The following is a 461373-nucleotide window of genomic DNA, read 5'->3' as shown; positions in this document are numbered from 1 at the left end:
GGTGAACAGTTATATGCAAGCAATTTCCCAGGATGCTCTTTATGAATTGCATCCGCAAATCGTTTTGCATCTTCTAAATTTGGTTCAGATGTTTCGCACCAAACGAGATCTGCATAAGGAGCGTATGCTAAACCACGTGCAATTGCTTGATCAAGACCTGCTTTCGTACGGTAAAATCCTTCTGGAGTTCTTTCACCTGTAATAAATGCTTTATCAACCGGATCGATATCGCTCGTAATTAAATCTGCTGCATCCGCATCTGTTCTTGCAACAATAATTGTCGGCACTCCCATTACGTCTGCTGCAAGGCGTGCCGAGATTAAATTACGCACCGCTGTTTGCGTTGGTAGTAATACTTTTCCGCCTAAATGGCCGCATTTTTTCTCTGAAGATAATTGATCTTCAAAGTGCACACCTGATGCACCCGCTTCAATCATACCTTTCATCAGTTCAAATACGTTTAATTGTCCGCCAAATCCTGCTTCTGCATCTGCTACAATCGGTACGAAATAATCTGTATCATCGCTTCCTTCCATATGCTGAATTTGATCCGCACGTTGAAGTGTTTGATTAATTCGTTTCACTACAGCAGGTACGCTGTTCGCTGGATATAAACTTTGGTCTGGATACATATGTCCAGAAAGGTTCGCATCCGCAGCGACTTGCCATCCACTTAAATAAATTGCTTTTAACCCAGCTTTCACTTGTTGCATTGCTTGGTTTCCTGTTAATGCGCCAAGTGCGTTAATATAATCTTCCGTATGAAGCGATGACCAAAGCTTTTCAGCACCGCGGCGCGCTAATGTATGTTCAATATCAATTGACCCGCGCAAGCGAAGTACATCTTCTGCCGAATATGGACGTGTAATCCCTTTCCAGCGCTTATCTAGTTCCCAGCTCTCTTGTAATTTCTCAATTCTTTCGTTTTTCATTTGTTCCATCCCCTTTTCACTTTATAAAATTTCATAACCCGGTAATGTTAAAAATGGTACGAATTCATCATTCCGAACGAGAGTTGTAAACAACGTTGTCGCCTCTTGGAATCTCCCTTTTTTAAAGGCTTCTTTACCAATCTCTCTTTCTATTTTTGCTAGTTCTTCTTCTTTTAGCTCTTCCATCAATTCAAGCGTAATATTACGACCGTCATTTAGCTTTCCACCTTCATGGCGAATCCATTGCCATACTTGTGCCCTAGAAATTTCCGCTGTTGCCGCATCTTCCATTAAGTTATAAATGGGTGCTGCTCCTCGTCCGCTTAACCAAGATGCAATATATTGAATACCTACGCTAATATTTAGGCGAAGTCCATTTTCTGTAATCGTTCCCACTGGTACTTCTAATAAATCCTTTTCTGTAACATGTATTTCTTCGCGTTTTCTAAAAATTTGATTCGGTGTTTTCATAATGTGATTAAATACTTCCATCGCGACTGGTACAAGTCCCGGGTGGGCAACCCAAGTCCCGTCATGCCCGTCTAAAGCCTCGCGCTCTTTATCTGCACGCACTTTTTCAAAAGCTGCTTCATTCGCTTCTGGATTGTTTTTAATTGGAATTTGTGCCGCCATTCCTCCAATAGCTGGTGCATTACGACGGTGACACGTTTGAATGACTTTCAAAGAATACGCGCGCATAAACGGCGCCGTCATCGTGACTTGCGCTCTATCTGGAAGTAAAAATTCATTATGATTACGGAAACTCTTTAGAAAACTGAAAATATAATCCCATCTTCCGCAATTTAACCCAGCAGAATGGTCTTTAAGCTCATACAAAATTTCATCCATTTCAAACGAAGCGTGAATCGTTTCCAATAACACCGTTGCTTTGATCGTTCCGTTTGGAATACCGATATATTTTTGAGCAAATACGAAAACATCATTCCATAACCTTGCTTCTAAATGACTTTCCATTTTCGGTAAGTAAAAGTATGGACCGCTTCCTTTTGCCAGAAGAGCTTTCGCATTATGGAAAAAATAAAGTCCGAAATCCACTAAGCTACCAGACATATTCTTTCCGTCAACTTGCATATGTTTTTCTTCTAAATGCCATCCTCTTGGACGCACAATCAATACTGCTGTTTTACTATTTAAACGATATTCTTTTCCGTTTTCATTTTTATGTGAAATCGTTCCCTGCACTGCATCTCGTAAGTTTATTTGACCTTCAATCGCATTTTCCCAAGTTGGTGAATTCGAATCTTCAAAATCCGCCATAAAAAGATGTGCTCCTGAATTTAAAGCGTTAATAACCATCTTCCTATCTACTGGGCCAGTAATCTCTACGCGGCGATCCTCTAAATCTTTTGGCAATTTAGCAATTGTCCAATCCGCTTCACGTATGAGCTTTGTTTCTTCTAAAAACTTCGGAAACTCTCCTGCATCAATTTTCTTTTGTTTTTCCACACGTTTTTGTAAAAGTTCTGTGCGGCGTTCATTGAAATTTTCATGTAGTTCCTTTAAAAAACTAAGCGCCTCAGGTGTCAATATTTCGTTGTACGCTGGTAACATTTCTCCGGGCAATGTAACCCGTGAAGTTTGCGTCGACATATTAGCATCCCCTTCTTAAACTGTTTTATAACAGATTTGATTTTATGTTTTATATTATATAACAAATCTTCAGAAAAGGAAGTTTTTTTTGAAAATTTAATTGCTTTTTTTACAAAACTGTATTCTTCCACCGGCATTACATATAAAAAAAGGAGCCAGTGTTATACAACACCAGCTCCTTCTTTATTATTTATTTAAACATTGAATTAAATAAGAACTGAGCATATTGTTCACGTGTTACTTTCATGTTCGGAGCGAAGTTACCCTTTCCATCTCCTACTGAAATACCATTTGAACCTACTGCATTAATCGCATTTTCTGCCCAATGTCCCTTTGGTACATCTTTAAATTTTGCTGTTCCTTGTACTTGTAATCCAAATGCTCTTGTAAGAACTTGCGCCATTTCTGCACGTGTTAACGTAGCTTTTGGTCTGAAGTTCCCATTCTCGTCACCTGTAAAGATACCTAATTCTGTTACTGCTAAAACTTCAAAAGGAAACATCGTTGAGTTATCATCAACAATATCATTATATGGGCTTTCTAATACCTCATCTTCACCAAATTCTTCATCAAGATCTAGTGCGCGATAAATTAAAGCGGCTACTTGTTCACGATTTACGTTATGTCCAAAACCGAACACACCATTTCCGTAACCAAGCATAATTTCATGTTCTGCTAAAGTTTGAATTGCTTTATAAGACCAATGTCCTGCTGGTACATCTTTAAAGATTGCCTGACTTGCTTGTTGTGGCTTTGCAGCTAATTCAGCTTTTGCTGTAGTCCCCTCAGCACTAAATGCTACTCCACCCATAATTGTTAAAGCTGTTGCTACTTTTAAAATTTTTTTCTTCAAAGTATTCTCTCCCTAAAAACATATTTTTTTCTAATATAAAGAATTAACGAAAGCGTAACAATACAATTCCCATGTGATTTTTGTCTAATTTATGAACTATATTTCATATACTTTTATTTACACTCTATTAATAATAAAGTTACTAAATCTCATATTTAAGCAAGAAAAAGTTACTTTATTCAATCTCTTCTTATCCACTAAATTCCAACAACTAAATTATGAATAGAAAATTTATAGACTTATAAATAATATAAAACAATAAAAAAGCGTGGAATTCCCACGCTTTTTTATTACTTTATATTATATTGACATAATTTAAATGTCCTTATATTTTAACTTTCATTCATAATCCTCATCTTTTACAGGAAAATAAAAAACAGCTTTATTTAAAAACGTTGCATATTGCTCACGTGTTACAACTTTATTCGGTTCAAATTCCCCATTTCCTGTTCCTACTATGACATGATTAGACTGCAGTGCACTGATCGCATTTTTTGCCCAGTGATTATTTGGTACATCTTTAAATGTATGGTTCTTCTTCACCTCAAATGTAAATGCCTTCGTAAGAATTTGCGCCATTTCTGCACGTGTTACAGGTGCGGCTGGTCTAAAGTTTCCTTTTTCATCACCTTCAAAAATACCATGCTTTGTTAATACTAAAATTTCATCTAAAAACATTGTTGCCCTCTCAGAAATATCTTTGTATGGATTTTTTAAAGGTCCTTCTTTTTTCAAATTCAATGTACGATAAAGTACTGCTGCTACTTGTTCTCGTGTTACATTATCTCCTACACCAAACTTACCATTTCCATAGCCTAACATTACTTTATTGTATACTACGTCCATTATATCGTCATATGCCCAGTGGTTTACTGGAACATCATCAAAAACAATCATTTCTGGATATTCTTCTGCTTTTACGTTTGTAACATTTGTACTTACAAACAAGCCGCCCATAATAGTTACCGTTGCCATTATACGTAACATGTTCTTCTTCATTGCCCTCTCCCCTTTATCTCCATTTAAAAAACGGAAAATAATAGACTGAAATCCTTTCCAATATTACATATGTTGCCTTCGCACCCGTTATGCAATATATTACATTTAAAAAATCTATTATTGTGAGAATCACTACTAAAGGAGAGCCAATTCGCTCTCGATTTCAACTTTTATACCCAATTGTACGCAAATCAATTTTCTTCCCTGTATTCATGTAAAGGTGTTTCTATAATATAAATATTCTACTTTTTTTAAAAGAAATCCTTCACATTTTAAGAGTTCATTTTCTAGACAAAAAATGCAATTATATCGACTTAACTACAACATACGACAATATTAACCTATCTATTAATAAAAGCTCATAATGAGCGGAAGATACCGCTTCCACAAATTATGAGCTTTCTCTTTATCTATTCCATTTTCCCTGGAGAATTATCAATTGCTCGTTGTAAAAACTTCGCAAATTGCCCACGTGTAACGAGCATTTCAGGCTCGAACTTGCCATCTCCCGTTCCTACCGCTACATTATTAGACTGTAATGCGCTAATTGCATCTCTTGCCCAATGGTTTTCTCGTATATCTGTAAATGTATGCGGACGCTTTGTTTTCAACTCATATGCTTTCGTTAAAATTTGTGCTAATTCTGCACGAGTCAGTGTATCTTTCGGACGGAAATTTCCATTTTCGTCTCCTTTAAAAATACCAATATTCGTTAAATGTAAAATTTCGTAAGGAAACATTGTTGATTTCCCACTAATATCTCCATATGGATTTTCATTAAACACACTTCTTTTTAAATGAAGTGCACGATGTAATACTGCCGCCGCCTGTTCACGTGTTATATTATCTTCTACACCAAACTTACCATTTCCATATCCATACATAATTCGATGATATACTAAATTCGTAATTTCATCATATGCCCAATGACCTGTTGTTACATCATCAAACTCTATCATAATATTAGGACCAGATTTTTGGGGAACATCAGTATTTGCAGACACACCATTTGCACTTACAAATATTCCTCCCATTAAAGTTAACGATGTCGCTATCTTTACTAGCTTTTTCATCTCTCTCATCTACCTTTTATATTGTACAAAAAATAAGGGAATTTTCAATAGAATACACCTAATTATTTACAATTAAGAATACAAACTTTCTTTTACCGCTATTTTTTCGTCCTTTGTTTTTCGAAAAGTAAATGCCATTCCTACAAATATAAGAACAATCCCTACTACTTGCATACTAGTTGGTCTAAATCCGGTAAAGACTGTATCTAATAGGATTGCAACAGCAGGATCTAAAAACACTAATACAGAAATTAATCTCGTCGATAAACCTCTTAAACTGTCAAAAAATAAGTAATATACAAATCCCGTATGTATAAGACCTGTCGCTGTGATCATCATCCAGTTCATCTCTGTTAACCCTTGAAACTTGCCAAAGTCTACGAATGGTAGCAATAAAAATATACCTAAAAATGTTTGTAAAAATGTCATCGCATATGCGCTCGTATGCTGAATTCCTTTTCCTAATAAAGTGGTAAAAGCATAAAATAATGCTGCAAGAAGTGCCCATACCATTCCAGATGACATCAGTTTTTCAAACGATAGACTTCCATCTACTCCAGCTACTAAAACTGTACCGATAAAACAAATGACAATGGACATAACCGCAAACACTGTAAGTCTCTCTTTAAATACAATACTACCAATCATTAATACGATAATGGGTGCAAGATGATAAACTGAAATCGCAATTGTAATCGACATAACTTCAAACGCTTTAAATAAAAATACCCAGTTAAAAACGAGAAATACACCGCATGCTAATATTTGCATTACTTCTTTTTTATTCCATTTCTCACTTTTATACTGTCCTGTTACGAGCCAACATAATGCTAAAAATATAGTCGCACAAATGCAACGAACGAATACTAATTCAAAAGACGGTAAACCTGTTTGAGTAGAAAAAAATCCAATTGATCCAAAAATAGACATCGAAAGGATCATTTTTATAGCCGGCATTGATTTTTTATTGAACACCCTTTCTCTCCTCCTATAAACTATCTTTTACAAATGAAAAATCTCCAAAACATTACGTATTATTATATATTACAATCGGAAAATTGTAAAAAATTAGAATATATTAAGTGATAACTGCACAAAATTCCCATAAAAAAATCATCCTTTGTTATATAGGATGATTTTTTTTATTTATTGAATGGAATTTTTCTATATTAAAACTTAAATATACTACTACTTTTGAAGAGTAAATTGGGCAACTATTTGTTTTAATCCTCCTGCTGCATTATGCATATGTTCAATTGAAACCGAGATCTCTTGAACAGATTTTTCTTGCTGTTGAATAGACTCTTTTACCCTATCAGTGCGGTCAGATGATCTTTGGGATATTTGAGCCATGTCTTCTGCAGAAGCCGAAATCTCTTCACTACTCGCTGCAATTTCATCTGTAGACATAGATACCGTTTGAATTTGCTCAGATACTTGCTGTACTTTTTCTGTAATTTTTCCAAATACTTTTTCTGTATGCATTACTACTTGTGTACCTGCCTGTACCTCATTATCTACTTTCCCCATCATATGTACCGTATGGTTCGTTGTTCCCATAACTTGAGTAATAAGCTTCTCAATTTGTTTTGCAGAATCACTAGATTGTTCTGCTAATTTTCTTACTTCATCTGCCACAATTGCAAATCCTCTACCACTTTCCCCAGCACGGGCAGCCTCAATTGCGGCGTTTAATGCTAATAAGTTAATTTGAGAGGTAATACCTTGCATAACATCAATGATTTTAACAATTTCTTCTGATTGTTCTTTCATAGTCTCTACTTGTTTCACACCGTTATGTACTGAATTTTGGATTGTATCCATCTGTTGAATCATTTGTTTCATTAATTTGTTACCACTCTCTGCATCTAATGCTGATTGAGCAGACAATTCATTTACAGAGGATGATGTATTCACTATACTCTGCATTCCTTGTGTCAACTCTTCCATCGCACCCGCAGTTTGCTCCATTGCCTGCATTTGGCCCTCTGCGCCATTTGCAACTTCTTCAATATCTATAGTGATTTTCTTCGCTGCACCACTAGATACTTCCGATGCAGATACTACTCCGTCTGCATGTTGGAATAAAAGCTGAATATTATTCTCTACTTCTTGCATATTTGTTCTTAGCCCTGCAATCATTTCGTTAAAATCACTTACTAATACACCTAATTCATCCTTAGCATTATACTCACCATGTACAGTTAAATCTCCTTCTTTTGCTCTTTCCATCATACGACTAACCGTTTGTAAAGGTGCAACTATAAGCTTGCTAATAATATAACTTACTATACATATAATGACTGTAGTAACTATTACAAGAATGATAAAAGTAATAACGGACCGATCTATCATTTTTTGAGAATCTTTAAATACTTGGTCAGCTAAATTTGAAACATACGCTTCTAGATCTACAGCATAACTAGCTAACTCTACTCCCTTCGGTTTTAATTCCTTATGAAATTCGTTTACTATTTGAGATTCATTTGTTACCTTCGCTTTATCAAACAACTTCTTATATGTCTCCATATAACTTGGCAAAGATTCCTTCATCTTCTGAAACAGCTCATCCTCTTGCTTACTTAAATTGAAGCCATCATCATATTCTTTTAATAAAGAATCATATTTTTCAAGATCCTTTTCAATATTACCAATAATCCCCTCTTTATTTGTCCCCTCATTTGGTGACGCTGTAATTAATTCTAGTAAGTTATACTCTAGTGAATTTTGTGTACGAAGCATTCCTTCTAATAAAACTACAGAATGTTGATAATCATCTACTACAACCTCTGTATCATGCTTAATCTTATTAATAGAATTAATTGCTACGCAGCTCATAATTACCATGCTCAATACTGCTAATGAAATAAGCGATAATAATTTATATTTCACTTTTAAATTTTTTAAAAAATACATTTTTTCACCTTTATTCCTTTATATATAGATTTTTAGAATTTTATAGCTTATTATTCACAAAATCGCAATAAAAAGCAATGATAAATATTCCCAATATAAAACTTATATCTCTAAAAAAGAAGTAGCATAATCGCTACTTCTTTTTGCTTTGTTTCTCATATTGTTCAAACGTATGAATTCTTTCGAAAATTGGTGGATGTGTGTATAAGAAAAACTTCACTAACGCAGGCGGATTCACTTGGCTTAAACTCGTCTTTGATAAATATTGAAACGTTTTTACACCAGATTTCCCGTCTTTCGTCATATCTAAAGCGTATTGATCTGCTGCTCGTTCTTCTATACGAGAAACATAGTTTGTTGCTGGCTGTGATGCAAAAGAGAGTACAGAAGAAATTAAGAAAAATAAAGGTAAAATTGAAAAACATGCTACTTTTGAAATTTGCAGCGTATCTCCCCATTTTCGAATACACATATTTATAATACGACTAATGAGATACATCCCTATAAACGATAGCAACACATAACTCGCAACGCCCCAATATATATGTTTCATAACATAATGCCCTATTTCATGGGCCATTATAAATAAAATCTCTTTATCTTTTAATTGCTTAAGTGTTGTATCCCACATTACAATACGAGCGTTAGGGCCAATTCCTGTTACATATGCATTTAATGCATTCGTTTTTTCCGACATATTTACTTCATATACATGTTTAGCTGGAATATCAGCTTTTTCTGCTATCGCTAAAATTTTCGTTTCTAATTCTTTATTTTTCAGCGTCGAGAAGTCATTATAAAGCGGATCAATAACGACCGGCTGTATAAATGTTAAAAAGATTGTAAATGGAACAGAGAGTGCCCATCCCGCTAGCCACCATCTCTTCGGGAATTTACGGATAAGCCATAACAGAACAGTAACTACGATTAACATAGTCGCATAACTTTCCCAAAAACCGATAACATGATCTTTTATCCAGCTTTGTGTACTTTGCGTTGAAATGCCGTAATCAACGGATACTTTTCGGCTAATCCATTGCATCGGCAGGGCTAGAACTGTTGTGAGTAGTGATAAATAAAAGAAATAAATCGCAACTTGCAGGACACTTATTTTCGTCGTTTCCTTCGACCATTTCTCAAACTTTCTTGAAACACCGAGCACAAGTACAAATAATAAAATAATCCATTCCAGAGGCGTCGCTAAAAAATACAGTAAATTTTTCACGCGCGAATAATCTTGGCTTAGCGTAAGCTCTCTCGCATTCATAAACGTTTCTGGATCTGCACTCGTTCCTTTATACATATCCGGAATCAGTTCATGATTCCATCCAAATAAATACCAATATATAAGCAACGCAAACCCAACGTACAAAAAAAGCGACCACCCAATAACCTTCCTCACGCTATTCCCTCCTCTATGCTGCCTGTCTATTATTATTGTAAGTTCGTACATGCTAAATTAGAACAAGCTTATTATGCGAATTGCTCGCGAGCCTTTTATTTACATAAAAAAACTCTTCTACAAATAGAAGAGTTTTACCTACCTTTAGACACTTTCTTCGGTTCATACTCTGGGATAAGAAATATACTTACAACCCAACATATGAAACCAGCCCCTTTTATATAGCGTATATATTCATAGTCTTGAAAAAATAACGTCGTTACAATAAGCGTAAAAAAACCTACTAAAATTAGTACGTATCCTATTTGCTTCTTACATAACATAACGCGCCCCCTTAAGGAAGTATATCCATTAATAAACTAAAATCTTGTAAAGAAAAAGAACTATATTTCATAATACCTTGCACAGCTAATAGTAAAATGAGACCGGTCACACACATATAATTAATGCTTTCTTCACTCTTTTTTTCAGCAACTATTCCACCGCTTATACATAATATTCCTAGCAAATGGAGTGCTAAATACATAAAGAAATAAGCTTCCTCCCAGCGAAGAATAACATTGACTGTCGTGATCAGCACTATACTAAGCAAAATCAAATAAAAAAACTTATTTGATGATATTGTTTCATTCATATAATTTTATACATCCCTTTCAAATTTAGAATTAATGATGTTTCAAAGCTATAAAGTAAATGATAGTTTTCATACTATAAAACAAAAGGAAAGCCCCCATTACTTTCTCGAATACTTTATAAACCCACATATACTTCTCTTCATTTTTTCTGAAGATACACTTCATCATCGCTTCTACAATAAGACCAAATAGTATTAAAACCCCTAACACAATAAGAAGAGAAATAATATTTTCTTTTAAAAGAGTACTAGAAAATAAGTAATACTCTAGAAACACGATCGTATCTACTACAGGTTGCACCTAATGACACACGCTTTTATCACAAATATCTGTAAGAAACGTAGATTCTATCATGTCTTTCAATATTTTTTCAACCGTTTTCTTCATCTTACTTATCCCCCACTACGTTTGAAAAACTCTTTTCCTGCTCTACATATATAGCTGGCATTTCTTTATTCCAATATTTGCGGTTAACAAATAAAAAGATGAGTACTAAGTTTAATCCCGTTATAAAAATAAGAAGCCCTGGAAAGAACGTCGTATAATTTGAGAAATCTGCAAAACTCATTATCTCTTCTTTATTTATTAGAAAAGAAGCACCGATTACAAATGCATTGTTTAACATGTGAATAGCAATTGGCATGAGTAAGCTATTTGTACGAATATATACGATTGATAGTACAACGCTAAATACTACTGCGCCTAGGAAATCAACATGTAACAACGCAAACAACATCGCTACTACAATGATTGCTATACTCGTTCCCCATTTTGCTGCGAAACGTTGCAGTAAAAATCCGCGAAAAACAAATTCACCGATAATTGGTGCGATGAACACGACCATAATAATTTGATATACATATCCCCCTGTGCTATCAATAACCGGTTCACGTAATGCGTTCATAATAAATTCCGGTGTAATCCATGCAAAACTATACATGTACAAAATAAGATATCCATAACTAAACACGGCTAACATAAGTGCAATGTATAAAACTTGCACCAGGTTAAATGTTTCATTTTTATTAATAAATAATGAAAAGGAAACACGGTGTTTTCTATACTCAAAAAAAATCCATGTAATCGGAAAGATATAGAATATAAGAATATTTATAAAAGTAGAATTTTGCATATGAAATGTATTTTCTATCAATTCATTACTGACTCTTGCAACTAAAGTTAATAGTGCAAATACAATTAAAAAATACCTAACTCGCATCGTTTGAAACGGATTCACACTCATCTCCTCCCCTATGTTACTTTTATCATATCATTTGATTCTTAATTTTTTGAGAAAGAAAACCTTAAAATTTCCTTAAAAATTCCATAAGTTACCGAAAGATGATATGATATTCGAGGAAATTAGGAGGGATTTTTATGTATGAAGCAAATATTTTGCTCGTTGATGATGAAACAGCAATTTTACAATTACTAACTACCATTCTTGAAAAAGAAGGTTTTTCTCATATTACAACTGCAACATCGGCTGAAATAGCTTTATCTCTCACGCAGCAAAATGAATACGATTTAATTATTTTAGATGTCATGCTTCCTGGACAATCTGGTTTTGATATTTGTCCAATCATTCGCCAGAAAACAGATTGCCCGATCTTCTTCCTCACAGCTAAAACATCTGATTTAGATAAAATATCTGGATTTTCACACGGTGCAGATGATTATATTACGAAGCCATTTAATCCACTTGAAGTAGTAGCTCGTATGAAAGCACAACTCCGAAGACATATGAAACAAGCAGTACCACACGAACAAAAAGCACAATCCAGTTCCTTTGGTAGATTTGAAATTGATCGATATTCCGCAGAGCTTACAGTAAATGGACATGTTGTCGAATGTTCCGCCCAGCTATTTCAGCTATTACTCTTCTTTTGCGAGAATCCGAATTACGTATTTTCGAAAGAAGAAATATACGAGAAAGTTTGGGGAGCACCTGCCTATAATGGCGATGATAATACCGTTATGGTCCACATTCGAAAACTACGTGAAAAAATTGAACAAGACCCAAGTAAACCAGAATATATAAAAACCGTTCGCGGACTTGGCTATAAGTTCCTTACAAAGTAGGGTGACGATATGAACTTTAATAAACGACTTATTATTCAGTTTATCATGCAACACGTATTTGTTTTAGTTACATTACTGATTGCTGTAGTAGCGGCTTTCACGTATTTAATTTTTCTTGTTACGAGTACTTCATACGAACCGAATATTCCAGATGCTGATAATTTTATGATTTCAAGATATATCTCTTCAGAAGATGGCGATATTTCGTTAAAAGCTGAAGTAAAAGACTTAATTAAAGAAAAAAATGATTGGATTCAAGTTGTAGAGGAAAATGGAAAAGTTCTCTATCACTTTAATACGCCGAGTGACGTACCGACATCTTATACGAAAACATTTTTATTCTCGTATATACAGAATCATATAGAAAGCCCTTATACATTTACATATTGGGAAATTGAACTAGAAGAAAAGAACGTACTTGTTATATACGGCGGTATGTTAAAAAGCAATGTATTACTGAAAACAATCCAGAAAGAGCACCCGTCTGTATCTACGGATTCGTTCACATTAACAGAAGAAGAAAAACAGTTACTTTCTAAAGAAAAAGCAGCACTTCAAATCTTTAATAGTGATGGCGAAGAAGTATTCTCCTATCCAGATGGAAAGAAAAAAACGTTTTCTGTCATACAAGCTGCTCTTAGCGAAAAGGAACCGTGGAATCATAAAGAAAACACGTCTAGCTTTTACGACACAAATAGCAATCATCTTCTTGTTGTAACTGCCAAAAATGAGTACTACTATCCAGATGATGAAATAGACGATGTATTTACTAAAAAGTTTCTAATCGGATGCGGATTAATCCTTCTTATCGTATTTGTTTATTTAGTCATTCTTTCTATTTGGTACGGTAATAAATTTGGAAAACCGTTACTCCATGCGATGCGCTGGCTTAAAAACATCGCTGGTGGAAAGTACGAAGAACCTGTTAGTAAAAAAGGGAAACCTGTCAGGTTCCGGCAATCTGGTAAAGAAAAATGGTCATTCCGCTTATTTAGTGATGTGACAAATTCACTAGAGCACCTTTCTATTACACTCAAAAAAAATGATGCGATGAGGCAAGTACTGCAGCAAACACGTGAAGAATGGATTACCGGTCTAACGCACGATTTAAAAACGCCACTTAGCTCTATTTATGGCTACGCATTATTACTAGAATCAAAGCAGTACAACTGGACTGATCGTGACATTCAACAATTCGGCAGCGTTATGAAAGAGAAATCGCAATATATGACGACATTAATTGATGACTTAAGCTTAACGTATCAATTAAAAAATAACAGTCTTCCTGCGCAGCACGTAAACATTGAAATGAATCAATTCGTTCAAAAAGTATTATTACAATTTATTAATAACCCAACACTTCAAAATCAAAATATTGAATTCGTACCAAGCTCAAACAAAATTCAATATTTCATTGAAGAAAAATGGTTCCAGCGTATTATCGAAAACTTACTCGTAAACGCTGTAAAACATAATAATGAAACGACAAACGTCATCGTAAAACTTTCGCAAAACGCTACTTCATTTACACTATCTATTTCAGATAATGGAAAAGGAATGGATGATAAAACGAAAGAGCTTCTATTTGAGCGATATTACAGAGGAACAAATACAGAAGAAAGCAACATCGGAACTGGACTTGGCCTCGCTATTACAAAACAGCTCGTTCATGCTCATAACGGAACAATTTCTATTGACAGCGAACTCGGAAAGGGTACGACAATTATACTTGTGTTTCCATTTCATTCGTAGGAAAGGCGCTATCTGGCGTCTTTTCTTTTTTCTTTTCTAGGAGAATTCAACGGTAAATGAAATTATGTTACTCGCCTTTTATTCTTGCTTATTGCGATAGTTCAGCGGTACACGAAATTATATCAGCGATTTTTTGAATATATCGGCGTAACTCAAAATATATCAGCGATTTTCAAGATATATCGATTTGTCGACAAAAACCAACAATACCAGTCTACTCCTACTATACAAAGTAAAAATAAAACTATTAACAAATACATTTCTAAACTGTTATACTATAAATAGAAGTATAAACTAACTAAGTTTTGCATAAAATGAAGTAGACGAGGTGCTTCCAACACCCCGTCACTGCAACTAATTACCGCAAGGTGGAAGGTTGCAACTAAAGCTTATTTGCGCTTAGAAGACTTCCCACGCTTCGCAGGCAGACGGGTGGTCTTCTTTTTGCGCCTTTTTGTCGTTAATTTCTTAAATCCCATAACTATACCTTCTCTAGCTATAGTTTTTGTGATTTCCAACAAAATTTGCAAAAGAAATTCCATACGATTACACCTCCTTTCTCCACAAAATGAAGAAAGGGCATAACCTTCCACCCGCAATATTTAATTGCTACTTTATTTTATCATTTTTAAATGTATTACAGATGAGGCAATACAAATTTAACAATCCACTCGTAAAAATAACCTTTCACAACTCACTATGAAAGGTCATCTCCATATTTTAGCTATTTCCCTACAAACACAAACACATTCTAATTTTTGAACCCCTTTCCTTTTCCCTCTTTATAAAAAAGCGAACCATCTCCCAATGATTCGCTCTTATCCTATTATTTCTTCTTCACTGGTATCCAAAGTTCAATTTGAGCGAACTCACTTTTATCTGCATGGGAACGCTCATCGTATAGTTCAAATTCATTAACGCCACAATGTTCGTATCCTGAATGCGGGAACCATTCTGAGAATACTGCATTCCACGTTTGGTGAATAGACGATACCATTTCTTCATGAGGAACTTTCGGCGTTGTAAATACAGCATATGTCGCTGCTGGGAAAGTACGCTTCGCAACTTCATTTGGCACATTTTCAAACCCTGTAACTTCCATTCCAATTATATAAGTGAAGTCCCCTGTTTCTAAATTAAAATCAGTACATAATCCAAGCTCTACCCATTGGCTCGTATCTTTACGATTCGGAATCGTCGTTCCAAGGTCTTTTTGTAAATATTCTTGCCAAAATGCTGGGATGTCTTGATGGTTTTTCCCTTCTTTACTTGTCGTCTTCAGTTCATAACCCGCCATTAAAAATTCTGGTTTATTTACAATACGATATTCCATTTGTATGCCTCCTAAATACGGATTTAATTTTCTTTGTTTTACATTTACGCTGTAATACATCGGCGTTTCAATTTCTTGTTTTCGATATTCACTCGGTGTCATTTGAAATATTTTTTTAAAGGCTCTCGTGAACGTTTCGTGAGATTGAAAGCCATGCTCAAATGCGATATCAATAACTTTTTCATCCGTATGAGAAAGTTGATAAGCTGCCCGGGCTAACCTCCTCTTTCGAACATACTCCATTACTGTATCACCTACTAACGCCTGAAATACACGATGAAAATGCGACTCAGAAAAACCTGCAATGCGTGCTAAATTACGCAGCGTCTGTTTTTCCATTACATCTTCCTCAATATAATCAATTGACCTTTGAATTTGTGTTTCATAGCTTTCCATCTCTGTTCACCCGCCTTATATGTATTATGATAAAAGAGAATCCTATCCAATTCTTGACGTTTTTTACTATATTTTTAAAAACAAATGTAACTTTTTTATATGTATTTCGTTGTTATGTATGAAGGGAGGGAAATGTAGTGAAACGCAAACAATCATTAGAAGACATTTACTCCAAGCATATGCAAGATTCACTTTATTTCGCTATCTTCTCTCCCTAACCGGAGATTCCCACTATGCGGAAGATCTCATGCAAGAAACCTTTTACCGAATGCTCGTCCATATTGACTATTATAAAGGAGAAGAAATTAGACCGTGGTTATTTACAATTGCCTACAACGCCTTTATTGATTGGTATCGAAAAGAAAAAAGATATAAAACAACGACAGTTGAAGAATTCCATTTACCGAACATACCAAGTACAGAGCACTCTTATTTCGTAAAACATGAAATTGCTAGTTGGTTAGACAGTTTATCTTCTCTTCCCCTTGAAAGACGAAATGTGCTACTACTACGAGATTACTACGGATTCTCGTATAAGGAAATAGCAGAAATGACCGGTCTCTCACTAGCGAAAGTAAAAATCGAATTATACAGGGGACGAAAAGAAACGAAAAGCATAAAGGAGTGATCAGGATGGGTTGTACAGAGTTTAAAAAACTATGGGGGAAGTACGAAAACGGAACGCTCACGCATGATGAACAAGTGCAATTAGAAAGTCATATTGAAACATGTGAAAAGTGTGAAGCTTACTTAGATGAGTTACTTTCGAAGAGTGAACCGATAAAGAAAAGACTACCACCACAAAATTTTAAAATCCCGTTTTGGAAAATAAAATGGAAACAGCGTTGGCAAACCGTTAGTTTTGTCCTCGCTGTTTGTATAGCAATCTATTTTGTTGGTCATTTTGCATCTTCCTTTTACTTCTATTCGAATAATATGAAAAACTTTTCTGAAGTAAATGAGATTCCAGCACTCGCACTAGAAGCGACAATGCCAAATAGTCGTTCCACTGGAGGAAGTACGAAGGTTAAACCCTTTTTCCGTACAGAAAATGAAATGAATTTAGTTAAAACTGTCGGCAAAGAAGAATTTCCAATTGGTACAGTAACAATGAGTAGTTTCTTATCATCTGTAACTGCCACAAATCAATCTTGGGCAAACAGAGCCTATTCAAAAAAAGTTTCCTTTGTTCATCCCAAAATCAAGGAAGAAGCTTCTTTGAAAGAATCATCTAAAAAATTTTGGGATACACTTGGAAAGATACATGAGGGGACTGTTGCAGAAGTAGCGATATCCTTCGATAAAGTTTACACTTTACAAGAAGTAGAATCCATTCTATATAGCGCATTTGAAGCACAAGAAATGCCGCCAATTCCTGTATGGTACGCTTTAGACACAGGACAAGAAAGAATAAATGAAGAAAATTTTCTCTTGCATAGCGGAGAAATTATCGGATTTCGAGAACATATAAATCTTCCTGAAGATGAAACAAAAAAACTACACACAAAAGAAGATGAAGTAATCGAAATGATGCGTATTCTTTCGATAAATAAAGAAACTGTAAGTAAAACGACTTGGATTCCTGAAAAAGTGCTGAATTTAGATAAGCGCTATCAGTATGTAAAAGATAACGGCGTCAAAGTATACGGCATGGTCATTACTGGCCCGTCGAAAGAGTTATTAAAATTACAAAACTCGCCGCACGTTCGTTATGCGACTCTTGGAGATATTGAGATTTGGAATTGGTTTGATTATTAATGAGAAAAAGGAGAGCATCTAGGAGTGATGCTCTCCTTTTTAATCCGAAATCACTTTCACATACATCCCTCTCACCGCTTTTTCATAAGCAATTTCGCTCATCTGTCTTATTTTTTCCGACACAGCAGACGATGGAACAACTTCACCTTCACGAAATAATGGAGGATCAATGAGACGGACTTTATTTTTCTGATACAAATCATAATCGTTTCTATCTTCTTTTACGTTTACATTCGGATGAACTTTGCTTAATAAAGCATGTACTTCTGGATCATTACATTGCTGCAATTTCGAAATAAGCTCATCATCTTCAAGAAGAAAGTCATCTGCATGAATAATCCTTTTATGAAGAGCTAACTTTAGCGTTTTCGCTAACATGTCGTTTCCGTAAATATTCATTGGCTTCATAAAGAAATCAATTACTTCTTTGTAATACGTTTCTGTAAACCATTCTGCCATTTCGACACTTTGAAGAACCATTTTCCCATCTACAGCAATGACATCCTCTAAAAAACTGTGAACTTCTTCTAAAGAAACATACCCATATGTATACATATCTCGTAACGTATAATCCACTCGGTCTGCACATAATTCTGGTGCTGACCTTTCGAGTAACGTCCATTTCGAATCATCTAATAAAATATCTTCATAGTTATAACCATACTTCGAAAGAATCGCTGGAATTTCTGAGTTTTTCACGACAGAACTAAATATCTCTTCATGATAACTTTTATTTCTATTATCAAAAACATAATCAATTACATGAGAAAAGGCAGTATGTGATACGTCATGCAGTAAACCTGCAATTTGTTCTTCAACTGAACCACCGAGTTTTTTCACTAATAACATAACACCAACTGAATGATCAAAGCGTGTTACATTCCAGTTCTCATTTAGTAAGTAGCTTGCGCCATTTTGATGAATACCTTTTAGTCTTTGCACAGGATTGCTTACAATTAATTCTTCTACTACTCGATCCACTTTAAACTCACCGTAAATAACATCTGATATAACCACTTATAATCCCCCTTTATTTCAGCAGCGTCTTCTAATCGTACCTTTTTTATAAAATCGATATCAATATAAATTATAAATCTAAATATATTGATACATAATTACAAATGTTATATATTATACATGTCTGTTATTTCTTTTAATTCATTTATTTTTATTGAGCGCTCCTTATGTGGAGCCCTTTTTTTATTGAAAAAATAGAGAGCAATTCGCTCTCTATTTTATACACCTATTCAAACGTAACTTCCACCTGCACAATCTCAGATCTACTTCCCAGTCTTAATGGTGGTCCCCAGAATCCGAAACCAGAAGAAACAATCGCGTGGAATGCACCTTTTTGTGCGTATCCCCAGTCTAATTCGTACATTCTTCTCGTTACAATATGATTCGGCGCCATTTGTCCGCGGTGCGTGTGGCCGGATAGTAGTAAATCGACGCCAGCCTCCGCTGCTTGTTTCAACTCGAATGGTTGGTGATCCATTGCAATAACAGGCATGGATTTATCTACCGTACTCGTTAGATTTTCAAAGCTTTGGCGATCTCGCTCTGTTTTATCTCTTCTTCCGACGAGGTAAAATTGATCTTCAATTGTAATCACTTCATCTAACAGAATACGAATATCAATCTTATCCATCTCTTGTAAAAATTCAGGAACCGCTCGTCCGTAATATTCGTGGTTTCCTAACACACCATATACGCCTAATGGAGCTTTCATTTGCTTCATAATTGGTCCCATATTTTTTTGAATGAACACACCTGGATGATCATCAATAATATCACCTGGCAGTAAAATAATATCAGGCTCCATCTCATTTACATGGCGGACAAGTCTTTTTAAATGCGAAACACCAGATAATTTACCGAAATGCATATCAGAAGCCATCGCGATGCGTAAGCTTTTACGTCCCTCTACTTTTTTTGGTATGTGCACCTCGTACTTTCTAACTACTGGGCTATATGCGTTGAATACTCCATATGCAAAAATAAAGATAAATGCAAGTAACACGGCCGTTCCTGTCCAAATAATTGCCGCTTCTTTCTCCACTGAAAACTGTAAAAGAAAGACCGTAATATTTGCTAACGGCAACAGCATAAGCGCATATTGTATGACCGCAAACCAAATTGAGCCTATCGTTCGTAGAAATGGCAAGAACTTAAACACTTGCACGAGAATGTACGCATATGAAATAAATCCGACTACGAAAGCGTAATATCCCCAAGATTCCCAGCCAAACACCGCATGAAGCCAAACCCAACCGTTCCAGCCGATGTAAAACATGAGTAGTGTGTATACAATTAACATAGTAAATATATTGAAATAACGAAGATTTTTCACAGTCAGCCTCCTTCTTGATTTCTTCTATTATATCTTGTTATGCACGTTTAACGTAAATATTAAGCACAGCAATCTTCACAATAAAAACCTCTAACCGCTAGATGCAAATCTAACAATTAGAGGTGCAATTCAAAACAAAATTACTTTTACAGATTTTCTTTATAGAAACTTGTAATCCTCTTGCATAAAAACGGACATTTCTCTTCGTAACTGATATATATGAAACCACCCTTACTTTATTATAAATTTAAACTTGTGAGAGTTAATACTCACGTGTATATTTACAATAAAACGAGCAACCACTTGTTTCAATGACCATATTTACGCATTTGGGTGATAATACACACATAACGAAATATATGTATCAATAACGGAGGAACATCATATGGAGAAAATCGATAGAAGAATTATAAAATCACAAAACGCCATTCAATCCGCATTTATTGAAATGTTAATTGAAGATGGCTTTGACGAAATTACAGTAAAAAACATTACAGAAAAAGCGAACATCGGAAGAAAAACTTTTTACTTACACTATCTAGATAAGTACAATTTATTAGATAAAATTGTCGACGACCATTTAAATCAATTAAGAGAAATATGCGATATAAAACAAACAAAAGGCTATATAGAAGGAACTGTCATATGGTTTGAATACTTCAAAGAACATAAACCATTTTTCGCATCGTTATTTAGAAGCAACAGCACATTATCATTTCAGAAAAAAATCCTAACGTTCATCATGGGTGAACTAGAAAAAAAATTAAACACAAATACGTCAGTAAATAAAAACATTGATACACACATCGTTTTAAAATTTTTAGGAACAGCTGTCATGGGCATTTTGGAATCTTACGTGTTGGATGAAATTGATAATGATGTTGAGTACGTTGCGACGCAAGTTGGGGAATTGATGAGGAGGAATATATAACAATGCAAAAAGGAAAATTTGGAGTTCAAATTTTCCTTTTTTATTTATGCTAAATCTAGTATACGTTTTAATTTATTTCTTCAACTTATCTGCCTTCGCAATAAATTGCGCTGCTTCCGCACGGTTTACCGCTTTATCTGGAGCCCAGCCATTATCTGTTCCAACTGAAATGTTTTCTTGGATTAAAATATTGGCATACTTCGCACCCCAATGATTGTTTAAGTCAGCAAATTCTTTTGGTAGTTTCATATTTTCATTTCTTTCTAATTTATATGCATTTACTAGCATAGAAGCTATTGATGCACGGTTAATTAACCCGCTCGGATTAAAGTTACCCTTCTCATCACCTTTTACAATACCTGCTTTTTCAACAGCAGCAATATATGGAGTTGCCCAGTGGTTTTGTGCATCAGGGAATGATGGCTTCGCATCTTTATTAATTTCTAAACCTAAAATAGTTGCTAATATTTTTGCAGCTGAACTACGATCGATATTTTCAGCCGGAGCAAATGTACCGTCTGGCTTACCGTGCACTGCTTCTTTATCTACTAAATATTGAACTGACTCTTGTGCCCAAGTCGGGACATCTGAGAATTTAGGTTTCTGTTCAATTGCACTTGCATCGATTTCAAACTGCAGTTGATATTTATGATCATATTTAATTGCTGGAATTAATATATGCATTTGCATATTATATTTTTTCGAGAACTCACCCATTTCAAATTGAACAACTTTCGTACCGTTATTCGCTTTATCTTCGGAGATTACTTTTACATCATGGAATGTCCCTATTTTATTTGGATCTTCTACTCTAAGATACTGAAAATAGCTACTATCTTGAACTGTTAATGTAACAATTTTTTTATCACCTTGAATGGTTACTTTTGGACTTTTTAAATATGTAGACGCAACTGATGTATCATTCGTTTGATCTTTATAAGTCTTTAAAATAACGTCATACGTGCCATCCGCTAGTTTGCTATTTGCTTTCATTTCTACTGCCGCTTCTGCTTTCGCAATCGGTGCCATAATACCACTGAATGGAACTGCTAAAGTTGCTGCTATAACGAACGCATTAACATATTTTTTCTTAATCATTATCAATACGACATCTCCTTTTATATGAATATACCCAACATAACTATCATATTGATAATGATTATCAATGTCAAATAAAATTAATAATACTATTTCCTACATAAGTACGCCTTCCGCTCGTTTTTAAAAAGTAAATAATGCGCCGTGTGAACTTTTCTTTCCAAATAATCAATAGAATACGAGCTTGATGGATCGACTAAATCACCTATCGCACCTGAAAGATGATCGATTACTTGCTGCAGTATTTCTAAGTTTTTCTTCTCACTTTCAGCGTTCATTTCATCCATAATGTCACAAATAAGGTATTGAACTCTCCTTAAACGTAATTCCTTTTGCTCCACATATATCTCCTCCTTATTAGTCATATTACGGTTTAAATATATGGGGCTATAGCTTAACCAATTCTAAAAAATACAAAGGCAACCACCTTCATAAAGATGGTTGCCCCCCATTTTTAAACTTGCATCGCTTTCTCTTTTAACGCTCTTCTTAACAATTTACCTGTCGTATTCTTTGGTAATTCTGTTAAAAACTCGATACTCTTTGGTACTTTATATTTTGCTAAATGTAATGTGCAATAATGCATAAGTTCCTCTTCTGTTACGTTAGCTTGTTTCAAAACGACGTATGCTCGTACTGCTTCTCCTAAGTTTTCATCAGGAACGCCAATTACGACAACTTCTGCTACAGATTCGTGTGTATACAATACTTCCTCTACTTCACGAGGGTATACGTTATAACCGCCAACTAAGACGATATCTTTTTTACGATCAACGATATAGAAGTAACCTTCTTCATCCATTTTCGCTAAGTCACCTGTATACAGCCAACCATCTTTCAATGTCGCTGCTGTATCTTCTGGCGCGTTATAGTATCCTTTCATAACGTTAGGTCCGCGAACAATTAATTCACCGACTGCACCGACAGGTACTTCTTCCCCAAGTTCGTTCACAATTTTATTTTCTACATGCCAAATATTTGTACCGATTGACCCAGGTTTACGCGGACGATCTAGCGGGTTAAAACAAGTAACTGGTGATGCTTCTGATAAACCGTATCCTTCTGAAACGATTACGTCAAAACGTTTTTCAAAGTTTTGCAGAAGAGCAACTGGCATTGACGCACCACCTGAAATACAAAGACGAAGCGTCTTCACATCTTCTGCGCTTGCTTCTTCGAATAAATATAAATAATTGTACATTGTCGGTACACCAGCAAAAATCGTTGGCTCGTACGTGCGACAAATACGGAATACTTCTTTCGGACTAAATTTCGGTAACATTAAAATAGTTGCTCCGTTCACAATCGGTGCATTTACCGCCACTGTTAAGCAAAATACATGGAACATTGGCAAAGCCGCAACGACGCGATCATCAGCAGTATATTGTAAATACGACGCCACATCGCTCGCATTACTATATAAGTTTTTATGTGTTAACATCGCACCTTTCGGTTTTCCAGTTGTACCTGAAGTGTATAGAATAACCGCTACATCTTCTTCATCTAATTCTGGGCCTTCAAAAGTTAAATCTCCAGCCCCTATCATTCTCGTAAACGTTTTCATTTTTTCGGTTTCTGTATAGTTAAAATCTGATGAGGTTTCGCATATGATGATGTTTTCAAGTGAAGGAAGTCTTGTTGTAAGAGATTGTATAACAGGTAGAAGGACGTCGAGTACGATGATTGTTTTTACATCTCCATTTTGTAAAATATAATGCATTTCGTCTGCTGTATAAATTGGATTAACTGGAATAACAGTTGCTCCAGCTTTCATTGTTCCGTATAAACCGACCAAAAAATGTGGTGAATTTCCAACAACTAATGCGACATTGTCCCCTTTTCCAATGCCCATTTCTGCTAAATTGCTAGAAAACCTTGTGACCATTTTGTTTAATTGGTCATATGAGACCGACTGATCCATAAATATATAAGCCGGTTTATCCCCCTTCTTTTTCGCCGTTTCAGCCAAAGATTGAACGAGATTCACACAAACCCCACCTTTATAAAATTTAGAATATTTAAAAATTCTAAATTAATTATATTAAAAGAAAATTAAAGTAGCAAGTGATATTCCATTAACTGCATATACAAGGATCACCTCCTGTTGATTCACTTTAGAAAAATAAGGGAATTCTATTCGCCTACACATTATGAAACTAAGGCTAAAATCATTTCAGGATAATATGCACTCATCTTTTCACTAAGTTTTTCTAGTTCCTTTTTATTCAAGCTCGTATGCTCCCCATACAAGTTGATTGCATCCGCTCCGTGTTCATGAAAAAACAATGTTACATATAATGTCGGTAACCCGGTATTGGCCTCATCTATTGACAAGACAAGATCTGGCGTTTTATTCATCGTACTAAAAGCTTCATTTCTTTTCCATTTCTTATTTTGAAACATAGTTTGTATATCAGCTATCTTTCGTTTATTATCCGTATTCGTAAAGTATATAACATTATCCTTCCCTGGCTTTCCAATCGTTAAAAGTGTGCGACTTGAGGAAGTTTCATCGTTACAAGCTGTCATTCCGATGACGAAGCTGAGCAGTAATGCAACGTACATTAGCCTTCTCATTTCAATCCGCCTCCTTTTGAATATATATATTCCTTTATGAGAGGCAAATGTCCTGTGATTTTATGATGAGTGAAATTATATCGGCGATTTTTAAAATATATCGACTTACCGATAAAACGTGACAATCTACGCAAAAATAAAGAGGCTGCCCGTTACGGCAGCCTCCCTTATTTTTAGAAGAATAAATGTAAGAAATCTTCTGTTGTAATATTACCGAAGTAGCGTTTAATATCTACGCCTTCTAAAGCTGCAGTGAATGCATCTTTATCAAATTGTACGCCTGTTAGACGCTCTTCAATGTCATGGACATCTAGTGAACCGAAGAAGTCACCGTAAATTTTACATTCTGTTACTGTTCCTTTTTTCACTTCAAGACGAACGTCAACTTGTCCAACTGGGAAGCGGTGTGAATGTTGTAAGTTGAACTTCGGAGATTTTCCGTAGTTCCAGTCCCAATTTTGGTAACGTTCTTCAGAAAGTTTATGGATCTCTTTCCAATCATTTTCTGTTAATTCGTACGTCGGAATTTCTGTTTCCCCTTCGAAAATTGTTTCTAGAAGAAGTTGTCTAAACTCTTCTGTCGTCATTTTTTCATTTAAGAACTCTGTAATGTTCGCAACACGGCTACGGATTGATTTGATTCCTTTTGATTGGATCTTATCCATTTTTACTTTTAACGCTGATACGACGTGATCGATTTCAGAGTCAAATAGTAACGTACCGTGACTGAACATACGACCTTTCGTTGAGAACTGCGCGTTACCTGAAATTTTTCTGCCTTCAGCTAAAATGTCGTTACGACCACTTAGTTCTGCATTTACGCCTAATTTACCAAGCGCTTTCGTTACAGGTTCTGTAAATTTTTTGAAGTTGCTGAAACTGTCTCCATCATCTTTCGTAATAAAGCTGAAGTTTAAGTTTCCTAAATCATGATATACTGCACCTCCACCTGATAGACGACGAACGACATGAATTCCTTGTTCTTTTACGTAATCTGCATTAATTTCTTCTACTGTGTTTTGGTTTTTACCAATGATAATGGAAGGTTCGTTAATGTAGAACAGTAAATATGTTTCGTTAATATCTAAATTCTTCACACAATATTCTTCAATTGCTAAGTTTATTCTAGGATCTGTAATCCCTTTATTATCAATAAATAACATCGTATCACCTCATGAGTTCCAAATGTAACCACTATGCGCTAGCGTAATATGGCCACTGAAAATTTGTTTTGCTTCTGTTACTAAATCAGATGTGTTTCCTGTATGCGGTAAGTGCGTTAATAAAAGTTCTTTTACATTCGCATCTTTCGCAATACTTGCCACTTCTGTACTATTCATATGCCCTGCTTTTGCAGCCTCTTGATGTGCATACATATTACACTCACAAATGAAAAGATTAGCATCTTTTGTGAATGGAATGAATTCAGGAATATAACTTGAATCAGCGCTATATACTACAGCGTCACTACCAGCTGTAATACGCATCGCAAAGCATGTAACAGGATGAACAGTTTTTAAGAATGAAATCGAGAACGGTCCAATTTGAAGTATTTCTTCTGGATTGTACGCGATTCCTTTCGTATGTGGTTCATGCGTTAAAGAATGGAATCCATTCTCGTCAAACGTATGACCGTATATTGGTAATTCCGGTAGTTGTCCCTTTGTCGCACTTGTAATTAATCTCGCATATTGCAATACCCCAATGTCTGCAACATGATCGTGATGATAGTGTGACAGTACAACTGCATCTATATCAGATGGTGTTATATATTTTTGAAGCTGTGCTAGTACACCACTACCACAGTCTACAAGTAAACGAAAACCATCGTGTTCAAACAAATACCCCGACGTTGCTTCTCCCGCTTCTGGAAAGCCGCCCCAAAAGCCGACAACAGTCATTTTCATATGTATCCATCCTTTCTAAAACCGAGTAGGAATGCATGTTTCACTTACATTCTACATTGTTAACTATAATCCATTTCCTAAACTTTTTCATTATTTTTCACTTTTGTTATAAAACAGTTATTGACTTTTGTTTTTTGTACTAATACAATGATAGTAAGAAATGGAAATGGAGGGATTAACATGATCGATCAACCAATGGAGTTTTTCAGAAATTTACCGACGAAAACTTGTGCACATTGCGGGAAAGAAATTGATGAGCAGCACGAAGCATACCATAACAAATGTGACGATTGCGTTCACGAAGAATAGTAGTTTGTGAACATAAAAAAACCTAGCAGACATAGTCTACTAGGCTAATAACATCGTATCCTTCTTCATCGTCGAACCTTTCACCAAGAGCTCCAGTTCAAACTCATACAATTCTTTTTTTCGATAATTTTTCGTATGGATTTTATCCATCATCAGGTCGACAACTTTTCGGGCCATCTCATCGATTGGCTGTTCAATTGTCGTAATACCTGGCTCTGTAATCTGTGATAAAATTTGATTATCAAAACCGATAACAGCGAGATCATCTGGAATGCTCCAGTCATGGCGTTTCGCCTCTGAAATAATTCCAGCTGCAACCTCGTCGCCTCCTGCCAAAATCGCGGTAGGATTTTTTTTGTCCTTTAATACTTCATGGAATATTCTCTTTCCATCATCCCAAGAGAAAGCGTTTTCAAGAAAATCGATCGCTTCTACTTGGCGGCTCTTCTCAGTTATTGCACGTAAAAAGCCCATTTTTCGCTGCTGGCTAACCACTTTGGTTTCGTTACCACGGCAAAAAATAAGATTACGATATCCTTGTTCTAACACATGCTTAGCAGCTATGTATGCTCCTTGCGCATGATCAAACTTCACTGTTGGAACATTTGCTTCCTCAATATATTCATTACATAACACGATTGGACCGTGCTGTAAGTATGGCTCTACATCTTCCCAAGGATTTTCTAGTGAACATAGAATAATCCCATCTACTTGTTTCGTAGATAATAATTGTAAATACTCCATCTCTTTTTCCGGTAAATATCTTGTTTGACAAATAATCAGTTTATATTTATGTTCAGAAGCAGCAATCTCGATTGCTTCAATAAATCTACTGAAGAAAGGATTTGTAATCCTTGGAACTAGCACCGCAATTGTTTCCGTCTTTTGTTTACGAAGCCTTCTCGCCGCAGAATTAGGAACGAAACCTAAATGCTTCATTGCTAATTGAACCCTTTTTTTCTTCTCATCTGAAACATATGGATGATTATTAATCACCCTAGAAACCGTTGTCCTTGATAACCCCGCTAATTTCGCCACGTCCTCTATAGTCGACACGAAATCCTCCCCCTTTGCATGAAAACGTTTTCTTAAACTGATTATATAGTATATTATTGGAAACTGCAATATGGGTTGTTATGATTTTACTATATTAATATTATACATAGGAAAAAGTCTGTTAATGGGAGGAGAGTTTATACTACTTTTAGAAGTTTATAGTAGGCATATTCATAAAAGATAAAGGGGAATTTTCATGAATCGGACAGATCGTTTGTTAGCTATATTAATTGAATTACAAAGAAGACAAACTGTTACAGCACAAAGCTTAGCCGAAAAATTCGAAACAAGTATAAGAACTATTTATCGAGATATGGATGCACTTAATGAATCGGGTGTTCCTATTTTTTCAATGCCTGGCCAAGGTTATTCATTAATGGATGGTTATTTCTTACCACCTATTCAGCTTACACCTGAAGAGGCTGTTACTCTTTTACTAGGCGGTGATTATATCGAGAAAACTTTCACTTCTTCTTTTTCTGTACATGCAAAATCGGCAAAAGAGAAACTTGAGGTTGTCCTCCCTACTGATCAAAAAAAGAAAGCCCAGGAATTACGGGGAACTTTTCGTTTCCTTTCTCCTATATTTTCACACAAACAATCTGAACAAGAAAAACTTGAAAAACAACTTATCCTGTTGCAAGAATCTATCCAAAAAGAACAGGCTATCTCTTTTTCTTATCGTAAACCAAGAGAAACTACAAAAATAAAACGGACCGTTCATCCTTACGGCTTAGTCAATATTTCTGGAATTTGGTACGTCGTTGCCCATTGTTTACTTCGAAAACAAATACGTAATTTCCGCTTAAATCGAATGGAGGAATTACAGCGAGAACAAGAATTCTTTACAAAACCCGAAGACTTTTCTTTGCAAGAATATCAGCCTGAAAGCAACCGTACTGTGATGATTCATTTATTATTCCCAGCCCATATTGCACATAAAATTATTGAATCACGATACTTCTTTATAGATTCATACGAGCATAGAGAAAATGGTTTTCACGTCTTTTTGAAATCAAGAAACATAGACGAAGTATTTCAATGGGTATTAAGCTGGGGAAGCCAAGTGCAAGTACTTGAACCAAACGTTCTATCTGAGAAAATCCGTGATGAAGCAAAGAAAATGTTAAAACTTTAATTGTTGCATTTCACTACTGACATAATGTTGTCAGCATTACTTCTTTATAGTAGGGAGTAACAAATACATTTTCATAAAAAGGGGTAAGTGATATGAAGAAATTTGAAGAGTTAGCAACGTACTACATAGAGGAATTAGAAAAGTACTCTATAGAACAATTTAGGATGAAGCCTTCTCATGAGGAATGGTCTCTCGGTCAAATGTATAATCACTTAATTTCAGCTACACGCATGCAGTTAGATGCAATCGTGAAATGCAGAACTGAAGTACCTTCTGTAACTAACAAGAAAACGGATATGGGAGAAAAGGTATATATGATGGGAGCTTTCCCAGACATAAAAATCAAATTACCAGATCATCCTGGATATACGCCTGAAAACCCAGCTAATAAAGAAGACGTACAGAAACAGCTTCTAGAATTAATTACAATTATAAAAAAAATAGAGCCAACACTTCCTTCTATTCCAAATGATTGTAAGGTACAGCACCCTGGGCTTGGTTACTTACATGCAGCAGAATGGTTCCAGCTTATTTCTATGCATTTTGCACATCATCTGCGCCAGAAAGAGCGACTGGAACTTAAAGTTTACTAAATGTAAACATTTCCACTAAAAAGAGACTGCCAATATGCAATAATACATATCGGGAGTCTCTTTAGTTTTGATATAATATCTTTAAATCTATATAAAAGGAATATATAAAATGAATCCAATCTTAACAGCTGCAAAACAACTATTACATAAAGAAGAAAAAATTTTATCAACTTTAAATTGTTCACTTACCGGCTACATTATTACACATAATGTCCCGTATCCTGGTATGCTACTGGCTACTAATAGAAGACTCCTCTTTTATAAACAATCTAAAAATACATTAATCGCTGAATTCGAGTATAAAAAAATTGAATCCATAGAAACGAAGCGAAGAATTTTTGATAAAAAAATAATATTTTATTATGAAGATGAATATATACGAGTGGGATACATTACAAGTTCAAATGTTGAAGAGTTCCTAGACTTACTTCAAAGAAAATGTAAGACTAGCACGGACTTATAATCAGCAGGGATTCCCCCTGCTGATTCATTATTTTAACTCCTCCCACTTCGTCCAAACTTCTCTCCCGTTTATATGGTACATATTATCCTCTCGATCCATAAATCCGTGCACAATAAACTCACGTCTAATCGTACAGAAATCATCGTGATATTGTTTTATAAATGTATTAATTTCTTTTTCCGCATATTGATTTTCAGCGTTTAACTTGCTAATTAAATGCTCTAACAATACTAGTTTTTTCTTCTTTTGACCTGGAATCGATTTTAGGCGGTCCTCTTTATCGAAAAAGTTACGAATGGTTGTATCACGAAATTTCATTTCACTTTCAGTCATTTTGTTGTCCTCCATCGGTTTTTATGCCATGAAACTTTATTATTTGTCCTTACTATTCTTCTTCATTCTTTCACTTACAACATCCATAAGGTAATACCCGCTAATTAGCACATAGTAAACTAAAAGTATTCCTAGTGCATCTTTCATATTTATATATTTTTCTTTATGAAACAAGATAGGTGAAAGGGCGTAAACAAGATAGATGATTAGCGGATTTAAGATAAAATAATAAGTAAGATTTCCTTTCATCATATCAACTCCTATGTAATATACTTCTGTTCAAATGGTTGCAATTCCTGTCCTTTTATTTAGCCCTACATTAAAATAAAAAAAGCACCAAAAAGGTGCTTTTTTCTACGCTTCAACTGATTGATTTTCCGCAATATTTCTAAATTGTCGTTTGTGCATCCAAGTTAAGGATGCAATTGTTCCAAGTGATAATACAACGATGAAAATCATGAGTACTCCTATGTTTTGCCACATGAAGTTAAAGTCTCCACTTGATACGACTGCTTTCAATCCTGATACAGAGTATGTCATCGGTAACCAAGCATTGAATGGCTGTAAAAACTTCGGAATCAATTCTAGTGGGAATGTCCCAGCACTTGTTGTAAGCTGAATGATTAATGTGATGATGGCGATGAAACGCCCTGCATCACCGAATGCTGTTACTAAACATTGAATTAATGCGATAAACGCTAAACTTGTAACGATGCTAAAGAGTATAAAATACGGAATACTTTGTACTTCTACACCTAATCCGAATAGTAATATAATATCTGCTACTATCGCTTGAATAATACCGACTGATAGTAAAACACCGAACTTACTAATAAACCAACTAAATCCTGATTTCGGAACGCCAACTGTATCACGTAATGGATATACGATTGATAATAGTAATGCCCCAACAAATAAACCGAGTGATAAGAAATACGGTGTAAATCCAGTTCCGTAGTTTGGAACTTCCGCCATTTTCTCCGTCTTCACTTTTACAGGACTTGCAAACATATCGTACGTTTTATCGGTTCCTTTTACTTCACCAGTTTTCTCTGCTCCTTCACCAAGTTTCTCAGCAAGTTCACCGGAACCATCGTTTACTTTTACGAGGCCATCTGTTACTTTTCCTGATCCGTCTGCTAGTTTATTTACTCCGTCGATTAGCTGGGTTGAGCCTGTTGACAATGTACTTAATCCTGTTGTCACTTGGCCAGAGCCATTTGCTAATTGCGTTATTCCGCCTGACATTTGACCTGCTCCTGCAGATAATGTATCTAAACCGCCTGTTACTTGGCTTGAACCATCCGCTAATTTCGTTACGCCTACAGATAATTGACCTAAACCGCCTGTTACTTGGCTTGAGCCATCTGCTAATTGATTTACACCACCTGCCATTTGGTTTGCTCCTACAGATAATGTACCTAAGCCTTCTGTTACCTTTCCAGATCCATCAAACAATTGATTTACACCATCAATTAATTGCCCTGATCCGTTTTTTAATCGATCTACACCTACTTTAGCATTACCTAATCCTTCACCTAATCCATGAAACTTACTTACAAATTCGTTTTGTGCATTTGTTAATTTTTTAATACCACTCGTTAAATTTCCTACATCTTCCGGATTCGGCATTTTGCTTTGCATCCTACTTGTCTTTTCACCGATTTCACCTTTTAATTGTTTTACTTCTTCATTTAATTTATTTGTTCCACCTGCTACTCCGGCAGCTTTTTGCTGAACTGTCGTTGTACTTTTTACGGCACTTGTTATGAATGGTTGTAACTGCTCTTGATATTCTTTTGGTAAACTTTCAATTCGCTTTTGTAAATTCGCTACATCTTGCGCTGCAGTTTTTGCATCTCCTGCTGTTGATTGCGTAAATTCATTTAACTGATTTACATTCGCCCCAGCACCATCTATTTTCTCATTTACTGTATTCAATATAGCAGGAACTTTCAACTGCATTTCCTCTAATCCTGCAACAGAGTTTTGTACTTTATTATTTAACTCTTGCAAACCCTTTTGAATCTCTTGAGAACCTTTCTCTAATTGACTTTGCCCTCCCGCAAGTTTTTCCATACCATTTGATAGTTCAGTTGTTCCTGTTTTTAATTCGCCTGTTTTACTTATCAATATGCTCAAACCGTTTGTTACTTTCTCAGATCCATCATGCAATTCACTAATTCCTTTTTTCATTTCATCGGTTTTACTATTTAACGTATTTAAACCGTTTGTTACTTTTCCGGAGCCATCTACTAATTTCCCAATACCCGCATTGCTATTTAATACATGTAAACCATCTGTTACTTTTCCGGAGCCATCTACTAATTTTCCGATACCTGTTTGCATCTCACCTGTTTTGCCGTTTAACGTATTTAAACCTGCTGTTACTTTCCCAGATCCATCAAATAGTTTCCCAACTCCATCCTTCATCTCTCCAGACTTCCCTTGTAGTGTATGAAGGCCATCCGTCACTTTACTTGAACCATCATGCAGTTCACTTGATCCGTCGTGTAGTTTACTTGCTCCTTCCGCCCCATCTGCTAATCCTTTTGAGACGTCTTGAATGGAATCAAACATTTTCTCTGCATATGTTTTCGTTAACGTACTTGATACTTCACCTTTAATTTTTTCAATGGCTGTTCCGCCAATTTGTGAAGATAAGAAGTTTAAGCTTTCGTTTGGAATGTATTCTAAGTTTAATGGTTTTGGATCATCTTTTAATAACGTTGTAGCGTTACTTGAGAAGTCATTTGGAATGCGTACTAGCATGTAATACTTTCTACCTTCCATTCCTTTTTTCGCTTCTTTTTCACTTACAAATTCCCATTTGAAACTTGTATTATCTTTTAAGTTATCAACGAGCCCTTTTCCAACCTCAATTGGTTTCCCATCAAATACTGCACCTTTATCTAAATTGACTACCGCCACTGGCAAATCATCTAACTGTTTATACGGATCCCAAAAGGCCCATAAAAACATACCTGCATATAAAATTGGCACGAATAAAACCGCGATAATTGGAATTAATATTTTTTTACTTTTTATAATTTCAGTAAACTCTTTACGAAGTAACTGATTCCATTTCATCATTTCTCCCCCTTTTCTAAATGACTAAATTGTCTATTTGGTCATTTTCTCCCAAATAAAAAGGCTATACCTATTCATACATATGCCTTATCCCCGAATGTATACTATGCAACTGTTCCTTACTATGAAGTAAATATTTCTATTATCCCTCCTAAAATAAATATATGACCATTTTGTTCAAGTGGTCACTTTTTTATAATAATAAAAGGATTATCTTAGTTTGACAATCCTTTTAATAAATAAAGTTCGAATAATTCTGCAATTTTTTCTTTTTCTAGCGGTTTATGATTTTTTTCCCAATCAAAAATAAGCGATACGTATAAGCGAAGCATAATAAATGCTGTAATTTCTGGATCACATTTGCTAATCTCACCTTTTTCAATCGCAATCTTTAAATACGATTGAATGACAGAAACGATTTCCACATCTACTTGTTGCATCACTTCTTGTACTTCTTTCGTTCCCATATCACGCTCTTCTTGAATTAACTTAATCATGAGCTGATGTTCTTTTCTGAATTCTAATATGCTATATAATGCTCTATGTACATTTTCAAAAAATGAAACATCTGAACGAATTGCATTTTCTGCAACTTGCTTCATTTCTGTAATTAAATTAGAAATAATCTCACCAAATAGCTCTTCTTTATTTTTGAAAAAAGTATAAATCGTTCCTTTTCCTACATTCGCTAACTTCGCTACTTGATCCATCGTTGTTGCTTTATAACCGAACGCTGAAAAAGACTTTGTTGCAGCTTCAATAATAGAACGTTTTCGATCTATTGCCACATCGTCACCTCCAAAAATGACCAATTGGATAATATAGTCAATCAGTACATCTTTGATATTACCACACGCTTACATTGTATACAAGTTCTCTTTTTTATTATTTCCAGTATAAAAAATTCCAGTCAAGTTATATCATACTGTCCATAGTGTATCAAAAAGTATACTTGTATGGAAAGCTAGAATTTATTCATAAATAATTGCTGACTAGATCCCACTAGAAACTTAATAAAATAGACAGTGTTCTTAAAACCAAAACTTTAAGAACACTGTCTTTTATTTTGACATAGAAAGTAAGATTTTCTCCATCTCTTTCTTAGTTAGCTCATCATCGATTATCTCTTCGTATATCTTTGTATCTCTTGTAAAAATATCATTCACTATGACAATTTGATACTCACTATTCTTACCTTGTGCTGGTACAAACATTTTGAGCCCTTTTAACTTACCCTCTCCATGAGAAGATTTATTATAGACCATTCCTTTCCCGTCTAAACTATAACTTTCTAGATTCTCTTCTCCAGGCATCATGTAGTGTAGTGGATCCTTATTACCACCTGCATACATTCTTGACTGATAAATTGTAAAACCATATTTCCCTTTTTTATATTCTGATTTAATAACTAATTCTATATCTCTTCCAAAATATGAATCAGCCCATTCTCTCTTTAACTCATAACCTTCAGGTATATAAGCCGGCTGCTTAATTTGAAACGGTACATGTTCTTTTGCTTCTTCTATAGTATATGTTAAAGATTTCTCCACCCTTTCCGAAAGTGGAACTAATTTTTTCTCAATACTAGCTAGTCTTTCTTGATCAGCTTTATTCAAGCGTTCACGTTTAAATTCCTTTGTATCTCCATCATAATTCTCAGGAACATTTTTCTTAACCATTGCTTTTTTATGAATTTCTTTCGCTTTCTTAAATAATTGAAAATACTGCTCAAATTCTTCTTTTGTAAAATTCTTTTCTGCCAAATACAAAAAGTCTGTATCCCTTTTATAAGACTTTATTGACATACCCCATTCTCTACTTGCATTCTCCGGTGTACCTAATACTGTTTCTATCGCTTTTTCAAAAGCTGCTTTAGATTGCTTGTTTTCTGCAACTTTTTCTTTCTGCCTTTCATCTCCCTCAGTTATCCTTGCATTTAATAAAAATCCGCCTGCTATAGCAACTATAGCAATAATCCCAAGTAAAGAAAGACGATACGATTTCTTTTGGAACTTTTTAATCATAACGATTCTCCTTTTTAATGTTCGTTTATTTCTACTTAAATTTGCTAGGCTTGGTACTTGATAGGAATAATGTTCTAGGAGGGTAATAATTGTATGACCGTATGCAATTTGCTCCTCTTTATCTATAAACGTAAGCGCATATGCATCACAAGCTAATTCTTGATCTTCTCGCATACAAAAATAGGCGTACCAAAGAATCGGATTGAACCAATTTAATAGGATTAAACTGTACATAATCCAATTTACAGCTACGTCGTTTCTCTTAATATGAGCTAACTCATGGTAAAAGACATATTGTAATTGTTGCTCATTTAATACTTTCATATGTTTTTTTGATAGTAATACTTTCGGACGGAAGAAACTAAAAACCGTTGGACTTGCAATCTTTCCTGCAAGACGTAATGAAACTGCCTTCTTCATTTTCATAGACTGCTTGCAGCGATTAAACACTGTAGTGACCTGTTCGTCCGTAATATCCGGTTGTTTCTTTATGTAAGAATATAAGCGTCTATTTGTAATAAACGTTATGACTGCTAATATGATCACCCCAGCTAACCAAACATATAGAGCAACTTTGTATAAAGACAATGCAGTCTGTTGTTCCGAACTCACGTTTACTTCAGGTTCACTATTTTTTGTCACAGTTTCAGCATTTTGTTCTAATTCCACTGTATGTTGCATCTCGTCATTCACTGTATTCTCAGGTGAAGGTGTATTTTTCTGAATAACTTCCGACATACTAGAACTATAAGAAAGTAATGAATAAATACTATAAGAACTATCTGGTGACCATGGTAAAAGGAGTCTTATCATTAGTACGATCCACAGCATATATTGCCATCGGGGCGTTAATTTATTTCTAAATAGTACTTTTATACATAAAATAAATCCAACTAATATGCTAGCCATAAGTGACGTTTCTATAAGCCAATCAAAAAAATGAGGAAGGTATACATTTATAAGCATGTCTATCATTGTTATCTATCCTTCCTCTTGTTCTCCTCTGTCTTCTCATCTAAAATGCGTTTCAGTTCATTAATATCTTCTGAAGACAATTTTTCCTCTTTTAAAAAATTAACAAGTAATGGCTTAAACGCTGCGCCGCAAAAACGCTTTAACAAAGATTTCGTTTCAACTTGCAAATAATTATCTTGTGATACTAACGGATAATAAGCATACATGCGCCCTTTATCTTGATGGTAAGAAACAGCTTCCTTTTGTACTAACCGATTAATTAATGTACGGATTGTTTTCGGTTTCCAGTCCATTGCATCTTCTAGTTCTTCTATAATTTCATTCGCTGTTTGTGGAGAGTTTGACCAAAGTACTTTCATAATTTCTAATTCCGCTTCAGATATTTTAGGTAATTGATTTGTCATAGATATTTCACTCCTCAGTATTACATTTGTAATCTACAATTAAGATTACAAATGTAATACTTAATTGTCAACCATATTTTAGAAAATATAATTTTAGTTAAACCTTACTTAACGACATCAAATTTCCCTTTTTTCAAATAATCAAATAAAAAAACAAGAAAATGTTTACATTTAATAGTAATATAGAAAATAGACAAGTTTATCAAAATAGTGGAGGCTTTTTCAGTCATGATGCGTGCGCTTCGTTTAAATATAAAGCAAGCTTTTTGTAGTCGTATTTCTCTAATTATTATGTTTAGTGGATTCGTTCTTATTTGTATTTATCACTATTACTATGTAATTCGTTATTTAGGAGACGCAGCGAGTGGACCTATTTCAACAGATATAAAATGGATCGGATTTCGCGACAATGAAATGGATGTTTATTTATTATTAATGCCAGTTATTGCGAGTTTCCCCTTTAGTACAAGTTACAATTCGGATAAGTCAGATGGTTTTAAACCGTTTGTGAGTAAGGGGATTTCTTTATTTCCTTATTCAGTAATGAAATATATCGTTACGTTTTTTTGCGGAGGATTTCTTTATATATTTCCATTCATCTTATCGTTATTATTTTGCAAATTAACCATTCCAGACGGAACACCTACGATTGGTTCAGGCATCATAAATGCTGATGGAATGTTCGCAAACCTATATTTCGATGCGCCTCTCACTTACATTACTGTATATATCGGAATTAATTTTTTATTTGCAGGTTTAATGGCCCTTTTAGGACTTGCTGCATCTGTATGGTCACAAAAGGACTATATGGCAATTCTCTTTCCATTCGCAGTTGCCTCCATTCCTTACGTCCTGCTAAATACAATATTTCCTTCAATCGGCGGAGCACCTATTCATTTATATGATCCGAAACAACCATTGCAAGGCATGTCACCGTACATTTTAACGATGCAATGTGCTTTATTCCTTCTCGTTAGCTTATTTATGTATATACAAGGAGTAAAGCGGGATAGAAAAAAATATAGAAGAAGACTCCAAAAAAGAGATCGGTGTAGAAAAGCGCTTCAAGCAATTTCAGACTAAGTGATTGTACGAATAAGAGCGTAATTCCCTAAGTTAGCTTAGAGAATTACGCTCTTATTATCATTTACATTTATCAATCTTATATTTTCAATACTCATATAATCATCTCCCCTTTACGGCGTACCTGCCAATCCCCATAAAATAACGATCGCCGCAAAATAAATCGCTTTAATACCTACAACTGAACATAATAAAATAATTGCATATGTACTTAATTCTCTTCTTGCACCTATTAGAGTAAAAATGACTGCCAAACTAAACGTTACATAGGACAATGCTGTATGTATTAAGTTATATGTAATATCCAAATTTTGAGTAAGTCCTGTTACCTCAGCTACAAATTGAAACATGACGATCGTACTAAAAAAAATTGCAAGCTGATTCATTAGCTTTCCATTTATTTGCGCTGGCATCGTTGCCCTCCTCATAAAGACTAAATATTCAATTAATTTTATCGCCAGATTACAAAAAAAGGAATCACCTCTTTATACCATTCTATGACGCTACAAAAACAAAAAAGAACGCTTAGTTACCTAAGCGTTCCCCTAATTTAAGAAGCTTTCTTCAAATCAATTTGAGCAAGTACTGGGTCGTGGTCACTTACACGTCCATGTTCTTTCATAATGTTTGAGTTTAAGTGTACTGGGTCTACAATTGTGTGTGGTGCGATGTTGTTTGTTACTAAAATATGATCTAACACTTGTGCATTTCCTTCATGAATGTACGTGTAGCGGTTCTCTTTCGGCACTGTGTTTAACATATTTTTTAAGTTTGTTCCTTCTAGTGCTTTTAGTGGTTTAGCGAACTCAAAATCGTTCATATCCCCTAACACAACAACTGGTGCATTCGTGTTCTTTTTCTGAATTCCTTGTACAAAGTGATTTACTTCTTGCGCTAACTGAATTCGTTTTTCTTCACTCTTTAATACGAGCGGCTGCACTTTTCCAAATGGCGTTGCATCTCCTATTTTTGAGTTTAAGTGATTTGCAACGACAACAACGTTTTGTCCTTGGAACGTAAATTCTGCTGCAAGCGGTTTACGTGTACTTTCAAATAATGAATTTTCGTCTCCAATACGAACGACATTTTTATCAAGTAACTTCGGTACTGCTGCTAATTTCACGCGTGATGGGTTGTAGAAGAAACCGACGCGAATATTCGCTCCTGGTGCTCCTCCGTCTAGATTATTATTCGGAGCAATTTCTACATACTCATACTTCGGTCCGCGAATTTCTAGAACTGCATCAATGATACGTTTTGCGCTTAACGAAGCATCTGTTGTACCGTCATTAATCGTTCCGTTATTATCTTGCATTTCCTCTACACCGATAATATCTGGCATTTTTAAATTGTATTTAATAGAATACGCTAACGCTTTTACTTTTTCATCTGTTGTTTCTTTTTTATTCGCCGAAAAGTTTTCAATGTTATATGTAGCAACTGTTAACTTATCAAGACGAGGCTGAATATTCGCCCCTACTTGCTTAAATCCACCGTCCACTACAGATGGTAATTCCGTTATTGGCGCAATGCGGAACGAACCGTAATCATATCCTACTACCCCTGTTATATCTCCAGTGAAAGTATCTCCTACTTTTGCTACATAATCGCGAGGTACTTTTACAGAAAGACGCTCTGGGTTTAATTGATTTTCATCTAATAAAGGTGTGCCATATTTCGTTACGACTTTATTTCCGCCATTTTCTACTGTTACATATAAATTTCCGTTTTTCTGAGGTGCAATAATTTTTGGCGTTGGCATCGTAACGCGCATACCTTCTATACTTTCATAAAAATCGATTGCATCTTCATTTGGATCAAATAAACCGAATGCATCATTATCGATAATTTGATCAGGGATTTTCACACCGTTTTCTCCAAGTACAATCGGTGCTGGTAATGGTTGATCGTTTGCGATGACAGCAACACGGCTCGCTTTAATTTCCGTCGTAGTTAAGTCTGTGTCAAACCTTTCTGCATATCCAGGTCCAACATATTCTTCTACTACTCCATCAACTTGAATAAGATCTCCTACTGCTGCATTCGCATCCTTTTTGTACACATACATACCTTCTGAAGTAGCTGGATCATTATCCGGCTGATTATCTTCTATATAAAAACCATTTTTATCAAGCGCTGTTACAACGCCTTCCACATTGTAGACTTTCTTCCCGTTGTAAGGAGAAATATGTGATTTTCCTTGAATATCATGAATACGAACCTGTTCATTGTTTACGATAGTAAATGAAAATGTTGAAATCGCTGAAGCAGTAAGCCCTTCTTTCTCTGCAATTGCTTTAATCACACTATTTTCATTCACTACAATTTGTCCGTTATAACGAACACTCTTGTTTGTAGGGTTAGAGCCATCTAACGTATAGTAGATTGTTGCTCCTTCTGTATTCGTTGTTAATGTTACCGCTGTGCCCTTCGCAACTTCTCCGCTACCAGGCGAAGCTACTACATCGCTAACACGGTTTTGTCCTTCCCCTTGAAACTTATGAGCCGTTACCGATTTTAAACCTGGGCTACTAAAATATAATTCAAGCGTCCCTGTTAAACTAACTTTCTTCCCGATATTTTCAGGATGATCTTTCACGTTTACTGCCGCTCTCACATCACCTTTCGGCAACTGAACAGGCATGATTTTGTCTGGATTCGTTTCATTTGGCGAATCGGCAATTGCTACGTTTGTATCATCAAACTTAGCCGGATCTTTCGTGTATTTAGAAGGACTTTGCGTATATCCAACGATATACCCTTCCACTATCCCCTTCGTTTTCCCTTGCTGTTTAAATACTTGAATTGCTTTTTCTACTGACATAGAAGTCGTTTCTTCTGCTTGTACTAAAGTTCCAGTAAATGAAAGCAATAGTATGAATGATAAAAAGACACTTAACAATTTCTTCACAGCCATTTTCCTCTCCCTATTTCATATTTTCTCAGCATTTCTATCATATCAAATGATTCGTTATATAGAATGATATTTCGACAAGTTTTACAAAAAATTTATTTAATTTACAGGCTTTCAAACTATAATACAAAATAATAATTTTACACCTTCTACGAATGCGCTCTATAATGTTAGAGAGAGAAAACAGAAAATATCGAAAGTTCATTGGCATGTAAAATGGATTCATTTGAATAGGAGTGATTGGATGGAAGTACAAACAGAAACATACCGCGCAGCTATGAATGGAACATTAGAACGTCATTTTTCAGATATGATTGCCGTTATACCTACTAGAATTACAATTGAGCAGTTAAAACAGCGGCTAGAAACTATCTCTACTAAAGTTGATGAGTTAAAAATTGTTTTTAGTGATGAGACAAGCCTTATTGTTGAGTTACATATGGATGAAACAATCATACCGTATGAGCTGCATATTGATGAGGCAAATAACCCAGAAGAATATAAAATGTACAATAGACAAGATTCTACAATCGTAGATCGTCATTTTGAAGATGCTGCTTATGGAACTGAAATTTTCACTCGTACGCTATTTGTAGGCGATGTATTGGACTGCTTTTTCCAGCAGTTACAGTTTTTATGGCACCTCGCTCCAGATTTGTTATTTGTGATCGATTCAAGTGCCGCAATGAAAGTGATATCTAGAAGCTATATTGAATATCACGTTGAAAATGAATTATTACCTGACATTCCTGACTTGTATGTTATTCATTCTGTTTATGAAGACGATAAAGAAGGTGAGCCTACGCAATATTGGTTTCATACACATGGCCTTTTAAGAGCAGGCGTAACAGAAATAGAATTAATTATTCCAAATCGCATTTCGTCCTATTACGGCATTGGTGATCTCTTTCAAACATTTGCTAATAATGCCGTTGAGAATGGACAAGTCCCTATGAATGAGCCTATCGTGATCGCGCATAGTCAGCAAGGTTCTATCCATACAGTAGCTGTTCCGTGGGAAAAGGGATTATCTTATATTGGGCATAAAACGAGTATGGATCAATTGTCTTCAATCGAGGATGAAGAAGTGAAACTACAACCAATAGATGCACAAAACGTATTCTTAGGCGGGATGGATGACCGAGATGAATACCATCAATCTCCGTCCGTTCTTTTATTCAAATTTAATACTTCAGAAGAATATATTGAAAGTTTTTTCAAAGAACACGAGGAAGCTACAGGGCTCATGTTCTATAAAACAAATAGTGAAACCGATCGTATGGCTTACAATGCGAAGAATACTTTCGGGTATTTCAGCAATATTTTTCACATTGAACAATCAAATGAAGATTTTCGTTTCCTCGCTAAGTTTGGTGTTTCCTACAAAGAAGGAAAAAGTGAACATATGTGGTTTGAAATGCAAAACATTACGGAAGATTTCATTCAAGGAATACTCATTAATGAACCATATTTTATAAAAGATATGAGTGAGGGAAATAGTTATCAGTTAGAGTTTGAAAACTTAACAGAATGGGTTATTTATGCGGGAGATTCCGTTATAAAGCCAAATAACTTATATATGTTTATTGGTGAATAAGTAACAAAACGCCTTCAATGTGATTGAAGGCGTTTCTTATATTTTATTGTGCGAGTAATTCCGTCTCCATTACTTTCTCCAAATGAGATAGTACACGCTTTGCGGCTTTCTCACCTTGATCAATACAGTCCGGAAGACCAGAACCAGCGTAAGAACTACCTGCCAAGTATATACCTGGCAACTCTTTTTCCATAAATGTTGTGAGTTTCTTCATTCGCTCGTTATGGCCTACTGTATATTGGGGCATCGCTTCTTTCCAGCGACTTACGACTGTAAACTCAGGATCCTCTGTAATAACCATCGTCTTTCGTAAGTCTTCTAGTACGAGCTGAACGAGTTCCTCTTCTGTTTGTTCTACAACTGCTTCATCACCAGCACGACCGACGTAACAACGAAGAAGCGTTTTCCCTTCTGGCGTTGTATGTGGCCATTTTTTATGTGTCCACGTACATGCTGTAATTGTGTAGTCGCTATTTCGAGATACGACAAACCCTGTGCCGTCAATATCGCGCTGAATGGCTGATTGCGGGAAAGCCATTGCCACATTTGCAACTGATGTAGACGGAATGTTGCGGAAGAAACGAAACTGCTTGTACTGCGCGAACATAGATGGCAATACTTTATGTGAGCTTGCCACTACGACCGCGTCCGCTTCTATTTCTTTTCCGTTACTAAGAGTAATCGTGTAAGCATCACCAAGTTTTGCAACTTTTTCAATGCGAGTTCCCTTTATTATCGTACCTTCATGTATCTTCGCTTCGAGAGATTCTACTATAGATTCTAAACCTGTTTTCACTGTTTGGAAGATTCCCTTTTTCGGTTCAGATTTCTCTTTTTTCGGAGCAAGCGTACGCATACCGAGTGAAATACTGCGATGTTTCTGCTCAATTTGATACATTTGCGGGAATGTTGACATTAAGCTCATTTCATCGATATCCCCTGCATAAATACCCGATAGTAATGGTTCTATTAAATTTTCAACCACTTCGTTGCCGAGGCGATGTCTGAAAAAATGCCCGAGTGATTGGTCAGATACTGGCTTTGATCTCGGCATTAACAGATCAAAACCAGCTCTTAGTTTACCAATTGGGGAGAACAGCCTGGAAAATAGAAACGGCGTAATTTGCGTTGGAATTCCCATCATCGATCCGCTCGGCATTTTATGTAACCGATTGTTTACGAGGATAAATGATTGACCGGCCTTATTATTTACAAGTTCATCACCAAGACCTAATTCTCGCGCCAGTCTAGAGGCACTTTCTTTTCGTGCTAAGAAAGAATCCGGTCCGCGTTCAATTGTAAATCCATCTTTTCGAACGGTTTGAATTTTCCCGCCAAGTTTACCCGATGCTTCTATAAGTAATGTATCGATCGGCAAGTTCTTGTCATGAATATCTTTTTGCAAGTTATACATTGTTGTTAATCCTGTGATGCCACCGCCGATGATTACAACTTTTTTCCTCAAACATGCTCCCCCTTTCTTTTTACAATACAGATTCTTTTTTCTTTAATACAACATCTGTTAAGCAATCAATAAATGCGTCCGATGCATTTGGCATTTCTGGACGATAATATTTAGCGCCAATTTCATCTGTCACAACTTTACACTCAAAGTCATTGTCATATAAAACTTCTAAATGTTCCGCAACAAATCCAACTGGTGCGTATACGAATGAAGTATAACTGTACTTTTCATTTAATTCTCTCGTTAAATCTTGTACATCTGGACCAATCCAAGGATCTGGTGTGTTTCCTGCACTTTGCCAACCTACTGCATAGTTTGCTACTTCAGCACCTCTTGCGATATAGTCAGCTGTTTCATTTAATTGGTCTGGATATGGATCGCCAAGTGCGATAATTTTTTCTGGTAAGCTATGTGCAGATACGATTAATACTGCTTTTTCACGCTCTGCTTCTGACATACCGTTATATATACCTTTCACTGCATCAACCCAGTACTGGATGAATTTCGGTTCTTTATACCAGCTATCAATGCCGTGAATTGTTAAGTTTCCAAGTTTCTCTGCTTCTTCTTGTGCTCGTCCTACATACGATTTCACGCTAAATGTAGAATAGTGCGGCGCAAGAACAAGTGCGATTGCATCTTGTATACCGTCGTTATGCATATCTTTCACTGCATCTTCAATGAACGGTTCGATATGTTTTAAGCCAAGATACATATGGTACTCTACTTCATCTTGTACTTCATTTAAACGCTGTTCTAACTTTTTAGCTTGCTCTAATGTAATAGTAGCTAAAGGAGAAATACCACCAATTGCACGGTAACGCTCTGTTAAATCTTCTAGCATTTCAGGACTTGGCTTTCTTCCTCTACGAATATGTGTATAGTAACGTTCAATATCTTCTTCTTTATATGGCGTTCCGTATGCCATTACAAGCAAACCAATTTTCTTTTTCATACAGCAATGCTCCTTTACTTCGCTAACTGCCCTTTAGAGTATTCATGAATAAATGTAGTTAAACGTTTTAATGTATCTGGATTTACTTCTGGGAATACACCGTGTCCTAAGTTAAAGATATAACCAGGCTGTTTCATCCCTTGATCTAAAATACCTTTTACATGTTCTTCAATAACAGACCATGGTGCAAGTAAGAATGAAGGGTCCATATTTCCTTGTACAGCCTTATGAACGCCGCGTGCGCGCGCCTCTTCGATCGGTAAGCGCCAATCTAAGCCTACTACATCAAGCGGTAAGTCGTGCCATTCATTTACTAAGTGTGCAGCTCCTACGCCGTGCATAATCATCGGTACACCCATCGGGCGAACTTCTGCAAAAATACGCTCCATTGCCGGTTTAATAAATACGCGGTAATCTGCTACATTTACTGTTCCAACCCAAGAATCGAAAATTTGAACCGCTTTTGCTCCTGCGTTAATTTGCGCTTTTAAATATATAATAACCATATCTGCTAGCTTATCCATTAAAGCGAACCAAGCTTTCGGCTCTGCATACATGAACGCTTTCGTATTATGATAATTACGAGATGGACCGCCTTCAATCATATAGCTCGCTAATGTAAATGGAGCCCCTGAAAAACCGATTAACGGTACGTCTAACATTTCTGTCGTTAATAAACGAATCGTATCTAATATGTACGGCACGTCATCTTCTGGATTGATTTCCCCTAGCTTTTCTACGTCTTGTAAAGAACGGATTGGATTATCAATAACTGGGCCAATACCTGATTTAATTTCTACATCCACACCAATTGCAGGTAGTGGTGACATAATATCTTTATACAGAATTGCTGCGTCTACGTTATATTGATCAACTGGTAACTTTGTAACGTAAGCACATAACTCTGGATTGTGTGTAATTTCAAATAAAGAATACTTTTCTTTTATCTTTCTATATTCCGGCTGCGAACGACCTGCTTGACGCATATACCATGCTGGTACATAATCAGTACGTTCCCCCCTACATGCTTTTAAAAATGTCTCATTTATAGTTCTTACCAAGACCCTTGCTCCCTTCCTTGCCAATGCTTTTGCTCTAAATACGTTCTATTCCGATATTTATCTTTTTTTACTATACAGCTTGTAAAAACAAAATGCATAACATTATGTACGTTGTTCATGAAATTGACACAAACATTCGTAAAACCGCTTACTATTTTCACAACATTCTTATTATAGCACAGAGAAAAACTATGGTTTAGCTACTTTTGACTTTTCTCCTTCACGTTTCGTTTGTGTGTTATATGGTACAACGTAAAAACTCGGTTTTGAAAAGATGTTAACGAACTTTTCCTCATATTCTCCGGCACCATTTACAGTGCCTACATGCGTATGAACTCCGTTTTCCACTCTATAAATACGATACATAATTCTTTCATCTGGAAGTGGTGTCCAGCTTAATTTTGCTTTAAATAAACCGAAAGGGCTAAACGCTAATTTCATTTTCACATCTTCAATCTTGCGCAAACGAATCGGAGCACCGATTGTTTCCACACCTTCTGGTTTCATAAACTGCTCTTTCTGTTCTACATTTGCCTTCGTTAAAATTTTCTTAAACAATTTCGTTGCTGACGCACTTTCTCCTTGCAACTGATGCTCTTTATCCGTACGGTCATAACCAATCCAAACAGCACCTACTAAATTTGGTGTATAGCCGACGAACCACATATCTCTAGCTACATTATCGTCATTTGGCAAGGAAGTTGTACCTGTTTTCCCAGCTAACGCCCCGCTATATACACCGGCTTTCGCTGTCCCTTCCTTTACAACTCCTTCTAACATTTTCGTCATATACCACGCCGTTTGTTTCGAGAATATTTTCGTTTCTACTTTTGGCGATTCTCCAATAACTGCACCGTGTCTATTTAACACTTTATCAATAACGTGCGGCTCAATAATAGCGCCATTTGCTAAAAACGCACGATACATTTTTACAAGATCAAATGGTGAAACACCATTTTTCAATCCGCCAAGCGCTGTACTTAACCCTGCGTCTGCAATATGAACATTTCCTTTCTCTAAATATTGCTTTCCTTCTTCTACCCCTAACTCATTTAATAAAGAAACTGCCGGCACATTTGCTGACTCTAAAATCGCATCGTACATCGTCATTTCTTTCGAATATGAATGGTTATAATTTCGAGGTTCATAGCCTTCAAATGAATTTCTTTCATTCGTCAATAAAGAATACGGATTATACTTTTTCGTTTCGAGTGCTGGTGCATAGACGATAAGTGGTTTTAGCACAGAACCGGGCTGTCTTTTTGCGAAAATACGATTAAAGCCTCTCGGGACGTACTTTCTTCCGCCAATCGCCGCTTTAATTCCGCCCGTACGATTATCCATTAATAAAAAAGCACCTTGTGCCCCCTCTTCTTTCCCAGGGAAATTCCTTGCATCTTGAAACTGGTTATACGCTACCTTTTGAATCTTTTCATCCATCGGTACGACAAACGTATATCCTCCGCGCAGTACTTCTTGATGAGACAATCCGTATAAACGAGCTGCTTCATCTATAACCATATCAATATACGGCATATATGCGAGTTCATTCTCATCTAAGTTTTTGTAAAGAGCAATGGTCTTTCCTTGATAACGTACGCTATCTTCGGCAGTCAAATAGCCTTGTTTATGCATAAGTGACAATACGAGATCACGGCGCTCCTTACTCTTCTCTGGAGAGAAATAAGGTGAATATCCATTTGGTGACTTCGGAAGACCTGCAAGCATCGCTCCTTCTTCTACTGTTAAATCTTCTACATTTTTATTAAAATACAACTTTGCTGCTGCTTGAATACCGTAAGCCCCATGCCCAAAATAAATATGATTCATATACATTTCAAGAATTTGTTGCTTCGTATATTTTTGCTCTAATTGAAGGGAAATTGCGACTTCCTTCAATTTACGCGTAACTGTTTTTTCACGAGTTAAAAAAACGTTTTTAGCGAGTTGCTGCGTAATCGTACTACCGCCTTCGACCTTCTCTCCAGCTAATGTATCTTTATAAAGAGCACGGAATATAGACGGATAATCAATTCCTTGATGCTCATAAAAACGAGAATCTTCCACCGCAATAAACGCCTGCTGGACATGCTTTGGAATTTGCTCGACTGGTACGAGATCTCTATTTTCTACATATAATTTCGTAATCTCTTTCCCTTTCTGGTCAACGATACGTGATGAAGAGTGGAAAACGAGCTGCTTTTCATCCATCATATAGCCACCAGCTAACACAATAAGTTTATAAAGTACAAGCGCTAATACTAGCGTTGCGAATCCACCTAATAAAGTCCACTTTACTTTCTTCATACATCGGCCTTCTTTCCAAATGATGGTACATTTATTATTTGAAAAAGAAGTATCTTTATGTATATAATCTTCGAAGTTTTTTAAGAGAGTTGATATAATAGAAACAAACCATTAAGGGGGCATTAAAATGAAGGCTATTATTTCATACGAAACACCTCTAGAACAAGCACATTTCACTGCAAAAAATAATGAAAAAGATATGTTTTATAAAGAAAATACAGAAGAATCAGTAGAATCAGCGCTTCAATATGACGTACTAGACGCTGTTGGAGAATTTAAAGGACAACCTGGCTATATCGTTTGTAACAACATTTCTGTAACAGACGAAGGTCGCCCAGTATTTGAAAACCGATTTAAAAACCGAGCAGGCCTTATTGAAAACGAACCCGGTTTCCAAGCAATTCGTGTTCTACGCCCATTAAGTAGCGATACATATGTCATCTTAACGATGTGGGAAACGGAGCAAAACTTTAAAGACTGGACAGAATCACGTTCATTCGAAAACGCTCATAAAAAACGCCCTGCACAAGCGGAAGGACAAGCTCAGGCTCAGGCGCATCCACATGCAGAGCAGCAGAAAAGTATCTTCTCTCGTCCGTCATTTGTGACTACTTTTGATGTGTTAGTTTAAGGATTTTTGTACTGTGGTTTCTCCAAGGCTGCGGTACATGAAATTATATCAGCGATTTTTCGAATATATCGGCGCAACTCGAAATATATCAGCGATTTTTCAGATATATCAGCGCAACTCAAATTATATCAGCGATTTTTGAAATATATCGACTTATCGACAAATCACGACACAAAAAAGGAAACACCGTTACGCACCGGTGTTTCCTTTTTCTTTATACCAATTATATATGAGAAGCGCGTCTTCTTTTCGCATATGCTTCACATTATACCTATGTCCCGCTACTGATACGGCAGCTGTACATAACTCGTCTTTCTTTTGAAAATGCGACTGATTGTATCCTACCGCTTGAACATGCCTTCTTCGCATGATCCCCGTATATTTCGCAAGACCACGGTATACCATGACTAACTGATTCTCTCGTATCATATATCCGCCACTTTTATACCGAGCGTATGCAAGTAACGTAAATATGATAAATAGTGGTATTAAAGTGAACAACGCAATATTTTGTTTGAAATATATACTCGTACCGATGATCGGCAGTGCGAGCACAGCACTTGTAATCCAGCCCATTATTACGTAACGACGTAATGCAGCCTTCGGTAAATGAACGATTTCCTCTTCCATTTCATACGGTAACTGCAAATATGTAAGTAACTGCTGGACATCTTTCTTTTTCATAAAAGGATGTAACATAACTTCATTTCCAGCTGCTTCTATACTTTGAATGACTTCCACTTCGACAGAGCAATAACCGAACGGCTGACGAAGAATGCCTTCTTTCACAGTAATCGCTTGAATGCGGTGTAATTTTAAAACAAACTCTTTCTTATCAAATAACCCTTGCACGATGCGAACTTCATTTCCGTTTCGCTCTATTTTAAAGTTCGCATATTTTAACGCATAGCCAGCTGTCGAAACGACCCACGAAACCGCCATTAAAATCGCGGCCATAACGATTAATTCATATACACCGTTATCCATCACATACGCTTCCACTTTATTTATGAGCCATTCTGGAAGAAATTGATTAAACTCTGTGTAAATAAGAAGTAATCCTGAAAACACTAATCCGAATCTACCAGACGTAATGGAAGCTGCTAAAATCTCTTTCATCGTTAACTGATAAATCGTCTTATTTTCTTCTGCCATGGGTACTTCTTCACTCGCAGCGCTTCTTTTTTTATTTAATAAAGCAATCAGTTCCTTCGCTTCATCTTCTTTAATACCAGCTAACATCACTTCCGGCTCACTACCGCCGCCTGCTACTTCTATATTTAATTTCGTCAGTCCAAGCACTTGATAAATGATGTTAGAAGACGTACTAATATTTTGCACACGTTCTTTATTTAAGTAACTTTCTTTCTTCACAAAAACGCCGTGTTTAATATGTAAAATATTATTCTCAACCCAGTACACTTTGAAATACCATTTTATAGCTGAGAAAATGGCCATAATAAATAATATGGCCAAAAGAACAAGATGAAAGAAATACCAAGGTTTCACTTGACCATCTGATCGAAATAAAACAAGTAAAATAAAAGGCAATAAACCCGCAATTCGAATACCTAATAAAATTGTGATCGGATGTTGCCTCTTATACATCCTCATCACTCACTTTCGCAAGTTCTCCAATTTGTCTTTTCAGCTGCTCTGCTTCTTCTTTCGTTAAACCTGGAATACTATGAGAAGTTGCTGCTGTTGAAATATGTAATTCTGCTAAATTATATTTTCTCATAATCGGGCCCTGTTCAATCGTTACGTGCTGCACACGCATCATCGGAATAAGTACGCGTTTTACAACGAACATTCCCTTTTGTATCTCAATCTCTTCTTCATTTAATCTGTAACTATAATAACGTTGACGTAAATTTGGAAACACGAAATAATCAAGCGGGATAAATACAATAGCGCCTGTTACTAACAAGCCAAACAACCAACCCCACCAATTAAAATTGATCATAAAAAAGAAATATGCAATTACGACTGCTAGTATAACTGCCGCCCCAATTAAAGCGTGGATTCGCCACACTTTCAGCATATTAGAATGAATCTCCCTTTCTAACGGCTGCATCTCATCACTCCAATTATATGAATTTATTAATTATATATTAGTTGGTATATACATATTTGTAAAATTACCCCACGTTAACGGGCAGTAAAACTCCCAAAAAATTTCAGCTGGAGCAAAGAAGTTAGGTGGGCGATCAACTGCCCGTTAACGTCCGATTGGTTCAACTAATAATCAGTGGGGATGAATCTCCCACTGATTAAAGTTTCACTTTATAGTTTTTCTACATCGTATCCATTACTTCTTTAAAATTCCCTTCATTAATCGAATACACTTGATACTGAATGTAATCTATTTCATTCGTATTCGGACGGGCATATGGCAAAATGTTAAATTTAGAAGCAGATCTTCCTAACATATCTACAATCATTAGAGAAACGTCAATATATTCGAAGTCTACACGGAATACTACTGCTTCTCCCGTAAATTCATAATCTTTAATCGCATCATAAGACTTATTCGCACTAATTAACATTACTTTTAGTAGTTGGTTCAAATTTTCCGGTTTAAAATTAATCATATACGCAGCTCCTTTTTTTCAATAAAACACTATGAAAACAGTGTAATCTTATACTTTCATAGCTTTACACATCAATTATATAAAAAATAAAGCTAGTTTTTTATATATTTTTTGATATAATTACATACGGGAAACGGGAAGAATTTTGTCTTCCCTTGTGTTTTTATTTGCATCTAGTACTTTTGCTAGATGCTTTTTTTTATGCTAAAAAAGGTACCCTCATATACTTTGAGGATACCTTTTTCATCGATTTAGTGCATTTCAATAATCGTACCATCTTCGAATACTTTGAATACGCCAGTAAATCCTGATCCAGCTGCGCCTTCTATTTTATATGTCGTACGCACTCTAATTTTATAATATTTCTTTCCATTTTCTACTTGTGTATCTTCTAGCGTGTAATCATATTCTTCTTTATATTCATTTTTGATATATTCTTTAGCTTTCTCAAAAGTAAATGCATTTTGATTCTTTCCTGTCTCAGTTTTTCCGTTCTTTTCTGTTACTACCTTTTGATTTTTTTCTGCCTCAGTTTTTCCGTTCTTTTCTGTTGCTACCTTTTGATTTTTTTCTGTCTCAGTTTTTTCGTTCTTTTCTGTTGCTACCTTTTGATTCGTTACTACATTTGTTTTTTGTGCCTTCGCTGCTACTTCACTCTTTGCACTTTTTTCTTCTTCATTAATTTTAGTAACTAATCCTACTGCTTTTTTATTATATTCTTCAAGGTTCTTATTATCTTTTGTTTCTGCAACTAACTTATTTAATATCTCTTTCGCTTGTGCATAATTTTTCTTACTTATTAACTCTTCACTTTTCGCCAATTGCTCACTATACTTCTTTTTTTGTTCTAACACAGCTAGTAATGCTGTTCGTTCTTCCTTTGCCTGCTTTATAAGCGTATTATTCCCATCCTTCATGTTCTCTACTTTTTCAAATGACTTGATTGATTCTTCTACCTTTGTTTCTTCTTTTAACTTCACTGCTTCAATCATTATTTTCGTTTGTTCTACAAGCACCATTACATCTGAATCGTCTTGTTTCTCATCTAGCGCTTTTTCAAATGATGATAAGGCATTTTTATATTCTTTATTCGTTAACGCGGTCTTCCCTGCATCCATTTCTTTTTCAAAATTCCCATTACTACATCCAGCTAACATTAAACATGTAATTCCAATTACCGTTAATAACTTCCTCATTCTTTCTCCCCCTATGTGTTCCTAAAACAATAACAGCATATGTATAAAAGTCTGTGTAGTAATTAGACTGAAAGTAAATATGTACTGTACATTTCATTTACTATCATTACTTAAAACACCTAAATAGTTGGTATTTGTTTTTCTTCTTTTAAGACAGAAAGGAATTTTAATAATGTGCGTAAAGCTCTCACCAGACTCTTTACTACACACACTCTTATACACATAGAAAAACTATTTTTAGGTTGCTATTTTTTTAACTTTACATATTCTCGGTTGATTGGATATGAACTTCAAATCGTAATATATCGAAAAGAAACAGAAAACAAAACGTAACATAAGTTATGTTTTGTAATTGTTTCGTAACACAAATGTAACATATGATTTTTAAACATACAATAGTTTCTTTACATTATTTTCCCCTATCTACATTTTAAGGTGTTAATACAGTGCTAAAACGAGTTTCATCTCCCACCTGCTATTGGACTATCATCCTTTGAATACTTTAGGAAAAAGCCCTCTTTCTTAAAGTACTCAAATTAATTACATAGATAACTCTTTTTTCACCCAAACATTACGAAGGCCTTTAACCTTTTATTTTCACATTAAATATATATAGCTATTTTTGATATAACCATATTAAGAAAATAGGATGAACTTTTTCTTCCTTTTTGTTTCTATTTGCATCGAGTTCTTTTGCTAAATGTTTTTTATGCCAAATAAAAAAGGTATCCTCCAATACTTTGAGGATACCTTTTCATTTTTATTATCTCTGCTGTTTTCTACCTAATACGAGCAATCCAAAACTCATCATAATAAGAAGTGCTCCCATATATGGTTCCACAGGCATTTTCTGTCCTGTCTTCGGTAATTCTTTTTCAGGCTTCTCTGGATTCGTCGTTTCTGGTTTCTCCGGATTCGTCGTTTCTGGTTTCTCTGGATCCGTTGTTTCTGGTTTTTCTGGATTCGTCGTTTCTGGTTTTTCTGGATCCGTCGTTTCTGGTTTTTCTGGATCCGTTATTTCTGGTTTTTCTGGATCCGTTGTTTCTGGTTTTTCTGGATCCGTTGTTTCTGGTTTTTCTGGATCCGTTGTTTCTGGTTTTTCTGGATCCGTTGTTTCTGGTTTTTCTGGATCCGTCGTTTCTGGTTTCTCTGGGCCTGGTGGTGCTAAAGAAGTCAATTTGTTTAATACTTCTAATTGAACTGGACTTATCATTCCTTTTGTAATTTCAAATGGAATTGGATTAGTTAATTTTTCATAACCCTTTGGTGCTTCTACTTCTACAAGTGTGTAGTGACCTACAGATAAGTCTGAGACTTTCGCTTTTCCTTCTTTATCTGTTGTTACTTTCGTTACTACTTTTCCTTTTTCGTCATGAACTTCAAACACTGCCCCTGATAATACATTCTTACTTTCAGCAGCCATTTTTGTAATTTCTACTGAACCTTTGTCTAACTGTTCATTCTCTACTTTTAGTAATAAAACTTCTGTCATACCTTTTTTGATTTCGAATGATACTGGTTCTGTTAGTTTTTTGTAACCTGGTAAACTCTCCGTTTCTACTAATTTGTATTTTCCTACTGCTAGATCTGAAACTTTCGCTTTTCCTTCTTTATCTGTTGTTACTTTCGTTACTACTTTTCCTTTTTCATCTTGCACTTCAAAGACTACGCCTTCTAATGCTTTCTGACTGTCTTTATCTACTTTTATAACTTCTACTGAACCTTTATCTAACTGTTCATTCTCTACTTTTAGTGATAAAACTTCTGTCATACCTTTTTTGATTTCGAATGATACTGGCTCTGTTAGTTTTTTGTAGCCTGGTAAATTTTCTACTTCTACTAATTTGTAACTCCCTATAGATAGGTCTGAAATGTTTGCTTTTCCTTCTTTATCTGTTGTTACTTTCGTTATTACTTTGCCTTGTTCATCTTGCACTTCGAAAGTTACGCCCGCTAACACTGTTCCACTGTCTTTATCCACTTTTGTAACTTCTACATTACCTTTGTCTACCCATTCATTCTCTATTTTCAATGATAAGACTTTCGTCATACCTTTTGTAATTTCAAATGATACTGGTTTTTCTAGCTTTTTATAACCTAGTAAACTTTCTACCTCTACTAATTTGTAACTTCCTACAGATAGATCTGAAATGTTTGCTTTTCCTTCTTTATCTGTTGTCACTTTCGTTACTACTTTTCCTTGCTCATCTTGCACTTCAAAGACTACGCCTTCTAATGCTTTCTGACTGTCTTTATCTACTTTTGTAATTTCTACTGAACCTTTATCTAACTGTTCATTCTCTACTTTTAGTGATAAGACTTCTGTCATACCTTTTGTAATCTCAAATGATACTGATTCGCTTAGCTTTTTGTAACCTGGTAAGCTTTCCGTCTCTACTAATTTGTATTTTCCTACTGATAGATCTGAAACGTTCGCTTTTCCTTCTTTATCTGTCGTTACTTTCGTTACTACTTTCCCTGCTTCATCTTGGATTTCAAAGACTACACCTGCCAATGTCTTCTGACTGTCTTTGTCCACTTTTGTGATCTCTACTGAACCTTTATCTACTTGTTCGTTTTCTACTTTCAGGGATAAAACTTCTGTCATACCCTTTTTGATTTCAAATGATACTGGTTTTTCTAGCTTTTTATAACCTGGTAAACTTTCTACCTCTACTAATTTGTAACTTCCTACAGATAGATCTGAAATGTTTGCTTTTCCTTCTTTGTCTGTCGTTACTTTTGTTACTACTTTCCCTTTTTCATCTTGCACTTCAAAGACTACGCCTTCTAATGCTTTCTGACTGTCTTTATCTACTTTTGTAATTTCTACTGAACCTTTATCTAACTGTTCATTCTCTACTTTTAGTGATAAGACTTCTGTCATACCTTTTGTAATCTCAAATGATACTGGTTCGCTTAGCTTTTTGTAACCTGGTAAGCTTTCCGTCTCTACTAATTTGTATTTTCCTACTGATAGATCTGAAACGTTCGCTTTTCCTTCTTTATCTGTCGTTACTTTCGTTACTACTTTGCCTGCTTCATCTTGGATTTCAAAGACTACACCTGTCAATGTCTTCTGACTGTCTTTATCCACTTTTGTAACTTCTACATTACCCTTGTCTAACATTTCATTTTCGACTGTTAAAGCAAGAGATTTTGTCATGCCTTTTTCAATTTGGAAAGTAATCGGATCTACTAATTGCTTATATCCTTTTGGTGCTTTCACTTCTACTAACTTATATGTTCCAACTGATAAATTAGTAACTTTTGCTTGTCCTTTTTTATCTGTCGTTATTTTAGCGACTACTTGTCCTGCTTCATCTTGAATATCAAATACTGCATCAGCTAAAGCATCTTTATTTTCTTTGTCTACTTTTGTAATTTCTACATTTCCTGTATCCACTAATTCATTTTCGACTGTTAGCTTTAACGCTGTTACTCTACCCTTTTCAATTTCGAATAAAATTGGTTTTTCAAGTGGTTTGTATCCTGCTGGTGTTTCTACCTCCACCAACTCATACTTCCCAATAGATAAATCTGAAACGTTTGCTTTTCCTTCTTTATCCGTTGTTACTTTTGCAACTACTTTACCTTTTAAATCACGTACTTCAAATACAACATTTTCTAATGGTGCTTTACTATCTTTATCTATTTTTGTTATCTCTACATTCCCTGTATCCACCATTTCATTTTCTACTTTTAATGATAGAACTTCGGTCATGCCTTTTTTGATTTCAAATGATACTGGTTTTTCTAGCTTTTTATAACCTGGTAAACTTTCTACCTCTACTAATTCATACTTTCCTACTGATAAATCTGAAACATTTGCTTTTCCTTCTTTATCTGTCGTTACTTTTTTAACTTCGTTACCTTTCTCATCTTGGACAACGAACGTTACTCCCGCTAACGGTGCCTTATTATCTTTATCTATCTTTGTTATCTCTACATTCCCCGTATCTACCATTTCATTTTCTATTTTTAATGATAGTACCTCGATCATGCCTTTTTTGATTTCAAATGATACTGGCTCTGTTAGTTTCTTATAGCCTGGTAAACTTTCTACTTCTACTAGTTTGTACTTTCCTACTGATAGGTCTGCAATTTTTGCTTTTCCATCTTTATCTGTTGTTACTTCTTTTACTACTTTATCTTTTTCATCTCGTACTTCGAAGACTACGCCTTTTAATGCTTTCTGGCTGTCTTTATCTACTTTTGTGATTTCTACTGAACCTTTATCTAACTGTTCATTCTCTACTTTTAATAATAGGACTTTCGTCATACCTTTTGTAATTTCAAATGACACTGGCTCTGTTAGTTTCTTATAACCTGGTAAGCTTTTCGTCTCTACTAATTTGTACTTTCCTACTGATAAATCTGAAACGTTTGCTTTTCCTTCTTTATCTGTTGTTACCTCTTTGACTACTTTATCTTTTTCATCTCGTACTTCGAAAACTACGCCTTTTAATGCTTTCTGGCTATCTTTATCCACTTTTGTAATTTCTACTGAACCGTTTTCTAACTGTTCATTCTCTACTTTTAATGATAGGACTTTCGTCATACCTTTTGTAATTTCAAACGATACTGGCTCTGTTAGTTTCTTGTAACCTGGTAAGCTTTTCGTCTCTACTAATTTGTACTTTCCTACTGAAAGATCTGAAACGTTTGCCTTTCCTTCTTTATCCGTCGTTACTTTTCTTACTACTTCACCTTTCTCATCTTGGACTTCAAATTCGACACCCGCTAATACTGAACCGTTTTCTTTGTCCACCTTTGTAATTTCTACATTACCTTTGTCTGTCATTGCATTTTCTACTGTTATCGGGAATATACCGTCCCCTGTTACATTTACTTCGAATTCTGTTTCTTTTAATTGGTATCCTTCAGGCGCTTTCGTTTCTTTTAAAATATATTTTCCTGGCGCTAACGGTTTAGAAATTGCCTTACCATCTTTATCTGTAATAATATGCTCAACTACTACACCGTCTTTTACTATATCAAACTCTGCATTTGCTAATGGTTTTTCACCATTTTCTGAATCAATTTTCTTTAATTCAATTTGACCCTTTTGCAAAGTATTTTTAATTTCAATTGCTTTTGTTTCTCCAGCTTGAAGTGTAACCTCTACCGGACTTGTTAATTTTTGATATCCCTCAGGTGCTACTTTTTCATAAACTTTATACGTCCCAGGAGCTAAAGTTTGAGGTACTGAAAAGCCGTTTTCGTCCGTTATCAGTTTTGCAACAACTTCATTTGCACTATTTCGAACTTCAAATTCGGCACCTTTTAACCCTTTGTTCGGATTCTCAGCATCTATTTTATGAATCGATACTGTACCTTCTTTTAGAGCTTCAGGCGGTGTAACATTTACTTCTTTCGATGTTAATGTTTTATCATCAAAATGTAATTCTGCCTTATTAGGAATCTTCTTATCTACGTAAGAAGATAAGTCTGCATTAGCTTTAATTTTCGCCTTAATACTAAGGTTAATTATCTGGTCTTCATATGACTTATAGTCAAAACTCTCACCGAACGTAAATGTTACTTCACTTTTTTGTTTATCTATCTTTAGTGTTCCTTTAGAAGTAATATCTTGGCCATTTTGATCATACACTTTTGCCTCTAATACTTCTAATACATCTTCTAAATCATCACTAATTACCATAGATGTGTATTTAGGAGGATCGTTTGGTATATGTGTACCAACTTGATATTGAATAGGTTGATCCATTTGCGCTAACTGCTGATTCTCTACAAGCTTACCACTCTCATCAACTATATTCTTTTCAATACTAGGTGGATGATCGTCGCCTGAACCAGTTCCTCCCCCACCACTTACGAATACTTCTCCTACTTTTTCTTCAGTTTTAATATTTTTGCCTTCTAATTTCACTGTATTTTTATGAGGCTTTGCAGCGGGATTGGTAATCTTTGTTTTATATCTTAAAATATAACCTTTTGAACTGTCTGGAAATTCAATTGTAAATCCAGTTTTCGTTGCATTGATTTTAATTTTAGATAAATCTGCTGGCTTAATATTTGTTGGTGCATAGCCATCTTCAAATACAGCCTCTTCTAATACTAAGCTATCTGTAATTAATTCATGCCCAGGTCCTAATGTGTCTGTTAATTTAAGATCTTGCATTTCTGTTCCAGTTGCATTTACATATACAAGCCAATCAGCAATTGATGGATCTTCTTGATTATAAGAACCCCATTTCAATAGATTATCTGTATTGGGATGTGGCTTCGGTCTCTCTGTCGTATTATTTACACTTACTTCTTTATTTACGATTTGACCATCAACGTTAAATTCTAATGGAATTTCTTTGACACCATCATATGCTTCTAGCCCAAAGTAGAATTCTACGAATAAAGAACCTTTAACGTTATTCTTTCCTTCTACGTAATCACCCATAGTACATGTCAATAGACCTTTTTTCATCTCACATGTACCAACTGTTTTTCCTTCAGCATCTTTTAAAGGAAAACTCATATTCATAAGATCTTTTCTAAATTCTTTTGGCATATCAATTGTGAATTGATCTCCACTTTTTATTTTTTCTTTAGCTGACCACTTCACTTCTACTTTCATGCCATCTGAGGCTTGATATGGTTCAGACGTTGTACCATCAGTACGGGAGATATTAATCTCGTCCACTGGATTTTTTATCACAGCGGCTTGAATAACTGGAGCCCACACATTTAGCACTGAAAATAATACTAGAAAAACTAATGAAACCATCGAAATATGCCTCTTAGTACTTTTCATTTGCATAATTCCCTCCTATTTTTTATATTTATATAACAAAAAAAGACCGTCCGGTTGCATCAAAAATGTGCAACCAGACGATCTTAGTAACCAATATGTATTACCGTAGACTCTAAGCTTTGCGGCCTATCCTTTCGAATAGTGTGCTAAAAATATTTTTTATTCTTTTTTTGTTTCATTTTCCTCTTAAACCAAATATTACTATACCGTCTGGACGGTTATAATTCAATACTCTATGAAATTGTTCTATTTTTCTAATAAAAAAAAACAATTCACCAGTGCATTAAATAAGCAATGGTGAATTGTTTTACATTATATAGTTCGTATATTCTATTTATATGAATTAAAAATAAGAGCTTGAATCACTTTTTCTCTTAATTCGGGGCTTAGTCTTCCAACCCCTAAATATTCCGAATACCATAATCCATCTGCCGCTAATCTAATAATTGTGGCACAAACTGAATCTATCTCATCATTTTCTATTTTATTTTGCAGTTGCTGAAATGATTGTTTTAACGGTTCAAGTAATTCAGGCTTTAGCATTAATGCTGCCATCATACTACTACCCAGCTCTTCTACTCTTCCCTCATTACTTAATCTTTCCTCTACAAAAGAACGTACCCACCTTCCTTTCTTCTCTAAGTCCTCCGCTACTTTATTGTGAATAGCGTCTTGATACTCCTCCGTCCCTTTGAGTATCATGCCCTCTATTAAAGCTTCTTTAGTTGAAAAGTGATACAACAATCCACCTTTACTTATCCCCGCCTCTTTTGCTACCGCTTCTAAGGTTAACTTAGCAACCCCTTTACATTGCACAATTTGAGAAGCGGCCGCTAAAATTTTTTGCCTTGTTATACTTATACTCATTCCTTTTTAAAACCCCCATTTCTACTAAATTTATATAAATACGTATCTTATTTTTAATATCGCTGAGTAATAATAAATATTTTCTTTATACCACAAAGGCTTCATTACCTTTGAATTGTTCGTTGCTTCTTCTATTAAAAATTTCCATATCATTCAATATGATAACATCAAATACTCACAATTGACTATACATCTATACATTTATATTCGTTGAAAATATATCCATAAACATGAAATGCATACAAATTGATTATCCTTATATATTTAATCTATAATTCAAAGAGGTTTATATGTTCATAAAAATAAAGTGAACTTTTATAAGGATGATTCCATTGAAAAAATTTTCTATTAGTTATTTAATATGCTTACTGGTTTTTTCTATCATTGTGAACGTTTTACAGTATACACTAGTTCCAAATTATGCGGATTCATGGGGACCGATTTGGGTATCTATTATTATGTTTTTAATTCTTGGAAGCATTCCTGTTCTTATCGGTTGTTTATTAGGTGAATTTTGTTATAGAAAAATAAAAGGAAGTCACGAATTAAAGATCGGTATTCCTTTATTTATACTGTTAGGTATTTCCTACAATCATTTATTCTTTATGTGGTTTAATGACAGAGATTTTCTATCCTTTTATTTAAAAGCTTTTCTGGATACTGGCCTTCCTATTACTGTATCATCTTTACTATTTTATCTTATAAGACGGCGTTAATTCTTTCATCATTGCATAAAAAAAATGTTATTACTCCTGATAAATTGAGTAATAACATTTTACTTACTAAATTTGCTTCCAACTAGCGTCCTTCACATCTTCACTATTTGGCTTTCTAACTGATTGCACAAAACATTCCTCGCAAGCACCCAATGTAATGAAATTTTTCTGTGCTTGTCTTAACGAAACTTCATCCGCCCCGCCTTCAAAGTCAGGACCGTTAAACTGAACCTCATCATCTTCCCAATAACATATATTACAAATTTCATATGTTACCTGGTGGTTCTTCTATTGTTCTATACCCGCAGCACGGACAAGTGTATTTCATTCTGTCACTCCATTATTAACTTGTTTTTTCCGATATATTCCGGCCCACAAAGAATGTAACAGCGCAAATCATAGTTATTCCCATGAAAAAAATATTAGAATCTTCATATGTAGTTGGAATCCCAACTGTTACTGAAACAATACTACAAGCTAAAAGTAAATATAATAATAAAGATATAATATAGCTTAGTTTAAATCGTAAAATGATACCTCTAAACAATAATTCCCCAAGTAGACAGCCACCTAAAATGATAGGTACTCCGAAATATAATGTAAGGACTCCCATTTGCGCAGTAGATTGAATTATCTTTCCAATTATGTTTGGCGAAGTCATCTCATCATTTTTTCCTATCCTATCATATAAATCAAGTGCCGTTACTGAAATAAAGAAACTTAATATAGAAAATGAATACGGAATTAAAAACTTGCTCACTCTCATTCACCTCGCTTTTTTGTTTCACATATATTATTCATTATTTTCACATGAAAAAATAGCCCTCTATCCTAAAACATAGAGGGCAGAATTTTTATATAAAAACCTATACCTTATCCTGAAGTGCTCCCCATAAACAGAACATCTAAACTATCTGTGCCCTATATTCTTTAGGGGATAGGTGGTTATTAGAAAGTAGTGTCTTCTTTTTTATAATATTCTTTTGAAATCTCTTCATAAAATGCAGCTGATGTCGTGTAGAAATAAGGTACTAACCATAAGAAACCGATTCCTAAAGTAAGAATACTTAAAATGAACCAACCTAAGAAACTTAAGCATAGTAAAAAGTAATCCATTTTATGTCCATTCATCATACGACGGCTTTCAGTAATCGCTTGATTCGCTGTATATTCTGGATGATCATTCAAAATAAAATATGTCATAGAATAAGAAAATGATTTAATAATACCTGGAATAATAAGAAGTAATGTCCATAGAACCAAGTACACATTCATTAGTAAATATGTTGAAAACGATTTCATAAACTTACTTCCATCGTTAAACCATCTAAATATATGACCAATACGAGCATTAGTCCCGCGAATTACATTTAAAACAAAATAAGAAGCACCTACTGTTAACGGCCCGATAATAAACATTGCAATAATAGTTACTGTAAGCGACTCATTTGCTTCTTCCCAACCCCAAAATATCGAGAAAATACCTGTGGTTAGCATTTCAACAGCTCCAATAAGGATTCCGACTAATAAGGTTGCCCCTACCGCTAATCCCCATTTTCCTTTTAATGCATCAAGTGCTTCTCTTTTTAACTGACTTATCATATATAGCCTCCTAATACTTTTTCTATATTAGTATACCATTCACATCAAAAATTCCACAGATTTTCCTGAAATAGAAGCATACTACCTTTTTTTGATATGTATTGATATATGTGCGCTGTAGCTTTACTAATATATGAATTAAGTCACTCATTTTCCTATAATAAAAAAAGCCTGCCTTTCATAATAGGCAAGCTTTTTCAAGTTAATTCTCACTCATTCTCTTCTTATACCAATCCTGCATTCTCTCCGCATCTTCTACTCTCGTATGCTCTAATTTATAATCCGATGATGCGCTAGAGAATTTGTACGTACATAGATTTGCACGGCGCTGGAAATAGGATTGTGTCTTTTCCATTGATTGGACGTGCCTTCTTCTAACAAGCCCTGTATATTTGCCGACGCTGCGATATACAAGCGTAATTTGCTCTCCATTTACACTGTAGCCATTTGTTTTAAATGTTGCGTATCCAAGTGTAAAGATGAGGAACGCGAGCGGAATGAATGCCCACATGATGTAATACTTTTCAAAGTATATACTTATTCCAGTAAGCGGGATTGCTAGCATTGCGAAGAATATAAAACTATCAATTAAGTAACGACGTAATGCTGCTTTTGGTAATGAAATAATGTTTGTATTCAGTTCATATGGTAGTTGTAAATGTGCGAGTAACTGTTGTACGCGATCTTTTCGAATGATAGGATGCAGTGTAACTTTTTCTTTCTCGTCACCCAGTCCTTTACCTTGAATCACTTCTACTTGTACAGCACAATAACCGAATGGCTGACGCAAAATACTTTCTTTTATCGTAATACCTTGAATGCGGTGCAATTTTAGGACGAGTTCTTTTTTCTCAAGTAATCCTTGCGAAATGCGGACTTCATCATTTCTTCGATTCACTGTGAAATCTCCATGTTTTAGCGCATAACCGATTGTCGATATAATCCATGAAAGGACAATCAAAATAGCTATCATGAAAATCCAGCCATATATATCATGTTCCATTACATACGACTTGACGCCATTCTCTATCCATTTCGGAATGTACTCATCTACTTGGTGATACACGAAAAAGATTAATGAGAATAATAGTCCAAACTGACCAGATGTAACAGACGCTAGCAAAATTTCTTTCCAAGTTAATTTATATTCAGTCGCTTGTTTTTCTTCTGTTACGATTTCTTTTTCTACTACTTCTTCTGATGTTTCTTCTGCTTTCACTTCTGGAGTTGGATCATTTAGCATTGCAATAAGCTCTGTTGCTTCTTCTACTGTAATACCAGCTAAGCTTACTTCTGCATCGTCGCCTCCCCCTGCTGTTTCGATTTGAATCTTTTTTAAGCCAAGCATTTGATATAGCACGTTAGAACTTGTATTAATCGTTTGAACACGCTCTTTATTTAAGTAGCTCTCCTTCTTCACAAAGAGCCCTTGTTTTACGTGTAATACGTTATTTTCGACCCAATATGTTGTGTAATACCATTTTTCAAATGCTGAAAAAACGGTGAGTAAACCGAATGCAGCGGGGATTAAATACCAAAACGGGAATTTTCCATTTAAACTAAACATGAAAATAATGAGTGGTATAAAATCTGTTATTTTTAATTCTAATAACATCGTGATCGGATGCTGCCTCTTATACATCCTCATCACTCACTTTCGCTAATTGTGCGATTTTCGTTTTCAACATTTCTGCTTCATACATCGTTAAGCCTGGGATGCTGTGAGAAGTTGCCGCTGTTGAAATGTGTAATTCTGCTAATCCATATTTTCTCATAATTGGACCTTGTTCAATCGTCACGTGCTGTACACGAATCATCGGTACTAATACGCGCTTTACGACGAAAAGACCGTGCTGAATTTCAAGTTCTTCTTCATTTAATTGATAACTGTAATAACGTTGACGTAGTTTCGGGAATAAAAAGTACGAAAATGGTGCGAACACAACTGTTAGCCCAATCATTACATACAAAATCCACGCCCACCAATCAAACTTTATCATGAGGAAAAGGTAAGCTAAAATGACGAGAATACCGATTCCTTCTTCAATTACAGCACGAACTTTCCACACCTTGACCATGTCAGGGTTAATTTCATTTTTCAATGGATCCATGTAACCACTCCAAATCTAGTAATCTAATATACGAATACTCTCAATCTATATTTTACATAACTTTACATAAAATTGAAATTCAATCTTCTTTCTTCTCAGGAATAAAATATCCGAACCAAAGTAGCCAAATGAAGCCAATTAACTTCATCCAACTTCCATCTGCTTGAAAAGCTTCAATCATACCTGGAATTTTATAAATCCCAATAAATCCGAGAAAACCGAGCCACCAGTTTTTTTGCATTTTCACTTTTATTCCTCCTTCAAGACGTTTTTCACATTTCGAATCCAAATTTCTTTATACTTTAACTGGAACCCCATTAACATGTAATTACTCATATTATCGATTACGAGCGCTAACGTATGAGCATTTTCTTCCGTTGCCTGTTGTGACACAACGTCAAGTTCTACACCTTTCTTCAATAAATCGTGGAAACCATTTAAGAAATCTTCTTGTATTTCAAATAAGCGTTTCTGATACTTTTCATTTCGCGATGCAGTTACGATAAATTCATTTATAACGCGTAATATTCCTTCTTGCCCTTCATACTCAGAGAGCATATGTAAACCATCAGCAATTAACTTTTCTGCAAAGTTTTCTTTCTTATATTGTTCTTTATCGAAATAACTCACGAAATGATACCCAGAGAAAATTTCTTCAAATAAAAAATCGACTAACGCTTCTTTAGAAGAAAAATGATAATAAATAGCCGGTTTTGAAATACCTACCTCTTTCGCAATCATGGAAAGGCTCATCTTCTCAATGCCGTGCTCTGCCATGAGTTTAAATGATGCCTCTACAATGTTTTGCGATGTTTGTAAATTCTTTGTCATACTGTACCTCACTTATTTTTACTTACCGGTCGGTAAATAAATTGTAAAATAAAAAATCATCGTTTGCAAGTTTGATTCAAAACTGTATATTACTTTTCAATCTACATTATGGATCTAGGATCATATTCCTTAATAATGACTACAATAACCTTTAATCCAGTTAAACTACAAAAAGCACCTTTGTGAGTGCTTCTTGTAATTTAATATTTAGGCCCCATGTAATCATAACTTTGATCTAACGCTTTTAATAAATCAATCGCACCCTTTAACTCTCTTTTATCAGACTCTAATTCTTCCATCCTTCTTTCGATATCTTTTTTAAAAGATTCTAAATCGCTAATAGCCTTCTTCCCCACTCCAAGTTGCGACCAGCTTGATAAGAGTAAATTATGTACATTACTTACAACTCTTTTATTATGATTTAAGTCTTGAATCATATGGTCAAATTGTTGTAAAGCTTGGTTCAATGCTTCTTCATTTAAGTAAATTCTCGGCATCCTAATCTTCTCCCTTAATATTGTTGATCCGTCTTCTTATAATCATCGGCTTTCTTCTCAATAAAATCTGAAATTTCCGTTGCTGTTCGTATGTACCAAAAACTTAAATGCTCTACATGTGCACGTATATTATTTACTTTAGCTTCTACTCGTCTACTTTCAGCCGTTTCTAATAGTGTCATCATATTAGAAATTAACCTCGGTACTCTATCTTGAAATTCTTGTGCGTTTCGCTTCATATCTCTTACGGCTTGTTCTAAATTCTCTACCACTACACGAATTTCTCCCCCGCCTAATAACGCGCCTGGTGAATCATAAACTCTTTCATTCGTGTCTACATTTAACAAGTATTTATTGGATAAAGACCCATTCTCTCCAAACCGGAAGTTCTGATCTGTTTGATAATGATAACCAGGGCCACTTATCGAATTCAAAAATCGAGTAACATCCATCCCAAGCTTTTGCTGTAATGATAGCTTTGACATTTCTTCTTTCGAAATTGGTGGGGTTACCGCATAAGTAGAGCCTATATGACTTTCATATGCACCAAATGGTCCATAGCCAATTGAATCATTTCCGTGAACAACACTTACAATTCTATTATTAAACTCACCATTATTTGCTCTTTCTTGTAAATCAGGCGGTAACAAATGTTTTGCACTCGGCGCATTCCATGACATACATCTTACATTATCATTAGATGCCGCTGCATATTCCGCTAAAGCTCCCCCTAACGAATGACCCGTCGTATATATCTCCACATCATCCCTGTCCTTGTATGTATCCGTTACTTGTTTCATGACCCTTTCAGCTTGTTCGAATTGATTATGTGTTTCCCAGCGCTGATTCTCTTCATTCCAATATTTCTTTGAACCTTCATTCTCAGTCCCTGCTACAGGAGGTGCTGCTGGTTCATGAACACCTTCTCGTAATACAAAATGATTGGTATCCGTTTTTAAATCCTTCATGCCTTCCCCTGGCTTCATCGGAATGCCTAAAGAGTTTTTCTCTATAATTTTATCCCCTTCTGTTCCTCGGAAAGATACCATAACTTGCTTTTTCCCATCGACATCTCGTTCAAAGACTACTGCATCCATTCCGGTTTGTTTGTCGTGGAATGTTTCATTTACGCCCCACTCTTGCATTACATTATTGCTACTATCTTTAATATAAACTCTATCTTTAAGTTTCTTATCATTATAATATGCCATATTAGATAATTGATAATATGTACTATCTAAAACTTGATTATTTCCAGTCATCTTTTCTCCTCCTATAAAAAAAGTATTATAATAATTAAGATAACATTTTTTGGAGGGTAATTATGGCAAATAAAAACAAAAAAATTAGTTTTTATTTAGTTTTAATTCTTATTCTTACTATATTAGGAGGGTGTACTGTGAAACAAGAACAAGAAGAACAACAAATAATTGAAAAGGCCAAAGAAGAAACCATTCAATATTTCAAAAAAACAGAGGGCTTAGATGTATCAATTACTGATCATGAATTTGGACCAAAAGACTTTCAAACTATCTCTATATCAGGCTATGTGACTAATGATAAAACTAAAGAATTTACTGCTTCAGTTGAATACGCAAATAATTATCATATCGGCGCTATTTCAACCACCAAAAATTTAGAGCTTAAAAACTAATAATCCAGGCACTTTAGAGTGCCTTTTCTTTATACTTCACCACACAATGTTCAGTGAATATAAAATTTATTGAAGAGGAATATAACGCAACATTCATGGAGTGATTATTCGTGAAAAAATATGCTATAAGATTATTCTTTATCTTTACACTTATCCTTTTAGGAGGATGTACGATAGATCAAAAAAATACTGAACAACAAATAGTTGAAAAGGCAGAAGAAAGGACAATCCAATACTTCAAAGAAAAACAAGACTTAGATGTAGTAATCACTGATTATAGATTTGCTCCAAGTGATTTACAAGGTATCTTTATCTCCGGCTATATAAAAAATGATGAAAGCAAAACATTTAATATTACAATAGAATACGGTGGAGATGAGTATACAATAGGTTCTATCTCTACAAGTGAAAATTTACATTTAAAATAATAAAGAAAAGGTACTCTTTTAAAGTGCCTTTTCTTTATACCCCACCACACAATGTTCTGTGGATATAAAATTTAGTGAAGAGGAATATAACGCAACATTTATGGAGGGATTATTCATGAAAAAATACGGTATAAGATTATTCTTTATTTTTACACTTATCCTTTTAGGAGGATGCACTATAGATCAAAAGAATGAGGAACAACAAATCGTTAATCAAGCAACAGAAACAACCATTCAGTATTTTAAAGAAAAACATAATTTAGATGTAGTAATTACAGGGCATAGCTTTCCTCCAAATGATTTTCAAACTGTATTTATAGATGGTTATGTTAAGGATGATAAAAGTAAAGAATTCTCAGTAGATGTAGAATTTGGTGATGGGGAATATAGGGCCGGTTCTATATCTCGTTCTGAAAACTTTAAATTAAATTATTAATAATAAATCTAAAAAAATTTAATAATATTTAAGGTTAATATAATATATAGAGCTTGGTTACCAAGTCTATCAAAGACACTTTATGGTGTCTTTTTTACGTAAAATATTTTAGCATATGAATTTCTTTCTTAACAAAATAATTTGTATCTGTTTTTAAATCCTTCATACCTTCTCTAGCTTCATCAGAACGCCTAAAGAGTTTTTCTCTATAATTTTATCTCATTCTGTCCCCTAGAAAGCTATCATAACTTGCTTTTCCCCCATTCACATCTCTTACAAAGACGACTGCGCCTATTCGAATTTATCGTGGAATGCTTCTCCTACTTTTCATGTCTGTAAAATTTTTTTTGATCTATATAATCCTTTATCTCATAATTTTCACCTAAATTAGTCCTACACGCTCCCTTTGCCAAATCATAATAAATTTGATCTAAAACTGCACTTTCTTTCATTCTTTTACCCCATAATAAATAGTTTATTATTAGAAGAGGGTGATTTTTTTGAAAAAAAAGGTTTTTTTGTTAATAGTAATTATAATTATATTTTTTATTGGAGGGTTGATGTATATGAACAAACAAAAGAATGATGAAGAAATAGCATTAAAAGAAAAAGCAACAAAGATCGCAATCCAACATTTTAAAGCGGATAAAAAACTAGATGTTACAGTGACAAAAGTCGAATTCGGCCCTGCGGATTTTGGAGTAATTTTTGTATCGGGTCATGTAACTAATAATCCAAATCGTAAAATAACTGCAGATATAAATTATAAAGATAAATATAAGGTTGAAAGTATTAGTTATGATGACTGAAATTAATATGAAAATACAATATATTTTTGTTGGGCATTCATATTAATTCTAATTATTTCATGTGTATATAAAGGCTAGGATGACTATTCAATCAGCCTGACTTCTAACATTAAAAATTTAAAACTTAAAAACTAATAACCTTTTTACTTTAGAGTCCCGTTTCTTTATACCCATCCACACCATATTCTGTGGATATACATTTTAGTTAACAGGAATATAACGCACTATTAACGGAGTGATTATTCGTGAAAAAATATGCTATAAGATTATTCTTTATCTTTACACTTATCCTTTTAGGAGGATGTACGATAGATCAAAAAAATACTGAACAACAAATCGTTAATAAAGCAACAGAAGAAACCATTCAGTATTTCAAAGAAAAAGAGAATTTAGAAGTGACTATTACAAATCATAGATTTCCTTCTAATGATATCGAAACTATTTTTATAACGGGTCATATCAAAGATGATACAAATAAGAAATTTACTACTTCAATTGATTATAAAGATGATTATCACATCGGTTCCATTTCCACATCTGAAGGTTTTGATTTAAAACACTAAATCTAACGGTTTCACTTCAACATAACTATTTAAGTTTGTTTCTTTAATTCAGGAGTATTCCTTATAAGAAAGAAAACTAAAAAGCACCCGCTACCAGAAAAAGTGAGTGCTTTTTTCACTAAAAACATTCCTTCTATCACGATATTTTATATAATCAAGATGCCATCATTGGAGGATAAATATGGATATTAAAATAATAAAATAAGGAACAACAAATCGTTAATAAGGCTAAAGAAGAAACTCTTAAATACTTCAAGGAGGAGGAAAACGTAGATGTAACTATTACTAAACATAAATTCACTCCAAATGATCTTCAAACAATTTTTATATCTGGTTATGTAACGGATGACAAAAACAAAGAATTTAGTGTTGCAGTTGAATACGCTAATAACTATCATATCAGTACCATTTCAACCACCAAAAATTTCGAACTAAAATACGATTAGTTCACGATTTGTTTTATATTATTTCTTTATAAAAAATAATATAAAGAAATTTCAGGAGATACATATGGATCAATCAAAAAAGAAAAGGATTATAATTTTAATCATTGTAACAGTTATAATTTTTGCCATAGGCTGTACTGCATCCTTTATTCACGATAGAAATATAACAAAAGAAAGAGCTGCTGAAGCTGCTATACAACATATAAAAACAAAAGAAAATATAGATGTTATAGTAACTAAAGTCGATATTAAATCCGCTTTTCAAGGGGGGTTTATTGAGGTTAGAGGATATGCGGAAAATGATAAAAAAAGAAAGTTTTATGTCACAGTAAGCAAAAAACAAAATTATTCTATCATGGGTTGGAATTTAGATGATTCTCAATAAGAAACAAAATATTTTCATATTATTATCCGTAATAATTATGATGTTAATCATAGGTTATATAGCAAAGTTTATTCATGACCAAAATGCTGCAAAAGAAAAGGCTGCTGAAGTTGCAATAGAAACTATGAAAAAAGAAAAAAATAGATTTTGTGGTAACCGATGTAAAAATTCAACAATTAGAACTTGCGGGCTTTATTAGAGTTAGAGGGTATGATAAAAACAATAACCAAAAAAACTTTACGTTGTAATAAATAAATCCCAAAATTATGAAGTTGCATATTGGGGCGACGAATAAAGTAAAATTTTTATCAGTGGGGGTTTTGTTCGTCCCCACCTAACTTCTGTGCTCCAGACGAATTTGGGGCGAGATAAGATTATAATGAACGCCTAAATAAACCCATACCACCAAAAACACTCATAGATTGTATCTATAAGTGTTTTTTGCATCCCTTAAGTACAGTCGAGAAACATACAAACTATTAAAAAACGTAAGGACACCTAGTACATCAAATGTGTCCGCATCATAAAGCAAACTCCGAAAAGCAATAACAATTTATTTTGATGCAACTATTTATAAAATTATGTAATGATACAGAACTAGGTATTTCAATAGCTTCCCAAGTTTCTTTATGATTCCAAACTTATTCTTGATAAACGAACAAGAAATTCACCACTAACCGTATTACTTATATTTCCCTCTCCTTAAAAATAATTTATAGTATTAATTACAAGATAATTCCAGGAGGGATTGTATGAGGGAATTAAAAAAGAAAAACATCATAATTTTAATCATGATCACAATTATAACTTTAACTATAGGATGTACACTAAAAATTATGCATGATAGAAATATAGAAAAAGAAAAAGCTGCTACAGCTGCCATAGAACATATGAAGAAAAAAGAAAATATTGATGTTATAGTGACTAAAGTTGATATTAAACCTGCCGCTAGTGGTGGTATGATTCGAGTTTCTGGTCATGTAAAAGACCAGAAAAACAGAAATTTCTTTGTTTCAATTATTAAACGTTAAAATTATTCAGTTGTTGGATGGGAATTAGATCATCTAGAGTCATAATTACCTTATTACATGTCAACTACCTCCACTACTAATTTCAGCCTAAAACACTGAAAAGACAATCTGAATTATACCTTCTTCTTTTGATGCATTAATCATTAAAACAAAAAAGCATCCTAAATCACACATTTAGGATGCTTTCTTTTTAATTCCTATTCAGCAATCGCATACGATAACAATTCATCGTTACTTCCCCAAGTCTTTGCAGTAATTGATAGTTCGCATACGCGCCGACCGGGGCACCGATTATTGGTACGAGCTGAAGCATTTTTGCTAAATCGATATAGTCTCGGTACTCTGTTTGGAACTTTTCCCAGTCCATATGGTTTTCTTCTTCTGTATCCCACGTTTCGATGGCTTTCCATATTTCTTTTCGGTGGTCGTCACTTGAAAAGGCAAGTTGGAAAACGTGAAGGATAAAAAGGCGCTCTTCTTTGTCGCTCGTATCAAATCCGTACAATGTTGCTGCATCGAATAAAAATTTAATTTTAATGCCGAGTAAAAGCGGAAAGTCAGCAAGGCCAAGGAGAATACCGCCTGCTCCCGTCCCCGCTCCTTCTGCCGCTGCTATTTTTTTGTACTCATCCATTTTTTTACGTACTTCGTCGTCTCTTCTTTGCAATGACCAGTTCGTCTCTTTTAATTTCGGCTTTATAAAGTTTGATCCGGCACTAATCGTTTGCACCATCATCCGAATCGTTTCTGTTAATACTTTTTGCACTTTCGCCGGAATAAGCTGTTGTACTTTCGTCTGCACTTTCTTAGAGAACCGTGTCATCATAGAAGAATCTTTCATGAATGTAGCTTTCCACTGCTCCAATTCTTTTATAACCTTCTCTTCGTATGTAATCATAGGTTCATTCCCTTCAATTTAAACGCTCAATACGTTTCGCCCCGTATTGATAAACGAAACCGATACTAAATACTATGCTTACGACTAATAAAATGCCCGTCATCATGAAATCTTTCGTCGCAAGGGCGAATATAACTGTAAATATCACGCTACCGATAATAAGGATTGCATTTAATAAAGTAAGAAAATCTTTCTTCTTCTCTTCTCCCCCGACCGGATACAAATCAAGCCAAATCTTCATGCGGTGATGCTTCCATAAAGTTAAGAGCTGATAACCGATTAAGTATAGGAAGATAAGGCTTACGATAAATCGTCCATATAAAAACGGAATGAAGTAAAGAATAACTCCTCCAAGAGCGAGCAGGCGCACATACAAGCCGAAATAGTTACCAGATCGTAAAAACGTTCTCGTATATAAGTATAAATAGGTACGTTTTTCACCAATCATCGAAAGAATGAAATCGAGCCATTTTCTCCGTGCTACTCTTTCTTTTAATGCCGGTACATCAACGAACATATTCGCTATGTGATACAGCAGCATCATCTTCTTACCTTCTTCAGAAATTAAATACTCCCAGTTTAGCGGCTTTCCCTTCACCATTTGATGCAGTACTACAAGGTATAACATCATGAGAAGGACGATTCCGCCAATAAACATAACGGAAGTACGCTCTACAAGGAAGTACACAAATAAGCCGTTTAAAATAAAACGAATGAACCAATCTGCTCTTTGTATATTTTGATCTGTTAAAAATGACTTTTCCCACGCTACAAATAAGTTCCACGCTTTTACAATGACAAACGCGAGTACAATCCATATGTAAGCCGCTCCTGTTTGTTTCATTTGCTGGAAGTATAACGGGGCAAGCGCTGCCGCTACGATTGCGATTATGTATAACTGAATCATAAACGTAAAGAGAAATGCCTTTGTGAAGTAAGGTTTTAACTTTTCTTCAACTGGCAGCAAGTAAACGAGATCTGCTTCTTTTAATAACGTTTGAATAGATCCGGCCGTTAATACGAGACCAAGCAACACTGCCATAACGAGCGCCGCCGGAAATGAAGGTGTTAACGTTTGTAACCATTGCTGGTAATAGTACGCTCCTGCGCCGATAATGAATACGAAAATAAATTTTAAATGATCGTTAAATACGTATTTACTATATGTACGAACTTCTTTTAGAAAGTGACGAAATCGTTCTTTCCATAATGCTGTGCTATTCATAATCTTCTTCCTTTGTTAATGCAATATAAATATCATCTAACGTTGCACCCGGCATATTAAACTGTGATTGTAGTTCAGCTAATGTTCCCTTCGCTCTTACTTCACCTTGATGCAGAATAATGAACGAATCACAATAACGCTCTGCTGTCGCTAAAATATGTGTACTCATTAAAATGCCCGCGCCGCTCTTTTTCATTTGATCCATCATTTGAAGGAGTGATTGAATCGCTAACGGATCAAGCCCAACGAAAGGTTCGTCCACAATGTAAAGAGATGGCTCCACTAAAAACGCACTCATAATCATTACCTTTTGTTTCATCCCTTTTGAGAAATGAGACGGAAACCATTTTAAACGATTTTTCATACGAAATTCTTGTAATAGTTGTCCTACACGTTCTTCATATTGTTTTTCATCGACACCGTACGCCATCGCTGTTAGCTTCAAATGTTCTTCTAGCGTTAGCTCATCATATAATACTGGTGTTTCTGGGATGAACGAAAAACTAGAACGGTACGCTGTCATATCGTCACGAATTGTTTTCCCATTAATTGTGACAGTTCCTTTTTTCGGTTCCATTAAACCGATAATATGTTTAATCGTCGTACTTTTACCCGCTCCATTTAAACCGATTAAGCCGACAAGTTCACCTTTATTAACAGAGAACGAAACATCTTTTAGTACAGGTCGTTTCGTATATCCTCCTGTAACATTTTCTACACGCAATAACTCGCTCATACGACACCACTTTCTTCATTAGTATTCATTCTATATTCATCTTACCAAAAATGGCGCTGTACTACATAGTATCGATGTCTTAAAAAAATTTTAAATTTGTTAGCATATATTTTTACGAAAGCGGACATCATAATTAGTGAAGAAGGAACACATTGAAAAAGCGACCACCAATTGATGAGTACAACAACATAGTTAAGTCATCATGAAATGGGGTGTCCATGTTGGACAAAGAAATTTACACATAACCAGATCATTTGTTTCATTTTCGAAACGGGGTGTCTCCGAAAGAGCATATACTGTTTTAAAAAATAAACAATTTCCTTTTATAAAGATTGCAATTCATTTCACTTGAAAATGGGGTGTCTACGGCAGAAACTTTAGCCGATTTACCGTGCATTTCTTAAATAAATGAGGTGTCTGCGAAACGTAAATTACGATAATGCTTTTTCAATCCCTCTTCAGAAAACAGGAAGCTGAGTCAGCTTCCTGTTTTTCGTGTTTGTTCTCTTATATAATTATGGTAAAATACGGCTAAGGCTACTTGAAAGGATGAGATCAATGAATCATACAGCAGATAATTGTATTTTTTGTAAAATTATTGACGGGCAAATCCCTTGCTCAAAAGTATACGAAGATGAACATGTGCTTGCATTTTTAGATATTAGTCAAGTAACAAAAGGACATACCCTTGTTATTCCAAAAGTTCACAAACAAGACATTTTTGCATTAACGCCAGAAATCGCATCACACATTTTTTCTGTCGTTCCGAAAATCGCAAATGCGATTAAAGCAGAGTTTAACCCAGTTGGCTTTAACCTACTTAACAATAACGGTGAAAAAGCTGGACAAACTGTGTTCCACTTCCACCTTCATTTAATTCCACGCTACGGTGAAAACGATGGTTTCGGTGCTGTTTGGAAATCACATCAAAATGAATACACAATGGAAAATTTACAGAACATCGCAAGTACAATTGCAAATAGTGTGAAATAGTGACACTATAATAAGAAGTAATACATAACAAGCCACTTTCCTAACGTGATTAAATATTGCAAGGCTTGTTTCTTCACTCAAGATGCCAGGGAACGTGCACCGCACAATTTTCTTTCCCTTATCTTAAAGATATGCATATTTTTTCACATCATGAATACGAACAAAAAATAAGGAGGTTTCCTTTTATGTCAAAAGCTAAATCCTTTATTACAGGTGTCATTTGCGGCGGAGCAGTTGCTGGACTAGCCGTTCTTTTCTCTACTCCTTCTTCTGGCAAAGCTATGCGCGGTAAGTTAAAAGAAAAAGGAAATGATATTAAAAAGACTTTAGCTGATATTACAGCTGATACAAAATTATTAAAACGTCAAATCGTTGAAACTGCTTCAGAAGGTAAAGAAGTGTTTCAAGAATTAAAAGACGATATGCACGATACGATTTCTAACTGGAAGCAAGACATTTCTCAAAACAAACGCCATATTGAGAAAGAGATTTTGGACATTCAAAAATCAATTGAGAAACTACAAGAAGCTGTTCCGGAAAAGGCGTAAACAAATTCCTGCTTAGTTTTTTGCATATAACAAATATTTTTTATATAAATCGACCTTAACACGGCATATCACACAGATATGCCGTGTTTTTATGCATTTACAATATATGTTATCACTTAACATGTAAGGACAACACATGTATTCACGACTCATAAAACGCTTCCATAGTTATGCATGATTTGTATAGAATGTCATTTTTCCGAAAAATTTTCACAATTCTCACAAAAAGACTTTATTAATTTTTACTTTACTGGCATAATAGATAGTAATGAAAAAGAATGTTAAAGTGGGTGAGTAAATGAAAAGTGGAGAAAAAGATTACTCGGTAAAAGAAGCGATGATTTTCAGCCAACGCATTGCTCAATTATCGAAAGCGTTATGGAAATGTGTAGAGAAAGATTGGCAACAGTGGATTAAGCCTTACGATTTAAACATTAATGAGCATCATATTTTGTCAATCGCTTATCATTTAAAAGGGGCTTCTATTTCTGAGATTGCTAAGTTTGGAGTTATGCACGTATCAACGGCGTTTAACTTCTCGAAAAAGCTGGAAGAACGCGGCTATCTTGTATTCTCAAAAAAAGAAGATGATAAACGAAATACGTACATTGAGATTACAGACAAAGGGGAAGAATTACTACTTCGCTTAATGGAGGAGTATGATCCTGAAAATAACTCTGTATTTAATGGGGCTCTTGCACTTCGTAATTTCTATGGTAAGTTCCCAGAAAATATCGAACTTATCGCTATCTTGCGCAACATTTACGGACAAGACTTCATCGATATTTTTGAGAAATCATTAGAGAATATTGAGGAGAATTTTACGGAATCCGATCAGAAGTTAGTTAAGAAGTAATCTATTTATTGTTTCGCAATCATGCTTAAGAATTCATTCATAAGCGGCTTAAATAAACCTTGTTTTGCTAGCGCTTCCGCAGTTTCGTGTACTTCGAGCTGATGTGGAAGCGCTTTTTCAAATTGATCTAACAGCGCATCGAACAAAAGAAGCCCTTCTGCTTTCTCCACTACATATTGCTCGTTCAATATTTCACAAAGATTTAGTATACGTTCAATATCTTTTTTACGAGCTTTTTTCTTTATGATCAAAGAATAAAATGGACACTTTTCTTCATCAATCATTTTAAATAGTAGGTCTACGTAGTATTCAGCTTGTTCTAATCTTCTAACAACGTCCATTTTCTCCCTCTCTTTCTAACACAAAGTCTTCTATTTCTGAATTTTATAACACGAACAAAATATCGTATGATACAATATATAAAGTATATGTATTTTACCAAAAGGAGGTCTCGCCTCATGACACTTATAACAGTTGTTTTTGTCGCATTCGCACTTCTTGTTATATTTTACACGAATTTCATGACACATACACTGTGTGAACGAAAACAAATAGCTGCGAGCCGCCAACCCGGTGTCTTTCGGGTTATTAATGTATGTATAACAATTTTATTAATTTCTAGTTATATAGAAATTATATTTCATGGAAAGTGAGGAAGGAAGCCCCTTCCTCACTTTTTTCCTCTATAAGCAAATTATACCTACTATAACCAATAAAATAAACAGTACAAGTAATAAAATAAGTTGAGAATTCATCCCCATCCCCTCCTCTTTTCTGTATATGCGGCATGCGCCCAATATGGAACACCTTCAAAATCTGACACGCACTGGTTAAATTTTCTTTATCAATATGAAATCGAGTCGAAATATGATATATTAAATTTTGTACATATTGCTTATACTATGAAATAAATGACACGCATCTTAACTTTATCCTCAGCCTCGGTAAGCCCTGTTAAGCGCGCTTTACCAATATACAAAGCAAAAGTATCAGTGAGACTTAATCGGGCTCTTATGAACTAAAATTCATTGGTGTAGGATAAATTAAAAATACATAATAGTAGGAGTGTTTATCGAATGAAGAAAGCTATGCTTGCCTTAGCCGCAACAAGTGTAATCGCATTATCAGCATGTGGAACAGGATCATCATCAGACAAAATCGTTACATCTAAAGCTGGTGACATTACAAAAGACGAGTTCTACAATCAAATGAAGACACAAGCTGGTAAACAAGTACTAAACAACATGGTTATGGAAAAAGTACTTATTAAAAACTACAAAGTTGAAGACAAAGAAGTAGACAAAAAGTTCGATGAAATGAAAAAACAATACGGTGATCAATTCGATACACTATTAAAACAACAAGGTATTAAAGAAGAAACTTTAAAAACTGGTGTGCGTGCTCAATTAGCTCAAGAAAAAGCTATCGAGAAAACAATCACTGATAAAGAATTAAAAGATAACTACAAGCCTGAAGTTAAAGCAAGCCACATTCTTGTAAAAGATGAAGCGACTGCGAAAAAGGTTAAAGAGGAACTTGGACAAGGTAAATCTTTCGAAGAGTTAGCGAAACAATACTCTGAAGATACTGGTTCAAAAGAAAAAGGTGGCGACTTAGGATTCTTCGAACATGGTAAAATGGTTAAAGAATTCGAAGATGCTGCTTATAAACTGAAAAAAGATGAAGTAAGCGAACCTGTAAAAACACAATTCGGTTACCACATCATTAAAGTTACAGACATTAAAGAGCCAGAAAAATCATTCGAGCAATCAAAAGCTGACCTGAAAAAAGAGTTAGTTGCGAAGAAAGCACAAGACGCTGAATTCATGAACGATCTTATGATGAAAGAAATCAAAAAAGCTGACGTAAAAGTTGAAGATAAAGATTTAAAAGATCTTTTCAAAGAGCAAAAAGCTGACGCTAAGAAAGACGAAAAGAAATAATGAAAAGCTCGGGATTAGCCCGAGCTTTTTTATGTATCCTCTTCATTAACGAAAGTTGATTTTGTCATTCATTTAACTAAAACCATCTTTTATGCATTTCACTTAAAAACGTTTCTTTTATTTTAAATCCAGAACTTTCTCCGATAATAGAATCAATCCCGCAATGCGGACAAACTGCTGTGTTATCATCATCCCACCACTCTGTAATTTTTTCTGGATGGAAAATTTCTAAACAATAGAAACAACCACATATAACATCCTTTTCTAAGTGCTTTCTATTACAAGAACAAAAACGATGTGCTTCCTCAAAATATTTTTCCATCAGTATCCCCCTATTCCCGATTTTCTCCTTTGGTTTACTTACATTCTTCTCAATAAAATTACAATTCTCCCTTAAAGAAAAACACAAAAAAACCTCGATTCACGCCACACGGAACCAAGGTTTATCTTATTATCATTGATTAAATTAAGAAACTATGTTAAATTAGTACAGAAACACGTTTTCAAAAATACACAGAACGTATTTATCCGTATATTAATTGTACACCAAAACACATCTTCAGTCAACCTCTATTTTTCACTTTTAAAGGAGTGCTTACGTATGAACAAAAAACTTGATTTAGAGCAAAAACGATTGGATACCGTAATAGAAACGATTACGGAGCAAATTGATAAACTGGAAAACGAAACTGGCAGACGTCGGGCAGAAGTAATCAATATTCGTAAACACTTTTGGGATGACGTGAAAGTGAATACTGATACTTTCGATGATTATCTTGAAACAGTTATCAACTTGAGACAACAAGCTCAGTCACTAGCTGTCACACAAATTACCCATAAGCACACCTTTAATCGACTTGCCGCATTAAGACGTATGCATAAAGCACCTTATTTCGGACGAATTGATTTTAAAGAAGAAGGAGAATCTGCTGCGGAGAAAATTTATATCGGCGTAGCTACACTTACTGATGCAAGCGGAGAAAACTTTCTTATATATGACTGGCGCGCACCTATTTCGAGTGTGTACTACGATTATCCACCAGGACCGGCTGAATACAGTACACCAGGCGGCGTAATCCACGGTAATGTGGAGAAAAAATTACAATACATTATTCAAAATGGCGAGATTGATTCTATGTTCGATACGAGCCTTACAATTGGTGATGAAATCTTGCAACAAGCGCTTGGAAAAGGTACGAATAAACATATGCAAAGCATCGTCGCTACGATTCAGCGCGAGCAAAATGAAATTATTCGTCACGATGAAGGCCGACTCCTTATCGTGCAAGGAGCTGCTGGTAGCGGTAAAACGTCAGCTGCCCTGCAACGAATCGCTTACTTATTATATAAATATCGCGAATGGTTAAAAGCTGATCAAATTATTCTCTTCTCCCCTAACTCTATGTTCAACAGCTACGTATCTAACGTACTACCTGAACTCGGTGAAGAAAATATGCAGCAAGTGACATTCCAAGAATATTTAAACCATAGACTCAGTAAGTCATTTGATGTTGAAGACCCTTATGAACAATTAGAATATATGTTAACTGAAACGAATAGCCCTACCTATAAAACGAGAAATGCGAGCATTCGATTTAAAGCATCTACTCAATTTTTCGAGATGATTAGAGCGTACAGACAATCTCTTGAATCTTCAGGCATGCTATTTAGAGGAATGAAATTTAGAGGAAAGTTAATTGCTTCTGCTAAAGAAATTGCAGAGCAGTTTTACAATACTGACTCCTCCCTCCGCTTCCATAATCGAATTGAAAAGTTAACGGATTGGCTAAATAAACAAATAGATGCAATTGAAAAAACAGAACTGAAAAAGCCTTGGGTAGAAGAGGAAATTGAATTACTTAGTAAAGATGAATACCAAAAGGCTTATAAATATTTACAGAAAAAAGGCGAGTTTGACGACAACTCCTTTAATGATTTTGAGAAAGAAACGAAAGTACTTGGACGTATGATTGTCCGTAAAAAATTGAAGCCGCTTCGTAAAGGTGTTCAAACATTGCGCTTCATCAACTTCACAGGCATATATAAACAACTCTTCACAGATGCATCATGGGTTGCTGGGGAAAAACCGAAAGAGTGGGATGATATTTGCTCATTAACAGTAAACATGCTTGATGAAGGAAAGCTATATTACGAGGATGCGACTCCATTTTTACTGTTAAAAGAATTAATTGAAGGCTTCCAAACGAATAGATCGATTAAACATGTACTCGTAGACGAAGCACAAGATTATTCACCGTTTCAATTTGAGTTTTTAAAACGTCTCTTCCCTGCTGCAAGAATGACTGTACTCGGAGACTTTAACCAAGCGATATTTGCCCATGCGAGTGAAGCAGTGAATTTCAATACACTTACTAGCTTATACGGACCAGATGAAACGAACGGTATCAACTTAACTCGTAGCTATCGCTCAACAAAACCAATTATTGAATTTACACGTACTCTCGTACCGGAAGGAGAGAACATTCACGCCTTTGAACGTGACGGTGAGAAACCTACAGTGACGAAAGTATCGAATGACAGCGAACTGCACGAGCATATTACTGCCAAAGTTGCTGAACTACAAAAAGAGCAGCACAATACGATCGCAATTATATGTAAATCTGCAGCTGAAAGCGCCGCTGCCTACGAAGCACTTCGTCATATCGACAATATTAAACTTGTGAAAAGTAACTCAGCCGAGTATGAGCAAGGCATTGTCGTGATCCCTGCTTACTTAGCGAAAGGTATCGAATTTGATGCTGTTATTATTTACAATGCTTCTAAAGATGTATACAGCGACGAGAGCGTTCGTAGATTGTTCTATACTGCTTGCACGCGTGCAATGCATGAATTGCAACTTTATAGTGTTGGCGAGGTTAGTCCTTTTATACTTGGGGCTAATTCGGAGAGTTTTGAGCTTATAACGAAAACACCTTGATGATTCAAGGTGTTTCTTTTTTTATGCAGGATTTACACCTTAAAAATAGAATATATCAGTTTAGAAAAAGCTAAGGAGTGACAAGATGAACCATTATTTTATTGCTATTTATGACGGCGTGTTTCCTACCGAAAAATTACATAACATTTTACAATCTAATCCTACTTTTACTGACCTAAACATCCGCCCTCTCTCAATCTCATCACCAAGACCTATCACATTATTAGTTGGCGCAGAACACGATGCACTCACAACTGGTCTTACAGATACATACCATTTATTAACGAAAGAGTTACAAAAACTAGAAGAACAAGAAAAGTACTATTACGTATACGATTATAAAATTAGAAAGACTATCGAGAACCCTAGCGAAAAATGTCTTCCACTAGCCACAATCCATATAAGTATTACGCAATTCCATAAAATGATTCAAAAAGTAAAAGACTTAAAACGCCCTGTATTTGCAGGTTATCACATCATTTCTCATGACGCAGACATACTTACACTTGATGTACTTCTATCTTCACCTTTATTAGATCCTAACACTTCCGAAAAAAATGCGGAAGAATACTCCTATTTACAACAACTAGCTGAATCAATCTCTCGTTCTGAATTATGTATTTCTATTAAAGAGAGTGCACTTATTTAAACACGAAAAGAGGGTTATTTATCATAACCCTCTTCTACTATCTATTTACATTTGTACTTGATCATAATAATGAATACTTTTATAGACAACTTATATAAATATTAAGGTGTTTTTCTCATTCTAAATGAAATATCCTTACGCCGATATACACTCAGCACGATCCCCATTATAAGCGCATGAAATACAGTCGGCGTTAATCCGTAACTAATAAAAGGTAAGGATATAGCAGCAATCGGCAATAATCCTAGTATCATTCCAACATTATAAATGAACTGGAATACAAAAAGAGTCACTCCACCAACAAGCAGCAATTTACCATACCGATCATTTATTTTATAAGAGATGACTATTAATCTTACTACAAAAAGCGAAAGAACGAAGACAAGAATGAGCGCAAGCCAATACCCATAATAGTAAGTCAAACTTGCAAATACAAAATCAGTATCCGGAGCAGGGATGAATTTTATATCTCCATATGTACCAAACCAACCTGCTGACGACACCGCCTCTTTTAAACGTATATACATAAACCCTGCGCCACGTGCATCACGCTCTGGATTTATATATGCTAAAAAGGTAGGCCAGTAGTAATTTTTCACTGAATGTAAGGAAAAGGACATCCTAATAACAAATAAGCAAATGGGCACAGCTGTAATAATCACTGCCGTTTTCTTTCCTAATTTACTCCACCAAAGCATAACGAAGACCATCGTGATATAAATAAACATCGTTGAAAAAGCGGCTCCAATTAAGAATAAATACAGAGAAAATAAATATAGGGCGACAAGATACCTAACTTTCAACCTACTATTATTGAAAAAAGAAGCCCAAGCTAGAAAAAAGAACGGCACTGCCATTAAACGACTAATTGCAACGGGACCAATTTTTATTAACGGTTCTCCAGCCACCAAAACGTTCGGAAAATAATTTAATATTAACAAGATAAGTGCCCCAATTGTATAAAACAGCCACCCGAATCTTTCTAACTTCCGATAATCAGTCAGCATCATAACTACAACTGTTGCAATACCGAGAATAACAGATATCACTTTATTCATTAGTAAATCATTCATATATCCAAAAGCTATAACCGGTAAAAACCCTAACCCCATAGCAGTCACTAATAAAATAAGTAAAAACCAATCCACCTTTGGCTTATGCAGTTTGTTAAGTTCTCGCCCTAATTTACTCGGACTTCCCATTTGTTCCACAGCTTTATTTTCAGCAACTTCCTCACTTAATCCTTTTTCTATCCATGTGTTCTTTGCCTGTTTTAAGTGAAACTCTAGTTCAGTTGCTACAAAATCTTTCGCTTCTTTTGATTTAATATGATTCGTAACTTCGCTTACAAAACGCTCCCCTTTTTTATTCAATTTCGCCTCACTCCTGTACTAAGCCTTTTAGTATAAATTGTACCTTCGTAGCATTTTTTTCTGCCTTTCGCAGCATCTTTCTTCCTTTATCATTTAATTGATAATATTTCGCTCCTGCATGATCCCAGCTAGATTGAATAAAACGGTTCTGCTCTAGGCGATGTAATACGGTATATAAAAACCCTTCATTTCCTTCGAATTTCCGAATCCCTCTCCCTCGTAGTAGCTGTGACAATTCGTACCCTGTTTTTTCATTACTGAGGAGTTGTAAGATAGCTAAAGAGATATCCTCTTCTTTTTCGTTTAAAGCATTGATTTTTTCGCGCACCTGCTTTCGATGTTGATTAGAAAAACTCAAATGTTTAAACGTTGTATTCTCCATTGATTTTCGCAGGCCTTTTAATCGATCTTCCATTTGATTATTCCTCCAATCCTTTCTTCAAAAGCTCCTTCGCTTTTTTCAGTCTCGTTTTTATCGTGTTTTCTTTCACGTCTATTACAATAGCAATCTCTTTAATTGATAATTCTTCATAATAAAATAGATAAATAACTTCTCGATATTTTATCGGTAAATTCATTACTGCAGAAGCGAGCTCACGGTCCTCCGCATTTTGAATGACAATTTGTTCGACACTATCATTTTGAACCCCAATGTAAGCAGATTCATCCTCTGCCACGATCACCTTTTTGTTATACCAACTCTTTATATAGTCCTTACATTGATTAATCGCAATTCTCCATAACCACGTTTTCACATTCGACTTCCCTTTGTATGTATGAAGAGATTTATAACATTTCACAAATATATCTTGCGTTACATCCTCAGCAACCTCTTTATTATTTACATATGAATACACAAGTTGTAAGACTTCTTGTCCATACTTGTTCATGATTTCATCGATAAGGAGTTCCTTATCTTCTATTTCAAACGCTTCTACCGTTAATTCATCCACATCATTTCCTCCTTCCCATATATTAGACGACGTACTGTATGGAAAAGTTTTATAAATTTATAAAAAAAATCCGTTTGGCAATAATGTTTTTTATAAATCACTTCCTCAGCAACTTACATATAATAAACCGAATAGTCGTTACAATACATTCACATAAAGAGCGCCTCTCTCCCAAGGCGCTTTTTAAGTTTGCAATAAGGATTTTGTGTTAGTTTTCTATCGTCAAGATTCCCCTCATCGCTAAATGAAAAAGAGAACCCATTCAATCGAGTCCTCTTCCCTCCTAACACTCACTTAAAGAATCTAATATTTCATGGCCATATAAAGATGGCTTGATAATATCAAAACCAATAAATTCTTCATACTTCTTATCTGCAAAATAAAATACAACGTTTTGAAATAACACTTTTTGCAAATGAATATCCTGAGAAATTCTAAATGAGTATATGTATGTATTATCATTTGAAGCTTTCTTTTTATATATTTTACTTCTATTTGTTAATCCTTTTAATTTACGAGCATTTTCTCCAAAAAACTCAATCCCCACTATACGATCAAATTGATCTATATCTACATTCAGTTTTGGATTTTCTTCCAACTCTTCAGTCGATTCAATCTCAATTTCTGAAGTGAATGGAATTACATACAGATATGCCATCTGGATTTCAGGGTCATAAGTAATTAATTTTTTCATGCTGCACCTCATATCCGTATTCATTTGTCTTGTTCCCTATTTTAAAACATAATACAATTGAAATGTAACTTAATAAGCTATAACTAGTAGGTGTGATAATCATCTCTTCCATTTTGAAAAAAGGGGGGAGGTGATAGAATGATCGCGATGTTTGTAATTAAATTAGTGTATGGTATCCTAACCGGAGCTGGCGTTGTCATCGGTAGAAGATACGTCGGTCCGTGGCTAATTTCTGTATACAAAAAAGCGAGAACCACCCTGCTTCGTGGAAAAGGTAAGGGCGGTTCTCGGCTAAAACGTTAATGTAATTGTCTTATAACCGCATCTACTACCACCACAATAGTAAGTTAGGTTACACAAGGCAGAAGTTTCTCAGGCTTCTGTCTTCTTTATTTTATGCAAAATTCATACTATATACTCTATCATCATTGTAACACATTTTATTTATTTTTAGTCAAGGTCAACAAATGATGATTATTATCCAATTTCGTTATCTTAAGATATATTCCCTCCTTATCTAAGGGCAGATTGTATCGTAAGACAAAAAAACAAAAGAGTTCAGACTACCTTCTGACGGCAATTCATCTCCACCTGAATTGTTGGGTTTCACCCGTAACACAAATCAGATGGAGCCTTCTTGCCGAAAAGGATAAAAAACACCTGAAGAGGTTCTCTTCAGGTGTTTCTCTATTTTACGCTAATGCAGCTGCTTGTTCTTGTTGATCTACAGGAATGACAGCGTCTGTTAATGCTTTTTCTAATTCAGCTGTGTATTTCATTTGCTCTTCTTTGCTCCAGCCTAGTTTCGCAGCCATGTAGTTGATTACTGCTTCTTTCCACTCGTATACCCAGTGGATGTTGAAGAACACAGCGCCTCTGCGGCGTACGAAGAAGTCAACTGGTTTTGCTGTCATTTCGTAATCCATTGCGTATACAAGTGGGATTAGAACGTCTAGCGGCATGTTGTATTCTTTCGCTTCGTCTTTATGTTTTTTCGCTAAGTCGAACAGTACGTCAACGTTAGAGCCATAGAATTTCGCAAATTCTTCTGCTTGTGCTTTCGTTAAACCAGATTTCGTACCCTCATCTGCTTTTTTCGCAACGAATGCTGGGAATCCGTGTGAACCACTTACATGTCCACCAGAGATTGGCATATGTTTCGTATCGCTCTTCGGATATGCACTATGACCTTCTTTTTGTAGTAGGTTCGTTACGTAGTCTACTACCATTTCAGCCATTTTACGGTATCCTGTTAATTTACCACCTGCGATTGTAATTAAACCAGATTCAGAAGTCCAAATTTCATCTTTACGAGAAATTTCAGATGCATTCTTACCTTCTTCATAAATTAACGGACGTACACCAGCCCAGCTTGACTCCACATCTTTTTCTGTAATTTTCACACTTGGGAACATGTAGTTAATCGCGTTAATGATATATGTGCGATCTTCTGTTGTCATGTGCGGTACAGCTGCGTCTTTATCATAGAACGTATCTGTTGTACCTACGTATGTTTTTCCGCCGCGAGGAATCGCGAACACCATACGTTTATCTGGTGTATCGAAGTAAATAGCTTGCCCTAGTGGGAAACGTTTTTGGTCAATTACTAAATGCACACCTTTTGATAACTGAAGTACTTTTCCTTTTTTTGAGTTATCTTTTTCACGAAGTGTATCTACCCAAGGACCAGCTGCGTTTACAATTTTCTTACCATACACTTCATACACTTCGCCATCTAGTAAATCGATTACACGTACACCGCATACTTTTCCATCTTTATATAAGAAACCGTCTACTTTTGCGTAGTTAACAGCTTTCGCACCGTGTTCAATTGCTTCTTTCATTACTTCAATTGTAAGACGCGCATCGTCTGTACGATATTCTACGTAGTAACCGCCGCCTTTTAATCCTTCTTTTTTTACAAGAGGCTCTTTGTTTAATGTTTCTTCACGGTTAAACATTTTTCTGCGCTCGCTTCGTTTTACGCCTGCTAAGAAGTCATATACACGAAGACCAATTGATGTACTGAATGATCCGAACGTACCGCCTGTATGGAACGGAAGTAACATCCACTCTGGTGTTGTTACATGGGGACCGTTCTCATATACGATCGCACGCTCTTTCCCCACCTCTGCTACCATTTTCACTTCAAGTTGTTTTAAATAACGTAGACCACCGTGTACAAGCTTCGTTGAACGACTTGATGTACCTGCTGCAAAGTCCTGCATTTCAAACACAATTGTTGATAACCCGCGTGTTGCCCCATCTAATGCAATACCAGAACCAGTAATACCGCCACCAATTACGATCACATCTAACTCTTGTTTATTTACTCCGTTTAATACGTCTTTACGTTGTTTACTTGAAAATTTCATGGTAATTCCTCCCTTTGATAACGAAAAAAGAGACCACGAACTCCGCTATAGATTTCGCCTCTATAGCGTGTTGTGGTCTCTCCAAATCTCCTACCGAATTATTAACTTGTCACCATTATAACACTGTTTATGATTATTTGAAAGCTTTTGTTGCTTCAATCGCTTTTTTCCATCCAGCATATAACTCTTCGCTTGTTTCCGTTTCCATTGTTGGTTCAAAGCGTTTGTCCATATGCCACTGCTCTTTAATTTCATCTTGGTTTTTCCAATATCCAACCGCAAGACCAGCTAAGTATGCTGCACCTAAAGCTGTCGTTTCATTGATTACTGGACGCTCTACAGGAACGTCTAAAATATCACTTTGGAACTTCATTAAGAAGTTATTTTTAACTGCTCCACCATCAACGCGTAATGTTTTCAGTTCAATCCCTGAATCTGCTTCCATTGCACATAATACATCTTTCGTTTGGTATGCTAAAGATTCTAGTGTTGCACGAATGAAATGCTCTTTCGTCGTACCGCGCGTTACACCAAACATAGCGCCGCGTACTTCACTATCCCAATAAGGTGTTCCTAGTCCAACGAATGCTGGTACAACGTATACACCGTCAGTTGATGCAACGCGAGAAGCATACACTTCACTCTCACTTGCATCTTTAAACATGCGCATTCCGTCACGTAACCATTGAATTGCAGAACCTGCTACGAAAATACTTCCTTCTAATGCGTAGTTTACTTTACCATCTATCCCCCATGCAATTGTTGTTAATAGGCCGTGCTCAGAAGCTACTGCTTTTTCTCCTGTGTTCATTAACATGAAGCAACCAGTTCCGTAAGTGTTCTTCGCCATACCTTCACCGAAACAAGCTTGTCCAAATAATGCTGCTTGCTGGTCACCAGCTACACCTGCAATCGGTATATTTTGACCGAAGAAGTGATAATCAATTGTTTCTCCATATATTTCAGATGATGGACGTACTTCTGGAAGCATGCTCTTTGGCACTGTTAACATGTCTAGAAGCTCATCATCCCACTGTAAGTCGTGAATGTTAAACATTAATGTACGTGATGCATTTGAGTAATCCGTTACGTGCGCTTTGCCGCCGGACAATTTCCATACAAGCCACGTATCAATTGTTCCGAATAATAGATCGCCGTTTTCTGCTTTTTCTCTTGCACCTTCAACATTATCTAAAATCCATTTTACTTTCGTACCAGAGAAATATGCGTCAATTAAAAGACCTGTTTTTTCGCGAACCATTTCGCTATAACCTTTTTCTTTTAGCTCATCACAAATTTCAACTGTTTGACGAGATTGCCATACGATTGCGTTGTAAATTGGTTTTCCAGTCGTTTTATCCCATACAACCGCTGTTTCACGTTGGTTCGTAATACCGATACCAGCGATTTGTTCTGGTTTTACATCTGCTTCACTTAAGCAAGTTGCGATAACTGCTAAAATAGATCCCCAAATTTCTTGTGCGTTATGCTCTACCCACCCTGGCTTTGGAAAATGTTGTGTAAACTCTTTTTGAGCTGAATGAACAATTTCACCTTTTTTATTGAAAAGAATTGCGCGTGAGCTAGTTGTTCCTTGGTCTAAAGAAAGAATATATTTTTTCATAATGGTTTCCCCCTATGCTACTTTTCTACTATTTGTAGTGCTTTCACTTTTTTTACTTGTCATATAAGAGATTGCTAGTACAATCACAGTTGCAATAATCACATAAATAAGTGCTGCATTTTGTTTTCCTTCAAATACAACTTGATGGAATAATCCTGCAAGTGATCCACCTAGAATTGGACCAACTACTGGAATCCATGCATACTTCCAGTTCGAACCGCCTTTTCCTGCAATCGGAAGGAAGAAGTGTGCGATACGCGGACCTAAATCACGAGCCGGGTTAATCGCGTATCCTGTCGTTCCACCTAATGATAAACCAATACTTACAATTAAGAAACCTACGATAAATGGATTTAAACCATCTGCAAATTTATTTGCTCCAATTGCTAATATACCAAATACTAAAACGAATGTTCCAATCATTTCACTTAAAAGGTTTGCAAATGTGTTCGGAATTGCTGGACCTGTTGCAAATACGCCTAACTTTGTTCCTGGATCTTCTGTTTCTTTCCAGTGTGGTAAGTAATGTAAATATACGATAACTGCCCCGATAATTGCCCCAATCATTTGTGCTGCGATATAACCTGGTACGTCACTCCATGGGAACGCTCCCTTAAATGCTAGTCCTATCGTTAAAGCCGGATTCAAATGTGCCCCACTAATTGATCCAACTGCATACGCTGCCATAGCAACTGCTAAGCCCCAGCCCATTGTAATAACAATCCATCCAGAATCTTTCGCAAACGATTTCTTTAAACTTACACCAGCACAAACGCCGCCACCAAGTACGATTAACAACGCTGTCCCTATTAATTCCCCTAAAAATGCTGACATAAAATCCCTCCACAATCAATTTAAATGCGTTCAAATGTGATAGAGGTAAAATGAATGGCCATTCGTTTTTTCAAAAGAAAAAGATCCACAGCTTACATGCTTCTATATAAAAATATATAGAAACAATAAAATGTGGATCTCTTCTTTTCTCCGTCACGTTTATTAACTTGTCTATAATGTTAACCTTTCATGAAAGCGGTGTCAACAGAATTTTTTCACATTTTCGTCACTTTTTTTGGTAATGTTTCCATAGTTCTTTTTTTGATGTCGTAATTGCTGTCGCACCAGCACTTAAAGCTCTTTCAACATCTTGCACAGTACGAATGAAACCACCCGCTAAAATCGGGACACCAGTACGCTCTTTCACTTCAGCAATCACATCCGTTAGCGCACCAGGAAGCACCTCTATATAATCCGGCTTCGTCTTTTCTAGCAAATTACAGCTCTTTTCCATCGCGCTAGAATCAATTAAAAAGATGCGTTGAATTGAGACGACACCCTTTTGCTTCGCCTTCATAATCACGCTCGCCTTTGTCGACAGTAACCCGTACGGTTTATATTCTTGGCATAAAAACTCCGTCGCATGCCCATCACTTTGTAATCCATGGATCAAATCAACATGTAAAAACACCTTTTTACTATGCTGCTTCGCAAGTGACACAACACTCTTCAATTGACCAACATGAATATCTAAAATAACAATATACTCATATGAACTATGTAATAGCTTTTCCAAATCTTTAATTTGCCTCACTGCCGGCAAAATCTTCTGTTCATGAAATTCCATTCTAAATGTCCCCTTCTTTATGTCATCCTATCCTTTATAGTACACAATTTGAGTAGAAAGAACAGCTAGTGCGGAGAAATTATTTCCTCTATCTATATATTTTCTTCAACTTATCAGAAGCCGTGCCACTTATAACCATTAATATGAGGGGTAAAAAATTCATTACATACGGTGCATCTGCTACAAGTGTAATGCTCGCTCCGGCAAACTTATTTAGCGTCCATACAACGATTTTTGTAAGAAATAAAAATACGCCCATCATAAATAAACTATCGAAAAAAACCTTCCATTTTGGATATGCTAATTGTTTGCTATCGTTAATTACTTTTTGCGTCAACTCTTCATCACTCCTTAGCAACTCATCAATCGTAATACCGAACAGATCACTTAAATGAATAATAATTTCAATGCTCGGATAGTTCTTTCCCGTCTCCCATTTCGAAACAGATTGTCTACTTACATGAATTTTTTCAGCCAAATCATGTTGCGACCAATTTCGTTTTTCTCGTTCTCGTTTCAAGCGTTCACTAAAAATCATACTGTGTTTATCACCTCTCTACGTCTAGTATGGGCAAATAACTGATGAAGAGTAAAGCGAGTTGTCGTTGCGTAGGTGGTGCAACTTTTGCGTTACATAGTAAAATGGCGCTATTTCATACTTTATATCACGCTGGTTTTATATACTTTTCTTCTATAATAATTTCCCGAACAATAATACAACTAATGAACACTAGTAAATACAGGAGGAGACATAAAAAATACGCTATTCCTTCTTATCATTCTCCAAAAAGAAAATCGTTTTGTTGATTTCTCAACTTATACTAATATGGATAGCGCCAGGGAAATTAATGAAGAAATACAATTAGAACGAACAAAAAAACCCTGTAAAATTTATTACAGAGTTTTTTGCCAACTATTTATTGTTTTGCATAACGAATACGAACGTTATCATCCATATGATAAATTTGTAATGTGTTTCCATCATAGTTTTGTAATTTATACATCATACTATCATTTGTTAACTTTACTTCTTGACCGTCTTTAACTGCTTTTGTTACTTTTAAGGACAACTGGAATGACGGAACATCTACCGCATATGTTCCTGTTAAGTAGTTATCTTTATTCGGATAAGAACCATTCGCATAGGACTCAAATGTTTTATCACCTTTTAGTACTAACGTAGTTTTTATGCCACTACCGTAATCAATACCCCAGTTACCAATAATCTCAGTCCCATCTTTGATGTTCTTCTCCATGTTTCCATAATTAATTCCTAACTCTTCACTTGTACCAACTGTACCTACAAATACCCCCGTTTTAGCTTGGCTTTTATCTGTTTGAGCCTGAATACCAGTAGTTGGGTTTGTCGGTGTAGAAGTACTTGTTGTACTAGTAGATTTTTCTGTGGCTGTATCACCTTTTATTTCGGATCTTAACTTATCGAATGTAGGTTTCCAAATACGTTTTGCTTCCTCTAATTTTGTATTTGCTTTATTTAAGATTTCCGTATCGGTCTCTAAGCTGAAGCCTTTATCGTTGAATAACTTCTCTATTTCACCGAATGTCTCTCTTAGTTTACCTGTCGCTCTTTCAATCTCTTTTTGGTCTTCTTTATGTTTTTGCGGTGCGTAAATCTTCTCTATCTTATCAAATACTTTATAGATGTCTTTAATACTATCTAATACCTCAGCTTTTGATTTACTTCCATTTCTCAAATCTCTTACAGAAGCGTCATAGTAATCAAATCGTCTTAACATATCCTGTTCAATATCTAATAAATATTGTGCATAATCTTCATCTAAAACTCCAACCTTTTGAACATCTTTACTTTCTTCTTTCGAATTAGTTGATTTTTCTTTCGTTTCAGCAGCCTTAGATTTACTCGTTTCTTCTGTCTTTTCTTCTTTATTTGCCGAATCTTTTACTGTAACACAACCACTTAATAATATGGCAACTGGAACTGCAGCAGCTATTAGTTTTTTCACTTTTATACCTCATACCCCTTTAAGTAATTTATTCTTAGTTAGTTTTGCTACCGATACTCTTCGCTGCTTCTTCAAACAGTTTTGAACCTTCTTGTGCTTTACTTAATGATTGATGCATTTTACTCTCGTCTTCTTGGTCTAATGCATCAAAGAGAAGTTGAAAACAATCCGCATACAGTTCCATCGATTGCTTTATCTTCGCTTGTTCTCCCTGTAATTCAGGAGGCGCTTGTAGATTCTTCAGTTTCGTTGCAGTTGCCTTTGCTCCACCTAAACTCAGTTGTACTTCACTTTTCTTTTGCTTGTATGATTTTACGTCTGAATCTGCTATTCCTTCAATTAATTTCATTGTATCTTCAATTTGAGTGGCACTGTTTATAATATCTGCCTTGTATCTTTCAACATCTGAACCAGTTACCTTACCAGTTGAAGAATTAGAAGAAGTAGAATTATTTGAAGAAGAACTTTGTTGACTACTTGATGAACTACTGTTTGTATCTTCACCTTTCGCTACAGATAAGCTATCCTCTTTCTTTCTATCAGTTGACTTACTCTCTTTCTCTACCTTTTGCGTTTCTTCTTTCTTTGGTTCAGCTTTCTTACCATCAGTTTCAATTGTAATACAACCACTCAATAACATAACTGGTAACGCTAAACTTACTAATTTCTTTGCTTTCATGATTACTCATACCCCTTTATTTGTAAAATTCAGTGCAAACAAGTTAATATACTTAACTAATAAATTCCCCCCGAACAATTTATTAGAATCTACTATCAATAGATTTCCTGTATATTCATAATCTTTCCATATATATCATTTTACAGAGAATTACATATTTGGTCAAAGGGATTTATGAAGTCTTCACAGGGAAATTTACTAAACGAAAAGAAATTTTATTCACAAAGAAAAGAAGCTAACAATAAATTGTTAACTTCTCAGCTGAAAGTAAAATAGTATCTTTCTTTATCTTCTAATATCTAGGTTGTGATTGAATATTTGTAAGGTGAACATCATACATATCAATGATTTCAAGAAATCTATCAGCTTCACGGAAAACATGGTCTGCTAATAATGGATGAATGATACTCTTTATTTTACATTGCTCAATTAAATCACGTGCTGTTTTCTTAAAATCCCGAAGAGATGCAACCGACACACGATTTTGATCTAAAAATTGATCTAAAAGTGGGACTGTTTGAGATTGTGGTTTCATAGATTCTAAGTCAATTGCTTGATACATCAATTCATCAAAATCATTGCTAAAATTCCTCGCTGTGTCTACAAGCTTTCTTTCCGATGGATCAAGAAGATGACCAATAAATTTAGCATGGTCTGCCATAATCCTTAAAAAGAAAACATTTTCTTTAATAATAGCATCAGGAAGAGCATCTAATTTACCTTCATTTAATTGTATTAAACGTTTTCTAAAATAATCAGCTTCCCTACTTGTATGATCAACTAACAATGGAAAGTTATTTTGTCCTGGCAATTTACATGTGAGAATTAATCCTAAAATTTTTCGTTTAAATCCCCAAATATTAGTTGCGGCTTGTTGTACTTCTGCATTAAATCTTTTTATTTGCTCAGGATCTGTTTCATTTGTATAGGAATGCGCTATTTGTTCGATATGTTCAAACAATCGATAAAATTGATTAGCCTCTTCGATTAGTTGCGTATCCTCACATCTAAACCCTAAGCGAAGAAAAAAAGAATGCTCCTTCATGATTCTAGACCAAAAACGAATTTCATTTAATGAACGCTCAACAAACATTACAGATGTAACACCTGTATCAGGATGTAATGATGTTTCATCCCTATGCATTGTTAATCCCCCCCAGTAAATACTGCACTAGTTCCATTCTTATGAGTAAAAAAATATATAAATACCATCAATAAAAGTTCATGATGAATATTGTATACAGGTAAATTCAACTTGTATAAGCTTAGCTTGATGAACATATACTGCTCCTCCAGCAAAAAAAGGCTACCAGCTAGATGTAAAGTTCTACTAGTTGGTAGCCTTTCAAAATTTCTATTAAAGCAATACCGAATCCTTATCAGTATCCTGATTCCGTTTCTCTCGCTCTTCTTCTAAACGCTTCATATACACTTCGCCTTCTTTTTCGATAAACTCATTATCCATCTCTTGCTCTTTTTTTGAAGTATATAAAACCATGTAGCCACTTAATACGATCCCGACGATTACAAGATACACCCACCATGGTAAAGTTTCCACGCAACTTCATTCCTTTCCTTAGACAAGCCTTATTAGTTTCACTGTATGAGGAAAGAAGTGGATTTATGCTTAAAATTTATTGCGGATTCTTCGCGAAGAACGCTTGTACATATTCCATAAATTCTATTGGTTCCTGGCGAAACGGTGCATGGTATCCTTTTTCAATGATATGGAACGTACTATTCGCAAATAGCTCATGATACAGTTCACCATTTTTCCAAGAAACGCTCTTATCGTGTCGTCCCCATATAATTAAAGTCGGCACCTTAATTTTATCGGCCTCTATCGCGATGCGGCGCTCTCTCATTTTCGTAAGCTGATCATAATGCTCTTTATCGTCGCGACTATTTTTCACTGCATTTTTATTATAATCTGTAATCTCTGTTACAGTTTGTAAATCCGTTGATAGCGGCGGCACTTCATAGCTTTCTTTTTGCTGGAAAGACTCGATCCCTGTAGAATCCGCTAAAACGAGATGCGTTACTGCATCCGGATATAAATACGCTAAATTTAGAGACATCTCTCCGCCCATCGAATGACCAAGTACTGCGAATTGATCGTATCCGAGTTTCTTCATTAACTTATAATATAAATTCACTTGCGCAGGAAACGAATACTGAAAATCAACCGGCTTCGAAGAACGTCCAAATCCTAAAATATCAACCGCGATAATCGTGTGATCTCGTGCAAGTTCCGGATAAATATCACTAAACCCATCAGATGAACCACCAAACCCGTGAAGCATAAGTAAAGGTGGCTTGCCCTCACCAATTTGCTTAAAATAAATCGTCTGTCCATCAATTTGCGCCATACTCTCTTTCGTATTCAGCTTCATCATAACAGTATTTTTCACTTCTCCAACTTTCGCAATCGGCTTATCAACGAAGTTACATACGATTAACAAAACGAGCACAATACCGCTAATAAAATAAAATTTAAACCGTTTCAAAATTCCCGTCTCCTTTCTCTTGTTGCTATTTAAAGTTTTTACATTATTTGGTTGTTTTATGATTAATTTTAATTGTAACTACATTAGTTACAATTATACTAAAAAAATATTACTTACTTCTATTAATGATGGTCATTTTGTAACTATTATAGTTACACGTTTAAAGTAAGTCAATTCTTTTCTCTACATGGCCTGAAAATAGAAAAAGGGACTTCATGTTGAAGTCCCTTTCTTTGTTATTATAGTTGGCTTACTCCGCCGTCTCCTCTATTATCTGCTGGTGCTCCTCCTGTGTCGCCAATATTAACGTAGTCTGGTCTTGCTGGTGCTCCTCCACCATCTCCTTTATTAAGTGCAACTGAATTAAAATCATGAAATCCTAGAGATAAAGTAAATGCGAACCCTATTACCGTTAATACAATTTTTTTCATTATTTTAACGCTCCTTTTATCATTTGTTTTTTTCTTGCTTCTTTACTCATATGATAATATTCGCTAGATTTTTCATGATTGTTTTCATAATAAAATTTATCTGCTAAGCGTTCCGTATACTCTTGAATACAATCAAATAATTCTTCTTTTTCAAAATAAGAAATCGCATCTAAAATAACATTTTCAAACTCACCAGTAGTCGCATTCATTTTATTTAAAATCATGAATCGGTATTGATACTCTTGATTTTTTAACTGATTACAAATACGTAACCCTTTATTTATTAACGACTCTGCTTTTTCTAATTCATTTAGTTTTAGGTATTCGTCTGATTCCAAGTATAGTGCTCGAAAATGATTAGGAGATTTCTTTGTTACTTCTGATAAGTGACGGATAGCTAACTCAGATAAATTTTGATTCGCGTACAATAAACCTAAATTATTTCTAACCATTAATATATATTTTTCATGATTAACTTGTTGGAAAACATTCAATGCTGTATTAAATGTTTCTTCAGCGAACTCGAATTGTTGTAAATCAATATAACACAACCCTAACATATTTTCGCACAACGCAAGATTAATTTCATAACCTGGTTGTTTTAAAAAATCCTCTTTTGCTGTTTTTATTTGATCAATCGCTAACATTTGTTGATATGATTGGTTATAAAGATATCCATAACGATAATGAAACTCCGCATGTTCTATCGGATCTGCAATATATTTCAATAACTTCTCAGCTTGCTCATACTGTTCTTTCGCTTCGTTATAATTTGAAATTAATGTGCAATGAAACCCTTTAAAGAAGTGATAATAATAAGCTAAAAAGCCCTCTATTGGAATTTCGAAAGATTCCACTTTATCAAAACTATCTTCTCTAACCCCAATCCAATCAACCAATGCATCATATCTAAAATTCAACAACGCATGATAAAGCAATACATCCTGATCCACATCCAAACCACTAATCTTACTTTCAATCTCCTCTTTCATTTCCGTAGCTTTCTCTATATTTTGCTGCAACATTACACGATACCAATCATCTAAAGAATGTTTCATTTGCTCCCGCGTTACTACATCTGCTCCCATACACTTACATCCCCTTTTCTCCAAAATTGCAAAATTAGGATTTTTATACAATTATCAAAATTGTATATTACCACTCCTTTTCTATGCATTGAAAAATAATTATCAGAAAATTTAATATTTTAATTAATTATACCAAAGTTTTCCTTTTTAATAACTTGAGAAACAATTGTCAGAAAACTTACTAGGATAAATAAAAAAGCAAGCAGTTCCAGCACTCCGCTAAAACTACTTGCTCTCCTACTTACTATCTCTATTTTTACTCTTTAATAAATTCCTTCGTACTTCTCACTGTATCAATTGGACGAACTAATTTTTCAATTTCTTCACGTTTTGGCTCTAGAAATGGAGGTAAAGATAATTTTTCGCCAAGTGTTTCGTATGGCTCATCTCCCATAAATCCTGGGCCATCTGTTGCAAATTCAAATAAAATTTGTGGTGCAACTCTTGCGTATAATGACTCGAAGAAGTGACGATTTACATAGCCAGATGACGGAAGTCCAACGCTACCGATTCTCTCAATCCACTCTTCTAATACAGCACGATCTTCTACGCGGAATGCAGCATGGTGCACTGTACCAAAACCTTGTTGTGCTTCAGGAAGAACCGTATTATGTTCTACAATGACAGAAGCACCGTTTCCACCTTCGTTTACTTCAAATAAATAGAATCCTCCTTCTTGAGCAATCTCTTTAAATAATAGAACTTTTTCTAACACTTCTTTAAAGAAACTAAAGTTTGAAATGCGGATAAATACAGGGCCTAAGCCAGTAATTGCATATTCTAATGGAACTGGACCGTTTTGCCATGGTGTACCTGATTCTATCCCGTTATCTAATTCATCTGAGATTAATTGATAGTGTTGATCATCAAAATCAACGAAAGAAAGAGTTTTCTTACCAAATTGCTCTTTAATGCCTGTATGTTCTACTTCAAGACGGTCAAAACGTTTCACCCAATACGCTAGTGCTGCATCAGTTGGAACGCGGAATGAAGTTTTTGAAATTTCATTTGTACCGTGTACTCCTTTTGGAACACCTGGGAAGTCAAAGAATGTCATATCTGTTCCTGCACTACCTTTATCATCTGCAAAGAATAAATGGTACGTTTGAATATCATCTTGGTTTACTGTTTTTTTAACTAAACGCATTCCTAAAACTTGAGTGAAAAATTCATAGTTCTTTTCTGCACTACTTGTAATTGCTGTAACGTGGTGAATTCCTTTTAATTGGTTCATTTTATATTCCTCCAATGTTTTTTAAATTTATCCCGCATTAACGGGCAGTAAGATCCTCACCTCAAAATTCAGAGAAAACAAAGAAGTTCGGTTGGGATCAACTGCCCGTAAAAGCCCGATTGGTTCAACTAATAATCATTGGAGATAAAGCCCCCAATGATTAAAGTTTCACTTTATATTTTCTCTTCTATTACTTCTCTTCAATAGGTGCTAATTTCGCTTCAATTTCTGCTCGCTGATCTTCTAAGAACGGCGGTAAATCAAGTTTTTCTCCTAAATGCTCTACATCGCCATCAACTGTAAATCCTGGTCCATCTGTCGCAATTTCAAATAGGATTCCGTTTGATTCACGGAAGTATAAGCTTTTAAAGTAGAAACGGTCGATAATGCCTGAAGAATGGAAACCTTTTTGTATTACCTGTTCTTCCCAATAAGCAAGCTCTGCATCGTTCTTTACACGAATTGCTAAATGATGAATGCTACCGCGGCCTGGCTTTTCAGTAGGACCATCTAAATATTTCACAACGATTTCTCCGAAGGCTTCTCCTTTAATAGACTGGAAAATCGCTTCTTCGTCGCTTCGGCTAACTTCTGTATAACCAAATATATCTGTTAATGTATTCGCCAGTTTATCAAGTCTACGCACTGTCATTTCTACAGAACCCATTCCTTGAATTTGATGTTCGGCAGGAACTTCTGATTTCTCCCAAGTTTCCCAGTGCTCCACTTTTTCTCCGTTTGAAACGAGTAGCACGAGGCGAAGACCTTCAGCATCCTCAAATTGTAAAGCAGGACGATTTGCATATGTTGTCATTTCACTATGTTTCACATCAAATTTCTCAAATCGTTCTTTCCAGTAATGTAAGCTTTCCTCTGACGGAACGAGTAATCCGATTCGCGTAATTGCATTCGTACCACGGTACGTTTTTCCTACTAAAGGCATTTCAAAAAACGATAGTTCTGTACCTGGACTTCCTGTTTTATCTCCGTAAAATAAGTGATACATGGACGGATCATCTTGGTTTACCGTCATTTTCACACGGCGTAAACCAAGCACGTTTTTATAAAAATGGTTATTCTCACTCGCGTTTTTTGTAACCATTGAAATGTGATGATGCCCTTTAATTTCATACATTGATAATTCCTCCGTTTCATTTTACTAGTCAAGTGATATCTAAAAAATAATATGCTTCTTAGCTTTTCAATTTATTCTCATTATGTTTTTGTAAATTCATCTTAGTTTTTACTAAATAAGTTACTTCGTTTTTTTAATCGAAAGCAAGTGAGTGTATGTTTTTCATATGACTCAATCGCTTTCGTTACTATCACTTTACAACTCAAGTGATTAAAAAGCAAGTTATTTATCTCAAATTCGAGATATTTTTTTATTACCTAACATTTTGGACTAGAGAATGGTTTAGTAAATATAAAAAACATTAGTGGAGAAAAGAACCGTCAATCTAGATTAAAGTTGCAACGTCATCACCAAAACAAAACATCATCAAATCAGGAGCTTTCTCACCCTATGAAACACCTGATGGGCAACTTAATGGAATGAAAAGATACCTTGTGGTATGAGGTTAAGTAAGATAAGAGACTAGCCTCCTTTTACAAATTCAATGTTGATTCTATCAACTTCTATTTCAACATACTTGTTAAAGTATTCACTGCGTTCAAGGAATATTTCATCTTCGTCTGTAATAATAATCCCTACATCAATAAAACCACGATTTAATATTCCACTAATACGATACTTGAAAGAATTATCAATTCTTTTTAAACTTTTAACTCCATCTATTCCTTCGTTTATTTCAATATTATCGAAAACTGTAATGTCGAGAATAACGGGATAACTTTTTCCTTCTTCAATTTTATATGAACAAACAGTGGAGAACCCTGTGAATACTACACCATTAATATTTATTGTAACTTCCTCATCGATTAGCTCATCGGTTTTTTCTACATATGCCATGTATTTCATATTTTTTCTTCTTATTATTAATCAGCAGGGTTTATAGATTAATAATCTATGTTTCAATAATACTTTTTTGGGCAGGGTAAAGATGTTACTGTAAAAGAAGTCTATGTATAAGTCTATTAACCTGGTAACAGTATAAAAAAGAAACCGGCTCTTTATTTGAGCCGATTTTTTATATCCTTGTTTGTTTTGCTATACTCCGTATGTCATTTCCTCCAAAAATTCTCCACCACTCTTGATGCATTTCATTAATCTACTACATGCGCAATGAAAGTAATGTTCACTTGTTGCAGCTGATTTTACCGGAACTGGATCTATTTCATGAAACATTTGTTCTTTTTTGTGAAAATACATTTTTCCGATTTTATCTGGATATTCTGAGGGATAAAATTGATATACAACTATTTCCTCATCTTCAAATTCTTTATTCATTGTGATATGAATCGCCATAATTTATCTCCTCTTCTGTTTATTCTTTATCTATATTAGGTATTTCCCAAGGACGGCCTGACCTTACAGTTGCCTTATGAGCCGTTTTGTAATCTGTTTTGAAAATGCCTTCAAATCTTGATTCAAATATTTCATGACGAATTAAGTCCATATCTGATTTCAAAAATTCCCCACATACTAAATTCGTAACTTCATCATATGAATGAGCGCATCACCATCGATTAACTCAATGTTTTTGTTCGCGGCATATTGCCATGTGTTTTTATTAAAATGAATTCAGAAACTTATATTGTGTGGGCTGAAAAAGGGAGTTACTTAAATCTTGATACAGGATAAAGATGTTGCTAGCACTGTAGGTGTAGGATTTACAATTGATGCAAAGGTAGATGTTAATGGATCACTACAATATAAAGTGTATAATAGTAAAGGCGAAACATTCTATATTACTGCAAGTCCGACATATGTAATAATAAAATAAAAACAAGCTCTCAATACTGAGAGCTTATTCTTATTTTTACGATTGTGAAAATAAGAATTCAGGGAATTCAACTAAATCAGGTGAATTTCTTACATGTTTTTGTATAGCGCCAACTGATTTAAGAAAATAATAATTTGCACCTTCACCTTTAGCTGGTTCTAATTCTACAGATCTTTTTTCTAGTTTATTAAATTGAATTTTCCCTGCTTTTTCTTCATCTTCACAAGGAAAAAAACGATAAACGACTTCCTCTTTATTTTCATATTCTTTAAATAAGTCTACACAAACTCCCATATTATCAATCTCCTTACTGGTTAAAATTATGAGACAAAAAGAAAAAAATGTAAATACAGAAATTTTAGATTAGTATAACAATGTGTATATAAAATAAAATCTGCTTAATTGCAAATAGAACCTATGTGTGTGCAATTACGCTAATAAAATAAAAGGGCATCCCCAAACGGAAATGCCCTTTTATTTCAGGTTTAAATTACACCCATCCCTTTTAATATCTCAATTAAACTAGTATAGAAGTATTCACATGCCTCTGTCTCAGAATTAAATGTCTTAAGATTACTCTTTGTTCCTCGCTCACTATAATATTTTACATTCTTTTCGAAGATATTTAATAAACTCACACTTGGTAAATTTACATCTCCTCGAACCAATTTACCTCGTTGTCTTTAGATTTTCGTATCCTCATCAAACTTCTTTACCAGTTAAATTATCAACAAATCTTATTTTTCCATTTTCAGAAACTAATTGTAAATCACTACCTATTGGTAGTTCGTATATTCTCAGAATAGCCGGTTCAATATTTGCTACAGTATTAAAATCACATACTACTAAATTATCAGGATTATTAATGTAATCATCATCATCAATTTCTGAAAAAAATCTCCAACCATTATCTACCGCATCTATTGATTGCTCTCTCAATATCCATTTCAATTTTCCTGTTTTATTTATTATATTTTTTGAAACAATACAGGCCCCAGCTTTTTCAATAAATTCAACAGGCTCTTTTTTATCCATATTTTCTCACCCCTTCAATTAAACTTGATCTATATGGGAATTTTCTAGCGTATTCAATAGCTGAAAATCCTGTACTATCTTTTTAACTATTTCATTTTTAATAAAGAAAACAGCCTCACTAAGCGTATTAACACTTAATGAGGCCATTTGATTCACATTATTAATTATGGAACGTCGGTTTATAGAACGAACGATTATCAAGTGCAAAGACACGCTCTGTGTATTCGCCTGGTTTTGTGCGTCCTAATGCACGGTCCATCATGTTCATTTTTGCATCTAAGTTATCGATGTAGTGCAGAATTTCTGCTTCTTTTACTAATGGTGGTTTTGGGCTACCCCATTCTGCTTTTCCGTGGTGAGAAAGGACGATGTGTTGAAGAATTAATACTTCTTCTGCATCGATTTGTAGCTCGTCTGCTGCTTTACCAATTTCGTTCACCATAATAGAAATGTGGCCTAATAAATTTCCTTCTAACGTGTATGTTGTAGAAATTGGGCCAGATAATTCGATTACTTTACCAAGGTCATGTAAAATAACGCCTGCATATAGTAAGTCTTTATCTAACGATGGGTATAAAGCCGCAATAGCTTTCGCTAAATCAAGCATCGATACAACGTGATAAGCTAGTCCAGATACGAACTCGTGATGGTTCTTTGTAGCTGCTGGATATTCTAAAAATTCGTTTTGATGCTTATTTAACAAATGTCTTGTTAGACGCTGAATGTTCGGGTTTCTCATTTCAAATATGTATTGCGTAATTTTTTCAACCATATCTTCTTTTTTCACTGGGGCTTTTTCTACGAAATCCGAGATATCTGTTACTTCATTTTCATTCGCAACACGGATTTGTTTCACACGTAATTGAATACGTCCTTTGTAGTTTAAAATATCACCAGCTACTTTAACGATTGTTTCTGCTACATATTGTTTCTCAACTTCTGGCGATACGTCCCATAGCTTCGCTTCAATATCTCCACTTGGATCTTGTAAGATTACTGTTAAAAATGGTTTCCCATTGCTTGCTAAACCTTTTGTCGCTGTTTTAATTAACAAGAAAACATCGACTTGTTCACCAACTTCATATTCTGCAATTTTCTTTTTCATTCGAATTCCTCCACCATATCAATTACTTTTAGTATAGCATACTACAACTCATTTTCTTTACGCTTATGCGTTAATTTTATAATCTGTTTTTCTGTAAAATACGTTAATAAATGCGCATGGCATGTAAAGAAGATGACTTGTCTATCTTTCGCAATTTCCTTTATTAGTTCAATTGTACGATTCGTCCTTACCGCATCAAAATGCACGAAACTATCATCAATAATGAACGGATAATCATGCTCAAATGTTTTCGCTAATGCAAATCGTAACGATAAATATAACTGCTCTGCTGTCGCTTGACTTAGTTCATGACTGTAAAAACGCATACCGTCGTTACGCTCAACGATGAACGGTTCTGCCTCTGACGGTGAAAAGATTTTACTATATCGTCCGCCTGTTAAATAGACGAAATACTCTTCTGATTTTTGTAAAATACGCGGAAGATGTACTTCATGATAATATTGCTTCGTTTTCGTTAATACTGTCTTTGCGGCCGCATAAGCAGCCCACTTCTTCACTTGTTCACGCACTTGCGCTTTTTTCATTTCCCATTCGTGCAGTAAATCACCGTACGTACTACCTTCTTCTAAATTCGCGATTTCCATACGATGTTTCGCAATACGCTCTGTCAGTTCTTTCTCTTTCATAAGACAATTTTGCGCAGCTGTCATTTCTTGCTTTAATTTTTCATCATAACCGTCAGCCTCATAATGTTCAGCTAATGATAAACTCGTTAAACGCTGTTCTAACAGATCAATTTGCGGTAATAAACGCCCGACTTGCTGCTCAGCATCTTCACGTTTTTCTGCCAGTTTACCTGCTTCTAAAAACATCTCTTCATCTGTAGAATGTGCGATATGCCATAAACTATCTCGTTCTACTAACAGTTGTTTCAATTGCTCTTGCATGAACTCATATTCTTCTTGCCATTCCACAAGCTTCTCTTTTAACTGCTTACAAGTTTGGCGCTTTTCTTTCTCATTTTGCATACGGCTTTGCGCCTCGTGCAGCTTACTATATTCCACACTACCGATAACAGTTTCTAGTTTATGTTCAAATTGCGAAATCATTTCATATAATGAAGATTTCCGCTCACTTTGTTTCTCTAACTCGCGATATAATTGCTGCATTTTTTCCATACGCTCAAACGCCGGCAATATGTGTGCATACGTATAAAATTCAGGGAACATATAGCGCACTTTATACACATTTACTTGTTCGCTAATGCGGAACGTTTCTCTCTCCCATTCCTCATACGATGAAACGACTTTATCATAAGCTCGCTCCATTTGCTGTAACTTATACGACTCACGCTCAAATAATTTACGTATCTCTTCATCTTTTTCTAATTGATAACGAACTGACATTGCTTCTTCACTTTGTCTCCCACCAGCACTTTGCTGAAGAGTAAGAAGCTCTTCTTGTAATCCACTTGACGGATCTTTATATAAAACGAGGGCAAGAACAATCCCTACAAAAACAATGACACTAATAAATAAGAGCGGGCGGTTGTCTATAAATAAGCTTGTGAATAAAACGACTGTGTTAATAAGAAGTAACAGAAGACAAACTCTTTGCCACTGTTTTTTCTTTTGCACTGCCGCTCCTGCCTTCTCTTCATACTTGCGCTTCATTCTCTCTGCGCCCATACCGATAAACGCCGCATCTTGGAATGACTTTTCTTTCTCAACTAGCGTATTTCGTTCTTCATCCGCTAACATTTGGTGCTTAACCTGTCTTATGTTTTCTTCTTGTTCTTCTAATTGCTCCTGCGCTACTTTGAAACGATCGTCAAGCTGTACTTTTTGCGTTTCTAGTTCGCGCGCCTTTTGCACCGTTTGCGTAATTAACTCTTTCGTTGCCAAACTCATATCAAACGAAAGAACTGTTTCTTTTTCAAAAGTAGCACCAATTTGTTGCTCTAATTCTGTCAGTTCTTCTTTTATATTCGTAATCGTTCCTGTTATATCACACATTTCTTGGCGTGCATTTTCGTAAGACATATGCTGCATACGAAGTTCTTCTACATAACTTTCTTTTTGTAAAAACTCTTCATCTATTTGAATCGATTCAATTTCCGTTTGCACAGTCTCTGTTTTCTTATGGAGTGAATCCACTTGTAATTGAAGCGGCTCCATCTTCGCCTTAATCGCTTCATAGCGCGCCATCCCGTTTACAGGAAATTGTCCGCCCTCGTTTTCTAACACTTTCTCATGCGCACGCTTTTCAATAACGAGAGGCTCAAGCACAGCTAATATTTCATAATCTTGCTTTCGCTTTTCTGCACTCTCTTTTTCCACGCGAACAAAAGCTAGCTGCTCTTCACTTTCTTTTAACTGCTCCACTTGCTTTTCATACGTGCCAATTTTCCCTTGCCACTCTTTCATCTTCTCTTCAAGCTTCTTCATCTCTTGTAGTGACACATTAATTTCTGGTTTACGCCCACTCGGCTTAAAACGCTGATCCATTTCTTTTTCTAGCTTTTTATCTAGTTGTAATAACGCATCGCTTCCGACTGCGCTTGCTGAAAATAAATAATTTCCGATATCCGCTTCGCCGAGCTGATGAATATTTTGAAGGCCGTGCATATCAAATGAAAAGACAGATTCAAATAAACTTTCATTCATCCCGCTTAATATATCGTGTAAAATTTCCTCGTTGCCCGTTTTCCCGTCTTCAAAATAAACGGTCACCTCACCAGCTGCCGTCTTTGGCAACCGTTCAATTTTCAAACGGCCGTACTTCTCTGTTTGCACAGTCATCGCACCGCCATACTTGCCGCCTTCTTTCGGCTCATAACGGCGCTGTCCTCTCGTTGGAAAACCGAATAAAATACTTTTCATAAATGAGCGAATTGTCGATTTCCCCGCTTCATTTTCACCGTATAACACTGTCAGCATTGACAGATCCATTTCCACATTTTCTAATTTTCCGTACCCATAAATATGGAGTTTTTCAATTCTCATTTCTTATCCCTCTCTTGCTGGAATAATTGCTCTAAAATAATATTTTCTGCTTCCTTTTGAATCTCTTTCTTCTCTTCTTCTGTAAAAGATTCAATACTATTACGCGCTACAGGAGATGTCCAAATACTGCGCAATACGCCGTCCATATTGGTGAAAGCTTCTAACTCTTTCAGCACACTACCGACGAAATGATTTTCCTCTTTCAAACGCTCGATTTCCGCAAAAGAAACCGTCTCATTTTTCCACTTCATCGCATATACGAAGTCTTTTCGCTCTTCGCCAGCTGCTAAAATATGAAAGATCTCTTCCACACGTTTTTCATCACGTAAATAAGGAGAAAGTGGGCCTTGTCCTGTAAATACGACAGTAAGTAGCGTCCCTTCCTCTTCTCTTCGGCACTCATTCATCGCACTCGATGCGCTCGTCATAAGTTCATCAACAGTTTCAAGTCCATCAATATTCACTTCTATCTCATCCCACACAACATCCGCCGTATGGAAAAATGAACAGTGCGTTCCTTGTTTCGTGAGTTCAATCAGGTATGAACCCTTTTCCCCTGTCTCCTTACGATGACGTCCTTGTATATTACCTGGATAAATAATGCACGGCTCTTCTGATAAAATTTCACGTTTATGTATATGACCAAGAGCCCAATAATCAAACTGCTTTTCTTTCAGCTCACGAATTTGAAACGGTGCATAACGATTATGCTCTGCATCTCCTTCCACACTTCCGTGAAGCATGCCAATATGAAAAGGCGCATCACTCATTTTCGTAAACTGCGCTGTCATATTATCCGTTACCGCTTGCTGCAAATAACTAAACCCGTAAATAGAAGCTAACAACTCACCATTTTTATAAAATGATTTCTCTTCTACATAAGGCTCCGTAAACACATGAACATTTTCCGGAAACTCAATTGCTGCCCAGCTTCCCCCTAAATGATCGTGGTTACCGTGAATAATAAAAACAGGGATATCATACTGCGACAGTCTCTTCATTTGCTCGCGCACAAACACTTGCGCTCTCAAACTTCTCGTCTCCGCATCATACAAATCCCCGGCTAGTAATACGAAATCAACGCGCTCTTGAATCGCTTTATCAACAATACGCTCGAACGATTCAAACGTACTCTGCTTCATTCTCTCCCAAACAGACTGCGGTACATTCATCTCCATTCCTTTAAACGGACTATCCAAATGCAAATCAGCCGCATGTATAAACTTCACTTGTTTCACAAATAACGATCCTTTCTATATTTCAAAAGTTTCATTTTATCCGCATGAACACAAACACTACATGCTCAATTGGTGAAAACTAGTAATAAGCAGGAAATAAAAAACTCCCCACTAGTTAAAGTTTCACTTTATTGTAACACGCAATGTCATATATTTCTTTGCATATTCTAGCGATTTATGCCAAAATAGTTATAAGATTCTGATTTTTATTATTGGAGGGAATTTTCATGGGAGTATACGTTCTAACAGTCTTTGAAAAAGATGGTTCTAAAGCATTAGACGAATCATTCGAGGCGGCAACTGAAAAAGAAGCGAAAGCAAAAGGTGAATCTATTTTACAAGAAAAAGGATTGTATGAAAAAACACATCGCTGCACATCTTCTGCAGGTAAGCTCGTTTTATTCCAGCGCTAAAAAAAGAAGCGTCATCCGCTTCTTTTTCACTCTACTATATCTTCGTCACACCACGTAAACACCACATCTAGAATGCGATTACCGATACGTACGCGCTTATTCCATTTTCCTGTTTGGATCTGATGTTGCAATTCTGCTTTCATCTTTTCCGTCCAGTCGTGAATCGTTTCACTACCGTTGTACGGATATACGCTCGGAAACTCTTCCTGCAGTAGATGCAAGCTCTCTGCATCAAAATGAAAATGGAAGAAGTAGTTTGCTGTAAGCGATGGTTCTTGCAATCGTAAAAAATGATCATCAACTTGCTTTCTATTCCTATAGAAAGTAAAGATATTCACTTTACCGCTCGTAATTTGGTCAATTTGAATTTCGTGCTTCTCTATAATCACGTCTTGCCCACCTCGTTATATACTATCCTTAGTATATATGTCTTTTGCAACAAAGTTAACCATTTTCGCGCGAAATTCATTTCCTTCATTATATTACCTGTACCTCCATATGCAATCAGAACAAATAAAAACAAAGTTGAAGGGGAGCGATCACATGTATTTCGGAAGCAAAGGTTGGTATGTAAAAGAACTTAAAAAATTAGGTATTCGTACTTATGAAGGTAAAAAACTAGAATCATATCGTACGCATGTGTTATCTAGTTTACTTGAGAGAATGAAGAAGGCTTCGGCTTAATAGATGTAGGAAGCAGCTGCGGTTGCTTCCTTTTTATTTTGCACATATCCCCTCCTACATGTAAATCAAACAAGCAATTGAACTACAGGTGTTATAATAAATCCAACTACACTAAGGGGGAACATTACTTTGCACGGAAAACACATTCAATTTCACAAGTTTGGTAACCCAAAAGATGTATTACAAGTTGAATATAAAAATATAGAACCATTAAAAGATAATGAAGTTTTAGTTCGTATGTTAGTTAGACCGATTAATCCATCTGACTTAATTCCAGTAACCGGAGCGTACGCACATAGAATCCCTTTACCTAGCATACCTGGTTATGAAGGTGTTGGCATTGTAGAAGATGTTGGCTCTTTCGTTTCTAGAGACCTTATCGGTAAACGTGTTTTACCGTTACGCGGAGATGGTACCTGGCAAGAGTTCGTTACAACATCAGCTGACTTTGTAGTCCCTATCCCTGATTCTATCGATGATTTTACAGCGGCACAAATGTATATTAATCCCCTTACAGCTTGGGTTACATGTACAGAAACACTAAATTTAAAACAGGATGACGTTTTATTAGTGAACGCTTGTGGATCCGCTATTGGTCATCTTTTTGCTCAGTTATCACAAATTTTAAACTTCCGATTAATTGCTGTTACAAGAAATAATAAGCATACAGAAGAATTACTACGCCTTGGTGCTGAGTATGTAATTGATACCTCCACTGCCCCGCTTTATGAAACAGTTATGGAATTAACAAACGGGCTCGGTGCAGATGCTGCGATTGACTCTATCGGAGGACCAGATGGAAATGAATTAGCTTTTTCCTTACGTCCAAACGGGCACTTTTTAACAATTGGTCTTCTATCAGGAATACAAGTGAACTGGGCAGAGATTGTCACGAAAGCAAAAGTGCACGCGAACATATTTCATTTACGACATTGGAATAAAGAAGTATCACCATATAAATGGCAAGAAACGTTTCGTCACTTAATTCGCTTAGTGGAAAACAAACAATTACATTTTATGAAAGTCCATTCTACGTATGACTTAGCAGATGTGAAAAGTGCGGTTGATGTTGTGCAGTCTGCTGAGAAAACGAAAGGGAAAGTGTTTTTGACGAGCTATTAAATGCAATTGAAGGATCTATTTTGATTGATTTTTTCAAAATAGATTTTTTTATGTCTTATAAACCCTATTTTAGTATCCCATTTCAACTACCTAAAAAATAACATTGTCAACCGAACTTAAATTGGTTATCATAAAAACGAATATAACAGGAGATGAGCAGATGAATATGAACGAAAAGAAATCTTTTTCAAAAGTTTCTCGGCGGAAATTAGTCGATGAAGTGTTGGAACGTCTACAAGAGAAAATCTTTTCTGGCGAGTATGAAGTTGGTGATCGCCTCCCTACAGAGCCGCAGTTAATGGAAGAGTTAGGGGTAGGACGTTCAACACTGCGAGAAAGCATAAAGATATTAGTACATGCTGGCATATTAGAAGTTCGACAAGGACAAGGTACTCGTATTGTCTCACTCAATACAACGCAAGATTCATTTGAAAAACGACTGCAAGCAGCTAATATAAATCATGTGTATGAAGCACGAAATATGTTAGATAAAGAAGTGGCGATGTTAGCGGCACAGCGCCGAAGCGACGAGGATCTTTTATACTTGAAAGGACATTTGAATAAAAGAAGACATGCCCTTCAAGAAGGAAATTATGTAGCATACATAGATGCAGACATTCAGTTTCATCTAGCCATTGCAAAGGCGAGTAAAAACGAAGTTCTACTTGATTTGTATCAATCTTTCGTACCTGCCCTTCGCCACATTTTAAGCCAATTCATATTAAATACAGTGGACTATGAAGATAACTCTGACATTCATGAAAAGTTATTCCAAGCTATTTTTAAACAAAATGCCGAAGAGGCACGAACATACGCCGTTCAAAATTTGGAGCTGAAATAAGCTCCTTATCTATTACACACAAACATCAGATGATATACCGAATAACATCTGATGTTTAAGAGAGGAGAAAATGAAATTGAAACATCAAGAACGAACTTATTTATATATACTAGCACTATTTTTTGTTTCTATTAATTTACGTATCGGAATTACATCTGTTTCACCTGTATTAGAAACAATCCGACAAGACTTAAATATAAGCAATTTTTCCGTTAGCTTTTTAACAGCTATTCCTGTTTTTTGTATGGGGACATTCGCCTTACTGACTGGGAAGGTAATTAAAAAATACGGGGCCGAAAAATCAATTATGGCTTGTCTTATTTTAATTGGCTTGGCAACATGTATGAGAGCTTTTACCTTTTCTATTTCCACATTATTCACAAGCTCTTTATTTATCGGTATTGGAATTGCACTTGCAGGCCCGTTACTATCAGGGTTTATTAAAGAAAAATTCCCTACGAAAATCGGCTTAATGATTGGCATATATTCAGTAGGTATGGGAACTGGTGCTTCTTTAAGTGCAGGATTAACGATTCCTTTACAACATGTATTAAAAGACGATTGGAATATGGCACTCGCTTTTTGGGGTGTACTTACTATTATCGCTATTATGTTTTGGTATCCCGTTATGAAACGAAAAAAGAATACGAGTACACAAAATAAAAAGAATAATAGCTTACCTTTAAGAAATAAAAAAGCATGGTTGTTCACAATCTTTTTCGGGATACAATCAGGAATCTTTTATTCCATTACGACTTGGCTTGCGCCGGCAAATCAAAGTATGGGTGTGAGTAGCGAACAAGCGGGGACTCTTATAACTGTTTTTACAGTGATTCAAATGATATGCAGCTTTTTAATTCCAACATTAGCGGATATTTATAAAAACAGAGCACTTTGGTTATTAGGGAGTATATGCTTTGTACTCGTAGGTTTATCGCTTATGATTTACCCATTAACCACACCATGGGTCCCTTCTATTTTACTAGGTATCGGGCTCGGCGGCGTATTTCCACTCGCTCTTATGCTACCGCTATATGAAACAAAAACTTCAGAAGATGCGAGTGCATGGACTGCTATGATGCAATCAGGAGGATATATTATGGGCGGATTCATTCCTGTCCTAGCAGGAATCGCTCGTGACTATTTTAATAGTTATACGCAAGTTTTTATTATAATGACACTTTTAAGCTTCATTTTATTCCTATTAACTTTAGTCATGAATAAAAGGAAAAGAAATGCAGAAGATCTTGTCTCCGCTTAAATTTAAAATGTTAATATATGGTATAATTTAATTAAAAAGCGAAAGGAGCTTCTAACATGTAGTTCATTTCGGCAATCGCGCCTGTTGTAATAGTTGGTGGAATTGTAGTATTTGTAATTAAAAGATTGGAACATAAATATAAGAACGGAAAATTAGGTAAGAAAAAATCTCAAAAAGCTCAACTGTTATTAGATAGTTTAATACCTATGGGAATGCTTGTCGGCTGTATAATCGGTTTAATTTTCGGTATGTTTTTCCCGGACTTCTCACTGCTTTCCATTAGTTTAGGGTCTGGAATAGGCTATTTATTTGGTTATTTCGCCTATGAAATTTATAGCAAGACAGGAAATAATTTTTCATAATCCAAAAGAAATAAGTGAGGACAGTACATAGTAGTCATATAAAATATGTACTGTCCTTTATTTTTGCATCAACGTTATCACCTTACCTTCCACATCCTATACACCTTTTTTATTGATTTTCCTCTCCTCCCTCTTTTGTATATCCGCTTTTTTATTTTCATTGGATCTATACCCATAGTAAAGTAGAGCACATGTAATAACTGAACCTACAATATATCCTAAAAAACATCCTAACCAAAACATAATGTAACCCCCTCTATTCATTATAAATTTTATGTAATACAACTCTTTACATGCTCAATCGTTTATTTCTATAAACTATACACCCTCTAAAGTTATTCATACCATTATTTCTCCCCTTACCTCAAATAACAATTTTATTATTTATCATAAAGTTAACACTCTCGTTAAACATATATAAAGATTGTTGTATTTCTTACTTTTCTCCTTGAAAACAATATATACTACATTTGAAATAAGCGGGTACGTCTGCTTATTATCTAAATTCCCGTGCAATACCCCCTCACGAAATGCTAGGAGCAATCCTAGCATTTTTTACAATAACGTTTTACTTATTTTAAACATATGTACAGTATAGTTTTTTTCAGCTTATCCCTTAAGCGGTTATATCATTTTAGCGAGCCAGTACATTCGCCATCAACTCTTCTTCATTTTAACTGTAGTCATGAAACAAAAAAATCCCCTCAAAGCATGAACTTCAAGGGGGAGCCTGTTTTTTATTTACTTATATACGTACAGCTGTACCACTTACAGCAACCATTAACATTCCATCACGAACAACTTCGTAATCTACGTCAATACCAACGATAGCGTTCGCACCTTTTTGTTTTGCAAGTTCTTTCATTTCATCCATTGCGATATCACGAGCTTCTTTTAGCTTGCTTTCGTAAGAACCAGCACGACCACCGACAACATCACGAACGGAAGCGAATAAGTCGCGGACAATATTTGCACCCATAATAGCTTCACCATTTACAATATCGATATACTCAATAATTTCTTTACCTTGAATTCCAGACGTTGTTGTTACAATCATGACTGACACTCTCCTAATATGTTGTAGTTTTTTAATGCGCTTTCTTATGTCTTTATTATGACACAGAAAAAGTATCTAATCTATTGAATTACCTTACAGGAGTGTGACAATTTTGTAAGAATGAAACGGCTATTATTTAATAAACCGCTTTTACGTTAGGATACATAAACGATTTTCTATTTTCTTTCCAATCCTTTTCCACTTCTTTAAAGGTTGGTCGCCCTAATTCTTCATTGTTTTCCTGTTTACTAAACCATTTCTTCACATACTGCTCTCCATTTTTATTTTGAACCGTACAAAGGAAACTATTACTACTATCCTTTAATATTTTTACAATCACGAAAAGACACCCCTTCTCTCTTAAACTTGATCTTTTACTATAAGCCCTTCCTCTCTTATAGTCATACGACTCCTCGGCCGTGCCAAAGTTGTAAGATCAAAAACGATATTCATTATGTTTAAATATGTGACGTACATATTATTTAAAGAAATCAGAGTTATACGCATTATGCTTATCAAATATTTTATAGATTTCTAACTTATCATCTAATTTTGCATCTACTAAAATTAATATATTTCCATCGTAAATGTATTCTTCATATTTCTTAGCATGTTCTTCGGGAATTCCTAATCCGATAAATGCTCCTATTAAACTTCCAGCTCCTCCGCCAATACCGGCTCCTCCAATAGCTGCTGCGATAGGTCCCGCTGCTACGATTGGACCCATTCCAGAAACGGCAAGTATACCAAGACCTGTTAATAAACCACCGAGTCCGCCTGCTACTCCTCCTGCCACAAGCCCTGTCGCTGAAAAGATATCCGCTTTATGTGCAGTTTCATGATTCACTTTTTCACCCGATTTTTCTTCCAGATGTTCAATTTCCTTTTGATCCTTCGCAATAGCTGAAATATTATCCGCCGAGTATCCTTTATCATTTAATTCATTAATAACGAACGCCGCATCATCAATTGTTCTAAAAACACCTACTATTTTTCTATCTACATCCATAACTATTAACCTCCTAAAGTTTTATATAATGTATCTTTATCTTTCTTCATTTCTGTATACACTAATCTTCTTATTAACATAACCATTTACGAAAAAAGCGAATAATAAAAGGATCACAAGCGAACTACTTAACAAGTAAATTAAATCAAATGTAATATTAATCATCATTTCATTCATGTATACCAGACTCCTTTTTATTTAAAGTAAAAGTATATTTTTATAGACTAGAACTCTTATAATTCATCTTCAGTCAATCTCTTTCTAGTATATGTATACCCTTCATAACCCTTTCTAAACCTAAAATACTATAATTATATTTTTTCTTATTTATATGTTTAACATTTTTTAAAACGGGTATGTTTATATTGTTATGCTTATTATATGGAAAGGAATATTTCGATGAATGCAATCCAATCTACTACTATTCTTTATAATGAAACACCTACAATAACGCAGATTCATCATTTTTATGCTTTAATGACAACATTTCAAACGAATTTATTTATAAGTAAACACGGAACACTTACTTCTATTAAAAGCTTAAGCACATTAATATCCTTTTTCCTTACTGTAAAAAAGAGAGAGCTTGTATTATTTATCTTTGAAGGAATAGATGCAAAAAAAGCTTTAAGAACACTCTTTCCTTCTTAAAAGTTTTATTATCCCCCTATTCCCTCGATCGTTACTTTTCATATATGTTTTTATATTTCAAAATGATTTCCTCTATTAAAAAAGAACCCCCTAATACAATAGGGGGATTTCTAGTTTGGCCTTATGAAAACTGATATAATATATATTACGTTTTTCATTCTTTACAATTGAAAACTTTGAATAACCTTGAAGGTAGGAATTTTTAATGAAATCGAAAGCAAAATTTAGTATTCGCTTCAAAATTATGGCTGGTTATTTAGTTATCATTTTGTTCTTGCTTATTTCTTTCATTATGTTAAACAATGGGATTTCCAGTTTACAAAAATCTCGTAATTTTATTATTGATCACGATTTTAAAGTTCTTAATTTAACGAATCAAGTGGAGAAAGATTTACTAACAATTGAAAATAAAGCGAAAGGATTTATCACTTCTAATGATGCAAATTACGTTCAATCTCTTAACGCTGCGGAAAAGGATTACGAAAAACATTATCAAGATCTTTTAGCTCTATTAGAGGATAACCCTTCTCAGCAAGAAAAATTAAAACAGATTAATGAAAACATTACTAGTTGGATTAATAAAGAGATTCACCCATTCATTACGAATCACAATAGTAATAACGTACAAGCAATCGACACGACTCAAATTCAATCACTACAATCGCAGCTAACTAACTTCCGTAGTGTAGAGGAACAACTAACGAAAAAAAGAGCTGCACAATTAGATACTCAAAATAATAAATTAGAGATTTGGTTATACGGTTTATTGTTCTTACTTTCTTGTATTTCTATTATCATTTCACTCTATATTTCGAATTCCATTACAAAAACGATTAAAAACGTAATTCAAGCTATTAAATCCATTTCTTCTAAAGAAAAAATTACGGAAAGAATTCATGTAAACACACGGGATGAAATAAAAGATCTTGCTCATACAACGAACCACCTACTAGACGAAATATCTAAAAGAGAGTGGTTACAAACCGAGCTTGCAGAATTAATTTTAATGTATCAAGGTGTACCTTCTATTGAGATATTAGGTAAAAAAATTCTTAGTGGAGTTATACAAAAAACGCAAACCTCTTGCGGTGCATTCTATGTACGTGAAGAAATTGAAGAAACTGTCTACTATGTAAAGAAAGCTTCTTTCGCCGATCAAGGTGCTGATATTGGAAAACAATCCATTAAAATGGGTGAAGGTTTAATTGGACAATGTGCTTTAGAAAAACAAAGCTTTATTCTTCGAGAAATACCAGAAGAATTTCGTTATGTCACTAGCGGCTTATTAGAAATACGCCCTAAAAACCTACTAGTCGTCCCTATCTTATTTGAGGATGAAGTAATCGCAGTAATGGAATTAGTAAGTGTAACTGAGATTTCAGACTTACATCAAGATTTAATTCAACAAACTGTTGATAACCTAGGTTTAACAATCCATAGTATTATGGGACGTATGCGAATTCAAACTCTTTTACATGAATCACAAGCAATGACAGAAGAGTTGCAAGTTCAATCAGAAGAATTGCAAACGCAAGCTGAAGAACTACAAATGCAAGCCGAAGAATTACGAACAACGAATGAACAACTAGAGTCTAGAACGGAAGAGGCAGAGCAAAAGACAGCTGACTTACAAATTACTAAATCAGAATTAGAAGAAAAAGCAAGTGAGTTATTACGTAGCTCAAAATACAAATCAGAATTTCTAGCAAATATGTCTCATGAATTACGCACACCGTTAAATAGTATTTTACTATTATCTGAAATGTTAAAAGAAAATCATGATAATCATTTATCCGACGATGAAATTGAATTAGCAACTGTCATTCATTCATCAGGAAAAGATTTACTTACTCTAATTAATGACATACTTGATTTATCTAAAGTAGAAGCTGGAAAACTAGATGTTATTTTCGAAGCAACAAACATAAGTGACATGGCAGCAAGTATGCATCAAAACTTTTTACATATAGCTGCACAAAAAAATGTCGAATTTACGATTGAAGACAGTGATACGATTCCTGATCTATTTTATACAGATGCAAAACGGATTGAACAAATTATTAAAAACTTATTATCCAATGCATTTAAATTCACGGAAAAAGGATCCGTCTCTTTACATTTCAATTCAATAGAAGCAACTAATTTAAGTCATGAAATGCAGTCTATAAGTAATGATTGGATTACAATTTCAGTAAAAGATACTGGTATTGGTATCGCTAAAGAACAGCAGCAACTCATTTTCGAAGCCTTTCAACAGGCAGATGGAGCAACAATTCGGAAATATGGTGGTACAGGCTTAGGGTTATCTATTTGTAAAGAGTTTGCTAGATTGTTAGGTGGTTGGATTACGTTAGAGAGTAATGTAGGAGAAGGCAGTACTTTCACTGTATATATTCCTAACCTTCCAAATGGATTAACTGATATACAAGTATCCAATTTAGAGGTTGCAGCAACGATAGAAGATGTTACCCCTGCTGAAGTTGTGGAGGAAACTATCGTGACTCCTGAAACAAATAATGTCTTCCAAGAGAAAACCATTTTAATTGTCGATGATGATCACCGAAATATATTTGCATTACAAAATGCATTAAAAAAACAGCATGCCAACATTATTACTGCACAAAATGGCATAGAGTGTTTAGACATACTAAAAAACAATACAAATATTGACCTTATTTTAATGGATATTATGATGCCGAATATGGACGGTTATGAAACGATGGAACATATCCGAATGAACTTAAGGTTACATGAAATACCTATTATCGCATTAACTGCGAAAGCAATGCCAAATGATAAAGAGAAATGTTTATCTGCTGGCGCTTCAGATTATATAAGTAAACCATTAAATTTACATCAACTCTATTCGGTAATGAGTGTATGGTTAATAAAATAAGTGAGGTTTAATTTAAGTGGAAAATAAGTATTATAATTTTGATCCATCCGTCGATATGGATAAGCGCACGAACTTAGAAATTGAATTACTATTAGAAGCGTTATTTAAACTATCTGGCTTCGATTTCCGCCAATATGCTCGTACATCTATTTATAGAAGAATTTGTAATCGAATGCAGATCTCTAATATACCAACCATTTCAAAGTTAATTGAAAAAGTAATTCATGAGGAAGGGTTTTTAGAACAGTTATTAAATGATTTCTCCATTAATGTAACTGAAATGTTCCGTAACCCTAACTTTTTTAAAGCGCTAAGAGAGCATGTCATTCCTGAATTAAAAAAGTATCCTGAAATTAGAATTTGGCATGCTGGATGCGCAACTGGTGAAGAAGTATTATCCATGTCCATCTTACTTCACGAAGAAGGATTAAGTGAAAAAGCTGTTATTTACGCAACAGATATGAATACAAATGTGTTAGAAAAAGCAAAACAAGGCATCCTTCCGTTAAATAAAATGCAAACTTATACGAAAAACTATTTACAAGCTGGCGGTACACAAGCATTTTCTAACTACTATTCAACAGATAATCGTTTTGCTTATTTTAATCCATCTCTTTTACAAAACATTATCTTTGCGCAACATAATTTAGTAACTGATCAATCTTTTAACGAATTTCATATTATACTTTGCCGTAACGTTTTAATTTATTTTACAGGTAAACTTCAAAACCAAGTACAGCAACTATTTTATGAAAGTTTAGGCCACAATGGATTCCTATGTTTAGGAAATAAAGAAACTCTTCGTTTTTCAAATATAATGCCGCATTATATCCAGTTTAATCCGAACGAACAAATCTATCAAAAAATACAATAAAAGCGTATGAAATCCTCTGTTTGGATTTCATACGCTTTTTATTTCGCATTCGTTTGTATCATAATGAGGCACATATCATCTGATTGTGTTTTCTTCTGTTCTTCCTTATAAAACCCTTCTATCTCTTCTTCTAAATCTCCCCATTTTCTTTCTGTAAAAGCACGTAATTTCTCTTCAGACTCAAATTCATCATTTGCAATTGCTTCAAGCACACCATCTGTAAATAATAATATTTGAGCGTTCTCCTCAAAAGGTATAACTGTCTTTTCAACTTTTATTTCATCAAAAAATCCTACCGCACAACCCCCGCGATTTAGTTCCACTACATTCGCTTCATCGACTAAAACGTATCCAGAAGGATGTCCTGCATTTACATATTCAATTGTTCTCTTTTCTGTATCAACTACTAAGTATATCGCTGTAAAATAATATGGAATATTATCATTCTCATTATGTAAAAGAGTCATATATTTATTTAAGTCTTTAATGACAAGTTCTGGATCGATTAAAGATTTAATCGTTTCACGTAATACAGACGAAATAAACATACAAACTAATGAAGCAGATATACCATGTCCCATCACATCTAATAATATAATACCGTAGCGGTTTTTATCGATTTTATACCAATAATACATATCTCCAGCTAGTTTGAATGAAGGTAAATAGCTTGCTTCAATTTTTATATGATCTTCTCTTAATGGGCTACTTAATAAGTTTCTTTGTACTTGTGTAGCTAAATCCAATTCATTACGAAGGTTTTCTTCTTGTTCTTTATGCCAATTTAATTCCGATTTCAAGCGTAATGCTACACGCATACGCGCTAACAATTCAACTTTATTTATCGGTTTCGTAATATAATCCATTGCGCCTATATCAAGCGCTTCAGCTAATTTATTCGCATCTTCTAAAGCTGTTACAAAAATAATAGGAATATCTTTAAACTTCTCCTCTTTTTGTAATCGCCTACAAACTTCAAGTCCGTCAATTTCAGGCATCATAATATCTAATAGTATTAAATCAATTTCATTATACCTGGAAGAATCTTTTCCAAATTGAATGTATTCGAAAAGCTCTTGTGCAGAATTAAGCGATACAAGATCCTGATATCCGGCTTGTTTTAAAATTTTTTCAATTACAAAGATGTTAACCGGATTATCATCGACAATTAAAATGGACACAAGTTATTTCCCCTTTTCTTATATAAAATGTAAATCTATGATCATTTTCTATTTTTCTAGTATTACATACTCAGTTACAAAATGAAAATTTCCTACTCAAACATATTTTTTATACAGCAAAAGAACAAACCCCCTAGAAATGAGAGTTTGTTCTTTCACTCTATAAATTAATTTAACACCATTGCTTTATCACTTAAAAGACGATCTAACTCTTCCATATGATTTGTTTCATCTGCAATCATATCTTCTAACTTTACAACTAACTCTGTCATATTTAATTTCGCGGCCTGTTCTTTTCTCGTTTCATAACGCTTAATTGTTTCATATTCTGACTTCCTAGCTTCTTCTAACATTTCTCTAACATCTTCTACTTGTTTCACTGGTAAAGAGATCGTAGTAGGTGTACCACCTAACGTCTTAATTTTCTCCGCTAAATATAGGGCATGTCCTTGTTCATCACTAATTTCAGATTCAAAGAAAGGTTTTAACACTTGTCTATATATACCAGAAACTGTAGCAGCATTATGGTTATACATAATAATTGCCGAGTATTCTCCTGCTAAATCTTTATTCAATCCTTCGATTAGTTCTTTCACATCGTGTGACATTTTTATATCTCCTCCTATACTTAATAACTACCCCTTTTCTCATGTTTTAAACATAATTCTTTAAAATTTTTATGTATCTAAAAACGCTGCTTGCTTCAATTTACTTATCGCTTGTCTTTTAATACGAGAAACGTGCATTTGTGAAATACCTAACCGTTCCCCTGTATCCTTTTGATTTAAATTCTCTCCAAATATATAATGAATGACACTCTTTTCCGTCTCATTTAATACGTTAAAAATATCCTTTAAAACGAGACGTCTTTCTGTCTCTTCATATCCTTGCTCTACTTCACCTACAGATTCAATTCTCGCTACCGAACTGCCATCAGATGAATTTTCAACTACATCGTCTAAGGAAGATACTCGATAATTATTTTTCGCATCCATAATTTCTAGCACTTCCTCTTCGGATAGTTCTAAATGATCCGCAATCTCTATAATCTTCGGTGAACGTTGCAGTTGATCTGTTAGCTCCTCTATCGCAAGTTTAATCTTCCCGCCTAAATCTTTCATTCGCCTTGGAACATGAATACCCCAAGTTTTATCACGTAAATACTTCTTTATTTCGCCTACTATCGTAGGTATTGCAAACGGCTCAAAAGCATTCCCTATCGAGTAATCATACCTTCTTATTGCGCCTAAGAGCCCTAACATTCCTACTTGTATAATATCCTCATGCATCGGCCCACCTTTTGAATAGCGATATGCAATGGAATGTACGAGATTTTTATAGTGATGAACTAATCTTTCCTGTGCTTCATCACATTGGTTTTGTTGGAAGTCTGCAATTAGTTTAATAACGTCTTCTTTAGCAAGATTTGTAGGTTGAGATTGGATTTCCATCATTCTCCACCTGCTCTCTTTGTATATATTTTGTCATTAAAACTGTCATGCCCTCATCATGCATAATTTGTATATCATCCATTAACGTATTGATTAAATATAAACCTAAACCATTTTCCGGCAAATGTTCTACTGGTTTACTAATATCATACGGACCAACTTTCTCTTTTAAGGTGCTAAAATCAAAGCTAATCCCATTATCAGCAACCATAATTTCTAATCGATCTTCATATAGCCCAAAGACAATTGCAATTTCTCCAACGTCTTCTTTGTATGCATGTTGTACAATATTTGTACATGCTTCACTAATAGCAATTTTCATATCTTCTATATCGTCATAAGCAAAGCCCATTCGATTCGCAACACCAGCCATTGTTAAACGAATAATAGCCACATATTCTGCCTTTGCAGGAATTTTCATTTCTATCTTTTCAAATCTCTCCATCATCCCTAGTCACCTTCTTTCTACTTTTTCAAAATCGGAATTCAAATTTAATATTTCTGTTAGTCCTGTAATATCGAATAATCTTTTTAGTCTTTTAGATACACCAATAAACTCTAGCTTTCCATCATTTTTCTTAATTGCTTTTAATAGAGCTATAAACACACCTAAACCTGTACTATCCATATACTCTACCTCAGTAAAATCTACTACAATATGAACCTCTTTTTCGCTTGCAATAGGCATAATCTTATTTTTCAAATCTGATGCCGTATATGCGTCAATTTCACCATTAAGTTGTACTGTATAACCTACATCATTTTGCAAAATATTTATTGCCAAATTCATCATTTCCGCCCCCTTATCTCAAACTCTTACTATTTAATTACCCATAAAAATTAATTTTAAACATATTTTTTTTATTTTCATTATAAATAAATTTTCTACACCTTTCTCGGCTTAACACTTAAATCGTACTAATAAATGTTTAAAACTTATAATTTTGTGTATGTATAATGTATAAACATTATTTTTAGGGGGATCTATCTATGGAAGAGCACAACTTTAAAAAGGGAGATTTTGTTCAATTTTCTTATCGACACGATCATGCTACAAAATTAATTGGTTCCATTATTAACATACTAACGAATACAATTGTAGTGGATATCGGTAATAGCGAAGACTTATCTCATATAGAACCAAGGCAGGTCGTAAAAATAAATAATTGTGAAAAAGTAACGATGGTTTAATACATAATAGAAAGTGTAATTTTAATGAGTGGGGGTTCTTCATCCTCCACTCTTTCCTATGCAGATTACATAAAAAAAGCATCCAAATTAGTTTAATTGGATGCTTTTTTTATGTATTTTTACGAGCTTATTAACCTTATAGTCGCATATAACAAACTTAAGATTACTATTCATTATCATACTTACGCTTTCCGCAGCATTCTAGAAAAGAATGTAACGATTAAAATAAAGACGATTGCACCTAATAAAGCTGGAAGAATAAAGATGCCTCCCCATTCAGGACCCCAATGACCAAATAACGCACTACCTACCCAAGATCCGATTAATCCGGCAATCACGTTACCAACTATACCTAACGGAAAGTCTTTTCCTGTAATCATTCCAGCTAACGCACCAATAAGTCCACCTACAATACACGTAATAATAAGTCCCACAATTAAACCTCCTATATTCGTTTTATATTGGATTCATCAAGCTTTGGTATGTAACCAAAGCTTGATGAACATATATTATTCTTTATTATCCAATTCATCACTTATCTTTTGTTTCACTTTTCCGACTTTTTCTTTTATCGTTCCCTTCGTTTTTTCCCACTTCCCTTCATTTTTCAACTCTCTATCTTCTGTAACTTCACCAATTCCTTCTTTTACTTGTCCTTTTTTCTTTTCAACTTTACCTTTAACTTGTTCTTTTAGTCCGTTCTCACTCATATTTACAATCTCCTTTTCGTAATAGATTTATAGATTTACAGGATACAAATTTAAATAGAATACATGCATCTTCTTTCTTGTAACCATTCACCGACTCTTTCTAAATCCTTAACGAATAACAAGATTTTTCCTTCATCCAGCTTTTCTTCGTAGAAGTTCGCCTCTTCCTCATTAAGCCCTAACTCTTGCATCTTATTTCTTAACTGATCTCCCGTGTTTTGAAAGACGTTAATAATGCTTGTCCCAAGTCCCTCCTCCTTTATCCCAATTGTATTCACGTCTGCATTGTCTGCGATTCTATCTGTCCTCTCTTTCTCATGTGTTAATACGTAAATATCTTTTTGGTCTATCCCTTTCTTCACTAGATCATTCGCCGCATTCATGACCTCTTTCTCCGTAATAAATTCATATACAAAAGGTTTACTATACTTCGTTTCCATCTTTAACTTCCTCCTTTAAAATGAATTATTTGTTATATTATATGTAGTACACCCATTTTCGAAATGTTAAACATAAAATATGAAAAAAGTTATGTGAATTTTTTCTATCCTAAAACTAGTAGAGTAAATCCGCTTACAATAACTACCTAAATTAACAGAAAATTGTTATAATTAAACGTAAGGAGGGATACTATGAAAAAAACAACTTATTTATGTGCTCTAACCGCTCTATCTTTCACTTTAATAGGCTGTGCCAGTACCTCAGCTACAAACAAATCTCCACAAGCTAAACAAGAACAGAAACAAAATGCCTTTCAATTAAACTCCGCAAATATTACAGATATCGAAATACTTAGCACAAAAAATAACAACGTTTCAAAATCTCAAACCGACAACGAAGAAATGATACAATCTATCGTTTCAGCAGTTCAAAAAGGCACGCCTAAAACAATTACACTAGATCAAAAAAAGCGAAAATCTGCACATTCTACTATAACCGTTACATATAAAGATGACGCAAAAGAAGAGTTTCTTGTGTGGATTGATAATAAGGAGCAAATTACGATTGCTAAAGATGAAAAGAAAGATAAGGTTGAAGGTGTGACAGTGAATATTAAAGATGTGAAAATGATGAAGGATTTCTTTTAAAATTTTAATATAATTGATGTTAAAAAAGAGTAGGATGTAATCCTACTCTTTTTTAATCTTGTCCAATAAATAAACTTGTATAAAATCTATTTAAGATCTAATTTTGCTAAATCATGTTGTAAAACATTATTTCCTTCTTGTGGGTTAAATACTATTGCACTAAGACCAAAAACATTCGTAACAACATCTCTATCTTTCGAACGAATGATTCTTACTTCATAAGCAAAAACTCCTGAAGGAAGAGCTGCTGAACGAAAAGTAACATATCGATTAGGTGCCAATGTTTGTGTTGAAGGGTCTACTAATGGTAACAATACCGGAGAACCCGATGACCAATCAAACATTTCAACAGTTACTGTATGAGTATCATCTGGATCAACATTCATAGCTTCCACAGTAAGAAACAACGTAGCGGAATGTCTACGTAATACACCCGTTGACAAAGTTTCATTGTGATGTTTATGACATTTTTCAGGAGGATGACTATAGCCATAACTCATATCAATCCCCCCCTTTCATTTACAATTAAGGACAAGTATTCCTTATAATATATAATGCTAGTATTATTTTAATGAAAGGTATAAAAGCGGATTTCCATCTGTATTTTTGGATATTTTATTTTTCATTTATTCCCTCTTAAAGAATAATATAGATTCTCCTATTCTGCCCTTGAACTCCTTCTAAGAATAAAGTGAAACTTTAATCAGTGGGGATTTTCTTCATCCCCCACTGATTATTAGTTGAACCAATCGGACTTTTATGGGCAGCCCGACCCCCACCTAACTTCTTTGCTTTCGCTGAATTTTGAGGTGGGGGGCTTACTGCCCATTAAAGCGGGATAAATAAATCTATTTTGGAAAGGACCTGCTCCATTCATTTGTAAAAGCATAAAGTAAATTGAATCCGTTAAAACACATGAGTGAACTCTTGGTTTTCCTCTCCTATTAAAAGGAGGAACTATTATGGGCTTTGGTGGTAGTTGTGGCGGCTGTGGCTTCGCCGGAGGATTTGCTTTATTAGTTGTATTGTTTATTTTATTAATCATCGTTGGAGCTGCTTGCTTCTGCTAAAAAACTATCGGAAAGACACTCATGTGAGTGTCTTTTCTTCATATGTAAAAAAAGCCCGTCTATTTCCGTAGGCGGGCCTTATCTTTATTACACAATAAGAAAGTATACTCTCTTTTCCCTTGATTTTTTATGTAATTATACATATTCATGAAAATAGAAGAAGTAAAATTGTCATTACAACATATTTTCCACTTTCAACCTAGTTATCAGTAGAATGTTTCTCTATAAAATCAAGAATTCTAGCATTAACTTCGTTAGAGAACTCACCATTAATTGCGTGAGATGCATTTTTCCAGTTCACTATATCTATATCTTTAACGTATTTTTTTCCAGTTTCAACTGCTTTTACCGAATTGTGCATTGTACTTTTTTCAGCCATTAAGGCAAGCACTGGAACATTGATATTTTTTAAGTCTTCTTTACTAAATAAATCAGGCGCTGGTGTTTTCAATTTATAGTTACGCATGCCCGACTCGATTAACTTAGCGATCGGCTCATCATCATTTGTTTCTGCTCCTCCAGAAACATAGCTTAACATCTTTTCTCTTAAAAACTTAGGTACAATAGGAACGGAAGCTGGAATAGATGCCAGAATCATCCTTATGGATATTTGTGCAAATACAAAGACTGGGTCCAATAAACTAGCCGTCGCAATATGCTTAGGGTTATATCTGGCCAAATTCATTGCTGTCCAACCTCCAATAGAGACACCCACGATATGCACTTTTTTTAAACCTAATCCTTCAATTACTTCATTTAACCATTCTGCTTGTTGTTTTTGGTTTTCAATCACCTTCGTTTGCACGCTCATTCCAGGTTCACCAAGTAAATCGATTGTGTAAACAGGCCTTTTCTCCCTTAATCCTTCTAAATTTGGTACCCACATTGGAGTAGATGCACCACGTCCAGGAAGTAAGATTATCGGTTCCTTATGTTTATTTTCCTCTTTAGTAAAGTAATACGTACGAATTGTGCCAAATGTAGTTTCTATATCTTTCATGTCATTAGGTGCTGGAAGAAGTGCCATTGATTCATCGTAGGCAATTCGGAAGTCTTCTTTTCCTTTTTCAGATATAAAGTGACCAACCTTATTATCATCTCTCTTCATTTTAATTCCTCCTTTCTACAAATATATGGATGAACTTTATTTATATATTCATGGGAATCATCCATTGAAAATGTATCTTCTTTAAGCCAGAACTGTCATTTAGAAAAAAGAGAAAGACACCCTAAGGTGCCTTTCTCTGACTTGAACCATCTTAATTTTAATAATATGTATTGGACTCTCATCCCATAACAAAAACGCTACCTTTTTAAAAGATAGCGTTTTTATATTATCCTTGCTTATTCTTCGCTTTCATTTGCTCTTCATAAACAAACTTTGCGGTCATAAAATCGTTAGGAAAATCTCCCAATGCCTTCTTCATCACATTTAATTCTTCTTGTGATTTGATCTCTACTCCGTTTAAGAAATCAAATGCTTTTGATTGTTCATCCGCAACAAAGTTTTGCGTCATATAGTCATCTTGGAAGTCTTGCTTCGCTTTTTCTTTCACTTTGTTCATTGCATCTGTTTTATTTATACTTTTCACAGGGTTTGCGAATGCGCCTGTAGGCTGTTCTGGTTTCAGCTCTTCTTTCGTTTCCGGCTGTGGAGCTGGGGCTGGTTGTTGCTTAGGTTGTTCTTGTTGAACTGGCTGTTGTACTACTTCTTGCTCTTTTTTCGCTAATTCATCTTTTAACTTCTTAACTTGCGCATCAAGAGATTTTTTTTCAGTTTCTAATACACTCATATCACTTTTTAACTTTTGCATTTCCTCATAATGTTCATCTACTAATTTATTGTATTCTTTCTCAGTGTACATTTTTTCACTAGTTGATGTCGTTTTTCCCTTCGCAATAACTACATTAATAATTACAAGTAACACTATGATTCCTATTAACGCAGCTAAAATCTTCTTTTTGTTCATTATTAATCCTCCAAAATGTAAAATTACCAAAGTCATCATAACAGATGTAGCTACGTTCCTTTGTCATATTTTGTCGAACTAAAATAATAAAAAAGCATCTGAAACAGATGCTTTTTCTCATTCTCACTACATAAACGTAATCGTCACTAAAGAATATCCTTCTTTCGCATTATACGGCTCCGCTTTATAAGAAACACGGTTTGCTCCTTGCGGATAACCGATTTCTCCAATTACTTTTTTCACGTCTTGCAATGCGCCATCCATTGATTGTTTATAAAGGATTTCAATCTTTGGTGACTTTTCGTTATAACGTTGCTGCATTTTATTTTTGAATTCATTATAGTTATTTGCAATGTATTCATTTCCTAAATAATTTAACTTTGTATCTTTTAAAATTTGCTGATATGCAGGGTTTTTCGTACTACCTGCCGCAATTTTATTTGTTAATGTACTATAATAATTTGTTGTAGCTTGCGGATAGTCCCCGCGGTTCCACTCATGATTTCTTGCGATTTGCTCATCTGATAAGTTGAAATAAGAATATGTTACGCGGCCTTGTTCATCTGGTATTGGATCATCGAATGTTGTATCAAGGTGATACCATTTGTTTTCGATTTTCACTAAATTCCAAGCATGAGGCTGACCGTCTCCAGTTCCTACTACAAAATGATTCTCAACTCCAGCTTCTTTTAATAATTGATAGGTTAATAGTGCGTAACCTTGGCAAACTGCAGAACGATTTACGATTGCTTCATATGCGGTGTAAGCTTTATAAGACGTATCATAAGAAATATGCTTTACGACATAATCATGAATCGCCTTCACTTTTTCGTGATCATCCATTCCAACTTGCGTAATAGAAGAAACAATTGCCTTTGCTTGCTTCATTACATATTCCGTTTGTTCTTTCGTTTCACGATATGTAATCTTTAACGTAAACGTATAATTTCCAGGTGATCCAGAAATTCCATATGAAACATTCGATCTATTATAATTTGTATACTCATTTTTACTTGCGACTTCTTTATAAGCGTTGAAAAGTGTCTTCATTACTTCTTCCTGATTACCATTTTTCGTTTTATATGGAAGTGTAATATTCGTTTCGTACGCATTAATACGCTTTTGTACTTCATCTTTAAATGCTGCTAATAATGCCGCATCCCCTGTATCTTGCACCGCAACTTCAGGCTTTTTATATTTCAAAGTATTATATAAAAACTGTGCATACTGTTCACGTGTTACCGTTTTAGATGGCTCAAATTTCCCTTCGCCTGTACCAGAAGCAATCCCGTTTGATTGCACCGCACTAATTGCATTTTCACCCCAAAAACCGCTTGGAATATCGTTAAACGTATGCTTTTGTTTCGCAAAAAGATGGAAAGCGTTTGTAAGAATTTGCGCCATTTCTGCGCGGCTAACAGAATCTTTCGGTCTAAATCCACCGTTTGCATCACCTTTAAAAACCCCTAATTTCGTTAACGTTAAAACCTCTTCTGGGAACAATGTTGAACCTGAGCGAATATCTCGATACGGATTATTTAAAGTAGATCCATCTTTTAATACGTAACGAGCACCTTCATTACTGAACGTACCACCTTGCTTATTTGGTACTAACACACGATAAATTAAAGCTGCAACTTGTTCTCTCGTCGCAACATCACCGAAACCAAACTTTCCATTTCCATAACCGGAAATAATATTTTTACCCGCTAAATCTTTAATCGCCGGATACGACCAATGTGATGTAGGCACATCAGAAAAAATACCTGCCTCAGCAGCCTTTACATCACTGCCGTTTGTATACAATAAAGCACCACCAATAAGTGATAATGATGTAATTGATTTTAATAGTTTTGTGTACATAATTCCTTCTCCCAATACGTTCTCTATTTTATATTTTGTCGAAAAATCTAAAAATATGACAAAATACATTATACAATTAAAAGGTTTTGAGGGATATATTGAATTTTAAAATATGCAAAAATTCATATTAATATATTTTTCCGTGTTAATATTATGTTGTTTTATTTATGAATATGTATAGGTAGTAACTCGTTATAACTCCCCTCATGGTAATCTCTAATTTTATATTGAAATTCTTTAAAATAATTCTTCTTTATTTCTCAATATAAGGAGTCTTGGATTTTCATTAACACTCCTGTAATATTATTAACAAAGAGTAAAGTAAGAGTTACTCTTTGCCATTTTAGAAGAGGTTCTGTTGGAGACAACAGAACCTTTTTTCATATAGAGGTAGTTTTATTAAATTTTTCACCACTAACTATAAAAAAACATCTTATAATCATAATGTAACAAATTGATGCATTTAGGGTAGATCAACTGCCAGTTACACTAGAACTTATTCTTTTCATTCTTATAGTAATCAGTGCTGTTGGCTATTTAATAAAAGACTACCGACTATCATAATCTAATTTATAAAACATGAATTCCTTCGAATAAAACTCAATATTATGTCCATAATGTTGATAGGCTGTATGCCAACATTCATTTAGTTTTCTCTGTATCTCCTTGTATTGAGCAGTTAGCCATTGCTAGCTGCTCTTTTATATATAACCTTATTAGACAAGTTTTCATATAATATAGTCATTCCTTTCTTATAAAGTGAAACTTTAATCATTGAGGGTTTTGTTCATCCCCCAATGATTATCAGCCCTCACCAATAGGGCTTTTACGGGCAGCCCGCCCCCTACCTAACTTCTTTGCTTCCGTTGAATTTTAAGGTGGAGGTCTTACTGCCCGCAAATAGCGGGATAAATTAAACCTGTCACTTGAATTATAAAAATTGAATTATATCCTATAACATTTTCAGGAATCATCCATATTTTATTTCTAAAAAATTGCTTTGTTTCACTGAAAGGTGGTTGCGGAAACAACCGACTTTTTATTTATGGCAAAATGAGATTTCTATTAAGATTCATTACAAAGTATGTTATTACTGGTACAATATGGTATAATAAATACAGATCAAACATTGAAAGGAAATATGACAATGAAAAGATATTTTAACTTCATTTCACTTTTCTTAACTGTACTCGTAATAATTAATCTTACAAATATACATACAAAGTACCAATTCTTTATAGGTGCATCTATAGCATTATGTTTAACTATTATTTCTACAAATGAAATTATAAAATTCCTTGCTACTAGTAGCTTATTAGTTTACGCATTTGCCGCTTTTACTCTTTTAAGTATTGCTTGCTAACTTTCAATGTCGCTTTTATTAAAATAGCGTTTTTATGTAATTCTAATATTGAGGCACATACGACTTTTTTATTCCAATCACGATTTGTTCATTTTTTTGATACATTTATGGAACATTCATACGTTACGTGGGATAAATCCTTTTGACAGAATGAATAATGAGCTATATCTTTTTCTCAATGAATTTATGTATTTAACATGATAAAATAATAGTTGGATGGGAGTCCAATACATATTATTAAAATTAAGATGGTTCAAGTCGCAGGAAGGCACCTTTGGGTGTCTTTTTTTGTGGAGAATCAGTTTAAAAACTAAAAGAACCTCAATAAATGAGGTTCAAAAAATCTACTATTTTAAATTACCTTCGTAAAAAGCAACTCCATTTTGAACATGTTTTAAATACCACGTAATCGTCCCACCACAAACATTTTCATTAAAACTATTAGCATATACTCCATTTGAGTAATAAAGAGTTCTTTTGAATTTACCATTAGAATACTCATAAGGAATTGAGCATGTTGCTTGCTTCGGAGAGCTCACAGCTTTTTGCGTATCAGCTGAAACTGCCCCAATTCCTCCTGTTAATGCAATACCAGTTGCTAATGCTCCTACTACTAATTTCTTGAACATAATAAATCCCCCTTTAATAGTTTTTATAGCTTACAATTTAAATGTATCACTTTTGTAATTTATGTAAATATCTTGAATATGTAGAAATATTTATTTAATTTTTGGTAATATTAGGATTTTATTTTATCAAATGAAAAATAGAGGAGTTAGAAAATTATGTAACAATGCATAATAAATCAATCAGATATTATGATATACTCACAAAGAACTGATACAAAATTTCTTTAGATTGGAAAACTAAAGTCTTATCTACCTAACAGGAAGGCGCCTAATGGCGTCTTTTCTTTATTTTCAAAAGGACCTGCTCCATTCATTCTTTAAAACATAAAGTAAAGTGAACCCATTAAAATCCATGGAATGAACCCTAGTTTTACCCTCTTATCTAAAGGAGGCACTATTGTTATGGGATATGGTGGTAGTTGCGGCGAAGGCTGCGGTTTCGCTGGAGGATTTGCTTTATTAGTTGTATTATTTATTCTATTAATCATTATCGGATGCAGTTGTTTCTGCTAAAAAACTATTAGAAAAGGTACCTATACTATATATAGGTACCTTTTCTTTATGTGCCTTATTCATTATCTGGTTCCAAACTTTTATCACGATTGGATTTGTTTTTTCATTTTTCGCATTCGTCATACCTCAAATATGAATCGATTTAAGACATGAGCTTTTAACTAAAAGAATTTTGGGCCACTTTTTCCCACAAAGGAAATATCTTTTTTGAAAAACTCTATTATTTTTAATAAAAAATAAGTTCATATAGATGCTATTTATAAAATCTAAGAATAGATAATAGTATAAAAAAACACCATTCCTCATAACCTATAAATGGAGTACCGCCACATCACCATCAAGTTAAGAAATTCATTGTACCCCCGAAATGAAAAAAGATGAAAAAATAATAAAAAGCTTATCATTAATTGCTAAAAGATAAGCTTCTTTGTCTATACTTATTAAATTTTATTGGATTTCTTCCATGCTAACACTGTAATAAGATATTGAACACCAAATAGGACGGCGAAAAGTATAATGAACCTCGCTATTACTGATAACCATCCAACGAAATCTTCAGGTAAGTTATATTTGTATGTGGTAGCACCTATTGCGACAAAACAAAAAATAAAGGTATTACTCATTTTTTCTTTTAATTTTTCATTTAATTGTTCTTTATTATTAATATCTGTTTCATAAACACCAGTCAGAATAGATTTAATAAAAAAGAATATCATATAAAAAATTATAATGGCTAATGAGGCAGCCCATTCTAGAAATGGACGGTGTAGATATGCTCCTCTTATTATAAAATCAACAAAAGCTATAAGTAGGACAACAATTCCAGATTGAGCCCAAATTTTCATTTCGATTTGTTGAATTCTTTCATCTGAGTGCGTACTGAGTGAAAACCATTTTTTTAGTTTTTCCATTTTAAAGTTCCTCTCAAAATAATTTATCTAAGCTTTTATCTAATATTTTATCTATATGAATACAAAGTTTTAAAGAAGGGTTATATTTATTACTTTCAATAAGACTAATGGTTTGTCGTGTAACGTTTACAATATCGGCTAGCTCTTGTTGGGTCAGACCTTTTTCTACTCTTGCAATTTTCATTTTACTTACAGACATTAAATACACCTCATTTGTAAAAATAAACATTATACCATAAATCTTATATTCTATATATTATGTTATTTTTAGGTTAAATGCAATATATATTTTACATTAAGACGCATATATATTACTAATATCTTTTCTCATTTCTGTTATTTTTTGCATCTAAAACCATCCTACAAATAACATTAAAATTATTAATTCACTAGCTTATTAGAACAAACTGGTTAACTATATAATGTTTTAATAAAATATAGATATAATTTAAGAAGGTAAAGTTAATATAGATCAACTAAATAACGCAAAGAAAATGTTTTATTGCATAAAAAAAGGCTCCATTGCTGGAGCGCTCAAAAATAAAATAAGTAAATGAATTAAAACAAATAACAGACAATTTAACTATATAGATTAAATATAAATGAATCTATATATATGCAATACTTCATATAAAAACCCTATTTTTTGATGCTATAATAAGCTTACTCGATGATTGTTATATATTTTTATGGTTTTTAAGCAATACAATACCTTCTTAACACCAAGTGTACAAGTAAAAGAAGACATCTTAATCGGTGTCTTCTTTTCTTATACAATAACACAATAAAATTAAGAAGAGGCAAGTCCGAGGAAGGCACCTTTAGGTGTCTTTTCTTTTAGGGAAAGGAATAAATTTTACCAGGATATATATGAAAATAAATCATCTGATTATAAAATAAAAAACGCTCATTTGAGCGTTTCATCTATATACCTAATAATTACTTTTTCTTCACTGATAACTCTTCTTCAGTAATAATCCCTTAATCCAACAACTCTTTATACTTCAATATTCCATCAGCCCCACGGCTCTCCATGCGTATATTGTATAACGCTTGTTGTATTAACCTTTGATTGTTCCGTTGAAACATTTACTCCATTTAATAGTATGACTGTAATTATTAATCCAATTGAGCTGCTTATGATTCTTTTCATTTTAAAGCCCCTTTCTGAAAACCTTTTTCTTTTTCTTTATATCCTAAATAGAAGTATTCACTAGATTTTATTGAATTTCCTTCTTCATGATATTTAACCGCTAACTTTTCAGCATATTCTTGGACATATTGCCATAAACCTACTTCATTAAAGAAAGAAATTCCTTTAGAAATAGCTAACTCTAATTCTTCAGCAGAAACATTCTCATTCATTCCCTTTAGAATGGTAAAATGATGTTCATATTCTTTTTGTTCTAGTTCATTACAGATTACTAATCCTTTTTCAATTAAAGAGGCTGCAAGCTTGGTTTTTCCTAACTTTAAATTCTCTCTAGCTTCCAAAAAAATCGCTCTAAAGTGATTCGGGATTTTTTGTGATACTTCTGATAAATAACGAAGTGCTAAATCAGATAGGTTTTGCTCTGCATACATAACCCCTAAACTATGTCGAACTCGTAACATTAGCTCTTCTTCATTCTGCTTTTTCAAAATATCCAGAGACGACATAAAATAAACTTCTGCCTGCTCAAATTCATTTAGCTTTACACATGCTAACCCCAGAACATTGTCACATGCTGCGACCTTCCTACTATACCCGTACAGCCCTTCAAATATATTTCTTGCTCTAGTTGCATATTGAATAACTAAAATAGGCTGGCAAACATGATAATAGTAGCTAGATAGCTTAAAGTTAAATTCTGCTTTTTCGATTGGATCCTGAATATTTTCCAACAAAGATTCTGCTATTCCATAATGCTTTTCAGCCACTTTAAAATCACCGTTTACCGTAGCATGAGAAGCCTTAAAGAAATGGTAATAATATAATAAAGATTCATCTGATGGCGCTTCATCTAACTTCATTTTTCTTAGATCATTCTTAGATATGTCAGATTGATGGGGATAAAACTCTGCACTCAACATTTTAAATCTAAAATCTAAAAGTGAATAAAACTCTGTATTCTTTTGATCTTCTTCCATACTATTAACTTTTGTATCAATACTTTGTTTTAATTCCTTTGCCTTAACGAAATTCTGTGAACGAATTTCTCGATACCACTCATGTAAAAGTAAAGTGATTTCTTCCTTTTTTATTACGTGTACACTCATATAGCCCCTTCTCCTTTGTCTATAGATTACTAACATAATAACAAAAATCAGCTGATAAAACATTTAATTTTCTGAATATTATCGTTTCAAAAAATTTCTCAATACAATTTCACCGTTTCAGCTCTTTAAACTTAAAACTTTTCTGTTTCTTATTCATTTCTATATAAAAAATAACACTTCATTATTGGTAATGATGAAATATGAAAGTCTATCCTCTCATAAAAAAAACCCTTTTATTTTTTCTCGATGATCGATATTACTTAACATGTAAAAAAAAGATTGGGATAGGAGTTCAATACATATTATTCTACTTTTTTTCTTCTTTGTAATTCCATGCTATTTCTACTACTTCTTCGGGAGTCAATTCTTCATCATTCCAAAAAATTAAATCACTTGGAGCAGGATGAGGTACACCAGAGTTATTAAATTGATGAACATAGTTACTGTGTTCATCTTCAGGTAAATCAAGATCATAAATTTTTTTTACAAGCTCAAGCAGTTCTGTTTTCGTCATTTTACATGTCATATTTTTCATCCTTCCATTCCATTTATATGATAATGAATTATTATCTATTGTTCTACCAAGGATTACAAAAGAGCACCCAAGAATTATCAAAGATTTTCCTACGTCTGTTCAACCTTTTAGAGAAAAACGGACGGAAATCTCACCGTTACGAAAAGCAAACAGTCTTTGATATCCTCGGCGTTATGTATGAATGTACGTTGTTAAAGAGTTTCAAAGTCGCATAATATTTTTCAAAACACCTTTTTGGTAGTTTTATTTGTTATGCACATTTTTAGTGTAGTCGTAGAAATTTCAAAAAAATACACTCGCATATACCCTCTTGATACCCTTAGCTTGATGGTGATGGGGTACCGCCAGTATTTTGGAAAATAACCATGCTAAGAGTATGCAAGATTTTATAAATTTTTTCGACTCATTCAGTAGCAAACAAGAACCTTAAACCCATGCCAGGATAGGAGTTTATAAAAAGGTGAATCCCTTTTGAAAGTAGGAATTCGCCTTTTTCTTTCTCCTGATAATAGGACGTTACGTTAACCAACCATGAATAAGTATTCATCACAAAAAATCAAGATCTTTCCCGTTGGTTTTTACCCTTTACTAAGGCCTCGCCCTAAACTGTTTATTACACGGTTCACTTGACTACAATCTGCCTCTATCTCATCAAACTCAAGTAACTTTCTCCACATAAACACATGGACTCAACAAATTACTTCTAAAATTTATAAAAAGAAAAGACCTTTTAATTAAAAGATCTTTCTTTAAATGTATTTATTAAGATTTATATTTTTTGACTGTACAAGGAATAGTTACAATGTATAAATCTATAGCATAGATTGTAACCCAAATACCTTTACCTTCAGCCGCTAGCTTTTCATTTAATTGTGATAAATGCTCTGAAACTTTTCTTTTACCCCATTTTCTAGGAAACCATTGAAAAACCTTAGGAACATTATGTTTTTTGTTATACCATACGTTCAATCTCCAAAAAATCAAGAAAAACGAGACAATCACTACAATACAAAAAATATCAAAATATGAAATCCCTAAAATCATATAATATATTCTCCATTTCCATTAAAGCTCAGATAATTTTTTTCTTATACAAAATCAGAGAAAGGATAGCGCCCTCCCTCCCTCACAATATACAGTTATATACAGCTTATCACACAATTCTATTAGAGGAAATATCATCGGAATACCTTCAAATTATATCTATCTAAAAACAAAATATGGACTTTATTCACTTTTAAGATACATTTATATGTTACGTTGGATAAGTCCTTTTATAAGCCGTTTTTTTGATGTAGATGCCATTATTCTCAATACAATAGAAGCAATTATTGGAATATATATAGGAGTAAGAAGATCCCCTCTAGCTTAAGGTAGAGGGGATCTTCTTACTCCTATTTCAAACTACTCACAATCTCCACAAAGATCACTTCAAACGCATGCGCTCCTGCATCAAGATATCTTCATCTTGTCCATACGACCACGATTACTTTAACAAATATTCTCACTAGAACCTTACCTATTATTTAATTGACTCTACTTGTTTCTCTAATTCTCTTCCAAGGAATGTAGCAAGTTCAAGCATACCAAATTGATTCGCTACAGACTCTGCGCCAGAATTATAGTTTGTATTTGTATTAATATCATACGTATAAATTGTTCCATCCGCACTACGAATAAATTCAATACCAGCAACAGTTATTTCATTTTCTTTCAAAAACTCTTTGTATTGTTCAATAATTGGCTCGTGGAAGTCCGATATAATTTCAAATTTTGTTGACGACTCTTTCTTACTCTCTTCTCCTACTGGGCAAAAAGCATCTTGGATAGAGCACGCATCTGCTGGACAAAGTTCAAATCCTTCTGATGTATCTACTTTAACCGCATATACAAACTGGCCGCCTACAAACTCACAACGTGTAATATATGGTTCTGGTGCTTCGATGTACTGCTGGATTAAAGTAATTCCATCAATCGGTTCTTCAAAAGCCGGACCATCCAAATATTGTTCTAAAGCATCAATGGAATGAAATAGTTGAACACCAAGGCCTTTACCTGCACGGTTATGCTTTGTAATGAACGGTACTTCCCCTAACTCCTTTGCTGCTTTTACTATATGATCACGGCCAACAGCACCAATTGTTTTCGGTACTTGTATCCCAAATTTTCTTAATACTGCATATTGATTCAATTTACTTACTTCAAGACGTAATGCACGAGACCCATTAAATACTGTGCGCCCGTATCCCTCTAGCCAAGCAAGAACCCCTTCAGTCAGCTCAGGTGCATATCGATGCCCTCTCGTATGTGAAGAGGCACTCATGCGACTATAAAAAACACCTTTTGGAGGTTCTTGTTCTAATGAAAGTGTTCCTTCATTTAAAAGCCATTCCTCATACGGTAACTCCAGTTCTTCCAACCTTTTCACTAAATGATTCGTCCATTCCTTATTCTCATGCAATATGTAAATTTTACTCATTTGTAATCAATTCCTTTCTTTTTGCTTCAACTAATGGCATCACTTTTTCAGAAAATCGTTTCATCTCTTCAAGCTGTGGTGAAAATTGTAAAAGTAATAACGTAACACCCACTTTTTCAAAAGCAAGTATCCTTTCTGCAATTTGTTCTGGTGTTCCGATTAAATTAGGACGTAACCCGCGATTAGATACGGAATAATCATTGAGCTTCACTTGCTGTTCCAAATGCGATTTACTAATAAAGTCTTGGTAACCCGCATAACCTAAAGCATCGTCTTTCACATCCGTTATGCGTCTCCATTCTTCTAATGCCTCTTCTTCTGTATCACGACAAATGACGTACGCCGCAAGCCCAAATGACTGCAATGGCTCCTCTGTAACTTTCTTTCTACGATTCTTCATATCTTCTATTTTCACAGATACTTCTTCCACTGTTCCCCCGTGCATTACATATGCATCCGCGTGATTTACAATGACCTCTTTTCCTCGCTCACTCTCACCACCTGCATAAAGCTTAATGCCTTGTTTCTGCACAGGTTTTGGACTTAAATGTGTATGCTGAAGCTCATAAAAGTTCCCTTTATAAGAAAACTCTTCTTCTTTCCAAAGCTCCTTCAAAATTGTTACAAATTCCTCTGTGCGATCATACCTTTCATCATGTGCGGTAAATACCCCGCCGTACTGTCTCGCTTCTTCTTCCCACCATGCTGAAACTACATTTAATGTAAAACGACCATTACTTAATTGATCGATATTTGCTGCCATTTTCGCTGTAACTGCTGGATTGTGGAACCCAGGTCTTACAGCTGTCATAATCTCTAATCTATCCGTCACTGCTGCAAGTGCTGCCGCAGTTGTCCACGCCTCTAAACTTGGTGCTGAAACACCTTTTATATCATTTAAATTTAATTCTGCAATAAGAGTTGTTGAAAAACCTAATTGTTCTGCCGCTCGCGCTGTTTGTTTTGCGTACTCAAACGTAGGCGGCATAGATTCATCATCTACATTTCGAAGCCATCCCCCAAAAATCGGCAACCAAAAACCATACTCCACTACCTGTTCCCCCTTTAACTTTTAGCCATAAAAAAAGCTACTCTTAACGAAATAAGAGTAGCCTTCTTGACTAAGTGAACCGCTCTTATCTTTCAGGTGTTTTTTCACCTGCAGGATTTGGCACCTTTCGTCTAAAACGAGGTTGCCGAAGTTTCATAGGGCCCGTCCCTCCACTTCTCAACATAAGAATTGTTTGATTTCCATTTATTATAATCATCAGAATAATAAAAATCAATCTTTTAATACTTATTTTTCCGATATACATTAAATGATATGTAAAAAATCATATTATTATAGAGATTTATAGGTGTATTATGTTGTTTTACTTACGAATATATAAAGGGCTATGTTGCATCTTGTCGAAAACATCATGTATAACCAAGTTGCTTTACTTTTATCTTAAAAATACAGCAAAAGAGGTGTTAGTGGCATGAAAAATAAACGATGCGAGAATTGTGGTTCTACTACATTTAAAGAAGGAAGAGTTGGATTTGCTTTTCATGCATATGTTTGTGAGGATGATTCTAGTAGGCTCTTTTCAGTGGGGAAGCGTTCCAAACTATTAACTACATTTTGTTTAGAATGTGATCAGGTGAAATCATTTAGAGTGGAGAAGCCGGGGATATTTGAAGAATAAAATAATACTAATTACATATTATGAAGATGGTAATTAATGATGGTAACATTCAAGTATTTCGCTTACCTTTACAATTGGAATATTGAGTACTTTCATCTATAGGTGCTACTTCACTAGGAAAAATCCGTTCCTGTGTAAAGTTGTTTTCGGAATAATAGATACGAAATTTCATGTTAAATGCAAATAAACAAGGAAACTATTAGTCGGTTCCTTGTTTATTTAGCTAAAGCAGACTCCTTTGGAAAACCCAAATAAAAGTTAAATCAACTCCTATTTAACATTTCCCTTCAGATATATGACAGTAAAGAATACATCATCACGGTATCAGCAAGCAAAAGTGTATTCTGCATTTCTAAAAACAGTAGATGGCAGATTGTGACCTGCTGAATCTGCTAAGAAAGAATATACAAGAACATCCTTAACATCATCTTTATTTCCACTAATGATGACATCAAGAAAATCTTCTATTTGGAATTCTGGCGTAAACAACACAATCTTAGTTGTTCTGTTTGGTTCTAAAGAAACAAAAGTACGAGAGATTTCAACTAACTCATTTTGAGTCGGGAAAGAAATGTTTCGACTTCTCTTAACAGTTACCGTTACATCACTAGTATGGCAGCGTGAATCATTGTTTAACATAATGTTGAGAGCAGTTGGAATAATCCCATTTTCAGAAACTGGAACTCGAAACACTCCAGTAGATTTATGAGCCATATAATCACATCCTTTCAAAATAAAATATACTTACAATATATTAGATGCAAGAATCGTTCATTTTGATAGGGACAAATTATATGATTAATATATCTATAATAACCCTCAGTATTACTAAGCCAATGATTTAAAAGATTAAAAAATATCGTGAGAACCAATCGGATATATATTAAAAGAAAAAAGAATAAGGTATCTAAAAGAACCCCTATTTTGAGCCAATAATGAGACATTATGTTAATCTTATATGTATAGTTGCACAAAATTGAGAAACTTAAGGAGACAGATTAATTTTATGAGAAAATCATTCATATTGCTTACTTTAATTCTAGTATTAGCCAGTGTTACGGCTGCTTGCACACAAGATAAAAAAGATGGTGCCGTTGAAAATGGTCCAATAGAAGAACCAACCGCAAAAAATGAAAATGAAGAATTAATAAATCTTGAAGAAAAAGAAGATATGAGCCGCTTGGAACAAGGTATTTTATTAGTTGGTGAGAGTGTTAAGGGAGGCTATTACTTGACCGCCGTTCAAAATGCATATTTAAATGCTAGTAACGATTCCGTCGTTGTTAATGTCTCTGTAAAAAATGTACGAGGTCAAACGATCGGACTATCAGAATTAAAATATAACCTAAAAGATGAAAAAGCCGGAAAGGCCTATGAAGGAAAGGTGCTTGATCAAAACCCTTCTGATATACAAGTTAAACCAAATGAAACGGTAGAATTGAAAATAGCTTTTGAAGTACCAAGTACCGCAGATGAATATATGTTTTATATTGAAAGCTCTTTAGATCCTCTAGGAGCACACTGGAAAATCGATAAGCTGCAATCACAAAAAAGCTAAGTCTCAAATAAGCAAAAAGCACTGAAAAATTTGATATAGATACAAATGAAGAATATATAAAAGTCCCTCCACCTTAAGGCAAAGGGACTTTCTAACTCCTATTTCAAACTACCCGCAATCTCCGTAAAGATAACTCCAAGTGCATGCGCACCTGCATCTGGATAGCCTAAGCTTCTTTCGCCAACTGTACCAGCGCGGCCCATGCGAGCTACGATTTCTTTCGTGTACTCTGCTCCTTTTTCAAAGGGAATTTTCACTATGTTTAAAATATATGAACACATAAATTCATTTACTTTTCACGAAAATATAATTGTATTTTTTAGAATTTCAATGTTAATCAATTTGAAACTTTATGAGTTAATTAAATGTGATATTTAAAGAAGGAATTTGTGATGAAGTACTCACATGATGGAATTAATGTCAAAAAACAAAAAAACTCTAACTAATTCGTCATGGCGATTTAGTTAGAGTTTTTTTGTTTGAAGTATTCACGAGTATCTACCCTTATCTTTTCAGGTAAAACAATATCAAGTTCTTTATCTAACCATGCAAGAGTCTTTTTACGAAGAAACTCACGCATGTGTTCTTCTGCTTCAAGCATTACTAAGTTAATTGTACAAGAAGAATTGCTAGGGTCACAAGAATTACAAGCGTCGTCTCGATATAGTAGACCATTCTGTACAATATTTTTACATTGAAAAATAGGTTTTGGGCCTTCGACGGCTTCTATTACATCCCAAAAAGAGATATCTTCTGGAGACTTAGCTAACCTATATCCTCCCTTTACACCTGGGACAGAATTCACAATGTCAGCTTTAGATAATTTACCGAAAACTTTTGAAAGAAATGTTTCAGAAAGTCCTTGAAACTCTGCCAAATCTTTTATTCCAACACTTTCCTTGGAAGGAGTATTAATTAAATAAACTAGGCAATGCAAGGCATATTCAACCCCAACACTATATTGCATATACAAATCACCTGCTTTTTATTTTAAGGGTTATCAAATTGTATCTTAGGACCATTTAGAATTTTAGTCAAATAAAAAAAGGCTCTTTTAGAATAGTATGTATTTCATTTGACAAAAATAATTTCAGAGCTTATATTAAAGACTAAGTTAATCGACGATTAACTTAGTCGGCAATTAAAACGTAAAAACTTTTAAAAAGGGGAAATACAAATGAACAAAACACTTATCATAAACGCACATCCGAAAGTGGATGATACATCATCAGTCAGCATTAAGGTTCTTAACCACTTTTTAGTATCTTATAAAGAATTAATTCCTAATAATGAAACGATTGAACAGATTAATTTATACGATGATGTAGTACCAATGATAGATAAAACTGTTTTAAGCGCATGGGAAAAGCAAGGAAATGGACAGAAGTTAACTGATGAAGAACAAAAAGTAACAGAGCGTATGTCCGAAATTTTACAACAATTTAAAAGTGCAAATACGTATGTTATCGTATTACCTTTGCACAACTTTAATATTCCATCAAAGTTAAAAGATTACATGGACAATATCATGATTGCACGTGAAACATTTAAATATACTGAAACTGGATCAGTGGGATTACTTAAAGATGGAAGAAGAATGCTTGTTATACAAGCAAGTGGAGGAATCTATACAAATGATGATTGGTATACAGAAGTGGAATACTCTCATAAATATTTAAAAGCAATGTTTAATTTCCTAGGTATTGAAGATTATCAAATAGTTCGTGCACAAGGAACAGCAGTACTAGATCCAACTGAAGTATTACAAAATGCATATAAAGAAGTTGAAGAAGCAGCTTCCAGATTGGCTAACAAATAAATTTTTTCACTGGAAGAATGATGGTTATAATTAAAGATCCCCTCCACCACAAGGCAGAGGGGACTTTCCAATTCCTATTTCAAACTACCCGCAATCTCCGTAAAGATAACTCCAAGTGCATGTGCACCTGCATCTGGGTAGCCTAAACTTCTTTCACCAACTGTACCGGCGCGGCCCATGCGAGCTACGATTTCTTTCGTATACTCTGCTCCTTTAACCGCTGCTTCTGCTCCTTTTTCAAAGGCAGTTTTCATGTCTTCTTCGTTTGAAGCGCTAGCTAACCAAGAGTCTACACATGGAGCAAGTGCGTCAACAAGCGTTTTATCACCAACTACTGCTCCTCTACCGAATGATCTTTCACCGATAGATTGTATGCCTTGCAGTGCTGCTTGTAACATTTCAGCGAATTCTTTCACTGTTAGCTCACGCTTCTCGCCTGCTGCTTTACTAGCTGCGCGGAATGCTCCACCCCAAATTGGACCAGATGCGCCGCCGCAATGTTCCATAATAATCATCGAACAACCGTCAAGGAACGATCCGATTGTTACGTTTTCTTGATCTACAATAGAATGCCACTCACGTTTTAATTGCTTAAATCCTTTTGCCACACTCATTCCGAAGTCGCCGTCACCTGCATGTGTGTCTAACTCACAGAACGGTACTTCATTTTTAATAATAATATCGCTCATTTTATCAACGAGATAAATCATGTTGTTTAATGTAATGACATTATTTTTAATAACAGCGTGCTCTTCCGCTGTTTCTATTTCAAAGGAAACTTCCTTCTCTTCTGCTCCTTCAAGCACATTCACATACTCTACACTTTCAACTGGACCATCTACTTTAAACGCTGGTGTATTACATTCTTTAGATAGTAATGTTTTTAGCTCATCATCTAGTTTCATTACTGTTAAAGACATACCAGCCATATCGATACTCGTCATATAGTTTCCGACAAATACTCTATTAATTTTAATGTTTCTAGCAGCTAATTCTCGCGTCACTGCGTTGTTAAATAAGTAAAGTTCTTGTAGTGATGTTCCGCCAAAACCGTTAACTAGAAGTGCGATTTCTTCGCCGTCTTTTACTCCTAAATCTTTTATTAAATCACTTGTCATACGGTTAGCTAATTCATCAGCTGACATCGTTTTTTCACGCTTAATTCCTGGTTCACCGTGAATACCAACGCCGTATTCCATTTCATCTTCCGCAAGTGTGAAAGTAGGTGATCCGCTCGCTGGAACTGTACAAGAAGTTAACGCTAAACCGATTGTGCGCACGTTAGCCGCTGCTTTTTCTGCGACAGCTTTCACCGCTCCTAAATCCATACCCGCTTCCGCTGCTGCGCCGGCAATTTTATGAACGAGAATAACCCCCGCAACGCCGCGGCGTCCTACTGTGTACAGGCTATCTTCTACTGCAATATCATCGTCCACTTTTACGTAGTCGACTTCAATTCCATCTTCAGTCGCTAAATGCGCACCGTTTTTGAAATTCATAATATCGCCGCTGTAATTTTTAATAATTAATAACGTACCTTTTTTACTAGCTGTCTCTTTAATTGCTTGATACACCTGAATTTGTGAAGGCGAAGCAAACACATCTCCGCACACTGCCGCATCTAACATTCCTTTTCCGACTAATCCTGCATGCGCTGGCTCATGACCACTACCGCCGCCACTAATTAACGTTACTTTATTTTCGTTCATTTCTTTCTTCTTAATTACTTTATATTTTTTCAAAAGCTCAAGCTCTGGATGAGCCATAACCATTCCGTTGCACATTTCCATTACTAATGTTTCTGGTTTATTTATAATCTTTTTCATTGTGATTCTCCCTCAATTCCTTTAATATATTGTGATATATTTGAAATCTTCTTCTTACTACTCATGTTAAAATGAAAGCGTTTTATAGTAAACGGACAAAATGGACAATCTGTCTAAAGACACCGCTCTCATTTGTAGGTAGGATTTTCATATTACTAACATTCTAGGGATGATTCAGATGACCTCTTCTATAATTTCTAAAAAGATAATCGCGAATTCATTGAAGTATTTAATGGAAACAGAGTCGTTTCATAAAATATCAGTGAGCGATATTATGTTACACTGTCAAATGCGTAGGCAAACTTTTTATTATCATTTTAAAGATAAATTTGAACTATTAAGCTGGATTTATAGAGAAGAAACGAAAGAGAACATTATCGACTTTCTCGACTATGAAACGTGGGAAAACATTTTCGATTTATTATTTGATTACTTTTATGAAAATCAAAAATTTTACCGAAATGCTTTTAAAGTCATTGAGCAAAACTCGTTTAATCACTATTTATTTGAGCATACGAAAAACTTATATATGAAGATTATTGATGAATTATCTGTGAGCTGTGGATTCAGCCTTTCTGATGAGACAAAAAATACGATTGCCTCCTTTTATAGTCACGGCTTCGTTGGAACGATAAAAGATTGGATTGAAAGCAAATGCGAAGTAGATCCTTCCATTATGTCTTCTCTCATGAAAAATATGATAAACAATCAATTACTACTATTACTGGAACAATCAGCAAAGTAATTAAAGGGTGGCAAAAGCAATGAAAAAGATTATGAATGATGTAGAAAATGTTGTTCAAGATATGATGCATGGCTTTTATTTTGAACATAACGAAAAAGTAAATTACGATGAAACAAATAACATCATTTATGTAAAAGATATAGAAAAACTGACGCAAAACGTTGTTATCATAAGCGGCGGTGGTAGCGGACATGAACCTGCTGATATAGGTTATGTAGGAAAAGGCATGCTTACAGCGGCCGTAAACGGCAATATTTTCACTCCGCCTACAGTGGAACAAATTATTGCGGCAACTCGCCTCATGCCAAAAAATAAAAGTATTTTATTCATCATCAAAAACTTTAAAGATGACGTAGCAAACTTTATTGCGGCTGAACAAATTGCTAAAGAAGAAGGAAGAAAAATTGATCATATCATCGTAAATGACGACGTTTCAATTGAAGATGATGCTTCGTTTAATAAAAGAAGACGCGGCGTCGCTGGTACTGTTTTCGTTCAAAAAATACTTGGTGCGGCTGCTGAGAGCGGACATTCTTTAAAAGAACTAACAACACTTGGCCGTTCTATCACCGAAAACTTACACACATTAGGAGTCGCACTTTCACCTGCAAACGATCCAGTGAAAGGAAAAGCTTCATTCACATTAAACGAACATGAAGTCTTTTATGGCGTTGGTATCCATGGTGAAAAAGGATACCGTAAAGAAGCACTATCCTCTTCTGAAATATTAGCGATCGAACTAATGAATAAATTAAAAAGCATTTACCGCTGGAGAAAAGGCGACAACTTCGCTATTCTCATTAACGGATTAGGCGCAACTCCATTAATGGAGCAATACATTTTCGCAAATGACATTCGCCGTTTATGTGAGCTGGAAGGATTACATGTGAAGTTCGCAAAGGTTGGTACATTGCTGACTTCTTTAGATATGAAAGGTGTTTCGCTGAGTTTGCTTAAGGTGGCGGATTTGGATTGGGTGAAGTGGTTGAAAGAAAGTACGGAAACTGCTAGTTGGTAATACAAATAGGATGGCTTCCATTGGCCATCCTATTTTTGTACGTAATTCAGCTATTAAAAAATTCAATTACTGAAGAATTCTGCCCTCAATATTACAGCAAATTTACATTAAAAATGTAAATCCTCATTTCCTTCGTATTTTCCTTTATTAAGTCTTTTTCTTATGAATAATTCTGCAACAATTAAATTAGGTACCCACGCTAACCAAGCAATAATAGCGTAGCTAAGTTCAAACCGCTCTATTCCAAATAGAACGATAAACAACGGTAGCCAAATTCTTAATGTAACTGCTCCAAAGGTTAAAGAATAATTTCTAACCATCCAATTCCGATGGTCTTTAATTTTTTTATTCTTAACTCTATGTAACGCTTGATATGCTGATGTTAGCCAAAATACGGATAACAAACCGAAACCTAACTTCGCTACCAACCCTCCCGTAGCATAAAAGGATAAATATAGTCCAGAAACGCCTCCTAATAATATACCAACCATATAGATTCTCCCAACTATTCGATGACGGTTGATATTCCTTTCTCTAAATTTAGTCGATAATGTAAAAGGACCAATTACTAATGCTACTATACTAGTTGTAATATGTATAAATAACATCATATACCAGAATTCACTTAATTTAGATCCAAACATAAGCTTCGCTTTTACAAGTCCTGTTTGAAATCCATCCATAATAAAATATTGGACAACAACATAACCAGATACTAAAAGAGCAAAAAAAGTAAATACAAACCAAATTTTCCTGTTCAAATTTTACTGCCTCCTTATTACATTAAGGAATTAGATTATACATTACTGTTCATTCTAGAGAAAAATAGAAAAACCTTCTTCATACATAAAAACCCTCAAGTATATCGTTCTATACTTGAGGGTTTGCTCATCTATTTCTTCGCATCTCTCATTTTCTTACATCAATAGTTAGCTCATCTGTAATCTGCTCAAGATGGAAAAATTCTTTTATATAATGGATATGTGACCATTTCTCTTCTCCACCAATAATAAATAATTCTTGCGCATCATACATAAATGAAAAACTTGGATAGAAACTGTCAGCCTTTATTTCAATCTCATCATTACGATTACTGATCATCTTACAGTCTGCTGAATAGCTTAATAACGTATAAAGAGAATCTTGTGCTGATTGGAAGAAATACTAGAATCATTTTATAAACGAGATAGCACAAGAGCATAATCACCTCACTAAAGGATGACAGGTCTTCCAAATAAAGCTGGATGATAAATTAACATCGCACCTACAAATGAACAAACTAAACAAAAAACAGCCTCGTATTTTATGACTAAAGAAGAGTTCGTATCAAGCTTTTTTCCCCCTCTTTTACATATCATTTTAAACATTTTAAATAAAACTCTATATATTACATACCCAATAATCGCCCCGAGGGTATTCGTAAATAAATCATCAATATCTGTAATTCTATTATTTAGTAATTGATTTAACTCAATTGCCAATGAAAAAAAGAATCCCGCACATACGGTGTTTTTCATTTTTCTAAACTGTGGCCAAATAGTCGGTAATAAAAAACCGAACGGCATAAACAGTACAATGTTCAAAAGATAGGTAGTACTACCTGCCGTATCAAATAGAGTCAAGTTAATTTGACTGACACGAATCCACTTTTCATATCTACTTATATCCCATACAGTCGCGATTTGAGTCACCTTATACACTAGCGAAAGGTAGAACAGAAAAACATATACCCATAAAAAATGCCGAATAGATATATTTCCTTTCGCTTTAAAATAACATCCAATTTGAAACACAATACAAAAAATAATAGTAAAAAAATAAGTATACAAATAACTCATCAAAACTCCTGTATGCATGTAGAATCCCCTAACTTTACATTTTCATCTATAACTTTATCGTTTTTAATATCCTTCTTGATGTAACTCATTTATAGGATAGGAAAAACTTTTAAAATAAAAAGTGGGGTAAACATAAAATTTTTCTTAAATCTTCAGTTTGGTTTTATTATTACTCTTCTTAGGAATCCGCCATTGATAGCTAGGCAACAACATGCTTAAACCTAACAATATTATCATTTTTGCACGTAATCCTCGTAGTACTTTAACCGATGAAGCATATATAAAATCATGTAAATCGTTTGTTCAGTTAACACATGAAATTAAGAAATATATGACGTACTATAATCACGCTTGCTATCAATAGAATTTAAAGAAGATGACTCCTGTTTGCATACAGAAATCATCTTTTTTAGGTTGCCTAACTTTTTTAGAATGTCCTTTACAAAGGGTACAGATCAAGAACACCTTCTTCCCTTAAAATCACTAAAACCCATTTACAAATCTATAAAAGTAGATATAATATCCTTATGGAACCTTTATTAATTTATAAAGCATTGTCAAATGAAACAAGATGTCAAATTTTATCATGGTTGAAAAATCCAGAAAACCATTTCGATGAAAAACCTTATCTAGAACAAGACCTTAACTTTCAAGTTGGCGTATGTGTAGGAGATATCCAGCTTAAAACTGGCTTAGCCCAATCGGTTATTTCTAGTTATTTATTAACTATGAAAAAAGCAGGATTACTAGAGTCTGACCGAATTGGAAAATGGACCTACTATCGTCGAAATGAAAAAACAATACGAGAGTTTTCTGAATACGTCCAAAACGAATTATAAAATGAAAGCTAATAATTAATCAGCATACTAATTGATTATTAGCTTTCACACATTCTGCTTTTTTACAGGTATCCAATGACTTTTTTTATAAATTGCACTGCCTATAAAAGCAAGAAACATCGAAAGGAGAAATTTTTTTAACATATCATATCTAGTTATTTAGATATCTGTTATTGTATTTAGAATTACATACTCCTGATAATATTGGCATCCAATCATGCTTATAATAATGCTTCTTTGTTAATGAATTTACTTTCAAAATACTGATACGAATGGAGAGTTTAATAAATGAAAAAAGTAAATCCTTTACTTATTCTGACACTCGCAATAGGTGTGTTCGGAATTATTACTACCGAGATGGGTATTGTCGGCGTATTACCACAAATCACTGAAAAATTCGGAATTTCAACTACACAAGCTGGATTTTTAGTAAGTATATTTGCACTAGTTGTTGCTATTTCTGGTCCATTTTTAATTCTGCTCGTCTCTAGTATTAATCGCAAAATAATTTTATTAACAGCAATTTTCATATTTGTTATTTCGAATTTAATCTACGCTTATACAACGCAATTTGAAATCATGCTTATTTTTCGTATTTTACCGGCAGCGCTTCATCCACTCTTCTTTTCGATCGCTCTTGTAACAGCTGCTAAACTTGTCCCTCCAGAAAAGAGCGGTCAAGCAGTTACAAAAGTTTTCATGGGAATTACTGTTGGATTTGCTTTAGGTGTACCACTAACCTCTTACCTTGCAGACCAATTTTCACTCGAAATGGCTTTCTTATTCGGAGCATTCGTTAACACTGTTGCATTCATTGGAATACTACTCCTACTTCCTTCTATGCCTGTTAAAGAAAAAAAGTCTTTCGGCAAACAAATTCGTATACTCGGCAAACCAGGATTATGGTTAAATATTTTAACCGTCACATTCCTTTTTGCAGCCATGTTTTCCGTATACAGCTACTTCGCTGAGTACCTTGCAAAAGTAACTTCCATGAATGGATCTCTCATCAGTATCATGCTATTCATATTTGGTATAGTTATGATTTTAGGTAATCATTTATTTGGTGGTCTCCTGCAAAAAAGCATAATAAACACTGTAATATCATTCCCTATTCTATATTCTATTGTTTACATATTGGTTTATTATTTAGGTTCCTACCTTGTTCCCATGATTTTTATAGTATTCATTTGGGGAATCGTACATGCTGGTGGATTAATTGTTGGTCAAACATGGTTAATAAGTGAAGCTAAAGAAGCACCTGAATTTGGTAACAGTCTATTCGTTTCGTTCTCAAATCTCGGAATTACTTTAGGAACCACTATTGGAGGCTGGTTCATTTCAAACTTAGGTATTCATCAGCTTATTTGGAGCGGATTTATATTCACACTACTCTCATTTCTATTAATTATAATAAAACTAAAATTTTTCAATTCTAATAGCCAGGCTTCATTATCAAGCTAGTACATTTTCAGTTCCAAATTCGATAAAAAACATTATAAATTCTTCTTATACGATTTTATTAACTAAAAAGTATAATGCTCAAAGCCTTTAGCCATAATTACGACTAAAGGCTTTTTTGTATATAAAAATAATTCTAAAAGGAGCTAATTTTATGGAACATAATCAAAATGGAGTACTTGCTTTAATTGTTTTTTTTTTAGGATTAGTGTTTTTTGTTAGTGGAATGGTTTATCATTTATGGGGTTCTTTTTAATGGTATGATTGTAATCACTCATAAAGTGAAACTTTAATCAGTGGGGGTTTTCTTCATCCCCCACTGATTATCAGCCCTCACCAATCGGACTTTTATGGGCAGCCCGACCCCCACCTAAATTCTTTGCTTTCGCTAAATTTTGAGGTGGGGGTCTTACTGCCCATTAAAGCGGGATAAAAACCCTCAAGTATATCGTTCCTTTATTAATTTCAACGTTTAGACAGATACATAATTCCAAAACTAAAACGTTTATTGCAATTATCGATATGGAACATTTCCAAAAACAACTTAACATGGTAAAATAATATTCGGACGGGAGTCCAATATTATTAAAATTAAGATGGTTCAAGTCGGAGGAAGGCACCTTAGGGTGTCTTTTCTTTATTTTCAAAAGGACCTGCTCAATTATTGTGTAAAAAACATAAAGTAAGTTGAATCCATTAAAACACATGAGTGACCCCTTGTTTTCCCCTCTTATTAAAGGAGGAACTATTATGGGATTTGGTGGTAGTTGTAGTAGTGGTTGTGGCAGCGGCTTTGCTTTACTAGTTGTATTGTTTATTTTATTGATCATTGTTGGAGCTTCTTGCTTCTGCTAAAAAACTATCGGAAAAGACACTCTTATATGGGTGTCTTTTCTTTGTAATCAAAAGCTCTCTATAAAGGAAGGTTTTCACATCCAAATTAGTGATTTACACAGCACTTTATTCCTTCTCATCCCTCATACTGTAATACCCCAAATTAATAATAACCAAGAAATACCCACCCATAATTCCCGCAGCAAATGTCCACATGTACTCACGGTGTTCAATTTCATACATAATAATCGCGCCGAGTATTGCGGCTGCGAACCGATTTATCATTCCAAGCATCGGTGCTTTTTCTTTTTTTACAATGCTATTTCCGAACTTTTCGATACGCCTTCCTAAAATCCAGGCGCAGTACATACTAACTAAAAGGCCGATGCTTCCCCCTACAAACTGGGCTCGAAAAGGTGTCATCAACCATCCGAATAACATCACGCCTAGCAAACAATATATTTGTATGTTGAATGACCTTAATGCCATACGAATCATGTTATGCTCCTTATCTTTCCTATTAATCCCATCTTTCGGACTTCAAGCTTTCCGATATATCTTTTTTAAAATGGGGGAATTTGATTTTGCTCACCATTAAATAAGCGAGTAAGCATGTACCCAACGCTACGGAAACTGGGTTATTTAGGAGGCATAAAATGAGGAGACACATTGCCGCAAATGGAATGGGCATTCCGATGAATGTTGGGAGTTTGCTTTGTTGCGTGTTAAATCTAGCAAGCCGTAGCATTCCGCAAATACTATAAGCGAGCGCACATATCATCCCAATAGACTGCAAATCTTTTAACGAGGCACTATATGCAAGAATAGACGGTGCCACACCGAAAGTCACTAAATCCGCAAATGAGTCTAGCTCTCCGCCTATTTCCGAAACAGAATCAAGTTTCCGAGCGACCATACCATCAAACAGATCAAATACCATACCTGTAATAATGAACATAACTGCACCATACATATCGTGAACGAAAACAGCGTGAATAGCTAAAAGTCCACACACAAAATTTGCTATCGTAATCATATTTGGTATGTAACTCATCACACGCTTCCCCTCCTTTCTACTAATTGCTTCATCTTCATTCTCACTCATTAGACTGAAGATCCTTCTGTTTTTCTTCCAATATCACTTTATTTATTTTCGTTAACGTATCAGTCATTTGCTGCAAAGCTTCGATATCAATTTTCGAGAAATATTTCTCGATTAATACATCATCTAACTTCGACAATTGCTCCATATACTTACTACCGTTTGGACCGAGTGTAAGGAAATACTCCCTTTTATTATTCGGATTAACTTGCTTTGAAATCATCTGTTGCTTTTCCAATTTCGATAAAACTTGGCTCACAGCACTTTTCGTTATATTAAACGTACTCGCAATGTTATTTGCTGTTGTGTTTTCATTTAAATTGATATGAAATAGCATGCTCTCTTGCTGCCCAGTAAGACCGAACTCATCCTTTAAATCTTGAAATAGTAAAATGTAGAGTTCCGTGTAGGCTCGATTCATTTCATTAATTACTTCTTTATATGATCTAGTCATAGCGTTCTTCCTCCAATTATGCGTTCTTTCATCTTATCTAATAGTTTAGTTCACTTAACTAAACTATATTATACCTTTATGTTTGTGTAAAGGGAAATATAGCTCCATCATTCACAATGAAAAAAAGAAGACATCAATTAAGATGTCTCCCTTTCATACTTAAGATTCCAAACTCTTACCATTCGTCTTAATTACTTCCTTATACCAATCGAAGCTTTTCTTCTTCGATCTTTTTAATGAACCTTTTCCTTCGTTATCTTTATCAACGTATATATATCCGTAACGTTTTTTCATTTCTCCAGTAGAAGCACTTACAAGGTCAATTGGGCCCCAGCTTGTATATCCGATAATATCTACTCCATCTTGGATCGCTTCGGACATTTCAATCATATGTTTTTGCAAGTAATCAATACGGTACTCATCATTCACTTCGTCTTCACCATTTAATTGATCGATTGCACCGAGACCGTTTTCAACGACAAATAACGGTTTTTGGTAACGATCGTACAGTTGGTTCGCTGTAATACGGAAGCCTTTCGGATCAATCGTCCATCCCCACTCTGATTTTTCAAGGTATGGATTTTCAACAGAACCGAATACATTTCCGCTCGTTATGCTTTTTAACACTTCTGGATCTGTACTTGTTGCTCGGCTTGCATAGTAGCTAAAGCCAATATAATCAACTGTATGCTCTTTTAAAATTTCCTCGTCTTCTTTTTCCATTTCAATTGTTACATTGTTATCTTTAAAGAAGCGTTTTGCGTATCCCGGATATGCTCCTCTTGCTTGTACATCAATGAAGAAGAATGATTCACGATCTTGTTCCATCGCACGAAGAACGTCGTCTGGATTACATGTGTACGGATACGTTGCACCCGCAGCAAGCATACAACCAATTTTTGCATCTGAAATGATTTCATGACACGCTTTTACAGCTAACGCACTTGCAACAAGTTGGTGATGCGCTGCTTGATACTGAATTTGTTTTTTATTATCCCCTTCTTTAAACGCTAGACCTGCTCCCATGAAAGGTAAATGTAAAAGCATATTAATTTCATTAAACGTCATCCAATATTTCACTTTATCTTTATATCTATTAAAGATCGTTTTTGCGTACGTCTCGAAGAAGTTTACAAGCTTTCTACTTCTCCAGCTTCCATACTTTTCTACTAAATGAACAGGCACATCGAAGTGAGCCATCGTAACGACTGGTTCAATACCGTGCTTTAACAGTTCATCAAACAAATTATCATAAAACTGTAATCCTGCTTCATTTGGCTTTTCATCTTCACCACTTGGGAAAATACGCGTCCACGCAATCGATACACGTAACGCTTTAAATCCCATTTCTGCAAAAAGAGCGATATCTTCTTTATAACGATGATAAAAATCAATCGCTTCGTGTGACGGGTAAAACTCTCCTTCTGCCGGCGTAAAGGAATGAATATTTCCTTTCATAATATCCCAACGTTTTTCACCAGTTGGTAATAGATCAACCGTCGTTAATCCTTTTCCGTCTTCTACATATGCGCCTTCAACTTGATTGGCTGCAGTTGCTCCACCCCATAAAAACCCTTTTGGAAAATTAACTTTAGACATATAGAAAAACTCCTTTATATAAGAATGAACGAGGAAAGCTATTGTAAGTTTTAAAGAATACCTTTCTTCGTTTGAACCTGTATGAAATGTAACTACTATTTAACTCCTAACTTTAGTAAAGAATCTCCTGCTTGAATCTTTTCTATTTCCGTTTTTTTGATGCTATATTTATCATAATTTGTAACAACAACTGGTGTTGTCACAATATAACCCGCCTTTTGAATTTTAGCTATATTAAACTCAATAAGTAATTGCCCTTTTTCTACTCTCGCTCCTTGTTCAATATGAGAAGAGAAAAATTCGCCGTTTAATTTCACAGTATCCATTCCAATATGGATTAAAATTTCAGCACCTGAATCCGCCGTAATTCCTACCGCATGATTCGTCGGGAAAAGCGCAGCAATCGTACCTGAAACTGGTGAAAACAACTTTCCTTCTGAAGGCTCAATCGCAACTCCTTCACCTAGCGCACCTGATGCAAATGCAGCATCGTCAATGTTTTGAAGCGGCATAACTGCACCATGGAAAGGACTAAAGATTACTTCATCATCGTTTGATGCAGCAATTTTATCAATTGTTTCAGCTGTTTCTGTAGATGTTTGCTTTTTCGTAAAACCAAATAAGTAAGTCAGAATAAAACCTACTACTAAAGAAACAACCATTGAAACAATTGCTCCCCAAAATCCTGCTGTAATCCCATCTTTCGGACTAATGAATGTTGGAAGCGTAAATATACCAAGTCCACCTGTCATATAAGCTTGTGTACCAAATACGCCAAGTATTGCGCCGCCAATTCCTCCAGCAATACAGCTCATAATAAACGGCTTTTTAAGAGGAAGTGTAATACCATAAATCGCTGGTTCTGTAACGCCGAAAATACCTGAAATAAAAGCTGGAATGCTAAGTGTTTTTAATTTCTTGTCTTTCGTTTTCATCCAAACACCAAGCACAGCACCAATTTGAGCAAATGAGGCAGCAAATATAAGTGCTAATATCGGATCAACACCGTTTACTGCTAAATTGTTATAGCCAATCGGAACGACGCCCCAATGAAGGCCAAATATGACAAGTACTTGCCAGAAAGCACCGAGTAAAACACCCGCTACTAATGGGCTTGCATGATAAACCCAAAGCGTCGCCTGTCCTAAAAACTGCCCTGCCCACGTCGCAATTGGGCCAATAACGAGAAATGTAACTGGTACAACGATTAATAATGTGAAGAATGGTAATAAAAATGTTTTCACAACATCTGGAATAACTTTTTTTAAAGAATGTTCTACTTTCGCTCCAAAATAAGCAGCGAGAATAATTGGAATAACAGATGATGCATAGTTCATTAAAATAACTGGTATTCCTAAAAACGTAATATGAATTGGTGATTCAAACATCGTTCCTGCAAATAGCGTATATAATGGCTCACTTGCTTTTAAACCGGATAAAGCCGGATAGACTAACGCTCCCCCAATTGCCATACCGATGAATGGTGATCCCCCGAATTTCTTACTTGCTGTATATCCTAAGAAGATCGGGAAGAAATAAAATAACGAATCGCCAACTGCATTTAATATTTGATACGTTCCTGACTGTGTACTTAACCAGCCTAACGCTACAAATAATGCATTAAATCCTTTAATCATCCCAGTTGCAGCTAACACCCCTAAAATAGGAGTAAAAATGCTAGAAAGAATATCTATAAGACTACTCTTTTTCTTATCACTCGCATTTTCTTCCTCATTTTCTTGAAACCCTCCAGCAGCAATAACCGCTTTGTATACGTCAGATACATGGTTACCAATTACAACTTGATATTGCCCGCCGCTTTTCATAACAGTCACAACATCTTCCATACTTTTCAGTACTTCTGTATTTGCTTTCCCCTCATCCTTTAACTGAAATCGTAAACGAGTGATACAATGTACAACGCTATGTATATTTTCTCTCCCGCCAACATGTTTCAGTATGTCTTTTGCTAATTTTTCATACTTCATAGTAACTTTCCCTCCCTACAATCATCCCATTTTTTATAAAAGAAAAAACCTAAACTAACCGTAACGGCGTGATACATACGAATCACTCCATTACAAGTCAATTTAGGTTTTGCCTGCCATACAGTAACAATCCCGTTTATTCAATTACATAATTCATTACGTTTCGTTACACGATGAATGTGCAACGTTACATACACTTTTTCATCTTTTGAAAGATGACTATTATGTGCTTTTCGTAAGTATGCTTCAATTTTTTCTGTACAACAATATGCCTCTTCATACTTACTTTTCACTTGCTCGTATAAAAAATCATCATCGGCCGAGTTCAATTCCTTCTGCATTAAACGCTGCGCAAAATACCGTAAATGCGTTACAAACCGACTATAATTAAATGAACTTTCATCTAAGTTCATCTTATAGTGGTACTTTACAACATTTAAAATATCTTGGACGATTTTCGTCATCGCTACCGTTTGTTGCATCGCCGGCTCTCCTTGCTGCGCATTAACGAAATGTAGTGCAATTGACCCTGCTTCATCTTCAGAGAGTGTAAACCCAGTCTCTTCTTCAATTATGTTCAAAGCTTGTAGACCAATTTCAAACTCTTTCTGATAGAACCTCTTAATCTCCCAAAGCAAAGTATTTTTAAGATCCATTCCTTCTTTATGCCGAGTTAAGGCGAAACTTAAGTGATCCGTTAATGTAAGATAAATATAATCACTTAAAGTCCCCGGCAAAACTGTCTTAGCAAACTGAATAATTCTCTCGCTAATCTCTAAATTTTCTACAGGAATTTCAGTTAGCAACCTAGCAAGTTTCTCTGATAATTCTTTTGTTTCTAGCACAAAGGTCTTTTCTATCTTAGATTCATCAATCGTATCGCCTATTTTTTTCTGAAATCCCAAACCTCTGCCCATCAGTACAACTTCTGTCTCAGTATCCTTCATCGTACAAACAACATTGTTATTTAAGATTTTATGGATTCTCATATTGTTCCGCCTTCTTCTTCTTTAAGTCACAAAAGGTAATAAAAAAACCTAAACTGATTCCAAAAGCCACACTACACCCGTAGCCTCTAGATCAATTTAGGTTTTGCCTGCCGAACAGTAACAATCCTTTTACTTATTAACTTACCTTTATTATACACAAAGAGTAAGCGGTTGCAATGATAAATTATTGAATATTTTTTTACAAAGAAAAATACTAACAATCGATCAGCTGTTGCTTACATTCATTACAAGACTAGTTATATACATCATTATATTTTACAATTACCGTAGATAACACATACCTTCCACTACATGTACAATTTTGAATAATCAAGCACAATTTTTAATAAAATTCCATATAGACCCATTAATGGTTAAAATGTTATAATGAAACTACCCTACATAGTTACTCATATTCAAACTGAGGAACTAGCGTCTTATTAAGCAATGCGCATAACTCAAATAAAAAAGACACTTTACAGTGTCTTTTTTATTTTTTTTCATAAGAATTATCTCTTTTATAAACAAAATCTACTCAACAACAAAGGAGAATATCGAATGGAGAATACTGTATCGAGAGAACTACGTAACATACGTATATGCCTTATCATCTTGATCATTGTCATTGCGTTTTGGGATCGTGAGAAAACTGTGGTAATCACTGACCACGGTAGCGATCCTATCGTAAACACCAGCAATATGACCCCAGTTGGCGATAATACATTTGCCTATAAAGACGAATCTAATCAAATTAAAATATTTAAATTTAACCCAGATACAAATGAAATAAAACTAATAAAAGAGTTTTATGCTAACGAATATTAATTACATAAAGGCATCTTAAGGTGTCTTTTTTTATTTTCAAAAGGACCTGCTCACGTTTATGCGTCAAAACATAAAGTAAATAGAATCCGTTAAAAAACACGAGTGACCCTTTGTTTTCCCCTCTTATTAAAGGAGGAACTATTATGGGATTTGGTGGTAGTTGCGGCGGAAGCTGCGGTTTTTCTGGAGGATTTGCTTTATTAGTTGTATTGTTTATTTTATTGATCATTGTTGGAGCTTCTTGCTTCTGCTAAACAAACTATCGGAAAAGACACTCTTATATGGGTGTCTTTTCTTTGTAAACTAAAATGTATGTGAAATGAAAACATAGTAAAAATGGGATACTTACTCAAATTGTTTTTCACCTTATAAACTATATCCAGAAAGTTGGATAGCTCTTTTTACTACTCATATTATTAATAAATAAAGCAATAACTACAATAACAAGGGAACCAACTAAAACCGGTGTTACTAAATAACTCCAACTGTATGCTCCTAAAATAACGACAATGGGATCAGCCCCTGCCGGAGGATGCGTTGTTCTTGTTAACATCATAATAGCAATCGACATACCAACTGCTAAAGCAATTGTCCAATATTCATTCCCAAACAAATGATATATTGATAGACCAATGAAAGTTGAAATCAAATGTCCTCCAATAATATTACGCGGCTGAGATAGCGGTGCATTCCAAACTCCAAAAGCTAATACACAACTCGCTCCAAATGGAGCCATTAGTAATTCTGTAGAAGTTATACTCGTTAAATATGTTAAGGTGAGAATCGTTAAAAATCCCCCCAATAATCCCGTTAAAGAGTCCTTTATATTTACTTGTAATGGACTTCTTCCTTTCCCTTTCATTTTTGCAAAATATCGTACACTTATTGGTTGATCCTCTTTCTGCTTAGCTGCTGTTATATTACTCATCATTCTCCTCCTTTATTTACCAATAATTATATTCCGGATTAACTAACCAGTCAATATTAATTTTAGAGGTTAGTTTAAAGATGCAGAAAAAAAGAATCAACTGTTATAAGTTGATTCCCTAAACTTCTTCAGACTTTCGAACCTGAAATTTTGCTACCTTTTTTCGGTTCCCACATATTTTCATAGAACACCATTTTCGCTTTCCACTTTTATCTATAAATAATAAAACACAGTCAGGGTTTGAACACCTTTTAAGAGAAATAAGCTCATTTGATGCTATTAACGTTAAAGCATCAAATGCAATTAACGATACAAGTACATCCTCAATTTTTCCAACTGGAATAGGTACTAAACTCTGTTCAATAACTTTATATGTAAATGGTGCCTTCTCAATTTGTTTTTCTAAATACGTAATAAAATCATCAGAAATTTCGTGCTGATCGGCAATTGCCTCAAACTGTTTTCTCAGTAATTCTCTTAGCTCTAGTATGCTAGATGTAACTTGATTCATTCGCTCTTGAATTCCTATAAGTGGTTTTTCGTCCGAAAAAGGAAGATTAACCTTTATTACATGTAGCCATTCTAATACATCTTCATCTGTTATTAATAAATCATAACGTTGTCCACGCCTAACTAACTCTGTATTCACTAAATCTAATGAGAGATTTCCAGATATAAGCGGGAATTGTTTTCTTTCCTGCATGTACTCATCACCTACTCTTTAAACAATCATATTCCAAATTAATACAGAAGTGCAACTTTTTTATAAACTACAAAGTATGAAGACCAAAGCCTTTAGCCATAATTATGACTAAAGGCTTTTTGTATATAACTTAAAAAGGAGCTGACTGTATGGAACATAATAAAAACGGAATGCTTGCTTTAATCGTTTTGTTTGTAGGACTAGCTTTTTTTGTTTTCGGTATGGTTTATCATTTATGGGGAACGGTTTAAAACAACTCTATCCCCACCTACAATTTGTGAATAGCCCTTGAAATAATCTCCTTACATACTACATGTTGTAAAATGATAATAAAGTTATTAAATTTTAAAGGCTCAAACAAGCATAACCCCGTTCTAAATTTAGGACGAGGTTATGCTTGTTTAATTTTTAAAGTAAAATATTTACTACACTAAAAAATATAATAATAAAGCCATTTAAAAATCTAAGTTTTATCCAACAATAGCTGCCGTTTGTTGAAAAGAAAAAATATTGCTTTTTGAAAAAATTTATAACATATATTTCTTTCTCTTTGTTCGATTTAACCTTATTTTTCTAACAATAAGGCTATAGTTTGACTTCCTCCGTTGCCAGTTTCACCAGAAACATCATCGTAAATTTCTTTTACAGTAAACCCTACAGCAGTTACCTCTTTGATGAATAATTCTTTTGTGAAGAATTGATACCAAATGTTGTAAGTTTCTATTTTATCATCGGTTACCACTGTTGTTTGTTCTAATGTTACTCTATCAGGATATTTGAGATTTCTACCGATAGCTAAATAGCAATCCTTTGACCAGAAACCACCATTTTCATTCATACTCCAATATTGTTCTTCCTTGAACTGATCAAATTTATTTTGAGAGAAAACATCCAATAACAACTTTCCACCATCCTTCAGACTGTTCCAAATGTTGAAAAGTAATTTACTACGATTTCCAGGCGCAAGAGCACCATAATCACAATATATCAATAGGGCCAAGTCATAGATATTTGAATCATTTAATTCCAAATAATTTTCATAACGATATTCAATATCATAATCTAACTTTTTTGCTTGTTCTTTAGCATAACGAATTGAGTTTTCAGAGAAGTCTATCCCTGTTACTGTATAACCTTTTCTAGCTAATCGCTCACTATACAGACCTGGGCCACAACCTAAGTCTAGTACTTTTTGACAATATTTTTTGGGAGCTATTTGTTGGATAAATTCAATAGATTTATCAATAAACTGAAAACTCCTACTAGCTCCTTCAGTATCAGAGCTTAAATGAACCTCTAATAATTTTTTAGCAATATAAGGATCTTGCCAAAAAACATTATCAGTTTGTTCAAATCGTGAAGGTACCTGCAATTGATTTAATAAATTATTCATAAAAACTTCCTCCTAAAAATTTTTAAACACAAAAAAACCGCAGAGCTTTACTCTGCGGTTAAAAAAGAGAACAAGTCCGTAGAGTAAAAAAATCAAATGGGCATACCGAATAAACACATAAAAATGCGTATTTCAGTTTGCTTCAAATTGATTTATTTACTCTTTTCCAGTCATAACAAAGTTCACGAAAATCAAACTTCTGCTATGCCGAACTTCTTCACCTATCCTTTTAGTGTTTGTATAAATATAACAGACCATAAACTACGAGGTCAACTGCTAGTTTAACCCATTCTTCAAGGATATGGCCCGATTGTTGAGTAGAATGAATTGCATTTTCAAGCAACTTTTTACATGTAAATTTTTTTATGAATAGATACCTATTAAATAAAGAATGAGAAATGTATATTGAATTCTTTAAAAATAGTGTTGTGCTACTCAAATTGGTCTTGTCTCAAAAACAGATGCTACCAGTTCATCGTCTATACTAAATTATCATTTGTAATGGAGAATACAAAAGAATTCCTTCCAATTGGAACTGTTATTACAATTTATGGACTAGAACAAAAGGTTATGATTTATGGAAGAAAACAACAACAATCTAACGAAAAAAAATTTGGGATTATGTTGGTTGCCTTTACCCTTATGGTAACCTTTCAAAAGATTATAATGTTTTTTTTGATTATATACAAATTGAAGAAATTTTATTTACTGGATATGAGAATGAAGAAGAACTTTCCTTACGAAAAGAACTCATATGAATTTTTAAAGAGGATGCAAAGATGCATCCTCTTTAATTTATCTTCCGTCCGAAAAATGTAAAAACAAAAACATCTTTTGTCCATTTTCCTTTCCCATACATATAAAATACAAGTCCACTAATACTAGTTAGTATAAGAAGCACTACGAAATATATCCAATTTTTGTTATTACTATTCTTTAAGCTATCTATAATTTGCTCCTTAGTATTTCCCATATAAACAAATTTTCCATATCTACTAGGTAATTCTTTTATTACCTTTCCCTCTACTAATCCAAGTACAACTACATTTTCTTTATTTTCTACTGCTCTAAATGAATAAAAGCGTTTTTTTCCATCTGCTAACTTTGTAGTATTCGCCTGAATATCATTTATTCTTGTTGAAATGACATTCTGACTATTTAATTCCATAAATGGAGTTTCAAGAGACATATTTTCTTTATTTATTAATTTCAATTCTTTATTTCCAATATGTATTGGTTCATTATAAAAAGCTGTTACTTGGCCGTTACTCCATAACGAACGATTGGGTGCAGAAGTCTGTGTATAATATGTCGTTTTTTTCTTTTGAATTCGATTCACTACCGCATACCCATCAGCAAGTAGCGTTTCATCCCCTGTTACATGTTCAGAATATATCTCTCCCCTTACAAAGTATATACCGTTTTTAACCTCTTTATCGCTTGAAATCATCTGTACATCACCGAGTTCATTCCAGACTAAAAAACTATTTAAACTCTTATACCCATAAAAAACAAATACCATTAATAAAATTGTAAACAATGCCCCTATTTTAATTGTTGCCTTTTTATTCACTGGTTGTTATTCCCCCATATACTACGAATACTTCCATCTTAAAATTATAATTAGAAATATTATTCCTGTACATATATTAATCTTTTTTCCCTAAGCTAACTTTGTTACCTACTATTTAAGTAAACGTCAAGTAATGCTGAAGCTACACACTTATTTGTATTTTGCTCTTCCATTTCAGCCAATAATAAAGCCGGTGAAGCGGTAAGTTCTGTTTCCGCACCAGACACCTAAAATATATACAACACAACATCATATAATTCATATATATGCAACATTACATAAAAATATTTACTATTACATGCTATACTAAAAAAGGAGTCGACAATCGTTATTTTCTTCTTAGTTTTAAAGCAATATGGATATATACCTTCTTATCGCATTTGGATTGTACAAGCAAAAGAAGACATCTTAATTGATGTCTTCTTTTCTTATATTTTTATGAATTCCTTTGAGCAGCTGCTCTCCAAGCACGAAAAGATGTTGGGTGTCCAGAATGAGCTCTTTGCTTTGCAGCAGCAACAGCTGGTTTTTCTTCAATAGTCGTTGGTTTCTCTTCCACAATCGCTGATTTTTCTTCAAGAGTAGTCACAGCTGTTTGTATTTTTTCCAACTGCTCTTTTAAAGCTTGCTGTTCAATCTTTAAATCCGTAAGTAATCGTAAAATCATTTCAGAATTGGCCATAAAGATCCTCCTTCCCCCAATACACAGAATAAAATAGAATATGTCATCAGCATAATACCCGTGACAAAAATAAGGTCGTCAACTCTTTTAAAATCTAAGCTCTTTTTATTTTTCAAAAGGACCTGCTCAAGTTTATCCGTAAAAACATAAAGTAAATTAAATCCATTAATTAATGGTCTTTATGGAAGGAGGAGTTAATATGGGCTATGGAGGTAGTTGTGGTGGAGGCTGCGGTTTCGGCGGCGGTTTCGCTTTACTAGTTGTACTCTTTATTTTATTAATCATCGTTGGAGCTAGCTGTTGGGGCGGCGGATTCGGCTGCTAAAGGAAGGCACTCTTGAGAGTGTCTTTTTTTTATGTTTTTAGATGTACAGCCCCTTCGCATTCGCACATTTTAAAATTGACATAGTACTTCATGCACCGTATACTGTTAACAACAGTATACTGTCATTAACAGTATAAATCCTAATTCATTCTAGGAGGTATATCCATGAAACATACAGGAAGACATACAGGTGCATTTCTTTTGTTATTTCTAGCTGAAGGAGATAACTATGGCGGGCAATTACTACAAAAGTGCGAAGAAGAACTTCCCGTCAATCCAATCGATAGCGCCATTTTATATCGCACGCTAAAAAAGTTAGAAAACGAAGGTGCAATCGAATCTTACGTAAGTACAGATCATCAAGACAAACCGAGAAAGATGTACAAAATTACGCCTGCTGGAAAGGAACAATTGGCAGACTTTCAAATGGACATTGAAGAAAAAATGAAGAACTTATCCTTTTTCATAGACAAATATAAGGACTTAAAGGATTCCGACCATGATTAACGGCGTGATTCTTTACACTTTAGCCATTATTCTTACGTGGATTTCTTTTATGAAGGACCGCACGAAGACGAAAAAAGCTTTAATGAAGTCGTGGAAAATGTTTCGCAATCTTCTACCTGCGATGCTCTCCATCATGCTTTTCGTTGGCTTATCGCTTTCTATATTAACGCCGTCTTTCATCTCTTCTATTATTGGGGAGCAATCAGGGTTTATCGGCATTGTTTATTCAGCAATACTCGGCTCCGTTGCACTTATTCCAAGCTTCGTCGTATTCCCACTTGGTAATACGTTAATCCAACACGGCGCAGGCCTTCCTCAAGTTGCGGCACTTATGTCTACACTCATGTCAGTAGGACTTACAACCTTACCGATGGAACAAAAGATATTCGGACGAAGCTTTGCTTACGCGCGTAATGCATCTGCATTACTCATGTCTCTGCTATTCTCCTATATCATTTGGGTGGTGATGGTATGAAGGAATTAAAAAGATATCGCTTCTTTTTCATTTTATTACTGGGACTGATTGTATTAACTTTTATAAATCAATCTTTAGGATGGAGCGCATTACAATTAACAGGAAATAGCATTTTAGATATGTTGTTTCTACTCCCCCCTGTCCTAATATTTGTAGGATTACTTGATCAATGGGTGAAGAAAGAAACGCTCATGAAATATATGGGCGAAAAATTCGGTATATACGGAATCTTATTCTCTCTATTATTAGGCGGCATTGCAGCTGGTCCTCTCTACGTTGCCTTTCCAATTGCAGCACTACTCTTACAAAAAGGCGCAAGTATTCGGTACATCGTATTTTTCTTAGGCGTTTGGACAACTGCAAAATTGCCAATTCTCGTGTATGAATTCTCTTCATTTGGAGCTACTTTTACACTCATTCATATTTGTTTCGGGCTAGTATTCTTCTATGTAATGGGGATTATTTTTGAGAGGTTTTATGATCAAGGAGAGTTGCTTCGGTATGATGTTACAGAGGAAATGTAGGAGTAACAAACATTGGATAACAGACGCTGAAAATCGAACTGTCATTGAAGTATCTTTAATTTCAACTACTTTAAAGGAGATGTCCCAAGAGTCATTTTTTGACTATGTGACATCTCCTTTTTATTTTAGAAACATTACCATAACCTTAATTCGATACAGTATAATAAATATATAATACAGAAATTTCCATGTTCTTGTTTTGTAATATTTTTTGGAGGTGATTATCTTGAGTAAAAACGTGAATTTACTTCTTCAAATAGGAATTGGAATTATCATTATGATCGCACCTATTATCATCATAGGATTAATGTATGATGGATCGACAGCTATGGGCAATTTATTAGTTGCCGAATTTATAATGAGAATACTTTCCCTTATTATCGGCCTTTTAGTCATTAGCAAAGCTTTACATCGTTATTCCCAATAGTTATTCATCCTCAAAAAGGATAGCCATTGAACATACAACATTTATACAAATAAACTAACGATTATATTGTGTCCTCCATTGAGATTACACCGACCATTCTTCTGTATTAAAATATCCAAAACAAATGTTACGAAAGAAATATAAAAAAGACACCTTTCCTAGAAAAGATGTCTTTTTTATTTGAACCTTAATTCTCGTTCTGTAAAACCCTCGCTGCCTCTACTCCCTTTTTCTCTTCTTTTAAGAATAGCGATACGATAAAAGCAACAACAATAAAGATTAACCCTAGTGCAAATGCACCTTGGAATCCAGATGTTAAACCATTTAACTTCTCTACTGGATCCATTGGATTTGCGGAGCTTTCCATATACTGAGTTGTTCCTGAAGACATTTTTGAAATAAAGATAGCCGTACCAATTGCGCCAGCTACTTGTTGCAGTGTATTAAACAGTGCTGTTCCGTGCGGATATAAATCTGGTGTTAATTGATTTAAACCGTATGTTTGTGCCGTCATGACAAACATGAGTCCAACCATTAATACGCTATGCATAACAATAATTTGCACTATTGATGTATCAGGAGTAATGCCTTTAAATAAGAACATTGCAATTCCTACTAACATAATGCCGGGAACGATAATAACTTTCGGACTAAATTTATCAAATAGTTTACCTGCGATTGGTCCCATGATGGCACTAATAACACTTCCCGGAAGCATGATGATTCCTGATTTAAAGGCTGTAACGAGTAAAACTGTTTGCAGGAACATCGGTAATAACGTCATCGTTGAAAATAAAGACATCATCACAATGACAATTAATCCAACTGATAATGTAAACATCGGAACTTTAAATGTGCGTAATTCTAAAATTGGATTCTCAATTTTTAATTGTCGAACGACGAAAATACATAATGAGATAAGCCCAACAATTAAAGTGCCATACACTTTCACATCGGACCATCCTAAATCACCTGATGCACTAAAGCTATACACAAGTCCGCCAAATCCTAATGTCGATAAAAGGATAGATGGATAATCTACTTTTGGCCTTGTTAACTCTGAAACATTTTGAATGTACTTCATTCCAATCATAATGGAAATAATCACGACAGGAATAACAATATAGAATAACCAGCGCCAATTTAGTGAGTCTATGATTACTCCAGATAATGTAGGACCAATTGCTGGAGCTGCCATCATCACAAGTGCGATTAATCCCATTGTGGCACCACGTTTTTCAGGCGGACAAATAATTAAAATCGTATTCATTAATAACGGTGAAATTAATCCTGTCGCTACTGCTTGGACGATACGGCCAACTAATAAAACGGAAAATGTCGGCGCAAATCCCGCAATTAATGTACCAGCTAAAAACGTTACCATAGCGATTAAAAACATTTGTCTCGTTGTGAGCCATTGCTGAAGTAATGCTGTAATTGGGACTAAAACACCAACTACTAACATGTATGCTGTAGAAAGCCATTGAATCGTTGAAGCTGTTACGTCAAATTCTTTCATTAATACAGTTAACGCATTACCAAGTAACGTTTCGTTTAATAATGCAACCATTGCCCCTAAAAGTAATGCAATTAAAATGGGGGTATGTTTCAAATTAGAAGTATCAACTTTGCCACTTGTAGGGCTCTTAGTTGTCATATTCATGTACAAATTCTCCTCCTGTTTCTTACTAAAAAAACTTTAAATATACCTGAACACATGTAATATAATATACATATGTAGATTAAAAAGGGAGAATCAATTTTCAGCCCCTGTATATTTAATCTACAAAAAAGGAGAATTGTAGATGAACGATAATGAAAAACCACTTGATTTACGTATTAGACGTACACATAAATTACTATGGGATTCCTTATTTGAATTAATGACGCAATCAAAACAGAAATATAGTACAATCACGATTAACCAAATATGTGACCGCGCGATGGTACACCGAACAACCTTTTATAAACACTTTGAAGATAAAGATGCTTTATTAGCCTTTGGATTTAAACGATACAGCAAGATGATTGGTGAAATACCGGTTTCAGATCGATTAAGTAAACCATTTCAAGTAATGGAACAATTTCTACACCATGAAGAAATTGGTAAAATATTAGAAACGCAAATGTCTGATGAACAATTTCTTAGCCGGACACAGTATTTAAGTCACGAAACGAGAAAACAAGAAATAGAAGCGTTAAATCAACTTTGCAAAAACCATACGATGCCAAATGATTTAATCATTGAATTTTATTCAGGGGCAATCACCTCATTAAGCGCATGGTGGTTTCAAAATGAAAGAAGCGTTTCTGCGGCTGAAATGGACAGGTATCTCCACCAACTTATTAACCGGGAGATTTTTCAATTTGAAGAGGAATAAGACTACACCTTTTCAATCATGCAATCAAATTGACCACAAAATAGGAATATGATATATTTTCCGTAGAATACTATATAAGTATGACATCAAATAAAATGGCATATAATAAAAAGAAGAGATGCGCTCACATCTCTTCCCTAACTGCTACCGCTTAGGGTGGTGGTTATTATAAGCTATTTCTTTTTGCGGAACCCACCCTTTTGCTTGTGACGGCGCGGAGTGGGTTTTTTGTTGTCCTTATCCAGAAGTTGCTTCCGCAAAAAATACGCTGACACTTCGCGCACAGTCGCTTTCAGAAACCCTTTTACAAGATCAATCAAAAACCCCATATTATCACCTCCTTTCCTTCCGAATAGAAAGAAGGGATAACCATCCACCCTCACAATATGCAGTTACATATATTTTATCAAATGATTGTAAAGATATTATGTAAACAAAACAAATGAAATTTTACATAGAAAAAAGCCCTTCTAAACCGGGCTTTTCTATCACCATTATTTAGCGATTTTCTTCAAATTCGAACTTTCTATAAGTGAAAGCATATCTATCTTTTATTAAGATGGACCATAACCAATAAGATGAGCAATTATAACTGCTATTAAACCGATTGAGTATTCAATTAGAATTAAAGGAAGAATCCACCTTGCCCACCTTGTCCATGAAATTCCTGCAATTGCTAATCCAGCCATTAGCGTACCACCTGTCGGAAAAATAATATTTCCAATACCATCCGCGAATGAAAAGGATAATACGGCTGTTTGGCGTGTAATGTCCAATAAATCTGCAAGTGGTGCCATGATAGGCATTGTCAACATCGCATGGCCACTACCTGATGCTAAAATAAAATGAATCGCTACTTGGAAGTTGTACATTCCAACAACACTTAAAAAAGGAGATACATGTTTCATTTCTTCCGATACTTGATACAGTAGCGGGTCTATAATATGCCCTTGATTCAATACAACTAAAATAGCGCGTGATACACCAATGATTAAAGCACCCCCGATTAAAGATGCCGATCCTTGTGTAAAAGATTCTACAGTATCATCAAGAGATATCTTGCCAAGAATTGCAATGATTATAGTTAAAATAATAAATAAGGCTGCAATTTCTTTTATATACCACTCGTACTTAATAACACCAAATACAAGAATAATATAATTGATTAAAAAGGCCGTTAATATCCATTTATGTCTTTTTGTTAACTCTACTTTCGCTGTTAGTAAGCTGTCTTGCTTATTTGTATCGAATTTTCCGTAAATTCCGCTTGCAGGATCCCTCTTTACTTTCATAGCATGACGATAGACGAATGTAACCGCAATTACATATATGACTACGAATAAAACGAGGCGGAACCCCATCCCCGAATACATAGGAAGACCCGCTATCCCTTGCGCAAGCCCAACTGTAAACGGATTCATAATTGCCGTTGTAAATCCGACGGACGCTCCTACTAGTACCATCGCAGTTCCTGTTATCGTATCAAATCCAACCGCAAGAGCTAGCGGAATAAATAGAGGTACATACACTAAAGCTTCCTCAGCCATTCCCATTAATGACCCGCCAAGTGCAAAGAACAGCATGATAATAGGAATCATTAACTTTTCACGGTTAGCAAGTTTTTTTGCCATCGTTGAAACAAGAGCCTCAACTGTACCGGATGCCTTTAATACACCAAAAAACCCTCCGATAATAAGAATAAAAAAGATAATATTAGCAGCTTCTACCATCCCTGTAGGAATAGATTTTACCGTATCAAAAAATCCAAGTGGCGTTGATTCAATCCATTTAAATGAATTTGGATCTACTGTTGTATACCCATTTTTTTCAATCTGTTCATATTTTCCTGCTGGCAATATATGTGTAATCACAGCCGCAATAACTAACAAGACAAGTAACATTGCAAATACGTTTATTTTCCATTCTTTTTTTTCTTTTTTTTCTTCTGGCTCGAATGAAACTGCCTTTTCTGATACTTGACTCATATACCAATCCCCTTTGCAATAAAGTGAAACTTTAATCATTGGGGGTGTTCATCCCCCAATGATTATTAACCCACACCAATTGGCAGCCGGCAGTCTGGTTTCCCCACCACCATGACGTACCAAGCTATCCACCAATTCTTTTATTTATAACACGCTATGATTTAACTACCTTTTTACTAATTTCATTTACAAATTGGTTAAATAAACGTTGCTGTAGAGCATCCTTTTCCGACATCATTTCTGGATGCCATTGAACCGCTGCTACATAACGATGAGCCTTCGATTCAATAGCCTCTATTACACCATCAAAGGACCATGCGCTCGCCTCAAAATCTTTTCCTAATGTTTTCACTGCTTGATGGTGAAAAGAATTAACCATTAAAGATTTTTGGCCAATAGCCTCATAAATTTTCCCTTCTTCCAGAAGATCTACAGAATGAGAGCCTTGCCATTTACGGAACTGTTCTCGAACATGGAAATATTCTGGCCCCATCTCGTGCTCTAAGTCTTGATAAAGAGATCCACCAGCTGCAACATTTAAAACCTGTAATCCTCGGCAAATTCCTAGAATAGGAATATCTTTTTCTAAAGCCTGCTTTGCCAGATTTAATTCAAAATTATCTCGTTCTTCCTCTACAGTGCCTATATATGATTTTGGAATATCACCGTAATAAACTGGATTGATATCCGCGCCACCAGCCAATAACAATCCATCTAATTGATTAAGTGTGGACTCAATTTGATCAATTTCCTCAATTGGAAGTAGAACAACCGTTGCACCTGCCCTTTGAAGGGAACGGATGTAGTCATAAGAAAAGAGAGCCATATCTTGACCTGGTAGCCCTCGCAAACCCTCCTTCCCTATTTCACTATGATCAACATAATACCCAGTAACACCAATTAGTGGTTTCATTTTCTCTCACCTCATAATTTAAATGGTTTCGTTGTCTTTCTCTGTTGAAATTGTATACTCTTACCCTCCCTTTTCTAGCAAGTGGTAAAGAATTAAATATGTAAATTACGACTCTACTCATTTCACTATTTCTTTACACACCATTGATATAAGCAAATATCGTGCCAATATTAAAATCCAAACAATTATTTGCATATATTTAAATATTTTGTCACTTTATCGGTGTTTACTGTGTTGAAATGTATTATAATTGGTTATTAATTGGTTATGTAATAACCAATTAATAACCAACTTTAGACCAATTACATTCAACTAAAGAGGTGCTCTATGAACAAATTTGAAACCAACCACATTGTATTGATCACCGTTTTAAAAGAAACACGAAAAGCCCTACATCAACAACTAACGGAGATGGTAGGTGATCTCATAGATATCGAAAGTTTTTCTGTAGAAGAAAGTATTCCAAAAGTATTTCATTCTACATTAATTGTGTTACCTAATACATTTACGATAGAAACGGTGAAAGACTTTATTGGGGAAAACTGCGAAGTAATAATAGCAAAACGAACATTAAATTATGAAAACGTGGACCAGCTTTTGTTTTTACCAGAAGGAACACAAGCCCTATATGTGAATGATAATCATGAAACAGTATACGAATCGATTGAAACGATGCGTCAATTGGGGCTGAACCACATTGAATATTTTCCATACTATCCTGGAAAAACGAATATACAAATGATCAAGCTCGCAATTACACCTGGCGAACTTGAAATTATCCCTGACTTCGTAGAAAAAGTAATTAATATTGGTCATAGATTAATAGATATTACTACAATCATGTCCATTCTAGATCGATTTCATTTAATGGAGGAATCAGGTAACCACGTTTCTGAGAGATACTATCGAAAAATAGTAGATTTAACAAAGAATTTAGCTAAAGCTCATCGACAACTTCATCAAGTTATTGATGGTGTTGGTGATGGCATACTAGCTATTGATTATGAAGGAAGAATTGTTGTCTTTAATGAATTCTTGGAAAGCATGCTGAAAATAAAAAGCAAACATGCTATCGGTCATCCGATTGATACCATTATTGATAATATTGATTTAGTGAACTTCATCCTTTCAAATAAGCAGCAAGAAAGCGGAATATTTGTTGTAAACGGCTTGGATGTAATAGTGGAACGCCTACATATAAATGATCAATCGATTATTGTTACTTTTAGAAATGCTCTTAAGACCATCGGATTTGAACGGAAATTAAGAAAAGAATTTATCAAAAAAGGTTATGTAGCAAAATACAACTTCCATAATATCGTTGGGATTAGCTCTACTATTCAAGACACGAAACAAATTGCCAAAAGATTAGCTAAGACTGATCTAACTGTATTAATTGAAGGTGAAAGTGGTACCGGAAAAGAGTTGTTTGCAAGTGCTATTCACAATGCTTCCAAGCGAAATAGCGGCCCTTTTCTTGCTGTTAACTTCAGTGCTTTATCGGATGATTTAGTCGAGAGTGAATTATTTGGTTATGAAGACGGAGCGTTTACCGGAGCCAAAAAGGGCGGGAAAATGGGATTATTTGAACAAGCAAATGGTGGCACTATTTTTTTAGATGAGATTGGAGATATTAGCCTGAAACTTCAAGCACGACTCCTTCGAGTATTGCAGGAAAAAGAAATCATGCGTGTTGGCGGAAGCCAAATTATCCCGATAGACGTCCGGATTATTGCAGCAACCAATAAAGATTTACTGAAAATGATTCAAGAAAATGTGTTTAGAGAAGATTTATACCATAGGCTTAAAGTACTCTTTATACACCTTCCCGAATTAAGAGCTCGTCGAAATGACATCGAATTATTGGCTAAACATTTTGTTGCGCTATCGGACCCTAAAGTTAAAATCGAACAAGAATTAATTGAAGAACTTCAAGGATATCCATGGTACGGAAATGTAAGAGAACTTAAAAATACGATAGATTATATGCTGGCTGTCCGTACCGGAAACCAAATAACAAAAAATGATTTGCCTAATCAACATTATTTTCAAAAGCCTCCACATAAGAAAACAAATAGCGACCAGGCCGAGAGTATAACACCCTTTTCTTCAAGTTCAAACGCTCTTGATCAAGAATCACTTTTCATCCTTACCCTCATCATGAATTATGAAGAAAAAGGAAAAGCAATCGGAAGAAGAATTATTTCTGAAAAGAGCCAAGAAGTTGCAATAAATTTATCTGAAGCACAAGTGAGACACCGATTGAACTTCCTAAAAATGAAAGGGTATGTGCAAATAAAAAGAGGTAGAGCAGGGATTAATTTAACAAGAACAGGGTTGGAGATTGTACGTAGTCTTTAGTCAAGGTTCGGATTTTCAGATACATAGAGGCTGTTTTATAAACAGCCTTTTTTTAATGGAATAAAACGTCGATAAATTTAAGTTACAAATATTCAGAATTAATATTAAAATATAGAATGGGGATAGGGGTATGGGATTATAAAATTTATACATAACGAGGGAATAGAAATGAAACTACAATTAAAAGCGGATTTAGGGCTACTACTTGTTACATTCTTCTGGGGTGCATCCATCTTACTTACAAAGGTTGGACTTGAAGGCATAGAAGAATACAACTTAATCGCATTACGATTTATTATCGCCTTTCTTTTATCAGGTTTAATATTTTACAAACATTTATTCAAAATCGATTTTAAAACTGTAAAATATGCATTTATACTCGCTTCTGTCTTATTTATCGTTTACATTTTCGCGACTTTCGGCACAAAGTATACGAGTGTTTCAAATGCTGGTTTCTTACTATGTCTCACAGTCATTTTCATTCCGATATTATCAGCTATATTTTTAAAACACATTCTGGAAAAGAAAGTTATAGTAGGAATCATTTTAACGATAATAGGAATCGGCTTATTAACATTAACGAGTGAATTCAAGATCGGTAACGGCGACATATTTTGCATACTGTCAGCCTTATTTTATGCCATTCACGTCATCATTACTGGCAGCGTAACGAAATATGTGAACTCCATTGCACTTGGAGTCATACAACTCGGCTTCGTCGGCCTATTTAGTCTTATTTTTTCATTCATTATCGAAACGCCAAAACTGCCTAGCACAACCAACTCATGGCTAATCATCCTAGCCTTAAGCATATTCTGTACCGCAGTCGCTTTCATCGTGCAAGTTATCGCCCAGCAATACACGACGCCTACACATACAGGACTTATCTTCTCATTAGAACCTGTCTTTTCCGCAGGCTTCGCTTTCGTTTTCACAGGTGAAACACTCACAGGAAAAGGATACTTAGGCGCGACACTTATATTAATAAGTGTGTTGATTGCTGAGGTGGATTTTAAGGGATTGTTGCGGGTTAATTATAAGAAGAATATGGAATAGTTATTTCGCTAAAGTACATAAACATACCCCGAAAATATTCGTTTGTATTATTTTCACCCTCTTACCTTAATTGTTTTAGATGCTACCTTCGAATAAAGTAGCATCTAAAACATGTTACAAGGAATTATTATATTTATGTAGCCTGCATAGTTAACCTTTTCTACATTACTTACTGCACATAGTCATACAGATTTTTCGCTAACAATAAACAAGTTACTGTAATGAAAAGGGCACGAACATACCCGCTTCCTTTTTTTATAGCAAATTTGGAGCCAACAATCCCTCCAGCAATTTGAGCAATCCCCATTATAAAACCATACACATAATTTACTTGCCCCACATACATAAATATCAATAATGCACCAACATTACTTCCTAAATTAAGAAATTTTGCATTACCTGCTGCTTTTAAAAAATCATACCCAATAAATAAAAGAGCGAACATTAAAAACGAACCTGTGCCAGGACCTAGAAATCCATCATAAAAACCAATAGCAAAAATAAAAAAGGTAAAAATAATGACGTGTCGACCAGATAATTTCTTATGAGTAGAAATACTACCCCAACCCTTTTTGAATATCGTATAAATAGCAACTGCACCAAGCATAATCAGCATCAATGGCTTCAGTACTTCTGGGTTCATTAAATGAACGGTCCATGCCCCTATTATGGAACCTATGAAAGTGAGTGGAACTAATTTAAACGCCGATTTCAAATCAAGATTACCAGAACGATAAAACACAATATTACTAGTTGCACACCCCATTGTTGACGCTAGTTTATTCGTGGCTACTGCACTTGCCGGATTCAGCCCTGTAAATAATAAAGCTGGTAAGGCAATGAGTCCACCACCGCCTACAACTGAATCAATAAATGCAGCCACAAACCCAAAAACAATCAAAATAATTAATATAGATGGGTCTAAATACAAATCCATACTAGCAGCCTCCCTTTAGTCACTATTGTAATAGTAACTATCAATTTGCTAAATGTAAAGAGTTATTGTAACGTTGAAATATAAAAGCAAACATCGGAGGACGAAAAAGTGGACTACATCGTACAACAGCTTAAAAAAATTGGTTTTAATGAATATGAAGCTAAATCTTATGTATCTCTTGTTAAACAGGGGCCTGTCACAGCCTACCAAGTGAGTAAGGATTCAGGTGTCCCAAGAGCACGAATTTATGAGATTTTAGGTAACCTTGTAGAAAAAGGAATTGTCATGAAGGAAGAAATAAATGACACCACTCGCTATTCACCTCTACCTGTTGAAATCTTTTTACAGAAAGCTCAATCAGAATGGCAGTCTACTTATGAAGGAATCAGTGACTCATTAAAAAAACTCGAAACTTCCGAGGAAAAAACGGATAATCGAGTGATTACTTTAAAAGACAACAAAACAATCATTAGCTATTGTCAGGCATTAATAAAAAAAGCAGAACAACGTATTGTCATTTCAATGTGGGATGAGATGTATGAAGCGTTAAAAGAGGAACTATCTGAGGTAGCTGATAAAGTTTCAGTACAAGGTATTACCTTACATGTTGAAAATCCAATTAAAAATTTAGAAGCTCATCGTATCACACCTTATACAGAAACTCTGTCTACAGAACATTGGTTTATTTTATCGATAGATTCTAAAGAGATGATTTATGGACCATCACTTGAAGAGCGTAATATTGCTTTTTATACAGATGACCCCGTTCATATATACTTACTTGAGGATTATGTATGGCATGACGTTTTAGTGAATCGACTTGTTCGACGTAGCCAAGACGACTTGCAGCAATGGATTACTGCAGAGAGACGATCTTTCTTTATGGGGAAATAAGAAATATATTAAAAGAATCAAAGAATAAAGCATAAGTTAATGAAATGAAAAACTTATGCTTTATTTGCAAAGTCATACTCAAGTCTTTCAACTATTTCCCCTCCACAAACCGCCCAAACTCCTTCAAAAACCTCAGCTTAAAACTCCCCACAGGCCCATTCCGGTGCTTCGCCACATGAATCTCTGTCATCTCTTTCTGCACCGTTTCCTTATCATAATAATCCTCGCGATACATAAGCATAATGACATCCGCATCTTGCTCGATTTGTCCCGTCTCTCTTAAATCAGATAAAAGAGGTCGCTTATCTTGACGTGCTTCTACCGAACGAGACAATTGCGACAACGCGACTACACAAACATTTAATTCACGTGCTAATACTTTAAGCTTACGAGAAATTTCACTAATCTCTTGAAATCGATTGCCCTTATGCTTCGGATCGCCCGTAATAAGCTGCAAGTAATCTACAATGACTAAAAGTTTTTTCTCCCCATGCTTCCTCTTTAACTTACGAGTTTGCATCCAAATATCTTGCACCGAAATGCCTGCGTTATCGTAAATCTCAAATGGTAATTCCCCAATCTCCGCAAACGCCTTACTCACCTTTTCCCAGTCCTCTATCGCAAAACGATGCTTCGGATTTTTCAGCCTACCTCCTGACACTTCACCTACGCAAGACGCCATTCTTTTCAACAATTGCTTACTACTCATCTCTAACGAAAATAATCCAACCGCCGCTCCAGACTTCGCCGCATGCAGTCCAACATTTAACGCAAACGCAGTCTTCCCCATAGAAGGACGCGCACCAAGGACGACAAAATCACCTTCCTGCAATCCACACGTCATTTTATTTAGCGATGTATAACCAGTCTCAATACCAGTAATCTCTTTCGCATCTTGATGAAGCTCTTCATATAAATCAACTAGCGCATCCTTCAAATCAAACTCACATACACAGTCCTTTTCCTCTAACTCACAAAGTGCCGTAATCGTCTCACCAATAATTTTCTCATTCTTCTCCGCAATAAGACGCTCTCCCATCTTGTGCCCGAGAACACCTGCCTGATACATTTTCCAGGCACCTCGAACAAGCCCCTCATAATAAGAGAAGTTGGCAGTTGTAGGCACCCCATCCATTAACCCTATAAAATACTCCATTCCCCCGATCCCCTCTAAAAACTTCGGATCCACCCTAGAAATGAACGTCACAAGATCAATCGGTTGCCCCTCTTCTTCCATTTTTCGCATTAACTGAAATATAGACTTATGCACTGACAGAGAAAAATACTGCTCCGTCAAACGGCACTCCTTAATAAGCTCTCCATCAAGTAATAGAGAACCTAACACCGTCTTTTCCGCCTCCACATTTTGAATACTCATGGACGCCACCCGCGCTCCGCTAAAAAGCGCTGCAACTCTTCCTCTGACGGCGCATTCTTCTCCCACTCCTCACACCTCGCCAAAAACTCCTCCGTCTCCCCCGTACTAACAGACGACTCCTTCTTCCTAAAGCTCACCGTATCCGCCTCAACCTCACACACTTTCGTAAATCCTTTCCCGTGCCAGCCTCTCAAAATCCCCTTCACATAAGCAACCGTCCGCTTATTATTCTCAAACGCAATTTGAAGAGCCTTCAGCACAAGCTCCTCTGACAAATCTTCCATCCACGCACTCAGTTCCTCCACAGTATGCGGAGACAAACTACCGAAATGCTGCTCATAAAAAGAAAACACGCGACTTCCCGTTTCTTCCTCTATAACCTCTTCTTCCTCTGTCTCCTCACAAACTGGATCTGGATCAACATCATCCACAGTCAAATCACTCGGCATACCGAAATGCGCTAAAAGCATCGGAACATTCAGCTCCTCCTCTACGCACTTCTGAAGAAACATATGTACAAACTCCTTATTCTTCACACCCTTAAGCTCGCGAAGCACACACTTCTCCACATTCGTATTCGTCACCGGATTATAACGAAGCCAATTTAAAACGAATAACTCCCGCGTATCCGCATCATAAAGAATCTTCCCATAATCAACAAAACGCTGCACAAGCTTATCAACAGTCTCCCGATTATAACCCGTCTCCATCTCCGCTAACCGCTTCGGAAAAGGAAAAATCCCACACTGCGTCGTCTTCGAACAAGTTAACAAATACACATAAAAATACCGCTCCTCCGGCGTCAAATCCAAAACAAAATCATCCTGCCAAAAATTCACCTGCACAGTACGATACACCGCCATCCCAATTCCTCCCGTCCTAATTCAAAAATGAAAATTTCCTCTTTGTACTATATATAGGAAGGAGGGCCGGGTTTTTGGCGTGTTATTTCAAAATTTTTTTCGACTCCTACTACGGTGTTTGTTGGTGTTTTTATTTTGTTATGTTTTTTCTTAGTGATTTATTACTTGGTAGGGGCTTGTAAGGGGCTTAGGAGGGGCTTGTTATCGGTTACTTCGATTAGAAATACACGATCCGAGAAGCCGCCTCGTTCTTCTGCTTTCTTTTTACGGATGTTGTTGATTTCTTCTAGTGTTGTGCCTTCGTATTCGGCTAGGGCGTTTATTAGTTCTAGTAGGTCGGATAGTTCTTCGAGTTTATCGGTTTTTGTTTTCGCTTCGATGTATTCTGTTAGTTCTTCTTGTGTTTTTTTGCAGATTTCTTTTATCTATTCGTCTTCGGGTAGGGTTCTTGTTGTGGGTGTTTTTCCGTTAGCTTTTATTATTTGTGGGATTTTATTTCGGATTAGTTTGTTGTAGGTTGGCATGGGATTTCCCTCCGTTAGGTTTTTCTTCTATTATAATGGAAAAGCAGTTTAACTAGGTGTTAAACTGCTTCATTGCTTCTTTTATATAGTTTTCTTCTTCGGTTGTGAAAAGGGTTGGGAATTCGGATAATGGGAGGTTTGATTTTTGGATCATATCCTCTATATCGCTTTGAGGTGTATCAAGATAATTCGTTATCTCTTCTATTACATTGAAAAATTCCTTTAAGGTAACTTGAACGTCATGATGACTCGGATCCTTCTCTTCTACTTTATACTTTTTCAACTTCCCTATCACATCCATAAAGCGCCGATCGAATTTTTCTTTTAGTTCCTCATTATTATAAAACGGTTGAACACTCTCTTTTGAAAAATGCTCCACTAACCATTCCTTATTTTCTTTCTCCCATATAAAAGTTTGCAGAAAAGAAGAAAACAAAGCGACATCCACTCGTTCTTCCTTTTGAAACCTCTTCGTCATCCCATCCATATGCGAAAGCACCTTCGCAATTCTTTCTTGCTCTGCCAAAAGCAATTCCCTTTGAAAATGCATTTGTCTTAAAAATTCTTCCGTCTCTATATCACGCTGCAATATAATATTTTGAATTTCCCCAAGCGAAAAACCGAGATGCTTAAACGATTGAATTTGTTGCAGCACATACAAATCATCTTTCGTATATAACCGATGCCCACCCTCAGTATAATCGCTCGGCTTTAATAAAGTAATCTTGTCATAATAACGAAGCGTCCGCACCGTAACATCCCCAACACTTGCAAACTCACTAATCATCCACGCCATACCATCACCTACTCCGCTAACTTCTCTTTCACATACTGAAGCATATGAGAAAAACTCATCTCATTCTGCCGACAATATTGAAATAAACCTACAACAAGCAATACAAAAGGAACATTCCCCCTATAACGATTTTCATACTCACTAATACCATCATAAAGGTACTCATACTTTCTTTTTCGTAAAACAATATAAATCGCAATAAACAATACTGCAATCATAACGAAAAATTGCTTCTCCTTTATCTCCACTTCTTGTTTCATCACCTATTCTCCTTCCAATGCATACTTATCTTCTTTAAATAACGGAATTCGAATGAAATAACGATATGGCTCGTCGCGTATTACCTTCCACGCAATAATGGTCACTTGAACAACCTCAAAGGCAAATACACCCCAAAACAAAACATCACTAATACGCGAACTAGTATTAAATAGAAGAAAGATTAACAAATGAAAATTGAACGCCTTTCGGCAATGATATTTGTACACTTCAGTTTTACGTGCCAGTGTGATGTACATGAGTAGTGGCGAAAAGATTCCTATTGCGGCTGAGAGTAGTAGCATGATGATGGTGTTTCTTTTTTGGTGGTTTTCATGAGCGGTTTGATCCCCCTTTTTTGATTTGTCTTCTTTAGGTTAGGGGGTGACGTTGGGGGAGGTGCAAGGGGAATTTTAATTTAAAAACAGCAACACTTATTTCAGCGTCGCTGTCCTTCTTTCAAAATATGTATGAAGACGATATTCACATATCTCCTTCGTCCATTTAAATAAAATTTCTTCATCTTCTTTTCTAACATCCATATTTAGAGAAAAGAAGTTTTCATCAAATGATAGTAAACCTTTCGAGCTACCACTCCATTTTGTCATTGGCATTGTAGCAATTAATTTACTAATTTTTTCTTCATCATACTCCCACATACGTTTTGCTTGCTTGTCACTAAAATCGATTCTCTTGCGGTATTCTTTTTCCATTAAAAACTGATGGAAGAATGGTGCAACTTCTTCTGGTGAGATAGGATGGTACCATTCCTCTTTTCCGCGTTGTAACATCGCTAACAGTAGTAGCATTTTATAACTTTTTGCCATTCCTGTTGTTTCAACTTCTTGCAACCACGCTTCACAATGTAAAAACACTGTTTTTTCCAGTTCTGTTAATTCATCATTCCATGCTAAAAAGCCAACATATGATTTAAACTCTTGGCGATACTCTTTACTTTCTTCTGTACCAAGCTTATGTAATTCTAAATATGTAGGTCGACGCCCAAGATCTATTTTTACAGTTTGATAACCCTGCTGTAATTTTTCTTTTCTCGGCATTTTCTTTTTCAGTAATTCATCTAATAACTGCTTTGCTTCTAATTCAAACTCTACTGTACATCCAGCTGGCAATATCTTTTGTGTACCATTTCTTTTCGTCTTTCCATCATCAACTCGAAGCATTTGCATTTTTATATCTGCATTTCTATAATTTGCAATTAAATCAATTACAACACAATACTCCTTATGCTCATGCAATCGTAAACCACGACCAATTTGTTGCGTAAAAATTGTTAACGATTCTGTTGGGCGAACAAATAAAAGTGTATCGACAGATGGAATATCAACACCTTCGTTAAATAAATCTACTGTGAAAATAGCATCTAGTTCATTATTATCCAGCTGATTAATCGCATGTTCTCTCGAAATATGTTTTGTTTCCGAATGAAGTGAAATTGTACTATAACCGTTCTCATTAAAATATGTAGACAAAAAAACTGCTTGCCTAATACTAGAGCAAAAGACAATTGTTCTAGTTTTCTTATATTTCTTCCAAGCTTCTAAAATATTTAAGGCGAGTTCCTCTCTTAACTGAATTTGTGTAAGTTCCTCACGGTCATACTTATTGCCTATCCAACGTATTTGTGAGTAATCCGTATCATCATGTACTCCATAATAGTGAAACGGAGATAACCATCCACGCTGAATCGCTTCCATAAAATCAATTCGATACGCAACGTTCCCATCACAAATCGAATAAATATCACGAAAATCATTTCGATCTGGCGTTGCTGTTATTCCCAATAAGAAATTAGGATCAAAATAATCTAGTACCCTTTGATAACTGTTAGCTGCAGCATGGTGGAACTCGTCTACAATAATAAGGTCAAAATCATTAGGTGAGAAGTTTTCTAAGTGACGCTTTCTACTCAACGTTTGAATAGATGCAAAAACAACATCCTTCTCGCCTTCCTTTTTCTTCCCATTGTAAATCCCCGTAGTCTTATTATCGATTACACGCAGAAAAGATTTTTCTGCTTGATTTAATATTTCTTCTAAATGCGCAATAAATAAAACTCGCTTAAAACGTTTTGCAAAAAAAGCAGCTAAATAAGTCTTGCCAAGTCCTGTTGCCATAACAACCATCGCTTTGTTGTATCCTTCTTCCAGTACATTCTCTAATTGTTCCAATGCAGGTAATTGTGCAAAGCGTGGTGTGATCTTTATTTCATATACAGCTGATTCCTCTAATTCAATTTCTACTCCTGAGCTCGCAGTATAATCCTTTTGTCCCGAGGGAATCATCATTTCAATCTCTTCTTGCTTTGTCCAAGTTCGGACTAGACTCGAATGAGTTGTATGAAATTCTTCATACTCTTTACGATATTGTTTAATTGTTTCTATATTGATAGGCTGAGTTGCTTCATTCATATGAATATGTAAAAATTGATCAATCGCCTCCGAAAAAGCTTCCTCTCCAACACTCTCTTTCACAAGCAAGCTCCATTCCACGCCACTTGTTAACGCGGAACGAGACATATTAGAAGAACCAACAATCATAACTCCGTCGCTCTCACACTCAAATAAATAAGCCTTCGGATGAAATGATTTCCCAGCACTCCTCCACAGTCGAATCTCAATATCAGGATGAATTTCATACAATTTCTCTAAAGCATCTGGTTGCGTAATATACAAATAATCTCCTGTACAAACCTTAATATCTACATTCTTTTCGGCTGCTTTCCGCAAAAGAGGGGCTAAGACATCTACCCCCGATTTCATAACAAATGAAGTTAAAATATATATTGATTTTGCATCATCCATATAGCGCTCTAGCTTATAGATCAAATTATTCGTAACGAGCTGTACATTAGTCATCATGTACCTCAACTAAAAAAATCCTCTCCTGAAAACCACCACGTTTTTCAGCCTTCTGTTTACGTACTTGCTCAACAGCCTCTAACGTTACACCTTCATATTGCGCTAACGCATTCACTAGCTCTAATAAATCAGCTAATTCTTCTACTTTATGTTCTTTACTTTCAGCCTCTAAATACTCAGCTAACTCCTCTTGTGTTTTCTTACTCACTTCTTCTATATATTCTTTTTCATCTAGTATTCTAGTTGTGAATGTTTTTCCATTATTCTCGATAATTTCTGGTATGCGATCTCTTACTAATTTGTTGTAGGTTGGCATTTGAATTCCTCCATGGCTAATATTGTAACTTTTTGATTATATTATACAAGATTTAGTACTTTTCTTTCTATTTGCATACAATAACTATTTAAACAATATATTATAATTCAATAAATAAGGCCCTATCAAAAACATACTCTAATGTTAGTTTGATACGGCCTTATCTTGCATATAGATATTACTTTAAAAACTTAAACTTCTTTTTATTATTTTAAAGTAATAATATTATTGAACTTTTAATCTACCTACAAAACATTACTATCCTTTAAATAATCATAGAGCTTATTATCCACCGATTTCTCCATAATCATATTCATCGTAACAACCGGCAGTTCTTTTCCATTTTTATCTTGCATTTCAGTTTGTTCTACACTTGTTTTATCGGGTCTCGCTTTTCCTAAATAGTAAAAGTCGCTTCCCTCGTCATCATCTTTTTTCACAAAAATATGGACGTCAATATTATTTTCTTTAGCATCAATAATTGTTTGAACTTCCTTTGACTTTAACGTTCTATTACTTCTAGTATACCATTTAAGAACATCTTGATTAAGGAATTCATCACCATAGTTCACACTCGATTCTACCTCATCGTTTTTATGATATGTGACAAATATTGGGCAAGTAGCGTATTTGGTTTTATAGCCATACATAGTTGAAGTCTCATCAATGTGCCAATTTAAAAGTTTACATGCATCTTTTCTTGAGTATTTTTTATATATAGTAAGGTTACTATCACACTCATAATTTTTGTTCTTGTCTTTCGCACTTTTAATGATGTCCATTACCATGTACTTAAAGTATTCATTCTGTTCTAAGCTTTCTTGGATTAGATCATTAAACATGTACGTATTATCTTCTTGTAATGCGAGAATTGGCTTTTCACCATATTTTTTCTGGTTATTCTGTGTGAAAAACGATAACTCAAAAACCCGCTGCACAGAAGTAATCGTAGCATCATCTGTTAAGCAATTAGATTCTTCAAGTTGTTTTATATACTCATCCTTATCAACTTTTTCTTGCTTTAATAATAAGTCTAACAAAACGATTTCGTTTTTACGTTTTCCATTTAGTACTTCCAATGAAAGCATTGTTAAAACTTTATTTTCGTACTCTGTTAATATAGGGACATCTTCTTTCATTTTCAATAGGAATTGATAATAGTTCGAATATCCTTCTACAAGTACAACTGGATCAATAGAATGGTTTACTATAAAGTCATATAGATATGGAGTTCTTCCTATTCTATTTTTCAACTCAGCAAAAGCTTCCTTCAATACTTTCATTGCTGTTAAATTACTATTATTAATTGCTTTAAAGATCTGCTTTTTTGCTATTTCTTCAAAGTTAACTGTTGAAATACCTTTAATATAACTCGTGTCATTTGTATATCGACGTATATTATCTTTATTTTGTGATCTATCTCCTGAAAGAGCAATTGGAATTAAATAGTTGTTTTTATAGTTTCCAATAAAATCAATGATCGTAACAAAATCTTTCGAATCGTGTTTTCGAAGTCCACGCCCCAGCTGCTGTATAAAGATAATACTTGATTGAGTTTGTCTTAACATGACAACTTGGTTAACACTTGGAATATCGATTCCTTCATTAAAAATATCTACTGTTAAAATATAATCCAGTATGCCATTTTCTAATTGATTTACCCGCAGTTCTCTTTCCCCTTGGGAATGATCGCCGGTTAATGCAAATGTGCGAAAACCTCTACTATTTAAGGCATATGATAATTGTTCTGCCTCATCTTTTCGGCTGCAAAACATTAATCCTGTTACTTTCTCACCAGAAAAACCATAATATTTTACTTTTTCAACTATATGATCTACTCGCTCTTCCGTAACAAGTTTAGATAAAACTGTAGTGTCATCTATCTTTTCACCATTATATTCAAAATCAGTTACTCCAAAATAATGGAAAGGACAAAGCATATCTTCTTCAAGTGCTTCTTGCAAACGAATTTCATAAGCAATATTGTAATCAAATAGCTCATAAATATTAAAATTGTCTGTACGCTCAGGTGTAGCAGTCATTCCCATTAAAAATTTCGGTTTAAAATAATCAATAACCCTATGATAAGAACTAGCACCAGCTTTATGAACTTCATCTATTAAAATATAATCAAATAGCCCAGGATCAAATTGTTGTAAATTTTCTTCCTTTGAAATAGTCTGGATTGTCGCGAATAAATATTTAGCATTTATTTGCTTATTTGATCCTGATAAAACTCCAAAGTCTTCATCGGCTCCGCCAAGCACCTTTTGAAAATCTGATTTTGCTTTATTTAATATTTGCTCTCGGTGAACAATAAATAGCATCCGTTTAGGTGCAAAATTTCTAACATCAAATGCTGAAAGATATGTTTTCCCCGTTCCTGTTGCGGAAATAACTAAGCCTTTTGCTTCTCCAGCTTCTCGAATAGCTTGTATTTCTTTTAATGCAGCTTGTTGCATTTTATTTGGCGTAATTTTCAACGCTTCTTCAATTGCATTATGATATTGACCAGGTAATTCTATAACTCGATCTAGCAACTTATTTTCTGCAACTTGTTCATATATTGTTTCGTAATTTGCAATTAACTCTTCAGTTAATACTTGAGAATGCTCCCAGACTTCTTCAAATTGATTTTTAAAATGTTGAACAATCTCTCCATCTTCATGCGATGTTAACTTGACGTTCCATTCATAGTTTACCTTCAAAGCATGTGCAGTCAGATTCGAACTACCGACAATTAATGAACAATGTGTTTTATTATCAAATATGTACCCCTTTGAATGAAAACCAGATAAGTTTGTTAATCTTACTTCTACATTTTCAAGTTTCATTAATTCTCTAAACACTTTTGGTGTATTAAAATTTAAGAATGTAGATGTTAATATACGTCCTTTAACCCCTCTTTGTTTAAGATCAAGGAAATGCGATTTTAAAGTCGCCAGTCCACTTTCCGTAATAAAAGCCACTGAAAAAATAAAGGATGTACTATTTTCTAGCTCCTCTAACAATGAACTTAAAACATTTTCATTTTTTTTCGTATTGTTTACTAATAATTTAGGCTTATATATTCCGGGATGACTATGTTTTTGATCAATAAACCCTTTATATAAAGACCCCTCTAATTTTTGAATAAAATTCTCCATATGATCACCATTTATGACAAATTTTTATATTAATTGTATTACTCACTGATTTAAAGTGCAAATTTATTACAATATAAAAAACTATCCGCCTAAAACGGATAGTTTTTTATCAAATTACTTTACAATAGATTCTTTTGATAACTTCTCAATAGTTGGGATATCCGCAGGTGCCCAATCTAAAGCTGCTAGTTCATTCGGATATAACCATTTAATTGCTACGTGCTCAGTTAGAACCGGACTTCCTTCAACAAGTTTACAATAGAAAGTTTTCAAATGAACAATACCAAAATCATACTCATAGGCTGTATAATCTATTTGCTCACCAATCTGCACGCTACAATGCATTTCTTCATCAATTTCACGCTTTAACGCCTCTTGAGGTGTTTCTCCCTCTTCTATTTTCCCACCTGGAAATTCCCACATAAGAGGTAGCGATTTAGATGGTCCTCTTTGTGCACATAAAATTTTCTCATCTTGAACAATTACTGCTCCAACAACATAAATATTTTTCTTCATTATGTCCTCCTTAAATCTCACAGAAACTCTATACTTTATGTTTCCACACTTTATAGACTGAAAAATGCCTTTTATATCTTTTAACGACTAATATATTTTTAATCAGTAAGCTAGATTTTATCTATCCCTATCTAGCCCTTTTAATACAATTAGCCTAACACTCTCATCTCTTTTATATTATATAGAAGTAACTACAAAAATAAAGCCTGATTGAATACTTCCCTCTTAAGCCTCTTTTTTCACCATTTCCTCATACCTAAAATGACATTCCTCCAAAAACCCCCTAATCTCCACACTCCCCTTATAAAAACTCTCCCACCCCCGCTCCCTCAAAATCCCCTTCCAACTATCACTCTCCACCATCTTCTTAATAACACCATCCCAATAAGCAACCTCTTCCTCCGTCATATCTTTTGGTCCCATAATTCCTTTCCAGTGCTGGAAGATGACGTTGATGCCTTGTTCTTTCCATGTTGGGATTTCTGGTAGGCGGTCTAGGCGTTTTGGTGCGGATACGGCTAGTATTTTTACTTTGCCGGCTTTGTATTGTTTTTCGGCTTCGGATAGGGTCATGGTTGCGGCGTTTATTTGTTTGTTCGTTAGGGCGTTTATGATTTTTTCTTTGTTTTCGTAGACGAAGAATTGTAGTTCGGCTGGGTTTATGCCGAATGCTTTGCTTACTTGTACGAATGATAGGTGATCGTCGTTTCCTAGGCCGGGGGCAACGCCGATTTTGAAGTTTTTCTTATCTTGTTTTAGTTGTTCCATTAGTTGTTTTGCGTTTTCTATGTTTGATTCTTTTGATACGACAACGACTTCCCAATCTGATGCGAGTGTCGCGAGCGGCGTAAAGTCTTTATATGTTAGTTTACTGTGGCCTAGTAGGTTGTTCGTTATGAGTAAGCTTGAGTTAATCGCCAGTACGTGACCGCCTTTTTGTTTCGTATATTTCCATCCGACGTCACCGCTGCCACCTACTTTGTTTGTGACTGTGATTGGTTTTGTGAAGATTTTTTCTTCTGTCAGCGTTTTTTGCATCGCCCGTGCTGTTAAGTCCCATCCTGCTCCTTGAACGTTTGGCGCAACGATTTCTACTTTGTCGATGTTCACTGTATTCGTATGGGATTTTTCCGAGGAACAACCAGCTAGTACTCCTGTCATGATCCATATACATAGTAATAATCGCTTTTTCATAATCCTCTTCCTATTCGATACTTTCGTTCTGGTCGTCCGATAATGCCGTATGTGTACTCTACTGTGCATTCGTTTGTCGCTACTAAATATTCTAAATATCTTCTTGCGGTTGTTCTGGAGGCTCCCATTTGTTCTCCCATTTCTTCTATTGTAATGCCCTCTTCGAATCCTTTTATAATCCCTTTCACTTTTTGTAGCGTTAACGGATCAACACCAGTCGGTAAGTTTTTTATGTCTTGTGTTTGCGAAATGCCGAAGAAGTTATCGATGAGTGCTTGATTTACTTCATTGTTACTATGTAATAATTGCTTCTTTCTTTTATAGTCTTCAATTGTGCGAACAAATTTTTCTAACGTGACCGGTTTTATAAGGTAGTTACTTACACCATTTCGAATTGCCTTTTCTAACATATCGTTTTCATTTGCCGCAGTAACCATAATAACGTCAACACTTGGAAAGTCAGCATGGATTTTCGGTAATAAGTCCGTTCCAATTCCATCTGGTAAATAATTATCTAATAGAAGTAAATCGATTTCTTCCCTTTGTAGTAGTTCCATCGTTTCTTTCGCATTCAATGCTTTTCCGATCACTTTTACGTCTTTTATTTTTGATAAAAACTCTTCTTGAATTTGTGCGACGCGGAAATCATCTTCTGCAATTGCAACCTTCAACATATGCCCATCCCCCTGTTTGTCATGTACTTTCTCTCAATGTTTTCGGAAGATAAATTGTAAAAATAGCTCCCCCATTTTTCTCGTTTTGAATCTCAATTGTTCCTTCTAGTAGATCTACCATTTCTTTCACGTTTGCTAGTCCGTAACCACGATCATTTCCTTTCGTTGAAAACCCTTTTTGAAAAATGGTCGTGATTTTTTTTGCTGGTATCCCTGCTCCACTATCTATCACTTCAAACACAATATCATGCCCAATATCCGTAACGAAGAAGGAAACATTCTTTTCCTCTTGCTCACTCACCGAATCAAACGCATTGTCGATTATGTTTCCAAGAATCGTAATAAGGTGTGAAACTTTTATATGGTCCGGTAACGGATGCAGCGCACTATCTCCTTCAATATGAAAATCAATTTTCTTCTCAGATGCTGTTCCGATTTTCCCTAATAAAATTGCTTGTACTTTCGCATCATGAATTTGATGGAATAAAATATGGTTTTGGCTTTGATGAATATTAGATTCTTGCTGAATAAATTCAATCGCTTCGTTGTAATGTCCTAACTGAAGTAATCCTGATAAGACGAACAGTTTATTTGTAAATTCATGTGTTTGAGCACGTAAGTCCTCAGAATACTTTCTTACCTCAGATATCGTATTCACTAAGTTTTGCAGTTCTGTTTTATCTCTAAAACTACATACAACGCCTACCGTACTGTTATTTTCGAGTATCGGTGTCCTATTTAAAATAAACACTTTATCTTGAAACGCGATTTCTTGATCGTTTTCTAGCACTCTCTCCATATTAAATTCCGGTAAAACTTTTGAAATGTGCTGCTGCATATAATCACTATTTACATGTAGCATTTCTTCTGCCGACGTGTTCATCATCGTAATAAAACCGTTTTGATCAATGGCGATAATCCCTTCTTTTATAGATAGTAGTATCGCGCTTCGTTCCCGGTATAGCGCTGCGATTTCATTCGGCTCTAAACCGAGTGTATCTTTACGAATGCTACGTGCTAAAAGAATGCCACCAACAATTCCAGCTACTAATACAGCTAAGGAAAAAAGGATAATTTCTTTCGTTCTGCTCAGTATGTTAGATTCAATGCCTTTTATTAAAAACTCTACTGTCACAACACCTACTACTTGATCGTAGTCTCCGTTATGAACAATAATGGGTGCCTTCGCCATTAAAGCAGGACCACTTTCACCATTTCCTTCAAGCGTATAATAACCGCCAAAAGTGAGTGCTTCATAGTTATATGGATTGTTACTCTTTGTACCAATTAACTCAGAATTAGAATGTGAATACATAACCCCAGAGCGATCTTCTATAATGACAGTATCTGCACCAGCTTGCTCACGAACTTGTTCCGCAATGGATTGGATCATACTTTTATGCTCATTATTTTGAAAAGCATCTTTTATAGCTGGCATAAAAGAAAGCGACTTCGCTGTTTGCAGTGCTAGCTGCTCCACTTGGCGCTTCGTATCAACGGACTGAATGTAAACAAATATTCCCGCTAATAGGAGAACAACAAATAAAATTAACGCGATAATTAAGCTTACTATTTTCGTTTGTAATGACACTTTGCGTGATTTCTTCATACTTCATATCCTTTGATAAAATATTCAAAACTATCAATCTCCTTTCTATTATTATGACAAAACTAATGATGAAGCAACTATTAAAACTCTCCATGTACATAAAGTACAAAAAGAATAAAATTGTCATAATATTGAGATTTTACTCTATAGACAGTACAATTCAACTACAATGAACACGCTTTCATATATACCTTTTATTACTAAGCAAGAGGAGGAATGATTATGGCTCAAGCAAAATCTAATCGAGTCGCCGGCAATATTTTCAAAGGTTCAGTCGGCAATTTAATTGAATGGTATGATTGGTACGTTTACTCTGCTTTCGCTGTTTACTTTTCAGCAGAGTTCTTTCCTAAAGGCGATCCAACGAGTCAGTTACTGAACACAGCAGCTATTTTCGCAGTTGGATTTTTAATGCGCCCTATCGGAAGTTTATTAATGGGACGCTATGCGGATCGGCACGGACGCCGAGCAGCATTAACGCTTTCGATTACAGTTATGGCCGGTGGTTCTTTAATTATCGCCTGTACACCTAGTTACGAAAGCATCGGGATCATGGCACCAATTATTTTAGTTCTTGCCCGTTTACTGCAAGGATTATCGCTTGGCGGAGAGTACGGAACTTCCGCAACATATTTATCTGAAATGGCTAGTAGTGGTCGCCGTGGCTTTTATTCAAGCTTCCAATATGTAACGCTCGTTGCCGGGCAAATGGTTGCGTTAGGCGTTCAAATTGTTCTTCAGCAATTACTAAGCGAACCAGATATGAAAGCTTGGGGCTGGCGCATTCCATTCATTATTGGAGCGATGGGCGCAGTAGCTGTATTATGGCTTCGCCGCACGATGGATGAATCAGAACAGTTTGCAAACATAAAATCACAAAAACGCGAAAGCGCAGGAACCGTTCGCGCGCTTATGAAACACCCGAAAGCAGTATTAACAGTAGTAGGTCTAACATTAGGAGGCACTGTCGCTTTCTACACGTACACAACATATTTACAAAAGTTCATGGTAAACACAGTCGGTCTTCCGAAAGAAGTTGTAAGCTGGATTAACTTTGTCGCACTGCTTATTTTCGTCGTACTTCAACCAATTGCGGGGCTACTATCCGATAAAATTGGACGTCGCCCACTATTAATGGCATTCGGTATTCTCGGAACATTACTAACAGCACCAATCTTTTTCTTCCTGGAAAAAACGACAGAACCAATCGTAGCATTTTTACTTATGATGGTCGGCCTCATTATCGTTACTGGTTACACTTCCATTAACGCAATTGTAAAAGCAGAACTCTTCCCAACCGAAATTCGTGCACTTGGCGTAGGTTTACCGTATGCACTAACTGTTGCGATATTTGGCGGAACAGCTGAGTTCATCGCTTTATGGCTAAAAAGTATCGGGATGGAATCACTATTCTACTTCTACGTAGCTGGATGTATTGCGATCAGCTTTATTACGTATTGGCGTATGGCTGAGTCATCGAAGACTTCACAAATTGAGGCGGAGCTTGGTGGTGGGGATAAATTAGTTAATAATAAATCTAGTTAAAATGATGTATTCTATAATCTTCGTTTATCTGAAAAAGCATTATTCATTAATATGAAATTCAAAAACCTCTACTTATATGTAGAGGTTTTTGTATGACGAAAAAACACGTAGTTCCATTGTTATTTTACAAACCCAAAATTCTCCCTCCTCTTAAAGTGGAACAAATTTATTACTTAGAGTGTCTAATAAGTGTATTTCTAATATGAGTTGTCCAGATTGGATACAACATATCCCGTTTGACATCTATTTTTATGTATTACAAAAAAATGAAAGGACTTATTATTCCCAAAAGTAAAAAACATGTATTGTAATACTACAGTTAAGTATTACAAGTGGAAACAAAAAAGAAATAACGCAAACTGTGACTTATCAATCATATAAAGTGAAACTTTAATCAGCGGCGGTCTTACTGCCCGTTAATGCGGGATAAACGTTTTGGATGTTATTTAACCTGTGAAATTTTAGCTGCAGTAGTATTGTTACCCAATGCCATCTTTAATTGCATTAGTATTTAGAATACCTAGACAAAATCCATATATTCTTGAAAGAGGTTGAAAATTTATGTTCGTTTTAAACAAGTTCTGTAACATTTTACATTACAAAAAGATTGTACCTGTAGTATTACTTTCATGTGTATCACTTATAGGCTGTTCCAATAGTAATGCTCAATCTGAACCACCTAAACAAACGAATCAAGCTAATCAAATTAAACAAGAAAATACAGGAAATCAATCTTTTGCTAAACTTGAAAAAGAATATGATGCTAAGCTTGGTATTTATGCACTGGACACAGGTACGAATCAAACTATTGCTTATCATTCAGATGATCATTTTGCGTTTGCATCTACATCTAAATCATTAGCTGTGGGCGCTCTTTTACGCAAGAACTCATTAGAAGCTCTCGATCAAAGGATTACGTATACTCATGAAGATCTTTCTAATTATAATCCAATTACTGAAAAGCATGTTGATACAGGAATGACGTTAAAAGAACTTGCAGATGCTTCTGTTCGATATAGTGACAGCACAGCACATAATTTGATTCTTAAACAGTTAGGAGGTCCCTCTGAATTTGAAAAAATCTTGAGAGAAATGGGAGATACTGTTACTACTTCAGAACGATTTGAACCTGAATTAAATGAAGTGCATCCAGGAGAAACACATGATACCAGTACACCAGAAGCAATAGCTAAGACGCTTCAATCATTTACATTAGGGACTGCACTTCCAACAGAAAAACGTGAACTATTAGTAGATTGGATGAAGAGAAATACAACTGGAGATAAATTGATTCGTGCGGGCGTACCAAAAGGATGGGAAGTAGCTGATAAAACAGGCGCGGGGTCTTACGGAACAAGAAATGATATCGCAATTATTTGGCCACCAAATAAAAAGCCGATTGTTCTTGCTATACTTTCTAATCATGATAAAGAAGATGCTAAATACGATGATAAACTTATTGCAGACGCAACCAAAGTCGTGTTAAATACCTTAAAAGCTACGGAATAAATGATAATATGTTAAAAGTTTTCTATTTTAGGCGGGTGTTTTCATCAACTAAAAATTTAATAGTGTCCCAAAAACGAAATTTGGTGCTAACTTGTAATAAAAAGCTCATTTTTATTGTTTGGGGATAAATCATTCTTTAAGCTTGATGGCGATTTGGTGCTATCCCTAAAACATCTGGACTTTAATAGCCAACTAAAAAATGCAAACAAAAAGACCTTTAATCAGTCGTTTTGTTTGCATTTCCTTTTTCTAAAACCACAGAAAAGATAAGTACTATCGTTAACAGCATAATAAACCTTACTTCACTTCCGTCACTTACAAAAAATGAATACAAAGTATACATTAAAATTAATATTCCATAAATAATTTTGTGCAATATACTCCCTCCTTTTTGCCGTATATATTTTAGTATAAAAGTTTGATTCAAGTCCTATATCCAAATGAAAATAAAAATCACCTGTGATATACACAAAGTACTTTTCTCTTGTTAATTTATCTATTTCACTATATTTATCTATTTTCTTTTTATAACTCAAACTTCTTTGAATCGTACTTTTCTAGAATTTGCTACAATTCATTTTGTTCATATGGAATATGCTTATCTGTCTGTACATCTTCAACATTTGCTCCACCTGCTAATACTCTCCTGTACATAAAAGAGTGCCCTGTTAATATTGTTGTAATCATTTTGTATTGCCCTCCTTTTGTTTGATTACTTGTATCATAAAACAAGTATCTGAAGTTGATATGTAGTCTATCTAGAGTGTATGTAAATTTAGAAAATCTCTAATAAAATGTTTGTATTGTAACGTTACCACCAAAACTATTGCCCTAAACACCATGATTTGAAGAGATAGGCCCCATGTTCTAGTCTCAATTCCTCCTACTGTTCTATATTCAGTAGAACTAGTTAATTCCTATAATATAAAAAGAGCACCACTTTTTGGATGCTCTTCGTTATAACTATATATTATTTAATTTCGTTCTTTTGCTGGTACCATTTTTCCTTCTTGAGAGTCTGTACCCTCTGTTCTTTCAACAGTTTTTGCATGTTCTAGTTTTTCAGGGGCTCCCATTTCAAATCCAGATTGAGAATCTGTACCTTCTTTTGTTGGTACCATTTTTCCTTCTTGAGAGTCTGTACCCTCTGTTCTTTCAACAGTTTTTGCGTGTTCTAGTTTTTCAGGGGCTCCCATTTCAAATCCAGATTGAGAATCTGTACCTTCTTTTGTTGGTACCATTTTTCCTTCTTGAGAACCTGTACCTTCTGTTCTTTCAACAGTTTTTGCGTCTCCTTTAGGAGTTGCTGGCACTGCATCTTTAGGCAAATCAAAGTTTTGTGAGAAAGACGTTGTTCCATCTGCACTTTGTGTAATTACTTGATTTGAACTATCTTCATTTGACTTTAAATTGTCCATTTTCGCATCATCTGCACCTACTACACCTCCCGCTACCAATCCTGTACTTAAAAGTGCTCCTGCTAATAATGTTTTAATCATTTTTCATTACCTCCTGTTTATTTGTAATATTCATCAAAAAAGTATCTAGAGTTAATGTTTTAGTCATTATCTTTATCTACTTGCTTTTTGATTACATTTAGCATAAGACAAGAATCTATAGTTGATATGGACTGTATCTGGAGATTATGTAAAGAAAAATAGATGATCAATTGTATATCCTAATGAATGCTTTGACAAGATTGAAACTTTATATGAGTTTGAACAATTGAATTCCCCTTTGTTTTTGGGTGTGAGGTTTTTAGCTGGAGTGGAGTGAGGGACTAACCTTTTCTAATTTGAAAGCAAACTTTTTATTATTAGTTTACATTCAAAACACTGTAAATAAAGATGTTAAAAATCCGTGAACAAAACACCACATCTCACTGATGTCCACCCCATCAGAAGTATGGAAGGGAATTAAATATAATCCTCCCCTGTCTTTATGCATTGAGATAGAAAAAATTATAAATATAGACTTAAATATTTTTTTGAAAGGATATTATTTAACAAACATAAAAAAGAGCTACAGCTGTATGAGAACCTTAGCTCTTTTTTATGTTTATTGTTTATTATATAAATTGTTTAACGTTACAAGCCATACCAGTTATCATATTACCAACTGAAATACCACCAGGTTCCCCCGATGCTCTCCTTCTAAAACAAATGACAAGCCACCTCATGCCCCTTCTCAATCTCAACCATCTTCGGTACTTCCTACGCGCATTTTTCAGTGGCGAATTTGCAGCGCGTTCTGAATTTGCAGCCGGATGGTGAGTTTAGCGGGCTTGGTACTTCGCCTTGCAGGATGATCTGTTCTTTGCCTGTGCTTGTTGGATCTGGTCCTGGCATGGATGAGAGTAGTGCTTGTGTGTATGGATGTGCCGGTTTTGTGTATAGGTCTTCGCTGTCGGCAATTTCTACTATGTTTCCTAGGTACATGACTCCGATTCTGTCTGATATGTGCCGTACCATTGATAGGTCATGTGCGATGAATAAGTATGTGACACCTGTTTCTTCTTGGATGTCTTGCAGCATGTTTACGACTTGTGCTTGGACTGAGACATCTGGTGCTGAGATTGGTTCGTCACATAGGATGAAATCTGGTTTTACAGATAGTGCGCGCGCGATGCTGATGCGCTGTCTTTGTCCTCCGCTAAATTCGTGCGGGTAGCGATATAAGTGTTCTTCTTTTAGGCCTACCTTTTTTAGCAGGTCTAAGATGATTTCTTTTTGTTCTTCTTTTTCATAAGTGCCGTGAATGTTCATTGGTTCGCTAATAATTTGGAATACATTCATTGCTGGGTTTAATGATGCGTATGGATCTTGGAAAATGATTTGCATTCGTTTTCTATATTCTTTTAGTTCACTTTCCTTTAAACTTGCGATGTCTTTTCCGTCGAATAGGATGTTCCCTGAAGTGACATCGTGTAAACGAATGATGCTTCTTCCTGTCGTTGATTTTCCGCAGCCCGATTCGCCTACTAATCCGAATGTTTCACCTTTTTTAATTGTGAAGCTTAAGTCATCGACTGCTTTTAATTGCTCTGTTTTTCTGCCGAATAGTCCCTTTTTAATAGGAAAATATTTTTTTAAGTTCCGAACTTCAATTAAGTTTTCTTCATGCATGTGAATCACCTACCGCCCTTTCGTTTAACCAACACATGGAACGTCTTTCGTTTCCGATTTTAAAATATGGCGGACGTTCTTTTTCACAAATGTCCATCGCATGCGGGCAACGCTCTGCGAATGGGCAACCTTGTGGCGGGTTTAATAAGTTAGGCGTTACACCTTGAATTGGCGCGAGTCTTTCTTTTACGCCGTTTGATATTTTCGGCAAGGAGTTTAATAGCCCTTTCGTATATGGATAATTCGGTGATTGGAAAATATCAAATACAGGTCCTTCTTACATGATTCTTTCTTGTGAATTGTTTCTATATTTTATATTAATAGAGTTTGTTATTCAAAGTTAAGACCATAACACTCAAAATAGGAAAACAAAAATGAAAAAAGCTACTTTGATACCAAGTAGTCAGTGTGTCCTATCAGAAAGGTGTTGTAACCTAAAAAGAAATTAATTTATATGCTGATCAACTTGTCTTCAAACTGAAAGATGAAAAAATCGAAACATACTTCTCATTAAAATCTTGTATGCATAATAAATGGATAAAAGTTAGAAACTCCATGGGATAAGCCTTCTGCTTGTCCGCAACCGTACCACGCCCACCCACAAAAAAAGACCACCAAAAGGCAGTCTCTCAAAACTCAATCCTATTCCCTATCCCGCGCTCCACCGCTTTCTCATACAAATACTTCGCAACGATAATGTCTACTACTGCCAAACCAACTGATTTGAAAATAGTAATCTCTTCTTCGTTTTTGCGACCGTCTTTTTCTCCGCTTATAATTTGTCCGAGTTCGGCGTGGATGTCGCTTGCTTTAAAAAGACCTTCTTGTATCGGAACTTGAAGATCACCCGTTTCTTCTAATGCTGCTTCTTTTGATTCGACTACTACTTTGTTTGCGCCCGCGATGGCGTGAGATGGTAGTTCTTGCATGTTCGGTCTAAATGAGCCGACGGCGTTTACGTGGACGCCTTTTTGTAGTTTTTCTGAGAAGACTGGTGTGGATGCGTTCGTAGTTGTGACGATGATGTCTGCTTCGCTTATTGCTTCATTTGCATTTGTGTGAACATAAGTAGGTTTACTAAATCTCTCTTGTATATATTGCGAGAATGCATTCGCTTTTTCTTCTGTTCGATTGTATAAAATGACTTTGTCGATATCTCTCACCGCAAATACTGCTTCGGCAATCCCCTTCGCCTGTTCTCCGGTCCCAATTATGCATAAAGTTTTTGCGTTATGACGAGCTAAATGTTTTGTCGCTACTCCTGATAGAGCCCCTGTTCGAATCATCGTTAAGTAGGATCCTTCTAAAAGCGCCAGCGGTTCTCCCGTTTGAAAGTCTGATAGCATCACAATCCCGTTTATCGTTTTCTTTCCTACCTTTTTGTTCTCGGGGACTACTGTTACTACTTTTAAGCCAAGTGCCTCAAGTCCTTCCGCTACTGAAGGCATAATTAATGCCGTATTTTTCTCGTTCGCAAATGGTAATGAGCCGCGAATTGGTGTGATCGTCCTTTTTGCGGAAAATTCTTTTAAAGCAAGCGCCGCGTATTCAATGACTTCGTTCATATTTACTAAATTTCGTTGTTCGTTCGCGCTTATGACTAGCATACCTTTCCACCTCCTCCTCTTATCCTAACAAAAATCCCCTATTCAAATCATCTCTCGGGTCTATAACGAACTGATGAAATCCTGTAATAAATGCATACCCCGTTACTTTCGGAACGACAGCTTCATATGTATGTACCGCTGTTACCGACAATACTTCCCCCTCGAATTTCCCGTCAGTAATGCATTCATGGACGAAAATTTCTCCCTTTTGTAAAGCATCTTTTTCAAAAAGAGTTGCGATTCTTGCGGAAGTTCCTGTGCCGCAAGGAGAACGGTCTACTTGCCCATCAGCGAAGATTGTTACATTTCGTAAAGTTGCACCTTCCCCCTTCGGTTCATCTGAGAAAATAACGCCATATATTCCTTTTAATCCTTCTTCAAGTGGGTGCTTCACTTCCATTTGACTCTCGATGTAGTGCTTAATTTTACCGCCCCACGTTTGAATAGCAGATAAGTCTTTGAAATCGACTTTCAAACCAAGTTCTTTACTATCTACTACCGCGTAGAATGCTCCACCAAACGCGATATCTACTTGAAATTCATAGTTATCTATTTTAATAGGAACATCTTTTTTGTATACAAATGAAGGAACATTTTCAAATGATACGGACTCTACTTCGCTCCCGTTATATGTTGCATACGCAATGACTTCACCAGCAGGGCTATCAATAATGAACTTTTGTTTCTCACCTGTCACTTCAAACATACCTGTTTCAATTCCGACTGTAATAACAGCGATAATACCGTGCCCACACATCGTACTCCAGCCTTCATTGTGCATAAATAATACACCAAAATCAGCGTGAGCACTTGCAGGTGGAGTAATAATACAACCGTACATGCCGTGATGTCCTCTCGGTTCATACATAAGAACTTCGCGAAGGTGATCCAAATGTTCCATACAGTACGCGCGTCTTTCTAGCTGCGTTTCTCCTTTTATTTCTGGCACGCCACCTGTAATAATTCGAAGCGGTTCCCCAGCTACGTGAACATCAATTGTTGTGTACACTTTACTAACCTTCATTTCTATCTCTCCCCTATATGTTGATACTATTTTTATTGCAAATATCATGCCAACGCATAGGGTATAAATTTGTATACATTGTGTAAAAAAGCATACACTACTGTCTATTTTTTTATACAGTAGACAGTGAGTGACTCTTAGCCCGCACAAAACAAAAAAGCCATAACGTCACTACTTGAGCAAAGTTATGGTTCCTTTTTTAATTATTTTGCGGGATTTGAGCCAAAATCAAATTTATCCCGCATTTAACGGGCAGTAAGACCCCCACCTCAAAATTCAGCGAAAGCAAAGAAGTTAGGTGGGGGATCAACTGCCCGTAAAAGCCCGATTGGTTCAACTAATAATCAGTGGGGGATGAACAAAACCCCCACTGATTAAAGTTTCACTTTATATTTCACTCGGCAATTTTTCCCACTCACTTAAATGCATGACATCTTGTTTTACGTTTTTCTTTTCAGGAAGTAAACATAGAAATTCTAAAGAATTACCATCAGGATCATAAAAATAAAGATTTGCAGTAGGTGTCCACGTCTGAACCATAGGCTCAGACGGTTCAAGACCGAAAGCGGCCCTTGGGTTTATTCCTTTATTAAGAAGCCATTCTCTTGCATGAGTGATTTCTTCATAGTTAACCTTGAATGCAAAGTGACTTTTATGGAATTCCTCTTCTGATACCTCCCAAATGCCTAGCATTTGTTCCTTCTTATTATCTTTATCAAACCAAAAGAATGCGACACGGCGTTCTTCAATTGTGCGAGCATGAGATAATCCAAGTTTCGTATAAAACTCTTTTGCTACTTCTAAATTTCTTGTTTTAACATGTGTTTCATATAAAGTACCTGGAAACAAAGCATATTCCCCCTTTATATTTTTAGAAATTCTTACTATAAAGCCTATTTTAATAAACTAGAAATAGAAGTAATATCATATTCCCTTTACATGTTTTTTCAATTTTGTAGTCCTAATGCTGAATAAAAAAGAAAATTCTCTCCCCCCGCCACATATACTGTTCAAAAGCAAAAAGGAAGTGATCCAATGTATTATGGAACAAAAGGCTGGTACGTAGCTGAATTAAAAAAATTAGGCGTGCGCTATCTTGAAGGACGAAAACTAGAAAGTTACCGCGGACACGTCTTACGTAATTTACTAATCGAACAACAAGAAAAATTAAAAGAACAGTAATATACTAATGTAGCGGTATCGACGATTCGACACGGAATATCGACTTACCGACAAATTCCGCCAAATCACTCCTCCATTCCACCAACCAATCACACATCAATACAAACTAAAAAAAGGTCACCCAACGGGTGACCTTCCTTTCTTATTCACAAACAAGAATTTGTCTAGTAAATGATCCTTTTCTTGTAATACAGCGATCTGCAATTTCAAATCCTGCTTCATGAATCATGTCGTCCATTGTTTCCATCGTGACAACGACTACCTTTTTAGCAATGCGGCGCGCACTTGAAAGAATGGAGAACTGGTCTTCTGGTGTTGCATGCGTAAATAAGTCGTACGGCATATCGATAATTGCAACGTCGTAGTTCTCAGTAATTTCCTCAATTGGACCTATTGTTACTGTCCCTTCAAATCCGAAATGTGCGATGTTTTTTCTCGTTCCAAGAACTACAAGTGGATTTATATCTCTACCAACGATGTTAATTCCCATAGAAAGTGCTTCTACTACTACTGTTCCAATACCGCAGCACGGGTCAATTGCTCGTACTCCATCTGGATTTGGTACAGCGATATTTGCAACTGATCTCGCAACACGTGTGCTAAGAGATGTCGAATAACTGTGCGGTTTTTTTATGTGATGATACCAAACCGGCTCACTTTCTACATAGTGTCCGAAGTACCAGCGTCCTCCAAGAGGAACAATCCCGAATACACGCTCTGGATTACGAACATCTGCTTCTCCTTCAATATGCATACCGAGGTCGCGTTCAATGAGACGTCTTTCCCCATATTCAATTTTATTTTCTTTGCCAAGATCATTGATTTTAACGAAGATAACTTTAAATGACGCCCCCGCCAAATCAATTTGTTCTACTTGTTTTAAAATACTTTCTAAGTCGTCTCCTTCATACATAACCTCAACGCGCTCTTTAATAAATGCACTTCTACTCGGGTCAATTTTGACATCACTTTTCAAAATATTAACGTGGGATTCCATTCCAAAGAACGAGCGCATTTCCAAATAACATAAAGCACGCTCCTCCTCGCGAAACGCATACGTATATATACATGCAGGTGTTGTACTATGATTACTCAATCTATTATCATCCTTTATCGTTTAAAATTATTATGATTACAATTATTCGAATACCTTTTTTACGTAAAATTAAATGATATCACATGCCGGAAATAAAGAGAAACGTTAATAAATAAAAGAGACTGCCTATTGGCAATCTCTTTTTATTTATTAACGGAAAGAAGATACTTTCTTACCCTTTGCTTCGTAATAATCTAAAATACCTTGATAAATCGCTTCTGCTGCAGCTTGTCTCTGTTTTGGTGTAGCGATTTTATCTGCATCACTTTTATTATCTACAAATGCTAATTCTGTTAATACAGCTGGCATTGTATTTTCTCTAATTACATATAGATCACCTTTTTTCACACCACGGTCTGTTGTTCCAAGTGCTACTACAAGACGGTCTTGAATTTTTTGTGCTAATAACTTACTGTCTTCTACATATGGATTCGTTGATCTTGTCGGTGCTGCTGCATAATAGAATGTTTCTGTACCGTGCCCTTTTTTATCATCCGTACCGTTACCATGAATACTTACAAAAATATCTCCATTATGTTCCTGTGCAAATTCTACACGTTTCTTTAATGAATCAGGACCACTTGTTCCTGGGCGTGTATTATCTGTACGAGTGAACATCACAGTAAATGGTGCTCTTTGCTCAAATATTTTCTGTAATCGTAATGATACATCTAATACAGTTTCACTTTCTTTCTCATAATAACCAGGATTACCTGAGTCAATTCCACCATGACCTGGATCAATAATAATCGCTTTACCTTCTAAGAAGTTCTCTTGTTTTACTGGGTTTAATTGATTTTTATCAACCCACTGGAATCCAGCGCCTACGCGAATACGAATCCAGCTGCCACTCTCCTCCATAATCGTTACTGTTTGTGCATTATATGTACCTAGCACTTGAGAACTATGTGAAGCTGTTTCATATGCAGTAAAGTCTTGGTTAATTGTTTCTGTTTTTTCTTGTAGAGGTGTCCACTTCTCACCTTTACTTGTTACAATTTTCAACCAGCCGTCTGCTCTTTGCTCTTTCACTTCAACCATTTGTGGCTTATGCTGAACGTCAGTAATACCAGATGATAATGATGGTTGATGATATGTAATAAAGTTTCTGTTCATATACATTCTTTTTGATGTATTTGTTTTATTTTTATCAGCCATCGCAATGAACTGAGCTGCTTCTGCACGAGTTACAGTTCCTTCAGGATTCCAGCCATTTCCCGTACCATTAGAAATCTCTAAGGCTACTAAAATATTAGCTTGTTTCTTACCCCAATGAGGTTCCAAATCTTTAAACTGTGTTGGAAGTTCTCCAATAATTTTCTTATCTAATGAGTACGCTTGTACTAACATAGATGCCATAGATGCACGGTTCATTTTATTGAATGGATTAAATTTACCAGTACCATCTCCATTAATTACACCTGCTTTTTCCACTGCAGCAATGTACGGTGCTGCCCAATGGCTCTGTGCGTCTTTAAAAGATGGTTTTGCTTTTGGATCAATCGGTAAACCAAGAACGACTGCTATGATTTTTGCAGCTGATCCTCTATCTACTGCTTCAGATGGAGAAAACGTTCCATCTGGCTTTCCATCAAGCGCTTTTTTTCCTACTAAATATTCAACTGATTCTTGCGCCCATGTAGGAACATCCGAAAACTTCTTTGCTGCTGCGAAACTACTTACTGGAGACGATAATAAACTTGCGGCTAAAATACCTGCCGCGACTGCACGATACTTCATAAAAAATAATACTCCTCTCGACAATCAATTTTTAATAACGCGTAATCTTAATATATAAATTTCAATAAATCCGAACAAAAAAAATTAATGCGCCTCTATCATTTTATAATACTCGAATTATGTAGTAAACCTACTTTCTTAATATTGTAAAATAAAATACAATTAATTTACTTTTTGTTAAATAAAGTCGATTTCCCTGCAAACAAAAAATAGGCTACTAGAGGTAGCCTATTTCTTTTCTTATTCTGCAATCATCTCTGATAATACATATGCATAAACAAGTGCTTCTGTATGAGCAATCGAACTTTCATGTGTACGCTCAAATGCATGAGAAGAATCAATACCCGCTCCAATTAATGCATGTTTCACATCAAATCCAGCGTGAATCGCAGCTGATGCATCCGATCCATAGTACGGATAAATATCTACTTTATATTCAATATGATTCTTTTTCGCAAGCTCTACTAAATGTTTACGCAGTGCATAATGATACGGACCACTAGAGTCTTTTGCACAAATAGATACAGTATACTCGTCAGATGCTTGTCCATCACCTAGCGCTCCCATATCAACTGCTAAATATTCAACCGTTTCTTCTGGAATGTTAGAGTTACCACCGTATCCAATCTCTTCATTATTAGAAATTAAGAAATGAGTTGTATATGGTAATGTTATGTTTTCATCTTGTAATCTCTTAATTAATTTTAATAGAATCGCAACACTTACTTTGTCATCTAAATGACGTGATTTTATGTATCCACTTTCTGTAATTTGAACGCGCGGGTCAAATGAAACGAAGTCTCCTACTTCAATTCCTAATTCGCGTACTTCATCAGCTGAAAATACACGCTCATCAATACGAACTTCAATATTTTTCTCATCGCGTTTCGCTTCACCTGCATCTTTATATACATGCACAGATGTTTGATGCATTAAAATCGTTCCTGTATACGTCTTACCGCTTGATGTTTCAATTTCGCAATATTCTCCTTCTACAGAGTTCCAGCGAAATCCGCCAATCATAGAAAGACTCAGACGACCGTCAGGCTTAATTTCTTTCACCATCGCACCTAACGTATCAACGTGTGCCGTTAATAAACGGTGCTGTGCATCATTTTTCCCTTTTACCGTTAAAATGAGAGCGCCTTTATTGTTACGCTTCGTTTCTACATTCCACTCACTTACATAGTTTTCAATAAAACGAATGATTTTCTCTGTATTTCCAGATGGACTTGGAATAGAGACAAGCTCCTTAATAAGTTCCATCGTTTCTTTCGTATGATGTGCCATTGTCGTTCCCTCCTCATTTTCTCTATTATTTAGTATACCGAATTTACTATAAATCCTCTACTCATATAGCTTAATTTTCTAAATTGCGGTAAAATTCTTTTTAGTATACAAAAGGAGTTATAAAATATGAATATATCAAAAAAATATATACACATTGCACTCATTTGGTTTTTAGCATCATTATTTTGTTTACAAGTTTCTTATGCAGTTCACACTACTACTTCTATTACAATTGGCTGGGTATTAACAGTTATCTTCTTCATTATTAGTTTAATTGCAACAAAAAAGCATAGCGTTACTCACTAACGCTATGCTTTCCCTACGAAACTATTCTTCTGAAACATCCAACAAATAAATGCCTCTTTCAAATCCACCGCGCTCTATTTCTTTTTTCTTACGAAGACGTTCTACATCTTCAATTGTTGCACCTTCTGCACGCGCTAATGAAATGATCACTTCCAGTGCATCCGCAAGAGAATCTAGCGCATGTTCACGCTCTTTCATAGAAGCAAATTCACGAATTTCTTCCGTTCCAATTTTCGCTAAAGCTTGTATGTATGCTTGTCCTGTTAATTTTTGTGCTGTATATGTTTTTCCAGACCTTAAAATCTTCTCTGGAACACGATCTCTTACTAACTTGTTATATGCTGACATCATTCATCCTCCTATGTTTAATAACATCCGAGCTCTGCTTTATAGAAAAACCATTTTTTCTTCACGCACGCACTAAGCATATCAATTCCTGATCCATGTGCCCTTACGTGAGGAAAGAAATAGTGCTCTGATTCTTCTTCCTTACCATATAGAGTTTGGTACTCAGCTGGAATTGCTTCTTTTTTCACATCTTTTTCTTTCGTCACTTCGCCAGAAAACGCAACGCTTGGATGTCCTTCAAAAAACAACGCAGTTCGCACAGCCATAGATGGTGTACTATGCAAAGTATAATATGCTATTACAATCATGCCGATAACACCAATAATTTTCTTCATATATTACTCCTAAAAAAAAAGTGCTAACACAATTATACTAAAATGTGTTAGCACTTTCTCCCCTTTACCTTAAATTAACCGGCAGTAAAACTACTATTAATTCAAATTTCACTTTATTCCCCTTTAAATGCAGGCAAACGTTTTTCTAAAAATGCAGCAATGCCTTCTTTATGATCCGCTGTTTGTCTCATCGCATATTGGCCGCGCTTTTCAAGTTGCAATGTTTGTTCTAAATTGGAGCGATTTACTTCACATAAAATTTGCTTCGTTTGAATCATCGCTTTGATCGGCTTTTGTGACCATTCACTAATTTTTTGCTTCACAGCCGTTTGGAAATCCTCACTGATTACTTCATCAATTAAACCGATATTAAGCGCTTCTGTTGCTGATAATTTCTTTCCTTCCCAAATAATTTGCTTCGTCATATTTTCACCGACACGCTTTTGAAGGAAGAAATGGCCGCCACCATCTGGAATTAAAGCGATTCCAATAAAGTTCATCGCAATAATGGATGATATATCTGCCATCACATAGTCAGCTGTTAACGCAATACTTAACCCAAGACCAGCAGTTGGTCCATGAATCGCACTAATAACAAGCTTCGGCATCGTATATAAAGTCACAACAACTTCAGAAATGGTATTCATAATGCCATCAAACTTGCTTTCATCATTACTTGAAAGCATCGATTTAATATCTCCACCCGCAGAAAAACCACGACCACTTCCGCATAACACAACAATGTGTGCAGAACTCTCCGCTACTTCTTTCAATTTTTGTAATAACTCTTTTAATGTTGGCTCATCTAATGCATTTAACACCTCTGGGCGATTGACCATAACCGTTGCAACGTGCCCTTCATATTTCACAACGACAGATTCTGTTTTACTTGTTACTTCCATTATATATACCCCTCTTTTCTACATAAAGATTATACTTATATAATTATAGAAAGGTGGTGAAAAACCCTTCTTTTTTCTCAATTTTCTGTCTAATAATCTCGTAATTTGTATATGACCTTGTATAAAACATACAATTCCGTTGAAAAATATAGAAATTAAAGTCGGTTTATCACCTCTCTTCATCTATTTACCATTACAATGAAATGGTGTATTCTTAAGTCTGATATAAAAATTAAATATAGAAATTCATTCTCCTTCCTATTTATATAGAGGTTCTGAAATAAAGGAATGAAGAAATGGAGGAACATATGGTTACTAAGTTCAAACAGACGGATAACTACTTCCCGCATTTCCTACTGCTATTCATTGTGTTTCAACCAATTTTAGATTTGTTAACGTCTTTTTCAATCTATGTATTACACATGAGCGCAACAGTCGGAATCGTAGTCCGTTTCGCCTTTATGCTTCTTGCATTAGGTTATCTACTTCTTCATCATAAACAACAAGGCGCGAAAAAGTATATTCTTTATTTATGTCTATTTGGCATTGTACTCGCAATTGGCCTTGTGAATAATTTAATGGTCAAATCTCCAGTTTCATTTGGAGAAGAAGTGAAATTTATTTTGAAAAGTGTATATCCAATAGTACTACTGTTTGGATATATTATCGCACTAAAAGAATTAAAAAATAACGACTACGCGTTTCATAAAATCATTACGTATTTCTTATATGCAACGTTAATTTTAAGTATTTCAATCATCGCGGCTATGGCAACTGGTACAGATTTCCCAAGCTATCCGAACTCAAAGATCGGTTCAAGAGGATGGTTCTTTGCTGGAAATGATTTAAGTTCCATTTTTGCAATTATGTTCCCAATCGTTGTCTTATACTCAGTTCATAAAACAACTTCTTTCTCAAAAGCGTATTACTGGATTCCAACTGTAGTTGCAATGTATGCAAGCATTATGATTGGAACGAAAGTAGGCTATGGTGCCATCGTTATTACACTTGGTATCGCCCTTTTCTTCTTATTCATTGAATATATAATACATCGTAAAAAAGAAGGAAAAGGATTCACATATCTTGTAAATACAGTTGTTGCTGCTGTCGTATTAGGAGGGTTACTCGTACTTACACCGCAAACTCCTATCGCAAAAAACATGACCATCCATTTACAAATATATGAATACAAAAAATCAGTACAAGAAGAAAAAGACCGAAAAGAAGGAAAAGTAGTTACAGAAGAAGAACATGAGCAAGGCGAACTAACAGACTCTGAAATGAAAAGTTTAATTTACAGTGATCGCGACAAGTTTTTAAAAGTATATAAACAATACTATAAAGAAGCACCACTATCTCAAAAACTATTTGGAATGGGGTACGCTGGTAACTATACAACGAAAATGAAGTTAGTCGAAATGGATTTCCACGACCTATTCTTCGCATTCGGAATTGTTGGCTTCCTTATGTACTTACTGCCACTTCTTTATTTCGGTATAAAAATATTCATTCGCATCATCACAAACTTCAAGAAACTATTTAGCGTAAAACATATGCTACTAGCTAGCACACTCGTCTTATCGCTCGGTATTGGCTTTATGTCTGGACACGTATTAACAGCACCAGCCGTTAGCATTTTCTTTGTTGTGATACTCGCTTACTTAATTGTTGATTTAGAAATAGAATAGAAAGAAGCAGCATCCATCTGGATGCTGCTTCTTTCTATTCCAAGCCTTTACCGCCTCTAGCATTCAAAGTGCTAATTCTTTCTGCTCCAGTAATCATTGGTTTTGCTCGCTTTATTAAATTTTGTGTAGACTCTAACGTTAAAGATGCTTTATGTGCTTCTTCATTACTCCATACTTCAAAAACATATACAGCATTTGGCTCGTCATCAGAAGTACTTACAATATATACCTCACAACTATGAAGTACGTTCATCGATTCCGCAGCCTCTAGCAAAATATTCGTTAATTCTTCCCGATTACGTTCTTCCACAATAAACTTACCATACAATCCGAATTTACTCATTCTTCTCCCCCTAATTATGCCACTTCTCTTATCTCAAAATTAATAATTTCCATAAAAAAACACTTAATGGCACACCTTTCTTATGTATGAAATGAGAAACTACTTATATAGAATAATTATTTTAATCAAATTATTAACATGATAAAATATTAAAGGCACTATTATATAAAAGAATATATAATAGATATGTCGGTTTTTTTTTGCACGAAATGTATTTCGAAAAAAGTGAGGAGAGTCCTTTGGTATTTAGTAGTTCGATTTTCTTATTTATCTTTTTACCTCTCGTATTATTTCTCTATTTTATAGTGCGTGCCGAGCTACGTAATTTCGTATTACTTGCATTTAGTTTAATTTTCTATGCATGGGGCGAACCGCGTTTCGTTCTTTTAATGCTCTTTTCCATCGTATTAAACTACTGCTTTGGCCTACTTGTGCATCATTATGATAAACGAAAAAATATGAAAGTCACATTTTTAGTTATGGCTGTGGTCGGAAATATTTTATTACTTTCTTATTTTAAATATATTTCATTTTTCACAGACATTTTAAACAAATCATTGCATTTATCTATTCATGTGGAACCTATTCCACTACCAATCGGAATTTCATTTTATACATTCCAAGCGATGTCCTATGTCATCGATATATACCGTAAAGATGGGGATGTTCAAAAAAATCCACTTAATTTAGCGCTATATATATCTATTTTCCCTCAGCTTATTGCCGGACCAATTGTTCGTTACAATATCGTCGCTGAGCAAATTAAAACGCGCATCCATTCTTTTGAACGATTCACAGAAGGTATTCAAATTTTCGTTCTCGGACTAGCAAAAAAAATATTAATCGCCAACCAAGTAGGATTTGTCGCCGATAAAATATTTGCCTTACCACCATCTGAAATAAGTGTTGGAACGGCATGGATTGGTATTATCGCCTACACTCTCCAAATTTATTTCGATTTCTCAGGGTACTCTGATATGGCAATCGGAATTGGAAAAATGTTCGGATTTGATTTCCCGAAAAACTTCAACTACCCGTACATCTCTAAATCTATTTCAGAGTTTTGGAGAAGATGGCATATTACACTTGGTTCTTGGTTCCGCGATTACATATATATCCCGCTCGGCGGAAACCGTGTTTCAAAACTAGCGAATTATCGTAACCTCTTCATCGTATGGGGATTAACTGGTTTATGGCACGGGGCGAGCTGGACATTTATCGCCTGGGGCTTATATTATGGCTTTATTATTTCAATTGAAAAAGCTGGATTCGAAAAAATATTAAACAAACTATGGAAACCGCTGCAACATGCATACGTATTACTAATCGTTATGATCGGTTGGGTCTTCTTCCGAGCTGACAACTTCGCTTACTCGTTCCAATATTTAAAAGCGATGTTCGGCATAGGAGGACAATCTTTCATCGATGACAATACAATGTTATACGTACATGAATACATTATCGTATTTCTCATTGCCTTTATCGCAGCGACTCCAATTTTAAAACGAATGAAAAACATACTAGAACTTGCGCCAAAAACGTATATGTTCACGACGCAATTTGTACGTCCTATATTATTACTAACATTATTTATGATTTCGGTTATGTACTTGATTAACTCAACATATAATCCATTTATTTATTTCAGGTTTTAACTGATGTAGGAAGGAAAAGTTATTATGAAAAAATTGGGGAACCTCATCCTGTTTATCGGTTTTCTCACCATTATCTTTTCATTTGGCATATTATCGTTACTCAAAACAGACCGAGACATTTCACCAGTTGAAAATCGGCCGCTCGCTCAAAAACCAGCACTTACGAAAGAAGCTCTCCTAACTGGTAGCTTCTTTAAAGATTTTGAAACATACACAAATGATCAATTAATCGGACGAGATGAGCTTATTAAAAACTATACGATTGCCCAAATTAATATGGGCAAGTCTCTCATTAACGACATTATTTTAACTGATGATAAATGGCTCCTAAAAAACCCGGCGTGGACGACAAAATATAACGAAATTGACCAATCCATGCCTGCTATAAACGACTTATCTCAGTTTTTAAAAGAACAAAACGTCGAGTTTTACTTTGCTTTACCACCGTCAAAAACGAATGCATTATCATTTAAATTACCTTCTCATATTCACACTTATGCACAGGACAATTTAAATTACTTTCTAACAAAACTTCCAGCTGACGTAAAGCCAATAAAACTTATGGAACACTATAAACAGAACTATACGAACGAAGAAATACAGGACATGTATTTCAAAACAGATCATCATTGGAATATGGACGGTGCCTTCTTAGGCTACCAATATATAATGAACACAATCGGGCAACAGTCTTCTATATATAAAGGAAAAGAAATAAAAAAAGAAGACTACACTCGTACATGTGCGCAAAATAAACATTTAGTCGGAAGCTTCAACAACCAACTATACCAACTCATCGATGCAACTGGGGAAAAATTGTGCTACTACACACCGAAAGGCGGTTTCAACTTCACAAGCGTTACCGCAAAAGATGTGAAAGGTACTGTTCATCAAAACTTAGATGACATATACGGCGTAGAAAAACAAAAAGATACAACATCATACGCAGGATATTACACGGACGACTATCCAGAAATCGTCACCGAAAATAACAATGCACCAAATGAAGTACGCGCCTTAGTCCTAAAAGACTCATTCGCAAACGCAATCGTGCCACACTTAGCACAAAGCTTCAAACACACATCTATCCTCGACCTGCGTCACTATCACGAAAAAGATGTATATCAATACATTAAAGACAACAATATTAACATGGTATTGTTCGTGTATAGTGATTCGAATTTGAGTGGGGATATGTTTAAGTTTAAGAAATAGAAAGAAGGCTCTTGTAAATGTACAAGAGCCTTCTTTCTATTAAAAAATCAGTGGGGATGAATCCCCACTGATTTTTCACTTCATCTATAATTGAATTATAGATTTGGGTTGTTAAGAACGTTAACGTGTACAGCTTGGGAACCGATTTCGCTTGTAATAACATTTTTATCTGTTAATACTTTGAATACTAATGTACCTTTGTCAGTGTACTTAGTAGTTAAAGTATCGTAAAGGTCTGCCTTGAAGTTTGGAAGTGTAGAATCACTTGTTTGAGATACTGTTACATCTCCAAGTTTTACATCGCCAGCGTTAAATACAGCATCGCCGTTTCTATCTAAGTAAAGTTTACCTTGCTCGTCACCAGATTTTACAACACGTACTTTATGTTGTGTTTCTTTCGTTAAGTTAATACCTTTTACGATATCATCAAGGTTACTCTTCTCAAGCTCTAATACAGTACCGATGTTGATTTTCTTCTCAACGAAGTTTTCTGTTTGAACTGGTTTGAAGTTTACAGATTTAATAGCGATTGTTTCTTGAACGATTTCAACTGTCGCTTTACCAGCAGTTGCACCATTTTTCGTTAAGTGGATATCAACTTTACCTGGTGCTTTACCTGTTACAACAACTTTATTTCCAACAATTTTAGCATCAGCTATATCTTTGTTTTTAGACTCAACTACATAACCCTCTAAGTTTTCAGGATCAGAGTATACGCGATCTGAAGTGTACTTAGATAATTGATACTCAACTTTGTTAGAAACATTTAGGTCAAGTTTCGTATCAGGTGATTGGCCGTATTGACCTACTTTAGATACAAGTTCAAAGTTTTTAAATGCAACGTTACCTTCTGTTACATTCACATATAATGAACCTAAAGTAGCTCCATTAGCATTTTGGAAGTGAACTGTACCTTCGCCTACTTCGTTACCTGTAACCGATACAGTTTTTGTACCGATTGAGCCAGCATCCGTTGTTACTACATCTAATCCACCTTCTGCAACTACACCTGTTTTTGGAAGAACTTCTTTAATTGCAGCTGAGTTAGCACCAAATGGATCACCATATTGGTCAGTTGTTACGAATGTAACAGGTAATGTTTTATTTTGAACAACTTGTAATTTGTCTGGGTTAGCTTTTACTGATACTAATTTACGAGAATCAGTCGTTACTTTAAATTTAACATCTTTCGTTACGTCACCTACTTTAATAGTAAGTGTAGCTTCACCAGCAGCCTCAGCAGTAATATAGTTGTTTACTACAGAGATAATACCGTGGTTTGAAGATTTGATGCTAATTGACCCTGGATCAACTACTTTATCTTCTCCAGCAATTGTAGCAACTAATTTACTAAGAGATGCTTTTTCACCAACAACTAAAGTTTGGCTATTTAAAGCAAAGTCTTTACCAGCAAGCTTGCTGCCATAGTTTACAGCACCATCATTATCAGCATCTACCGCAAATACAACATTTTTAATTGCAGAAGCTGGTGTATCAAGGTTTTTCACTGTAATAATACCAGTGTTAGAAACTGTTAAACCACCGCGTTTTGTAACTTGTACTTCTACTTTGTAGTCACCTTGCTTAATGCCAACAGCTAGTTTACCTGTAGTAGAAGTAGCTTCTCCACCTTCAAAGATGTTTGCTGATGTACCATCTAAGTTATTTGCTACAAATTTGACGTCATGATCTGCTAAGTTTAAGTACTCAACATCAGCGTTACCTTTTTCATCGTTTAATTTGAAAGCAACTGTTTGACCAGCACGATCATCGTCAAATGTAAGTTTTTCTACTGCTAATTTTTTCACTTCGTATACGAATTTCGTTACGAATGATTGATTTTTCACTTTTACAGTAAGATTTTTATTTGGAGCTACTTTACCACCAAGTGTTACAACTGCAGAAGTACCGTCAGCACTTGCTTCAATCGCAACAACTTTGTCTCCATCAAGAGTTACATCTTCAGCAGCAAGCTTATCTAAACCAGTACCTGTTAATGTTAATTTCGTTGGTTCAGAAATTTTCACATCAGTTACATATGCTTGTGCATTATCTTTTTTGCCATATTTTTTATCTGCTACTGCGATAAATTTAGCTGCTTCTGCACGAGATACAGATTTATTTGGCTCCCATTTATTTCCGCCTGTTCCTTCAGAAAGTCCAAGATTGATTAGGATGTTTGCTTTTTCTTCACCCCAATGATCTAATAAATCTTCAAATTTTGTAACTAACTCGCCGTTAACTTTATCTTTTAAGTTATAAGCACCTACTATCATAGAAGCGAAAGAAGCACGGTCAATCTTTTTATCTGGAGAGAAGTTTTCTTTACCATCACCTCTAACAACACCCGCTTTTTCAACAGCTGCAATGTATTTAGAAGCCCAATGATTTTTAGCATCTTTGAAAGATGGTTGTGCACCCTCTTCAACTTTTAAACCTAAAGTAATTGCCATAATTTTCGCAGCAGAAGCACGATCAATTTCTTCAGCTGGAGCGTATGTACCATCTGGCTTACCTTCGATTGCACCTTTATCTACTAAGTAATTGATAGAATCTAATCCCCAATGACCAGCTGGAACGTCTGGGAATGATTTTCCTGCTGCTGCTACTGGAGATACAACACCTGCTACCATTGCTGCTGTCATTGTACCTGCGATTACTTTTTTGTAAGAGTTAGTCTTTGCCATTTTATAAATTTCCTCCTTCAGGAATATGCTACTAGTTTCATATCATATTAAATTTGAAAACTAGCTAGTTAGAAAAACCATAAAACAATAAAAGCACAAACAAAAATACTATAATGAAAAGTAGTTCATATAATAAAATGATACAAACCGTTAAATGTAAATATAAGGTTTAAATACCATTTTTTGAAACAAGTTCATCATACTATACAAAACTATTCGTTATCAAGAACTTTCTCAAAAGAAGATTCGACACATTCTGATAATTCAGTCTTTTCATTGTATTATTAGTATATTAATAATACTCAAATATAGAAATGAACAAACTGTTTTCCTATAAACCACTCTCACTGCGCTTCGTATATTTTTCATATCGAATACACAATTGGAATTATAGCACATATTTCCACTTCATCACTTAAATGTTTTTTACAATAAATACAATTTTCAGACTGCATTCGACTAAAATTATTGAATTTCGACATTTTATTCTTCTTTTCGAATGTTTTTTTAACAAAAAAAGGTGTGAATTTACAAATAATTTACATATTAATGAGATATTCTTCTATTTTTGAAAACGCTTTCGATTTATTTCTCAATAAAACGAACTACTAATTTGCAAAATATAATCTATTTTTTAGAGATCGTTTTATATAGAAATTAACCATAAAAAAAGAGCCCACATATTGTGGACTCTTTTCATTGAAATAAATTTCAATTAGCGAGTTGCTGTTACTGATTTGAAAGCAGCAAGTGCATTTCCTGCTTTGTCAGTAGTCTTAAACTCATATTTAGCATTATTTTCTAGTTCTTTAGCTTTTACTGTAACTGTACCAGTTGCTAAGTTAACATCTGTTGGAGCTGTTACTTTAAGAACTACGTCTTTAGAAGCTTCAGCTGTTACATCAGCTTTTGTCGTAGTTAATACTACACCGTTTAGGTCAATTACAAAGTCATTTGCATCAACGTTTACAGCTTCAGAGAATGTTAAAGTGATTTCTTTAGCATCAACTTTTGTAATTTTAGCTGATTTGAATTCAGGAGCTTTTGTATCTACAACATTTACTAATAAGTTTGTTGTACCCATTTTTACTCCATCTTTGTTTGCAACGTTAGCTACTGTGAATTTCACTGTTTCTGATTTTTCGAAAGTAAATGTTTCTGGTAATTCAATTGTTACTGATTTTCCATCAGCATTAACAACGATTAAAGTACCTTCTGGTAATTTAGCACCAGCTAAAGTGTAGTTGTTTGCATTAGAAGCTGAATCAGTGCCTTGGCCACCTTTTACTTCTTTATCAAATGTTACTGTAAACTTAGTTTTGCTATCTGCAACACGCTCAACTTTAGTTGCTTTTGGTGCTACTTCATCTTTTTTACCTTCTTCTTTTTTCTCTACAACTTTTACTTCTTTAGTAAATGCTGCAGATTCATTACCAGCTGTATCTTTTACAAATCCTTTTGTAGCAGCAACTTTATAGTTACCCTTTTCTGGGAATGTTAAAGTGATAGCTTTTTTATTATCCTCAACTGGAGCAACAGCTACTTCTTTAGTTACATCTTTACTTGTATCTAAGTTAATTACACGAAGTTTTCCTTCTTGCGCAGTTACATCTTTATCGAAAGTAAGTGTTGCTGCTTTATTTTCATTAGCTTCAACTTTTACGAAGTTAGGAGCTACAACATCTTTTGTAATTTTTACTTCTTTAGTTACTTTAGTACCTACATTGTTAGCTGCATCTTTGTAGCCAACAAATTCAACTGTAATGTTTGCAGCTGTTTCTTTCTCTGTAAGAGCTCCTGGTACTGTAACAATTGCTTTTGTAGTATCTTGATCAAGAGCGATTGTAGTACCTTCTACTACTTTATTACCTTTTTTAACTACTACTTTACCTTCTGCAGAAAGTTCTTCTGAGAATGTAACTTCTAATGTAGCTACGCCTTCAGCAAGTTCTTTCACTTTAACTTCTTTAACTTCTGGAGCTGTAACATCTTTTTCTACTTTATAAGTAGCTTTACCTTCGTACATTTCCATTGTGTTACCAACTAAATCTTTAGCACCAGTTACGATTACGTTAAATGCTTCACCGTTTTTAACTACAGATGCAACATCAGCTTTTGTTAATGTAACTGTATTGTCTACAGGAGAAGCTGTGAATTTCGTACCGTTAATAACAACAGTTACTTCATCTGCACTTAACTTTTCACTGAATACTACTTTAACATTTCCGTCTGGAGTAGATACTGTAGATACAGTTGGAGCTACTTCATCGTTAAAGAAAATTACTTCTAATGCTTTTGGAATGTCTTTTCCATCTACAGATTTAACATCTTTAACATGTGCAACATAAGCTTGTTTATTTACAAGTGCATTTTTTAGTGTAATAGTTGCTGATTTTTTATCTTTGCTTAACTCAACTTTTTCAATATCAAGTTCTTTTGAACCTTCTACAACTGCAAAGTTTGCAGCAGTTACATCTTTAACTTCAGTACCGAATTTAACTTCGATCTCTTTAGCGTTGATTGCTTTAATAGACTCAACTTTAGCTTCTGCTTTTTGTCCGAACTGCATGTCAGTCTTAGCAATGAATTTAGCAGCTTCTGCACGAGTTACAGATTTATCTGGCTCCCAACCATTACCAGTACCATTAGTGATACCTAAAGCAACTAAAATGTTAGCAGCTTTTTTACCCCAGTGCTTTTCTAAATCAGAGAATTTAGTTTCTAATTCTCCGCTTACTTTGCTGTCTAATTTGTATGCTTTTACGATCATTGTTGCCATAGAAGCACGATTAATTTGGTTGTTTGGATTAAACTTACCAGTTTCATCCCCTTGAATCACACCAGCTTTTTCAACAGCTGCGATATATTTAGCAGCCCATGAATCTTGAGCATCTTTGAAAGATGGTTTTGCACCCTCTTTAACTTCTAAACCTAATGTAATTGCCATAATTTTCGCAGCAGAAGCACGGTCAATTGCTTCAGTTGGAGCGAATGTTCCGTCTGGCTTACCTTCGATTGCTTTTTTTGCTACTAAATAATCAATGTACTCTGCACTCCAAGAACCAGGTTGAACGTCTGGGAATGATTTTCCTGCTGCTGCTACTGGAGAAACAACACCTGCTACCATTGCTGCTGTCATTGTACCAGCGATTACTTTTTTGTAAGAGTTAGTCTTTGCCATTTTATATATTTCCCCCTTAGGAATGTAATACTAGTTCCATAAGTTTTTAAATAGATATTCTATTTATTTTTGAAACTAGTAGATATAAATGTGGTTAACGTATTCTTTGTACAGAATAATAGAATATCCTGTATTACGGAATCGTAAAGAAATCATACACCCTTTTCATCCAATTTAAAATCTCAAATTCGACAAAAAAGTGAATTTTCGAAATTCTGAACGATCATTTTTTCGACTTTTATTTTAAAACATCCAGATTATAAAATCAGAATATTTTAAATGAACGGAAAAACGCGTCAGAATTACATTTTCAACCATCTTCTTATAACCATTTACAACTATAACAGAAAAACGTTTCCAATTTCAATATTTAACTATGAAGATATTACGACATTAATCGCCAGCTTATTTTTATATACTTCGACATTTTTATTACATTCTCATTCTTTAAAATTAACAAACCTATTTTCTTATAATTTACCAAATAAAACGCATAATCCTAACATTCTCTATATAAGAATGTTAGGATTATCAAACATACATCTTATCTCTCAAACTTCTTTTTTATGAGCATACATTTAAAAGTATTTATACAATTCGACATTTTTCTACAAATATTTATTTTCTTTCGACATTTTATATTTTTCAACTAATAAAAAAAGAGGATGTCCTCTTAAATTAAGATTACATTCCCCTTTTTTCGAACTCTTTTGAATTCAAGTCACTTATGATGTAGCGAGACGCTGTTGAAATTTGTTCTCTCAATTCTTCTACTCTTTGTTCCAATGTTTCTTGTACATATTCTTTTTGTTCCAGTTGTTTCGTTGCCACGTTATACAAAGTTTCAGCCGTCCAGTCACCATCTACGTTTCCGATAATCGGCTGATTTACTTGTTGTAAAAATGAATCGATCTTTGGATCATATGAAATACCGACCATAGGAATATTAGCAACCGCTGATAATATAAGCGCATGAAGTCTCATACCTATTAGAAGCGAACATTCCGACAAAATTGAAATTTTCTCATGAATATCCAGCTTATACGGAAGCATATGAGCTTCTTCTCCCATTAAGTTAATAATATCGCGTGATGCATTTTGATCAAATGGTCCGTGCATTGGTACGAATAAAATATGGTATCCTTCACGCTTAAATTTTTTCAGCGTATCTGCTAGCTTCTTCATATAATCTTCTTTCGCGTCCCAATACCTCACACTAACTGCAATTACTTTCCCTTGAATCGAATGTTTTTGCAGCCAATCCGACTTCATTCCTTCTGGTTGACATGCCAATACTGGATCTGGAACTAGTTCGATCTCTTTCTTAATACCCATTTCTTTTAAATACAAAAATGAATCTTCATCACGAACTGATATATATGCCGCTTTTGATACTTGCCATTTCACTAATAAACGATTTTGTCTTTTCGTAATTGGACCAATTCCTTGCGCGTAAATATAATACGGCTTCTTCAAAAAACGAGCAATCCGCATAATACCTGTATAGTACAAAATGCTTTTAATACTCGTTTTATCTTGAAGGAGACTTCCCCCTCCGCTAATTAAACCGTTACTTCTCTTTATTTCCTTATAAATTGCTCTTATATCCCAGCGATTTACTGCCTCTACACCGTACATTTTTCTTGTATAGTCGGGGTCATTCGAAAGTACAACAAGCTCAAGAGTAGGATTCTCTTCATGTAGCGCTTTAATAATTGATTGCAAAATTGCTTCGTCCCCAACATTATAAAAACCATAATATCCTGATAAAACTAACCGCACTCTTAATCTCCTCCAACATTTCGCAATCAACTTTTTGTCATTCAACAAATTGCTATCAACTCTTTAATAAGAAAAGTTGGATAACTTCAAATTGATTTCTTTCACAAACATATACATAGCCATACTCATTTATAGACAAATTTACTTACTTAAAAATGGAATTTGCTTTTTGGATATCCAGTTCAACTTTAATGCGCATATGCCATATATGAACAAGGCCACACAAAATGCTAAACCACTATACATCATTGCAATAAATCTAGAATCTACCACATTTATTACAGTAGATGTGAAATATAATCCTATACCTACTATACTAGATACTCCGATTACAGCAAAAAATCTCCCCATGCGAATTGAATAAGCCAATTCTTTTCGAATGTATATATAATTTACGATACAAATTATGATATATATGATCAGTGTACTATAAGCCGCACCAGTTATGCCAAATTGACTTACGAGTACTATATTTAATATGACTTTTACAAAACTCGCTCCAACAACTATCCACGCCGCTTGCTTAGAACGGTTAATTCCTTGCAAAATCCCTATTGATAATACCATAAGTGATGTGAAATACGAACTACCAATTAAAATAGCTAACATGCCGCTCCCTTTAGCATCTGTAAACAACCCAACATTTAACGGGACTGTAAGTGCCATGAGCCAGATTGTTATCGGCGTTGTTAAAACATGAGCAAGCTCATTTGTTCGTTCAATTGTGTGTTTTGCTAACGCTATATCTTTCTTTGTTAATGCAGCAGTTAACAACGGGATTAACGGAAATACCATCGCGCTTGCAAACACGACAATTAATTGTGTAAACGCAAAGCCACGACTATATATACCAAATTGTTCTTGAATCGTTGTAGTGGATTCATGCAACATATGTGGAATCGTTACAGAATCAACTAAATTTAACAACGGCATCGATAATGCTCCAATCGCAATTGGAATCGAAACCTGAAGTATCTTTTTTGCATTTTCTTTAAAGTCTTGCAGTGAATATGTATTACTTTTATAACGATATATACTTTTTACATACTTCAATCTCAAATAGATAAGTGACGTAATTACCCCAAGGCAAGAACCAATCATTGCGCCGCCTGTTACAACATCACTATCTTTATTCCAAGATACGAATAAGAATGCAATTGCTAACATAAAGAAAACACGAATGAACTGCTCAATCACTTGTGACACCCCGGTAGGAATCATATCTCCAAAACCTTGGAAATACCCTCGATATACCGCCATATATGGTGCGATTAATAAAGCAAACGAAGTGACAATTAATGGGAGTCTCGTATCTTGTCCACCAAGCATATTTGCAAACATACTTGATCCAATCATAATAACCGAAAATCCAAGCACCCCAAATATTACTCCAATAATAGATGCTGACGTAAATAGTTTGGCAATCCCGCCCTGGTCATTCTTCTCATGAAGTTCAGCGATTAACTGTGATATAGCTAGCGGTACTCCCGCTACTGATAAAGTTAAAGCTATCATATATACAGGAAAAACAAGGCGGAAAATCCCAAGCACTTCATCTCCTGCTATATTTTGTAATGGGATTTGAAAAAAACTTCCCAACACTTTCGATAGAAACGTTGTAATCGTTAAAATCGCAGCGCCTTTCACAAACTTATTATTCATCTTCTAGCTCTTTTCTTTCAATATATAATTTAAATACTTATTACATCATAAAACGAGATAGCTATATTCTTCTCTTTTTTGAAAATTTTCACTTTATCTCATTTAGCTATCATACCAAATTTCTTATACATTGAATACTCTCTTTCTTTATGCCCTTCAAATATAGCATGTGCAATAACACCTTATTTATATCCAGTTTTTTCTTCAATTTACTACTTCTACTTATTCCAGATAAACATGTGCTATAATGTAGCTATTGTCAGTAAGAGGAGTGTTTACAACATGCTGAATTCGGTAAAAAAGCTGTTAGGAGATTCTCAAAAGAGAAAACTAAAAAAATATGAACAACTTGTTCAAGACATTAATAATCTAGAAGCAAAACTATCTGATTTATCTGATGAAGAATTACGTCATAATACTATTATATTTAAAAACATGCTACATGATGGAAAAACAGTGGATGATATAAAAGTAGAGGCGTTCGCTGTTGTACGTGAAGCAGCAAAGCGTGTACTTGGATTACGACACTACGATGTGCAGTTAATTGGTGGCCTTGTACTATTAGAAGGTAATATTGCAGAGATGCCAACTGGCGAAGGAAAAACATTAGTTTCTTCTCTTCCAACATACGTACGTGCTCTTGAAGGAAAAGGCGTTCACGTTATTACTGTAAATGACTATTTAGCAAAACGAGATAAAGAATTAATTGGCCAAGTTCATGAATTTCTAGGTTTAACGGTTGGATTGAATATTCCTCAAATCGATCCTACCGAAAAGAAACTTGCTTACGAAGCTGATATTACATATGGTATTGGAACAGAATTTGGCTTTGACTATCTACGTGATAATATGGCCTCTTCAAAAAATGAACAGGTACAACGTCCCTATCATTTTGCTATTATCGATGAGATTGATAGCGTTTTAATTGATGAAGCGAAGACGCCTCTTATTATCGCGGGTAAGAAATCAAGCAGCACTGATTTACACTATTTATGTGCAAAAGTTATTAAATCATTCCAGGATACTCTTCATTACACGTACGATGCAGAATCGAAATCTGCTAGTTTTACAGAAGACGGTATTACAAAAATAGAAGATTTATTTGATATCGATAACCTATATGATTTAGAACATCAAACTTTATATCATTATATGATCCAAGCATTACGAGCTCATGTCGCTTTCCAATGTGATGTTGACTATATTGTACATGATGAAAAAATTCTACTTGTAGATATTTTCACGGGCCGCGTTATGGATGGTCGCTCTTTAAGTGACGGTTTACACCAAGCTCTTGAAGCAAAAGAAGGTTTAGAAATCACTGAAGAAAACCAAACGCAAGCATCCATTACAATTCAAAACTTCTTCCGTATGTATCCAGCATTATCTGGTATGACAGGTACAGCAAAAACGGAAGAAAAAGAATTTAACCGTGTATATAACATGGAAGTTATGCCAATTCCGACAAACCGTCCTATCATTCGTGAAGACAAAAATGACGTCGTGTACGTAACAGCCGATGCTAAATATAAAGCTGTACGTGAAGATGTTCTAAAGCACAATAAACAAGGACGCCCGATTTTAATTGGGACAATGTCTATTTTACAATCTGAAACCGTTGCGCGTTACTTAGATGAAGTGCATATTACATATCAATTATTGAATGCGAAAAGCGCAGAACAAGAGGCCGATTTAATTGCAACAGCTGGACAAAAAGGACAAGTTACAATTGCGACGAATATGGCCGGACGAGGTACTGATATTATACTAGGTGAGGGTGTTCACGAACTTGGTGGATTACATGTAATCGGGACAGAACGCCATGAATCAAGACGCGTTGACAATCAGTTAAAAGGTCGTGCTGGTCGTCAAGGAGATCCAGGTAGTTCTCAGTTCTTCCTTTCTTTAGAAGATGAAATGTTAAAACGTTTCGCACATGAAGAAATGGAGAAATTAAATAAATCACTGAAGTCAGATGAAACAGGACTTATTCTAACTTCTAAAGTTCATGACTTCGTGAACCGTACACAATTAATTTGTGAAGGTAGCCATTTCTCAATGCGTGATTACAATTTAAAGTTAGATGATGTAATAAATGACCAACGTAACGTTATTTATAAATTACGTAATAACTTGTTACAAGAAGATATAAATATGATTGAAATTATTATTCCAATGATTGATCATGCTGTAGAAGCCATTTCTAAGCAATATCTTTTGGAAGGTATGCTTCCAGAAGAATGGGATTTCGCTAGTTTAACAGCAAATATAAATGAAATTTTACCAGTAGAAAACATGCCATCACTATCAGCGAATAATGTACATTCACCGGAAGATTTACAATCCGTTTTGAAAGAAACATTATCTCTTTATAAAGAGCGCGTAAATGAGCTAAATAGCCATACTGATTTACAGCAGTCGCTACGATATGTTTCCCTTCATTTCCTAGATCAGAACTGGGTAAATCACTTAGATGCAATGACTCACTTAAAAGAAGGCATCGGGCTAAGACAATATCAACAAGAAGACCCTACTCGTCTTTATCAAAAAGAAGGCTTAGATATCTTTTTATACACATATGGTAATTTCGAAAAAGAAATGTGCCGCTATGTTGCAAGACATTTAGGTGTTCCTGAAAACGTACAATAACGAGGTGAAAGATTATGTTATCATTCCTAAAAAGAGCTAAGAAAAGCGGAAAAGATACGACTGTCTCTAGTAATCAATTATTCGGACAAGAAGAAACAAATACTGAAAATAAAACAGTAAAACCAACGCTTTACTTCCACCCTAGCTGGGGTGCAGTAGCACAAGAACAAAAATACATTTATCAATTTTTACATAAAGAACTAACACGTTTACAAGAATATCAAATTTCTTTATCTGGAATTGAGATTGAAAAACGTGATAATGGTTATGACGTAGCTGTATTTATTCGTAGCACTGTTCCGAAACCAATTTCTTTCGAAGAGGTTACATTAATCCTTCTAAATAAAGAGAAGAAACTATGTGCCCGCAAAACATTTAACCTTTCTGCATTAGGAGATATTCCTGCAAATGTAAATATGCCATTCATCTTTACATTTGAGCAAGAAACAATTACAGGTGCCGAATTATCGCAAACAGATTGGGAATTAGCGTTTGAACTTGAAAGTAAGCATGTATTAGATTTAGACCCATCTTGGGAAGCTCAGTTACCTGAAGCAAGCAAAGAAGCTTTACGTAATTTCGTAGACAATTTAACACCTCCAAATGATGGTGAAATTAACTTCCTAGGTCTGCAAGCTGCAAGAAAAGAAAACGGTGATTTACATACAACGCTTCTTATTCGTAACGGTTGCAAAGACGACATTCAACTAGAGCAACTTCCTCTTCACATTGAAGATGCAGCAGGTGCAGTTGTTGTTAAAGGTGCTTTCACATTACCGAACCTTGAAATTAAAACGAACACTACAAAACCGTGGTCATTTGTCTTCCCTGCTTCATCTATATTAAAAGAAGATATGGATCTATCTTCTTGGAAAGCATTTGTACCACAAGACTAATAATAAAGAGAGGCTGCTTCCAAAGCTACCTCTCTTCTTCTTTTTCGTACAAAAAAGCCTGTTCAAAAAGATGGTCATCACACCTCCTTGGACAAGCTTATTCTTTATGTAAAATTTACTTCGTTACTAATAAACGTTCAATATGATATTCAGCTTCTAATTTGCACATTTCATCTGCATGGTTCACTTTATTTCTCTTTAATTGCTCCACTTGCTCTTCGGTCGGTTTTTCATTAATAAACTCGTTAATTTTTTCATTCACTTTCATCGCTAATGCTTGATGGAAATCTGGATGTCCTTTCAACTCTTCGTCTACTTTATTAATCCAAGTTGATTTTGTGTATAAATACTGTTTCCACTGTTCAACAAATTGCTGCATATCAAATTTTTCTTCATGCCATTCAATTTCTTTCATATACTTCTCAAAAGAAACAACAATTGATCGCGTAATCCCGATCTTCACTCCATGTGGTAACTGTTTGTACATCAAATATTCCCTCCAGCTTACAGCTCTTCCTTCTGAATATAAAGGAATCTCAAAATTCATATACCTTCTTATAATAGCACATACCTAATCTAGAATGTTACTATACTGCTAAGATTAATAAATGTCAATAACATAAAAACATCACGATATAAAGATATTGAACACAATAAAAAACACCCTCATACGAGGGCATTTCCTTACATAGCACCAGCTTCTACAAACTGTAATTTATCTTTCTGCTCATTACTCGCCAGCGTTACTAACGTTTTTTCAATATGAGTAGGCACTTGTTCTAGCGTCACACTCACTCCTGACTTATCCGACTGCTCAATGAAATTAAATAACGCCATTGCGCCTGATACATCCATATAGCGCACATCTTTCATACGTAAAACAACCGGAGACTTTACGTCTTGTAAAGCATAAAAAATACGATCCACTGTTAAAAATGAAAGTGGGCCTTTAATTTTATATGTCGCGTCTTTTTCTTTTACAATAGAAGCTTTACGTTCTTTACATTTCACCATGTATATAATGAACGAAAGAATAATACCGAACGCAACAGCAATCATTAAATCGAACTTCACTGTGACAATCATCGTTACGAGCATAACAATGACATCACCTTTTGGTGCTACATGCATTTTCTTCATGCTTTCCCAATCAAACATTCCAATACCAGTTATAATTAAAATACCTGATAATACAGCAAGCGGAATGTATTGTACGACCGATCCAAGTCCCATAATGAAAATAAATAATATAACACTATGCATACTTGCTGAAAGCGCCGTTTTACCACCGCTTCTTATATTAACGATAGACCGTACAGTCGCCCCTGCCCCTGCTAATCCGCCAAACAACCCGCTCATCATATTACCGATACCTTGTCCGACCAGTTCTTTATTACTTTTATGACGTGTACCTGTCACATTATCCATTACGACCGATGTTAGCAACGAGTCAATCGATCCTAATAAAGCAATACTAAGCGCTGGTAAAATAAGTTCTGCAATCCCTGTTCCATTTAAAGATGGAATATGAAGCGTCGGCATCGCTTCTGGAATCGTCCCAATTTTTTCAATCACCTTATTTAATGACAAGTTTCCGATAATCGGTAACTTCACTGTAAGCCCTTCTAACGCAGAAGAAAATAAAGGAAGCAAAGCAGTTACACCGACTAATGCAACTAAACTAGACGGAATAGCCTTAATCCATTTTCCAGAAACAATCATTACAATAATCGTTAATACTACGAGTAGAAAACTATTTTGCACATGCTTTATTTCACCTAAAATAATAATTAATGCGATTCCGTTCATAAATCCTGAAACGACAGGATACGGAATGTATCGAACGTAAGATCCAAGCTTACATACACCGAATAAAATTTGAAACAGTCCCGCCATCATAAAGGCTATAAAACTCGCCTCTAATCCGTGCGTCGCAATAACTCCTGTTGCAATAACCGTAATCGGTCCAGTTGGCCCCGTTACCTGCCCAGGTGTACCACCAAATAACGCCGCAAATAAACCTGCAAAAATCGCACCATACAATCCGACTAGTGCTCCCTCAGATGTTCCCGTTGCAGCAATACCAAATGCAATGGCAAGTGGCAACGCAACAATCGCAACAGTAAAACCTGCTAAACATTCCTTTGCTATTTTTTGAAACATATAAATAACCACCTTCACATTAAGTCCACGTTCCATTGTACACCTAAAAGAATACATTCGTTAGTCCACTTTTTACAGTATCGTGACGTAAACGCATTCAATTGTAAGCTCACGCCGCATCTTTGGAAACCATTGTAACTGTGCTATAATAGATAAATTAAATCTTTTATTATATATTTGGAGGCACTATGCTAACTTTTGAAGAAAAATTATCGATTATTGAATCTTTCCCTGAATTAGAAAGAAAGAACGTATCATTAAAACGCGTGAACTTTCACTTTGAAGAAAGTCGTTTAGATAAAAAGAACGTTGTATATCATTTACATCCAAACGGAAACGGCTTTGTATATGCAAATGGTATTAAAGGTTATAAAACGGATGATAAAGGTATGATTAACATCCGCGAATTTTCAGCAGATGAATTACGCTCAGTAATTGAGCAATCAATTGAACTATTATCTCAAGAAGAAATCGTAGTTCCTGCAGAACCTGCGAAAGAAGAAGAATGGCATAACGAAGACGGCCATATCCTTACTCTTATCTCAGAGGATGATATGTGGAACGTGTACGCTGGTGTAAACTTAGACGGTACATTCAACTCTTATCCAGAAGCTGCGGAATACCTTGATGAAGAAGGATTTTCACGTAAGTAATACGATTTAAGGAGGCCGTCCCATTTTTTAGGGATGGTCTCTCTTATTAAGTAAGTAGGCTTTTTGGATCGTCCCCCTAAATTTATAGCATCAAAACTTCTTATTCTCACTATCCCCTATCAAAATTTGAATTTGACAACTATACGTCTCCGCATTAAAAATATCACTAACTAACTCCACTTCAATAAAACTCTCTACTTCTATACTATTTTCTTTCATATATTTAATCATAGTATTTCTACGTTCCTCTTCATTCTCTTTACTATACGCTAACGTTATATATTTCCCGCCCGGTAATACTTTTATATTTTGCATCTCTTCCATATGTACATCATCTCGTACTTTATTAAAAACATACTTCGGTTCTACATCCCAATCTTCATTTACGTTGTAGAGAATCCCCATCTCCATTTCCATTTTCTCTTCATAATCTTGCACGATTTTCTCTAAATCGGAATAATACAGCAACTCCTGTAAACTCCCTACTTCTTTACAAGGCGCAACAACGACATAACGTTGTTCAAAAAATTCAATAGAGATTTCATCATTCTTTAATATTTCCTGTGAACTCACTACTTTCGCATGTAAGTCATCAATCGTTTCCATTACCTCTTTCATTTTCTTTATATGCTCTTCTGCTTCTTCTCTCTTCAATTGTAAAAATCGTAGCAATTTATCCGTATTACATTCCTTAAAAATCTCTTGCAGCTCTACTATGCTCGTATTCAACTCTCGACAGCTTTTTATAATATCAATGTGAATAAATTGATCTATAGAATAATATCTATACCCCGTTGATTCATCAACATGTTTTGGAATAAGAATCCCCATCTTATGATAGTATCTTAGCGCTTTTATCGTAATATCCTTTATTTTTGCAACTTCTCCAATAGAAAACATTTTTTTCATTTGCATCTCTTCCCTTGTATTTTTTCGCATACAACCATTGACTCTCCCCTTAGAGGAGCCCTTACTATTTATAATAAGTCATTTACATTAATAAAGGGAGTATACAATTATGAACACAGTACAATATAGAAGTCTTGTTAAGGAAGACTATGAGCCTATAAAACATTTAATCGGTGAAGCATTTGGATTTAATGAATTCATTACAGATAAAAAATTTTTAAACTCAGTATTAAACTTTTATCTACACAGTTGTATTTTAGGAAGTTCCTTCAGTAAAGTAGCCGAAAAAGATAATAAAGTGATTGGTGTCATTTTAGGCGATTCTGAAAAAGATAAAAACCGTTTAAAGAGCTTCCATAACACTGTTAGCTTTGCCTTTAACACGCTAAAGCTATTCATAACGAATAAAGAGAATAGAGAATTTCTAAAAGCATTTATACAAGTACAAAAAACATATAAAGAACTCATTCAAGGAAAAGAAGATCAATTTCAAGGCTGTATACAATTATTCATCGTATCCGAAGAATCTAGAGGTCTTGGAGTTGGGAAGTCTTTACTAAACGATTTGTTCCAATATATGAAAAAAGAAGACGTAACATCTTTATATTTATATACAGATAACGAATGCAACTATGAATTTTATGATAGACAAAACTTCCACCGCATACAAGAAAAAGCAGTTAATTTTGGACCAAAGGAAGAAGATTTCAACGTATTTTTGTACCGCTATAACTTTAACTAATTAATATGTATACTTGATGCTTACAAAAATAATAAAAAGCGGAGATACATACTCTCCGCTTTTTTACATATACACTATTTCCTTATTAAGAAAGATAATCTTATTTGTATAAATCGGTTTCTATTGTTTTGCGCCTTTCAACGACTCTCTCAGGACAAATTTTTGTAATTTTCCACTCGCATTACGAGGAAGTTCATCCACAAATAAATAGTGACGTGGACGTTTATAATCTGCTAATTCATCACTTTCTTTACAATATATTTCTAATTCTTCTTCTGTAATCGTTTCATCTTTCTTTACAACGACGGCCACAACACGTTCTCCCCATAATTCATCTGGCTCACCAAGCACCGCAACATCTAATATACCAGGATGACTATGTAGAAAATCTTCAATTTCACGTGGATAAATATTAACGCCTCCGCTAATTACCATATCATCCACACGATCTGCGACGAATAAATAGCCATCTTTATCGAAGTAACCTAAATCACCAGAGTGATACCATCCTTTATACATCGATTTTGCATTTGCTTCTTCTCGGTTATGATAACCAGCCATCATAGTTGGGCCGCGTAAAATAATCTCCCCTACTTCATAAGGAGGTAATACATCATCTGGTTCTGCTGGTGCATCATCATTTGGTTTTACAATGCGGATTTCATGACTAAAGCACGGTGTTCCTGCTGAACCTGCTTTCGTAATTTGATCTTCTTCTACAAGAAACGCAACAACTGGTCCCATTTCTGTCATTCCGTATATTTGTACGAGATCAATATAAAGACGTTCTTTACATTCCTTCACTAATGCTGGAGCCATTGCCGCTCCTCCATATATACCAATCTTCATCGATGTTAAATCGTACTGCGTTAAATCTTTTTGCAGTAACATATTCCACATCGTCGGTGCTGCAAAAAATGTCGTAATCTTCTCTTCTTGAATCGTATGTAATACTCTATCCGTATCAAAGTGATGTAAAATAACATTCTTTCCACCAACTTGAATACGCGGAATGATTCCAGCATTTAACTCGCCGCAATGATATAAAGGCGCCACTACAAGCCCAGCACTATCTCTATTATATTTTAAGAAATACGTACAAATCATACTATGCTCAGCCATTTCACGATGACGATGTAGCACGCCTTTCGGATGACCTGTCGTACCGCTCGTATATAGCATAGAACAATAATCCATTTCATCAATTTCGATATCTACTTTGTCAGAAGATGCTGCGTTCACTTTTTCATGGTAAGAACTAGCATAGGAAGGTGTATCGTCTTCTACGTACCAAAAAGACGAATTTGGAAAATCTCGTTCAATGATAGCAACAGTTGATTCAACTGCTTTTTCAAAGACTACTACTTTCGAGGTTGCATCTTGGAGGATATACGATAATTCTTTTGCTTTTAGGCGGAAATTAATCGGGTTAAAGATCGCTCCAATTTTCGCACAAGCTAAGTAAACGTTTACAAATTCACGGCAATTATATAAGTAAACAGATACAGTATCTCCCTTTCTTACCCCTTCTTTCAATAGAGCTTGCGCCGTTTTATTTATTTGCTCATCCCACTGTTTATATGTCCAGCGAATATTTTTTTCCGGCTCTACTAACGCCTCTTTATTCGGATACTTACCAACCGCTAAATCAAATATTCTCCCTATCGTCATGTACATGCCAACAATTTCCCCCTTTTCTCTTTCATAAATCTATCATTTCGTCCATAAGTAGACATTGTCCTCTAATGATTTGACTAATTTTTCTGATTATTATCGACATAGTTTTACAAACAGTGTGGTCTCTTGATAAATGAAATTATAGCAATTTACTCACAACAATATAAAAAAGAGGCTGTTCCAAATCGGAACAACCTCTTTCTTCTTATACGAATAGCTCTTCTAAAATTTTCAGTTTGTCTTCTGTATATTTTACGAAGCCATCGTTATATGATTTTGGATCTTTCGGATTTGCGAAGTGCGTAATTGCGCCTGTCTTCGGATGAACAAATTTACTTGATGCACCACAGCCAAGTCCGATAATCGATTGAACTTCTTCCATAATAACAATGTTATAAATACTTTCTTGCGTCGGCATTGCATAACCAACGTTCTCTAAGTTACCTAAAATATTCTTTTGACGATATAGGTAATATGGTACGTAATTATGCTTTTGCGTCCACTCTTCTGCTTCGTGCATCATCGCTGTAATTTCTTCGCGACCAGCTACTTTATATTTACGTTTGTTTTGCGTCATTTCAGAAGCACGTTTGAATGATAACGTATGAACTGTTAACGATTCTGGCATTAACTTTTCTGTTTCATCTAACGTATGCTTGAAAATATCTAGCCCTTCACCAGGAAGACCAATAATTAAGTCCATATTAATATTGTTCATTCCCATTTCACGAGCTAAGTGATACTTCTCAATTGTTTCTTCTACAGTATGATGACGCCCAATTGCTTTTAATGTCTCTTGATGGTATGACTGCGGATTAATACTAATACGGTCAATGTTCCATTTATTTAACACTTCTAGTTTTGCTGGCGTAATTGTATCTGGGCGACCTGCCTCAACTGTTACTTCACGCACATTTTTCACATCTGGGAACGCTTCATACATTTCTTCATACAGCATATCCATCTCTTCTGCTGTAATACTTGTCGGTGTACCCCCGCCGTAATAAATCGTCGTAACTGTTACACCTTTTTCTTTTAAAAACTTACCAATTTCCCGAACTTCATAATGTAAACCACCTAAGAATGAATCAACAGAGCCTTGGCGTCCGTTAATTGCATACGCCGGGAATGTACAATATGCACATTTTGTTGGGCAGAATGGAATACCGATATAAATACTTACTTCCTCTTTCAAACGGTATAAATCCGGAACTACCGCTAATTGGCAATCCACAATACGCTGAAGAAGTTCAATTTTCTCTTCATGAATTAAATAGCTTTCACGAAGTTCTTGGTGTGCTTCTTCTTTTGACATACCACTTTGAAGCATTTTATGAAGAAGTTTTGTCGGACGAACTCCTGTTAAAATGCCCCAGCTTTGTTCAAGACCAGTTAACTGCTGAAGAACAGAAAGATATACATAAGAAACAACGTGCTTCACTTGCTTCATACGCTCTTTTTCATCTGTGAAAGCAGATAAATCTTTTGCGAAAGTTTCTTCATACACATTTCCAGTAGCAACATCTGTTAAACGAGCAGATGCTTTCACATTCTCTTCAATGTGTATATCAACGATAAGATTTGCTTCCTCTTGTTCAAATCCAATCGTACTATCTTCAAAAAATAAGCCGCCAATATTTTGCAGCGGACGTAAAAAACGATCATCTTGTAACGTTTTAATTGAAATTAACAACATTATCACCTTTTCATTTGCAAACTCTCTTTAGTTTACTTGAAGGGCGTTTGTAGGTCAATACAGAAGGTTTTACCTTATTTCTATATCCTATTTAAAACAAACTGAATATTAGTTTTTCACGAACTTTCCCTAGTTGTATAGACATTACAATATGCTCTTGTTACAATCTAGAACGTATTAATACTTGGCTACTAATTTAAAATACATCTAAAGGAGGACTGTTAACACGACATATATACTATAACGTGTTAAAAAATAACTATGAAAAAAAGGTTTTACAACATTTTAGCACTATCTTTGGCATTACAAGCATTTATAGCACCTACCCATTCATTCGCAGAAAATATAGAGAAAACTGCGGAATTGTCTATTGATGAACAAGCGTTAAAAAGCATTGAAGAACATGCAAAACAGCATAGACATGACGAAGAAAACGACCTTGAAATCTCGGGTGAATATCTTCTCCACTTATCAACAAAACTTCCACTATACGATGCAAACGACTTAAAAACCAAGACAAATATTGAAATTGCTGAACCAGTAGTAAAGGCAACAAAGAAAAAAGGTAATACATATTACGTACAAACTACATCCGGTTCTGGTTGGGTTAATAAGGAAAATAATAGTTTAGAAGTACAAGAGATTCATAAACTTTCAAATCAAAAACTAATTGTGAAAGAAGAAACATCAATATATTCATTCCCTTTCCAATCGTTTAAAGAAGAAACGACATTACAGCCACAAACAGTAGCTCCTACTGAACAAGCTGGAAATTGGTTTAAAATTCAACTGAACGGAACTGAGAAATGGATTTATGCTCCTTCAGCTACATTTGAAGGTACGAAAGCATCATTATTTGAAAAAACAGGTTCTATCGAAAAGAGGAGCGCAACTTTCTTCAAAACACCATCTAATTTGCCTACAAATAACGTTTATGGTGTTACATTTAAAGAAATGATCGTTCCAAAAGGGAATGAAAACATTCGTCCTGGCTACGCAATGGAACCGAAATACATTACAATTCATGAAACTGCTAATACAAGTAAAGGTGCTAACGCGTTAAATCATGCGAAGTACTTAGATAGCCAAGCCCGCGGAAATACTGATCGTTCAGCATCTTGGCATTTTACAGTGGATGACAAAGAAATTTATCAACATCTTCCATTAAATGAAGTTGGTTGGCATGCTGGAAATAAGACAGGAAACTATGAATCTATCGGAATTGAAATTGCTGTGAATAGTGATGGAAATTATACGAAAGCAGTAGAAAATGCCCGAAAATTAGCTGCTTATTTAATGAACGAATTAAACATATCTCTAGATCACGTGCAAAAGCATCAATTTTGGAGCGGAAAAAACTGCCCTGCATTTATGATTCAACGCGGACAATGGGATGCTTTCTTAAAAGGCACGAATGCTTACTATAATGAACATCGTAAAGAGGTTATGCCACCGCCAGAAGTCCCTCATGAAAAAGACGATATTACAGGTGGTTGGTATGAACAAGACATTCGTCAATTAGCAGCTAGGAAAATCATGTTCGGTGATGGAAATGGTTCTTACTGGCCAAACCGCCTCGTAACACGAGCAGAGTTTGCAAATTTAATGTCGCGAGCTTTAAAATTACCGGCTGGAAACGCTAAATTTACAGACTTAAACGAAGCACATCCATCTTTAGTAGACGGAATTAATCGTGCAGCTAGCGCAGGTATCATTAATGGTCGTGGGAATAATAAATTTGATCCGACTGCTACAATAACACGTGATGAAGCTGTTATTATGATTGACCGTGCATTAGAATATAACTGGATTTATAGAAAAGAAGTGAAATTACCATTCACTGACCAAAATTTAGCATACGATAAGAAAGCATTACAAAATGTTTACGCATACGGCATCGTAAAAGGGAACGAGCGCAATGAATTCGTACCAAAAGGCACAGCAACACGTGCTGAATCAGCCGCATTTTTAAATCGAATGCTTAAGGTTATTGAAGCTTAAACAAAAAACTAAAAGGCATAAGAGATAACATTTCTCTTATGCCTTTTATAAAACTATTAACTATTTTTAATCATAAATCTAAGACGTATCCCTAATAAAACAAGAGCAAAACCAACGAATGGAAGATAATTCATATCATGTCCTGTGGCTGGAAGGCGTTGTGCATGAGACGCACCTTGTCCTTTTTCTGGTGAGGTAGGTTGTTCTTTATCTACGTTTACCATTCCTTCACCCGGTTTCTCTGTCTCTTCACCTGGCTTTTCTGTTTCCTCACCCGGTTTCTCTGTTTCTTCACCTGGCTTTTCTGTTCCCTCACCTGGTTTCTCTGTTTCTCCACCCGGTGTTTCTGTTTCTCCACCCGGTTTCTCTGTCTCTTCACCTGGCTTTTCTGTTCCCTCACCTGGTTTCTCTGTTTCTTCACCTGGCTTTTCTGTTTCTTCACCTGGCTTTTCTGTTTCTTCACCTGGCTTTTCTGTTCCTTCACCTGGCTTTTCTGTTTCTTCACCTGGCTTTTCTGTTTCTTCACCTGGCTTTTCTGTTTCTTCACCTGGCTTTTCTGTTTCTTCACCTGGCTTTTCTGTTTCTTCACCTGGTTTTTCTGTTTCTTCACCCGGCTTTTCTGTTTCTTCACCTGGCTTTTCTGTTTCTTCACCTGGCTTTTCTGTTTCTTCACCTGGCTTTTCTGTTCCCTCACCTGGTTTCTCTGTTTCTTCACCTGGCTTTTCTGTTTCTTCACCTGGCTTTTCTGGACCTTTTTCTGTCTCTTTTTCATTCAATACTTCTTGTTTCGCTACTTTATTAGCTACAACATTTACTTCTACTGTAACCTCTAACGCTTTGTAGCCTTCCGGCGCTTTCGTTTCTTCTAACGTATACTTTCCTGGCACTAAGTTTTCGAATTTCACAACGCCGTCTTTATTCGTTGTTTTCGCCTCTCCAACTACTTGACCAGTTTCATTTTTTAGCTTAAATTCTGCACCTTCTAGAACTTTTCCACTCTCTGCATCCTTTTTGATTACTTGTAAGCTTCCTAGTTCTTTTGCATTTTCTACTTGTACTTGTACTACTTTGTTTGCTTCCACAACGACTTCAATTTCTTCTTTTAACAACTTATATCCTTGTGGTGCTTTCGTTTCTTTTAATGTGTATGTTCCTGGTTCTAATTTCTTAGAGGTTACTTTACCAGTTTTATCTGTTCGTAACGTCTCTACTTTTTTACCATCTTTGTACACTTCAAATTCTGCATCTGATAATACTTTCGCTTTATCTTCTGCATCCACTTTTACGATTTCAAATTGACCAAGGCTCTTACTGTTCGTTACTTTTACATCAATAACTTTTTCACCATCAACTGTTACATGAATTACTTGTTTTGTTAACTCATAACCTTCTGGAGCTTTTGTTTCTTCTAACGTATATTCACCAGGCACTAGTCCGTCTACTTTAACGATTCCAGATTTATCTGTTGTAATTCCTTCTTTTACAACATTTCCTTTCACATCTTTCAATGTAAATTCTGCGCCTGCTAAACGTTTCGCTTGATCTTTATCATCCGTCTTAATAATTTGTAGAGAACCTAAGATTCTTTCGTTTTCTGCCTCTACTTTTACTACTTCTTTCTCGTTTTGTATTGTTACTTTCCATTCTTTATTTGAAAGCTTGTAACCTTCTGGTGCTTTCGTTTCTTTCACTGTATATTCACCTAATGGTAATTTTGGTGACATCACTTTTCCATTCTCATCTGTTTTCAGTTCCGCTACCATTTTACCATCTTTATATACTGTAAATTCTGCACCTGATAATACTTTCGCTTTATCATTCGCATCTACTTTTACAATTTCAAATTGACCTGTTACTTTTTCATTCATAACTTCTTGTTTTACTACTTCATTTGCTACTACGTTTACTTCTACTGTTACTTCTACTGCTTTATAGCCTTCCGGCGCTTTCGTTTCTTCTAACGTATACTTACCTGGCACTAAGTTTTCGAATTTCACAACGCCGTCTTTATTCGTTGTTTTCGCTTCTCCAACTACTTGACCAGTTTCGTTCTTCAGTCTAAATTTTGCGCCTTCTAGAACTTTTCCACTCTCTGCATCCTTTTTGATTACTTGTAAGCTTCCTAGTTCTTTTGCGTTTTCTACTTGTACTTGTACTACTTTGTTTGCTTCCACAACGACTTCAATTTCTTCTTTTAATAATGTATATCCTTGTGGCGCTTTCGTTTCTTTTAATGTGTATGTTCCTGGCTCTAATTTCTGAGAGATTACTTTACCTGTTTTATCTGTTCGTAACGTCTCTACTTTTTTACCATCTTTGTACACTTCAAATTCTGCGTCTGATAATACTTTCGCTTTATCTTCTGCATCCACTTTTACGATTTCAAATTGACCTGTAGCTTTTTCAACAGTTTTTTTATTCAACACATCTACAGTCACTGTTTTATTAGCAGCTACATCAACATGAACTAAGCTAGATGATAGTTCGTAACCTTTTGGTGCTTCAACTTCTTTTAATGTATATGTTCCAACTGGAAGTTGTTTTGATAAAGCTTCACCTTTACCATCTGTAATAATTGTTTCGACAACGTTCCCATCCTTATCTATAACATCAAATTTTGCACCTGGTAAAAGTTGACCAGATTCACTATCTTTTTTCAATAATTTAAATTGACCATTTTCTACTTTTTTCGTATTCTTCATAACAAATTCAATTATGTTTGTATTATCAATTGTTACTTTTACTGGTGTATCAACTTTTATATATCCTTCTGGTGCACTAATTTCTTTTACAAAATAATCACCAAATGGTAAATCTTTAACTTCCGCAATACCCTTTTCGTTTGTTGTAACAGTAGCCACAACATTATTATCTTTGTCTATAACATCAAATTTTGCGTCTTTTAAAACAATGTTTTCATCGTTTTCATCAACTTTTTTAATTTGTAAATGTCCTTTTTCAGCTGCTGGCTTATTCCACTTTGGCCAGTTAAATTTAAAGTTATGGACCTCAAAGCCATCTCTTTGGTGTAATCCTCCAACATAGGCTTGTCCATTAATAGAACCACCTTTTGTTTCTACAACTGCATTAGGTGCAAACACACTACCTACTACACCATAACCTTTAGTTGTTATCTTTGTAGCATTAGGAAATACCCAAATTACCTTACTAGCTAACTCAGTAAAAGATGAATTAGGGTCGTATGCTTGAGATGTATTAATTAAATCCGTCGCCATCCCAGTATTTCTTGTATCATACAAAATTGCACCGCCACCAAAACTCACTTCTTCTGCATCTGAATAAATAACAATAAAGTCTTTATTCTCTACATTCGGAAGAAAAACGTCTTTTACATCAAATGCTTTCTTTCCCGTCTGGCCTGAAGAGACATAAATATTAGGGTTGTTTACATCTTCACCGATTCCAAAGCTCATATTAGGTTTTGGCTTATCAGTGTGTAGTTTACTTGCATCCCCAATTACACCATCAACGTCTTTTCTAAATTCTTTAAACTTAGCATCAATCTCCGCTTGCTCTTTATAAGAGATACGGTCATATGATGATTTCATTGCACCTTCTGGGTCACCATCTTTTGTCATCGCCACTGTTCCATCTTGGATAATTACTTGTCCTGTTCCCGCTTTCGTAAATTGACCGCCTAGTAATAATGACGGATATCCTTCATCTACCCATGTCGCCCCAGCTAAATTATTCGCTCCAGTTGCAGCCGCTAAGACTGTATAACTTGATGCATTCATATTTTTTTGAACAGCCATCGCACCCTCAATATCCGCACTCGTTGCACTATGATCTCCAAAAATGATTGCATTGTAATAAGATACATCACCTAAACCTTTTAATTCTGTTGTAGCTGCCTCTGCTTTATACGGTAAATGGATTAAAAAATTCATACATACTAGTAACACAACTATAAAACTACTACTTAATTTTTTTATTTTTTGATTAAATGATTTCCTCAAAAAATTCATTCCCCCTTTTAAATTTCCTAAAACTACAAAAAAGCATCTTTCATATGTACCAAGCCTTACTCACAATAACTTAAAATCATCCATTTAAATAAAAACAAGAGACTCTACAACTGCTTAATAAAATTACTACAATTCATTTTTGAGATAATACGTGAACTAAACTATCATGCGGAAGTATTTTTTGCATATGGAGCTCAACAAAATTAATCTGAAGAATATTTCATGTGGTGTAACTATTTTGGCAACATCACCCACTTTACAACAGTTTTCTAAAGGATTCAAGTAAATTGTATGAACTTCAGACACAATTTATCTAGTAAAACGTTTTCATCTTTCGAATAAAACCAATAAAAAAACGTAGCCAAAAAGCTACGTTTTTCTTTCATCGTTTCGGTGTATTTTTATGATTTTTCAAAAACGGAAGCGGGAATTGCTTACGGAAATGTTCTTTAATCATATACTCTACACCGTTCTCACTATTTGAACGTGTAATCCAGTCTGCTGCTTGCTTTAATTCTACAGGCGAGTTCCCCATCGCTACACCAAGCCCTACATTTTCAATTACTTCTAGATCTTCTAAACTATCTCCAATCGCAACCATTTCGTTTAGCGAAATATTTAAATGCTCTCCAAGCAATTGTAATCCGCGTAATTTTGATACATTTTGCGGCAAAATTTCTATTCGTTTTGAATCACACTCAATATACTCTATATCTTGGAATGCTTTTCGTAATGTATTTAACCCTCGTTCTTTTTCACCTTTACTTTGGAAAATTACATCAATTTTCGGAGCCGCTACTGGATGATCACGAAGCGCATCACCTAATGAGTCTACAAATTGAACTGGATAAAATAACGGATCTGCACTTGATAATACAGTACGCGCAATTAAGTTTGGTGTATTCCTCTCCCGATTTCCGATTGAAAACCGTTCATGAGAAATGCGGATGTTACAATCAAAGTGCTCTAATACTTGCACAATGTTAAACGTCTTCTCTTCCGATAACCTTCTTTGAACGTACGGCTTATCTAACGTTGCTGAAACGAAAGCACCACCGTGTGTCACTAGGATAGAATCTAATTTTAACGCCTTTGCAACTTTATGAGCAGACTGAAAATTACGGCTCGTAAATAATGTAACGTATACATCTTTTCTTTTCACAAATTCAATTGTTTCTCGTAATCCTTTTGCAATTTTTCCGTTGTTGTATAGTAGTGTCCCATCTATATTAAGAGCTAGTAAGCGATAAATCATGTCGCACTCCCCCTCTTCGCTGTTGTACTCTATCCATAATTTATGAAATAAATGTAGCAAATAGAACGAGTTAGAATTACTACTGAAAATTTGGTTTACTATATACATATACACTCAGTAAAGGAGATAGTACAATGCAAGCACCACCTTCCTTTTATGAAGGCGATACGTTAGAAGTCGCAAAGAAATTACTCGGACAAAAACTTGTACATACTGTAGATGGAATAAAACGAAGCGGAATCATTGTAGAAGTAGAAGCATATAAGGGGCCCGATGATAAAGCCGCACATAGTTACGGCGGCAGACGAACAGATCGCACAGAAGTCATGTTTGGCGCACCGGGGCATGCTTACGTATATTTAATTTATGGTATGTATCATTGTTTTAACGTCATTACAGCGCCAGTTGGCACCCCACAAGGTGTTCTCATTCGAGCCCTTGAGCCAGTAGACGGGATTGAAGAAATAAAACTTGCACGATACAATAAAACCGACATTACAAAAGCGCAGTATAAAAATTTAACGAACGGCCCTGGCAAACTATGCCGTGCCCTCGGAATTACTTTAGAAGAACGAGGCGTATCCTTACAAAGCGACACATTACATATTGAACTCGTCCCAGAAGAAGAACACATATCATCACAATATAAAATAACAGCAGGACCTCGTATTAACATCGACTATGCAGAAGAAGCTGTACAATATCCGTGGCGTTTTTATTACGAGGGGAATCCGTTCGTTTCAAAGAAATAAACATATGTAAAGGGAGAGACTATGAGGGGGAAACCTGAACAAAAAATAGAGTCAGAAAAAGTCTATAAAACGAAGAAAAACCCAAATGGAATGTTTGTAGCGAGAATACTACAAATTCCAAAAGATGAAGATAAACTAGACTTTGTTCTTATTTTGCAAAATAAAAAAACGAAAAATATTATTTATAACAAAGTTTTAGTAACAACAAATAACGACTATTATTCTTTCCGACTCGCTCGTGGGAATATTGAATGGTCCTCCTTACATACTGTTACAGTATGGGATGGGCTTGGGCATCAATTGGTAGAAGTATCAGCCTTAACTGTTAAAGAGAACTATTTCATTTCTGATGAGCATTGTTCCGCATATCGGGATTAATCAAGAATAAAAGGGAAGCCGAATCGGCTTCCCTTTTTACTCTGCACCTTCCGCAGTCGCAATATTATCCTCTAAGTTTTCTCTAGATAATTCAGCCGCCATAAAATCAGCTGTTTCTGGAAGTGCTAAATGCATATGAGCTTTTTGGCAAATTTGGATCGTACAGTTTTCAACAATATAATCGAAAACATGTCCTCCCCCGCTTCTTTCATCATCAATATAATGTAAGTGGAAACCCGCTACACCAATACCTTGCGCGTAATCTGGTGTCCAAAATCCAGCAAGCGTACCTTCTGTATGTTTAAATGAAAAGATTGGTTGTGATTTCGTCACTTCAACGAGCGGTGTATACGGTTTTTCTTGTCTTGGAACAGTTCTCGTTCTTACTTCACGGAACGTACCGTCCATTCGAATACCGTAAAATAAGTTTTTACTTGGCATTAATTCATGTAATAATGCCTCAACTTCTTCACGATTCATTGGACGCTCTACCGTATAACTCATTTCTTTTTCAAAAAACGTTACAGTCGCAAACGGTGTTGTTTCTTCCGGTTCTACTTTTTCTGCTGAACCATCTGAACGTAAATGATAAAATTCGTTATCGAATGCAATCATTTCACCATCTAATTGATCAAATGTACCGATGCCGAAATCACCACGTTCTTTCAATTCCTCAAAGCTAATTACACCATCATATATACCATCTAATAGCGCAAGCATTGTAGATGTTTGATATACTTCATTACTCATTTTCGTTCTTTTTGCATCAATATCAATGAGTTGTGCAACAGTCATCTCAATCATGCCTCCATTAGTTTAATTGGTTTGGTAATAATTTTTCGCTTAATTTAATGTTGTCACGGTAGTCAATTGGAACATCAATAATGACAGGGCCGTCTGCTGCTAGTGCTTCTTTTAATACACCTTCTAATTCATCAGGCGTGTTTACACGAAGACCCTTTGCACCGAAACTTTCTGCATATTTCACAAGATCGACATCGCCAAACTCTGTAGCTGATGTTCTACCGTATTTCATCATTTGTTGGAATGCAACCATATCATATGTACCATCTCTCCATACAAGATGTACGATCGGTGCGTTTAAACGTACCGCTGTTTCTAATTCCATCGAAGAGAATAAGAAACCACCATCACCTGACACGGAAACAACTTTCTTGCCCGGTTCAACTAAAGTAGCGGCAATTGCCCAAGGAAGTGCAACACCTAACGTTTGCATACCGTTACTAAATAATAATCTACGTGGTTCATAAGAACGGAAACATCTTGCCATCCAAATAGAATGTGAACCGATGTCACATGTAACGGTTGTATCGTCACTAATTAAAGAACGAAGTGTACGAATCACTTGAAGCGGATGCGTAACACCTTCTGAAGCACGGTTTGGAACTTCTGCTTGTTCTGATAATTTCGCACGTAATCGTTCTAACACTGCTTCTGATTTCGAACTTAATACAAGTTTCGGTAATTTTTCTGCAATGCTATTTACAGTTAAAGCAATATCACCAATTAATTCGCGCTCTGGTTGGTAATCATGGTCGATATCTGCTTGATGGTCATCAAGATGGATAACCGTTCTGTCTCCAAGTTTATTCCAGAATTTCGGATCATACTCAATTGGGTCATAACCGATCGAAATAACAAGGTCTGCTTCTTCTAGTAAAATATCACCTGGTTGGTTACGGAATAATCCAACACGGCCGAAGAAATGATCTTCTAACTCACGCGAAATTGCACCAGCTGCTTGATATGTTTCAACGACAGGAAGTTCTGTATCCGCAATTAATTCACGAACGGCTTTCGTCACTTCATTTGTGCTCGCTCTCATACCGAGTAAAATAACTGGTAATTTCGCCGATTTTATTTTTTCTACTACATATGTAATTTCATGTGTGGGAGCGATTCCAAGCTGTGGCTTAGAAAGCGCACCGATAGACTCTACAGTCGTTTCCGCTGTCATAACGTCTTGCGGCAGACTTACTAAAGTAGCTCCTGGATTAGTGGAAGTCGCACTTCGGAATGCATTTGATAGTGCTTCTGGCACATTATCAGGATGCTCTACTTCTACGCTATATTTTGTGATTGGTTCGAATAGTGCAGCATTATCCATAGATTGATGCGTACGTTTTAATCGATCCGTACGTGGAACTGCACCAGCTAAAGCAACAACGGGATCACTCTCCGCATTCGCAGTAACAAGACCTGTCGCTAAATTCGATGTCCCTGGTCCTGAAGTTACAAGACATACGCCCGGTTTCCCTGTTAATCTACCAATAGCAGCTGCCATAAATGCTGCGTTTTGTTCATGACGACAAACAATTAACTCTGGTCCTCTTTCTTGAAGTACATCAAATACAGAGTCAATCTTCGCTCCTGGAATACCAAAAACATGTGTAACACCTTGTTTAATTAAACAATCAACAACAAGATCTGCTCCTTTTGTTTTTGTCTTCACGTCGTTTGCTTTTACACCTGTACTCAAACTAATCATCCCTTTATTTCATAATGTGTGTAATAAAGATTTTTAATTTCACCTAGTTAATTAATGTGGTGAAGTATTGTTTATCATTATAGTACAAATGCATTATTTTTCCAAGAATATGAATTTGACATTATTTTGACAAATAATAAAGAATCCGCTTACAACCCTTTATTTATCCTAAAATAATATTTTTATAACTTCTCTAAAAATGTAAGAGAAACTTTTATCTCGTTACAGTATTAAAATCTTAACAGTACCTTGCAAAGAACACTAGCAAATGATATATTTGTAAATATTGGAATACCCATTAATTGGAACGCACTTTGTAATTCGTATCCCCCTTTCAAAATATAGCATTCTCAACTTTAATCCATCATTCTATAAAGGAAAGTGATTGTTATGAACAAAAATGAATTTTTGGAACAACTTAATTCTTCCCTGCGGAATATGCCTAATGCAGAAAAGAAAGATATTATTTCAGAGTATGAAACTCATTTTATCAGTGGTAAACAGGATGGGAAATGTGAAGAAGAAATTGCTAGAAAACTAGGAAACCCCAAAACGATCGCGAAAGAACTTAATGTTTCCTATGCAATAAGCAATGCTGACAAGAAACGAAGCTTCAAAAATATGATAACCGCACTATTTTCTGTTATGAGCTTAAGTGTTTTAAACTTTACCTTTATCATTATCGCCTTTTTCGTACTACTCTTTTTATTACCGATTCTTCTAGCACTTATCATTGCTACTCCACTATTAATCATTTCACCTATTTTATTAATAGGGTTAGGATTTTTTAAAGGGTTTCATCAAATCAGTTATTCCGATGTTTACAATGTGTTCATCGCTTTTTGCAGCGGTTTACTCATATCCGTCATATGTTACCAAATGGTGAAACATCTATACGCAACTTTAGTAAAGTATTTGAAATGGAATATAGCTATTTTACAAAGATAATAATGAATATAAAAGGAGATTAAAATGAAGAAGTATACTTTATATCTACTCATGTTACTTACAATTTTATTTCTATCAGCTTGTTCAAACAGTGCACAACATAAGGAAGAAAACGATGTGCAATCTATTAAAGATGTAACGATAAAAATTCCAGAAACTATATTCACTTCCTCAAAAAAGAATGAAACGATTAACGAAGACGAAATGAAACAAAATATAAAAACGTATTTAAATTATAGCGGAGAGTTAGACGAAAACATCGTTCCACTTTCATCAGCCATGTCTGACGAGGAAGTCACGGAATCCGATCGGAAGAAATTAAAACAACTAGTAGATTTAGCGCAACAAAACGATGCGAATTTCCTTAATTTTATTAGTAACAATACGATTCCTGATGATTACAAACAGCCTTCGAAGGAAATTCATGATTACATTTCAGCGTCTACGGCACTTTCAGTAGAGCTAGAGCAAGAATTAGACAAACTCGCGCAAGATGGTAACTTATTCAAAACTGATTTTTCTTTTACAAAACGCTTTGAGAAAGTGAATGGTAGGAAGCAAAAAGAAATTGAAACATTTTTGAAGGAAAAGAATATTAAGACGGAGTATTTCCACAAATAACAAACAAAAAAGACGCCCCTATACAAGGGCGTCTTCCACTATTACGCTTGTTGTTGCGCGTTATATAATTCTTCAAGTGGCTGCATGATAATTTTGTTAACGTCAGTGATAACGATGTTTAGGCGTTGCTCAGTTTCCATTAACTTTGTGATTTTAGCATCTTGTTGAATGCGAGCTACAACTTCTTGTGCTTTTTGGTTATCTTCTTCAGTGATTTCTTGACCTTGCATCATTTTTTGTTGTAGGCCAAGTTGCATTGTGCGGAACTCATCGAATAAGTTCTTTGAATTTGCATCACCTTGTACTGCTGCGTAGCTTGCTTTTAATGTTTGGAAATCTTCGTTTTCAGCGATTGCTTTTTGTAATTCATATGCAACATCATGAATGTTTTTTGTCATTTTATTTTTCCTCCTTTAGAAGGCTAGCGCTTATCATGCGCACCGCCTTTTAAGTGCATTTACATACGCACCTCTTCTTACCATATCAAACTATGCAAGAGATGTGAAGAAATTTCACTTTTATTTCTATGTACTTATCTTTACTACATAAGGAACAACAGTAATAGCCCTTGCACGAGTCCAATCATTCCGCCTAATAAGGCACCTAAATACGTAATCATTTTCAGCTCATTTCTTGTAATGGACAGCACTAAATCTTCTAGTCGCTCTGTTGAAAATGTAGACACTTCTTGTTGGACAATTTCCGCAAGGTGGAGATTGTTTAATATACTTTCTACGTTTTCTGTCCCCCACTTTAAGCCTTTCGTTACAGCACTTGGGACTAGCTTTTCCTTGATTGTTTCTCGAACTGGCTCACATACTTGCTGCACAGATTGATTTAAAAACTTACTCACTGTTTCCTCCACTTTAACTGCTGACAATATGGAGCTTACAATCATTTCTTTTTCTACAAACGTTTCTAATTCTTTTACATCTCTTCCTTTTAACTTTTCCCACTCTTTTTGCAGTACGTCAGTTAAAAGCTGCTTTGTTCCATCTTGCCCTAAAAACTTAATGACTTCTGGCTGCACACGATCCACTACACTTACATTCCCTAAAAACATTCCGACTAAGTTAAGTAGCGTTCCCCTAGAAGCAAAGAAATCATCAATCATTTTTGAAAGACGTGCTTTCCCTTCTTCACTCTCAAAGAAACTAATTCCTCGCTCTAAAATAAATGCCGAGACATTTCGGATTGTATTCTCTATTTTTTCATGAACAGAATGAGGTAAAACCTGTTCCCATGTATATGTATAATACTCTGCTAAAAATGCCTCTATTTTTTCTGTAATCACATGTTCGATTTTCCCGGTCGCCTCTTTTTCTACATGTACTACATTCCATTTTTCTAACATATGTCGTAACGACTGTTCATTCGTAATTACTTTATCCACTTCTACTTGTGTCCATTGAATTAAACCTTTTTGAAACTCTTCATTTGTTAATTTCTTTCCGATTCCTTCTGGCGTTAACAAATGTTCGACAACCATTTTCCCTAATTGAACAGCAAGTTCATCGCGGCGCTTCGGAATTAACCCTGGTGTAAATGGAACTTGAAATTTTCCAATATAAATAGGGCGATGAGGACGAAATAACATTTTTATCGCTAAATGATTTGTAAATCCTCCAATAATCGCTCCGAGCCCTGTCGTCGTTAACATACTTAACCATATATTCATTACAATCAACCTTTCGCTTCTCCAAAACTATAGCATATCATCATACGGACAAAAGTATAATGGTATAAAAACGTATTTGCAATATATAGCTATGCCTATTATGCCAACATTTTGTTAGTAAAGGAGTGATTTCGTTGGTTCTCGGTATTTTAACTTCTCACCCTCATTATGAGCAAATGTATTACACCGAAATCGCTAAACGCGCTCGGCTTTATCATAATGTCGTGGCCCAGTTTACGCCATTTGGTATTGATCCTAAAACGGACCTTGTCTCTGGTCTTATTTATGATACAGATACAGGAAAATGGAAAGAGCAAATATTCCCTATTCCTTCTTATATTTACGATCGTTCTTCTTTTAACGAGGAAACAGACTTCAACAAAGCAAAATCAATTATTCACTCATTACACAACCGTCCTACCACTACCTTTTTAAATAACACACTCATTGACTTAAGCGAACTTCATGATTTATTTCTCACGAATAAAAAATTATCTCCTTATATACCAAAATTTGAAATAGCAACGATACAAAACATTTTCAAACTGTTATTAAAAACAAAAGATATTATTATACGGCCTACTAACACACATTCCAATGAAAGTCTGTACCGGATCACTTATAAAAACAAAACGTTTCATATCGATACGATAAATGGTGACTATCATACTTCTACTCCAATCAAACGGACAGATGAATTTATATCTTGGTACAAATCTAACATACGATCAGCACGTTACATCACCCATACAATGCTGCAACCACCAAATCAATTAACATACCCGCTCCATATTCGAACCATTTTGCAAAAAAATAAAGAACAGAAGTGGACTGCTATCGGCCAATTTATACAAAAAAGCTCATTTCCGAATCAACTTTTACTTTCGGCAACGGATGATTCCTCGCTGCATTCATTTTCAAAAATTAAATACGTACTATCTAGTACCGGTGTACAATTATTACAAGACGCTTTACATGACATTATCAATGAAGTGTTTCAAACATTAGATGAATCTTATTCTTCGTTATTCGAGCTAGAGCTTTCCACTATTATGGATCAAAAAGGGGCAATTTGGCTTATGTATGTCAACACGATTCCCCCGTACGAACATTACATTCGTCATAGTGATGCACTAGCCGAAAAAATATATCACGGACCACTAAAGTTTAGTCGCTTCACACCATAATGAAAGGAGGTAACACCATTTTGAAAGAGCACATATATACATTAAACATTTCAAATGAGCATCCAAATAGTATTACTTTACCTTACATTTTTTCCATTACACCACCAATTGCATCTCTTTCCTTCGGCGTACGCCATGTTGCAAGTGAAGAGGTGAAAATTCATTATTCCTTTACTCGCGAAATCATTATCGGAAAACAAATTGCAGAGAAACTTTTACTTCCTCATTCCACTACTATCCATGCATTCACGCAAAATGAAACCATTATTTTCGGACCATTAATCGGGATTTTCACAACTGGTTTTAACGATGACTCTTCTAATCCTTTAGGAAACCGTTCAACTTCTCTCAGCGAGTTACTAACGCCACCATTCACCTTGCGACCATTTGTATTTGTTTTTGGTGTGCAACATATAAACTGGGCAGACGAAACAATTGAAGGTTATTTCTTTCAAGAGGAACAGTGGATTAAGAAAAAAGTCCCTTTACCGAATGTCATTTATGATCGATTACCAAATCGGAAAGCCGAAAATTATAAACCGATCGTAAGAGCAAAAAGAAAATTAGAGCATGACTATTCCATTCCGTGGTTTAACCCAGGTTTTTTCAATAAATGGGAAGTGCATCAACTTCTTATGAAAGATGAATCCATTACTCCCTTATTACCAAACACGGAAGCTTTTCAACATTTCGAACAAGTAGAACGCTTTCTTGGCACGTATAAATCTGTTTACATGAAACCGATACACGGTAGCTTCGGGAGAAACATTCATCAAATATTTTACTCTCAAACAGAGAATTGCTACTACTGTCGTTATCGCGAAAATGAAGAAAATAAACTAAGAAAGTACCAATCATTAGAAACGCTTCTGAACCATGTGTTAAAAGGACATGATTTAAAAAAGTTTATCGTACAACAAGGTATTTCCTTACTTCGCTTCGATGGGCAACCTGTTGATTTTCGCATTCATACAAATAAAAATCATTTCGGCCAATGGATGGTCAGTGCAATCGTTGCAAAAATTGCTGGCAAAGGTAGCTTAACAACGCATGTAAATAGCGGTGGCGATACAAAATTACTGCAAGAACTTTTTCCAGATTCAACGAAACAAGTTCAAATTGAAAATAAATTAAAACATACAGCCTTACAAATCAGTTACGCGCTCGATGAACAAGTAACCGGAAATATTGGAGAAATTGGTTTTGATATCGGTTTAGACACAGGGGAAAACCCGTGGCTCTTTGAAGCAAACTCTAAACCTGGGCGAACTGTATTCCAAGATGAAAAGTTAAAAGAACAAAGTGAACTGACGCGCCAATTATTTTACGAATATGCCATCTACTTAACTGAACATTCTTTACGCGATGCAAAAGAAAAAATGTCTCAAATAAAGTCCGGAACTCCAACAAACACCGAACATATCCCATCCCCTATGATTCACTCACAAATACAAAAACAAAAACTTCCACCTCATTCATAAGGTGGAAGTTTTCTATTTACACAAATTTCACTACAACCTCTGTTTCCACGTTACATACTCCGCAATAAAAAATATGATTGCAGTATTCATTTGAATTATTATGTGTTAATCCATCTACTGCACTCAATAATTCTTGGTCCATATACGCACTATAATCGTCTATGTAATCTACAGTTTTTCCATAATCTTGGAGTATACCTTGGCAATTTTGACAAGAATATGTTTGTGATTCTAATGCGTTGCAAAGCGGGCAAATTCCCATCACGATTCCTCCATACGTTATCATTTACAAGCAGATTGAAGAGAGCATCTAGCCGTGCATAGGAGCGTCCTGTCCCCCCTACTTAAAATAGAACTATAAAGTTGCTACCGATTTAATTTTAGTAAGTCATAAATAAGAAGTTAATGATTTGCCCCACAATAGCGGGATACAAAAAGAAAAACATATTTCATATCGCTCTTAGTTTAGCCTTCTTTCTAAAAAATACAACGATTACTCTTATTTCATAATTTACGAAATCACTAAGATTTTTTTACAAAATTTACAAATTATTATTTCGTATATCTTTCTAGGTAACATCCATACTATGAGTACAAACTTAATTACCGATGGATTAGCGCCAAACGGGGCGATAATCTGGTTCAACTCCAGCTAGTCCAACCAAAAAAAATTTTTATAACTCTAAGGAGGATATATTCCTATGGCAAACCAAAATTCTTCAAATCAATTAGTAGTACCAGGAGCAACAGCTGCAATCGACCAAATGAAGTACGAAATCGCTCAAGAATTTGGTGTACAATTAGGAGCAGATTCTACGGCTCGTGCTAACGGTTCTGTTGGTGGAGAAATTACAAAACGTCTAGTTGCAATGGCTGAGCAAAGCCTTGGCGGATTCCAAAAATAAATATATATGGCAAAAAGGTCTCAAGGCATATGCCTTGAGACCTTCCTTCATTTACTGCAACATTTGTAAAAACTTCTTCGTGCGTTCTTCTTTTGGATTTGTAAATACATCTTCTGGTGTACCTTGTTCGACAACGACACCGCCATCCATGAAAATAACGCGGTTCGCAATTTGATGCGCAAAACGCATTTCGTGCGTTACAATGACCATCGTCATGCCTTCTTTAGCAAGTTCTTTCATTACTTTCAGAACTTCTTGAACGAGTTCAGGATCAAGTGCTGACGTCGGCTCATCAAATAGTAACACTTCCGGCTCCATCGCAAGCGCGCGAGCAATTCCAACGCGCTGTTGTTGTCCGCCTGATAATTGGAACGGATATAAGTCTACTTTATCCGCAAGACCAACTTTTTCAAGGAAATAGTTTGCTTTTTTCTTCGCTTCTTCTTTCCCCATCTTTTTCACTGTAACGAGCCCTTCCATTACATTTTGAAGTGCTGTTAAATGCGGAAATAGATTATGGTGCTGGAATACCATACCTGTTTGCGTACGAAGATTGACAATATCTTTCTTCGATACTTTTTGAGAGAAGTCGAGCTCTTTATTACCGATGCGAATATTACCAGCGTTCGGCGTTTCTAACACGTTGAGACAACGCAGGAATGTCGTTTTACCAGATCCAGATGGGCCGATAATAACAACAACTTCCCCCTTCTCAACTGATAAATCTATATGTTTTAGTACGGTATTATCTCCGAAACTTTTTTGTAAATGTTGAATTGAAATCATAAAAACAAAAACTCCTTTTATGAAAGGGTTATTTTAGAGTGTAACGTTCTGAACGTTTTTCTAATATTTGTTGCACAATAGATAATAAGAAGCAAATTGCCCAATAAATTAGACCTGCTTCGAAATAAACAATTAAAAACTCATAGTTCATTGCCGCAATTTCCTGCGCTTTTCGGAACATTTCTGTTACTAAAATTAACGATGCTAATGAAGTATCCTTCACTAAACTAATAAATGTATTCGAAAGCGGCGGAATAGATACTCGCGTTGCCTGCGGTAAAATAACACGTTTTAATGCTTGCGGGTATGTCATCCCAATTGTGTAAGCTGCTTCCCACTGTCCTTTCGGGATTGAAAGGATAGAAGCACGAATAATTTCAGATGCATACGCACCAACATTTAACGAAAATCCAATAACTGCTGCTGTATATGGCTCAACTTCAATATTAAGAGTTGGAAGACCATAGAAAATAATAAATAACTGTACAAGAAGTGGCGTTCCGCGAATGATAGATACATAGATACGAGCAATCCATTGTAAAATACGACTACCTGAAATACGTGCAAGCGCTGTTAACGTCGCAAGTATAATCCCGATAATAAATGTAATAAGCGTTAATGGAATTGTCGTAAACACAGCTTCCTTCAGCATAGGCATGAAGGAAGACTGCATAATATCTATCCAAGTAGACAATCGATCTGAAACCAACGCACTACTTAGATACATTTTCACCGAACCATTTTTTCGCTATTTTATCGTACGTACCATCTTTTTTCATATCTTCTAACGCTTTATTTACTTCTTGTACTAGCTTGTCACTACCTTTACGGAATAAGAATCCACTTTGTGACGCTTCTTTTTCTGTATCTACAATTTTAATTTTTGCATCTTTTTTCGTTTCTAAATAATTTAACACTGATAATTTATCATTAATTGTGAAATCAACACGGCCAGTGTTTAATAATTCTGCAGCTTGGCTAAAGCCTTCTACATTCGTGATTTCCGCACCATTTTTCTTAGCAATATCTGCATAGTTACTTGTTAAAGATTGTGCTGCTTTTAATCCTTTTACATCAGCAAATGTAGCAGGTTTATCTTTATCCTTCGCAATAACTAATACCGCTGAAGATGAAACATATGGGCTAGAGAAGTCATATTTCTTTTGACGATCTTCACGAATACCAACTTCATTCGCAACCATGTCGAAACGTTTTGCATCTAAACCAGCAAGTAAGCTATCCCATTGTGTTTCTTTAAATACAGGTTTTACTCCTAAACGTTTTGCAACTTCCTCTGCTAATTCAACGTCAAATCCAGTTAATTTATTACTTGAATCGTGGAATGTGAACGGTGGATATGTACCTTCTGTTCCAATTACAAGTTCACCACGTTGTTTTATCTTTTGTAACGCATCTTGATTAGCTGTATCTTTTTTCTCTTCTTTACCGCAGCCCGCTACAATCCCGATTGCTAATGTAGTTACTGCAAGTACTGAAAATAATTTTTTCATAATGGTAATCCTCCAAGTATTCTGATAGGAATTTAAAAACTATATTGATTGTATGCAATCTTGAACAATTTTTCAATGAAAATGTTCTTATTTAGTTTATCCTTTTTCTTCATAATCAAACAAAAGGGGAAAATAACGCTACATACAAAAAATAAGTAACATTTTTTAATATAGCATTTATAAAGAAAAAGGTAAAACAATACTTCTTATTTAACAGCCCTGATTCACTAAAAAAGAACTTGTGAAAATCACAAGTTCTCCTCCATACATATTAAGCGCTCTGGTTTCCTTCCATTTGCGTTTTGTACATATCGTAATAACGCCCACGCTTTTTCATTAGTTCATCATGAGAGCCTTTTTCTAAAATCGTTCCTCTATCAAGCACAATAATTTGATCTGCGCTTTTAATTGTTGAAAGACGGTGAGCGATAATAAATGTCGTTCTTCCTTTTTTCACAACTTCTAACGCTTGTTGGATCATCGCCTCTGTTTCTGTATCAATACTAGACGTTGCTTCATCTAAAATTAAAATGGCTGGATCAAAAGCGAGTGCTCTAGCAAACGAAATAAGCTGACGTTCTCCGGTTGAAAGTGTGCTTCCTTTCTCCGTAATTTCTTCATCTATATTGTTCGCAAACCGTTCAGCACCAACATCACGCAATGCTTTTACGATGCGATCTTCTGAAATTTTTTCATTCTCTAAGCTTACATTAGAAGCGACCGTCCCGCTAAATAAAAACGGATCTTGCAGTACGATTCCCATATGTTCACGCGTTGCTTGTTTCGGCATCTCTTTTACATCGTGACCATCAATCGTAAGCTTCCCTTTTTCAAACTCGTAAAACTGGAAGAGTACATTCATAATGGAACTTTTTCCTGATCCAGTATGACCGACAAGTGCCACTGTCTCTCCTTGTTTCGCTTCAAAAGAAATATTTTTTAGCACTTCATCTTTTCCATTATAAGAAAACGACACATTATCAAACTTTACATTTCCTTGTAAGCGAGGCATACGTTCCTCTTCTACTGCTTCCCCTTTTTCCTCTAACAATTCAAAAACACGTTCTGATGCAACACGCGATTGTTCTAAGTTAGCAAGCTGATTTACCATATTTGTAATTGGCGAGAACAATCGTGTTAAATAATCAACGAACGCATACAGTATCCCTAGAGAAATGACGCCTGAAGCACTTAATGAAGCACCACCGAAGTACCAAATCACACCTGTGAAAGCGATATTTCTTAATACAGACACTAAATTATGAGAAGTTGCTGCATTTAAATTCAAAATTTTATTTTGATATTTAAAATAATCGCCATTTAATTCTTCAAACTCTTTCTTCGTTTCACGCTCTTGACGAAACGCTTGAATAATCGGCATACCTTGAATAGATTCATTCACTGTCCCATTAATATCAGATAAACGTGAACGCATTTTATGATTGTATACAGACGCATACTTTCTATAAAGAATTGCCCAAACGATTAAAATTGGGATGATAAGTAAACATAACGTCGCCAATTTTACATCGAGTAAAAATAGCGCAGCGAATATCCCAATAATATAAATGATACTAGAAACGAATGTCGCCAGTACCGTTACGTATAAATCACGAATGGCTTCCGTATCATTCGTTACACGCGATACAATTTTCCCTGCTGGTAAATGATCGAAATAACGAATCGGCAACGTTTGAATATGAGAAAAGACATCTTCCCTCATAATTTGAATAATTTTGTTCGCTGCCTTCTGTAGGAAAAATTGCTTTCCGTATGCAAATAATGAGACAACTACTAATAAAGCGAAATAACCACCACCAAGTAATAATAGGGGGTTTATTTCTGGTTTATAAAACGCAAACACTTCTTCTTTCGTTAATGCTTTCGCTTTATACACTTGCACTGCCTTACCATTTTGGACGGTAATCATATCATCTTTTACAGTACGTGCCCCTTCAGCATTCACTTTATTCGGTACAAAGTAATATTGAAAACCGACTTGCATCACGCGTACTTCTTTTCCTTTTTTCTCACCTTCCTGGAAGCGATCACTTCGCTTATAAAAGGCGCCATTATACGAAACAGCCTCTTCACTCTTTTCTGTTTCATACCAAGGTTTCTCTATCCCGACGATATGATCGTCAATCATCGTTTTCGCGACGAAAGGACCAGCAAGCTCTGCGATAACGAAAATAAATAACATTAGCATCGCTGCAAAAATTGTCCCTTTTACTTTCATCGCATATTGAAACAATCGTTTTGAAACGCTCATATTTTCACCCCACTATCCGCACTTTCATTTTCCCCTTGTTGTCTTTCAAACTGCTCAGCATACCAGCCTCCGCTTTGAATAAGCTGTTCATGCGTACCCTCTTCCATTACTTCTCCTTCATCCATAACGAGAATCCAATCCGCATGTTGTACGGCAGATAAACGGTGCGTCGTAATAATCGTCGTTTTTCCGCTTCTTTCTGTTCTTATATTTTCAATGATCGCTGCTTCCGTACGAGCATCAACAGCTGATAAAGAATCGTCCAAAATTAAAATTTCTGGATTTTGAATGACAGCTCGCGCAATTGAAATCCTTTGTTTTTGCCCTCCTGATAAAGAAACACCCTTCTCTCCAACGAGCGTTTCTAACCCTTCTGGTAAAAACTCTAAATCCTTTGTAAACGCCGCAATTTCAATCGCTTTCTCGAGTTCTTCTTCAGTCGCTTCTCGGTTTCCGAATAAAATATTTTCCCTCGCTGTTTTTGAGAACAAAATATGTTCCTGAGGTACATACCCAATCCATCCGAGTACATTTTCATTCGTTATGTTATCTAACGTCACATCAGAGACTGCAATATCCCCATCTCCAAGTGGGTATTGACGAAGAAGCTGGCGTACGAGCGTCGTTTTTCCGCTTCCTGTTTTTCCAACAACCCCAAGCGTTTCCCCTTGTTTTAATGTAAATGAAACCTTTTTTAAATTTGTTTCAGTTGATGAAGGATATGAAAAGGTAACGTCATCGAACTGAATATAATCCGGCTCTTGTACAAGCTTTGGATTTTTCGGATCCTTGACATCCGGTTCATACGCTAACGTTTCATTCACACGGTCTAATGAAGCATTTCCTCTTTGCATAACATTAATTAATTCGCCAATTGCAAACATCGGCCAAATCATCATCCCTAAATACACGTTAAATGAAACAAGTTCACCAAGTGTTACCTTTGATTGAAATACAAGATACGCGCCATACACTAAACCAATTAAATAACTAAGACCAACAAGCATTTTCACAGTTGGCTGGAATAATGCATCGATTCTAGCTACTTTCATATTTTTTTCGTATACGTCATCTCCTAAATGATGAAATCTTTCCTGATCCGCGTTCTCTTGTACGTATGCACGAATAACGCGCACACCAGCGATCGATTCAAGTACTTTATCATTCATATCTCCGAACGCATCTTGCGCAACTGTAAATCTCTCATGCAATTTCTTTCCATATATGTTCATCGCATACGCCATAATCGGAAGCGGTATAAGTGCCGCAAATGTAAGCTCCCAACTAATTGTAAATCCCATCATAAAGACAATCGTAAGCATATATAAACTCGAATCCACGAGCGTTAATATACCGAAACCAGCTGTCATAGCAATTGCTTTTAAATCATTTGTCGCTCTCGCCATTAAATCACCAGTACGATTTTTATGATAAAACGTCGGTGTCATCTTAAGTAAATGCCCCATAAATTTAGAGCGCATCGTCTTCTCCAGTACGAATGCTCCCCCAAACAATTGATGTTGCCAAACGAAAGTAAGACCATATCCAATTACCGTAACCCCTATTAAAATAAGAATAAATTGCATAATTGCTGCATTCGTTAACGTTCCTGTTTTTATATTATCAATCGTAACCCCTAACACTTTCGGGGGAATGACTTCAACTATATTTACAATTAAAAGAGCTCCAATGGCGATACTATATCTCTTCCAATGCTCTTTAAAAAACCATTTTAACTTTAGTAATACTGATAACAATGTAACCTCTCCCTTCTCGTTCTCGTTTCACTCCCATTTCTTTACCCACTATCCAGATCCATCACATTTACATTTCGTAATCCATACAATCTCATCACACTTTTCCACCTTCCAAAGTTTTATATAGTAACGTGGAAAACAAAAAAAGCATACCGCCGCTTGACGATATGCACAAAAATGCATAAAAGCGTACGTTACGATATACGCAACGTACGCTTTTTATAAGACAAAGATGCCTTATATATCCGCACGGGTTGCGTAATGATATGAATGTTTTCTGCCATTTAACAGAGCTAAGCCCATTACATTTACGATTACAATCATTACGCACACCCCCTTCATTTATTTTCCATTTATAATCTTACAACTTTATTGAGTATTCTGTCAATTGTTTTTTACAAACCGAATAAAAATATACGCTACATCATTTTGAAATAAGGGAATCTTCTGTAAGAAAGGGCATACAAAATAAAAAAAGAATAAGAAATCGTTTTCACAAACATTTCATTTGAAAAATGTTATCAAACACCCTACAATCACCTTATACTCACTCTTACAAGTTGCTATTTTAGGAGGACTAATCATGACAACTAGCAATACGTACAAATTTTATTTAGACGGAGAATGGAGAGAAAGCTCTTCAGGAGAAACAATCGAAATTCCATCTCCATACTTACACGAAGTAATTGGACAAGTACAAGCAATTACTCGCGGAGAAGTAGATGAAGCAATTGCATCTGCAAAAGAAGCTCAAAAATCATGGGCGGAAGCTTCTCTACAAGATCGCGCAAAATATTTATATAAATGGGCTGATGAGCTCGTAAATATGCAAGATGAAATTGCCGATATCATTATGAAAGAAGTCGGTAAAGGTTATAAAGATGCGAAGAAAGAAGTTGTTCGTACAGCTGATTTCATTCGTTACACAATCGAAGAAGCTCTTCATATGCACGGAGAAAGCATGATGGGCGATAGCTTCCCTGGCGGAACGAAATCTAAACTTGCGATCATCCAACGCGCACCACTTGGTGTTGTATTAGCAATCGCACCATTTAACTACCCAGTAAACTTATCTGCTGCAAAACTTGCACCAGCATTAATTATGGGTAACGCTGTTATTTTCAAACCAGCAACCCAAGGTGCAATTAGTGGTATTAAAATGGTTGAAGCACTTCATAAAGCTGGCCTTCCAAAAGGTCTTGTAAACGTAGCTACAGGACGCGGTTCTGTAATTGGTGACTACTTAGTAGAACACGAAGGCATCAATATGGTATCGTTCACAGGTGGTACAAACACAGGTAAACATTTAGCGAAAAAAGCTGCAATGATTCCACTTGTATTAGAACTTGGTGGTAAAGACCCTGGTATCGTTCGTGAAGATGCTGACTTACAAGATGCTGCAAACCATATCGTAAGCGGTGCATTCTCTTACTCTGGTCAACGTTGTACAGCTATTAAACGTGTACTTGTACACGAAAACGTAGCAGATGAGCTTGTTAGCTTATTAAAAGCGCAAGTAGCTGAACTATCAGTTGGATCTCCAGAACAAGATAGCACAATCGTTCCATTAATCGACGACAAGTCTGCTGACTTCGTTCAAGGTTTAGTTGACGACGCTGTAGAAAAAGGTGCAACAATTGTTATCGGTAACAAACGTGAGCGTAACTTAATTTACCCAACATTAATCGACCACGTAACAGAAGAAATGAAAGTTGCTTGGGAAGAGCCATTCGGCCCAATCCTTCCAATCATCCGTGTTTCTTCAGATGAGCAAGCAATTGAAATTGCTAACAAATCAGAGTTCGGCTTACAAGCAAGTGTCTTCACAAAAGACATTAACAAAGCATTTGCAATTGCTAACAAAATCGAAACTGGTTCTGTTCAAATTAACGGACGCACAGAGCGCGGCCCTGACCACTTCCCATTCATCGGTGTAAAAGGTTCAGGTATGGGCGCACAAGGTATTCGTAAGAGCCTTGAGTCTATGACACGTGAAAAAGTAACAGTATTAAACTTAGTTTAATCTTATATGTAGAAGCTGATCTAATTTTGGATCAGCTTCTTTTTATATCAAATAATTATTCATTCCTAATCACAAACTCTTCTCTATAATCTGATTATTACTATATCCATTGACGTATAAAAATACATTTGTTACTCTTAAAGACGTTAATTTAATATTTAAATCCTCATTCGTATCTCGGTGAGGTAGAGGTTGCAGTCATTAAGAGTATCATTTCAAGAGATGTAGTGGCATTGATGAAGGAATGAGAAAGGAATGATTGCCGAAGTAAGTTGTGTCCACCATGCACGCTTGCTGGGTCTGCATTTAATAAGTGCAGAACTGTCACAAACGTTTCGTTTGTGGAGAGCTATCGAGAGGTATGTCGTGGGTTTCTTATAAGATAGAAAGCATGTAGCGGCAAATTACGTGCTTTTTTTGTTTTGTTTGGGACTTCTCTTCTCTACTAAGAAGACATACATATCTCCTCGCTTGACTTGGTTATACTAACTTTGGAGGTATTTTCTATGCAACAAAAAAAATGGGGCTTTTGGGTACTAACAGCTTTCGTTGTCGGTAACATGGTTGGCGCTGGTATTTTCATGGTGCCAAGTACGTTGGCACAAACAGCAAGCCCTCTCGGTGTCACTTTAGCTTGGTTAACAACAGGGTTTGGTGTTTTAATGCTAGCTCTTGTTTTCGGTAATTTAGCAATTCGTCGTCCTGATTTAACGACAGGACCACAAAGTCATGCATATGCTTTATTCTCAACACCAAAAAAGAAAAAAATGGCTGGTTTCAGTATGGTATGGGGATATTGGGTTGCAAACTGGGCAAGTAACGTTGCCATCATTACATCTTTCGCGGGATATTTATCACTCTTCTTCCCAATTATGAAAGATACACGACTACTATTTTCAATCGGTTCTTTTAACATAGAAGTCGGAAAACTAATTACATTTACGATTTGTTCCATCTTACTTTGGGGAACTCATATTATATTAACAAACGGTGTAAGCGGAGCTGGAAAACTAAACTTCTTAGCAACAACAACGAAAGTAACAGGATTCCTTTTATTCATCGTCGTTACGTTATTTGCATTCGAGGCTTCTAAGTTTGGACAATGGTACACACCGATGATCGATAAATCAGGTGTATCACACGGCCTTCTTTCACAAGTAAATTTAGCCGCTCTTACAACACTTTGGGCATTTATCGGAATTGAATCAGCAGTACTTTTATCAAACCGTGCTACCTCTCCTAAAACAGTAAAACGCGCAACAGTTGCGGGATTACTTATTACAGTTGCGATTTACTTAGGAATTACAATTTTAACAATGGGTGTCCTTCACGTTGATAAATTACAAGCTTCTGAACGTCCATTAGCAGACGCATTAAACGCTGCAATGGGGCATGGCGGCGGGAAACTGATGGCATTACTTGCTCTTACTTCCCTATTCGGTTCTATCTTGGGCTGGATTTTATTAAGCTCAGAAGTACCATATCAAGCTGCAAAAGAAGGTTTCTTCCCTTCCTTCTTTACGAAAACAAATAAAAAAGGAAGTCCAATTTACTCATTACGATTAACAAACATTATGTCGCAAGTGTTCTTATTCTCAACACTATCCGGAACAATTGCGGAAGCTTATACATTCGTTATTACCGTATCAACACTAGCCTACCTCATTCCATATCTCGTTTCACCAATCTTCCAGTTAAAACTAGTCGCAACTGGTGAAACATATAAAAATGAAATGCGGGCAAGAATTACAGATGGCATAGTAGCAGTAATCGCACTTTGCTACGCACTATGGGTTATTAAAACCGGCGCATCCGATATAAAAACGTTCCTTCTCGGAATTGGTTTATTCGTAATCGGATTTGCTTTCTATCCATTAATGAATCGTGATGAGAAAAAAAATAACGAAAAGAAAAACGGGCAAGTTGCATAACGCAATTTGCTCGTTTTTTCTTTTGTAAAACATATATAATAGAACAAAGAGGTGAAAAACATGTCAATCGAATCACTATGGAGCAGTCGCTTCCAACAACATATTCAAAATATCATTACATACTTTGCACGTATGATTAACGGTTTACTATATAGCTTTATCTTTATTTCATGCGTTGGCGCATATTACTATGCTCAGTTTCTAAAAGCATCTCCTTCTAAAGGAATATCTTTACTACTTATCACGATTGTACTTACATTCATTATAACGAGATGCCCGATCCGTACATTTATTCAAAAACCTGATGCTGTCTATTTGCTTACATTAGAAGAGAAACTAACGTCTTATTTTAAAAAATCTCTTCTATATAATTACATCATTCAGCTTTTCCCATTATTATTTACGTTCCTTATTCTCGTTCCACTTGCACTGCAATCATTACAATTAACTGTACCTTTCTTATGTACAATCTTTATCGTTTTAATGATTACGAAAGCTTGGAATATATATACACATTGGATGTGGCGTGATAGTCATGAAAAAAACATATGGTTCATTATTCGTATTACTTGTAACGCCCTAATCATTTACATGCTATTTTACTCGGCACATGTTCTCATATTAGGCGGATTGCTCTTACTACTTGCTTTCCTACTTCTATACACGAAAAAACAGCCTACAAAACGAATACCGTGGGATTACATAATCGAGCAAGAAGAAAAAATGAACGTTCGTTTTTATCAATTTGCTAGCATTTTCACCGATGTTCCACAACTAAATAAGCAAGTAAATAAAAGAAAATGGCTTACAAATTGGATTGAACCTTTATTACATAAAAAACAAGCAACTTTCTTCTATTTACATACACTGGCATTTTTACGTGGGAATGATTATTTCGGTATATATATTCGTTTAGGGTTGATCGGTGCCTTCGCCTTATATTTTATACCAAACATATACGTAAAAGGCGCTATCGCTTACATCGTCCTATATATGATTTCTATGCAGCTCCGTTCCCTGTGGAAATATTTTTCGGGAAATATTATTGTAGCATTATATCCAATTGATACTGAGAAACGAATGAATCAATTTCTTCACTTAATCTTTATATTGCTAAGCATTCAACTCATTGTATTTTCAATCGTTATACTCATTGCTACAAGTCAATTTTTACATAGCCTTATCATTATGATTGTCGGGTTACTCTGGATCAAATGTATTATTGTACCAAAAACGAAGCAACGAATTTCTGCGTTTTAACGAAAAGAATTATCTTAAAAGCCAAGGAGAGAATAAATTCTCTCCTTGGCTTTTTTATTTTTCTTCCCCAAACAAGAATTACTGAAACAACCGATATTTTATGATTTTTACATACAAAAACGATAATACATGTTTACGCCCTAACAAAAAGGGTATGTATTAAATTAACAGGGCAAAGGAGGTGCCTATATTGTGAATAAGAAAATGGAGCAATTGGAACATCACATTACAGATAATCAATGCAAACATGCTTTAACAACAAACCAAGGAGTAAAAATAGCCGAGGATGAATTTTCTTTAAAGATGGGCTTAAGAGGCCCAACCTTAATGGAGGATTTCCACTTTCGCGAGAAAATGACCCACTTTGATCATGAACGAATTCCTGAAAGGATTGTTCATGCGCGCGGAGTTGGCGCACATGGTTATTTTCAGCTTTATGAATCTTTAGAGGCATATACAAAAGCAGATTTTCTTACTAACCCTTCAAAAAAAACACCTGTATTTGTACGGTTCTCGACCGTTCAAGGCTCTAAAGGATCCAATGACACAGTAAGAGATGTGCGCGGATTTGCCACAAAATTTTATACAGATGAAGGTAACTATGATTTAGTAGGTAATAATATGCCAGTATTCTTTATCCAAGATGCTATTAAATTTCCTGATTTTGTACATGCAGTTAAACCAGAGCCACATAATGATATTCCTCAGGGAGCTAGTGCTCATGATACATTTTGGGATTTTGTTGCGCATAATCCCGAGTCTACTCATATGGTTATGTGGCAGATGAGTGATCGCGCAATTCCGCGTAGTTTACGAATGATGGAAGGTTTTGGAGTTCATACATTTCGACTTATTAATAAAGAAGGAAAAGCCCACTTCGTAAAGTTTCACTGGAAACCTACCCTAGGGGTTCATTCATTAGTATGGGATGAGGCTCAAAGGATTGCTGGGAAAAATCCTGATTTCCATCGTCAAGATTTATACGAAGCAATTGAAAAAGGCGATTATCCGGAATGGGAGCTTGGATTACAGTTAATTCCGGAAGAAGATGAGCATGCATTTGATTTTGATATTTTAGATCCAACGAAACTATGGCCTGAAGAAGAAGTTCCTGTAAAACTAGTTGGTAAAATGACACTGAACAAAAATGTTGATAACTTCTTTGCCGAAACGGAACAGGTAGCTTTTCACCCTGGCCATGTCGTACCAGGTATTGATTTTTCAAATGATCCTCTTCTGCAAGGAAGATTGTTCTCCTATACAGATACACAATTATCTCGTTTAGGAGGTCCTAATTTCCACCAAATTCCTATTAACCAGCCTGTATGTCCTTTTCATAATAATCAACGTGATGGTATGCATCAAATGCAGATTCATCGCGGTCAAACAAGCTATCATCCTAATGGCTTAAATAACAATCAACCAGCAACCGTCCAAGCCGAACAGGGCGGATATGAACATTATCAAGAAAAGGTTGATGGACATAAAATTAGGGGGCGCAGTAAAAGCTTCCTTAACTTTTATTCTCAGGCTAAACTTTTCTACAATAGTATGAATGCTATTGAAAAGCAGCACATAAAAGACGCATTTTGCTTTGAAGTTGGGAAGTGCAAATCAGACATGGTGAAGGCCAATGTAATTGCTCTTTTAAACCACGTCGATCGTCAATTAGCAAAGGAAGTCGCTAACATGATTGGAGCTCCCTTGCCTAAGGAAAATCAAGAAATAAATTCGGATGCAAAATCACCTGCACTCAGCATGTCCAATACTATTTTTAAAGCTGATTCCAAAAATGTGGCAATTCTATTAAATGGCGATCCAAGCATTTCCCTTCTGTTCGAATGGATTCAAGCTTTTGCACAGCACCGAATTAACTATGGCATCATAGATAATAAAATTCATCATTTCAATGATTCTATTAAAGTAACGGATACTTATACAACAGCAGACTCCTCACTTTTTGATGCAGTCTTAGTGTTTAGTAGTGAATCTGTCATTAAACCCCCTGTTTTAGAATTTGCAGAAACTACTTTTAAACACTTTAAACCGATAGCCTATGTCCTTAGCGACCCTCATGCTTTAGACCATAGTAAGGTTAAACTGGATGAAGCAGGAGTTTACAACTTAACAGATACTTCAATTGAATCATTTATAGAAGGCATTGCCCAAGGACGATTCTGGAACCGATAATATAATGTAAGGAGCGGATTAGAATGAGTAAAAAAATTGCTACTTTAATAACAGATTATTTTGAGGACACAGAATACACAGAGCCAGCAGAAGCTTTTAAACAAAAGGGATATGAATTAACAACTATTGAAGCAGAAAAAGGTAAAACGGTACACGGTAAACAAGGAAAAAGTGAAGTTGTAATTGATAAAGGTATCGATGATGTTTCTCCAGAGAACTTTGATGCCCTCTTCATACCAGGCGGATTTTCCCCAGATATACTTCGTGCAGATGAACGTTTCGTTCGCTTTAGCAAAGCATTTATGGATGCGAAAAAACCTGTTTTTGCTATTTGTCACGGCCCCCAATTACTCATCACTGCCCAAACGCTTGAAGGACGTGATGTGACTGGATATAAATCCATTTCGGTCGATTTAAAAAATGCCGGTGGAAATTTCCATGACAAAGAGGTTGTCGTATGCCAAAATCAGCTAGTAACAAGTAGACAACCGGAGGACATCCCAGCGTTTATTGAAGAATCGTTGCGTATACTAGGATAGTTATTAGAGGTTAGCCAAAATAGCTGTTTAGCTACTTTGGTTAACCTTTTTATTTGTATGAAAATTAAAAAGGAATATCATTTTTAATGACCTGTGGATTCCTCCCTTCTTCGTCCCCAAATTTCTAATCACTTTTCATAGGCATTTCTCATATAGTGAAAATGACTATACGATTCCTATCCATAAGTTAAATAATAATTTTACACATATATAAATAAAAAAAGATGGGAGCCTAGCTATGAACAATAATCCACCTTCAACGCCCCCAAATCCAACGGAAACGAATAATAATGAAGTAAGCTTACAAACGTTACGCGTCATTGGGCTTATTGTACTGATTAGTGGCTACATATTAGTAGCTCTTTCTGAAGTAGGAACGTTAAAAAATCTTTTGCTACAGCCTAGTACTACTCCAAATTTAGCTGAAGTTGATCCGTTTTAAAAAGAAAAAACATACCCTTCTTCTTTAAAAAATGTAACAATTGATTCATTCGGCTGGGCAAATTTTGCGAAATTATGGATACAGCCATCCCCGCATTAAATATGGGGATGGCTGTAATTATTAAATGATTTCTTCTAAATGATTCTTCAAGTTCTCTAAATACTTATCAATTGTAGGATTCTTCACCACATCATAACAAGCAAAGCTCTTTAACGGACTCATGCCAAGAAACTTTTGCACGCGGTGTAAATGGCTAAGCGTTGACTCTAAACTTTCCCCTTCAAAGAACTTCGTCTTATCTCCAAATGCCTTTTCAGGTGCATTCCAAGTTGTAGAAAACATATACTGCTTCTCTTTTAATAAACCACCTGTTCCATATTCATCAGCACCTTTAAAGAACAAACCATATTCATATACTTCATCCATATACGTTTTAAATAAGCCCGGTACACTAAACCAGTAAATCGGTGTTTGATAAATCACAACATCCGCCCATAAAAACTTCTCTTGTTCTTCTTTAATACTATAGCCATCTTGAATCGTTGTTGTTTTCACATGATGCTTCTCACTTAATACCGTTACCATATAATCAACTAACGTTCTATTTAATCGTCCTTCTTTCGTACCGTATTTTTCATGTCCATTTATAATAAATATATTTTTCATCACTTTTCTCTCCCCTATTTTATTCCTCGGCTATTAACCCAAGTTGTTGTTTCAGCGTAAGATTATCTTCTAAATGCCAGTCTTCCGTTATCTTTCCGTCTTTCACATGTAAAATATCAATTGCAAAAAAATTGATTTTCTTATCCTTATGCGTTCCTGTAAAAGAAAGACGAGCTGTTACTTTATCACCGACGACTAATAAATCTTCAATCTCGCAATGTATATTAGGAACGACTTTACGAAAATTTTGTGCCGCAAACTTTAATCCTTCAGTGCCTTGTGGTCGCCCTTTCGGCAATGTATTATCGGAAAAATCTTCAGAAACAGTTTGCAGAATAAGTTCCTCCTTACCTGTATCCCAAAATGCATAAAAACGCTGCGCTGCATGAACCATTTCGGTCGCTTCCTTTTTACTTAGTGAGGGATCAATTGTCATCGCTTTTGGCTTTGGCATTTCTTTTAATAACTGGATTTCCGTTTTTTGTTCCCCGCTACATGCTACAAGTACAATACAAACAACAAACAAACTAAGGAATCCAAACAACTTTTTTATCCCCATGAAAATCACCTCCTCCTTCATATAAACCCTTTGTATTTCATATTGCTATTGTATATGCACTAACTTCCTTTATGGAAGTAGTGATATTTTTTTCATATAGTTACCAAAAGTATAGTTTTGTGATACTATAAAGCAAATTCATCCAAAAAAATTTTATGGAGGCTAGTTCCATGAACAATATAGATCCAGTTGAATTAACGAAAGGTTTACCTGGCATACCTTGTCCTATCGCTAAAACACTTGACGTAATTCGTACAAAATGGACGTTTTTAATCATTCGCGACCTTCTTATCGAAGGAACATTACGCTTTAGTGATTTACAAAAATCAATGAATGGGATTAGCCCGAAAACATTATCGCTTCGACTAAAAGAACTAGAATCTCAAGGCATTATAACGAGAAAAGTATATCCAGAAGTTCCGCCTCGTGTAGAGTACACATTAACGGATAAAGGAAAGCAATTAGAGGGGATTTTCATTGAATTAAAACGGTTTGGATTAAGCTTATAAAGTGAAACTTTTATGGGCAGTTGATCCCCCACCTAAATTCTTTGCTTTCAGTGAATTTTGAGGCGGGGGTCTTACTGCCCATTAAAGCGGGATAAAATAAAAACCCCTTACCGTCGTAAGGGGTTTTATTACTTCGCAAAACTTTCAGCTAGCTGTTTCTCTCTCCACATAAATGTAATGCCAAGACCAACTATTAAAACAACTCCTGAAAATGCATATGGATAATGAATATTCATATCAAATAATATTCCGCCCATCGCTGGTCCTGCAATATTTCCTAAACTCGTATAAGTCGAGTTCATACCAGCAACAAATCCTTGCTCTTTTCCAGCTGCTTTTGATAAAAATGTCGTTAAAGCTGGACGAAGCAAATCAAATGCAAGGAAAATAAAGCAAGTAACGAGAAGTACAATCCAATAATTAAAGACTACAGTTGAAACAAACGCTAATACTGCACCTACAATTAAACATATTTGAATCAACACTTTTTCACCGAACATATCAACCAATTTACCAAACATAAATACTTGCACAACTACCCCAAAGATGGAGCTAATCGTAATAATTGCCGCAATATCTTTCGGTGTGAATCCAAACTTATGATCAGAAAATAGACTAAACACAGTTTCATACGCTGATAATCCGAATGCGAGTACAAATACGATAATAAATGCAATTGCATACATTGGATGTAATGATTTCTTTAAATCACCAATAAAACTTGATTCTTTCGTGTTAGCAGAAATCTCTGCAAGTTCTTCTTTCGTTAACGGTTCTTTTAAAATAAAGATCGAAATTACACATGCTATAAAGGCAATTGCTGCTGCAACGAAAAACGGCACACGTATACCGTATTCTGCAATAAATCCGCCAATTCCAGGTCCTATAATAAAACCCGTACTAATCGCTGCTGATAAATACCCCATCGCTTTTGGACGTTCCTGCATAGATGTAATATCCGCAACATATGCCGTAACACCAGGCATAATAAACGCCGCACTAATTCCGCCTAACACCCGTGCTGCATAAAGCATCCAGACATCTTTTCCTAATCCAAAAAGAAGTTCTGAAACACCAAAAATAAATAATCCAATGATGATCATTTTCTTCCTACCGTAAAGATCGACCCACCGGCCTGTAATAGGTGACGTAATGAGCTGAGCCATTGCGAATACTGCAACGAGATATCCCATCGTCTTCCCTGTTAAACTCATGTCATTCATAAAGGACGGCATAACCGGAATGATTAATCCAATCCCTAAAAAAGCGATAAATATATTACTCAAAAGAATGACCAATACCATCTTTTGTTCTTTTATCGGTTTCTTCACTTTTTAACACCTCTTCCCGTAAGTTCCTCAAAAAAATAATGCCCAAGAAGTTTTTTCTTTATCCTGCTATTTGTGGGCTAGTCATGAGTAGAGATGCCCCCACTCATTAGAATTTCACTCTATCCTTCCACACATACATACGCATTAGGTGAATGACTATCATTCAGTTTTCCTCAAAAATGAACCTACCTTTTCAGACAGGTTCATCTTACTACTTCTTTATATGTAGTGCATGCGTTAAAAAATCTAGTACTTCTGCCTTTTGTAGCTCGACTTGCTCATCATCTTTATGGTCATATAAATAAACTTGTTCCGCTGCAGATTCAACAAGAGCGATAAATAACTTAGCCGTTCTTTCCGCGTGAACCGAATCACGAATTTCACCAGCTTCTTTCGCCGCACTTAAAAACTCGCTTAGCCACATATAAAGAGGCTCATACACAGCTTCCCATTCTTTTATATGCTCTGTAGATGCAAGACCCGCATACATTAAAGCTTGTATTTCACGATATTCCGCTATAAAGTGAAACACCGCATCTATTACTTGCGTCACTTTACTTGAGAAAGGCGCATCATTTTGCACTTTTTCTTTCACTGCAAGTATCATCTTTTCAACCATTACTTCTGCTATTGCAGGCATAACAGATAACTTAGAAGGAAAATATAAATAGAAAGTTCCTTGTGCAATGCCAGCCAATTTCACGATATCAGAAATCTTCGTTTTTTCAACGCCCTTTTCCTGAAACACTTCAATAGCTGCATAGACAATTTTTTCTTTTTTATTCATCATCTAAACCCTTTCACACACATATTGAATGACTGTCACTCATTTTATAAGATAATCGATTGTACTGTCAATGATAGTGAACTCTAAGAGGAAATCATTTTTTAATAATAAAAATCTCCTAATAAACCATTAGGAGATAAAATACAATATATCTTTAAGAAAGAGCCTTTAATCCTGTCACTCCGCATACAATAAGAGCCACACTAATGATACGTGCTTTACTTTTCGACTCACCAAACAGGAACATGTTTAATAAAACGGCACCTGCTGTTCCAATACCAATCCAAACCGCATAAGCGACACTTACTTGTAAAAATAAGAAAGATGTATACAAGAATGCGAAGGATGTAGCAAATCCACCTATATAAATTGCACCATTTGCTAACGTTTTATCTTTACTATACATTTTAAGACCAATCACACCGACTATTTCACTAATTGCAGCACAAAATACGAAAAACCAACCCATCTTTAAGCAGCTCCTTCCACAGTTTCTTCTTTATTATCAGCCAGCTTTAAACCGATAACACCGGCTACAACCATCATGATAAAGAATAGTTTCCCTACGCTAAAACTCCCGCCGAAAAGGAATACATCCATTAAGAAAGTACCTACCGTACCAGCTCCGGCAAAAATGGCATATACAGTCCCTGTCGCAAGATGTTCACACGCTTTAGAAAGGAAGTGAAAATCAACAGCGATAACTCCTAAAATAATAATCCAATGCCACCAAGTATCCGCGGTATTAAAACCAAACACCCAAAAAATTTCAAAGATACATGTTAATATGACATATAACCAAGCTCTATTTTTCATACCTCTCACCTCTTATGACTGACTATCAGTCATTTTTGTTTTAAAAAAATATACTCCTTCATCACTAATATATAAACAACTATCATCCTCATTTACCATTTATATTTGTTCCATTGCCAAACTAACTAAATCCTGCCATACGAAAATGACTGAATGTCATTCATATGTATTGTACATGAATATTTTAAAAACTGTCAATACCGAAAGATTATTTAAAATTTCTTTCATCCGATTTGTATATTTCCTAATAACCCGTCAATACTGCTAGTAACATAATATTTTCTCCACTCCCCCTTGGAGAGATCCCTTGAATAGAGCAGTTAGCTTTTGCTAGCTGCTCTTTTTTATTTGCCGGCACACTATGAGATCAAATCCATTTTTATCATAAATAATTAAGAGTCGGATTATGTTTTCTATTTACTTTCCAAAGAGGCCTTATATGCAATAATTTTATTCTCCAGCATCTTTTCTGTAATTACTAAGTTTTCTCTTTGAATCTGAATAGATTTCCTATGATCTTCTAGGAGCTGTAAACGAGCTTCGGTTGTATGCTCCCCTTCTAAATATAATCTAGCGTATTCTCTTATTTTCGCTATTGGCATTTGCGTTTGTTTTAATTTCATTACAAACTGCAACCACTTTATATGCGACTCTGCATACATTCGATTCCCATTTGTATCGCGATTTGCAATTAATATATTTTCCTTTTCATAATAACGTAGTGTATGTGTACTCACTCCTATTAATTTAGCCACCTCGCTAATTGTGTACATACTCTAACTCCCTCCACGTGCTTACCCTCATATATTTTATAGCCTTATCAAATTCATAAAAAACATTTGACTTAGAGTATACTCTAACAAATAAAATCTAACCATAATATATTTATTTGAACTTAGGGGGATTTTATATGAAATACACTGTTATTACTGGTGCAAGTTCTGGAATTGGCTATGAATCGGCTTTAGCCTTTGCAGCTCGCGGAAAGAACTTAATACTTGTAGCTCGAAGACAAGAAGAATTAGACGGATTAAAATTAAAAATTAACGAAATGAATCCAGAATTGGATGTTGTTATTCGAAGAACGGATTTATCTATCACGAAAAATGTTTATAAGCTGTATGAAAGCCTACAAGCCTTTCAAATTGAAACGTGGATTAACAACGCCGGTTTTGGTAATTTCGCCTCCATTGCTGAACAAAATTTAAATAAAATAGAAACGATGTTACATGTAAATATAGAAGCACTAACAATACTCTCCTCTCTTTTCGTTCGAGATTATTCAATGGTTGATGGCACACAACTTATTAACGTTTCATCAGGCGGTGGATACACAATCGTTGCTGATGCTGTTACGTATTGCGCTACGAAATTCTATGTAAGTGCATTTACAGAAGGTTTATCTCACGAATTGAAACAACAAGGTGCAAAACTGCAAGCAAAGGTTTTAGCACCTGGTGCAACTGAAACAGAATTTGCAAAACGTTCATTTGATATTGATGAATTCCAATACGATAATGTTGTACCGAAATTCCACACCGCAAAACAAATGGCACAATTTATGCTTGATCTTTACGAAAGCGATAAAGTTGTAGGGCTTGTCGATGGTTCTACTTATAACTATGAGCTTAAAAATCCCATTTTTAATTTTGCGGTAAGAAAAACGAATTCAAGTTCTTAAATTCCCCTAAAATATAGATGCCCACTATTACGTACATAATAGTGGGCCTTTTTTCTCTGAAAATTTCACCCAACATATCGAATCATCGCCACCTCATCACAATAATCCACCTTTGGACAATGTCTACAATCGATCCATACTTTCTCTGGTAACGCATCTCTATTCACAAAATCAAACCCGCACTTTTGAAAAAATTCCGTTTCATATGTTAAAGAAATGACTCTATTCACTTTTATTTTCGCTGCCTCATTGATTACATGGTTCACTAACATACGCCCGATTCCTTTCCCTGCATATGTATGCGAGACGACTAACGACCGGACTTCTGCAAGGTCCTCCCCTAACACATGTAAACCAGCAACCCCAACAATCTCATCGCTTTCTTTCACAACATATAAACATTGTAAATATTGATAGAGAGATAAAAGAGAACGTGGTAAAACTACTCCTTCTTTTGCATAAGCTTCAATAAGACTATAAATTTCTTTCACATCACTCGTAACCGCATTAAAGATTTTCATATTATATCCCCTTGTCCCCGATATTAATATTTATAACCTAAATTGAATTTTAATACATAATTTTATATAATAATACATCTCTCTTTTCTCCCCGTCAATCACTTTATACAAACAAAAAACCAAGCAATCTAATCGATGCTCGGTTCCTCATTTCGGATCGGTAATACTGTCGAATATTTAATTTCACGAAGTGCTAAACTCGTCTGTATCCTTGTAATACCCAGCTTATTCAACTTTCTAATAAACTGCTCCAGCTCTTTACGATCACGATTTGCAACCTTTAATAAATAATCATATTCTCCTGTTAAACAGTGACATTCTAACACTTCAGGCATCGCTTCTAATTCTTTCTCCAACACCTCAAGTTTATCCGATTGATGAATATTCGTACTCATAAAAATGAAACATAACAAATCAAAACCAAGCTTTTCTTGATTTAAAATGGCTACTTGCTTATCAATGAACCCTTCTCCATCTAATCTTTTTATTCTCGCATGCATCGCAGCTGGTGATAAATTAACACGTCGCGCAAGCTCAGCATTACTTACTTGAGACTCCTTCTGCAATATATCTAAAATTTGTACGTCCAAATCATCTAACACTTTAATAACAGACGACTCCATTACAATTCCCCCTTTTTCTTACCGATGATTATTCGAAAAAACACCTTACAACATATATAAAACTGAATATCATTCTACAAACACTATTTACAACAAAATATTTTATCGACTTTTAACCATTATACAAAAGAATATATTACACAACGAAGAAAAATGCTAAAATTATTTACAATTCACATTGATTATAACAAAGGGGATTTTAATATGCCTTATTTTTATGTCTTTTTACTATTACTAACGAGCTTATTATGGGGAGGAAATTTCGTCGTTGGAAAATCGCTCGTTGATCATGCATCACCGATGACACTAACAAGTTTAAGATGGATGATTGCGATCGTTTGTTTATTACCGATCGTATGGTTTAAAGAAAAGAAAATCATTCCACCTCGTGCCGCAATACTTCCGTTAATACTAATGGGAATCTCAGGGGTCGCTCTTTTTAACATCTTTCAATTTCTAGCACTAGAAAAAACATCCGCAACGAATGTAGGGCTTATTTCTACATTAAATGCGATTTCAATTGCACTATTTTCAGTATTATTTCTAAAAGAAAAAGTAAATACACTTCAAATTCTATCCATGATTCTTTCATTCTTTGGGGTTATTCTTGTCCTATTGAAAGGTAACTTTGCACTTTTATTTTCACTACATTTTAATAGCGGCGATTTATGGATGATTGCGGCTGTTTGTATTTGGGGAATCTATTCTGTTTGTAGTAAATGGGCAACAAAAACAACGACACCACTTATGGCAACATTATACTCAGGAATTTTCGGCGTTATTCTATTACTGCCATTTAACATAGGAAGCTTCACTGTTACAAACATAAACACTTCTTTCCTAACATCTCTTTTATATACAGGGCTTATTTCTACCGTTCTTTGTATGGTGTTTTGGAATATTGGCGTGCAAAAATTAGGAGCGACTACATCCGGTATTTTTCTAAACTTCAATCCGATTTTCACAGCTATTTTAGCATTCCTTTTCCTCGGAGAAGAACTAACGTGGATACAAATTTTCGGGACAATGATCGTTGTGACGGGATGTTATTTATTTTCTCATTTCAAAACGGTTACTGTTCAGCCAACTAGAGCTTTAATGCGAAAACATTCTTAATGAAAAAAACATCGTCATCCGGGTGGCGATGTTTTTATTTACTCTTCATTTCTTTTATATACCGCTTTTCCTCTTCTGGTGATAAACGTTCCGTCGCCTTGCCAGTATCTCCACCTTGAAGGCTCCATAAAAAGTTGTGCTCCTCAACAGTTTGAGAAAAATCTCCTTTTTCCCATCTATTTATAATAGAAAATAACTTCATTTTATATTGAAAACCTGTACTATTTTCAATATCTCTTTTTACATTAAAAATTTCCTTTTTTGTCATTTCTAAAAATCCCCATTTTTCGGAGGATTTTACTTTTTGGTGCACCATTTTGTGCATAGTAGAAATAATTTCACCTTCGCTAACTCGTGGGGCTTCTTCTGCAACTTTCTTCTCCTTTTCGTTTGCCACTCGCTCAATTTGAATATTTTTATTCTCTTTTTCCACATATGCAAGCAATTTCTTTCCGCCAACTATAGACGTGATAATTACTATAATTGTAATACATATGCCTACAATCCATTTAAAAAGCATTAGCTCTTCATCGCTTCCTTAACAATATGACTATCTACATACTGCTTAAACTTCACGATTTTTCCGTTCTCCAGTTGCCATACATGAACAAACTCTGCTTCAAATGATTTTCCCGTTTCTTTATAAACTCCTGAATAAACACCTTCAGCAATAATTACATCTTTTCCTTTTACTTCATGGTACATATTTACACTCGCCTTAAAATCATCCCATTCTGATCCTAATCGGCTAAATACATTTTCCATTATTGCTTCTACACCTATATAAGTTCCCCCGTACGGGAATCCTTCTGCCTCTGTCCATTCTACTTTTTCAGAGAGGGCTTCTACTAAATGTTTTGCATTTGAAGAAGCTGATCCTTCATACGTGCTTCGAATAATTTCTAAATTTGATTTAGGCATGTTACTTCCTCCCGTTTTATTTATTTTTTACACAAGTCGTAACCACCTCAGTTACAACTTGTGTAAAAAAATATTTATATTGTTTTATTCTTAATCAACTAGTTGTAATCATTATAGTTACAATTATGATTCAAGTCAACAATTTATAAATAAGTTTACTTCGCTTTCATTACTTTCTCTTTTACGAAACGATCTACATATCCTTCTGCTTTTACAACGAATAAATACGCACCCATTGCTAATAATGCAAGATCTAATTCATACCCTGGATTCTTTCCATCTCCTAATAAACCTGCTGCTCCATTTACCTTTACGATAGCCCCAGCTAAAATAAGAGCGAATAATAGTCCTACATATCTTACGCCTAAACCGATAATTAATAATATACCACCAACTAATTCAACTGTTGCTACGCCGTATGCAAGACCACCTGGTAAGCCGATGCTTGTAAACCATCCTGCTACGTTATCGATACCTGATTGAAACTTCGCTAAACCGTGCGCAAAGAATGTCACTCCTAACACGATACGAATAATTAAATTCCCAATATATTGGTTCATTTTGAACTCTCCTTTTTGTTTTGTTATGGTGAACTTTTATTCACAAGTCAAAACAATACGGTATTTCATTTCATTCGTCAAATACTTTTTTTAAGAAAACAAAAAACATTATCCCTTTTACGGATAATGTTTTCCTACAGAATAGTGCTAATTCAAGCTTTTACTCTATTGCACAAAAAAGTTGAAACATTTTTCCAGCGCCAACATACGGCAATAAAGACAAGTCCTCTTCTACAACCATGCCAACAACATTCACTTTCTCATCTTTAGGCAAATCATGTGTGGCAACTTGCATCTCTCCTGCATATCTACCGTACAATTCATTATCAATTGTAATGCTGCCTTTCTTTCTTGCAATTGTATGCATCGGCTTTAAAATCACTTTATTTCCTTCTCTTGATTCAACTGAACGAATGACATCACGAGCTGGATCTAGTCTATTTGTATGCACTCGCTCCACCACTTTTAACACTTCACTTTTCTCTATCAATGGCTCGTATCGCAGCGGAATAATTCCTCTACTCGCACTCGCTATCTCTTGTACACTTTCTATACTTCCGCTTATATCCCCGATTAACACCTTATCGACACCACAATCTTGTACAAGTTCTAAGTACGCTTCAAGTGGGCGCATATTGCGGTGCTTTTCTAACGTTGGTAAACCTTCACATAGCGGACCACGTTTTTCACCATCTCCCGGAATAAATGCCATCGTTTTTATTCCGCACTCATGTAAGTATTCGTTTTGTTTTTGTAAAAAGGACTTTGCTAGTCCTGTTTCTGGACGCGGATAAAAATTATGCCACGCTTCTACATTCTCTACTTTTATATTTTCTATGATTAACTCTTTCCAAAATGAATCTGTAATCGTACTCGCATTTAAAGCTACTTTCATTTTATGAGATACGCGTACGATTTCTTTCGGCGTGATGCCGTAGTCCATTCTTAAGCCTGTAATGCCCCAGTCTAATAGCTCCTCCACATTTTCATACGTCATCCCTAAATGATGTAACGATTTTGGAGAAACATCGACCATTAATTCCATTTCATATTTGAGCGCTTGTTTCCCAAGTATTTGAATTAGCTCTTTGTACGTACCAGGATCATCTTCAGGAATGTGAAGTGATGTAAAAATAGATGAAAACCCGTTTTCCTTCGCTACTTTTAGCCACTCTTCTTGCTTCTTTACTCGTTCTTTTGAAAGATAAATTGAAACTCCTATCATATGAATCTCCCTTTCTATGAATAGAAAAAGAGAAAGGAATCCCTTTCTCTATATGTTTTCTGCCATTTCTTCTTTAAAGCCAAAGAAGTACGTAAAAATGAATCCGAAAGTATATGCCACTACTAATCCAAGGAAATATAATAAATATTTATTATCAGCAATTAACGGAATTAATGATAATCCTGATACACCGATTCCGAGTGCGGCTGTTTTCATAACTGCTTGGAATGCACCGCCAACTGCTGCACCTAAACAAGCTGTAAGAAACGGTTTCCCAAGTGGTAATGTAACCCCGTATAATAACGGTTCGCCAATTCCTAAAAATCCAACTGGTAATGCACCTTTAATTACGTTACGAAGTCGTTTGTTTTTCGTTTTCACATAGATGGCAATCGCTGCTCCTACTTGCCCAGCTCCAGCCATCGCGAGTACTGGTAATAAAGGTGTTACGTGCGTTTGATTAATAAATTCCATATGAATTGGTGTTAAACCGTGATGCAATCCGACCATAACGAGAGGTAAAAATGTTCCAGCAAGTACTGCTCCCGCAAATGCGCCGCCAATACTTAAAATACCATTAATTCCGCTTGTAATTCCTTCAGATAAGAAACCTGCTACCGGCTGAATGGCTAACATCGTTACAATACTTACGACTAACACAGTAATGAGCGGTGTCACGATAATATCAACTGCATTTGGCACTGCTTTTCGAACTTGTCTTTCTACTACAACCATAAGCCATGCTGCAAAAATAACTGCAAACAATCCGCCCCGTCCGGGTACGAGCGCTTCACCAAATAATTTTACATTCGCCATCGCCGGGTTAAAAATTAAAATACCCGCAATCGCCCCAAGAACTGGTGTCCCGCCAAATTCTTTCGCTGTATTCCAGCCGACTAAAATTCCTAAGAATGTAAAGATACCGCCACCAATGAGTAGTAGCATTTGTAGCCACGTTGCATTCGGATCAGCACCTGCGTTTTTCGCAAAGTTAGCGACCCCGTTTATAATTCCTGAGGCAACAAGACCTGGAATTAACGGAATGAAAATACTTCCTATTTTTCTTAAAAAGTTTTTCACTGGTGTATTATTTTTCTTCTTAATCTCTGACTTCATTTCTTGCCCAAGGTCTTCAAGGTGATGATCTGCCACCTCACCGATTCGCAGTCCCGTTAAACCTTCCATTTCAGCTGCTACTTTATTTACTGTCCCTGGGCCAACAACAACTTGAAGCGTCTCATCTTCAATAACGCCCATAACCCCTTCAACCTTTTTCAAAAGGTCCATATTCACTTTACTTTCATCATGAAGCGTTAATCGCAGCCTCGTCATACAATGAGCAATGCCACGAATATTTTTTACTCCCCCAAGTTGCTCTGATATTTCTTTGGCCATTCTCTCTTCTTTCTTCATAATAGAATCCCCCTCCCTATTATTTTATAGTGCCTTCTTCACGAACCCTTTCGCTTCTTTTAATTTCTTCAGTGCTTCCCCATACTCACACTGTAGTAACACCATAACAATCGCAGCTTTCACATTACGTTCTGCTTTTTCATAACACTCTGCTGCTATTTCATAGCTCACACCTGTTGCTTCCACAATAATGCGTTTTGATCGTTCTACTAACTTTTCATTTGTAGATTGAACATCTACCATTAAGTTTTTATATACTTTCCCCACACCAATCATAGAAGCTGTTGAAATCATATTAAGTACTAATTTTTGCGCTGTACCAGCTTTCAAACGCGTTGAGCCTGTTAAAATTTCTGCGCCTGTTTCTACTTCCACATTTAGTTTTGCATATTTACTTATTTCAGCATTTTTATTACAAGAAATACTCGCCGTGCTCGCTCCCACGCTAGCCGCGTACTTCAAACCGCCAATTACATAAGGAGTTCGACCACTTGCCGCAATTCCAATCACTGTATCTTTCTCATTTAATCCAATACTTTTTAAATCTTCTTCTGCTAACTCTTCGCGGTCTTCTGCACCTTCCACCGCCTTAGTAAACGCTTTCAATCCACCTGCTATAAATCCTTGTACCATTTTATCATCTGTGCCAAATGTCGGCGGACATTCCACCGCATCCAAAATACCTAAACGGCCACTCGTACCAGCCCCAATGTAAATTAATCGTCCCTCATCTTCAAAGGATTTAATGACAATCTGTACAACCTTTTCAATTTCTTCTATTTCATTTTCAACTGCTAACGCAACAGTTCGATCTTCTTCATTCATACTTTGTAACACTTCTTTTATACTCATCTCATCTAAATTCATCGTCTTCTCATTACGATGTTCTGTCGATAAATTTTCTAACATATTATCACCTGCTTTGAAATTTAATTTCATACTTTCATTATAACTTTAAGAAATTTAAAATCAATATTACTTTATTATTTTATGAAATTTTATTTCTTTTCATGACGAATTTATCCCACTTTAACTGGCAGTAAGACCCCCACCTCAAATTCAGCGAAAACAAAGAAGATAGGTGGGGGATCAACTGCCTGTAAAAGTCCGATTGGTTCAACTAATAATAAGTGGGGGATGCCCCCACTTATTAAAGTTTCACTTTATGTCAGTACGCAAAAAAAAGATGGGTTTCCCCATCTTCTCATTTTAACTTCCGTAACCGTAGAGCTTCTTCCCTTGTCTCCATAAATTGATCCAGCACTTTATTACCAATACGATTAAAAGTAATCACATATAAAGCATCAATCATATTCAGCTGTGTCATTCTCGAAGCAATACTCGCAATACGATGATCTTGCTCTACATCTGGCATACAAAGACGAATATCCGCTTCTTTATATAAAGGTGATGATTGGTCAAGCTTTGTAATCGCAATAACTGTTGCACCTTGTCTCTTCGCATATTGCGCCATTTCAAGTACATCTTTCGTACGACCAGATGTTGAAATGGCAACAAATATATCGCCCTCTTTTAAATTCGTCACAAGCGGCAACATCATATGAAAATCTGATAGCATCATCGCTGTAAATCCGAGCCTTGTAAATTTATAAGCCCCGTCCATCGCAGGAGTAGCTGATCCGCCTACTCCATAAAATATAATTTTATCTGCATTTACAATACGATCTGCAGCTTTCTCAAGTTCCTTTTTATCTATCGCAGTAACGCTCGCCTCAATTGCAGCTTTATTCACATACGTAACTTTATTAAACAAATCATACGGTCCATCTTCCGTATTCATAACTGAAAAATCATTAATATTATAATCAGCAATCGTCAATTCACGAACGAGCGCGATTTTAAATGCTTTAAAGCTTCCGATTCCGATTGACTTACAAAAGCGAACAACACTTGCTTCACTCGCGCCTGCATTCGTTGACACTTCTTTCGTCGTTAAGTTCGGAACAATCTCTGCATTCTCCATTATGTACATGGCAACCTTCTTTTCAGCTGGTGAAAATTGATCCATATTACTTTCAATTTTAAATAGTAATGTTGAAGCTTTCACTATTTAACCTCCACTTCTTACGGTTGCGTTTATTCTCTAACATCATTTACATCGTATAGATAAAAACCATCATTACCAGGTGGATGGTGAACAATTACAGTTCGATCCCCTTTTTTATACGACGTTATTTCACCTTCAGATCGCTGTTTTTCCCATCCATGTATCCAAATTGCAAAGTCAGGTACAAAAGCAGTATAATTATAGTCTTTCGGGTTTTCGTCTTCTACATAGGAAGAAAAAATAGAAACCGGAAAGTCTTTCACTTTTGACTCTTTCCATGCAGTAAATGGTATACATAGCGCAATAAGTATGATTATACCGATAACCTTCCCCTTCGTAATCCTCACACATTTTCTCTCCTCGACTTATCATATACGTAGATTTTACCATAATTACAACCTATTCACGCTATATGACTATTGCTTTTTTCCAATAAAAAAGAGCTTACCTACATCAGATAAGCTCTTCCTCTCTATACAAAATACTTCTTCAAAAGCGGCGGCGTAATAATCGTCGTTAATATAACAACAATAACAATCGCTGTGAAATTTTCTTTCGCTAATAAATTCGCCGCAAGTCCATTCGCTGCGATGATAAGCGCCACTTCTCCGCGCGAAACCATCCCCGCACCAATACTAATAGAAGATTGAAGGTTGAACCCTGTCAGTCTTGCTCCTAAACCTGATCCGATTAACTTTGTAAAAATTGCAATAAGCGTCATGATGATAATGAACCAAAGCTGGCTTCCGATACCATGAAATGTAATTTCCATTCCAATACTTACGAAGAACACTGGTACAAATATCGCATAAGCAATCGGTTCAATTTTATGTTCTACTTCATGCTTATACTCTGTTTGCGAAATGGCAATTCCAGCTGCAAATGCCCCAATAATACCTGCGATCCCCATCATTTCACTGTAATACGAAAATGAGAAACAAATAATAAGAGCTGCACTAATTAACGCTTCTGTTACGCGAAGTGGTACGAGCATTTTCATAATCCATGGAACAACTTTCCAAGAGATGAAAACGATACTTACAAAAAAGATAATTTTCTTTGCAATGACAAGCGTTACATTTACATCTTGTGTACCTAAAAAACTCATCACAAATGCTAATAAAATAACAACAATTACATCATCAAATACAGCTGCCCCTAAAATCGTCGTACTTTCTCTCGTATTCATTTTCCCTAAATCTCTTAGTGTTTGAACAGAAATACTAACCGACGTGGCACAAAGTAATAACCCTAAAAAGATCGCATGCGACTGTAACATTCCGAACGCAAGTCCTGCTAAATACCCACCAAGGAATGGGAAAATAATTCCTCCCATCGCTACTGCGAATGCAGATTTCAAATTTCGATTTAACTCTTCTAAATCTGTTTCAAGTCCTGCCATAAACATAAGTAGTAAAACACCAATTTCACTCAGTTCATCAATGAGTTCAGAACTATTAATAATACCAAGCACAGCCGGACCGATAATAATACCAACGATTAATTTACCAAGTACAGAAGGCTGGCCAAGCCTAACGCTAATATCACCAGCTAATTTCGTACAAAGTAAAATGACGACAAGTTCAAAATAAAATAACATAACATCTTCTCCTACTTTATAAAGTAAAACTTTTATGAGTGGTTTTGTCACTCTGTTAACCCTCGTCCATTCCTGCCAGTAGTTTCCCCTATTCATTCGCATTTTATTTGTCACATTTTTATTTGACAAAATATTCTGAATTATAATAAAATTAATCCAGCAATTTTAAAAAACAACCTACCATAACTGTACCTCCATTTACTTATATACTCTTTTCTAGTGGGCTCATACTATATTCGCAGTTATGAAAATGAAAAAACGGGGGGAGAGTCCAAAGTGAAGTCATTATTACGAAAAAAACCGCTTAGTACTGAATCACCACGGCAGTTAGATAGAACCTTAACTGCACTTGATTTAACATTTTTAGGAATTGGCGCCGTAATTGGGACAGGGATCTTTGTATTAACAGGTATTGTCGCAGCGAAACATTCTGGTCCTGGTATTATGTTATCATTCCTTATTGCTGCATTTACTTGTGCTTGTGTAGCCTTTTGTTATGCTGAATTTGCTTCTTCTATTCCTGTCTCAGGAAGTGTGTACACTTACGCATATATGACAGTCGGAGAAGTCGTCGCCTTCATCGTCGGCTGGTGTTTAATGCTCGAATATTTACTTGCAGTCGCGGCAGTAGCTGTCGGTTGGTCTGGTTATTTACAATCTTTACTACAAGGATTTAACATCCATCTGCCCACCATAATAGCCTCGGCCCCTGGCGTAGGAAAAGGCGGTATTATCGATTTACCGGCTGTTTGTATTTTACTACTCATTACGGGACTTTTAAGTTTCGGTATACGCGAAAGCGCACGCATTAATAATATTATGGTTCTTATCAAGTTAGCTGTTATTATCGCCTTTATCGTAGCAGGGGCAAAATATGTAAAACCTGAAAATTGGACTCCGTTCATTCCATTCGGATACGACGGTATCATTACTGGGGCTGCCACTGTATTCTTCGCCTTCTTAGGCTTTGATGCAATCGCAACCGCTGCAGAAGAAACGAAAAAACCACAGCGCGATTTACCAATTGGCATTATCGGTTCCCTTCTTATTTGTACTGTTTTATACATGATTGTATCTTTCGTTTTAACAGGTATGGTTCCGTATACACAATTAGATGTTTCTGATCCAGTTGCGTTTGCCTTACATTTCGTTGGCGAAGATACAATTGCAGGACTACTCGCTGTTGGGGCGATGACTGGAATGACAACCGTTCTCTTAGTCGTTATGTATGGACAAGTTCGCGTTTCGTATGCAATGAGCCGCGACGGTTTACTTCCAAAAGCGTTAGCACGTGTGAATAAAAGAGTAAAAATCCCTTTATTAAACACGTGGATTACTGGCGTTGTGTCAGCTTTATTAGCAGGACTTTTAGACTTACATTTACTAGCGAATTTAGTAAACATCGGTACGTTAACAGCATTCACATTCGTTTGCTGCGCTGTACTTATTTTACGAAAAACACATCCTGATTTAAAACGTGGATTCCGCGCACCTTTCGTACCTGTATTACCAGTTGTTGCAATTCTTTGCTGTTTATATTTAATGATCAATTTGTCTAAAACGACATGGATAAGCTTTGCAGTTTGGCTTCTAGTCGGCTTATGCTTCTATTTCTTCTACTCTAGAAAACATAGTCATTTAGCTACTGAAAAAACAAGTGATGAAAAGAAAAAAGCATAACAAAATAGCTCGCCGATAAAACGGCGAGCTACCTTCATGTCTGATTATTTTTTTTCGTTAACGATTGTAAAACGAAAGATATGCCGATGCAAGCTGTAAACGATGCCCAATTTCCTATCGGTGTAGCGTATTTAAAAACGCCAATACCTACAAGCAATAGGAAAATAATCACCTGATATATAAGCTTCCACTTTTGCATATGTTCCCTCCTTTACTTCGTTCCCTTCTTTTTCTTCTTCCATGCATTTAAACTATCAAAGAAGAAGTTAATAAATAACGTGCCTAAACCCGCTAATAAAAACGTCATTAAAAATAGAACCCATATACTTTTCTCTTTTAAGAAATAATATCCTACAAGGAGCACAACCGCGATCCATACATATTCAAGAATTCTTTTTAGCTTTTTCTCTTCCAAATTATTCGCTCCCTCATTCTATGCTATTTTTAGTATAACAAAAAAGAAGCCTATCATGATAAGCTTCTTTTTCTTCTCTCTTATTTGCTTATGCCTTTTTCAACGAGTGAAATCGCATATTCTATCGTACGATTCATCGTTTCTACTTGTGCATCTTTTACTTTCGCATCTTTTAATACAGCTTCTGCCACTGTAATTTTTTGACTCAATGATTTCACTGAACCGTCCGTTACATTTGCAGCTTGTGCTTTTTTCACTACTGCTTTTGCAGATTCAATATTGATTTGTAATTTTTCTTTCAGTGTTTTCGGCTGTTCTTCTGCCACTTTTGATTGTACAAATGTTACATTAGCTGTTTTTAATTCGTTATACGTTTGGACGATTTGCTCTCCAGTACTTCCTACATTTTCAAATGCTTGCTTTGCAGTGTTATAGCTTTTCTCTAGTGCTTGAAATGCTTCCTTTGAATATTGACCTGGTTTGTCACCAAACTCATACGTACCAGCTAACACTTCTTTCACTTTCCCAAGCTCTTCATATAACGCGTTTACTTGCTCTAATTTTGTACGATTAGAAAACTCATTATACGCTGCTAATACTTCTGAGGAACTTAATGCTTTACTATATAATTTTGCAAGCGCAATTTGTCCATTTAGCGGTATACCACCATTCCCATTACTATCAGGGTCTGCCCCAAGCGCAAATGGTACGTTCGGGTGATATACTTTCCCTGTAGCTGGTTGGCTATTTACTTTTTTACCATCTACGTAAATTGCTACTTCACTTCCGTTATACGTTCCTGTTAAATGGTACGTTTTATTAGCCTCTAATTGAACGCCAACACGTTTATAACTTCCACCAATATGAGCCCATAATTCTACATAACCACTTCCTGTAGATTCAAAACCAATTCCGCCGCTCTCTGTATTTTGTAAAATACCTTGTCCGCGAATTTCATTCATTGAAAACACAGTTTCTAATGTAAATGTATTTGCTACTTTCTCTTTTTGTGCTGCTGAAAATGGAAGGTATCCAAATGTATTTGCTTTTCCGTTTAGCTTCATAACATTCTTTTTCAACACTTTATCATATTCAATAGTCACATTACCCTTAACATCACCTTTTGTACCAAATGATGAATTGTCTTTAAATGTACCATCTGCAAAGTTTACATCAAAAACATCCGCCTTTGGTACTTTCACATTCGGGTCAATATTATCTTTTTTCGTAGTAATCTCTGCCGTTAATGGTTGTACACTTTCGTTGCCGAATGAATCAATCGCAACGACTTCCAGTGTATATGTTTTCCCGCCATCTAGTCCTGCAAGCGTAAATGTCAGTTCTTTCGGCACTGGATCACGATAAAACTCTGAGAATGCTAACAATTTATTCTTTATTTCTCCCGTTTGCTTATCTCTCGCTTGTACACGGTAAGAATGAACAAGAAGGTTGTCCAACGCTTGCTGGAATGTTACTGTTGCTGCATTTTCTATTACATTTGATACCGACAACTTCGCATCTTTTGCAAAGTATGGCTTTTCTTTATCACGATCTTCTACATGTGTAAATGTGTCTTTCTTTGATGGTAATTTAATTTTCCAAGGCTCGCCTGTCCAAGAATTTGTATGGAAATCACGGCGATTAATCGTTACTTCTTTATCATCTACTTCTACTAATAAACCTTGGCTTAATGTACTAGCTCCTGACGGGATATTTCCTTGTACTTTACCACCTTCAACCTCCATATAACTTACTGAAGATGTGCCAACTGATGTAAAGTCTTTTTGATGAATCGATCTTGGATCATCTAACGGATAATGTGAATGACCTGAAAACGTAATAACTTGTGGGTATTGTTTTAATACCTCATTAATTTTCGCACTATCTTTTGTTCCCCATTCTTGGCTACCGTATACTGTATCTTTAATATGTTGGTGTAAAAATACGAAAATTGGTTTTTCTGGATCATCTTTTTGAGCTTTTGCCATCTCTTCTTTTAACCAATTAATTTGCTTGTCTGAATAATATCCGTGAGTTGTCCCATCCTCTGGAGACATTACAAGGAAGTGATACCCTTTCACCACTTTATGATAGTAAATCGATTCCATACCTGTTTTTTCTAAGAAACGTTTCTGCGCTCCCTCTACAGTTAAACCGTTCCAATAATCATGATTGCCTAGAGAATTCATTCGTACCGCACCTTTATTTGCATTTTCATTATATACTTGCATGAAACGATCATATTGTTGTACCGATCCTGAATCAGTAAAGTCTCCCACAATTACGAACGCATCTTGTTTAGGTGCAAGTGTATTAAATTGCTCGATTGCTCGTTTCCAGCGAAACGTATCATCCGTTCCACTATTTTTAATATGTACATCACTTACGACTGGAAAAACGATCTTCTTCTCACTTGGTGCCTTTTCTTGCTTCTTCTCTTCCGATTTGACTGATGTACTCCACGGAAATGATACGAACGCTAATACAAAAACCATTAATAATCCAATAAGGCCTTTTACTTTTCGTAAAATAGTTCTTTCCACGTGAATCCTCCTCATAATAATTGATTCATTACAAGGGCTATTTTATCTAAAACATATTAATGCCGTTTAAATAACAAATTAATTTTATTAGATTTTTGTAAATATACAGTTAATTAGAAGTTAAGTCCAACATTCCTCGTACTATTGTATACAACCACCTTTTGTCTAAAAGAGTCTGGTCATTCTTTTCCTATGATGATTCACATATAATCTTTTCTATAACACTAATGATAAGTTAAGGTTTAAGCCTATTAGACAATCTTAATTTTTAACATTTCCTTCTTTTTTTAACACATCGGCCATGCTTCTACATTTAATAATAGTAAAAGACAACTTAAAAGGAGGGGTTGTATTGAAGAAACAAAAAAATATTGGCTGTTTCGCTCCTTTATCTATCATTTGTCCAGACCCTTGTCCACCGCCCCCTCCTCCAAATCCAAGTTGCGAGCGAGTAACTAATGAATTTGCAGGGAATTTCCTCATAACGAATAACACCATCTCCTCTGTCAAAGATGCATCACAATCAATGATACTGTGGCAAAGTGATGGAATACTACTTATATCAGGTAATGTCTCGGTTTACAATAGTACTAGCAGCACAGAAGCAATTACAATTCAAATCGTTGGAGCAGCAATTAATGTTTTCACTGTGTTTCCTGGTAATACAATATCATACACAGGAAAAGACTTAGAGTCAGTCAGGATTATCAATATACAAAGTAATCCTTCACTATATTTAGAAGGTAAGTACTGTTGCCAATTTACATGTTGCTTATAAAATACCAATTTCATTACGTCCTTAATAAAAAAAGCATACCATTTACGGTATGCTTTTTTATGAAATTGGATAACGTACAGTAATACAAAACTCTCCTTGATTAACAGTTGTTCCTGTCGTAGTAATTCGGACAGTCGTAAAATATCGTACAGTGAAAGTACCACTACTTTGTGGTTGTACAGCAATTGTATCAACTACTGTAGCACCTACTAAAAAATCAACTGTAATGGGATTCGCGCCTACATCATATTTCACATAACCTGAACCATATACTTCTTGTGTAATATTATTCGTATATACAATTTGAGTACCAGCACCTGTAATAGACCAGTCTGTACATACTTGATCTTGCACAAGTGTTTTATTAGAACAACAAGACAAACCGGAACTTCTCATTCCCATTTTGATCCTCTCCTATTCTGCTATGAAAGTGGATAACGTGTTGTAATACAAAATTCTCCCTGATACGTTCCAGCAGGTGTTGCAGGTAACACAACTTGTATACTATCAAAGCGACGATACGTGAAAGCAATACTCGTTCCTGGGTTTAATGTTTGTGTATCAATTGTAGCCCCAGCAGAATCAAGCGCTTCTACAGTAATTGGACCTGGGCCAACATCATATTTAACAAAACCAGTACCAGCTACATTTTGGTTAATATTATTTGTATAAAGAACATTATCAATTGCTGTTGCAACTACAGTAGCAGACCATGGACTACACACTTTATCTTGCACATAATTTTTATCTGGACAACACGTTAATGCCGCCCCTGAGCATTCACAAGACATAGAAGTTTCCCCTCTCTCTTACTTATTCCTTATATGTGTATGTCCCTCAGAGTCTTTTGCCTGTACTATTCATCTATTTTCAAAAAATAAGACAACTCCTGTACTAATGACTAGATAGATTCCGTTCTGTTTCTTTTTTTCATAAATTTATAGATTAAAATACCACCTACAACAATAACTACGACTAGTAATATCGGTAGCATATATTGTCCAACAACATCCGCCGCTTTTGCCCAATGCGGACCTAATTTCATCCCAAAATAAATATACAAAGTCGTTAACGGGAACATTGCTACAAATGTATATATACTAAATTTCCATATGTTCATTTTTGCCATACCACATGGAACAGAAATAAGCGTTCGAACTCCCGGTACAAAGCGTCCAACAAATGCTACAACTGGTCCATATTTCTCAAAGAAATCATCTGCTTTTTGAATTTGTTCTTCTTTAATAAAGAAGTATTTCCCGTACTTTATTAATAGAGGACGACCACCGTAATAACCGAGTGCGTATAACGTTAATGGTCCTGTCGTTCCCCCCAGTGTTCCAGCTAATACAGCTAGCCAAAAATTCATATCCCCCTCGTACACCCAATATCCAACCATGGGCAACACTACTTCTGCTGGAATAAATTCAAACGTTAATGCTAACACAACTCCAAAATAAGAAAACTGCTTTAAAAACTCAATTATATCTAAAATAATTTGCTCCATATTTTTAACTCCTATCCTACGTTTACGTTATGCTTTTCTTGTAATTGAACTGGCGCCATTTTTACAATTCGGTTCAAAATGAATAACACAATTCCAATATCATCTAAAATACCGATAAACGGCAGGAAGTCTGGAATTAAATCAAGCGGCATCGCAACATACCCAACTAAAAAAGCAACAGATAAAATTTTCTTCTTTATTGAAACCTCTTTTGAAGTAAAAAAGTCAAATAGGAATGGAACGAAACGACGGACATGAAATACAACTCTTAATCTACTAATAAGTTTTTTCATTTTTATTTCTCCTCTCTTTGTATACAAAAAGGACCCTACCAAATATGGTAAGGGTCCTAAAAAAGACAATAAGGGGCCTTTACCATTGCTGGTAAAGGTCTCACTAACAACGAAACGTTGCCAATAAAGCCGAGGGTTTCTCCCTGTAATGACGACTTTACTGTAATAAGTTACTCCCCTTTATACACAATTTTATACACTCACATTAAAATATTTCAGAGGGCTTGTCAATATATTTTATATCCCAATCCCTCCTGCTTACCCTTCCGTAAAAAACAAAAAACGTATAGGAAATTTCTTACTATCTCATAATATACATAATCATTTTTGAATGAAAGGAGAGGTTTCATTTGCATACCGTATGGAAAGGTGCACTTTCACTTGGACTATTAAATATAGGAATTAAACTATATAGCGCCGTAGAAGAAACCGATATAAAATTTTTAAGTCTCCATAAAGAATGCTTAACACCTATTAAATATAAAAAATTTGCTCCTGATTGTACGGATGAAGAAATTGATGATAAAGATATTGTAAAAGCCTATGAATATGCACCTCATAAATACATCATTATTGATGAAAAAGAATTAGCTGCGTTGCAAAAAGCTCACGAACCACGATCCATTCGTATTATATCTTTTATCCAAAATAACGAAATCGATTCTGTTCTTTATGACCGTTCTTATTTTATAGGCCCTACCCCAGGACATGAAAAATCATATTTATTATTAAAAGAAGCTCTTGAACGTACAAATAAACTTGGGCTTATTCATATTTCTATTAGAAAAAAACAACATTTAGCTATTATCCGTAACTTTGAAGATGGACTTATGTTACAAACCATCCACTACCCTAATGAAATTCGCGATATAACCAATACACCTAACTTACCAAGTAATGAAAATTACCCTATCCAAAAACAAGAACTCACCGCAGCAATTAATTTAATCCACCACCTTACAAATCCTTTTGAACAAGAAATGTATATAGATGAATATGCAGAAGCCCTTACCGAATTAATCGAGAATAAAATTGAACAACAGGAAAAAACTGAAACAATCTCTCCAGCTCCGAACATCATTAATATTATGGAGACATTACAGGCAAGCATTGAACAAGCAAAAATAAAAAGAGAAAACAAAAAAGAACAAGAGGCCAAATGAAATTGACCTCTTGTTCTTTAAAGCGGATTACATTTCGGCATTTCGAGTCCAGATGATTGAGCTAATTTTAATAAATAATAACATTCCTCTCTTGCCATATGATCTGCCATTCTAGCTGATAGTGCACTTAATACTTCATGCGATAACTCGAGCTCTTCCACTTCATGTAAAAAATGCGAAAATAATTTCAATTCAAGTGAAACATCTTTTGTAAACTTCTTTAATGCTGGAAAATGATGAAGCTCCGTTCGTAAATACCCAGTCATCTCAACTGCCTTTAAGTAAAATTGTTCAAAATGCTTCGTAAATTCTTCGCTTTTCTCTTTTAATCTTTTTTCAACAAGATCTAGCCCACCAGAAATAGAGCCCGCATGACCAGCCGCATCCGTTAACCAAACGAGATGATAATGCAATTCATGAAAAACAGGCGGAACTTCCCCTTTCTTCAAAAACTCTAAAACCGTTATATACTCTTCCACTTCGTTTACCATATGATTAATAAAAGTTGGTGTAAAATGAATAGTAATTTTCCCTTCCAACTGCTTCTGTATAATACTTAATTTAAACGTCCGAATTTCCTTAGCAGCTTGTTCTGCCTCTTTTGAGAATGCCCTCAGATTCACATTCCGAACTTTATTTAACAAATTCGTAAATGTTTCAACAAAGTAAGTAGCTTTTTTTATATCCTCTTTTTCCTTCGGAGCTAATGCATCAAGTAAAAATTGTGCATGATCAGTAAGTACCTTTAGCCAAAATTGATGCTCAAACAACGCACTTTCTTCATAATTTCTCTCCACTAAATCCCCTCCGTTTATTCATCCTTCTCTACCACTTGAAGTTTATATCCATCTGGGTCTTGTACTACAATACTTTTCTCACTTTTGTTTTCTGTATATGCAATTTTATAAAATACTAACCTCTTCTTTACATTCTCTATGTTAGAAATTGAAAACGTTAGAACATCAACTGAGTCCGTAACACTCTTCTCACGCCCGCCCAAACTGCGATTCATAACAAAACTAATTCTCGTTGAATCGGTATCATACCAAACCCCTGTAATATCTAATTGCGGCCTCTCTGAACTAGGTGTTATTCCTAAAATCCCTTCGTAAAAATACAGAGTTTCCTTTAAGTTCTTTACTTCTAACACAATTAAATTCTTTACATTCTCCACATTCATTCCCCCTGTACTTATTACTTTTTTATATGTGTCATAAATGCTCATTATGTCTGAATACAATACGTAGTAATGAACATTTAAGGAGGTTTATTCGTGAATAAATATATGAGATCATTCGTGCCCTATCATAGTCCTCTCGACCCTTGTCCTCCTATCGGAAAAAAATATTATTCTACTCCTCCTAATTTATTTTTAGGCTTTCAACCGCCAAACTTACCACAATTCACGCCAAAAGAAGCGCTACAAAAAGGGACTTTATGGCCTATTTTTTATGACTATTATGAAAATCCTTATAAAAAAGGGCGGTGACTACTGACGTGACTCAATCGCTACCAGAAGAATACTATCAGCTTTTACTGGAGCTTCAAGAACTGGACTTTGTACTAGTTGAACTCACTCTTTATTTAGATACACATCCAGATGACACCGCTGCGATTAATCAATTTAATGATTTTTCCTATAAACGGCGAGTATTAAAACAAAAGATGGAAGAAAAATACGGGCCACTCCAACAGTTTGGAAACAGCTATTCCAATGCTCCTTGGGAATGGAGCAAAGGTCCTTGGCCATGGCAAATATAAAGGAGAGAAACTATGTGGATTTATGAAAAGAAATTACAATACCCAGTTAAAGTGGGAACTTGCAATCCAGCACTTGCAAAATTATTAATTGAGCAATATGGCGGTGCAGATGGCGAGCTAGCTGCTGCACTACGTTACTTAAATCAACGTTATACAATTCCTGATAAAGTCATTGGCCTACTTACTGATATTGGTACAGAAGAATTTGCTCACCTTGAAATGATTGCTACGATGGTTTATAAACTAACGAAAGATGCAACTCCTGAACAAATGAAAGCCGCTGGACTTGATCCTCATTATGTTGATCATGATAGTGCACTTCATTACCATAATGCTGCTGGTGTTCCATTTACTGCAACCTATATACAGGCTAAAGGCGATCCAATTGCCGATCTATACGAGGATATCGCAGCTGAAGAAAAAGCACGCGCAACATATCAATGGCTCATTAACTTATCAGATGATCCAGATATAAATGACAGCCTACGCTTCTTACGTGAACGAGAAATTGTCCATTCACAACGTTTCCGAGAAGCAGTTGAAATTTTAAAAGAAGAACGTGATAAAAAAATATTTTTTTAAAACACGTATCCTAGTGATATGTGTTTTTTTACGTTAAAAGTTAAATCCTTCCTATTAAAGATATAAATAGTATATTTATTCGATTTAATGTATTATTTTTTAATATTTTCAAAATTCCCTATTGCTTTCTAGTCATCAGACCTTTAAAATAGTAACAGTTACTCGACAAATTATTTGAATTTTCGACAAAAATACTCATTAGGAGGATTTTCTTTATATGCGTACAACTTTAAAACCAGCGCAAATACTTTCGATTAGTTTATTACTATTCGCAGTTTTCTTCGGTGCTGGTAATATGATTTTTCCGCCCCTTCTCGGTCTTTCTTCCGGAGAAAATATGTGGGTCTCCATTACAGGATTTATTATTACAGACGTCGGTTTATCTTTACTAGCTATCGTCGCTGTTGCCCTTGCCGGTGGTAGTTTTAACACTTTAGCAAGCCGTGTTCATCCAAAATTCGCAGCAATATTCGCTATCATTATTTATCTTTCAATCGGCCCACTATTTGTTATTCCACGAACTGGATCTGTATCTTACGAAATTGGGATTGCACCACTTTTCCCGGACCAATGGTACTCTATGTTAATCTTTAGTGCGATTTTCTTTACAGTCGTTTACTTCTTATCATTAAATCCATCAAAATTAGTAGATCATATTGGAAAAATACTAACGCCAATTTTACTTGGAATTATTGCAATTATGGCAACAAAAGCGATTCTTTCACCAGGAACGTTTACAGAACCTATTGGTGACTATAAAGAAATTCCATTTTTCAAAGGATTTCTTGAAGGATTTTTAACGTTAGATGCAATCGGTGCTCTCGTATTATCAACAATTGTTGTAAATGCAATTCGCCAAAACGGTATACAAGAGAAGAAATCAATTGCGAAATATACAATCATTTGCGGAAGCATTGCAGCCTTATTCTTAACAATTGTTTATTTCTTACTTGGTTATATCGGCGCTTCAAACGGCAACTTAGGACAATTCGAGAACGGTGGTCAACTATTAGCTACTGTTATGTACCAATTCTTTGGGACGAGCGGTAATGTTTTATTAAGCATCGCCATTATTTTCGCTTGTTTAACGACAGCCATTGGTGTTGTAAGTGCATTCGCCAACTATTTTGCAACAGTATTAACAAATGTTTCTTACAAAAAGCTCGTACTATACGTTTGTATTTTTAGCTTCGTGATTTCAAACTTAGGATTAAGTTTATTAATCAAAATTACATTACCTGTATTAATTATTTTATATCCAATTACAATCATTTTAATTTTCGTATCATTTCTTGATAAATATACGAAACGTAAACCTTCTGTCTACATCGGAGCAATGATCGCAGCATTCATTATTAGCTGTATTCATGCACTGGATAATGTGGGAATGATACCAAGTTTTATCGCTAATATCGTACACACCATTCCTTTTTATAACTTAGGAATTGGTTGGATTATTCCAGCAATCATTGGTGGTATAATCGGATACTATATTCCTCAAACAGAAGCTGAAGGTGAAGTTTCTACAAAATAAAGAAAAGAAGCAAGCATGAAATCCATGCTTGCTCCTTTTTTATTTTCTATCGCTACATACAATATTTGTGTACGAACGGACCGTTAACGTATAGTAACCAAAGTAAATGATTATATACACACCTATACTGCCTAGTAAAGGAAGGCTATATTCAAACATTCCTGTAAAGCCCATCAAACTTAAAAATGCAAAGAATGTATGACAAATCGCAAGAAGTAATGGTACTAAAAATATTGCGCCTACTTGCTTTCTTACAGACTCTGTTGCTTCCTTTTTCGTTAGTCCAATTTTCTTTAACATTCCGTACGCTGGTCGCTCTGCCATCGCTTCTGTTATTTGTTTAAAGTATAAAATACAACCCGTTGCCAAAATAAAGACAATCCCTAAAAATATACTAGCAAATAATAATACTGCACCATCTTGCAGTTCAGATTGGCTCGCCTCTTCAAATGATTGGAATTTCACTTCTTTAGGAATGATTGTCCCTAGCTCTTTCGTTAGCTCTCTATTACCGTTTCCTTCAACGATAAATCCGCTAACTGTTGAAACATCCTTTCCTTGCTGCAACTTATTAAATAGCGAATCTCGAACAACAAGCCCCACTGGTGCAAGTTTCGCACTAACAACTGTTTCTTCGCGGTGATCAACGATTGTTAAACCACTCTTCATCCCTTCAAAGGACACATTACTTCCTTCAAGCGAATTCTTTTCGATGTTATATGATTTATATGGATCTAATAAAATAACTTCCTTTTCAGAACCGAGAATAACTTGTTTATTGCCTAACATAGAAGCTGATTTATTATAATCTGTCACTTTTATAACTTGTACATTACCATTACCTATTAAATACCCTGTTAATATTTGTTTTCCATCTATCTTCCCTTGCATAGACAGCATAGCTACAGACGTTTCATGTTTGATTGCTAACTCATGCTTTTGAATTTCTTCTCTAACTTTCTTATCTAATCCTTTTCCAGTTGTTACATATTCATAACTAACTGGATTCATTAATGCCGCTGTCTTCTGCGCTCCATAATACATACTAGAACTAATTCCAATCGTACATAATGTTACCGCACTTAATAAAGATAATAGCGCCAGCATCTTTACGTTCCCTTTTATTCTAAAGAACAATGAAGAAATCGATAAAATGTTCGTTCCATTCCAATATTTCGTTTTATCTCCCTTTATTTTATGGAGTGATTTCACTGTATATTGCTCAAATAGTAAAAACGTACCTTTTACAATACAACCAAAAATCAGTAGACCTGTAATAAAAATGGCTCCAAATCCAAAGATTTGTGTGAGTAGCGCAATAATATAACCTGTAATTAATAAAACAATTGCTCGCTTTGCCTTCTTACTTGAATCCGTAGGTGCCTCTTCTTTCTGATTTTCACCATATAGTAATTCAACTAAACGATGCTCATAAATTAACTTTTTACTTTTCCATGATGCAATAAAGAAAATTGCGCCTATCGTTATAAGAACTTCTACTATAGATAAAAATGAAATCGTAAATGTAAAAGTAAACGCACTTCCCATTAACTTCACAAGAAGCCCTGCGCACATATTCGCTATAAATAAACCAGCAAGAATACCTAACACACTTGCCGCACCACCAACTAATAACGTTTCATAAAAGAGTAACTTCGCAATTTCTTCTTTACGGATACCTAATAAACTGTATAGCGCAATTTCTTTTTTCTTCTTTCGTAAAAAGAAGCTATTACAATAAAAAATAAATATCGTTAAAAAGATAATTAACAATATTTGTGCAAACGTAAATGTCGTTTCCACTTTATCCGACTCTTTTAAAAGAGCTACTACACTTTCATTTCGTTTAATCGATACGAATGTAAAATAAATAATAATGCTGCCTACTAATGAAATAAAGTATAGAAAATAATCTTTCATATTTCGTTTTATACTACGTTTTGATACTTCTAAAAAATCCATCGTACATCTTCACCCGCTCTCGCATTTCTCTATACATGAAGTGTATACGAAATTGTATTTCTCCCCTATCGATTTTCATTACATCTCTCTTACGATATTGTAATATAGCAAAATAAAAGAACCTAGTTTCCTAGGTTCTTCACATCGTATGTTTAAAAGTAAATAACTCTTCTTTTGACTGCACAGCAGATTGTTCCTCTTCTATAGCGTCCTTCTTTATCTCTCCCCCTAACCTTACTTTCATCATCGCCTCTTCTATACTTTTTACAATCATATTTCCTGAAAAAATAGTAAGTCCAAAAAATGTAATGGGAACGAGAGGAATCCATGGATTCACTGTTAATGATCTAAAATAGACTCCAATTAAACCTGACCATAAAAAATCACTAGGTTATGATCCTAGTGATTCTTTATGCGCATGCCCTTCTCTTTTCGCAAACGGCATATACAAAATAAAACATCCAATAAGCGCTGCAAGCTCTAATGAAATAATATAGTAAGGGTGTGGTCCTAACATATCAAGTAATGAAGCAGTTTCTGGCTTACGAGCTAAAAACATATAATTGCCACCTGTTTTGTAGTTCACAAAAGAAACGATTGGAATTATTATGTTTAAAAATATCATCGTACGCTTAATTGATTGCAAGGTCGGTCTATATCCTTCTACCCACGTCATAAAGAGTGGTGCCCAAATGAGTAATACATGTGCAACGAAGAATTCTATAAAGCGAAAATGCGGAAAAGCATATTGCACGTTCGGCGTTAAAATAGCTTGTGATGCACCGATAATCCCTGTAAAAAATACAATCTCATATATGCGGTAACTTTTCGTTACAATCATAATCGATGCTAACAATAAACTAATCGTACATAGCTCAAATGGTAATGAAGTGCCTAGTTCAAAAATCCCCGCTTTCCATTCCCACATATGGAGCCCAATTTCACTCCCAACAAATAAAAATGCAATCGCATATCGAACCGTTATATTCCACTCATTTTGACGCAATAAATCTTGGTATTGATATAGAAAAAATATCCCCACCAACATAATAAATAATATAAGGACATGTTGCCTTGAGTATGGAATAAATGGTTTTAATGGATGCGCACTAAAATAAGCTTCCATCTTGCCTCCTCCTCTCTTTCATACAATATTATTGTTAGAAAGAAACGACGAGTCAATTCATTTGCTCACACTTGGACAAGCTCTACCTTACATTTACATATTCATACCTTACAAAACTGTAAGGTTATTGTAAGCTAAAACGATTTGTCAGATTCTTCACCTCTTCTATACTTAATGTAGATACTAAAACGAACGAAAAGGTGATAAATAGATGAAGAAGAAAAATAAAGTGTTAATTACTAGTGTAGTAGCAATCGGTATTGCAGCTGGATCATATTTTGCATTTGCTGGCGGTAGTTCAGAAGTAGCAATGGCATATAGCGGATATAAAGTAACAGAAAAACAAATTGAAAACGCGCAAAAATTTGGCGGTGAAGTCATTCCAAACGGCATCGAAACAATTTCATTTGATCCAACAAAAGGTACGTATGAATTAGCTGTTAAAAAAGGCGATGAAGTTAAGAAAGGGCAGCTTCTGTTTAAATATAATGACCCTACTGCGAAACAAGGTGTAACGGAAGCAGAAATGCAAAAGAAAATCGCACAAAAAGAAGTAACATTGTTCCAAAAACAAATTGATACAGCGAAACAAAAATTACAAAAAGATAAAAATGCAGGCCTTCCTGCTGAAGCATTAAAAGCATCAGAAATCGAAGTACAACAATTAGAATCACAAATTGAAATGAAAAAGTTTGAAGTTGAAAAATCTGATGAAATGATTAAAGCAGCAAAAGAGAAAGTAAATACACTTTCTGTAACGAGCCCTACTGATGGCGTAATTGATGATATCGTAAAAACTGCTGATGAAAAAACAGGTATGAGCGGCATTACACTTCGCCACGCTGGGCCATTTAAAGTAAAAGGTCAACTTTCTGAATATGAGCTTGCTAGTATGAAAGTCGGGCAAGAAGTAACTGTTTCCTCAAAAACTGTCGCTGGTAAGACTTGGACAGGAAAAGTAACAGAAATCGGTTCTACACCATTAAAGAGCATGGATGAAAACAAAACAGTTTCTAACTATCAATTCACTGTCACATTAGATAATAGTGAAGAATTACAAAACGGCTTCCACGTTTACGTAACAAGTAAATCTGGCGAAGCAACTGGTACGATTGTTCCGAAAAGCAGCATCGTGAAAAAAGGTGACAAAAATATTGTCTTCGTTGTAAAAGACGGTAAAGCGAAAGAACAAGCTGTTACTGTTGAATTCGAGACTGATAGCGAAGCAAAAGTTTCTGGAGTGAAAAAAGGAGAGCAAATTATCTCTAAACCTGAAAAAGACTTAAAAGATGGTATGGAGGTCGTCGCCCGATGATTAACTTAAAAGGCATCACGAAATCTTTCCAAAATGGTGCAGAATCCGTTCAAATATTACACGGCATTGACGTAACACTGAACCAGGGAGAATTCACTTCTATTATGGGACCATCTGGTTCTGGTAAATCAACATTAATGAACATTATCGGCTGCTTAGATAAACCAACGACAGGTGCGTATGAACTAGCTGGTCAAAATATTTCAAACATGTCTGAGACAGAACTTGCACGCGTTCGTAATAAAGAGATTGGGTTCGTATTCCAAAACTTCATGTTATTACCGAGACTTACAGCACTTCAAAATGTAGAGCTACCTCTTATTTACGCTGGAGTCGATAAAAAAGAAAGACGCGAGCGCTCATTAGCCGCTTTAACAAAAGTAGGTTTAGCTGATCGTGCTACTCACCTACCGAACGAATTATCAGGTGGACAAAAACAGCGTGTCGCAGTCGCACGTGCAATCGTAAATAATCCAAAGTTCATTTTAGCCGATGAACCGACAGGAGCACTTGATACGAAAACAAGTACACAAATTATGGATCTCTTTTACGAATTAAACAAACAAGGCTCAACAATCATTATGATTACCCATGATCGTGAAATTGGGGAAGCTGCAGCAAGGCAAATTGTAATTCGTGACGGAAACATCGTCCAAGATTGGAGAGGTTAATTTTGAACACGAGTGAAAATATACGCATGGCCCTTTCCTCTATCTTTGCCCACAAAATGCGTTCCATCTTAACAATGCTAGGAATTATTATCGGTATTAGTGCCATTATTACTATCATTTCAATGGGTGATGGTACAAATGCAAAGTTTAAAGAAGAGCTAGGCCAAGGAAAAGATAATGAAATAACGATTTACTACAACAACCCTGATTATGGAACAGATAGTGCCAAAATCACACCTGATATGCTAAACCGTCTTCAAACCGTACCAGGCATTAAAGATGTGTATCCAGATGTAAGTATGAAAGTAAAAGCATCTGCTGGTTCAAAAGATGTCTCTCTTGATTTAAAAGGTGGAACAGGCGCCTTTATGACAGATTCGAAAATAAAATTAGTTCACGGTCGTGAATTAAACGACAGCGAATTAAACCAGGCAATCCCTGCTGTTATATTAAATGAAGAAGCTTTCAACAAATTATTTAGTGGTTGGGAATCAAATCAATACACAGATATAAAAGGAAAGCCGTATAAAATAGTCGGTGTATACGAAACGAAAAACGAATTTGGAATGGCTATGCCTGAAGGTTACACATCACTGGAAAACGCACCTGTCATTTCAGGAGTAAATGAGTATGACTCTGTAAGATTAACGATGACCTCTCCAACAGAACGTAAAAGTGTAGAAAAACAAGCCGTTTCTGTTTTAAACGAAATGAAAGCTCCGAAATTTGAGCACAAATTCGAAGCACAAGACTTAGGTGAATTTACGAAGCAATTAGACGAATCCATCGGTATGATGAAAATGGTATTCGGTGGTATTGCCGCTATCTCCTTACTTGTTGGTGGTATCGGTGTAATGAATATTATGCTTGTATCTGTAACAGAACGTACACGTGAGATTGGTATTCGTAAAGCACTTGGTGCAACGCGCGGTAAAGTATTAACACAATTCTTAATTGAATCTTGTATTTTAACAGGACTCGGTGGTTTCATCGGATTCATGCTCGGTATCTTCTTCGCTTGGATCGTCTCAATCTTTGCCGGATGGCCACTCGTTGTCTCAAAAGAACTTGGACTTCTTGCAGTAGGTATCTCCATGTTAATCGGTATTATATTCGGTCTACTACCAGCTAACAAAGCTGCAAAACTGGATCCAATTGAATGTTTACGATATGAATAAACAAAAGCGTAGGAGTTTACACTCCTACGCTTTTTATTTATCCCGCTTTAATGGGCAGTAAGACCCCCACCTCAAAATTCAGCGAAAGCAAAGAATTTAGGTGGGGGTCGGGCTGCCCATTAAAGCCCGATTGGTTCAACTAATAATCAGTGGGGGAGGAAGAATCCTCCCCACTGATTAAAGTTTCACTTTATCTATTAAATCGTGTTTCTTCTATTATATATGTTTCACGTTATAAACACCTTTCATTATTTTAGCTTACTAAAGCTATTATAGAATCCTATTATTGCAAAAATAATATGTAACAGACTAAAATCAAGGCGTAATTTTTTCCATAACTCGACTTATTTTGTAACAATTATAGCGATATTTTATCGATTTTCACCTCATTTATATTTCTCCACAACCAAAATAGTTATTTTTACATAACTACTTTCCTGTCCTAACAGCAAAACACGCCGTTTTTGTAACGATTACGAAACATTTTCGTAACGTTTAAGAAACATTGTTAACCGATTAGAAATTGAAATACTCCCCTTTTTATGTATTGCATGCTCTAACCTCCCCTATAAACTATAAGAAAGCGCTTTTAGGATATTACTGGAATTATTACAGAATATTAATGACCCGTTACGAAACCTTTGTAATTTTATGTTTTCCGCAAATAAGAAAATAATGGTTGCTATAATGAGGTCAACGAAAACAAATGCAATGGAGGCTATTATGAAAAAATTTATGGGTATAGCAACAGCAGCGGTTTTTGGTCTTGGGATTTTCACAACATCTGCTAAAGCAGAAACAATCGTAACGACTGATGTACTAAATGTACGAGAAAACCCAACTACTGAATCAAAAGTTGTAGGAAAATTATTAGATGGATATAAAGTTAACGTTTTACATACAGAAAACGGATGGTCAAAAGTGAAATTAAACAGCGGTAAAGAAGCTTTCATTAGCGCTGACTATACTAAAGACACTTACTACGTAACAGCAAACGTATTAAACGTACGTGCTGGTGCAAACACAGACTCAGAAATTCTTGGTAAATTGAAACAAGATGATGTAATTGAAACAACACACCAAGTACAAAACGACTGGATCCAATTTGAATATAACGGCAAAACAGCTTATGTTCATGTTCCTTACTTAACTGGTAAAGCACCAGTTAAAGTTCAACCAGTAGTTAAAGCTGAAAAAACAACTAAAGTTCAAGATACAGCTAAAGCAGTGGAAGCAACTAAAGCTCGTGAAGTAGCTGAAACGCAAGCTAAAGCTAAGGCGGAGGAAGCAACTAAAGCTCGTGAAGCAGCTGAAGCTCAAGCAGAAGCTAAGGCTCAAGAGGCAGCTAAAGCTCGTGAAGCAGCTAAAGCCGGGGCAGAAGCTAAAGCTCAGGCAGCAGCTGAAGCTCAAGCAGAAGCTAAGGTTCAAGAAGCAGCTAAAGCTCGTGAAGCAGCTAAAGCTCAAGAAGCAGCTGAAGCTCAAGCAGAAGCTAAGGCTCAAGAAGCAGCTAAAGCTCGTGAAGCAGCTAAGGCTCAAGAAGCAGCTGAAGCTCGTGAAGCGGCTAAGGCTCAAGAAGCAGCTGAAGCTCGTGAAGCGGCTAAAGCTCAAGAGGCAGCTAAAGCTCGTGAAGCGGCTAAAGCTCAAAAACCTGCTACACAACAACCTGTTGCAAAAGAAACTGAAACAAGTGCACCATCATCTTCTCGTGAACTACGCGTTGTAGCAACAGCTTACACAGCAGATCCACTTGAAAATGGTTATAAAGCAGGCGACCAAGTAAAATCAGCTTTAGGTCACAACTTAACAGCTAACCCAAACATGAAACTAATTGCAGTTGATCCAAGTGTCATTCCATTAGGTTCAAAAGTATGGGTTGAAGGTTACGGAGTAGCAATCGCTGGTGATACTGGTGGAGCTATTAAAGGAAATAAAATCGACGTTTTAATGCCTGATAAAGGTACATCTAGTAACTGGGGACGTAAAACAGTTACAGTTAAAGTATTAAACTAGTTCGTATAAAAAGAGTCAGTCTCATTGAGGCTGACTCTTTTTTTGATTCTCACATTCTAACTTTCTCTTGAAAGTAACTAATATGATCCCGAAGCAACTTTCACTCTGACATAAATAAGTTCCCTCGGTTTTTATATACTTTATCAAACGCCTTTAAAACTTCTTCATGATTAACAAACTTATGTAAAAAACGAAGAGCGCTGACAATCTCCTTCTCTCCCGTCCAAATTAAATCTATCTCTTTGCATTCTATATACGATAGATTACTATTTCAACAAAAAAAGAGGATGCCATAGCATCCTCTCCTGCCCTTCCCTATTCCACACAAGTAAACTGCGTCCAAGCTCCTACATAATCTAGTAAGAATAACTCTTCTTCTGCAATTGTACCGACAATATTTTTCCGTTCATCTATCGGCATTTCTTTTAGAATGATTTGTAGTTCACCTTTATACTTACCAAACGAGTTGTTACCAATTACAACTTGCCCTCTTTCCTGTAATACACTTTCGCGCACTGGGAAGTCATAGTCTTTGTACTTTTTACGCACTTCTGTAGAACGTACCATATACTCTGTTATGTCACCGCGCCTTACATGTAATTCTTGCAGCGTGGCTCTCTTTTCTACTTCAGTCGCTTCGTCTACAAAGTGTACTTTCAGCTGTAACATGTAACGATTTAAGTTTCCTAGTTTCTCTAACTCTTCTTCACTCGCGTAAGCATTTCCAATAATAACGTCATCAATAAGCCCTGTCGCCCATAAATGTTTCGCTTGTACTTCAATCGGTAAGTTACGATGCTCTTCTAACGTACATAATCCGTCATTAATATCCCATGGACCGATGTTAGCTGCATGTGACGTAATAAACGCTGCCGTGCGAATGCCATGCTTTTTAAAGCGTTCACTACAGCGAATGAAATAATCATACGGAAGACCAGTGAATTTTTGCGGATAAAAGTTATGACAGCCAATTAAAGCTGGCTTATTCGCCTGATGCGAAAGAATATTTTCTAAGTATGCAATATCATTACTTACGTTTAGTTCAATTTTTAAGCCGTACGGATTATTCGTCATTTTTGCTTCTGTTAATCCGTCAAAACCTAAATCTAAACGAATACCGTCTGCACCTAACTCTGCAAAGAATGACAGATCGCTATAGCTAATACTAAGTTGATCGAATACTGCCGGAGCTACATCTAAAATAACTTCCATATTGTTATCTTTTGCATGATTAATAATTTCTTTAAATTCAGCTACAATTTCTTCTTTCGGACGATTCACAGATAATAGACATGTGAATATTCTTGAAAAACCGTGGCGTGCCGCTGCCGAAATGTATGCCATATCTTGTTCTTTCGTTGAATGCTCTGGATAAAGTGAAATTCCTAATTTACGCTCCATGCTTTTGCATCTCCTTCACACGTTGTATTAATGCCATGCTCGTAAATCTATATTTTGCAGATAAACATGTTGCACATAAAATCGTTGGTACAATGATTACGTACGGTGATTGTAACCCTAACATTACATAGGCACCCATTGAACTACCGATAAATACAATTGATACGAGTAGTAACACTAATAAAGATTTACTTTGTACCCATTTTGAGTAATGTGCAATACACTGCCCCGCTACGAATGTAATTAAGATGATAATTGCTCCGAGCATTCTGTTTTCTCCTCTCCTGCTAATTGTTGTTTCTCATACATTTTGAAGAATGGGTAGTAAATAACGAATGAGATAACAAAGTTAATAAGTACAAGTACACCAGCCATAATTGTCCAGTCTGTACTAATAATCGCTGCAATTGGTGCTAACATCGTAAATGGCAGTTTCGCCATCATGAGCGGAATCATGCCTGAAACAACTGCGAAATATGATACTGTCGTTGTAACTAACGGTGTTATAACGAATGGAATAATTAAGATTGGGTTCATTACAATTGGTGCCCCGAAAATAATCGGTTCGTTAATATTGAATAAACCTGGCACGAATGATAATCTACCTAACTCTTTTAGGAATTTAGATTTAGAGAACATAAACATAATAACTAAAGCTAATGTTGAGCCTGATCCACCGATCCATACAAACCATTGAATAAATTGCTCTGTAAATAAGTTTGGTAATTGATGTGCATTTCCTGTAGCTGTGAATACTTCCATATTTTCAAGAATTGCTGAATCCCACATCGGACGAATGATTGGTCCTAAAATCGCTGGGCCATGTATACCGAATGACCAGAAGAACACGATTAAGAATACTGTTAATAAACCGCCGAATAAATTATTTCCTACTAATACTGATTTTAGTGGTGCGATTAAATATGTGATTGTTGTATTCACATCGAATTTTAAACCGTAACGAATACCCCAGAATAAAAGAATAACGACTAAAGTTGGAATTAATGCTGCAAACGAGTTTGCAACTGCTGGTGGTACACTATCTGGTAATTTAATCGAGATATTATGCTTAATCATAAAGTGATAAATTTCTACTGCAATTAAAGCTGTAACAATTGCGCCGAATAAAGACGTTGCACTTAATGTTCCTACTGAAATATATCTTCCCGCATCAATAACACCTGGTACAGCTTTCGTAATTTGAATTGGTTCAACTGATGCTAGTAAAAAGGCGAGTACAGATAACAACCCTGCACTTAACTGATTGAGCTGATAAAAGTTTGCGAGTGAAGCTCCTACCCCAAATGCTGCGTATAACGCCATTAAACCTACTGTAAACCGGAATGGAATATCTAAAATATGGCGAAATGGTGCAATCCATTCCATATATGCATCAATTGGTAAATTTAAAAAGATAACGAAAAATGATCCGACAATCGTTAACGGCAATGTAGAAATAACTCCGTTTCGAATTGCTAATAAATGTCGTTGTCCTGCAATCTTTTGCGTTGTTGGCATAATCTTTTGTTCCATAAAACTCATAAAACCATTCATCAATACCCCTCCTCTTTCTCTTTACTACGTAAGAATAAAAAGTTATAACATTATAATGTTTATATTTAAAAAAATATAATTATGCTAAAACTAATTGTTCTGCTTGTTTCAGTACTTTTAAACCGTCACACATGCCATAATCTCTTTGTTCTATTATTGCAACTGGTATATCGTATGACTTCGCAAGAAACTGTACCGCCGGAAACAAATACTTCACTTGTGGTCCGATTAAAACAACATCAGCATTTTTTATTTCCAGTTTCACAAGTTCTGAATCAACTGCTTTAATTTTATAATCCTTCCCTTGTTTCTTTGCCTCTTCTTGCATTTTTCTTACGACCATACTCGTTGACATGCCTGCTGCACAACATAATAAAATGTACATCTTATACCGTCACTTTCTCTTCCACTCGTTTATGAAGAGTAATAAATTCTTCAGCAAGTTCTTTCACTGTAATTGCATTCATTAAATGATCTTGTGCATGCACTAACAGTAAACTGATTTCTGCATGATTTCCTCTTGCTTCTTCTTGAATTAAGTCTGTTTGAATGCGATGAGCTGCTGAAATCTCTTCACTAGCAAGTGTCATCTTTTCACTAGCATTCTCAAAATCTCCTTGTCTTGCAAAAGCAATTGCTTCAAGCGCTGCGCTTCTCGCATTGCCACCATGTAAAATTAACGCAAATGGAGTTTGCATATCAGTCATTTTAAATTCCCCCAAGCTATCTTTTTTCTATATTGTTATCTTATTATGAAAACGCATACAATTAAACATAAAAAACTTCCGTTGTGTAACGGAAGTTTTTATATACTTTTTCAAAACGATAGTAAAATCTCTTGAAATTCTTCAATCATTCCAGCCTGAGTTAATTTTTCTATCGTATGCTGACTAGACATAATATCATATAAAAAATCATAAAGCTTTTGTAAATCTTCATTATTATTGCGCTTTACACTAAATAAAATAATAACTTGTACTTTCTTATCTCCCCAGTCAACCGCTTTATTAAGTGTACAAAACAGCAAAAATGTATTCTCACTTAATAACTGCATCGGATGTGGAATTGCAACTAAATTCCCAACGGCTGTAGGAGATGTATTCTCTCTTTCCATAACAGAATCATAAAAGTTTTCTGGTACATAGTTTTTCTCAGCGGCTTTCTCACATAAAAATTGGATAACCTCTTCTTTCGTAGAAGCGCTATGATTTAAAAAGATCAAATCTTCCTTTATATACTGCTGTACACTAGTATTCACATGCGTAAACAACTGCTGACCGATGGATTTAATTTCTTTATCATCAAATATTGAGTTCACTTTTATAACTGGAACAGGCAAACCACTCGGTATATGAATCGTACTAATAATACAATCTATTTTATCTTTATAAAGGTCTTCCACTTTCAATTGATAATAACCTGTAATCCCTACAATCTCTAATTTATCTCGGAACTGTGATAAAATTTTATATTTCAATAGCTGGGCGCTTCCTTGACCAGTCGCACAAACTAGTAAACATCTTTTCTTTTGATTCTGTTCCTGTAAACGACTCATCGCTCCGCCAAAGTGAATCGCAATATAACCAATTTCACTTTCCGGAATCGATTCTCCCGTATATTCACCAATTATATCTCCTACGAGAACCGCAATTTCAAAAGCATACGGATAATTCTTTTTCACTTCTGCCAATAGAGGATTTCTTGTATTTAACTTATACTTCAAACGGTTTAATAACGTTTTTAAATGAACACCAAAACCAAATAATAATTCTTCATCATAATAAAAAATAAGATTCCGTTCTTCCGCTACTTTAAAAAGAATATGTTGCATAAATGCATATAGATCTTTCCCTAATAGTTCTTCCACATTTTCATAACGATCTCTCGCTGTAACAGCAGTACTCAATAAATGCATCGTCACATATAAAACTTCTTCTTCTGGAAATGAAAGATGCAACTCTTTCTCTAAATCCCCTACAATCTCTTTCGCAATTGTATATTCTTTCTTTATTATGAGTTCTGATTGCTCCGCATTCAGTCCTTTCATATAATGTTGATCTTCACAACGCCTTATTGCAATTGCAATATGAATGACTAAATTATCAATTTCTATATCTGATAAATATATCGTTCCTCCCTCGATATACTTTAAGATAACCGAACGGATAAGCGGTATATGAGGTAACGATAAATATGTATCCCTCTGCTCAAACTGCTCATGAAACGGAGTATGATCATAGCGCGGTAAACCATATTGTGATAAACAAGACCGAATATGAAACTCCTCTCCCACAATACGTATACCATAATACGGTCTCTTTTCAATTTGTAATTGATAGCGACCACATATATCTGTCACATCTTTCATAATTAAATTTACAGTCGATTTACTCACATAAATCTCCTCTGCTAACTGTGAAAGCTTTACATATCCCTCTGTCGTTACAATACGTTGCAGGATGTACGCTATCCTTTCTTCATAAGAAGTCGGGATCTTTTCAGTCTGTTTTTGAAATAGACCCACGCAAAACTCTTCAAACTTCTTCGTTTGTATAATTTCCAGTTCGTATCCAGTCCCTCTTTGCGATTCAATTTTCGCTCCGTTTTCTTCCAATATATCATTTAATAATTTTATATCTTTTTGAATCGTCTTCGTTGATACATGTAAACGGCTCGCTAAAAAAGCTCGATTTAACATCGATTTCTCTTCTAAAAACTCCTCTAAAATAGAAATTAATCGCTGATGCACTTTTGTCATAGCTCTTCCTCTCACAATTTATATATAAAAAGGAAAAAGCTGCTGAGGTCAGTAGTTTTTTCCTTTTTCATTTTATCTATTTCTTTAATGTAAATCCGAATTTATCCCACGCTTGTAAATAATCTAATAAGAAAATTTCTTCTTCCACAATTTGGCCAACTACATTTGTTTTTCCTGTATTCACCATATCTTTTAAAGCAATTTGTAATTCACCTTTGTATTGACCATACTGTTCATTATCAATTAAAAGATCACCGCGTTTAATTTCGCGTGTATTATGCGGTTTGAACTCTTCTTTCTTATATTTCACACGACTTTGTGTCGAACGAATCATATATTCAGATACATCTCCGCGGTAAAAATGAGGCTCGTCTAATACGATAATTTTTTCTAGTTCTGTTGTTGTATCATATAATCCTATATCAAATGTTTGTTTCTCTTTATTTAATGCACCTAGTGCTTGTAATTCTTCTTCTGATGCATACGCGTTCGCAATAATAACATCATCAATTAATTCTGTCGCAAATAAATGCTTCGCTTGTGTTGTCATCGGTAATTCACGATGCTGCTCTAACGTACATAAGCCTTCTGTTACTGGCCAAGGTCCGTACGTTGCATCAAAGGATGAAATAAACGCAGCCGTTCTCATACCGTAATCTTTAAATTGTTTCGAGCATTTAATGAAATGATCGTATGATAATCCTGAATAACGATGCGGATAAAAATTATGGCAACCAATTAAATTTTCACGGTTTGGTCTATGGCTCATAATGTTATCTACATATTTCGTACCGTTACTCATATTAATTTCAATTTTTAAGCCGTATGGATTGTAAGTCATAATCGATTCTTCTAAACCAGAGAATCCAACATCTAAACGAATGCCGTACGCTCCCAACTCATGGAAGAACGATAAATCATTATATGAAATACCTAATTGTGTAAAAACAGACGGACTAATATCAACTAATACTTGGAACCCTAATGCATTTGCATGAGAGATCGTTTCTTTAAACTCTTCTATAATTTTCTCTTTTTCTCCATCTACAGACAATAAGCATGTGAATACACGATTAAATCCGTATTTACTTGCTAATGTTAAATATTCCTTATCTTTCTCTACTGTTGAATGTTCTGGATAAATAGAAATACCTAATCGTCTCATATGTACACGCCTCTTTCTTCATTGTTTTGTAAACCTTTTCAAATATATGTAGTGAAAAAGTATATTTCCCCTTCTCATTCACTACTTTTTGAATCCGCTTTCTTTAAAGAAAAACCAATTTCTATCATTCATAACAACTACAAGTCTATACATCTATACTTTACATCTTTTTTTCAGAGTTGTGTAGCTTTTACACAAATTTGTCAGTTTTTTCACCGCAAAAATTGTTATACGTTTTCAAGGCACCTTCCTTGACTGTTACATTGACCAATACATATACTCGAAAGAAAAGAGAAAATTTTATATAGGGGATGAATATATGGGAGAAGCAATACTCGTAAAACGAGAATCGTTATGGACGAAAGAGTTTGTCGCTTTAATTTTTGCAAACTTATGTATGTTTTTAGGGTTTCAAATGTTAATTCCTACTTTACCTGTTTATGTGAAAGAAATTGGCGGCACAAGTTCTAATATCGGATTTGTTGTAGGCATGTTTACCGTGGCGGCACTTTTTGTTCGACCACTGACTGGAAACGCCTTGCAAAAATTCAACAAAAAAATCATTTTAATGATCGGTACTGCTATTTGTTTACTCGCTATGGGTAGTTATCTTTTCGCTTCAACCGTCTTCCTATTGCTTGCCGTGCGAATTTTACACGGAGCTGGCTTTGGTATTACAACGACTACATATGGAACTGTCGTTTCAGATTTAATTCCGCAAGCTCGTCGCGGCGAAGGCATGGGATATTTCGGTCTTTCTGGAACGATTGCAATGGCGCTCGGTCCACTTATCGGACTTTGGCTCATGCAAACATATAACTTCACGATTCTTTTTTTATGTGCACTTTCATGTACAATTGTTTCATTAATATTAACGAAACTACTTCAAATCAAAAAATCGCCGCAACCACCACAGCAAACATCTGGTACTTTTCTCGATGGATTTATTGAGCGCAAAGCTTTACTTCCTTCATTATTAATATTATGTATTACATTAATGTACGGCGGAATCGGGAGCTTTATTACATTATTTGCTACGGAAGTCGGAATTGCTGATATAAGCCTCTTCTTCTTATTTAATGCACTTGCAATCGCTGTCACTCGTCCGTTTTCTGGAAAGTTATACGATGCGAAAGGTCATGCATTCGTTATTATTCCAGGGGTTATCATTACGTTTACAGGTATTATTTTATTGTCGTATACAACTACAATTCCGAGTTTAATTATTGCAGCAGCATGCTACGGAAGTGGTTTTGGAGCGATTCAACCTGCACTACAAGCATGGATGATCGACCGAGTAGCACCACACCGACGAGGAGTCGCAACAGCTACATTCTTCTCAGCATTTGACCTCGGTATTGGCGCTGGCGCAATTATATTTGGATTCATTGCACACTTTACCAACTATGCAACTGTATATCGATATTCCTCTCTATTACTTATCGCTTTTCTTTTCATTTACATCACAAGCTTACGGAAGCAAAAACAAGGGGATAAAACAAAAGAAAAAGCCGTTGGGTAATGCTAATGGGTTCTTTTTCGAAGTACTTGGACCAAAAAATCATGTATACACATTTGTAAAAAGCAGTGGATTCCTAAAAAATCACACTGCTTTTTGCATTGTATTGAAGAGTGAACCGCTGTTCTATTTATTCATGTTGTTCGTATGATATTAACATATAGAACGAATTGGAGGAAATATTAATGAAAGCAATAGTATATACAGAATACGGTCTCCCCGACGTTCTTCAACTGAAAGAGATAGAAAAACCTGCTCCTAAGGACAATGAAATACTAGTAAAAATAAAAGCGACAACCGTAACAGCAGGAGATATTCGCTCACGAAGTTTTACGGTTCCCTCTTCTGTTTGGCTACCCGCTCGAATCGCACTTGGCTTTAAGCAACCGAAAAAACAAATACTTGGAATGGAATTGGCTGGTGAAGTTGAATCAGTAGGAAAAGACGTCACACGATTTAAAAAAGGAGACCAAGTTTTTGCAGCTACCCAAGTAAATTTTGGTTCTTATGCTGAGTATATTTGTCTACCTGAAGTTGGAGCAGTGTGCATGAAGCCCTCCAATATATCCTATGAAGAAGCCGCAGCCATCCCAATTGGAGCACGTACAGCTTTGTTTTTCCTTAGGAAAGCTAACGTTCAAAGCGGTCAAAACATTCTTATTTACGGAGCTTCTGGAAGTGTCGGAAGTTATGCAGTACAAATTTCCAAGTATTTCGGCGCAACAGTTACAGGTGTGTGCAGTAGCTCCAATTTAGAATTGGTCAAATCTCTAGGAGCTGACGAAGTAATTGATTACACCACAAAAAATTTTTCTACTACAGACGAAACTTATGATGTTATCTTTGAAGCGGTAAACAGGAGCTCCTTTTCAGAGTGTATTAAAATGTTAAAGGAAGATGGTACCTATATAAATATTGTTGAACCGTTACCAAGTGCTCAAATGTTCTGGACTAAATTGACAAGTCGCGTGAAACTCATATTAAGTCAAAACGCACCTGAAACTTCCGAAGCATTAAATTTCCTTAAAGAACTTGTTGAGGACGGTAAAATAAAAGTGGTCATTGATAGGCAATACACTTTTGAGGAAATTATTGAAGCTCACATATATGTTGAAAAAGGACATAAGAGGGGAAATGTCGTCATAACTATGGAGCATGATGACGATTCTAAATAAAGAAAAAACACTTTGCATAATTGTTAAAATGCAAGGCACCGAAAGTTTTTAACATAAAAAGGCAGAGCAAATTCATATGCGAATTGCTCTTTTTTATTGTTGCGAGCATCTCAAAAGAAAACAGTTTAAAATAATTTAATCGTTTTTTACTTTCATTAAATAAATCCATTTCAAACCTCCCCCGTTTCCCTACATATTTTTCTAACTTTAATCAAAAAATATGCAAAGAACCATCATCATAACAAAATAAAATTCCAATCCGCATACCCAGTTGGGTAGTTTCCCTTCACCTATTTTTACTATCAATAAATAGTGTGACAAATGTGACTTCTTTACAAACCGATTAGATATATCATCTAAAAAACCAATTAAATCCAGGTGTTTCTTTAAAGGTTTGTAAACTTTTTATCACTTTGTAAATTTAGTGTAAATTTTACTGATAAACCGTTTACAGTGCCTCAAGGTTTAGTTAATAATTACATCGTACATGAAATTTAAGGAGTGGAATGCGTGGAATACAATATTCAAGATATGATCTTCCAGTTCATTGGTGGATTAGGTATTTTCTTATTCGGTATTAAATACATGGGCGATGGACTGCAACAAGCAGCTGGAGATCGTCTTCGCGATATTTTAGATCGCTTTACAACAAACCCACTTATGGGTGTGCTAGCAGGTATGTTAGTTACTGTATTAATCCAATCAAGTTCAGGAACAACCGCTTTAACAGTCGGACTTGTAAGTGCCGGATTTATGACATTAAGACAAGCAATCGGTGTTATTATGGGTGCGAACATCGGTACGACAGTTACTGCATTTATTATCGGAATTAAAATCGGAGAATACGCTCTCCCAGTTATGGCAGTTGGAGCAATTTTGCTATTCTTCTTTAAAAATAAAAAAGTACATTCTGTAGGTCAAGTTGTATTTGGTTTTGGTATGTTATTCTTCGGTTTAGAATTAATGAGCGCAGGTATGAAACCTCTTCGTTCTTTAGAGGCATTCCAAGAGTTAATGGTTAGCATGAGTGACAATCCAATTTTAGGAATTATTGTCGGTACAGTGTTCACTTTAATTGTACAAAGCTCAAGCGCAACAATCGGTATTTTACAAGAACTATTCGGTCAAGGTGCTATTGATTTACAAGCTGCTCTTCCTGTATTATTCGGTGATAATATCGGTACGACAATTACAGCAGTATTAGCAGCAATCGGTACTTCAATTGCTGCAAGACGTGCAGCATTAGTTCACGTTATCTTTAATATTATCGGTACCCTTATCTTTACGATTATATTAATACCATTTACAAGTTTAATTCAATATTTCCAAACGTCATTAAATTTAAATCCAGAAATGACAATTGCATTTGCACACGGAACATTTAACGTAACGAATACAATTATTCAGTTCCCATTCATTGCAGTATTAGCATGGATCGTAACAAAAATCATTCGTGGTGAAGATTCATCTATTAACTTCAAACCGCAACATTTAAACCCAATCTTTATTGAGCAATCTCCAGCTATTGCTTTAACAGAAGCTCAAAAAGAAATCATCCGTATGGCTGAGTTTTCATTACACGGATTAAAAGAAGCGAATCAATTTTTAAATACACAAGACAAAAAACACGCTGATATGGCTACTCAATTAGAAGGAGCTATTAACAATTTAGATAAAAAAATTATCGAGTATTTAGTTTTACTATCAGAAAAACCACTTTCACCTACAGACTCTGAAAAGCATTCGGTGCTAGCAGGTGTCGTTGGAGATATTGAACGTGTCGGTGATCATGTAGAAAACCTTGTAGAACTTGTAGATTTCCAAATTTCACATCGTGTTTCACTATCAGACGAAGCACTAGCTGAATTAAATGAAATGCTTGAGTTAACAATTTCAACATTACAAGATGCAATCAATGCTTTAACTAACTTCGACACTGAACTAGCTCAAACGGTTATTGCAAAAGAACGTAAAATTGACCAAATGGAACGTGTTCTTCGTAAACGTCACGTATTACGTCTGAATGAACGTAGCTGTTCAGGTGATGCAAGTATCATCTACGTTGATATGGTAAGTAACTTAGAGCGTATCGGTGATCACGCTGTAAATATCGCTGATGGTGTTTTAGGTGAACAAGGTAAAATCAATTTAAAACAATCATTATAATAAAAAAGAGACGCTTAAGTTAGCGTCTCTTTTTTATTTCATATTTACAACCGTTCTTCCTTTTAACTTTCCTTGCAATATAAGTGTAAACCTTTCATCTAACTCTTCCAATGTACATTCTTCTGTATAAGATAGTAACTCATTATTTTCCCATTCACTTGCTAAGAGCGTCCACACATTTCTTCTCACATCCACTGGGCATTGCACAGAATCTATTCCTAAAAGACTTATACCTCGCAAAATAAACGGATATACCGTTGTTTGTAACTCCTGCCCTGCCACATTACCGCATGTCGTTACACAACCACCATACTTTACCGTTTTTAAAGCGGTTTCTAGCATATGTCCACCTACAGTATCGATAACCCCGGCGTATATCCCTTTTAACATTGGTCTTCCTGATTCATCATTCAACTCCGTACGATGAATCACTTGTTTCGCTCCTAGACGTAGTAGCATCTCTTCCTCTTCCATTTTCCCTGTCGCTCCTACTACGTTAAATCCTAGCTTACTTAAAATACTAACAGCTACACTCCCTACGCCGCCTGTGGCACCCGTTACTAAAACATCTCCCATACTAGGCGTTATGCCTGCTCCAATAAGCTTATATACTGATAAAGCAGCTGTAAAACCTGCTGTCCCGTACATCATACTTTCCTTTAATGACATTCCCTCTGGTAAAGGGGTGATCCAAGATGCTGGCACGCGAATATATTCTCCGAAACCACCAGAAGTATTCATACCTAAATCATATCCCGTTACAATGACTTGATCTCCTACCTTAATGGTTTCCCCTTCACTACTCACAACTTCTCCTGCTGCATCAATTCCTGGCGTATGAGGATATGTTCTCGTAACACCTTTATTACCCGTGGCTGAAAGCGCATCTTTATAATTTAATGAAGAATAGTGAACCTGTATTAATACGTCCCCCTCAGGTAAACTACTTACTTCTCTCTCTACAATGTTTCTTACAAACTGCTTACTTTCTGTTTCGTTCACAACGATTGCTCGGAATGATGTATGATTCACTATGCCCGCTCCTTTATCCGTAAAATTCTTCTTTATTATATAGAAGAAACCAGTAAACCTACTCATTTCTTCTTGGCTATATTTCAACAAATCTTACTTCTCTATCACTTTCTCACAATACATGTTTTCATTTCCACTAAAACAACTTATACTTATTCTACATCTGAAAAATAAAATATAGAAAATCTGACTTTTTATAAATATATTGAATTTTTACGAAATGTAAATGATTTGTAATGTCTTTTTTCGTCAAATTTCATTATAATAAGTGGATGTGAGTGTCGTATTTCAATCCAAATGAAGGAGTACAGGAAATGGAGCAAAACCCATCTTTGCAAGAAAATACACGCAGTAAACCGAAAAAAAGTAGGAAAAAAACAAAAATTATTATAAGCGTTATTCTATTCTTTTTAATAATAGGTGGCGGTTATACTTGGTTTTTAGTAAATAAAGCATCTTCTGCTGTTCGAAATGCCGCACACGATTTAGCGCGCGGTGATAAATCTGATTTACGTGATAAAGCTGTAAAACCTATCACAAATAACGTCTCCGTCTTAATCATGGGTGTTGATGAAAGCGATGTCCGCGGGAAAGAATATGGAGAAGCTATAAGAACGGATGCACTACTACTTGCAACGTTTAATAAAGATAGCAAAACTGTAAAACTATTAAGTATTCCACGAGATACATATACTTATATCCCAGTGGAAAAGAAAAAAGATAAAATTACACACGCTCATGCATACGGTTCTACTAAAAACGGAAAAGATGGTGGACCCCAAGCAAGCATTGATGCAGTTGAAAAATTAATGAATGTTCCCGTTGATTACTTTGTAAAGTTTAACTTCAAGTCATTTATGAAAATTGTCGACGATTTAGGTGGTATTGAAGTCGATGTACCAGTTGAATTTACTGAACAAGATAGTAATGATACTGCTGATGCGATTCATCTGAAGAAAGGTGTTCAAAAGCTAAATAGTGAAGAAGCTCTTGCCCTTGCTAGAACGCGCCACATCGATAGTGATGCAATGCGTGGACAACGCCAACAGCTCGTTATTGAAGCTATTTTAAAGAAACTAACAAGCGTTGGATCTGTAACAAAAGTTGGTAACATCATTGATGATATTAACGGCCAATTCGTTACGAACTTAACATTCGATGATATGCTTTCATTCTATAAGTACGGATCGGATTCGGAAATTGAGAAATTACAAATTCAAGGTGAAGACTGCTATATGGAAAAAGGTGACGATACATGTAGCAAATCTGCTGGCGGCGGCCGAACATATTACTACAATCCAGATAAAAAAGAATTAGCAAATGTAACAAACGGGCTTCGCGCTCACCTTGGATTACCTGCATATACAAAAACAGACTCTGATTCGAAGAAAACAAGCACAGAGAAAACAAAAGAATCTAAGTCTGAAAATTCAAGTGAACGCGAATCAAGTAACAATGAAGTGAAAAATAAGAATAAAAATAGCAGTGAAGATACAGAAACATCGTCTAACGACAATGAATAAAAAAGAAGCAGTTCTCTATGGAGGTAGAGTACTGCTTCTTTTTATTTCTTCTAAATCAAAAATCAGAACTTTCTAACTATCTTTTTTAATATTTTTAAATTATAATAAATAGTAGCAATCTATTCCAATTATCAGGGGGCTCATACATATGAAAGCTGCAGTAAAACATAACATCTCAGATTTTAAAGACTACTTAAAATCCAACGATATATACATGGAAGAAAATATAGATGAAAATGATGGTTCTGTTCATTTTTCAGTAGGCTTAGAAACAGAAGCTGGCGCAAAAATTCAACTTATCGCTGCTTTCCAAAACGAACATCCTACTGTGGATATATACTGCTTCAATGTTGCTCACGTACCTGATGCAACATCAACAAATGATATTTTGCATGTTATCAATGAATTAAACACATCTTATCGATTTGCAAAATTCACATTAAACAAGCAAAATGCAATTGATATTTCAGCATCGCTTGCATTCTCAGAACCAAACTTTAATCCAGCACTTGTCTTTGAACATACGAGAATGCTATATAAATTAGCAAATGACGAATATAAAAACTTAATGAAAGTTATTTGGGCATAAATCAGCCTGCACCAATCAGGCGTTTACTACCTTCAAATAGCGGCATAAATAAAAGGATGAGCTGCAAGCAGCACCATCCTTTTATTTCGATATCATATCAATCCACATCTTAACAGCAGTGCCTACAATCAAAATCGATAACATATATTGCAATGCTTTTTGATTGATCCTCTTCCCGACTCGCACTCCAAGCGGCGCAGCAAAGATACTTGCAATCGCGATAATAAGAGCTGGAATTACAACTACTTGCCCAGTTATTACTTTTCCAGTCGTAATTCCTACTGAGGAAATAAACGTAATTGCGATAGATGTTGCTATTGTTGTACGTATCGGCAATTTTAAAATGACCAGCATAATGGGAACTAATAAGAAAGAACCTCCAGCACCTATAATGCCTGATGCTCCGCCTACAATAAATGCTAACAAACTTGCTAACCATTTATTATATTTCACTTCATCACCATTATTTCGTTTCGGTACGAACATCATAATAGCAGCTATTGTTGCTAACGCTGCATAAACAACATTGACCGTATGTTCCGCTAATACGTTAGCACCAAAACTCCCTATGAAACTTCCTATTAATATACTAGCTCCCATATACACAACTAGCGTTTTATCCATATCATTACTTTTCCGATAGGCCCATGCCCCTGCAAAAGTTGCAAAGAATACTTGAACCGCTGTAATACCACTTACTTCATGTGACGTATAGCCAGTAAACCCCAGCAATACCGGAATGTATAAGATCATCGGATAATTAATAATCGCACCGCCAATTCCAACCATTCCTGATATAAACGATCCTATAAACCCAATTATAAAAAGTAATACGACTAAGCTCATCTTACATCCCCTCCCTTCTAAAAAGAAGGTGAATTAAATGAATAAGTTTACATTCCCATCCGAAGCATCTGCTAAATAAGCTCCTACTCCTGCAAACTCTACCCCTTCCATAATCTCTTCCTCTTTTAACCCTAATAAATCTACTGTCATTTGACAAGCGACAAGTTTAATCCCCTGTTCTTTCGCCAAATCGATTAAATCTGGTAAAGGCATCGCATTATGTTTTTTCATAATACCTTTAATCATCTTTGGTCCCATACCTGCAAAATTCATTTTTGATAATCCCATCTTATCCGCACCGCGTGGCATCATCTTTCCAAATACTTTTTCGATGAAAGTTTTCTTCACCTTCACATGCTCATCTTTCCTTAAAGCATTTAATCCCCAAAAAGTATGAAAAATAGTTACCTCTTGATCATACGCCGCTGCACCATTTGCAATAATATAAGCAGCCATTGCTTTATCATAATCTCCGCTAAATAAAACGATTGTTGTTTTCTTCTGTTGTTCCATGTTTTTCTCCCTCCGATTACCTATAGGGGTATTTTGTCATTTGTAAAAAGGCTCAAATCATGTATCTCTGTACTATACGACTTTACCTTCCCATGCTAACATACCACCTACCATATTAATTGCTTGAAAACCGTAGCTCTCTAAAAACTGAACTGCTCGTGCACTTCTTCCGCCAGAACGACAAACGATAATATACTCTTTCTTTTTATCCAACTCTTGCATACGAAACTCTAATAGTCCTAGTGGAATATTACATGCTTCTGGGATTTTCCCCTCGGCAACTTCTTCTACTTCACGTACGTCTACGATATTGACTGCTTCTTTACGTAACAATTTTTCTTCTAATTCTTTTACTGTCATTTCTTTCATTTTAAATTTCCTCCTCACAAACCATTCATACCGCCTGAAACATTGATAACGTGCTGAAATCCTAATTTCTTTAATACCTTTGCTGCTTGCTTACTTCTCATCCCGCTCTGACAAATAACGATTACTTCCTTATTTTTATCTAATTGATTTGCTTTACTAGCTAACTCATTTAATGGGATATTCTGAAACCCTTTCATATGATTCCCTCTATACTCACCTACTGTACGTACATCGATAAATTGTTTATTCTTTTGCCCCATTATCCGTTTTAAATCTTTTCCTGAAATATTTTTTACTCCTCTAACTGGTAAGAAGCGAGAAATAATAAACCACGATACAAGTACAATTAAGATTACATTTAATATTGTCTTTACATCCATAAAACTATTTAAACTCCTTTTGTGCTTTTTTCCCGTCCAAATATAAACTATAGCTTTGAATATGGAACCCTTTCTTTCTTAAAAAACGAACACTTAAATTCCGATCCACTTTATTATGAACAATAAGATGCAAAGGCTTATTTGGTATTTCATGATAATACCGTTTTAAATACGCATACGGTATACACATAATTCTAGAAGTGTTATCACTGTGACTCTCTGTATAATTGCGTACATCTACAACAACACTTTCCATTTTCCTTACTTGTTCTAACGAAATATATGCAACGTTTAAAACCGGAATGTAACGTTTTACTAAAATTCCTAGCATCCATACTAGTAGAGATATAACTATATAAAACATATATGATTATCCTCTTTACTTTCAATAATAAGCATAGGATGTAATCTTCCACTTGTTATTGAACTGCTATGCTTTCTTGATCCAGAATTTTAATTCACCAGATTCTTCCGTGTGTTTTAACACTTCATGACCGCCTTTTTGTGACCATGCTGGAATATCTTTAATCGCACCTTTATCTGTTAAGTGTACTTCTAACACTTCCCCCGATTGTAATGCTTCCATTGCCTTCTTTGTTTTTACAATTGGCATTGGACATGCTAATCCTTTTACATCTAATACTTCTTTCACTTTCATCTTATATGCCTCCTATTTTTATAATTAAGCTTTCTTAATCCAGAACTTTAATTCGCCGTCTTCTTCTGTATGCTTTAACACTTCATGACCGCCTTTTTGTGACCATGCTGGAATATCTTTAATCGCACCTTTATCTGTTAAGTGTACTTCTAACACTTCCCCCGATTGTAATGCTTCCATCGCCTTCTTTGTTTTCACAATTGGCATTGGACATGCTAATCCTTTTACATCTAATACTTCTTTCACCTTCATCTTATATACCTCCTATTTTTATTTCATTTGAAACCGAATTAATTATGAACAGCACAACGGTTTGGACCAATCTCCATTTCACGCTCTTCGTCTTGACTTGGATTTAATCGCCCCATATTTGTTTGACGAATTTCTTGATATGCATTCGGTTGAGGTGGTAAATTCTCTGTTACAACTTTACGAAACTCTCCCTCATCCTCAATATTTAATCCTGCATTATACGCAAATAAATCTTTTAATTTAGCACTAACAATGCCACTCTCGTCCATTTCACTTATTTTTGAATAATGAGCCGGTAACACAACTAAGTTTTGAGATAGTTCTTTATATCGGCTATACAAAGTAGTACGTAAATCACTTACCCAATCTTCAGCTTTCCCAGCAAGGTCTGGACGCCCAATTGAATCTACAAATAAAATATCGCCTGATAATAAATAGGAATCATCTACAATAAATGACGTACTTCCAATCGTATGCCCTGGTGAGTATAATGCGTCAATTTCAATTTTAGTACCCCCCACCGTAATAACAGATCCTTCAACAAGTGGTTTATATGAGAACACAACTTCCTCCGCATCTTTTGGCGGCAACCAATACGTACCACCTACTTTTTCCGCTAACTTACGTCCGCCAGAAATATGGTCTGCATGTAAATGTGTATCCATTACATTCGTAATCGTAACACCATGTTCTTTCGCAAACTCTTCGTACGCTTCAACTGTTCTTACTGCATCAATAACTGCTGCTTCACCGTTTGAAACGACCATATAAGATAAGCAACCTTTTCCAAGACGGTTAAACTGATACATACTTCCGCCATCTTTTAAATCTCCAACTTTTATAGGCTTTATATATTCACTCCAAGCCTTCATACCACCAGATAAATAATAAACATTTTCTAATCCAGCCTCTGTTAATTGCTCTGCCACAAATATAGAAGACCCTTCTTTTGCGCATACTACTAAAACATCTTTATCTTTAGGTAGTTCACTTACAATATGATCTACACCCTCTAATAAATCAAAGTACGGCACATTCATTGAAGTAACTTCTTTTCCTTCAATTTTCCAATCTTCATAATCCGCCTCATTACGAACATCTAAAATAAATAACTTTCCGAATAAAACTTTCTCTGCAACATCTTTTGCTTGTAACGGTTTAACGTTCATCTCATTACCCCCATAGGTATATTTTTATTTAAAAAATTTTATTTTTCCACATTGCCTTGCCACTCTAACATGCCTGGAATGACATTTTTCACATTTGCATAACCTTTCTCTTTCAACATGTGGCAAGCTACATCACTACGGTTACCAGTTCGGCAAACAACATAAATTTGCTTCTTCTGATCTAACACTGCACTGTCTAATTCTCCTAACGGCACGGAAACAGCCGATGGAATATGACCAAAAACGAATTCCGCCGCTTCACGAACATCTACTACAATACACTCTTCACCACTTAATAATATCTCTTCCAATTCCGAATTCGTAATTGTATGAGGATATTTCACTATTTCATTCATTTCATGCTCATTTGCTTTTCTAACGTAATGCATCAATACATCACCTTCGTGTTTCGTCCCGATATATTGATGACCTACTTTACTCGCCCAACTTTGTATATCTACAGTAGACCCTTTATCTGTTGCCTGAACTTCAATCACTTGCCCTGATGTCAAACCTTCCATCGCCTTCTTCGTCTTCACAATCGGCATCGGACAGGCCAAACCTTTACAATCTAAACTCATATCCACTTTTATACTCATAGTCGATTCCTCCATAATTTATATACATATACCTGTAGGGGTATATTAAAATATTTTTGAAAATCTGTCAACACTTATGTTTGACAGATTATCGGCTTTTTACAAGTAATTGAACAGCTTCTTTAATTAACTCTTCATTTGAACCATTACCGCTTTCAAACTGCTCACGCAAACATTGCTCTAGATTCGTTCCAACAACAAGTCCAATTGTACGATCAAGTGCAGAACGAGATGCCGTTAACTGTGTAATAACCTCTCGGCAATCTTTTCCTTCTTCCATCATACGAAGCACACCACGAACCTGACCTTCAATACGTTTCAATCTATTTTTCATATCTTGATTATATTCCATTCTATAATCACCTCATTACCATTATGTCACTATTTATAACCTATGACAATATATTATACCCTATAGGGTATTTTGTAAACCCCTATTTTTAATGTTTATCTTATATGTTCACAAAACAAGAAGTGAAACCTTAATACATAAGCTTTCATCTTCCACTAAATTTTGAAATGGAAGATGAAAAAATATTAATACGCAACACGTTCTGGTAATACTGTCCCATACAATTTAAAGCCACCATCTACATTCTTTACCTTATATCCTTTTTCCATTAACATGCGCGCTGCGACATAACCTCTCATACCAAGTTGACAAGTAATATATATTTCTTTATCTACCGGTACTTCATCCAAACGATCACGTAACTCATCTAAGGGGATATTAATAGAACCTTTAATCATTCCTTGTTTGAGTTCATTAGGCTCTCGAACATCAATAAGATATCCACCATTTTCAATAATACGATCTACCTCATGCCATTGTACTGTGTCCACGAAACCATCTACTATATTACTTGCCGCATACCCCACCATGTTTACTGGGTCTTTTGCAGAAGAATAAGGCGGGGCATATGATAATTCTAAATCTGGCAAATCAATTACGGTTAAGTTTGCCTTCATTGCCGTTGCAATAACATCAATACGCTTATCTACACCGTCACGCCCTAACGCCTGCGCCCCATACATTTTTCCGCTTTCTTTATTAAAAATTAATTTTATTAACACTGGCGTCGCATTCGGATAATATCCGGCATGCGAATTCGCCTGTACGTGTACTACCTCATAGGGTATATTTAATCGTTTTAATATTTTCTCATTTACTCCCGTCGCAGCAACTGTTAAATCAAAAACTTTAGCTACAGAAGTTCCCAGCGTACCTTTATATAAAGAATCCGTACGACCATGAATAATATCTGCTAACATGCGACCTTGACGATTAGCTGGCCACGCTAACGGAATCATCGTTTCTGTTTCTGTAACAAAATCCTTTACTTCAATCGCATCACCAATTGCATATATGTGCGGGTCCGACGTTTGAAAACTCTCATCTACCTTTATCGTTCCTCTAACTCCTAGTACTAACCCTGCATCCTTCGCTAAACTGCTCTCTGGTTGCACACCAATTGCTAAAATAATCATATCTGTCTTTATGATTGAACCACTTTTTAAACGTACAACAGTCCCGTGCTCTTCTAATGCATCTACACCATCTTCTAAAACAAGCTCAACATTGTGCTTTTTCATATGCTCATGCACATATGCTGCCATTTCATAATCAATTGGTGGCATTACTTGATTTGCCATCTCTACAAGAGTAACATCAATTCCTCGTTCTCTTAAGTTTTCAACCATTTCTACTCCAATAAATCCGCCACCAATAACCGTCGCATGATGTGGTTTCTTCTCATCAATGTACGCTTTAATACGATCTGTATCAGGTACATTTCGTAACGTAAACAACGTCTTCGCTTCTTCAATACCTGGAATAGGTGGAACAATTGGTTTTGCCCCTGGTGAAAGAATTAAAATATCATATTCCTCGTTATATGTTTCATTTGTAGTTACATTCTTTATCGTAATTGTTTTCTCTTCTTTATTAATCTTTACTACTTCACTCAATACACGTATATCTAAATTAAAACGCTTTGACATTCTTTCAACAGTTTGAACTAATAACTTTTGTCTTTCTGTAATGACACCGCCAATGTAGTATGGTAATCCACAATTCGCAAATGAAATATATTCACCACGCTCCACCATAATAATTTCATCTTCTTCACTTAAACGACGAAGCCTTGCAGCTACTGATGCCCCGCCCGCAACTCCACCTACTACTACAATTTTTCTAGACATATTTCAAACCTCCATCTTATTTATTTTCTTAATGTATCAAAAACAGAAAACTTATACCCGTATGGGTATATAATAAAATATACAAAAATCATTTTCAATATATATATCTTTTGTTCACAAATTCGAAACAAAAAAACCTAGATATCTCCAGGTTCCTTTCTGTATGATTAAATCCATGCCTAAAGGCGGCGTAGTATGGAGTAATACTTATTTTTGACGGCTGAATTCATTTACGGATGAAGTAATTTGTCATACTTCCTATAAACTCTTTGTAAAACTATAATCCATTTCTCCACCTAACGCTTCAGGTGTATCACCAGTTTCTCTAAAATCATGTGTATAAATTTGTTCAAATGAACCGAAATCTACTTGCTTATAAAATTCATAGCAAGGGAAACCATCATGTTCTCCTTGAATATTAATACTACCATCCTTTTTCACACATACAGTTAATAAATAGTCCACAGGAGGAGCATACACATTTAACGGATTACTTGCACTTGCTCTCATTTTGAATTGCACACCATCAGAATTCCATTCAATATCCGTACACACAATATTTTCAGTACTCGCTTTTCCTGTTCTTTTATTCACCGAACCATCTGGGTTTGTAACCTTCTCTGTCGTAATACCCGTGTCCGCATATGAAAACACTTCTTCTTTATAAAAATCCACTACTACCTCTTGCTCAACTCTAGAGCGCATAGCGTTTACCGCATACGGTGTAAATTCACGGGAATCACCTTCGAATTGGATTACTTTTCCCGTTTCCATATCCTTCTTAGCTTCAGTCCAAGACATTGGAATAAATACACTGGCTCTAATTTTAACGATATTAGTCATAAGAAACACCTCTATAATTTTATTTTAAATACTGCATATCATTGAGTAAAACAGATCACAATTTCGGTCCCATAATCAATAGATTTCTCTTTTAACGTTTGCTACTTCCTTCTGAAAAATAGCGCTATATTTATTAGATTGTCGTTTTAAAACTATATTCCATTTCTCCAGCTAGTGCTGCTGGGGTATCATCAGTTTCTCTGAAATCATGTGTGTATATTAATTCAAATAAACCAAAGTCTATTTGTTTATAAAATTCATAGCAAGGGAAACCATCGTGTACACCTTCAACATGCACAGTACCACATTCATTAACTCGTATAGTCAAAAAATAGTCAGCTGCAGGTGCTGTCGTGTTTAACGGATTACTTGCACTTGCTCTCATTTCAAATGAAACTTCATCTTCACTCCATACAATATTTGTACATACAATGCTTTCTGTACTTGTTTCTCCTTTTTGATACTCAATTGAGCCATCTGGATTTGTAATCTTCACAGTGACGATACAAGCATCTGCATATGTGAAAATTTCTTTTTTATAAAAATCAATATTCACTTCTTGTTCTAATCTTGAACGCTTTGTGTTCACAGCGTATGGTGTAAACTCACGTGCATCTCCAGCATATTCAAACACTCTTCCTGTTGCAGAATCCTTAATAGGTTCCAGCGATGCATATGGTGCAAATACACTCCCTCTAATTTTAACGATATTAACCATGTGAAACCTCCATTGATTCTATTTATATAAATCATTATTTGTACTATACGGAATATAGTCAATTTGATTGACTATATTCCGTATAGTATAATAGGTTTCACATTTAGTCAACTTAATTGACTATAATCACGGAGGTTATATACATGGATCATTCAACATTTAACGAACTAGACCTTACTTCACTTTTATCATTATCTTTCAGTACATTAATTACTGAACTACATGAAAAATTAAGTGAATTAGGATTTGAAGATATTAGGCCAGCACATGGTTTTATGTTCAAACGCATTCTTCCTAATGGAGCAACTGGTATAGAACTAGCTGAGTATTTAGGGATTTCCAAACAAGCTGTAAGTAAAATGGTAGATTCTCTTGAGAGTAGTGGTTACGTTACACGTAAAACGCATCCTACTGATAAAAGAGGTAAGATCATTATTTTAACCGAACGTGGTTTGTCAGTAATGAAAGCAAAAGAAGAAATAATAGCTGAAATAGAACAGCGATGGATTGAAAACATAGGTGCAGAACGAATGCAAATGCTTAAAGAAGATTTAACAACATTCGTTACTAAAAAAAATACAGGAAAATTATCATCAAATATACGCCCTGTTTGGTAAACAAAAACTCCATATAAAAAACGAATCCATTTTGATTATTCTTTTTCAAAATGGATTCGTTTTTTACAGTTTTATTAATAATTATTGTTTCTTTTAAATTTTATATTAAATACATGAAAGTCTATATTTTAAACATTATATGATTTCATAACTCTCTGCACAATCAAACTCGCCGTATTCTCCTCCGGTGGCATCAACAAATTTGTAGCTGGCCCATATACGACAGGACTTAATTCCACTTCATATCCACCATATACATACTCTTCCTTTGTAGGTAAATAACCAATATATCCGTTCGTATATCCACCAAAGAAAGCTAGTTCATTTTGAAGACTCTCTTTCACTTCTAACGCAGTTTCTGAAAAAGGTTCCATCGGTATACCAGAGAACATACCATCATTAACTTGAAACAGTTGAACTTCCAAATCAATACGTAACTGCCGAATACCTTGCTTATATTTCTCTAAAACGATAGTAAACCATTCATCCGTGTTCACACCCCACTGCTTCTCCGCTAATTGAGCCATTCTTCGTATCTCATGAATTTCTGGAATATCTTTCAACTTCATTTGCATCATACTCGAAACTGTTCTTAAATTTACAATTGGGCTATATGTAACTATTGGCAACATCGTTAATACATGTCCACTAAGTGTGTAAGCCATTTTCTTTAATGCTTCCCTTGAACCACGATGCTTCGCATTTACATTACCAGCAGCTCCTTGCATAATAATAACAGGACAGTTTACGATTTTCTCAAGAATCTCCCTCGTCATTCCAGGATAATCCGCTGATAATACATCGCTATCACCTTTTAAAACATTCGGATGCGCAGTACAAAATACAATAATTCCAGATAGCTCCTTCGTTTCAGCATGTCTTATTGCTAACATACCAATTCGTTTATCTACAACACCTTCTATATTTGTTCCCATCTTTGCTCTTCCATCAGATGTTCTCTCTCTTCGGTTGACCCCAATATCACCTGTCGTAACACCCCAGCCAACTTCACAGAGCTTCAAGTTGTTATCCGCAGTAACCGCACCTTGCACTACATTATTTACTAAACTCGTTTTATACGAATTTACTAAAGGTTGCTCACCGACTGTTTCTGGACCAGAGTGTGTATGTGTATAAACAACTGTTATTCGCTCAAATGGCACATGAAGCCTACTAGCTACTCGCTCACGAATAACATTCGTATCTTCTACTAACATCCCAATATTATCAACACTTATAAACACCGTTTTCATTTCATTTTTTTCAAATACAAAGACCGTCCCGTAAATACGCTCTTCAATATTATTTATTCCTGTCTCTCTATGGTATCCGACAAAATCAATACCGACAGGCGGCGTAATATCCACCTTGCATACCCCTATTTTGCTCATTTGAATCGCTCCATTTCTCTATGTAACTCCCTTTTTCAAGAATAGCATATTTAACCTTGTTCCAAATAAAAAAGAACGGACATAGCATTCTATGTCCGTTCTTTTCATCACACATACTTCCGATGCACCATCTTCCCATCATAAGAAAATACAACGCCCTTACTCTCCACAATCGACTCCATATGCACCGTTCTTCCCCATAATTGATGAAGGTATGGCAATACTTTTTCTAAGTATTTTAAATCGAGCTCGATCCCTTCGTAACTATGTTTAATGTACAACTCTCCGTTCTTTAAGTAGTCCCCGTCTTCTACTACTAAGTACGGGAAGCCACCATTTGTACGCATATTTACGAGCTGATCACGCACATGTTCCCATTCTTTATCTATTACTTTATATTCTTTTCCTTGGCGCTGGAATAAGTACATATCTTCTCTCATTACGAGGTCTTTATTTAAGTAGTTTCTTAAGAACGATACGTCCCACTCAATTTCACGTACTTCAAAAATTTTATCTCGACCAGATCCTGGTTTTACACCGCGTCGCTTCATTTCTTCTGTCGGGTTGTTGTAACGTTCTTCAATATCTTCAAACATTTTAATACCGAGGTAGTATGGGTTAATGCTTGTTTTTGATGGTTGAACTACACCTGCATTAAGCTTTGCGAATTCAATCGCTTCAGAAGATGTTAAGTCCATTTCACGAAGTATGCGTTGATGCCAGAAGGAAGCCCAGCCTTCATTCATAATCTTCGTTTCAAGCTGTGGCCAGAAATATAACATTTCCTCGCGCATCATCGTTAATATGTCGCGCTGCCACTCTTCTAGCTCACGGCTATATTCTTCAATAAAGAGGAGTAAATCTTTTTCTGGCTGCGGTGGGATTTTCTTCTTTTTATGCATATTAGGTCGTTCCCTCTTTTTGTTTCGATCATCTAAATTCCATAAATCATCGTACTGTGATATCTTTTTCTTTTCTACATCCTCTTCTAAATCTCCAATACTCCAAGCAAGTTTCGGACGCATAAGCGATGGATCAATATGTTCTTGAATGGCAAGTACTGCATCCAAGAACGTTTCTACCTCTTCTCTTCCATACTTATGTTCATACGCCTTCACACGATCTGCTGTCGCTGCCATACTCTCCACCATATCGCGTTTCGTATTAGAGAAACGAATATTATTTTTGAAGAAATCACAGTGCGCTAAAACGTGCGCCACGATTAATTTATTTTGAATTAAAGAATTCGTATCTAATAAAAAGGCGTAACATGGATTAGAGTTAATAACGAGTTCATAAATTTTACTAAGTCCTAAATCGTATTGTAATTTCATTCTGAAAAATTGCTTTCCAAAACTCCAATGCGAAAACCTCGTCGGCATCCCATATGCACCAAATGTATAAATAATTTCCGCTGGACATACTTCATAACGCATCGGATAAAAATCAAGCCCAAATCCAGTCGCAATTTCCGTAATTTCCGCAATCGCATATTGCAGCGCTTTATCTTCACTTGCTCTCATTATTTTCCCTCCTTACACTTTCCCTTAAGAAAGTGTATGATGAGGAACAAGCTTTCATGAGGATTGATTGCATAATAAAAAGACATCCTCATAAAAACGAGAATGTCTCATCTATTAACCTTCAATAATCTCCATCTTCTCCGTAATCGGCGTACGAGCTTTTCCTTCTGGTGCTTTATCGAAATAGCCAAGGTGAAGAATTCCAACGATGCGTTGACCTCTTGTTAAACCAAGTCCTTCTATAAATAATGGATTGTAGTTTAATCCGCCTGATTTCCAAACGCAACCTAAGCCACGTTCCCAAGCAAGCAGTTGGAAGTTTTGCATAAATGCACATGTTGCAGCGTAATCTTCGTCGCGTTGAATTTGACGTGGATCTTCATTAATATAAACAACAATTTGTGCCGGCGTGCTTAAGAAACGATCTGATAAAATTTTGCCGCGTTTCGCTCTTTCTTCTTCTGTGAAAGAGTTTAATACTGCATCTACTAATTTTTTGCGGCCTTCTCCAATGTATAATTTACAATTCCATGGTTCACGGTGTTTATGATTCGGTGCCCATGTTGCGTCGTTTAATAGTTCAATTAATAACTCTTTATCTACAGCTTTATCTGTAAATGTACGTACAGAGCGTCTTTCTTTAATCACATTTGCGATGGAAGTATATGTAGTCATATTTTTCTCTCCCTTATTTTCATCTATATGTATACATTTGTTATTGATATTGATTTTCAATTTCGATTATACCTTAGTTTTTTACTATTAATCAATGTTTTATGTTGGAAAACTTCCAAAAACGTCATTTTATACTGTGAATAAAAAAACTTAACTTGTTCACAAGTATTTCACATTTTATGGAAATGATATGTGTACAGTTTTCCACATTATCCATCTAGGAGGAGTTTATATGTACAAAAAAATCGCAGTAAGTATGACTATGGCAACATTATTATTCGGGGCAACCGTCTTCCCTACTTTCGCTGCCACGCCAAAAGAAATAACATTGCACCATCATAAGCCTATTTCAGAAGAAGAAATGCAGTCGCTCGAAAAACTCGGCTATAACAAACATGAAATTTGGAAAGCTGCTCACATTGCAAGAATCGGTAAAAAAGAAATAAAAGACGTTTTAGCTTACTATAAGCAAAATAAATCTTGGGAGAAAACAGCCCAGCATTTCGGTGTAGATCCAAGTAAATTAAAAAAGCATCATATGAATAAAGAGACGAAAAAAGCACTGCTGCAAGAATTAGCAAATATGCAAAAATCTACACCAGACGGCCTAAAACAAAAAATGAAAGATTATAATATCGGATTACGTCAGCTCACGGTATTAACAATCATCTCTCAAAAAAGTAACACTCCTCTTGATGATGTACTAAAAATGAAAAAAGACGGAATGGACATTAAACAAATTGCAGAAAAATTAAATGTAAAAAAAGAAGATATACGAGCAGAAATGATTAAATTAGTGAAGTCTATTAAGGAAAAGAAAACAAATTAATACGCCAAAAAAGGAAGGGATTCCCAATACCCTTCCTTTTCTTTATGAACTTTCAATTTTCAAGTATAAATTCCCGCCTTTCCCAAAAACTAACATAAGTAAATGCTATATGTCAGGGGGTGTAAAAATGTTCGGTTTCTCATCTGAAAAATCCAAAAAGACTACGGCAAAACCACTTTGTTCTATTCCAGAATTTATACATACCATGAAAGAATCTAGCGATTTTGTATCTTATAACGTACTTGAAGATGAAACGTTATGCTTGTTTTATTATAAATCTGTCGTGGAAGCACTTATTATTAAACAGTTTATTTTAACTCCTATGAAAAAGGAATCAGAACATATTCAAAATATCTCTGACCTATGTAATATTGTCTCCATTGAAGATATTATTACCTCTCCCTCTATTGATGATATTCGTGAGAAATTATTAGGTGGATATATTTTAGTACGCTTAAAAAGCAATTCGAATCCCGATCAATATGCTTTAATTCGTGCCGAAAGTACTGTTTTAGGAACACGATTATATAACGATACAGAAAATGAGTATAGCGTAATTGGACCTAAAATCGGTTTCGTTGAAAACCTTGATACAAATATACACTTATTGCGCCGAAATATTGTAACGGAGCAACTCATTTTCAAAGAAGTTATCGTTGGATCTATGTCAAAAACGAAAGTAGCAGTTGCTTATATTGAAGGGGTTACAAATGAACAATTTATCAACACTGCAATACAACGACTAGAAGACATTGACTTTGATGTTCCCTTTGATTCGACTATGATTGAGCAATTTATCAGTGATAATAGCAATTCACCATTCCCTGTTCTATTACCTACAGAACGATTAGATCGAGCAGTATTTGCATTAATTAACGGGGAAGTTTTAATTTTAACAGATGGCTCTCCATATGCTTTATTAGGACCGACAACGTTACTAGATTTTTTCATTTCACCAGAAGATTATTATTTACCGTGGATGATTGGATCGTTCTTTCGCGTTATCCGTTTTTTCGGAGCTATATTTTCTCTTTTTTCCTCCGCTATTTATACAGCGGCTTTAACATATCATTATCAAATGATTCCTGCTGATTTACTAGGACCTATTATTTTCTCGAGAGCGAACGTACCTTTCCCGCCTATTCTAGAAGCACTCTTTCTAGAGATTACAATCGAATTGCTTCGTGAAGCGGGAGCACGTTTACCGACGAAAGTCGGACAAACAATTGGTATTGTTGGCGGGATTGTAATTGGGCAAGCATCTGTTGAAGCCGCTTTAACGAGTACGATTTTATTAATTGCAGTTGCTTTATCCGCTCTTGCATCTTTCACAACGCCGACTGTAAAAATGTCTTCTACTATTCGGTTGTTACGATTCCCGCTTATTCTTTTAGCTGGTGCATTTGGTGGATTAGGTCTTATTGTCGGGTTTGTGTTTATTTTAGCTCATTTAATTAAATTAAAATCACTTGGATCACCTTATTTATTACCTTTATATCCATTTCGTGGTTTAGGTACAGCGGAAGGTTTTTTCCGTTTACCGTTTAGCCAAACTGCACAAAGGCCTTCTTTCCTTAGACCAAAATCTAAATGGCGTTATAATCCAAACAAAGCGAAGCAAAAACGTGATGGTGATAATGAATGAAAAAACTCTTATTGTTCCTTATTATACCCCTTTTTGTTCTACAAACTGGCTGTACACAAACGTATATAGTGGATACACAGCGTATTATTCATATTGCTGGATTTGACATCACAAAAAACAAAAGATTCCAAGGAACGATCTTATTTCCAGAGTATACACATGGTGTAAAATCGAAACCAGAAACTCAATCAACATCTGCCCGCTCACTTGAAACAATCGCTTCACGATTAAATGCAAAATCCCCCCACAATGTAGTTGTAGGTCAAATGCGTGTCGTTCTATTTGGAAAAGATCTAGGAGAACAAGGAATGGGGGAAATTATTACTAACTTACAACGTGACCCAAATATCGGGCGTGATGTACAACTAGCAATTGTAGATGGCTCGGCTGAAGAGCTTTTAAATTATGTAAAAAAAAATGGTTCGTTATACATTGCTGATTTACTTGAACAAAATATACGAAACGAGAACATTCCACAAACCACATTAAACATTTTTTTATATAATTACTACTCTTCTGTATGTGATGCGTATGTTCCTTATATTAAAATGGACGATAATCATTCCGTGGCTGTCAAAGGACTTGCTTTTTTAAAAGGTGATAAAGTCGTTATGTATACAGATAAAAGACATTCTGTTTTAGCAAAATTACTTATTAACCCTACGAAAAATGGACGTTACGAAGCAGCGATAAAGAAGAACAAACATAAAGGTATGGTTGTCATACAAAACTTAGCTGGGGAAAGCAAGTATGATATTGATCAAACTGGTGACATACCAAAAGTAAAAATCCATTTAAAACTAAATGGACTAATTAAAAACTCCCCTAATTGGATTGATTTAAGAAAAAAAACAAATATCAATTATATAAAAAAACAAATTGAACGAAACGTTGAACAAGATTGTGAAGAATTAATAAAACAATTTCAACAAAAGAGAATTGATCCTTTAGGAATACGCGATGAAATTAGAAGCCATACGAGAAAATGGAATATAAACCAAATTCGAAATATGTACCCGAATATAGCTGTGGATATAAATTTAGATATTAACATTGTACAATCTGGAATTGGAGAATAGTGAGGTGAAATAAGCAATGCATACAATGAATAAAACAAAGACTGTCTCTCCATATTTTGCATTTGTTTTGTTACATTCTCTTCAAATTGGAATAGGAATTCTAGGATATCAACGGGTAATTTTAAAAAATGCTGGTTATGACGCTTGGATATCTCTAATCATAGCAGGTATTGCAACTCATATTGTACTGTTTTGCATGCTAAAAATGTTAGAAAAAGATGGCGATTTAATTAGCATTCATACAACGAGCTTTGGAAAATGGATCGGTTCTATATTTTCTGTAATTTTTACTCTTTATTGCTTATTATTTTGCCTTACTGTTCTTCGTACATATATGGAAGTAATACAAGTTTGGATTTTCCCTACCATTAAGTTATGGAAACTAACCCTTATGTTTTTATTAGTGACTTACTATATTATAAAGGGAGGATTTCGCTCTGTGACGGGAATATGTTTTTGGGGAGTCGTTCTTCCTATTTTCGTTGTATTCTTTTTAATTTATCCAATGAAATATGCACATTTCCGCAATATTTTACCTATTTTTACACATTCACCTTTTGACATGCTTATATCTGCAAAACACTCTGCGTTAGAGTTTCTTGGTTTTGAGACAATCTTAATCTTCTATCCATTTATTGAAAAAGGAAAATCCTTAAAAAGATGGGCTCATGCAGGTATTGCTTTTAGTACCTTAATTTATGTAGTTTTAGCCATCGTATCTTTTATGTATTATAGCGAGGGCCAATTAAATCACACGATTTGGCCTACTTTAACAATGTTAAAAATCATTAAAGTCCCTTTCATTCAACGCTTTGAATATATTATTATTTTCGTTTGGTTTTTAATTATTTTGCCAAACCTTTGTTTAACCATTTGGTCATCATGTCAAACGATGAAGCGTTCATTCCATATTCCCTTTACATTCACATTACCATTTTTTATTTTCATGGTCTTTACAGCTTCCTTATTTTTCACAAATCGTGAAAGTATCAACACATTAAATACAGTACTATCTAAAGCGGGTTTATATATTGTATACGCTTATATCCCAATTTTATTTCTATTCCATTCAGTACGATGGCGTTTCAAAAATCCGTCGAAAAAATCTTCAACCGATACACCATAATCTCTGATACAATTTGAGTAATACATTTGTAAAGGGGACAAGCGTATGAAGAAATATGTATTTTCTTTACTTGCAGTACTAAGTTTAATTCTTGCTGGTTGCGGAGCTACTAGTACAAATGAAAAGAAATCATCTGAATCAAAAGAAGAGCATGACCACGCATCGCACACTCAGCAAGCTGACATTCAAGAAAAAACAAAAGGAGTCGACACACTTCCTACCTTCCTAGACAAGCTTGATCCACAAATGAAAGATATCTACACTGTCGCTGGGCAAAATGCAGAGCTATTAGATTGGATTCCATGTTACTGCGGTTGCGGTGAGAGTGTGGGACATAAAAATAATAAAAACTGCTTTATTCGTGAAATGAAAAAGAATGGTGAAGTTGTTTGGGACTCCCATGCAACGACTTGCGTCAATTGCTTAGAAATCGCGGTTGAATCTGCTTCCATGAAACAAAAAGGAAAATCAACGCTCGAAATTCGTAACTATATCGACAATAAATATAAAGAGGGCTACGGCAAGCCAACACCTACGCCAATGCCAAAAGCTTAAAAACGGGGATATTCCTCGTTTTTTCTTTTCATTCGCTTTTTTTCTTAACAAATTCTTTCAAGTGTATTTCTCCTTGCTTGTCACACACTATATATAACTCCTCAGTAAGGAGGGTACACAGTGCAAACATATAACGACTATGACAAAGCTCTCTATTACACGTATAGCTGTAATTGGGATAAATTACTCGTTCTTATGGTTCAAACGAACGATCAACTATTTTCTAAGCGTATTGAACATTTTTTACACGCTTATCAATACAGTAAAGAAATGCCAGAAGTTGATAAACAATTGCAGCTCCTATTTCAATATATTGACCATGCATCCCAAAAGTCACATATAGAAGAAGTAGAGCAAATTCAAATGTAAAATATAGCGCTATTCTCTTTATGAGAATAGCGCTTTTTTAAAATGTTTATATCAATAAAAGTTTCCCCTTATAAAACTTTTATTGATAAACATATTTTTTCTTTCTTTTCTGTGCTACTTCATACTATAATTTAGTATGTAACTATTATAAGAGAGGTATAAAATATGGGACGAGAAAAAAAGCAAGAATATGCTTTACTTACCGCATGGGGAGCTTCTTTTATCGCTACACTAGGAAGTCTGTACTTTTCCGAAATCATGAAATTTGAACCTTGTGTACTTTGTTGGTATCAACGTATTTTTATGTATCCATTCGTTTTATGGCTTGGTATCGCTGTAGCAAAGAAAGATTATCGCATCGCAAGTTATTCTTTACCAATTGCAAGTATCGGTGCTTGTATTTCTTTATATCACTATGCAATTCAAAAAGTCCCAGCATTTTCAGCTGCTGGAGCAGCTTGCGGCCGTGTACCCTGCACCGGAGAATTCATAAACTGGTTTGGTTTTATTACAATCCCGTTTTTAGCACTTATCGGCTTTATTACAATCGCTGTATGTAGTTTTATTGTAATAAAAAACAAATAAGGAGATGAAACAATGAAAAAAATGCTTATATTTGGTGGTATTATTATCGCTTTGTTTGCAGCAATTTTCGCTGTCACACAAATGGAAGAAAAAAATGCTACTAGTCAAAAAATTGATAATGCTACTGATAGTAAAACAAATGGCCCTGACTACTATACAAACAAAATCTCTCTTTCAGATCTTCAAAAGAATTTAAAAGAGAAAAAAGAAGAAACAGTATACTTTTATCAAACATCTTGCGTTCATTGCCAAAAGCTATCTCCTGTCGTAGTACCAATGGCTAAAGACTTGAACGTTGATATGAAAGTTATGGATATTGAAAAACTAGATGCTCCTTGGGATGAATATAAAATTAAAGGAACTCCAACAATCATTCACTTTAAAGATGGCAAAGAAGTAAGCCGTATTAGTGGTGAACAACCGAAAGACAAATTAAAAGAATGGCTTGAGCAAACAAAAAAATAATGCGAAAAGGAAACTCCTTCTACACATGAAATGGGCGTAAAATCCCAAACTAATGTATAAGGAGGGGGTTTTATGCCAGAAGTGAAATGTTCTGTTTCCAATTGCTCATTTTGGGGACAAGGTAACTTTTGTCAAGCAAGTGCAATCGTTGTTCAACCAGATGCACAAGAGGCCGGTTCGAATGCAAATGATTCGTATACAGGTGCGGTTTTAACAAACGAGACGCTAGAAAGTTCTGTAGCAACGAGTGTAGAAACTTGTTGTCATACATTTAAGCCAAAATATTAAACATAAAAAGCATACGATTACTCGTATGCTTTTTTTACATTCCTCTCCAAAAATCATGCATGATAAAAAAGTACAAAATAACGAGAACAACTGTCCCACATAAGGTAATGCGCCGATACATACTCTTCTCTCCTTCTCTCGCTTTCACAAATGCCCAAATAAATCCGAAAAATAATATTAAATCAAAATATGGAACATAAAAAGAAAAGACGAGAAACGCATACAAATACACGATAAATAAACAGGTCGTTACTAAGAAAACTTTAAAAGCAAATTCACTTTTCATAATGTAACCGCCCCCTATCTGTACTGTATTATATTCAGCAAAATACAATAGTTGCAGTTAAACTCGAAGTAGAAATAAGCTACCGTCTGTAATACGGTAGCCATTATGGAACATTATATTTCCGTTTATATATATTACTTAAAGTCGAGGCAGGAATTTGCTCATAACGAATTTTTTCTCCTGTTTCATCCACAATATACAAATTGTTTCCTATATAATATATTCCATCTTTTCGTTTTGAGTACACTGCATATCTTTCGTTCGGCAATACCGTTTTCACTTTCGTTAACTGCCCATTTGGTTCTTGCCAATATATATCAGCACGGTCTACTAACGTAAGCATGCCAATTTGCTCTTCTTCTATTTTACGACCATTCCAGCTCACAACGCGGTAACCAAGCTTATTCGCTTCATATTCAGGGCTCGTATGAAAACGAGAAATGATTACTTTCGTCTGTAATTGCACCCGATCATATAACCATTGTATATCCCGGTCATGCATGCGAATACAGCCATTCGACTCTCGGCTTCCAATCGTCCATTCCCGATTTGTTCCATGAATCGCATACTCCTTTTTATCCAAACCTAACCAACGCGTACCGAGAGGATTATTCGGTGCACCACCAGCTATTTTTTTTCGATGGTATTCTTTATTTTTAAATTTAGTTATAATACAAAAATTACCTTCAGGCGTAGGTGTACGATCTCTTCCAGTTGTTACGGGGAATGTTTTTGTATAATTTCCATTTTCAAAAAAAGACAACTGGTTTGTCGTAAGATTCACTAATATTAAATGATCTGTATCAGCAAAAGCACTAACCGGTAGGATGAAAAATAATAGTATGACGAAATATAATTTTTTCATCTATATCCCTCCCCTAGCGCTCAATATAATTAGTGGAATTAACTTTACTTTGCTCTTATCAATGAAAACTATCCATTTACAATAACGCCTCCATTTACATGCATCATTTGTCCGGTAACATAGGATGAATCATCAGACGCTAAGTATACATATGCTGGCGCTAGTTCATATGGTTGACCAGGTCTTTGCATCGGAACATTGCTTCCAAACTGAGAGACTTTCTTCTCATCAAAGCTCGATGGGATAAGTGGTGTCCAAATTGGTCCCGGCGCAACACCATTTACACGAATCCCTCTTTGCACTAACGATTGAGAAAGCGATCTTGTAAAAGCTACGATTGCTCCTTTCGTTGCGGAATAATCAATTAAAGTTTCATTTCCTTCATACGCAACGATAGACGCCGTATTTATAATGACATCCCCTTGCTTTAAATGAGAAAGTGCTGCTTTCGTAACGTGAAAATAAGAAAAAATATTAATACGAAAAGTCTTTTCTAGCTGTTCTGCTGTAATATACTCTAGCCCTTGCTGCGGATATTGCTGCGCGACATTATTTACTAAAACATTCAAACTACCTAGCTGCCGAACGGTCTCTTCTACAATATCTTTACAATGCTGTTCATTACTTAAATCACCCGGCAACAATACACATTTCCCCCCCTCTTTCTCAACATATTGTTTCGTCTCATTTGCATCTTCCTCCTCATCTAAATACGCAATCGCAATATTTGCTCCCTCTTTCGCAAAAGCGATGGAAACAGCGCGTCCAATCCCACTATCTCCTCCTGTAATTAATATATTTTTTCCTTTTAACTTTTCGCTTCCTTTATAATTTGGGTCTTCGAACTGTGGTAGAGGATTCATTAACGATTCAATACCAGGTTGTTTATTTTGATGTTGCGCTGGCATTGTTACAAAGTTTTTTTGCTGTGGCATATCTTCTTTCAACTCCTTTTCCTTATAATATGCGCACAATAAAAACTGAAATTCACACATCGTTTTACGATTAATATTCGAATTTAAGACACAAAATATGAATTGTTGTAAACTTTTTATGCAAAACTATTGCAAAATAGTTAAAAAACGAATATTATATATAACTGTTGTGAAAATTATTCGTAAACAGAAAGGATGTTTATATGTTTAACCTTTCAAAACATAAAACTTCTATTAAAACTGAAATTATGGCAGGTATTATTACCTTCTTAACAATGGCATATATCATTGTCGTAAACCCTGTCATCCTTGGGGATGCAGGTGTTCCATTTGAACAAGCATTTACAGCAACAATTATCGCTGCTGTTGTCGGAACATTATTTATGGCAATCTTTACAAACTTACCAATCGCAATCGCACCAGGTATGGGATTAAATGCTTACTTCTCTTACTCTGTTGTAAAAGCTCATGAAGGCATGACTTTCGCAATTGCATTCTCTGCTGTATTCGTAGCAGGTATGATTTTAATTTTGTTATCATTCACATCTTTCCGTACAAAATTAATGGAAGCAATTCCTGAAAACTTAAAACATGCAATTACTGCTGGTATCGGTCTTTTCATCGCCTTTATCGGTTTACGTTTAACAGGTATCGTTACAAAAAATGAAGCAAACTTAGTTGGACTTGGTGATCTTCACTCTGCTCCAGTACTACTAGCATTAGCTGGACTTGGAATTACAATTGTCCTTATGTCTTTAAATGTAAATGGTGCACTATTTATCGGAATGCTATTAACTGGTATTATCGCTTACTTCACAGGACAATTATCGTTCTCAAACGGCGTTACATCAATGCCTGGATTACCAGAAGGAATCATCGTTTCCAATCCAATTACTGCTGTATCTGATGTAATTAACTACGGATTGTACGGCGTTGTATTTTCATTCTTCCTTGTTACATTATTTGATACAACAGGTACATTACTTGGAGTTGCTCAACAAGGTGGATTTATGAAAGATGGAAAGCTTCCAAAAGCTGGACGAGCTCTTCTATCTGACTCATTCTCAGCAACAATCGGTTCTATGTTCGGAACAACACCATCAACAGCGTACATTGAATCATCTGCTGGTGTTGCAGCTGGTGGTCGTACTGGTTTAACAACTGTTACAGTAGCTGTTCTATTTGCACTAGCAGCATTCTTCGGACCATTAGTAAGTGCTGTTTCTGGCGTATCAGCTATTACTGCACCATCATTAATTATCGTTGGTAGTCTTATGATGGGATCAGTTCGCCACATCGATTGGGACACATTTGATGAAGCATTCCCAGCATTCTTAGTAATATTAAGCATGCCACTTACATCAAGTATCGCAACAGGTATCGCACTTGGATTTATTTCATACCCACTTATGAAAGTGGCAAAAGGTAAATTCCGTTCTGTTCACCCACTTGTGTATGTATTCGGAATCTTGTTCGCTTATCAATTGATTTTCTTACCACATTAAAATTCCTCATAAAGAGGGATTTTTTTTTATGTATAAAAAAATAGAGCATCGAATTTCGATGCTCTATTTTCCTTTTGCAACAATCACACGAACTACTTTCAATACAAGAAGTAAAAGACCGTTCACTATCGCTGCAATCCCTAAAAATACCGCTATTATCAGCTCTCCCATTCCGTTATTCAATACAAACATAACAGAAGAAATGAAAGCTAAAATAAACAATATTAACGTTGGTATATATTTAATAATAGGCTTCTTATATGATTTTTTTGAAAGAAGAAACGTAATTACTAATGTCATAATGATCACAAAATATACTACAAATAAGAAAATCATACGAAAGCCTCCACTATTCCTAAACTATGAACAATATAAAAGAAGTTAAAACTTATTAATATTTTTCATTCATCTGTACTTCTTTACTATACTTTTGAATGAAAACGGATGAAATAACCATTACCATCCCTACACTAAATCCAATAAGCTGATCCAGTAGCATTTCATCATGAATGAACCAGCGCAGTAAAAATACACCACTAAAAATAAACATCATAGTAAATCCAGTATGCCTAAGACCTTTATATACATTTTCCATATGTATCACCTCTTCACATACTTTTATCCATATTATACCATACATCCATCGAGCAAACGTATTGTCCTCTGGCAGTATGCAGCTACCTTTTGATCATGTGTAACAACTAGCACCGTTTTTCCTTGTTTATGAACCTCTTTTAAAATGCTCATAATTTTTTCTCCGTTTTCTTGATCGAGAGCACCAGTCGGTTCATCAGCAAGTATAATTTTTGTATCTTGTGCTAATGCCCTCGCTATCGCTGTCCTTTGCTGCTCTCCTCCAGATAATTCGTGAGGATACTTGTTAATATGTCTCTCCAGCCCTACCATTTCCAGCATTTCTTTTGATATTTGTATACGTTTCGTATGAGAGATTTTTCTATATATAAGCGGGAGCATTACATTTTCAATAACTGTATAATCATCTAGTAGCGAAAAGTTCTGAAACACAAATCCAACTTCCTTATTTCTATACTTATGATAGTTGGCCTTTAATGTACTCGTATCCATTCCATCTAAAAAATACTTTCCAGCAGAGGGGCTATCGATTAAGCCAATAATGTTAAGGAGAGTAGATTTCCCCGAACCAGAGGGTCCCATAATAGCTATCATTTCGCCTTTTTCTATTGTAAGATTAATATCTTTTAAAGCACTAAAATTACTCTTTCCGTATCCCTTAGCCACATTTGCAAGCTGAATCATCTATAACACCTCTTTCATATATGTATTTTTTATTTTTAGTACATTGAAATAAATGATTGTATATATAACGAGGATCATTGCAATTGATAGAGCACCTATAACAACCAATGATTCTATAGAGACTTGTAACGTTCCAAAAAAAGATATGGTACTATTTTCTAGCTCTTTTTGAATTTCAATTACTCCGCTATTCTCCCATTGAAAATACATAATTCCTATACATATCGATAAAATGAATAACAACATATACTCAATAATAAATGGAAGACATATTTGAAAAGTACTTGCACCTAACGCTGATTTAATAGAAATATTTTTACGCTCCATATAAAGTGCGGCCATTGATGTTAATACGATAGATAGAAATGAAAAAAATAAGACTGTACCGCTTAATAATAAGGGGTATGACATATTATCAATACCTTGCTTTTCGTTTTCTAACAATTTATTCGGATTTGTAACATAATACGAATATCCCTTACCTTTAATACTTTCTTTTGAAATTCATTTATATTTATATTCTCATTTGTTTCTATAATTAACCCATTGTATAACAGGTCTACACTATAGAACTCTATTTCTTCCGTTCCAATTGGTAAAATTGCCATGTCATCTAATAATGTAATACGATTATCCGATATTTCACCGCTCCGAGGATATGTAAATGGTGAATTTTTTTCTAAAAAGCCAATTACTTTTAGCTTCATTTTTCCAGATGGTATAACCTCACCAATAGATACCTTCTCTTTATAATTAGCCCCTAATATAACAGGTCTAATATCAAATACTGATTTATGAAATTCCGATTCCTCAAAATACCTTCCTTGTGAAAGTCGGATATGAAAGTACTTATTAATATCTTTATCAATAATAAGAGTCTTTATCGTTCCATTTTCTTTTTTTAAGCTAAGTGAATAGTTACGGAGCAAATAATTTGTTGTATTTTTTATTGGTATCGTATTAGATAACCCTTGAATGAATTGTTGATAATCATTTCTCGCTTTTTCTTCGCTAAACAATGTTATATCTTGCGTCGCATAAAGTTCATAGAAATTTTTATGAGTCGATAAATGATTTGCTACCGTCATCATTTTTCGATATCCCGACAGATTACTAATAAATTCTATAGATGAAGAAAATGCAATAATTAAAGAAATTACTATAATTAAACTTGGTAACAACCGTTTTTTCATAGATCGTATAGAATCAAATATAAAAAACATGACGACCACCTACGTTCTTAAATGTTTTGAAGGATATATATTTATGATGTGCTTGATTGGAATTACAGTAACAAATATTGTAAGAAAAATTATAAAAACAACATTATATATCAATACATATAGTGTTAACGGTTTTAATAAGTATGTCTGAAAATACGTATGAATTGTTCCCGAAAATATTTCTAGCGTAAAAAAAACTGAGAACATCGCTACTAGAGAAATAAACAAAATTTGAATATATAGTTCGTAGTAAATAGATATATTAGAAGCACCTACTGCTTTTTTTAATGAAATCTCTCTTTCTTTTTTATAAATCCAAAATAAAACCGCAGAAATGCCAGAAACAATTGCAACAAGAATAAATTTATAATAATACTTATTTGCTGGATCTATATGTGTCACATGTAGTTCCTGAAGATCTCGTTCATTCAGTATTTGAACATCTCCCGAAAGCACTTCTTTACTCCTACCCATAAATTTTTTTATTTCGTTATGAATAGATGATGTAGGATTAACAACTGTTAATTGTAATTGTTTACTCGCGATAATACCTTTTTTAGATATAGTAGGTAAATTTTGAAGTGGGATGTATATGTCTGATACACCGACGTCACTGTCTTTTCTCGATATAGTTCCTATTTTTTTATATGTATCATCAAATTCATATAAGTCCTCTACATTCGTTTGATCGCCAACAACCATATCGTTTACATTTTCACGATAAAAATATTGTCCTTCAGAAATATATGGCTTCCAATAATAATCATCTTTTAAATTCACAGCTACGATTTTTATTGCACCTGAACTATTTAATGCTTTTAAATGCTCTACGTAAATATCACTTTTTACAAAAATATCTTGTATGACAGGAATTATCGCTTCCAATTCAGTTGTATTCGCTATCGGAACAGTTAACGTTTGATTCTTTTCTGGAAAGCCGATTTGAAAAGCAGATATGAAATTTCGTTTAGATTCTGTTAAAAGCGCAGCTACTGATATAGAAAGAAACGAAATAAAAAATGACATAAGAAGAATGACTGAAAACAGTTTGTTGTTTTTTATATTTTTAAAAGCTAAATACATGTCTCTGCTCCTTTTAGATAAGAAGGAGATGATGCACATCCCCTTCTCCTTATCCAAATATTTATAAAGACAACTATTTAATATTTTTTACCACTGTAATCGTAAGTTACCGTTACTATCAAAAGTACCTTTGTGTGTATCTTCTTGATAGTCATTATTCTCATTGGCATAATGCTCAGAATATAGCCCCTTTGCACCAAAGGCGTTATATGCGCCATTACTAACAGTGGCATTTAATGCTCTTCCCGATTCATGTGATCCTAATTTATCCGAAGCACTTTCAATATATGAATAACTTCCTTTTGAATTAATAAAAGAAATCGCTACTGAACAGCGAGATGCGTTTTGATTCGTAGTCGTTTGAGCTCTGTAAGATAGTAAGTTACCGCTTTTGTGGCCACTTAAAGTTGGATAAAATGCACTTGTTGAGATTGATGTTGCTAATAATACTAAAGTCGTAATCGAAAAAAACTTTCCCTTCATTAACAATCCCTCGTAAATTAAATAGTTTTTTGTAGCGCTACATCGTCATAATACCTCTCAAGTAAATTCTCCTCAATAAGACACCCATATGTTTTACAAACTCTTTAAACACTTAAACATTCATACATTTTTAAAAAGTAACGGATAAGCAAGCAATACAAAAAAGACTGCGGAGAAACTCTTCCCCGCAGTCTAATACTTATTTTTGTAAAAACGACTGTAAATCTGCAAACTGTCTCTTTGCATCTTCATAGCCTTGCTCATATAGATTTTGTAGTTTTGCTGTATCTTTTTCCATACGATCTACTTGAAGCGGCACTTCTGGGCGAATAACAAATAAATTCCCGGCTTGCTCTTCTTTTTCAATGTAGTGAAGTGTTTCATTATATACTTCATAACGATTCAACATCGTGTTCACAAGGTTCGGATATTTTTTATATGCTTTCGCTGCCACCCATCCAAACTTTGACTTTTTCTTCGCGTAACCATGATTTCTCGTTAAAATAACGACTGATTTTTTAAACCCATCTTCCTGTGCTTTACGAACTGGAATTGGATCAGAAATCCCACCATCTAATAACTGCTTACCACGGTAATTTACTACAGGTGCAATGAAAGGTAATGAACTAGATGCTTGTAATAAATTTAGTGCATCATCATTCGTTCCTTCTTTTTCAAAATAAACAGACTGTCCTGTTTCACAATCTGTTGTTCCTACAAGGAAACGCTCTGGGCTATTAAAATATGTTTCAAAATCAAACGGGACATGTTTTTCTGGAATTTCATGAAAAATGAACTCCATATCAAACAATTGGCGTTTTCTCCATAAATTTTTATACGATAAATATTGTGGGTGTGATGCATAATCAATATTGACCGTTTTATTTCTATTTCTTTGTCTGGAAAGATACGACGCTGCATGACAAGCACCAGCTGATACACCAATTACATATGGAAAATATAAATCTTGTTCCATAAAGTATTCTAATATCCCGCCCGTATATACACCACGCATACCGCCGCCTTCTAATACTAACCCCGTATTTTCAAGCATGTTATTCTCTCCTCTTTATATATTGACTCTTTAATTATTCACCATGTTAAGTATCTTTTTCTATTATATATGAGTTCTTTTAGAAATTATATTCAAAAGTCTTGAAATAAAGGAGTTTTTTCTTCCAATTATATTTCCAAATGACCGGAGACATCCTTTATAAACCTTTGAATAAAATCTTGTTCTTCTTTCGTATATCCATCTAAAAGTAATAGCCACTTTTCTTCAGCTTGTTTATGCAATTTATCATGAGCTTTATATATTTCATTTCCGCTTTCCGTTAAGCGGAAGAAAATTTCTTTTTGATTATCTAACATTTGCATCTTCTCAACGAATTGCTTTTGAAACAACTTTGTACAAATTTTAGAGATTGCACCCTTCGTCATTCCCATTTCTGTCGTAATAGCAGTTACATTCATCAGAGCATTTTTTCCGATACACTCGATAACATGTAATTCAGATAAAGACATACCACTTATACCTGTCTCACGAAGAAATTTCTCATTTTGTTCTTTCAAATGTTCTTCTTTTTTATGCAAAAGTGTACGAATGTCCGAAAGTATTTCCATTTGTTTCGTTGCATGATCCAATCCGTTCGCCCCCTAAGTTTCCAAAGAAACAATTTAACTATATACCATTTTAAAATCATTTTTTCATATTTACAAGTGAGAAAAACATGTTAAAATAAATTTAGTTTCCAAGGAAACTAAATCACAAGGAGGTTAACATAATGAAAAAATCCAAACTACATTTCATTTTATACGTTGTCTGTATGAGTGCCTTACTCGGTTCCTTCGCTCAAAATATTTACACACCTATCTTGCCTATGATTCAAGCTTCTTTTCACACTTCTCTTTATCTAGTAAATTTAACAGTTTCACTATTCACATTCGTTCTTGCAATTATGCAGCTCATATATGGACCTTTAATTGATACAAAAGGGAGAAAATCTATCCTTATCCCTAGTTTAATCATTAGTACAATTGGTTCAATCGGATGTGCTTTTTCGGCGAACGTTTATTTATTTCTATTTTTTAGAGCTGTTCAAGCAATAGGAATAGCGGCTATACCTGTAGTTGCAGCAACGATTATCGGTGATTTATTTGAAGGAAAAGAACGCGGAGAGGCGATGAGCCTGTATCAAATGTTACTTGCTCTCGCACCTGCAATTGGCCCTCTTATAGGTGGTTATCTCGGCAGTATAAATGGCCATTTATACGTATTTTTGTTTTTATCTACACTTGGCATTCTCTTATTAATTATAAACATTTCACTACTTCCAGAAACAAAACCCACTGTAATTAAGCAACCGCAAGCAAAAAAGAATTACTGGTTTATCTTAAAAAATAAAACTGGATTTTCTATTACTCTTATTGGCTTTATTCAATTTTGTATTTACTTTTGCTTCCTCATTTTTTTACCGAGCATTTTAACAAATTTATTTCACTTAACTGCAAGTGAAATTGGTCTTATATTTGTACCGATGTCCCTTTCTATTATGTTAGGAAGTTATTGCTACAAGCTTTTGCAAAAACGCCTCACAACAAAGCAAGCTTTATTCATCACTAGTTTCTTCAATATTATATGTGTCACTTTATTCTCTTTCACATATAACATCAATATCTCATTCATCATTATCGTTACATCTTTATACGGTTTTAGTATGGGACTTTCTATGCCAACTCACACTACTTTATTAACAGAAGAATTCGTACAAGAACGCGCAACTGCTATCGGTATGTACAACTTTATTCGCTATCTCGGTATGGGAACAGGACCACTTGTAGGTGGATTTCTTTTATTTAATCAAAATTACTTTTGGATTTTCTTCATAGGTGCAATTATGTTTCTACTCATAATCTTATATGCGATGAAACTGCTACGCTTCCCTGCCACACAAAAAGCAAAATAGAGACCTACAAATGGTCTCTATTCTAAACTCTTTGATCCGCAACAATATGAATATCAATATACTTCGTTTGCCTCATAATTTCATTTACAATTGAACCTTTTCGAATTTCTTCCCATCTTGTTCTTGCTGATTGTCCGAGTAAAATTTGCGTTACTTGTAGCCTTTTCGCGACTTCAATAATAACATCCGCTGGCTTTCTTCCTTTTGCCTCTTCTAAAACAAAACTCGCATCAAATTGATTCGTTAGCAACTTCCACTCTTCAATCGTTTGCTTTTTCCCTGCTGAAAGGGACTCTATATTTTCCCTTTCAACATTTAATACATACAATTCAGCATTTAACCGATCCGCCATGCGCCAACCTCTTCGTATTAACTTCTCTGCTGTTGAACTGTATTGTACACAAACGAGAATTTTTTCTTTCACACCAATCGGTTCTATAACGGTTTGGCTAATTTTCTCGTCCATATCATCGGCAACTTCCCGAAGTGATAATTCTCTTAGTGCCCCTAAATTATTAAGCGTGAAGAAATTTTGTAAGCTTTGCTCTATTTTTTCTTCCTTATATATCTTCCCGTCTATTAATCTCTTCCTTAATACTTCTGGGGTTGCATCAACGAGCTGAATTTCATTTGCTTTTTGTAAAATAAAATCTGGAATACGTTCTCGCACTTTAACATTCATAATTTGAGCTACAATGTCATGTACGCTTTCTAAATGTTGAATATTAAACGCTGATAATACGGATATACCAGCGTCTAGCAATTCCTGTACATCCATATAACGTTTCTTATTTTTAGATCCAGGAATATTACTATGCGCAAGTTCATCCACAACAACTACTTGTGGTGCACGTTTTATAATTCCTTCTACATCGAGTTCATAAAACACTTTCTCTTTATAATCTATTTCTTTTAAAGGAACCTTTTCTAAATCAGCAATTGCGTCTTCTGTCTCTTTTCTTCCATGCGTTTCAATTAAACCAATTACAATATCCATACCGTCCTTTTTCATCTCTCTAGCATCAAGTAGCATTTTATAACTTTTCCCTACTCCTGGAGCCGCTCCTACGTATAGCTTTAACTTCCCGCGGTTTTGCTGACGAATATATTCTAAATAATCTTCTGGTGTTCGCCTTTGAAACGTTGGTTTATAGTCATCCGCATACAACACACTCACAACCTTTCTTTCGAAGCAACACTACCTCAATCCGTTAGATTGAGGTAGCACTGTTACTATTTCAGTAGTTTCTGCAATTCTAAATTTAACTTTAAAACGTTTACGCGGTTCTCTCCAAATAAGCCAAGTGCAGCACCTTCTGTTTGATTTTTAATCAACTGATTTAGCTTTTCTTTCGGAATATTCGTTAATTTAGAGATGCGATCCACCTGCACAGAAGCTGCCTGCGGACTAATATCAGGATCTAGCCCTGAACCTGAATTCGTCACTAGATCAATCGGCACTTCTGTTACCGGAACAGCCCGATTTTGTTTCTTCCACTCTTCAATACTTTTCTCTACTCGTTTCTCTAAATCTGGATTAGACGGTGCATAGTTATTTGAACCAGATGCTTCTGCCTTATATTCAATACTAGAAACACGCCCATGAAAATAACGTGGATCTGTGAAATTTTGACCGATTAATTTAGAACCAATCACTTCATTTTTATCATTATATATTAGACTTCCATCCGCATTATCCTTCATTACCGCTTGTGCAATACCAGTTACAATAAGCGGGTATACAAGGCCGCACAACACTAAAAATGTAAAAGTAATACGGACAATCGGTGATAGTATACTTTGTTTCTTCACCATCTTTTTCCCCTCTCCCTTATATGAACAAGCCGACAATTATATCAATTACTTTAATTCCAATGAACGGTACAATAACCCCGCCAAGTCCATAAATAAGTAGGTTTCGGCTAAGTAGTGCATTCGAACTCATCGGTTTATATGCGATACCTTTCATCGCTAATGGAATGAGTAATGGAATAATAACTGCATTAAATATTAATGCTGATAAAATCGCTGACAGTGGTGATGTTAGTTTCATAATGTTTAATGCTTCCATTTGCGGAATCGCAAGTGTAAACATTGCTGGAATGATTGCAAAATATTTTGCGATATCATTCGCAATACTAAACGTCGTTAACGCACCACGCGTCATTAACAATTGCTTACCAATCCCTACAACCTCAATAATTTTTGTCGGGTTCGAATCTAAATCAATCATATTCGCTGCTTCTTTCGCAGCTGTCGTACCACTATTCATCGCTAATCCAACATCAGCCTGCGCTAATGCCGGCGCATCATTTGTACCATCACCCGTCATCGCTACAAGTTTCCCTTTATCTTGCTCTGCTTTAATAACCGCAATTTTATCTTCTGGCTTACACTCAGCAACAAACTCATCTACCCCTGCTTCTTTTGCAATCGTTGCTGCTGTTAACGGGTTATCACCTGTACACATAACCGTTTTAATCCCCATTTGGCGCAATTGCTCAAAACGCTCACGCATACCTGGCTTTACTGTATCCTTTAAATAAATTAAACCGTAAATACGATTATCCACTGCAACTACAAGTGGTGTCCCGCCCTCTTTGGAAATGGAATCTGCTTTTTGATTTACATCTTTCGGAATCGTTCCACCTTGTGACCTAACCCATTCAATTACGCTACCTACAGCACCTTTTCTCACTTTCGTTCCGTCCTGTAAATCGACACCACTCATTCTCGTTTCTGCTTTAAACGGAACAAACTCACCTTGTTCTGCAATTTCTCGATTATATGATATAGATTTCATTTTTACATATTCTATAACTGATCGACCTTCTGGTGTTTCATCTAAAACTGAACTAATCGCAGCCCATTTTCCTACTTGCTCAATCGTTTCATTTCCTACAGGAAGCAATGTATGAGCCATTCGGTTCCCGAAAGTAATCGTACCTGTTTTATCTAAAATGATTGTATTAATATCACCCGCAGCTTCTACTGCTTTACCCGACATCGCTAACACATTGAACTTTGTCACGCGATCCATCCCGGCAATACCAATTGCTGATAATAAACCACCAATTGTCGTTGGAATTAAACAAACTAACAACGCTACAAGTACAGCTGTATCAATTTGAAACCCTAAATAGTTTGTAAAAATCGGCAACGTCACAACAACAATTAAGAAAATAAGCGTTAAACTTGTTAATACTGTATTTAAAGCAATCTCATTCGGCGTTTTTTGACGAGCAGCTCCTTCTACTAACGAAATCATTTTATCAATAAATGATTCACCAGGATTACTCGTAATGACAATTGTAATCTCATCACTGACGACCATCGTCCCGCCTGTTACGGAACAAAAATCGCCGCCCGCTTCTTTTATTACAGGAGCTGATTCCCCTGTAATCGCAGATTCATCAACAGACGCTAATCCTTTAATTACTTCCCCATCACTCGGAATCATTTCTCCTTGTTTTACAATAACAACATCATCTTTTCTTAGATCAGTTGCTGAAACTTGAACAATGTCTCCATTTTCTTTTACAACATTTGCAAACACATCTTTCTTCGACTGTTTTAAAGAATCGGCTTGAGCTTTCCCCCGTCCTTCCGCTAACGCTTCTGCAAAGTTAGCAAATAAAACTGTAAATAATAGAATGAGAGAAACTGTTATATTAAACCATCCTGGTACACTACTAGAACGACTTGGAAGAAACGATAAAATGAACGTAATGATAAATCCAATTTCTACAACAAACATAATCGGATTCTTTATCATGACTTTCGGATTCAATTTCGCAAAGGATTGTTTCATCGCATGTTTCACGATATCACGATCCATCGTTTTCGCTTGTCTAACTTCATCTTCTACAGCATGTATTTGTGACTCATTTACTCTCTTTTCTTTTACTACTACCGGTCTCATCATTTACCCTCCATTACTTCAATGTAAGAAATTCTGCAATTGGGCCGAGTACTAACATCGGGAAGAATGTTAATGCACCGACAATTACAATTGTTCCGATGAAAATGCCGCCAAATAAACTATTATCCGTACGGAACGTTCCGACTGTTTCTGGTACTACCGTCTTTTCTTTCAATGAAGCTGCAACAGCTAGCATCGTAATTAAACTGAAATAGCGCCCTAAAAACATAACTAAGCCAGTTGTAATATTCCAAAACGGTGTATTATCCGCTAACCCTTCAAATCCAGATCCGTTATTCGCAGCTGACGATGTGTATTCATATACCACTTGCGTTAAACCGTGGAAACCAGAATGAGAAATGGCATCCGTTCCTAAACTTGTTGAAAGAGCTAATGCTGAAAACCCTAAAATAAGCAGTGGATGAAATAGTATCGTTACCGCAATTAATTTCATTTCCTTACCTTCAATTTTCTTACCTAAAAACTCTGGTGTCCGTCCAACCATCAATCCAGATATAAAGACTGCGATAATCGCATACATAATAATGTTCACAAAACCTGCCCCAACGCCGCCGTACACTGTGTTTAACATCATATTTACGAGTGTTACTAACCCGCCAATTGGTGTTAACGTATCATGCATCGTATTAACGGCTCCTGTTTCAGCAGCTGTCGTCACTGTTGCGTATAGGGAAGAAAATACTGTTCCAAATCGTACTTCTTTTCCTTCTGTACTCCCTTGTACATGTTCGATGCCCATTCCATTTAACGCTGGATTCCCATGTAATTCAGATGTAGTAATCGTTATAAATCCTAGTAAAAACACCATGAATAGTGATACGAAAAGGATACGACCTTGTTTTTTATTTCCTACCATTCGTCCGTACGTAAATGGAAGTGCTGTTGGCAATAACATCATAAGCATCATTTGTAAAATATTACTCATTTGCCCTGGATTTTCGAAAGGATGTGTAGAGTTTGCTCCGAAAAATCCACCGCCGTTATTTCCGAGTTCCTTAATGGACACGAATGATGCAACAGGCCCACGTAATATACTTTGCTTTGCCCCATCAATTGTTTGTGCTGTAACTGCCCCGTCTAACGTTTGTGGTACACCAAGTGCGACAAAGATTAGCGCTGCAACAAACGCAATAGGAAGAAATACTCTCGTTAAAGCTCTCGTAAAATCAACGAAAAAGTTACCGAGTTCCTTCCCAGCAAGCCCTCTTATAAACGCCATTACAAGTGCTAAAGTCGTTGCTGGTGCTGCAAACATTAAAAATGTAATTCCGATTAATTGTGATAAATAAGATAAACCATTTTCACCGCTATAATGCTGTAAGTTTGTATCAGCCATAAAACTAATTGCTGTATTAAAAGCAAGCGTAGGCTCCATCCCTTCAATATGCGCTGGATTTAATGGCAATACTCCTTGTAGTCTGAAAATGAAATATACGACAACAATCATAAATCCATTTAATAAAACTAATGACAATGCGTACTGTTTCCACGTTTGATTGTATTCTTTTACACCCGTAATTTTAAAAATAAGTTTTTCAAAAGGCCCGAATACTTTATCTAACTTTTTACTACCTTGAAAGGCTTTCTCTAAATAAATCCCCATTGGCTTTGCCACAAGAATAAACAACAGCATTGTAATAACAACTGCGACCCAAATCATAATGAATGATTCCCCCTAATTAAAACTTTTCTGGATTTAATAATGCATACACTAAGTACACAGTAATTGCTGCAACAATAACCGATAAGGCAACCGTCATGATTGCTTCCCTTCTTTCACAACTTTATCTGACCAACTTGCAAGACTTACCATCGATGCGACTAACACAACAAAAATCCCGATCATTACAACATCTAACATAGCTACCCCTCTCCCCACTGTAAAAATTTACCATTAAATTATTAAAAAAAGAACACTAAGCTCTACTTAGTGTTCGAAATGAACAACACAAAGTAAACCTCCTCTCTAAACGCTTACGAGGTTAGCTGTCGGATTCGGGCCTAAAGAGTAGCCCTACTTTCAAAACTGAAAGATTCACCCCAAGTGACGATGCACAAAATTGGTTCCCCCGCTCCATTTCTGGAACTCAGCGATTTTAGGTTTTTTTGGAAATTTTATGAATGATTTATGAGAGTAAATATACTCCTCTATATTTAACTTGTAAAGAGTCAAATTACTTAAAATAAGAAAATATCCATCTATTTAAACGCTTACATTGAGTGTTATTAATATTATTTCATCTGTTTTCTCGTCTTTTCTTTCTTTTTCACAGAAATGATCTTTTAAATACGAAACAAAAAGAGCGAATGACATGAAGTGCATAGCTTGTTGCACTTAGCATTCGCTCTTTTTTTTTCACTATTTATTCTCCACGCAAAAACGCGCGCAAATTTCTCCCACGAATATAAACTTGTGACAATTCTGCATGTAGCTGCTCATATTCGATAACATCTGTTTTTAAATATAAAGCATCTTTCGATGGCAATATGATATAGGGCCTCGGAAAAATGGGATCAAGCACCACCAATTCTTGAACTCGTTCTACTGATACCGCCCAACGATTCGCTATATCTCCTAGTAACAACACCTTCATCTTTTTCCCCCGCCCTATTCAAAAAATAAAAAAGAAATATTATCACAATTCGTAAACACGACAAATGTAGCTCCAATTGTTTCATAGAGCCTCGTTGGATATCGTTTATTCTTTGTAACAACAGTAATAGGTGCTTGAAAAGAAAAGCGAATGTGTTCTGTGAAGAAACTAATGATTGGAAGCTCATCCCCTAGTAAAATCACCTTCTTAATACACTCACAAATACTAGTAAAATCTTGTGCCTTACTACAGCTATAAGTCCAATCAAACCCACAATTCCTAACTTCAGCAGCTATCTCTTCATTTGCTGTAAAAATAATTAACTCATGTTGAAATGCTACTAAATCTCTTAAACTATTTACCTTGCTTTCTTCCCCAACACAAATAAGTGTTAATTCCATATACCTCATCCTCCTTAGCATAAAAGAACTCAAACATAGATTGATATTCCCCTATACTAATCAGATCGATGAAGTGATGTATCCATCATGGCACCGTCCTCTCTCAAGACGCTTACGAAGTTAGCTGTCGGATTCGGACTTTGAGAGTAGCCCTACTTTCAAAACTGAAAGATTCACCCCTAGTGACACTGCACAAATTGGTTCCTCCGCTCCATATAATTGGACTCAGCGTATTACAAAAAATATATTCTGGCTGATATATTACTCCTGTATTTGGAAAAAGTAAACAGAAAAAAAGCCAGTTACAAAACTGACTTTCCACTTACTTATACACGCGTTTTATTCACTTTATATGCAAAATGATTCGTCGGTCCATGACCACTTCCAATATGCAGCGGCTCTTCAATTGCTATACTAATAAATTGTTTTGCTTCTTGAACTGCCTCTTCAATTGAGTATCCTTTAGCAAGCCCTGCTGTAACCGCTGAAGCAAATGTACACCCGCTTCCATGCGTTTGCTTTGAAGGAATTCTTTCACTTTTAAATTCGATAAACTGCTCACCATTAAAGAGTAAATCAACTACTTCATTACCTTGATACTCTGCATGTCCGCCCTTCATAAGCACATATTTTGCACCCAATTCATGCAGTACTTTCGCAGCTTCCTTACTATCTTCAATATTATGAATCTCCATTCCAGTTAACACTTCTGCTTCAGGAACATTCGGTGTTACAACAGTTGCTACTGGTAATAAATATTCTTTTAATGCTTGTACTGCTTCTTGTTGTAATAATGATGCACCGCCCTTAGCAATCATAACAGGATCTAGTACAATATTATTCCAGCCAAATTTATTAATATGTTCTGCTACAATTTGAATAATTTCACTGCTAAATAACATTCCTAGTTTCACAGCATCTGGTGTTAAATCCGTACCAATTGAATTCAACTGTTCCGTAATACCTTCTAACGAAACTGGATATACCCCTTGAACGCCAAGCGTGTTTTGAGCAGTAATTGCCGTAATAGCCGTCATCCCATACACACCAAGCTCTTGGAATGTTTTTAAATCTGCTTGAATGCCGGCACCGCCGCCACTATCAGATCCTGCAATTGTTAAAGCTTTATTTACTTTCATCCCACTCATCCTTTTCTATCCAAAATAGCGATGATAAATTGTTTTTGCTTCGCTTATATCTTTCGTTCCATGTACAAGTACACGACCATCTTTAAAAGCAACTAATCTCTTTTCTTCCACAGAAAATGATAATAAATATGGATTTACATTTAAATCATGCACACGATCATTCAGCAGCTCTTTGTATCGTTCAAAATCCATTTCCTCTTTATGAGGTGGTCTAATTTGAACTGTATTTCTCCCGCATAAAACTGCTGTTTTCGATGTGTTTTCTTTATTTAAATACGGGTATATCGCATTCTCTCCGCACGAAAGACAATTATGCTTACGAAGCTTTTGCACATTCATACATGAATATTCATTCTTCCACACATCAAACGACACAAGTCCATCTCGAAGTGATTCATAATCTTCCACTAACAATTTAAGAGCTTCCGTTACTTGATGAGAAACGACGAGAGATACAGCAGGTGATATAATGCCCGCTGTATCACATGTCGCCCCGCCAAGCGGAATCGATTGTAATAAACAAGATAAACATGGCGTTTTACTAGGAAGAATTGTGTAAGAAAGGCCGTAACTCCCTACACATGCTCCGTAAATCCATGGAATAGAATGTTTTTGCGCTATATCATTCACAATAAAACGTGTTTCGAAATTATCAGTTGCATCAATCATTACATCTACGTTTGTAACAAGCTCTTCTAATTCCTCAGCTGTTACATCTTGAACGAGAGCCTCTACTCTTACTTCACGATTGATCTCTGCTAGACGTTTTTTTGCCGCTACAGCCTTCGGAAGATTATTTTCTACATCACTCTCTGCGTACAATTGTTGCCTTTGTAAATTACTCCAATCGACATAATCTCGGTCAACAATCGTTACTGTGCCAACACCTGCTCTTACAAACATCTCTGCATTTGCACTACCTAATGCACCTGCACCGATAATGAGTACATGCTTTTCTCTTATCTTTCGTTGCCCCTCTTCTCCAATTGGAGAAAATAATTCTTGGCGAGAATATCGATTATTCAACTACGCTCATTCCTTCTAAAGGACTACTTGCTGTTGCACAACGTTTACGTGCAATACGACCTGCTTCAAATCCTAATCGTCCTGCTTCAATACTTAACTTCATTGCTTGTGCCATTTTTATTGGATCTTTTGCTCCCGATACAGCAGTATTTAATAACACACCATCCGCTCCTAATTCCATCGCAAATGCCGCATCGGCTGGGCTACCAATACCAGCGTCAACGATAACTGGTACTGTCGCTTGTTCAATAATGAAGCTTAAATTTAACGGATTTACAATACCAAGTCCTGAACCGATTGGTGATGCTCCTGGCATAATTGCATGCACACCTAGTTCTTGTAATTTACGTGCTAATACAACATCATCAGATGTATACGGAAGAACGATAAATCCTTCTTCTAGTAACATTTCAGATGCCTTTAACGTTTCTACTGGATCAGGTAATAACGTTCTATCATCACCAATAACTTCCACTTTAATCATATCGCAAAGCCCCGAAGCTTTTGCTAGTTTTGCAATACGAACAGCTTCTTCAGCATTTTTTGCTCCAGCTGTATTCGGTAATAACTTATATTTTTTCACATCAAGTTTCTCTAATAAATTAGGCTGCTTTGCATCAAATATATCCATACGACGTACTGCGAACGTTAAAACCTCAGCCTCAGATACATCGATTGCCTTTTGCTGTACATCAAAATCAGGGAATTTTCCTGTTCCTAATAAAAGTCTAGAATGAAATGAAAATGGTCCAATGTTTAACATAATCAACCGCCTCCTACGAAAGTTACAATCTCAATTTGGTCTCCATCAAAAACAGATGTATCTGCATGATCATCTTTTTGTAAAATATCTTTATTACGCTCTACTACTACAATTCTGTTATCTAATTCTAAATGTGTAAGTAGCTCAGCTACTGTTTTTACACTCTCTGGCACTTTCATTTGATTACCATTAATTTTTAAATTCAAACTTCCATCCCCTTTCTAAACCGGTTTAGAAAGCAATGAATCTAGCAAATGATTCTCCTGCTTTCCTTCTATTAAATCAGCTATATACTGACCAGAAACCGGGCTTAATAAAATGCCATTTCGATAATGTCCAGTACAAGCATATAAACCTTTTATTTCTTCATGCTCTCCCATATAAGGAGCTTCGTGATTTGATTGTGGCCTTAATCCTGCCCATGTGCTTTCCCACTCTGCTTCTTTTAAAGCTGGCAATATTGTATAAGCACGCTCTAATATAGAAGTAATACTTTCTGGTTGCACTGTTTTATTAAACGTATGAGGCTTCATCGTTGCTCCAATTACGTAACGTCCACCACGCTTTGGGGCAATGTAAAATCTTTCTTGGAAAATAGGCGCCTTTAAAAGTGGTTTTCTACTTCTTACCGCTACTACTTCTCCTTTAACTGGATATGTACCCCATTCACGGTGAAAATAACCTAGTAACTTCGTGCTCCATGAACCACCCGCAATCACAACCTTCTCGCACGCGATAATACCTTCGCTTGTAACAATCCCAGTCACTTTATTATTTTCAATACGAATATCGAACACTTCTGTCTGTTCATATATATCAGCACCCGAGAATGATGCGGAATGTGCGAATGCTTTCGTAAGCTCCGGTGCAATAACATGACCGTCTTTTGGATAATATACAGCACCTATAATTGACTCCGATAGAAACGGCTCTTTCTCTCGTAAAAGGTCTCCCGTTAGAAAATAAGAATCTTCACCTGTTTTCTGCTGCCAATCCATAATGTGAAGAATTCTTTCCTTCTCATCTTCATTTTGGGCAATGCGATAAATGCCTTTCTCTTCATACCCAATATCGATGCCTGTTTTTTCACGTAAAACTGCTGCAAGTTGTGGAAATATAGCACGGCTTTCTCTAGCAAGTTCAAATAACGGGTCATATGCATCCCATTCTGCCTGAACCCCGAGTAAACCAGCAGCTGCTTTCGAAGCTTCAGATGCGATTCTTTGCTTCTCTATAATCGCTACTTTATGCCCTCTTTCTGCTAGAAAGTGTGCAACTGAACTACCAATTACACCACCGCCAATTATTGCTACATCATACTTCTTACACATGTTTTTCCGCCCACTTTCTTATTGATTCCTTATAAGATTTCGCTTTGCTATACGGGTTACTACTACTTATAATCCCAGACATAACAGCAATACCACTGACACCGTTAGCAAGAACATCCCTAGTGTTTTCCGTGGTGATTCCTCCAATTGCTGTAATCGGTATGGATAAACACTTTGCAATGTCTGAAAGCTCTTCAAGCCCTCTCGCTGGTACACCTTTTTTACAATCTGTCGGAAATACATGACCATAGACGAGTGAATCCGCTCCATTCTTAAATGCATCGATCGCCTCTTCTAAAGAATGTACAGAATAGCCGACATGCAAATAAGAAAACTTTTCTTTCACTGACCTTACATTTGCGCTTCGATATCCGAGCTGCACGCGTGGAATGTTTAATAAAATAGCGATATCAATTCGATCATTTATCACTATTTTTGATGCCGGAAAGCCTTTCTTCAAAAGACTTTCCACACCTTCATACAAATCCTTCGTACTTTTCTCACGCTCACGAATATGCAAATAGTCAACCTCACTTTCAATTTGCATCGCTACATTCACTAACTCTTCGAATGACATGTGACCATTTGAGATTACATGAAGCTCATTTTTCATATTCATTCGCCTACTTTAAAATATTTTCGAATAACTCATCGGCCGGAACGATTTTTTTCGTCATTCCTTTATCTTTCAGCCATTTATTTTGTTTCTCCCATGACTCTTTTGAATCCGATAAGAATGGCTCATCTTTCGTTTCCATCTTCTCTAATAAAATTTTCATGCTCTCTTTTTCAACTTCTGGTACAAGCGGGAAGTTTTCTTTTTCTTGATGGTTTAATAAAATATTTAATGCTTCATCTGGATTTTTCTTCATGAAATCATAGCCTTTTTTCGTACCACGTAAGAAGGCTTGTAACGCTTCTTTATCTTTTTTCAACGTTTTATCACCTGTTACAAATACAAGCTCATGGTAATTCGGTACACCGTAATCTGCTGGGTTAAAGTACGCTGGTTCATGACCTTCATGACGCATAACAGGTACTTCATGGTTAATGTATGCCCCTGTTACCGCATCCACTTTTTTCGTAATTAATGCCGGTACTAAATCAAAGCCAACATCGACTACTTTCACTGTATCTGGATTACCACCAGCTTCTTTTACCATCGTTTTTAAATACATCTCACTTAAAGGTGTTCCAGAATAGCCAACTGTTTTCCCCTCTAAATCTTTTGGCGATTGAATGCCTGCTGATTTCAGCGATACAACATGATTTAATGGTGAACGTACGACAGCTCCAATTGATTTCACTGGAATTTGTTCATTTGCTTTTGCCATGACAACATCTGGCTGATAATATAAGCCAACCGTTACTTTTCCTGCAGCTGCTAAAGTTAATGGATCAGTCGGATTAGAAGGGAATTTTATATTCACCTTTACTCCTTCTTCTTTAAAATAGCCTTTTTCAATTGCTGCATAAATAAAGCTATGTACCGCATTTGGGTACCAATCAAGCATGACCGTTATTTCTTTTTCCTTTTTCCCCTTATCTGACGCTGAATTACTAGAACATCCAGTAATCATTGCAACTAATAATGTCAACACAAAGATGCGTTTTAAAAATTTCATGCATGCTTCCTCCAACTAATAAATTTCTTTTCTAAAATCGAAATAAGTATGACGAAGAAAATAGCTAATAATGATAACAATACAATGGGTGCAAATACACCTGCGCCGTCTAACTGCGTCATCATTCTTTTACTGAAATACCCTAGCCCAGCTTGTGCACCGAGCCATTCACCAATTGCTGCCCCAATTACACTAAGCGGAACTGCAATTTTTAAAGCTGAGAAAAAATAAGGAAGAGCAGACGGCAATTTTAATTTAAGAAAAACATCTTTTTTCGTTGCCCCATACGTAACTAATAGCTCCTCCCATTCTTTTTTCGTACTGCGTAGTCCATCATACGTATTGACCGCAATTGGGAAAAACGTAATTAAAACAGTAACAACAACCTTACTCCAAATCGTATATCCAAACCATAAAACGAAGAGCGGAGCAAGCGCTGTAATCGGAATCGTTTGTGAGGCAACTAATAGTGGATAAAATGCTCTCTCCATCCAATTACTCGCATTCATTAACATCGCTAGCCCTACCCCAAGTACGATAGAAATAGCCACCCCTATTAAAACGACGGATAAGGTTGCCGGCAAATGAACCGTAAATAATATATCTTTTAGTTTCCATATCTTCATCACAATTGCAGACGGTGACGGTAAAATGTACATTTCGTCTATGATTCTTGCGCCTACTTCCCAAAAGGCAAGTAAAATACTAGTAAGTGTAAGGGCAGGTAATAGCTCCTTCAACCGGTTCATCATACGAGTACCTGCCTTTGTAACATACTAAGAAGCTCATCTTTAAGCGCTAACACTTCAGGCTTATATAAATCTTTTCTTGTTCGATTACGATCAAGTGGTACAACCCTCTCGGTTAAAGTAGTTATCGGTTGCTGCTCTACTACTAAAATTCGATTAGAAAGAAACAACGCTTCTTCCACATCATGAGTGATAAATAAAATTGTTTTTTCCCACTCTTTCCATTGTTCAAACAACCATTCTTGCAAAGATGCCTTCGTTAAAGCGTCCAACGCGCTAAACGGTTCATCTAACAACAATATCTCCCTGCCTGTTAATAAAGTTCGAATGAAAGATACGCGTTGCCTCATACCACCAGATAAATCTTTCGGATATTTTGTCTCATACCCTTGTAAACCAAATTTATGTAACAGTTCCTTTGCCTTTATTTGCGCTTCTTTCTTCTGTACACCTTGGCACTCTAGCGGCAGGGCAGCATTCTCAATAATCGTTCTCCATGGCAGGAGCATATCTTTTTGGGGCATATAGCCTACAGGATGGCTCTTTGTTTCTGTCAGCTCTATCTGTCCAGTACTCACCTCTTCTAAACCTGTAATAAGGCGAAATAAAGTACTTTTCCCGCATCCACTCGGTCCGATAATACTTACAAACTCTTTATCTTGTATAGAAGCATTTAATTCATTGATGATTGTTTTCTCATCATAATGAAAAGAAACATTATGAAACTGTAGTATGTTCTTGCTCCTCAAATCCCCACATCTCCTTACGATAGGACATATCCCAGAATAAATATTCAAATCGACTGGAATATAGGAATATCTCCTCTAATCGATCTAACTCTTTGTCAGACTTTCCAACTGCCATTTCATTTAATAAATCTATTAACCAAATACAAAGGCTACCGTATTCTTCTGAACTATATCCTTGAATCCACTCACCAAAGAACTCATGATCTCTTGCTCCAGGAATATCGTTTAAACGCTTTCCAATTTCCCAGTAACTCCACATACATGGAAGAAGTGCTGCTATTAATTCCGCAAGTGTGCCATTTTGAGATACAGACATCATGTAATTTGTATAGGCTAAATTTTTAGCAGATGGTTTTGCAGATTCTATCTCCTCTATAGAAATACCAAGTCTTTTTGCATATTGTTTATGGATCGTCATTTCTCTATTTAATATGCCATCAATTTGTTCAGCAAATTTCCCCATTACTTGTGGATTCGTTGCTTTTACAACACCAATCGCATATAGCTTTGCATAATCTAACAAATATAAATAATCTTGAATAATATAATACTGAAACTTATCTTTTTCTAACGTGCCATCTCCCATACCTACTACAAACGGGTGATTATGACTCATCTCCCAAACTGGTTGTACAGTTTCTAATAATCTATCGCAAAATTTCATTTCTCTATCCCCTTTCAATTTATATATCTAAATAAAAAACCACTTCTAAATAAGAAGTGGTTACAGCAAATAAAATTATAATTTATTCGTTGTTCCACTTCCCTTCGCTAGTATTACCTAGATCAGGTCTGTAAGGGTTAAGGATTATTCCTCTCTCAGCACAACAAGCACCCCTAGTGGTTTCAATATGAAATTTTCAAACAAAAAAGCCCCGTTTCTATACGCAAAGAAACGGGGACTCATTATTAGTGTCCGAATTGCTTCCCTACGCTAGCATAATCTAGATCAGGTAATGAAAAGGATCAAAGGCTTACGGCCTACTCTCAGCTGGCAACACCAGCTCTCCTAGCAAACTATGAAATTAACACTGTCAGTATAACATCGTAATAAGACATCATCAACTGTTTTAATTTTCCCAATTGTCAACAAAATAACAAAACTATATAATACTTATATTCTATCTTAGAAATTATTATCCTAATTAATTGGATAAAAAGGAATCATTATCCTCAAAAAATTTATTTTTATATTGATTTCATATTACATTTATGTGAATACACCCACTATATTATATCTTTATACTATAATAAAATTACAACTATACAACTAGAGGAGGTCTCTATTATATGAATATGAAAGCTACTGCTTTAACAGCAACTACTGTCGCAATTGCCTCTTTACTTCCTTCTATGGGAGAAACAAATGTACAAACAGCCAACGCTGAACAATTATCTAATGTGAAAACTGGATATGTCAAAGTCGATCAAGTAGCCTTACATACAAAAGATAACGCAAATAGCTCATCAATTGATACAATTCGCTTTAATACGAAGGTAAACATACTTGAAACAACTAATGGCTGGTATAAAGTATCTGTTAATAATAAAGTAGGTTACGTACAAAAAGATGCTATTCTACTAAAAAACAAACTTCAATCTAATAATCAATACATCGTTAATGCCAATGCATTAAACGTTCGTTCTGAACCTAATTTAGAATCTTCAATTTTAGATGTATTACCAAATGGGAAATTCGTTACCATTCAAGAAGAACAAGGCGAGTGGTATAAAATTTTACATAATGGCAAAACAGGTTACGTACAAAAAGCATTCGTATCTAATGGTTCACAGCCTTTAGTAAAAGGCATCACAGTTCAAACTAATACGAAATACACAGTTGCAACACCTAAACTTAATGTACGTGGCAACGCTAGTACAAGTGGTGCACTACTTGGTTCATTACAAAATGGTACACAAATACAAGTAGTGGAAACTGTAGGAACTTGGTATAAAATTCGTTTTGGCACAGGATACGGATACGTGGCAAAACATTATGTGGTGCAAAATCAAATGCAATCACAAGCTCAAACGGCTCAACCTACTTCCATTCCAGCAGTTTTCAAATTCCCTACTCAAGGAAGAATTAGCTCAACCTTTGATATACGTTGGGAACAAATGCATTATGGTATAGATATTGCGGCTCAAGGTAATGTCTCAATCCAGGCGGCAGCTGCAGGTAAAGTTGTGAAATCATATTATTCAGCTAGCTATGGCAATGTTGTGTTCATCGCCCATCAAATAAACGGGAAATTATATACAACAGTCTATGCACACATGAAAGATCGCACTGTACAAGCTGGTGATCAAGTACAAGCTGGACAATTAGTAGGTCATATGGGAAACACAGGTCATTCATACGGGCAACATCTTCATTTTGAATTACACAATGGAGAATGGAATTTTGAAAAAACAAATGCAGTAAACCCACTGCCATATTTAGTTAGGTAAATTGTATGCAACGCAATATCAATATACCTCTCTTAATTGAATACTTCGCCTTTTTAGGTTTAATCTGTTGTTTAATCATTTACAATACAAACACTGTATTTTTATCTATTATCATTGCTTTTGTTACTTTAGAAATTATGATGGAATCCTTTCAAGTACAACTAAAACAAAAAATTGCTCATATATATAATGCCATCTTTCTATTAAGTGCCCTAATAACAAATATTATTAGTAATGGTTTTTATTTATCTACCGTATTTCCTGTATTCTTTATGGCTGTTTTATTATTCATAGCTAGATACATTCATGTCCCTAATACCAAAAAACACGAACAAGAAGCTTAGAAAGAGGAGACACTGTGTACCGATCTTTCAAAGATAATCCGATAAAATATATATTGAATTTATACACAAAAATAAATACTTTTTTTGGTATACAAGGAAGTAATACGGCACAATTTCTCCTTTATGGAATGTTATTTCTCGTCTTAATTGCGTTCTCCTTGCTTTACTAATAAAAAAAGGATCTCACATAAACTTGAGATCCTTTTTAATTTATATAGAAAATGCTCTTTATCCGCAAGCATATTTTTCATAAATAAAGCTAAGATTATATTTTTTCTCTAAGCTCATTCTTTGTTCATCATCACACCAATAGAACAGAATATCATGAATTGTTGCATAACGCTTATTTTTAAGAAATAGTTTAAAGAATGATGGTAAACAATCATGTAATTGTATAAATATATAATTGCGTAATATTTCTTCTTTATATTCAATGCCCTTACAAATATACAATAATTCTTCACAATAATACGCATGTTGTGGAACTTGAATCATTTCGAAAAATGGCACATATGATAATAGTTTTCCGATGAAATGATCATATCGATCCATTATTCCTATCGTCATGTGCTCCATCATATCTTTCATTACATATAAATAATCATCTACATGAGTAGTCTTGAGTGGGTCTAATCGATCTGAAATTTGAGAAAGTACAGCTCTTTGACAAGCTAACACCGCTTGACTAGGTCCATAGTATGATAGGAAGTCTGTACACTTACGATATTTTCGTAATAAGTCATGTGTATATAAGTCATATACAAAAGTATTACAATACATTGCTAGACTCATCATATCACTATTTAATTGCTCTTTTGATAGAGATTTAGCTCTCTTACACATATAAAAGAATGTAAATTCTAATACTTCTTTATGGGATAATAAATGTTTACAGTCCGTTATACATTTCTCATTAAATTTAACTCTATCCCAAATTGCTACATCCTCATCAGTTAATTCACCAATACGATATTTAATAATTAAATAGTTTAAAGCAACCGCTTGTGTCAAAAGATCCCACGTTTCATATTCCAATGAAGTGTGAACAAACTCAGCTAGGCCTTGAGTTACCATAAAAGTATTTGCTTCTTCATACCAGCCAATCTCTTGGCATAAACGAAGAATACGTAATAAAGTTGGAATTTCATCTTTATGAAACTGTGGTAAATTTTTTGCTTTATCCATTCCATATACGATAAATGCCGCTAAATTTTCTTCTTTATAAAATTCTTTTTCTTTCCACACTAATATAGTTCTTTCTTTCCCTTCACCTTTCGGATGACAAGGTACAAGTAAAGAAAATAATTCAGCGAAATTATTTGGTTCTATATATGTATCTGTAACCAAATTCCAATTTGGATCGCGCTGTATAGCCCTCATATAATTCCCCTTCCCTTTTGTCTACATAGGAAATATTAATCCATTATTACATCATTAACAATAAATATTGTTATATTCGAAATCTATCATAATACTTATATCTATCAGTATATCATTTTTTCTCTTATTTAAAATTAGGAATGACAAATTTAAATAAACTGTTGAAATTACTAACTGTATACTTATTATATAATGGCTCAGATACATCATGCTAACATATTAGCTTAACCCTATATACTAGAATAATGTATCTGATTTTTATACGTAACTTATTCCACTAATTAAAGTCTCACTTCATTCCGTATGCTCTGATATTTCACTTAAAGCAAATCCCGCTTGATCATCTGCCGATTCTTTTATAGCTAAATCTCCTAGTGCTAACATCCCAACGAGTTGACCACTCTCAACTACTGGCAATCGTCTAATTTGATACTGTGCCATTAACTCTGTAGCCTTTTCAATAGGTTCATCTGGAGAAACTGAAACAATGTTTGTTGTCATTACATTTGTAATTTTATTAGATCCAGGATGTTTCTCAGCAATCCCTCGAACAACTAAATCTCGATCCGTAACAAGACCAACAACTTGCTCATTTTCAACAACCGGAATCAATCCAATCGATTCTTCTTTCATCTTTACAGCAGCCTCATATACATTGTCTAGCGGTGTACAATGTACAACATCAGTACTCATAAAGTCTCTCACTCGTGTCATTTTTGTCTCCTCCTTTTTATACATACCATAGCTTTTCCTAAATCCCTTTATTTATTTCAGGAAAATCAGTTGATAAAGGAGGATTCCACAAAATAAAAAAAGAGTCAGCATATTGCTGACTCTTTTTTTTATGACCCGTACGGGATTCGAACCCGTGTTACCGCCGTGAAAGGGCGGTGTCTTAACCACTTGACCAACGGGCCATGGCTCCGCAGGTAGGACTCGAACCTACGACCGATCGGTTAACAGCCGATAGCTCTACCACTGAGCTACTGCGGAATAATATATGGTGGGCCTAAATGGACTCGAACCATCGACCTCACGCTTATCAGGCGTGCGCTCTAACCAGCTGAGCTATAGGCCCATACACTTTTACAGGGGCAGTAGGAATCGAACCCACACTGGAGGTTTTGGAGACCTCAGTTCTACCTTTAAACTATGCCCCTAAAGGATGCCGACTAGAGGACTTGAACCCCCAACCTACTGATTACAAGTCAGTTGCTCTACCAATTGAGCTAAGTCGGCATAAAAAAATGGTGGCTCGGGACGGAATCGAACCGCCGACACGAGGATTTTCAGTCCTCTGCTCTACCGACTGAGCTACCGAGCCAACATAAATGGCGGTCCCGACCGGGGTCGAACCGGCGATCTCCTGCGTGACAGGCAGGCATGTTAACCACTACACCACGGGACCATTTGGTTGCGGGGACAGGATTTGAACCTGCGACCTTCGGGTTATGAGCCCGACGAGCTACCGTGCTGCTCCACCCCGCGACAATATAATGTTTTTTTAAAAAATGGAGGAGGTAGAGGGATTCGAACCCCCGCGCGACTCTCGCCGCCTGTCGGTTTTCAAGACCGATCCCTTCAGCCGAACTTGGGTATACCTCCATGAAGGAAAAAATAAAAATTTTATTATTATATGTATCTAAACCATTTAAAAAGAAAATGGAGGAGGTAGAGGGATTCGAACCCCCGCGCGATTCTCACCGCCTGTCGGTTTTCAAGACCGATCCCTTCAGCCGAACTTGGGTATACCTCCGAGACATATAATAAATAAAGTGGAGCCTAGCGGGATCGAACCGCTGACCTCCTGCGTGCAAGGCAGGCGCTCTCCCAGCTGAGCTAAGGCCCCATGTTTTTGGGAATATCGGGAAGACAGGATTTGAACCTGCGACCCCCTGGTCCCAAACCAGGTGCTCTACCAAGCTGAGCCACTTCCCGTTAATAAAAGCGCGCCCGAGAGGAGTCGAACCCCTAACCTCTTGATCCGTAGTCAAACGCTCTATCCAATTGAGCTACGGGCGCATATGGTGCCGAGGGCGGGGGTCGAACCCGCACGGTGGTCACCCACCGCAGGATTTTAAGTCCTGTGCGTCTGCCTGTTCCGCCACCCCGGCATGTCATATTGAAAATTGGAGCGGAAGACGGGATTCGAACCCGCGACCCCAACCTTGGCAAGGTTGTATTCTACCACTGAACTACTTCCGCAAGACATGTTTGAGTTATTTTATTAAAAGTGCGGGTGAAGGGAGTCGAACCCCCACGCCAAAGGCGCTAGATCCTAAGTCTAGTGCGTCTGCCAATTCCGCCACACCCGCATATTTATTTAAAATGGTGAGCCATGAAGGATTCGAACCTTCGACCCTCTGATTAAAAGTCAGATGCTCTACCAACTGAGCTAATGGCTCTTAATGGCTGGGCTAGCTGGATTCGAACCAGCGCATGACGGAGTCAAAGTCCGTTGCCTTACCGCTTGGCTATAGCCCATTAATTAAGAATGGTGGAGGGGGGCAGATTCGAACTGCCGAACCCGAAGGAGCGGATTTACAGTCCGCCGCGTTTAGCCACTTCGCTACCCCTCCGACATATATGGTGGAGGATGACGGGATCGAACCGCCGACCCCCTGCTTGTAAGGCAGGTGCTCTCCCAGCTGAGCTAATCCTCCATTTTGCCTGGCAACGTCCTACTCTCACAGGGACAAGGTCCCAACTACCATCGGCGCTAGAGAGCTTAACTTCCGTGTTCGGTATGGGAACGGGTGTGACCTCTCTGCCATCATTACCAGACTATATTCATTTAAGACAAGAATCATTTTAACTTATTTAACTTTTAAAGTCAACAAGTTTTTTATATTCTTTCAAAACTAGATAACATCGCTTCATATTATATGGTTAAGTCCTCGATCTATTAGTATTCGTCAGCTCCACATGTCACCATGCTTCCACCTCGAACCTATCAACCTGATCATCTTTCAGGGATCTTACTAGCTTACGCTATGGGAAATCTCATCTTGAGGGGGGCTTCATGCTTAGATGCTTTCAGCACTTATCCCTTCCGCACATAGCTACCCAGCTATGCCCTTGGCAGAACAACTGGTACACCAGCGGTGCGTCCATCCCGGTCCTCTCGTACTAAGGACAGCTCCTCTCAAATTTCCTACGCCCACGACGGATAGGGACCGAACTGTCTCACGACGTTCTGAACCCAGCTCGCGTACCGCTTTAATGGGCGAACAGCCCAACCCTTGGGACCGACTACAGCCCCAGGATGCGATGAGCCGACATCGAGGTGCCAAACCTCCCCGTCGATGTGGACTCTTGGGGGAGATAAGCCTGTTATCCCCGGGGTAGCTTTTATCCGTTGAGCGATGGCCCTTCCATGCGGAACCACCGGATCACTAAGCCCGACTTTCGTCCCTGCTCGACTTGTAGGTCTCGCAGTCAAGCTCCCTTATGCCTTTGCACTCTACGAATGATTTCCAACCATTCTGAGGGAACCTTTGGGCGCCTCCGTTACACTTTAGGAGGCGACCGCCCCAGTCAAACTGCCCACCTGACACTGTCTCCCGGGTCGATAAGACCCGTAGGTTAGAATTTCAATACAGTCAGGGCGGTATCCCACCAGCGCCTCCACCGAAGCTAGCGCTCCGGTTTCAATGGCTCCCGCCTATCCTGTACAAACTGTACCAAAATTCAATATCAGGCTACAGTAAAGCTCCACGGGGTCTTTCCGTCCTGTCGCGGGTAACCTGCATCTTCACAGGTACTATAATTTCACCGAGTCTCTGGTTGAGACAGTGCCCAAATCGTTACACCTTTCGTGCGGGTCGGAACTTACCCGACAAGGAATTTCGCTACCTTAGGACCGTTATAGTTACGGCCGCCGTTTACTGGGGCTTCAGTTCAGAGCTTCGCTTACGCTAACCCCTCTCCTTAACCTTCCAGCACCGGGCAGGTGTCAGCCCCTATACTTCGCCTTACGGCTTCGCAGAGACCTGTGTTTTTGCTAAACAGTCGCTTGGGCCTATTCACTGCGGCTTTCCGTTAAGAAAGCACCCCTTCTCCCGAAGTTACGGGGTCATTTTGCCGAGTTCCTTAACCAGAGTTCTCTCGCACACCTTAGGATTCTCTCCTCGCCTACCTGTGTCGGTTTGCGGTACAGGCACCTTTTATCTCGCTAGAAGCTTTTCTTGGCAGCGGGGAATCAAAGACTTCGCTCCATAAGGAGCTTCCCCATCACAGCTCAGCCTTCACGATAAGCGGATTTGCCTACTTATCAGCCTAACTGCTTGGACGTGCACAACCAATCGCACGCTTCTTCTATCCTTCTGCGTCCCTCCATTGCTCAAACGATAAAGAGGTGGTACAGGAATATCAACCTGTTGTCCATCGCCTACGCCTGTCGGCCTCGGCTTAGGTCCTGACTAACCCTGAGCGGACGAGCCTTCCTCAGGAAACCTTAGGCATTCGGTGGACGGGATTCTCACCCGTCTTTCGCTACTCATACCGGCATTCTCACTTCTAAGCGCTCCACCAGTCCTTCCGGTCTGACTTCACTGCACTTAGAACGCTCCCCTACCACTGATACCATTGGTATCAATTCGCAGCTTCGGTGGTGTATTTAGCCCCGGTACATTTTCGGCGCAGAGTCACTCGACTAGTGAGCTATTACGCACTCTTTAAATGGTGGCTGCTTCTAAGCCAACATCCTAGTTGTCTAAGCAACTCCACATCCTTTTCCACTTAATACACACTTTGGGACCTTAGCTGGCGATCTGGGCTGTTTCCCTCTTGACTACGGATCTTATCACTCGCAGTCTGACTCCTAAGGATAAGTCATTGGCATTCGGAGTTTGACTGAATTCGGTAATCCGATGAGGACCCCTAGTTCAATCAGTGCTCTACCTCCAAGACTCTTACACTTAAGGCTAGCCCTAAAGCTATTTCGGGGAGAACCAGCTATCTCCAGGTTCGATTGGAATTTCTCCGCTACCCACACCTCATCCCCGCACTTTTCAACGTGCGTGGGTTCGGGCCTCCATTCAGTGTTACCTGAACTTCACCCTGGACATGGGTAGATCACCTGGTTTCGGGTCTACGACCACGTACTAAACGCCCTATTCAGACTCGCTTTCGCTGCGGCTCCGCCTCTTCAGCTTAACCTCGCACGGGATCGTAACTCGCCGGTTCATTCTACAAAAGGCACGCCATCACCCATTAACGGGCTCTGACTATTTGTAGGCACACGGTTTCAGGATCTCTTTCACTCCCCTTCCGGGGTGCTTTTCACCTTTCCCTCACGGTACTGGTTCACTATCGATCACTAGGGAGTATTTAGCCTTGGGAGATGGTCCTCCCAGATTCCGACGGAATTTCACGTGTTCCGCCGTACTCAGGATACATTCAAGAGAGAACGAAGTTTCGACTACGGGGTTGTTACCCTCTACGACGGACCTTTCCAGGTCGCTTCGTCTACCTCGTTCCTTTGTAACTCCGTATAGAATGTCCTACAACCCCAAGAGGCAAGCCTCTTGGTTTGGGCTATGTTCCGTTTCGCTCGCCGCTACTCAGGAAATCGCATTTGCTTTCTCTTCCTCCAGGTACTTAGATGTTTCAGTTCCCTGGGTCTGTCTTCCTTACCCTATGTATTCAGGTAAGGATACCATACCATTACGTATGGTGGGTTTCCCCATTCGGAAATCTTCGGATCAAAGCTTACTTACAGCTCCCCGAAGCATATCGGCGTTAGTCCCGTCCTTCATCGACTCCTAGTGTCAAGGCATCCACCGTGCGCCCTTTCTAACTTAACCAAACTAAAAATTAAAAAATATGAGCTACACTGTTATCTAGTTTTCAAAGAACATACATTTATATATGAGAGATAGTTCTCTCAAAACTGAACAAAACGAAACACGGAAACTTATATTGATGAACAGCGTTCATCAATTCTCCATAGAAAGGAGGTGATCCAGCCGCACCTTCCGATACGGCTACCTTGTTACGACTTCACCCCAATCATCTGTCCCACCTTAGGCGGCTGGCTCCATAAAGGTTACCCCACCGACTTCGGGTGTTACAAACTCTCGTGGTGTGACGGGCGGTGTGTACAAGGCCCGGGAACGTATTCACCGCGGCATGCTGATCCGCGATTACTAGCGATTCCAGCTTCATGTAGGCGAGTTGCAGCCTACAATCCGAACTGAGAACGGTTTTATGAGATTAGCTCCACCTCGCGGTCTTGCAGCTCTTTGTACCGTCCATTGTAGCACGTGTGTAGCCCAGGTCATAAGGGGCATGATGATTTGACGTCATCCCCACCTTCCTCCGGTTTGTCACCGGCAGTCACCTTAGAGTGCCCAACTTAATGATGGCAACTAAGATCAAGGGTTGCGCTCGTTGCGGGACTTAACCCAACATCTCACGACACGAGCTGACGACAACCATGCACCACCTGTCACTCTGCTCCCGAAGGAGAAGCCCTATCTCTAGGGTTTTCAGAGGATGTCAAGACCTGGTAAGGTTCTTCGCGTTGCTTCGAATTAAACCACATGCTCCACCGCTTGTGCGGGCCCCCGTCAATTCCTTTGAGTTTCAGCCTTGCGGCCGTACTCCCCAGGCGGAGTGCTTAATGCGTTAACTTCAGCACTAAAGGGCGGAAACCCTCTAACACTTAGCACTCATCGTTTACGGCGTGGACTACCAGGGTATCTAATCCTGTTTGCTCCCCACGCTTTCGCGCCTCAGTGTCAGTTACAGACCAGAAAGTCGCCTTCGCCACTGGTGTTCCTCCATATCTCTACGCATTTCACCGCTACACATGGAATTCCACTTTCCTCTTCTGCACTCAAGTCTCCCAGTTTCCAATGACCCTCCACGGTTGAGCCGTGGGCTTTCACATCAGACTTAAGAAACCACCTGCGCGCGCTTTACGCCCAATAATTCCGGATAACGCTTGCCACCTACGTATTACCGCGGCTGCTGGCACGTAGTTAGCCGTGGCTTTCTGGTTAGGTACCGTCAAGGTGCCAGCTTATTCAACTAGCACTTGTTCTTCCCTAACAACAGAGTTTTACGACCCGAAAGCCTTCATCACTCACGCGGCGTTGCTCCGTCAGACTTTCGTCCATTGCGGAAGATTCCCTACTGCTGCCTCCCGTAGGAGTCTGGGCCGTGTCTCAGTCCCAGTGTGGCCGATCACCCTCTCAGGTCGGCTACGCATCGTTGCCTTGGTGAGCCGTTACCTCACCAACTAGCTAATGCGACGCGGGTCCATCCATAAGTGACAGCCGAAGCCGCCTTTCAATTTCGAACCATGCAGTTCAAAATATTATCCGGTATTAGCCCCGGTTTCCCGGAGTTATCCCAGTCTTATGGGCAGGTTACCCACGTGTTACTCACCCGTCCGCCGCTAACTTCTTGAGAGCAAGCTCTCAATCCATTCGCTCGACTTGCATGTATTAGGCACGCCGCCAGCGTTCATCCTGAGCCAGGATCAAACTCTCCAATAAAGTTAGTTTGTCTAGCATCTAAAAATAAAAATTGACGTTTCACGTTGTTTGTTTCGTTCAGTTTTCAAAGAACTTGTCTGCCACTTCAGAAGCGACTTCATCATATTAACATCTTCATTTTTCGATGTCAACTACGTTTTAAAATTTCTTTTTTGTCGTTTTCTGCGTTTCCGCGTCAGCGACGTTTATTAATATACCATCATGATTTTTAAATAACAAGTGTTTTTTTAAAAAAACACAAAAAAATATCCATCCTACTTTCTTCTATATAGAGACACCTCCTCCCATCTATGGAAAACAGCTATTTAAATTGTATACCAATACACTCTAGTTAACCAAACTGTATTTCATAACCCCTTCCTAGATTTTCATTCTCTTCTATATTAAAGCCCTGATCATTTACTTCTCTATAGACTAACAATATAAAAAACAAATCAATCCAAACTAAAAAAACAGATTCACCACTTCCTACATAAAGCAAACATGCCGATTTTTAGTTTTGTTCCTCCACACAAACTATTAATTGAACGAATCGGTTGTTTACAGACAGCTCGATTAGGTAATAGTCTTATCGCTCGGCGAATAGCGGAATAAATAACGAAATTCCAACAAAAACATTAACTTAAGATTATTGTTAGAATTTTTTTACATTTAATTAATGAAAAATATCCATTTTTTGTTATATAGTAAGGAAGGACGTACTCAACTATAAATAAACCAATGGAGGAATTACTTTATGGATAGGTTAACAAAGTTTTCATTAAAAAACCGCGCCGCTGTTATCATCATGGTTTTTCTCATTTCCGTACTTGGCGTTTATTCCGGATCTAAATTACCTATGGAATTTTTACCAAGCATCGATAATCCAGCAGTCACTGTCACAACCTTATCTCAAGGACTCGACGCTGAAGCGATGACAAAAGAAGTAACTGATCCCCTCGAAAAACAATTTCGCAATTTAGAACACATCGACAGCATCACCTCTTCTACGCACGAGGGGTTATCACGTATCGATATCGCGTATACATCCAAAGCAAACATGAAAGACGCAGCACGCGAAGTTGAAAAGGCCATTAACACAATTAAATTACCTAAGGATGCAACTAAACCCATAGTTAGCCAATTAAATACTTCTATGATTCCACTCGCTCAAATTGCTATCCAGAAGCAAAACGGATTTTCAAAAGCAGATGAAAAACAAATCGAAAAAGAAATCGTACCACAACTCGAAAGCATTGATGGTGTTGCCAACGTTATGTTTTTCGGAAAATCAGCCTCTGAATTATCTATCATACTAGACCCAAACCAATTAAAAGATAAAAACGTAACAACAGAACAAATATTAAAAGTTTTACAAGGAAAAGAAACTTCTACTCCAGCTGGAGCAATTACCGTTAATAAAGAAGAATATAACCTTCGTGTCATTGGGGATATAAAAAATGTAGATGATATTAAAAACATAACCGTTGCACCTCAAGTAAAATTGCAAGATGTTGCTCAAATCGAACTTAAACAACACTACGATACAATCTCGCATATAAACGGAGAAGAAGGAACCGGATTAATCATCATGAAAGAGCCAAGTAAAAATGCAGTTGCAATCGGAAAGGAAATCGATAAGAAAATCAAAGATATAAGTAAACAATATAAAGATCAGTTTTCTATTAAACTTTTAGCCTCAACTCATGAGCAAGTTGAAAATGCTGTTACTAGTATGGGCAAAGAAGTAATTCTTGGAGCAATTGCTGCAACTCTAATTATCTTAATCTTTTTGCGTAACTTCCGAACGACACTCATCGCCGTTGTCAGTATTCCATTATCTATTTTATTAACACTCTTTTTACTACACCAATCTAACATCACACTTAACACCTTAACGCTCGGTGGTTTAGCAGTTGCAGTTGGACGTCTCGTTGATGATAGTATCGTTGTCATCGAGAATATTTTCCGTCGTTTACAAAAAGAATCTTTCTCTAAAGATATTATTCTCGATGCAACGAAAGAGGTCGCCGTCGCAATTACTTCTTCTACTTTAACAACAGTCGCTGTTTTCTTACCTATCGGCCTCGTATCAGGAGTAATCGGAAAATTAATGTTACCTATGGTATTAGCAGTTGTATATTCTATACTATCATCCTTAATCGTTGCACTAACAGTTGTTCCACTTATGGCTTTTTTACTACTCAAAAAAACAAAGCACAAAAAGCCAAGTTCTTCACCACGATATGTTGCTACATTAAAGTGGGCTCTTTCGCATAAATTCATTATTTTACTTACTGCTTTTTTATTATTCGCAGGATCGATTGCAGCCTATGTATTACTACCGAAAGCGAACATAAAATCTGAAGACGACACAATGTTATCTATTAATATGACTTTCCCAGCTGATTACGCTCCTGAAACACAAAAACAAAAAGCCTTCGATTTCGAAAAGAAATTACTTTCTAATTCGGATGTAACAGATGTTATTTTACGAATGGGATCTAGCGCAGAAGATGCACAATGGGGGCAAACGACAAAAAATAATCTTGCCAGTATATTTGTAGTCTTCAAAAAAGGCTCTGATATTGATCAATATATTAAAGAGTTAAAGAAAGAACATAAAGCTTTTGAGCCTGCTGAACTAGATTATATAAAAACGAGTTATTCAAGCTCTGGTGGTGGCAACAATTTGCAATTTAACGTAACAGCAACTAACGAAACGAATTTAAAAGAGGCTGCTACTATCGTCGAAACAAAACTAAAAGATATGGCTGCTCTCTCTAAAGTAAAAACAAATTTAGAAGACTCTAAGAAAGAATGGCAAATCCATGTTGATCAAACAAAGGCCGAACAACTAGGCTTAACACCAGAATTAGCAGCACAACAAGTAGCATTCCTTATGAAGAAATCACCTATTGGTGAAGTTTCAATCAATAATGAAAAAACAACTATTATAATAGAACACAAAAAAGAAAACATCACTAAACAAGAAGACATTTTAAACACAAACATACTATCACCTATCAATGGACCAATTCCTTTAAAAGACATTGCAACTATTTCAGAAAAGAAACTTCAAACAGAAGTCTTCCATAAAGACGGAAAAGAAACGATTCAAATTACTGCCGAGGCCTCAAATGAAGATTTAAGTAAAATAAGCGCAGAAGTAAACGAAACGATAGCTAACTTAGACTTACCTAGCGGCGCAAAAGTAACTATTGCAGGTGCAACTGAATCTATGCAAGAGAACTTCACAGATTTATTCAAAATTATGGGGATTGCAATCGGGATTGTATATTTAATTATGGTTATCACCTTCAGACAGGCGCGCGCTCCTTTTGCAATTTTGTTCTCCTTACCATTAGCTGCTGTTGGCGGTATTTTAGGATTAATCATTTCAGGAACACCCGTTGATGTAAATTCCTTGATCGGCGCATTAATGTTAATCGGGATTGTCGTTACAAACGCGATTGTATTAATAGAAAGAGTGCAACAAAATCGGGAACACGGAATGGAAACAAGAGATGCCTTACTAGAAGCGGGATCCACTAGATTACGTCCAATCATTATGACAGCTATAACAACAATCGTCGCTATGCTCCCTCTCCTATTTGGTCAATCGCAAGCAGGAAGCATGGTATCAAAAAGTCTTGCCGTCGTTGTCATCGGTGGTTTAGCAGTCTCAACCGTTCTTACATTAGTAGTCGTTCCAGTTATGTATGAACTATTAGATAAAATCGGGAGAAAAAGACGCTCTCGTAGAAAAATAAGCACTTACACAGAAACACCTGATATTTAAAAGAAAAGCGTTATCTTCATGAATGAAGATAACGCTTTTCTCTACCTACTCATATAATCCATCATTTTTTGAGCATATCGCTCTAGAGGTTTATCAGAATCTACAATAAGATATTCAGCATTCGAAGGTCTCTTACTACCATCTAACCACTTTTTAAAAGCTACTTCCGAATCCACTTTTCCAATCTGACTGGCCATACGTTTACGTGTTTGCAGCCTATGATTAATCTCTTCCATATCATTAAGGTAACATTCGATATATTTATATTTTACACCATGTTTATTAGACAATTTTATTCCTTTTTCAACCATCCCTTCATATAGACACGGACTATCCAATATAACACTATGCCCTTGTTCTAAATAAGAATCAATCAATGCCCATTCAATATCGTATGATACTCCTCCAACAATTGTCGATTCAACCCCTTTCATTTCTAATGATTGTAACAATGCCGATTTCAAAACGTCATGATCTACAATTACAGCACCTGTTAACTTCGCTATATACTTAGAAACTGTCGATTTTCCCGATCCAGGAAAACCTGACATTTGTAGAAAAAACAAATTAACTTCTCCTCTCATCTGTACCTATTCATCTATATAATCAATTACAAATTCAACAATCATTACATCCATTCCTTCTATATTAAAATACAAAAAGAACTCTCTACTTATAAGTAGAGAGTTCTTTTTGTATTTTATGCTGCTTTTACCTTCTTCGTCGTTTTACTTTTTCTTTTCGTTCCTGTAAAACGCTTATGCAATATAGATGCTACCAAGCGCGAAATAACATTGAATAGTAATACCATAATAATTAATACAGCTGCAGATTTTGTCGCAATCAACTTTGCATCCGGAATAACTCCTTCAGAATTTAACTTCCAAATGTGAACCGCTAACGTTTCAGCTGGTCTAAATGGATTTAGAGGATGGGCAGGACTTGAGAAGTCCGCTGCTGAATTTAAAATCGGGGATGTTAAACCCGCTGTGTAAATTAACGCTGCCGCTTCACCAAATATACGACCTGCCGCTAAAATAATACCTGTAATAATTTGCGGTAATGACGACGGAATAATGATACGAGCAATTGTTTGCCATTTCGTTGCACCTAATCCAAGACTTGCCTCTTTTACATTATGAGGCACTTCTGAAATCGCATTTTCACAAACACGTGTTAAACCTGGTAAGTTTAAAATAGTTAAAGCAAGAGCACCGCCCATTACTGTGTATCCCCAACCTGTCATGGTAACGAACACTAACAAACCGAATAAACCAACAACAATCGAAGGTAACGACGCCATTGTCTCAATACATAAACGAACAAAATTTAAAAAGCGCCCTTGTTTTGCGTACTCTGCTAAATATATTCCAGCCCCTAACCCAAGAGGAATAGATATAACAAGCGTTATAACAAGCATGTAGAAGGAATTGAATAACTGTGGACCAATCCCACCACCAGCTCTTGTATTACTTGGTTCTCCAAACAAGAAATCAGGATCCCAAAATCCCCATCCCTTTTGCAGAATTTCAAACACTAAGAATACTAGCAGAGCTACAACTAAAGCTGCAACTGCATAAAAGATACCTGTCCAAATTTTATTTACCGTTCTTGCATTCATTATTATCGCTCACCTCTTTGCCCAATCGCTCGAATTACTAAAATAAACAGGAATGAAATAACAAGTAAAATCATCGCTAAAGTCCATAGCGCATTATTCCAAGCAGTTCCGTTTAATGTATTTGTCATGTCCATTGTCAAAATACCAGTTAACGTCGCTGTCGGGCTATATATTCCTTCTGGTAATTTAATTGTGTTCCCGATTACCATTTGAACCGCTAATGCTTCACCAAAAGCACGCGCTAAACCTAAAACAACACCTGTTAAAATCCCTTTTTTCGCAGCAGGAACAATCACTCGGCTAACCGCTTGCCATTTCGTCGATCCTAGACCATAAGAAGCTTCTAAATAATCAAATGGAACAGAGCGTATTGCATCAGAAGCGATACTAGCAATAGTAGGTAAAATCATAATACTTAATACAACAATACCCGCAATTAGACTAAATCCCACTCCCCCGAACGAATCACGTAATAGTGGCACTAAAATCGTAACCCCTAATAATCCGTATACAACCGAAGGAATACCAACTAATAATTCTAAAACGGGCTTCAATACTTTATTTCCAAACTTTGGCGAAATTAAATTCATGAATATAGCAAGAGCTATAGCAATTGGCGCACTAATAATAACCGCACCTAACGAAACCACCGTTGAACCTACAATAAAAATCAAAGCCCCGAAGGTTCCTTCGTCAGCATTTGGATTCCATTTTGTCGATGTTAACATCTCAGTAAATGAGATACCACTTTGTGTAAAAGATTGAATACCTTTACCGCAAATAAAAGCAATAATAGCTAATGTAATTAAAACAATAAAAATACCACAAAACGTAACAAGCGATCTTCCTATATATTCACTTTTTACGTAATTAATTTGTTTTTTCCCCTTCATCACAGGTCAGACCCCACTTCATAGATTGAAATGAACAGGACTGGCCTTGCAGCCAGCCCCATAAAAATTTATTACTTATTTAATTTAGACATTGGGATGTAACCCATATCTTCTACTTGCTTTTCAAAGTCTTTGCCTTTTACATAATCAATGTAAGCTTTCGTTGCTTCTTTCGCTTCACCTTTTGTTACCATGTACTCGTAAGACCAGAATGGATATTTACCAGACGAAATGTTTTCAACTTTTGGTTCAGAACCATCAATTTTCACTGTTTGTAGCGCACCTTTTTTATCGCCAACCATGTAAGACATTGCTAAATAACTTACTGAACCTGGAGTAGAATTGATCGCTTGCTCTACTGCACCGTTAGAATCTTGTGTTGTACCAGTTCCATCGTTAATTTTCGCTTCTTTCATAACTGTCTTTTCAAATGTAGCACGTGTACCAGATGAAGCTGGACGGTTAATTACGTTGATTTTTTCATCTTTCCCGCCTACCTCTTTCCAGTTTGTTACTTTCCCAGTGAAGATATCTTGTACTTGTTGCACTGTTAAGTTATCAACTTTTACATCTTTATTTACGACAAGCGCGAATGCAATACCCGCAACCTTGTTATCTACTAATTCTTTCGCTTTTTCAGCATCTTTTATTTTATCCCCTGATGGAACATCTGAATTACCAATTTGTACTGCACCCGATGCTACTTGGTTAATCCCAGTTCCACTACCGCCGCCTTGCACTTGAATAGAAACTTTTGAATTTTTCTCCATGAATTTCTTTCCAGCTTCCTCCGCAAGAGGTAGAAGAGCTGTAGAACCAGCTGCTGCAATCGTACCTGATAATTCTTGTTTTGTATTATCGCTTCCTTTAGCAGTTTCTTTACTAGCTGTATCATCTGCTTTCCCACATCCAACTAACGCTCCTGCTACCACTAAAGCCGCTAAAGAAAATTTAATACCTTTTTTCATAACCATGTCTTGTACCCCCATTTGGATTCTCACTTTTCGAATTCATTTTCTTTCGAACACACATTCATTGTAGGACAACAATATTATGTGAGTGTTAAGCAATTTTTAATTTTAAGTAAATGACGATAATAGCCCTTAAAAGCTAGGAATCCCAACATTTATAGTTAAAGAACCCAACAAAATCCACACTAATTAAGCAGTAATGTAAATTTATTCTTAACAATGTAAATTCAATGTAAATGTTTTTCGCTCTTTTCCCCTTTTAATTAAAAATACATTTACAAATACATTGTATCTTTTAACTTTTACACTCTTACTTTATTTACATTCAACAGAATTTCAGTAATATTTTTTAGTACAACTAAATAAATTGGAACAATTCTAAAAATAAATGAATATTTTTAAAGTACCAATTGACAGCATCATCCAATGTAGTCTACTATATTATTAACAAAAAGTTTACCTAAGGAAACTTTTTAAACTTAAACAAACAATATAGAGATGAGGTAACTTTTATGGTATCGGCTAATACAAAACCACTTTCCGAGTTTAAGACAGGAGAGTTTGTACAAATTGAGAAGATACAATTAGAAGGAACTATGAAACGACGTTTATTAGACTTAGGATTTATCCCTGGGGCAACAATTAAAGTATTACAGCGCAGTCCGCTTGGAGATCCGGTCGCTTATCAAGTAAGCAATACAACTATCGCACTACGTAAGGAAGAAAGTTCCCTTATTTTCGGGGTATTAATAGGAGATGATTTCAGATGAGCAAACATCGTATTGCTTTAGCTGGCAACCCGAACACCGGGAAAAGTACATTATTTAACACTTTAACAGGCTTAAAACAACACACTGGAAACTGGACGGGAAAAACTGTTTTAAAAGCTGAAGGGGAATATGAACATAACGGAAGTAAATATACATTAATAGATTTACCTGGAACTTACTCACTATATTCAAATTCTGCGGATGAAGAAGTAGCAAGAGATTATATTATATTTGAAAAACCAGAAGTAACTGTAGTTGTTATAGATGCAACTGCAATGGAAAGAAATTTAAATTTAGCCCTCCAAGTGATGGAAATGACAAGCAATGTAGTCATTTGTATTAATTTAATTGATGAAGCGGAGAAAAAAGGCATCGTTATTGATGAAAAGAAATTAGCAAAATCGCTCGGTGTACCTGTAGTTAAGATTTCTGCTCGTAACCGAGTAGGTATTGGGCATTTGCTAAGTGTTATCGCTAAAGTAGCAAATAAAAAATTAATTCCAACACCAATTAAAATTTCTTACAGTGAAAAAATCGAAAATATGATTCAGGAATTAGAACCACAAATTTATAAAGTGTTCGGTGATACGTATCCAGCACGTTGGATTGCGTTACGTATATTAGATGGAGATAAAAATTTCTTAACTACACTTCAAAAACACCATAATGAACCACTTGTAAGGGAGGTCGTAATGAATGGAATCTCACTCAGCCAGTAAAGCTCTTCCATTAGACTATATTATTCAACATGCACAAGCACTCTCAAAAGAAGATATACGAGATGATATTGTCGGAGATATTTATCGAACATCTGCAAGCATATGTAAAGAGTCTGTTCAATATACAAATACTGATAAATTGTATCGTTCTGAAAAACTAGATAAAATTTTCACATCTCCAATCTGGGGATTTCCAATTATGCTCGGTATTTTATCTATTATTTTTTATCTTACAATTGCAGGTGCTAACGTACCATCTGATATGATTGCTGAGTTTTTCGGATGGGCCGAAGGATATTTAACATCTTGGTTCCAGGCAGCACATGCACCCGAATGGCTACATGGCATTTTAATACTTGGTTTATTCCGTGGTATCGGTGCTGTTATTAGCGTTATGTTGCCACCTATGGCAATCTTTTTCCCTATGTTCGCACTATTAGAAAACTACGGATATTTACCACGTGTCGCTTTTAATATGGATCGCTTATTTAAACGTTCCGGTGCACATGGCAAACAATCTTTAACAATGGCAATGGGATTTGGTTGTAATGCAGCCGCTATTATGTCAACGCGTATTATTGAATCACCACGTGAACGTATGCTTGCAATCTTAACAAACAACTTCGTTCCTTGTAACGGTCGCTGGCCTATGTTAATTTTAATGGCTTCATTATTTATGGCTGCTGGTTATACAGGTAGTATGCAAACATTAGTTACTGCTGGCGTTGTAGTTGGAATGGTTGTAATTGGTGTTATTATGACATTAACTGTTTCTTGGGTACTATCAAAAACAGCTTTAAAAGGTGTGCCAACTCACTACACTCTTGAGTTACCACCGTACCGTAAGCCAAAAGTTTGGAATACAATTGTACGTGCAACACTCGATAAATCAATTTATGTTTTAAAACGAGCTATCGTTGTAGCTGCCCCTGCGGCTGCATTAACTTGGTTACTAGCTAATATTTTCATCGGTGACACAAGCTTACTTATGTATTTTGTAAACTTCCTAGATCCATTCGCTAAAATGTTAGGACTTGATGGATTCATTTTAGCTGCGTTCATTCTTGGACTACCAGCGAATGAAATTGTTATCCCGATTTTATTAATGTCTTACTTATCAACCGGAGCTTTAACTGAAATAGATGATTTTAACCAAATTAAAAATCTATTCTTAGAAAATGGCTGGACTTGGTTAACAGCGTTAAACACAATGTTGTTCTCACTTCTTCATTTCCCATGTGGAACAACACTGGTTAACATATATAAAGAAACAAAAAGTGCAAAATGGACATTCTTATCGTTTGCAATCCCTACCGTTATCGCCATTGTTGTGACATTCCTCTCTACACAATTGGTACATTGGTTAGGGCTTTTATAAGCAAAGCATACATAGAAGGTATCCCCCTTCACATTTGCTTTGCGCGAAAGAAACCTGAAATCATTCAGGTTTCTTTTTTTGTGCATCAGTATTCCAAGGCTGTGCTCCATACGTTGTGAGTTTCTTATGAATAAAGTATATGGCTCCCGGAAGAACTGCCATTAATATCGTGCAACTAATCCCTAATCCAGTAAACAACTTACATCACCTTATTTCACTCTTTTCGGTAAGGCGGAACCTGAATGCTCAATTGTCGGGTGAACATGAACAGTAACCTCCGCATTACTAAAGTAATTTTCACCTTGATCCCAATTCTTATCTATCTTCTTCCATTCTTTATAATTATGCCGCTTATATACTTCTCCTAACGCTAATACATCTACCTTATATTTTTTTTGAACAAGCTTAATCGATTTTTGGATACGCTTCTCCATTTCTTCCGCAATGGTTTTCTTTAATCCCTTTTCATTCATAATTTGTTTATGATCACTAAAATGTAACTCTGCTAAAGTCCCTTCCAAAGATAAATGGATATCAAACTTCGGTTTTGTAGCATTTTCCGTAGATACTTTAATCTTTCGGCGCATCTTATGAATTTCGTATGTAACAAGCTGACCTTGTTTACGGATAGTAAAGAACCCTCCAATTTTTTTACCTATTACATAATTCATTCCTAATGTTTCTTCTCCATTCAAACTGCCTACACACTTATTATCTTTTCCACGAAACAACGCTGCCCCGTTCATTTGTACCCCCTGCTTTGTTAGTTCTAGAATAGGTAATACGAAACTTCGGTTAGCAATCATTTTTTGCTGTACCTCACCAATTCTTGCAGCTTCAATCATTTGAGCATTTTTCGGAGGATGCTCAGCTAACATATCAATATACTGCGCCGGTAAGTTCTCAGGCTTGGCACTCTGCTTTAAAATAGCTTCTGCATTTTTCTTAGAAACGAACAAACGAATATTTCTTCTCATCTCGTGATCACGAATATATACATCTAACGTATTTTGTAAAACATATGGATTCGCTAATAAATCTTTAGAAAAAATTATCACTTGTATGTGCGGAAAGAATAATGAGCGACTAATTTTTTTAGAGATAATTCGTATTTGCTCAAAGACACTATCTGCTTTCGCACTAACATTAATATAATTCTCACTATCTCGACCGCTTTGGCCACCTTGCTGCGCTAACTTACTGGGAAGTACCATCTGATACGTCCCTTTCATAATTGGATTTGATTTCTTTTTTTTCACAATATCATAGGCTGCACCTACTACAAATCCCCTTTCTTCTATTTCTTCTAGCTCAGAGCACCCACTAATAGATCCAGCTAAAACCATAACCATTATGATTTTAAGAAGGTGTTTCATTTCCACCATTCCTTCTTTTTATTTTATATACAATTAAAACGAGCAAAGGCGCTAACACAACAAATCCCATATCTATCCAAGCTAAATAAGTTCCGTAATGTGATAATGAATCTAAATTACTCGGTATCATATTCATCATAAAAATAATAGGAGCACTTACGAAAATAAAAATATGTTTCTTCACTTTCGGAAACATAGCACAAAACAATAAAGATGCGACGTCATAATACATTGCTGTAGTGTTATAAACAGTAATAATCCAAGTAGTAAAAAAAATGGCATCAAATCTTTCTAAAAAACCTCCACCAATTTCAATTTCTTTACCCAATTCAATTGTTGGATACGTCAATCCACGGGTTGTCATATACGAAAAAACGCTAATACAAGTTACATAAATTAAAATGTATGACAGCACATTTACCATCACTGCTTTTGCAACTGCCATTGGCGCTTTTTTCGCTGTCTTATCGTTCAACATCACAGCATAAAACAGAGCTACCTCAAATCCGATAAATGTGAAAATAGAGTTTTTAACTCCTACAGCATATTGACTTGCGTTCGTTTGAAAAGCTGGTAGTAAATTGTTTATTTCCATTAAATTTATATTCAATAAAGAAAGCAAAACTATCGCAATGAACACGATAGGTAAGAATAGAACATTTAACCTTACTAAAGCCGCTCTCGATCCTGCTACTCCATAAATAACAACTAATAAGAAGAAGAAAGAGAGTAGCTGTATTGGTGTATCACTAAATAAATACGTTTGTGAAATAATTGCAATCATTCGTGACTCATATGCTGTCAAAGCAGCAAACGTTACTACTAAAATGCTACTAATTGTGTATGCAACAGGCTTCGTCAAATGCGCACTTGTATATTGGACAAAGTTTTGCTTTGGAAATAAAATAGCCACCCTCGTTACAAACCAGCCTAAAACTGCACATATCAATCCACCCAAAAGCAAAGTAATCCAACCGTCTGAAAATAAAGTTTGGTTAGCGATATCTCTTGGCATAGATAATGCTCCTATACCAATAATTGTTGAAGATACCGCAAACCCAATTTCCCGAGATCCAATCTCTTCATCGCCATACTCAAATGGTTTCAATTACTCTCGCTCCTTTGGACGTAATGTAGCGTCTTTCGTTTGTAAATATTCCGGTCTCTCTTTCAACATCGATTTTGGCATACGAATAAGTTCTTCTTTCCAATCTTTATAAAATGCAGGAGCAATAGGCGTTGTATATGGGACACCAACACTCTTCAAATTCGTAATATGAACTGCAAGTGCAATAAGCGCTAAAATAATTCCATACAAACCAAAAGCAGTCGCTGCTAACACAAAGACAAAAAGTAAAATCCGAAACGTAATCGTAATACTATATACAGGCAGTGAAAATGTAGCAATAGCTGTAACCGCAATAATGATAACTAAAAACGGATTTACAATTCCTGCGTTCACCGCTGCTTCTCCGATTACAAGACCACCTACAATCCCAATTGTTTGCCCCATCGGTTTCGGCAACCTAATTCCCGCTTCTCGTATTAACTCCATCGTTAATGCCATCATTAACGTTTCTATATATGCCGGAAATGGCACCCCTTCTCTCGCTCCCGCAATAGAATAAGCTAATTTAGATGGAATAAGCCCTTGATGATACGATACAAGCGCTACGTACATGGCAGGTAATAAAACAGCTGCAATACCCGAACCCATCCGCAAAATTCTTAATAAAGTCCCAATTACCCAACGCTCATAGTGATCTTCCACAGATTGAAAAATATCAACAAATACTAGCGGAGCTATAAGGGCAAACGGTGATCCATCCACCAAAATAGCTGCCTTTCCTTTCGCTAATGAGGCCACAATATTATCAGGTCTTTCCGTATTCAAAAACTGCGGGAACGGTGACAAATTATTATCTTGAATTAATTGCTCAATCGTACCCGTCTCAAAAACGACATCTGTCTCTATTGATTGAAGACGCCGATCTAACTCTTTTACAATGTAAGGGTTAATAATGTCTTCTATATATACTAACGTCACTTCTTTTTGGGATCTCTTCCCCATAATATAAGATTGAAACCTCAGCTTCGGGTCACGTAAAGTACGGCGAATTAACATTTTATTCACGTTAATATCTTCATTTAACCCAATCCTCGGTCCACGGATTAAATCTTCTGTTACCGGCGGTTCTAAACTTCTTTTTTCCCACGCTCTACTATTAATCACGATAGCGGTTGGAATATTATCAATTAATATAACTGTATCTCCCGCTAAAATCGCATTTATAATATCCGGAAACGTTGTCTTCTTACCAACTTCTGCAATAGAAATAAAGCGATCCAATAACGTTTGAACAACAGCTTCTTCTTTTTGTACTTCTTCATATTGAAGTGTACGAACTACATATTTATAAACATTATCCTTATCTGTTAACCCGCATAAAAAAATAACAGCACAACGTGTAAAACTACCAGCAAGGGCAACTTCCCTAATTGTTAAATCATTAGGCGAACCTAACTCATCCCTAATTTCTTTCATAACTTCAAATAAGTTACCTTTTAACTCTAACAATTCCCCCACCTAACTTCCTTTTCAACAAGTTTTTAGTTAGATTCCGCTAATAGAAGAAAATATATACAAAAAAGAGCCATCTCTTTTCAAAGATAGCTCTAGCACACGGATTACTTTTCTACTATTATATTGTCTGTCTTTATAGACACATTTCTCGTGAACCCGCTAACGATAAACATCACAATCATATTCATTAACAATGCGACTATACCTACATTTAAATCTTTTATATATTGAGGGAAAGCTGGAAACATCGTAGCTATAGTTGAACCAGATAAAGTAATATATGCGACCACTAACAACCCAATCCCCATTCCTGCAATTGCCCCTTGCTTCGTAATAACTTGACGTGGAAACAAACTACATACAAGTGCAGGGAAAAGTTGTGTCACTATACTGTATCCCATTAAAAGAAGAGCCCCTATCGTTTCTCCTCCTTTAAATGTAAACAATACTGCAACAAGTGTTACTACAGGTACAAATAATTTTGCCACTTTAGCAACTTGTCTATCTGAAGCAGATGGGACCATTGTTCGGTAAATGTTTTTTGCTAATAAAGTAGACGCCGCCATAACAAGCATGGAACCCGGAACTAATGCTGTTAATACTCCTGCACTACCAATAATCCCAATAAACCATGGATCAAATGTTTGAAGAGCGAGACGGAATAACGAAAGGTCTACATCCCCTCCCTTTAACCCTGGAACTTGCAGTATAGCAGCAAAACCTGCAAAGAATACGAAAAGCAATACTAAAGAATAAAGGGGCATGATCGCCGCATTTTTCCTAAATACTTTTTCATTTTTTGCAGAGAAAGCAGAAGCAAATGTATGGGGCCACATATAGAAACCGAGAGCTGTTAATACAATAGTAGAAACAAACCAAGAAATGCTCATCCCTTCATCAGGTAAAGATAAAAATCCTGGTTTCGCTGCTTCTACCGCTTCAAACATCGGCTGAAATCCCCCGTAATAATGGTACGGTAAATATATACCTAAAAACATAACGATAAACAGTATCATAATATCCTTCAAAGCTGCTGTCCAAGCAGAGCCGTGTATACCTGAAACCATTACATATATCGTTATAACAATTGCACCAATCCACACTGCAATAACCGGTGATACCCTTCCGTAAGATGCTTCCGAAACGATAATTCCTAATCCTTTTAACTGTAAAACAAGGTATGGAATAATCGAAATAACCCCAATGACAGAAACGATAATGCCAAGTGTCTGACTCTTATATTTCTTCACAAAAAAATCTGGCTGCGAAACAAGATTATGCTCTTTCGCATACTTCCAAACTGGCGGCAATAAAAAGTAAGATAAAATATAAGCTAGTGCACCATAACCTAAAATATAGAAAGTAGGTGCTCCTTTACTATACGCCCATCCACTTCCGCCTAAAAATGTAAACGTCGTATAAATTTCACCTGCCATAAGAAGAAAAACAAAAATAGTGCCAAATCCTCTTCCACCAACTGACCATTGCTCTAAATTCATATCTTTTCCATGTTGTGCCCGAATTCCTAAAAATAGTGCAAGAAACAAAAATAATATAATGATAAGTAATGCGATCATTTTACATCCCCCTTATTAGCAGGATCAAATACGTACACAAGTCCCATACAAAGAGACGTAATGAGCACCGATAATAATACCCAAAACAATAAAAATGGCATCCCTAATACGTAAGGAGTAACTGAATTAGCAAATACAGGTCCAATAACTAAACAAAAAACTGGAATAAGCGCTAATACGTGTATTTTCTTCATCTCATTCTCCTTTACTTATAAAATTCATAATGGATGATACAAAGACTTCCACGCCAATCGGTAATGCATCTTCATCAATCGTAAAACGAGGATGATGGTGAGGATATATAATTCCTTTCTCGTTATTTCCCGCTCCGATAAAAAAGAATGTACCTGGCGCCTTTTGTAAAAACGCTGAAAAATCTTCTCCAGCCATCGTCGGCTGTAAACGAGTAACTTGCTCTCTTCCATAAAGCTGTAATGCTGTTTGCTCAATAATCTCTGTAACTTCATAATCATTTACTACTGGTCGATATCCATATTCATAAGAAAATGTATATTTCGCCCCGTAAGATTCCGTCACATGCTTCACAATTCGTTCAATCCTTTTCTCTGTTTCTTCTCGCAACTCATGTCTTAAACTCCGCACTGTCCCTTCAATCTCCGCTTGTTCTGGGATCACATTATGGGTTGTCCCAGCATGAAATTGCGTAACAGATACTACAAGGGGATCTAATGGATTCGTGAGGCGAGATACAATGTGCTGAAGTTGCGAAACAACTTGTGTACCGATTGCAATGCTATCAACCGTTTCATGAGGGATTCCAGCATGTCCACCTTTTCCTTCTATCGTAATTTTAAAAACATCTGGGGCTGCCATTGCAGGACCATAAATTACACCTATTTTACCAACCTCTAACGATGCCCAAAGGTGAGCACCAATAATATAATCCACACATTCCATTACACCCGCTGCAACCATTTCCTCTGCGCCGCCAGGAAAGTTTTCTTCTGCATGTTGGAAGAGAAAACGAATCTCTCCTTTAATCTTCTCTCTTTCTTCTACTAACTTATGTACGACCCCAAGTAATATCGCTATATGTCCATCATGGCCACATGCATGCATCACACCTGGATATGTAGAAATAAAATCAAACTCATTTTCTTCATGAATAGGAAGCGCGTCCATGTCAGCACGAACCGCGATGGTTTTACCAGGTTGCTTACCAATTAACCTTGCCATTACACTATATTTAGTAGGTCTTGACACTTCTAAATATGGGATTTTTTGAAGTATATCGAATACAAACTGTGATGTTTTTTCTTCTTGAAAAGATAACTCTGGATACTTATGAAAATGCCTTCTCCACTCAATTAATTGATTTTTAGATAAAACCAGTTCCTTTGCAACATCCATTTCTCTTCGCCCCTTCTTCACCAAGTTAAATGTTATTATAGCGTGAATCGTTAATTTTTAAAAGAATCTTCTGAATTTTCCGTTATAATAATCCAAAAATAAAAAGCCATCAAAAAGATGACTTTTTCAGTATTATAAAATAGTAATCGCTTGTTTCCCCATTTGCTCCCAAGCTTTCTCAAACTCTGCTCGCGGAACAGCAAAACGCGGATTATTTTTAAGTGGATCATTTACATATACAAAGTTTTGATCATACCCAACTATTACTACACTATGTTCATAATATGTAATTTTCACTTCGCCAGAGCTTGTATTCCATGTTTCAAAACTACTCTCGGCTAGTGGCTTAAACGTTGTATTAATAATGACCCATACTGGCGAACCGGAACTAACTACTTTATACATATCTTGCACGTCTCTACCTGTTAAATTAACTACTTTTTCAGGAGCATATTTTTCTGCTAAATTAAAAATGGGTGGATTATATACACCATATCCTGGCTCTGCCTTCGTATAAATATTTCCAACGAACCCCTCATAAGGATTTCCACGTAAATCATTTTGTTCAAATGGAACACGATGAATTTCGCTAGCAAGTTGCATCTTATCTACTTGTATACCTTTGTATTGTAGCAACATAGCCAAACTTGTAACTTCACATCCACGAGGTAATTCTGGTAACTGCTTTATAAACGGAACATTTTCAATCATAGTCGCTTCTTTCATTTCAGATAAAAACTCTAAACGGAACACTTGCGCCTTTTGTATAATTTTATCTTTCCCTATAAAAAACGCGGCAGCAAATATAATTCCAAAAACAAAAAGATATTTTAACTTTTTCATTTTAAACAAAACTCCATTAATTATTATTTTACAGACATACCTCTTATCATTGTACCTTTCTTCTTACTAGTTTGCTAGAAAGATTCTATGAATTATTGTTCACACTTCCATCGTTATAAAATTCTAATTATTTTTAATAAAAAGAAAAAACAATATACTTTTCTGAATATTTTTGCTAAAATCAAAATAATTAACATAGTGAAGATATCACCTTGTTAATAAAAACATTCTTAGAGTATTTAGTCATAGTTCGCATTTTACATACTCCATTCATTTCATAATAAATAAGCCGAGTATGTGTCACATCCCCCACTAATGATTAAAAACTCGGAATGAAAATCAATTCATACATACAAGAAAATAACGGGGTGAGGGGCATATGAATCAACAAGTAGAACAAACAGATTTAAAACGAACAATGAAAAGTAGACACCTATTTATGATTGCACTTGGTGGTGTTATCGGAACTGGCCTATTTATGGGATCTGGTCAAATCGTCCATAACGCCGGTCCTGGTGGTGCTATTCTTGCATTTTTAGTCGGTGGATTTGTTATGTATTTAACGATGTTATGTCTTGGTGAATTATCAGTTGCTATGCCAGAAGCAGGTTCATTCCAAAGCTATGCAAGCAAATTTATTTCACCTGGTTTTGGATTTGTTGTCGGTTGGATGTATTGGTTAAATTGGGCTGTTACAGTTGGGGTAGAGTTAACAACTGTAAGTATTTTAATGAAACGTTGGTTTCCAGACGTTTCTTCGTGGATTTGGTGTGTTACATTTGCAGCAGCACTATTTCTTGTAAACGCATTATCAGCAAAAGCATATGCAGAAGCAGAATTTTGGTTCGCAAGTGTAAAAGTCGCAACCATTGTTATTTTCATCGTACTCGGTGGTGCAGTTATGTTCGGTCTACTAGACTTTAATGGAAAACCAGCGCCAATGCTTCACAATTTCACTGAAAATGGCGGATTATTTCCAAACGGTGCATTAGCTGTTCTTCTTACGATGATTACAGTAAATTACTCCTTCCAAGGAACAGAATTAATCGGAATTGCTTCAGGAGAAAGTGAAAACCCTGAGAAAACAATTCCAAAAGCGATTAAAAATACCATTTGGCGAACTCTCTTCTTCTTCGTCCTAGCAATATCAGTTGTTGTAGGTTTACTCCCATGGCAAGAGGCTAATCTAGTCGAAAGTCCATTTGTACTTGTATTTGATGTGGCTGGTGTTCCATATGCAGCTGACATTATGAACTTTGTTATTATTACAGCAGTATTATCCGTAGCCAACTCTGGTCTATACGCAAATTCTCGTATGCTTTGGGCGATGGCAAAACAAGGAATGGCAAGTCCAGCTTTTACGAAGTTAACTAAAAAAGGAGTGCCACTAAACGCATTAATTTTCAGTCTAATTTTTGCAAGTTTGTCTCTATTAACAAGTATATTTGCGGCAGATACTGTCTTTTTAGTTTTAACATCTATTGCAGCTATGGCCGCTGTCGTAGTTTGGATGTCAATCGCAGCTTCACAGTTTTTCTTCCGTAGAAATTTCTTAAAAAACGGCGGGGACATTAATGATTTAAAATATCGCACACCGCTTTATCCAATCGTTCCAATCGTAGCATTCTCACTCAATTTCATTACATTTGTTAGTTTAGCTTTCATTCCAGATCAGAGAATTGCTCTTTATTGTGGTATTCCATTTATGATTTTTTGTTACATTTTATACCAATTAAAATATAAAAAAGTTGTCACATTTGAACAACAAATAAATCTAAAAAAAGAAGTAAACTAAATATACAAAATATTCAGCTATCTTTCTTATCATAAGATAGCTTTTTTCTATTTCTTGGATATCTTGGTATAACTTTATTTATCTTAAAATTTCCACAATCACGTTTTTCACTGGAAAATAGTTTACAATGTTATCAAGTTACAAATGATATTCACCTTAAAAAGTGTGCATTTGTGTCTATTTTTTAACAATATCACAAAAACTATTGCCATCTATAAATTAATAGGTTTATATTGTTTTATTGGCATAGTTTCAATCCAAGGAGAAAGGAGATTTTCAATCGTGCAACTAAAGAAAACGTTTTGGAAGCTGGCTTCGCTTCTTCCGTTATCATTACTTCTGTTCCTCGGCGGCTGTGATAAGAAACTCGCAGTATTAAATCCGCAAGGACCTGTTGCAAAAGCACAGTATGATTTAATTGTTTGGTCATTCTTGCTTATGTCATTAATTATCGCAATTGTATTCATCTTGTTTACAGTCATCTTGATTCGTTATCGTGAAAAACCAGAGAATATGGACTACGAGCCACCTGAACAACACGGTAACACATTATTAGAAATTATTTGGACGCTTGTTCCTGTTATTATCGTTATCGCATTATCGATTCCAACAGTAAAAGCAACGTATGCTTCGGAAGAGGTTCCGGCAGAGTCCAAACATATTAAACCAGTTGAGATTTATGTTACATCTGCAAACTGGAAATGGTTATTCAGTTACCCAGAGGAAAAAATTGAAACCGTTAACTATTTAAACATCCCAGCTGGTGTACCAATTCAATTCAAACTGACTTCTGTCGGTCCAATGAATGCTTTCTGGGTACCAGAACTTGGTGGTATGAAGTACACTATGGATGGCATGATTATGGATCTTTATTTACAAGCTGATAAGCCTGGTTCTTACCTAGGCCGTAGTGCGAACTTCTCTGGTGAAGGATTCACACATATGGAGTTCGAAGTTGAAGCAAAAACTAAAGAGAAATATGACAAGTGGGTTAAAGAAGTACAACAAACTGCTCCTAAACTAACAGAAGATAAGTACAACGAAATTGTTAAACCTGGTGTAGTTGGTCGTATGACATTCTCTAGTCACCACTTAAGTTATGTAGATCCAAAATCACTTGAATATTGTGATTACAACTACTACAAAAACAAAAAATAATAGCTATTATTCCAACAGATTGGAGTGAACACAGTGAAGCTTGATGAATTCTTTGTCACAGGTGACCCGATTATTTACGGTGCAGACGCTTCTATCGTTCTTGTGACATTAGCAATCATTTTCGTACTAACAAAGTATAAAAAATGGAAATGGCTTTGGGACGAATGGTTAACAACTGTTGACCATAAAAAGATTGGGGCCATGTATATTATCTCTGCGGTTATCATGTTATTCCGTGGTGGTATGGACGGTTTAATGATCCGTGCACAGTTAACATTCCCAGAAACAACTTATTTAAATGCTGAACACTATAACGGAATCTTCACAACACACGGTACAGTTATGATTCTTTTCATGGCGATGCCATTCGTTATGGGATTAATGAACCTTGTAGTACCATTACAAATTGGTGCTCGTGACGTTGCATATCCGTTCTTAAATGCTTTAAGTTTCTGGTTATTCTTCGTCGGAGCAATGTTATTCAACATCGCTTTCGTAATCGGTGGTTCTCCAGACGCTGGGTGGACTTCTTACTTCCCAATGGCAGGTACAGAGTTTACTTCTGGTGTAGGAAATAACTACTACGCAATTGCATTACAGATTTCAGGTCTCGGTACGCTAATGACCGGTATTAACTTCCTTGTTACTATCTTAAAAATGCGTACACCTGGTATGACTTTAATGAGAATGCCAATGTTTACTTGGTCAATCTTAATTACAACAGTTATCATTATTTTCGCTTTCCCAGTATTAACAGTTGCTCTTGCATTAATGACATTTGACCGTCTATTCGATGCTCACTTCTTTACGATGGCGAGCGGCGGTATGCCAATGTTATGGGCCAACCTATTCTGGGTATGGGGTCACCCTGAAGTATATATCGTTATTTTACCGGCATTCGGTATTTTCTCTGAAATCATTAGTACATTCTCACGTAAACGTCTATTCGGTTACAGTGCGATGGTATACTCAATGGTTGCAATTTCTTTACTAAGTTTCGTCGTATGGCTTCATCACTTCTTCACGATGGGTGCAGGTCCAGCGGTTAACTCATTCTTCTCGATTTCGACAATGGCGATTTCGATTCCAACCGGGGTTAAGATCTTTAACTGGTTGTTTACACTGTATAAAGGACGTATTCGTTTTACAGTTCCAATGCTTTGGTCATTGGCATTTATTCCAAACTTCGTAGTCGGTGGGGTTACAGGGGTTATGCTTGGTATGGCAGCAGCTGATTATCAGTACCATAACAGCTACTTCCTAATTGCTCACTTCCACTACGTATTAATCGCAGGTACAGTATTCGCTATGCTTGCTGGATTCACATTCTGGTATCCAAAAATGACTGGTCATATGTTAAACGAACGCCTAGGTAAATGGACATTCTGGATCTTTATGAGCGGATTCAATATCTGTTTCTTCCCAATGTACTTCTTAGGTTTAGACGGTATGACTCGTCGTATGTACACTTACTCTGAAAGTCTTGGATGGGGATGGCTAAACCAAATTGCATCTGTTGGTGCGGTAATGATGGGTATTGGTTTCCTAATTCTTTGTTACAACGTAATTTGGAGTGCTCGTCACGGTGAACGTGACACAACTGGAGATCCATGGGATGGCCGTACACTTGAATGGGCAACTCAATCTCCTGTACAACATTACAACTTCGCGAAACTTCCTGAAATCAAAGAAGCTGATGCTTTCTGGTACATGAAAAAACGCGGAGAAACAGTTACACCAGCAGCAGAAGATTTAAAACCAATTCACATGCCAAGTAACTCTGGCGTGCCTATTATTGCGTCTTTATTCTTCGGTCTTGCAGGTTTCGCATTAGTATTTAGCTGGTTCTGGCTTGCAGCAATCGGCGGCGTTGGTATTTTAGCTTGCTTAATCTATCGTTCGTTCGATTATGATGATGGCTACTACGTAAGCGTTGATGAAATTAAAGAAACAGAACATATAGCATGAGAGGTGAAATGATATGGCGGCTTTAGATAAAAGCTTACCTTTGGAATATCAATCCGAGCAAAGCAGATTGAATATCCTAGGATTTTGGATTTTTCTTGGGGCTGAAATTATGCTGTTCGCAACACTTTTCGCCTCTTATCTAGTACTTGCTGGTCGTACGGCTGATGGCCCAACTCCAGCGCAACTGTTTGAACTTAAAACGCTTTTAATTCAAACATTACTACTTTTAACAAGTAGTTTCACATGTGGTATCGTAATTCACGAAATGCGTAAGCACAACCAAAAAGCAATGCTTGGATGGTTCATCCTTACATTACTTTTAGGTGCAGGTTTCCTATTCTTTGAAATCGAAGAGTTCATTATGTACATCGGTGAAGGCGCAACAATTCAAACAAGTGCTTTCCTATCTGCATTCTTCGTTCTTCTTGGAACACATGGTGCCCACGTAACAGGCGGTATCATTTGGGCAACTTGTGTTATTATCCAAATTTTAAAACGAGGTTTAACACCAGTTACAGCGCGTAAAGTATTCATTATCAGCTTATATTGGCATTTCCTTGATCTAGTTTGGGTATTTATTTACACACTAGTTTACTTGAACGGGATGGTGGCGTAAATGGATCAAAATAACAACCAAGCAAACGGGCATGCGCATAGCGGATTCCCTTGGTCACACGTTTTCGGATTTATTTTATCGCTTGCACTAACGTTTCTAGCGTTATACGTGGCACTTTATACAAACTTGCCACTTTCAACGATCTTAACAACTATTATCGTAATGGCTGTTGCGCAAGCGTTGTTACAATTAATTATGTTCATGCATTTAAAAGAAGGAGAAGGAAGAGTTCAAATCCTTACAATGATATACAGTTTCTTCGTTGCAACTGCAACAGTTGGCTTAACTGTATGGATCTTCTTCTCAATGTAATGTGCATGAAAAAGACTGCTGAGATTCCTCAGCAGTCTTTTTTTATTCCTCATTAACGAGCAGTAAGACCCCAGGGGGATCTGCCCGTAAAAGCCTTCACTTTATACCCTCCCCTATTACATCCACATTACGGAATTAACAACAGAATCATGAAAAATATACTTATTATGACAAATTTTAAGAAAACTCTTTCTTTATGAAATCGAATCCATATGCGTTGCTTTTCTACCTATTATATGGCTAAATAGGTACTATATTTATTTGAAGGGAGAGAACGCAATGGAACATCATACTTCTGTTCTATCACTTATGGTTGTCGTTGCAATCGCGTTTCTAGTTCCCCTTTTGTTACAACGCTTTAAATTGAAAGCACTTCCTGTCGTTGTTGCAGAAATCATCGCAGGAATCTTTGTAGGTAAAAGTGGGTTTAATATTATTGAGCCAGATATGTGGCTTCAAGTCTTATCGACACTAGGATTTATCTTCTTAATGTTCTTAAGCGGTTTAGAAATTGATTTTTCTATCTTTAAACAAAAAGGGAAAAAGAATACGACAAACGAACCAAACACATTCCAAGCAGCAAGCATTATCTTCTTATTTATTTTCATCTTATCTTATGCCCTATCATTACTGTTCGTATGGCTAGGATTCGTGGATAATGCAATGTTTATGACTTTAATTATTTCAACTATTTCTTTAGGTGTTGTTGTACCAACATTAAAAGAAAATAACTTAGGAAAAACGGCAATCGGACAAATCATTTTATTAGTCGCTGTTATTGCAGATTTAGTTACAATGATTTTACTCGCTGTATTCGTCGGATTAAATTCCGAAAGCGGCCAAAGCATGTGGCTCCTTCTTCTTCTATTCGGCGCTGGTATTGTTATTTACTTCGTTGCAAAACGCTTTAAAAACATTCCATACTTAGATAGCTTAAAAGCTGGTAGTGTACAAATTGATACACGAGCTGTTTTTGCACTCATCTTAATATTAGTTGGGTTATCTGAATCTGTTGGAGCTGAAAATATTTTAGGTGCCTTCTTAGCAGGGGTACTCGTATCGTTATTATCACCAAATGAAGATATGATTGAAAAACTGGATTCCATCGGCTACGGTTTCTTCATCCCTATTTTCTTCGTAATGGTTGGTGTGAATCTAGAAGTTTGGTCTATTTTTAAAGAACCTTCTAGCATGCTAATGATCCCAATTTTAATTGTAGGACTCTTTATCTCAAAACTGTTACCATCACTCGTCTTACGAAAATGGTATCCACGTAATATCGTACTAGGAAGTGCCATCTTATTAACATCGACACTTTCTTTAGTTATTGCAGCTGCACAAATTGGTGAAAAACTAGGAATCATCAGTCCGAGTTTATCTGCTTCCCTTATTTTAAGCGCAGTTATTACTTGTATTTTTGCACCTATATTATTTAAAAAGATGTTCCCAAAAGTAGAAACACCAAAACCAAAAGTTTCTATTATTGGTGCGAGCAGAATTACCCTTCCGTTATCACTTGATTTAAAACGAGAAGATTATGACGTAACACTTTATATGATGCGTCAAAATAAAATAAATGATGAGGAAGCGAAATCACATGACTTCCCTATCGTAAAATTAGATGACATCACAATCGCTTCATTAACTGAACAAACAGCATTTAACGCAGACCGCGTTGTTGTTGCAACAAGTGATGATGGACAAAACTTATTATTGGCGGAACACGCAAAAGATCTAGGTGTTGAACATGTTATTGCAAGTGTAGAAGATCCACTTCTACAAGAAAAAGCAACGCAAGAACATATCGCCGTATTCTCAACAATTAACTCTACACGTATTCTGTTACGTGCACTAATTGATAAACCGAGTCTCGTTCGCTTAATTACAACAGCAAATGAAACAGTTCGTGAAGTTGAACTACGTAGCAATACATATAACGGTGTTGCACTACGTCGCCTTCCGTTTTTAGGGGATGTACTCGTCATTCAAATTTACCGCGGTAATAAAGCATTAATCCCACATGGTGATACGAGACTACAACATGGTGATACATTGCTTGTCACAGGTTCAAAAGAACATATTGATACGTTGAAAAACATATTAGAATAAAAAATGCCCCTCACATAATTGAGGGGCATTTTTTTCCATTCCATATGGTAAAATGTTACTATCACATATTATGAGGATGGATCACATTATGTCTATTGTAACTTTAGCTCTTTTATTATTGGCGGAAATACTCGTTGCCATTATTCTCATCGGTGTTAGCATTGAAATTTGTAGTTACGGATGGAAAAAATCGAATGGAATAAAATACTCTTGCCTCTTACTTTCACTCCTTCTCGGAACTGCTAGCATACTCGGACTTTTCGCCGCACCTGCCTATTTCTTTATACAACTAACAGAAAACGCCTTATAAGAAAGGATGTTAATATGATTACCGTGAAAAATATTGAGGGATCTGAAACTTACGTATTACGTCAAAAAATTTTACGCCCGAATCAAACATTAGCAGATTGTAAATACTCTTCCGACTATGAAACAGACACCTTTCACTTAGGCGCATTTATAAACGATGAACTAATTAGTATCGCTTCCTTCTCAAAAGAGATATACCCTGACTTACTAGCAGGTGTTCATTATCGTCTACGAGGAATGGCCACATTACCTGAATTTCGAAACAAACGTGCTGGAAGTTCCTTAATTCAGAGGGCGGAGCAAGTCTTGCAAGAACGTAAAGCAAATATATTATGGTGTAATGGCCGAATTACTGTAGCTGACTATTACAAACGCTTAGGCTTCCAGGAACATGGTGAAATCTTTGAAATTGAACCGATTGGCCTTCATAAAGTACTATATAAAAGAATATAAGAAAAGCTTTCCGCAATACGGGAAAGCTTTTCTTATGTTTCAATCTTCACTTTTTATTCTCTTCATATATATGTATATAAACAAACTAGGCACTAAAAAACAAGCAAACATAATAAGTCCTGTCATACTAATTTCCTTCATCGAAATATCCGGTGTTACAACGATACAAATGGCTAAAATCCCAATAATAATACCTACCGGAATAAATAATAACTTCATAAAATAACTACGTGATACTCCGCCCGTATGCTCATACACTTCCACTGAATTTTTCAGGTTTAAAAAGTTTATAACTACGATCCCGCCCATAAATACCATTAATAAATCCGAAACACTTTCATATTCTGCACCTTGCAAAACGTAGCGATAAAAAACAATACCTAGTATGACGATATTTTGTAAGATGAAAACGAGTCTAATATGTTTTAGCCCCTCAATCATTAAACGTTCATCTTTCACAATCCTCACTCCTCTTCCTCCCAAAATAAATCATTCAATGTTTTGTCTACCGCATAACAAATTTTCAAACATAAATCTAAAGACGGGTTGTATTTCCCCTTCTCAATTAAACTAATCGTTTGCCTTGTAACACCTACTTTTTCTGCTAATTGTTGCTGTGTTAAATCTAACTGAACACGCGCGACTTTTATTTTACTTACAGCCATTCATGTTCCTCCTCTGTCTTTATTGTAACATATATATTCCATTAGGTAATTTATATTTTACTAAAATCGTTTGATTTTTACTTTATTATACACAAAAAAAGAGCCTCCCATAAGAAGCTCCCTCTTCTATATCTATATTATAAGAATAAATGACATCCAAATAAAATTGTAAATAAGTATAGTAACGGATGTACTTCCATCCCTTTCCCTTTCACAATTTTTAAGACTGGATACACTAAAAATCCAATTGCAATTCCATTCGCAATGCTAGACGTTAACGGAATACCAATAAAAATTAAAAATGCTGGTAATGCATCTTCAAATTCATTCCAATTAATATCACGAAGACTTTGCGCCATTAGACTACCTACAATAATTAATGAAGGAGCTGTAATAGCGGCTACACTTGATAAAGAAGCAATCACAGGGCTGAAGAATGCCGTTATAATCGTTAGACCGACAACTACAATACCCGTTAATCCTGTTTTACCACCTGCAGCAATACCAGCTGATGATTCAATCGTCGCTGCTGTTGGGCTTGTTCCAAAGATAGAACCTGTAGTCCCACCAATTGCATCTGCAATAAACGCTTTACCAAAACGTTTCTCTGTATTATCTGTAATTAAACCCGCTTGTTTAATTAAACCAAGTAATGCACCTGTTGTATCAAATAACAGTACAAGTAAAAATGAAAATACAACACCATATAATCCGTATTCAATTACATCTGAAAAGGCATTGATTGGGTTTGAAACGATAATTCCCTCTGGTAAATGAGGCATCGCAACAATTTTATCCGTAAACTTCAGTTGCCCTGTAAAGAAGGCGATAACTCCTGTCACAATCATACTAATAAATAATGCACCGCTCACACGTAATGCCATTAATACCGCCGCTAATATTAAACCAATTAAAGTTAAAATAACGGCTGGAGAATGAAAATCACCAATCGTAACTAAATTAGATGGATGATCAACGATAATTCCAGAAAGGCGTAATCCAATAAAAGCAATAAATAGTCCAATTCCACCTGCAATTGCATGTTTTAAACTATCAGGAATTGCGACAATTAGCTTTTGCCTAAATGAAGTGAAAGATAATAAAAGAAAAATGATACCTGTTACAAATACTGCTGAAAACGCAATGACATATGTAATCCCCTCTGCCTGTTGAACAACAGAATAAGCAAAATACGCATTCATTCCCATAGCTGGAGCAATAACAATTGGATAGTTAGCTAAAAACGCCATACATAGCGTTCCTACAACCGTCGCAATAATAGTTGCTGTAAAAGCTTGATCAAATGGTACACCTGCATCAGATAATATTTTCGGATTGATGACAAGAATATACGCAAATGTAAAAAAAGTTGTGATGCCAGCTAAAAGCTCTTGCTTCACAGAAGTGTTATATTTTTGTAATTGAAACATGGTTATGTACCCTTCCTACATCTGAATTATTATCACATATTCTTTTCTTACTAGTATGTGAGAAAATATAATACTTAATCTTAACAATCAATAAAAAGAAGAGTCAATATATTCGCTAATAGTTCGAATTTTAAGTTTAAGTCTGACAAGTTTAGATGTAGTACAGTTCATCATGATTATTTTTGTAGCATAACAGATAGAAATGTTTTATAATTTGAAATAGTTAAATATTTAGCAAACGCATTCAAATATCGTTCACTCTACAAGGGGGATTCTTCTTATGCAGCACACAAACAAATCTGAAACTTTAAACCGCGGTTTAAAAGAACGACATATTACTTTAATGTCGCTCGGCTCCGCTATTGGCGTTGGACTATTTTTAGGATCCGCTTCTGCTATTAAGCTAGCTGGCCCTTCTATTCTACTAGGTTATATGATCGCCGGACTCGTTATTTTTTTCATTATGCGAGCACTCGGAGAAATGGCAATTGAACAACCTGTTGCCGGTTCTTTTAGTAAATATGCCTCTGATTATCTTGGACCACTAGCTGGCTATATTACTGGCTGGAACTACTGGTTTTTATGGGTTGTTACTTGCATGGCTGAAATTACAGCAGCTGGCATTTACATGCAATACTGGTTCCCAGATATCCCGCGCTGGACTTGGGCTTTACTCGCTCTATTATTAATGAGTGCTTTCAACTTCTTATCCGTAAAAGTATTTGGAGAACTTGAATTTTGGTTTGCTCTCATCAAAATTGTCACAATTATCTGTATGATAATTATTGGAGCTGGTATTATTTTATTCGGATTTGGAAACGGTGGTATCGCTACTGGTATTTCAAACCTTTGGTCACATGGTGGCTGGTTCCCAAATGGTTTTTCTGGGTTACTACTCTCCATGCAAATGGTGTTATTCGCTTATTTAGGCGTTGAATTAATCGGTGTTACAGCGGGTGAAGCTCAAAATCCGAAAAAAACACTCGCAAAAGCAATCGATAACGTATTTTGGAGAATATTACTGTTCTACGTTGGGGCTCTATTCGTTATGATGGCAATTTATCCATGGAATGAACTTGGTGAAAAAGGAAGTCCATTCGTATTAACATTCCAGCAAATCGGTATCGCAAAAGCAGCAGGGATTATTAACTTTGTCGTATTAACAGCAGCTCTTTCTTCTTGTAATGGTGGTTTATTTAGTACAGGCCGTATGCTATTTACATTAGCTCAGCAAAAGAAAGCACCTGAAAGATTTGGTCGTTTAAATAAAAACGGTATTCCGAGTCAAGGAATTGTAGCAACAGCTATCGTTTTACTCGTTGGTGTTATATTAAACTATCTTGTGCCCGCAAAAGTGTTTACATGGCTGACTAGTATTTCAACTTTCGGGGCAATTTGGACTTGGGGCATCATTTTAATCGCTCAAATTAAATTCCGTAAAGGTTTGCAAACTGATAAAAAGGACAAGCTAACATATAAAATGCCTTTACATCCATTCAGTTCATATTTCTCACTCGCTTTCCTTGCACTCGTATTAGGTATTATGGCGTATTCAGAAGATACAAGAATTGCATTGATTGTTGGTCCTATTTGGCTTATTGGTTTAGCTATCGTGTATTACATGAAAGGTTTCCATAAAATTGATGAAACACCTAATTCAAAAATTAGTTAAACAAAACATCCCTTCCTTATTACTTGGAAGGGATGTTTTTAAATCTATATAAATATTTCTCAACAAAATTCACGTTATTTTTACAATTTTTTAATATTTTTTATGTTTTCCGTCTTTATTTTTACAGAAAAATAAATTACATTATTAAAGCACATATATTTATTATTAGGGGGATTCTTCTATGAAGAATAAAAAATGGATTACATTTTCTTTAGCAACCGCAATTACACTAAGTATAGGGACTTCGTTCATACCGTCTACTTATGCAGAAAGCTCTGTAGACCCAGCTCCTGAAATTGCTGCAAAAGTTGTAAATCAAAACAATGGGAAAAAAGTATTATTCGATAATACACACGGTCAAACTGCCGGAACCGCTGACTGGGTTATTGATGGTGGCTTTTCTGATTTCGGAAATGGTATTGCTCAAAATGGCTATCATGTAAAAGAACTACGTAAATCAACACCAATTACATACGAAGATTTAAAAGACTACAATGTGTTTATCGTTCCAGAAGCAAATATTCCTTACAAAAAATCTGAACAAGATGTTATGTTACAATACGTGAAAAATGGCGGTAGTATTTTCTTTATCGCTGACCATTATAATGCAGATCGTAATAAAAATCGCTGGGACTCTTCTGAAGTATTTAATGGATATAGACGCGGTGCATGGGATAACCCTGCAAAAGGAATGTCAAGTGATGAAGTAAATTCACAAGCTATGCAAGGAGTAGAAAGCTCTGATTGGCTATCTGACAACTTCGGCATTCGCTTCCGCTACAATGCAATCGGTGATGTTGCAGCTAAAAATATTGTGTCACCTGAACAATCATTCGGAATTACAAAAGGTGTTTCATCTGTAGCAATGCATGCAGGTTCTACTCTAGCAATTACAAACCCAAAACTAGCAAAAGGGCTTGTTTATCTTCCAGAAAACCCGTCAAAATGGAATAATGCTGTTGATAGCGGTGTTTATAACGGCGGTGGCGTTGCAGAGGGGCCTTATGCCGCTATCGCAAAAGTAGGGCTTGGAAAAGCTGCCTTTATCGGTGATTCTTCTCCAGTTGAAGATGCATCGCCAAAATACGTTCGTGAAGATTCTGGCCAAACAAAGAAAACTTACGATGGATATAAAGAAGAAAACGATGCTATCTTACTAGAAAATATCGTAAATTGGCTATCGAATAAAGAAACATTTACAAGTTTAGATCAAGTAAATGGTCTACAACTTGATTTACCTACCACTTTACAAACATTTGAACAACCAAGCTTATCAACTGAGCCACAACCTGAACCTTGGAGTGCGCCAAATGCAGGTTATCAATGGTTTAATACAAATACTTTTAAACCAGGTTCATACGGTTATAACGGTGCTGTAACAGCAAACGACTACGTAGTTACACACCCTAGCACTCTACCAAACAATGAAGTGTTCCAAATAAAAATCCAAGTAAATAACTTATTACCAAACACAACATACACTAATTACTCTTTAGGTATATTCACTACTGGCGGTACACAAGTAGCAAAAGTTCAAAATACAAATGGTTCTTGGCCATCTGCTTTTGGATATAGTAGTGCATTCTCTTTCACAACAAACAGCTTAGGTTCTGCTGAGAAGATTGTAAATGTACAAATCAATCCAAATACTGCTGGACAAGCAACTCTTCGTCTACGCCAAAATACGACAGCGAAATACAATGAAGCTGTAATAATTGATAAGAAATAATGAAAAAGGCAATCCGCATGCGGATTGCCTTTTTCTCACTTCTCTTCTTTCGAGAAAAACATTCTTGAAATAACGATACCTATACTTCCTACAATTAAGAATAACACAGCCCTGATCATCATCGATACTTCTGGTAAGTCCAGAAGGAATAGCTTCCCTATCGTTACGACTAACACGACTAAGCCGGCATACAATATTTCATTCATATTTTTATTCCGTCCAAGCCAAACGGCAAATAATGCATATACCATCCATAATAACGATACAGATACGCTTATTATACTTCCATCTGTAGACAGCACTTCACCGACTCTAGTAATTGCAATAAATACGATAACCATAAACCAATAGAGCGTTATAGAATAAACATATTTTCCGAAGCTCCTTAACACATCTTTCGCTTGTTTCATGCAGTAATAAAATGTACCTATTAAAATAATATGGGCAACAAACCCAGCTGAAATGAAATGATCAAACGGACTAAAAATAGTTTGTATCATTCCAATCGCGTAAATCGTCGCACTAACATACAATTTCACCTGTTGTTTTACTTTAATAGCCGTCACCATACCGAGGAAACCTTGCAATAATAATACAATCGCTGCATTTACTAAAGTATACTCATATAAAATCGCTAAACTAAATGCACCCATTGCGAAACCAAATAAAAGATTTGTAAATGTAGAATGTCTATTCTTCCTATATTCAAACACAAACATAGTAGCGTGCACGAGTGCACTAATCATTAATCCCCATGTTGTAAATTCAGGTATTTTTGAAATGGCTAATATAAAGAGAACTGCATTCGCACTAAATATCGCCAAGCGTGGCTCTAATATAAAACTTCTCTCCGTAAACATATGCCAAAATAATAGTAAGTGAATCAAACCATAAACAACCGTTAACTGTATTTGCAAATCCTCTACTAACATTGACATAATAGCAAAGAAAACAAAAAGGACAATAGCAGCAACAGCATAAGAAATCATATATAAATACTGATAACGATTTTTCAACGCATACCATAATAAGCTAAGTGTTAGTATCGTCTCATATCCAAAGAAAATATAAGGATTAGGAGTCGTACTATTTAATAAGAATGGCACGAAGAACGCTCCTACGGCTACGAATATAGTAAGATATTCCGATTGATACCTCTTCGCTACATAAATACCTAAAATGACCCATGCAATATTACATACAAACGCAACACTTGCTGGAATAAATCCATATAAATAATGCGCCGCAAATGTCGTTAAAACTATACCCGTAATACTTCCTCCTGCTAATACTAAACCCAACGCTTGCCGCTCTCGTTTAATTTGAATATCACCTATATAATAAAAACCGATTGATAGGACAATACCAAACACAATTCGTATTACAGGTGTTAATAATCCAGCATCTACCCCTGCTTTAAATAACCAGATTACTCCAAGTAACATAATGCCGACAAATATACGTGGCAACCAAGTTTGGCAAAACTTAATAATATTAAATGGTTCTGGTTTAAATGCAGATATATCTACTTGTTTTACCTCACGTTCTTGCACGGGCTCCTTTATTGTAACTACTTCTTCTTTTTGCTTTTCCTCCATTACCGTTTCAATATATTCTTTCTTTTCTTTACTAACATGTTGCTGAGCATTCTCTACTTCTATTTCTCTTTGTTTTGCTTTCAATTCAAAAAGCGCTTCTTGAATTGTTTCAATTGCCGTTTCGAGCGCTTCTATTTTCTTATTTAAATCCTCCTTCATACGCTCCCCCCTCACCATTCATTCAAAATCTATATATTACCAATTATCTTTATCATACTCTTAGTCTATTCATTTTCAATACTATTTTTTCTAAAAAAAGAAAGGTGTCTTCCGAAATAGGAAAACACCTTTTTACTCATTTATTCTTATTTAGAACAACACTAACGATGATACCAATACAAACACCTATAATAGCTGGAACAATCCATCCAACACCTTCTGTATAAAACGGAATGTATTTCAATATTGACGTCCACTGATTCATCATTACATTTTTATTGAAAATATCGATTGCACTAAATACCGCTACAATCCCAACAGTTACTGCATATACGTATGCATACTTTCCAATATATTTATGGAATAACCCTAGAATAATGAGTGTTAATGCAACTGGATAAATAAATCCAAGAATCGGTACTGATACTTTTAAAATTTGTGTTAATCCTAAATTAGCTAAAATCATACTAGCAAAACTTAATATAAATGCCCAAACTTTATACGCTACTTTCGGAAATGCACTTGCGAAAAATTGACTACAAGATGTAACAAGCCCGATTGAAACGCATAAACACGCGATCGTAAAAATAAGACCTAATAAAACGACTCCGCCTTGTCCAAATAATGTAGTCATAACTTGCGCTAACACGTTCGCCCCATTATCAAATGTACCTAACGAACCGCTAATTGAACCAACATATCCAAGTATGACATAAATAATAGATAATAATAGTCCTGCACCAATTCCAGCAATACTCATATATTTCGCTAAACCTTTATCATCTTCAACACCTTTTGCACGAAGAGCATTTGCAATAACAATCCCAAAAATTAAAGCGGCTAGCGCATCCATTGTTAAATATCCATCTAAAAAGCCTTGGAACATAGGAGCTTGTCCATAGTTTCCAGCAGCCTCTTTCACACTGCCTACTGATGTAAACATACTCTTTATAAAAATAAGGGCAATCATCCCTAATAATAACGGTGTTAAAACTTTTCCGAACAACCCCATTAATTTAGACGGTGATAAACTTAACCAGTACACAATACTAAAGAAAATAACCGTGTAACATAATAAAACTACACTTCCCGATTCTGTGAAGAACTGACCTGGTCCCATTTCAAAAGCTAAACTTCCTGCACGTGGTATACCAAGACCTGGTCCAATAAATAAATACACGATACATGGGAAAATAATGGCGAATGAAGAATGAACCCTCCCCGCTAACGTTTGAAAGCTTCCCGCTTTCGCAATAGCGATAACACCCAATATAGGAAGACCTGTTGCTGATATAATAAATCCTATTAATGAAATCCACACATGTTCTCCTGCTTCATACCCAAGGAAAGGTGGGAATATAAGATTCCCCGCTCCAAAGAACATCGAGAATAACATAAGGCTAATCAGTAAAATTTCTTTTTTCTGTAACAATTTCATTTGTTTCTCCTTCTTTAATTTCATCTTTTATGAAATCAATTTCACATATAAAAAAGTGCAATAATTCGCTTCCTAACAAAGAAAACATAGTCCATAGTCTAACATAAAAGAAACACCCATTCTATAGCTATCCCTCTTTTCCAATTTCTTCTGAAAAATCAACCTTTATTGACTTATAATAGTTAATAAGGTAAAATATTAAATGTACAAAATTATTAACTTTGTTTTTGTTTGTGTCAGGAGGAAAATAACATGGAATCAGCGATACAACTAGAAAGAGAACAACAAAGAAAAAAGAAACATCCTCCAGGTTTATACTTACTCTTCTTTACAGAAATGTGGGAAAGATTTAGTTACTATGGATTACGAGGATTATTAACATTATATTTAACGACAGCTTTAGTAAGCGGTGGTCTTGGGTTTAGTCCTGCGTGGGCACTATCCATTTACGGATTTTACACTGGAGCCTGTTATTTCACACCAATGATTGGTGGATACTTAACAGACCGGTTCCTAGGTAGACGAAAAGCGATCACAATTGGTGGTATAACAATGGCAATTGGTAACCTTACACTATTTGCCATGCAAAACCAAGCCGGCCTATACCTCGGATTAGCGCTTATTATTATCGGTAACGGATTCTTCAAACCGAACATCTCTACACTGGTTGGGGAATTATACGAAGAGAACGATCCAAAACGTGATAGTGCATTTACCATTTTCTATATGGGTATTAACGTCGGATCATTTTTAGCTCCACTCGTTTGTGGATTTTTATCAGAAAATTTATTCAAAACAACAGTTGATGGCGTTGTACATTACGGATTCCGTTACGGTTTCTTAGCCGCTTCAATTGGAATGATCATTGGACAAATTTTATTTACAACATTATCAAATCGCTTCCTTGGTGATATCGGTAAAAAACCAACTCGTGATTTGCAAACAACAGATGGACAACCATCAGTAGGAGATACACCGTTAACAAAAAAAGAAAAACAACGTACCGCAGTTATCGTCATTTTAACATGCTTCGTTGTCTTCTTCTGGGCTGGCTTTGAACAAGCTGGTAGCTCATTAACATTATATACAAACAAATTTGTAGACCGCTCTGTGTTCGGATGGGAAGTTCCAACATCTTGGTTCCAATCGGTCAATCCATTATTTATTATTTTACTTGCTCCAGTCATTTCAGCATTATGGGCAAAACTTGCAACTCGCAAGCGCGGGGATTTAAAAATCCCAACTAAAATGGGACTTGGTATGATCTTGCTTGGTATCGGTTATATCATTCTCGTTATCGCTACATTAAAAACAGGTAGTGATGAACATAACATTACAGAAAAAGCAAACTTACTATTTATCGTCTTTACGTATCTTTTCCATACGTTAGGTGAGCTATTCTTATCACCTGTTGGACTATCAATGGTTAGTGCACTTGCCCCAGTAAAACTTGCTTCTTTATTAATGGGAGTATGGTTAGCAAGCTCAGGAATTGCTAACATTTTAGGCGGACAACTTGCAAGCTTCACAACTTCACTTGGATATGCTGAAGTATTTACAGTAATCGGAGCTGTAGCAATTGTATTAGGTTGTGTTTTATTACTAATTTCTAAGAGATTAGTGAAATGGATGGATTAAAAAAAGATGAGGGATTCCCCTCATCTTTTTTATGCATTCTTACCTTTTTCTATCGCTTGTTCGTACAGCTCTTTATGTTCTTTATATTCACTTGGCACAAAATTCTTATAGAAGAATGCAAGCCAACTGTCTCCTTTTTTATATCCTTCTTCTCTAATTTCTGCTGCTTTTTTATTTGATTTAAATCCTTCAATAAACCATTTCTTTAACGATTCATTTTTTTCATACTTAGCAGGAACTTTCAAATCATAGTTTTCAAATGCATACTTATAGCCAGCCTTTTCTACTGCTTTTTTTGTAGACTTATAGCCCTTTTCATAAGCTGTTTCATACGCCTTCACGTACACATCTTTCTCTCTATTTCCAGGGTTCTTTCCGGCTAGTTCCTTACCTGCCTTTTCCCCTAGTTCAGCTTGCTCTTTTTCAATTTTTTCTGTTCTTTCTTTATTCCCTACTTGGAAACCTTCTGCAAAGTTCGGCTTAAACTCCGGAGCAATTTGACTATCTTCCATCGTCTCTTGTGCTAAACCTTGCTCTTTTCCTTTTTCAAAATGCGTTTTCTTCTGCTCTTCTAAAGACCAAGATGCAGCATATACAGTTTTGAATGCTTCTTTATATGTATCTGATTTTCCAGCTAAATGTGATTCCGCATCATTTTTCCCTGCTTTAAAATCAGTCTCTCCACTTTTTTGTCCCTCAAGCTGCCCTTTTTCCATATCAGCTTGACGCTGTGCTTCCTCTCGCTTACGTACCTCTTCTGCTTTTCTTTGCTCTTCAGCTACACGTTGTCTCTCTTCCTCAGCTTTTCTTTGTTCCTCCGCTACACGTTGTCTCTCTTCTTCAGCTTTACGCTGCGCCTCTGCGGTACGTTGTTTTTCAGCCTCAGCATTGCGCTGCGCTTCTACTTGTTTTTCAGCTTCTACAGCACCATTATTATTTGGGCTAGGAGCTGGACTCGTTGCACCACTACTAGAAGCTGGCTTATTGTGATAATGATATTCCCCGTACTGTAATCCCCATTTTTCACAATTTGTCCGACACGTATGTCCCCCATTAGCATCTGTACGCCCTGGATGCGCATAGGCTGAAATTGGAGCTACCAATAACGCTACACTTGTTGTTAAAAGAAGTTTCTTCACCTGTTGTTTCACTCTTGTTCCTCCCAGAATCTTGAATTCTAACTTTATTATACATAAATAGAAAAATACTTAAATACTAACTAAAATATTCTATTATTTCTCAACATTAGTAAAAAAGAAGGTCAACTCTTTAAAGAGTTGACCTTCTTTTTTACTTCTTCGCCTTCGTTCCTACTAAATCACCAGCAACAACGTAACGTTTAGAATTATCTTTCACAGATACACATGTAATAAGCGTTATCTCATCTTTCCCATGATCCTCTACAACTTCCCACTTATCAGGAGTTACTTCAGATACACCAGTAACCGCATATTCATATTCATTTTCATTATCATACAAATAAATTTTGTCGCCTTTTTTTAAAGAGGCTACATCACTAAATAAAACACCTTTTTTAGACATGTTATGTCCTGCTAATGCATAGTTCCCTTTTCCCATTACTTGATTTTCTTTTACTGTTGCTGTACCTGATAATAGGTTTTTCTCAGTAGAAGATTTTAAAACAGGAAGTTCTAATGAAACACTCGGGATCGAAATACGACCAATTACTTGTTTCTTATCTAATGATGCACTCGCTACTTCCGCCAAGTCTGGTTGATCAATTTTCGAAGCATCTACAAATTCCGTCTCATGTTTTTCATAATCCATCTTTTGAACAGCCTGCACATTTTCAGTCTGTTTCTTTTCAGCCTGATATCCATCATAAAATGGCTTTCCGATTAACACACCACCTACAACAAATAGAAGGATTGCTACTATACTATAAATTCTTTGCTTATTCATATACAATTCCTTTCCCTTACAAAATCTTACTCTATATAAAATGATAAGATAATATTGCTATATGTACAAGTATAAGCTAAAAAGAAACCTTCTTGCCGATGCAAGAAGGTTTCTTTTTAAGCTAATTTATTTCTGTATAGTGATACGTGGAATACTGTCATTTGAATAAAGAAAATAGAAAATATAATATACAATGGGTATCCAGGAAGATATTCATTAATAATAGGCGAAAAAGTTAAAAATCCAACTGCACAAGGTAACACAAACCATAACGATACAAATGTTGTTCGACAAGCTTTATCTGTAATCGCTTTTTCACGTTCATCTTCTAGTGGAAACAATAATGGATACATCCAAAAAGATAAATTCTTGTATTTTTTCTTTTGAATTCTATAAAAAATTGTAACTATAATAGCTCCAATAAATAATAAAATGAATGGTACTCCATTAAACCATATTTCAAAAGGGAATTTCTCATTTTTAATTATATCTGCTAACTCTGTAATAACACTATAAAATTCAACAAATGTCCAGCATGCTAAAGCCGTATAAAGCACGTTTACGATATAAGAAAAAACAATCCTACTCATCCTCTTTCCCCTCCTTATTTAAAACAAACACATCTTCCATCTTTAACTCGAATACATCACAAATCGTAAGTGCTAATAACAATGAAGGAACATAATCACCTTTTTCAATTGCAGCAATTGTTTGTCTCGTCACTCCAACCTTTTCTGCTAATACACTTTGCGAAAAATTAAATCGAGCTCTTAATTCCTTCACTCTATTTAAAATGGACAAATTTACCACCTCTCAATTTAATTGTATGCTTTCCTTAACAAAATGTAAACTCAACTTAACATTATTTTCACAAAAAATCCAACTTTACGTTTTGTAAAGTTGGATTACGTTTTAGTTTAAAATTGTAACTTTAACATTTTTTCTGCCCCAATTACTAGACGAAGCTTTATCCGGCATTAAAACATCGATTTTGTGACCTTTAATCGCGCCACCAGTATCTGCTGCAATTGCAATTCCATAGCCTTCAACATTTACAGTAGATCCTAATGGAATAACAGATGGATCCACCGCAATTAATTTCATTCCTGGGTTTGCAGTTAAATTATAGCCTCCCCATGCAGAATATACTTGTTGACCTGCTGCATAACCATTTTCAGCTGGGTCTGCTGTATACGCTGTTGCATGTACATAAAGTTCTTTTCCACCAGCAGTTGGCTTAGAAGGTTGTGCAGGTTCTACCTTCGAATTATTATTAGCAACAGGTTCGGCTGGTTTACTAGCTGGTTTACTAGCTTGTTCTTGCTTTTTCTTTTCAGCAACTTCCGCCTGTGCCTTAGCTAAAGCTTCTTGCTCAGCCTTTGCAGCTGCTTCTGCTTTCGCACGCTCTTCTGCTGCAATTCTTGCTGCTTCTTGCTCACGAGCAATTGTTTCTTGCACTGCCTTCATATTTGACTCAATTTTAGCTTTCTCTTCTGCTGCTAAATTAAGTTGGCTTGCAACCTGATTATATTTATCTTGAACTGTTTGTAAGTTAGCTTGACGTTTTTTCAAGTTATCTTGCAACTCAGCTTGTGCTTTTGCTAATTTTTGTTTGTCTACTACTAAAGATGCTTCTTTTTCATCAATTGTTTTCTTATCTTCTTCAATTTGACGAAGATCTTGTTCTTGTAGACGTAAAATTTCTTTATCAGCTTCTAGAATAGTAGAAACTGCGTTCATACGTTGTAAGAAATCTGCAAAGTTTTTTGACTCTACTACAACTTCTACTACTAAACTCGTATTTGAACTGTTTTGAACAGAAACCATACGTTTTCTCATAATATCCTTACGAGCAAGGACTTTATCCTCTAAAACGACAATTTCATTCTTTTTTTGCTCAATCTGCTTATGTGTTTCATCGATTTTACGTTGAATAGCAGCTTGATCCTCTTTATTTTTTGCAATTGTATTATTTAAATTATGTAGTTCGTTTTCGATACCTTTAATTTCTTTATTAACAGCTTGCTTCTCTTGCTCTTTCTTTTGCATTTCTGCATCGTTTTGCTGCAATTGCTGTTGCATGTTGTTAAGTTTCTCGTCGTTTGACTCTGCTTTAACAGCGACTGTACTAGAAAGAACTATAATTCCTGCTAATACTAGACTACTGATTCGCTTAAAATAGTTCATAATCCGACTCCCTTCTTATACAGTTATACATGATTTATTTTACAGTTTGTTTACAATACCATTAAATACAGTTTATTTTTCATGACGAAAAAAAGGGAATTATGCATAAAATGTAATAGATTCTTAAATATTTAACAATTCCTATATTTAAAAATTATAAAAGATGCTAAAATCCAAATATAGAGAAAATATAACTTCTAAAGGCGGTTGAAATAAATATATGTTTACTCAAAAGAAATCACTCCAACATAAAATTGATCAATTAGAAAGTCGTATACAAGAACTAGAAGCAGAATTAAAACAAAAGGATATCGAACAACAAGAGACTATTTCTTCTATCCACGATCGTGTACAAAGCGTTGTTCAAGAACATAAACTTGTAAATAGCCAGCACCATACACTTCAAAATTTAGTTCAACAATTAAACTTATGTTTCGAAAATGTTTCAACGCGCACGACACATTCCAATGAATTGAATAACGAAATGTTACAAAAAGAACAAAGCTTAATTCAATCTATTGAAGAAATTATTGACTGTTCTAATGAAGGTAAAGAATCTGTTCACCGTTTACTTATTGTAATTAACAAATTAGGTGAACAATCTCAGCGTACGTCTAACAGTATGAATCATTTAAGTGAACGTTCAAAAGAAATCGAGCAAATTGTAGAAGTCATTCAAAACATTGCAGCACAAACAAATTTACTTGCTTTAAATGCGAGTATTGAAGCTGCGCGTGCTGGAGAGCACGGTAAAGGATTCGCTGTCGTTGCTAATGAAGTAAGAAAACTAGCAGAAAGTACAGCGGAAAGTACAAAAAACATAGGCAACTTAACGAAAAAAATTCAAGAAGAAATTGAAAAAGCATACGATAACACAAAAGATAATTTACATTTAGTCGATGAAGGTGTAGAAATGAGTGCCGATACAAACGCTAGAATCGAAAATATTTTAATTATGATTCAAACGTTACAAAACGGTGCTACCAATGTTATTAAAGCTATCGAAAACCAAAAATCTTGTAATGATGATATATTACGTGAATTCGCTAATACACAACAAATGTTCCAAAAGTTAAATACTACTATTATGAATCACATTCATGATGCTGAGAAAGTCGATGTTCAATTAACGAAAAGTCTTGAAGAAACAGTAGTTTCTCATTAATAATAAAAATCCCTTATACTTTTATAAGGGATTTTTATTATATTTCGAATATTTATTTCTTCTCAATATTCATCCGTATCTTTGTTATAATGGACAAGTTGTTTCTTTCGACTAATAAACAAGGAGGTTATTATGGAACAATTTCACTACATTTTAAAATATTTAATTCTCGGTCTGTTCCAAGGGCTAACAGAACCAATTCCGATTTCTTCAAGTGGTCACCTCGTTTTAGCACAACATTTGCTAGGACTAAAAATAGAAGGGTTCAGCTTCGAACTACTTGTTAATTCAGCTTCATTATTAGCTGTATTACTTATTTATAGAAATGATTTAATTCGTCTAACGAAGAATGGTCTATCTTATATCTTTACAAGAGCAGAGGACGCAAAATCAGATTTCTTCTTTATAATTTACCTTGTTATTGCGACCATTCCAGCAGGTGTTATCGGTGTTTTATTTAAAGATTACATCGACCAGTACTTAAAAGGTGTGAAAATGGTTGGGATTTCCCTTCTTATTACTGCTGTCGGCCTTTGGATTATTAGAAACTTACGTGGACGTAAAAATGATGGCGATCTTTCTATGAAAGATGCAATTATTGTCGGATTAGCACAAGCTTGCGCATTAATTCCTGGAATAAGCCGATCAGGTGCAACAATCGTCGCAGCGATGTTACTTGGTATGAAGCAAGAAACAGCTCTTCGTTTCTCATTCTTACTATATATCCCTGTTAGCTTAGGTGGTTTATTACTAAGTATTACAGACATTGCAAAAGATCCAAACCTAGACACATTATTCGTGCCATATATCGTTGCGTTTATCGCAACATTTATCATGACGTACATTTCATTAAAATGGTTTATGAACATTATGGCAAAAGGAAATTTAAAATATTTCTCTTTCTATTGTATTATCGTAGGTGTACTTACTCTTATTTTCTTATAAAGTGAAACTTACAAAGCGAAAAACGAGTCATTCTATTAAACTAGGATGACTCGCTTTTTTATATCTTTATAATGATAAAGCCCCTCTTACTTTTCTGTACAGTAAGAGGGGTCCCTTTTATGCGTATACTTTCTTTTCTTGACAATACAAACGAATAACATGTTTATTTTGTTGAAATACATCATGCGTTAGGCGGATAATAATAAAATTTCGTTTTGTTTGATCATCATGAACAAAAATCTGTTCTCCCTCCTGAAAACGCCATGCACTTTCAAAAGTTGTAATATGATCCCCACTTACAGAAAAAAGCTCATATCGCATATCTTGTACCCTCACTCAACTTATAATAATCACTATATCCTTATATTAAATTTATTATAACTTAATCCCGTTTAAATTTGAAATTTTTTCCATTTCGAAATATTTTAATTTTGTTTTCAGGTTCTTTTAACGTTATAATGATAAACGAATTTTCATTGAAAGGAGCTTCATTTTGACTGCATATTTATTTCCAATAAAAACAGCATTTATTTTATTTCCTATTTTAGCAATGTTTCTATTAATCCCTTTTTTAATATTTAATTATCGTAAATACGGTTATTTAAATAAATGGCGTTCATTTATTTTATATTCATTATTACTTTACTTATTAAATGCCTATTTTCTTGTGATTTTGCCATTACCACAAACGTATGATACTTGTAGCCTACAACCGGCTAATACGCAACATTTGCAACTCTCGCCATTTTATTTCATACAAGAGATTAGTAATCATACCTCGGCGATTTTAACGAAGCCAGCTACGTACTTCTATTTATTAAAGGAATCTGCGTTTTTACAAGTCGCTTTTAACGTTTTACTAACCGTTCCGTTCGGTATGTACTTACGTTATTATTTCCGACGTAGCTTCTTACAAACAGTGTGTATTTCTTTTTGTCTTTCACTATTCTTTGAATTAACACAAGTAACTGGATTATATGGTATTTATAATTGTGCATACCGCTTATTTGATATTGACGATCTGTTTTTAAACACGCTAGGCGGCGTAATTGGTTTTATCATTGCACCAATCTTTACGTACTTCCTTCCGAAAACAAGCGAATTAGATATTCATATTGATTTAGAAACGAAACCAGTCGGATTCATTCGTCGTCTCATCGCTATGCAAATTGATTGGATTTTCTTATCTATCGTTGTACCTTTCATTAAAAATAAAGGAAATTCACTATTTATCGCTAACATCCAATCTTATACAAATGTATACGAACTCCTTTTCATTACATGTTCAATCTTAATTTACTTTATTATCATTCCATACTTTACGAATGGAAGAACAATAGGAAAAGCGTTGCTTCGGATTTACATTAAAGGACAAGCTGAGCGTATTACACTAAAAGAATTATTCATTCGTTACGGGATATTCTATTTCATTTTAGGCGGAATCAATTATATTCTTTCGAGTAGCTCTATCTTAAATCATACAGAGCCTTTAGTATTACTGGTTATACTATTATTCCAATTTGTAATTAACGGTCTATTTATTATTCATGTTTTATTACATGTATTTAGTCGTGATAAGTTACTATTTTACGAGCGCATTAGTCAAACAAGAAATGCGATTATACTAAAAAAAGCTGACAAGTAATACTTTGTCAGCTTTTTTTCATAATCGTAAATAATTTTTCTGTGTAAGGGTTTGAAAACATTTCTGCTTCATCTAGTAACTTTCTCGCCTTTAGAAACGAATGCATTTCTGGATATATATTTTGTAATTTTCCGTACGTTAACGTATGCATTTTCCCCCAATGCGGGCGCCCTTCATACTTTAGAAAAATTTTCTCCACCTCACCAAAATAAGCAGCATACTTCATACCTTTATACATATGAACGGCAATATACGCTGAATCCCTTCCGTACGCTGGACTGAGCCATATATCATCCCTTTTCACATAACGGCATTCAATTGGGAAGTGCACTTTATACTTTTTCTTTTCAATAAGGTTTGAAATATCTTCTACAACAGCCCGCATATACTTTGAAGGAACACTATACTCCATTTCATAAAATGGAACCGCACGCGATGTAGCAAATACTTCATAACTCGGACCAATTATTTTTGTATTCGGTACAGCTTTAGCCGATAATCGACTTACACCTTTACTTATAGAAGGAAACCATTTACATCCTTTAGATAACAAAGAGAACATCTTATTTTCAAGCAACTCTACCTTTAGTTTATGCCATTTCAAGTCACTTTTTTTACCCGTTGTTTCATTTGTAAATTTCACTTGTACTTCATCTGAATAAGGAAAAACAAAAAATTCAAAATGGCGATTCTTCTTATATTCTTCTAGCTTGTTCATTACAGTAGATAATGACTGTTTTTCACTTTTATAAACGAGTGAATAGGCTGGAATAACCTTCAATTTTATTTTTACAATGATACCTAACATTCCTAGCGACAACTGAAAGGCTCTCCAATATTCCACATTCTCAGTTTCCGAACAAACTATACTCTCGCCTGTAGATAAAACTGCGGTAATCTCTATAACTTGTGTTGATAAACTTCCAAAGGTAATACCCGTTCCATGAGTCCCTGTACTAATCGCTCCTGCAATCGATTGCGAATCAATATCCCCTAAATTTTCTTGTGCATAACCTTTTTCTTCAAGTAACTTCCCTAAATCATGTAGCTTTGTTCCTGCCCATACTTCGGCAACCATCTTCTCTGCATCCATATCCAAAATACCTTTCAATTCATCTAAAGAAACTAAAATTTCTTCCGTTTGCACAAGAGGTGTAAACGAGTGTCCTGAACCGACAACACGAATTTTCTTCCCTTTTTTTCGAGCAAGCCCTACAACTTCTACTACATCTTGTATACTTTCTGGATACATCGTATAATGCGGCGTTCCTTCTACATTCCCTGTCCAATTTCTCCATTTTTGTCCCTTTATAGAAAGCATTGGCCATCCCCCCGATATGTTGAATACTCCCCAACAATCTCTCCTTCTTTCACACGATATAAAAAAGGAAAACGCTCACATAACTCTCCAGCTTTACTATGGCGAAACAAGATAGAATCTCCTATCTCTACTCGTTCCTTACCGTTATAAAAAATCGGTGTTTGCACTTCGCCAGCGCCTTCTAAAGCTAATAGTTTGGCACCATTTGGTCTCCAAATCTCAGGTTCTTTATCTTTCCCGATTGCACCTGAGGCAATATATCCACCACCTAAACAAGTGTAAATAAACGGGGCTGGTTTACGCACAACTGGTAAAGCAAATCCGACAGCTGGATGAAATTGCACCTCTTTATAATAATCGAACAGCTTCGGGGCATAAAAAGCAGAACCTATTGTAATCTCTGAAATTGAATTATCTTGCTCAGTTGTTTTTATACTTCCTGTGCCTCCCCCATTTACAAACCTTAGTTCAATACCTAGATTTTGTATTTCTTTTACGATATGTCCTCTTCTTTCTTTAACTTCTAACACTGACTTCTTCTTTAAATACGAAATTACTTTACTTTTCACTCTTTGATTCGGTATGTGATCTCCTACCCCAGCAATTTGAGCTTCATATCCCATTACACCATCTAGTATTAAAAATGATGATTCTTTTACCCTTTTTACTATTTTCAAAGCACCTTGCACATCTTTTACCCGTGATCTGTTTACCCCAAAATGAAATTGAAAAAAACGACTACTCATATCAATATCCAAACAAACACGAAAACACCCTTTAGACTCCTCAGCAATTTTTTCTAAATAAACAATATGGTCTTCACAATCCACCATACAAGTTATAATGAGGCCTTGCTTTGTTAGCAAACTTATTTCATGTAAAGCCCTTTTATCATAAGCAGGATATCCGAGCAATAAATCATTGAATCCTTGTTCAATTAAAAACAAAGCCTCTCTAGGTGAAAAACACATAATACCTTGAAATCGATCATTTGTAGCTAAAATCTTTTGCATAACCGGAACAGAACGTAGCGATTTACTCGCTATACGAATCTTCTTGTTTCCACTTAATTCCATAACCGATTGAATATTTTTATCTAAAGCTACTTCATCCAAAAATGCACACGGTAATGGAACTTCTTTAAAAATTCCTCGATCCACATTTTTCTCTCCTCTTTTCAATATGTCTTATACATATTGGAAAGAAAGTTGAAATTTCCTCTACAAAATAAAAAAGTTTCTTCCTATTAAGAAGAAACTTTTTTAGGACTATTTCATAGAAATAGTTGCCTCTACTGGATAATGATCAGAGTAATCATTATATGTATATTTTTTAAGCCATGATGTAACAGTCCACTGTGGAGATTTCGGTTGTAATACTTTATTCTCTATAAATGACGGATTCGCATGGTCCTTACTTGCAATAATATAATCTAAATACTCGGCAGGGCTATCAGGGAAATTATATTTTGCTATACTGTTTGTCGTCGCATCCCAAGTTGCTGTATGTCCCGTATAAGATGGAATAGAAGCGTGCAATGTTTTGAACATGGATGCGTACTCTGAGTCACTATTGTTCTCTGCATTTATTTTATTCACGTTCATATCACCACCAAATAGGACGTACTCGTCATTTGGTATATTCTTATTTTTAATAAAGTCTTGAATTTCTTTTAACTGATTTGTACGTACAGATGCAGGTGAAGTTTTTCCGCACATACTATCTTCAGCCTGCAAATGCGTCCCGATTACATGAACGAAACGATCATTCTTCTTAATTTTTGTGTATACAAATCCTTTATTTGATAAATTATCTGGCCCGCATCCTTTTGCAAATACATATTGAATCTTTTCAACGATTGGCCATTTACTCACGATTGCAACGCCCCCATCTTCAGGAGTTGAAGATGAATAGCTACCTAACGTTTTATCCCATTCATTTCCGTTACTACGACCTAATACCGCTGTTTGATTTGGATATTCTTTCTTCAAATTCCCTAACAAACGATCTGATGCGCTATTATCAAACACTTCATTTAATATAACAACGTCTTGATTCTTTATATAATCTGCCGCCCCAATTAAATCAGCACGCTCACTTTGTCCCCAGTTCGGATATAAATTTGTTGATAGCATGTACACATTATGTGTCATCACTTTCAAAGTATTATTTTGATTTGTAGACGTTTCTGCTTGAGCTGAAGATCCTCCGTATAAAACTCCTAAACCAATCCCAAAGCTAAGTACACCTTTTAGCAATTTTCCTTTCACGCTTCATACCTCCATGTATTAGTTGTAAAAAGGCCAAATACTCTATTGTGAGATTTGACCTTTTTTTTAATACTTAACGATCTCCGTACGTATCAAACCAAAGCTGAATGTATCCGGCAGTAACACGTTGTGCATCCATTAATCGCTTACCTGTCATTGGTGTAACTTCAGCGCGCCATTTATCTGCATATTCTTGTGATACAGCTGCTTTTACGAACCAATCTTTCGTATTATCATTTACAATGCCAGCGTAATCTTGTTTCGCTGCTACTGCCGCTCCGTGAATCCACTCTTCTGGATTTGTACCTTTCCAGTTCCAATATCCATTTCCATCCGTTACTTTATAATTATCTTTTATCGTATCTACAAAGTTTTCATATTTAGAATGGAATCCTTGTGGGTACGAAAGATTTGTAAAGTTTGCCGCATGCATCGGTTGGTTTACATCTCCTAAATAATGAAGAGATAATCCTAAATAGAAGAATGCTTGTTTCATATCTTTATTTTTATATGATTCACCAGCTAATTTAAAATATTTAGCGCCAGTTTCTTTTGCCTGCTTTGCAAATGGAATATATGTTTTTCCATTGTCTGGATCATAGAAATGTGAAGCAAATGTGCTATTATCATAATAAGGATTTTCATAGTCAGCAGCATAAATACCATTTTCTAATTCCGTACGCCATTCATTTAATTGTGCAACTCGATCTTGTTTTACAAGTGTTGTATTGCGAGACATAATATCAATGGCACGGTTTACAATCCATAAATGAGAGTTTACGCCTTCTTTATGTTTATCTTCAGCAGACCAGCGATGAACTATTTTTATTTTACTTCCCCCATCGTTTTCATGAGCAAATGCAACACTTTGTAACGGCGCTACTAATGTAATAGCTGCTGCTAAAGCAAGTACTTTCTTTTTCATCTGAAATCCTCCATTTTATAATTGAATTATTGTAAACTTTTTGTTAGGATCCTATGATATCGTCCGGTTAACCTATGACTAGAATATCCCACCTTTCATGAAATTTCTATCAATAAATTAAAATATGCAAATGTTCATATCATTATAACTTTATACATAGTGAATATAATGAATGAATGCACTTATATTGTAGTAAAGTATTGTTAAGCTACTACGAATGATTGTCTAAACTAATGTAAAAAAAGAGTAAAGCATCCACATGCTTTACTCTTTTTTTCTATTCGATAATATACTTGGTAGTTGTACATTAACTGCCAACTTATGAATAAATCCAAACACTAATCCAATCCCAATAAATATGTATAAGATTGTAAATATCTTTCCGAAATCAGTTTGCGGACTAAAATTCCCATCACCGACAGTCGTCAACGTGACCACACTAAAATATAAAGCGTCAAGAGGACGTAATCCTTCAACTGTACTATAAAAAATCGTACCAGATGTTAATGTTAAAAATGTTAATACGAATAACACTTGAAATTCTTTATCTTTCCACGCTCGTAAACAAGCTTTTAGCATTCGTTTCAATGTCAACATAAATGAAAGCATTAGACTTCCCCTTCCAAACAAAATACCTGTAGTTAAAGGAAAGTCTATCACCTTTCTGTATAGAAAAAAAGTAGCCCTCTTCTATTTCTAGAAAAGAGCTACTTTTTACTATTCTCTATTATTTAGGTGAAACAAGAATTTTCACTTGTGTTTTATCTTTTACAAGTGCTTCAAATCCTTCTTCAACAACTTGATCCACTGTGATTTTTTTCGTAATTAATTTCTCTGCTTGAATTTGGCCAGAGCTAATTAATTTAATAACAGCTGGGAAGATATGACGGTATCCAAGAATACCGATAACTTCTTTTTCTTTTAGTACAAGGTTGTTTGGCGTAATTGTCGCATCTTTTTCCCACACACTAACAATTACAGTTTGTCCTTCAAAGCTTGTACTTTCAATCGCTTGACGAAGTACTACTTCGACACCTGTTACTTCAAAGCTCACATTTACACCTAAACCATTTGTTAAGTTACGAATTTCTGCTAGTACATCTTGAGTAGCTGGATTTAATACATAATCCGCACCTGCTAATTTTGCTAACTCTTGACGTTCTTTAGAAAGTTCTACTGCAATAACAGGAGTTGCTCCTGCTGCTTTAGCTGCTTGAATGACAAGAAGTCCAATTGGACCACAACCAAATACTGCTACAGCTTCCCCTTCTTTTAATTTACTTTGACGTACTGCATGAACTGCTACCGCTGCTGGTTCTACAAGTGCACCTTGTTCATACGTCATTTCATCAGGAATATGGTGGACCATATCTTCTGGTACTACTGTATATTCAGAGAAACCGCCGCCGTCTCCGCCAAGACCGTGGAAAACAAGTTGTTCACAAACATTGTAATGTCCATGTTTACAAGCTTCACATTTACCACAAGAATAAATTGGTTCTACAACGACGCGATCTCCCACTTTATGAGAAGTAACGCCTTCACCGATTTCAACTACCTCACCACTAAACTCATGACCTAAAATAACCGGTGCTTTTACGTGTGTTAATGGGTGCTCTTCTGTTGGAATAAAAATAGGTCCTGCTAAATATTCATGCAAGTCTGTTCCGCAGATACCACACCATTTCACTTTAATCTTAACTGCTCCTGGTCTTACAGTTGGTTCTGGTACTTCTTCTACTCGTACATCGCGTTGATTATGCCAAAGTAATGCTTTCATTTTATACATCCCTCTCTACGTATATACTTAACCTGGTGAAGTTTACAAATCTATTATAATACTTCTATCCATATATTTCAAAAAAACAATCTCATTCCCACTAAATTTTAACAAATAACGTTCAATATTTTGTCACTTTGTACTTTTTTCCACATCTGTTAATGCTAATTTCATTGCGGTTGAAATTAGCATTATGCCATAATAGCATAGGAGAGGTGAATATCGCTTGAAATATTTTATTTACTTTATTGTTATCGTAGCGTTTCTAGATACATTTTCACAATTACCTATTATGAGTACGTTCGCTCAAAGTCTTGGAGGATCTCCTCTTATTATTGGGCTAGTTGTCGGTATGTACTCATTCGCTAATATGATCGGTAATATTATTGCTGGCGCTGCTGTCGATAAATTTGGTGCAAAAAAAATACTTTATATAAGCATGGGAATTACGAGTTTCATAGTCTTGTTATACACCGTTGTTCAAAGTGGTGAACAACTATTAGTTGTGCGCTTTATGCACGGCTTTAGTGACGGATTTTTAATTCCTGCTGCCTTTACGTTTTTATCAAAACAAACAAATTCAGCAAGACAAGGTAAGGCAATGGCCCTATCTGGTGCTGCTGTTGGAACAGCGGCAATTGTAGGACCGGCTTTCAGTGGAATTATGAAAGCAACTGCTGGTATAGAGTTGGTGTTCATTACCATTTCTATTTTAATGGTCCTTGGTACAATCGTATCTCTATTCTTCTTACCAAATAACGTATCAAGAAAAGATACTTCAAGAACACAAATGATGAACAAAAAGGATATGATTGAACTATTGAAATCAGAACCGTTATTGCAAGCATATATTGGTGCCTTCACGCTAATGTTTTCACAAGGAATTGTCACTTATATGCTACCAGTGAAAGTTGAGGCATTAGCACTTAAAGCATCTACAACAGGCATGATGTTAAGTGTATTCGGCATTACCGCTATCCTCTTCTTCTTGCTGCCAACAAACCGTATTTACGATCGATTTAATCGTTCAAAACTCATGCTAATTGGGATTGCAGTAATGGCATTCGCGTTATCTTTACTCGGATTATTCGCAACAAAAGGTATGCTCTTTATCGTTATGATGATTTATGGCATTGGATTCGCTATCCTTTTCCCATCGATAAATGCATTACTTGTTGAAAATACGACAGATGATAAGCGCGGAAAAGCATTCGGATTGTTTTATGCTTTCTTCTCATTAGGAGTTGTTGCTGGATCCTTTACAGTTGGTGCAATCGGGGCATCCCCTAGCGTCAGCTTCGTTATCGGAACTGCATTCTTATTAACATTCGCTGGAATGATTTATGTAAGAAGCAAAATAAAAAGTAAAGCAAACAGCAAAGTAAAAAAGACAATGATGGGTTAATTCCATCATTGTCTTTTTTTTCCTAATATATTACTTTTGTGTCTAACCAAATAACAATGTAAATAAATTGAACTGTAAAGGCAATACTGCAGTTCTTCTTTTACAAAAAAAGTGTATAAATACCAACGATACTTCGACAATTTCCTCGGAAATATTTCCTTTCCCCACATAATTTGATACACTACATATGGACAGACACTTGTATTACATAAGCTAAAATAATAACTTACTGTACAAATTGAAAAGCACACTCTTCATATGAAGAATGTGCTTTTATGTTATTAACGTTTAATCCAAACAGCGCCTGCCGATTTATCCTCTGCCTGTCCAACAACTTGGAATTTAAGTCCAAGGTTTGGAACTTTTCTTCCTGCATCTGCAATTTGTTTGTTACTATATACTTTTGAATCATCAAATGTTGTAACACCTTGTAATCCAGAATAGTTAAACTGTCCACGTGTTAATGAATTTGCACTCCATGCTGGTGTTTGATCAAATGAAAATGCAGCATCTGCAATTTGCATACCTGTATTACCGTAAGTTGGTCTTCCGTTTAAATTCCCAACAAATGCCTCTGGATGCGAATCCACAACACCAAGGAATCCTTCACCTGGATGCACCCCAACCCAGTTATCTTTGAAGCTATCATCTGCATACCAAACGACAAGACCTGTATTATACACTGGACCTTTTCCTGCTTTTAATCCATTATCTGATCCCGCATAGTTTCTCCACTCTAAGTAGTAATAATGAGCTTTCTTTTCTGTCCCATCAGAAACAACAAAACCATTTAAATTCATTTTAGCCTGTCCTTCTGTATCATCAGAAAATACAACTTGTCCATCAACAGTTACATTTACATTATCCATCGCGAAACCTTTATATGTTACAGCCGGATCTGTAATATAATCGAATTGCAGTTTCACTTTTTTCCCTTTAAATTGACTTAAATCATATGATTTATCCATCCATTTTCCATCTGTTGTATCTTTATCTTCTTGGACTACTTTTTCTCCAAGTCTATCAATTAACGTTTTCGTTCCATCTTCTGTTACTGCATGCACTTCGACAAAATCGCACTCTGCTTCTAACTCATAATTTGCTTTATAATCGAATTTTGCATTTGTTCCTTTTGTTAAATCAAAGAATGGTGTCTCTAGTGTTGTATGCATATCATCTCCTCTTGTACTATAATATGCATGCTTTCCAAACTCCGGTTTAATCGTTTCAACACTTTTACCTGGTAAGTTAACACGTACAACGCCTGGACGATTGGATTTTGTAACACTTTGATCAATATATGTAGGAACTCCTACTCCACGCTTAATTTTATCGTAATCTACTTCTAAAATTTTTGCCCAGTTGCCACCCATATTCTTTTGTAAGAAGTCTTTATTTTGTGGTGAGAAACTAGTTGGCTCTGTTCCTGCAATTTTCCCTGTCCAACTACCTCCACTCATTAATGACCACGCTTCGACAGGTGAACCAGTTCCAGTATATTTCGTGTCATATTCATCTGGTAAACCAAGATCATGTCCAAATTCATGCGCAAATACACCTACTGCTCCATCTTCTGGTTCAATTGTATAATCATGCGCCGCTACTTTTCCACCAAAGTAATCTACCTTTGATTTTGTACCTTCAACCGCTACTGGATCTATTGCTAATTTTGAACGATGTGACCAAATTGCATCATCACCTAATTTACCGCCACCAGCTTCTTGACCAACGCCAGCATGGATTACCATTAAATGATCAATTACACCATCAGGTTCATTTTGATTTCCATCACCATTTGTATCATATCTATCAAATTGATCAAATTGAGATAAATCTAGCCCTTTCTCAGCAGCTGCATGTAAAGCTTCTTTCACTAAATCACGTGCGCCTTTTGGTCCTTTATTATCGTGACCACTACTACCATCAGCACCGTAGTCAGACGCTTTTCCTGGAACAGTTAGCCATTCCGTTACATATCCATCTGTCGTATAACTTCCACCAGACTGCTCTTCATAATATTGTTTAAACGTTTTTACTTTTGAACCATCAAATAATGTGTACGGTTCATTACCAAATAACATTTTTTGATAATGCTCTCTACTAAAGTCATTCGAATACATATACCCTGGTGTTTGATCAATATTATTATGTTTATAATCACTAAATTCAACGAGTAATACTAATACTTTATCATTTCGAACTGACCCTTTATATGGCGCTTGCTTTGCTTTAGAAGTTGGGACTTGTCCATTCAATTGTTTTTTATTTGGTTCTGGTTTTTGCTCAGGACTAACATTTTTTTCAGGTTTCTTTACTTTCTCCTTTTCTTCCATTTTCTTCTCTTTTACTTTTTTCACGAAATCAGATGCCTCTTTAGCAGTATCCGCTGGAAGAATTTCTTTATTTGCCTGATCGCCTTGTTTCTTTTCAATATACTTTTCTACAGCTTTTTTCGTTTCTTCTTTAGAAGATGCTGGATTAATTGTTCCTCTTTCTTTCAACGCTTCCGCTAAACGATCCTCTTGAATTAAATTGTAATCAATTGGTGTTGTAGATACATTTTCTTTCTCTTTTGCTGGCGTTTCTGCGTATGCTAGCGGAGTACTCATTACAGATGTGCATCCGATAATTGCCGCAATTGCTAATGATGACAACACTTTAAATGGCGTTTTTCTTCTCATTCTATTTCTCTCCTTTTATAAAACTTAAAATTCAGATAAATGAGTGCATTTAAATCGAAATCCCTATTTTCTGCCCTCCCTATATAAAAAGGCATAATTCTATAAACGTTAAGCTTTCTGTTATAGAATCATGCCCCTCCAGTTTTCTGGTCAGAACCTCTACCTTTTTATGTCGAAATATGAAAAATAAAAAGTGATTTGATATATATTAAATAGCTTATATAACAAATTTAAAAGACAATATGCAAAATTGCATGAAAATTCTTTTAAATAAAAAAGAACCCTAGTCAATTAAACTAGGATTCTCGATTTTCTATTATTTCTCTTGTGTTTTTTCCCAATCAGCTAAGAACTTCTCAATTCCTTGATCTGTTAATGGGTGCTTCACTAATGAAGCAATTACGTTTGCTGGGATTGTTGCAATATGTGAACCGTTTAATGCTGCTTCTGTTACGTGAACACTGTGACGTACAGATGCTGCAATGATTTCTGTTTCAATACCGTGAATTGCAAAGATTTCTGCGATTTGACGGATTAGGTCCATACCGTTATGACCGATATCGTCTAAGCGACCTAAGAATGGTGAAACGTATGTTGCACCAGCACGAGCTGCAAGTAATGCTTGAACTGCTGAGAATACTAATGTAACGTTTGTACGAATTCCTAAGTCAGAGAATGCTTTTACTGCTTTTAAACCTTCTGTTGTCATTGGAACTTTTACAACAACGTTTGGAGCAATTTTCGCTAACTCTTTTCCTTCTTCGATCATTTTATCAGCTTCTAAGCTAATTACTTCTGCACTTACAGGTCCTTCTACAACGTTGCAAATTTCACGAATACGCTCGTGGAAATCTACGCCTTCTTTTGCTACAAGTGATGGATTTGTCGTTACTCCAGCTAATACTCCTAATGCATTTGCCTCTTTAATTTCGTTAATGTTTGCTGTATCAATAAAAAATTTCATTTGTTATTCTTCCTTCCTGATTTTCATTTTATATTTATTTGTTTTTCTTAATAAGCTCTAATTCAATCGGAATAGATTTGTCCACTTTTTTACCTTGTGTTATCTCTTTTGCTGTTTGCATCGCCTTCTCCCCGATTAATTCCGGTTTTTGAGCAACTGTTGCAGCCATACGCCCATCGTTAACCGCTTTTACAGCATCTTCTGTTGCATCAAAACCAACAACGACTACATCTGTTTTTCCAGAAGACTTCAATGCTTCAAGTGCCCCTAATGCCATTTCATCGTTATGCGCAAACACGGCTTTAATATCACCATTCGCTTGTAAAATGTTTTCCATAACAGATAATCCTTTAGCTCTATCAAAATCAGCCGCTTGTTTTGCAACTACTTTTAAAGACTTATCAGCTACGTTATGGAATCCTTTCCCACGCTCACGAGCAGCAGAAGATCCAGGGATTCCTTCTAACTCAGCAACGTTTGCTCCCCCGCCAACTAATTCACGAATGTAATCACTAGCCATTTGACCACCTTCGATATTATTAGATGCAATGTGAGAAACAACCTTACCCGAATTTGCAACGCGGTCTACTGTAATAACAGGAACATTTGCAGCATTTGCCGCACTTACTGCTGAAGCAACAGCATCTGAATCGGTCGGATTAATAACAACTACATCGACACCTTTTTGAATTAAATCCTCAACATCGTTCGTTTGCTTTGCTGCATCATTTTGTGCATCAACAGCAATCAATTCAATGCCGCTTGCTTTCGCTTGCTTTTCTGCTCCTTTTTTCAAAGTCACAAAAAATGGATTGTTTAAAGTTGAAACAGAGAATCCAACTTTAATAGTTTTATTTCGACCTTTATCGCTAGAATCCTTTGCCCATTCTGGTGGTTCCATTGAACAACCAGCAGTAATGACCATAATACATGCAACGAGTATAAGTAACCATTTCTTCATGAACTATCCCTCCATTACGCTTCTTTTCGGCGATCAATTAATACAGCTAGTAAGATTACAAGTCCTTTTACAACTTGTTGGAAGAAAGAAGATACACCTAATAAATTTAAACCGTTATTTAGTACACCGATAATAAGTACACCGATGAATGTACCAATAATCCATCCTCTTCCCCCAGAAAGACTTGTTCCACCTAATACAACTGCTGCAATTGCATCTAATTCATAAGAAGTACCTGCAGTTGGCTGTGCAGAATCTAGTCGTGATGTTAAGACAATACCTGCAAGCGCTGCCAAAATTCCGGAAAGACCGTAAATCATTACTTTAATTCTCGTAACATTTATACCTGATAGTGCTGCTGCTTCTTCATTTCCACCAATTGCAAATGTACGGCGACCAAATGTCGTTTTCTTCAAAATGAAGTACAGTACTGCGAAAGCGATCATCATTGTAACAGCTGGTACCGGAATACCTAGAAAATAACCGCGGCCAAACATTTGGAACATTAAATGATCACCAAGACCAGTGATCGGACGTCCGTCCATATAAACAAGCGTCAACCCACGAAAAATAGTCATTGTTGCTAAAGTTGCAATAAATGGAGCTACTTTTCCCTTCGCTATGATGATACCGTTTACAATTCCCATTACAAGACCAGCTAATAATCCAACTGCCATCGCAAGGAACGGGTCCATGCCACTTGCCATCATTCCAGCAACAAGTGCACTTGATAATGCTAAAATAGAACCTACCGATAAGTCAATACCCCCTGTTAAAATTACAAAGGTCATTCCGAATGCAATAAGCGCATTAATCGATACTTGACGCAGTATATTAAATAAATTTGGAATCTCAATAAATGCCGGATTTAAAGCTGTAATTACGACGATAATTAATACTAAACCGATTAAAGAACCGAGTTGTTGTAATACATTCCCCTTCTTAGCCATCCTTACTCTCCCCCTGTAGCTAGTGCCATAATAGACTCTTGTGATGCCTCATCTTTCTCTAAAATGCCGCCGACTTTTCCTTCATGAATAACAAGAACACGATCACTCATTCCTAAAACTTCTGGAAGCTCAGATGATACCATAATAACGGCATCGCCTTGCTCAGTAAGCTTATTCATAATAGAGTAAATTTCTTTTTTCGCTCCAACATCTACACCTCGTGTTGGCTCATCTAAAATGAGTAACTGCGGGTGGATACCTAGCCATTTTGCAATAACAACCTTTTGCTGATTTCCACCAGAAAGAGATTTCACCGCTTGCTCTCCACTAGCTGCTTTCACATTAAGAAGTTTCATCATATCCGCTGTAAACTGTTGTTCTAGTTCGTTACTTAAGACACTTCCCTTTGAAAGACTTTCTAAATTCGGTAAAGCTAAATTTTCTCGAATTGAGAAATCTAAAACTAACCCTTCAGATTTTCTATCCTCTGTAATAAAAGCTATTCTTTGTCTAATCGCATCTATCGGACTATCAATCTTTACTTCTTGTCCATTTATAAAAATTTGGCCAGAATCTAAAGGTTCGTATCCAAATATCGCTTTCATAATATCTGTACGGCCAGCTCCCATCAAGCCAGCAACACCAAGGATTTCACCTTTTCTTACTTGAAACGAAACATTTTCAAACTTCCCTTTTTTCGTTCCGTTACGCATCTCAAAAATGACATCGCCAATTTGACTATTTCGCTCTGGGTAACGTTCACCAATGCTGCGCCCCACCATCATACTCACTACTTCATCAAATGATGTTTCCGGAATGAGTCTCTTTCCTACGTATTCCCCATCACGTAAAATCGTAATGGCATCACATATTGAAAAAATTTCTTCCATTCGGTGTGAGATATAAACGAACGAAACGCCTTCTTTACGTAATTTATTAATGACAGTAAACAACGTTTCAATTTCACGATCTGTTAATGCAGCTGTAGGTTCATCCATAATAATAACGCTCGCGTTTGTCATTAACGCTTTCGCAATTTCGATAATTTGCTGTTGTCCAACCGATAACTCTCCTGCCAACATAGCGCCTTTTACATGTAACCCTAACTCCGCTAGTTGCTGCTGCGCAATCGCGTTCATTTGACGCGTACGCAAAATACCTGTCTTCCCATACATTAACTCTTTACCGAGAAACATATTTTCAGCTACTGTTAAATTCGATAATATGTTCAATTCTTGATGTATAAATGCAATACCGTACTCTTCTGCTTCTTTCGCATTTTTAAAAGTTCGTTCTTGTCCATCAATCGTGATTGTTCCACCATCTTTTTTGTATACACCTGTTAAAATTTTCATGAGCGTTGATTTGCCCGCTCCATTTTCCCCCATCAATGCATGGACTTCCCCTGTTTCAATCATAAACTGTGCATTCTTCAAAACAGGATTGCCATTGAACGCCTTTGAAATATTTTTCATTTCAATACGCATTCCCATCACTTCCTTTTATTAAAAAATCACGCCTGCATGTAAAATTACATTGGCATAAGGAGTAGCCTCTCCTGTACGAATAATTGCTTTCGCTTTCTTCGTGTGCTCTTTAAATTGTTCATGCGATACATATTCAAATGCTGGCTCTATTAATTTCAGCTCGATTTCTTTATTTACTTCCGCATTATTATTAATGACTTCTTCTGCTAACGTTACTTTTTCAATTGCCATATCATCAGCTACCACTTGCAATACGTCTAAAAAGCTAGGTTTTCCAATCTCAACAGCTAAATCAATTCGTTTTACTCCGTCAGGAATTGGTAACCCGCAGTCTGCGATTACAATCGTATCTGTATGTCCAAGTGAAGCAAGGACTGATGCAATCTCACTGTTTAATACACCGTGCTTTTTCATCCGACAATCACCTGTACTTCACGTACTCTATCTCTCGTTGGCATACCGCCCTGTGCCCCAAGTTTCGTTACAGAAAGGCCACCAGCAATATTCGCAAAACGAATTGCTTTTTGAAGTGTTTCTCCTTCAGAAAGCGCCACTGCTAATGCACCATTGAATGTATCACCAGCTCCAGTCGTATCTACTACATCAACAGCGATGCTAGGAACATGTACAATCTCCGTACCATTATGGAAACGAACACCTTTAGAACCTTCTGTCATCAATAGTTTATTTGGATATTTAGCTAGTAACTCTTCAATTGGTGATGTGAAATCATCTAATACGATGCGACACTCATGTTCATTTGGTGTAATATAAGTTGCCTTTTCTAAAATATCTTCTGATAACACTTGTGCTGGCGCTGGATTTAACATAACTGGAATATTATGCTCCTCACAAATAGCCAATACATATTTTACTGTTTCAAGTGGAATCTCTAGTTGAAGAACAACCATATCTGCTTTTATAAGAAGATCTTTTGAACGATCTACAACCGACTCATTTACAAGAGCATTTGCCCCTTGCACGACAACAATACTGTTATCCTCTTCTGCTAAAACGATATGAGCAATTCCTGTCGCCATATCTGTAACCGGTACCACATAGTCGATAAAAACACGTTCGTTCTCTAAATTGCTCCTAACTACAGTTCCATAATTATCGTTTCCAACCGCTCCAACCATCGCTACATTTGCGCCTAATCTAGCTGCAGCAACTGCTTGGTTGGCTCCTTTCCCTCCCGGGATTGTATGAAATGCCTCGCCAATTACTGTTTCTCCTGCTTTCGGACGTTTTTTTGAAACAGCCACTAAGTCCATTGAAATACTACCTACTACTGCAATATTTGGCATCTGTTTCATCTCCTTACTTCGTTGTATTTCGTTCTATAATTTCAATCGGTAAACGATAGTGTTTCTCTTCTAATACGTTTCCTTCCATCTGCTCTAACAACAGCTCTGTTGCAATTTTCCCCATTTCATAAATTGGCTGTGCAACAGTTGTAATAGATGGATACATCATTTCTGTTAAAGAAATTCCATCGAATCCGATAATTTGTAAATCATCTGGAATAGAAATCCCCTTTTGGAGTGCAGCCTTTACAATACCTATTGCAATTAAATCATTTCCAGCAACAATTCCATCAATATGTGGGTATTCTTCTAATAATTCCACTGCTACACGCTCACTATTAGCTGGATCAAATGTACTCTCTGCAATCATATAAGAAAGATTATTTTGCGTAATAACGTCTACAAAACCTTCAAAACGTTCATTAGCAGTGCTTACATCACGCGGTCCGCGAATATGCGCAATATGTTTACAGCCTTTATCTATTAATAGCTTTGTCGCTGCCTGACTCCCTGCATAGTTATCTGCATATACAGTAGGGATACGCTCATTAAACATACGGTCAATTGCAACAACTGGAACAGACAACTTCATGTAATTAACACTATTTTGTGGATTCGTTGCTACAATAAATCCATCCACATTATTTTGCCTAAGTACATCAATATATTGCTTTTCTTTCTCTAAACTCTCATCAGAGTTACAAAGGACAACTGTGTATCCTTGCTTATGCGCTACATCTTCTACGGCACGTGCAACTTCTGGAAAGAATGGATTCACGATATTTGGAACAACTAAGCCAATTAAACGTGATTTTTTATTATACAATGAACGCGCTACTGTACTAGGTTTATAATCTAGCATCTCAATCGCTCGTTCTACTTTCTTTAATGTATCTTCATGAACATATCCATTTTTATTTAACACTCTGGAAACGGTCGCCACAGATACTCCCGCTAATTTCGCAACGTCTTTAATCGTACTCATTCTCTTTCCTCTCCATCCCATGTAACCGTTTACAGAAAACAATATAACGTATTTCTAGAAATACGTCAATCATTTCTCATGAAAAAGCTTTTAAGGTTATACTCAAAAAAAGCACCGCCATAAGGCGATGCTTTTTCATTACGAATAGGATACAGTTTGTTCTTTTTCCTCTGTAGCTGGCTCTTCAGCATCTTTTTTACGATCTGACAGTTTAATCTTCTGTAAGAAAATCGTAAAGATAGCGCCTACTACGATAAATACTAATCCTGTTAAGAATACAGTATGAAGTGAGTCTACTAAAGAGTTTTTCAAGATTGGTACAATGCTGTTAGCGAATGCTTCTGGCATTTGTTTTAATGCCTCTGGACTAAATAGCATCGAATATAAACCTTGTGGATCTGTGTGAATCATATCTTTAAATTTCGTTACCATTTGGCCCGCTTCTTTCGGGAACGTATCTAAGACAGGTACTAATTTATTTGTTAATGTTGTACCTGAAGTGTTATTCATGATTGACCCTAAAATTGTAATACCAAATGTTCCACCGATTTGACGGAAGAACTGACTTGATGATGTTACGACTCCAAGATCTTTTTTCGGGAAACTTTCTTGTAACGCTAATGTTAATGTCGGCATAACAAGACCCATTCCTAAACCGATAATACTCATATAGAAAGTAGCAGTAAGTTTAGTCGTGTGCATATCCATCGTTGTTAATAACCAGAAACCACCAGCCATAATAAGCATCCCTGTAATAATTTGTGGTTTCACACCAACTTTTAATACAAGTTGACCACCGATAATACTCATCACTATCATTGTAATCATCATCGGTGTCATAATTGTTCCTGATTCAGCAGCACTTACTCCTACAATTCCTTGCATGAAGAATGGTACGAACATAATCGCACCGAACATTCCGATACTCATAAAGAAACCAATCGCATTCAGTATTGTAAACGTGCGATTTTTAAAGAAATGCATCGGTAAAATCGGTTCTTCTGCTTTCGTTTCAACGATAACAAAGCTAATAATACCAATTAGAGCTAATGCAAATAAACCGATAATTTGCCAAGAATCCCATGGATAATCTTTTCCGCCAAACGTTAATGCAAGTAATAAACTTACAACACCGAGAATCATCGTAAAGATTCCAGCAATATCAATCTTGATCGGTCCTGTTTGTTTATGTGACTTTAATCCCATTGCAATAAAGATTGTTGCTAAAATACCAACTGGTAAGTTAATGTAGAATACCCATCTCCAGTTCACTGCGTCTACAATCCAACCACCCACTTGTGGTCCAATTACAGAAGCAAGACCGTATAACGCACCAAAAATACCTTGCCATTTCGCACGTTCTTTTCCCGTAAACATATCTCCGATAATAATCATAGCCATTGGCATCATAATACCGCCACCAAGACCTTGAATACCACGGAAAATAATTAATTCTGTCATACCATTTGCCATACCACATAACGCCGAACCAACCATAAAGATAACTAGTCCTGTAATATATACGTTACGACGGCCAAGTAAATCCGCTAATTTACCTGCAATTGGTACAACTGTCGTTGATGTTAACATATAAGCTGTTGTTAACCACGTCATTAAACTTAATCCGCCTAGTTCACCGACGATACGCGGCATTGCTGTACCAACAATCGTTCCATCTAATGCAGCAAATAGCATCGCGATTATTAAACCAATTAACAGCAACTTTCTATTTATGTTTTCTTGTTGCTCCATGTAATCTCCTCAATTCCTCTTAGTTATTCTCTTTTTTCTCTTGTGTCCCGCAAATAATTGTTTCTAACTTCTCAAAGAGGCGTAACAAATCTTCTCTTTCTTGTAATTCTAAATGTGAGAAATATTTTGCAATATGCTCATTACGAGCGGTCATTGCCTCTTCTACTCTAGCTTTCCCCTTTTTTGTTAACTCAATGATGACAACACGACGGTCATCTTTGTCGTGATAGCGTTCTACAAGCTCTTGGTCAATTAGGCGATCAATCATCACTGTAATTGCACTAGGCTTTACATACATCTTTTTTGCTAATTTTGTCGCTCTTGAAGCACCGTAATGATCTAAAATCTTTAAAATATAAAACTGCGGTGGTGTAAGTCCTGTTGCTTGCATTTGTTCTAATAACTCCGTCTGCATTTTCTTTCCAATCGAAAAGGCAAGAGCTTGAATTTTATCGATATGCGTCATATCATTTGGCATGTTATCCACCTCTTATTTAAGCAATAAAATATTTAATGTATTTAAATATTAATCCTACAAACAAAATCCGTCAACACTTTTTATTTATAAAAACGTTTACATTTCTGTCACAAAGTTGTATAATTTTCGACGAAGTTAATATTGACAGTCACGGAGAATCGGAGTATACGGCTATGAATCATAAAAAAGGAAACTTTTTTATATTTCATGGCCTTTTTATATTCTCTCTGACTTACAACATTTCGAATTCATTAGGGGAGGATTTTCATTTTATGTTTTTCACACAATTATTTAAGCCTGCGCCCCACGCGGAACGCTTACCAGCTGATCGCGTTGATAGCGAATACCGTAAATTACGTTTACAAGTATTCTTAGGTATCTTCATCGGCTACGCAGGTTACTACTTTGTTCGAAAAAACTTTTCACTAGCGATGCCATACTTAATCGAACAAGGCTTTAGTAAAGGGGAACTTGGGGTTATCCTTTCAGCAGTATCTATCGCTTACGGATTAAGTAAATTTCTTATGGGTATCGTATCCGACCGTTGTAATCCTCGCTACTTTTTAGCAGCTGGGCTATTTTTATCAGGTATCATTAATATTATTTTCGGCTCATTTTCTTTCATTACAACGAGCATTATACTTATGTTTGTCCTTCAGTTTTTAAATGGATGGGTACAAGGTATGGGATGGCCTCCTTGTGGTCGTACGATGGTTCACTGGTTCTCTATTAGTGAACGTGGTACAAAAATGTCTATTTGGAACGTTGCTCATAATGTCGGTGGCGCGCTTATGCCTTCTCTTGTGACATTAGGCTTATACTTCTTCGCAAATGACTGGAAGAGTATTTTTTACTTCCCAGGTATTCTTTCAATTTTAGTTGGTATTTATGTATTAATTACGATGAGAGATACACCTCAATCTTGTGGATTACCTTCTATCGAAGAACATACTGGAGAATATCCATCAGATGAAAAAGTAAAAGATCGAGAACGCGAACTTTCAGTAAAAGAAATTTTATTTAAATACGTACTAAACAATAAATTTTTATGGTACATCGCTATCGCGAACGTTTTCGTTTATTTCGTACGTTACGGCGTTGTAGACTGGGCTCCTACCTATTTAGTAGAGGAAAAAAGTTTCACTCATAGTAGCTCCCGTACAGCTTACGCTCTATATGAATGGGCTGGTATTCCAGGTACACTTCTTTGCGGATGGATGAGTGATAAACTATTTAAAGGGCGCCGCGCACCTGCTGGTATTTTATTTATGGTTGGTGTATTTATCGCCGTTCTTGTTTACTGGCTAAACCCTCCTGGTAATCCAATGGTTGATAGTATCGCACTTGTCGCGATTGGATTTTTAATTTACGGACCTGTTATGTTAATCGGCCTACACGCACTAGACTTAGCACCAAAAAAAGCTGCTGGAACTGCCGCTGGTTTAACTGGGTTCTTCGGTTACCTAGGTGGAGCTACTTTTGCTAGCGCAGCTATGGGCTTTATCGTAGATGCATTCGGATGGGATGGCGGATTCATCTTATTACTTGTATCTTGTGTACTTGCAATGTTCTTCCTTGCTCTTACTTTAAAGACAGGATCTGCAAAACCAAAACAAGCTTAAGTACTAATATTATTCTTATCAAAAAAAGAGAGGCTGTTCTTTCCAGAACACCTCTCTTTTTTCTACATATAAATCTTTTTTCTTACAAAAGATTTATTCTCCTCTTTTTATATGTTAGCGTTTTCAACTAACTTCAATCCCTTATATAACAGCATTCAATCTCTGTATAAAAAGATTTTTGAATATTTTCTCAACTTATGCTTGTCAAACATTGTCAATTTATATTAAAATAACAACAACATACAAAATATTTAGTCTTTTCAGAAAAGATGGAGGGATAGCCATGAAGAATCCACTTCTTCGCATTGAAAACTTACAGACTTCCTTTCGCATACAAGATCACTATCATGCCGCAGTTGATGATGTTTCGTTAACTGTCCATGAAAATGAAATTGTCGCGATAGTTGGTGAATCAGGTTGCGGAAAAAGTGCACTTGCCCTTTCTATTATGCGACTGCATAATGAAGCAAATACAAAATTACAAGGGCAGCTTAACTATAGAGATAAGGATCTACTAACTATGTCAGCCGCAGAGATGAATAAAGTACGCGGATCAAACATCGGTATGATTTTCCAAGAACCTCTTACAGCACTCGATCCTCTTATGACAGTTGGAAAACAAATCGAAGAAAACTTAGACTACCACACAAGCCTTTCAAAAGTTGAAAAAAAAGAACGCACCTTAGAACTACTTCATCAAGTTGGTATTCCAAAACCAGAACTTACATATAAACAATACCCACACGAATTATCTGGCGGAATGAGACAAAGAATTGTTATCGCAATTGCAATTGCTTGTAACCCAGCACTCATTATTGCGGATGAGCCAACAACGGCTCTTGACGTAACCATCCAAGCACAAATTTTAGACTTACTAAAATCTATTCAAGAACAAACGAAAATGGGCATCATTTTAATTACTCATGATTTAAGTGTTGTCGCAGAAACAGCAGATCGTATCGTCGTTATGTACGCTGGACAAGTTGTAGAGACAGGAAAAGTTGAAGAGATTTTTAACAACCCTCTTCACCCATATACTCGTTCTCTATTAAATTCCATTCCATCTGCGTATGGTGAAAAAGAAAAATTGCATGTAATTCAAGGGGTCGTTCCTTCGTTAGCGAAGCTTCCTCGCACAGGTTGTCGCTTCCAAGCTCGAATTCCATGGATTAGACCTGATCAACACGAGGAAAATCCAATTTTACATGAAGTAAAACCAGACCATTGGGTACGTTGTACTTGCTACAAGCATTTCAACTTCCAAGATAAGAAAGGAGATGACGTAGCTCATGGCACTGCTTAAAGTAGAAGATTTAAAAGTACATTTTCCAATTAAAGGTGGTTTCTTCGGCCGCACATTAGATTACGTGCGTGCTGTCGATGGTGTAAGTTTTGAATTACAACCGGGTGAAACATACGGGATCGTTGGTGAATCCGGAAGTGGCAAATCAACAACGGGTAAAGCAATTATGCATTTAACGAAAGCAACAGAGGGTAGCATTCATTTTAATAATAGAGATTTAACAAAATTAAGTCGCTCTGAGCTACGTGAACAACGAAAAGATATTCAAATGATTTTCCAAGATCCTTATTCATCATTAAATCCGAAGAAACGTGTTCTCGACATTATTGCTGAGCCTCTTCGAAATTTTGAGAAGCTCTCACCTGATGAAGAACGTAGAGCAGTTCAAGAATATCTTGATAAAGTTGGTCTAAATCCAGAGTCAATTTATAAATACCCACATGAATTTTCCGGCGGGCAAAGGCAGCGGATTGGTATTGCACGCGCACTTACATTAAAACCGAAGCTTATTATCGCTGATGAACCTGTATCAGCACTAGATGTTTCTGTACAAGCTCAAGTATTAAACTTCTTACAAGATTTACAAGCTGAGCTCGGATTAACATACTTATTCATTAGTCATGATTTAGGTGTAATTCGTCATATGTGTGATCGTATCGGTGTTATGTATCGCGGACGCATCGTCGAAGAAGCAACTAGTGCAGAAATTTATAGTAATCCGCAACATATTTATACGAAGCGCCTAATATCAGCAATTCCTGATATTCGTCCTGAAAACAGAGAGAGACAGCGTAAGCTCCGTCAACAAGTAAGCTCTGAATACGAGAAGTCATACGAAAATTATTTCAATGAAAACGGTCGGGCTTATGATTTAAAACCAATCTCGCCAACGCACCGGGTGGCATTACCATAAGGGAGTGATAAAACATGTGGAAGTTTATATTACGGAGATTTTTAGTGATGATCCCGCAATTATTCGTGTTAAGTGTACTTGTCTTTCTATTAGCTAAGGCAATGCCAGGCGATGCCTTAACCGGCAGAGCAATGAATCCAAAAGCGGATCCAAAAGTGATTGAAGAACAACGTGAAAAGCTTGGATTAAATGACCCAGTTGCAACACAATATGTTCGCTGGATTAAAAATGCAGCCCAAGGTGACTTCGGTATTTCCTATGCACATAAAATGAAAGTAACCGATTTAATTGGAGAACGACTTGGAAATACAGTATCTTTAGCACTTGTTATTCTTATCCTTACTTATTTAATTGCCATACCACTAGGAGTTATAAGTGGGCGGTGGAATGATACATGGGCTGATCGACTCATTACCATTTACAACTATCTAGGTTTTGCTACACCACTATTTATATTTGCATTAATTATGCTCTTCCTATTCGGATTTAAGTTTGCAATATTCCCAACCGGCGGTAGCGTTGATCCTCAAGTTGCAACAGGTACATTTGCTTACTATTTAAGCAAATTGAATCACATGCTATTACCAGCTTTATCTGGTGCATTAATTGCGACAGTTGGTACGGTTCAATATTTACGAAGCGAAATTATTGATACGAAACATAAAGATTTTGTGCGTACAGTAAGAGCAAAGGGTGTTCCAGAATCAAAAATCTATTCTAGACATATTTTACGAAATTCATTCTTACCAATTGCAGCCTTCTTAGGCTATGAAATTACAGGATTAGTTGGCGGTGCCATCTTTTTAGAAAGTATTTTTAGCTATCCAGGAATTGGACAACTATTTATACAATCTATCTCTCAGCGTGATTTTAGTGTAATAACTGCACTCGTTATGTTTACTGGATTTGCAACGTTACTTGGAACTCTCCTTTCAGATATTATTCTAAGCATCGTCGATCCACGTATTCGTATTGATTAAAGAAAGGAGATGACGTTATGTTAGCAAACCCTGAAAAACAAACTGAAGTTATTCATTACGAAAAAAGCCCTTCTGGTTTCTCTATTATGTGGCGAGAACTTCGTAAAGATAAATTAGCAATGTTTTCACTTATTTTCCTAGCAATCTTATTACTAGCAGTCTACGCAACATCTTTTATTATGAAACAAGAAGATATTGTACGAGTTGATTTATTCGCTATTTATGCTCCTCCCTCTGCTGAACATTGGTTAGGAACAGATTACGGAGGACGCGACATTTTCGGCCAACTTATTATTGGTACACGTAACTCCTTTACAATTGGATTAGCAATTACTATTCTTTCTTGTGTAATTGGCCTTTCAATTGGATTAATTGCCGGTTATTTTGGAGGAGCAATTGATAATATCATTATGCGCATTATCGACTTTGTTATGGTTTTACCATTTTTAATGCTTGTAATTGTATTTATTACACTTGTTCCTACATTCAATATCTTCACTTTCATTTTAATTATGAGCGTGTTCTTATGGACAGGAAAGGCAAGATTAATTCGCTCAAAAGTATTAACTGAAAAAGAACTCGATTATGTCTCTGCATCAAAAACTTTAGGAACACCAAACTGGAAGATCATTCTTTTCCAAGTACTACCTAACTTAAGTTCCATTATCATTGTTAGCGTTACATTAAACCTTGCTGGAAACATCGGTATTGAATCTGGTCTAACCTTCTTAGGATTTGGTCTACCAGAAAGTACACCAAGCCTTGGTACACTTGTTAGTTATGCTAGAAATCCAGATGTATTACAAGAGAAATGGTGGATTTGGTTACCCGCATCAATCATGATTTTAACATTGATGCTGTGTATAAATTTTATTGGTCAAGCGCTACGCCGTTCGGCCGACGCAAGACAAAGAAAAGGATAAGGGGTGGAAGAAATGACAAATAAGCCAAAGTTTTTCAAAGTATTAAGTACACTTGCAGTTTCAACATTACTACTTTCAGCATGTGGGGGCAGTGGTGGTAGTGAAAAAACGAGCAGCACAAAAAAAGTAGATACAAATAAATTTAGTGCATCTGTTAAAAATGATAAAAAGGAAATTAAAGATGGTTCATTAACATATGGTCTTGTTTCTAACACACCATTTGAAGGACTTTTGAACTTCGCTGTATATGAAGGAGATCCTGATAACCAGGTCATTACAATTTTTGATGAATCTTTATTATCAAATGACGAAAACTGGGAATACACGAATGATGGTGCTGCTACATATGAAATTTCTAAAGATAAAAAGACAATTACACTAAAAATTAAAGATAATGTAAAATGGCATGATGGAAACCCTGTTACTGCTGAGGATTTAGAATACTCTTATCTAGTAATTGGTAGCAAACAATATGCTGGTTCTCGCTATGACACTCAAATGCAAATGATTGAAGGTATGGAAGATTACCACAATGGAAAAGCTGAAAAAATTTCAGGTATCAAGGTAACGGACCCAAAAACAATTTCGATTACGTTTAAAGAACCGAATCCTTCAGTGAAAACTGGACTTTGGGCATATCCTCTTCATAAGAAATACTTAGGAGATGTACCAATCGATAAATTAGCAGAGTCTGATAAAATCCGTAAAAACCCAATTGGTTTCGGACCTTTTAAAGTGAAGAAAATTACTCCTGGAGAATCCGTTGAATTTGAACGTTTTGATGACTATTATGGCGGAAAACCAAAGCTGAAAAGCATGGTTTTAAAAGTTGTTAACCCTTCCGTTGTTAACGCGTCCTTAAAAAATGGTGATATTGACATTGCTGAAGTAAGTGCAGATCAGTATCCAAATGTAAGTAAATTAAAAAATGCACAATTAGTCGGTAAAACCGATTTATACTATAGCTATATCGGCTTTAAGTTAGGCCATATGGATAAAGAAAAAGAAGAAGTAGTGATGGATAAGGAGAAATTTAAAGATGTTCGTGTACGTCAAGCAATGGCTTATGCTATTGATAGAAAAGAAATTGGTGAAAAATTATATCATGGCCTACGTTATCCAGCTAACTCACCAATCCCACCATCTCTACCAAAATATCATAACAATAAAGTTGGTGCCTATGATAAAGATGTAGAAAAAGCTAAAAAGTTATTAGATGAAGCTGGCTATAAAGATACGAACGGAGATGGATTCCGTGAAGATCCGAATGGTAAAGAATTTAAAGCTAATTTCTTATCAATGAGTGGTAGCGATGTAAGTGAACCACTTGCAAAATTCTTTATTCAATCTTGGAAAGACATCGGCCTAAAAGTAGAACTTCTTGATGGTCGCTTACACGAATTCAACTCCTTCTACGATATGATTAAAAAAGATGATCCAAAAGTTGATCTTTTCGCTGCCGCTTGGGGAACTGCATCTGATCCAGATCCTTCTGGTATTTGGGCTAAAGATGCGGCGTTCAATTACCCACGTTGGGCTACTGAAAAAAACACAGAATTATTAAAACAAGGTATTTCTCCAGAAGCTGCTGATGAAAAGTACCGTAAAGATGTATACGATAAATGGCAAAAATTAGTTCATGATGAAGTACCATTAATTCCACTTCATTATAAATTTGATTTAAAAGGTGTAAATAATCGCGTAAAAGATTATAAATATACACCAGAAGATCAATACAAATGGGGTAAAGTTAGCGTAACAAGCGATAAAGCAGAAACAGAGAAATAAGAAAATAGCTCCTAGCACTGAGGTACATGCTAGGAGCTATTTTTTATTTATAACCCTTCTCTCGCTATTAATAACAACCAATTCCTTTCCTACTGTAAGATTAAAAGATTTGATGAATCATCTTTATTACAACAGCTAACGTAACAGATGCAGCAAATCCTCCTAAACAAATTAAGCTTACCCCTTGACTGTATGATAAATTTTGAAATGATTTCATTGCTTCCATCCTCCCTATCTCCCCTTTGATACTCTTATTTTACCAATGGGAAAATTTTCATAACATCGATTTTACTAACAACTAACTTACAAATTTGTAAGTTAATAATTTCCCTTTAAACTTATATATCTAGTATGTCCAAGCTCTCTCCCTTTATACGTCAAAAAAGACCTCGAATTATATCAAGGTCTTGCTTACACTACAAAATATCTCATTCAATTTACTTTATAATCATCACCGGGCATTTTACACGCTTTGCTATTTTATGACTGACACTACCAAGTACCATCTCTTGCAATGTATTTAACCCTCTACTGCCAGCGATAACGAGATCTATATCCCCTGTATTTACATATTGAACAATCGTATCTCCTGGATCGCCATGTAATATCGTAATTTTATAAGAAATGTTCTCTTTCTTTAATAAACCTTCAATCTCTTTTAATTTATCTTTTCGACTAGCCGATATTGTTTCTAAATCTGTTTGACCTTGTATAATATCTGATTTTGCCGTTCTATTATCTACTACGTACACAACTTCAACATTTGTTTCTTCGCTACATTTCGCAATATATGTTGCATGTTCCGCTGCTCGAAGTGCATGTTCAGAACCGTCACATGCTAATATAATTTGTTTGTACATATGCTGAATCCCCTTTTCGTTATCCTACCCGTATTATATAATAAAGCCCCCTAAAAAGGAGGCTTCTAACTTGCGATTCTTTTATTATAAGTAGCTAAATTTGAAATAATTTTCGAGCTTCGTTCATTTAATCCCGTTATACTTACTTTCACGTCACTTTGTTCATACTTCATGATAACTTTATCAATTGCGGCTACTGCTGAATCATCCCATACGTGTGCGTGAGTAAAATTCAACTCAATTTCTTTTACATCTTCCTCAAATGTAAAATTATTTATAAAGTCTGCTGTAGATGCAAAGAAAAGTTGACCATGAATTTCGTATATTTTCTTATTTTCAATATATAAATGTTTCACGTGAATCTTTGCCATATTGAATGCAAATAAAACCGCACTAATTACTGTTCCGATAATTACACCTAATGCTAAATTATGTGTAATTAAGACAATCACAACTGTTACGATCATAACAAATGCGTTTCCTTTTGGTACTTTATGAATCGTTGTTACAGAGTTCCAATCAAATGTTCCAATTGAAACCATAATCATAACTGCAACTAAAGCTGCCATCGGAATATGAACGACATAATCACCTAAAACGAACAGTAATACGATTAGAAATCCACCCGCTACAAATGTTGATAAACGACCTCGTCCACCTGATTTAATATTAATAACAGATTGTCCAATCATTGCACATCCTGCCATTCCTCCGAAGAAACCAGCGACAATGTTTGCGATACCTTGACCACGTGCCTCTTTATGTTTATTACTTTCCGTATGCGTCATATCATCTAAAACTGAAGCTGTTAATAAAGACTCTAGTAAACCGATAATTGCAAGCATAACTGCGTACGGTAAAATAATCCCTAATGTCTCAAGTGTAAAAGGCACGTCAGGCATGCTAAAGAACGGTAATTCTTTCGGCAAGCTTCCCATATCCCCTACTGTTTTTAACTGTAATCCGCTCATAAGTGCAATACTTGTCACAATAATAATGGAAATAAGTGTAGACGGTACAGCTGTCGTAATACGTGGAAATACATATATAATTACAAGTCCTAATGCGACAAGTGCATACATTTGCCAAGTTGCATTTTTAAAATGTGGCAATTGCGCTGTAAAAACTAAAATTCCAAGTGAATTTAAAAAACCACTCATAACAGATTTAGGAACAAACTTCATAAATGAGCTCAGTTTGAACACGCCAAAAATAATTTGGACAATACCGGTTAATATTGTTGTAGCAAATAAGTATTGCAAACCATGATCCTTAACGAGCGTGACCATTAATAATGCCATTGCACCTGTTGCAGCTGAAATCATCCCAGTTCGTCCGCCAACAAATGAAATGGTAACTGCAATACAAAAGGCTGCGTATAACCCAACGGTCGGGTCCACGCCTGCAATAACTGAGAAAGCAATCGCTTCAGGAATTAACGCTAAAGCAACGACAATTCCCGATAGCACGTCTCCTCTCACATTGGAGAACCAGTCATTTTTTATCGTTTGAAACAAAATACCACTCCTCTACTCTTTTATCATTTGATTTTCTCCATAAGAAAATCTCGGCCGACTGCACGAAGGATATTATATAACGAGTAGAGAGATTTTTGCTATGTAAAAGTTTCCTAAAGAAAAAGACGCTACCTTAGCAGCGCCTTTACTCACTTTATTAATGTCCACCGTGCCCTTGACCACTTTCTTGAACAATCTCTAGCCTCTCATCCAATATACCTTGTGTTTCAAATGAAATATCACTCGTACTTCCTAATAAGAAGCCGTGGTTATATGGTCCAAGCGTTGGGTCATCTTTAAACTTCGGCTGAATACTAGCAAGGAAGTCATACACTGGTTGTGAAGCTTTCCCTTCTTCTAACAATACAATAGGTGCGTGTTTACCCATATGTGAAAATGGTGCTCCTGCAACTGCTAAATCTGGTGTTTTGCTTGAAACAAATGATAAACCGTGACCTGGTTTTGTGAACCCCCAGCCAAATTTCGTTTTTTCATCTTTAAACTTCGCAAATGCAACCGAATTTTCTGTTGGAGTCTCCCCACTAATACGCGTTACTTTCCCGTATTTACTTAACTCTTTTTCTACTGCTTTTGAAATAATTTTTTCTGGTCCTAATACATATATATTCGCTTTATCTTTTCTCATTTTTAATGCCTCTATCGTCGCCTCTGGCACCTTATCTTTTTCTGTATATAAAAGCGGTTCTGGCATATGAGAAATCCAGTTTACAGCTGGTGTTGTGTATAAACGCCCTTCTTCTTCAGACGAACCGATAATAACACTATTTGGATAACTTCCTGTTATATCAGCATATTCTTTATCCACATCTTTAGCAAATATAGCTGGATCAGTTTCTTTTATTTGCTTTACTTTATATGCTTTTAATTGCTCAAGGATAGATGGACCTACATCCCCCATCACCATAATTTGTGTTCCATCTTTCGTTCCGAGCGGATTTAATCGTTTTATTTCTTTTAACGTCATTTCGGGTACCTTTTCTTTTTCTATAAATAAAATTGGACCGTTATTCGGATGGTGAATAAGATCCGCACTCGCAATACCTAATTGCCACTCGTTTACTGGCACTAAAATAACAGCGCCTGGCTGATTCTCTTTATGCGTTGCTGGCCATATCGTTTGCGAAGTTACTACTGCCATTTGCAAAGGATCGTTTGTGTTTAATCTCGTTACATTTTTTAAACTTGTCGTTAATAAATCATTCGATGCACCTTCGTTCATTTCTTTCGGCGCAGCTACCTCCTGATTCATTTTCATTTCCGTTTGCTCTGTTTTTTTCTCTTCTTTAGATTCATGGTTTTTATGATCCGTGTTCGTTTGTCCACATGCAGCAAGACCAACTGCTGTAATTATTGTTATCCCAAAGATTCGGGTCATCTTTTTCACTATACCGCCTCCATATGAATCGTTTTCGAGCCAATATGATTACCTAAAATGGAATTTCAACTTTACAATAACAAGCAATTCTGAAGAAATTATGCAGATGCATGATAATCTGCACCATTTCTTCATGATTTTGACTTACAATTTAAGTAATAACTACAAATGCGGAGGTACTCTATGGTCGATATACTACTCGTAGATGATGAGCCGAGAATGCTTGAATTATTAACGCTTTATCTTACTCCAATCGGATATAACTGCGTATGTGCAGTGTCCGGGGAAGAAGCTATTTCACATATAGAAAATCGAAATTTCAAATTTGTTTTACTCGATATTATGATGCCAAAGATGGATGGATGGGAAACGTGCAAAAAAATTCGATCCTTTAGTAACGTTCCTATCATTATGGTAACGGCTCGTGATCAAACGGTAGATGTCATCCAAGGGTTAAAACTTGGAGCGGATGATTACGTAACGAAACCTTTCCATGAAGAAGAGCTTTTCGCAAGAATTGAAGCTGTTTTAAGGCGAACGAATCAACACGCGCAAATCCAATATCACGGCATTTTATGGGATGAGGCAAAGCATTTCGTTTCTGTCTATAATGAAGAACTTCTTCTCACTCCAATCGAATTCTCTTTACTCGGGTTATTTTTACGTCATGTGAACTACGTATTAAGCCGCGATCAGCTCATTGAACGAATTTGGGGACTAAATACAAATACAGAAGATAGAACAGTCGATTCACATATTCGTAATTTGCGTGATAAATTACGAAAAGTAAATTTCCCTATTGATCATCATTTAAAAACTGTTTACGGAGTCGGGTATCGATGGGTTGATACTCTAGATTAAGGAGCAAAACGATGAAGCGAATATCTATTCAACTCGGATTTTATTTTTTAATTGTTACACTTTTAATTGAAAGTGTTCTATTTGTCTTGCTTTATTATAGCCTTGTCAACAATAGAGTAAATGAAGAAATGACAGCTTTATTAAAGCGTGGAAATAGTCACCGAGATGTCCTTGAAAAGTATTTTGATAAGCAAACAATCTCCCATGTTGCCCTAATGGAATCTGAAGCCGAAACCACTGTCGTTATTACAAATGCCAATAAGGATGTGCTAGCTAAATCCAACGAAATAACTACTACGATAAAAAAGCATATTGAAAAGATGCAAACACGGACAGATCATGACGGAGCAATTATAGAGAATCATTGGAAAACATCTAATTATATATGTACAGTTAGCCCCATTATAGTGGCAGGAAAAACGGAAGGCTACGTATATATGTTTCTCGGAACGGAATCAATCGAGGAAATGGTTAACGGACTAACAAGACAATTCATTATTGCCGGAGTCATTACGTTTCTATTAACAGCCATCACCATCTTTCTCTTATCACGGTTGTTAACAAAACCATTGTTACACATGAAACATGCCACTGAAAAAATGAGTAAAGGCGATTTATCTGTTTCATTAACGACTACTCGAAATGATGAAATTGGTGAACTAACCTCATCTATTCAAACGCTTGCTAATGATTTACATTATATGAAAACAGAGCGAAGTGAATTTCTAGCAAGTGTTGCTCATGAATTACGAACACCGCTAACATACGTAAGAGGTTATGCTGACATTGCTTTAAAGGAAAACACATCTTCTGAGCAACGTTTGCGATATTTATCTATTATAAAAGATGAGTCTGATTATATTACGAACTTAGTTCAAGATTTATTTTCACTTGCACAAATGGAACAACATAACTTTTCTATTCAAGTAAAGGAAGTATATTTACACACCTTCCTTACTCGCATAGCCGAAAAAGTAAATGCCATGTATAAAGAAAGATACATTAAAGTTTCTTTCTCTTGTCCTCCTACACTGCTAATAAACTTAGATGAACAGCGATTTGAACAAGTTGTGGTAAACATTTTAAATAACGCTTATAGACATTCACAAGAGCATTCTCATATAAATATTTCTGTTACAGAAGAACATAAACGTATTTCCATTACAATTGAAGATGAAGGCGAAGGTATTCCGCCTGAAGACCTCCCTCACATTTTCGACCGTTTTTATCGAGTTGATAAAGCAAGATCACGAGCTACAGGCGGAACTGGTTTAGGACTATCTATCGTGAAAGAAATTGTAGAACTACACGGCGGGAATATTACTGTAACAAGCGAAGTCGATCATGGGTCTTGCTTTATTATTTCATTGCCATCTATACAAAAACACGACTATTGATGGTAGTCGTGTTTCTTTATCATTTTACTTTATAATATAAATTTACAAATTGCCCAAAACGTTTCGTATCCGTTAAAGTTAAATTAATTTCTGGATTCTTGTCTTGAAATAACGGAACTCCAGAACCTAATATATGCGGTGTAATCGTAACAACATATTCATCAATTAAATTATTCTTAAAGAATTCTCTTAGTAGACTCCCTCCACCGACCATCCATATTTTAGATCCTTCTTGCTCTTTCAACCTTTTCGTAAACTCCACTACATCTTCATTTACAAACTCCACGTGTTCGTTTGAACCTTTTTCTGAGTTAGAGAAAACAAAACATTTTTTATCTAAATACGGGAATGGTTCTATATGCTCTACTACATAATCGTACGTTCTTTTTCCCATAATTATTGTATCAATCGTTTCATACATTTCTGTATAACCGTTATCTCCCTCTCCTTCCGTTTCCATTAACCACTCTAAATCATCATTTTCTTTCGCAATATATCCATCCAAACTAGCGGCTATAAATAAAACAATTTCACGTGACATCTCTTTTCCTCCTTACAACGTATATTGATAAAATGACCTTATACACACTATACTAACCTTAAAACATGACAATTCATGTCATGTTAAAAAAAGAAACGAGTGAGATAGTTGTCAAAAGCAAAACGTTTACTAGACATTCTTATATTCGCTTCTGCGAAAAGAACATTTACAGCTCAGGAAATAGCTGATGAATTTAACATTTCTGTTCGTACTGTCCATAGATATATTTTAGATTTAAGTGATATGGGATTACCCCTTTACGCAGAACAAGGTCGTAACGGAGGATATAAAGTATTAACGAATAGAGTCATTCCGCCTATTTTATTTACCGAAGAAGAAGCAGTATCCATCTTTTTTGCTTTTCAATCTTTAAGTTACTATCGAGACTTGCCTTTTAACACAGAAATCAATTCTGTTACACATAAACTGTATAGCTCTCTACAGCATGATGCGAAAGCGAAAGTTAATAAAATACGTTCTTATATCGCGTTTTGGAATCCGAAGAGAACAATTAATACACCTCTTTTAAACGAAGTACTAACTGCGGCTATTGAAAATAAAAATTTACACTTTCAATACGAATCTAAATCGGGGATAAAAATAAAACATGTTCATCCTATCGGTGTATACGCTCATGATGGTCTATGGTACTTACCATCCTATGACTTCAGCAGAAAAAAAGTATTACTGTATCGCGTTGATCGTATTCTTTCTATATTATCAACAGAAGAAAATGAAGATACGTTCATGAATTTAGAAGAATGGTTCGACTCGAGCTCTAACGTAGTACACACTCCTACCCAGTTACATGTCTCATTAACAGCAGAAGGTGTGCGCCAATGTAAAAGCGTTCCTTACCTTGAAGAATTCGTAGTAGTAAACGAAGACCAGACAGGATATATACATTCAACAATTGATAAAGGAGAAATCAATTTTATTACCCCTTTGTTTTATAGACTTGGAAAAGATGCACAAGTTTTAGAACCGAAAGAATTGATAGACGGTTTACGTATGCGCGCGAAAGAAATTTTACATATGTATGAAGACTGAAAAAGCTGCTATATATAAGCAGCTTTTTAGTCTAATTATTCCTATTATGTTTACGATTGACGAATGTCAAACCACCAACGATTTTTCGAATTCATATTCTCAGTTCCACTAAAACCACTGTAATGGAAAGCATCCAGGAAGATTGAATCTAGTTTATCCTCATCTACAAAATAACCTAATTTAACTTTTACCGTTTTTCCTGGTCGGATACTGCCAATATTATAAAAGCTTTTCCCATCTCCGTGAGGCTCTAAATAATCAACTTCTCCCGTCATAATACGCGTTGCGTCCATTCCCTCTTCTTTCGCGTATTTCCATGCATTCCCTTCAAATTTAAGCTGCTTTATGGATGGATGCATATAGATTTCTTCTGTCGCCTGTTTACCTATATTTTTCACTGTTGTTGTCAGGTAGACAAATTTAACATTAACTAATTTTGAATCTACTAATGTATCAATTGAATCTTTACCATTCCCTAATTTATATACATCCCGTCTGTACGATAGCAATTTTCCCGTGTGATCTAAAGCCTTCTTCTTGCTTAATATCCCTAAGCCAAATTCATTAAAGTTCTCTTGTTTAAAATCTTTAATTGAATCAAAGACTTCAACTTTTTCTATCATATATTCAATTTGGCTGTTATCCATAGATATCGTTACTGGAACCTTTTGTCCTATGTGAAATAGTCGTTTACTATCTTTTTTCAAAGGAATCACCTTATTTTTTTTAGGTTCATCCGCTTCGCTAAAATACTTTTTATCATAATCTGTTATATGTGCTGCCTTTTCTTTTGACGTAGGCTCAAGTGAAATGTTCCCTAACACATCCATCATTTGTTCTTCATTTACATCTGATCCAATAAAACTTTCTAACATAATCCCTTCTTTCTCAAAAAAGAGAAAGACCTTCCTATCAAACATTACATTGTTGTTTCCAGTTTCTTTATGAACAATTACTGCTTTCTTGCCACTTATCTCTTTTTCTTCGTAGCTTTTTGAATATAAAGTTTGAAAGTCCGCATTTTCCCCTACTCTCCAAAGAGCAAATGAAAAGCCTCCATTTGCGTCGTTATCTTTAAATGAATATTTCATTGCAGAGTCATCAATTGCTTCCATATTTTCTGGTAATTTATCGATTTTCAGCTTATACCACTTATCATCCTTTTTCGAGTCCTTATTTGTTACTGAAACATTTACTTCATAATTTTGTTTTTGAACGATCATATTATAGACTTTTACTGCACCAAAAACTGTTGTCGGCATACCAATCAATAAACAAGCAGCAGCGATTAACATGCGATGTTTTTTACGCTTTTTCTGTGGTTTCTCGTCTTTCAGCTTCATTTCCTCCATAAACAATTTCTTTTTGCGCGTATATGTATGTGAAAATTCATGTTGTTCTTCGAGTTTATCAAAATCATCTAAAGCAATTTTTTCAGCAAGTTCATATATTTCTTTGGAGTTCTTTGAATTCGTCATGTTGTATACCTCCTATCATATTTTGGACTCGTTTTCGAGCGCGTTCAAACTGCTTGCGGGCATTACCCTCGGTTATTCCCATAACACTTGAAATCTCTTGATACGTTAAGTTATAGAAGACTTTATACTTAAACACCTGTCTGTTAGATTCACTTAATTCTGTTAGCAATGTATCAATTTGAACCTCAGACATTTTACGTTTTTCCCACTCTTCAATATTTTCGTCTACTGCTTCGATTGATTCTCTTTCATATTCTTCTAAAAATGTTTCATGTCGTTTATTTTTCCGGTAACTATCGATCGCCTTGTTTTTCGCGATCCTCAAAATGTAGCGTTTAAGCTCTTCAGTGCTCAAGCTATGGAGCTTTTCCAAGTTTTTATAAAGAGTAATAAACGTCTCTTGAACCGCATCTTCAGCCTGCTGAATATTATTTAAAATAGAATACGCTACATAATAAATTTTTTGTTCGTACAACTCGTATAGCTCTTCCATCTTTTCATAATCGTTGTTTGTGACTTTCATATAATTCCTCCTCTCACTCTATATAACGAATGGGCGATATACTTTGTGACACTACAAAATTCCTTTATAGATAAAATTTAATAATAGAATAAACAAAAGCCCAATTTCTCTATTTTAACTGAGAAATTGGGCTTTTGTTTATGTTTATTAGAATTTTACTGACTGTTCCCTTAAGAAAATCCCTCTTACGCCTTTTCAGTAAACAGCATTTGCTCTATCGCTTCTTGTAACAAATGCTTTGTCTCTTCCAAGTTATAATTCTTCTTTTCTCCTAGTTGTACCGTATAAAACTCGGCAAACGAGCGCTCTTTATATCTCGGTACGACATGCATATGATAATGCGTTAACTCATTAAAGATTCCACCATTTTGACAAATTGTAACGCCATCTGGTTTATATAATAGCTTAATCGCTTTTGCAATAAACTTGGAAGATCCATAATCGATTTCGCTACAATATCATCCAATTCGTCCACTTCTACAACATGCTGCTTTGGCACAATTAAAGTATGACCTGGATAAAAAGGTTCATGATCTAAAAAACATGTTACATAGTCATCTTCATATATTTTATATATAATTTCTTGTTCGTTGGCTAATTTACATCCTAAACATTCCATTACACTTTCTCCTCTCTCTAAAACATAAAAACGTGAGAGCCGTATTCTCACGTTTTTATGTTTCACTTTATTAGTTCAATTGTTTCCGTAACTTTTATACTATCTTTTACCGATTGAACAATCGTGCAATTTTTCACTGCAAGTTGTAGTGCCTTGTCCAATTGCTCTTCTGTAACGTTTTGTGCTTTAATTTTATAGTGCAAATGAACACTTTCAACTGGTTTTGATAAAGCTTCACTTCTACCAATTTCCGTTTCGATTGTAAACGTATCGTATGTAATACGTTTCTTTTCTAAAATTGTTTGAAAGACAATTGCACTACATCCTGCGATAGAAGAAACGAGTAATTGTAACGGTGAATACCCATTTTCTTTTCCAATTGCTAATGGACCATACGATAAATCTGCCTCTATACCATCATGCTTAATTTTTATTTTCATACTTCGCTTCCATCTCCACTTTCATCGGTTTCTTCCGTCTCTTACTCATATAATAATATATATAGCAGAAAATGATAAATGGAATACCACAGTATAACGCCATTCTTTGTTCTGGAATAAACGCTAAACTAATAACAACGATGCTATTTGTAATTAAAGCTAAAATAGGAACAATTGGATATAACGGTGTTCTATACTTTAAGTCCTCTAACTTTCCTCCGCCTTTTATATACTGACTTCTAAAGCGAAGTTGCGATAAAGCAATAATGATCCAACTTGAAACAGCTGATAAACCAGCTATAGATAATAAGTACATGTATACTGTATCTTCTGCAAGGAAACTTGTGAATAAAGACAGGCCAGCTACTGCAATCGTTACAACCAGTGCTGTAATTGGAATACCACGCTTATTTACTTTCTGGAACGATGTTGGTGCCATTCCTTCATTTGCAAGTGACCATAATATACGAGTTGCTGCATATAATCCTGAATTCGCTACAGATAGTAACGCTGTAATAATAACGAAGTTCATAATATCAGCTGCGTATGGAATACCGATTTTATCAAATACGACTACGAATGGACTTTCAATTACCCCTGCTTCTTTCCAAGAAATTAATCCTACTAAAATCGTCATTGTTAAAATGAAGAATAACATAATGCGCCATACTGTATTACGAATTGCACGTGGAATTGTTTTTTCTGGGTTTTCACTTTCTCCCGCTGCAATCCCGATTAACTCTGTTCCTTGGAATGAGAAGTTAACCGTAATCATTGTAAGTAATACGGCAGCTAGTCCATTCGGGAATAATCCACCATCGCTTACAAAGTTAGAGAAAAGAGGTGCTGCTTCTTTTCCGTCATATGATATAAACCCTAATAATGCACCACCACCAAGAACAACAAACGCAAGAATTGTCACTACTTTAATACTAGAGAACCAGAATTCTAATTCAGCATAACTTTTCGCCGAAATTGCGTTTGACGCATATAGAATAACGCCGAATACGAGACACCATACCCAAACATCAACATTCGGAAACCATCTTTTCATCATTAAACCGATTGACGTTAATTCTAGTCCTACTGTCACTGCCCAGCCAAGCCAATATAGCCAGCCAATCATAAAGCCCGTTCCTGGCCCAATAAACTTCGTCGCATACTTTTGGAAAGAACCTGAAACCGGCATTGCTACCGTTAACTCTCCAAGACAAAGCATTGTTAAATACATAATAAATCCGCCCACTAAATATGAAAGGATGGCTCCCCCTGGTCCAGCCTGATTAATGGTATAACCTGAACCTAAGAAAAAACCAGTCCCGATTACACCACCTAGTGCGATCATAAATAAATGTCTACTCTTCATCGTACGATGTAATTTCTCATTCGTTGATTGCTGCATCTAAATCCTCCCCCTACCGATACCCCTATATCTTGTTAAAATTTTCTGATAATAAAAATATACACGAAAGCGATTACAATTTCTATATAAAATTAAAACTTTTCTGATAAAACAATATAAAAAATCGAATTATCGCGAGATTTAGATTATAATTAAAGGAAAATAAGGAGAAACAAGGAAAAACCTTTACATATATTGTAAAGGTTAACGGATTTCTAATCTTCTCGATAAAATTGATAAACTATAATTTATGATAAAGTACATACAAGCTACTACTATAAACGTTGGAATCATATAATTCACATTCTGTCCGCTAATAATTTGAGCATTATGCATAAGCTCTGGCAGTGATATAACAACTGCTAATGATGTATCTTTCAGCAATGAAATAAACTGACTAACAAGCGGCGGGACCATTCTTCTTAATGCTTGTGGTAAAATAATGTGCCAAAGCGCTTGAACATACGTTAATCCTGAAGATCTTGCAGCCTCAATCTGTCCTTTTTCAATAGATAATAAACCACTTCGAACAATTTCAGATATCATTGCTGCTTCAAATATTGTTAAAGCAACAATTGTAGCTGTTATAATTTCTAATTTCAAGCCTGCTTCTGGAAGTGCAAAATACGTGAAAAATATAATTAAAAGTAGTGGTAAATTTCGAATTACTTCAACGATAATTCCTAATACTTGTGAGACGATAGGTATTTTCATATACCGCAATATCCCTATTACACTACCAATAATAAAGCTAAGTACAATCGCTACGAGCGCTACCTCTAGCGTTATAAGTAATCCTTTTAATAAAAACAGAATATGATCTCCTGTAATTGCTCCCTTAAAATCCATTTACACCGCCTCCTTTGCTAAGCGTTTTTCTAAATAACGCACTAGCATACTGAGCGGAATTGTTAATATTAAATAAAACATCCCGACAAATATATAGACGTCGAACGTAACCAATGTCTTCGTTGAAATTAAGTCTCCTTGATACATTAAATCCGTACCAGCGATAATTCCGAGTATGGAAGAGTTTTTTACTAAATTGAGAAATTGATTTCCTAGAGGAGGAATTACGATTTTCATCGCTTGGGGTAAAACGATATGGTACATTGCTTGCGTATAAGTCAATCCTGAGGAACGTGCTGCTTCCATTTGACCTTTTGCGACTGATAAAATACCAGCGCGAATAACTTCCGCAATAAACGCTGCCGTATATACGGTAAGCGTAACTGTTCCTGCTACAAACCCATTTAAAGTAATTCCTATTACAGGTAAAGCAAAATAGAATATAAATGCAATTAATACAAGTGGAATATTTCTTACAAACTCCACAAAAGCTGATCCTATCCAATTTAAAATACGAATAGGTGCAATACGCATTACAGCCAAAATTACTCCTAAAATAAAGCTTCCTATTAATGCAATTACACTAGACATAACTGTATACTTAAAGCCTTCTAAATACATATCAATGTTATTCGTTAATATAGAAAAATCAGGCACATATTCTCCCCTCTTTCTTTACAAGAAGAGGATGAGCATCCCTCATCCTCTCACTGTTACTATTCACTAGAAATAAAGCCCCACTAATTAAAGTTTCACTTTACTTCTCTTGTTTTTGTCCAATCCATTTTTCATACAATTTATCGTATTCCCCATTCGCTTTCATATCTTTTAGTAAGCTATTAATCTCTTTCGTCAAATCATCTGCACCTTTTTGCACTGCAATTCCGTACGGTTCATCCGTAAAAATTTTCCCTACAACTTCATAATTTGAATCTTGTTTTGCCATGCCGTAAAGAATTGCATTATCTGTCGTTAAAACATCGCCTTTCCCCGCTTTTAACGCCGTAAATGCCTCACTGTAATTTTCAAATTCTAATACAGTCGCTTCTGGTGACTTTTGACGAATATTATTTGTAGACGTTGAACCTTTTACAGCTAACACTTTCACACCCTTTTTCACATCATCAATACTTTTAATATCGCTCCCTTTTTTCACAAGTAACGATTGCCCCGCTTTAAAATATACATCTGAAAAATCCACTTCTTTTTTACGTTCTTCTGTAATTGTCATTGTTGCGATAATTGCATCAATATCACCGTTTTTCAATAGTGGAATACGCGTTTTAGATGTTACTTCTTTTAATTCTAGTTTCTTTTCATCTCCGAGAATTTTTTTCGCAAGTGCTTTCGCGACATCAACATCAAATCCTTCTACCTGCCCAGTGGAAGGATTTTTTAATCCAAATAAGTTCGTATCATTCTTCACCCCAACTACTAGTTTCCCGCGCTTTTTAATTTGCTCAACAGCCCCACCTTGCTTCGTATTCGTTTCTTTCGCCTCATCTTTTTTACTTCCGCATCCGGCAACGACAAGTACGAATAAACATGAGAATACGATTAACGTAAACAGCTTTTTCATTTTAAGCATGAAATTCCTCCTTTAATGATTTAACACTCGGCTTAAAAATAGACGAGCTCTTTCCTGTTCAGGATTTGCAAAAAATTGTGTTGGTGTCGTATCTTCAATAATTTGACCATCATCCATAAATAAGATCCGATCTGCTACTTCTCGCGCAAATCCCATTTCATGCGTGACAACAACCATTGTCATTCCTTCTTTAGCTAGCGTTTTCATAACATCAAGTACTTCCCCAATCATCTCCGGATCAAGAGCAGACGTAGGCTCATCGAATAGCATAATTTCCGGCTGCATTGCCAATCCCCTAGCAATCGCTACCCTTTGCTGTTGTCCTCCGGATAATTGATGCGGGTATACACTAGCCTTCTCCGGAATTCCTACTTTCTCTAAATAAAACATCGCTGTTTGCTCAGCTTCCTCTTTTGAAACTTTATTTACTTTAATCGGTGCTAGTGTAATATTTTGAAGAACCGTTTTATGTGGATATAAATAAAAATGTTGAAAGACCATCCCAATATTCCGGCGTAATTCATTCATATCTGTTTTTGTATTGTGTACCTCCGTATTTTGTACAAGTAACTCTCCATCTGTAATTGTCTCTAGCTGATTTATACACCGAAGCAACGTGCTTTTTCCTGATCCTGAAGGACCAACAACTACTACCACTTCACCTTTTTTCACTTGCACATTAATATCTTTTAAAACTTGAAAGTTGCCATAATATTTATTTACATTACGAAACTCTATCAACATACTCTCCCCCTCCTTCCCCTAACAAAGCATGTACATTCTTTTTATATTCAAAAATAGGCAAAAAAATAACTTCCAGCCTCATTTTGTCCATAAAAAAAGCAAAGGGATTTCCCTTTGCTTCTTCATTTCTATTCTATTAAGATACTTCTTCTTTCTTATCTTTCCCGTATTCATGCTCCCAGAAATCAGCATTTTTAATTCCTAATGGCCCTGGATCGAATACCGGATCTTTTCCTTCTTTTTTCTGCTTTTCATAATCCTTTAATGCAACTAATGCAGGTTTTTGTAATAGTAAAATCGCAATGATATTTACCCATGCCATAATTCCTACACCGATGTCACCTAAAGCCCACGCCGTTGCTGCTGTTTTTATACAACCGTAGAATACAGCTCCTAAAAATACAAATTTTAGTACCATAGACAGCCAAGGACGGTCTTTATCACGATTTAAGTATGCGATATTCGTTTCTGCAATGTAGTAATACGCCATAATTGTTGTAAATGCAAAGAATAGTAACGAGATTGCAACGAAACCGTTTCCAAATCCAGGGAAAACAGATTCTACCGCAGCTTGTGTATATCCCGGTCCTGGCTGAGCACCATTTAATTTATTTACGATAAAGTTTTTTCCGCTTGCATCAAAT

General features: G+C 35.7%; 460 protein-coding genes, 20 tRNA genes, 3 rRNA genes, 18 pseudogenes and 7 riboswitches (2 of these 508 cut by a window edge). Of the genes and pseudogenes, 153 read left to right on the top strand and 348 right to left on the bottom strand.

All coding sequences use genetic code 11. The features are described 5' to 3' along the window. The 13 genes and pseudogenes from aceA to ACU8YW_RS05770 form a co-directional block, all read right to left on the bottom strand. Positions 1-932, bottom strand: partial view of an isocitrate lyase gene (gene aceA, locus ACU8YW_RS05830; RefSeq protein WP_106383163.1) — the 5' portion only. It extends 346 nt beyond the left edge of the window; 932 of the gene's 1278 nt are visible here — the first part of the coding sequence; the start codon lies at positions 930-932; its stop codon lies beyond the left edge, outside the window. A gap of 21 nt (positions 933-953) precedes the next feature. Next, the gene (gene aceB, locus ACU8YW_RS05825; RefSeq protein WP_088062431.1) at positions 954-2543 is read right to left on the bottom strand and encodes a malate synthase A; all 1590 of its coding nucleotides are present in this window, start codon (positions 2541-2543) and stop codon (positions 954-956) included. A gap of 190 nt (positions 2544-2733) precedes the next feature. Then, positions 2734-3396 (bottom strand): S-layer homology domain-containing protein, encoded by a 663-nt coding sequence (locus tag ACU8YW_RS05820; protein ID WP_088062430.1) that lies wholly within the window; start codon positions 3394-3396, stop codon positions 2734-2736. Positions 3397-3735: 339 nt separating this feature from the next. Then, a complete protein-coding gene (locus ACU8YW_RS05815; RefSeq protein ID WP_087984704.1) occupies positions 3736-4395 on the bottom strand; it encodes an S-layer homology domain-containing protein in 660 nt (219 codons plus the stop codon). A 410-nt stretch (positions 4396-4805) separates the two neighbouring features. Next, positions 4806-5477, bottom strand: a complete 672-nt coding sequence (locus ACU8YW_RS05810; RefSeq protein ID WP_088608389.1) for an S-layer homology domain-containing protein — start codon at positions 5475-5477, stop codon at positions 4806-4808. A 63-nt stretch (positions 5478-5540) separates the two neighbouring features. After that, positions 5541-6443: a DMT family transporter gene (locus ACU8YW_RS05805; RefSeq protein WP_088062426.1), complete on the bottom strand. Its 903-nt coding sequence runs from the start codon at positions 6441-6443 to the stop codon at positions 5541-5543. 213 nt (positions 6444-6656) lie between these two features. Further along, positions 6657-7448 carry a methyl-accepting chemotaxis protein gene (locus ACU8YW_RS05800; protein WP_412677804.1) on the bottom strand — a complete coding sequence of 264 codons (792 nt, stop codon included), beginning with the start codon at positions 7446-7448 and terminating at the stop codon, positions 6657-6659. Between the two features lie 156 nt (positions 7449-7604). Then, a pseudogene (locus tag ACU8YW_RS05795) lies at positions 7605-8384 on the bottom strand (MCP four helix bundle domain-containing protein); the annotation flags it as partial. Between the two features lie 133 nt (positions 8385-8517). Beyond that, positions 8518-9786, bottom strand: a complete 1269-nt coding sequence (locus ACU8YW_RS05790) for a M48 family metallopeptidase (protein ID WP_137011507.1) — start codon at positions 9784-9786, stop codon at positions 8518-8520. 134 nt (positions 9787-9920) lie between these two features. Next, positions 9921-10109, bottom strand: coding sequence for a hypothetical protein (locus tag ACU8YW_RS05785; protein ID WP_088062422.1), 189 nt, complete (start codon positions 10107-10109; stop codon positions 9921-9923). A gap of 11 nt (positions 10110-10120) precedes the next feature. Next, on the bottom strand, positions 10121-10420 hold the full coding sequence (locus ACU8YW_RS05780; RefSeq protein ID WP_088062420.1) for a hypothetical protein: 300 nt from the start codon (positions 10418-10420) through the stop codon (positions 10121-10123). Between the two features lie 31 nt (positions 10421-10451). Beyond that, positions 10452-10808 (bottom strand): annotated as a pseudogene (locus ACU8YW_RS05775) (hypothetical protein). A 1-nt stretch (position 10809) separates the two neighbouring features. Beyond that, on the bottom strand, positions 10810-11664 hold the full coding sequence (locus ACU8YW_RS05770) for a CPBP family intramembrane glutamic endopeptidase (RefSeq protein WP_088062419.1): 855 nt from the start codon (positions 11662-11664) through the stop codon (positions 10810-10812). 134 nt (positions 11665-11798) lie between these two features. Between ACU8YW_RS05770 and ACU8YW_RS05765 the strand changes: the two genes are divergently transcribed. Both ACU8YW_RS05765 and ACU8YW_RS05760 read left to right on the top strand, forming a co-directional pair. Next, on the top strand, positions 11799-12503 hold the full coding sequence (locus tag ACU8YW_RS05765) for a response regulator transcription factor (RefSeq protein ID WP_088062417.1): 705 nt from the start codon (positions 11799-11801) through the stop codon (positions 12501-12503). Positions 12504-12512: 9 nt separating this feature from the next. Next, positions 12513-14255, top strand: a complete 1743-nt coding sequence (locus tag ACU8YW_RS05760; RefSeq protein WP_088062415.1) for a sensor histidine kinase — start codon at positions 12513-12515, stop codon at positions 14253-14255. A 389-nt stretch (positions 14256-14644) separates the two neighbouring features. On the opposite strand, the gene ACU8YW_RS05755 is transcribed toward ACU8YW_RS05760, so the two are convergent. Beyond that, complete coding sequence (locus tag ACU8YW_RS05755) at positions 14645-14797, bottom strand: hypothetical protein (RefSeq protein ID WP_046956985.1); 153 nt, start codon at positions 14795-14797, stop codon at positions 14645-14647. Positions 14798-15081: 284 nt separating this feature from the next. Then, positions 15082-15984 (bottom strand): AraC family transcriptional regulator, encoded by a 903-nt coding sequence (locus tag ACU8YW_RS05750; protein WP_071721586.1) that lies wholly within the window; start codon positions 15982-15984, stop codon positions 15082-15084. 137 nt (positions 15985-16121) lie between these two features. Between ACU8YW_RS05750 and ACU8YW_RS05745 the strand changes: the two are divergent. Then, positions 16122-16612 (top strand): annotated as a pseudogene (locus ACU8YW_RS05745) (RNA polymerase sigma factor). Between the two features lie 5 nt (positions 16613-16617). Further along, on the top strand, positions 16618-17742 hold the full coding sequence (locus tag ACU8YW_RS05740) for an anti-sigma factor (RefSeq protein ID WP_106383159.1): 1125 nt from the start codon (positions 16618-16620) through the stop codon (positions 17740-17742). A gap of 39 nt (positions 17743-17781) precedes the next feature. Here the strand turns inward: ACU8YW_RS05740 and ACU8YW_RS05735 are convergent, their stop codons facing one another. Together ACU8YW_RS05735 and ACU8YW_RS05730 are read right to left on the bottom strand one after the other, a co-directional pair. Then, positions 17782-18759 carry an HD domain-containing protein gene (locus ACU8YW_RS05735; protein WP_088062411.1) on the bottom strand — a complete coding sequence of 326 codons (978 nt, stop codon included), beginning with the start codon at positions 18757-18759 and terminating at the stop codon, positions 17782-17784. A 226-nt stretch (positions 18760-18985) separates the two neighbouring features. Then, positions 18986-20092: a metallophosphoesterase gene (locus ACU8YW_RS05730; protein ID WP_088062409.1), complete on the bottom strand. Its 1107-nt coding sequence runs from the start codon at positions 20090-20092 to the stop codon at positions 18986-18988. 385 nt (positions 20093-20477) lie between these two features. On the opposite strand from ACU8YW_RS05730, the gene ACU8YW_RS05725 reads away from it, so the two are divergent. Next, positions 20478-21023, top strand: coding sequence for a TetR/AcrR family transcriptional regulator (locus tag ACU8YW_RS05725; RefSeq protein ID WP_088062407.1), 546 nt, complete (start codon positions 20478-20480; stop codon positions 21021-21023). Positions 21024-21095: 72 nt separating this feature from the next. Here the strand turns inward: ACU8YW_RS05725 and ACU8YW_RS05720 are convergent, their stop codons facing one another. From ACU8YW_RS05720 to ACU8YW_RS05695, 6 genes are all read right to left on the bottom strand, one after another. Then, positions 21096-22121 carry an S-layer homology domain-containing protein gene (locus ACU8YW_RS05720; RefSeq protein WP_097890491.1) on the bottom strand — a complete coding sequence of 342 codons (1026 nt, stop codon included), beginning with the start codon at positions 22119-22121 and terminating at the stop codon, positions 21096-21098. Between the two features lie 89 nt (positions 22122-22210). Continuing rightward, positions 22211-22462 carry a hypothetical protein gene (locus ACU8YW_RS05715; RefSeq protein ID WP_000435468.1) on the bottom strand — a complete coding sequence of 84 codons (252 nt, stop codon included), beginning with the start codon at positions 22460-22462 and terminating at the stop codon, positions 22211-22213. A gap of 113 nt (positions 22463-22575) precedes the next feature. Next, entirely contained in the window at positions 22576-24108 is a 1533-nt protein-coding gene (locus ACU8YW_RS05710; RefSeq protein ID WP_088062403.1) for a fatty acid--CoA ligase family protein, read from the bottom strand. 161 nt (positions 24109-24269) lie between these two features. Beyond that, positions 24270-24698: a hypothetical protein gene (locus ACU8YW_RS05705; protein ID WP_088062401.1), complete on the bottom strand. Its 429-nt coding sequence runs from the start codon at positions 24696-24698 to the stop codon at positions 24270-24272. Positions 24699-24871: 173 nt separating this feature from the next. Continuing rightward, positions 24872-25861, bottom strand: coding sequence for a lipoate--protein ligase (gene lplA / locus ACU8YW_RS05700; RefSeq protein WP_088608394.1), 990 nt, complete (start codon positions 25859-25861; stop codon positions 24872-24874). A gap of 9 nt (positions 25862-25870) precedes the next feature. Then, complete coding sequence (locus ACU8YW_RS05695; RefSeq protein WP_098133203.1) at positions 25871-26605, bottom strand: MBL fold metallo-hydrolase; 735 nt, start codon at positions 26603-26605, stop codon at positions 25871-25873. Positions 26606-26785: 180 nt separating this feature from the next. On the opposite strand from ACU8YW_RS05695, the gene yhfH reads away from it, so the two are divergent. Beyond that, positions 26786-26914, top strand: coding sequence for a protein YhfH (gene yhfH / locus ACU8YW_RS05690; protein ID WP_000567010.1), 129 nt, complete (start codon positions 26786-26788; stop codon positions 26912-26914). 39 nt (positions 26915-26953) lie between these two features. Here yhfH and ACU8YW_RS05685 read toward each other — a convergent pair whose 3' ends face one another. Beyond that, complete coding sequence (locus ACU8YW_RS05685; protein ID WP_088062396.1) at positions 26954-27970, bottom strand: LacI family DNA-binding transcriptional regulator; 1017 nt, start codon at positions 27968-27970, stop codon at positions 26954-26956. A gap of 196 nt (positions 27971-28166) precedes the next feature. Here ACU8YW_RS05685 and ACU8YW_RS05680 point away from each other — a divergent pair, with 196 nt between their 5' ends. From ACU8YW_RS05680 to ACU8YW_RS05670, 3 genes are all read left to right on the top strand, one after another. Next, positions 28167-29108, top strand: a complete 942-nt coding sequence (locus ACU8YW_RS05680) for a helix-turn-helix transcriptional regulator (RefSeq protein WP_088608396.1) — start codon at positions 28167-28169, stop codon at positions 29106-29108. A gap of 92 nt (positions 29109-29200) precedes the next feature. Further along, positions 29201-29701 (top strand): DinB family protein, encoded by a 501-nt coding sequence (locus ACU8YW_RS05675; protein ID WP_426933924.1) that lies wholly within the window; start codon positions 29201-29203, stop codon positions 29699-29701. A gap of 109 nt (positions 29702-29810) precedes the next feature. After that, on the top strand, positions 29811-30164 hold the full coding sequence (locus ACU8YW_RS05670; protein ID WP_088121588.1) for a PH domain-containing protein: 354 nt from the start codon (positions 29811-29813) through the stop codon (positions 30162-30164). Between the two features lie 27 nt (positions 30165-30191). Here ACU8YW_RS05670 and ACU8YW_RS05665 read toward each other — a convergent pair whose 3' ends face one another. From ACU8YW_RS05665 to ACU8YW_RS05640, 6 genes are all read right to left on the bottom strand, one after another. After that, positions 30192-30497 (bottom strand): DUF2087 domain-containing protein, encoded by a 306-nt coding sequence (locus ACU8YW_RS05665; RefSeq protein ID WP_446894043.1) that lies wholly within the window; start codon positions 30495-30497, stop codon positions 30192-30194. A 39-nt stretch (positions 30498-30536) separates the two neighbouring features. Next, positions 30537-30746 (bottom strand): hypothetical protein, encoded by a 210-nt coding sequence (locus ACU8YW_RS05660; RefSeq protein WP_426933925.1) that lies wholly within the window; start codon positions 30744-30746, stop codon positions 30537-30539. Between the two features lie 105 nt (positions 30747-30851). Then, positions 30852-33587: a YhgE/Pip family protein gene (locus tag ACU8YW_RS05655; RefSeq protein WP_426933926.1), complete on the bottom strand. Its 2736-nt coding sequence runs from the start codon at positions 33585-33587 to the stop codon at positions 30852-30854. A 215-nt stretch (positions 33588-33802) separates the two neighbouring features. Beyond that, positions 33803-34375, bottom strand: a complete 573-nt coding sequence (locus tag ACU8YW_RS05650; protein WP_061883872.1) for a TetR/AcrR family transcriptional regulator — start codon at positions 34373-34375, stop codon at positions 33803-33805. A 273-nt stretch (positions 34376-34648) separates the two neighbouring features. Then, positions 34649-36586, bottom strand: coding sequence for a M56 family metallopeptidase (locus ACU8YW_RS05645; RefSeq protein ID WP_426933927.1), 1938 nt, complete (start codon positions 36584-36586; stop codon positions 34649-34651). Between the two features lie 2 nt (positions 36587-36588). Continuing rightward, complete coding sequence (locus ACU8YW_RS05640) at positions 36589-36990, bottom strand: BlaI/MecI/CopY family transcriptional regulator (protein WP_000184503.1); 402 nt, start codon at positions 36988-36990, stop codon at positions 36589-36591. A gap of 228 nt (positions 36991-37218) precedes the next feature. Here ACU8YW_RS05640 and ACU8YW_RS05635 point away from each other — a divergent pair, with 228 nt between their 5' ends. Next, positions 37219-38073 (top strand): hypothetical protein, encoded by an 855-nt coding sequence (locus tag ACU8YW_RS05635; protein WP_426933928.1) that lies wholly within the window; start codon positions 37219-37221, stop codon positions 38071-38073. 113 nt (positions 38074-38186) lie between these two features. On the opposite strand, the gene ACU8YW_RS05630 is transcribed toward ACU8YW_RS05635, so the two are convergent. After that, on the bottom strand, positions 38187-38486 hold the full coding sequence (locus ACU8YW_RS05630) for a hypothetical protein (RefSeq protein WP_088062381.1): 300 nt from the start codon (positions 38484-38486) through the stop codon (positions 38187-38189). Positions 38487-38623: 137 nt separating this feature from the next. Next, positions 38624-40990, bottom strand: a complete 2367-nt coding sequence (locus ACU8YW_RS05625) for a DUF6359 domain-containing protein (protein ID WP_088062380.1) — start codon at positions 40988-40990, stop codon at positions 38624-38626. A 241-nt stretch (positions 40991-41231) separates the two neighbouring features. Between ACU8YW_RS05625 and ACU8YW_RS05620 the strand changes: the two genes are divergently transcribed. After that, positions 41232-42584, top strand: a complete 1353-nt coding sequence (locus ACU8YW_RS05620; protein WP_426933930.1) for a DUF4026 domain-containing protein — start codon at positions 41232-41234, stop codon at positions 42582-42584. Between the two features lie 43 nt (positions 42585-42627). Here the strand turns inward: ACU8YW_RS05620 and hemY are convergent, their stop codons facing one another. From hemY to ACU8YW_RS05600, 4 genes are all read right to left on the bottom strand, one after another. After that, positions 42628-44049, bottom strand: coding sequence for a protoporphyrinogen oxidase (gene hemY / locus ACU8YW_RS05615; RefSeq protein WP_097890502.1), 1422 nt, complete (start codon positions 44047-44049; stop codon positions 42628-42630). A 19-nt stretch (positions 44050-44068) separates the two neighbouring features. Beyond that, entirely contained in the window at positions 44069-45004 is a 936-nt protein-coding gene (gene hemH / locus ACU8YW_RS05610; protein WP_048545324.1) for a ferrochelatase, read from the bottom strand. A gap of 14 nt (positions 45005-45018) precedes the next feature. Beyond that, a complete protein-coding gene (gene hemE / locus ACU8YW_RS05605) occupies positions 45019-46065 on the bottom strand; it encodes a uroporphyrinogen decarboxylase (RefSeq protein ID WP_098649079.1) in 1047 nt (348 codons plus the stop codon). Positions 46066-46254: 189 nt separating this feature from the next. After that, entirely contained in the window at positions 46255-48372 is a 2118-nt protein-coding gene (locus ACU8YW_RS05600; protein ID WP_098649080.1) for a transglycosylase domain-containing protein, read from the bottom strand. A gap of 127 nt (positions 48373-48499) precedes the next feature. On the opposite strand from ACU8YW_RS05600, the gene hmoB reads away from it, so the two are divergent. Continuing rightward, positions 48500-49003 (top strand): heme-degrading monooxygenase HmoB, encoded by a 504-nt coding sequence (gene hmoB, locus ACU8YW_RS05595; protein WP_098649081.1) that lies wholly within the window; start codon positions 48500-48502, stop codon positions 49001-49003. Between the two features lie 189 nt (positions 49004-49192). Here hmoB and ACU8YW_RS05590 read toward each other — a convergent pair whose 3' ends face one another. The 6 genes from ACU8YW_RS05590 to ACU8YW_RS05565 all read right to left on the bottom strand — a co-directional run bounded on the left by ACU8YW_RS05590 (position 49193) and on the right by ACU8YW_RS05565 (position 60432). After that, positions 49193-50611, bottom strand: coding sequence for a PH domain-containing protein (locus ACU8YW_RS05590; protein WP_446894042.1), 1419 nt, complete (start codon positions 50609-50611; stop codon positions 49193-49195). Continuing rightward, the gene (locus ACU8YW_RS05585) at positions 50604-51080 is read right to left on the bottom strand and encodes a PH domain-containing protein (protein ID WP_097908337.1); all 477 of its coding nucleotides are present in this window, start codon (positions 51078-51080) and stop codon (positions 50604-50606) included. Before ACU8YW_RS05585 ends, ACU8YW_RS05590 begins: the two co-directional genes overlap by 8 nt. Before the next feature lie 220 nt (positions 51081-51300). Next, positions 51301-51597, bottom strand: coding sequence for a protoporphyrinogen oxidase (locus ACU8YW_RS05580; RefSeq protein WP_097908338.1), 297 nt, complete (start codon positions 51595-51597; stop codon positions 51301-51303). A 251-nt stretch (positions 51598-51848) separates the two neighbouring features. After that, the gene (locus ACU8YW_RS05575) at positions 51849-52793 is read right to left on the bottom strand and encodes a hypothetical protein (RefSeq protein WP_097908339.1); all 945 of its coding nucleotides are present in this window, start codon (positions 52791-52793) and stop codon (positions 51849-51851) included. A gap of 763 nt (positions 52794-53556) precedes the next feature. Then, positions 53557-59571 (bottom strand): SpaA isopeptide-forming pilin-related protein, encoded by a 6015-nt coding sequence (locus tag ACU8YW_RS05570; RefSeq protein WP_446894041.1) that lies wholly within the window; start codon positions 59569-59571, stop codon positions 53557-53559. A gap of 59 nt (positions 59572-59630) precedes the next feature. Then, positions 59631-59723, bottom strand: a riboswitch (cyclic di-GMP riboswitch). Positions 59724-59895: 172 nt separating this feature from the next. Next, positions 59896-60432, bottom strand: coding sequence for a TetR/AcrR family transcriptional regulator (locus ACU8YW_RS05565; protein ID WP_060489215.1), 537 nt, complete (start codon positions 60430-60432; stop codon positions 59896-59898). Positions 60433-60764: 332 nt separating this feature from the next. On the opposite strand from ACU8YW_RS05565, the gene ACU8YW_RS05560 reads away from it, so the two are divergent. Beyond that, positions 60765-61148, top strand: a complete 384-nt coding sequence (locus ACU8YW_RS05560) for a hypothetical protein (protein ID WP_426933933.1) — start codon at positions 60765-60767, stop codon at positions 61146-61148. A 66-nt stretch (positions 61149-61214) separates the two neighbouring features. On the opposite strand, the pseudogene ACU8YW_RS05555 reads toward ACU8YW_RS05560, so the two are convergent. The 9 genes and pseudogenes from ACU8YW_RS05555 to ACU8YW_RS05515 all read right to left on the bottom strand — a co-directional run bounded on the left by ACU8YW_RS05555 (position 61215) and on the right by ACU8YW_RS05515 (position 67451). Then, a pseudogene (locus tag ACU8YW_RS05555) lies at positions 61215-61476 on the bottom strand (CPCC family cysteine-rich protein). Further along, a pseudogene (locus ACU8YW_RS05550) lies at positions 61473-61914 on the bottom strand (hypothetical protein). Before ACU8YW_RS05550 ends, ACU8YW_RS05555 begins: the two co-directional pseudogenes overlap by 4 nt. Before the next feature lie 182 nt (positions 61915-62096). After that, positions 62097-62750: a DUF975 family protein gene (locus ACU8YW_RS05545; protein ID WP_262801132.1), complete on the bottom strand. Its 654-nt coding sequence runs from the start codon at positions 62748-62750 to the stop codon at positions 62097-62099. 202 nt (positions 62751-62952) lie between these two features. After that, positions 62953-64392, bottom strand: a complete 1440-nt coding sequence (locus ACU8YW_RS05540) for a PH domain-containing protein (RefSeq protein ID WP_097907537.1) — start codon at positions 64390-64392, stop codon at positions 62953-62955. After that, on the bottom strand, positions 64385-64861 hold the full coding sequence (locus ACU8YW_RS05535; protein WP_088610598.1) for a PH domain-containing protein: 477 nt from the start codon (positions 64859-64861) through the stop codon (positions 64385-64387). Before ACU8YW_RS05535 ends, ACU8YW_RS05540 begins: the two co-directional genes overlap by 8 nt. A gap of 79 nt (positions 64862-64940) precedes the next feature. Further along, the gene (locus ACU8YW_RS05530) at positions 64941-65108 is read right to left on the bottom strand and encodes a hypothetical protein (RefSeq protein ID WP_000783808.1); all 168 of its coding nucleotides are present in this window, start codon (positions 65106-65108) and stop codon (positions 64941-64943) included. A 2-nt stretch (positions 65109-65110) separates the two neighbouring features. Next, on the bottom strand, positions 65111-65692 hold the full coding sequence (locus ACU8YW_RS05525; RefSeq protein ID WP_088610599.1) for a TetR/AcrR family transcriptional regulator: 582 nt from the start codon (positions 65690-65692) through the stop codon (positions 65111-65113). 200 nt (positions 65693-65892) lie between these two features. Beyond that, complete coding sequence (locus ACU8YW_RS05520; protein ID WP_001137435.1) at positions 65893-66189, bottom strand: hypothetical protein; 297 nt, start codon at positions 66187-66189, stop codon at positions 65893-65895. A 14-nt stretch (positions 66190-66203) separates the two neighbouring features. Further along, on the bottom strand, positions 66204-67451 hold the full coding sequence (locus tag ACU8YW_RS05515) for a lipase family protein (RefSeq protein ID WP_088610600.1): 1248 nt from the start codon (positions 67449-67451) through the stop codon (positions 66204-66206). 62 nt (positions 67452-67513) lie between these two features. Here ACU8YW_RS05515 and ACU8YW_RS05510 point away from each other — a divergent pair, with 62 nt between their 5' ends. The 3 genes from ACU8YW_RS05510 to ACU8YW_RS05500 all read left to right on the top strand — a co-directional run bounded on the left by ACU8YW_RS05510 (position 67514) and on the right by ACU8YW_RS05500 (position 68707). Further along, entirely contained in the window at positions 67514-67843 is a 330-nt protein-coding gene (locus ACU8YW_RS05510; RefSeq protein WP_097907656.1) for a DUF1433 domain-containing protein, read from the top strand. A gap of 110 nt (positions 67844-67953) precedes the next feature. Then, positions 67954-68271, top strand: coding sequence for a hypothetical protein (locus ACU8YW_RS05505; RefSeq protein ID WP_023521365.1), 318 nt, complete (start codon positions 67954-67956; stop codon positions 68269-68271). Positions 68272-68386: 115 nt separating this feature from the next. Continuing rightward, positions 68387-68707 carry a hypothetical protein gene (locus tag ACU8YW_RS05500; protein ID WP_426933934.1) on the top strand — a complete coding sequence of 107 codons (321 nt, stop codon included), beginning with the start codon at positions 68387-68389 and terminating at the stop codon, positions 68705-68707. Between the two features lie 320 nt (positions 68708-69027). Here ACU8YW_RS05500 and ACU8YW_RS05495 read toward each other — a convergent pair whose 3' ends face one another. Continuing rightward, positions 69028-69159 (bottom strand): hypothetical protein, encoded by a 132-nt coding sequence (locus ACU8YW_RS05495; protein WP_255288375.1) that lies wholly within the window; start codon positions 69157-69159, stop codon positions 69028-69030. A 114-nt stretch (positions 69160-69273) separates the two neighbouring features. Between ACU8YW_RS05495 and ACU8YW_RS05490 the strand changes: the two genes are divergently transcribed. From ACU8YW_RS05490 to ACU8YW_RS05465, 6 genes and pseudogenes are all read left to right on the top strand, one after another. Beyond that, positions 69274-69516, top strand: a complete 243-nt coding sequence (locus tag ACU8YW_RS05490; RefSeq protein ID WP_142293619.1) for a hypothetical protein — start codon at positions 69274-69276, stop codon at positions 69514-69516. A 245-nt stretch (positions 69517-69761) separates the two neighbouring features. Next, on the top strand, positions 69762-70079 hold the full coding sequence (locus ACU8YW_RS05485) for a DUF1433 domain-containing protein (protein ID WP_097907655.1): 318 nt from the start codon (positions 69762-69764) through the stop codon (positions 70077-70079). 200 nt (positions 70080-70279) lie between these two features. After that, positions 70280-70525 (top strand): annotated as a pseudogene (locus tag ACU8YW_RS05480) (DUF1433 domain-containing protein); the annotation flags it as partial. A 64-nt stretch (positions 70526-70589) separates the two neighbouring features. After that, positions 70590-70910 carry a hypothetical protein gene (locus ACU8YW_RS05475; protein ID WP_097906855.1) on the top strand — a complete coding sequence of 107 codons (321 nt, stop codon included), beginning with the start codon at positions 70590-70592 and terminating at the stop codon, positions 70908-70910. Continuing rightward, positions 70897-71109 carry a hypothetical protein gene (locus tag ACU8YW_RS05470; protein ID WP_223270639.1) on the top strand — a complete coding sequence of 71 codons (213 nt, stop codon included), beginning with the start codon at positions 70897-70899 and terminating at the stop codon, positions 71107-71109. Before ACU8YW_RS05475 ends, ACU8YW_RS05470 begins: the two co-directional genes overlap by 14 nt. Positions 71110-71662: 553 nt before the next feature. Next, a complete protein-coding gene (locus ACU8YW_RS05465; RefSeq protein ID WP_088062331.1) occupies positions 71663-71941 on the top strand; it encodes a hypothetical protein in 279 nt (92 codons plus the stop codon). Positions 71942-72131: 190 nt separating this feature from the next. Here ACU8YW_RS05465 and ecsC read toward each other — a convergent pair whose 3' ends face one another. Genes ecsC through ecsA form a run of 3 tightly spaced genes read right to left on the bottom strand, consistent with a single transcriptional unit; the run spans position 72132 to position 74800 of the window. Continuing rightward, the gene (gene ecsC, locus ACU8YW_RS05460; RefSeq protein WP_000634127.1) at positions 72132-72839 is read right to left on the bottom strand and encodes an ecs operon protein EcsC; all 708 of its coding nucleotides are present in this window, start codon (positions 72837-72839) and stop codon (positions 72132-72134) included. Positions 72840-72852: 13 nt separating this feature from the next. Beyond that, positions 72853-74064 carry an ABC transporter permease EcsB gene (gene ecsB, locus ACU8YW_RS05455; RefSeq protein ID WP_426933935.1) on the bottom strand — a complete coding sequence of 404 codons (1212 nt, stop codon included), beginning with the start codon at positions 74062-74064 and terminating at the stop codon, positions 72853-72855. Continuing rightward, positions 74057-74800, bottom strand: coding sequence for an ABC transporter ATP-binding protein EcsA (gene ecsA, locus ACU8YW_RS05450; protein WP_053565078.1), 744 nt, complete (start codon positions 74798-74800; stop codon positions 74057-74059). The genes ecsB and ecsA overlap by 8 nt, the downstream gene beginning before the upstream one ends. A 558-nt stretch (positions 74801-75358) precedes the next feature. Here ecsA and ACU8YW_RS05445 point away from each other — a divergent pair. The 3 genes from ACU8YW_RS05445 to ACU8YW_RS05435 all read left to right on the top strand — a co-directional run bounded on the left by ACU8YW_RS05445 (position 75359) and on the right by ACU8YW_RS05435 (position 77197). Continuing rightward, positions 75359-75793 carry an HIT family protein gene (locus ACU8YW_RS05445; RefSeq protein WP_001016840.1) on the top strand — a complete coding sequence of 145 codons (435 nt, stop codon included), beginning with the start codon at positions 75359-75361 and terminating at the stop codon, positions 75791-75793. A gap of 185 nt (positions 75794-75978) precedes the next feature. Continuing rightward, the gene (locus tag ACU8YW_RS05440; RefSeq protein WP_087985644.1) at positions 75979-76341 is read left to right on the top strand and encodes a YtxH domain-containing protein; all 363 of its coding nucleotides are present in this window, start codon (positions 75979-75981) and stop codon (positions 76339-76341) included. 298 nt (positions 76342-76639) lie between these two features. Beyond that, positions 76640-77197 (top strand): HTH-type transcriptional regulator Hpr, encoded by a 558-nt coding sequence (locus tag ACU8YW_RS05435; RefSeq protein ID WP_000834920.1) that lies wholly within the window; start codon positions 76640-76642, stop codon positions 77195-77197. Between the two features lie 5 nt (positions 77198-77202). Here ACU8YW_RS05435 and ACU8YW_RS05430 read toward each other — a convergent pair whose 3' ends face one another. Next, the gene (locus ACU8YW_RS05430) at positions 77203-77538 is read right to left on the bottom strand and encodes a DUF1878 family protein (protein ID WP_000383652.1); all 336 of its coding nucleotides are present in this window, start codon (positions 77536-77538) and stop codon (positions 77203-77205) included. Between the two features lie 117 nt (positions 77539-77655). On the opposite strand from ACU8YW_RS05430, the gene ACU8YW_RS05425 reads away from it, so the two are divergent. After that, positions 77656-77850 carry a hypothetical protein gene (locus tag ACU8YW_RS05425; RefSeq protein WP_000172690.1) on the top strand — a complete coding sequence of 65 codons (195 nt, stop codon included), beginning with the start codon at positions 77656-77658 and terminating at the stop codon, positions 77848-77850. A 30-nt stretch (positions 77851-77880) separates the two neighbouring features. Here ACU8YW_RS05425 and ACU8YW_RS05420 read toward each other — a convergent pair whose 3' ends face one another. Beyond that, positions 77881-77994, bottom strand: coding sequence for a hypothetical protein (locus ACU8YW_RS05420; RefSeq protein WP_002007073.1), 114 nt, complete (start codon positions 77992-77994; stop codon positions 77881-77883). Between the two features lie 279 nt (positions 77995-78273). Here ACU8YW_RS05420 and prsA point away from each other — a divergent pair, with 279 nt between their 5' ends. Beyond that, a complete protein-coding gene (gene prsA / locus ACU8YW_RS05415; RefSeq protein ID WP_088062326.1) occupies positions 78274-79140 on the top strand; it encodes a peptidylprolyl isomerase PrsA in 867 nt (288 codons plus the stop codon). Positions 79141-79216: 76 nt separating this feature from the next. Here the strand turns inward: prsA and ACU8YW_RS05410 are convergent, their stop codons facing one another. Beyond that, positions 79217-79462, bottom strand: coding sequence for a cytoplasmic protein (locus tag ACU8YW_RS05410; RefSeq protein ID WP_087985646.1), 246 nt, complete (start codon positions 79460-79462; stop codon positions 79217-79219). Positions 79463-79741: 279 nt separating this feature from the next. Here ACU8YW_RS05410 and helD point away from each other — a divergent pair, with 279 nt between their 5' ends. Both helD and ACU8YW_RS05400 read left to right on the top strand, forming a co-directional pair. After that, a complete protein-coding gene (gene helD / locus ACU8YW_RS05405; RefSeq protein ID WP_426933936.1) occupies positions 79742-82078 on the top strand; it encodes an RNA polymerase recycling motor HelD in 2337 nt (778 codons plus the stop codon). A gap of 85 nt (positions 82079-82163) precedes the next feature. After that, on the top strand, positions 82164-82727 hold the full coding sequence (locus ACU8YW_RS05400; RefSeq protein ID WP_097906859.1) for a hypothetical protein: 564 nt from the start codon (positions 82164-82166) through the stop codon (positions 82725-82727). 101 nt (positions 82728-82828) lie between these two features. Here ACU8YW_RS05400 and ACU8YW_RS05395 read toward each other — a convergent pair whose 3' ends face one another. From ACU8YW_RS05395 to ACU8YW_RS05380, 4 genes are all read right to left on the bottom strand, one after another. Beyond that, positions 82829-84100, bottom strand: coding sequence for an FtsW/RodA/SpoVE family cell cycle protein (locus ACU8YW_RS05395; protein WP_426933937.1), 1272 nt, complete (start codon positions 84098-84100; stop codon positions 82829-82831). A gap of 7 nt (positions 84101-84107) precedes the next feature. Further along, positions 84108-84515, bottom strand: coding sequence for a PadR family transcriptional regulator (locus ACU8YW_RS05390; protein WP_097906861.1), 408 nt, complete (start codon positions 84513-84515; stop codon positions 84108-84110). Between the two features lie 4 nt (positions 84516-84519). Next, entirely contained in the window at positions 84520-85053 is a 534-nt protein-coding gene (locus ACU8YW_RS05385) for a sigma-70 family RNA polymerase sigma factor (protein WP_060489197.1), read from the bottom strand. Positions 85054-85336: 283 nt separating this feature from the next. After that, positions 85337-85747 (bottom strand): DUF2283 domain-containing protein, encoded by a 411-nt coding sequence (locus tag ACU8YW_RS05380; RefSeq protein WP_097906862.1) that lies wholly within the window; start codon positions 85745-85747, stop codon positions 85337-85339. Between the two features lie 138 nt (positions 85748-85885). On the opposite strand from ACU8YW_RS05380, the gene ACU8YW_RS05375 reads away from it, so the two are divergent. Further along, positions 85886-86050, top strand: a complete 165-nt coding sequence (locus ACU8YW_RS05375; protein WP_000561154.1) for a hypothetical protein — start codon at positions 85886-85888, stop codon at positions 86048-86050. A 389-nt stretch (positions 86051-86439) separates the two neighbouring features. Here the strand turns inward: ACU8YW_RS05375 and glpD are convergent, their stop codons facing one another. The 18 genes and pseudogenes from glpD to ACU8YW_RS05285 form a co-directional block, all read right to left on the bottom strand. After that, complete coding sequence (glpD, locus tag ACU8YW_RS05370; RefSeq protein ID WP_064473814.1) at positions 86440-88122, bottom strand: aerobic glycerol-3-phosphate dehydrogenase; 1683 nt, start codon at positions 88120-88122, stop codon at positions 86440-86442. Positions 88123-88255: 133 nt separating this feature from the next. Next, positions 88256-89746: a glycerol kinase GlpK gene (gene glpK / locus ACU8YW_RS05365; protein ID WP_097906863.1), complete on the bottom strand. Its 1491-nt coding sequence runs from the start codon at positions 89744-89746 to the stop codon at positions 88256-88258. A gap of 12 nt (positions 89747-89758) precedes the next feature. After that, entirely contained in the window at positions 89759-90580 is an 822-nt protein-coding gene (gene glpF / locus ACU8YW_RS05360) for a glycerol uptake facilitator protein GlpF (RefSeq protein ID WP_088062312.1), read from the bottom strand. 226 nt (positions 90581-90806) lie between these two features. Beyond that, positions 90807-91367: a glycerol uptake operon antiterminator GlpP gene (gene glpP / locus ACU8YW_RS05355; RefSeq protein ID WP_000394296.1), complete on the bottom strand. Its 561-nt coding sequence runs from the start codon at positions 91365-91367 to the stop codon at positions 90807-90809. 88 nt (positions 91368-91455) lie between these two features. Then, entirely contained in the window at positions 91456-91905 is a 450-nt protein-coding gene (locus ACU8YW_RS05350) for a helix-turn-helix domain-containing protein (RefSeq protein ID WP_327975645.1), read from the bottom strand. A gap of 379 nt (positions 91906-92284) precedes the next feature. Next, positions 92285-93358: a DUF3994 domain-containing protein gene (locus tag ACU8YW_RS05345; protein WP_098857782.1), complete on the bottom strand. Its 1074-nt coding sequence runs from the start codon at positions 93356-93358 to the stop codon at positions 92285-92287. A gap of 28 nt (positions 93359-93386) precedes the next feature. Further along, positions 93387-94031, bottom strand: a complete 645-nt coding sequence (locus tag ACU8YW_RS05340) for a DUF7018 domain-containing (lipo)protein (protein WP_097906866.1) — start codon at positions 94029-94031, stop codon at positions 93387-93389. A 292-nt stretch (positions 94032-94323) separates the two neighbouring features. Further along, positions 94324-95175, bottom strand: a complete 852-nt coding sequence (locus ACU8YW_RS05335) for a DUF2935 domain-containing protein (protein ID WP_087985653.1) — start codon at positions 95173-95175, stop codon at positions 94324-94326. A 213-nt stretch (positions 95176-95388) separates the two neighbouring features. Beyond that, positions 95389-95589, bottom strand: coding sequence for a sporulation YhaL family protein (locus ACU8YW_RS05330; protein ID WP_088062310.1), 201 nt, complete (start codon positions 95587-95589; stop codon positions 95389-95391). A 76-nt stretch (positions 95590-95665) separates the two neighbouring features. Further along, a complete protein-coding gene (locus ACU8YW_RS05325; RefSeq protein ID WP_142293571.1) occupies positions 95666-96538 on the bottom strand; it encodes an alpha/beta fold hydrolase in 873 nt (290 codons plus the stop codon). A 239-nt stretch (positions 96539-96777) separates the two neighbouring features. Next, a complete protein-coding gene (locus tag ACU8YW_RS05320; protein WP_097890543.1) occupies positions 96778-96969 on the bottom strand; it encodes a hypothetical protein in 192 nt (63 codons plus the stop codon). Beyond that, entirely contained in the window at positions 96969-98057 is a 1089-nt protein-coding gene (locus tag ACU8YW_RS05315) for a response regulator aspartate phosphatase (RefSeq protein ID WP_097890545.1), read from the bottom strand. Before ACU8YW_RS05315 ends, ACU8YW_RS05320 begins: the two co-directional genes overlap by 1 nt. A gap of 256 nt (positions 98058-98313) precedes the next feature. Next, positions 98314-99291 (bottom strand): ring-cleaving dioxygenase, encoded by a 978-nt coding sequence (locus tag ACU8YW_RS05310; RefSeq protein WP_426933938.1) that lies wholly within the window; start codon positions 99289-99291, stop codon positions 98314-98316. 190 nt (positions 99292-99481) lie between these two features. Further along, positions 99482-100426, bottom strand: coding sequence for a ring-cleaving dioxygenase (locus ACU8YW_RS05305; protein WP_088121561.1), 945 nt, complete (start codon positions 100424-100426; stop codon positions 99482-99484). Between the two features lie 462 nt (positions 100427-100888). Continuing rightward, on the bottom strand, positions 100889-101272 hold the full coding sequence (locus ACU8YW_RS05300) for a UCP019853 family protein (RefSeq protein WP_098133224.1): 384 nt from the start codon (positions 101270-101272) through the stop codon (positions 100889-100891). Between the two features lie 189 nt (positions 101273-101461). Further along, on the bottom strand, positions 101462-101719 hold the full coding sequence (locus ACU8YW_RS05295) for a hypothetical protein (RefSeq protein WP_000974348.1): 258 nt from the start codon (positions 101717-101719) through the stop codon (positions 101462-101464). A 19-nt stretch (positions 101720-101738) separates the two neighbouring features. Continuing rightward, the gene (locus ACU8YW_RS05290; RefSeq protein WP_223270638.1) at positions 101739-101882 is read right to left on the bottom strand and encodes a hypothetical protein; all 144 of its coding nucleotides are present in this window, start codon (positions 101880-101882) and stop codon (positions 101739-101741) included. 14 nt (positions 101883-101896) lie between these two features. After that, positions 101897-101992 (bottom strand): annotated as a pseudogene (locus tag ACU8YW_RS05285) (restriction endonuclease); the annotation flags it as partial. A gap of 55 nt (positions 101993-102047) precedes the next feature. On the opposite strand from ACU8YW_RS05285, the pseudogene ACU8YW_RS05280 reads away from it, so the two are divergent. Beyond that, positions 102048-102197 (top strand): annotated as a pseudogene (locus ACU8YW_RS05280) (N-acetylmuramoyl-L-alanine amidase); the annotation flags it as partial. Positions 102198-102233: 36 nt separating this feature from the next. Here ACU8YW_RS05280 and ACU8YW_RS05275 read toward each other — a convergent pair. The 5 genes from ACU8YW_RS05275 to ACU8YW_RS05255 all read right to left on the bottom strand — a co-directional run bounded on the left by ACU8YW_RS05275 (position 102234) and on the right by ACU8YW_RS05255 (position 108541). Beyond that, on the bottom strand, positions 102234-102491 hold the full coding sequence (locus ACU8YW_RS05275) for a hypothetical protein (RefSeq protein ID WP_098133225.1): 258 nt from the start codon (positions 102489-102491) through the stop codon (positions 102234-102236). A gap of 408 nt (positions 102492-102899) precedes the next feature. Further along, on the bottom strand, positions 102900-103232 hold the full coding sequence (locus tag ACU8YW_RS05270) for a DUF2185 domain-containing protein (RefSeq protein ID WP_098133227.1): 333 nt from the start codon (positions 103230-103232) through the stop codon (positions 102900-102902). Positions 103233-103392: 160 nt separating this feature from the next. Next, the gene (gene yhaM / locus ACU8YW_RS05265) at positions 103393-104337 is read right to left on the bottom strand and encodes a 3'-5' exoribonuclease YhaM (protein WP_000726645.1); all 945 of its coding nucleotides are present in this window, start codon (positions 104335-104337) and stop codon (positions 103393-103395) included. 41 nt (positions 104338-104378) lie between these two features. Further along, positions 104379-107303: an ATP-binding protein gene (locus ACU8YW_RS05260; protein ID WP_426933939.1), complete on the bottom strand. Its 2925-nt coding sequence runs from the start codon at positions 107301-107303 to the stop codon at positions 104379-104381. Beyond that, the gene (locus ACU8YW_RS05255; RefSeq protein ID WP_098082719.1) at positions 107300-108541 is read right to left on the bottom strand and encodes a metallophosphoesterase family protein; all 1242 of its coding nucleotides are present in this window, start codon (positions 108539-108541) and stop codon (positions 107300-107302) included. Before ACU8YW_RS05255 ends, ACU8YW_RS05260 begins: the two co-directional genes overlap by 4 nt. A gap of 227 nt (positions 108542-108768) precedes the next feature. On the opposite strand from ACU8YW_RS05255, the gene ACU8YW_RS05250 reads away from it, so the two are divergent. Continuing rightward, the gene (locus ACU8YW_RS05250; protein WP_000539551.1) at positions 108769-108954 is read left to right on the top strand and encodes a YhzD family protein; all 186 of its coding nucleotides are present in this window, start codon (positions 108769-108771) and stop codon (positions 108952-108954) included. 26 nt (positions 108955-108980) lie between these two features. Here ACU8YW_RS05250 and ACU8YW_RS05245 read toward each other — a convergent pair whose 3' ends face one another. Next, entirely contained in the window at positions 108981-109343 is a 363-nt protein-coding gene (locus ACU8YW_RS05245) for a hypothetical protein (protein ID WP_000582797.1), read from the bottom strand. A 154-nt stretch (positions 109344-109497) separates the two neighbouring features. Between ACU8YW_RS05245 and ACU8YW_RS05240 the strand changes: the two genes are divergently transcribed. The 5 genes from ACU8YW_RS05240 to ACU8YW_RS05220 all read left to right on the top strand — a co-directional run bounded on the left by ACU8YW_RS05240 (position 109498) and on the right by ACU8YW_RS05220 (position 113224). Continuing rightward, a complete protein-coding gene (locus tag ACU8YW_RS05240; protein ID WP_000273536.1) occupies positions 109498-109638 on the top strand; it encodes a YflJ family protein in 141 nt (46 codons plus the stop codon). A 129-nt stretch (positions 109639-109767) separates the two neighbouring features. Continuing rightward, positions 109768-110760 carry a zinc-dependent alcohol dehydrogenase family protein gene (locus ACU8YW_RS05235; RefSeq protein WP_088610010.1) on the top strand — a complete coding sequence of 331 codons (993 nt, stop codon included), beginning with the start codon at positions 109768-109770 and terminating at the stop codon, positions 110758-110760. A 160-nt stretch (positions 110761-110920) separates the two neighbouring features. Next, positions 110921-111601: a FadR/GntR family transcriptional regulator gene (locus tag ACU8YW_RS05230; protein WP_426933940.1), complete on the top strand. Its 681-nt coding sequence runs from the start codon at positions 110921-110923 to the stop codon at positions 111599-111601. A 70-nt stretch (positions 111602-111671) separates the two neighbouring features. After that, positions 111672-112862 carry an MFS transporter gene (locus ACU8YW_RS05225; RefSeq protein ID WP_426933941.1) on the top strand — a complete coding sequence of 397 codons (1191 nt, stop codon included), beginning with the start codon at positions 111672-111674 and terminating at the stop codon, positions 112860-112862. Between the two features lie 65 nt (positions 112863-112927). Then, positions 112928-113224: a hypothetical protein gene (locus ACU8YW_RS05220; RefSeq protein WP_426933992.1), complete on the top strand. Its 297-nt coding sequence runs from the start codon at positions 112928-112930 to the stop codon at positions 113222-113224. A gap of 96 nt (positions 113225-113320) precedes the next feature. Here ACU8YW_RS05220 and ACU8YW_RS05215 read toward each other — a convergent pair whose 3' ends face one another. The 5 genes from ACU8YW_RS05215 to ACU8YW_RS05195 form a co-directional block, all read right to left on the bottom strand. Beyond that, entirely contained in the window at positions 113321-113467 is a 147-nt protein-coding gene (locus ACU8YW_RS05215; RefSeq protein WP_000498635.1) for a hypothetical protein, read from the bottom strand. Between the two features lie 502 nt (positions 113468-113969). Continuing rightward, a complete protein-coding gene (locus ACU8YW_RS05210) occupies positions 113970-114281 on the bottom strand; it encodes a YbjQ family protein (RefSeq protein WP_000637510.1) in 312 nt (103 codons plus the stop codon). Between the two features lie 136 nt (positions 114282-114417). After that, the gene (locus ACU8YW_RS05205; protein WP_088062281.1) at positions 114418-114621 is read right to left on the bottom strand and encodes a DUF4028 family protein; all 204 of its coding nucleotides are present in this window, start codon (positions 114619-114621) and stop codon (positions 114418-114420) included. A 138-nt stretch (positions 114622-114759) separates the two neighbouring features. Further along, positions 114760-115290: a general stress protein gene (locus tag ACU8YW_RS05200; RefSeq protein ID WP_088062279.1), complete on the bottom strand. Its 531-nt coding sequence runs from the start codon at positions 115288-115290 to the stop codon at positions 114760-114762. 36 nt (positions 115291-115326) lie between these two features. Further along, positions 115327-115467 carry a hypothetical protein gene (locus ACU8YW_RS05195; protein WP_080377776.1) on the bottom strand — a complete coding sequence of 47 codons (141 nt, stop codon included), beginning with the start codon at positions 115465-115467 and terminating at the stop codon, positions 115327-115329. A 222-nt stretch (positions 115468-115689) separates the two neighbouring features. Here ACU8YW_RS05195 and ACU8YW_RS05190 point away from each other — a divergent pair, with 222 nt between their 5' ends. From ACU8YW_RS05190 to ACU8YW_RS05180, 3 genes are all read left to right on the top strand, one after another. Next, on the top strand, positions 115690-115941 hold the full coding sequence (locus tag ACU8YW_RS05190; protein ID WP_000991707.1) for a hypothetical protein: 252 nt from the start codon (positions 115690-115692) through the stop codon (positions 115939-115941). A 205-nt stretch (positions 115942-116146) separates the two neighbouring features. After that, complete coding sequence (locus ACU8YW_RS05185) at positions 116147-118837, top strand: ATP-binding protein (RefSeq protein WP_088610005.1); 2691 nt, start codon at positions 116147-116149, stop codon at positions 118835-118837. Between the two features lie 16 nt (positions 118838-118853). Continuing rightward, positions 118854-119711: a CheR family methyltransferase gene (locus ACU8YW_RS05180; RefSeq protein WP_426933942.1), complete on the top strand. Its 858-nt coding sequence runs from the start codon at positions 118854-118856 to the stop codon at positions 119709-119711. A gap of 38 nt (positions 119712-119749) precedes the next feature. Here ACU8YW_RS05180 and ACU8YW_RS05175 read toward each other — a convergent pair whose 3' ends face one another. From ACU8YW_RS05175 to rsbV, 5 genes are all read right to left on the bottom strand, one after another. Next, positions 119750-120892 carry a fused response regulator/phosphatase gene (locus tag ACU8YW_RS05175; protein ID WP_088062273.1) on the bottom strand — a complete coding sequence of 381 codons (1143 nt, stop codon included), beginning with the start codon at positions 120890-120892 and terminating at the stop codon, positions 119750-119752. A gap of 167 nt (positions 120893-121059) precedes the next feature. After that, entirely contained in the window at positions 121060-121500 is a 441-nt protein-coding gene (locus ACU8YW_RS05170) for a ferritin-like domain-containing protein (RefSeq protein ID WP_426933943.1), read from the bottom strand. A gap of 69 nt (positions 121501-121569) precedes the next feature. Further along, positions 121570-122346: an RNA polymerase sigma factor SigB gene (sigB, locus tag ACU8YW_RS05165; RefSeq protein ID WP_088610003.1), complete on the bottom strand. Its 777-nt coding sequence runs from the start codon at positions 122344-122346 to the stop codon at positions 121570-121572. Beyond that, positions 122309-122791, bottom strand: a complete 483-nt coding sequence (rsbW, locus tag ACU8YW_RS05160) for an anti-sigma B factor RsbW (protein ID WP_087957589.1) — start codon at positions 122789-122791, stop codon at positions 122309-122311. Before rsbW ends, sigB begins: the two co-directional genes overlap by 38 nt. Before the next feature lie 6 nt (positions 122792-122797). Further along, entirely contained in the window at positions 122798-123136 is a 339-nt protein-coding gene (rsbV, locus tag ACU8YW_RS05155) for an anti sigma b factor antagonist RsbV (protein ID WP_001999229.1), read from the bottom strand. A 197-nt stretch (positions 123137-123333) separates the two neighbouring features. On the opposite strand from rsbV, the gene ACU8YW_RS05150 reads away from it, so the two are divergent. Further along, the gene (locus tag ACU8YW_RS05150) at positions 123334-123534 is read left to right on the top strand and encodes a methyltransferase (protein WP_000390989.1); all 201 of its coding nucleotides are present in this window, start codon (positions 123334-123336) and stop codon (positions 123532-123534) included. A gap of 182 nt (positions 123535-123716) precedes the next feature. Here the strand turns inward: ACU8YW_RS05150 and ACU8YW_RS05145 are convergent, their stop codons facing one another. The 3 genes from ACU8YW_RS05145 to ACU8YW_RS05135 form a co-directional block, all read right to left on the bottom strand. After that, a complete protein-coding gene (locus ACU8YW_RS05145; protein ID WP_000522902.1) occupies positions 123717-123968 on the bottom strand; it encodes a GlsB/YeaQ/YmgE family stress response membrane protein in 252 nt (83 codons plus the stop codon). A 75-nt stretch (positions 123969-124043) separates the two neighbouring features. Continuing rightward, positions 124044-124244, bottom strand: coding sequence for a CsbD family protein (locus tag ACU8YW_RS05140; RefSeq protein ID WP_001293468.1), 201 nt, complete (start codon positions 124242-124244; stop codon positions 124044-124046). Between the two features lie 50 nt (positions 124245-124294). Then, positions 124295-124684, bottom strand: coding sequence for a YflT domain-containing protein (locus ACU8YW_RS05135; RefSeq protein ID WP_000448812.1), 390 nt, complete (start codon positions 124682-124684; stop codon positions 124295-124297). 192 nt (positions 124685-124876) lie between these two features. On the opposite strand from ACU8YW_RS05135, the gene ACU8YW_RS05130 reads away from it, so the two are divergent. Next, positions 124877-125332 (top strand): hypothetical protein, encoded by a 456-nt coding sequence (locus ACU8YW_RS05130; protein WP_426933944.1) that lies wholly within the window; start codon positions 124877-124879, stop codon positions 125330-125332. Positions 125333-125418: 86 nt separating this feature from the next. Here the strand turns inward: ACU8YW_RS05130 and ACU8YW_RS05125 are convergent, their stop codons facing one another. Then, positions 125419-125832 carry a hypothetical protein gene (locus tag ACU8YW_RS05125; RefSeq protein ID WP_426933945.1) on the bottom strand — a complete coding sequence of 138 codons (414 nt, stop codon included), beginning with the start codon at positions 125830-125832 and terminating at the stop codon, positions 125419-125421. A gap of 462 nt (positions 125833-126294) precedes the next feature. Here ACU8YW_RS05125 and ACU8YW_RS05120 point away from each other — a divergent pair, with 462 nt between their 5' ends. Next, positions 126295-126402, top strand: coding sequence for a YjcZ family sporulation protein (locus ACU8YW_RS05120; protein WP_000505670.1), 108 nt, complete (start codon positions 126295-126297; stop codon positions 126400-126402). Between the two features lie 199 nt (positions 126403-126601). On the opposite strand, the gene ACU8YW_RS05115 is transcribed toward ACU8YW_RS05120, so the two are convergent. The 3 genes from ACU8YW_RS05115 to ACU8YW_RS05105 form a co-directional block, all read right to left on the bottom strand. Then, positions 126602-127510: an alpha/beta fold hydrolase gene (locus ACU8YW_RS05115; RefSeq protein WP_426933946.1), complete on the bottom strand. Its 909-nt coding sequence runs from the start codon at positions 127508-127510 to the stop codon at positions 126602-126604. Positions 127511-127736: 226 nt separating this feature from the next. Further along, on the bottom strand, positions 127737-128372 hold the full coding sequence (locus ACU8YW_RS05110) for a hypothetical protein (RefSeq protein ID WP_142310549.1): 636 nt from the start codon (positions 128370-128372) through the stop codon (positions 127737-127739). Positions 128373-128498: 126 nt separating this feature from the next. After that, entirely contained in the window at positions 128499-130235 is a 1737-nt protein-coding gene (locus ACU8YW_RS05105) for an S-layer homology domain-containing protein (RefSeq protein ID WP_426933947.1), read from the bottom strand. Between the two features lie 1147 nt (positions 130236-131382). Between ACU8YW_RS05105 and ACU8YW_RS05100 the strand changes: the two genes are divergently transcribed. After that, complete coding sequence (locus tag ACU8YW_RS05100) at positions 131383-131598, top strand: hypothetical protein (protein ID WP_137014997.1); 216 nt, start codon at positions 131383-131385, stop codon at positions 131596-131598. Positions 131599-131945: 347 nt separating this feature from the next. On the opposite strand, the gene ACU8YW_RS05095 is transcribed toward ACU8YW_RS05100, so the two are convergent. Further along, positions 131946-132227 (bottom strand): LCI fold-containing protein, encoded by a 282-nt coding sequence (locus ACU8YW_RS05095; protein WP_097908539.1) that lies wholly within the window; start codon positions 132225-132227, stop codon positions 131946-131948. A 402-nt stretch (positions 132228-132629) separates the two neighbouring features. Here ACU8YW_RS05095 and ACU8YW_RS05090 point away from each other — a divergent pair, with 402 nt between their 5' ends. Continuing rightward, the gene (locus ACU8YW_RS05090; protein WP_000540371.1) at positions 132630-132740 is read left to right on the top strand and encodes a YjcZ family sporulation protein; all 111 of its coding nucleotides are present in this window, start codon (positions 132630-132632) and stop codon (positions 132738-132740) included. 440 nt (positions 132741-133180) lie between these two features. On the opposite strand, the gene ACU8YW_RS05085 is transcribed toward ACU8YW_RS05090, so the two are convergent. The 5 genes from ACU8YW_RS05085 to ACU8YW_RS05065 all read right to left on the bottom strand — a co-directional run bounded on the left by ACU8YW_RS05085 (position 133181) and on the right by ACU8YW_RS05065 (position 136436). Then, a complete protein-coding gene (locus ACU8YW_RS05085) occupies positions 133181-133651 on the bottom strand; it encodes a DUF6773 family protein (protein ID WP_048561603.1) in 471 nt (156 codons plus the stop codon). Positions 133652-133664: 13 nt separating this feature from the next. Continuing rightward, positions 133665-133850 carry a helix-turn-helix transcriptional regulator gene (locus ACU8YW_RS05080; protein WP_330938379.1) on the bottom strand — a complete coding sequence of 62 codons (186 nt, stop codon included), beginning with the start codon at positions 133848-133850 and terminating at the stop codon, positions 133665-133667. A gap of 816 nt (positions 133851-134666) precedes the next feature. Beyond that, on the bottom strand, positions 134667-134804 hold the full coding sequence (locus ACU8YW_RS05075) for a Phr family secreted Rap phosphatase inhibitor (RefSeq protein ID WP_088121473.1): 138 nt from the start codon (positions 134802-134804) through the stop codon (positions 134667-134669). After that, entirely contained in the window at positions 134801-135910 is a 1110-nt protein-coding gene (locus tag ACU8YW_RS05070; RefSeq protein WP_098189583.1) for a response regulator aspartate phosphatase, read from the bottom strand. The genes ACU8YW_RS05075 and ACU8YW_RS05070 overlap by 4 nt, the downstream gene beginning before the upstream one ends. A gap of 307 nt (positions 135911-136217) precedes the next feature. Continuing rightward, entirely contained in the window at positions 136218-136436 is a 219-nt protein-coding gene (locus ACU8YW_RS05065; RefSeq protein ID WP_000128276.1) for a bacteriocin immunity protein, read from the bottom strand. Between the two features lie 5 nt (positions 136437-136441). On the opposite strand from ACU8YW_RS05065, the pseudogene ACU8YW_RS05060 reads away from it, so the two are divergent. Next, positions 136442-136660: pseudogene (locus tag ACU8YW_RS05060) on the top strand (IS4 family transposase); the annotation flags it as partial. Positions 136661-137207: 547 nt separating this feature from the next. On the opposite strand, the gene ACU8YW_RS05055 reads toward ACU8YW_RS05060, so the two are convergent. The 3 genes from ACU8YW_RS05055 to ACU8YW_RS05045 all read right to left on the bottom strand — a co-directional run bounded on the left by ACU8YW_RS05055 (position 137208) and on the right by ACU8YW_RS05045 (position 139975). Continuing rightward, positions 137208-137489 (bottom strand): hypothetical protein, encoded by a 282-nt coding sequence (locus tag ACU8YW_RS05055; RefSeq protein WP_048551443.1) that lies wholly within the window; start codon positions 137487-137489, stop codon positions 137208-137210. Between the two features lie 478 nt (positions 137490-137967). After that, positions 137968-138924, bottom strand: a complete 957-nt coding sequence (locus ACU8YW_RS05050) for an ATP-grasp domain-containing protein (protein ID WP_340436274.1) — start codon at positions 138922-138924, stop codon at positions 137968-137970. After that, entirely contained in the window at positions 138917-139975 is a 1059-nt protein-coding gene (locus ACU8YW_RS05045; RefSeq protein WP_097890596.1) for an LLM class flavin-dependent oxidoreductase, read from the bottom strand. Before ACU8YW_RS05045 ends, ACU8YW_RS05050 begins: the two co-directional genes overlap by 8 nt. An 82-nt stretch (positions 139976-140057) precedes the next feature. Then, positions 140058-140164, bottom strand: a riboswitch (SAM riboswitch). 241 nt (positions 140165-140405) lie between these two features. Between ACU8YW_RS05045 and ACU8YW_RS05040 the strand changes: the two genes are divergently transcribed. Next, positions 140406-140612 carry a hypothetical protein gene (locus ACU8YW_RS05040; RefSeq protein ID WP_426933948.1) on the top strand — a complete coding sequence of 69 codons (207 nt, stop codon included), beginning with the start codon at positions 140406-140408 and terminating at the stop codon, positions 140610-140612. A gap of 324 nt (positions 140613-140936) precedes the next feature. Here ACU8YW_RS05040 and ACU8YW_RS05035 read toward each other — a convergent pair whose 3' ends face one another. Then, complete coding sequence (locus ACU8YW_RS05035; protein ID WP_087979654.1) at positions 140937-141326, bottom strand: hypothetical protein; 390 nt, start codon at positions 141324-141326, stop codon at positions 140937-140939. Positions 141327-141618: 292 nt separating this feature from the next. On the opposite strand from ACU8YW_RS05035, the gene ACU8YW_RS05030 reads away from it, so the two are divergent. Further along, on the top strand, positions 141619-142170 hold the full coding sequence (locus ACU8YW_RS05030; RefSeq protein WP_097890600.1) for a DUF4352 domain-containing protein: 552 nt from the start codon (positions 141619-141621) through the stop codon (positions 142168-142170). Positions 142171-142268: 98 nt separating this feature from the next. On the opposite strand, the gene ACU8YW_RS05025 is transcribed toward ACU8YW_RS05030, so the two are convergent. Continuing rightward, positions 142269-142451 carry a DAK2 domain-containing protein gene (locus ACU8YW_RS05025; RefSeq protein ID WP_097890602.1) on the bottom strand — a complete coding sequence of 61 codons (183 nt, stop codon included), beginning with the start codon at positions 142449-142451 and terminating at the stop codon, positions 142269-142271. A gap of 179 nt (positions 142452-142630) precedes the next feature. Continuing rightward, on the bottom strand, positions 142631-143137 hold the full coding sequence (locus tag ACU8YW_RS05020; protein WP_063222022.1) for an RrF2 family transcriptional regulator: 507 nt from the start codon (positions 143135-143137) through the stop codon (positions 142631-142633). Positions 143138-143347: 210 nt separating this feature from the next. Between ACU8YW_RS05020 and ACU8YW_RS05015 the strand changes: the two genes are divergently transcribed. Beyond that, positions 143348-143989, top strand: coding sequence for an FMN-dependent NADH-azoreductase (locus ACU8YW_RS05015; RefSeq protein ID WP_060489122.1), 642 nt, complete (start codon positions 143348-143350; stop codon positions 143987-143989). 74 nt (positions 143990-144063) lie between these two features. Here the strand turns inward: ACU8YW_RS05015 and dhaK are convergent, their stop codons facing one another. Continuing rightward, positions 144064-145815: a dihydroxyacetone kinase subunit DhaK gene (dhaK, locus tag ACU8YW_RS05010; RefSeq protein ID WP_446894040.1), complete on the bottom strand. Its 1752-nt coding sequence runs from the start codon at positions 145813-145815 to the stop codon at positions 144064-144066. Positions 145816-145993: 178 nt separating this feature from the next. On the opposite strand from dhaK, the gene dhaS reads away from it, so the two are divergent. Then, positions 145994-146560 (top strand): dihydroxyacetone kinase transcriptional activator DhaS, encoded by a 567-nt coding sequence (gene dhaS, locus ACU8YW_RS05005; protein WP_000204220.1) that lies wholly within the window; start codon positions 145994-145996, stop codon positions 146558-146560. A 19-nt stretch (positions 146561-146579) separates the two neighbouring features. Further along, on the top strand, positions 146580-147578 hold the full coding sequence (gene dhaQ, locus ACU8YW_RS05000; protein ID WP_088062245.1) for a DhaKLM operon coactivator DhaQ: 999 nt from the start codon (positions 146580-146582) through the stop codon (positions 147576-147578). A 107-nt stretch (positions 147579-147685) separates the two neighbouring features. On the opposite strand, the gene ACU8YW_RS04995 is transcribed toward dhaQ, so the two are convergent. From ACU8YW_RS04995 to ACU8YW_RS04985, 3 genes and pseudogenes are all read right to left on the bottom strand, one after another. Continuing rightward, a complete protein-coding gene (locus tag ACU8YW_RS04995) occupies positions 147686-148339 on the bottom strand; it encodes a DUF2306 domain-containing protein (protein ID WP_088062243.1) in 654 nt (217 codons plus the stop codon). 148 nt (positions 148340-148487) lie between these two features. Then, positions 148488-148742, bottom strand: a pseudogene (locus tag ACU8YW_RS04990) (hypothetical protein); the annotation flags it as partial. 47 nt (positions 148743-148789) lie between these two features. Further along, the gene (locus ACU8YW_RS04985) at positions 148790-149434 is read right to left on the bottom strand and encodes a VanZ family protein (protein WP_098649212.1); all 645 of its coding nucleotides are present in this window, start codon (positions 149432-149434) and stop codon (positions 148790-148792) included. A gap of 244 nt (positions 149435-149678) precedes the next feature. Between ACU8YW_RS04985 and ACU8YW_RS04980 the strand changes: the two are divergent. From ACU8YW_RS04980 to ACU8YW_RS04965, 4 genes and pseudogenes are all read left to right on the top strand, one after another. Further along, positions 149679-149780: pseudogene (locus ACU8YW_RS04980) on the top strand (TetR family transcriptional regulator); the annotation flags it as partial. Between the two features lie 163 nt (positions 149781-149943). Beyond that, positions 149944-150255: an ArsR/SmtB family transcription factor gene (locus ACU8YW_RS04975; RefSeq protein ID WP_000433539.1), complete on the top strand. Its 312-nt coding sequence runs from the start codon at positions 149944-149946 to the stop codon at positions 150253-150255. Positions 150256-150543: 288 nt separating this feature from the next. Then, positions 150544-151719 carry an MFS transporter gene (locus ACU8YW_RS04970; protein WP_327975633.1) on the top strand — a complete coding sequence of 392 codons (1176 nt, stop codon included), beginning with the start codon at positions 150544-150546 and terminating at the stop codon, positions 151717-151719. A gap of 747 nt (positions 151720-152466) precedes the next feature. Next, entirely contained in the window at positions 152467-152571 is a 105-nt protein-coding gene (locus tag ACU8YW_RS04965) for a YjcZ family sporulation protein (RefSeq protein ID WP_080492803.1), read from the top strand. 105 nt (positions 152572-152676) lie between these two features. Here ACU8YW_RS04965 and ACU8YW_RS04960 read toward each other — a convergent pair whose 3' ends face one another. The 6 genes from ACU8YW_RS04960 to licT all read right to left on the bottom strand — a co-directional run bounded on the left by ACU8YW_RS04960 (position 152677) and on the right by licT (position 158682). After that, on the bottom strand, positions 152677-153048 hold the full coding sequence (locus ACU8YW_RS04960; RefSeq protein ID WP_098082428.1) for an ATP synthase subunit I: 372 nt from the start codon (positions 153046-153048) through the stop codon (positions 152677-152679). A 22-nt stretch (positions 153049-153070) separates the two neighbouring features. After that, on the bottom strand, positions 153071-153655 hold the full coding sequence (gene pssA, locus ACU8YW_RS04955) for a CDP-diacylglycerol--serine O-phosphatidyltransferase (protein WP_426933949.1): 585 nt from the start codon (positions 153653-153655) through the stop codon (positions 153071-153073). Further along, positions 153648-154106 (bottom strand): MarR family winged helix-turn-helix transcriptional regulator, encoded by a 459-nt coding sequence (locus tag ACU8YW_RS04950; RefSeq protein ID WP_098082430.1) that lies wholly within the window; start codon positions 154104-154106, stop codon positions 153648-153650. The genes pssA and ACU8YW_RS04950 overlap by 8 nt, the downstream gene beginning before the upstream one ends. Positions 154107-154265: 159 nt before the next feature. Then, positions 154266-155705, bottom strand: coding sequence for a 6-phospho-beta-glucosidase (locus tag ACU8YW_RS04945; protein WP_426933950.1), 1440 nt, complete (start codon positions 155703-155705; stop codon positions 154266-154268). A gap of 95 nt (positions 155706-155800) precedes the next feature. Further along, positions 155801-157693 (bottom strand): beta-glucoside-specific PTS transporter subunit IIABC, encoded by a 1893-nt coding sequence (locus ACU8YW_RS04940; protein ID WP_426933951.1) that lies wholly within the window; start codon positions 157691-157693, stop codon positions 155801-155803. A gap of 140 nt (positions 157694-157833) precedes the next feature. Further along, positions 157834-158682: a BglG family transcription antiterminator LicT gene (gene licT / locus ACU8YW_RS04935; protein ID WP_106383120.1), complete on the bottom strand. Its 849-nt coding sequence runs from the start codon at positions 158680-158682 to the stop codon at positions 157834-157836. Between the two features lie 558 nt (positions 158683-159240). Between licT and ACU8YW_RS04930 the strand changes: the two genes are divergently transcribed. Both ACU8YW_RS04930 and ACU8YW_RS04925 read left to right on the top strand, forming a co-directional pair. Then, positions 159241-159507, top strand: a complete 267-nt coding sequence (locus ACU8YW_RS04930; protein ID WP_106383119.1) for a YmzC family protein — start codon at positions 159241-159243, stop codon at positions 159505-159507. A gap of 143 nt (positions 159508-159650) precedes the next feature. Then, positions 159651-159761: a YjcZ family sporulation protein gene (locus ACU8YW_RS04925; protein ID WP_000505686.1), complete on the top strand. Its 111-nt coding sequence runs from the start codon at positions 159651-159653 to the stop codon at positions 159759-159761. A 119-nt stretch (positions 159762-159880) separates the two neighbouring features. Here ACU8YW_RS04925 and ACU8YW_RS04920 read toward each other — a convergent pair whose 3' ends face one another. The 3 genes from ACU8YW_RS04920 to ACU8YW_RS04910 form a co-directional block, all read right to left on the bottom strand. Further along, entirely contained in the window at positions 159881-160435 is a 555-nt protein-coding gene (locus ACU8YW_RS04920; protein ID WP_106383118.1) for an HPP family protein, read from the bottom strand. Positions 160436-160553: 118 nt separating this feature from the next. After that, complete coding sequence (locus ACU8YW_RS04915) at positions 160554-161138, bottom strand: CGNR zinc finger domain-containing protein (protein WP_087985704.1); 585 nt, start codon at positions 161136-161138, stop codon at positions 160554-160556. A gap of 565 nt (positions 161139-161703) precedes the next feature. Further along, positions 161704-162531 (bottom strand): class I SAM-dependent methyltransferase, encoded by an 828-nt coding sequence (locus ACU8YW_RS04910; RefSeq protein ID WP_088062219.1) that lies wholly within the window; start codon positions 162529-162531, stop codon positions 161704-161706. Between the two features lie 501 nt (positions 162532-163032). Between ACU8YW_RS04910 and ACU8YW_RS04905 the strand changes: the two are divergent. Then, positions 163033-163289, top strand: a pseudogene (locus tag ACU8YW_RS04905) (DUF4176 domain-containing protein). A gap of 32 nt (positions 163290-163321) precedes the next feature. Here ACU8YW_RS04905 and ACU8YW_RS04900 read toward each other — a convergent pair. Next, positions 163322-164104: a hypothetical protein gene (locus ACU8YW_RS04900; RefSeq protein ID WP_088062217.1), complete on the bottom strand. Its 783-nt coding sequence runs from the start codon at positions 164102-164104 to the stop codon at positions 163322-163324. 436 nt (positions 164105-164540) lie between these two features. Continuing rightward, entirely contained in the window at positions 164541-164786 is a 246-nt protein-coding gene (locus ACU8YW_RS04895) for a hypothetical protein (protein WP_088062215.1), read from the bottom strand. Positions 164787-164985: 199 nt separating this feature from the next. Between ACU8YW_RS04895 and ACU8YW_RS04890 the strand changes: the two genes are divergently transcribed. The 5 genes from ACU8YW_RS04890 to ACU8YW_RS04870 all read left to right on the top strand — a co-directional run bounded on the left by ACU8YW_RS04890 (position 164986) and on the right by ACU8YW_RS04870 (position 167044). Continuing rightward, on the top strand, positions 164986-165111 hold the full coding sequence (locus ACU8YW_RS04890; RefSeq protein WP_000540377.1) for a YjcZ family sporulation protein: 126 nt from the start codon (positions 164986-164988) through the stop codon (positions 165109-165111). 165 nt (positions 165112-165276) lie between these two features. Further along, a complete protein-coding gene (locus ACU8YW_RS04885; protein ID WP_000683186.1) occupies positions 165277-165618 on the top strand; it encodes a PadR family transcriptional regulator in 342 nt (113 codons plus the stop codon). Then, positions 165611-166093 (top strand): hypothetical protein, encoded by a 483-nt coding sequence (locus ACU8YW_RS04880; RefSeq protein WP_087985706.1) that lies wholly within the window; start codon positions 165611-165613, stop codon positions 166091-166093. The genes ACU8YW_RS04885 and ACU8YW_RS04880 overlap by 8 nt, the downstream gene beginning before the upstream one ends. Continuing rightward, positions 166090-166617, top strand: a complete 528-nt coding sequence (locus ACU8YW_RS04875) for a permease (RefSeq protein ID WP_426933952.1) — start codon at positions 166090-166092, stop codon at positions 166615-166617. Before ACU8YW_RS04880 ends, ACU8YW_RS04875 begins: the two co-directional genes overlap by 4 nt. A 226-nt stretch (positions 166618-166843) precedes the next feature. Continuing rightward, positions 166844-167044, top strand: coding sequence for a hypothetical protein (locus ACU8YW_RS04870; protein WP_060489065.1), 201 nt, complete (start codon positions 166844-166846; stop codon positions 167042-167044). Between the two features lie 187 nt (positions 167045-167231). Here ACU8YW_RS04870 and ACU8YW_RS04865 read toward each other — a convergent pair whose 3' ends face one another. Then, positions 167232-168707, bottom strand: a complete 1476-nt coding sequence (locus ACU8YW_RS04865) for an MDR family MFS transporter (protein WP_426933953.1) — start codon at positions 168705-168707, stop codon at positions 167232-167234. Between the two features lie 142 nt (positions 168708-168849). Here ACU8YW_RS04865 and ACU8YW_RS04860 point away from each other — a divergent pair, with 142 nt between their 5' ends. After that, positions 168850-169425, top strand: a complete 576-nt coding sequence (locus tag ACU8YW_RS04860; protein ID WP_426933954.1) for a TetR/AcrR family transcriptional regulator — start codon at positions 168850-168852, stop codon at positions 169423-169425. A gap of 173 nt (positions 169426-169598) precedes the next feature. Here the strand turns inward: ACU8YW_RS04860 and ACU8YW_RS04855 are convergent, their stop codons facing one another. The 3 genes from ACU8YW_RS04855 to ACU8YW_RS04845 form a co-directional block, all read right to left on the bottom strand. Then, a complete protein-coding gene (locus ACU8YW_RS04855) occupies positions 169599-169754 on the bottom strand; it encodes a hypothetical protein (protein WP_426933955.1) in 156 nt (51 codons plus the stop codon). A gap of 225 nt (positions 169755-169979) precedes the next feature. Next, positions 169980-171410 carry a YfcC family protein gene (locus tag ACU8YW_RS04850; protein WP_088062200.1) on the bottom strand — a complete coding sequence of 477 codons (1431 nt, stop codon included), beginning with the start codon at positions 171408-171410 and terminating at the stop codon, positions 169980-169982. 154 nt (positions 171411-171564) lie between these two features. Then, the gene (locus ACU8YW_RS04845) at positions 171565-172323 is read right to left on the bottom strand and encodes a gamma-glutamyl-gamma-aminobutyrate hydrolase family protein (RefSeq protein WP_426933956.1); all 759 of its coding nucleotides are present in this window, start codon (positions 172321-172323) and stop codon (positions 171565-171567) included. Between the two features lie 327 nt (positions 172324-172650). Between ACU8YW_RS04845 and ACU8YW_RS04840 the strand changes: the two genes are divergently transcribed. Next, on the top strand, positions 172651-174684 hold the full coding sequence (locus ACU8YW_RS04840) for a sigma 54-interacting transcriptional regulator (RefSeq protein WP_426933957.1): 2034 nt from the start codon (positions 172651-172653) through the stop codon (positions 174682-174684). A gap of 168 nt (positions 174685-174852) precedes the next feature. Further along, complete coding sequence (locus ACU8YW_RS04835) at positions 174853-175740, top strand: DMT family transporter (RefSeq protein WP_446894039.1); 888 nt, start codon at positions 174853-174855, stop codon at positions 175738-175740. 169 nt (positions 175741-175909) lie between these two features. Here ACU8YW_RS04835 and ACU8YW_RS04830 read toward each other — a convergent pair whose 3' ends face one another. Beyond that, positions 175910-176677 (bottom strand): TSUP family transporter, encoded by a 768-nt coding sequence (locus tag ACU8YW_RS04830; RefSeq protein ID WP_157349488.1) that lies wholly within the window; start codon positions 176675-176677, stop codon positions 175910-175912. A gap of 108 nt (positions 176678-176785) precedes the next feature. On the opposite strand from ACU8YW_RS04830, the gene ACU8YW_RS04825 reads away from it, so the two are divergent. Next, a complete protein-coding gene (locus ACU8YW_RS04825; RefSeq protein WP_157349487.1) occupies positions 176786-177571 on the top strand; it encodes a TrmB family transcriptional regulator in 786 nt (261 codons plus the stop codon). 91 nt (positions 177572-177662) lie between these two features. On the opposite strand, the gene dnaB is transcribed toward ACU8YW_RS04825, so the two are convergent. From dnaB to ACU8YW_RS04760, 13 genes and pseudogenes are all read right to left on the bottom strand, one after another. Further along, positions 177663-178949 (bottom strand): replicative DNA helicase, encoded by a 1287-nt coding sequence (gene dnaB / locus ACU8YW_RS04820; RefSeq protein WP_426933959.1) that lies wholly within the window; start codon positions 178947-178949, stop codon positions 177663-177665. Next, the gene (locus ACU8YW_RS04815) at positions 178946-179812 is read right to left on the bottom strand and encodes a DnaD domain-containing protein (RefSeq protein WP_426933960.1); all 867 of its coding nucleotides are present in this window, start codon (positions 179810-179812) and stop codon (positions 178946-178948) included. Before ACU8YW_RS04815 ends, dnaB begins: the two co-directional genes overlap by 4 nt. A 161-nt stretch (positions 179813-179973) precedes the next feature. Further along, positions 179974-180336 (bottom strand): annotated as a pseudogene (locus tag ACU8YW_RS04810) (nucleoside triphosphate pyrophosphohydrolase). A gap of 52 nt (positions 180337-180388) precedes the next feature. Continuing rightward, positions 180389-181132, bottom strand: a complete 744-nt coding sequence (locus ACU8YW_RS04805; protein WP_426933961.1) for a MerR family transcriptional regulator — start codon at positions 181130-181132, stop codon at positions 180389-180391. 8 nt (positions 181133-181140) lie between these two features. Further along, on the bottom strand, positions 181141-181392 hold the full coding sequence (locus ACU8YW_RS04800; protein WP_142291683.1) for a hypothetical protein: 252 nt from the start codon (positions 181390-181392) through the stop codon (positions 181141-181143). Between the two features lie 3 nt (positions 181393-181395). Next, a complete protein-coding gene (locus ACU8YW_RS04795; RefSeq protein ID WP_426933962.1) occupies positions 181396-181695 on the bottom strand; it encodes a magnetosome magnetite crystal formation protein family in 300 nt (99 codons plus the stop codon). A gap of 129 nt (positions 181696-181824) precedes the next feature. Beyond that, positions 181825-184266 (bottom strand): DEAD/DEAH box helicase family protein, encoded by a 2442-nt coding sequence (locus ACU8YW_RS04790; RefSeq protein ID WP_426933963.1) that lies wholly within the window; start codon positions 184264-184266, stop codon positions 181825-181827. Next, a complete protein-coding gene (locus ACU8YW_RS04785; RefSeq protein WP_001143692.1) occupies positions 184259-184585 on the bottom strand; it encodes a nucleoside triphosphate pyrophosphohydrolase in 327 nt (108 codons plus the stop codon). Before ACU8YW_RS04785 ends, ACU8YW_RS04790 begins: the two co-directional genes overlap by 8 nt. Positions 184586-184830: 245 nt before the next feature. Next, positions 184831-187731 carry a DEAD/DEAH box helicase gene (locus tag ACU8YW_RS04780; protein WP_426933964.1) on the bottom strand — a complete coding sequence of 967 codons (2901 nt, stop codon included), beginning with the start codon at positions 187729-187731 and terminating at the stop codon, positions 184831-184833. A gap of 114 nt (positions 187732-187845) precedes the next feature. Further along, on the bottom strand, positions 187846-188247 hold the full coding sequence (locus ACU8YW_RS04775; RefSeq protein ID WP_098134043.1) for a (deoxy)nucleoside triphosphate pyrophosphohydrolase: 402 nt from the start codon (positions 188245-188247) through the stop codon (positions 187846-187848). 225 nt (positions 188248-188472) lie between these two features. Beyond that, complete coding sequence (locus tag ACU8YW_RS04770; RefSeq protein ID WP_426933993.1) at positions 188473-189441, bottom strand: tripartite tricarboxylate transporter substrate binding protein; 969 nt, start codon at positions 189439-189441, stop codon at positions 188473-188475. Further along, positions 189438-190115: a response regulator gene (locus tag ACU8YW_RS04765; protein ID WP_426933965.1), complete on the bottom strand. Its 678-nt coding sequence runs from the start codon at positions 190113-190115 to the stop codon at positions 189438-189440. The genes ACU8YW_RS04770 and ACU8YW_RS04765 overlap by 4 nt, the downstream gene beginning before the upstream one ends. A gap of 19 nt (positions 190116-190134) precedes the next feature. Next, a complete protein-coding gene (locus ACU8YW_RS04760) occupies positions 190135-191724 on the bottom strand; it encodes an ATP-binding protein (RefSeq protein ID WP_426933966.1) in 1590 nt (529 codons plus the stop codon). A 222-nt stretch (positions 191725-191946) separates the two neighbouring features. On the opposite strand from ACU8YW_RS04760, the gene ACU8YW_RS04755 reads away from it, so the two are divergent. Continuing rightward, on the top strand, positions 191947-193269 hold the full coding sequence (locus tag ACU8YW_RS04755) for an MFS transporter (protein WP_088062163.1): 1323 nt from the start codon (positions 191947-191949) through the stop codon (positions 193267-193269). 561 nt (positions 193270-193830) lie between these two features. Then, complete coding sequence (blaIII, locus tag ACU8YW_RS04750; protein WP_426933967.1) at positions 193831-194778, top strand: class A beta-lactamase BlaIII; 948 nt, start codon at positions 193831-193833, stop codon at positions 194776-194778. A gap of 217 nt (positions 194779-194995) precedes the next feature. On the opposite strand, the gene ACU8YW_RS04745 is transcribed toward blaIII, so the two are convergent. The 7 genes and pseudogenes from ACU8YW_RS04745 to ACU8YW_RS04715 form a co-directional block, all read right to left on the bottom strand. Then, positions 194996-195154, bottom strand: a complete 159-nt coding sequence (locus ACU8YW_RS04745; RefSeq protein WP_002159080.1) for a hypothetical protein — start codon at positions 195152-195154, stop codon at positions 194996-194998. A 598-nt stretch (positions 195155-195752) separates the two neighbouring features. Beyond that, positions 195753-196277, bottom strand: coding sequence for a hypothetical protein (locus tag ACU8YW_RS04740; protein WP_426933968.1), 525 nt, complete (start codon positions 196275-196277; stop codon positions 195753-195755). Between the two features lie 714 nt (positions 196278-196991). Beyond that, positions 196992-197903 (bottom strand): ABC transporter ATP-binding protein, encoded by a 912-nt coding sequence (locus tag ACU8YW_RS04735; protein ID WP_426933969.1) that lies wholly within the window; start codon positions 197901-197903, stop codon positions 196992-196994. Beyond that, a pseudogene (locus tag ACU8YW_RS04730) lies at positions 197896-198180 on the bottom strand (oligopeptide/dipeptide ABC transporter ATP-binding protein); the annotation flags it as partial. The pseudogene ACU8YW_RS04730 and the gene ACU8YW_RS04735, both read right to left, overlap by 8 nt. A 352-nt stretch (positions 198181-198532) precedes the next feature. Then, positions 198533-199510 (bottom strand): ornithine cyclodeaminase family protein, encoded by a 978-nt coding sequence (locus ACU8YW_RS04725; protein WP_426933970.1) that lies wholly within the window; start codon positions 199508-199510, stop codon positions 198533-198535. Between the two features lie 19 nt (positions 199511-199529). Further along, positions 199530-200582, bottom strand: coding sequence for a proline racemase family protein (locus ACU8YW_RS04720; RefSeq protein WP_426933971.1), 1053 nt, complete (start codon positions 200580-200582; stop codon positions 199530-199532). Between the two features lie 339 nt (positions 200583-200921). Further along, positions 200922-201383: a VOC family protein gene (locus tag ACU8YW_RS04715; RefSeq protein WP_106383109.1), complete on the bottom strand. Its 462-nt coding sequence runs from the start codon at positions 201381-201383 to the stop codon at positions 200922-200924. A 132-nt stretch (positions 201384-201515) separates the two neighbouring features. On the opposite strand from ACU8YW_RS04715, the pseudogene ACU8YW_RS04710 reads away from it, so the two are divergent. Further along, positions 201516-201716, top strand: a pseudogene (locus ACU8YW_RS04710) (YflJ family protein); the annotation flags it as partial. Between the two features lie 142 nt (positions 201717-201858). Here the strand turns inward: ACU8YW_RS04710 and ACU8YW_RS04705 are convergent. The 3 genes from ACU8YW_RS04705 to ACU8YW_RS04695 all read right to left on the bottom strand — a co-directional run bounded on the left by ACU8YW_RS04705 (position 201859) and on the right by ACU8YW_RS04695 (position 205842). Further along, positions 201859-202812 carry a TRM11 family SAM-dependent methyltransferase gene (locus ACU8YW_RS04705; protein ID WP_097892150.1) on the bottom strand — a complete coding sequence of 318 codons (954 nt, stop codon included), beginning with the start codon at positions 202810-202812 and terminating at the stop codon, positions 201859-201861. 150 nt (positions 202813-202962) lie between these two features. Continuing rightward, a complete protein-coding gene (locus tag ACU8YW_RS04700; protein WP_306007535.1) occupies positions 202963-204552 on the bottom strand; it encodes an N-acetylmuramoyl-L-alanine amidase in 1590 nt (529 codons plus the stop codon). A gap of 240 nt (positions 204553-204792) precedes the next feature. Next, positions 204793-205842 (bottom strand): M42 family metallopeptidase, encoded by a 1050-nt coding sequence (locus ACU8YW_RS04695; RefSeq protein WP_097892144.1) that lies wholly within the window; start codon positions 205840-205842, stop codon positions 204793-204795. A gap of 126 nt (positions 205843-205968) precedes the next feature. On the opposite strand from ACU8YW_RS04695, the gene ACU8YW_RS04690 reads away from it, so the two are divergent. Further along, positions 205969-206148 carry a hypothetical protein gene (locus ACU8YW_RS04690; RefSeq protein WP_087985735.1) on the top strand — a complete coding sequence of 60 codons (180 nt, stop codon included), beginning with the start codon at positions 205969-205971 and terminating at the stop codon, positions 206146-206148. A 21-nt stretch (positions 206149-206169) separates the two neighbouring features. Here ACU8YW_RS04690 and ACU8YW_RS04685 read toward each other — a convergent pair whose 3' ends face one another. From ACU8YW_RS04685 to ACU8YW_RS04675, 3 genes are all read right to left on the bottom strand, one after another. Next, positions 206170-206496 carry a nucleoside triphosphate pyrophosphohydrolase gene (locus tag ACU8YW_RS04685; RefSeq protein WP_087985736.1) on the bottom strand — a complete coding sequence of 109 codons (327 nt, stop codon included), beginning with the start codon at positions 206494-206496 and terminating at the stop codon, positions 206170-206172. 17 nt (positions 206497-206513) lie between these two features. Further along, complete coding sequence (locus ACU8YW_RS04680) at positions 206514-206831, bottom strand: YjcN family protein (RefSeq protein ID WP_087985737.1); 318 nt, start codon at positions 206829-206831, stop codon at positions 206514-206516. A 113-nt stretch (positions 206832-206944) separates the two neighbouring features. Then, positions 206945-207733: an enoyl-CoA hydratase gene (locus ACU8YW_RS04675; protein ID WP_098135144.1), complete on the bottom strand. Its 789-nt coding sequence runs from the start codon at positions 207731-207733 to the stop codon at positions 206945-206947. A gap of 308 nt (positions 207734-208041) precedes the next feature. Between ACU8YW_RS04675 and wpaA the strand changes: the two genes are divergently transcribed. Next, positions 208042-209421 (top strand): secondary cell wall assembly protein WpaA, encoded by a 1380-nt coding sequence (gene wpaA / locus ACU8YW_RS04670; protein WP_098135142.1) that lies wholly within the window; start codon positions 208042-208044, stop codon positions 209419-209421. Between the two features lie 34 nt (positions 209422-209455). On the opposite strand, the gene ACU8YW_RS04665 is transcribed toward wpaA, so the two are convergent. Then, positions 209456-209764 (bottom strand): putative quinol monooxygenase, encoded by a 309-nt coding sequence (locus tag ACU8YW_RS04665; RefSeq protein WP_088062140.1) that lies wholly within the window; start codon positions 209762-209764, stop codon positions 209456-209458. A 239-nt stretch (positions 209765-210003) separates the two neighbouring features. Between ACU8YW_RS04665 and ACU8YW_RS04660 the strand changes: the two genes are divergently transcribed. Then, positions 210004-211419 carry an MBOAT family O-acyltransferase gene (locus tag ACU8YW_RS04660; protein ID WP_098135139.1) on the top strand — a complete coding sequence of 472 codons (1416 nt, stop codon included), beginning with the start codon at positions 210004-210006 and terminating at the stop codon, positions 211417-211419. A 24-nt stretch (positions 211420-211443) separates the two neighbouring features. Then, entirely contained in the window at positions 211444-212634 is a 1191-nt protein-coding gene (gene patB1 / locus ACU8YW_RS04655; RefSeq protein WP_087985740.1) for a secondary cell wall polysaccharide O-acetyltransferase PatB1, read from the top strand. A gap of 95 nt (positions 212635-212729) precedes the next feature. Here the strand turns inward: patB1 and ACU8YW_RS04650 are convergent, their stop codons facing one another. The 4 genes from ACU8YW_RS04650 to ACU8YW_RS04635 form a co-directional block, all read right to left on the bottom strand. Continuing rightward, positions 212730-215321 carry an S-layer homology domain-containing protein gene (locus ACU8YW_RS04650; protein ID WP_426933972.1) on the bottom strand — a complete coding sequence of 864 codons (2592 nt, stop codon included), beginning with the start codon at positions 215319-215321 and terminating at the stop codon, positions 212730-212732. Positions 215322-216036: 715 nt separating this feature from the next. Next, complete coding sequence (locus ACU8YW_RS04645) at positions 216037-218502, bottom strand: S-layer homology domain-containing protein (RefSeq protein ID WP_098082469.1); 2466 nt, start codon at positions 218500-218502, stop codon at positions 216037-216039. 684 nt (positions 218503-219186) lie between these two features. After that, positions 219187-220284, bottom strand: coding sequence for a polysaccharide pyruvyl transferase CsaB (csaB, locus tag ACU8YW_RS04640; RefSeq protein WP_088062132.1), 1098 nt, complete (start codon positions 220282-220284; stop codon positions 219187-219189). Positions 220285-220425: 141 nt separating this feature from the next. After that, the gene (locus ACU8YW_RS04635; RefSeq protein ID WP_087985744.1) at positions 220426-221946 is read right to left on the bottom strand and encodes a putative polysaccharide biosynthesis protein; all 1521 of its coding nucleotides are present in this window, start codon (positions 221944-221946) and stop codon (positions 220426-220428) included. A gap of 282 nt (positions 221947-222228) precedes the next feature. Here ACU8YW_RS04635 and secA2 point away from each other — a divergent pair, with 282 nt between their 5' ends. Beyond that, the gene (gene secA2, locus ACU8YW_RS04630; protein WP_426933973.1) at positions 222229-224595 is read left to right on the top strand and encodes an accessory Sec system translocase SecA2; all 2367 of its coding nucleotides are present in this window, start codon (positions 222229-222231) and stop codon (positions 224593-224595) included. Between the two features lie 14 nt (positions 224596-224609). Further along, positions 224610-225491 carry an accessory Sec system S-layer assembly protein gene (locus ACU8YW_RS04625; protein WP_088062128.1) on the top strand — a complete coding sequence of 294 codons (882 nt, stop codon included), beginning with the start codon at positions 224610-224612 and terminating at the stop codon, positions 225489-225491. 115 nt (positions 225492-225606) lie between these two features. Here ACU8YW_RS04625 and ACU8YW_RS04620 read toward each other — a convergent pair whose 3' ends face one another. Both ACU8YW_RS04620 and ACU8YW_RS04615 read right to left on the bottom strand, forming a co-directional pair. Next, positions 225607-225978: a hypothetical protein gene (locus tag ACU8YW_RS04620; protein ID WP_087985747.1), complete on the bottom strand. Its 372-nt coding sequence runs from the start codon at positions 225976-225978 to the stop codon at positions 225607-225609. Positions 225979-226175: 197 nt separating this feature from the next. Continuing rightward, a complete protein-coding gene (locus ACU8YW_RS04615) occupies positions 226176-227690 on the bottom strand; it encodes a SulP family inorganic anion transporter (RefSeq protein WP_142291682.1) in 1515 nt (504 codons plus the stop codon). Between the two features lie 152 nt (positions 227691-227842). On the opposite strand from ACU8YW_RS04615, the gene ACU8YW_RS04610 reads away from it, so the two are divergent. Next, positions 227843-228307, top strand: a complete 465-nt coding sequence (locus ACU8YW_RS04610) for a hypothetical protein (RefSeq protein WP_088057384.1) — start codon at positions 227843-227845, stop codon at positions 228305-228307. Between the two features lie 90 nt (positions 228308-228397). On the opposite strand, the gene ACU8YW_RS04605 is transcribed toward ACU8YW_RS04610, so the two are convergent. Further along, positions 228398-229246, bottom strand: a complete 849-nt coding sequence (locus ACU8YW_RS04605) for a MerR family transcriptional regulator (protein ID WP_097892129.1) — start codon at positions 229244-229246, stop codon at positions 228398-228400. A gap of 79 nt (positions 229247-229325) precedes the next feature. On the opposite strand from ACU8YW_RS04605, the gene ACU8YW_RS04600 reads away from it, so the two are divergent. Next, positions 229326-229958, top strand: coding sequence for a GNAT family N-acetyltransferase (locus tag ACU8YW_RS04600; RefSeq protein WP_097892126.1), 633 nt, complete (start codon positions 229326-229328; stop codon positions 229956-229958). Positions 229959-230078: 120 nt separating this feature from the next. On the opposite strand, the gene ACU8YW_RS04595 is transcribed toward ACU8YW_RS04600, so the two are convergent. Together ACU8YW_RS04595 and ACU8YW_RS04590 are read right to left on the bottom strand one after the other, a co-directional pair. Then, on the bottom strand, positions 230079-231635 hold the full coding sequence (locus tag ACU8YW_RS04595) for a fatty acid--CoA ligase (RefSeq protein WP_097892123.1): 1557 nt from the start codon (positions 231633-231635) through the stop codon (positions 230079-230081). 205 nt (positions 231636-231840) lie between these two features. Then, positions 231841-233331, bottom strand: a complete 1491-nt coding sequence (locus ACU8YW_RS04590; protein ID WP_002007015.1) for a coproporphyrinogen III oxidase — start codon at positions 233329-233331, stop codon at positions 231841-231843. 261 nt (positions 233332-233592) lie between these two features. On the opposite strand from ACU8YW_RS04590, the gene ACU8YW_RS04585 reads away from it, so the two are divergent. Beyond that, positions 233593-235332, top strand: a complete 1740-nt coding sequence (locus ACU8YW_RS04585) for an S-layer homology domain-containing protein (protein ID WP_426933974.1) — start codon at positions 233593-233595, stop codon at positions 235330-235332. Positions 235333-235388: 56 nt separating this feature from the next. On the opposite strand, the gene ACU8YW_RS04580 is transcribed toward ACU8YW_RS04585, so the two are convergent. Continuing rightward, positions 235389-239312, bottom strand: coding sequence for an MSCRAMM family protein (locus tag ACU8YW_RS04580; RefSeq protein ID WP_446894038.1), 3924 nt, complete (start codon positions 239310-239312; stop codon positions 235389-235391). 391 nt (positions 239313-239703) lie between these two features. Then, a complete protein-coding gene (locus tag ACU8YW_RS04575) occupies positions 239704-240576 on the bottom strand; it encodes a Cof-type HAD-IIB family hydrolase (protein ID WP_088062118.1) in 873 nt (290 codons plus the stop codon). Between the two features lie 134 nt (positions 240577-240710). Between ACU8YW_RS04575 and ACU8YW_RS04570 the strand changes: the two genes are divergently transcribed. Further along, on the top strand, positions 240711-241328 hold the full coding sequence (locus ACU8YW_RS04570; RefSeq protein WP_088062116.1) for a DNA-3-methyladenine glycosylase: 618 nt from the start codon (positions 240711-240713) through the stop codon (positions 241326-241328). A gap of 21 nt (positions 241329-241349) precedes the next feature. Then, on the top strand, positions 241350-241706 hold the full coding sequence (locus ACU8YW_RS04565) for a hypothetical protein (RefSeq protein ID WP_088062114.1): 357 nt from the start codon (positions 241350-241352) through the stop codon (positions 241704-241706). A gap of 36 nt (positions 241707-241742) precedes the next feature. Here ACU8YW_RS04565 and alsD read toward each other — a convergent pair whose 3' ends face one another. Together alsD and alsS are read right to left on the bottom strand one after the other, a co-directional pair. Beyond that, positions 241743-242501, bottom strand: a complete 759-nt coding sequence (alsD, locus tag ACU8YW_RS04560) for an alpha-acetolactate decarboxylase (protein WP_446894037.1) — start codon at positions 242499-242501, stop codon at positions 241743-241745. 16 nt (positions 242502-242517) lie between these two features. Continuing rightward, complete coding sequence (alsS, locus tag ACU8YW_RS04555) at positions 242518-244206, bottom strand: acetolactate synthase AlsS (RefSeq protein ID WP_426933977.1); 1689 nt, start codon at positions 244204-244206, stop codon at positions 242518-242520. A gap of 399 nt (positions 244207-244605) precedes the next feature. On the opposite strand from alsS, the gene ACU8YW_RS04550 reads away from it, so the two are divergent. Continuing rightward, complete coding sequence (locus tag ACU8YW_RS04550; protein ID WP_199694994.1) at positions 244606-245163, top strand: HAAS signaling domain-containing protein; 558 nt, start codon at positions 244606-244608, stop codon at positions 245161-245163. 24 nt (positions 245164-245187) lie between these two features. After that, a complete protein-coding gene (locus tag ACU8YW_RS04545) occupies positions 245188-245784 on the top strand; it encodes an NDxxF motif lipoprotein (RefSeq protein ID WP_306007526.1) in 597 nt (198 codons plus the stop codon). A 41-nt stretch (positions 245785-245825) separates the two neighbouring features. Here ACU8YW_RS04545 and ACU8YW_RS04540 read toward each other — a convergent pair whose 3' ends face one another. Together ACU8YW_RS04540 and ACU8YW_RS04535 are read right to left on the bottom strand one after the other, a co-directional pair. After that, a complete protein-coding gene (locus ACU8YW_RS04540) occupies positions 245826-246182 on the bottom strand; it encodes a YlbF/YmcA family competence regulator (RefSeq protein WP_048545636.1) in 357 nt (118 codons plus the stop codon). A gap of 143 nt (positions 246183-246325) precedes the next feature. After that, positions 246326-247462 (bottom strand): DUF445 domain-containing protein, encoded by a 1137-nt coding sequence (locus tag ACU8YW_RS04535; protein ID WP_446894036.1) that lies wholly within the window; start codon positions 247460-247462, stop codon positions 246326-246328. Between the two features lie 134 nt (positions 247463-247596). On the opposite strand from ACU8YW_RS04535, the gene ACU8YW_RS04530 reads away from it, so the two are divergent. Next, complete coding sequence (locus ACU8YW_RS04530; protein WP_088062103.1) at positions 247597-248649, top strand: YheC/YheD family protein; 1053 nt, start codon at positions 247597-247599, stop codon at positions 248647-248649. Positions 248650-248669: 20 nt separating this feature from the next. After that, on the top strand, positions 248670-250130 hold the full coding sequence (gene yheD / locus ACU8YW_RS04525; protein WP_330938362.1) for a spore coat-associated protein YheD: 1461 nt from the start codon (positions 248670-248672) through the stop codon (positions 250128-250130). Between the two features lie 16 nt (positions 250131-250146). On the opposite strand, the gene ACU8YW_RS04520 is transcribed toward yheD, so the two are convergent. Further along, entirely contained in the window at positions 250147-250392 is a 246-nt protein-coding gene (locus ACU8YW_RS04520) for a hypothetical protein (protein ID WP_088062099.1), read from the bottom strand. A 439-nt stretch (positions 250393-250831) separates the two neighbouring features. On the opposite strand from ACU8YW_RS04520, the gene sasP reads away from it, so the two are divergent. Next, on the top strand, positions 250832-251035 hold the full coding sequence (gene sasP / locus ACU8YW_RS04515) for a small acid-soluble spore protein, SasP family (RefSeq protein WP_000013339.1): 204 nt from the start codon (positions 250832-250834) through the stop codon (positions 251033-251035). A gap of 51 nt (positions 251036-251086) precedes the next feature. On the opposite strand, the gene ACU8YW_RS04510 is transcribed toward sasP, so the two are convergent. From ACU8YW_RS04510 to ACU8YW_RS04490, 5 genes are all read right to left on the bottom strand, one after another. Then, a complete protein-coding gene (locus tag ACU8YW_RS04510; RefSeq protein WP_000623593.1) occupies positions 251087-251821 on the bottom strand; it encodes an amino acid ABC transporter ATP-binding protein in 735 nt (244 codons plus the stop codon). A gap of 28 nt (positions 251822-251849) precedes the next feature. Further along, positions 251850-252548, bottom strand: coding sequence for an amino acid ABC transporter permease (locus ACU8YW_RS04505; protein ID WP_033657688.1), 699 nt, complete (start codon positions 252546-252548; stop codon positions 251850-251852). After that, positions 252535-253332, bottom strand: coding sequence for an amino acid ABC transporter substrate-binding protein (locus tag ACU8YW_RS04500; protein WP_426933978.1), 798 nt, complete (start codon positions 253330-253332; stop codon positions 252535-252537). Before ACU8YW_RS04500 ends, ACU8YW_RS04505 begins: the two co-directional genes overlap by 14 nt. A gap of 271 nt (positions 253333-253603) precedes the next feature. Further along, a complete protein-coding gene (locus ACU8YW_RS04495) occupies positions 253604-255604 on the bottom strand; it encodes an ABC transporter ATP-binding protein (RefSeq protein ID WP_097891306.1) in 2001 nt (666 codons plus the stop codon). Then, on the bottom strand, positions 255601-257361 hold the full coding sequence (locus ACU8YW_RS04490) for an ABC transporter ATP-binding protein (RefSeq protein ID WP_048545647.1): 1761 nt from the start codon (positions 257359-257361) through the stop codon (positions 255601-255603). The genes ACU8YW_RS04495 and ACU8YW_RS04490 overlap by 4 nt, the downstream gene beginning before the upstream one ends. 583 nt (positions 257362-257944) lie before the next feature. Here ACU8YW_RS04490 and gapN point away from each other — a divergent pair. From gapN to ACU8YW_RS04460, 6 genes are all read left to right on the top strand, one after another. After that, positions 257945-259384: an NADP-dependent glyceraldehyde-3-phosphate dehydrogenase gene (gene gapN / locus ACU8YW_RS04485; RefSeq protein WP_087985762.1), complete on the top strand. Its 1440-nt coding sequence runs from the start codon at positions 257945-257947 to the stop codon at positions 259382-259384. A 178-nt stretch (positions 259385-259562) separates the two neighbouring features. Continuing rightward, positions 259563-259744: riboswitch (Lysine riboswitch) on the top strand. A 146-nt stretch (positions 259745-259890) separates the two neighbouring features. After that, positions 259891-261315 carry an amino acid permease gene (locus ACU8YW_RS04480; RefSeq protein WP_088062091.1) on the top strand — a complete coding sequence of 475 codons (1425 nt, stop codon included), beginning with the start codon at positions 259891-259893 and terminating at the stop codon, positions 261313-261315. A 60-nt stretch (positions 261316-261375) separates the two neighbouring features. Then, positions 261376-262575 carry an ABC transporter permease gene (locus tag ACU8YW_RS04475; RefSeq protein WP_446894035.1) on the top strand — a complete coding sequence of 400 codons (1200 nt, stop codon included), beginning with the start codon at positions 261376-261378 and terminating at the stop codon, positions 262573-262575. A 192-nt stretch (positions 262576-262767) separates the two neighbouring features. Further along, on the top strand, positions 262768-264765 hold the full coding sequence (locus ACU8YW_RS04470) for a catalase (RefSeq protein WP_142291679.1): 1998 nt from the start codon (positions 262768-262770) through the stop codon (positions 264763-264765). A 23-nt stretch (positions 264766-264788) separates the two neighbouring features. Beyond that, on the top strand, positions 264789-265304 hold the full coding sequence (locus ACU8YW_RS04465) for a type 1 glutamine amidotransferase domain-containing protein (RefSeq protein ID WP_088062087.1): 516 nt from the start codon (positions 264789-264791) through the stop codon (positions 265302-265304). A gap of 238 nt (positions 265305-265542) precedes the next feature. Then, entirely contained in the window at positions 265543-265746 is a 204-nt protein-coding gene (locus ACU8YW_RS04460; protein WP_001063864.1) for a hypothetical protein, read from the top strand. A gap of 120 nt (positions 265747-265866) precedes the next feature. On the opposite strand, the gene ACU8YW_RS04455 is transcribed toward ACU8YW_RS04460, so the two are convergent. Both ACU8YW_RS04455 and ACU8YW_RS04450 read right to left on the bottom strand, forming a co-directional pair. Then, entirely contained in the window at positions 265867-266412 is a 546-nt protein-coding gene (locus tag ACU8YW_RS04455) for an NAD(P)H-dependent oxidoreductase (protein ID WP_088608519.1), read from the bottom strand. Positions 266413-266431: 19 nt separating this feature from the next. Beyond that, positions 266432-266971, bottom strand: a complete 540-nt coding sequence (locus ACU8YW_RS04450; RefSeq protein ID WP_000511566.1) for an ester cyclase — start codon at positions 266969-266971, stop codon at positions 266432-266434. 170 nt (positions 266972-267141) lie between these two features. Here ACU8YW_RS04450 and ACU8YW_RS04445 point away from each other — a divergent pair, with 170 nt between their 5' ends. Further along, positions 267142-267480 carry a winged helix-turn-helix transcriptional regulator gene (locus ACU8YW_RS04445; protein ID WP_061113258.1) on the top strand — a complete coding sequence of 113 codons (339 nt, stop codon included), beginning with the start codon at positions 267142-267144 and terminating at the stop codon, positions 267478-267480. Positions 267481-267608: 128 nt separating this feature from the next. Here ACU8YW_RS04445 and ACU8YW_RS04440 read toward each other — a convergent pair whose 3' ends face one another. The 5 genes from ACU8YW_RS04440 to ACU8YW_RS04420 all read right to left on the bottom strand — a co-directional run bounded on the left by ACU8YW_RS04440 (position 267609) and on the right by ACU8YW_RS04420 (position 271187). Beyond that, entirely contained in the window at positions 267609-268811 is a 1203-nt protein-coding gene (locus ACU8YW_RS04440) for an MFS transporter (protein WP_048545666.1), read from the bottom strand. A 211-nt stretch (positions 268812-269022) separates the two neighbouring features. Further along, the gene (locus tag ACU8YW_RS04435) at positions 269023-269601 is read right to left on the bottom strand and encodes a TetR/AcrR family transcriptional regulator (RefSeq protein WP_001993037.1); all 579 of its coding nucleotides are present in this window, start codon (positions 269599-269601) and stop codon (positions 269023-269025) included. Between the two features lie 151 nt (positions 269602-269752). After that, positions 269753-270067, bottom strand: coding sequence for a DMT family transporter (locus tag ACU8YW_RS04430; protein WP_000539670.1), 315 nt, complete (start codon positions 270065-270067; stop codon positions 269753-269755). Positions 270068-270069: 2 nt separating this feature from the next. After that, positions 270070-270414, bottom strand: coding sequence for a DMT family transporter (locus ACU8YW_RS04425; RefSeq protein ID WP_048545668.1), 345 nt, complete (start codon positions 270412-270414; stop codon positions 270070-270072). 413 nt (positions 270415-270827) lie between these two features. Continuing rightward, a complete protein-coding gene (locus ACU8YW_RS04420; protein WP_088062079.1) occupies positions 270828-271187 on the bottom strand; it encodes a MerR family transcriptional regulator in 360 nt (119 codons plus the stop codon). A 137-nt stretch (positions 271188-271324) separates the two neighbouring features. Here ACU8YW_RS04420 and ACU8YW_RS04415 point away from each other — a divergent pair, with 137 nt between their 5' ends. Next, positions 271325-272095 (top strand): SDR family NAD(P)-dependent oxidoreductase, encoded by a 771-nt coding sequence (locus ACU8YW_RS04415; protein WP_088062077.1) that lies wholly within the window; start codon positions 271325-271327, stop codon positions 272093-272095. Positions 272096-272160: 65 nt separating this feature from the next. Here the strand turns inward: ACU8YW_RS04415 and ACU8YW_RS04410 are convergent, their stop codons facing one another. Beyond that, the gene (locus ACU8YW_RS04410; RefSeq protein WP_048545675.1) at positions 272161-272616 is read right to left on the bottom strand and encodes an N-acetyltransferase; all 456 of its coding nucleotides are present in this window, start codon (positions 272614-272616) and stop codon (positions 272161-272163) included. 128 nt (positions 272617-272744) lie between these two features. Next, positions 272745-273239: an Lrp/AsnC family transcriptional regulator gene (locus ACU8YW_RS04405; protein WP_000446106.1), complete on the bottom strand. Its 495-nt coding sequence runs from the start codon at positions 273237-273239 to the stop codon at positions 272745-272747. A gap of 204 nt (positions 273240-273443) precedes the next feature. On the opposite strand from ACU8YW_RS04405, the gene ACU8YW_RS04400 reads away from it, so the two are divergent. Beyond that, the gene (locus tag ACU8YW_RS04400) at positions 273444-274355 is read left to right on the top strand and encodes a DMT family transporter (protein WP_088608452.1); all 912 of its coding nucleotides are present in this window, start codon (positions 273444-273446) and stop codon (positions 274353-274355) included. Positions 274356-274389: 34 nt separating this feature from the next. Here ACU8YW_RS04400 and ACU8YW_RS04395 read toward each other — a convergent pair whose 3' ends face one another. From ACU8YW_RS04395 to ACU8YW_RS04355, 9 genes are all read right to left on the bottom strand, one after another. Continuing rightward, positions 274390-274875 (bottom strand): PRK06770 family protein, encoded by a 486-nt coding sequence (locus tag ACU8YW_RS04395; RefSeq protein WP_426933980.1) that lies wholly within the window; start codon positions 274873-274875, stop codon positions 274390-274392. Beyond that, positions 274875-275276, bottom strand: coding sequence for a nuclear transport factor 2 family protein (locus tag ACU8YW_RS04390; RefSeq protein WP_088608450.1), 402 nt, complete (start codon positions 275274-275276; stop codon positions 274875-274877). The genes ACU8YW_RS04395 and ACU8YW_RS04390 overlap by 1 nt, the downstream gene beginning before the upstream one ends. A gap of 155 nt (positions 275277-275431) precedes the next feature. Continuing rightward, positions 275432-275836 carry a DoxX family protein gene (locus ACU8YW_RS04385; protein WP_001077749.1) on the bottom strand — a complete coding sequence of 135 codons (405 nt, stop codon included), beginning with the start codon at positions 275834-275836 and terminating at the stop codon, positions 275432-275434. Between the two features lie 160 nt (positions 275837-275996). Further along, entirely contained in the window at positions 275997-277061 is a 1065-nt protein-coding gene (locus tag ACU8YW_RS04380; RefSeq protein WP_088608448.1) for a DUF871 domain-containing protein, read from the bottom strand. A 48-nt stretch (positions 277062-277109) separates the two neighbouring features. After that, positions 277110-278474 carry a PTS transporter subunit EIIC gene (locus ACU8YW_RS04375; protein ID WP_000711311.1) on the bottom strand — a complete coding sequence of 455 codons (1365 nt, stop codon included), beginning with the start codon at positions 278472-278474 and terminating at the stop codon, positions 277110-277112. Between the two features lie 24 nt (positions 278475-278498). Further along, on the bottom strand, positions 278499-279383 hold the full coding sequence (gene murQ, locus ACU8YW_RS04370) for an N-acetylmuramic acid 6-phosphate etherase (protein ID WP_088608447.1): 885 nt from the start codon (positions 279381-279383) through the stop codon (positions 278499-278501). A gap of 295 nt (positions 279384-279678) precedes the next feature. Further along, positions 279679-280542: a MurR/RpiR family transcriptional regulator gene (locus tag ACU8YW_RS04365; protein WP_000648163.1), complete on the bottom strand. Its 864-nt coding sequence runs from the start codon at positions 280540-280542 to the stop codon at positions 279679-279681. 29 nt (positions 280543-280571) lie between these two features. Beyond that, entirely contained in the window at positions 280572-280889 is a 318-nt protein-coding gene (locus ACU8YW_RS04360) for an outer surface protein (RefSeq protein WP_262719719.1), read from the bottom strand. A 125-nt stretch (positions 280890-281014) separates the two neighbouring features. Continuing rightward, complete coding sequence (locus tag ACU8YW_RS04355) at positions 281015-282238, bottom strand: cation:proton antiporter (RefSeq protein WP_106383189.1); 1224 nt, start codon at positions 282236-282238, stop codon at positions 281015-281017. Between the two features lie 180 nt (positions 282239-282418). Between ACU8YW_RS04355 and bcaP the strand changes: the two genes are divergently transcribed. Then, positions 282419-283822: a branched-chain amino acid transporter BcaP gene (gene bcaP, locus ACU8YW_RS04350; RefSeq protein WP_088062060.1), complete on the top strand. Its 1404-nt coding sequence runs from the start codon at positions 282419-282421 to the stop codon at positions 283820-283822. A gap of 34 nt (positions 283823-283856) precedes the next feature. Here bcaP and ACU8YW_RS04345 read toward each other — a convergent pair whose 3' ends face one another. From ACU8YW_RS04345 to ACU8YW_RS04330, 4 genes are all read right to left on the bottom strand, one after another. Beyond that, positions 283857-284021, bottom strand: a complete 165-nt coding sequence (locus ACU8YW_RS04345) for a hypothetical protein (protein ID WP_098133077.1) — start codon at positions 284019-284021, stop codon at positions 283857-283859. A 12-nt stretch (positions 284022-284033) separates the two neighbouring features. After that, positions 284034-284237 carry a hypothetical protein gene (locus ACU8YW_RS04340; protein ID WP_000391504.1) on the bottom strand — a complete coding sequence of 68 codons (204 nt, stop codon included), beginning with the start codon at positions 284235-284237 and terminating at the stop codon, positions 284034-284036. A gap of 80 nt (positions 284238-284317) precedes the next feature. Then, positions 284318-286780 (bottom strand): LamG-like jellyroll fold domain-containing protein, encoded by a 2463-nt coding sequence (locus ACU8YW_RS04335; protein WP_426933981.1) that lies wholly within the window; start codon positions 286778-286780, stop codon positions 284318-284320. A 261-nt stretch (positions 286781-287041) separates the two neighbouring features. Further along, positions 287042-287290: a hypothetical protein gene (locus ACU8YW_RS04330; RefSeq protein WP_306651601.1), complete on the bottom strand. Its 249-nt coding sequence runs from the start codon at positions 287288-287290 to the stop codon at positions 287042-287044. On the opposite strand from ACU8YW_RS04330, the gene ACU8YW_RS04325 reads away from it, so the two are divergent. Next, a complete protein-coding gene (locus ACU8YW_RS04325) occupies positions 287175-287558 on the top strand; it encodes an S-Ena type endospore appendage (RefSeq protein ID WP_340437027.1) in 384 nt (127 codons plus the stop codon). The two genes, ACU8YW_RS04330 and ACU8YW_RS04325, sit on opposite strands and share 116 nt — an antisense overlap. A gap of 57 nt (positions 287559-287615) precedes the next feature. Here ACU8YW_RS04325 and ACU8YW_RS04320 read toward each other — a convergent pair whose 3' ends face one another. From ACU8YW_RS04320 to ACU8YW_RS04305, 4 genes are all read right to left on the bottom strand, one after another. Continuing rightward, positions 287616-287960, bottom strand: a complete 345-nt coding sequence (locus ACU8YW_RS04320) for a DUF3992 domain-containing protein (RefSeq protein WP_262719722.1) — start codon at positions 287958-287960, stop codon at positions 287616-287618. A 20-nt stretch (positions 287961-287980) separates the two neighbouring features. Then, on the bottom strand, positions 287981-288349 hold the full coding sequence (locus ACU8YW_RS04315) for a DUF3992 domain-containing protein (protein ID WP_426933982.1): 369 nt from the start codon (positions 288347-288349) through the stop codon (positions 287981-287983). A 110-nt stretch (positions 288350-288459) separates the two neighbouring features. After that, the gene (locus tag ACU8YW_RS04310; protein WP_000435010.1) at positions 288460-289065 is read right to left on the bottom strand and encodes a DedA family protein; all 606 of its coding nucleotides are present in this window, start codon (positions 289063-289065) and stop codon (positions 288460-288462) included. An 11-nt stretch (positions 289066-289076) separates the two neighbouring features. After that, positions 289077-289358 carry a YkvA family protein gene (locus ACU8YW_RS04305; RefSeq protein WP_000733852.1) on the bottom strand — a complete coding sequence of 94 codons (282 nt, stop codon included), beginning with the start codon at positions 289356-289358 and terminating at the stop codon, positions 289077-289079. 350 nt (positions 289359-289708) lie between these two features. Here ACU8YW_RS04305 and ku point away from each other — a divergent pair, with 350 nt between their 5' ends. Beyond that, positions 289709-290521, top strand: coding sequence for a non-homologous end joining protein Ku (gene ku, locus ACU8YW_RS04300; protein WP_097891322.1), 813 nt, complete (start codon positions 289709-289711; stop codon positions 290519-290521). Positions 290522-290538: 17 nt separating this feature from the next. Here ku and ACU8YW_RS04295 read toward each other — a convergent pair whose 3' ends face one another. Continuing rightward, entirely contained in the window at positions 290539-291318 is a 780-nt protein-coding gene (locus ACU8YW_RS04295) for a DUF2935 domain-containing protein (RefSeq protein WP_097891325.1), read from the bottom strand. A 14-nt stretch (positions 291319-291332) separates the two neighbouring features. Further along, positions 291333-291746, bottom strand: coding sequence for a VOC family protein (locus ACU8YW_RS04290; protein ID WP_097891327.1), 414 nt, complete (start codon positions 291744-291746; stop codon positions 291333-291335). Positions 291747-291794: 48 nt separating this feature from the next. Here ACU8YW_RS04290 and ACU8YW_RS04285 point away from each other — a divergent pair, with 48 nt between their 5' ends. The 4 genes from ACU8YW_RS04285 to brnQ2 all read left to right on the top strand — a co-directional run bounded on the left by ACU8YW_RS04285 (position 291795) and on the right by brnQ2 (position 294398). After that, complete coding sequence (locus tag ACU8YW_RS04285) at positions 291795-292010, top strand: spore coat associated protein CotJA (RefSeq protein ID WP_046957262.1); 216 nt, start codon at positions 291795-291797, stop codon at positions 292008-292010. A gap of 8 nt (positions 292011-292018) precedes the next feature. After that, a complete protein-coding gene (locus ACU8YW_RS04280) occupies positions 292019-292282 on the top strand; it encodes a spore coat protein CotJB (protein WP_000194492.1) in 264 nt (87 codons plus the stop codon). A gap of 12 nt (positions 292283-292294) precedes the next feature. Then, positions 292295-292864: a spore coat protein CotJC gene (gene cotJC, locus ACU8YW_RS04275; RefSeq protein ID WP_000265275.1), complete on the top strand. Its 570-nt coding sequence runs from the start codon at positions 292295-292297 to the stop codon at positions 292862-292864. 217 nt (positions 292865-293081) lie between these two features. Then, complete coding sequence (brnQ2, locus tag ACU8YW_RS04270) at positions 293082-294398, top strand: branched-chain amino acid transport system II carrier protein BrnQ2 (RefSeq protein ID WP_046957263.1); 1317 nt, start codon at positions 293082-293084, stop codon at positions 294396-294398. A gap of 39 nt (positions 294399-294437) precedes the next feature. Here the strand turns inward: brnQ2 and ACU8YW_RS04265 are convergent, their stop codons facing one another. The 3 genes and pseudogenes from ACU8YW_RS04265 to ACU8YW_RS04255 form a co-directional block, all read right to left on the bottom strand. After that, positions 294438-296360, bottom strand: coding sequence for an FtsX-like permease family protein (locus ACU8YW_RS04265; RefSeq protein WP_098133080.1), 1923 nt, complete (start codon positions 296358-296360; stop codon positions 294438-294440). Positions 296361-296499: 139 nt separating this feature from the next. Further along, a pseudogene (locus tag ACU8YW_RS04260) lies at positions 296500-296736 on the bottom strand (peptide ABC transporter permease); the annotation flags it as partial. A gap of 15 nt (positions 296737-296751) precedes the next feature. Continuing rightward, positions 296752-297486 (bottom strand): YwaF family protein, encoded by a 735-nt coding sequence (locus ACU8YW_RS04255; protein ID WP_097891333.1) that lies wholly within the window; start codon positions 297484-297486, stop codon positions 296752-296754. Between the two features lie 211 nt (positions 297487-297697). Between ACU8YW_RS04255 and ACU8YW_RS04250 the strand changes: the two genes are divergently transcribed. The 4 genes from ACU8YW_RS04250 (at position 297698) to entC (ending at position 302660) form a co-directional block, all read left to right on the top strand. Next, a complete protein-coding gene (locus ACU8YW_RS04250) occupies positions 297698-298801 on the top strand; it encodes an efflux RND transporter periplasmic adaptor subunit (protein WP_097891335.1) in 1104 nt (367 codons plus the stop codon). Continuing rightward, entirely contained in the window at positions 298798-299472 is a 675-nt protein-coding gene (locus ACU8YW_RS04245; protein ID WP_000609098.1) for an ABC transporter ATP-binding protein, read from the top strand. The genes ACU8YW_RS04250 and ACU8YW_RS04245 overlap by 4 nt, the downstream gene beginning before the upstream one ends. A 2-nt stretch (positions 299473-299474) precedes the next feature. Beyond that, positions 299475-300650 (top strand): ABC transporter permease, encoded by a 1176-nt coding sequence (locus tag ACU8YW_RS04240; protein ID WP_097891337.1) that lies wholly within the window; start codon positions 299475-299477, stop codon positions 300648-300650. 600 nt (positions 300651-301250) lie between these two features. Then, the gene (gene entC, locus ACU8YW_RS04235; RefSeq protein ID WP_330939031.1) at positions 301251-302660 is read left to right on the top strand and encodes a cell wall-binding protein EntC; all 1410 of its coding nucleotides are present in this window, start codon (positions 301251-301253) and stop codon (positions 302658-302660) included. 100 nt (positions 302661-302760) lie between these two features. Here the strand turns inward: entC and ACU8YW_RS04230 are convergent. The 8 genes and pseudogenes from ACU8YW_RS04230 to ACU8YW_RS04195 form a co-directional block, all read right to left on the bottom strand. Then, positions 302761-302883, bottom strand: a pseudogene (locus ACU8YW_RS04230) (HEAT repeat domain-containing protein); the annotation flags it as partial. 92 nt (positions 302884-302975) lie between these two features. Continuing rightward, entirely contained in the window at positions 302976-304061 is a 1086-nt protein-coding gene (locus ACU8YW_RS04225) for a DUF871 domain-containing protein (protein ID WP_087985792.1), read from the bottom strand. Then, the gene (locus tag ACU8YW_RS04220; protein WP_000900036.1) at positions 304051-304329 is read right to left on the bottom strand and encodes a hypothetical protein; all 279 of its coding nucleotides are present in this window, start codon (positions 304327-304329) and stop codon (positions 304051-304053) included. Before ACU8YW_RS04220 ends, ACU8YW_RS04225 begins: the two co-directional genes overlap by 11 nt. Then, entirely contained in the window at positions 304305-305615 is a 1311-nt protein-coding gene (locus tag ACU8YW_RS04215; RefSeq protein ID WP_002063903.1) for a PTS sugar transporter subunit IIC, read from the bottom strand. Before ACU8YW_RS04215 ends, ACU8YW_RS04220 begins: the two co-directional genes overlap by 25 nt. 79 nt (positions 305616-305694) lie before the next feature. Further along, entirely contained in the window at positions 305695-306000 is a 306-nt protein-coding gene (locus tag ACU8YW_RS04210) for a PTS sugar transporter subunit IIB (protein WP_000275638.1), read from the bottom strand. Position 306001: 1 nt separating this feature from the next. Next, positions 306002-306322 carry a PTS lactose/cellobiose transporter subunit IIA gene (locus ACU8YW_RS04205; protein WP_000131328.1) on the bottom strand — a complete coding sequence of 107 codons (321 nt, stop codon included), beginning with the start codon at positions 306320-306322 and terminating at the stop codon, positions 306002-306004. Positions 306323-306432: 110 nt separating this feature from the next. After that, positions 306433-308373, bottom strand: coding sequence for a BglG family transcription antiterminator (locus ACU8YW_RS04200; RefSeq protein ID WP_199694979.1), 1941 nt, complete (start codon positions 308371-308373; stop codon positions 306433-306435). A 76-nt stretch (positions 308374-308449) separates the two neighbouring features. After that, positions 308450-309538: a DUF871 domain-containing protein gene (locus tag ACU8YW_RS04195; protein WP_330938352.1), complete on the bottom strand. Its 1089-nt coding sequence runs from the start codon at positions 309536-309538 to the stop codon at positions 308450-308452. A gap of 319 nt (positions 309539-309857) precedes the next feature. On the opposite strand from ACU8YW_RS04195, the gene ACU8YW_RS04190 reads away from it, so the two are divergent. The 3 genes from ACU8YW_RS04190 (at position 309858) to ACU8YW_RS04180 (ending at position 314398) form a co-directional block, all read left to right on the top strand. Then, on the top strand, positions 309858-311060 hold the full coding sequence (locus ACU8YW_RS04190) for an MFS transporter (protein WP_097891344.1): 1203 nt from the start codon (positions 309858-309860) through the stop codon (positions 311058-311060). Between the two features lie 182 nt (positions 311061-311242). Next, complete coding sequence (locus ACU8YW_RS04185; RefSeq protein ID WP_097891346.1) at positions 311243-312232, top strand: NAD(P)-dependent alcohol dehydrogenase; 990 nt, start codon at positions 311243-311245, stop codon at positions 312230-312232. 510 nt (positions 312233-312742) lie between these two features. Further along, positions 312743-314398, top strand: a complete 1656-nt coding sequence (locus ACU8YW_RS04180) for a Na/Pi cotransporter family protein (RefSeq protein WP_048545730.1) — start codon at positions 312743-312745, stop codon at positions 314396-314398. 33 nt (positions 314399-314431) lie between these two features. Here ACU8YW_RS04180 and ACU8YW_RS04175 read toward each other — a convergent pair whose 3' ends face one another. After that, a complete protein-coding gene (locus ACU8YW_RS04175) occupies positions 314432-315430 on the bottom strand; it encodes a YhdH/YhfP family quinone oxidoreductase (protein ID WP_088062035.1) in 999 nt (332 codons plus the stop codon). A gap of 314 nt (positions 315431-315744) precedes the next feature. Between ACU8YW_RS04175 and ACU8YW_RS04170 the strand changes: the two genes are divergently transcribed. Beyond that, positions 315745-316953 (top strand): LCP family protein, encoded by a 1209-nt coding sequence (locus tag ACU8YW_RS04170; RefSeq protein ID WP_087985803.1) that lies wholly within the window; start codon positions 315745-315747, stop codon positions 316951-316953. 148 nt (positions 316954-317101) lie between these two features. Continuing rightward, positions 317102-317542, top strand: coding sequence for a hypothetical protein (locus ACU8YW_RS04165; RefSeq protein ID WP_000642361.1), 441 nt, complete (start codon positions 317102-317104; stop codon positions 317540-317542). Between the two features lie 81 nt (positions 317543-317623). Here the strand turns inward: ACU8YW_RS04165 and ACU8YW_RS04160 are convergent, their stop codons facing one another. The 13 genes from ACU8YW_RS04160 to ACU8YW_RS04100 form a co-directional block, all read right to left on the bottom strand. Beyond that, positions 317624-318388, bottom strand: a complete 765-nt coding sequence (locus tag ACU8YW_RS04160; protein WP_426933983.1) for a sulfite exporter TauE/SafE family protein — start codon at positions 318386-318388, stop codon at positions 317624-317626. A 33-nt stretch (positions 318389-318421) separates the two neighbouring features. Further along, the gene (locus tag ACU8YW_RS04155) at positions 318422-318901 is read right to left on the bottom strand and encodes a DsrE/DsrF/DrsH-like family protein (RefSeq protein WP_000437728.1); all 480 of its coding nucleotides are present in this window, start codon (positions 318899-318901) and stop codon (positions 318422-318424) included. Between the two features lie 72 nt (positions 318902-318973). Continuing rightward, complete coding sequence (locus ACU8YW_RS04150; protein ID WP_330938350.1) at positions 318974-319270, bottom strand: rhodanese-like domain-containing protein; 297 nt, start codon at positions 319268-319270, stop codon at positions 318974-318976. Positions 319271-319284: 14 nt separating this feature from the next. Continuing rightward, positions 319285-319650 (bottom strand): rhodanese-like domain-containing protein, encoded by a 366-nt coding sequence (locus ACU8YW_RS04145; RefSeq protein ID WP_106383090.1) that lies wholly within the window; start codon positions 319648-319650, stop codon positions 319285-319287. A 4-nt stretch (positions 319651-319654) separates the two neighbouring features. After that, positions 319655-320014 (bottom strand): sulfurtransferase, encoded by a 360-nt coding sequence (locus ACU8YW_RS04140; protein WP_088608426.1) that lies wholly within the window; start codon positions 320012-320014, stop codon positions 319655-319657. Positions 320015-320080: 66 nt separating this feature from the next. Next, complete coding sequence (locus tag ACU8YW_RS04135) at positions 320081-320308, bottom strand: sulfurtransferase TusA family protein (RefSeq protein ID WP_000864996.1); 228 nt, start codon at positions 320306-320308, stop codon at positions 320081-320083. Between the two features lie 24 nt (positions 320309-320332). After that, positions 320333-320560: a sulfurtransferase TusA family protein gene (locus ACU8YW_RS04130; protein ID WP_044796320.1), complete on the bottom strand. Its 228-nt coding sequence runs from the start codon at positions 320558-320560 to the stop codon at positions 320333-320335. Positions 320561-320598: 38 nt separating this feature from the next. Continuing rightward, positions 320599-321729 (bottom strand): MBL fold metallo-hydrolase, encoded by a 1131-nt coding sequence (locus ACU8YW_RS04125; RefSeq protein ID WP_046956724.1) that lies wholly within the window; start codon positions 321727-321729, stop codon positions 320599-320601. Positions 321730-321767: 38 nt separating this feature from the next. Beyond that, the gene (locus ACU8YW_RS04120; RefSeq protein WP_426933984.1) at positions 321768-322343 is read right to left on the bottom strand and encodes a sulfurtransferase TusA family protein; all 576 of its coding nucleotides are present in this window, start codon (positions 322341-322343) and stop codon (positions 321768-321770) included. A 73-nt stretch (positions 322344-322416) separates the two neighbouring features. Continuing rightward, a complete protein-coding gene (locus tag ACU8YW_RS04115; RefSeq protein WP_000456206.1) occupies positions 322417-322680 on the bottom strand; it encodes a metal-sensitive transcriptional regulator in 264 nt (87 codons plus the stop codon). A gap of 185 nt (positions 322681-322865) precedes the next feature. Continuing rightward, the gene (cdr, locus tag ACU8YW_RS04110) at positions 322866-324530 is read right to left on the bottom strand and encodes a CoA-disulfide reductase (RefSeq protein ID WP_106383089.1); all 1665 of its coding nucleotides are present in this window, start codon (positions 324528-324530) and stop codon (positions 322866-322868) included. Positions 324531-324788: 258 nt separating this feature from the next. Continuing rightward, positions 324789-325373, bottom strand: a complete 585-nt coding sequence (locus ACU8YW_RS04105; protein ID WP_088608421.1) for a DUF3238 domain-containing protein — start codon at positions 325371-325373, stop codon at positions 324789-324791. A 133-nt stretch (positions 325374-325506) separates the two neighbouring features. After that, positions 325507-326091 (bottom strand): DUF3238 domain-containing protein, encoded by a 585-nt coding sequence (locus tag ACU8YW_RS04100; protein ID WP_088608420.1) that lies wholly within the window; start codon positions 326089-326091, stop codon positions 325507-325509. A 143-nt stretch (positions 326092-326234) separates the two neighbouring features. Between ACU8YW_RS04100 and ACU8YW_RS04095 the strand changes: the two genes are divergently transcribed. Continuing rightward, positions 326235-326708, top strand: a complete 474-nt coding sequence (locus tag ACU8YW_RS04095) for a MarR family winged helix-turn-helix transcriptional regulator (protein WP_098133089.1) — start codon at positions 326235-326237, stop codon at positions 326706-326708. A gap of 128 nt (positions 326709-326836) precedes the next feature. Here ACU8YW_RS04095 and ACU8YW_RS04090 read toward each other — a convergent pair whose 3' ends face one another. The 3 genes from ACU8YW_RS04090 to ACU8YW_RS04080 all read right to left on the bottom strand — a co-directional run bounded on the left by ACU8YW_RS04090 (position 326837) and on the right by ACU8YW_RS04080 (position 330297). Then, complete coding sequence (locus ACU8YW_RS04090) at positions 326837-328099, bottom strand: neutral/alkaline non-lysosomal ceramidase N-terminal domain-containing protein (RefSeq protein ID WP_088608418.1); 1263 nt, start codon at positions 328097-328099, stop codon at positions 326837-326839. Between the two features lie 107 nt (positions 328100-328206). Next, positions 328207-329622, bottom strand: coding sequence for a stage V sporulation protein SpoVR (gene spoVR / locus ACU8YW_RS04085; protein WP_001202728.1), 1416 nt, complete (start codon positions 329620-329622; stop codon positions 328207-328209). A gap of 114 nt (positions 329623-329736) precedes the next feature. Further along, positions 329737-330297 carry a nitroreductase family protein gene (locus tag ACU8YW_RS04080; RefSeq protein ID WP_000214808.1) on the bottom strand — a complete coding sequence of 187 codons (561 nt, stop codon included), beginning with the start codon at positions 330295-330297 and terminating at the stop codon, positions 329737-329739. A gap of 232 nt (positions 330298-330529) precedes the next feature. Here ACU8YW_RS04080 and ACU8YW_RS04075 point away from each other — a divergent pair, with 232 nt between their 5' ends. The 9 genes from ACU8YW_RS04075 to ACU8YW_RS04035 all read left to right on the top strand — a co-directional run bounded on the left by ACU8YW_RS04075 (position 330530) and on the right by ACU8YW_RS04035 (position 337238). Continuing rightward, on the top strand, positions 330530-331126 hold the full coding sequence (locus tag ACU8YW_RS04075; protein ID WP_141542708.1) for a hypothetical protein: 597 nt from the start codon (positions 330530-330532) through the stop codon (positions 331124-331126). 127 nt (positions 331127-331253) lie between these two features. After that, positions 331254-332771 (top strand): spore germination protein, encoded by a 1518-nt coding sequence (locus ACU8YW_RS04070; protein ID WP_088062016.1) that lies wholly within the window; start codon positions 331254-331256, stop codon positions 332769-332771. Next, complete coding sequence (locus tag ACU8YW_RS04065) at positions 332768-333850, top strand: Ger(x)C family spore germination protein (RefSeq protein WP_060487580.1); 1083 nt, start codon at positions 332768-332770, stop codon at positions 333848-333850. Before ACU8YW_RS04070 ends, ACU8YW_RS04065 begins: the two co-directional genes overlap by 4 nt. Positions 333851-333866: 16 nt before the next feature. Further along, positions 333867-334976, top strand: coding sequence for a GerAB/ArcD/ProY family transporter (locus ACU8YW_RS04060; protein ID WP_088608416.1), 1110 nt, complete (start codon positions 333867-333869; stop codon positions 334974-334976). A gap of 45 nt (positions 334977-335021) precedes the next feature. Next, entirely contained in the window at positions 335022-335531 is a 510-nt protein-coding gene (locus tag ACU8YW_RS04055; RefSeq protein ID WP_048545771.1) for a PCYCGC domain-containing protein, read from the top strand. Positions 335532-335651: 120 nt separating this feature from the next. Continuing rightward, positions 335652-335900 carry a YhdB family protein gene (locus ACU8YW_RS04050; RefSeq protein WP_001195461.1) on the top strand — a complete coding sequence of 83 codons (249 nt, stop codon included), beginning with the start codon at positions 335652-335654 and terminating at the stop codon, positions 335898-335900. A 165-nt stretch (positions 335901-336065) separates the two neighbouring features. After that, positions 336066-336485, top strand: coding sequence for a disulfide formation protein C (locus ACU8YW_RS04045; RefSeq protein ID WP_000532264.1), 420 nt, complete (start codon positions 336066-336068; stop codon positions 336483-336485). A gap of 12 nt (positions 336486-336497) precedes the next feature. After that, the gene (locus ACU8YW_RS04040) at positions 336498-336950 is read left to right on the top strand and encodes a thioredoxin family protein (protein WP_088608414.1); all 453 of its coding nucleotides are present in this window, start codon (positions 336498-336500) and stop codon (positions 336948-336950) included. 72 nt (positions 336951-337022) lie between these two features. Beyond that, positions 337023-337238 (top strand): DUF1540 domain-containing protein, encoded by a 216-nt coding sequence (locus tag ACU8YW_RS04035; RefSeq protein ID WP_088062010.1) that lies wholly within the window; start codon positions 337023-337025, stop codon positions 337236-337238. Positions 337239-337272: 34 nt separating this feature from the next. On the opposite strand, the gene ACU8YW_RS04030 is transcribed toward ACU8YW_RS04035, so the two are convergent. The 3 genes from ACU8YW_RS04030 to ACU8YW_RS04020 all read right to left on the bottom strand — a co-directional run bounded on the left by ACU8YW_RS04030 (position 337273) and on the right by ACU8YW_RS04020 (position 339324). Beyond that, a complete protein-coding gene (locus ACU8YW_RS04030) occupies positions 337273-337524 on the bottom strand; it encodes a hypothetical protein (RefSeq protein ID WP_426933985.1) in 252 nt (83 codons plus the stop codon). A 103-nt stretch (positions 337525-337627) separates the two neighbouring features. After that, a complete protein-coding gene (locus ACU8YW_RS04025; protein WP_088062006.1) occupies positions 337628-338389 on the bottom strand; it encodes a L,D-transpeptidase in 762 nt (253 codons plus the stop codon). 68 nt (positions 338390-338457) lie between these two features. Further along, a complete protein-coding gene (locus ACU8YW_RS04020; RefSeq protein ID WP_097907254.1) occupies positions 338458-339324 on the bottom strand; it encodes an SDR family oxidoreductase in 867 nt (288 codons plus the stop codon). 203 nt (positions 339325-339527) lie between these two features. Between ACU8YW_RS04020 and ACU8YW_RS04015 the strand changes: the two genes are divergently transcribed. Further along, positions 339528-340829: an NCS2 family permease gene (locus tag ACU8YW_RS04015; RefSeq protein WP_088062002.1), complete on the top strand. Its 1302-nt coding sequence runs from the start codon at positions 339528-339530 to the stop codon at positions 340827-340829. A gap of 63 nt (positions 340830-340892) precedes the next feature. On the opposite strand, the gene ACU8YW_RS04010 is transcribed toward ACU8YW_RS04015, so the two are convergent. The 8 genes and pseudogenes from ACU8YW_RS04010 to ACU8YW_RS03975 all read right to left on the bottom strand — a co-directional run bounded on the left by ACU8YW_RS04010 (position 340893) and on the right by ACU8YW_RS03975 (position 346540). After that, entirely contained in the window at positions 340893-341165 is a 273-nt protein-coding gene (locus ACU8YW_RS04010; RefSeq protein WP_000576485.1) for a hypothetical protein, read from the bottom strand. Positions 341166-341220: 55 nt separating this feature from the next. Continuing rightward, a complete protein-coding gene (locus ACU8YW_RS04005; protein ID WP_426933986.1) occupies positions 341221-341469 on the bottom strand; it encodes a hypothetical protein in 249 nt (82 codons plus the stop codon). Continuing rightward, positions 341457-342107: an ABC transporter ATP-binding protein gene (locus ACU8YW_RS04000; RefSeq protein ID WP_088061998.1), complete on the bottom strand. Its 651-nt coding sequence runs from the start codon at positions 342105-342107 to the stop codon at positions 341457-341459. The genes ACU8YW_RS04005 and ACU8YW_RS04000 overlap by 13 nt, the downstream gene beginning before the upstream one ends. Continuing rightward, positions 342108-343330 (bottom strand): annotated as a pseudogene (locus ACU8YW_RS03995) (ABC transporter permease). It lies immediately after the preceding gene. Between the two features lie 9 nt (positions 343331-343339). Next, a complete protein-coding gene (locus ACU8YW_RS03990; RefSeq protein ID WP_088608409.1) occupies positions 343340-344413 on the bottom strand; it encodes an ABC transporter permease in 1074 nt (357 codons plus the stop codon). A gap of 87 nt (positions 344414-344500) precedes the next feature. Next, a complete protein-coding gene (locus ACU8YW_RS03985; protein WP_137012262.1) occupies positions 344501-344896 on the bottom strand; it encodes a hypothetical protein in 396 nt (131 codons plus the stop codon). Between the two features lie 199 nt (positions 344897-345095). Continuing rightward, positions 345096-345950, bottom strand: coding sequence for a patatin-like phospholipase family protein (locus ACU8YW_RS03980; RefSeq protein ID WP_087985830.1), 855 nt, complete (start codon positions 345948-345950; stop codon positions 345096-345098). Positions 345951-346078: 128 nt separating this feature from the next. Beyond that, complete coding sequence (locus ACU8YW_RS03975) at positions 346079-346540, bottom strand: MarR family transcriptional regulator (protein ID WP_088608408.1); 462 nt, start codon at positions 346538-346540, stop codon at positions 346079-346081. 140 nt (positions 346541-346680) lie between these two features. Between ACU8YW_RS03975 and ACU8YW_RS03970 the strand changes: the two genes are divergently transcribed. After that, the gene (locus ACU8YW_RS03970) at positions 346681-347862 is read left to right on the top strand and encodes an MFS transporter (protein WP_088061990.1); all 1182 of its coding nucleotides are present in this window, start codon (positions 346681-346683) and stop codon (positions 347860-347862) included. 22 nt (positions 347863-347884) lie between these two features. On the opposite strand, the gene kdpDN is transcribed toward ACU8YW_RS03970, so the two are convergent. From kdpDN to tenA, 18 genes are all read right to left on the bottom strand, one after another. After that, on the bottom strand, positions 347885-349039 hold the full coding sequence (gene kdpDN / locus ACU8YW_RS03965) for a KdpD-like non-kinase potassium sensor (RefSeq protein WP_426933987.1): 1155 nt from the start codon (positions 349037-349039) through the stop codon (positions 347885-347887). A 56-nt stretch (positions 349040-349095) separates the two neighbouring features. Beyond that, positions 349096-349677, bottom strand: coding sequence for a K(+)-transporting ATPase subunit C (kdpC, locus tag ACU8YW_RS03960; RefSeq protein ID WP_088608406.1), 582 nt, complete (start codon positions 349675-349677; stop codon positions 349096-349098). A gap of 16 nt (positions 349678-349693) precedes the next feature. Then, positions 349694-351784 carry a potassium-transporting ATPase subunit KdpB gene (gene kdpB, locus ACU8YW_RS03955; RefSeq protein WP_141555594.1) on the bottom strand — a complete coding sequence of 697 codons (2091 nt, stop codon included), beginning with the start codon at positions 351782-351784 and terminating at the stop codon, positions 349694-349696. Between the two features lie 13 nt (positions 351785-351797). Beyond that, complete coding sequence (gene kdpA / locus ACU8YW_RS03950; protein WP_426933988.1) at positions 351798-353465, bottom strand: potassium-transporting ATPase subunit KdpA; 1668 nt, start codon at positions 353463-353465, stop codon at positions 351798-351800. Positions 353466-353484: 19 nt separating this feature from the next. Beyond that, positions 353485-353565 (bottom strand): K(+)-transporting ATPase subunit F, encoded by an 81-nt coding sequence (gene kdpF / locus ACU8YW_RS03945; protein WP_000214976.1) that lies wholly within the window; start codon positions 353563-353565, stop codon positions 353485-353487. Next, positions 353562-353666, bottom strand: coding sequence for a SipW-dependent-type signal peptide-containing protein (locus tag ACU8YW_RS03940; protein WP_000887892.1), 105 nt, complete (start codon positions 353664-353666; stop codon positions 353562-353564). The genes kdpF and ACU8YW_RS03940 overlap by 4 nt, the downstream gene beginning before the upstream one ends. A 96-nt stretch (positions 353667-353762) precedes the next feature. Continuing rightward, positions 353763-353908: riboswitch (cyclic di-AMP (ydaO/yuaA leader) on the bottom strand. A 260-nt stretch (positions 353909-354168) separates the two neighbouring features. Next, a complete protein-coding gene (locus tag ACU8YW_RS03935) occupies positions 354169-354399 on the bottom strand; it encodes a hypothetical protein (protein WP_000866315.1) in 231 nt (76 codons plus the stop codon). 14 nt (positions 354400-354413) lie between these two features. Next, positions 354414-354800 carry a hypothetical protein gene (locus ACU8YW_RS03930; RefSeq protein WP_000424084.1) on the bottom strand — a complete coding sequence of 129 codons (387 nt, stop codon included), beginning with the start codon at positions 354798-354800 and terminating at the stop codon, positions 354414-354416. A 93-nt stretch (positions 354801-354893) separates the two neighbouring features. Next, positions 354894-355041: riboswitch (cyclic di-AMP (ydaO/yuaA leader) on the bottom strand. Between the two features lie 85 nt (positions 355042-355126). Further along, complete coding sequence (gene thiD / locus ACU8YW_RS03925; protein WP_002006945.1) at positions 355127-355948, bottom strand: bifunctional hydroxymethylpyrimidine kinase/phosphomethylpyrimidine kinase; 822 nt, start codon at positions 355946-355948, stop codon at positions 355127-355129. Between the two features lie 6 nt (positions 355949-355954). After that, the gene (thiF, locus tag ACU8YW_RS03920; protein ID WP_001065458.1) at positions 355955-356974 is read right to left on the bottom strand and encodes a thiazole biosynthesis adenylyltransferase ThiF; all 1020 of its coding nucleotides are present in this window, start codon (positions 356972-356974) and stop codon (positions 355955-355957) included. Beyond that, positions 356967-357737, bottom strand: a complete 771-nt coding sequence (thiG, locus tag ACU8YW_RS03915) for a thiazole synthase (protein ID WP_000931990.1) — start codon at positions 357735-357737, stop codon at positions 356967-356969. The genes thiF and thiG overlap by 8 nt, the downstream gene beginning before the upstream one ends. A 2-nt stretch (positions 357738-357739) precedes the next feature. Next, positions 357740-357943, bottom strand: coding sequence for a sulfur carrier protein ThiS (gene thiS / locus ACU8YW_RS03910; RefSeq protein WP_001049513.1), 204 nt, complete (start codon positions 357941-357943; stop codon positions 357740-357742). 15 nt (positions 357944-357958) lie between these two features. Continuing rightward, the gene (gene thiO / locus ACU8YW_RS03905; protein ID WP_426933989.1) at positions 357959-359068 is read right to left on the bottom strand and encodes a glycine oxidase ThiO; all 1110 of its coding nucleotides are present in this window, start codon (positions 359066-359068) and stop codon (positions 357959-357961) included. After that, complete coding sequence (gene tenI / locus ACU8YW_RS03900; protein WP_000787186.1) at positions 359061-359681, bottom strand: thiazole tautomerase TenI; 621 nt, start codon at positions 359679-359681, stop codon at positions 359061-359063. The genes thiO and tenI overlap by 8 nt, the downstream gene beginning before the upstream one ends. Positions 359682-359691: 10 nt before the next feature. After that, positions 359692-360693 carry an ABC transporter substrate-binding protein gene (locus ACU8YW_RS03895; RefSeq protein ID WP_088608404.1) on the bottom strand — a complete coding sequence of 334 codons (1002 nt, stop codon included), beginning with the start codon at positions 360691-360693 and terminating at the stop codon, positions 359692-359694. Continuing rightward, complete coding sequence (locus tag ACU8YW_RS03890) at positions 360690-361442, bottom strand: ABC transporter permease (protein WP_199695813.1); 753 nt, start codon at positions 361440-361442, stop codon at positions 360690-360692. Before ACU8YW_RS03890 ends, ACU8YW_RS03895 begins: the two co-directional genes overlap by 4 nt. After that, positions 361442-362191 (bottom strand): ABC transporter ATP-binding protein, encoded by a 750-nt coding sequence (locus tag ACU8YW_RS03885; protein WP_426933990.1) that lies wholly within the window; start codon positions 362189-362191, stop codon positions 361442-361444. The genes ACU8YW_RS03890 and ACU8YW_RS03885 overlap by 1 nt, the downstream gene beginning before the upstream one ends. Further along, positions 362160-362855 (bottom strand): thiaminase II, encoded by a 696-nt coding sequence (tenA, locus tag ACU8YW_RS03880; RefSeq protein WP_426933991.1) that lies wholly within the window; start codon positions 362853-362855, stop codon positions 362160-362162. Before tenA ends, ACU8YW_RS03885 begins: the two co-directional genes overlap by 32 nt. Before the next feature lie 82 nt (positions 362856-362937). Further along, a riboswitch (TPP riboswitch) is annotated at positions 362938-363040 on the bottom strand. Between the two features lie 60 nt (positions 363041-363100). Beyond that, positions 363101-363212, bottom strand: a riboswitch (TPP riboswitch). Between the two features lie 269 nt (positions 363213-363481). Here tenA and ACU8YW_RS03875 point away from each other — a divergent pair. Then, positions 363482-364642, top strand: coding sequence for an SH3 domain-containing M23 family metallopeptidase (locus ACU8YW_RS03875; RefSeq protein WP_088061963.1), 1161 nt, complete (start codon positions 363482-363484; stop codon positions 364640-364642). 5 nt (positions 364643-364647) lie between these two features. Further along, a complete protein-coding gene (locus ACU8YW_RS03870; protein ID WP_088061961.1) occupies positions 364648-364986 on the top strand; it encodes a hypothetical protein in 339 nt (112 codons plus the stop codon). Positions 364987-365214: 228 nt separating this feature from the next. Here ACU8YW_RS03870 and ACU8YW_RS03865 read toward each other — a convergent pair whose 3' ends face one another. The 25 genes from ACU8YW_RS03865 to ACU8YW_RS03745 all read right to left on the bottom strand — a co-directional run bounded on the left by ACU8YW_RS03865 (position 365215) and on the right by ACU8YW_RS03745 (position 373871). Beyond that, the gene (locus ACU8YW_RS03865; protein WP_088061960.1) at positions 365215-366366 is read right to left on the bottom strand and encodes a DUF3965 domain-containing protein; all 1152 of its coding nucleotides are present in this window, start codon (positions 366364-366366) and stop codon (positions 365215-365217) included. Positions 366367-366660: 294 nt separating this feature from the next. After that, on the bottom strand, positions 366661-367080 hold the full coding sequence (locus ACU8YW_RS03860) for a CBS domain-containing protein (RefSeq protein WP_087985846.1): 420 nt from the start codon (positions 367078-367080) through the stop codon (positions 366661-366663). Positions 367081-367211: 131 nt separating this feature from the next. Then, positions 367212-367283: transfer RNA gene (locus ACU8YW_RS03855), tRNA-Glu, on the bottom strand. Between the two features lies 1 nt (position 367284). Further along, positions 367285-367359, bottom strand: a tRNA-Asn gene (locus ACU8YW_RS03850). A gap of 8 nt (positions 367360-367367) precedes the next feature. After that, a tRNA-Ile gene (locus ACU8YW_RS03845) sits at positions 367368-367444 on the bottom strand. 11 nt (positions 367445-367455) lie between these two features. Beyond that, positions 367456-367526 (bottom strand) — tRNA-Trp (locus tag ACU8YW_RS03840). A gap of 6 nt (positions 367527-367532) precedes the next feature. Then, positions 367533-367605, bottom strand: a tRNA-Thr gene (locus ACU8YW_RS03835). 9 nt (positions 367606-367614) lie between these two features. Further along, positions 367615-367690 (bottom strand) — tRNA-Phe (locus tag ACU8YW_RS03830). 8 nt (positions 367691-367698) lie between these two features. Next, positions 367699-367774: transfer RNA gene (locus ACU8YW_RS03825), tRNA-Asp, on the bottom strand. Positions 367775-367777: 3 nt separating this feature from the next. Beyond that, positions 367778-367854, bottom strand: a tRNA-Met gene (locus ACU8YW_RS03820). Between the two features lie 24 nt (positions 367855-367878). Next, positions 367879-367971, bottom strand: a tRNA-Ser gene (locus ACU8YW_RS03815). 58 nt (positions 367972-368029) lie between these two features. After that, positions 368030-368122: transfer RNA gene (locus tag ACU8YW_RS03810), tRNA-Ser, on the bottom strand. Between the two features lie 20 nt (positions 368123-368142). After that, positions 368143-368215, bottom strand: a tRNA-Ala gene (locus ACU8YW_RS03805). Between the two features lie 15 nt (positions 368216-368230). Continuing rightward, positions 368231-368304, bottom strand: a tRNA-Pro gene (locus tag ACU8YW_RS03800). A 10-nt stretch (positions 368305-368314) separates the two neighbouring features. Beyond that, positions 368315-368388: transfer RNA gene (locus ACU8YW_RS03795), tRNA-Arg, on the bottom strand. A gap of 3 nt (positions 368389-368391) precedes the next feature. Next, a tRNA-Leu gene (locus ACU8YW_RS03790) sits at positions 368392-368480 on the bottom strand. Positions 368481-368496: 16 nt separating this feature from the next. After that, positions 368497-368571: transfer RNA gene (locus ACU8YW_RS03785), tRNA-Gly, on the bottom strand. 29 nt (positions 368572-368600) lie between these two features. After that, a tRNA-Leu gene (locus ACU8YW_RS03780) sits at positions 368601-368681 on the bottom strand. A gap of 14 nt (positions 368682-368695) precedes the next feature. After that, positions 368696-368771 (bottom strand) — tRNA-Lys (locus ACU8YW_RS03775). 4 nt (positions 368772-368775) lie between these two features. Further along, positions 368776-368850: transfer RNA gene (locus tag ACU8YW_RS03770), tRNA-Gln, on the bottom strand. An 11-nt stretch (positions 368851-368861) separates the two neighbouring features. Next, positions 368862-368945: transfer RNA gene (locus ACU8YW_RS03765), tRNA-Tyr, on the bottom strand. An 8-nt stretch (positions 368946-368953) separates the two neighbouring features. Further along, positions 368954-369029: transfer RNA gene (locus ACU8YW_RS03760), tRNA-Val, on the bottom strand. Positions 369030-369034: 5 nt separating this feature from the next. Then, positions 369035-369150: ribosomal RNA gene (gene rrf / locus ACU8YW_RS03755) — 5S ribosomal RNA — on the bottom strand. Positions 369151-369251: 101 nt separating this feature from the next. After that, positions 369252-372173 (bottom strand): 23S ribosomal RNA (locus tag ACU8YW_RS03750). 146 nt (positions 372174-372319) lie between these two features. Further along, positions 372320-373871 (bottom strand): 16S ribosomal RNA (locus ACU8YW_RS03745). The 16S, 23S and 5S rRNA genes sit together here with 20 tRNA genes alongside, the layout of an rRNA operon. A gap of 736 nt (positions 373872-374607) precedes the next feature. Here ACU8YW_RS03745 and ACU8YW_RS03740 point away from each other — a divergent pair. After that, positions 374608-377652 (top strand): efflux RND transporter permease subunit, encoded by a 3045-nt coding sequence (locus ACU8YW_RS03740; protein WP_426934370.1) that lies wholly within the window; start codon positions 374608-374610, stop codon positions 377650-377652. A 41-nt stretch (positions 377653-377693) separates the two neighbouring features. Here the strand turns inward: ACU8YW_RS03740 and ACU8YW_RS03735 are convergent, their stop codons facing one another. From ACU8YW_RS03735 to ACU8YW_RS03720, 4 genes are all read right to left on the bottom strand, one after another. After that, positions 377694-378218, bottom strand: coding sequence for a P-loop nucleotide/nucleoside kinase family protein (locus ACU8YW_RS03735; protein WP_199695363.1), 525 nt, complete (start codon positions 378216-378218; stop codon positions 377694-377696). Positions 378219-378352: 134 nt separating this feature from the next. Continuing rightward, a complete protein-coding gene (pstA, locus tag ACU8YW_RS03730; RefSeq protein ID WP_048562942.1) occupies positions 378353-379273 on the bottom strand; it encodes a phosphate ABC transporter permease PstA in 921 nt (306 codons plus the stop codon). Between the two features lie 2 nt (positions 379274-379275). Then, complete coding sequence (gene pstC, locus ACU8YW_RS03725; protein WP_000676675.1) at positions 379276-380166, bottom strand: phosphate ABC transporter permease subunit PstC; 891 nt, start codon at positions 380164-380166, stop codon at positions 379276-379278. Between the two features lie 71 nt (positions 380167-380237). After that, entirely contained in the window at positions 380238-381140 is a 903-nt protein-coding gene (locus ACU8YW_RS03720; protein ID WP_000245097.1) for a phosphate ABC transporter substrate-binding protein PstS family protein, read from the bottom strand. A 509-nt stretch (positions 381141-381649) separates the two neighbouring features. On the opposite strand from ACU8YW_RS03720, the gene ACU8YW_RS03715 reads away from it, so the two are divergent. Genes ACU8YW_RS03715 through ACU8YW_RS03705 form a run of 3 tightly spaced genes read left to right on the top strand, consistent with a single transcriptional unit; the run spans position 381650 to position 384004 of the window. Beyond that, positions 381650-381907 carry a FeoA family protein gene (locus ACU8YW_RS03715; protein ID WP_000252989.1) on the top strand — a complete coding sequence of 86 codons (258 nt, stop codon included), beginning with the start codon at positions 381650-381652 and terminating at the stop codon, positions 381905-381907. Further along, positions 381904-382626, top strand: a complete 723-nt coding sequence (locus tag ACU8YW_RS03710; protein ID WP_046953769.1) for a FeoB small GTPase domain-containing protein — start codon at positions 381904-381906, stop codon at positions 382624-382626. Before ACU8YW_RS03715 ends, ACU8YW_RS03710 begins: the two co-directional genes overlap by 4 nt. Next, positions 382604-384004 carry a nucleoside recognition domain-containing protein gene (locus ACU8YW_RS03705; protein ID WP_088061939.1) on the top strand — a complete coding sequence of 467 codons (1401 nt, stop codon included), beginning with the start codon at positions 382604-382606 and terminating at the stop codon, positions 384002-384004. The genes ACU8YW_RS03710 and ACU8YW_RS03705 overlap by 23 nt, the downstream gene beginning before the upstream one ends. Before the next feature lie 60 nt (positions 384005-384064). On the opposite strand, the gene ACU8YW_RS03700 is transcribed toward ACU8YW_RS03705, so the two are convergent. The 8 genes from ACU8YW_RS03700 to ACU8YW_RS03665 all read right to left on the bottom strand — a co-directional run bounded on the left by ACU8YW_RS03700 (position 384065) and on the right by ACU8YW_RS03665 (position 391755). Then, the gene (locus ACU8YW_RS03700; RefSeq protein ID WP_000493989.1) at positions 384065-384202 is read right to left on the bottom strand and encodes a hypothetical protein; all 138 of its coding nucleotides are present in this window, start codon (positions 384200-384202) and stop codon (positions 384065-384067) included. A gap of 11 nt (positions 384203-384213) precedes the next feature. Further along, complete coding sequence (locus ACU8YW_RS03695; protein ID WP_199695361.1) at positions 384214-385380, bottom strand: Ger(x)C family spore germination protein; 1167 nt, start codon at positions 385378-385380, stop codon at positions 384214-384216. Then, positions 385364-386488, bottom strand: a complete 1125-nt coding sequence (gene gerLB, locus ACU8YW_RS03690) for a spore germination protein GerLB (protein WP_199695360.1) — start codon at positions 386486-386488, stop codon at positions 385364-385366. The genes ACU8YW_RS03695 and gerLB overlap by 17 nt, the downstream gene beginning before the upstream one ends. Then, positions 386489-387967 (bottom strand): spore germination protein GerLA, encoded by a 1479-nt coding sequence (gerLA, locus tag ACU8YW_RS03685; RefSeq protein ID WP_199695359.1) that lies wholly within the window; start codon positions 387965-387967, stop codon positions 386489-386491. A gap of 101 nt (positions 387968-388068) precedes the next feature. Further along, a complete protein-coding gene (locus ACU8YW_RS03680) occupies positions 388069-389541 on the bottom strand; it encodes a sodium:solute symporter family protein (RefSeq protein WP_088061933.1) in 1473 nt (490 codons plus the stop codon). Further along, entirely contained in the window at positions 389538-389735 is a 198-nt protein-coding gene (locus ACU8YW_RS03675; protein ID WP_087983279.1) for a DUF3311 domain-containing protein, read from the bottom strand. Before ACU8YW_RS03675 ends, ACU8YW_RS03680 begins: the two co-directional genes overlap by 4 nt. A 1-nt stretch (position 389736) precedes the next feature. Beyond that, positions 389737-390912 (bottom strand): amidohydrolase, encoded by a 1176-nt coding sequence (locus ACU8YW_RS03670; protein ID WP_088061931.1) that lies wholly within the window; start codon positions 390910-390912, stop codon positions 389737-389739. A gap of 132 nt (positions 390913-391044) precedes the next feature. After that, positions 391045-391755: a C39 family peptidase gene (locus ACU8YW_RS03665; RefSeq protein ID WP_098133817.1), complete on the bottom strand. Its 711-nt coding sequence runs from the start codon at positions 391753-391755 to the stop codon at positions 391045-391047. 379 nt (positions 391756-392134) lie between these two features. On the opposite strand from ACU8YW_RS03665, the gene ACU8YW_RS03660 reads away from it, so the two are divergent. The 8 genes from ACU8YW_RS03660 (at position 392135) to ACU8YW_RS03625 (ending at position 400475) form a co-directional block, all read left to right on the top strand. Next, a complete protein-coding gene (locus tag ACU8YW_RS03660; RefSeq protein WP_001076072.1) occupies positions 392135-393550 on the top strand; it encodes an amino acid permease in 1416 nt (471 codons plus the stop codon). 282 nt (positions 393551-393832) lie between these two features. Continuing rightward, entirely contained in the window at positions 393833-394708 is an 876-nt protein-coding gene (qoxA, locus tag ACU8YW_RS03655) for a cytochrome aa3 quinol oxidase subunit II (protein ID WP_046957295.1), read from the top strand. 33 nt (positions 394709-394741) lie between these two features. Further along, a complete protein-coding gene (gene qoxB / locus ACU8YW_RS03650; RefSeq protein WP_048562936.1) occupies positions 394742-396676 on the top strand; it encodes a cytochrome aa3 quinol oxidase subunit I in 1935 nt (644 codons plus the stop codon). A 13-nt stretch (positions 396677-396689) separates the two neighbouring features. Beyond that, positions 396690-397292 carry a cytochrome aa3 quinol oxidase subunit III gene (gene qoxC / locus ACU8YW_RS03645; RefSeq protein ID WP_000729314.1) on the top strand — a complete coding sequence of 201 codons (603 nt, stop codon included), beginning with the start codon at positions 396690-396692 and terminating at the stop codon, positions 397290-397292. After that, the gene (qoxD, locus tag ACU8YW_RS03640) at positions 397293-397604 is read left to right on the top strand and encodes a cytochrome aa3 quinol oxidase subunit IV (RefSeq protein ID WP_000372611.1); all 312 of its coding nucleotides are present in this window, start codon (positions 397293-397295) and stop codon (positions 397602-397604) included. A 279-nt stretch (positions 397605-397883) separates the two neighbouring features. Further along, positions 397884-399713, top strand: a complete 1830-nt coding sequence (locus tag ACU8YW_RS03635; RefSeq protein ID WP_426934369.1) for a monovalent cation:proton antiporter family protein — start codon at positions 397884-397886, stop codon at positions 399711-399713. 52 nt (positions 399714-399765) lie between these two features. Then, entirely contained in the window at positions 399766-400023 is a 258-nt protein-coding gene (locus tag ACU8YW_RS03630; RefSeq protein WP_000926994.1) for a DUF4022 family protein, read from the top strand. Between the two features lie 14 nt (positions 400024-400037). Next, on the top strand, positions 400038-400475 hold the full coding sequence (locus ACU8YW_RS03625; RefSeq protein WP_149214229.1) for a GNAT family N-acetyltransferase: 438 nt from the start codon (positions 400038-400040) through the stop codon (positions 400473-400475). 39 nt (positions 400476-400514) lie between these two features. On the opposite strand, the gene ACU8YW_RS03620 is transcribed toward ACU8YW_RS03625, so the two are convergent. The 3 genes from ACU8YW_RS03620 to ACU8YW_RS03610 all read right to left on the bottom strand — a co-directional run bounded on the left by ACU8YW_RS03620 (position 400515) and on the right by ACU8YW_RS03610 (position 402570). Beyond that, positions 400515-400943, bottom strand: a complete 429-nt coding sequence (locus tag ACU8YW_RS03620; protein WP_426934368.1) for a hypothetical protein — start codon at positions 400941-400943, stop codon at positions 400515-400517. Further along, positions 400940-401140 carry a helix-turn-helix transcriptional regulator gene (locus tag ACU8YW_RS03615; protein ID WP_000301181.1) on the bottom strand — a complete coding sequence of 67 codons (201 nt, stop codon included), beginning with the start codon at positions 401138-401140 and terminating at the stop codon, positions 400940-400942. The genes ACU8YW_RS03620 and ACU8YW_RS03615 overlap by 4 nt, the downstream gene beginning before the upstream one ends. 137 nt (positions 401141-401277) lie before the next feature. After that, the gene (locus ACU8YW_RS03610) at positions 401278-402570 is read right to left on the bottom strand and encodes an NCS2 family permease (RefSeq protein ID WP_087983292.1); all 1293 of its coding nucleotides are present in this window, start codon (positions 402568-402570) and stop codon (positions 401278-401280) included. Between the two features lie 280 nt (positions 402571-402850). Here ACU8YW_RS03610 and ACU8YW_RS03605 point away from each other — a divergent pair, with 280 nt between their 5' ends. Both ACU8YW_RS03605 and ACU8YW_RS03600 read left to right on the top strand, forming a co-directional pair. After that, positions 402851-404242, top strand: a complete 1392-nt coding sequence (locus tag ACU8YW_RS03605) for an amino acid permease (RefSeq protein WP_327958317.1) — start codon at positions 402851-402853, stop codon at positions 404240-404242. Between the two features lie 181 nt (positions 404243-404423). Then, a complete protein-coding gene (locus tag ACU8YW_RS03600; RefSeq protein WP_426934367.1) occupies positions 404424-405971 on the top strand; it encodes a DNA-binding protein in 1548 nt (515 codons plus the stop codon). Positions 405972-406006: 35 nt separating this feature from the next. Here the strand turns inward: ACU8YW_RS03600 and ACU8YW_RS03595 are convergent, their stop codons facing one another. Continuing rightward, positions 406007-407728: a DUF2339 domain-containing protein gene (locus ACU8YW_RS03595; RefSeq protein ID WP_426934366.1), complete on the bottom strand. Its 1722-nt coding sequence runs from the start codon at positions 407726-407728 to the stop codon at positions 406007-406009. Between the two features lie 136 nt (positions 407729-407864). Beyond that, positions 407865-409166, bottom strand: coding sequence for a branched-chain amino acid transport system II carrier protein BrnQ1 (gene brnQ1 / locus ACU8YW_RS03590; RefSeq protein ID WP_330938336.1), 1302 nt, complete (start codon positions 409164-409166; stop codon positions 407865-407867). Between the two features lie 252 nt (positions 409167-409418). Between brnQ1 and ACU8YW_RS03585 the strand changes: the two genes are divergently transcribed. Beyond that, on the top strand, positions 409419-410804 hold the full coding sequence (locus ACU8YW_RS03585) for a peptide MFS transporter (protein ID WP_088061913.1): 1386 nt from the start codon (positions 409419-409421) through the stop codon (positions 410802-410804). 29 nt (positions 410805-410833) lie between these two features. Here the strand turns inward: ACU8YW_RS03585 and ACU8YW_RS03580 are convergent, their stop codons facing one another. From ACU8YW_RS03580 to ACU8YW_RS03560, 5 genes are all read right to left on the bottom strand, one after another. After that, on the bottom strand, positions 410834-411955 hold the full coding sequence (locus ACU8YW_RS03580; protein WP_330938334.1) for a YHYH domain-containing protein: 1122 nt from the start codon (positions 411953-411955) through the stop codon (positions 410834-410836). Between the two features lie 139 nt (positions 411956-412094). Further along, entirely contained in the window at positions 412095-412727 is a 633-nt protein-coding gene (locus tag ACU8YW_RS03575; RefSeq protein WP_060486973.1) for a class A sortase, read from the bottom strand. Positions 412728-412843: 116 nt separating this feature from the next. Next, entirely contained in the window at positions 412844-413317 is a 474-nt protein-coding gene (locus ACU8YW_RS03570) for a DUF2178 domain-containing protein (protein ID WP_087983307.1), read from the bottom strand. Continuing rightward, positions 413310-413528 (bottom strand): helix-turn-helix transcriptional regulator, encoded by a 219-nt coding sequence (locus ACU8YW_RS03565; protein WP_048527833.1) that lies wholly within the window; start codon positions 413526-413528, stop codon positions 413310-413312. Before ACU8YW_RS03565 ends, ACU8YW_RS03570 begins: the two co-directional genes overlap by 8 nt. Positions 413529-413639: 111 nt before the next feature. Continuing rightward, positions 413640-414914 (bottom strand): 3D domain-containing protein, encoded by a 1275-nt coding sequence (locus tag ACU8YW_RS03560; RefSeq protein WP_087983309.1) that lies wholly within the window; start codon positions 414912-414914, stop codon positions 413640-413642. A 220-nt stretch (positions 414915-415134) separates the two neighbouring features. On the opposite strand from ACU8YW_RS03560, the gene ACU8YW_RS03555 reads away from it, so the two are divergent. Then, positions 415135-416079, top strand: a complete 945-nt coding sequence (locus tag ACU8YW_RS03555) for a methyl-accepting chemotaxis protein (RefSeq protein ID WP_087983311.1) — start codon at positions 415135-415137, stop codon at positions 416077-416079. Between the two features lie 132 nt (positions 416080-416211). Beyond that, the gene (locus tag ACU8YW_RS03550) at positions 416212-417024 is read left to right on the top strand and encodes an undecaprenyl-diphosphate phosphatase (RefSeq protein ID WP_044791332.1); all 813 of its coding nucleotides are present in this window, start codon (positions 416212-416214) and stop codon (positions 417022-417024) included. A 117-nt stretch (positions 417025-417141) separates the two neighbouring features. Here ACU8YW_RS03550 and ACU8YW_RS03545 read toward each other — a convergent pair whose 3' ends face one another. After that, a complete protein-coding gene (locus ACU8YW_RS03545) occupies positions 417142-417345 on the bottom strand; it encodes a hypothetical protein (RefSeq protein ID WP_001268332.1) in 204 nt (67 codons plus the stop codon). A gap of 172 nt (positions 417346-417517) precedes the next feature. Between ACU8YW_RS03545 and ACU8YW_RS03540 the strand changes: the two genes are divergently transcribed. Next, complete coding sequence (locus ACU8YW_RS03540; protein WP_087983313.1) at positions 417518-418669, top strand: VanZ family protein; 1152 nt, start codon at positions 417518-417520, stop codon at positions 418667-418669. A gap of 7 nt (positions 418670-418676) precedes the next feature. On the opposite strand, the gene ACU8YW_RS03535 is transcribed toward ACU8YW_RS03540, so the two are convergent. The 6 genes from ACU8YW_RS03535 to bdhA form a co-directional block, all read right to left on the bottom strand. Next, the gene (locus tag ACU8YW_RS03535) at positions 418677-419990 is read right to left on the bottom strand and encodes a D-arabinono-1,4-lactone oxidase (protein WP_426934365.1); all 1314 of its coding nucleotides are present in this window, start codon (positions 419988-419990) and stop codon (positions 418677-418679) included. Continuing rightward, positions 419978-421150, bottom strand: a complete 1173-nt coding sequence (locus ACU8YW_RS03530) for an amino acid deaminase/aldolase (protein ID WP_330938333.1) — start codon at positions 421148-421150, stop codon at positions 419978-419980. The genes ACU8YW_RS03535 and ACU8YW_RS03530 overlap by 13 nt, the downstream gene beginning before the upstream one ends. Positions 421151-421258: 108 nt before the next feature. Then, on the bottom strand, positions 421259-422260 hold the full coding sequence (gene sph / locus ACU8YW_RS03525; RefSeq protein ID WP_000676775.1) for a sphingomyelinase C: 1002 nt from the start codon (positions 422258-422260) through the stop codon (positions 421259-421261). Between the two features lie 73 nt (positions 422261-422333). Then, entirely contained in the window at positions 422334-423185 is an 852-nt protein-coding gene (gene cerA / locus ACU8YW_RS03520) for a phospholipase CerA (RefSeq protein WP_000731008.1), read from the bottom strand. 264 nt (positions 423186-423449) lie between these two features. After that, positions 423450-423794 (bottom strand): potassium channel family protein, encoded by a 345-nt coding sequence (locus ACU8YW_RS03515; protein WP_000948236.1) that lies wholly within the window; start codon positions 423792-423794, stop codon positions 423450-423452. A 118-nt stretch (positions 423795-423912) separates the two neighbouring features. Then, complete coding sequence (gene bdhA, locus ACU8YW_RS03510; RefSeq protein WP_000645832.1) at positions 423913-424965, bottom strand: (R,R)-butanediol dehydrogenase; 1053 nt, start codon at positions 424963-424965, stop codon at positions 423913-423915. 226 nt (positions 424966-425191) lie between these two features. Between bdhA and ACU8YW_RS03505 the strand changes: the two genes are divergently transcribed. Continuing rightward, the gene (locus tag ACU8YW_RS03505; RefSeq protein ID WP_330938332.1) at positions 425192-426370 is read left to right on the top strand and encodes an MFS transporter; all 1179 of its coding nucleotides are present in this window, start codon (positions 425192-425194) and stop codon (positions 426368-426370) included. Between the two features lie 281 nt (positions 426371-426651). Here ACU8YW_RS03505 and inhA2 read toward each other — a convergent pair whose 3' ends face one another. From inhA2 to ACU8YW_RS03455, 10 genes are all read right to left on the bottom strand, one after another. Next, positions 426652-429051: a M6 family metalloprotease immune inhibitor InhA2 gene (gene inhA2, locus ACU8YW_RS03500; protein ID WP_097890008.1), complete on the bottom strand. Its 2400-nt coding sequence runs from the start codon at positions 429049-429051 to the stop codon at positions 426652-426654. 316 nt (positions 429052-429367) lie between these two features. Next, the gene (gene fsa, locus ACU8YW_RS03495) at positions 429368-430015 is read right to left on the bottom strand and encodes a fructose-6-phosphate aldolase (RefSeq protein WP_000667662.1); all 648 of its coding nucleotides are present in this window, start codon (positions 430013-430015) and stop codon (positions 429368-429370) included. 34 nt (positions 430016-430049) lie between these two features. Next, complete coding sequence (rbsB, locus tag ACU8YW_RS03490) at positions 430050-430976, bottom strand: ribose ABC transporter substrate-binding protein RbsB (RefSeq protein ID WP_088061895.1); 927 nt, start codon at positions 430974-430976, stop codon at positions 430050-430052. A gap of 14 nt (positions 430977-430990) precedes the next feature. Continuing rightward, positions 430991-431926 (bottom strand): ABC transporter permease subunit, encoded by a 936-nt coding sequence (locus ACU8YW_RS03485; RefSeq protein ID WP_088061893.1) that lies wholly within the window; start codon positions 431924-431926, stop codon positions 430991-430993. A gap of 2 nt (positions 431927-431928) precedes the next feature. Continuing rightward, positions 431929-433413 carry a ribose ABC transporter ATP-binding protein RbsA gene (rbsA, locus tag ACU8YW_RS03480; RefSeq protein ID WP_046953796.1) on the bottom strand — a complete coding sequence of 495 codons (1485 nt, stop codon included), beginning with the start codon at positions 433411-433413 and terminating at the stop codon, positions 431929-431931. Positions 433414-433431: 18 nt separating this feature from the next. Further along, a complete protein-coding gene (rbsD, locus tag ACU8YW_RS03475; RefSeq protein ID WP_000716160.1) occupies positions 433432-433827 on the bottom strand; it encodes a D-ribose pyranase in 396 nt (131 codons plus the stop codon). Beyond that, the gene (rbsK, locus tag ACU8YW_RS03470; RefSeq protein ID WP_330938331.1) at positions 433824-434720 is read right to left on the bottom strand and encodes a ribokinase; all 897 of its coding nucleotides are present in this window, start codon (positions 434718-434720) and stop codon (positions 433824-433826) included. The genes rbsD and rbsK overlap by 4 nt, the downstream gene beginning before the upstream one ends. Positions 434721-434733: 13 nt before the next feature. After that, on the bottom strand, positions 434734-435705 hold the full coding sequence (gene rbsR, locus ACU8YW_RS03465; RefSeq protein ID WP_029437473.1) for a ribose operon transcriptional repressor RbsR: 972 nt from the start codon (positions 435703-435705) through the stop codon (positions 434734-434736). 138 nt (positions 435706-435843) lie between these two features. Beyond that, the gene (locus ACU8YW_RS03460) at positions 435844-437457 is read right to left on the bottom strand and encodes an MDR family MFS transporter (protein WP_088608980.1); all 1614 of its coding nucleotides are present in this window, start codon (positions 437455-437457) and stop codon (positions 435844-435846) included. Between the two features lie 19 nt (positions 437458-437476). Continuing rightward, positions 437477-437935, bottom strand: coding sequence for a MarR family winged helix-turn-helix transcriptional regulator (locus tag ACU8YW_RS03455; RefSeq protein ID WP_001132358.1), 459 nt, complete (start codon positions 437933-437935; stop codon positions 437477-437479). Between the two features lie 272 nt (positions 437936-438207). Between ACU8YW_RS03455 and glpT the strand changes: the two genes are divergently transcribed. The 6 genes from glpT (at position 438208) to opp4A (ending at position 445464) form a co-directional block, all read left to right on the top strand. After that, entirely contained in the window at positions 438208-439557 is a 1350-nt protein-coding gene (gene glpT / locus ACU8YW_RS03450) for a glycerol-3-phosphate transporter (RefSeq protein ID WP_088061884.1), read from the top strand. Between the two features lie 283 nt (positions 439558-439840). Beyond that, the gene (locus tag ACU8YW_RS03445; protein ID WP_000795363.1) at positions 439841-440860 is read left to right on the top strand and encodes an ABC transporter ATP-binding protein; all 1020 of its coding nucleotides are present in this window, start codon (positions 439841-439843) and stop codon (positions 440858-440860) included. Beyond that, the gene (locus tag ACU8YW_RS03440; protein WP_001196373.1) at positions 440847-441773 is read left to right on the top strand and encodes an ABC transporter ATP-binding protein; all 927 of its coding nucleotides are present in this window, start codon (positions 440847-440849) and stop codon (positions 441771-441773) included. Before ACU8YW_RS03445 ends, ACU8YW_RS03440 begins: the two co-directional genes overlap by 14 nt. 14 nt (positions 441774-441787) lie before the next feature. Next, on the top strand, positions 441788-442753 hold the full coding sequence (opp4B, locus tag ACU8YW_RS03435; RefSeq protein ID WP_088061882.1) for an oligopeptide ABC transporter permease: 966 nt from the start codon (positions 441788-441790) through the stop codon (positions 442751-442753). Between the two features lie 17 nt (positions 442754-442770). Further along, entirely contained in the window at positions 442771-443676 is a 906-nt protein-coding gene (locus tag ACU8YW_RS03430; RefSeq protein WP_088061880.1) for an ABC transporter permease, read from the top strand. Positions 443677-443688: 12 nt separating this feature from the next. Then, the gene (gene opp4A / locus ACU8YW_RS03425) at positions 443689-445464 is read left to right on the top strand and encodes an oligopeptide ABC transporter substrate-binding protein (protein WP_098133815.1); all 1776 of its coding nucleotides are present in this window, start codon (positions 443689-443691) and stop codon (positions 445462-445464) included. A 100-nt stretch (positions 445465-445564) separates the two neighbouring features. Here the strand turns inward: opp4A and ACU8YW_RS03420 are convergent, their stop codons facing one another. From ACU8YW_RS03420 to ACU8YW_RS03405, 4 genes are all read right to left on the bottom strand, one after another. Continuing rightward, a complete protein-coding gene (locus tag ACU8YW_RS03420; RefSeq protein WP_082181333.1) occupies positions 445565-445690 on the bottom strand; it encodes a DUF4027 family protein in 126 nt (41 codons plus the stop codon). Positions 445691-445901: 211 nt separating this feature from the next. Beyond that, positions 445902-446324 (bottom strand): universal stress protein, encoded by a 423-nt coding sequence (locus tag ACU8YW_RS03415; protein WP_000277996.1) that lies wholly within the window; start codon positions 446322-446324, stop codon positions 445902-445904. A 65-nt stretch (positions 446325-446389) separates the two neighbouring features. Beyond that, complete coding sequence (locus ACU8YW_RS03410) at positions 446390-447841, bottom strand: SulP family inorganic anion transporter (protein ID WP_088061873.1); 1452 nt, start codon at positions 447839-447841, stop codon at positions 446390-446392. Between the two features lie 157 nt (positions 447842-447998). Continuing rightward, entirely contained in the window at positions 447999-449246 is a 1248-nt protein-coding gene (locus ACU8YW_RS03405) for an ArsR family transcriptional regulator (protein ID WP_106383439.1), read from the bottom strand. A gap of 174 nt (positions 449247-449420) precedes the next feature. Between ACU8YW_RS03405 and ACU8YW_RS03400 the strand changes: the two genes are divergently transcribed. Next, the gene (locus tag ACU8YW_RS03400; RefSeq protein ID WP_426934364.1) at positions 449421-450098 is read left to right on the top strand and encodes a response regulator transcription factor; all 678 of its coding nucleotides are present in this window, start codon (positions 449421-449423) and stop codon (positions 450096-450098) included. A gap of 11 nt (positions 450099-450109) precedes the next feature. Further along, positions 450110-451495 (top strand): sensor histidine kinase, encoded by a 1386-nt coding sequence (locus ACU8YW_RS03395; protein WP_098133814.1) that lies wholly within the window; start codon positions 450110-450112, stop codon positions 451493-451495. Positions 451496-451514: 19 nt separating this feature from the next. On the opposite strand, the gene ACU8YW_RS03390 is transcribed toward ACU8YW_RS03395, so the two are convergent. Beyond that, positions 451515-452036 carry a dihydrofolate reductase family protein gene (locus ACU8YW_RS03390; RefSeq protein ID WP_098857743.1) on the bottom strand — a complete coding sequence of 174 codons (522 nt, stop codon included), beginning with the start codon at positions 452034-452036 and terminating at the stop codon, positions 451515-451517. Between the two features lie 108 nt (positions 452037-452144). Between ACU8YW_RS03390 and ACU8YW_RS03385 the strand changes: the two genes are divergently transcribed. Next, positions 452145-453086 (top strand): helix-turn-helix transcriptional regulator, encoded by a 942-nt coding sequence (locus ACU8YW_RS03385; RefSeq protein ID WP_098849302.1) that lies wholly within the window; start codon positions 452145-452147, stop codon positions 453084-453086. 50 nt (positions 453087-453136) lie between these two features. Here the strand turns inward: ACU8YW_RS03385 and ACU8YW_RS03380 are convergent, their stop codons facing one another. From ACU8YW_RS03380 to ACU8YW_RS03330, 11 genes are all read right to left on the bottom strand, one after another. Next, positions 453137-454564 carry a DUF4367 domain-containing protein gene (locus ACU8YW_RS03380; RefSeq protein WP_097907400.1) on the bottom strand — a complete coding sequence of 476 codons (1428 nt, stop codon included), beginning with the start codon at positions 454562-454564 and terminating at the stop codon, positions 453137-453139. Continuing rightward, positions 454530-455087, bottom strand: coding sequence for an RNA polymerase sigma factor (locus ACU8YW_RS03375; RefSeq protein WP_149214208.1), 558 nt, complete (start codon positions 455085-455087; stop codon positions 454530-454532). The genes ACU8YW_RS03380 and ACU8YW_RS03375 overlap by 35 nt, the downstream gene beginning before the upstream one ends. Positions 455088-455272: 185 nt before the next feature. After that, on the bottom strand, positions 455273-455419 hold the full coding sequence (locus ACU8YW_RS03370) for a hypothetical protein (protein ID WP_426934363.1): 147 nt from the start codon (positions 455417-455419) through the stop codon (positions 455273-455275). An 11-nt stretch (positions 455420-455430) separates the two neighbouring features. Next, positions 455431-455706, bottom strand: a complete 276-nt coding sequence (locus tag ACU8YW_RS03365; RefSeq protein WP_426934362.1) for an HIT family protein — start codon at positions 455704-455706, stop codon at positions 455431-455433. Positions 455707-455768: 62 nt separating this feature from the next. Next, entirely contained in the window at positions 455769-456146 is a 378-nt protein-coding gene (locus ACU8YW_RS03360) for an OsmC family protein (RefSeq protein ID WP_149213922.1), read from the bottom strand. Next, positions 456130-457548 carry an amino acid permease gene (locus ACU8YW_RS03355; RefSeq protein ID WP_149213923.1) on the bottom strand — a complete coding sequence of 473 codons (1419 nt, stop codon included), beginning with the start codon at positions 457546-457548 and terminating at the stop codon, positions 456130-456132. Before ACU8YW_RS03355 ends, ACU8YW_RS03360 begins: the two co-directional genes overlap by 17 nt. Positions 457549-457752: 204 nt before the next feature. After that, complete coding sequence (locus ACU8YW_RS03350; protein ID WP_048541720.1) at positions 457753-458397, bottom strand: amino acid ABC transporter permease; 645 nt, start codon at positions 458395-458397, stop codon at positions 457753-457755. Continuing rightward, positions 458398-459054, bottom strand: coding sequence for an amino acid ABC transporter permease (locus ACU8YW_RS03345; RefSeq protein WP_048541718.1), 657 nt, complete (start codon positions 459052-459054; stop codon positions 458398-458400). A 100-nt stretch (positions 459055-459154) separates the two neighbouring features. Beyond that, positions 459155-459985 (bottom strand): glutamine ABC transporter substrate-binding protein GlnH, encoded by an 831-nt coding sequence (gene glnH, locus ACU8YW_RS03340; RefSeq protein ID WP_000916483.1) that lies wholly within the window; start codon positions 459983-459985, stop codon positions 459155-459157. A gap of 12 nt (positions 459986-459997) precedes the next feature. Continuing rightward, positions 459998-460729: an amino acid ABC transporter ATP-binding protein gene (locus ACU8YW_RS03335; protein WP_048541716.1), complete on the bottom strand. Its 732-nt coding sequence runs from the start codon at positions 460727-460729 to the stop codon at positions 459998-460000. 136 nt (positions 460730-460865) lie between these two features. Continuing rightward, on the bottom strand, positions 460866-461373 hold the end of the coding sequence (locus ACU8YW_RS03330) for an alanine/glycine:cation symporter family protein (protein WP_000387178.1). 953 nt of this gene lie beyond the right edge of the window; only the last 508 of its 1461 coding nucleotides appear in the window; the start codon falls outside the window, past its right edge; the stop codon is at positions 460866-460868.

The sequence above is a fragment of the Bacillus pretiosus genome, from assembly GCF_052947655.1.
This window is presented reverse-complemented; position numbering and strand designations above follow the sequence as displayed.

Coding starts and splice junctions, on each gene's coding strand:
- ACU8YW_RS03630 (WP_000926994.1), top strand. CDS start 399,766: ATGTTACTATCACATATTATGAGGATGGATCACATTATGTCTATTGTA.
- ACU8YW_RS04035 (WP_088062010.1), top strand. CDS start 337,023: ATGCCAGAAGTGAAATGTTCTGTTTCCAATTGCTCATTTTGGGGACAA.
- ACU8YW_RS03860 (WP_087985846.1), bottom strand. CDS start 367,080: ATGACACGAGTGAGAGACTTTATGAGTACTGATGTTGTACATTGTACA.
- helD (WP_426933936.1), top strand. CDS start 79,742: ATGAACAAAAAACTTGATTTAGAGCAAAAACGATTGGATACCGTAATA.
- ACU8YW_RS05080 (WP_330938379.1), bottom strand. CDS start 133,850: ATGTCTGTAAGTAAAATGAAAATTGCAAGAGTAGAAAAAGGTCTGACC.
- ACU8YW_RS03460 (WP_088608980.1), bottom strand. CDS start 437,457: ATGGAGCAACAAGAAAACATAAATAGAAAGTTGCTGTTAATTGGTTTA.
- ACU8YW_RS04790 (WP_426933963.1), bottom strand. CDS start 184,266: ATGACTAATGTACAGCTCGTTACGAATAATTTGATCTATAAGCTAGAG.
- ACU8YW_RS03355 (WP_149213923.1), bottom strand. CDS start 457,548: ATGCAGCAATCAACGAATGAGAAATTACATCGTACGATGAAGAGTAGA.
- ACU8YW_RS03710 (WP_046953769.1), top strand. CDS start 381,904: ATGAGCAAACATCGTATTGCTTTAGCTGGCAACCCGAACACCGGGAAA.
- ACU8YW_RS04685 (WP_087985736.1), bottom strand. CDS start 206,496: ATGTCAGCATATAACAAGTTAGTAAGAGATCGTGTTCCAGAGAAGATT.
- ACU8YW_RS04210 (WP_000275638.1), bottom strand. CDS start 306,000: ATGTACATTTTATTATGTTGTGCAGCAGGCATGTCAACGAGTATGGTC.
- wpaA (WP_098135142.1), top strand. CDS start 208,042: ATGGTTACTAAGTTCAAACAGACGGATAACTACTTCCCGCATTTCCTA.
- ACU8YW_RS04100 (WP_088608420.1), bottom strand. CDS start 326,091: ATGGTTAATATCGTTAAAATTAGAGGGAGTGTATTTGCACCATATGCA.
- ACU8YW_RS04725 (WP_426933970.1), bottom strand. CDS start 199,510: ATGCTAGTCATAAGCGCGAACGAACAACGAAATTTAGTAAATATGAAC.
- ACU8YW_RS03680 (WP_088061933.1), bottom strand. CDS start 389,541: ATGATCGCATTACTTATCATTATATTATTTTTGTTTCTTGCACTATTT.
- ACU8YW_RS04135 (WP_000864996.1), bottom strand. CDS start 320,308: ATGAAAGTGAAAGAAGTATTAGATGTAAAAGGATTAGCATGTCCAATG.
- ACU8YW_RS05465 (WP_088062331.1), top strand. CDS start 71,663: ATGAGGGAATTAAAAAAGAAAAACATCATAATTTTAATCATGATCACA.
- ACU8YW_RS05140 (WP_001293468.1), bottom strand. CDS start 124,244: ATGAGTGAGAACGGACTAAAAGAACAAGTTAAAGGTAAAGTTGAAAAG.
- ACU8YW_RS05490 (WP_142293619.1), top strand. CDS start 69,274: ATGAACAAACAAAAGAATGATGAAGAAATAGCATTAAAAGAAAAAGCA.
- ACU8YW_RS05515 (WP_088610600.1), bottom strand. CDS start 67,451: ATGACTGGAAATAATCAAGTTTTAGATAGTACATATTATCAATTATCT.
- ACU8YW_RS04680 (WP_087985737.1), bottom strand. CDS start 206,831: ATGAAGAAAATTATTGGTGTTATCGGCATGATTGTAATAGCATATTAT.
- ACU8YW_RS05150 (WP_000390989.1), top strand. CDS start 123,334: ATGGAAGAGCACAACTTTAAAAAGGGAGATTTTGTTCAATTTTCTTAT.
- ACU8YW_RS05680 (WP_088608396.1), top strand. CDS start 28,167: ATGAATCGGACAGATCGTTTGTTAGCTATATTAATTGAATTACAAAGA.
- ACU8YW_RS03555 (WP_087983311.1), top strand. CDS start 415,135: ATGTTTACTCAAAAGAAATCACTCCAACATAAAATTGATCAATTAGAA.
- ACU8YW_RS04075 (WP_141542708.1), top strand. CDS start 330,530: ATGTACAAAAAAATCGCAGTAAGTATGACTATGGCAACATTATTATTC.
- ACU8YW_RS05755 (WP_046956985.1), bottom strand. CDS start 14,797: ATGGAATTTCTTTTGCAAATTTTGTTGGAAATCACAAAAACTATAGCT.
- ACU8YW_RS04220 (WP_000900036.1), bottom strand. CDS start 304,329: ATGCTCGGAGCAATTATCATCTTAATTACATTCGTAGCGGGGCAGTGT.
- ACU8YW_RS04930 (WP_106383119.1), top strand. CDS start 159,241: ATGGAGAATACTGTATCGAGAGAACTACGTAACATACGTATATGCCTT.
- murQ (WP_088608447.1), bottom strand. CDS start 279,383: ATGTTAGAAAATTTATCGACAGAACATCGTAATGAGAAGACGATGAAT.
- rbsR (WP_029437473.1), bottom strand. CDS start 435,705: ATGAGTACGATTAAAGACGTTGCGAAATTAGCGGGAGTATCTGTGGCG.
- ACU8YW_RS05050 (WP_340436274.1), bottom strand. CDS start 138,924: ATGAGTAAAATTTACATATTGCATGAGAATAAGGAATGGACGAATCAT.
- ACU8YW_RS04250 (WP_097891335.1), top strand. CDS start 297,698: ATGAAGAAGAAAAATAAAGTGTTAATTACTAGTGTAGTAGCAATCGGT.
- gapN (WP_087985762.1), top strand. CDS start 257,945: ATGACAACTAGCAATACGTACAAATTTTATTTAGACGGAGAATGGAGA.
- ACU8YW_RS05750 (WP_071721586.1), bottom strand. CDS start 15,984: ATGGAAAGCTATGAAACACAAATTCAAAGGTCAATTGATTATATTGAG.
- ACU8YW_RS03720 (WP_000245097.1), bottom strand. CDS start 381,140: ATGGTTATGAAAAAAGGTATTAAATTTTCTTTAGCGGCTTTAGTGGTA.
- ACU8YW_RS04480 (WP_088062091.1), top strand. CDS start 259,891: ATGCAACAAAAAAAATGGGGCTTTTGGGTACTAACAGCTTTCGTTGTC.
- ACU8YW_RS04115 (WP_000456206.1), bottom strand. CDS start 322,680: ATGGAATATAATCAAGATATGAAAAATAGATTGAAACGTATTGAAGGT.
- spoVR (WP_001202728.1), bottom strand. CDS start 329,622: ATGAGAGCAAGTGAAGATAAAGCGCTGCAATATGCGATTGCGGAAATT.
- ACU8YW_RS05085 (WP_048561603.1), bottom strand. CDS start 133,651: ATGGAAAAACTAAAAAAATGGTTTTCACTCAGTACGCACTCAGATGAA.
- ACU8YW_RS03605 (WP_327958317.1), top strand. CDS start 402,851: ATGCAGCACACAAACAAATCTGAAACTTTAAACCGCGGTTTAAAAGAA.
- ACU8YW_RS04040 (WP_088608414.1), top strand. CDS start 336,498: ATGAAAAAAATGCTTATATTTGGTGGTATTATTATCGCTTTGTTTGCA.
- ACU8YW_RS03985 (WP_137012262.1), bottom strand. CDS start 344,896: ATGAAGGGAAAGTTTTTTTCGATTACGACTTTAGTATTATTAGCAACA.
- ACU8YW_RS04390 (WP_088608450.1), bottom strand. CDS start 275,276: ATGCCTAAATCAAATTTAGAAATTATTCGAAGCACGTATGAAGGATCA.
- ACU8YW_RS05665 (WP_446894043.1), bottom strand. CDS start 30,497: ATGACTGAAAGTGAAATGAAATTTCGTGATACAACCATTCGTAACTTT.
- ACU8YW_RS05675 (WP_426933924.1), top strand. CDS start 29,201: ATGAAGAAATTTGAAGAGTTAGCAACGTACTACATAGAGGAATTAGAA.
- opp4B (WP_088061882.1), top strand. CDS start 441,788: ATGTGGAAGTTTATATTACGGAGATTTTTAGTGATGATCCCGCAATTA.
- ACU8YW_RS04915 (WP_087985704.1), bottom strand. CDS start 161,138: ATGCAGGAAAGAAAACAATTCCCGCTTATATCTGGAAATCTCTCATTA.
- rsbW (WP_087957589.1), bottom strand. CDS start 122,791: ATGATGGAGAGATTTGAAAAGATAGAAATGAAAATTCCTGCAAAGGCA.
- ACU8YW_RS05800 (WP_412677804.1), bottom strand. CDS start 7,448: ATGCAGGCAATGGAGCAAACTGCGGGTGCGATGGAAGAGTTGACACAA.
- ACU8YW_RS04625 (WP_088062128.1), top strand. CDS start 224,610: ATGTTATCATTCCTAAAAAGAGCTAAGAAAAGCGGAAAAGATACGACT.
- ACU8YW_RS05250 (WP_000539551.1), top strand. CDS start 108,769: ATGGGAGTATACGTTCTAACAGTCTTTGAAAAAGATGGTTCTAAAGCA.
- ACU8YW_RS04005 (WP_426933986.1), bottom strand. CDS start 341,469: ATGTATGGTATAATATGGATAAAAGTATGTGAAGAGGTGATACATATG.
- thiO (WP_426933989.1), bottom strand. CDS start 359,068: ATGTGTAAGAAGTATGATGTAGCAATAATTGGCGGTGGTGTAATTGGT.
- ACU8YW_RS03570 (WP_087983307.1), bottom strand. CDS start 413,317: ATGAGTAGGATTGTTTTTTCTTATATCGTAAACGTGCTTTATACGGCT.
- ACU8YW_RS04140 (WP_088608426.1), bottom strand. CDS start 320,014: ATGTTTTATATAGTTATATCTCTACTAGTATGGATGCTAGGAATTTTA.
- ACU8YW_RS04550 (WP_199694994.1), top strand. CDS start 244,606: ATGAACAAAAATGAATTTTTGGAACAACTTAATTCTTCCCTGCGGAAT.
- ACU8YW_RS03665 (WP_098133817.1), bottom strand. CDS start 391,755: ATGAAAAAGTTAAAATATCTTTTTGTTTTTGGAATTATATTTGCTGCC.
- ACU8YW_RS03600 (WP_426934367.1), top strand. CDS start 404,424: ATGAAGAATAAAAAATGGATTACATTTTCTTTAGCAACCGCAATTACA.
- prsA (WP_088062326.1), top strand. CDS start 78,274: ATGAAGAAAGCTATGCTTGCCTTAGCCGCAACAAGTGTAATCGCATTA.
- ACU8YW_RS04105 (WP_088608421.1), bottom strand. CDS start 325,373: ATGACTAATATCGTTAAAATTAGAGCCAGTGTATTTATTCCAATGTCT.
- ACU8YW_RS05570 (WP_446894041.1), bottom strand. CDS start 59,571: ATGCAAATGAAAAGTACTAAGAGGCATATTTCGATGGTTTCATTAGTT.
- ACU8YW_RS05275 (WP_098133225.1), bottom strand. CDS start 102,491: ATGGGAGTTTGTGTAGACTTATTTAAAGAATATGAAAATAAAGAGGAA.
- dhaK (WP_446894040.1), bottom strand. CDS start 145,815: ATGAAAAAGATTATAAATAAACCAGAAACATTAGTAATGGAAATGTGC.
- ACU8YW_RS04190 (WP_097891344.1), top strand. CDS start 309,858: ATGGGAGAAGCAATACTCGTAAAACGAGAATCGTTATGGACGAAAGAG.
- ACU8YW_RS04775 (WP_098134043.1), bottom strand. CDS start 188,247: ATGAAGAAAAATATTTATGTTGTTGGAGCAGTAATTGTTCAAGATGAG.
- glpT (WP_088061884.1), top strand. CDS start 438,208: ATGTTTTTCACACAATTATTTAAGCCTGCGCCCCACGCGGAACGCTTA.
- ACU8YW_RS05600 (WP_098649080.1), bottom strand. CDS start 48,372: ATGAAGAAAGTAAAGTGGACTTTATTAGGTGGATTCGCAACGCTAGTA.
- ACU8YW_RS04090 (WP_088608418.1), bottom strand. CDS start 328,099: ATGAGCAAAATAGGGGTATGCAAGGTGGATATTACGCCGCCTGTCGGT.
- ACU8YW_RS04860 (WP_426933954.1), top strand. CDS start 168,850: ATGAACGATAATGAAAAACCACTTGATTTACGTATTAGACGTACACAT.
- ACU8YW_RS04510 (WP_000623593.1), bottom strand. CDS start 251,821: ATGATTTCAATTCAACATTTACAAAAAAGTTTCGGAGATAATACCGTA.
- ACU8YW_RS04435 (WP_001993037.1), bottom strand. CDS start 269,601: ATGATGAATAAAAAAGAAAAAATTGTCTATGCAGCTATTGAAGTGTTT.
- rbsB (WP_088061895.1), bottom strand. CDS start 430,976: ATGAAGAAATGGTTACTTATACTCGTTGCATGTATTATGGTCATTACT.
- ACU8YW_RS03445 (WP_000795363.1), top strand. CDS start 439,841: ATGAAGAATCCACTTCTTCGCATTGAAAACTTACAGACTTCCTTTCGC.
- ACU8YW_RS05660 (WP_426933925.1), bottom strand. CDS start 30,746: ATGAAAGGAAATCTTACTTATTATTTTATCTTAAATCCGCTAATCATC.
- ACU8YW_RS04000 (WP_088061998.1), bottom strand. CDS start 342,107: ATGATTCAGCTTGCAAATGTGGCTAAGGGATACGGAAAGAGTAATTTT.
- ACU8YW_RS05670 (WP_088121588.1), top strand. CDS start 29,811: ATGAATCCAATCTTAACAGCTGCAAAACAACTATTACATAAAGAAGAA.
- ACU8YW_RS05815 (WP_087984704.1), bottom strand. CDS start 4,395: ATGAAGAAGAACATGTTACGTATAATGGCAACGGTAACTATTATGGGC.
- ACU8YW_RS04520 (WP_088062099.1), bottom strand. CDS start 250,392: ATGGGAATTTGCCCGCTTTGCAACGCATTAGAATCACAAACATATTCT.
- ACU8YW_RS03615 (WP_000301181.1), bottom strand. CDS start 401,140: ATGGCTGTAAGTAAAATAAAAGTCGCGCGTGTTCAGTTAGATTTAACA.
- ACU8YW_RS04385 (WP_001077749.1), bottom strand. CDS start 275,836: ATGAACCAATATATTGGGAATTTAATTATTCGTATCGTGTTAGGAGTG.
- ACU8YW_RS04095 (WP_098133089.1), top strand. CDS start 326,235: ATGGATCATTCAACATTTAACGAACTAGACCTTACTTCACTTTTATCA.
- ACU8YW_RS05225 (WP_426933941.1), top strand. CDS start 111,672: ATGAAATTGAAACATCAAGAACGAACTTATTTATATATACTAGCACTA.
- ACU8YW_RS03585 (WP_088061913.1), top strand. CDS start 409,419: ATGGAATCAGCGATACAACTAGAAAGAGAACAACAAAGAAAAAAGAAA.
- ACU8YW_RS04665 (WP_088062140.1), bottom strand. CDS start 209,764: ATGAGTAAATTCGGATTGTATGGTAAGTTTATTGTGGAAGAACGTAAT.
- brnQ1 (WP_330938336.1), bottom strand. CDS start 409,166: ATGAAATTGTTACAGAAAAAAGAAATTTTACTGATTAGCCTTATGTTA.
- ACU8YW_RS04030 (WP_426933985.1), bottom strand. CDS start 337,524: ATGAAAAGTGAATTTGCTTTTAAAGTTTTCTTAGTAACGACCTGTTTA.
- ACU8YW_RS03370 (WP_426934363.1), bottom strand. CDS start 455,419: ATGCATGTCGTACCGAGATATAAAGAGCGCTCGTTTGCCGAGTTTTAT.
- ACU8YW_RS05575 (WP_097908339.1), bottom strand. CDS start 52,793: ATGAGGAAGTTATTAACGGTAATTGGAATTACATGTTTAATGTTAGCT.
- alsD (WP_446894037.1), bottom strand. CDS start 242,501: ATGACTGTTGCACAACTCATTGATATTGATGCAAAAAGAACGAAAATG.
- ACU8YW_RS04850 (WP_088062200.1), bottom strand. CDS start 171,410: ATGAGTCAAGTATCAGAAAAGGCAGTTTCATTCGAGCCAGAAGAAAAA.
- ACU8YW_RS04835 (WP_446894039.1), top strand. CDS start 174,853: ATGAAACTACAATTAAAAGCGGATTTAGGGCTACTACTTGTTACATTC.
- ACU8YW_RS05240 (WP_000273536.1), top strand. CDS start 109,498: ATGTATTTCGGAAGCAAAGGTTGGTATGTAAAAGAACTTAAAAAATTA.
- ACU8YW_RS05780 (WP_088062420.1), bottom strand. CDS start 10,420: ATGAATGAAACAATATCATCAAATAAGTTTTTTTATTTGATTTTGCTT.
- ACU8YW_RS04615 (WP_142291682.1), bottom strand. CDS start 227,690: ATGGAACGTGGACTTAATGTGAAGGTGGTTATTTATATGTTTCAAAAA.
- ACU8YW_RS04130 (WP_044796320.1), bottom strand. CDS start 320,560: ATGAAGGTGAAAGAAGTATTAGATGTAAAAGGATTAGCATGTCCAATG.
- ACU8YW_RS05410 (WP_087985646.1), bottom strand. CDS start 79,462: ATGGAAAAATATTTTGAGGAAGCACATCGTTTTTGTTCTTGTAATAGA.
- ACU8YW_RS05810 (WP_088608389.1), bottom strand. CDS start 5,477: ATGAGAGAGATGAAAAAGCTAGTAAAGATAGCGACATCGTTAACTTTA.
- cerA (WP_000731008.1), bottom strand. CDS start 423,185: ATGAAAAAGAAAGTACTTGCTTTAGCAGCAGCTATTACATTAGTAGCG.
- ACU8YW_RS05565 (WP_060489215.1), bottom strand. CDS start 60,432: ATGAGTATAAGTATAACAAGGCAAAAAATTTTAGCGGCCGCTTCTCAA.
- ACU8YW_RS04225 (WP_087985792.1), bottom strand. CDS start 304,061: ATGGAGCGTAAATTAGGAATTTCACTTTATCCAGAGCATTCAACGAAA.
- ACU8YW_RS03575 (WP_060486973.1), bottom strand. CDS start 412,727: ATGAATAAGCAAAGAATTTATAGTATAGTAGCAATCCTTCTATTTGTT.
- ACU8YW_RS04735 (WP_426933969.1), bottom strand. CDS start 197,903: ATGCATGAAGAAAACTTAATTGAAGTTCGGAACTTAAAAAAATATTTT.
- ACU8YW_RS05765 (WP_088062417.1), top strand. CDS start 11,799: ATGTATGAAGCAAATATTTTGCTCGTTGATGATGAAACAGCAATTTTA.
- ACU8YW_RS04960 (WP_098082428.1), bottom strand. CDS start 153,048: ATGATTCGTATGGCATTAAGGTCATTCAACATACAAATATATTGTTTG.
- ACU8YW_RS03865 (WP_088061960.1), bottom strand. CDS start 366,366: ATGAGGGCTATACAGCGCGATCCAAATTGGAATTTGGTTACAGATACA.
- ACU8YW_RS04945 (WP_426933950.1), bottom strand. CDS start 155,705: ATGTCTAAAGTTAATTTTCCAAAAGGGTTTTTATGGGGTGGAGCAACT.
- pstC (WP_000676675.1), bottom strand. CDS start 380,166: ATGAAGGGGAAAAAACAAATTAATTACGTAAAAAGTGAATATATAGGA.
- ACU8YW_RS05435 (WP_000834920.1), top strand. CDS start 76,640: ATGAAAAGTGGAGAAAAAGATTACTCGGTAAAAGAAGCGATGATTTTC.
- ACU8YW_RS04200 (WP_199694979.1), bottom strand. CDS start 308,373: ATGACAAAAGTGCATCAGCGATTAATTTCTATTTTAGAGGAGTTTTTA.
- sigB (WP_088610003.1), bottom strand. CDS start 122,346: ATGATGGAAATCCAATCTCAACCTACAAATCTTGCTAAAGAAGACGTT.
- ACU8YW_RS04310 (WP_000435010.1), bottom strand. CDS start 289,065: ATGGAGCAAATTATTTTAGATATAATTGAGTTTTTAAAGCAGTTTTCT.
- dnaB (WP_426933959.1), bottom strand. CDS start 178,949: ATGAGTATTCAAAATGTGGAGGCGGAAAAGACGGTGTTAGGTTCTCTA.
- ACU8YW_RS03875 (WP_088061963.1), top strand. CDS start 363,482: ATGAATATGAAAGCTACTGCTTTAACAGCAACTACTGTCGCAATTGCC.
- ACU8YW_RS05430 (WP_000383652.1), bottom strand. CDS start 77,538: ATGGACGTTGTTAGAAGATTAGAACAAGCTGAATACTACGTAGACCTA.
- ACU8YW_RS05305 (WP_088121561.1), bottom strand. CDS start 100,426: ATGTATGAAATTAAAGGGCATCATCACATTTCAATGGTTACAAAAAAC.
- ACU8YW_RS05705 (WP_088062401.1), bottom strand. CDS start 24,698: ATGAGAAGGCTAATGTACGTTGCATTACTGCTCAGCTTCGTCATCGGA.
- ACU8YW_RS04455 (WP_088608519.1), bottom strand. CDS start 266,412: ATGAAAAATATATTTATTATAAATGGACATGAAAAATACGGTACGAAA.
- ACU8YW_RS03940 (WP_000887892.1), bottom strand. CDS start 353,666: ATGTTAGATGTTGTAATGATCGGGATTTTTGTTGTGTTAGTCGCATCG.
- ACU8YW_RS04785 (WP_001143692.1), bottom strand. CDS start 184,585: ATGCCAACCTACAACAAATTAGTAAGAGATCGCATACCAGAAATTATC.
- ACU8YW_RS05645 (WP_426933927.1), bottom strand. CDS start 36,586: ATGATAGACATGCTTATAAATGTATACCTTCCTCATTTTTTTGATTGG.
- ACU8YW_RS05230 (WP_426933940.1), top strand. CDS start 110,921: ATGAATATGAACGAAAAGAAATCTTTTTCAAAAGTTTCTCGGCGGAAA.
- ACU8YW_RS04720 (WP_426933971.1), bottom strand. CDS start 200,582: ATGATATTTGCAATAAAAATAGTATCAACATATAGGGGAGAGATAGAA.
- ACU8YW_RS05520 (WP_001137435.1), bottom strand. CDS start 66,189: ATGCCGAGAATTTACTTAAATGAAGAAGCATTGAACCAAGCTTTACAA.
- ACU8YW_RS04070 (WP_088062016.1), top strand. CDS start 331,254: ATGTTCGGTTTCTCATCTGAAAAATCCAAAAAGACTACGGCAAAACCA.
- dhaS (WP_000204220.1), top strand. CDS start 145,994: ATGACCTCTTCTATAATTTCTAAAAAGATAATCGCGAATTCATTGAAG.
- ACU8YW_RS05525 (WP_088610599.1), bottom strand. CDS start 65,692: ATGACAAAGAATTTACAAACATCGCAAAACATTGTAGAGGCATCATTT.
- ACU8YW_RS03415 (WP_000277996.1), bottom strand. CDS start 446,324: ATGTACAAACAAATTATATTAGCATGTGACGGTTCTGAACATGCACTT.
- ACU8YW_RS04145 (WP_106383090.1), bottom strand. CDS start 319,650: ATGGATGTAAAGACAATATTAAATGTAATCTTAATTGTACTTGTATCG.
- cotJC (WP_000265275.1), top strand. CDS start 292,295: ATGTGGATTTATGAAAAGAAATTACAATACCCAGTTAAAGTGGGAACT.
- ACU8YW_RS05625 (WP_088062380.1), bottom strand. CDS start 40,990: ATGGCTGTGAAGAAATTGTTAAGTGTCTTTTTATCATTCATACTATTG.
- ACU8YW_RS05125 (WP_426933945.1), bottom strand. CDS start 125,832: ATGAGTTATGGCTATAGTCATCCTCCTGAAAAATGTCATAAACATCAC.
- ACU8YW_RS04345 (WP_098133077.1), bottom strand. CDS start 284,021: ATGCAAAAGTGGAAGCTTATATATCAGGTGATTATTTTCCTATTGCTT.
- ACU8YW_RS04605 (WP_097892129.1), bottom strand. CDS start 229,246: ATGCGAAAAAATACAAGGGAAGAGATGCAAATGAAAAAAATGTTTTCT.
- ACU8YW_RS03740 (WP_426934370.1), top strand. CDS start 374,608: ATGGATAGGTTAACAAAGTTTTCATTAAAAAACCGCGCCGCTGTTATC.
- ACU8YW_RS04975 (WP_000433539.1), top strand. CDS start 149,944: ATGGAACCTTTATTAATTTATAAAGCATTGTCAAATGAAACAAGATGT.
- ACU8YW_RS03930 (WP_000424084.1), bottom strand. CDS start 354,800: ATGGAATTAACACTTATTTGTGTTGGGGAAGAAAGCAAGGTAAATAGT.
- ACU8YW_RS03560 (WP_087983309.1), bottom strand. CDS start 414,914: ATGAACTATTTTAAGCGAATCAGTAGTCTAGTATTAGCAGGAATTATA.
- ACU8YW_RS04265 (WP_098133080.1), bottom strand. CDS start 296,360: ATGGATTTTTTAGAAGTATCAAAACGTAGTATAAAACGAAATATGAAA.
- ACU8YW_RS04160 (WP_426933983.1), bottom strand. CDS start 318,388: ATGAGCTTAGTCGTATTACTTTTTATAATTGGGTTTATAGGATCGTTT.
- ACU8YW_RS04420 (WP_088062079.1), bottom strand. CDS start 271,187: ATGTACACAATTAGCGAGGTGGCTAAATTAATAGGAGTGAGTACACAT.
- hemH (WP_048545324.1), bottom strand. CDS start 45,004: ATGAAAAAGAAAATTGGTTTGCTTGTAATGGCATACGGAACGCCATAT.
- ACU8YW_RS04985 (WP_098649212.1), bottom strand. CDS start 149,434: ATGCATACAGGAGTTTTGATGAGTTATTTGTATACTTATTTTTTTACT.
- ACU8YW_RS04045 (WP_000532264.1), top strand. CDS start 336,066: ATGGGACGAGAAAAAAAGCAAGAATATGCTTTACTTACCGCATGGGGA.
- ACU8YW_RS03635 (WP_426934369.1), top strand. CDS start 397,884: ATGGAACATCATACTTCTGTTCTATCACTTATGGTTGTCGTTGCAATC.
- ACU8YW_RS04545 (WP_306007526.1), top strand. CDS start 245,188: ATGAAGAAGTATACTTTATATCTACTCATGTTACTTACAATTTTATTT.
- ACU8YW_RS04195 (WP_330938352.1), bottom strand. CDS start 309,538: ATGAGACGATTAGGTATTTCTATTTATCCAGAACATTCAACAGTAGAG.
- ACU8YW_RS04400 (WP_088608452.1), top strand. CDS start 273,444: ATGCCTTATTTTTATGTCTTTTTACTATTACTAACGAGCTTATTATGG.
- ACU8YW_RS05300 (WP_098133224.1), bottom strand. CDS start 101,272: ATGAAATACATGGCATATGTAGAAAAAACCGATGAGCTAATCGATGAG.
- cdr (WP_106383089.1), bottom strand. CDS start 324,530: ATGTCTAGAAAAATTGTAGTAGTAGGTGGAGTTGCGGGCGGGGCATCA.
- ACU8YW_RS05040 (WP_426933948.1), top strand. CDS start 140,406: ATGAAAAATAAACGATGCGAGAATTGTGGTTCTACTACATTTAAAGAA.
- ACU8YW_RS04170 (WP_087985803.1), top strand. CDS start 315,745: ATGGAGCAAAACCCATCTTTGCAAGAAAATACACGCAGTAAACCGAAA.
- ecsC (WP_000634127.1), bottom strand. CDS start 72,839: ATGATTACATACGAAGAGAAGGTTATAAAAGAATTGGAGCAGTGGAAA.
- ACU8YW_RS05070 (WP_098189583.1), bottom strand. CDS start 135,910: ATGAGTGTACACGTAATAAAAAAGGAAGAAATCACTTTACTTTTACAT.
- ACU8YW_RS05015 (WP_060489122.1), top strand. CDS start 143,348: ATGAACAAAACACTTATCATAAACGCACATCCGAAAGTGGATGATACA.
- ACU8YW_RS05400 (WP_097906859.1), top strand. CDS start 82,164: ATGAACCATTATTTTATTGCTATTTATGACGGCGTGTTTCCTACCGAA.
- ACU8YW_RS05590 (WP_446894042.1), bottom strand. CDS start 50,611: ATGTATAAGAGGCAACATCCGATCACAATTTTATTAGGTATTCGAATT.
- ACU8YW_RS04475 (WP_446894035.1), top strand. CDS start 261,376: ATGTCAATCGAATCACTATGGAGCAGTCGCTTCCAACAACATATTCAA.
- rbsA (WP_046953796.1), bottom strand. CDS start 433,413: ATGCGTATTGAAATGAAAAATATTTCAAAGGCGTTCAATGGCAATCCT.
- ACU8YW_RS04430 (WP_000539670.1), bottom strand. CDS start 270,067: ATGGGTTGGTTTTTCGTATTTTGTGCTGCAATTAGTGAAATAGTCGGT.
- pstA (WP_048562942.1), bottom strand. CDS start 379,273: ATGAATGCAAGAACGGTAAATAAAATTTGGACAGGTATCTTTTATGCA.
- glpD (WP_064473814.1), bottom strand. CDS start 88,122: ATGAAATTTTCAAGTAAACAACGTAAAGACGTATTAAACGGAGTAAAT.
- ACU8YW_RS05195 (WP_080377776.1), bottom strand. CDS start 115,467: ATGAATGAAATGATGATTAATATTACATTTGATTTAATTTACTTGTTA.
- ACU8YW_RS03365 (WP_426934362.1), bottom strand. CDS start 455,706: ATGGAATGTTTAGGATGTAAATTAGCCAACGAACAAGAAATTATATAT.
- thiG (WP_000931990.1), bottom strand. CDS start 357,737: ATGTTAAACATTGGACCATTTTCATTTCATTCTAGACTTTTATTAGGA.
- ACU8YW_RS04155 (WP_000437728.1), bottom strand. CDS start 318,901: ATGGAACAACAGAAGAAAACAACAATCGTTTTATTTAGCGGAGATTAT.
- ACU8YW_RS05390 (WP_097906861.1), bottom strand. CDS start 84,515: ATGGAAGATCGATTAAAAGGCCTGCGAAAATCAATGGAGAATACAACG.
- ACU8YW_RS04890 (WP_000540377.1), top strand. CDS start 164,986: ATGGGCTATGGAGGTAGTTGTGGTGGAGGCTGCGGTTTCGGCGGCGGT.
- ACU8YW_RS04395 (WP_426933980.1), bottom strand. CDS start 274,875: ATGCTTTTTAAATGGATTGTAGGCATATGTATTACAATTATAGTAATT.
- ACU8YW_RS04875 (WP_426933952.1), top strand. CDS start 166,090: ATGAAGGAATTAAAAAGATATCGCTTCTTTTTCATTTTATTACTGGGA.
- ACU8YW_RS04415 (WP_088062077.1), top strand. CDS start 271,325: ATGAAATACACTGTTATTACTGGTGCAAGTTCTGGAATTGGCTATGAA.
- ACU8YW_RS05095 (WP_097908539.1), bottom strand. CDS start 132,227: ATGTTCAAGAAATTAGTAGTAGGAGCATTAGCAACTGGTATTGCATTA.
- ACU8YW_RS03360 (WP_149213922.1), bottom strand. CDS start 456,146: ATGAAAATAAAAATTAAGCATGATGGTATAGAGGCAGATTTATCGTAT.
- ACU8YW_RS04965 (WP_080492803.1), top strand. CDS start 152,467: ATGGGATTTGGTGGTAGTTGTAGTAGTGGTTGTGGCAGCGGCTTTGCT.
- ACU8YW_RS04760 (WP_426933966.1), bottom strand. CDS start 191,724: ATGAAGAAATCACGCAAAGTGTCATTACAAACGAAAATAGTAAGCTTA.
- licT (WP_106383120.1), bottom strand. CDS start 158,682: ATGAGAATCCATAAAATCTTAAATAACAATGTTGTTTGTACGATGAAG.
- ACU8YW_RS04500 (WP_426933978.1), bottom strand. CDS start 253,332: ATGAAAAAATTATTTTCAGTACTTGCAGTAACTACATTAGCAATCGGG.
- tenI (WP_000787186.1), bottom strand. CDS start 359,681: ATGAAAAATGAGCTTCATGTAATCTCAAATGGTCACATGTCATTCGAA.
- ACU8YW_RS03980 (WP_087985830.1), bottom strand. CDS start 345,950: ATGCTTGAAAATACGGGGTTAGTATTAGAAGGCGGCGGTATGCGTGGT.
- ACU8YW_RS04245 (WP_000609098.1), top strand. CDS start 298,798: ATGATTAACTTAAAAGGCATCACGAAATCTTTCCAAAATGGTGCAGAA.
- ACU8YW_RS04925 (WP_000505686.1), top strand. CDS start 159,651: ATGGGATTTGGTGGTAGTTGCGGCGGAAGCTGCGGTTTTTCTGGAGGA.
- bdhA (WP_000645832.1), bottom strand. CDS start 424,965: ATGAAAGCATTACTTTGGCATAATCAACGCGATGTACGAGTAGAAGAA.
- ACU8YW_RS04845 (WP_426933956.1), bottom strand. CDS start 172,323: ATGAAACCACTAATTGGTGTTACTGGGTATTATGTTGATCATAGTGAA.
- ACU8YW_RS04755 (WP_088062163.1), top strand. CDS start 191,947: ATGGCTCAAGCAAAATCTAATCGAGTCGCCGGCAATATTTTCAAAGGT.
- ACU8YW_RS03535 (WP_426934365.1), bottom strand. CDS start 419,990: ATGCTTTCTATAAAGGGACAAAAATGGAGAAATTGGACAGGGAATGTA.
- ACU8YW_RS04125 (WP_046956724.1), bottom strand. CDS start 321,729: ATGAACGTTAAACCGTTACAAGCAAAAGATGTTGCAGAGAAAGTTTTA.
- ACU8YW_RS05535 (WP_088610598.1), bottom strand. CDS start 64,861: ATGGATCCATTGAAAAATGAAATTAACCCTGACATGGTCAAGGTGTGG.
- ACU8YW_RS03705 (WP_088061939.1), top strand. CDS start 382,604: ATGGAATCTCACTCAGCCAGTAAAGCTCTTCCATTAGACTATATTATT.
- ACU8YW_RS04380 (WP_088608448.1), bottom strand. CDS start 277,061: ATGATAGGAGTTTCAATTTATCTTTCAAAAGAACGAGTAAAGAAGCAA.
- ACU8YW_RS04650 (WP_426933972.1), bottom strand. CDS start 215,321: ATGGCAAAGACTAACTCTTACAAAAAAGTAATCGCAGGTACAATGACA.
- ACU8YW_RS04205 (WP_000131328.1), bottom strand. CDS start 306,322: ATGACTGATATGCAAACTCCATTTGCGTTAATTTTACATGGTGGCAAT.
- ACU8YW_RS04595 (WP_097892123.1), bottom strand. CDS start 231,635: ATGTACATGACGATAGGGAGAATATTTGATTTAGCGGTTGGTAAGTAT.
- yhfH (WP_000567010.1), top strand. CDS start 26,786: ATGATCGATCAACCAATGGAGTTTTTCAGAAATTTACCGACGAAAACT.
- ACU8YW_RS05545 (WP_262801132.1), bottom strand. CDS start 62,750: ATGATAAGTCAGTTAAAAAGAGAAGCACTTGATGCATTAAAAGGAAAA.
- ACU8YW_RS04055 (WP_048545771.1), top strand. CDS start 335,022: ATGAAGAAATATGTATTTTCTTTACTTGCAGTACTAAGTTTAATTCTT.
- ACU8YW_RS04185 (WP_097891346.1), top strand. CDS start 311,243: ATGAAAGCAATAGTATATACAGAATACGGTCTCCCCGACGTTCTTCAA.
- ACU8YW_RS04800 (WP_142291683.1), bottom strand. CDS start 181,392: ATGAAACAAGAAGTGGAGATAAAGGAGAAGCAATTTTTCGTTATGATT.
- ACU8YW_RS05695 (WP_098133203.1), bottom strand. CDS start 26,605: ATGAAAATGACTGTTGTCGGCTTTTGGGGCGGCTTTCCAGAAGCGGGA.
- ACU8YW_RS05640 (WP_000184503.1), bottom strand. CDS start 36,990: ATGACAAATCAATTACCTAAAATATCTGAAGCGGAATTAGAAATTATG.
- ACU8YW_RS03695 (WP_199695361.1), bottom strand. CDS start 385,380: ATGAAACACCTTCTTAAAATCATAATGGTTATGGTTTTAGCTGGATCT.
- ACU8YW_RS04645 (WP_098082469.1), bottom strand. CDS start 218,502: ATGGCAAAGACTAACTCTTACAAAAAAGTAATCGCTGGTACAATGACA.
- brnQ2 (WP_046957263.1), top strand. CDS start 293,082: ATGCGTACAACTTTAAAACCAGCGCAAATACTTTCGATTAGTTTATTA.
- ACU8YW_RS04920 (WP_106383118.1), bottom strand. CDS start 160,435: ATGAGTAATATAACAGCAGCTAAGCAGAAAGAGGATCAACCAATAAGT.
- ecsA (WP_053565078.1), bottom strand. CDS start 74,800: ATGAGCGAGTTATTGCGTGTAGAAAATGTTACAGGAGGATATACGAAA.
- pssA (WP_426933949.1), bottom strand. CDS start 153,655: ATGAGTGAGAATGAAGATGAAGCAATTAGTAGAAAGGAGGGGAAGCGT.
- ACU8YW_RS04610 (WP_088057384.1), top strand. CDS start 227,843: ATGCTAACTTTTGAAGAAAAATTATCGATTATTGAATCTTTCCCTGAA.
- ACU8YW_RS03890 (WP_199695813.1), bottom strand. CDS start 361,442: ATGAACCGGTTGAAGGAGCTATTACCTGCCCTTACACTTACTAGTATT.
- ACU8YW_RS05115 (WP_426933946.1), bottom strand. CDS start 127,510: ATGAAGAGAGATGATAATAAGGTTGGTCACTTTATATCTGAAAAAGGA.
- ACU8YW_RS03375 (WP_149214208.1), bottom strand. CDS start 455,087: ATGAAAGTCACAAACAACGATTATGAAAAGATGGAAGAGCTATACGAG.
- ACU8YW_RS04765 (WP_426933965.1), bottom strand. CDS start 190,115: ATGTTGAAGGTTGCAATTGCAGAAGATGATTTCCGCGTCGCACAAATT.
- ACU8YW_RS04770 (WP_426933993.1), bottom strand. CDS start 189,441: ATGAAAAAGCGATTATTACTATGTATATGGATCATGACAGGAGTACTA.
- ACU8YW_RS04460 (WP_001063864.1), top strand. CDS start 265,543: ATGAACAATAATCCACCTTCAACGCCCCCAAATCCAACGGAAACGAAT.
- ACU8YW_RS03390 (WP_098857743.1), bottom strand. CDS start 452,036: ATGTCACGTGAAATTGTTTTATTTATAGCCGCTAGTTTGGATGGATAT.
- ACU8YW_RS04795 (WP_426933962.1), bottom strand. CDS start 181,695: ATGCTACTACTCTCAGCCGCAATAGGAATCTTTTCGCCACTACTCATG.
- ACU8YW_RS03395 (WP_098133814.1), top strand. CDS start 450,110: ATGAAGCGAATATCTATTCAACTCGGATTTTATTTTTTAATTGTTACA.
- ACU8YW_RS04290 (WP_097891327.1), bottom strand. CDS start 291,746: ATGAGCATTTATGACACATATAAAAAAGTAATAAGTACAGGGGGAATG.
- glpP (WP_000394296.1), bottom strand. CDS start 91,367: ATGGAATTTCATGAACAGAAGATTTTGCCGGCAGTGAGGCAAATTAAA.
- ACU8YW_RS05065 (WP_000128276.1), bottom strand. CDS start 136,436: ATGACATGTAAAATGACGAAAACAGAACTGCTTGAGCTTGTAAAAAAA.
- ACU8YW_RS05375 (WP_000561154.1), top strand. CDS start 85,886: ATGATCGCGATGTTTGTAATTAAATTAGTGTATGGTATCCTAACCGGA.
- ACU8YW_RS04840 (WP_426933957.1), top strand. CDS start 172,651: ATGAACAAATTTGAAACCAACCACATTGTATTGATCACCGTTTTAAAA.
- ACU8YW_RS04305 (WP_000733852.1), bottom strand. CDS start 289,358: ATGAAAAAACTTATTAGTAGATTAAGAGTTGTATTTCATGTCCGTCGT.
- ACU8YW_RS05315 (WP_097890545.1), bottom strand. CDS start 98,057: ATGGGAGCAGATGTAGTAACGCGGGAGCAAATGAAACATTCTTTAGAT.
- ACU8YW_RS04970 (WP_327975633.1), top strand. CDS start 150,544: ATGAAAAAAGTAAATCCTTTACTTATTCTGACACTCGCAATAGGTGTG.
- ACU8YW_RS04950 (WP_098082430.1), bottom strand. CDS start 154,106: ATGACTAGATCATATAAAGAAGTAATTAATGAAATGAATCGAGCCTAC.
- glpF (WP_088062312.1), bottom strand. CDS start 90,580: ATGTCAGCATTTTTAGGGGAATTAATAGGGACAGCGTTGTTAATCGTA.
- patB1 (WP_087985740.1), top strand. CDS start 211,444: ATGAAAAAATTGGGGAACCTCATCCTGTTTATCGGTTTTCTCACCATT.
- ACU8YW_RS05200 (WP_088062279.1), bottom strand. CDS start 115,290: ATGGATGTAGATAGAAAAATAGTAGGTGTTTTTAGAACAATTGATGAT.
- ACU8YW_RS04600 (WP_097892126.1), top strand. CDS start 229,326: ATGAACACAGTACAATATAGAAGTCTTGTTAAGGAAGACTATGAGCCT.
- secA2 (WP_426933973.1), top strand. CDS start 222,229: ATGCTGAATTCGGTAAAAAAGCTGTTAGGAGATTCTCAAAAGAGAAAA.
- ACU8YW_RS05475 (WP_097906855.1), top strand. CDS start 70,590: ATGGATCAATCAAAAAAGAAAAGGATTATAATTTTAATCATTGTAACA.
- ACU8YW_RS05440 (WP_087985644.1), top strand. CDS start 75,979: ATGTCAAAAGCTAAATCCTTTATTACAGGTGTCATTTGCGGCGGAGCA.
- ACU8YW_RS04025 (WP_088062006.1), bottom strand. CDS start 338,389: ATGAAAAAATTATATTTCGTCATACTATTATTTTTCATCCTACCGGTT.
- ACU8YW_RS04215 (WP_002063903.1), bottom strand. CDS start 305,615: ATGAATGGTTTTATGAGTTTTATGGAACAAAAGATTATGCCAACAACG.
- ACU8YW_RS05030 (WP_097890600.1), top strand. CDS start 141,619: ATGAGAAAATCATTCATATTGCTTACTTTAATTCTAGTATTAGCCAGT.
- ACU8YW_RS03515 (WP_000948236.1), bottom strand. CDS start 423,794: ATGCTTTCATTTATGTTGACATTGAAACGAATGCTAAAAGCTTGTTTA.
- dhaQ (WP_088062245.1), top strand. CDS start 146,580: ATGAAAAAGATTATGAATGATGTAGAAAATGTTGTTCAAGATATGATG.
- ACU8YW_RS04910 (WP_088062219.1), bottom strand. CDS start 162,531: ATGAATAATTTATTAAATCAATTGCAGGTACCTTCACGATTTGAACAA.
- ACU8YW_RS05380 (WP_097906862.1), bottom strand. CDS start 85,747: ATGAAAAAATTAATTACTTATGACCCTGAAATCCAGATGGCATATCTG.
- ACU8YW_RS04880 (WP_087985706.1), top strand. CDS start 165,611: ATGATTAACGGCGTGATTCTTTACACTTTAGCCATTATTCTTACGTGG.
- ACU8YW_RS05020 (WP_063222022.1), bottom strand. CDS start 143,137: ATGCAATATAGTGTTGGGGTTGAATATGCCTTGCATTGCCTAGTTTAT.
- ACU8YW_RS05495 (WP_255288375.1), bottom strand. CDS start 69,159: ATGAAAGAAAGTGCAGTTTTAGATCAAATTTATTATGATTTGGCAAAG.
- ACU8YW_RS04255 (WP_097891333.1), bottom strand. CDS start 297,486: ATGGAAGCTTATTTTAGTGCGCATCCATTAAAACCATTTATTCCATAC.
- ACU8YW_RS03660 (WP_001076072.1), top strand. CDS start 392,135: ATGAATCAACAAGTAGAACAAACAGATTTAAAACGAACAATGAAAAGT.
- kdpC (WP_088608406.1), bottom strand. CDS start 349,677: ATGGTGAAGAAACAAAGTATACTATCACCGATTGTCCGTATTACTTTT.
- rsbV (WP_001999229.1), bottom strand. CDS start 123,136: ATGATGAATTTGGCAATAAATATTTTGCAAAATGATGTAGGTTATACA.
- ACU8YW_RS04780 (WP_426933964.1), bottom strand. CDS start 187,731: ATGGAGAATTTTATTCAAAAATTAGAGGGGTCTTTATATAAAGGGTTT.
- ACU8YW_RS05580 (WP_097908338.1), bottom strand. CDS start 51,597: ATGATTAATTTTAAACCGGAAAATTTGAACCAACTACTAAAAGTAATG.
- ACU8YW_RS05720 (WP_097890491.1), bottom strand. CDS start 22,121: ATGATTAAGAAAAAATATGTTAATGCGTTCGTTATAGCAGCAACTTTA.
- ACU8YW_RS05075 (WP_088121473.1), bottom strand. CDS start 134,804: ATGAAAAGAATCATAAGCAGCTCAATTGGATTAATAATTACAGTCATA.
- blaIII (WP_426933967.1), top strand. CDS start 193,831: ATGTTCGTTTTAAACAAGTTCTGTAACATTTTACATTACAAAAAGATT.
- ACU8YW_RS05310 (WP_426933938.1), bottom strand. CDS start 99,291: ATGAACCAATTAAAAGGAATTCACCACGTTACAGCAATTACAAGTAGT.
- ACU8YW_RS03335 (WP_048541716.1), bottom strand. CDS start 460,729: ATGTTGATAGAGTTTCGTAATGTAAATAAATATTATGGCAACTTTCAA.
- ACU8YW_RS05340 (WP_097906866.1), bottom strand. CDS start 94,031: ATGAAAGCAAAGAAATTAGTAAGTTTAGCGTTACCAGTTATGTTATTG.
- ACU8YW_RS05510 (WP_097907656.1), top strand. CDS start 67,514: ATGGCAAATAAAAACAAAAAAATTAGTTTTTATTTAGTTTTAATTCTT.
- ACU8YW_RS05295 (WP_000974348.1), bottom strand. CDS start 101,719: ATGGCGATTCATATCACAATGAATAAAGAATTTGAAGATGAGGAAATA.
- ACU8YW_RS04585 (WP_426933974.1), top strand. CDS start 233,593: ATGAAAAAAAGGTTTTACAACATTTTAGCACTATCTTTGGCATTACAA.
- inhA2 (WP_097890008.1), bottom strand. CDS start 429,051: ATGAGAAGAAAAACGCCATTTAAAGTGTTGTCATCATTAGCAATTGCG.
- ACU8YW_RS04410 (WP_048545675.1), bottom strand. CDS start 272,616: ATGAAAATCTTTAATGCGGTTACGAGTGATGTGAAAGAAATTTATAGT.
- ACU8YW_RS05260 (WP_426933939.1), bottom strand. CDS start 107,303: ATGAGAATTGAAAAACTCCATATTTATGGGTACGGAAAATTAGAAAAT.
- ACU8YW_RS05130 (WP_426933944.1), top strand. CDS start 124,877: ATGAAAAAAACAACTTATTTATGTGCTCTAACCGCTCTATCTTTCACT.
- glpK (WP_097906863.1), bottom strand. CDS start 89,746: ATGAAAAAATATATTCTTTCTTTAGACCAAGGAACAACTAGCTCACGC.
- ACU8YW_RS03400 (WP_426934364.1), top strand. CDS start 449,421: ATGGTCGATATACTACTCGTAGATGATGAGCCGAGAATGCTTGAATTA.
- sasP (WP_000013339.1), top strand. CDS start 250,832: ATGGCAAACCAAAATTCTTCAAATCAATTAGTAGTACCAGGAGCAACA.
- ACU8YW_RS05090 (WP_000540371.1), top strand. CDS start 132,630: ATGGGATATGGTGGTAGTTGCGGCGAAGGCTGCGGTTTCGCTGGAGGA.
- ACU8YW_RS04015 (WP_088062002.1), top strand. CDS start 339,528: ATGTTTAACCTTTCAAAACATAAAACTTCTATTAAAACTGAAATTATG.
- kdpB (WP_141555594.1), bottom strand. CDS start 351,784: ATGAGACCGGTAGTAGTAAAAGAAAAGAGAGTAAATGAGTCACAAATA.
- fsa (WP_000667662.1), bottom strand. CDS start 430,015: ATGAAATTTTTTATTGATACAGCAAACATTAACGAAATTAAAGAGGCA.
- ACU8YW_RS03420 (WP_082181333.1), bottom strand. CDS start 445,690: ATGGAAGCAATGAAATCATTTCAAAATTTATCATACAGTCAAGGGGTA.
- ACU8YW_RS04080 (WP_000214808.1), bottom strand. CDS start 330,297: ATGACTACATATACTTCCATCGCAAATGTGATTAAAGAAAGACGCTCT.
- ACU8YW_RS03610 (WP_087983292.1), bottom strand. CDS start 402,570: ATGTTTCAATTACAAAAATATAACACTTCTGTGAAGCAAGAGCTTTTA.
- ACU8YW_RS05110 (WP_142310549.1), bottom strand. CDS start 128,372: ATGAACAAAAAGAAGATTTTAGCTGCGTTAATAGGAATCATAGTGTTA.
- ACU8YW_RS04855 (WP_426933955.1), bottom strand. CDS start 169,754: ATGGGGTTTTTGATTGATCTTGTAAAAGGGTTTCTGAAAGCGACTGTG.
- ACU8YW_RS05105 (WP_426933947.1), bottom strand. CDS start 130,235: ATGTACACAAAACTATTAAAATCAATTACATCATTATCACTTATTGGT.
- ACU8YW_RS05190 (WP_000991707.1), top strand. CDS start 115,690: ATGAATGCAATCCAATCTACTACTATTCTTTATAATGAAACACCTACA.
- ACU8YW_RS05170 (WP_426933943.1), bottom strand. CDS start 121,500: ATGTCACACGATGTGAAAGAACTAATCGAAGGATTGAATAAAGATTTA.
- ACU8YW_RS04065 (WP_060487580.1), top strand. CDS start 332,768: ATGAAAAAACTCTTATTGTTCCTTATTATACCCCTTTTTGTTCTACAA.
- ACU8YW_RS05500 (WP_426933934.1), top strand. CDS start 68,387: ATGAAAAAATACGGTATAAGATTATTCTTTATTTTTACACTTATCCTT.
- ACU8YW_RS04570 (WP_088062116.1), top strand. CDS start 240,711: ATGCAAGCACCACCTTCCTTTTATGAAGGCGATACGTTAGAAGTCGCA.
- ACU8YW_RS05210 (WP_000637510.1), bottom strand. CDS start 114,281: ATGATTGTAACAACAACGTCTGGAATTCAAGGTAAAGAAATTATTGAG.
- ACU8YW_RS05135 (WP_000448812.1), bottom strand. CDS start 124,684: ATGGAAACGAAGTATAGTAAACCTTTTGTATATGAATTTATTACGGAG.
- ACU8YW_RS05770 (WP_088062419.1), bottom strand. CDS start 11,664: ATGAGTGTGAATCCGTTTCAAACGATGCGAGTTAGGTATTTTTTAATT.
- kdpA (WP_426933988.1), bottom strand. CDS start 353,465: ATGATTTGGGTCGCAGTTGTTATTACAATGCTGTTGTTTATTCTTGTG.
- qoxD (WP_000372611.1), top strand. CDS start 397,293: ATGGATCAAAATAACAACCAAGCAAACGGGCATGCGCATAGCGGATTC.
- thiD (WP_002006945.1), bottom strand. CDS start 355,948: ATGAGTGGGATGAAAGTAAATAAAGCTTTAACAATTGCAGGATCTGAT.
- ACU8YW_RS05215 (WP_000498635.1), bottom strand. CDS start 113,467: ATGTTTTGGTTAGGATGTTTTTTAGGATATATTGTAGGTTCAGTTATT.
- ACU8YW_RS04405 (WP_000446106.1), bottom strand. CDS start 273,239: ATGGAGTCGTCTGTTATTAAAGTGTTAGATGATTTGGACGTACAAATT.
- ACU8YW_RS04695 (WP_097892144.1), bottom strand. CDS start 205,842: ATGGCACATCATACGAAAGAAACGATGGAACTTATTAAGGAGCTTGTC.
- ACU8YW_RS05025 (WP_097890602.1), bottom strand. CDS start 142,451: ATGTGTTCATATATTTTAAACATAGTGAAAATTCCCTTTGAAAAAGGA.
- rbsD (WP_000716160.1), bottom strand. CDS start 433,827: ATGAAAAAGCACGGTGTATTAAACAGTGAGATTGCATCAGTCCTTGCT.
- ACU8YW_RS03625 (WP_149214229.1), top strand. CDS start 400,038: ATGATTACCGTGAAAAATATTGAGGGATCTGAAACTTACGTATTACGT.
- opp4A (WP_098133815.1), top strand. CDS start 443,689: ATGACAAATAAGCCAAAGTTTTTCAAAGTATTAAGTACACTTGCAGTT.
- ACU8YW_RS03350 (WP_048541720.1), bottom strand. CDS start 458,397: ATGGATTTTAAGGGAGCAATTACAGGAGATCATATTCTGTTTTTATTA.
- ACU8YW_RS03935 (WP_000866315.1), bottom strand. CDS start 354,399: ATGAAGGTGTTGTTACTAGGAGATATAGCGAATCGTTGGGCGGTATCA.
- ACU8YW_RS03545 (WP_001268332.1), bottom strand. CDS start 417,345: ATGCGATATGAGCTTTTTTCTGTAAGTGGGGATCATATTACAACTTTT.
- ACU8YW_RS04505 (WP_033657688.1), bottom strand. CDS start 252,548: ATGTATCTAAGTAGTGCGTTGGTTTCAGATCGATTGTCTACTTGGATA.
- ACU8YW_RS05585 (WP_097908337.1), bottom strand. CDS start 51,080: ATGCAGCCGTTAGAAAGGGAGATTCATTCTAATATGCTGAAAGTGTGG.
- ACU8YW_RS03970 (WP_088061990.1), top strand. CDS start 346,681: ATGAAAAAATCCAAACTACATTTCATTTTATACGTTGTCTGTATGAGT.
- ACU8YW_RS03550 (WP_044791332.1), top strand. CDS start 416,212: ATGGAACAATTTCACTACATTTTAAAATATTTAATTCTCGGTCTGTTC.
- ACU8YW_RS05470 (WP_223270639.1), top strand. CDS start 70,897: ATGATTCTCAATAAGAAACAAAATATTTTCATATTATTATCCGTAATA.
- yhaM (WP_000726645.1), bottom strand. CDS start 104,337: ATGAAAAAGAAAATTGCAGAATATGAAGTTGGTGAACAAGTCGATGTT.
- ACU8YW_RS03440 (WP_001196373.1), top strand. CDS start 440,847: ATGGCACTGCTTAAAGTAGAAGATTTAAAAGTACATTTTCCAATTAAA.
- glnH (WP_000916483.1), bottom strand. CDS start 459,985: ATGCTTAAAATGAAAAAGCTGTTTACGTTAATCGTATTCTCATGTTTA.
- aceB (WP_088062431.1), bottom strand. CDS start 2,543: ATGTCGACGCAAACTTCACGGGTTACATTGCCCGGAGAAATGTTACCA.
- ACU8YW_RS04885 (WP_000683186.1), top strand. CDS start 165,277: ATGAAACATACAGGAAGACATACAGGTGCATTTCTTTTGTTATTTCTA.
- ACU8YW_RS05630 (WP_088062381.1), bottom strand. CDS start 38,486: ATGCCAGCGCAAATAAATGGAAAGCTAATGAATCAGCTTGCAATTTTT.
- ACU8YW_RS04425 (WP_048545668.1), bottom strand. CDS start 270,414: ATGAAAAATAGAGCTTGGTTATATGTCATATTAACATGTATCTTTGAA.
- lplA (WP_088608394.1), bottom strand. CDS start 25,861: ATGTTATTTATTGATAATAAAGGGATTACAGATCCTAGAATAAACTTA.
- ACU8YW_RS05725 (WP_088062407.1), top strand. CDS start 20,478: ATGGAGAAAATCGATAGAAGAATTATAAAATCACAAAACGCCATTCAA.
- ACU8YW_RS04375 (WP_000711311.1), bottom strand. CDS start 278,474: ATGAAGAAAGAAGAGAGAATGGCCAAAGAAATATCAGAGCAACTTGGG.
- ACU8YW_RS05320 (WP_097890543.1), bottom strand. CDS start 96,969: ATGAAAAAAATTGTATTAACGGTAATAGGGTTCGCATTTACTTTATCT.
- ACU8YW_RS04355 (WP_106383189.1), bottom strand. CDS start 282,238: ATGAATAGGGGAAACTACTGGCAGGAATGGACGAGGGTTAACAGAGTG.
- hmoB (WP_098649081.1), top strand. CDS start 48,500: ATGAAGGCTATTATTTCATACGAAACACCTCTAGAACAAGCACATTTC.
- ACU8YW_RS04565 (WP_088062114.1), top strand. CDS start 241,350: ATGAGGGGGAAACCTGAACAAAAAATAGAGTCAGAAAAAGTCTATAAA.
- ACU8YW_RS04805 (WP_426933961.1), bottom strand. CDS start 181,132: ATGGCGTGGATGATTAGTGAGTTTGCAAGTGTTGGGGATGTTACGGTG.
- ACU8YW_RS05335 (WP_087985653.1), bottom strand. CDS start 95,175: ATGCATAGGGATGAAACATCATTACATCCTGATACAGGTGTTACATCT.
- ACU8YW_RS03595 (WP_426934366.1), bottom strand. CDS start 407,728: ATGAAGGAGGATTTAAATAAGAAAATAGAAGCGCTCGAAACGGCAATT.
- ACU8YW_RS04575 (WP_088062118.1), bottom strand. CDS start 240,576: ATGATTTATCGCTTACTAGCTCTTAATATAGATGGGACACTACTATAC.
- ACU8YW_RS05185 (WP_088610005.1), top strand. CDS start 116,147: ATGAAATCGAAAGCAAAATTTAGTATTCGCTTCAAAATTATGGCTGGT.
- ACU8YW_RS03485 (WP_088061893.1), bottom strand. CDS start 431,926: ATGGCTAAGAAGGGGAATGTATTACAACAACTCGGTTCTTTAATCGGT.
- ACU8YW_RS04495 (WP_097891306.1), bottom strand. CDS start 255,604: ATGAGCGTTTCAAAACGATTGTTTCAATATGCGATGAAAGTAAAAGGG.
- ACU8YW_RS04120 (WP_426933984.1), bottom strand. CDS start 322,343: ATGGAGGAATCGACTATGAGTATAAAAGTGGATATGAGTTTAGATTGT.
- ACU8YW_RS05785 (WP_088062422.1), bottom strand. CDS start 10,109: ATGTTATGTAAGAAGCAAATAGGATACGTACTAATTTTAGTAGGTTTT.
- ACU8YW_RS05635 (WP_426933928.1), top strand. CDS start 37,219: ATGATGCGTGCGCTTCGTTTAAATATAAAGCAAGCTTTTTGTAGTCGT.
- ACU8YW_RS05655 (WP_426933926.1), bottom strand. CDS start 33,587: ATGAAATGGAATCAGTTACTTCGTAAAGAGTTTACTGAAATTATAAAA.
- ACU8YW_RS05740 (WP_106383159.1), top strand. CDS start 16,618: ATGGGTTGTACAGAGTTTAAAAAACTATGGGGGAAGTACGAAAACGGA.
- ACU8YW_RS04620 (WP_087985747.1), bottom strand. CDS start 225,978: ATGTACAAACAGTTACCACATGGAGTGAAGATCGGGATTACGCGATCA.
- ACU8YW_RS04590 (WP_002007015.1), bottom strand. CDS start 233,331: ATGTTGTTAATTTCAATTAAAACGTTACAAGATGATCGTTTTTTACGT.
- tenA (WP_426933991.1), bottom strand. CDS start 362,855: ATGAAATTTTGCGATAGATTATTAGAAACTGTACAACCAGTTTGGGAG.
- ACU8YW_RS04830 (WP_157349488.1), bottom strand. CDS start 176,677: ATGGATTTGTATTTAGACCCATCTATATTAATTATTTTGATTGTTTTT.
- ACU8YW_RS05425 (WP_000172690.1), top strand. CDS start 77,656: ATGACACTTATAACAGTTGTTTTTGTCGCATTCGCACTTCTTGTTATA.
- ACU8YW_RS05120 (WP_000505670.1), top strand. CDS start 126,295: ATGGGCTTTGGTGGTAGTTGTGGCGGCTGTGGCTTCGCCGGAGGATTT.
- ACU8YW_RS04540 (WP_048545636.1), bottom strand. CDS start 246,182: ATGACAAAAAACATTCATGATGTTGCATATGAATTACAAAAAGCAATC.
- ACU8YW_RS04740 (WP_426933968.1), bottom strand. CDS start 196,277: ATGATTAAAACATTATTAGCAGGAGCACTTTTAAGTACAGGATTGGTA.
- ACU8YW_RS04445 (WP_061113258.1), top strand. CDS start 267,142: ATGAACAATATAGATCCAGTTGAATTAACGAAAGGTTTACCTGGCATA.
- ACU8YW_RS04675 (WP_098135144.1), bottom strand. CDS start 207,733: ATGGAAGTAACAAGTAAAACAGAATCTGTCGTTGTGAAATATGAAGGG.
- ACU8YW_RS04465 (WP_088062087.1), top strand. CDS start 264,789: ATGAGTAAAAAAATTGCTACTTTAATAACAGATTATTTTGAGGACACA.
- ACU8YW_RS05035 (WP_087979654.1), bottom strand. CDS start 141,326: ATGGCTCATAAATCTACTGGAGTGTTTCGAGTTCCAGTTTCTGAAAAT.
- ecsB (WP_426933935.1), bottom strand. CDS start 74,064: ATGAATAGCACAGCATTATGGAAAGAACGATTTCGTCACTTTCTAAAA.
- ACU8YW_RS04535 (WP_446894036.1), bottom strand. CDS start 247,462: ATGAATATATGGTTAAGTATGTTAACGACGACAGGGCTCGGAGCGATT.
- kdpF (WP_000214976.1), bottom strand. CDS start 353,565: ATGACGGTTGCCTTATCGGTTATTGTTGCAGCAATTACTGTGTACTTA.
- ACU8YW_RS03895 (WP_088608404.1), bottom strand. CDS start 360,693: ATGAAATTTTTAAAACGCATCTTTGTGTTGACATTATTAGTTGCAATG.
- ACU8YW_RS03715 (WP_000252989.1), top strand. CDS start 381,650: ATGGTATCGGCTAATACAAAACCACTTTCCGAGTTTAAGACAGGAGAG.
- ACU8YW_RS04940 (WP_426933951.1), bottom strand. CDS start 157,693: ATGAAGTATGAAAAATTAGCAAAAGACATACTGAAACATGTTGGCGGG.
- ACU8YW_RS04865 (WP_426933953.1), bottom strand. CDS start 168,707: ATGAATATGACAACTAAGAGCCCTACAAGTGGCAAAGTTGATACTTCT.
- ACU8YW_RS05445 (WP_001016840.1), top strand. CDS start 75,359: ATGAATCATACAGCAGATAATTGTATTTTTTGTAAAATTATTGACGGG.
- ACU8YW_RS04450 (WP_000511566.1), bottom strand. CDS start 266,971: ATGGGGATAAAAAAGTTGTTTGGATTCCTTAGTTTGTTTGTTGTTTGT.
- ACU8YW_RS04165 (WP_000642361.1), top strand. CDS start 317,102: ATGAAAGCTGCAGTAAAACATAACATCTCAGATTTTAAAGACTACTTA.
- ACU8YW_RS04895 (WP_088062215.1), bottom strand. CDS start 164,786: ATGGCCAATTCTGAAATGATTTTACGATTACTTACGGATTTAAAGATT.
- ACU8YW_RS04315 (WP_426933982.1), bottom strand. CDS start 288,349: ATGTCTTGTGAATGCTCAGGGGCGGCATTAACGTGTTGTCCAGATAAA.
- ACU8YW_RS05055 (WP_048551443.1), bottom strand. CDS start 137,489: ATGATTTTAGGGATTTCATATTTTGATATTTTTTGTATTGTAGTGATT.
- ACU8YW_RS04060 (WP_088608416.1), top strand. CDS start 333,867: ATGCATACAATGAATAAAACAAAGACTGTCTCTCCATATTTTGCATTT.
- ACU8YW_RS03430 (WP_088061880.1), top strand. CDS start 442,771: ATGTTAGCAAACCCTGAAAAACAAACTGAAGTTATTCATTACGAAAAA.
- ACU8YW_RS04700 (WP_306007535.1), bottom strand. CDS start 204,552: ATGAAGTATCGTGCAGTCGCGGCAGGTATTTTAGCCGCAAGTTTATTA.
- ACU8YW_RS03675 (WP_087983279.1), bottom strand. CDS start 389,735: ATGAAGAAAATACACGTATTAGCGCTTATTCCAGTTTTTTGTTTAGTT.
- ACU8YW_RS05270 (WP_098133227.1), bottom strand. CDS start 103,232: ATGGATAAAAAAGAGCCTGTTGAATTTATTGAAAAAGCTGGGGCCTGT.
- ACU8YW_RS05350 (WP_327975645.1), bottom strand. CDS start 91,905: ATGATTTTTAGTGAACGCTTGAAACGAGAACGAGAAAAACGAAATTGG.
- ACU8YW_RS03990 (WP_088608409.1), bottom strand. CDS start 344,413: ATGTATTTAGCTTTTAAAAATATAAAAAACAACAAACTGTTTTCAGTC.
- ACU8YW_RS04690 (WP_087985735.1), top strand. CDS start 205,969: ATGAATATATCAAAAAAATATATACACATTGCACTCATTTGGTTTTTA.
- ACU8YW_RS03455 (WP_001132358.1), bottom strand. CDS start 437,935: ATGCCAAATGATATGACGCATATCGATAAAATTCAAGCTCTTGCCTTT.
- rbsK (WP_330938331.1), bottom strand. CDS start 434,720: ATGCCAAATATTGCAGTAGTAGGTAGTATTTCAATGGACTTAGTGGCT.
- ACU8YW_RS04010 (WP_000576485.1), bottom strand. CDS start 341,165: ATGATTTTCTTATTTGTAGTATATTTTGTGATCATTATGACATTAGTA.
- ACU8YW_RS04815 (WP_426933960.1), bottom strand. CDS start 179,812: ATGGCGGTGTATCGTACTGTGCAGGTGAATTTTTGGCAGGATGATTTT.
- ACU8YW_RS05540 (WP_097907537.1), bottom strand. CDS start 64,392: ATGTATAAGAGGCAGCATCCGATCACGATGTTATTAGAATTAAAAATA.
- ACU8YW_RS05760 (WP_088062415.1), top strand. CDS start 12,513: ATGAACTTTAATAAACGACTTATTATTCAGTTTATCATGCAACACGTA.
- ACU8YW_RS05100 (WP_137014997.1), top strand. CDS start 131,383: ATGAAAAGATATTTTAACTTCATTTCACTTTTCTTAACTGTACTCGTA.
- ACU8YW_RS03670 (WP_088061931.1), bottom strand. CDS start 390,912: ATGGATGTTGCAAAGGAACTGGTTTTATCTAAAAATCAATTAATTGAG.
- ACU8YW_RS03380 (WP_097907400.1), bottom strand. CDS start 454,564: ATGACGAATTCAAAGAACTCCAAAGAAATATATGAACTTGCTGAAAAA.
- ACU8YW_RS04020 (WP_097907254.1), bottom strand. CDS start 339,324: ATGCCACAGCAAAAAAACTTTGTAACAATGCCAGCGCAACATCAAAAT.
- ACU8YW_RS03870 (WP_088061961.1), top strand. CDS start 364,648: ATGCAACGCAATATCAATATACCTCTCTTAATTGAATACTTCGCCTTT.
- ACU8YW_RS04150 (WP_330938350.1), bottom strand. CDS start 319,270: ATGAAAGAAATGACAGTAAAAGAATTAGAAGAAAAATTGTTACGTAAA.
- qoxC (WP_000729314.1), top strand. CDS start 396,690: ATGGCGGCTTTAGATAAAAGCTTACCTTTGGAATATCAATCCGAGCAA.
- ACU8YW_RS04320 (WP_262719722.1), bottom strand. CDS start 287,960: ATGGGAATGAGAAGTTCCGGTTTGTCTTGTTGTTCTAATAAAACACTT.
- ACU8YW_RS05620 (WP_426933930.1), top strand. CDS start 41,232: ATGGAAGTACAAACAGAAACATACCGCGCAGCTATGAATGGAACATTA.
- ACU8YW_RS04635 (WP_087985744.1), bottom strand. CDS start 221,946: ATGAATAATAAGTTTGTGAAAGGCGCTGCGATTTTAACGATTACAACG.